Below are 461,373 nucleotides of genomic sequence, written 5' to 3' on the forward strand. Positions count from 1 at the left end.
TGGTATTCCTGTTGCTTCAACTAAGATGATTAGTTATATACTTTGTGCACTATGCGCATCATTAGCTTCTATTATATTTGTTAGCCGTATCGGATTTGTAACACCTACATCTGGTAATGGTTATGAGATGAAAGCAATTGCTGCATGTGTTATTGGTGGTATTAGTCTTTCAGGTGGTATGGGTAATATGATTGGCGCTACAGTGGGTGCATTAATTATGGCATCTATAAGCCGTGTTCTAGTATTTTTAGGATTCTCTTCTAATTATGATAACACTATTACTGGTATTTTACTCATTACTATTGTCGTTTTAGATGCAGTAATGCAACACCGTAACATTGAAAAAGCAAGACGAGAGCGGTTAGTAGCTAGAACATCAACAGATGTTATTGATATTAAAGTGTAAGGAGGAATTATGAGATGAAAGAGAAACTAAAAGAAAAATATAAAAGATTAAAGTTTCGGTGGGAATATTTTCTGATCTTATTCCTTGTTGCAGAAGTAGCTTTATTTGGCACTCTAAATCCAAGATTTTTAAGACCACATGTTTTATTCGGGAGTGTAAATGATTTTATTTCTATTTGTATAATTGCAATTTTTATGTGCTTTGTATTTATTACAGGAGGTATTGATCTTCAGGCAGCCTCTATTGTAGGATTAACATCTATTATTATAGGCGTACTTTGGAAAAGTTTTGGAATTAATATTTATTTAGCATGTATTATTGCCATAATTATTGCTGGTTTGTGTGGGGCATTGAGTGGTTTCTTTATAGCTTATACTGGTGTTCAGCCTATGGTAGTTACTCTAGGTGGCTCCTTTCTATATTCAGGTCTGGCTATTGCTGTATCAAATATGTCAAATACAGCTGCCTATCTTGGTATAAGTGGATTTCCGGAGCACTTTACAAATTTTACGAAAAAGCGCCTATTTGGGGTGCTACCTCAACAGTTCTTGCTTTTTATTGTGCTTGCTATTGTTGCTTATTTTATTCTTCACCATACAAGATACGGAAGAAAGGTATTCCTTTGTGGCATCAATCAGAGTGCAGCAGAATTCTCAGGTATTAATAAAAAACTGATTATTATGAGCACATATATTTTCTCAGGTATGGCAGCAGCTATTGCGGGAATCGTTATGACAAGCTATCTTGGATCTTCGAAAGCTGATTTTGGTAGTGAATTAACTATGCCAATTATTACAGCTGTGGTACTAGGTGGCACATCTACCTTAGGTGGAAAAGGAGGAGTAATTGGTTCAGCATTAGCAGCTATTGTAATAGGAATTATGAGATTTGGACTATCTATGAATGGTGTTTCAAATCAATATTTAGATATTCCAGTAGGGATTATGTTGGTTCTTGTTGTAGTAGCAAGTACCATTTCTAAAAATCAGAAGATATATGGATTTATTCAACGCCATTTAGGATTTAGAAATTAAATAAGAAAAATAAAGTGTTTATATCTAATCTAATTGGCACCTTTAAGGTATACAGGCGGATGTATTTGCGTCTGCATAAAAATAAATTAGAATTAAAAGAGGGGGATTAAAATGAAAAAAGGTCTTGCATTATCACTTATTTTAGCAATGGCTATTACAACTCTTGCTGGTTGTGGTGCATCTAACAACAAAGCGGGCACACCATCTACAGATTCTAAAAGTAAAGACATCAAAGTAACATTCATTCCAAAACTAACAGGTAACGCATTCTTTGAATCTGCTAACAAAGGGGCTCAGAAGTATGCTCAAAAATGGGGATTTACTGTTGATTATCAAGGTGATGCTACTGCATCTGCAGCTGCACAGGTAGCTGTAATTAATAAAGCAGTTCAGCAAGGTACTGATGCTATTAGCTTATCATCTGTTGATGCTGCTGGAGTAAAAGATGCACTAATAGCTGCTGCTAAAGCTGGTGTTAAAGTTACTACATGGGACTCAGACGTAGATCCATCTGTTCGTAAAATTATGGTTTCTCAAGGTACTCCAGAACAATTAGGACAGATGTTAGTTCAAATGGGTTACGATTCATTAAAAGAAAGAGGCAAAAATCCTGATAAAGACACTATTAAATATGCATGGCACTATTCTAATGCAACTGTTACAGACCAAAACTCTTGGCAGGTAGAAGGTGAGAAATACATCAAAGAAAAATATCCTAACTGGACTAACGTTGCAAAAGACAACTATTATTCTAATCAGGATGCTGAACAGGCTATATCTGTTGGTGAATCTATATTAGCTGCACATCCAGACATTGATTTAATAATCTGTAATGATTCTACTGCACTTCCAGGACAGGCGCAGGCAGCTCAAAATAAAGGCAAGACAGCTAAGGATATTACTATTACTGGATTTGCTTCTCCAAACTCTATGAAACAATATTGTACAGATGGCATTTTAACTCGTTGGGGTCTTTGGGATTGTGGAATTCAAGGAGGTATAGGATGTTACATGGCATATTATATCGCTGCTGGTAATGAAGTAAAAGTAGGTAGCAAGATTAATATCCCTGACATCGGTACTGTAGAAGTTATGCCGAACAGTGTACTTGATCCTTCAGCAGATGATTCAGACACTTCTTCAGGTGTTGTATTGCTTCCTGAAAGAACTGTATTCACAAAAGACAATATGAATAATTATGATTTTTAATATCTATTTCATATAATAAAGCCTTATGCTCACTTCATGAGAAGTGGGCATAAGTAATTAAAAGAAAGCTTGCTAAGGAGGGTTTTAATTATGGCAGATAAAGACGGATTTAAAGCAGCAAAGGATTATCATATAGATGTTCCATTTGCAAATAACTATAACGGGTTTTACGTAAAAGGATCTAATAATCTTGATTGGGGAATGAAGAAACATCTTGCTAATATTTTTGATGCAAAAAGCGGTAATACTGTGATGTTTGCATTTGATCATGGCTATTTTATGGGTTCTATATCAGGTCTAGAAAGACTTGATTTATTAATTCCAACAATTCTACCTCATGTTGATGTGATGATGTGTACAAGGGGCGCACTTCGTACTTGTGTTCCGCCAGTTGGAAATAAAGCAGTTGCACTTCGTGTTTCATCGGGTTCATCTATTCTAAATGACGATTTATCTCATGAAATAGTTGCTGTGGATATTGAAGATGCAATTCGCTGTAATGCAGACTGTATGGCTGTACAAGGATTTATCGGGGCTGATGGGCAATTAACAAGTATTGATAACATATCTAGAGTCATTAATGCAGGCCTTCGTTATAGCATTCCTACTATGGGTGTTGTAGCAGTAGGAAAGAATATGGAACGTACAGACAAGTACTTCAAAATTGCTACCCGCATATTTGCAGAAATTGGAGCCAACATAATAAAGACCTATTATTGTGAGAATTTCGAAGAAGTTGTAGCAGCATGCCCAGTTCCTATTGTAGTAGCTGGAGGAAAGAAACTTGCAGAAGATGAAGCTCTTACAATGGCATATCGTGCAATAAGTGAAGGTGCACGTGGACTTGATATGGGTCGTAATATTTTTCAAAGTGAAAATCCAGCAGCAATGGCAGAAGCCATTGGAAAGATAGTTCACGAAAAAGCAACTGATAAGGAAGCATATGAGTTCTATCAGGATGCTATTCATAAATAGAAAGATATACTAAAAAAGCTGAAGAGTTAGATTAACTTTAATTTTGTTAATTCTTACTTCAGCTTTTTATATATTTATGATACTTATAAAGAGATCACATTCATTAAAAAATTTCATTAGTGTAGATACATATAAAACTATTTAAAAATATTGTAGTAATATCATAATTAAGGGTATAATTTAGAAGTAAAACATATTAACTGATTATATGATAGTATTATTAGAAAAATGGAATAGAGGTATTTAAAAAACATGATTGGAAAAACATATGATAAAAAGGATTTTCTAATTCTTATAGCAGATGATTCAAAACTTATACGATTTACAATGCGTCAATCACTAGAAGAAGAAGGATATAAAGTGATTGACGCTGAAAATGGTAAACAAGCGCTTTCGCTCTTTATGGAGCAAAAACCTGATATTATCTTAATGGATTATATGATGCCAGAGCTAGATGGCGTTGATGCCTGTGCTGAGTTGCAAAGGTTACCAGAAGGAAATAATACTCCAGTTATTATTATAACTTCTCTTGAAGATGAGAATTCTGTAAATTTAGCTTTTGAAGCTGGAGCTACTGATTATATTAGTAAACCAATAAACTGGGCTGTACTACGAAAGAGAATAAGCAGACTATTATATACAAGATTTACAGAAAAAAATCTTAATCGTAGCGAGGCTTTTTCACATTCAATAATTAATCATGCTATTGATAGTATTATAACTATAGATATCAGTGGAACTATTAATTTTATAAATCCAGCTGTAGAAAAAGTTTTTCAGTATTCGGCTAGTGAATTAATAGGAAAAAATATAAATATTCTTATTCCAGAACTTAATTATAGAGATAATGAATTTATAAATACCAATATAGAGGTAACTGGAGCTAGAAAGGATAAGTTAGTTATACCTTTTGAGCTTACAGTAAGTACGTTTTGTATAGATAGAGAATGTTTTTTCACTCTTATTTGTCGTGATGTTACAGAAAGAAAAAATTATGAAAAAGCTATTGAATATCATGCTTTTTATGATTCATTGACTGGACTACCTAATCGTATTCTATTAAAGGAACGCATGAGTCATGAAATTTCCCATGCTAAGCACATGAAACATAAACTTGCTGTAATGTACCTTGATTTAGATAGATTTAAACTTATCAATGACACCCTTGGTCATGATGTGGGAGATAGATTACTACAAGAGGTTGCCGAAAAGTTTAAAAAATGTGTGTCTTCAACTGATACTGTTGCTAGAATAGGGGGAGATGAGTTTGTAATTTTACTACCTAAAATAACTAGGGAAGAGGAGGTAGTTAAATTAGCGAACAAACTCCTGGAGATAATAAGAGAACCAGTAGTAATAGATAATCATGAACTTTATATTTCTGTTAGCATTGGAATTACTTTTTATCCAGATGATAGTGAAGATACTGAAACTTTGATTACTAATGCTGATATTGCTATGTATCGTGCTAAAGAAAATGGCAAAAATAATTTTGAAATTTATACAGAATCCTTAAATGCAAAAGCACTTGAACGATTAGAGATGGAAAATAGTTTACGTCGTGCCTTAGAATATAAAGAATTTGTACTTTATTATCAGCCAAAAGTAGATACTAAAACAGAAGAAATAACTGGAATGGAAGCTTTAATTCGATGGCAACATCCGAAACTAGGCTTAGTTCTTCCTAATAAATTTATACCTCTAGCTGAAGAAACTGGATTAATTATACCTATGGGAGAATGGGTATTACGAACTGCCTGTGCTGAGAATAAAGCATTGCAGAATGCTGGATTTCCTCATTTAACTGTGGCTGTTAATCTTTCGCCAGTTCAATTTGAGCTACAAGATTTAACAAAGATGGTTTTTAAGATACTTGAAGAAACTAAATTAGAACCTCAATACTTAGAATTAGAGATTACAGAAAGTATAGCTATGCAAAATATACAACATACAATTAAAACTATAAATGAATTAAAAGAAATGGGAATTAAGTTTGCTATAGATGACTTCGGTACTGGTTATTCGTCTTTGAGTCAGCTAAATAGCTTTTCTGTAAATAAGCTAAAAATAGATAAATCCTTTGTAGGGCAAATTCACGGTAAAAAAGAGGATTCTATAATGGCTTCTACAATTATGGCATTAGGAAAAGGTCTTAAGCTAGAAATAATTGCTGAAGGTGTGGAAACGCAAGAACAGGCTAATTTCTTTAAGGAAAGTACTTGTGAAGAGATGCAGGGTTACTTTTTTGGTAAACCTATGGCTAGTGAAGAATTTTCAAAATTCTATACTAAAAAACTTAAAAAGATTTAAATACACAAAAGAGATATACTAATTTAATTGGTGCATATCTCTTTTCTTTTGTTTTATCCCATGACTATCTGGTTTATATAAAGTTTTGTTTAAGGATATACTAATAAAGGTGCTATTTAATACAAAAATATAATGTGAAATTATTCAGCAAAAAAGTCTTAATGTAAGAGTTAGGAGGAAATAATGCTTAAGAATCTAACTTACAGATATTCAGTTTATATTATGTATTTTCTAGGAATTGGTATGGTTTCGAGTAGTATAGTGTTAATGCCTTTTAATTATATAAGATATTCAATAATATTGGGTATTGGACTTGGATTATTTATTACTGGATCATTATTTAATGAAGTAGTAATTGATCATCATCACCTAACATTATGGGAAAGTATAAATCTTGTTACAGTGTCATTAACTCTTGCTATTGGAATTGGTATGATAAGTGGAGGTATATCGCATTTTAAAGAAAGTCCACAATATATTTCATACTTAATTCCTTCAGGAGTAGTAATTTCCTTAGTAAGCTTTACACTTAAGAATGATATTAAATTAAGCAGAAGCGAGAAAGTTACTTTATTTATTGGAGTTGTTATACTGGCAATTTTACTTTATTTAGGATTATCTTTCTTATCAGCGGATATGGTTCCAGGAGGAGACATTTATAAGGGTGGACATTAATTTATTAGGAGTTAAAATGCATTAAAAAGCTGGAGAATTAGATTAATTATAATTAATCTAATTCTCCAGCTGCTTATATATTTTATAGCTTTTGAACATTTATAGCCATAGGACCTTTTGGGCCATCATTAATGTCAAAAGATACACTTTCACCTTCACGTAAATCTTTATCATTTCCTTGTTCTTTAATTTGTGAATGATGTACAAAAACATCATTTCCACTATCACAAGATATGAATCCATAATGTCTTTCTTGATCGTACCATTTAACAATTCCAGTTGTACTAGCCAAAGTTTGTTCCTCCTTATTTTATCAGTATAGACAGTATTATTTGTTTAATATTAAATTTTTAAACCTATCTAAATATGATAATATAAGTTTTATTAGAAGCAAGGAACTTTTGGATTTACCGATACGGTACATTATGAATCTATATACTTTAGTATGCCATTAGCAATTGCTTCTGCAAATAGATCTTGATATCTTTTGCTATGGAGTAAAGTAGCTTCTTTATAATTACTAGTATAACCTAGCTCAACAAGCACTGCTGGAGCGCGTACATTCCTTAGAACTGAATAGTCGGCATATCTAATATCTCTATCCTTAAACTTAGTTTTTTTTATAATACTATTTTGAATCATTTGAGCCATCTTTTTTCCTTTAGAGCTACCTAACATATAGTAAGATTCTGTACCTCTAATACTACTTATATCAGAATGGTTGGTATGTATGCTTATAAAAAGATCGGCTCCTACATTATTGGCAATATTAGCACGTGAGACTAAGGCTTTTTTAATATCAGTTGGCCAAGTAACATTATCATTTTTTCGAGTATAAACTACATTAACTCCATTTTTTTTTAGAATTGAACCTACTTTTAAAGCCACTAATAATGTAATGTCTTTCTCTTTTCCACCTCTACATCCAATGGAACCTGGGTCATAGCCACCATGTCCAGCATCAATAACCACAGTCTTATTTAAGTTTGAGTTAGTATAAGAAAAACAAGAATTAATATTAATTAATACTGTTAATATAAGAAAAGTAAAAAGCTTAACTGAAAATTTATCTGTAGATTTCATATGCCCTCCTAAGATTATATTATTCACAAGAACGCTAGGAAGTATGTTATTTTATTTTTATATACAAAAGCTACATTAAATCTACATAACTTTAATATAAAATTATCCCATAAACAAATCTTAATATGAAATTTAGGGGGAGAAATGGTTAAAAAGCTAATTTATAAATATCTAGTATATATTATCTACTTTTTAGGGATTGGTATGGTTTCAAGCGGTATAGTTTTAATGCCTTTTAACTATGTAAGATATTCAATAATATTAAGTATTGGACTTGGGTTATTTATTACTGGATCAGTATTTAATGAGGTAGTAATCGATAAGCATCATCTAACATTATGGGAAAGTGTAAAGCTTATTGTAGTTTCATTAACTCTTGCCATTGGAATTGGCATGATAAGTGGAGGTATATCACATTTTAAAGAAAGTCCAAATTACGTTTCATATTTGATTCCTTAGGGAGTAGTCACTTATGGTAAAGTATAAGTGACTATCCCCTTTTAGTAATTACACATTATATTAGGTATTTTAAAAAAGTCTCTGTTGCTATAGATAGAGGTATGTTCTTATGATACACAACACCAATGTTTCTCTTAGGGATAGGTGGTTCAATAGGGATTTCAACCAACTTTCCATCCTCAAGTTCACTTCTTATAAAATTTTGTATTACTACTGTAACCCCCAATCCTATTTTTGCAAATTCTATTAATAAGTCCATATTACTTACTTCAATTTCTGGGTTAATTACTATAGCGTTATCTTGAAAATACTTATCTATATATCTTCTAGAAATATTACCACTTTCCATAAGCATCAATGTTGCAGAGGAAAAAATATCATTGTAATCTTTTATATTTAAGGATTTTAAGTAATCCTTCTCTGCTACAAAGACATCTTGTATTTCAGATAGTTCAATAAAATTATAAAAATTTTTCTCAGGAGGTTCACTAAGTATAACTAAATCTAGTTCCCCGTTTTCTAATATCTTTAAAGTTTCAAAGGGTGTTTTATTAATTATCTTTACTTCAATATTAGGGTAATCTTTAATAAATTTTTTTAGTTTTGGTATAAGGAAGTGTTTACATAAGGTAGTACTTACTCCTAGCTTAATTGTACCTACTTCTTTTTTCTTGAGTTTACCTATAACCTTCTCACCAACACTTATTTCATTTAGGGCTCTTTCTATATATTTATAAAAGATTAAACCCTCTTCCGTTAGCTTAACGCCTCTAGAATTTCTTGAAAAAAGAGTGATTCCTAAAGTAGCTTCTAATTTTTTAATTGACTTACTTACAGCAGGCTGACTTATAAAAAGCTTTTCTGAAGCTAAAGAAATGTTTCCATGGGATGCTACAGTATAAAAAATCTTATAAAGTTCTAAATTATTATCCATATTATAACCTCACGTTATATCAACTATAATTTATATGCATTTGAATTATACAATTATTTGATGTATAATTCAACTATCAAATAAAATTTAATTAACGTATGACAGTGTTTTGGATTATTAAATAGGGGCGCTAGAAAAATCCATGGGGCGGATTAACTAGCATTTATTTTAATATAAAGAGGGGGATTTAATATATGTCAGGGAAAACAATGTATGAAAAAATCTGGGATAAACATGTAGTTCATGCTGAAGAAGGCAAGGCAAGCATTATTTATATAGATACTCATTTACTTCATGAGGTTACATCACCTCAAGCTTTCGAAGGACTAAGACTTACAGATCGTAAAGTAAGAAGAACGGATTTAACTTTTGCAACTATAGATCATAACGTGCCAACAAAGGATAGATTTAATATTACAGATCCTATTTCAAAAGCACAAATAGATGCTATCTGCAAAAACTGTGCAGACTTTGATGTTACTCTTTATGATTTATACAGCGATGATCAAGGAGTTATTCATGTTACTATGCCAGAACTTGGTTTAAGTCTTCCAGGTAAAACTATTGTTTGTGGTGATAGCCATACTGCAACTCACGGTGCTTTCGGAGCTTTAGCATTTGGTATTGGTACAAGCGAAGTTGAGCATGTACTTGCAACTCAATGTCTTGCTCAAAAGAAATCAAAGACAATGAATGTTGTATTCAAGGGGTCATTAAAACCAGGGGTAACGGCTAAAGATATGATTCTTGGTTTAATTGGAAAGTACGGTACAGATTTTGCTACTAATTACGTAATTGAATTTACTGGAGAAGCTATTAAAAATCTTACTATGGAAGAAAGAATGACTGTATGTAACATGGCTATTGAAGGTGGGGCAAGAGCAGGATTAATAGCTCCAGATGAAACTACTTTTGAATACGTAGAAGGTAGAGCATATACTCCAAAGGGTGCTGACTTTGATGCTGCAGTAGAAGAATGGAAAACACTACCTTCTGATGCTGATGCAGTTTATGATTCAACTGTAGAATTCGACTTATCTACTTTAGACCCACAAGTTACATGGGGAACTAGTCCTGGAATGGGAGCTTCAATAAATGATGTTGTTCCGTCACCAGAAGATTTTGAAGATGCAGATAAGCGTAGTGCTGCTGGAAAAGCATTAGAGTATATGGGACTCGTACCTGGAACTCCAATGAGTGAAATTAAAATTGACTATGTTTTCATAGGTTCTTGTACAAATGGAAGAATTGAAGATATGAGAGCAGCTGCTGAAGTTGCTAAAGGAAGAAAAGTAAATCCTAATGTAACAGCTATTGTTGTACCTGGCTCACAAAGAGTTAAGGCAAAGGCTGAAGCAGAAGGCTTAGATAAAATATTTATAGAAGCTGGTTTTGAATGGAGAGAATCAGGATGCAGTATGTGTCTTGCAATGAATCCAGACGTTTTAAACCCAGGTCAAAGATGTGCATCAACATCAAATAGAAATTTTGAAGGTCGTCAAGGTAGAGGCGGAAGAACTCATCTTGTATCACCTGCTATGGCAGTAGCAGCAGCTGTTGCTGGACATTTTGTTGATGTAAGAGATTTAGATAAATAGGAAGGAGTGAATTTAATGGAACCATTAGTTAAGGTAAAAGGAATTGTAGCACCTCTTGATAGAGTTAATGTTGATACGGATGCAATTATACCAAAGCAATTTTTAAAGAGAATAGAAAAAAGCGGGTTCGGACAGTTTTTATTCTACGAATTTAGATTTGATGAAGAAGGAAATCCAATTAGCGATTTCATATTAAATAAAGATAAATATAAGGGAACAAATATATTATTATCAAGAGCAAACTTTGGATGTGGATCTTCAAGAGAACACGCACCTTGGGCACTAGCTGATTATGGTTTTAGAGTAATAATAGCGTCAAGCTTTGCAGATATTTTTCATAACAACTGCTTTAATAATGGAATACTTCCTGTTAAGCTTTCTGTAGAACAAGTAGATGAACTTTTCAAAAGAGCTGAAAGTACTGAAGGATATGAAATTGAAGTAGATTTAGAAGCAAAGAAAGTAAGAGATAATAAGGGGCTAGAATACAGTTTTGAAGTAGAAGATTTCGCTAGACATAAGCTTTTAAATGGACTAGATGAAATAGGCTTAACTCTTCTTCATGAGGATAAGATCGATTCATTTGAAGAACAACATAAAACATACTGTGTTCACTAATTCGCCAATTTAAAATTAAAAAAGAGGATATTAAAAAGTTTATCTTTATAATCTTATAAAAAGGTATAGTCTTTCATTAGGCTATACCTTTTTAGATTTTCTCGTTTTGGGTAATAGATGGGAATTAATAAATTTTCCTTCATATATATAGCTTTTATGTTAAAATACTAATTAACGACTAAGCTGACGCTTTTTCAGAAGGTTTAAAGCACTACAGATAAAATTTTATATACATTAAGAGGAGGAACTAAAGTGAAAAGAAATAAGTTTTATAATAGCAATTGGTTTATGTGGATTACATTAATATTTCTTGCACCAGTTGGTATTTTTATAATGTGGAAGAATAACAGATTTAATAAAGTAGTAAGAAGTGTTTTATCCTTAGTATTTATTTCTATATTCATTTCTGGTATGGGCTCAAATAGCATTAAATTGAGCACTGATAATACTGAAAGTAAAAAGTTAGTTACAAGTGACATAGTTAATCAGGAAAGTTCAATTAAAGAAAATAAAACTGAAGAAACTAATACTAAAATTACGGAAATTAAAGAGGATAAAAGCGAAGATAAAGATGTAGGCACTACAAAACCAGTAGATGTATTAGTAAATGGAACTCTAAAAGTACATTATATAGATGTAGGACAAGCAGATTCTATATTAATTCAGCAAAATGGAGAAAACATGTTAATTGATGCTGGAAATAATACAGACTCTAACTTAGTGGTGAATTATCTTAAAAATCAAGGAGTATCAAAATTAGACTATGTTATAGGAACTCATCCCCATGAAGATCATATTGGAGGACTTGATGTAGTTATAAAGAGTTTTAGTATAGGTAAAGTGTACATGCCTAAGGCAACAGCAACAACTACAACTTTTAAAGATGTAGTATCAGCTATAAGTAGTAAGGGATTAAAAATAACAACTCCGGTAGTTGGAAATACTATAAACTTAGGAGATGCAACAGCAACTATATTAGCACCAAATGGTAATGGATACGAGGATGTTAATAACGAATCTATAGTTATAAAATTAAAGTATGGTAATAACAGCTTCTTATTCATGGGAGATGCTGAAGATGTTTCAGAAAATGAAATATTAGCTAAGCAATTAGACATTAAAGCAGATGTATTAAAAGTAGGACATCATGGAAGTAGTTCATCAACAACAACAACTTTTTTAAATAAAGTAGACCCAGAGTATGCTGTAATTATGGTAGGAAAAGAAAATACCTATGGACATCCTCATAAGCCTTTAATGGATAGACTAAAAGCTAAAGGAACTACAGTATACAGAACAGATGAATCAGGTACAATAGTAGTAACAAGCGATGGAAGTAAGATAACTTTTAATACTAAACCAGGAAGTTACTCTTCAAGTGGAACTGGAAGTTCAGAGTCAAGGAGTTCCACATCAAGTAATAAAAGCAGTAGCACTAAACCAACTTTAACAACAGTGGAGCCAATACCAAAAGCTACAACAAATACTTCAAGTAATACTAGCTCAAGTGACAAGAAATTAATAAAAGGAAATATTAATTCTAAGGGAGAAAAAATTTATCATGTTCCAGGTGGAGCTTATTATAATAAAACAAATCCAGAAGAATGGTTTAAAACTGAAGCAGAAGCAGAAGCTGCTGGTTATAGAAAGTCAAAGAGGTAGGTGAGTTTTGTGAAAGTAACAATTGATAGGTTTGAAGGGCAATATGCTATATGTGAAAAAGAAAATAGAGAAATGATAGATATTAAAAGGAGTGCAATTCCAGTAGAAGCAAAAGAGGGAGATGTACTTAATATTGAAGATAATATAATTACTGTAGATTTAGAAAAAACAAGTAGAAGAAAAGCGCAAATAGAGGAATTAACAAAAGATTTATGGATATAATCTAGAAAAAAGATTATTAGAAGAAAAATAGCATGATTTTATAAGATTAATATAAATTAGACCAGTAGTTAAGTGATATGCTCCCCTTAAAGTAGACAGATTAAAAAATAAAAATCTGTTACCAGAAAGGGGAGCATTTTTATGTCCAAAAGAACTAAATACTCAGCCGAAGAAAAGTATGAAATCCTGAAAGAGTATGAGGATGGAGTTAGAACGATATTAGAAATTACTTCTATATATAAAATTAATAGAAGTACTTTAGAAGATTGGAGATATAACTTCGAAAAATATGGTATAGATGGATTGAGAGAAATGATAACTTGGAAGAGGTATTCAAAGGAGCTAAAGGAACAGGCTGTAAAAGATTACCTTTCAGGTAAATACTCACAAAGAGAAGTGGCAAAGAAGTATGAAATATCAAATAAAAGTGTATTGTTAAAATGGGTAGACAAGTATAATAGTCATAGAGAAATAACGGCAACCACGAAAGGAATGAGTCAATCTATGATAAAAGGAAGGTCTACTTCTTGGAAGGAAAGAATTGAAATTGTATTATACTGTATTGCTCACAATAACGACTATCAACACACAGCTGAAACCTACAATGTTTCCTACCAACAAATATACCAGTGGGTAAAAAAATATGAACTAGGTAGAGAGGATGCATTAAAAGACCGACGAGGTCGTAAAAGAACTGAAGAGGAACTAACACCTGAAGATAGAGTAAATTTTGAAATGAAGAGACTAAAAGCAGAAAATGAGCGCTTAAGAGCAGAAAATGCATTCTTAAAAAAATTAGAGGAGCTAGAAAGGGGGCGATTTTAAGCCGTCTACGACAAGAAAATAGCTATAATGCGATTTTACAACTTCATAAAAAAGATAAATTTTCGATATCCTTATTGTGTGAAATAGCAATGATTCCACGATCCTCATATTACAAATGGCTAAATCGCCAAGAATCTGTTGCAGAATCCGAGAATGAAATGTTGATATCAAAGATTATAGAACTTTACGAGGAAGTCAATGGCATTTATGGTTATCGAAGAATAACTATGAATTTGAACCGAAGGTTGGGGAAGCTGTATAATCATAAACGCATCTATCGACTTATGAGACTTTCAGGTCTACAGTCTGTGATTCGAAGGAAAAGGAAACGTTATATAAAATCTACACCTCAACATGTAGCAGAAAACATACTTAATCGAGAGTTTATAGCAGATAGACCAAACGAGAAGTGGGTTACTGATGTTACTGAATTTAAGTATGGAAATTCTAAAAAGGCATACTTAAGTGCTATATTGGATCTTTATGATAAGAGTATTGTTGCCTATGTACTTGGACATTCCAACAACAATAATCTTGTATTCAAGACCCTTGATTTAGCTTTGGAGGCTTCACAAGGTGCAAGTCCAATGATTCATAGCGATCGTGGTTTTCAATATACCTCCATTGGATTCAAACAAAGATTGAATACAGCAGGAATGACACAAAGCATGTCACGAGTAGGTAGATGTATCGACAATGGTCCTATGGAAGCATTTTGGGGTATCCTCAAGTGTGAAAAATACTACTTGCACAAATATTATACATATGAGGATCTATCTAATGCAGTTGATGAATATATCAGTTTCTACAATACCAAAAGATTACAAGAAAAATTAAACGGCCTTAGCCCAATGGAGTTTAGGGCTTTAGCCGCTTAAATTGATTTTTATTATTTCCACTGTCTACTTGACAGGGTGCAGTTCATAAGTCAGTGAACTACTGGTCTTTTACATGAACAATAATATAGTGAAGTTTTATAAATTGCTTTTTTCTAGTTCTTCTGCTTTTTTTAGAACCATGTCATTTAAATCTTTCTTATATTTATCAATAGAATTGTAAACATCCTCATCAAAGGTTCCAACTATCTGAGCTGCTAAAATCCCAGCATTTTTCCCACCGTTTATAGCAACTGTGGCAACGGGAACGCCAGCTGGCATTTGGACTATTGAATAAAGAGAGTCAATGCCGTTTAAAGTAGAGGTTTTCACGGGAACTCCTATTACGGGAAGAGCTGTAATAGCTGCTACCATGCCAGGAAGATGTGCCGCGCCACCTGCACCAGCAATTATAACTTTAATTCCTCGTGACTTTGCATCTTTTGCATAGCTATATAATCTATCGGGAGTTCTGTGAGCTGAAACTATTGTGATTTCATAAGGGATTTTGAACTCCTTTAAAATAGTAGCTCCTTCTTGCATAACAGGTAAATCAGAGTCACTTCCCATTATTATTCCTACTAAAGGTTTCATATAGTTACTTCCTTTCATATTTTATTGAGAAATTATTTTAACAAGGGGATGAACTTTATCAGCTTTTTTTCTTGCAATTTCTAGGGATTCTCCAGTTACTGTAATATGTCCCATTTTTCTCTTTGGTTTTGTATATTTTTTTCCATATATGTGAAGGTGTACTTCTGGTACTTCTAAAGCTTCATATGCCCCAATAATCTTTGTTAAACCTTCATGCTTTTCTTCACCAAGAATATTTCTCATAACTGTTGGTCTTAGTAAACTAGTATCTCCAAGAGGAAGACCCATTACTGCTCTTAAATGATTCTCAAATTGAGAAGTTACACAACCCTCTATGGTGTAATGACCAGAATTATGAGGTCTAGGTGCTACTTCATTAACAAGTATTTCTCCATCGCGAGTTAAAAACATCTCTATACAGAACATACCTACACCCTCAAGAGCTTCACATAGATTTTTTGCTATAAGCAGAGCCTGTTCTTCTTCAGAGGAGGTTATACTTGCGGGAACAGAGGTTTCGAATAATATGCTATCTTTGTGTATATTTTCTGCCACTGGATATAATGCAATTTCTCCATTGATTCCTCTGCAGCAAAGTACAGATATTTCTTTTATGAATGGAACAAATTTTTCGACGTAAAGAGGTAATTTTCCACCACCAAGTTCAGTAAAAGAATTGTCAATATCTTCTTCACACATTATAAGGCTATTTCCTTTGCCGTCATAGGCTCCTGTTGAACTTTTAAGCATAATAGGATAGCCAAATTTCCTAGCAGCATTTTTAATGTCGTCTGTATTATCAATTTTTAAAAATTCACCTAAAGGAATACCATGATTTCTTAAATGAACCTTTTGATTATATTTATTTTGTATTATTTCAAGGCTTTCCACACTAGGATAAAGTATATATCCTTCGCTTTCTAACTCCTTTAGAGCTTCTGTGGATATATGTTCAAATTCATAAGTTATAACATCTGTTTTGCTAGCTAAATCCTTTAAAGCTTTTTTGTCATCAAAACTACCTAATATAAACTCGTTAGCTAAAAATCTTGAAGGACATTCCGTGCTTGGATCAAAAACTACTGTATAAATTCCCAATCTATTAGCTTCTGCTAGCATCATTTTGCCAAGCTGACCACCACCGATGATTCCAACCTTTTTTGAAATAAAGTTTTTTTCCAATATCATCTACTCCTTAAAAAATTAATAAGAAATCCTGAATCATCTTATTATGATTATGTTGTTGCAATAATTAGTTTATAATTGAATATTAACATTCTTAGAAGAAAAACGCAATATTTCAATCATATAATTCTATTAAATTCGTATGGTTAAGTAATATTTAAATTAAAATATAATTTAAAATTCGTGAATTGTATAAAGTGCCATTATGATTACTGGAAGAATAGCATAAATTAAAACACTTCATTAATAGAGTAGTATGGATGTTTAAATTATCAATAGGAAGCTGAGTATAATAAATTAGTAGAAGTAAAAACTAAAAAGGGCATTAAAAATCATAGAATGTTTATGATTTTTAATGTATGCAAAATAAAGATTTATTATATAAAAATACAAAAGAAAAAAAGGAGATATCATGATAAAGGAAAAAACAATAACAGAAATAGGATTGAACCTAGATAATAGTTATGCTCATTTACCTAAATCCTTTTTTAGTATGTGTAATCCAATCCCAGTAGCTTCACCAAAGTTAGTCTGTTTAAATTATGATTTAGCAAATAAATTGGGATTAAATGGAAAAAAGTTAAAAAGTAAAGAAGGTATAGAGATACTTGCTGGTAATAGAATTCCTGAAGGAGCTTCACCTCTTGCTCAAGCCTATGCAGGTCATCAATATGGGCACTTTACAATGCTTGGAGACGGTCGAGCTGTGCTTCTTGGAGAGCAAATCACACCACAAGGTGAAAGGTTTGATATTCAGCTTAAGGGTTCAGGTGAAACGCCATATTCTCGTAGAGGTGATGGTAGAGCTACACTTGGACCTATGCTTCGTGAATATATTATTAGTGAAGCTATGCATGCACTAGGTATTCCTACCACTCGTAGTTTGGCTGTAGTGACAACTGGTGAGTCAGTAATTCGTCAAAATCCATTGCCAGGTGCGGTTCTAACTCGTGTAGCTTCAAGTCACCTAAGATTTGGTACCTTTCAATATGTTGCAAATTGGGGAACAGTTGAGGAACTTAAGATATTAGCTGACTATGCAATAAAGCGTCATTTTCCAGATGTTGAAGATAGTGAAAATCCATATCTTTCTCTACTTCAGGAGGTTATGAAACGTCAAGCTTCACTGGTTACTAAGTGGCAAATGGTTGGATTTATTCATGGAGTTATGAACACAGACAACATGACTATTAGTGGAGAAACTATTGATTATGGTCCTTGTGCCTTTATGGATAATTACGATCCCTTAAGAGTATTTAGTTCTATTGATACCGGGGGGCGCTATGCCTATGGAAATCAGCATAATATTGCTGGGTGGAATATGGCACGATTTGCCGAAACTCTTATACCATTATTCCATCCAAGTCAAGAAGAGGCCATTAAGTTAGCTGAAAATGCCATTTCAGAATTTGCTGAATTGTATCGTAATAATTGGCTTAAGTCAATGAGATCAAAACTAGGGATATTTAATGAAGAAGTAGATGATACAGCTATTATTCAAGAACTTTTTAACATGATGAATAAGTATAGTGCAGACTATACAAATACTTTCCGTGCATTAACTTTTGATAAGCCAGAGGATACTGTACTATTTGGTATGCCAGAATTTTCTCAGTGGTATGAGAAATGGCAGGCAAGACTAGGGAGACAGGAAGAATCCAAAGAGTTATCTTACGAGATGATGAAAAATAGTAACCCAGCGGTAATCCCGCGTAATCATAGAGTAGAGGCTGCACTAGAGGCCGCAGTAAAAAATGGAGATTACAGTGTTATGGAGAGACTTCTTGATGTCCTTGCAAGTCCGTATGATTACTCAAAGGAACAAGATGAATATACTAAACTACCTGAGATAGTAGATCCTTATTATAGAACATTTTGTGGTACCTGATAGGAAATAATTGCAGAAAAGTTGAATTAATAATTTCAACATTGAAATTATTAATTCAACTTTAATTCATAGCTTGAAATTGGACTAATAGATACAAAACAATAGTCAAGTTTCTTTTGTTCCATTTCAACTTATCTAGTATTAGAATGTAATTACAGACAAGCTTTTAAAATTTTTTAATTCGGTCATGTAAACTATATCTTATTCTTTTATTAATAAAAATCTGCGCGGATTTTATTTTTAAGGTAATAAAGATAAATTCTATATTAAAATGAAGTTATAGGCAAACTGTTAAACTTTAGTTATTTAGTTATGTAAATCATATCTTATTCTTTTATTAATAAAAATCTGTGCGGATTTTATTTTAAAGTAATATTGATATTCAAACATAAGTAATTGATTTAATGGGATTTGCTCCTAGATGGCTGAAGAAAAGGAATACTTGTTCAATATGTGTAAACTGTTGGACAAAGTCAAATATAGGTTCGCCATAAATATATTAAATTTACATTTAGATTTAATCTAAATGTGAAAATATTTAATTATTATATACAATTACATGACTGTTTGGAAAAAACCTATGCAAAAGCATAGGTTTTTTTCAGGTTGTTGATAAACATATTTTGTAAGTAGCCTTTTAGATTTATTAAAAAAGGAGTTTTAAAATTTATGAATCGAATCTATCCACCTTAAAAAGTTTTAAATCTTCATCAACTTCTCCCAAATATAATTTACTGAGCATTATTCCACCTAATATAGCAAATAAAATGCCGTTCGCACCATATCCTAAACCGTACCATAACTTTGAGTTTCTTGGATCTTTACCTAGAAAACCTAAGTTATCTTGAGTTGATGCAAAAGCACCACAATATCTATATTCTATATCTATATCTATATCTAAATTTGCAAATAAATTTTTTAGTCTTTGTTCTAACTTCTCATAACTTCTAACACATAATTCCTCATTAGATATATCAGGTAAAAAGTTTATATCTTCTCCACCGATTATTATTCTATTATCATTTGTTGTTCTGAAATAGTTGTAGGGGTCTTCATTATCTCTAACACATGTTTTCTTATGAATATCTTCTATATTTTTTATTGGTTTAGTTGCAATATTAAAAGTTGTAGTTTTAATTCCGAAGGCTCGTTTAGTAAAAAGAGTTGTGTTATATCCAGTAGCTACAATAATAATTTTTCCCTTAACTTTATGACCATATATAGTTTCTACTGTAACTCCCTCATCATTATAATTAACATCTATAACTTCAGTATTTTCATACACTCTTAATCCTTTTTCACAGCTTACTTTAAGTAAGCTATGGGTGTATCTATAGGGAGCAAATTGTGCTCCGCCGCCTTTACTTAATACACCAGCCTTCAAGTTAAAAGAAAATGGATTATTGTCTTTATCAATAAATTCTACTGGAAATCCATTTTCCTTTCTAAACTTATACTCTTGTTCAATTATACCTTTTTCTATATCTTTAGATGTATATAAAAGGCTATCTACTCTTTTGAAGTCGCAGGTATTTCCATATTTATTTATAAAGTCTTCGATTTCATCTAATGCTTGTATTCCTAGATTATATGATTTAATAATGTTGTCTATAGATGTATACTTCTTTAGTTCCACAGCATTACTATCAAGTTCGTATTGAAGCAGTGAAGTTGTTATACTAGTACTACCATGAGCGATTCTTGATTTTTCTAATATAGTAGTATTAATATTATTTTTAGTAAAATAGTATCCTAGTATTGCTCCTGTTACTCCACCACCTACTATTATTACATCAGTTTCTATGTCCTCTGTTAAGTATTCGTATTGCTTGGCTGGTTGATTGATGCGAGTAAAAATGCAATCACCTTTTACATACTGTATATTCATAACAATTACCTACTCCCTTATATCTATAATCTAAATTAATATTTTTTAGCTAAAACCATATTTTTCATTAGTGATCTTCTAATAAAATGACCATATCTCTATATTTCTCAGGAACATCAAGTAAATCATATAAATCATTAAAAAACCTTTTGTTTTTTTCAGAGTCAAGTTTCTCCTTCACAGGGGCTTCTAAGTAAGGGATAGTTATTCCTTGTTCCTGTAACATTTCATCTAGCACACTGGTCATTACTCCATAAACATCTTCCACAGGATCGCCTTCTAAATCAGGCATCATAGATTCCGTCTTATATTTATTTACCTTGTGTTTACCCCAGTGTATACTGCAAGTTGGGCTTCCTTCTATTCCTATATAGCAAAGGGGAGTATTATCATTTTTTATAAGCTCACATACCATATCTACGTAGGTTTGAAGTTCATGTCTACAATGTTTTCTAAAGAATATATTATCGTATTGTTGCCGTCCTTGTGGATTTCTCAAGTATCCCATAGCAGTGAATTCAGGGCATGGCAATTGGATAATACTAATTTTTTTGTCTAATAAATAGCTAACTATCTTCTGAGCTAGTGCGAATCCTTTTCCTAATAGATGAACTCTAGTACTAGGATTTAATAAACAATGTGATACTATTATAAAATAGCGATGTTTTTTAGGCATATATTAGTCCTTTCTTTCATCTCTGAAATAAGTAATTATAAATAACACATACATACTTATTATGTAGTCATCTATTTGCACAATTATTATTTACTAAAGCTTAGAACGTGATACTAATAAAGCTTAAAAAAGGTGCCAAAACTCCATTAGGTTGGAATTTTGGCACCTTTTTCAAGCAATTACTACTATACTTGTGATCCAAAGATAGCTACATACTGATTATCTAAGACAAAGCTATTATTTTTATACTTTAAAGTATTTAAAACATAACCTAAAGAGTCTGCATTGTATCTTCCAGCTATTCTTTGATAAGCAAGCAGTTCGTATACTTTATCAGAATCAAAGTCAACTGGATATAAACCACTTAGGGGATTTACAAATCCAGTAATTGGAGCTTTTAGTTTGCCGTTAGAATCATATATTTCATTTAAATAATCAGATCCCCTATTAGATATATCTATAATGTAGCTTGATTTATTTTCATTACTAAGAACTTCAACTTTATAATTGTCTTTATACGTAATCGCATATGTGTATTTATCGTTATATGAATTAAAGTCGAAGAGTAATTTTGCAGTATTGTTAATAAAGGAATATATATAGTAGTACATTATTCCGCCACTACCACCTGAGTTAATTCCTATTAAAATATCAGCGACTCTATTTCCGGTGAAATCTCCTAAAAATAGTGTAGGATTATATCCAGCGTTTTCACTAAGTTTTATGCTAGTAAATCTACCAGTCATTCCATTCTGTATTACAAGGGTAATATTTTGGGTAAATGGACTATCAGGTGTTTTTGTACCAGTTAAATATACATTATCAGGTATTCTATCACCGGTTACATCTCCTCTTGCAGAAGCGATAATATTTCCCTGTCCCATCTTATCTCTATAATAATAATTGTACATAATCACTCCTTTGTATTATCGAGTTTTACATAATACTATATGATATAGATAGTAATGGTGTTACAGATCTTAATGGTATTTTAAGGTCAACCTACCATATGTAAGTTAGGATCATAAGCTATATTTTCAACTATGAAAAGGTTAAATGTAGTTTATTTATTTTATGGGGAAGATATAATAAGTTTAAATGAGATAATTATTGATACAACAGTTAAAGATATGTATAATTAGAGGGGCAATTATACATAGTTTATTGATAATATACATAAATAGTAGACCAAGGGGGATTTAAAATGTTTAACGAGGATAGTGATATAAATATAAAAAAGGCCGATATATTAATTCAAGCATTACCTTATATTCAGAAATTTAATGGAAAAACTGTTGTAGTCAAATACGGCGGAAATGCAATGATAAATGAAGAATTAAAGAATGCAGTAATTAGAGATATTATTTTAATGAGTTGTGTAGGTATAAGAGTTGTTGTAGTTCATGGTGGGGGACCAGAAATTAATGAGTTTTTAAATAGGACTGGTAAAAAAAGTGAGTTTGTTGATGGACTTAGGGTGACAGATGAAGAAACTATGGATATAGTTCAAGCAGTTCTTGCTGGGAAAGTAAATAAGGATTTAGTATCCTTAATTCATAAAAATGGTGGTAAAGCTATAGGGTTATGTGGAGTAGATGCAGGACTTTTAAAGGCGAAAAAAGTATTATCTCAAAATGGAACAGATATAGGATATGTAGGAGAAATAGTAGAAGTGAATGATGCCATCATTGAGCATTGTCTTAATGGAGGGTATATACCGGTTATTTCAACAGTAGCCTTAGGAAAAGAAGACGGGAAGGCATACAATATTAATGCAGATTCAGCTGCTGCAAAGATCAGTATCAAACTTAAAGCTGAAAAATTTATTTTAGTTACGGATGTACCAGGAGTATTAAGAGATCCAAAAGATGAAAGCAGTCTTATTACACAACTAAATATAGAAGACATTGATCAGTTAATAGAAAGTGAAGTAATAACTGGGGGTATGATTCCAAAAATTAATTGTTGTATGGAATCAGTTAAGGGTGGAGTTACAAGAACGCATATAATTGATGGTAGAGTAACCCACTCCCTATTACTTGAGATTTTTTCAAATGAAGGTGTAGGGACTATGATTTATTAGAAGATTATTGTGATAGAGTAAAGATAAAGCGGATAACAGATGCTATGGCTTTAATATTGTATAATATTTATTAAGTAATCTATCTAAATCTTGACTTATTTTAATAACTTCAGGATCTAATAGATTATCTTTTCTTATAATTAAATCAATCATTTGATTTCTTAGGTGATTTATTAAAGTAAGTAATTCAGTGTATTCTTTCATGTTATCCCTCTTTCTATTAAGGATTAGGTAAAAAGAACAATGGTTCCATTTACCTAATCCTTAACTTTGTCCTAGAACGTATGTTCGCAAAACTATTATATACCATTTTTGCATTTTTGATAAGAGGTTTTTTAAAATTTTTAATTAATTAAATAAATAGCATTATGAGTAGTATAGGTGAAAAGCTAAGTTCCTATAAGGGTTTTATTTCCGAATATTCTATCAATTCTGTAAAAATAGTGGATAGAAGATGAAATTGTGGATTTTTCACTCCATAGTTTACATCATTTAAGTGGTTGTAAAATTCACTATTAATAGATATACTATCATTAGTAAATGGATGTGACATATTGTTATCTTCTATAATAAATGTTTACAGATAATACATGTTTAAAATAGATGAGGTTCAGTGTGTTATATTTTTTACAATAAGATTGCAAATTCACACTATTATTTTAAAAATAAAAGGCTCATAGAAAACGTTTTGATTAACTCAAATATTGATAGATAGATCCCTTAAACCCTAATATTAGCAGCAGTTAAAAGAATAATAAAATTCATGTAGAAAAAACTGACAAAAATTTAACGAGTTTTTCTTAAAGAAGGCTAGATATTTTTTTTAGTTTATGATACAATAAATTCATGGTCAAGCAATCAAAAAAATGGTCAGACCAAAGCAATTTATAAAAGTAAAAATCCGCGCAGAACTTATTATTATTCTTAAAATGCGAATGCATAGTATATTTAGGAGGGATAAAATTGAAAAAAGTCAAAATTTTAACAGCTGCTGAAGCCGCTACTATCGTGCAAGATGGGGATACGCTTGTTACAAGTGGTTTCGTTGGAAACTGTAACCCAGAGGCATTAAGTAAGGCTATAGAAAGAAGATTCTTAGAAACTGGTAGTCCAAAAAATATAACTTTATTCTACCCAGCATCTCAAGGCGATAGAAGTGGAAAAACTGGTGGAGATCACTATGCTCATGAAGGTTTATTAAAAAGAGTAATTGCAGGTCATTATGCTACTGCTCCAACATTAGGAAAATTTGCTCTTGATAATAAATGTGAAGCATACAACTTACCACAAGGAGCTCTAGTATACTTACTAAGAGACATGGCTGGTCACAGACCAGGAACAATCACTCATGTTGGTTTAGATACTTTCATTGACCCTAGAAATGGTGGCGGTAAAGTAAACGCAAAAGCAACAGAAGATTTAGTAGAAGTTATAAATGTTAATGGAGAAGAAAAACTTTTCTACAAAGCTTTCCCAGTAAATGTTGCATTTATCAGAGGAACTTATGCAGATGAATATGGTAATGTAACTGTTGAAAAAGAAGCTGCTACTACTGAAGTTACATCTATAGCACAAGCTGTTAAAAATAACGGCGGAAAAGTTATTGTACAAGTTGAAAAGGTTGTCAAAGCTGGTACATTAGATCCAAGATTAGTTAAAGTTCCAGGAATTTATGTACATGCTGTTGTAGTTGCTGACCCAGCAGATCATGAGCAAGCATTGGGACAAGAATTTAACCCAGCAATTTGCGGAATGACAAGAGAAGCAGTAAGTGAAGATGTAGAAATTAGTCCATTAACTGCTAAGAAAGTTATAGCAAGAAGAGCAGCTATGGAATTAAAAGAAGATACAGCTGTTAATTTAGGAGTAGGAGCACCTGAATACATTGCACAAGTTGCAAATGAAGAAGGAATTGGCGACTACATGACTTTAACTGTTGAATCAGGTGCAATCGGAGGTATCCCTCAAGGAGGTCCTAGATTCGGATCAGCTTTAAATCCAGACGCTATCATTGACCAACCATACCAATTTGATTTCTATGATGGTGGCGGTCTTGATATGGCATTCTTAGGATTAGCAGAATGTGATAAAACTGGAAGTATCAATGTTAGTAGATTTGGTCCAAAACTACCAGGTTGCGGTGGATTTATTAATATAACTCAAAATGCTAAAAAAGTTTTCTTCTGTGGTACTTTCACAGCAGGTGGATTAAAAGTTAAAATAGAAGATGGCAAAGTAGTAATTGAGCAAGAAGGAAGACAAATTAAATTTATAAATGCAGTTGAACAGGTTACATTTAGTGGAAGATATGCTAATAAAAATGGACAACCTGTACTATATATAACAGAAAGATGTGTATTTGAATTAAGAGAAAGTGGACTTCACTTAATAGAAGTTGCACCTGGAATCGATATTCAAACACAAATCTTAGACTTAATGGAGTTTGCTCCTACAATTGATGAAAATGTTAAGATTATGGATGCAAAACTATTTAGAGAAGAAAATATGGGGTTAAAGAAATAATATTAATCCCTTAAAATTGAAGTCTATTCAGGTTTCAAAAATGCTTCTTTAAATGTGTGGATAAGTTAGACAAGTCCAGGGGTAGTATTATATAAAATATCATAATTTACCTTTGGATTAAGTCTAGACTTTAAGATATAATAGAGAGGTAATGTGAAGCTTTGAAATATATTTTTCTTGAAAAAAGAAAAATAACTAAGACAGAGGGAGATACGCTATGTATACAATGGGAATTGATGTTGGTTCAGCTTCTTCAAAAGTTGTAATATTAAAAGATGGAAAAGATATTGTTGCTGGAGAAGTAATTCAAGTTGGAACTGGTTCTTCAGGCCCTAAACGTGCTTTAGAACAAGCTCTTTCAAAAACAGGACTTAATATGGAAGATATGACAACAGTTGTAGCAACAGGCTACGGAAGGTTTGCAATAGAAGATGCAGACAAGCAAATGAGTGAAATAAGCTGTCATGCTAAAGGAATCGCTTTCTTAGTACCAACAGCGAAAACGATTATCGACATTGGAGGTCAGGATGCTAAAGCAATCAAACTTGACAATGACGGTGGAGTTAAGCAGTTCTTTATGAATGATAAATGTGCTGCAGGAACAGGTCGTTTCTTAGATGTAATGGCAAGAGTTTTAGAAGTTGAGCTTAGTGAAATGGCAGAATACGATTCACGTGCAACAGAGCCTGCTACTGTTAGTAGTACGTGTACAGTTTTTGCAGAATCTGAAGTAATATCTCAGCTTTCAAAAGGAGTTTCCATAGAAAATATTGTAGCTGGTGTTCATCAATCAGTTGCTAGCAAAGCTTGTGGACTTGCTTATAGAGCAGGTGTAGAAGATGATGTTGTTATGTGTGGCGGTGTTGCACAAAACGCAGGAGTTGTTAGAGCAATTAGTAGAGAACTAAAAAGACCAGTGATTGTAGCGCCAAACCCGCAAATCACAGGTGCACTTGGTGCAGCGTTGTTTGCTTATATAGAAGCAAGTAAAAAGGTAGTTAATGAAGCTTAAAAATTATTTAATTATATATTAAAAAATTTTAAAAAAAAAAGAAAAGAGGGGTAAAAAATGACTGATATATCAACTATGAATTCAAAACAGTTATTAGCTTACTATCAAGAAAAATTAGATGAAGAAGCAAGACAAGCCAAAGCCGAAGGTAGACTAGTTTGTTGGTCAGCATCAGTTGCACCACCAGAATTTTGTGTAACTATGGGTATTGCAATGGTATATCCTGAAACACACGCTGCTGGTATAGGAGCAAGAAAAGGTGCAATGGATATGCTTGAAGTTGCAGACCAAAAAGGATACTCATTAGATACATGTTCTTATGGAAGAGTAAACATGGGATACATGGAACTTTTAAAAGAAAAAGCAGCAACAGGAGTTACACCTGAAAAACTTAAAAATTCTCCAGCTGCAGATGTACCACTTCCAGACCTTGTAATAACATGTAATAACATTTGTAATACATTACTTAAATGGTATGAAAATCTTGCAAAAGAATTAAATATTCCTTGCATAATAATCGACGTGCCATTTAACCACACAATGCCAATTCCACAATACGCTAAAGATTATATAGTAGGACAATTTGGAAAGGCAATTTCTCAACTTGAAGAAATTACTGGAAAGAAATTTGACTACGATAAATTCTTAGAAGTACAAAAACAAACTCAACGTTCAGTTGGTCAATGGAACAGATTAGCTGATATGTTAAAATACAAACCATCTCCATTAAATGGTTTCGATCTTTTCAACTTCATGGCTCTTATTGTTTGTGCTAGAAGTTTAGAATATGCTGAAATCACATTTAAGAAGTTTGCTGATGAATTAGATGAAAATATGAAAAATGGTATCTATGCATTCAAAGGCGCTGAGCAAAAACGTATAACTTGGGAAGGTATAGCTGTTTGGCCACACCTTGGACATACATTTAAAACATTAAAGAATGAAGGAACTATAATGACTGGTTCTGCATATCCAGGACTTTGGAACTTAACTTATACTCCAGGAGATATGAGTTCAATGGCAGAAGCTTACACTAGAATATATATCAATACTTGTGTTCAAAACAAAGTAAAAGTTCTTGGCGATATAGTTGAAAACGGAAAATCTGACGGTATCATCTATCACCAAAACAGAAGCTGTAAGTTAATGAGCTTACTAAACGTAGAAACAGCTGAAATAATCCAAAACAGAAATGGATTACCATATGTAAGCTTTGACGGAGACCAAACTGATCCTCGTAACTACGCTCCAGCACAATATGAAACACGTGTTCAAGCTTTAGAGGAAATGATGAATCAAGAGCAAGGAGGACAAAAATAATATGAGTAAAATAGATAGTATTATACAAGAATTAGATCAAATTTCAAACAATCCTAGAAAAGCTATAGAAGATTTTACAAAAGAAACTGGTAAAGGTGCAGTAGGTGTAATGCCTGTTTACGCTCCAGAAGAATTAATACATGCAGCTGGTTTTCTTCCAATAGGTATCTGGGGAGGACAAAAGAGTATTTCTAAAGCTCGTGCATATTTCCCACCATTTGCTTGTTCAATAATGCAATCAGTTATGGAACTTTCACTTGAAGGTGCATATGACGACTTAAAAGCTATACTTTTCTCAGTACCATGTGATACATTAAAGAACTTCAGCCAAAAGTGGAAAGGTACATCACCTGTAATCGTGTTTACTCACCCACAAAACAGAAAATTAGAAGTTTCAAATGCATTCCTTGTTGAAGAATTCAAGCTTGTTCGTCAAAAACTTGAAAGAATATTAAACATCCAAATTACAGATGAAGCAATAAACAATAGTATTGAAATATACAACGAAAACCGTAAAGCTATGCGTGAATTCTCAGAACTTGCTGCTGAGTATCCACAAGTTATTGACCCAATCAAACGTCATGCTGTAATTAAAGCAAGATGGTTTATGGAAAAATCAAAACACACAGCTTTAGTAAAAGAATTAATAGCAGAAGTTAAAGCATTACCTGTTGAGCCATGGACTGGTAAGAAGGTTGTATTAACTGGTATTACTGCTGAACCAAATGAAGTATTAGAAATATTCAAAGAAAATGGATTAGCTATAGTTGCAGACGATCTTGCACAAGAAACAAGACAATTTAGAATAGATGTACCAGCAGGATCAGACCCATTATATAGATTAGCTAAATGGTGGCAAGATTTTGACGGATGTTCTCTTGCAACAGATCCAGAAAAACCAAGAGGCCAAATGCTTATCGATACAGTTAATAAATATAAAGCAGATGCAGTTGTTGTCTGTATGATGAAATTCTGTGACCCAGAAGAATGGGATTACCCAATATACTATGCAGAACTTGAAAAAGCTGGTATTAAGAGCTTATATATAGAAATCGATCAAGAAGCAACAGCTTTCGAGCAAATTAAAACTAGGGTACAAAGTTTCGCTGAAATGGTTTAAATTTTAAAGAAATAATAATGTATCCGTCCCTGCCTTATTAATTAGGGTAGGAATGGATACTATTATTTTGGATTTGAAATTTATTACTATAAAATTACAAAGGGAAAAGGAGTGTGTAATTATGTTAGCACTAATTGCTTTAGTACCTATCCTTGTTATAGGTATATTAATGCTAGGGTTTAACTTACCATCAACAAAGGCTATGCCTGTAGGATTTGTTTTGGCTGCTATTATAGCAACTATATTCTGGGATATGCCAAGCAAATGGATAGCAGCAGCTACTATTAGTGGAGGTATTAATACTATTGATATATTAATAATAGTTTATGGTGCCTTATTAATACTAGCAATCATGAGAAAGAGTGGCGGTATTGATGGAATAGCTCACTCAATGGCAACTGTATCTTCAGACAGAAGAGTTCAAGTTATCATCATTGGTTTCTTAATGGGAGCTTTCTTTGAAGGAGCAGCAGGATTTGGAACTCCAGCAGCAGTAGCAGCACCTCTATTAGTTGGTTTAGGATTCCCTCCACTAGTAGCAGCAATGGTTGCATTAATTGGTAACAGTACACCAGTTACTTATGGTGCAGTAGGTACACCAATAATAGGTGGATTTAACAACTTAGAAGCAATGGCAGCAGAATCAGGATATACAAAGGGTATAATTGAATTATTAAAAGCAGTAGGTGGATTTGCAGGTCTATTAGATTTCGTTGTAGGTTCTTTTATTCCTCTAGTTATGGTTTGTGTTATGACTTTAATAATAGACAAGAGCATTAAAAAAGGATTAGAAGTATTACCATTGGCATTATTCGGAGGATTTATATTTACAATACCACAAGTACTAATTGCTAATTTTGTTGGACCAGAACTTCCATCATTATTAGGAGCATTAATTGCAATACCAATATTCGTTATATCAATTAAAAAAGGATTATTTATACCTAAGTCTAACTGGGATTTCAAACCTATGGATCAATGGGATGAAGACTGGGTAGGAGATATTAAACCAGGTGTTTCAGGAGATGGTAATAAAGAAGTTATGAGTGCTGCTAAAGCTTGGGGACCATATATATTAATAGGTGTATTACTATTAATAGGACGTTTAAAATGGTTAGGTGTAACTCCATTACTTAAAGTGTGGAGCATAGGATGGAGCAACATCCTTGGAACAACAATAAGCAGAAGTATCACACCTTTATACAACCCAGGAATTATACCATTTATGTTAGTTGCATTATTAATTCCAGCTATGCATGGACTTGATTCAAAAGAAGCTTTCAAAGCTTGGGGAGAAACATTAGGACAAATTAAGTCAGCGGCAATAGCATTATTCTTTGCATTAGGTATGACTTATATATTAATGAATTCAGGTGCAGCTACAGGTACAGACTCTATGCTAATTGTTATGGCTAAGGCTGCAGCAGGAATAGCAGGAGGTTCTTGGTATATAGTAGCACCAATCGTAGGATCACTAGGTTCATTTATTTCAGGTAGTGCTACAGTTTCAGACATTATGTTTGGAGGATTACAATTAAGCGCAGCTAAGGAAATAGGACTTCCAATTACACCAATACTTGCTCTACAAGCTAATGGAGCAGCAGCAGGAAATATGATCTGCGTACACAATGTTGTTGCGGTTTTAACAACAGTTGGATTAATGGGTAAAGAAGGAAAAGTTCTAAGAAATAATATGAAAATTTGTATAGGTTATTGTGTATTATCAGGAATTGCCGCTATGATTATTGTTAAAGTATTCATGCCAGGTATATTCTAAAATACCATAAATCTATGTTATTATATATATATAATAACAACTTAGTATAAGCATAATAAATTATCATATTTTAAGGACTGTCTCAGCAATGAGGCAGTTCTTTTTATGTGCAAAAATTTGAAAAAACTTAAGGGAAATTTTTCAAAAAATTATATGTTGTAAATTTAATAAATTATTGATATTCTGTATAAGTGAATTTATTTTATAATTATATTTTTACCTTGTAGAATTGAGGATTAAAGGTATTTTTACAGATATAAATCATATTAATAATTGTTCAGTTTTAATATAAATATATTGGGGGTAGATCGATGAAACATTTAAAAATTGCTTGCACCATAGAGGCTAAGAATTACATTAGTACTAAGAGAGATGTAGTTTTAGCTAAGGATACTGACTATACAGATGTAGCTGTAGTTGTAGTAACTGATTCGGATAAGGATATTATTGAGGAAATATATAACACAAAGTTTGAAATTCCAGTGTTTCTTATTTCGAAGGTTTCAGATAAGCTTAGCAGTGAATCTGTAAAAAAAGTTTATGGTGTAATTGATGGTAATAATTTTGATGCAGAAGCATTTAATAGAGACATCGAAACTGCTGCAAAGCAGTACGAAGAAAATCTATTACCACCTTTTTTTAAAATGTTAAGTAACTATGTAGAAAATGGAAATCTACAATTTGCTTGCCCAGGACATCAAGGAGGACAATATTTCCGTAAACATCCAGCAGGAAGATATCTTTATGATTTTTATGGTGAGAATATTTTTCGTTCAGATTTTTGCAATGCGGATGTTGCACTGGGAGACTTGCTTATACATGAAGGCCCTGCAATGGAAGCTGAACAATATGCGGCTAAAGTATACAATGCTGATAAAACTTATTTTGTAATGAATGGAACTAGCACTGCTAATGCTGTAGTTATAAATGCAATAGTTGCTCCTGGTGATCTAGTTTTATTTGATAGAAATAATCATAAATCAATATACAATGCAGCTTTGGTTCAATCAGGAGGTAATCCTGTATATCTTCAAACTGTTCGTAACCCATTTGGATTTATTGGTGGTATTGACGAGCATTGTTTTGATGAACATTATATAAGAGAAGAAATAGCTAAAGTAGACCCTGAGAAAGCTAATGCAAAAAGGCCTTTTAGAATTGCTGCAATTCAACTTGGAACTTATGATGGAACAGTTTATAATGCTAGACAAGTAGTAGACAAAATTGGACATCTATGCGATTATATCTTATTTGACTCAGCTTGGGTTGGATATGAGCAATTTATTCCTATGATGAGAGATTGCTCACCATTATTACTTGATTTGAAAGAAGATGATCCGGGAATATTAGTAACTCAATCTGTTCATAAACAACAGGCTGGATTTTCACAAGCATCCCAAATTCATAAGAAAGATAATCACATTAAAGGTCAAAAACGTTATGTAGAGCATAAACGATTAAATAATTCATATATGCTACATGCCTCTACAAGCCCCTTTTATCCGCTCTTTGCAACACTAGATGTTAATGCAAGAATGCAGGCAGGTGAAGCAGGAAAGAGACTATGGGCAGAGTGTGTAAAGATGGGTGTGGAAGCTAGAAAAGAAGTTATAAAAAACTGTACTTTAATGAAACCATTTATCCCACCAGTTGTAAACGGGAAGAGATGGGAAGAATATGATACAGAAGAGATTGCAAATAATATAGAATTCTTTAAGTTTCGCCCAGGTGAAAAATGGCATTCTTTTGAAGGATATGGAGAGAATCAATATTTTGTTGACCCAAATAAATTTATGTTAACAACACCGGGAATTGATGCTGAAAGTGGAGAATATGAAGAGTTTGGTATACCTGCAAATATTCTTGCAAATTATTTAAGAGAACATGGAATTATACCAGAAAAAAGTGATTTGAACTCTATATTGTTCTTATTAACTCCAGCAGAAACTCCTGAAAAGATGAATAGACTTGTATCAGAAATTGCTCGATTTGAAGAGCTTGTATTAGAAGATGCATTATTAAGTGATGTATTGCCAAAACTTTATAATAGCAATATAGAGCGTTATAAAGAGTATACAATAAGAATGCTATGTCAAGAGATGCATGATTTTTATAAGAATCATGATGCAAAGACATATCAAAAGAATTTATTTAGAGCAGCTTCCTTTGCAGATAGTGAAGTAAGTTATCATAATGTTAATGAGGAAGCCTTAGATGAAGTGGCATCAGCTTTAGATGGTGTTCAAAAGGTTTCAAGAGGAAAACGAGTAATGAGTCCTCAAGAAGCTAAATGGGAGCTCGTACGAAATAATGCTAAACTAGTTCCTTTAGATAAAATTTTAGGTGAAGTAGCCCTAGAAGGTGCTCTTCCATATCCACCTGGAGTATTTTGTGTAGTTCCAGGGGAAAGATGGTGTAGTGTTGCCCAAAAATACTTCTTAATATTAGAAGATGGAATTAATAAATTTCCAGGTTTTGCTCCAGAAATTCAAGGAGTATATTTAGAAAAAGAAGAAGATGGCTTTAAAGCATATGGATATGTACTAGATAAACAATAATGAACTATAAAACTTCTAACCAATCTTAAAAATGGTTAGAAGTTTTTATTTTAGTTACATCTGAATAATTTAAATAAAAGTGCACATATATAAATTATAACAAAAGTAAAGGAAGTGCAGATATGCTTTTAGATATACCTAAAATAGAAGAAATACAGACAAAGGATGGCAATGCTAGAATTAAGTTTGATACATTTAATCAAAGAATCAAAATTGTAAGTTTTAAAGGTAGTTTAGAAAATCTAATGGATGAACTTAAATTTTATTCTAGGAAAGATACTATTGGAAAGATATTTTCTATAATATCTAAAGAAGATATAAGTATATTTAAGGAGCAAGGCTTTATAATAGAAGCTAAAATTGATCAGTTTATTAAAGGTGAACCAGGATATCTTTTATCTAAATTTATAACACCAGAACGAAAAATGAGTATGACTTTACCAGAAGAAGAAGAAGTCCTCATTATATCAAGAGAGTATATTAGCCAAGACTATACTCATACAAATTATGAAGCGTATACTATTAGAGATGGAATGAAAGAAGATGCAAATGAATTAGCAAAATTATATGATAAGGTATTTGAAACTTATCCGTCACCTATGAATGATCCAAATTATATTCAATATGCTATGGACAATAATGTATTTTTTAAAGTAGCCCTTTATGAAAATAAGATAGTAAGTGCAGCTTCTGCTGATATAGATCCTATTAATTTAAATTCAGAAATGACAGATTGTGCAACCCTTAAAGAACACAGAGGATCTGGACTTATGGGACATTTAATTTTTGAACTTGAAAGAGATTTAAAATCAAGAGATTATAAAGTACTCTATAGTACAGCTAGAGCCACTTCAACTGGAATGAATATTGTATTTGCAAAGCATGATTATGCATATGGTGGTAGATTAATAAATCACTGTCATATTTGTGGTCAGTTTGAAAACATGAATATATGGGTAAAAATATTGTAGAAATTCAAATTTTATAATTCCTTACATAGTATAATTATCCGTAGAAAAAGGTGATATATTATAAACGTTAAATTGGTTTATAATATATCACCTTTAATATGTTAATTACATATTAGATAAAACTTGTATAACCTCATTTATATCGGGTAACTGTTCAGGTGGGTAAACCTTAACCCATTTAACTTTGCCATTTTCATCTATTATAATATTTACTCGATCTGAGACACCAAGTGCTTCGTCAAATATCCCATATTCTTTTGCAACTTTTCCATGAGGCCAAAAATCTGAAGGAAGAGCTATATTCTCAATTACAAGTGCTGTTGCCCATGCTTTTTTGCAAGGAGAAGGATCAACACTAAATCCAAGAGGAACTGTATTTAACTTCTGAAATGTTTCCCAATTATTTTCTAAGGATCTCATTTGATCGGTACAAACTGGTGTCCAGGCAAGTGGATGCCAAGAGAGCAATACCTTCTTTCCACGATAGTTTGAAAGACTTATATCTTGTTCATTAATATCCTTTACAGTGAAATTTGGTGCATCACTACCGACTGCAATAACTTTCATTAGTATATACTCCTTTCTAATACGTAAATATATATATAAGATGTCCTAGATAGATAAGTTTTATGTAAGTTATAAGGTAGTAGAAAAGAAGAAAATCTAAATCTTAGCTTGACAATAACAATATAAACAGCTATGTTTATATTGCGACGACATTATCGTCGGATGATTATTCACAAGTAATTGTTTATAGGAGGTACCTATCATGAAAGTTACATTTCTGACCTTAGGTAGTAGGGGTGATGTTCAACCATATGTAGCACTTTCAAAAGAACTTATAAAAAATGGTCATGAGGCATTAATATGTACAGGGGAAACCTTTAAAAGTTTTATAGAAGAGAACGGTGTAGGCTTCCACAAGGCAGCATCCGACTTAATGGCTATTATGGAAAGTGAGGAAGGTAGAAAAGTTTTTAATGGTGGTAATTATAATATTTTCAAGATGCTAAAATTTTCAAAAGAAATAATTAAGCCTTTATATAGAAAAAGTATGGATGACTTTTTAGAGGCGTCAAAAGGATCAGATATGATAATATATCATCCTAAAGCACTTGGAGCCGTAGATATTGCAGATTATTTAAATATTCCTTGTATTTGTATGTCACCAGTTCCAATAATGTATCCTATAACTGAGTTCCCTAATTTTGCTATATCTTCTAAAGGGAATTTTGGGCCTTTTATAAATAAGTTAACTTACAAAGCTATTTCTTTTAGTGAATCATCTTTTATAGGAGATATAAATGACTTCAGAAGAGAATTATTAAATCTTCCTCAAAGAAAAACAGGAGAACTTACATTTAAACTTAAAGATAAAAATATTCCTATAATATATCCAATTAGTCCATTTCTTTTTCAGGAAGTTAAGAGTTGGAAGGACAGAGTGTTTCTTTCAGGATTCTTTTTCTTAAGTTTAAATGAAGAAAAACTTGATGAGAGACTTGAACATTTCCTGAAAAGTGGAGATAAACCCATTGTTATATCCTTTAGTAGTATGCCTCTTAAAAATCCAACATTGTTTAAAGAAAAGCTTGTTAAGGCGATAAAAGAAACTAATAATAGAGCTGTTATCTTAACAGGAACAAGTGGTATGAAGTTTGAGGATGAAAGTGATATTTTTGCAGTAGAAAAAGCACCTCACAGACTAATATTTAGAAGGGCTAAAGGTATAATTCACCACGGTGGAGTTGGTACAATGGCTGAAGCTCTTATAAGTGGAGCACCTCAATTAATTATGCCATTTACAGTAGATCAGCCATTCTGGGCTAATAGACTTTACATTAAAGGATATTCTATAAAACCATTAAGAGAAAAAGATCTTAAAATAACTGATTTAGCTAATGCACTTAAGGAAATGGAAAATAAAAAATATATAGATAATGCTAAAAATATTAAAACTATTATTGAAGCTGAAAAAGGTCTTGAAAAGGCTGTAAAATATATAGAAGAAGTTCATGAAGGATTTAGGAGTTGATTATTTGCCAAAGCAAACATTTTTTAAACTAATTAAAGAAAAGCAAGAACATATTATTAATGCAGCAATAAGTGAATTTTCTAATCTATCTTTTAATGAAGTAAAAATTTCAGATATTGTAAATAAGGCAAAGATTCCAAGAAGTAGTTTTTATGATTATTTTGAGGATAAAACAGATTTATACAGATATATAATTCTTATTATTAAGGAAGAGAAGACAAAGTTTATAGCTGAATCCTTTGAAAAATATGAAGAAGGTTTCTTTGAGGAGTTTAGAGAATTTTTTAAAGCAGGAGCTAAGTTTGCATTTATGAAACCTGAATATTATAAAATAGGTAATAAGATGTATGAAAATATAGAGATAGTGAAGGATATTTTAGGAATTGATGTTGAGGAGTTTGATGCATCTAAAGTTTTTGAGCCTATGATAAAAATAGGTATAGAATCTGGAGAATTAAGAAGTGATATTGATGTTAAGTTTATAGCAAAGGCAATATATAGTTTATCTTCAAATTTTATAGCTAAAGGGTTTGAAGAAGAAGAGGGCATGACGGATAAATATATAGAAGAAGTTACTTATAAAATTTTAGAGTTTATAAGGTATGGAATATCTAGTTCTAAAAAATAAGTTTACCGACATTCAGATTGCATAAATCTAGCTTAAAATAAAATAATATATATATCCACAATAAAAAGGAGATATATATATGGATATAATGGATAATTGGAATGACTGGAGAAAGACTCTAGGAAAAGCTGTTGATCTTGGTGAAACTGTAGGTATGTCTGATAGAACAATAACTAATTTAGCTGAAAAGGTTGGAACCTATTTTTCAAATAATGTAGATCCTCATAATGATGAAGAAAGACTTCTGAAAGAGATGTGGGATGCTGCAAACGATGAAGATAGGCATGTGTTAGCTAAACTTGTTGTAAAAATTGCTGATAAGTAAAGGAAGAATGTAAAACGAATAATAAAGGAGATGGGCTAAGCCATCTCCTTTATTATTATAAAAAATATTTAGTTAGTTTTATTAAACTTTTTATTTACACCAATAACACCAATCAAAATTAAAACAGTGCCAATAAAGTGATACATATAAAAATTTTCATTTAATACAAATACACCGGCAAAAATACTGACTACAGTTGATAGGTTTGCAAATATCCCAACAATAGCAGCATCCATTTTAGAAACTGCGTAATTTGATAAAAAGGAAGTCCCGATAGAAGATAGTATACTTAAGTATAAAATTGTAATAAGAAATTGCCTATTTTGTAATGCTGATAAATAAGAAGTTGCAGAAAAGGTTTCTCTATAAAATATAAAAGTACATAGGTTAAAAAAGATTGCAGCCACTAACATCATTCCATAGGTTAATTCCATAGGTGTAAAACTAGTTGACAGTTTTCTTGCCATAACTGTATATGCAGAAGTAGATATCGCAGAAAGCAATATAAGAACAGGTCCGAGTAAACTGTTTTTAGAGGTGGCACCGTTCATTATAGAAATAATTATAACACCAGAAACTGAGAGAAGAGCAAATAACCTTTGTCGCATCATTATATTTTCTTTTAAAAAATAGTAGCTCATAACCATAATAACTATAGGGGTTAGCGCCATTATTATGCCAGCTTCTGAACTAGATGTATACTTCATTCCATAAGCTTGAAAAGTAAAAAACATAACAGGTTGAACCATAGAAAAGAGTAAAAGGATTTTTAGATTTTTATCCTTATAATTTACTTTTACTATCTTAAGTAATATTAATATAGACATTACTAAGAATGCTATTGAAAAACGATAAGCTAAAGTAGGTAAAGGTGGGAAAATAGCAACAGCATTTTTAGTAAATAATAAACTAAGTCCAATAATCATTGAACTTAGTATTGCAGAAACAGTTGGGAGTATTATTTTTAATTTATACATAGGACCCCCCTAATAAAAAGAATTTAAAATCTTTAATTATAGTTTGATTATATATAAGTATTCAAAATAGAAAAGAAAAGTTCTTAACATACTAGTTATTTATCTAGTAAATCAAATAAAGCTTGGGTTCCTTTGTCGCCTTTTCCTTTCTGTATTAAGGTATCATATAAAGACTTTGATAGTTCAAGACCAGGAGTGGTAATTCCCATTTCTTTAACTTCGGATAAAGCAATATCCATATCTTTTACAAAATGTTTTATATAGAATCCAGGTTCAAAATCACCTTGGATCATTCTAGGAGCTAAGTTGTTTAGTGACCAACTACCAGCAGCACCAGAACCAATACTTTTAAGTACTTCTTCAGGATTAAGACCAGCAGATTTTGCATATATCATAGCTTCACATGCCCCCATCATATTTGAAGCAATAACTATTTGATTGCACATTTTTGTATGCTGACCAGAACCAGCAGTTCCTTGAAGAATAATATTTTTACCCATTATTTCAAGTATAGGCTTTATTTTTTCAAAGACTTCGCTATCTCCTCCAACCATAATAGTTAGGGTAGCATTTTTAGCTCCAATATCTCCACCAGATACAGGTGCATCAAGAGAATATATACCTTTTTCCTTAGCTTTTTCATAAATTGTTTTAGCTAAATTTGGTTTAGAGGTAGTCATATCAATTACATAAGTACCTGTTTTAGCATTGTTAAGTATACCCTCATCTCCAAGATAGGTTTCCTCTACATCTTTAGGATATCCAACTATAGTGATAATAACATCAGATTCCTTTGATAATTCTTTTACAGTATCTTTCCAAATAGCTCCCTTTTCTATTAATGAATTTGCACGAGATTTTGTTCTATTATAAACTAAAACCTTATATCCAGCATCTAAAATATGAGAAGCCATGCTTGAACCCATAACACCAGTTCCAATAAATCCTATAGTTTTATCTTTCATTATTACCCTCCTTATGGAAAAAAATGTATAAAAAATGTTTGATATTCAATCATTTCTATTATATCATAATAAAAGTATACTTTCATTATTAATGGATTTAGTGGTATAATATAGATAAATTAAAAATATATAAGAAATATTGAATATAAATACCAATTCATACAGAAAATAGTAAGATGTATGATAAGTTGTATATAGAAAGGGCTGTGAATTGTAATGGTGGAAAATAAAATTGATGAAAAGAATATAAGTATTATATCTGATTATGATATTCACCTTTTTCACCAGGGAACTCATTATGAGTGCTATAAGTTTATGGGAGCACATCATGGGAAAGAAAATAGGAGACTGGGAGTAAGATTTACTGTATGGGCGCCAAAAGCTTTAGATGTAAGAGTAGTAGGAGAGTTTAATCAGTGGGAATCTAGAGAAGAATACTCTCTAAAAAAAATAAATAATAGCGGATTATGGACCCTATTTATTCCAGGTTTAAAAGGAAACTTCATCTACAAGTATGAAATAACTCAAAAAAGCGGTAAAAAAGTTCTCAAATCTGACCCTTATGCAATCTATAGTGAGAAAAGACCTAATACTGCCTCTTATGCTATAAAAAAGAAAAAATTTATCTGGAGAGATGAAAAATGGTTGCAGGAGAGAAGCTCTGAAAACATATATGAGGCTCCAATAAATATTTATGAGATACATTTAGGTTCCTGGAGAAGAGATGAACATGGGGAGTTCTTAAATTATAAAGAAATAGCAGACAAGCTAGTAACCTATGTAAAAGATATGAAGTATACTCATGTAGAATTAATGCCAGTTATGGAGCACCCCCTAGATGCTTCGTGGGGATATCAGCTTACGGGATATTATTCTATTACAAGTAGATATGGTACAATAGAGGATTTTAAGTATCTTATAAATAAATTACATAAGGCTGGTATAGGAATAATACTAGATTGGGTTCCAGGTCATTTTTGTAAAGATGAGCATGGACTTTATCGATTTGATGGTACACCTACTTATGAATATGAAGATATAAATAAAGGAGAAAATAAAGGCTGGGGAGCATCAAATTTTGATTTAGGGAAACCAGAAGTAAAGAGTTTTCTTATATCAAATGCATTGTTTTGGATTAGAGAATATCATATTGATGGACTAAGGATAGATGCAGTAACAAATATGCTTTATTTGAATTATGACAAGAAAGAAGGAGAATGGACACCAAACAAAAATGGAGGGTGTGAAAATCTCGAAGCTGCTGAATTTTTAAAAGAGCTTAATCATGCTTTATATAGAGAAGAACCTAATTTACTTATCATTGCAGAAGAGTCAACTGTATGGCCAATGATAACAAAGCCTATAAAGTCAGGGGGACTAGGTTTTGATTTTAAATGGAACATGGGATGGATGAATGATATTTTAAGTTATATAAATTTAGATCCCATACATAGGAAATTTAATCACAATAAAATAACTTTTTCTATGATGTACAATTATACAGAAAACTTCATATTACCCTTATCTCATGACGAAGTAGTACATGGTAAAAAATCTTTGGTGAATAAAATGTGGGGAGATTACTGGAATAAGTTCGCAGGATTAAGATTATTTATGGCCTATATGTTTGCTCATCCAGGGAAAAAAAGCACCTTTATGGGAACCGAATTTGCCCAATTTGTTGAATGGAGATATTATGAAGAACTTGAATGGAATTTAATTAGTAATTTTAAGATGCATGAAATTACTCAAGAATTTTTTAGAGATTTAAACATTTTATATAAGAATGAAAAAGCTTTATGGCTTAATGATTATAAAGTTGATGGATTCAAATGGATTGATGCGGATAATTCCCATCAGAGTATTATAAGCTTTATGAGAAATACAAATGAACCAAAGGAAACTTTAATTATTATATGTAACTTTACTCCAGTAGTATATTATGATTATAAAATTGGGGTACCACACTTAGGAGAGTATAGAGAGCTTTTGAATACGGATAGTAAGAAATATGGTGGATCAGGACAAGTTATGGAGAGCACCCTTTACTCAGTAAAAGAACCATGGCACATAGAAAAATATCACATAAAGATTAAAGTTCCACCTATGGCATCAGTTATACTTAAGGTGAATAAAATCTATGATATAAATGATGAAAAGAATGATGATAATAATAAAGATCATAGTGATAAAAAGAACAATAGTAAAAAGAATAGTGATAGAAAGAGCAAAGAAAGGAAATTTGAATAATGAAAGTATTATTTATAGCCTCTGAAGCAGATCCTTTTATTAAAACAGGAGGACTTGCAGATGTTGCATACGCTCTTCCAAAATACCTTAAAACACTAGGTATAGATGTAAGAGTTGTAATACCAAAGTACAAAACAATAAAACCAAGTAGTAAATATTATATGGAATTTAAAAAATCTTTTACAGTACCTGTAGGATGGAGAAATCAGTATGCGGGAGTATTTGAAAGTGAAGTAGATTCAGTTAAATATTATCTGATAGATAATGAATACTATTTTTCTAGAGATAGTCTTTATGGTTACTATGATGATGGAGAGAGGTTTGCATTTTTCGATAGGGCTGTACTTATGATGTTAAAGGAGATGGACTGGAAGCCAGATGTGATTCACTGTAACGATTGGCATACAGGGATGGTGCCAGTTTTATACAAAACTCAGTATGAAAAAGATGATTTTTATAGGAACATAAAAGTCTTATATACCATACATAATATATTATTCCAAGGAAATTATGATCCAAATATATTAGGGGAACTCTTTGGACTTAGTGATGATTTGTATATGGATGGAAGTTTAGAATTTCATGGCCAAGTAAGTTTTATGAAGGGTGGAATAAACTACAGTGATAGGATATCAACTGTAAGTAAAACTTATGCTAAAGAGATTCAAAGTGCATATTATGGAGAAAAGTTAGATGGACTATTAAGAAGTAGGGCTAGAGATCTTTCAGGGATAGTAAATGGAATAGATTATGATATTTACAATCCGAAAAAGGATAGTTATATCTATAAAAATTATAGTAAGTATAGTTTAAAAGATAAATATATTAATAAAACAAAATTGCAAGAAGAGTTAGGACTTAAGGTAAGCGAAAAAATTCCTATGATAGCTATAGTTTCAAGGTTTACTGCACAAAAAGGAATAGACTTGATCAAGCATATAGGTGAAGAATTTATAAATAGAGATATACAATTTGTAGTGCTAGGCACTGGAGACAAGGATTACGAGGAGTATTTTAAATATCTTAATGAAAAGTATCCAGAAAAAGTATCTGCACATATATATTTTGATGATATATTAGCTCACAGAATATATGCAGCTACAGATTTACTTTTAATGCCTTCTTTATTTGAACCTTGTGGACTTGGTCAACTTATAGCTTTAAGATATGGGGCTTTGCCTATAGTTAGAGAAACAGGTGGCCTTAAAGATACTGTAAAACCATATAACAAATTTACTGGAGAAGGTAATGGCTTTAGTTTCACTAATAATAATGCACATGATTTATTATATGTTATAGAATCAGCACTAGATTATTATAAAGATAAAAAGCTTTGGGAAACTATAGTGATTCAAGCACTGGATAGTGTCAATAGTTGGGATGAATCAGCTAAAGAATATAAAGAGCTTTATGAGAGTATGTTTAGAAGTCCTGAATATTTTCGTGTTAAAAGGATTATATACACTAAGAGGTGATTTTGTGAATTACTATATAAAACACAATTCATGGGAAACAAGATTTAGAAAGCCTTTTGGAGCATTAAAATCAGGAGATCAGTTATATCTAGCTCTGGAAGCAGAGTATTTTGATAAGGCTGAAATAGTTATGATGTATTTTGATGGTACTGAAGAAATTAGAGAATTTTCTTCGATGAAAATTAATGATACTTTATATAACTATTTCACTGAAATAATGATAAAAGAGGATTATAAAGGATTAATAAATTATTATTTTAGACTTTATAAGGATTACAAGACAATAATTTATGGAAATAATTCTGATGGATTAGGGGGAGAAGGAAAGATTTATGAATCCTATCCTAGAACTTATCAGATAACAGTGTACAAAGAAGCAAAAGCACCTAAATGGTTTAAAGAGGGCATAGTATATCAAATATTTGTAGATAGATTTAGAAATGGCAATAAAGATGGAAAAGTGGATAATCCTAAAAAAAATAGCTTTATATATGGAACCTGGGAAGATGAGCCCACATATATAAGAGATGGAGATGGAAGAATAGTACGCTGGGATTTCTATGGAGGAAACCTTAAAGGAGTCATAGAAAAGCTAGAATATTTAAAGGAGTTAGGAATTAGTATAATTTACTTAAATCCAATTTTTGAGGCAGCTAGCAATCATAAATACGATACTGGAGATTACAAATCAATAGATCCAATGTTTGGTGATGATAGTATATTTCAAGAACTTTGTATTAAGGCTGAGAAGTTAGGAATAAAAATAGTGTTAGACGGAGTTTTTAATCATACTGGATCGGATAGTGTATATTTTAACAAATTCGGAAGTTATGATAGCCTAGGAGCGTATCAATCTAGGGCCTCTTATTATTATAACTGGTATAATTTCACTAATTATCCAGATAAGTACGAATGCTGGTGGGGAATAGATAATCATCCTAGTGTAGATGAAATGAATAGTAATTATATAAATTTCATAATAAAAGATGATGATTCTGTAATTAATAAATGGATGAAGTTAGGGGCTAGTGGTTGGAGATTGGATGTAGCTGACGAGCTTCCAGACGAATTTATAAGAATACTAAAGACTCATATTAAAGAGATTAAGAGTGACTCAGTATTAATAGGTGAAGTTTGGGAAGATGCATCTAATAAGATAAGCTATCACCAAAAAAGACAATATCTATTTGGCGAAGAGCTGGATTCAGTAACAAACTACCCTTTCAAGGAAGCAGTAATTAAATTTGTAAATTCTGAAATTACTTCAGAGGATTTTACAAGAATTATTATGAGTCTTTATGAAAATTATCCTAAAGAAAATTTCTACTGTAATCTAAATGTACTAGGGACTCATGATACTGAGAGAATTTTAACTTTACTATATAAAGATGGAAAAAATATTATATATAAACTTACAATAGCTTTGGCTATCCAAATGACTATGCCTGGAGTGCCGCTTATATACTATGGAGACGAAGCTGGCCTTACAGGAGGAAAAGACCCATTAAATAGGAAACCTTACCCTTGGGGAAATGAAAATATGGATATTTATAATATTTATAAGGAAGTTATAAAAATAAGAAATAATAATCAGGTTTTTATTGAAGGAGACTTAAAATTTCATAGCATAAATGAAGATATACTCTGTTATGAAAGAGCCTATGATAATATAAAATCTTTAGTAGTAATAAATAAGTCTAGAGAAAATTCTTATAATATTAATTTTAAGTCCTTAGGTATTGATAACTATTCAAAAATTGAAGATTTAACTTTCCATATCAAAAGGATATTAAATAAAAATATATTAGAGGAAGATATAACTTTAGAATATATAAAAATTAGTCCATTAGAAGCAAAAATATATAAATTTATACATTAGTTTATGTAAAACAATTAACGATAGATCCATGTAATGCATAATCGAATTACTAACAAAGTGTTTAGGAGGTAGATGACTTTTTATGTTAAAAAAAGAAATTATAGCAATGATATTAGCTGGAGGACAAGGATCGAGATTAGGTGTACTTACAAAACGACTTGCAAAACCAGCAGTTCCTTTTGGTGGGAAATACAGAATAATTGATTTTACTTTAAGTAATTGTTCAAATTCAGGGATAGATACTGTAGGAGTATTAACACAATATAAACCCTTAGTGCTTAACAGCCATATAGGAGTAGGAACACCTTGGGATTTAGATCGAAGAGATGGGGGATTATTTATTCTACCACCTTATCAGGAGGAAAGTGGAGGAGATTGGTACAAAGGTACTGCAAATGCAATATATCAAAATAGTTCCTTTATAGATAAATATGACTCAGAATATGTTTTAATTTTATCTGGAGATCACATATATAAAATGAATTATGAAAACATGTTAGAATACCATAAAGAAAAAAATGCAGATGCTACTATAGCTGTTATAGATGTACCTTTAGAAGAAGCTAGCAGATTTGGTATCATGAATACTAATGAAGATGGATCCATATATGAATTTGAAGAAAAACCTGAAAATCCTAAGAGTACAAAAGCATCCATGGGGATTTATATATTTAATTGGAAGTTTTTAAAGAAGTTTTTAGAGGAAGATAATAGAAATAAAGAATCAAGCAATGATTTTGGTAAGGATATAATACCTAAAATGCTTAATGATGGAGCTAAAATGCATGCTTATTCTTTCAAAGGATATTGGAAAGATGTTGGTACTGTAGAAAGCTTATGGGAAGCAAATATGGATTTACTTAGAGAAGATAATGAGCTGAAAATGCATGATAGAAATTGGAGAATATACTCAGAGAAGCATATTAGACAAGCACAATATATAGGGCCTAGTTCTGAGGTTAAAAATAGTCTTATTGTAGATGGATGTGAAATTTACGGAGAAGTAGATAATTCTGTGCTATTTGCAGGTGTTACTATAGGTGAAAATTCTAAAATAACAAATTCGGTAATAATGACAGATAGTAAAATTGAGGATAACGTAATTATTAATAAAGCAATTATCGGAAGTAACGTTGTTATAAGAAGTGGTTCTGTTATTGGTGATGGTAAAAAAATAACATTAGTAGATAGTAGTGAGAATGTGGAGGTAAACTCTATTGCTGTAACAGGATAGTATAAAAAACTTAGGTTGTTTTACGGGGGGGTAGACATATGTTAAAAGACTGCTTGGGACTAATTAATTTAGATGAAAATGAAGAAAGAATAAGAGAACTTACAAGAAATAGACCGTTAGCCTCTATTCCAATAGCAGGAAGATATAGAATTATAGATTTTATATTATCTAATCTTACTAACTCAGGAGTAGAGAATATAGGTGTATTTGCTAAAGCGCAATCAAGATCTTTAATGGATCATTTGACTAATGGCAGCCCTTGGGAGCTAAACAGAAAAGTAGATGGATTGAGACTCTTTAACTTTACAAATACGGATCCCTATTTAGATGATATAAATAACTTTGTAGACAATATGGAGTTTTTATATAGAGCTAAACAAGAGTATGTTATATTTACTTCATCTTATATGGTATGTAACATTGATTTTAGAGAGGTTGTAAAAAGTCATATAAAATCAGGCTGTGATATAACTATGGTATATAAAAAAGTTAAGAATGCAGACAGTAATTTTGATGACTGTGATACTTTAAATATAGATGATTTGGGAAATGTACTTAGTGTTGGAAAAAACATACTTAATAAGGTTAATTCTAATATTAGTATGAATATATACGTAATGAAAAAAGAGACTTTGATAAAAATAATTAATGAATGCATAAGTACAGGATGCTATAGAAAAGTTAAATCTTATATATATAATTCTTTGGATAAATTAAAGGTGAAGAGCTACGAGTTTAAGGGCTATCTTGCTTGTATAAATTCTTTAAAAGCTTACTATAAAGTAAGTATGGATTTATTAGATTACAAAATAAGTAAAGAACTCTTTTCTAGTGAAAGACCTATATATGCAAAAACTAGTGACGAAAGTCCAGCAAAATACGGTAATAATTGTAAAGTTAAGAATTCCATAATAGCTAATGGCTGTTTAATAGAGGGTACTGTAGAAAATAGTATACTCTTTAGAAGGGTTAAGGTAGCTAAAGGAGCTATAATAAAAAATTGTATAATTCTTCCTAATAATATAATAGGAGAAAATGCAACACTTTATAATGTAGTGACAGATAAGTATGTAATTATAGAAGATAATAAAGAGTTAAAGGGAAACATAGATACTCCTCTTGTAGTAGAGAAAGAGGAAAGACGTCGATACTTATATGATGTAATAAAAAAAATAATATAGATTTTTAATACTAAGGCTGTTGATAAATATATTTTATCAACAGCCTTTTGTTATGAGTAAGATTAAACTATTACTAACTCGTATTCTAAATTACCGATTCCTAGTGCCATAGCATGTTTTAAACCAGTCTCCCAGTTTGTGTTTGCATGGATGTGATTAAACTTATCCTCTCCTTCGTGATAATGTTTATCTGATATTCTAGATCCATTAATAATTGGAGCTTTATTTACTAAATTAACACTTGCCATATCAAGTGCAACAGGATCAAAGGATGCAGCTATCCCTATATCAGGTACAATAGGTATATCATTTGAGTTAAAGCAATCACAATCAGGTGAAACATTCATTATAAAATTAATATGGAAATTTTCTTTATCTTTTATAACAGCATGAGTATATTCAGCTATTTTTTCATTAGCAGTATCAGCAGATTCATTCCATATAACTTGTGCTGCATCAAATTGACATACTGCAACGCATTGACCACATCCGATGCATTTAGAATATTCTATAAAAGCTAATTTATTTTCACCTAAACTCACAGCATTTTGAGAACAATTTTTTATACATTGACTGCAAGCGGTGCAATTTTTTAGTTTTATTCTAGGTTGAGAAGCAGAATGCATTTCAAGTTTTCCACCTCTTGATCCAGAACCCATACCTAAGTTTTTTATAGCTCCACCAAATCCAGTCATTTCATGGCCTTTAAAATGGTTCATAGAGATTATTATATCAGCATCAGCTATAGCAGAACCTATTTTAGCAGTTTTGCAATGTTTTCCATTGATCTTAATCTCTCTATATTCAGTCCCTTTAAGACCATCTGCTATAATTATGTTACACCCTACTGTTAGAGGATTAAAGCCATTCTCAAAAGCAGCAGTTAAATGATCAACAGCATTAGATCTTCTGCCAGTATATAAAGTGTTAGAGTCTGTTAAAAAGGGTATACCACCTAGATTTTCTATGAGTTTTACTACTTTTGCGGCATAATTTGGTCTTATGTAAGCTAGGTTTCCGGGTTCTCCGAAGTGAATTTTTATGGCTACAAATTTATCTTTAAAGTTAATGTTTTCTATACCAGCTTTTTTTATCAACCTTTCAAGTTTATCTAATAAGTTTAAACCCGGTTTAGTTCTTAAATCTGTAAAGTATACTTTTGACTTTTCCATTGGTTATCCTCCTAAATAGTTAATTTAGTTTAGAATATTTCATTACTTAAAATATATTATACATGAAAACCAATTGGATATACATGGGATAGAAGAGATACTAATTAATATGATATACTATAAGTGGAATTTAGAGAACAATCATTATCTTTTACGGATAAGGACGTAGTTGTTTTTGGAGTTCCAGTCTACGCAGGAAGAGTTCCAAATGTTTTATTAAAATATTTACAGTCTATTAAAGGGAATGGTGCTTTATCAATTGCTGTTGTTGTTTACGGAAATAGAAATTATGATGATGCATTAATAGAATTAAAAGATATTCTTGAATTAGACGGTTTTAAAGTTGTTGCAGGGGGAGCATTTATAGGAGAACATTCATTTTCTAAAACTCTTGGAAAAGGTAGACCAGATGAAAAAGATATGGCTACAATAATTGATTTTGTAGATGAAATATTTAAGAAAATAACCTCTGAAAATGAAATTCAGACTATAACTGTAAAGGGAACGAAGCCTTACAGAAAATATTATATGCCTGAAAATAAAGAAGGTATTCCTGTTGATATTAGAAAGGTTGCTCCAAAAACAAATAGTAACTGTAATAATTGCAAGATATGTGTAAGCGTGTGCCCTATGGGTTCTATTGATTTTAACAATGTATCTAAAGTTAAGGGTGTTTGTATTAAGTGTGGGGCTTGCATTAAAAAGTGTCCAATCAATGCTAAATATTATGATGATGAAAACTATTTAAGACATAAAAACGAATTAGAAGTTGATTGCGAAGATAGAAGGGAACCAGAGTTATTTATTTAGTAGTTGTATTTTAAAGTATAATCACATAACTTGTTAATGCTGTAGTATATTTAGGTAATGTACTACAGCATTATTATTTTTGTATTATTATAAGTAAAAGTTATAGAGAATCCTCACAACTTGTCACAGGAGTATATTTAGCTTGTCTGCTGTTTGATATAAAGGTTACTAACGATCCCATTATAATTAAAAGTATACCTACTATTGTGGTTGGTGCCATAGATTCTTTAAGAATAATAAAAGCTAAAACAGGTGCCAGAGCTGGCTTTATATAAAATACTAAAGAAGCCGTTGTAGCCGATGTTTTTTCTATAGCTAGGAAAAAGAATGTATAACCTAGGCCAGTTACAAATATGCCAATATAAATAAGACTAGGTATGTTGTTAAGTGTTATACCATGTAGTATTGGTATATTTGAAAACACCTCAAGACTAGATCCAGCAAGCCATTCAGAAATAAAGCTTATCTTAGAAATAAGTATAAGAATTAGCATTTGAAAACTACCTGCAAAGAAAGAAAAACAAGTTTGTACAATACCTCCATACCTGTTACTTCTTGTTTTTCCGATTACTGAATGTAAAGCAAAAACTGTAGCTGCTAAAAGTGAGAATATAATTCCGTATGGGTTACTTGTCATATGAAGGGGATTCATTATAAAAATGATTCCAGAAATGCTTATAAATAATGAAATTATTGTATGTTTATATATTTTTTCTTTAACTATAAAATAAGCAAAAGGTATCACAAATATTGGATTACAACTAAATAATACTGCAACAATAGATGCTTTTTCATTAACAACAGCTAACTGATAAAAGGTCATACTGACTACTATACATAGGAAACCCTGAAGTATAAAAAAACTAAAGTCATCTCTTGTTAATGAAAGTTTTCTTTCTTTTAAATTTTTTATTGCTAAGGGAGACAATATTATTGCTCCTATGAGGAATCTTAGGAATGTCAATTGTATAGGGTGAAACTGGCTTGTAACCAGCTTAAGTGCTATTTCCATGGTACTAAACAGGAGGGTAGATAGAAGAATATAAATATATCCGTTTTTCATAATTTATTGAGACACCTTCTTTCAAAGAATTATTAACAAGAACACGACTTTAAGTTATCTTTTTTTATAGATTAGTAAGTATAGATACTGTTTTATAGTATAAATAAGATTGTAATATATTTAAAAGGATTTTAAAAGAGAAAAATTTTAGGTTGGGGCATGTAAAAAGGACTGCTTAAATTTAAGCAGTCCACAGTATGGAGAATGTCTTATATGAGAATATTTTAAGCTTTATTTATAATAACACTTTTTACTACAGGTTTTGCGTTATACTGAAAGTAATACCATTTATTCATTGCTACTTTATCACCTAATAAAGTTGATTCAATTGGAGAAGTATTATTTATATATAATGAATAGGAAGCATTAAATATAAATATCCCATCTCCCCCAGCGTTATATATCTCTACTGTTCTCTTCATATATTCATTAATTGTTAACTATGTTTTAGTATGAACATACAATCCAGCCTTCATAAGTTGTTCATTTTCCTTAGTTAAATCCTTACCTTTAACATCTGCACAAATCCCAATATAGAGCTTAACTTTTGTACCTTTAACCATATCTACAAAAGGCTTAATATCAAAGAAGTCATCTACATATACATTTGATGGTATTAATATATCAATTAACCCTTCTTTCATCCATGTTTTAATATCAAATCCATAACTTTTGTTCCATCTTCGTATTTTAAGTTACTTATACTCCACCCTATTGTATCTTTATTAATAAGACTACTCATATTATAAAAATAGCCTGATTTATCAACTGTTGGAATTACAGTTTTTATAAAAAATGCCATTTTAACGGGCTTTTTTAGAAATTTACCGTCTTTTGATTTAACATTATTTGTTACTATAAATTTATATTTTATACCTTTAGTATAGGCAATAGAAGGCTTTAATATAATAGTTTTGTTATCTGAATCTAAGGTTATATTAGTAGGAATTATATTATTTTGTTCATCTTGAACTAGTATGGTTATGTTATTTACTGTAGATGAATCTAGTTCTTTATTAAATTTTATTTTCCATTGTTTATTGTTTGTTACATTGGTACTTGTTCTTATATCATAGTCTGTAGATGAATTAGCATACACCTCAGTGGGTATTAATAGAATAATTAACAAAAGTATAAGTGCTACTAAATTATTTCTTTTATGTATCTTTATTGTAATAACCTCTATTCATTTCAAGTTATTGATAATATATACTATAACATAAAATTTGTAAATATTCAGCTGTTAAAATACTTTAAATTTGATGGTATTGTATATTAAATCAGGTTTTATAGCTAAATTGTTATATATAAAATTATCGAAGAAGATATAATAAAACTATTTAAGATATGCTCTTTCAATTTATGTATAGTTAATATACTGAATGCTAAAATTAGATAAGAAATGAATAAGTGAACTATAAGAAAAGTGTTTTAAAGATTATGAAGAAAGGATGAAGATACATGAATAGAGAAATTAAGTATATTACCATAGATGGACGTGGAGAACATGAATCCTTTAGGGATTGTATTACAAAGACTATTGAGAATTTGAAACCAAAGGAAGGAATACATATAATTAAAGATTTTGAACCATTTCCAATGTACAAGATGATGGAGGAAAAAGGTTTTGATAAATATGTAGAAAAGATAAGTGATGAAGAATTTCATGTTTATTTTACACCTAAAGATGAATCAGAACGAATAAAGATGGGTGAATACCTAGAAGTTGATAAGGAGAAAATACAGAATATAATAAATATTAAGTTAGATTATCTGAAGGGAAATATTTCTTTAGAAGCTGCAAAAAAGAAAATCAAAGACTCCTTTGATAAAATAACTGCTCAAGAATTTGCTGTATGTGAGCAATATCTTGAAAAACATGGAATTTCAGATGATGTTCTGGCTGAAAAAATGGAAGAAATTTTAGAAATTTTTGATGGAATACTTGTAAGTAATAAATTAGATTTACCATTAGGACATCCAATTAGAACTTACTTAGATGAAGTAGAAGCTATAAGAAGAGTACTTAAGGAAATAAGAGATATGGTAAAGAGAAAGTTTATTAAAAATCAATGGGCTGAGCTTTATGAAAAGCTAGGAGAGATTAATATTCATTTTTCAAGAAAACAAAATCAATTATTTGCAGCATTAGAAAGTAAAGGCTTTGATAAACCATCTAAAGTAATGTGGACACTAGATAATAATATAAAAGATATAATTAGGAAAGCTAAAGAGTGCTTAGAAAAGAATAATAATGATAAATTTTTAAGCCTACAGGATGAAGTTGTTGAAATGGTAGAAGATATGATGGTAAAGGAAGAAGAAATTCTATTTCCAACCGCTATGGATCTTCTTTCAGAGGAGGACTTTATTAAAATGAGAAAAGGAGATGATGAGATTGGCTATTGTCTAATTGAACCTCCTCTTTCTTATGGAAGTAAAGAAGAAAGAAGTATAGATAAATTTTCAAATACGGAACTACTTAAAGATTTAGCAAAGGTACTACAAAAGCATGGATTAGTTAATACGTTATCAAATGGAGAGGAGCTAGATGTAAGTCAAGGAAAGCTTACTCTTGATCGAATTAATCTTATTTTTAAACATCTTAATGTAGATTTATCATATGTAGATGAACATGAGATTGTTAAGTTTTACAGCGATACAAAACATAGAATATTTCCAAGAAGTGCAGGAGTTATCGGAAGAAAAGTACAAAATTGCCATCCGAGAGAAAGTGTAGATACTGTTCAAGAGATTATCAGATCCTTTAGAGAAGGGGAGCATGATGAAGCAGAATTTTGGCTAGAAATTGGTGGCAAGTTTATTTACATCATTTATACTGCAGTGAGAGATGATGAGGGAAATTTTAGGGGAGTACTAGAGATGATGCAGGATGTAACTAAAATAAGAAGTTTGACAGGTAACCAGAGGCTGTTATCTTGGAATGATAAGAAGTTAGAAAAGAAAAGTGAAGAAGAAAATAAAGTTAATATTGAAAATAAGTATGGTATAACACAAAAAACTGTTATTGGTGATTTAGTAAAAGAATATCCTTTTATAAAAGAGTTCTTATTTAATTTATCACCTAAATTTAATAAATTAAAAAATCCAATGATTTTTAAAACTATGTCTTCAGTTGCTACTCTTGAAATGATAAGTGAAAGAGGCGGCTTTCAAGTTGAGGATCTTATAAATAAAATTATTGGGAAAATTGAGTCTAAATAATAAAAGCAAGTATAAGTTATAGATGAAATCTTATAATGTAATTATAGTTGAGCTAAAACTCACTAAGCATCAGATTGTTACATGTAAAGAGGACTGCTTGAATTCAAGCGGTCCTTAGTATTTATTGGACCTTTTATGAGAAGTTCTAGTACTACTAACAGCTTCCACCATTAATTATACCTTGTAGAATAGGTTGACCTGATAAACCGGTTAATGAGTTAAAAGGACGTACTACCACAATTGAGTTTGGTACTACTGATGCAACGGTTGGAAGTTCTATTCTAGTTGACCAAGTTGGCGGATTCTCAGGAGTTGGGAATAATTGATTACCAAAGCCACCAATACTAGGTATAAATATATCACCATTATACATATTAAAGTTACCGAAGACTGTTGGTTGTGGTAATGTTGCCATAAAGTTTACAGATTGACCTCCTCTAGGAGCAAAATTTACAGAAGCCACTCCACTTGTTCCAAAAGGTACAGGTCGAACAGGTTTTAAAATAGTGCAACATGGATAAGGGACAAGTCCGGGAACACAAAGTACATCTCCAGGAAATATTATGTTAGGATTTGGTATATGTGGATTATTTACTGCAAGTGCTTCTAATCTTACCCTGAACATTTGAGCAATGAGATAGAAGACATCTCCAGGAACAACAGTATATCTACCTAAAAAGCCTGGGGGACAGTTTTGTGGAACTCTTGGTTGCTGTCTAAACATAAACGCTACCTCCATATTATTGATTTCATTCTTGGAAAAAATAAGACTATAAAAATAAATCTTAATTCTTAAAAACTCTAGAATATAATATGATATAGCATTTGAAATTGTTAAATTTTCATATGATAAAATCTTCACTTTGTAAACTGTATAATTTCATCTAGTTTCTTTTATACTATTGTTGTAATAAAGTATAAAGGAGTGTGTTTATTGTGATAACAGCTGAAGTTGCAGTATATCCATTAAAAACAAGCAATGCCACAAAGGTTATAAATGATTCTATAAATTCACTTAAGTCAAGTACTATTGATTTCAGAGTGAACTCTATGAATACTGTATTAAGTGGTTCAAAAGAAACAGTTTTTGAAAGTATTAAAGACATGTTTTGTGAAGCGGAAAAAAGTGGTGGAGAAATAAATATGGTAGTAACTATAGGAAATGCAAATAAATAATGTGGAAAAAACTCCAATGTCTCTATAATCTTGAGCTATTGGAGTTTTTTTTATATTCTTAGTAACTGAAATTAGGTTTATTATTCCAATATAGGGGATAATATAATTTAAATATTAAAAGTAAGGTGGAGATAAAATGAAAGATTATTTTGATAATGTAGATGTTATTGAAAAAAATCTTAAATATTTAATTGAAAATCATGGTGAAATCTATGATGCTTATGAGAAGTTTGGGAAGCTTATACATGAAAAAGGTGGTCCTTTAGATGAAAAAACACGCTGGCTTATTAAGGTAGCCCTATCTACAGAATGTGAATACCAACATGCTTTAAGAACACATATTCTAAAAGCTTTAAAAAGTGGCTGTACAAAAGAAGAAATAGAACATGTTATGTTACTTGTGGCACCAACAGGAGGATTTCCAAAGATGATGGAAGGTTTACTTGTACTAAGAAGTATTATGGAAGAATCAAAATAAGAATCACTTATTTCTATAGAGTAACTTTTTAAAACTACTTTGAATATATTGAAGGAGATAAAATTTAATAAGGAGTTTTAAATGTTATATTTAGTACAAAGAAATGATACTCTAGCTAAAATTGCCATGAGATTTGGAACAACAGTTCAAGCTATAATGAATGCTAATGTAATTTGTAACCCTGCTCTAATATTTATAGGGCAGCCTTTGATTATTCCAGAAAGGAATCTAGAATTGCCAAAAGCAGGGGCTGGGCCTTATTATATTATTCAACCTGGTGATAGTCTATATTGCATTTCACAACAAACTGGAATATCAATACAAACATTAGTAAATATAAATAATATACAAAATCCAAATATGATTTATGTGGGAAAAGAGCTAATACTAACTCCACCAACTACTGATGATCCAGAACAGTTAAAACTCACATGGGAGAGAAGTCCGGATGAAAACTGTAATGTTTATGGCTTCACTGAACATGGTGTCTACTATAACGGATCTTTTGAGTGGGCGGCATTTGGAGGACTTGCAATAGAGTATTTATTAGAATTATTAAAGAATCCATGTGATATTGTACGTAGATATTCTGTTATTAGTCTTGGTAGGCTTGGGTTAAATGGAAGGGTTAGAAAAGTTTTAATTTCACTTTTACAAGATGAAGCCATATCTGATATTGTGGGCTTTGCCATTAGGAGAATTGATCTTAGTGCTATGGGACTAGAGAGAGTTCATGTAAATATAACAGATAATAATTTACTAGCAGCACCTGATCTTAATTCACCAGCAATAAAACTACCAAAGGGAGCAGAGATAGTTGTACGTAGGTGGTTTATACCAAGTCCAACAGCTGAAGAAGGGCCAAGAGGCGGTATTCAAGTTTATGATTATGTACAGTTAGTAAGTACAGGTCAAGTAGGATTTGTTCCTAGATTTGGCTACACAGAAATTACTTATATATAGTATTTCATTAAAATAATAAACTTATTTAATTATCTACTTAGCTTTAATTATATAGAACTTCTTAATTATGGAAAGGATAAGTGATAAAAATCTCACTTATCCCTTTAAGCAGAGTGGTTATTTTAAAATTTAATCACATAGTATATTTTATCAAGAGGATTATTTTAATTTATGATTTTTAAACCACTATAAATTCTGTCAAATATTCTAAATATGCCCCACATTCCTAATTCAATGTCCCAACGGAGTATACCAGATCTGTAAGCATAATCACCTGGATTCTGATTTGCACCATTTTCTAAAGAAATATTAAATACATTACCAATGCTTATTGCTCCTTGCACAGATATTATATTAGAAAATGGATCATTGTATTGAGCTTTCCATGAATGGCCATGCAATACAAAGCAGTGATTTCGTGGTTTATCAGCAGGCATAAGAAGTCTTATCTTTATAGGATCTCCAGGATACGAGTTGAAAACAGGAGTAGCTGGATCACCATGAATCACAGAACTCATTACAAGATGAACACGAGGATCTTCCTTTAGACGATTATAAAAACGTTCAGATCTATAATTAATACCCTTTTGTCCTTGATCTTCAAAATCAAGACGAGCCATATCATGATCTTCATCAGCTGGATCAGGTATTGGATTATTATCTTTATCATATAAGCTTATTCCATTTTGCATAAATACTACAAATTCTCTAAAGTCCGGTACTCCAGGAGTAGATATTACTACTTGATCAAGGAAACCAGAGGTCACTTCTTTACTAGTTCGACAATCAAGATATTTTGAACCAGTGGGTTCTACTATAATAGCACCAAAAAGCCCATGGTGTCTGTGATTTCGTATATCGCCAAAACCTGTAAGCATACAGGTACCTAGCTCTAGATCAGCGTACCATCTATAGATTATACTCTCCCCAGGAGCAATAGTCTGATCAGGATTAAAACCTACAGTGGCTCCGTCAGAACCTAAAACATCATATTTCAGCAATTGTGCGTGAAGAGAAACTCTATTTGATGGAGGGTAAGGTACATCCACAGGGACTTCAGGATGTTTATCATCTGCTATTGGTTTGAAAATATGGTTTGTTAAGGTTATTTCTACGCAATCTCCTGCATTTGCTCTTATTATTAAAGGTTTAGGTTCCGTAGTTCCGTTTAAAACTGCCTTCTCTTCATGTTGTAACACAAACATTAGTCCATTTGGATCATGATCACCGAATCTATTGTATACAATATCCTTTTGTATAGCAACGATATGGTATTTTCGTGTATTAGCATCATTAGGAGCTGGATGACCAGAACATTTTGCTTTTGGTGGTGGATTATCAGTTTTAGCAGGCAGTGGGATTGTGCGGTTTATTGGAAGCGGTCTATCTTCAAGAGGTAATAGATGAGGAATTCCTTCTTTATGAACTCTTAATATTCCCAATAAACCAAGCCATAAATCATCTAGTCCTCCAAAGTAGTATAAATAATCTCCCTTTTTATAATCATCATTTATTTCTATATTAAAGGCCTCAGAGATGCCTAAGGTTTGAGATTGAACGAGAGGTGATACAGCATTGGTAGGTTCCTTTCTCCATCTTAGACCATGAAGATTAAAAGAATGTTGTTCTTCATGAGCACCATCAAACAATCTTATGCGTATTGGATCTCCTTCATAAGTTTCAAGAATAGGTGTAACAGGATCGCCGTGTACATAAGAACTAAATACATAAGCAGGATCACCTTTTCGAAATTGGAAAGGTTCATTTTTATAATTTATACCCATAACTCCTGGATCATCTTGAGAGCTTGGGAAAGGTGGTGGATTTAAAGGGTTACCATCTTTATCAAATAGTAGAGCAAAGTCATGAACTGCTAGAACAAATTCTCTAAAATCAGGTTCTCCAGGTCTTTTTATTATTGCCTGTGTTCCACTTTTAATTTCCTTACCAGTTTTAGGATCATGATAAGTGGAGTTTACTGGTTCAATAATTAAAGCACCAAATAAACCATGTTGTTGATGCACACTTGCAAATAAGTGATCGTGGAAAAATACTGTTCGAAGTTCTGTATCTGCATAAAATCTTTCTATAATAGTATCTCCAAAATCAGCAGAAGCGTCATTATCCCAACCATTAGCACCACCATCAGATACAATGGTATCAAATTTAACAAGGTGTATATGCCAACCAGCCTCTGTAGTCTTAGTTACCAATTGAAAAGCATTGCCACCTAATGTTTTAGGAAGTTTATTTGTGAGCCTAATTTCTATACAATCTCCTACATTTGCTCTTATAACAAAAGGTTCAGGTTCTTTTTTGCCACATCTAACTGCTGCTTCATCTTCTTTTAAAACAAATATTCTTCCTTCAGGGTCATGCCATCCTTGGCTGTTATATTTTATAGGAATCTGTATAGCTACAACTTCAAAAACTTTAGTGACTGCATCTGCAGGACAAGGATTAGAATATAAAGCACCAGGTTCAGCATTTGGAACAAAGTTGGCCTCTTCAAGTTCAGTAGGTCCTCTACCACCAATTATGCCTAGTGGTGGTTTAAAGGCTTTCTTACCTACCTCGCCAGCTATAAAACGTGGATAGCCTGGATGTTTATTGTCTGGAGGAGGTGGAGGTGTTCTATCAGGTAGTGGGATTAAAGCAGGTACACAGCTACCATCAGGAAGGGTATTTGTTCTATCTTCGAGCTTGTCCAGTATCCTCCAAAGTCCCCACATTCCTTCACCAAAGTGAGGATAAAGATGACAGTGCCATATAACATCACCAATACATCCATTTAAGCTTCCAGCTCCAAATAAAGGTTCAATAGTAAAGCTTTCTTGAGGACTAAAAGATATTGAGTCAATTATAGTAGAATTAGGATTATTAGGCTCTAATCTCCATTGATGATTGTGAAGATGAAATACATGAGTTTACATAATTCCACCATGAATTACTCTAAACTTGGCAGGATCACCTTTATAAGCACGTAATATCGGAGTTGAAGGATCTCCGAAAGGCCAAGAACTTAGGGATACTTCCTCACCAACCCCTCTTGTACCTTCAGGATGACGATTTCTCATAGGTTCAGCTCTATAGTTTATTGGCATAGTAGATTCGGGCATTCCTGTTTCGTGATTTACAGGTGTATCACCGTGAATGTTTTTTATCTCTGGTTCATCGTGAAATATTGTAACGTATTCTCTAAAGTCTGGTAATGAAGGGTGGTGTATATCAGCATATAAGCCACTTTTAATGCTTTCACCTGTTTCAGGACTTGTCCAAGTTGCACCAACAGGTTCAACTATTAATGCACCAAAAAGTCCGTGAACATTTGTAGCTTCCTCGGAACTTCTAGAGTCTCCCATATCATTAAAGAAGAAAATACCTTCTTTATCAGCTTCCCATATATATCTTATTTTCCTATTAGCTGTAGTGTTAGGATTAAATCCAACAGAAGCACCATCAGAATTTAAAACATTATATTTTACACCTTGTATATGAATTGATGCTGGCTTGTCCAATTTATTCTCAAAATCTACAATTAAAATATCTCCTAGATTTGCTCTTATAACTAATGGTTGTATAATATCTACGGGAGTTAAGGGATGGTTTTTTACTTCTTTTCTTAAATCAGCCTCATTTTCTTTTAGAACGTACATTAATCCGTTTGGATCATGATCGCCATGCATGTTGTATACTATTCTTGTGGAAATTGCAACAATGTTAAAGTGTCTAGCTTGTACATATTTTCCTTTGTAATAAATTTTATTATCTTCTGGTTTATAACTTTCTTCATACATTGTATTATCACTCCTATAATTTAAAGAAAGTTAGAGTTTATTAATAAGAATTAGTCTAAACATCAGACTAACTCTTAATATATACTATGGAGTATTATAGAATAGGTGATATATAATGTATAAATATTTTTAGCAATTAGATTTAAATATAATAAAAAGGTATAGTCTAAAATTAGATTATACCTTTTGGCCCTTCAATTAAATTTCCACAAACATATCTGTGAAGTATATGTCTATCATCTCCAGTATAAATAAATCTTTCAAGTCTTTGTTCAAGGGTGTAATCAGAATAATTAAGACTAGAATCATCAATGATAAGAGCGTCAAAATCATAACCCTTTTCAAAGCTTCCTACCTTTCCAAAGAAGCTACCGCCACCCTTTGTAGCTATATAAAAAGCTTCAGAATTAGAGAGGAAAGGAATTTCCTTATTAGAATTTTCCCAAAATAGTTTTGATACTTGAATTGCATATACCATTGTTTTGAAAAGTGAACACGTATGGCCACCACTTATATCAGATCCAAAACCAAGTTTTATATTGTTATCAATAAATTTTCTAATAGGCATCATACCACTTCCAACGTTAAGATTAGAACTTGGGCAGTGAACAGCCATTACGTTATTTTCTTTCATTAAGCGCATCTCTTCATCTGGAGAAAAACTACAATGAGCCATTAAAGTAGGGGTTTGACCAAAGAGATTAAAATTATTATAAACATCACCATAGTATCTTGAAGTTGGGTATAGATCTTTTACCCAAGCAATTTCACCTTTATTTTCAGATAGGTGAGATTGTACTGGCATATTATATTTCACACTAAGTTCTCCTAAACCCTGTAGAAGCTCCCTACTACAGCTTGGTACAAATCTAGGAGTTATTATTGGTTTTACTAGTGGAGATTTATCCTTAAATTTAGTTATTATTTCTTCTGTATCTTTAAGTGAAGATTCTAAGGTTTCTCGTATATGAGAAGGGCAGTGCAAATCCATATTTACTTTACCTACAAATGCTCCAAGTCCAGATTTAATAAAGAGGTCCATTAGATACATGGAGGCTTCTTTGTGAACTGTTGCAAATAATACAGTTCTTGTAGTTCCTTGTTTCCATATTTCTTTAATAAATCTGTCATATATTTCTTTGCTATAATCTAAATTCTTAAATTTTGATTCTTCGGGGAAGGTATAATCATTAAGCCAGGGAATTAACTCTTTATCCATGGCCATTCCAAGATGTCTAAATTGTGAAGCGTGAGAATGAAGGTCATTCATGCCAGGAATGATTAATTTATCACTATAATCTATTATATTATAATCTTTATATTTCCCAGGCAATACAGTATAAACATCATCTACTTTGCCATTAATAACTACAATAAAGCCCTTCTCTATAAGGGTGAATTTTTCTGAAGTAGGGGTAAAAATAATATTTCCTTTGAATACTTTAGTCGATGTCATTAAATTCATTTAGTGTCACACTCCTTTACTTGTTAATAAACCAATTTATAAGTCTTCGAGCTATACTGCCAGGTAGAGGTAGGTTAGGGAAATCTTCAACTTTATAAAAAGCGGCATCATCAATTTCAGCACCATCAACTTTTAAGTCTCCTCCAGCATATTCACAAGTAAAAGCAACCATTAAAGAATCAGGAAAAGGCCAAGGTTGGCTTCCAAAATACTTTATATTTTTAACCTGTATACCTACTTCTTCATAAACTTCTCTAGCAACACAATCCTCAAAGGTTTCACCAGGTTCTACAAAACCTGCAAGTACACTGTAGAATTCTTTAGGAAAAGTAGTATTATGAGCAAGTAATAATTTATCATCCTTAGTAACCGCTGTTATAATTGCGGGAGATATTTTAGGGTAACCAGTAAAGCCACATTTAGAACAAGTTTTAGATGGATCTTCTTTTTTAGCATCTATTAAAGTACCACATTTAGAACAATATTTATATGTATTATTCCAATGTAGAAGATGAAAAGCTTTTGAAGCTAAATTAAAAGTAGAGTTATCTACTAAACTTATAAGTACACGTAACTTATAAAATTTAAATTCATCAGTTATATCTAAATCTAAGTCTATTCTTCCAAAAAAATAATCTGTATTATCTTTTGTTGTTAAGAAAGATAAAGTGTTAGAATCTAGTGATAAAGATTTTATATCATTATCACTAGGTAGAGATATATTATCATCATTCATCTTAACAATTAATCTATCCTTATTAAAAATAAAATATAGTTTAATATTATTCATAGCGATACACCTTTTCTTATTTGATTTATGTTATAACATTAGTATAGATATTGACATAAATATAATCAAGGTAAAAATGACCAAATAGTTAAGTGATTTAACCCTATATCTATTGGTATATAAGAGTAATTAATATATACTTAATTTATGGAAAATTATGAAATTCATATAATGTACTAATTAAAAGTAAGGGAGATATTTATTTATGATATTTTATTTTTCAGGAACTAGGAACTCTTTACAAGTAGCTAAAGATATTTCTGATTATCATAATGAAAAGCTAATTTCTATATCTAAAGAAATGAATAGTGTTATGGAAGAGATTGAGTATACATTAAAGGATGAAGAAGTTATAGGTTTCATATTTCCTATATATGCCTGGGCTCCACCTAAAATGGTACTGCAATTTGTGGAAAAGCTAAAACTTAATAATTATAAAAATAATTATATTTTTTCCGTAGCAACTTGTGGTGATAATATAGGAAATACAATGAAGGTTTTAGAAAATTCTTTAAAGAGAAAGGGAATGAAACTTAGCAGTGGATTTTCACTTAAAATGCCTAACAATTATATTATAATGGGTAACATTGATTCAAAAAAAGTTCAAGAAGAAAAGCTTACATCAGCAGAGGCAAGTTTAAAGAATATTAATGAAGTAGTTAAAGAAAGAAGAGTTGGAGTATTTCAAATTAAAAAGGGAGTTTTACCGGGATTATTAACTACAGTTATAAATCCTTTATTTAATAAGAATGCTATGGATACAAAAAAGTTTAATGTAAATGATAAATGTATTGCTTGTGGACTATGTGAAAAAGTATGTAACTCTAATACTATTAAAGTCAAAGAAAAGCCAGAATGGGGAGAGGCGTGTACTCAATGTTTAGCCTGTATTCACTACTGTCCCACTAAAGCAATTCAATACGGAAAAGGTACTGAAAGTAAGGGGAGATATGTAAATCCAAAGGTGAATATAAATGAGTTTTTAAAATAATAATAAGTTTTAGACATAAGGTATAGACAGCATATTATGTCTATACCTTTTTATTTAAATTACATAAGAAAAGTGGTGAGAAGATGAACTTACAAGAATTAGAAGAAATAATTTTCAAACCAGCTTCTAATATTATGAAGAAAATGGGAGAAGAAATATTTAAAACTGGACTTATTACAAATGTACAAGGCAAAAAGATAGAAGATATATATCATATATATGCAGCAATAGTAAATAGTAAAAGTCATAGTGAAATAAAGACACATATGAAGGTAGATTTAAAAGATAAAGAATTAAAGTATGTCAAATGTACGTGTGAGGACTTTAAAGAAATTTCTAAAAATAAAAAAATGTTTATGTGCGAGCATTTAACAGGAACTACATATAAATTTTTGAGTTTAATAAAGAATAGAAAATCAAAAGAAAATAAGACATTAGAAGATTCAAAACAGAATTTATATAAGAATGAAGATTGTTATAAAGATAAAAGAATTCTTATAGATCTTGATGTGAAGATTTTACATAGAAGCTTTAGGGAGAAGGTTAATTACGAATTAGAATTTAGATTAGGTTTTGCACATAAGCATTTAATAACTGATTTAAAAAGCTTTATATATAAGCTTGATGAAGAAGGAAAAGTCTATTTCAATGATAAGTTCACTTATAACTCTAAGAAACATGAAATTTCCTTAGAAGGTACAAAAATTATAGATTTCATTAGAAAATATATTTATAAAAGAAAAGAAATGTCTAACTCTAATAGGAGTTTGTTAATAGATTCTAAGGATTTAAGAGAATTTTTAAATTGTATTGTAGATAGTAAAGTTCTTTTTAAGTACGGTGGAGTAGTTTATAGAATAAACGTTTTAAAGGAAGACTTACCCCTTACTTTTACTCTGCGGGAGGAGAAAGATTACTTTAAATTGACTACACATAAAAAGCTTCCCATACCTTTAAGTGAACATAAAGATGTGTATTTTTTTTACAATAAGTTATATATACCTTCTAAAAATCAAATTGAAAAATATATTCCTTTATATAATAAATTTAGAGATCAGAGTGAAATTTTATATAATAGAACTATAAAAAATTATAATGGAATTATCACTATAATCAGTAGTATTTCAAGAGATATTACACTTTCAGAAGAAGTTAAAAGATTCACAGGTAGCTTAGCAAAGTATGAATTTTTTATTTATACAGATAGAGATAGTATATATTGTGATGCTTATATACTTTACTATAGAGAAAAAATTAACTTATTAGAGAAGGATATTGATGGTATAGGTGTTATAAGAGATTTAAATGAAGAAGAAAAACTTCTTATGAAGCTAGAAAAATATAAGTTTATACAAAAATCAGAAAAGTTTATGTTTATTGGTGGAGATGAAGACCTTTTTAGCCTTTTAAGTAATAAGAAAAGTGGAATTTATACATTAGGTAAGGTCACTTTAGGTAAGGGTCTTGAGGATATAAAAGTATATAATTCAGAATCTATTAAAATAGATTTTTACGAAGAAGAGGATTATTTTAAACTTAATTATAGTATGGGAGATGTAGATAGTAGAGAATTTAGAAACATTTTTCAAAGCTATAATTCTAATAATAGATTTTATAAAACTAAAGATAATGGATTTATAAATTTTCAGGATGAGGAAATAAAAAGTTTTTTTAATTTAATTCAGTACTTGAATTTTGAGGAAGAAATAGAAGATGGTTCTGTTAAGATAGATAAAAATAGAGCTTTATATATTTCAGAAAGTTTGAGGAATAAGAATTATGAATTTGGCACAGGAATGGATTTAATAAGAAATATAGAGAATAGAATAAGCAAGATAAATAAAGATGAGGAAACTGTTCCAAGGGATTTAAAAGCTAAGCTTAGAGCCTATCAAGTAAGTGGATTTAGATGGTTTAAAGCTTTAAGTGAATTAGGCTTTGGAGGCATCTTGGCAGATGATATGGGACTTGGTAAGACTATTCAAACTATTACCTTACTTTTAAGTGAAAAGAATAAAAAATCCTTAATAATTGCTCCAACTTCTTTAATTTATAACTGGAAAGATGAAATGATAAAATTTGCTCCAAGTTTAAGAAGCGGCATAGCTTACGGAAATATGGATAGTGTAGAGAAGATAATAAATAGATTAGATGAATATGATGTAATTTTAACAACCTATGGAACTTTGAGAAATAATATTGAAAAGTATGAAGATATCCTATTTGATTATTGCATTATAGATGAAGCTCAAAATATAAAAAATCCTGCAGCTCAAGTTACAGTAGCAGTTAAAGAAGTTAATGCAAAAATAAGATTTGCATTAACAGGAACACCAATTGAAAATAATCTAAGTGAATTATGGTCCCTCTTTGATTTTGTAATGCCAGGGTATCTATATTCTAAGGAAGTATTTGAAAAGAAATTTATTTCTAACTCGCATAGTGACTTAGAGAACTTGAAAATAATGATAAAGCCTTTTGTTTTAAGAAGAACTAAAAAAGAAGTTATAGATGATTTACCAGATAAAATAGAAAAAAAGATATTAGTAGAAATGACCATTGCCCAAAAATCAGTATACAGTGCTTATATAAAGAAAATAAAAGAAAGAATGAAGAATGATACTCATAAAAAAATAGAAGTATTCTCCTACTTAACAAAGCTTAGACAGGTTTGTTTAGATCCATCTCTTGTTATTGAAGAGTACAGGGGAGGGAGTGGGAAATTGAAGGTTGCAATGAATTTATTAGAAGAGAATATAGCATCTCAGGGAAAAACCTTGCTATTTTCTCAGTTTACTTCTGCTTTAAAGAAAATAGGCAGTTCATTAGAGGATAAAGGCATTGAATATTTTTATTTAGATGGTTCTACGGAATCAAAAGACAGAATTAGATTAGTAAATGAATTTAATAAGAGTAAGCAGGTTAAAGTTTTTTTAATTTCATTAAAAGCAGGAGGAACTGGACTAAATTTAACCTCAGCTAACCTAGTGATTCACTTTGATCCTTGGTGGAATCCAGCAGTAGAAAATCAGGCAACAGATAGAGCACATAGAATTGGACAGAAGAGTGTAGTAGAAGTAATTAAATTAGTAGCTAAGGGAACCATAGAAGAAAAGATAATCTCACTTCAAGAAGATAAGAAAGAACTAATTGATAATGTTATTACAGGAGAGCTTAAAAATAGCAATGCATTAAGCAAGCTATCTAGGGAAGAATTAATAGAGATTTTTTATCAGGTATAAGGTGATAAGTAAAAATTTATAAATTCAATAAACTGGCTAGAAATCAGATTTTGACACATTTTATGAACTGTATGCTATAATTATACTATAGTAGTATTAAATGGGGGAGATTAAATTATGAATTTTGTAAATAATGATAAGGAAGCCGCAAGATTAGTTGAAATTGGGGCTATAATGGACAGTATAGGTATTAAAACAGTAGAAATTGCTGAAAAACTTAAAGAACATCTTGGAAGTTGTCCCGGTGGAAAAGGGTGTATTGAGAAACTCATATTAGAAAACAATAGTGACAATATTTAAGACAATCCAAGGCGTAAGATCGGAGAAATGTGCATATGGATAAGGGAAAGATAAAGAATATAGAAATTTTGGCAAAGACTAAGTTTTTAAGTTTATATAGTGCAGAGTATGAAAATAAGTTAGGAAATATTAAGCACTGGACCATAGCTTCAAGAAAAAGTGAGAAAATTTTAAAAGAACAAATTTTTGAAGGAAAAGAAGAAAAAATTGATGCGGTTGTTATAGTAGCCTTTCATAAAGATTTAAATAAGTTGGTCTTAATTAGACAATTTAGAGTGCCTGTCAATGATTATTTATATGAGCTACCAGCTGGGCTTATAGATGAAGGTGAGGAGCTTTCTACAGCAGTAGCAAGAGAACTTTTTGAAGAGACAGGATTAAAACTGATATCTATAGATAAAAGTAAGAATATAATGCCTGTATATGCATCAGGAGGAATGTCAGATGAATCTATGGCTCTAATATACTGTTTGTGTGAAGGGGAACCGTCTACAGATCATTTAGAAGAAGATGAAGATATAGAGGTTGTCTTAATATCACCAGAAGAAGCTAGAATTATGTTAAAGAGTAAAGTTAAATTTGATGCAAAGGCATATCTTGCACTACAGAGCTTCGTAATTTTAGGAAAGTATATAGTTCGGGAATAAGGCATAATAAAATAAATTTAAATAATTAAAAGAACTAGAGTAAACTCTAGTTCTTTTAATTATTATAGAGATCTATTCTAATTTTTTTTATTTGTATTTGAATTGCTTAAGAATAAAGCATATATTTCTTCCTGTTGATTTTCTTCATATAAGAACCTGTCACATATCTCTTTAGTATATTTTTTATTAAGATTTTTTCTATAACTAGAGCTTAAAAGATACTTTATAAGATTCATAAATTAGCCCCCCATTTCTGTTTTGAAATTTCATACTTAGTATTAATATAGTATATGAAATTTGTATAAAAATGTAAGTATAAATAAAATATTAACAGGATTATTTAAAATTTAACAGAGATTAAAGGGGGAATTTGCTAGTGATAAAAATAAATAAATCATTAGTTCAATTCTTGCTATAAGCTATTTCATTCTTAATAATATTTTTTAATCTTTAAATTTCTTTACTTTCACATTATCTTTATTCTTGTTATTCTTGTTATCTGTTACATATACAGTGCATTGAGCAAAGTATTTTCCATCTAATGTTTTAACTGTAAGAATCGAAGTACCTTCTTTTAGGCCAAGGATTTTTCCGCTGGTATTCACTGTAGCAACACTAGTGTCGCTTGATTTCCATGTTAAAGAAGTATCTTTTTTATTTTTTGAAGTGAAAATAGGATTAATCTGTTTAGATTTACCCTTCTTTACTAAAAGAGAGTATTTATTTAATTTTATAGGGTTAACGGACACATTTGTGCTTACAGGGTTTATAGGACTTACTTCAACTATACATGTAGAGGTAAAACCACCATCTTCAGTTTTTGCTATTATTAAGACTGCTCCTTCTGATTTACCTGTTATTAATCCATTTTCATCTACCACAGCAATATCAGAATTAGCAGATCGCCATATAATATTTTTATTAGATGCTGTAAGTGGAAGTATGGTTGCAGATAACGAAGTTTTTTCATTTGCTTTTATAGTTACAGAATCTTTATTCAGAGATACCCCAGTTACATTAATAATACTAGGAGATAACTGATTTGTATTGGTAGTTTCAGACATTAGTATAACTTCAGAAGTTGCCATTACGTAATAATCTCTTATCTGAAAAACTACAATAAGCGTAAAAAGTATAGCTAACATTATACTAATATATTTTTTATTCTTCTTAAATTTTACTATAGAAGCCTCCTTGTAGCAATTAAGTAGTTAACATATAAATTCTATATAATAAATACGTATGTTTTGTATAGTTTTGATGTAGTATAAAAAGAAATCTTAAAAATTTTGTTTATGCTATAATAAAAATAATATATAGATGAGGTGATTATTATGGATGTAGAGGAAAGAATTAAACATTTAAGGCATCTTATGAAAGAAAGAGGAATTGATGCATACATAGTACCAAGTAGCGATCCACATCAAAGTGAGTATGTTGCCGAACATTACGCTACTAGGGCATTTATAACTGGCTTTACTGGATCTTTTGGAACGGCAGTTATAACACTTGAGGATGCTGGACTATGGACAGATGGAAGATACTTTATTCAAGCAGAGAGTGAATTAAAAGATACAGGTATTACCCTGTTTAAAATGGGGGAAAAGGATGTTCCGACTGTTGAAGAATTTTTAAGAGACTCACTTTCTAAGAAAGCTAAAATTGCTTTTGATGGAAAAGTTGTATCATTACAATACTTTAAAGAGTTAAAAAAGTGTTTAGAAAATAAAGAAATTTCCTTTGAGATTATGGAAGACTTAATAAATAGTATATGGAAGAATAGACCTGAAAAGCCATGTACTGATGTTATACTTCATGATACAAAGTATGCAGGAAAATCAAGAGAAGATAAACTTGATGATGTAGTTAAAGAAATGAAAACTTTAGGAGCGGATTACTACGTTATATCAGGGCTAGACGATATAGCATGGTTACTAAATATTAGAGGAAGAGATGTTGAGTGTAATCCACTAACTATAGCATATTTAGTAGTTTCTGAGGGAAACTCAAATATATTTATAGATAATAGAAAAATTAATTCACAAGTTAGAGATGAGCTAAAGAAAGCCAATGTAGAAATAAAACCCTATGATAGTATTGGAGAATTTTTGGAGGAGATTACAGAGAGTACAATATTATTTGATCCATCAAAAACGAATATATGGTTGCACAGTGCTATAAAAGTTAAAACTATAGAGAGCATAGATATAACAACAAAAATGAAGGCTATAAAAAATGATGTAGAGATTCAAAATGTAAGGAATGCAATGGTAAGAGATGGTGTGGCTATGGCTAAATTCATAAGCTGGCTAAAAAAAACTATAAAAACAAGTCACATTAGCGAAATAGAGGCATCGGATAAGCTAGAGGAAATAAGAAAAGTTGGGGATAAGTTTTATGATTTAAGTTTTGATACTATATCAGCTTATAGAGCTAATGCTTCTATGCCTCATTATAAAGCAACAAAAGAGAAACAAGCAATTATAAAGAACGAAGGATTATATTTAGTAGATTCAGGAGCTCAATACTTAGATGGAACTACAGATATAACAAGAACTATAGCAGTAGGTTCTTTAACAAATGAAGAAAAGTTTGACTATACCCTTGTTCTTAAAGGGATGATTGACCTTAGTATGCAACGATTTTTATATGGAGCTACGGGATCTAATATAGATATCATAGCGAGGCTTCCATTATGGAATGCGGGAATGGACTATAAGCATGGAACAGGCCACGGAATTGGATTCTTTTTAAATGTCCATGAAGGACCACATAGAATATCTACCGTTCCTAATTCTGTAAAACTTGAAAAAGGAATGATTGTTTCTAATGAACCAGGAGTATATAAGTCAGGAAAACATGGTATAAGAATAGAAAATCTTGTAGTTGTTCAAGAAGATGAAAAGACAGAATATGGTGGACAGTTTATGAAGTTTGAGACTTTGACACTATGTCCTATAGATAAGGAAGCTATAGATGTTTCTTTATTGACTACTGATGAAAAGACATGGTTTAATAATTATCATAAAATCGTATTTGAGAAGCTATCTCCATATTTAGAGGGAGAAGAATTAGATTATTTAATAAAGGCAACAGAGGGAATTAAATAATAGATTTAATAGCACATATAACCACAGCTTAGGCTGTGGTTATTTTTCTGTAAAGAGGATATTAAGATAAATTAGAGAAAATAAATTAAGAAATTAAATAATAAAAACAAAAAACATTTTAATTTATGTAGAGTCTAACTTATATAAGCAGTAAAAGGGGGCGGGATTTTTGCATGATCATTTATATGCAGTAAAAAAAGCTATTAGTGGAGATGGAGAATGCTTTATTAAGCTTATTGAGGAAAGAAAAGATATCTTATATAGAACTGCATTTCTTTACGTAAAAAATCAACAGGATGCATTAGAAATAGTGGATGCTACAGTATATAAAGCATATTTATCAATAAAGAAATTAAAAAGACCTGAGTTTTTTTATACATGGCTTACAAAAATTCTTATTAATTGTTGTATGGACTTACTTAGGCATAAAAAGAAAGTGGTTCAACTTAATGACAATTATGATGAATTATATATAGAAAAAGATTCAGAAATTAAGATTGATCTTTGTAATGCAGTAGATAGACTTCAAGGGAAGTATAAAACCGCAATTATTTTAAAATATTATAACAATCTTAAAATACGAGAAGTGGCTGAAATAATGGAATGTACAGAAAGTAATGTGAAGAATTATATTCATAAGGCACTTAAAGAGTTGAGATGTGATATTAATGAAGGAGGAGATTATGCAGATGGAAAAATATAAATTTGATTTAGATAAGTGTAATGATATAGAAGTTCCAAAGGAAATTCATGATTTAGTAAGCAGTGCAGTAGCTAGAGCAGATATAAAAATGAAGAAGAAAAAGAGAGCTATAAAGTATTTTTCATTAATTGCAGCGTCCTTAGTTATATTCATATTTTCTATTAACATGTCACCTGCTTTAGCATCCAGTATATCAAAGATTCCAGGGCTTGAGTATCTTGTAGAACTTGTAACCTTTGATAAAGGTCTCACAAAAGCAATTGAAAATAATTTTGTGCAACACATAGATAAAAGTGTAGAAAGTATGAATATAAAACTTACAGTTAAAGATGTAATAATTGATAAGAGAAATATGATTATTGCCTATGAGGTAAGTACAATAGATAAGAAATATAGTGATTTAAATGTTTCATTGCGTAGTTCAATAGAAATAACTGATGATAAAAATAATAATATGGTTGGGAGTATACAAACAAGTAATTATCCTTATGAAGATTTTAAAATAACTGGAAAAAAAGAAGGAATAATAAAAGTTTATTTTAATGAAGATATTTTAAAAATTCCTGAAGCTTTAACAGTGAAAGTAAAAGAAATGGAGGATGGCTACTATGAAGGTGATTATCAAGAGGGAAGAAATTATAAAAGTGATAGAATTTATGGAGAATGGAAAGTACGCTTTAATATTGATACTAAACTTGCCAGTGTAGAGCCACATCTGTACTCTGTAAATAAAAGTATAAACATTGGTGAAATAGATGCAGTAATTCAAGATATAAATATCTATCCAACTTCTGGAGAAATAAATTTTAAAATTAAGGATAATAAAGACTATAAATTTATTGATTTTCTTAATGCAAGACTTGTTGATGAGAAGGGAATAGAATATAAAATGAAAGGTGGTTTCGGATCTGTAGATAATTTAAGTGGAACCCTATTTTCAGAGAGTACCTATTTCACTGAGGCAAAGGAGCTATATTTTAAAGCTGATGGAGCGTTATTTATACCTAAAAAGGATATGTATATTATAGTAGATATAAAAAATAAGAAGATTTTAGAAAATAGTGGTTTTGATATAGAGTTTGAAGATACAACCTTTGAAGATATAGAGGATAAAAAGGAATATAATGTTGCATTTGAGATTAAAGATAAAGAAATCCTTCAAATGAGTAGTATCGAAGGTGCTAATTTTGGAGGCATAACTTATGATGAAGTAAAAGATGAAAAAAATAATAAGTATAATATTATAGGCTTTTTTTCAAGTAATGTTATAGAAAATGTAATAAACGGTGAAAAATGTATCAGAAGTGGAATAAGTATTTCTGATGTTACAAAAGAACCAAATATATTAAAATTAAAAATAGAAAGAGTTGCTAAAGGATTGTTAAAACCTATAACTATAAAAGTTAAATAATGTTATGTAAAGTAAACATGTAAAATAAATAAAGTACTTTAAATTATTTAACCTAAAAAATTTATATAATTCTAATATATTATAATAAATTTTGGTGACAATATAATGTGAACGGGTTATAGCTAAAAAATAATTAATAATAATATTAGTTTAATAAGAAATATATTAGCCTGTTTTATCTACTCACTAATGATAAAAAATTATGTTGGGAGTGATTAGTATGTCACACAAAAATAATAAAAACAGTAAAAATAATAAGAAAGCAGGTGAAAAGACAAAAAAAGAATTAAAAGAAATGGAATTTGAAATGTCTAATGAAATAGGTCATTCTAATGAATCAAAAAAGCTTGGTAAAAATAAGACAGGAAAAACAAAAAAACACTAAAAATAAATAATTTAACTAATACACTAATTAATATAAAAAATGCTTGCGTTATATAAAAAAGTATGATAATATAAATATATTGCTTAAATGAATAGTAAATAATAAAATCTAAATATATTTCAATTAGTACTTTAAAAGCAGTATTTTAATTTCGAAATTTTATTAGTGTATTATTACAAAGAAGTTTAAGAAAAATAAAATTTCGGAGGTACACATCGCATGAATGGTACAGTAAAATGGTTTAACTCAGAAAAAGGATTTGGATTTATTACAGGAGAAGACGGAAAAGATGTTTTTGCACACTTTTCACAAATAAATTCAGATGGTTACAAAACTCTTGAAGAAGGTCAAAATGTTTCTTTTAGCGTAGTTAAAGGACCAAAAGGACCACAAGCAGAAAATATTACTATTATCTAATATAAATATTTTAGCCCTTAAATAGTTTGCTATTTAAGGGCTTTTTATGTTTTAAAAGAAAATTATAAAAAAATACAAAGTAACTATGTGATTTTATAGTTACTTTGTATTTTTTTTAATAAGATATACTTAATTATTAATATCTAAGGTTTCGTCATTTTCAGGTGTTTCTGATTCCTTTACCAATAGAACATTAGCTAAATTAGATTTTCTATTATTTAAAGAATTATGAGTTATATGTTTAGTAATCATATCCTCAGGAGCATTCATTATAAAATCATGTAAAAAAACTCTACCAGTAGATGAATTAGCTATAGCGTAGTGCTCACCTTGATTTAAATAGTAAACCCAAGAATAACCACTGTTAAGTACTCTATCTAAATCTTCTTTATCAATTAGAGTCCTTTCCTTTCGTCTACCATATTTATCTCTAAGTATGATTGCAACGGTTTCTGAATCTATCTCTTCATAATCATTAATTACTGCATTTTGATTATATACTTCAATATTACATCTTCTATTGTCAAGAGTATCACCGTTAAGATGTCTAATAGGAGTTTTAGTATGTGTACCTAGAATAAAGGAATGTAGAGTTTGTTTTTCTTTAAGTGTTTTTCCATTCACAGTAGAAAAATTTAAAACTTGAACTAAGTAGCTATTGAAGTCTTTATTCCATTCTGCAAACCAAGTTCCTTTATCTAATACCATCTTTAAATCAGCAGTATCTATTTTTGTATCAATAATTGAATCATTCTTTTTACTAACTTTTAAAAAAGTAATATTTTCTTTTGTTTCATACTCATTAACTTTCACTTCGTATTTACCTTTTATGACAGGCACCTCTTTCTTTTAGCATATTATAGTATGTCTTATAGACAGCATTCTTTATTATATCACAAATATGAAAATTGATGCAAATATGGAAGAGTGAAAACTAGTTTATGTAGCTTTATTTTATTCTTACCTATATAATGTTAAGAAGAGAAGGCAATACTAAGGGAAACGAGCATTCTCTATATTTAAAACGTTTATTATAAATTTAATTATCCAAGGGAGAAAAAATGATATTTAAAAACTTAAATCTTATTGAGCCTATTTTGAAGGCTCTAACTAATGAAGGATATACAAATCCAACCCCTATACAAGAACAAGCTATACCACATATTCTCGAAGGTAAAGATTTGCTAGGATGTGCTCAAACGGGTACAGGAAAAACAGCAGCTTTTGCTTTACCTATACTACAACTTCTATATGGTGAGCAAAGATCTTCAAAACGAACTCAAACTATTAAAGCATTGGTATTAGCTCCAACTAGAGAACTTGCTGTTCAAATTGGAGATAGCTTTACGGCCTATGGAAAACATATGGCATTAAAGAATACTGTTGTTTTAGGTGGAGTTTCACAAAATTCTCAAATAAAAGCATTAAATGCAGGGGTAGATATTTTAATTGCCACACCGGGTAGACTTCTAGATTTGATTCAACAGAACTTTATAAGTCTTGATCATATAAAGTTTTTTGTCCTTGATGAAGCGGACAGAATGCTTGATATGGGTTTTGGACCTGATGTAAAAAGAATTATATCAAAGCTACCTAAAGAGAGACAGAATATGCTGTTTTCTGCAACAATGCCAACAGAGATATTAAAGTTAGTGGATTCTATTTTAAAGAGTCCGGTGAAGGTAACTGTAGACCCTGTCTCATCTACTATTGATACTATAAAACAAGCAGTGTATTTTGTTGAAAAGAAAAATAAGAAAGCTTTACTTATACACCTTTTAAAAGATAAATCCATTGATTCTGTTCTTGTGTTTTCACGAACAAAACATGGTGCAAATAAAATAACTCAAGATCTTGAAAAGGTTGGAATAGAAGCTCAAGCCATTCATGGAAATAAATCACAAAATGCAAGACAGCTTGCTTTAAATAATTTTAAGGAAAAGAAAATCAGAGTTTTAGTAGCAACGGATATAGCAGCTAGAGGTATTGATGTAGACGAATTATCTCATGTAATAAACTTTAATCTGCCAGATACGCCAGAAACCTATGTGCATAGAATTGGACGTACTGGAAGAGCGGGAGCAAAGGGAGTTGCACTTACATTTTGTGATGAAGAAGAGAAGAAAGAACTGAAAGATATTGAAAAGACTATACTAAAATCAATACCAGTAATTGAAGAGCATCCTTACGTTATGGACACTTCAAGTATAGTAAAAAGTAATGAAGTTAAAAAGAAAGTCTCCACAAACAGAGATCGAAAAAGAGGCTATCATAGAAGTAATGAGAAAAAATCTCCAAAAAAACAATATTCTAAACAAAACAAAAGTAAGCAAATAAGTAAATAAGTAAATAAGTACTCATAAAGACTCTTAGGGGTCTTTATTTTATTTGGAGGTATTTTAAAAGTTTTAACAGAAATTTTATATTTAAAAAGAGTTTATCCTATTTACATATAGAATTCAGATGAAAAATTTGCTATAATTTTAACATATACGACAGGAAACGATAAAAAATGATACAAAATATGATTTTTTAGGGTGAAGGGGCCATATGAAAAAGAATAATAAACTACCAAAGATAAGATTATTTATTTTACTGTTAATTACCTTAGGAATATTTATGTACATAATTAATGAAAGTATAAATGTCAATGACATGAGCAAGCTTAAACCTATTGCGGAAAAGGGTGTAATAGATTTAAGAAATTGGAATTTTAGCAAAGATGGTATGATAAAACTAGATGGTGAATGGGAATTTTATAAAGATCAATTTTTAGCACATGAGGACTTTAAAAATACATCCATAAAAAGAGACTATAATTCTATACCAGGTATTTTAGGTGGACAAGGGTACGGAACCTATAGAATAAAAGTTCTTGTTAATAATGATGATTATTTATATTCAGTAAAAATTGATTATCTTCAAAATGCCTATAAACTTTATGCAAATAGTAGAGAGATAGTATCAGTAGGGAAAATAGGGAAAAGTAAAGGGGAAATACAACCTCAAAATTTACCTGAAATAGGTTCCTTCTATACAGAAAATGGTGAAGTATACTTGATACTTCAAGTTAGTAACTTTTATTCTAAATTTGGATTTATTGACAGTATAACAATGGGAGAAGCCTCTAGAATGACTGATTATAAAGAGGAAAAGTTAGCTTTTGACTTATTTCTCTTTGGGAGCAGTATAATTGCCGCACTTTATAATTTAGCAGTATTTTTTAAACGCAAAAAAGACAAGGCGCCTTTATATTTTGCATTAGTTTGTATTTTGGTTGCAATTAGGACAATATTTATAGGAGAAAGATTTTTTATCGCTCTGTTTCCTAGCTTTAATTATTTAATTGCAGTAAAAATAATGATTTGGACATTTTATTTATATGTGCCATTTATAGTATCATTTATTAATAAAAATTATGTTGGTGCTCTTCCAAAAAAAGTTGTAAAAATCTCCAATTTTTCAGCAATTCTTTACTTTTTTATAGTACTTGTAAGTCCGAATGCATATTATATCGTGTTTCTTGTTTATTTTGAAGTGGTGGCATTGTTAATGATATTGTATATGATGTGGAGAATATCTAAGTTATATATTTATTCAGAGACAAGTGACTATATTACTGTAGTAGGACTATTTGCATTATTTATAACAAGAATAAATGATATTTTATATGAGTACAGTATTATTATGACAAATTCCTATGCACCTTTAGGCGTATTTGTATTTATAATAGCTAGTTATTATGTTTTAGCAGAAAGACAATCAAAAGCTCTTTCTAATGCTGAGGATATGAGTGAGAAGCTTAAATCTTTAAATAACTTAAAGGATGATTTTTTAGCTGTAACATCTCATGAACTAAAAACCCCTTTAAATGGTATAATTGGATTATCTGAAAGTATTGCTAATGTGAGTTCAAGCAATATGAATGAGGATGAAAAATATAATTTATATCTAATTAAATCAAGTGCTATAAGATTATCTAACTTGGTAAATGATATTATAGTATTTTCTAGGCTGAAAAATAATGATATAACATTAAATAAAAAGTCAGTTAAAATTAATAAACTTATAGATATGGTAGTGAAATTTAGTGAGCCATTCATAAAAAATAAAAATATAGAATTGATTAATTTAATAGATTCAAATATTCCTTGTGTATATGGTGATGGGGACAGAATACAGCAGATTTTTTATAACTTAATTGGTAATTCAATTAAGTTTACACAAGAGGGTAGAATAATTATTTCCTATGACATAAAAGAGAATTTTATAGAAATTTTTATAGAAGACACTGGAATAGGCATACCAAAAGAAAAAATTAATACAATTTTTAATATATATGAACAAGCTGAAGGAATTTCAGAGAAATATGGGGGAACTGGACTTGGACTTCATATAACAAAAAAACTAGTAAATCTTCATGATGGGGATATAATAGTTGAATCTCAGGTTGATGAAGGTACTAAATTTACCATTACTTTGCCACTAAGTTCTAAAGGTAATGATGATTATAATCATGAGAGTAAATATATAGAACCAGTAGAAATTAAATCTTCTGATATTTCAACAAATGAGATTATTACTAAAGTAAATAACGACTCAGATATTATAAAGAGCAAAAGCTATAAGATACTAATAGTAGATGATGAGTATATTAATCAAAGAGTGTTAGAATATCATCTTTCAAATGTTAGTGAAAATATATTAAAGGTCTCAACTGGAAAACAAGCTTTAGAAATTATAGAAGAGAATAAAGACATAGACCTAGTTATTATGGATATGATGCTTCCGGATTTATTAGGCTATGAAATATGTAGTATGATTAGAAAAAAATATTCAATTTTTCAGTTGCCTATAATCATGATGACAGCAAGTAATAGACCAGAAAATTTAGTGTCATCTTTTAATAGTGGTGCAAATGATTATCTAAGAAAGCCCTTTAGTAAGGATGAACTTTTATCGAGAGTTAATACTTTACTGACACTGAAAAGTTCTGTTAATGATGCTTTACTTTTAGCACAAGAAATATCAAGAGCTAATGAAAAAATTGAGACACTTAATTTTAAAAATTATGAAAGCAGTAAAAAAGTCGAAAAGCTTATAGAATACGATAAGATAAAAACAGAGTTTTTTGCTAATATGTCTCATGAACTTAGAACTCCTCTGAATGTTATCAGTAGTACAATACAACTATTAAAGTCTCTAGATAAATCAAAAACTCTAGATGATGATAGAATAAACTATTACTTTAATATAATTAATCAAAATGCATGGAGACTTCTGAGATTAATTAATAACATAATAGATACTACAAAAATAGAGGGAAATTATTTAAATCTAAGTTTAGCTAACGGCAATATAATAGAAGTGGTGGAAGAATTAGTTCAATCTGTTGCATACTTCATAGAAGCTAAAGGAGTAAATATAACTTTTGATACAGAGATAGAAGAGAAGATAATTGCTTTTGATGAAGAAAAAATGGAAAGAATTATATTAAATCTTTTATCTAATGCAGTAAAATTTACTGATGTAGGTGGAAATATATATGTTAACATTTATGACAGAGATGATTTTGTAGAAATATCCATTAAAGATACAGGAATCGGTATTCCAAAGGAAAAATTAGAGTTTATCTTTAAGAGATTTGCTCAAATCGATAAAACAACAACTAAAAAAAGCGAAGGAAGTGGAATTGGACTTGCTCTTGTTAAATCTCTTGTTGAAGCTCAGGGTGGAACTGTTTATGCTAAAAGTGAGATAGGAGAAGGTAGTGAATTAATTGTCACTCTTCCGGTGAAAGTATTAGATAATGAAGAAGTAGATAACAAAGATACTTTGAAGCCAAAGTATAACGAAAATTTAAAAATTGAATTTTCGGATATATACTAATATTTAATTGTGAAGAATTACCATGAAAATTTGTGTATGATATTTTTATAAGTGAACATAATAATAGCATAAGGAACATGACAGTTGAACGAAGAGTTATATATGCTCTTAAGGTTTTGGGGTATATATGATTCGATCAAAGATTTTATATAGGTCAATAAGGCTTATATAGGGTCAGAGAGAAGATTTTATATTGTGGGGTAAAGCTTTATTATAGTAGGTTTTGAAAAATAAATCTATTATAATAGGGTTGAAACTTATGATATAGGGTCGAGTTAAGATTATATGATGTGTAAAAATAGATTTTATAAGGTCGAAAGATTTTATAAGGTTTATGATATATGTTATATAGTCGAGGAAACCATTATTATAGGTTGTGATTTGCTTTATTATAGTCGAAAGATTATAGTAGGGTAATAAACTATCTATATTAGTGCAACTTAGATTGTTATGCTCTTTAGATGTAATATTAGCTGTGAATACTGTATAGCTTTATCAGAGACTAATATTATAAAACATGTATAATATATATACATGTAAAAACCAGAAATCCTGATACTTCAAACTATGAAGTATTAGGATTTTTTTTCGTTGAAGAAAAAAATTATTATGTTATAGTAAAGTCATGATAAAATATAGAAGTGATTTTCATTTTTATGATTTAACTAAAGTTAATTGGAAGATATAATTCAGCTTAAAACTTAGAATAATGGAGGTAAAGAGATGATAAAAGAGATTATACATAATATTTATAAGATAGATGTAACGCTACCAGAAAATCCACTAAAAAATCTTAATTGTTATGTTATTAAAGGTTCAGAAAGAAATTTGATTATTGATACTGGTTTTAATAGAGAAGAGTGTTTAAGTTCTCTTATTGAAGGAATAAAAGAATTAAATCTTGATATGGATGTAACAGATTTATTTATAACTCATCTACATGCTGATCATTCGGGACTTGTTCCAGAGATAATTTCTAAAAGCTCAAAAATATATATGAATCCTATTGATAAAAACATACTAGATAAATTAATTAATGATAGTTCTGGTTACTGGACAAAGCTTGAGTCTAGATACATGATGGAGGGATTTTCAGAAGAAGAAGTTATAAAATCACGACAATCTAATCCAGCTAGAAGACTAATACCTAGATGTAGTTTTGGTATAGTTCCTGTTCAGCAGGGAAGTAAACTATGTTATGGTGGATATGAATTTGTTGCAGTTACAACTCCTGGACATACACCAGGTCACACTTGTTTATATTGTGAAAAAGAACAATTAATGTTTACTGGAGATCATGTTCTTTTCGATATAACTCCAAATATTACTTTATGGATGGATCTTCCCAACTCTCTAGGTAGTTATATAGAAAGCCTACATAAAATAAAAAAATATGACGTAAAATTAGCATTAGTTGGACATAGAGAGATAACAGGAGAATTTGAAAAAAGGGTAGATGAAATTTTGGTGCATCATAAAGAGAGACTTAAGGATGCACGTTTGATTATATCAGAGAGTCCAGGAATAAATGCATATAATATAGCCTCAAAAATGAAGTGGTCTATTAGAGCTAAAGATTGGAGCGATTTTCCCCTTGCTCAAAAATGGTTTGCTATTGGAGAGACAATTGCCCATTTAAAATATTTAATAGAAGATAAAAAAATATATATAGTAGAGAAAGATAATATAAATACTTATTATAGTTATTAGTTGTAAATTTGGATAAAATTCAATAAATATAATTGTGCATGATATCTTTATAAATGAACATAATAATATCATAAGGAACATAACAATTGAACGAAGAGTTATATATGCTTTTATAATTTAAGGGTATATATGATTCGATTAAAGATTTTATATAGGTCAATATGGCTTATATAAGGTCAGAGATAAGATTTTATATTGTGGGGTAAAGCTTTATTATAGTGGATTTTGAAAAAAATTCATTATAATGAGGTTGAAACTTATGATATAAGGTCGAGTTAAGATTATATAGTGTGTAAAAATAGGTTTTATAAAATCGAAAGATTTTATAAAGTTTAGGATATATGTTATATAGTCGAGGAAACCATTATTATAGGTTGTGAATCTGCTTTATTATAGTCGAAAGATTATAATAAGGTAATAAGCTATCTATATTAATGCAACTTAAATTGTTATGCTCTTTAGTATAATATTAGCTTTGAACAATTTATAAAATTGGTAGAAGATTAATATTATAGGTATTCAGTCAAATACCCCAAAAATAGAAATCCTAATACTTCATTATTTGAGGTATTAGGATTTCTTATTTAAAACAACTAAATAATATAAAAGCTAGTAACATATACATATCTGATTATAAAATAAATAACTTTAATAAATCTATTAAAAGTATTGACATGTTTAGAAATAGGTAATATATTACTTATATAGGTAATATATTACCTATTTTAAGATGCAAATTATCAGGAGGGAAACCATGAAAGATATTGATAAACAAAAGTTTATATTTGGAAGTATATTTCTTTTGGCAAATAAATTCCAGGTTATAGGGGATCAGTATTTGGGCAGGGAAGGAATAACTACAAAACAATGGTTCTTAACAGCTATGATATCACAATTTGGCGATAAAGCACCTACTTTAAGTGAAGTTGGAGAGCTTATGGGCAGTTCAAGGCAAAATGTAAAGCAACTTGCACTAAAACTTGAAGAAAAAGGGTTTCTAACTATAGAAAAGGATGAACAAGACTCTAGAGCACTTAGATTAAGGTTAACAGAAAAGAGTAGAGCATTTTGGGAAAATCGTGAAGAGAAAGACAATGAATTTATTATAAATCTTTTTAATAATTTAAATCAGGAAGAGATTGATATACTGTTTAAAAGTGTTAACAAGCTAGGAGAAAATATAGATAATATAGGAAAAGAATATAAATAAGAATTTTTTATAGAAATATACTTAGTTTGGGGGGGATAAATATGAGTTTAGTAATACTTGATTCATTTCAAAGTGAAAATGATGTTAATATATCACTAAAAAAACTACTTGTAGATAGAAAAGAAGAATTCCATTGCTTTAATTTAAAGGATATGAACATTAAAAGATGCACGGGATGTGGAGCATGTGGAGATAAGACACCAGGTAAGTGCATAATAAATGATGATATGCAACAAGTATTTAGGTCTATAGCAAAATCAGATTGGATTATAATGTTGACGGCTCTAAAATTCGGAGGGTACTCTTCACAGCTGAAAATAGCTGTAGATAGATTTATGGTACTTGCACTTCCTTTCTATTTTGTAAAAAAAGGAAGCTTATATCATCGTCCACGTTATGGTCATAAGTATATTGTAGGCATAGCATTAGCTGAAGAAAATCTAGAAGGGCAAGAAGTGAATTTTAATAATATAGTATCTCAGAATGCAGCGAATTTAGATTATACAGGAAAATCTATTGTGTTTAATAAATCATATAAAATATCAGAAATTGAAAATGAAATAAGTAAGCTTTTACAAGGAGGTAAGGAAAATGAAGAGTAAAAAAATTCTTATTTTCAATGGAAGTCCTCGAAAGAAAGGTACTTCTTATAGTTTCGCTAGAACTATTAAGAAGTTAGCTGAAGAAGATAGAAATACAATTGAGATTATACACATTATAGAATATTTAGAGGAGGGAAAGAGTATAGAAAGTCTTAAAGAAACTATAGCTAAAAGTGATATTATAGCTCTTTCAAGTCCTCTATATGTAGATTCTCTTCCTCATCCAGTAATATGGTTTTTTGAAAGACTTATAGAGGAGTGTAAAGATGAGCTGAAAGGGAAATGTTTCTTTGCTGTAGGACAATGTGCATTTCCTTATTCAGAACTTGTAAAGACACTGATAGGTTCATGCAAGTGTTTTGCAGAAGCAGCTAAGATGAAGTGGATAGGTGGTCTTAGATATGGGGGTGGAGTACTGATAAATGGTGAACTTATAGAAAATCTAGGAAAAAAGGGAGAGAAAATAACTTCAGCTTTTAAATATGCATTGGATGATATATACGCAGGTAGAGATATATCACCTAAAGCACAGGAAATGTTAGATATGAAGTTTCCAAAAATTCTTGCAAGACCAATGGCTGCATTTTTAAATCATAAAATAAAGATAAATGCAAAGAAGATTGGACTTACTGTTGATGATATTGAGAAAAAAGCTTATCTTCAGTAGAAAATATGTTTGCAAAGTTAGTAAGAATGTGATACACTTAGAAAGTTAGTTATCTATTGGATAGAATTAGTTAAGCTATAAATAAGTAATTTTGTAAAAATCTTATGATTATTATTCTTAAAGTACTCATCAATTAATTTCTAAGTGTATAAAATCAAGATTACGTTTCTTTCTTATTTCAAGCTCTTAAAGTATTAGAATTATTTAATTAAGATAGATTTATTTTAAATTTTAAATATAAACGATCTAATAAGTAATTAAATAATAAATTATTTGCTAACAAGTACTAATGTGTTAGTTTTTTTATTGCATTTTATTTGAAAAATTTACTATATATTGATAATTATAACTACAGATATTTAAAATTAAAGGAGGTGGCATAATGACTAGAAACGTTATGTTTGCAATTATAGGGTTATTTTTAATAACTTCGTTTACAAATATTTTAGCAACACTTAAATCAATATTAATGTCCAAAAAAATTATGAGTCCAGTTTATTTGTTAGTATTTTTAGATGCTATGATTTTTGCGATGGTAGTTTCTAAAATGAGCGGTTCAAAAGGGATTCATTTTACTATAGCATATGCTTTAGGTAAAACAACGGGAGTGTTTATAGGCAGTAAAATCGAAGAACGATTAGCATTAGGTATATTAGAAGTAGACTTATTCTTAAACAATAAAGAAAAAATGGTTAAGATAGCAGAACAGCTAAGAGAAGAAGGGTATACTGTAAATAACTTTTTAGCTCGAGGTAACAATGGCGACAAAAGATATAAAGTGGAAGTAGTAATTAAGAGAAAAGAATTTAAGGTTTTAGAAAGTATAATAGATGCCTGTGGAGTTATTAATCCAACGTTAAAGATTAAAACTCTTAGCAAGGTGTATGGTAAAATCAGTACCACTAGAGTGAGAACTAGTTAAGAATTTTAAATAGGATGAATATCTGAAATTTAAAAATTAAATTAGGATTTATTTAGTAGCTAGTTTATAGTTTTTATATAAGCTAGCTACTATTCTTTTTCAATATAAAGATGAGTTTATCCTTGGATTGTTTTTAGATAAAACAAAAAACTTTGTTTATGATATAATTAAAGGATTAAGGATGAAATTACTGAGGAGAAATTATGTTAAGAGAAGATATGTTATTGCAAGTATTTAATGAAGAAACTAGTGGAAATAACTATTCTAAGGGACAAAGAGTTCTCAATAATGATTTAGTTTCTTCCATAGATATTACTAGTGAAGAGGAACTAATCTGTATAGATGGTAATGTGATTTCAGAAAATCTTTTTAATGAATATCATACAAAAATTGAAATGGAAATAGGTAAGAAAAGTGTTTTTTCAACCTACTGTACTTGTGCAGATTATGAGAAGAATGAATTTAAAAAGAAAAATTATTGTTGTAAACATTTAGTAGCAACTTACTATAAAGCACTTGAAGAGCTTGCAAAGCATCATCTTTTAAAAGATGATGCTTTGCAAGAGGAGAGCATATTAAAAAATAAAGGTAACAATTTATTATCTATACTTTTAGGAGAAGAAAAATATAAAGATGAAACAAAAATAGATGTATATATAAATAAAAATGAGTGGAATCACAATATTTCTGCTGAGTTTAAGATAGGACTTAATTCTATGAGCTCTAGCAATCTTTATGTGCTTAAGGATGTTAATCAGTTTTTAGTGGCTTATTATAACAGGGTTCCTATAAGCTACAGTAAAAAATTTATTTTTTCTATAGAAAATCAAAAATTAAGTACAAAGGATAAAAGACTTATAGACTTTATAGAGATGCTAAGAGATATAGAAAAACAGAGTTACATAAGCAAAACTGGAAAGAAAATTATTGAAGGAAAATCTATTAATGTTCCTAAATACTTAGTAAGAGAGTTTTTTGAAGTTGTAAGAAATCATAGAGTTTACTTAAATGAGGGATTTTTTTATAGAGCAGTAGAGACAGAAGTTTTAAATGAGGCTCCAGATATAAATTTTGATTTAAAGACTATAAAGGATAATTATGTACTAAAGTCACCAGATGGAATGCCGACAGTTTTAGGATCTAAAAACAATGTTTTTTTATACGGTACAACTATATATCTTCCAGATTATGATTTTTGTTATAGTATAAATCCCTATCTTAAGGTCTTTAATGAATCAAAAGTTATAACTATTCCTAAATTAGAAGAAGAAACGGTATTAAGAAGACTGATTCCAGACCTAAATATCTTATCTAATAATGTTACTTTATCTAAATCCATAAAGGATAAGATAGTTATGGGGCACTGTGTATTTAAATTTTATTTTGATGAAGAAAATAGAGATATAACATTAATTGTGAAGGTAGAGTATGGTGGATTTCAGTTTAATATTTTTCAGGATTGTGAAGAAAAAATTATATATAGAGATGTAAAAAAAGAAGCTGAGATTATTCAGATTGTAAAAAACTTAGGCTTTGAAGGAATAAAGGAAAAGTTTCATATGACCTTAGAAGAAGACTATATATTTAGATTTTTTAAAAGTGAGATACATAAGCTACAAGCTATAGGAGAGGTGTATTACTCAGAAAATTTTAAGGGAATAAAGTCTATTGGTAAAAAAGGTATAAAGGGAGATATTAAGTCAGGCAAGTATAACTACTTTAACATGGAGTTTAAGATTGGGGATATACCACCAGAAGAGACTACAAATATACTAAGATCTTTTAGAGATAACCTTAAATACTACAAGTTAAAAAGTGGAGAATATCTTGATTTAGAGGAGCTGGAGCTTAAAAGATTTTTAAAACTTCTAGATATAGTCTCGCCTAAAGAGATAAATGATAATAATATTATAGTATCTAAAAATAAAGGTGTTTTTATAGATAGTTATATAGAAGAAAATGATATTAGATATATAAAAGGAAAATCAGAGTTAAAAGAAATAAGAGATAAGTTTAAGAATGTAGATAAGTTAAAATTTAAAGAACCAGAGGATTTAAAAGGGAGTTTAAGGGAATATCAAAAGCTAGGTTATAATTGGTTGAAGACTTTAGATTATCTTGGCTTTGGAGGGATTTTGGGAGATGAAATGGGACTTGGGAAAACCCTTCAAGCCATTACCTTTATATTATCCAATAAAGAAAATAAGACTTTAATAGTGGCACCTACTTCATTAATATACAACTGGATAAGTGAATTTGAAAAATTTGCCCCTAATATATCTGTAGTTGCAATTTATGGTTCTAGAGAAGAAAGGCAGGAAATATTTAAGAATATTAAAAAGTATGATGTGGTCATAACTACATACAATTTACTTAAGAGAGACTTAGAACATTATGAGAAATTAGAATTTGATTATTGTATATTAGATGAAGCCCAGTATATAAAAAATCCAAATTCTCAAAATGCAATATCTGCAAAAAGTATCAATGCAAAGACAAAGTTTGCTCTATCAGGTACTCCAATAGAGAATTCTCTTATGGAGCTTTGGTCTATATTTGACTTTGTAATGCCGGGATATTTATATGATGAAAAAAGATTTAGTGTTCGATATCATAAAAAGCTTAGAGAGAGTCCAGAGGTTATTGAAGATTTAAATAGACTTATAAAACCCTTCATTCTTAGAAGAAGAAAAAAGGATGTTATAAAGGAGTTACCTGATAAGATAGAAAAGAAATTAATGGTAAGTTTAGATGATGAGCAAAAGAAGATTTATAAGATATATGCTGATCATGCAATGGAACTTATTGAAAAAAAGGTAAAGAATGAGGAGTTTAAAAGTAGCAAGATAGAGATACTATCATATATAACAAAATTAAGGCAACTTTGTCTAGATCCTACCGTGCTGATGAAAGAGTACAGTGGTGGTAGTGGAAAAATAGAAGCCTTAGTAGAAGTTTTAAAACAAAGTTTAGAAGAGGGGCACAGAGTACTTGTTTTTTCTCAATTTACCTCTGTTCTTAAAAATATAAGGAAGAGACTTAAAATTGAGAAAATATCTTTTAGTTATTTAGATGGTTCTATTCTTCCAGATAAGAGAATGGATACAGTAAAAGCTTTTAATGAGGGTGAGAATTCAGTATTCTTAATAAGTTTAAAGGCTGGAGGTACAGGACTCAATCTAACTTCAGCAGATATAGTAATTCATTTTGATCCATGGTGGAATCCAGCAGTAGAGGATCAGGCAACAGATAGAGCACATAGAATAGGACAGAAAAATGTAGTAGAGGTCATAAAAATTATAGCTAAGGGTACTATTGAGGAAAAGATTTTATCACTTCAGGAAGATAAAAGAAAACTTATATCACAGCTTATGGGAGACGAATTATCAGATAGCAAAGTTTTTGGGGATTTAAGTGAAGAAGAAATAGTAGAATTATTTAAAAGCTAGTTAAAGAATAATAAAATTTTTAAAAGAGATTGATTTTTCAATTATTCTAGTATAATATATAAAAATAGAAAAACTTTAATTTATTAAAAACTATGACAGGGAAGAGTACATAAAGATTTAATTTAAAGCGAGTCGATGAATGGTGAAAGCACGATATTTAGACTTTGTAGAAAGCAGCCCTTGAGTTTCTTATCGAGAAAGAAGAATTAGTATTCTAATTCTTACAATAGAGACAGACGTGCCCTCACGTTACAGAGGAATAGAACATTTAGTTCTAAATCGAGAGAGTGTTTCATGACACTAACTAGGGTGGTACCGCGAATACTCCTTCGTCCCTTTATGGGATGGGGGATTTTTTGTGTTGTAACTTAAAAAATAGGAGGTAGTATATTATGGAAGAAATTCTTGAAATCTTAGAAAAAGATAGTAGATATAGTATTGAAGACATAGCTACTATGACAGGAAAAAGTGTAGAAGAAGTAGAAGCAGCTATAAAAAAGTATGAGAAAGAGAATGTGATTTTAGGCTATACTACTTTAATAAATTGGGAAAATACAAGTAAAGATAATGTGACAGCTTTAATTGAGGTGAAAATAACTCCGCAGAGAGGAGAAGGCTTCGATAAGGTTGCAGAAAGAATTTATAAATTTTCAGAAGTAAAGGCTTGCTATTTAATGTCTGGTGGTTTTGACTTAACAGTTATTGTTGAAGGCAAAACAATGAAGGATGTAGCATTCTTTGTATCACAAAAGTTAGCAGTACAAGAAGGAGTCTTAAGTACTGGAACACACTTTATACTTAAAAAGTATAAAGATAAAGGCACTATATTTGAAAGTGAACCGAGGGATGATAGGGAGGCTATATTTATATGAAGATAGAAAATATGATTTTACCTAGGGTTAGTAATATGCCGCCCTCAGGAATAAGAAAATATTTCGATATGTTAAATGAGATGAAAGATGTTATATCTCTTGGGGTTGGAGAACCAGATTTTCTTACCCCTTGGAATATAACAGAAGCTGGCATATATTCTTTAGAGAATGGACACACTCACTACTCATCAAATGCGGGACTTATTGAGCTTCGTGAAGAAATCTCTAATTATTTAAAGAGAAAGTATAGTTTAGAATACGATCCTAATGAGCAGATTATTGTGACTGTAGGTGGAAGTGAAGGGATTGATATAGCGCTTAGAGCTTTGATTGGTGAGGGTGATGAGGTAATCATTCCAGAACCAAGCTTTGTTGCATACAAGGGCTGTACTGCTTTTACAGGAGGAACTCCAGTAACTTTAAAGCTTAGAGCAGAGGATGAGTTTAAGCTTACTCCTGAGCTTTTAGAAAGTGCAATCACTCCTAGAACAAAAGTGGTTATAGTACCTTTTCCAAATAATCCAACAGGAGCTACTATGACAAGAGATGAGCTTGCAGCTATTGTTGAGGTGCTTAAGGATAAGGATATAATAGTTTTATCAGATGAAATATACTCTGAATTAACATATGAAGGACAACATGTATCTATAGCAAGCTTTCCAGAAATGAAGGATAAGACTATAGTGATCAACGGATTTTCAAAGGCTTTTGCTATGACAGGCTGGAGGCTCGGATATGTTTGTGCACATCCAGTATTAATAGAAGCTATGAAGAAAATTCACCAATATGCTATTATGTGTTCACCTACAATAGCTCAATATGCTGCTATTGAAGCGTTAAAGAGTGGAGATGATGCTGTAGAGGAAATGGTTAGAGAATACAATAGAAGAAGAAGAGTATTAGTGAATGGATTTCAGAAAATGGGACTAGAATGTTTTGAGCCTAAAGGTGCCTTCTACGTTTTTCCATCTATAAAGTCTACAGGAATGACCTCAGATGAATTCTGTGAAAAGTTACTTATGTCAGAAAAAGTATTAGCAGTTCCAGGTAATGCCTTTGGAGAATGTGGAGAGGGCTTTATAAGAGCTTGCTATGCATCCTCAATGGAAAATATAATAGAAGCGTTAAAGAGAATAGAAAGATTTATATCCTCTAATTAAATTACGAGAATTATTAACAATTTTTTAAAGTTCATAAAAATCTATTGACTTCAATACTTTAGTGTGATAAAGTATTATGTATAAAAGTTAACTCGTAAAATAAATAATTATGTAAATAAATAGGGGGTAAAAATATGAACAAATTAGTAAAAAGTATAATAGCACTAGGAATTGTTGGGGTAACTTCATTAGGATTTGTGGGCTGCAGTAGCACTACAAAAGAGACAGCAGCAAAGAAAAAACTTGTGCTTGGTTTCGATGATACTTTTGTTCCAATGGGATTTAAAGATGAAAAGGGTGAAGTTGTAGGTTTTGATATAGAACTTGCTAAGGAAGTATCTAAGAAAATAGAAACAGAAATCATATTTCAACCTATAGATTGGTCTATGAAAGAAACAGAACTAAATTCTGGTAAAATAGATATGATATGGAATGGTTATACAATAACTGAGGAAAGAAAAGAAAAAGTAAACTTTGCAAGACCGTACTTAGACAATAGACAAGCGATAATAACTCTTGCAGATTCAAAGATAAATAATAAAGCTGACTTAAAAGATGCAAAAGTAGGAGCGCAAAATGGATCAAGTGCAGTAGATGCAGTAAGTAAAGAAGCTGATCTTTTAAAGAGCTTTAAAGATGGTAAGGTTTATACTTTTGAAAGTAATAACGAAGCTTTAATGGACTTAGAGGCAGGAAGAATAGATGCAGTAGTAGCTGATGAAATTTTAGTAAGATATTATATAAGCAAAAAAGGTGCAGAAAAGTATAAAATATTAAAAGATGATTTTGGTAGCGAAACTTATGGTGTTGGTGTAAGAAAAGATGATAAAGAATTATTAGAAAAACTTAACAAAGCTTTAGATGATATGAAGAAAGACGGAACTGCTAAAGCTATATCTGAAAAATGGTTTGGAGAAGACATATTTAAATAAGCATTTTATAGAGGAGGATTTTCATGGATTATATAACTAGCCTGTTACCCCAGGTATTTGAGGGGCTTAAAGTAACGTTACAGGTGTTTATACTAACTTTGGTACTTTCAATACCACTTGGAATATTAGTTTCAGTAGGAAGAATATCTAAGAATGAAATATTAAGCAAAGTAACAGGATTTTATGTGTTAATTATGAGAGGAACTCCTCTTCTTTTGCAAATTTTATTTATATACTACGGATTACCTAACGTAAGAATAAATCTTGATAGATTTCCAGCTACAATATTTGCCTTTACATTGAACTATGCAGCATATTTTGCAGAAATATTTAGAGCAGGAATATCCTCAATAGATGAAGGGCAATATGAAGGAGCTAAAGTACTTGGGTTTTCACAGAGATATACTTTCTTTAGAATTATACTCCCACAAGCTACTAAAAGAATATTACCAGCAGTAGCTAATGAAGTTACTACTCTTGTAAAGGATACTGCACTAGTATATGCAGTTGGACTTGACGAACTTTTAAAGTTTGCAAAGATAGCATCAAATAGAGATGTTTCTTTGGTACCTTATTTAGTAGTTGGAATAGTATATCTAATTTTGATTGCCATATTTACAGAATTATTTAAGCTTATAGAAAAGAAATATAGCTATTATCAATAGGAGGGCAACAATGCTTAAAGTAGAGGGATTAGAAAAACACTTTAATAAAAATAAAGTTCTAAAAGGTGTAAATCTTGAAATTAAGGAAGGAGAAATTACTGTTGTAGTAGGTCCTTCTGGTGGTGGAAAGACAACTCTTCTTAGATGTATTAGTGGGCTTACCAATCCTGATAATGGCTCTATTATGATAAATGGAAAGCACTTATATAAAGAGGGAAAATTAGCATCAAAAAATGAGGAAGTAAATATAAGAAAAGATATAGGATTAGTGTTTCAAAGCTTTAATTTATTTCCACATATGAGTGTTTTAGAAAATATTGTGGAAGCACCAAGAGTTGTACTAGGTATTCAAAAGGAAGAGGCAGAAAAAAAGGCTAAAGAGATATTAAGCTTTTTAGGACTTGAAGATAAGCAAAGTAACTATCCATGTGAACTTTCAGGAGGACAAAAGCAAAGAGTTGCTATAGGGCGTGCTCTTGCTATGGAACCTAAACTGATATGTTTTGACGAACCTACCTCTGCACTAGATCCAAGTATGTCTGGTGATGTAGCAAATCTTATAAGAAAATTAAGTAAGGAAAAATCTATGACAGTTTTAATAATCACCCATGATATGACTTTTGCAACTCAGGTGGCAGATAGAATTTTATCAATGGATAAAGGTGTATTAAAAGAAGAGCATATGTATATGTAATAAAATCCAGTAGTTCTACTAATGTAGAACTACTGGATTTTTTAGTTTTAAGGATAAATTTATGAAACTGAATATAAAAGTGATTTATTGACTATAATCTAAGTTATAAGTTTATAGAGGAGAGATACGCATGCTGGATATTACAAAATTATTATCTTTAAATATAGAAGAAGACTCTATAAGGTATCATAAGGAGTGCGAGAAAAGTACAACAGGAGTTAAAAAAGGAAATGGGCCTGTTGTTGTATGGAATATAACCCATAAATGTAATTATAAATGTGAACATTGTTACTCTAATTCTGGAAGTTTTGAAGAAAAAGAAGAAATGTTATCTTTGGAAGAAGTAAAAAGAATAGTAGATGAATTAGCTTTAGAAAAGGTTCCTGTAATCCTATTATCAGGTGGAGAACCTCTTATGAGAAAAGATATATTCACTATAATAGAATATATAAGAGATAAAGGTATAAATGTGAGTATATCAACTAATGGAAGTCTAATTGATGAGATTACGGCTAAATTATTAAAGAAACTTGGAGTAGGTTATGTAGGAATAAGTATAGATGGAAGTGAAGAAATTAATGATAAATTTAGAGGAGTTAAAGGAGCTTTTTCTAGTTCAATAAAGGCAATTAATAATTGTAAAGATTCTAATCAAAAGGTTGGACTTAGATTTACTCTTCAAAAAAATAACTTTCATAGAGTTCCTTATATTTTAAGTCTTATGGATGAAATGGACATAAAAAGAATATGTTTCTATCATCTAGTTCCACAAGGTAGAGGAAAAGAAATACAAAATCAAATGCTATCCTCAGATGAAACAAGAAAAGTTATGGACTATTTATATACATATTGCAAAGATAAAGAAATAAATACAGAAAAAGAAATACTCACTGTTGATAATCATACAGATGCTCCCTATTTATATTTGAAGCTACTTAAAGAAGATAATGAAAAAGCAAATAAAGTTCTAGAACTATTGAAAATTAATGGAGGGAATAGATCAGGAATGGCTCTTGTTAATATAGACTGGATGGGCAATGTTTATCCTGATCAATTTACTAGATTTTTAAAGTTGGGTAATTTAAAGAATCAAAGCTTTCAGGAGATTTGGCATGGAGATAATAGAGTGCTGAATTCTCTTAGAGATAGAAAAGCACAATTAAAAGGTAAGTGTAATTATTGTAAGTGGCTTCAGATATGTAACGGAAATTTAAGAGCAAGGGCATACAGTGTTAACGAAGATATATGGTCAGAAGACCCGGGGTGTTATTTAATGGAGGGTGAAATATGATAATTTCATGGAATGTAACAAAAAAGTGTAATTTATATTGTAAACATTGTTATAGAGATTCTGAATTTAAGGATTATAAAGAAGAACTGACTACAGGAGAAGGAGAAAAACTGATAAAAGAGATAGCTAAATCAGGTTTTAAAATATTAATTTTAAGTGGGGGAGAACCATTAGTAAGAAAGGATTTATTTCATCTTATATCCTTTGCAAGAAAGCAGGGACTAATCCCTGTCCTTGGAACTAACGGAACCCTTATTACAGAAGAAGTAGCAAAGGATTTAAAAAAAGCAGGAATAAATGGGGTTGGAATAAGTATTGATAGTACACAAGAAGATAAGCATGATGAATTTAGACAAACAAAGGGAAGTTTTAGGAATGCATTAAAAGGAATAGAGAATTGTCTAAAGGAAAATATAAGAGTTCAAATAAATTGTACTGTTACAAAAGATAATAAAGATGAAATCCTAGATATAATAGAGTTTGCTAAAGAAAAAGGAGCAACATCTATGCACCCTTTCTTTTTAGTAGAAGTGGGAAGAGGGAAGAATATAGGAGCTAAAGCACTACAAGAACAAGAATATATGAATCTTATAGATGATATTTTAGATAAACAGTTAGACATAGATATAGAATTAAAACCAACATGTGCTCCTCAGTTTATGGTAAGAGCTAAAAAGAAGGGTATTAATATGCGTTTTACTAGGGGATGCATTGCAGGTATAGATTATTGTTGCATTCTTCCAAATGGTGATGTTAACATATGTCCTTATCTGCAAGTAAAGGTGGATAATGTTAAAGAGAAATCTTTTTATGATATATGGAACAACAATGAAATATTTAATAAACTAAGAGATTATAAATCCTATAGTGGAGAGTGTGGAAAGTGTGAGCATATTTCTATATGTGGTGGATGTAGAGCTAGAGCCTATAAAACAACAGGAGATTATTTTGCAGAAGATCCTATATGTTCAATATGTGGAGCTTAAAGCTTTAAAGGAGATAACATGAAAGAAACAGAAAAAATGATATTAAATGAGATACAAAAAGGTATACCCTTAGAAGAACGCCCCTTTTTAACAATAGCTAAAAAACTGAACTTAGAAGAAGAGGAAGTTATTGATTGTATTAAAAGATTAAAGAAAGAGAAGTATGTAAGACGAATAGGTGGAATAGTAGATGTTAATAAAATAGGTGCGACTAGTACACTTGTAGCTTTGAAGGTAAAAAAAGAATATTTAGAAGAGACAGTTTCTATTATAAATGAATATAATGCTGTTACTCATAATTACGAGAGAGAAGATGAATATAATATCTGGTTTACTTTAATGGCTTCAACAGAAAAAAAACTAGATAATATATTAAAAGAAATTATTGCTAAAGTAAGTTTATACATTGAAGAATCTGTGAATTTACCTAGCAGTACAAAATATAAGACATATGTGTACTTTAATCTATAAAGAAATAAGGTGTTAAATTTTGGATAGACTAGATAAAGAAATATTAATAGAGCTATCAAAGAATATTCCTATATGCAAGAACCCTTATGGGGATATTGCTGGAAAATTAAAAATACCCATAAATACTTTATTTTCAAGAATAAAGGAACTACAGGATATGGGATATATAAAAAGGATTTCAGGTATTCTTGATCATAATAAGACTAACTACAAGTTCAATGCTATGACCGTATGGAAAGTAGATGAGGAAAGTAAAAAAGATATTACAGACGTAATGAGACAAATTTCAAATATTAGTCATATCTATGAAAGAAAGCCAGTTAAAGGTTGGGAATATAATATCTATGGAATGATTCATGCTATAAATAAAGAAGAAATTGAAAGCATAATAAAATATATATCTAATCAGATAAAAACCAGTAATTATAGGGTGCTTTATACAAAGAGACAGTGGAAAAAGACTAGCCCTGTTTTAGAAGAATTACTTTAAGTATATATACTAAAAGTTAGAGTAATCATAAAGAAAGGATGAATAACTATGGACTCTAGTTCAAATATTTCTGTATATAATGAAATAGGGAAATTAAAATCTGTATTACTTCATAGTCCAGGAGAAGAAATTGAAAATATAGTACCTGGTTATTTAAGAAGGCTTTTATTTGACGAAATTGCTTATCTAAAACAGGCCCGTAAAGAACATAATGAATTTGCTGAGATATTAAGAAAAGAAGGTGTGGAGATTCTTTATTTAACAGATCTGATGGCAGAAGTTTTAAAGAATCCGAAAGTCAGGCAGGAATTTTTAATGGAGTTTATGGAGGAGGGAAGAGCTACTACAAAGGGACTACAGGAAGCTCTTTTAGAGTTGTTTAGTTCTTGCTCTCCAAATGAACTTATAAGAAAATGTATAGCTGGAGTTCGTAAAGAAGAGCTTAAACATATTAAGGCAAGATCGTTAGGGGATATGGTGAAAAAACCTTACCCATTTTATCTAGACCCTATTCCAAACCTTTATTTTCAAAGAGATCCCTTTGCTTCAATTGGAAAAGGAATTTCTCTAAATGTTATGTCAAATGTAACTAGAAACAGAGAGACTTTGTTTGCTAAGTATATCTTTAATTATCATCCAAGATTTAAAGGTGTAAAGAGATGGTATAATAGAGATAAAGCTCATTCTATTGAAGGAGGAGATATTTTAGTTCTTTCTCCTAAAATCTTAGCTATAGGAATAAGTGATAGAACAGAGCCTGTAGCTATTGAAAAATTAGCAAAAAATATCTTTAATGCAGAAGAAGAATCATTTGAAGTTATTCTTGCTTTTGATATTCCAAAAACTAGAGCATATATGCATCTAGATACAGTATTTACTATGGTAGATTATGATAAGTTTAGTATATATCCAGGAATTGAGGAGCCTTTAGATGTCTACAGTATAACAAAGGGTAAAGATAAACAAATTAGAATCACTTATGAACACGAGGAATTATCATCAATATTAAAAAGATATTTGAATTTACCAGAAGTAAAGTTAATAAGATGTGGAGATGGAGATCCAATAGCAGCTAGCAGAGAGCAGTGGAGCGATGGAAGTAATACTCTTGCAATTTCTCCAGGAAAAGTAGTTTGCTATGATCGCAATTATATAACAAATGATGCATTGAGAAGAAATAATATAGAAGTTCTGGAATTCCAATCATATGAGCTTTCAAGAGGGCGTGGAGGACCAAGATGTATGAGCATGCCATTAATTAGAGAAGGAATATGATGAATAAAGAGTAGCATACCTAGAATTAGGTTGTTACTCTTTATTTTTTTCAAATATATAATAGATTTATTTAGAATTTATCAATTAATATATAAATATTGTTCTCATTTTTAAAAAATTAAGTTAAAATGATTATAAAAAGCAAAAACACTTGATAACATTTAGCTGTATTACTATAGATATGTATAGATAAATGTTATAGTTTCATATAAAGGGGTGTACATAATGGATGATAAAAATTTAAAGATAGTTGTATCAGGTGATATATGCATAAGCTTCTTACAATGGGTTACTGAACCTAAGATAGATAGAGGTTTAAATTGGCAAAAACATTCAAACATGCATAGTGTTTTGAAACCAGGAGAATCGTTACTTCTAGCAAAACTAGTGGCTTTAGCTACAGGAGTTCCAGTAATTTCTCCTATAATAGAAGACATAGAGTGTAATTTATCAAAAGATTTTTTAAAATCTACTGCAGAATTAGAGTTATTTTCAGTCTATGGAAATAAAAAAACTAGTGATAAAGTATATAGAGTTAAGCGCTTTCTAGGATTCACTGGCCCTTCATCAGGAGCTCCAAAATTACTTCCTATAATTAATGATGATGTTAATGCAGATATAGTTATAATAGATGATGAAGATAATGGATTTAATTCTAATAAGGAATTTTGGCCTTTAGCTATACAATCAACTGAAAAATCACCAATAGTTTTGTATAAGATGAATAATCCTATTGGAACAAATCCTTTATGGAAGCATCTAAAAAAAATTCACATTAATAAGACTGTTGTTATAATTAATGCTGCTGATTTACGATCCAAGGGGGTTAATATAAGCAAAAGCCTTTCATGGGAAAAGACAGCACAAGATTTCTTGTGGCAGATTAACAATAATCCTAATCTTCATTTTCTTTCAAAGTGCCACCATCTTATTGTAGCTTTTGGACTTGAAGGTGCTATTTATTATTCTACTAAAAAGGATAAAGCTGAAGCACAGTTATTTTTCCTTCCATCTGCCGCTGAAGGAAGAACATTTAAAAGAATAGAAGGAAAAATGTATGGATTCACATCTTCTTTTGTAGCTGGAATTGCTCGCAGTATTGCATTAGAAAGCAACAGGGATGAGGAATTATCTACAGCAATAGAAGAGGGTATACGTGACGGAATTGCTGTTGCTCAGAAATATTTTATAAATGGATTTGGTAAAAATGTTGAGGAAGATGAATTTCCGAGTAGGGAAATATTTAATGATGATGAAAATGATATTGTTCAAAACGAGTTGGTACAGGATGTAAAAATACCTGATTTATCTGATATAAATTCTTATTCGCGATGGTATATACTTAAGGATAAAAGCTCTACTAATTTAGCAGAAATAGCATATGATATTGTAAAAAATGGGGTAGAAAGTGCCCTTAAGTTTATACCAATAGCACAATTTGGAAATTTACAAACTGTAGATAGAACAGAAATAGAAAGTTATAGAAGTATTAAGAACCTAATGCTAGAATATATTTCTACTAAAAATTCAGTAAGACCACTTTGTATTGCTGTATTTGGAACTCCAGGTTCGGGAAAATCTTTTGGAGTAACGGAAGTAGCTGCTACAATTGCACCAGAACTAATTAGAAAATTAGATTTCAATTTATCTCAATTTAGAACACCATTAGATCTAATTAGTGCATTTCATAAGGTGAGAGATATTGTTCTAGATGGAAAGCTGCCTTTAGTATTTTTTGATGAATTCGATTCAGCTTTTGAAGGAAAGTTAGGATGGCTTAAATACTTTTTAGCACCTATGCAAGACGGAGTATTTAGAGAGGGAGATAGCATTCATCCTATTGGAAAAGCTATTTTTGTTTTTGCAGGAGGAACAAGTACTACTTTCAAAGATTTTCGTGGAGAAGATATAGAATATGAAGATGAAAAAAAGAAGTTCCTCTTAGAATTTAAGACGGCAAAAGGCCCAGATTTTGTAAGTCGTTTAAGAGGATATGTAGACATTTTAGGACCAAACCAAACAGATAAACAATGGGATCAATTATTTATTATTAGAAGAGCAATGCTATTACGTTCATTATTAGAGCGTAAAGTACCGCATCTTATAAATGATAAGAAGGAAGCTCAAATTGATAATGGAGTATTGAGGGCAATGCTCAAAATACCGAGATATAAACATGAATCAAGATCAATGGAAGCCATACTAGAAATGAGTAGGTTAACTAGTGCGAGAAAATGGGAACAATCTGATTTACCATCTAGAGAACAGCTAAAACTTCATGTAGATGAAGAGCAATTCCTACGACACTTAATGCATGACGCATTTTTTAGTGAAAGCATTGAAAGTCTTGCAATGGCTATTCACGAAAGGTATAGAATGATTAATGCTGATAATACAGATATAGATGCAGATTTTATAATGCCATGGGAAGATTTAAGTGAAGATCTAAAAAAATCTAATCGACATGAAGCTAAAAATATTCCTAATGCGTTGCTTAAAATAAATTATGATCTTGTATATGTTAAATGTAATCCAGAATTTATAGAATTTACACAAAAGGAATTAGATATACTAGCAGAAAATGAGCATATGCGCTGGTACCGTCACAGAAAAAAATCAGGATGGAAATATAGTAATGTTAAAGATCACAAGAGAAAGACAGATCCTGCTCTTGTACCATGGGATAGTTTGCCAGAACAAAAAAAGAATAAAGTATATGAAATAGTTAAGATTTTGCCTGAGATATTATCAAAGTCAAATTTTAAATTAGAGAGAATGAAATCAGAGGATACTTGTGATTAATAAAAAATAGATGAGTTATAAAAATAAAAGCTATGTCAAAGCTAATAGACATAGCTTTTATTTTTTTCATTATTTTAATATATAATGTAGAGTATTTTGCAAAAGGTATGGTAAAGATGGTTCAACTTAAAGTTGGAGAAGGAATGCCTATTATTTGACTAGTCTATTGCTATAACTAGGAATGAATGTAAAAATAATAGAGATAGATAAGCAGAGGTGGTTGGAACTTTCTGAGCTTCTTCCAAAGGCACTTATTATTAATGCTGATGGTACAGATGAAGAATTTTTATTATCTGAAAATATAAATAATATAGATGCTTATATAGCAGTAACAGGAATTGATGAGGAAAATGTTTTATCATCCTTGCTAACAAAACAAAATGGAGTAAAAAAAGTTATTACAAAAATAAGTAGAACAAACTATGCTAACCTAGTAAGTGAAGCAGCAGTTATGATTCCTTCACTTTTAGTAGACAGTTTTTTGAAGCAAGTTCAGGACTTACAACTACTGGATCAAGTATACTTACGAATGTTGAAAGTTTACCTAGAGGTAGTCATAATGTTTGTTGGTGGATGTGCAGGGTCAACAGCAGGAGGAATTAAAAACATTAGAATTTTATTATTATTTAAGATTATGAGAAGGATTATTGCTTATTGTTCCAACCTTTTGGAGAAGATAAAGTTATAATGTTTTGTAAGAAAGAAGTAAATTTTTCTTAAGAAACCAGAAGGAGATAATTCAATGTCAATTAAAAATTCACAAAATGAAACAGCAATAATAGATGTTCACGAAAAAGTGCCACTAGGAAAGGCTATTCCTTTGAGTTTTCAACACTTATTTGCTATGTTCGGAGCATCGGTATTAGTACCTGTATTATTTAAGATTGATCCTGCAATTGTATTATTTTTTAATGGGATAGGTACATTACTATATGCGTTTTTAACAAAGAGAAAAATTCCAGCTTTTCTAGGATCAAGTTTTGCTTTTTTATCACCTGCATTTTTTTTGATGGAACAAGGATATGATTTCTCATATGTTCAAGGGGGATTTGTAGTATCAGGATTAATTTTTGCTTTAGTAGGAATAATTGTAAAGTATACAGGAATTCAATGGATTAACAAAGTATTTCCGCCAGCATCAATGGGAGCTATAGTTACTATTATAGGTTTAGAATTAGCCCCTACAGCGGCGGATATGGCTGGATTTCCAGTAGGAGGTGCTAATACACAAGTATTTAATCCAACTTGGGTTACAGTATCAATGATAACATTATTAACAGTTGTATTTTGTTCAGTATTATGTAGAGGATTTTTAAAAGTAATACCAATATTGATAGGTGTTGTAGTTGGATATATTACATCATGGGCTATGGGATTAATTAACTTTGATGGAGTAGCAAAAGCTAGTATGATTGTAATTCCTAACATGCAACTAGCTAAGTTCGATATTAATGCAATTATTATAATACTACCAGCTACCTTCGTTGTAGTAGCAGAGCATATAGGACATCTTACTGTAACAAGTAGTATAATGGGGAGAAACCTTGCAAAAGATCCAGGATTGCATAGATCACTATTAGGTGATGGGCTATCAACTGCTTTATCAGGTATGTTTGGATCTGTTCCAACAACGACTTATGGAGAAAATATAGGAGTTATGGCTATAACTAAAGTGTATAGTACCTATGTTGTAATGGGTGCAGGAGCCTTATCTATTCTTCTTGCTTTCTCAGGAAAACTATCATCTATTATAAATAGTATTCCAATTCCTGTTATAGGCGGAATATCACTGTTGCTTTTTGGAACAATTGCTACATCAGGATTAAGAACTTTTATTCAGGAGAAAGTAGACTTTTCAAGGTCAAGAAATTTGATATTAACATCCGTAATATTAATAATTGGACTCAGTGGAATAAGAATACAAATCGGAGTAGTTGAATTAAAAGGAATGGCATTAGCTACAATGATAGGAATAGTATTAAATTTAGTATTTATAATACTTGATAAGTTTAATCTAATGAATGAAGAATAGTAAAATCATTGATTCTAAAATTTTATATAACTAAATAATTTACACAAAAGTAGATTTTTAAGAGTCTGATTTTTGTATTTCATTAATGTAGTTTTAGGACTTATATGCTGCATCATATGGATTAATCTTTTTTATGTAATTTTCAAAAGAAAAATATTTATGTCAAAATAATTCTCAGGGGAATTAAAAATAAATAGATATAAATAAATATAATACCCCTCTAAATTTTATCTCTTATACGTATAACACAGATGTGGCAATATACGACAAAATTATACAAGAGGTGAAGTATGAGTAATAGTAGATGGTATTCAGAAGAGAAGCAATGTTTAGAGGGGGAATTGTTAGAAACTTATGTGATGAATAAACACATTTTAAGTATTGACGAGATATATAGAATTATATTAAACTTATGCACAATTATAGAAGGATTTCACAAAGGAGACTTTTTTTGTATACATAGAGAACTTAATCCATCAAATATAGTTATTATGAAGAATAAAGAGGTTACTCTAACGTATAAAAAAAGTGATTTATATATGTTTCATAGCAGAAATACTAGTTTGAAAAATCATAGACTATGGAAAATGAGCAAACAAAATGATTTGCATAGTATAGGAATGATTATGTATTTTATGGCAACAGGTAAGTATGTCTATACAATTTTAGATGTTTTTATAGATGATAATTATCCAGATAATATAGATAAGAGTTTAAAGAAAATAATACATAGATGTTTTAAAGAAAATGATAAAGATAAATATTTTTCAGTAAAAGAACTTAGTGAAGAGATTACTATAGAAATGTTAAAGAATATTAAGTATAAAGAGATTATCAATTCAATTAATTTAGATTCAAAAATAATTATTACTAAACAAAGAAGAGAAAGGACAATAAAGCCTACTACAATTACATATATTAATAAAGGGATGAATTACTTTAAGCATATTATAAGAGAAAGTAGAAAAAATTTTGAAGTATCTATAAAATATCTTAAGGAGGAACTTTAAATATGAGATATAAAATTCGTCAACGAATTTTTAGCTTTGGAGATAATTTTACAATTAAAGATGAAAATGAGAGGCCCTTTTTCATTGTTAGAGGAAAGGTGTTTAGTTTTGGAGACAAGCTAGCCTTAGAAGATTTAAATGGAAATCAGCTATTTTATATTGAACAAAAATTGTTTAAACTTTTACCAGAATATATTATTCATCAAAATGATAAGCCAGTAGCTAGAGTAAAGAAAGAGTTTACTTTTTTTAAGCCAAAATTTGATATTGAAAGTAACTTTGGACAATATGAAATGGAGGGTGATATTTTTTCTCATGACTTTCAGATACTAAAAAATGGGAGAGTTGTAGCAGGGATAAATAAAAAATGGTTTTCTTTTTCAGATACTTATGGGGTGGAAATTGCAGATGGAGAAAATCAAGCATTTTTACTAGCATTAGTTATTGTAATTGATCAGGTAATCCATGATAACAATAAAAATAATAAATAGTAAAAGATTCACAAAACCACTTTGAAATCATATAGTAATATGATAGCTATTATTAAGGTGGTTTTTATGAGAGTACTAAGATTAGGTTCTAATGGTTCAGATGTCATGAAATTGCAGGCAGTTTTAAGAAAGATAGGGTATAATCCTGGTCCCATAGATGGAGTATTTGGAAATCAGACAAGGGATGCGGTGATACAGTTTCAAAGGAATAATTGGCTAACACCAGATGGAGTAGTAGGAACAAATACTTATAACGCTTTAAGAAAGTTTTTTCAAGGATATGTAACCTATACTATAAAACCAGGAGATACACTATATGCTATAGCAGCAAGACATTATACTAGTGTAGGAAGGATACTTGTTGCAAATCCAGGTATAAGACCAAATAATCTAATGATAGGTCAAAGAATTACAGTGCCCTATGGAATTGATGTCGTAGATACAAACATTAATTATACTTATGAAGTTCTTGAAAATGATATTCAAGGATTAAAAGCAAGATATCCATTTATAGAAGTAGGGGTTGCTGGTAAGAGTGTTCTGGGAAAAAATATATACTATATAAAGCTTGGTAATGGACAAAATCAAGTTTTTTATAATGGAGCTCATCATGGATTAGAGTGGATTACAGTACCACTTCTTATGAAGTATATTGAAGACTTTTCAGAAGCATATGTAGACGGAGTAAGTATAAGAGGATATGACATAAGAGAAATATGGAATACTAGTAGTATTTATATAATACCAATGGTAAATCCAGATGGAGTAGATTTAGTTCTCAATGGACTCGAAAGAGATAACCCTTACTATTCAAGACTTATACAGTGGAATAATGGAAGTACAGATTTTTCAAAGGTATGGCAAGCAAATATAAGAGGGGTAGATTTAAATCATAATTATGATGCATCATGGAACTTATCAAAAGAAGCTGAAAAGGAATACGGAATTACGGGTCCGGGCCCAACTAGGTACTCAGGGCCAGCACCAGAGTCAGAGCCGGAGAGTAAGGCAGTAGCGGATTTTACTAGAAATCACAACTTCAGACTAGCATTAGCATATCACAGTCAAGGAGAAGTAATATATTGGACTTACTCAAATATAGTGCCGCCAGATTCAAGAAGAATTGGAGAGTTATTTTCAAAGGCTAGCGGATATGTATTATCACAAACTTCTGGAATAGCTTCTTATGCTGGGTATAAGGATTGGTTCATTGAAGAATTTAGAAGACCAGGTTATACCATAGAGGTTGGTAGAGGAAGAAACCCACTTCCAATATCACAATTTAATGAAATATATAATGATAATATAGAGATTCTGCTTTTGGCACCAATTGTATAGAAAATAAAATAAGTAATCAATTTATTTAGTAGCTAGTTTATAGTTTTTTCTGAAATCCAAAAAATATATATATAAACTAGCTATGTTTATTTGCAAATATTTTATATAGAGATTATAATATATTTGAATTAAATTAGCTCCTCTTTATGAGGAATTTTTTAGTTTATAGGAGGTATTACAAATGAAAAGAGAAAATGGGTTTAAAGTTAGTATAGCTATAATAGCTATTTTAGTTGTGGTAGTAGGATATTTTGTTATTAATAACTTTATGAGTGGAGAAAAAGGAAATAAGACTATTGTAGTCACTATTAAAGATGGCAGCACTAACAATATCTTAGTTGATAAGAAAAAGTATAAAACGGATGCGGAAAATTTAGGTACTTTTTTAGATCAATATAAAGAAGAATTTCAAGTAGAAATGGAAACTTCTAAATATGGAAGATTTATAACAGGATTAAAAGGGATTAAGACCACTGATATGAATAAGGGACCATGGTGGATGTATGGATATAAGTCTCCAAGTCAAAATACTAATATGAAGGTTGGAGAAGCACCTGGAGCAGATACACTTGGATTGCATGATAAAGATGAAGTAGAATTTGTATTCACAAATAATATTGGTCAATAAAGATGAGTACTAGAGAACTGACGAGAATAGCAATACTTGCTGCTTTGCTTTATGTAATTCAGTTTTTTGGATCTTTTATACTATATTTTGAATGGGTAAATTTTATAATTTTATTATATGGAGTATATCTTAAACGTAAAGAAGCATGGCTTGCCGTAGTGGTATTTTGCTTTATGATTATGTTGACTCGAGGAATAGCTCTTTGGAGTTTAGCATATTTATTGGTATTTCCTCAGTATGCACTTATATATTCATTTTTAAAAAACTATTTTAAAAGTGAATATACACTAGCAATCTTAGGTTTTATACTAGCATTTTTGTGTGGTACACTTATAGATATGCCTTATATTCTAAGTGCTGGATTGGATTATAGAGCATTAATTATTAGATTATTAGTTGGATTTCAGGTATCTTTAGGAAGTGGAATAATTACGTTTATATCGACTTTATTTCTTTTAAAGCCACTAGAAAGAGTTTTTGTTATTACTAAAACATGAGATTAGAGAATATGAGTATTTTCTAAGTAAAATAGAAAATAATATAAATAATAAAGTAATAAATGAATAATTTAAAAGCCTAAATAGAATTAATTCTATTTAGGCTTTTAAATTTCCAATTTACAGAATAAGTATTTTTGTTTATGGAGGAGGAAAAGTATGTTTTTAGAACTTGCAAAAGAGAATTTTAAATCAATAAGTGTTAAAGAAATAGAAAATTTATTAGATAAAATACAACTAATAGATATAAGAGAGCCTTATGAATATATGGATGGGCATCTGCCAAAAGCAAAAAATATTCCAATGGCTAATATTTTAAGTGAAACAGAAAAGTATTTAAACAAATCAGATGAATATTATATTATTTGCAGATCAGGAGTAAGAAGTTCAATGGCATGTAATGAATTAGCAGCTAAGGGTTATAAAGTGATTGATATATTAGGTGGAACAGGTTCTTATAGAGGTTCTCTAAGAAGAAATATAATTAATTAATGCATTAGAACCTTCTTTTTAGTAAAGAAAGAAAGTAGGTAGTAAGCTTATGAAAGAATGTAGTTGTGGAAACTGTTCTCATGACCTTTGCACAAGAAAGGTACCCATATTTTCAGCTCTTTCAGAGTATGAAATGATAAAAATTATAAATATGACAGGGCATAAAAGCTATAAAAGAGGAGAAGTGCTTTGTCGGGAAGGAGAAGTATCTGATACTTTATATATATTAAATGAAGGTAAAGTGAAGTTATCTAAAGTAACAAAATATGGAAAAGAACAAATAATTCATATACTCGGTAGTGGAGATTTTTTTGGAGAACTAAACTTATTTAGTGACAGTGAATTATATAACTTTGATGCACATGCCATATCGGAGCTTAAAGTGTGTACATTAACAAAAGATGATATGCATAATATTATTCTTAATAATCCTGAAATTTCACTAAAGATACTCAAAGAGGTTACAAGGAGACTTACTGAAACGGAAAATTTAGCACAGAATCTTGCTACTAACGATGCTGAAGTTAGAATTGCATATATGATATTAGAGTTTGGTGAAAAATATGGAGTATATAGCAATGAAGGATTAAAAATAAAACTACCTGTTAATAGAGAGGAAATGGCAAACTATTGTGGCATCACAAGAGAAACCATAAGCAGAAAACTTACAAAGTTTGAAGAATTAGAAATAATAAAGCTTGAAGGCACCAGGGTAATTGTCATAAAGGATGAAAAAGCCTTAAGAGAATATGGACAATAAAAGGTATATTATTCATTAGCCCAGTTAAAAAACAGCTTTTAAACTAGAGTAAACACTCTAGCTTAAAAGTTGTTTTTAATTTTTAGAATCATGGATAAATATTTAGAATGTGATTTCAATCATATTTTTAAAGTGTTAAAACAGATAAAATTTAATCATAGAAAACAAAGATAACAGGATGTCCAAATACAAGGAGGAAGAGTTAAGATGGAGAACAAAACTATGATTAGCAAAAATATTTATTGGATAGGAAAAATTGATAATAGAGATGTACCATTTCATAGATTAACTTTAACTAAAGGGACTACTTATAACAGCTACTTATTAATGACAGAAAAACCAACAGTTATTGATACCATAGATATAAGCTTTGGAAGAGAGTTTGTAGAAAACTTAAAGAATTTAGTTGATCTTGATAAAATTCAATATATTGTTATAAATCATTCAGAGCCTGATCACTCTGGAGGACTTGGGGCTTTAGCAGCAAAGGCTAAGAATGCAGTTATAGTATGTACAAAGCCAGCTGTTTACGAATTAAAAGAAATGTATAAACTTCATAATAGAGAGTTTTTAATAGTTAAAAATGGAGATACTTTAGATATAGGTGGTAAGACACTTAAGTTCATAGAAACACCATATCTTCATACTGAAGAGACGATGATAACCTATTGCGAGGAAGATAAAATATTATTCCCTTGCGATATATTTAGTACTCACATAGCAAACTATGAATACTTTAGTGATTTGACAAAGGAAGATATAATAGAAGATTTTAAATTATACTATACATTAATAATGCATCCTCATAGAATATATGTCCAAGAGATGATAAAAAAGATTAAGGATTTAGATATAAAAACTATAGCTCCCGCTCATGGATTTATTTTAAGGAAAGATGTAAATAAATTTATAGAACTATATAATAACATGAGCAAGGATACAGAGAAGCATAAAAGTGCAGTAATCCTTTATTCTACTATGACTGGAAATACAAAAAGAGTTGCGGCTATGCTTCAAGAAAATCTTGAAAAAAGCAATATATCAGTTGAAGTTATAAATGTAAATAAAGCTTTAAAAGAAGACGTTATAAAGTCTATAAAAAAAACAGATGCATTATTTATTGGAAGCTCTACGAAATATGCAGATATGATTGGCGGTTTAGAGGAGATAATAAAAGAGCTTGAAAATGTGAATTTAAAAGATAAAATAGGAGGAGCATTCGGTTCTTACGGTTGGAGTGGAGAAGCTATTGAGGTAGTTCAAGATTATTTAAATAAAACTAACATGAAGGTTTTAAGTACCTCAGAAATAATTAAATCTACAGGCATGACTGATATACAATTCCCAATTAGAGTAAGATTTTCACCACAAGAAGAAAACATAAAAAATATTAAAAGGGCAGCATTGTATATTACAGGACTTTTGTTAAGTAGATAATATTTAATAGTTATTGCCTATTAAGTAATTTAGGAATTATTAGTTTAGTCATTAATCATTAGTCATATATTTTGAAAAGTAGGGAGGAAATAAAAATGGAAAATATAATAAATGCAAACTTAAAACTTGGTGAAGTTGTTTCAATATTTCCTGATTCAAGTGAGATATTCAATGAATATAAAATAGATTATTGCTGTGGAGGATATAATACCTTAGGGCAAGCGTTAAAAGATAAAGGGTTAGATTCAGAGTTAATTATAGAAAAACTTAATAATGAATATAATAAATTTATAAGTTCTAATGCTTATTATAAGGATTGGAGAAAAGAAAAGCCAACCGAAGTAATTAAACATATATTAAAAGCACATCACGATTTTACAAAAAAAGAACTTAGAGAAATTAATATGCTTATGTTTAAGATATTAAAGGTTCATTTTAGCAGTCACAAGGAAGAACTATTAACAGTTCACAGACTCTTTGGAAATCTAAAAATTGAACTAGAAGAGCATTTAATAAAGGAAGAAGAAGAGTTATTTCCCTTAATCGAAGCCTTTGAAAATACAAATAATAAAGAAATGTTGGAGGAAATACACAAATTCATAAAGGAAACAGAGGCTGAACACGATGCAGCAGGAGATATATTAAAAGAATTAGAGAAGATAACAGGAGATTTTAAAGCACCAAAAGGAGCATGTACAACTTATAAACTTGTATACGATAAAATTCATAACTTACAGAAGGATTTATTTACTCATATTTACCTAGAAAATAGTGTTTTATTTAATATGTTATAAAGCTTTCTAATAAAGCTAATCTTTGGTATACTTAGATAGTTTGAATATAATTATGGATAAAAATATGTTTTATATAGAAAGGTAAATAATATGATAGAATTTAAAGATCTAGGATTAAGTAATGAGATTTTAAGTGTTCTCAAAAACCAAGGAATTACTAAACCTACTCCCATTCAACAAGAGAGTATTTCATTTATAAAGGACGGGAATGACGTTATAGCAGAGGCTCAGACTGGTACTGGAAAAACCTTAGCATTTCTACTTCCAATGTTTCATAATATGTCTACCGAAGTAAACACCATTCAGGGTTTAATAGTAACTCCTACAAGGGAGCTTGCTATACAGATAACAGAAGAGGCTATGAAGCTTAAAGAAGCTAAAGACTTAAATATTCTAGCTGCATATGGTGGTAAGGATCTAAGTGGTCAGTTAAAAAAGTTAAAGGGTAATGTTCATTTAATTATTGCTACACCAGGTAGACTTTTAGACCATTTAAAGAGAGAGACAATAAAATTAGATAAGTTAAAAACTTTGGTATTAGATGAAGCAGATCAAATGCTTTTAATGGGCTTTAAGAATGAAGTAGAAGCTATCATAAAAGAAACATCAAAAGATAGGCAGACTCTTTGTTTTTCAGCAACTATGAGTTCTGATGTTAAAAAATTAGCTTATAAATACATGAAAGATCCGAAAGTAGTAGCTATTGAAAAGGAAGAAGTTACTCTTAAAAATATAGAGCAGTTTTTAATAGAAACAACAGATAGAAGAAAACAAGAGGACTTATGTAAGGTTTTAAATGCAGATAATCCATTTATGGCTATTATCTTTTGTAGAACTAAAAGAAGAGTGGATGATTTAGAATTAGCTCTGCACCAAAAGGGATATAATTGCGAAAAGCTACATTCAGATATACTTCAATCAAAGCGGGAAAAGATAATGAAGGCCTTTAAAAAGTGCGAAGTTCAGTATTTAATAGCAACTGATGTAGCATCAAGAGGGTTAGATATAAATGGTGTTACCCATGTATATAGCTACGATATTCCAGAAAGTGCCGAAGCATATATACATCGCATAGGCAGAACAGGAAGAGTAGGAGAAAAGGGATACGCCTACATCTTTGCAGATCCAAAGGATAAATATTATTTAAATCAAATAGAAGAAGCTATTCAATTTAAGATTCCTATAAGAGTATTAGAAGAAGTATAATAGTAAACTATTTTATTATGAGAAATTTTTTATAAATATATCAATAGAGTACCTAGTAGTTTCAAGTAGAACTACTAGGTACTTTATTATCCTTTTCATCAATTGGTACTACATTATTTGTCTGAATAATTTGAAATTGATTTGTTTTTCCCATAATATAAGCAAGCTTAATAATCGATTTTTCCTCTTCAGACATTTGTCTATTGAACATTTTTTCAAATTGGTTCATTAAAGCAACTGTATCAATATTATTTTTTTCTTTTTTATATCTATTTGAATTTCGCGGTTTAGTGAAGTTATATATTTTAGGTTCTATTTTACTAGTGTAAATCTTTTTAAAAACCTCTGCCGTATAGTAAGCATCAGTAAAAGCATCATGAAATTTATCTTGGGAAGGGATATTTAACAGGTCTACAGCATTGCTTAGTCCGATATTAATTCCTTTTGGAGAATTAAGCTCTTTAGAGGTATAGTGTTGAATGTTAATATACTCCTTAGGAATAACGGAAGCATCCAATTTATGATAGTTCATATTTCTAAATAATTCTTTTATATCTGCAACTCCCCATACGCATAAGATATTTCTTTCACATTGAAAAAAGTCAATAAATTCTACATATGCATCTTTAAAGGGTTTTGCAGTTTCAAGTTTCTCTGTTGTTAAACCAGTAAGATTCTTGATAAAAGGATTAAGATCAGGATATATCTCTGGCTTTACTAGAGTATCCATAGTTTTTATTGTGCGAAAATTTTCATCAAGTTTAATAGCCCCAATTTGAATTATTTCAAAGGGACAAACATCCTTTGCCTTATTTCTATTTCGTTTTTTAGAGTTGTATTCTTGATTGAATTCTAAATCAAATATTATATAGTTCATATTTGCATCACCTATTTTTATTATATCACTGATTATTAAATGATATGTTTATAAAATGAATTAGTTCTAACTCTTTTTATTAAAAGGTACTAAATGTACATATATAGAAAGTTTTGATATATGGCAATTTAAAAGCTTTTGATATAATAGAAATAATTTTTAAAGTGTATGCTAGCCTGAAGGGGGATTTTTATGTTTTTGATGATAGATAATTATGATTCTTTTGTGTATAATCTTGTTAGATATTTTCGCGAATTGGGACAAGAAATTATAGTACATAGAAATGATGAAATTATTATAGAGGATATTGAAAAAATGAATTTGCAGGGAATAGTAATTTCACCAGGACCTAAGGAGCCCAGGGAGGCTGGAATTTCAATAGATATAATAAAAAATTTTAAAGGTAAACTTCCTATTCTAGGAATATGTTTAGGACATCAGACTATAGGATATGCTTTTGGAGGGAAAATAGTAAAAGGAAAAAGACCTATGCATGGTAAGATATCTCAGGTCTACCATAGAGGAGAAGGGGTATTTGAAAATGTAAAGAATCCTCTAAAGGTTACAAGGTATCATTCTTTAATTCTAGAACGTGAAAGTTTGCCTGCTTGTCTTTCTGTAACTTGTGAGACAAAAGAAGGAGTTATTATGGGAATAAAACATAAGGAATATGATATTGAAGGAGTACAATTTCATCCAGAAGCAGAGTTAACAGAATATGGACATGAAATTTTAAGAAACTTTATAGAGAGGTGCAGAAGATGATGAAACCTTTAATAGAAGAAGTAAGTACAGAGCTTGATGCCTTTAGTATATATTCTATATTTAAAGAAGAAAAAGAGAGTGTGTTTTTAGACAGTGGAATGGACAGAAAAAGACTTGGTAAATATTCCTTCATAGGATTAAATTCCTTTATTACATTTAAAGCAAAAAATAATATATGTGTTATAAATGAAGAAGAATATGAAGGGAATACTTTTGAAGAATTGAAAAATATAACAAAAAAATATAAATTTAAAAATAATACGGGGCTTCCTTTTATAGGTGGGGGTATAGGTTATTTTTCTTATGACTTAGGAAGAAGTATAGAAAAATTACCTGAGGTAGCAGTTGAAGATGTGGATATACCGGATTGTTATTTCAATTTTTATGACAATGTTATTGTTATAGATCATGTTAATAATAAAGTTTATGTCATAGCTTTGGGGATTTTACAGGAACATGAAAAAAGTATAAATAGTATAAAACAGAGAATATATAGAGGGAATAAAATAGAATATTCAAAACATGTAGGAGATAAAGTTGAGTTTGAATCTAATTTTACAAAGGAGGATTACATAAGAACTATAGATAAAGTTAGACAGTATATAGAGAATGGAGACATTTATATAACAAATTTAACTCAAAGGTTCACATGCATCACAGAAAAAGAGCCTTATGAGATTTATAAAGCTCTAAGAAGTATAAATCCAGCTCCTTTTGCTGCTTTTATGAAGTGTGATGGTTTTAGTATAGTATCATCATCTCCAGAAAGATTTCTACAAATTAAGGATGGAATTGTGGAAACTAGACCTATAAAGGGAACAAGACCAAGAGGAAAAGACAAACATGAAGACATAAAAAATAGGCATGAGCTTTTGAATAGTGAGAAGGATAAATCAGAACTTTTAATGATTGTTGACTTAGAAAGAAATGATTTAAGTAGAGTATGTAAATCAAATTCTGTTAAGGTTACAGAGCTTTTTGCGTTGGAGGAGTATAGTACAGTTTATCACTTAGTTGCCACTGTGAAAGGTGAGATTAGAGATGAATATACTTCAATAGACTGTATAAAGGCATGTTTTCCAGGCGGGTCTATAACCGGTGCACCTAAAATTCGATCAATGGAGATAATTGATGAATTGGAGAAGGTAAGGAGAAATATATACACAGGATGTATAGGCTACATAGGGTTTGATGATAATGTAGACTTAAATATTGTAATTAGAACTATTCTAATAAAGAATAATAAAGCTTATATAGGAGTAGGTGGAGGAATAACTTGGGAGTCAGACCCGAAGGAAGAATATGAAGAGACATTAGATAAAGCTAGAGCATTATTTAAAAGTTTAGAGAGTGCAATTTAAAATTTAAAGTAAAGAGTAGATACCAAAGTATATTTTAATGATGGAAAAGTGAAATGTTTTATAAGAGGTGATGATATGATAGTAGTTAATGGAGAACTTGGCGAAGATAGTAAAATTGAACTTGATAGTGGTTTCTTTTTTGGAAGAGGGCTTTTTGAAACTATACTAGTTAATGATAAGCCAGTTTTTTTAAAGGAGCACTTGCAGCGATTAAATGGAGGTCTTTTAAAAATAGGGATAAAAATACAAATTTCAGAAGAATATTTCCTAGAGAATATTAAAAAGCTAAATTGCAAAAACTGTGGGATCAAGCTAGCGGTTAGTGAAAAAAATATAGTTTTTACTAAAAGAGAAATAGCATATAAGGAAGATGATTATATTAAGGGTTTCAAATTAAAAGTAAGTAAAATTAAAAGAAATCCTAACTCATATGTAACATATTTAAAGTCATTGAATTATGTAGATAATGCAATAGAAAGAGAAAATGCTTTAAAAGAAGGACACGATGAGGTTTTATTTTTAAATAATTATGGATATTTAAGTGAAGGAAGCATTTCAAATATATTTTTTATTAAAGGAGATAAAATATATACTCCCTCAATACAGTCAGGTTTACTCCCAGGTGTGGTTAGGAGATGGGTTATTGATAACTGTCATGTTTTAGAGGGGAAATTTATTTTAAAGGATTTATTAAATTCAGATGGAGCTTTTTTGACAAATAGTTTAATGGGAATTATGAAAATAGGCAGAATAGAGAAAAAGATTTTAAAAAAGAATGATATAATAGATAATATTCGTTTAAATTATAGAGATTACATATATAGGTAAAGAGTAAAAAGAGGGGTATTTTAATGGAACTTGAAAGAGTTAATAAAATATTATATAACCAAACATATAAAGAATATATAAAGAAAATAGTGAAATATGAGATAAAAAGAGAATTTTGTAAGCATGATATACAACATTTTTTAGATACTGCAAGAATTGCTTATATTCTTAATTTAGAGAAGAATTTAGGTATAGATAAAGAAATAATTTATGCTGTAGGGCTGCTTCATGATATAGGAAGGTGGAGACAATATGAAGATGGGACACCTCACAACATTGCAAGTTTTGATTTAAGTGAAAAAATTTTGATAGACAGTGGTTTTAATGAAGAGGAAAGAAAAGAAATAAGGAAAGCTATTTTAACTCATAGAAAAAAGGATGAAGATTCAAATATAATAGAAGAATATTCTTTGAGCAGCATATTCTATATAGCAGATAAGTTATCGAGAAGCTGTTTTAACTGTAGAAGTACAAAAGAATGCAATTGGTCAGATGAAAAGAAAAATTTAGATATACACCTATGAGAATAAGTTCATGTCACTACTAAAGATGTCTTAACATTAGGAGGAAAAGTTAATGAAGATAGGTAATAAGGAATTTAGTATAGGAGAAAAAACTTATGTTATGGGAATTTTAAATCTAACTCCTGATTCCTTTTCAGATGGAGGAAAGTTTAATAATGTAGAAGCAGCAATAATTCGTGCGAAGGAAATGATAGAAGAGGGAGTTGACATTATAGATATAGGAGGAGAGTCAACAAGACCAGGACATATAGAAATTTCAGAAGAAGAAGAGATAAGAAGAGTAGTGCCTATAATAGAACATTTATCTAAAGAAATAAATATTCCTATATCTATAGATACATATAAAGCCAAGGTAGCTAGAATGGCAGTAAAAGCAGGAGCAAGTCTTATAAATGATGTTTGGGGTTTTAAAAGAGAAAGAGAAATAGCAAAAGTAGCTGGGGAATTTGGAATACCATGCTGTCTTATGCATAATAGAGATAATAAAGATTATAATAATATAATTGAAGATATGATAGAAGATTTAAAGGAAAGTATAGAAATAGCGGTAAAGGCTGGAGTTAAAAAAGAAAATATAATACTTGATCCAGGTATAGGTTTTGCAAAGACTTATGAGGATAATCTAAAGGTTATGAAGGAACTTGAAAATTTGAGGGCATTAGGTTATCCTATCCTTTTAGGAACCTCTAGAAAGTCAATGATAGGACTTGCTTTGGAGTTACCTACAGAAGAAAGGGTAGAAGGTACTATTGCAACTACAGTAATAGGAATAATGAAGGGTTGCGATTTTGTAAGAGTTCATGATATTAAAGAAAATAAGAGAGCATGTGTTATGACAGACGCTATTTTAAGAAGGAAATAGATGGAGGATTATTTTTTGGATAAGATATATATAAGAGATCTTGAAATTTATGGTTTTCATGGAGTTAATAAAGAAGAAAAAAGTATGGGTCAAAAATTCTTAGTTTCTGCTGAATTATTTTTGGATTTAAGTGTTGCGGCAAAAAGTGATGATTTAACAAAGACAGTTAATTATGCGGAACTCTGCTGGGAGCTTGAAGAGGAATTTAAGAAGAATAAATATGACTTAATTGAAAAAGCATCAGAGGAGCTAGCTAAGTATATTCTCTTAAATTATGAAAGAGTACAAAGAGTTAAACTTATGCTCAAAAAGCCTTGGGCACCTATAGGAAAACCTATAAAATATGTAGCTATTGAAGTTGATAGAAGTTGGCATAAAGCGTATATAGGAGTGGGCTCTAATTTAGGAGATAAGGAAGACAATATAAAAGGAGCTATTGAGAAAATAAATTTATCGGAAGTAACTAAGGTAACAAAGGTAGCGAATATGTATGAAACAAAACCTGTTGGATATGTAGAACAGGATGATTTTCTTAATACAGTATTAGAAATTAAAACGCTTTTAGAACCTAGCCAACTTATAAAGCTTTTGCTTAAAATTGAGCAAGAACTAAAGAGGGAAAGAGTAATAAAGTGGGGACCTAGAACTATAGATTTAGACATTCTTTTATATGATAATTTAGTAACGGACTTTGAAGAAGCTATTATACCGCATCCAAGAATGCATGAAAGAATGTTTGTATTAAAGCCTCTTTCAGATTTAGCTCCTTATTTAATGCATCCTGTATTAAATAAAAGAATTTATCAATTAGTGGAAGAATTATAAAATTACTTAATATAAAAAGCTTTAGCGATTTTTATAAAGATTGCTAAAGCTTTTTATATTTTTAGATTTAGTTATATATATTAGGGGGATTTTTTTAATAATAAGAATTAAATTTGTATAATAAGGCAAAATAACTAAATGAAATAATATAATTGTAAAGATAAAGGGGATGATTTAATGTTAAATAAGGATAGTGTAAAAATCATTCCACTAGGAGGACTAGGGGAAATTGGAAAGAATATAACAGCTATTGAATACCAGGATGAAATCATAGTTATAGATTGTGGTATAGCCTTTCCTGATGAAGATATGTATGGTGTAGATTTAGTTATTCCTGATATAGCATATCTACTAAATAATGCAAAAAAGGTAAAAGGATTTTTTATAACGCATGGACATGAGGATCATATAGGATCATTACCTTATATTTTAAAGCAGTTAAATGCTCCTGTTTATGGAACACGATTAACCTTAGGGATAATCAAAAATAAGCTAGAAGAACATAATCTGCTCTCAGAAACTACACTTAATGGAGTAGAAGCTGGAGATGTTATTAAATTAGAAAATCTAAAGGTTGAATTTATAAGAAATACTCACAGTATAGCAGATTCTTGTGCACTTGCTATTCATACTCCAATTGGAACTATACTACATACTGGAGATTTTAAGATAGACTATACCCCTATTGATGGATTAGTTATGGACTTACAACGCATTTCAACACTAGGAAGAGAAGGTGTAATGCTTCTTATGGCTGATAGCACTAATGTAAAAAGGGAAGGACACACAATATCAGAAAAAGTTATAGGAGAAACTTTAGCTAAAGTTATATCTAAAGCTGAAGGAAGAGTTATTGTGGCTACCTTTGCTTCAAATATACATAGAATGCAGCAAATAATTAATGCTTCTATTAAATATGGAAGAAAAGTAGCTTTTAGTGGAAGAAGTATGGAGAATATATCAAAAGTGGCTATGGAATTGGGGTATTTACACATACCTGAGGGCTCACTTATCAGTGTAGATGATATGATTAATTATTCTAATGATAGACTTAGTATAATCACTACTGGAAGTCAAGGAGAACCTATGGCAGCCCTTGCTAGAATAGCCTTTGCTACTCATAGAAAGATTAAAATTGAGCCAAAAGATTTATTTATAATTTCTTCATCACCAATTCCAGGAAATGAAAAGCTTGTATCTAAGATGATTAATCAATTATTTAAACAAGGTGCAGATGTAATTTATGATGATTTAGAAGAGGTGCATGTATCAGGGCATGCTTATCAAGAGGAACTAAAATTAATTCATACCTTAGTTAAGCCGAAGTATTTTATGCCAGTTCATGGCGAGCATATGCATTTAAAGCATCACACTGACTTAGCCAAAAAGTTAGGTATGGAAGGAGAAAATATATTCTCCTTAGATCTTGGTAAATGCTTAGAGATATCAAAAGAAGGAGCTAAAGTACTCGGAGGAATTCCAACAGGTTCTGTATATGTAGACGGTCTTGGAGTAGGAGATGTAGGCAATATAGTGCTTAGAGATAGAAAGCATTTAGCAGAGGATGGAATGCTTACTATAGTTGCTACTTTAGAAAGAGAGACTTATAGTATAATTGCAGGACCAGATATAATCACTAGAGGATTTGTATATGCAAAAGAATCAGAAGCTTTAATTAGAGAAGTAAAAGAGATTGTTAAAAATGAGCTTAATAAATCTTTACAAAATCAAGTTATTGAATGGTATGTACTAAAATCTAATATGAAGAAGGCTGTAGAAAGATTCTTATTTGAAAAAACTAAGAGAAGACCAATTATTCTTCCTATTATAATGGAGATTTAAGTTTAACTATTGACGTATTAAAGATTAGGATGTATAGTAATACGTAAAAATCCGATAGGATTAGACTAACTTATTTATTTGGGGGGGCTTACATTGAGTATAGAGTACATTAAGAAAATTCCAAGTCCGGAAGAGATTTTAGAATCACTACCGTTAAGCTTGGAAGCTGGGGAAAGAAAAAAGAAGAGAGATCAGGAAACAGCTGACGTATTTATGGGGAAAAGTGATAAGTTTATTTTAATAATAGGACCATGCTCTGCCGACAGCGAAGAACCTGTTTGTGAATACTTAGAAAGATTATCTAAAATTCAAGAAAAAGTTCAAGATAAACTTATATTAATTCCAAGAATATATACAAATAAACCAAGAACTACAGGAGAAGGTTATAAAGGCATGATGCTTCAACCAGACCCTAATAAGAAACCAGATATAGTAGAAGGAATTAAATCTATTAGAAGATTACATTTAAAGGCTATAACAGATTTTAATATGCCTGCTGCTGATGAGATGTTATATCCAGAAAATTATATTTACTTATCAGATCTTCTTGGATATGTAGCTGTTGGTGCTCGTTCAGTAGAGAATCAACAACATAGACTTACAGTAAGTGGTCTTGATATTCCTGTTGGTATGAAAAATCCAACAAGTGGGGATATCTCTGTAATGTTCAATTCTATAAAAGCAGCACAATTAGAACATACATTTATTTATAATGGATATGAAGTAAAAACTAGTGGAAATCCATTAGCACATGGAATACTAAGAGGAGCAGTAGATTCTTATGGAAGAAACATTCCAAACTATCACTATGAAGATTTGGTTAACGTAATAAATGAATATAAGGAATTAAACTTATTTAATCCAAGTTTAATTATTGATTGTAACCATGCTAATTCCTTAAAGAAACATAAAGAACAACCAAGGATAGCAAGAGAAGTTCTTTTAAATAGAAAATACAATAATGAATTAAAGGATTCAATTAAGGGATTAATGATTGAAAGCTATCTTATAGATGGAAAGCAAGATGCGTGTGATAATGTGTATGGTAAATCAATAACAGATGCATGTATAGGTTGGGAAGATACAGAAAAATTAATATATTTCTGCGCTGAGAATTGTTAGTATATATATGGATAATGTTTTATGATTCATAATATAGAAAAATTATTAAGAATATGATTATAAAAGTAAAGCTATGGGGTGAATTATATTTAATTCGTTCCATAGCTTTAAATTATTTACAATATAATCAATTTATATCTTTAATAAAATGAGTATTATTTTATTACTTTAATTCAAACTAATACTAATGAGTATTTAAAGATGGAGGTGTAAAATGAAAAATAATTTTAAAGAAAAAGGCCTAATAACTACAATTATTATTTTATTCATAATGTGTTTTATAGTAACAACAACATACGCCTCAGAAATATTAATAAAAAGAGAGAAAAAGCTGCATGACAATGTTTATTTAAATAATATAGATATAGGAGGAAAGAGCTTTAAGGAAGTTGAAAAACTAATTGATGACAAAGTAAATCAACAAGAAAATAGAATAATAAAAATTACATTCATATATGAAGGAAAAACTCAAGTCCATAACTTTAAGTTAAAGGATTTAGGGTATAAAACTGATAAAGATGAAGTAATAAAACAAATATCATCATTGATATACAACGACTTAAATCCTATAGAAAAAGTAAAGCAGTATGTAGATATAAGAAAAAAGGGAAGACGATATAAAATTAGTGAAGAAGTGGAGTATGATAAATTTTCTAAAGCTATAAATAGATTTAATTTTTCAAAGCTTCCTAAGCCAATTAATGCAAAGCATATATATGAAAATGGACAAATGAAAATTATTGATGAAAAATCAGGAGCTGAGGTAGATAGAAAAAAATTATATAAAGAATTACTAGTAAGCTTAAAGGATAATAGAAAAGAATTTTCTTTAGAAATTAAAGAATTTAAGGCTGAAATAACAAAAGAAATTCTAAAAACTCAAGGTATCAAACAGAGGATATCTTCTTTTACAACTTCATTTAATAGTTCAAATGGACCAAGAAGTGGAAACATTCGACTAGCTACCAATATAATAAATGGTACCATAATATCTCCAGGAGAAACTTTTTCTTTTAATAAAGTAGTAGGAGTAAGAACTAGAGCTAGAGGATTTCAAGAGGCTGGTATCTATATTAATGGTAATTTAGATCAAGGTTTAGGCGGAGGTATATGTCAAGTATCAACTACTTTATATAATGCAGTACTCTTAGCTGATTTAGAAATAGTGGAGCGGGATAATCATAGTTTAACAGTACATTATGTTCCTTTAAGTAGAGATGCTGTAGTAAACTACGGTTCTAAGGATTTAAAGTTTAAAAATAATACAGATCACTATATATATATTCATGCTAGATCTAAGGAGAATACTGTTACATTTGATTTGTTTAGTACAAAAAGAAATAGAAGAATAGAGCTTATATCTAAAACTATAGGTAAAATAGATAGTCCTATAAAATATTTAGAGGATTCAAGTCTTATGTGGGGAAGAGAGTATATAGAAGAAAAAGGGCGTGCAGGATATGAATCAAAGCTTATAAGAAGAATTTATGAAAATGGAAAGATGATAAAAGAAGAAGTTGTATCTCATGATAAATATAAAGCAGTACCTACTGTTATAAGAAGAGGAACCATGAGGCTTAATAGAGAATATTACTAGTAATATTTACGTAGTAGGTAATAGAGAAGATTGAAGGGATGGGGATCCATGATTATAGCACTTATAGTGGGAGTATTAATTGCTGGGGTAGGAATATTATTATCAATACTCTCAAACAACTGGCAAGTGTCATTTGTAATATCTGGAACAGTGGCTATCATTAGCCTAGTTATTACTAGTTTATTTAAAAATCTCTCTGTGATCTCAGGAAAAAAGTCACAAATTAAAATGGGAGAAAAGCTAAAAGCAATAGATGATATAGATATTTGGGGAAAAGTCATTGTTACAGTGGGTATACCAAACATCATAGTTGCTGTTTGGTTATTTTTAAAGCTATATAAAAATGTCTAAGTAGAAGGAGAAAAAAAGTTGAAGAATTTTGTATTTGTATCAGATTTTGATGGAACACTTACAGATAAAGATTTTTATAAAATAATAACAGATGAATATTTAAAAGATGAGTGCAAAGAAATGTATCAAGATTGGAGAGCTAAAAAAATAAAAGATATAGATTATTTAGGATATATATTTAAAAATATAAGAAGAAATGAAGAAGAAATATATGAAGATATAATGAAAATTGCTATTGATCCTTATACAAAAGATTTTATCAATAATATAAAATCAGCAGGTGGAGATTTTATAGTAGTTAGTGCAGGAAGTAGTTATTATATAGATAAGATTTTTGAAAAACATGGAATAGATGGTGTAGAAGTCTATTCAAATAAAGGTATGTTTAAGGATAAAGGAATACATTTTGTTTTAGATGAAACTAGCGAGGTCTATTCTCCAGTTTATGGTATTGATAAAGCTAAGGTTATAGCAAAACTAAGAGAAAAATACAATAAAGTTTTTTATGCTGGTGACAGTGAGCCGGATTTTAAAGCAGCAATTTTATCAGATGTGATATTTGCAAGAGGGAGTTTAGTAAAACTTTTACAGAAGGATAGTAGAAATTTTATTGAGTTTAAAGATTTTACTGAGATTTGGGATTGGCTGAAAAAGTACCTTGAGGAGTGGAGTAAATGAAAGCTATAAATAATAGAATATCTATTCCATCTATATTGGAAGTAGGAAAAGGGAATTTAAGTAATATAGGAAATTTAATAAGAAAAGGCAACTTTAATAAGGCTGGAGTATATTTTGGTGAAGGAATATATGAGTTATTTGGAGAAACTATTATAGCATCTTTAAAGGAAACAAAAATTCAAATTTCTAATATTGGAACAGTTAGTGATATAGATTTTCAACATATTTCTATAAAGGCTTTCGATATTGAAAATGATGTAGATGTACTCATTGGAGTTGGTGGAGGAAAAGCTATAGATGCAGTAAAATATATGAGTTTTTTAAGAGAAATCCCATTTATAAGTGTTCCTACATCCACATCAAATGATGGCTTTGCAAGTTCCAATGCTTCATTAATGATAAATAAAAAAAGAATTACTCTTCACTCAAAAACACCCTATGGAGTTATAGTTGATATTGATGTAATTAAGGGTGCTCCAGAAAAATTTATATATTCAGGAATTGGAGATTTGGTATCAAATATAACTGCTCTTTATGATTGGAAATTTGAAGAGGATAATAAAAAAACAGTTATGGATGATTTTGCTGTCCTAATATCCAAAAAGGCAGTAAATAGTTTTGTAAGAACTGAATTTAAAACTATAAAGGATGATTTATTTTTAAAAGAGTTAGTAGATTCCCTTACTCTAAATGGAATAGCTATGGAGATTGCTGGAAATAGTTCTCCAGCTAGTGGATCAGAACATCTCATTTCCCATGCTTTAGATAAGGTATTAGAAGAACCACAGCTTCACGGAATACAGGTTGGAATTGCTACTTATATAATGTCAAAAATACAAAAACATAGAGAAGAGAGAATTAAAAAAGTCTTAGAGGATACAGGATTTTTTAAATATGCGGAAAGTATAAAAATGAAAAAAGAAGACTTCAAAATGGCAATAGAACTTGCGCGATCAATGAAGCCTAGTAGATTCACATATATACATGTTGAAGAAAATATGGAAATTGCTAAAGGGATTATTGATGAAGATCCGATACTTACTAAAATATTAGTTTAGTAAATAGATTAAACTAATATTTAAAATGTAAATACCAAGATGAATCTAGAGGGTATCTTATAAAAAGACCTCTAGAAGTTTTTTTGTCAGTAAGTCTTTGATTAGACATAAATTCATTATATATTCTATATAAACGTTTAAAATTAGGGCGAGAAACAGAAGGTAATAAGTAGGATGATACAGTAGAGTCTTTTTTTCTATTTTTATTTAATTCCTGAATTACTTCTTTAACAGTTTTAATACCCATACCATGACCATAGTAAGTTCCATTACTTAAGTCCATAATATTTTCACCCTGCCATTCTGGAGTTTCAGGGTTAACATCAGGATTTTTAACATATCTACGATCTCCAGGTATATAATCTGAAACATCTTCCATATAACCAAGTTCTTTAAGGTTATGATCTAGTGCACGCCAATTCATTAAATAAATCCTTTTAAATATTATATTAAAAAGCTTTTCTGGAAATACATCTAGAAGTGCCTTGTAATGGAGTATAACTATTGCTGTAGAACATTCGGTGCCATACTCAGAACTATTTTTATAGATATCTCTTATAGCATCAGAAGGTTTTACATCTGCTTTTAATAAAAAACCACCTTCGCTTGTTCTTCTCCAATAATTAGGGTTACATATAGCTTCTTCAAAGACTTTAAAATCAAAACTAGTATAATGTAAATCTATAGATGCTTCGATAATGGCCTTTCTAAACTTTAACTCGAAAATTAATTCGTCTAAGGAATTATATTTGTACACAGTGCTACTAGATTCAAGTATGTTTAAAATTTTTTTCTCTATACTATTATCATAATAATCATCTAAAATTTCATCAATATTAAATGTACTTGTTGAAATTTTAATCATTTCGCTCCTCCTCATAAATATACTATGCTGATTTTATAGTATGCAATAGTAAAAGGGGGGGTGAAATAGAATAGTAAAGTCATTTTAAATATTACCTAGTTTTACTCTACTTAGATACTTTTCAGCTATTTCTTTGGCTTTAAACATAAAGTTTACATCTGTAGCTGGATTATCTAACTTATACCTTGGAAAGTATCTTGAAAGATGAAGTGGAATATCGCTACTTATAACGCTTAAAAATTTTGCGATTTCTTCTACCTCATTTAAGTTATCATTTTCTCCACTTACAAGTAGGGTGGTTATTTCTACGTGACATTCTTTTGCGGCTATTTCAATAGTTTTAAGTACGGGTTTAAGGCTACCGCCACAGATTACATCATAGTATCTATTGGTAAAGGCTTTTAAATCTATATTCATTGCATCTACATAAGGTAATAGCTGCTTTAAAGGTTCTTCACTTATATATCCATTAGTAACGACGACTACTGAAGTATTTTTATTTTTTTCTTTGAGAAGCTTTGCACAGTCATACACATATTCATACCAGATACTAGGTTCATTATAAGTAAAAGCTACACCTACACTATCTTTATTTGATAATATTGTATCTACCAAATTTTCTTTAGATACAAATTCACTATTAGGCTTAAATTGAGAAATATTATAGTTTTGGCAAAATCCGCATACAAAATTACAACCATAGCTTCCTACAGACAAAATATTAGTACCAGACTTATAGTAGTGAATAGGTTTTTTCTCAATAGGGTCTAGGGCTATGGAAGTTATCTCTCCATAATTCAAGGTATATAGCTTGCCATTTTCATGACTTCGTACATTACATTTGCCAATATGTCCATTTTCAATAACACAGTTATGAGGACAAAGATAGCAATGTATTTTATCATCTAATTTTTCATAGAACATTGCCTCATGTTTCATAGATAAAGACTTCCTTTCATAAAATCTATTTTTCTATATGTCTTATAACTTTAAATCTTTCAACAGTATAAGCTTCATTTTCTGAGATGCCTGCTTTTCTCAAGGCAATTGAAACTTGATTATCTACAGTATCTACTCCTTCAAGATTAGGAAGAAGAAGTCCAGTATGTCCAAGACTCTTTACAATAACTCCATATATTTTTGGATCTAATTGATTTTTAGTAGTTATTTCAGGTTCTGTAAGTATATCAACTGAAAAATCTATATCTAGAAGTTCATCTTTTCACACTTTATAGAACCGTGGATCATAAATACCGGCTTCAATAGCATTATTTATAATTTCTTTAGCTAGAGAGGAGGTTGTAGGTAAAATAGTTCCAATACATCCTCGAAGTTCACCTTTCTTTTTTAAAGATACAAAAACTCCTCTTTTATTATTTTTCATATCTTCAGTTATATAGTCGGGTAGATGTTGAAGCTTATCTCCAGTAGTTAAATAAGTAGTGAGACTTTCACGAGCAAGTTTTACATAAAGGTCATCTTGCTGAGATTTTATTAGACTTTTCAAATCTTCAAGCTTTGAGGTATCTTTAGAAATAATATTAAATTTCATAACTCCATATCCAATTCCAAAGATTCCTTCGTAGCTTAAAAGTTCCCCACTGAACTTCTTGCCTTCAAGAGCTCCGAGCATTATAACTACAGAATTTCTTCCACATTCACCTGCATTAGAGACAGTTGTATTATCCATATTTATAGCATTTACAGTGTCTCCGTTTTTAAGATGATTAAGAAATTCTCTATCAAATTTTTCACCATAGGGACTATATTTATAGGGACTTTCTTCTTTAAGTTTATGAGATAGGTCACCACTAGCTATAAAAACAGTATCTTCACTTAATTCATCTACTGCCTTTGCTATGGTCATTCCAAATTTATAAAGCTCTATATCACTAAGAGGAGCATAAGTTATGTGAATAAGTTTAAAGTTGCTATAGTGTTTGTTAATAAAATATAAAGGTACTAAAGCTCCATGGTCTAGATTAACCTTGTCACAATATTTTTGAAGGAAATTATTTGTAATAAGAGTTGATGAAATACCTTGATCTAGAGTTATTTCATAAATTCTATCTGTAAGCGCTTTATTTATAGATAAGTCCATATTAATTTCAGGCACTCCAAAATCTTTTAGGCTTCCAGAAATACTATCTTCATAAATCATAGTAATAGAATCTTCAAGCATTGTGCCATGCGGCGTCACTAGTATTATAGTGCTTGGTGCTTTTTCTTTAATTTCTTTACTGATTTTATATAAGCTTTCACTTGTAGTTTTGATTTTGTTTTCTTCACCTTTGCCTACTTCGGGAATAACTATAGGAGGGTGTGGCATTAGATAAAATCCTTGTATTGACATAAATTCACCTCTGAATAATTTTATGTTAGTTATAATTTTTACTGAAGATGAGAGTCATCAGTAGTTGGTTACAGTTTAGTTTTACCTAGTTAATATATAACATACTTTGAGTCATGTGTAGGAGGGAAATGTATAAATATTATAAATATTATAAATATTATAAATCTTCATGATGCGAAATTTAAATAATTAATGTATAATAGAATTAATTATCAAGGACTTTACATTAATTGGATTAACTAACATATAAAAACTAGTCGCAAAACTTCGATAAATCATATATGTAAAGTGTATAAACATATGATAGATAGGATGGTGGAAGTATGGAAAAGATTAGAGTTGCAATCGTTGATGATTCACCCTTCTCAATAAGCATTCTTAGAGATATATTAACTGAAAAGGGATATGATGTAGTTGGGGATGCTGGATCACTAGAGGAAACTAAACAAGTTATTAGAGATACAAAACCAGATCTAGTGACAATGGATATGACCATGCCAGGGACAGATGGTTTAGAATGTACAAGAGCCATTCATAAAATCAATCCTAATATAAAAGTAATTATTGTAAGCTCAATGATGGATGATGAGATTGTTAAACAAGCAAAAGAAAGTAGGGTTTCAGGATACATACAGAAACCAGTTGATCCAGAGGAACTTGTGACATTGCTAAAGAGAATAATGTCTGGAGAAGAATTATTTCATGAATTGCAAGAAATATATTTTGATACATTTAAAGAGGTTTTTTTGGATAATATCAATAGATTGGCAAAAACTATTCCAGAATGTTCTAGTGTTACAAATTCAATAGAAACACAACCATCAAGAGGTGTTTCTATTGTAGTGGGGATTATAGGGAAATACTCTGGAAGTATGATTTTAGATGCATCTTATGAAACAGTAGACAATATGGCAAAACATGTTTTAAAGAGAGAGATTAAGAGTAGAGAAGAATCTCTAGCTATGATGGGTGAATTTGCTAACATAGTTTCTGGAAATGGTTGTTCAGTAATGAATCGTAAAAATAAGGTTTTGGGGTTTCGTGTAGCACCTCCTACTATTTTTCATGGAAATTCTTTAAATATATCCAGAACTATCTCAGATTCAAAATCTATAATATTTAAAACTATATTTGGGGATATTTATTTAAATGTAGGGTTTAAAAGAGGTGATGCTGAATGGATGTAAAATACATAAATCCTTTTATCGATTCATTCTTATATGTAATGCCGCAACTTGGCTTTCGAGAAGTTATTAAGCAGGGTATTAACCTTAAAGGTAAGAGTATAAAAAGTTTGGGTGTTATGATGAACTTAGGAATTGTTGGAGATATTAAAGGGAATATTATTTACTCATTAGATAATGGAAGTGCAAAGCAGATTGCTTCTACTATGATGATGGGAATGCCTGTTAATGAGTTAGATGATATGGCTCAAAGTGCCTTGTCAGAGCTATCTAATATGCTTACTGCCAATGCAAGTACTAATCTTTCAGAAGAAGGTATAAATATAAATATTTCAACTCCTACCTTAATATATGGAAGTGATTTCGAAGCTAAAATGAATACGGACAAAGTTTTATGTATAAATCTTCTAGTTGATAATATTCCTGTGGAAATAAACGTTGCATTAGAAAAATTCAATTAAATATATTAAAAAATAAGTGAGAGCTTTTTTTTAAAAGCTCTCACTTATTTTTTAATATAAATCTTCTAAATCCTTTTCTCCACGAGAGTCAAAAACTGCTCTTGCACTTTCACCTTGACCATGTTTTATATTTATCTTTTTAAAATGACCATCTTGTTTTTTATTGTTTTTAGTTTTTTTCATATTATTATTTGACATGATAATCTCCTTTCAGAAAATTTATATATTATACAGTACCATCTGTGTCTTTTATAACACCTTTTGAACTTTGTTTTCTCATTTCATCTTCATGGATAATATTAGCTTTTGAAGTTCTTTTGTCTATATTTTTAGTATCTTTTGATTTTTTATGACTCATTTTAATCACTCCCTTTTAAAGAAAATTTAAAATAAATTTTCTATTAGTCTCTAGTCACTAATCTCTAATTACTAAAGATAAAATATAATGCTACCTAATAGCAATTAGAGACTAAAGATTAGGCAGTTATAAATAGTATAGGTAATCTAAAAATTATTATGTATTATAAAAAAGATTGATTTTAAGAAATATTTTCACAAAAATGTATTGTAAAACATATATTTATAGTGTAATATTACACTATAAATATAAAGCTACAAGGATGTATTTATATTTAGTAAAATTCTTCAGCAAGTTAATTTACTATTATGAAATTGGGAAAAAATTATAATATAAATGAAGTAATATCAATCATAATGAAGCTGAGTAAGCTATCTTTTATTACATAGAAAGGAGGAATGACAATTTGGAGAATTTTACACAAGAAGAGTTAATTAGTATAGTTTCAAAAAAGATGCGTCTTATAAGGAGTGAATATAACTTTTCACAGGATAGAATGTCAGAAGTATTAGGAATTTCTAAAAAAACTCTAATTCAAATAGAAAAAGAAAGAAATGGAGCTTCATGGACCTTAGTTATAGCAGTATGTGGCATTTTTAGAGAAAGTGAAATATTAAAGATGGTTCTTGGAGAAGATCCTCTGGAAATTCTAGAAGCTATAACATTTACAAATATAGATTCCCCGAAAAATTTAACTGGTGGAGGTAGAGTATTCTGGAAAGACATTTTGGTTGAAGGAGGATTTAAGGTTCAAAAGAATATGATAAGTTCTCATTATAGAATAATAGATGGAAGTAATAAAAGGTGGTACAGTTCCTTTGACAAGGATTATATATTAGAAAAGTTTAAAATTCTTTTAGAGGAGGGTAAAGATTATGAAGAAGAAGTTGAGTAAATCGAATTACAAGTTTCTTGAAACAGAGTTAAAAGAGCATAAAGATAGAGGGATAATTACCCCTTATCAGTTAGAAGACATAATGACTTTTTATGAAGAAGAGTCTCAATTAAACTTTATTAAAATATTAGTAATGATAGGTTCAATTTTAATAGGGCTTGGAATTTTAAGTTTTGTAGCAAGTAACTGGCCATATATGGGGAAGGTTTTAAAAATTTCAGTTATTGTAGCTGCATTAGGTTGCTCTACACTTATATCCTTTAAACTTGAAAAATATTATCCTAGAACATCTAAATCATTAATGTATTTAAGTGCTCTAATTTATGGGGCAGGTATATTTTTAATAGAGCAGATATTTAATATAGGAGGAAATCATACTTCAGCTTTCTTACTATGGAGTATCGGAGTTGTAGTTATGGGAGTTTTATTAAAAGAAATGCCTCTGCTTATATTCTCTCATGTACTTCTAATTATATATATAGGACAAAATTTTAATGAAAATATAATTATATATCCTATAATTTTGATAGTAGTCTTTTACATGGCAAATAAATATTTTAACCATCTAAAAATAATAACCTTTTTTAATAATTTTGTAGCACTACAATACTTGTTGTATCTTCTAAATTATAATGATGTAAAGGGGTTATATGTAGCTATAATATTCTTTATCATAGGGCTTGTAATGTATTATTTTAAGCATAATTTAAATCATGATATATTCAAGTTAGAAGGTATTATAGTATTTGGAATAAGTGGACTATTTCTAACAGGAAAGCATATTTGGGAGGAGTTGAACTTTGTAACAAACGGTAATTTTGTGGCAATTTGCTTTGGTATTCTTCTATTATTGTATTTATTAAGTTTAGTTAAAAATGGTTTACTTACACCATTGTTATTTATTTGTGCATTAATACTAAGATACTATTTTGATACTTTATATGATTTTATGCCTAAGTCCTTGTTCTTTATTATTGGAGGAGTAATTCTTTTAGGATTTGGATATTATTTTGAAAGACTTAGAAAACAGCAAGGAGGTGTCATAGGTGAGAAAAATAGTTAAAAATAAAGGTTCTAAGTATATAATTGTATTTCTAGTACAGATTCTAATATTATTATCTATGACAATACAACCAATAATGACAAATATTTTAGGAACAGAAATTCTAATTAAGACACAACCATTTGATCCTAGAGATGTTTTTAGAGGGGATTATGTTCAACTTAACTATGAAATAAATGATATACCTTTAATCTTACTTGATGAAGAAATTTTAAAGTTGGAGAAACATACAGAGCAATATAGTGAATTTGAGAAGTTAGGGACAAAAACTATATATGTGAGTTTGAAGAAAGATAAGGATTTTTATAGTGTAGATAAAGCTACTTTAGTAGAACCAAAAGAGGGAGTATTTTTAAAAGGAAAATATGAATATTCTATTTGGGATGAAACAAAACAAGGTAAGATAAAAGGGATTAGAGTAGGATATACATTAGATAAATACTTTATACCTGAAAATACTGGTAAAGACTTAGAAGAAGCTGCGAGAAAGGGTAATGTTATTGCAAGGGTAAAAGTATATAAGGGATATTCATTATTACAAGAAATATTACCACAATAGATCAGAAAAGACATCTTCAATAATAATTGAGGTGTCTTTAATTTTTTATAATAAAAAATTAATAGCATATAAAGTAATATTACTATATAATAAAACGTGCTTATATTTTAAAGAGAAAAATTATGCTTTAACTATATATTTAAATAGATAATAGATGGGTGATTTAATGGACAATAAATTAACAGAAGGGAAAATATTAACATCCCTCATAAAACTTACAATTCCAATAATGGGGACATCCTTTGTACAGATGGCTTATAATATGACCGATATGATATACATTGGAAGAATAGGGAGTAGCGCTGTAGCGGCTGTAGGAACTGCTGGATTTTTTACTTGGTTTGCCATGGCATTTATTCTTATATCAAGAGTTGGTGCAGAGATCGGTGTGTCTCAAGCAATAGGTAGAGATGATATAAAATCAGCAAAAAAGTATGCTAAAAACACCCTTATTCTTAATGTTATTTTAGGAGTAATCTATGCTGTGTTTTTAATTTTATTTAGAAATCAGCTAATAGGATTTTTTAAACTTGAAAGTAAAACTGTTGTAGATATGGCAGTTGAGTATTTAGTTATAATAGCCCTTGGAATAAACTTTTACTTTATAAATCCTGTATTTACTGGAATTTATAATGGAAGAGGAGATAGCAAAACTCCATTTAGATTTAATGTAATAGGACTTATAATTAATATAATACTTGATCCAGTTTTAATATTTGGACTAGGACCTATACCAGCTATGGGGGTTAAAGGAGCAGCTATAGCTACAGTATTTGCGCAAGTAGTTGTAACTATTTTATTTATTTTATCTGCAAAGAAATTAGATTTGACTCGAGGTATTTCTTTTAAAGATTTTGATAGGGACTACATAAGAGGAATATTTAAATATGGATTACCAGTAGCTTTGCAAAATGGATTGTTTTGTATTTTTGCTATGATTATTGCTAGAATAATTGCAGGGTGGGGAGAGGTGCCAGTTGCAGTTCAAAAAGTAGGTTCTCAGATTGAATCAATATCTTGGATGACAGCGGGAGGTTTTCAGACAGCTATAAGTACATTTATTGGACAAAATTATGGAGCAAAAAAATGGGATAGAATCACTAAAGGTTATAAGCTTGGTATGATTAGTGTAGGTGTTTTAGGAGTATTTGCAACGTTACTTTTAATTTTTGGAGCAGCTACTATATTTTCTTTTTTTATACCAGAAGAGGGAACATTGTCCTATGGAGTTGATTACCTCAGAATTCTTGGAGTATCACAGTTGTTTATGTGTATAGAAATTGCCACAGCGGGTGCCTTTAATGGAATGGGTAAAACTATGCCCCCTTCACTTGTAAGTACAGTATTTACAGGACTTAGAATACCTATGGCTTTAATTTTATCCTCACCTAATATTTTAGGTCTTAATGGAATCTGGTGGAGTATAAGTATTACAAGTATTATAAAAGGTATGGTATTATTTATATGGTTTGAGATACACTTAAAAATAAGTAACTCTAAAAGAATTAACACAAAAGATATAATTTTAGTGGAAGAAACTTTGTAAATAAAATCTTTCCTTAAATTTCTTGTTGAAATTAATTAACTATTTGATATAATAATATTCCAGAACAAAACTATATAGCATATATTAAAATTATAATATTTAATATTAATTTCTGAAGTATTTGTGAAGCTCTTATTTTGAACCTACATTATGCAATAGGGAGTTCAATATTTAGATATGAGTTGAGTTATAAGACCAATTATAAAGTGGCAAATTCTAAAAAATATCTGTGAGAACACCCACCTATCGAGAGATAGGTGTCAAAATCAGAGTAACGGTATTTTGGATTACAAATTTAAAAATATTAATTTTATCTATTTAAAAGAGGTAATCAATTACCTCTTTTTTGTTTGCAAAAAATTTAATATTAAAAATTTTTTTTGTACATACTAGAAAAGTATCACTTTAAGAATAAAGGAGGATGTTATGTGTAGAGAGGCTAAACTTTTACTCACAATAAGCATTCTATTCACTTTTGGAATGGGCTTATCTGGAATATTCGTAAATATATTTTTCTGGAAGCAAACTAGTAGCTTTGTAGTAATAGTAATATACCATCTTATTCAACATATCACTGTACCAATAACATTTGTAATAGCGGGGATATTAGCTAAAAAGAAAAATGGAATATGGTCATTGAGAATAGGGTTACTTATATACGCATTATTTTATACATTAATGCTCCTGGTAGGAAGTAAAGGTATAATATACATATATCTTTTAGGATTTGTTTTTGGAATATCAGGAGGATTCTATTGGTTAGCTTTTAATACATTAAGTTTTGATTTCACATGTACCAATAATAGAGATACATTTAACGGGTTTAATGGAGCATGTTCAGGAATTGCAGCAGCAGTGGCACCTATCACTTCAGCATTTATAATAAGTAGATTTTCAGGAGTTAGAGGGTATAATATTGTCTTTAGTATGACACTTTTAATGTTTGTGGTACTTATTTTAGTAAGTCTAACTTTAAAGTGTAAAAATTATGGTAGTAAGCTTGATTTTAAAAAAGCTATATCTGACAATTGTGCAGAATGGAGTATTATTAGAAAAAGTACTTTTTTCTGGGGTTTTAGAGATGTAATCATAACTGTTTTAGTAAATATACTAATTATAGAAATAACTAAAAGTGAACTTTCTCTTGGGAAATTAACTTTTATTGCTTCTCTTATAACATCTTTATCTTTTGTACTTGTACAAAAGATTATAAAACCACCTAAAAGAAGACTTTCTATTTATATTGGTAATATAGGTGGCTTTTTAGCCATACTAGGACTGGCTACAAGAATAAATTATACTACACTTTTGATGTATGTTGTAGTAAATGCATTTTTTCTCCCTTTTTTTATGATACAGTGGTCTTCTTCAACTTTTAATGTAGTAAATAGAGTTCATGAAGAAAATATGAGAATAGAATATATGATAAATAGAGATATAGTTTTAAATAGTGGGAGAGCAGTTAGCTCAATACTGTTATTAATTTTGCTTACAAAATTTAATGATATCTCAATTCTAAAATTTTATTTAGTAGTTATTAGTTTAGCTCCTTTAGTATCGGGATATTTTTTAAGAAAACTTAAAAAAGTATTAGAGGGAGCTTATGAGGCAGATTCAACAACATAAATAGCTTAAATAAGTATATATAAGTTTTAACATTTATTTAAATTACTCATAGTATATAATACAAACTATAAGATTATAAGGGATACGTAGTAATCTCATAGTAAAGATATCTATGTTAAGAAAGATGTTAATATCTAATGAGTAATATTGTATGGGGGGATAATATTGAAACTATACCCAATTACCCAGGAGGATTATGAACTTGTTGAACAAGCAAGAGAGATTATAAAAAAACACTATAAACACTCTAGACATCAAGTTGGAGCAGCTATAAGAACAAAATCAGGAAAAATAATTACAGCAGTTAATATAGAAGCATATTTAAGAAAAATGGATATTTGTGCAGAGGCTATTGCTATCGGAAAAGCGATACTAGAAGATGAAGATAGATTTGAAACTATTGTAGCAGTTCGTCATCCACATCCTTATGAAGAAAGTAAAGAAGTTAAAGTAGTATCCCCTTGTGGTATGTGCAGGGAGTTAATTTATGATTATGGCTCACATATAAAGGTTATTATCTCTAATAATGATACATTAGAAAAATATAGTATTTCAGAGTTGCTTCCTTTTAAATATAAAAGAAAATAATAAGCGGAATCTTCGTTAGGAGCCTAGGGCTCTTATTTAATTTTAAAATTATAATTTAAATTCATTAGTAAATAGTTTAAAATAGTCTTAATTACATTATTTTGATTTGGTAAAAGTTGAAAGTGAGGTTAAGTACTAAACATGGATGAGAGAACAGTTAACATAGGTCATAAATATAGACATTTCAAAGGTAATGAATACAAAGTTTTACATCTTGCAAAACACTCAGAGACACTAGAAGATATAGTTGTCTATCAGCAGCTATATGGAGAGATGGGAGTATGGGTTAGACCTCTTGAAATGTTCTTAGAGAAGGTAGAATTTGAAGGAATACTAGTTAATAGATTTGAGCAAGTGAGGGAATAAAAAATGGTAGATGGCAATGAAGAGTTATAAAGTTTTGCATAAGCAAAATAACTTTCATTGTCATTTTTTAAATTTATAAGAAATTATAAATATTTTATACTATATTATATAAAAACTAAATTTATTAAAATATAATGCTATATTTTAATAAATTTAGTTTTTGTAACGTTAAAATTAACAAAAAAACATAAAGTATAGTTTATATTCATAAAAATTACTATATCAATAAAAATATACAATATTTTATCAGATCAAAAATATTATTTTATATTTATCCTGAAAAGGAGGAGATTATATGAGTCAATTTTTAGATTTAATTAAAAAAGACGCAGATCAAAAAAGAAAACTGAAATTTGAAGGGACATTTTTAGAATATCTAGATAAGGTGAAATTAGAACCATCAGTAACAATGTTAGCCCACAGAAGAATGTATGATATAGTTACAAGCAAAGGAGTAGGGGAGATTAAAACAGGAGAAAACCCAAGATTAAGAAGAATATACGGTAGTAATGATATTATAAAAAAATATAACTTTTTTAAAGAGGAGTTTTATGGAATAGACAAAACCTTAGGTAAAATTGTTCAATATTTTAAAGCAGCAGCTTTGCAAGGAGAAGAGGCGCGTCAAGTACTTTATCTTGTTGGTCCAGTAGGGTCAGGAAAATCTTCTATAATGGAATCACTTAAAAAGGCTTTGGAGATGAGTACACCAATATATGCACTAAAAGGATGTCCTATGAGAGAAGAACCACTTCATCTAGTTCCTAAGCATCTAAGAAAACAATTTGAAGATATGTTGAATGTACAGATTGAGGGAGATTTATGTCCTGTTTGTAGGCACAGATTAAAGACTGAGTATAATGGAGAGTATCAGAACTTCCTAGTAGAGTCAGTAGACTTTAGTATTAGATCAAGAAAAGGAATAGGGGTCATACCACCAGTTGATCCAAATAACCAGGACGCATCGGTGCTTATAGGATCTATAGATATATCTAAGCTGGATTTATATTCAGAAGATGATGCTAGGGTGTTATCTTTAAATGGAGCTTTTAATGTAGGAAATAGAGGACTCGTAGAATTTATAGAAGTATTTAAAAATGAGGTAGAATATCTTCATACTATGATTACAGCTACACAAGAGAAAAGTATTCCTGCTCCAGGTAAGGCTTCAATGATATATTTTGATGGAATTATATTAGCTCATTCTAATGAATCAGAATGGAATAAATTTAAAGCAGACCATACTAATGAGGCCATTTTAGACAGGATTGTAAAGGTGGATGTACCATATTGTCTTGAGTTAGAAGAAGAAGTAAAAATATATAACAAGATGTTAGGAAAGAGTAAGTTTGATGTGCATATTGCTCCTCATACAGTGGAAATTGGTGCTATGTTTGCTATACTAAGCAGGTTAGGTGAATCTGCTAAAATTGATCCTATTACAAAACTTAAAATATATAATGGAGAAGAAATTGTAGAAAAAGGAACTACTAAAAAAGTAGATATAGTAGAACTTAGAGAAGAGGTTCAAAGAGAGGGTATGACAGGAATATCTACAAGATTTATTATGAAAGCTATTGATACAGCAATTACAGATTCAGAGCATAATTGTATTAATCCTATTGCTTTTATTGATACACTAGTAAAGGCAGTAAAAGAATTAGAGTTAAGTGAAGAAATAAAGAAAAAGTATCTAGGTTTCTTGCAAAATACTATTAAAAAAGAATATCATAAGATGCTAGAAAATGAAGTAACAAAGGCATTTATACATGGATATAGAGAACAGGCTGAAGATTTATTTAATAATTATCTAGATCATGCTGAAGCATTTGTGAATAGAAAAAAAATTAGAGATAGCCGTACAGGAGAGGAATTAGATCCAGATGAAGCTTTCTTAAAATCTATAGAAGAGCATATTAATATAACTGGAACAGCAGCAAAGGGATTCCGTCAAGATGTTACTGCATACATGCTGTATATTATGAGAAATGGTGGTAAACTTGATTATACATGCTATGAACCACTAAAAGAAGCTATAGAAAAGAAGCTAACCTCTTCAGTAAGAGAATTAAGTAGAGTTATTACTCGTACAAAAGTTAGAGATAAAGAACAAAGTGAAAAATATAATGCTATGGTGGAAGAAATGAATAAAAATGGATATTGTGACCATTGCTGTGATGTAATTCTCAAATATGCTGCTAATAATTTGTGGAAAGACTGAACAGTAATTAAGAACTTGGGGTTGTAGGATTATTTCTACAACTCAAAATTTAGCTAAGAAAAGTCTAACTTTATAATATAAAGTAGAATGAGGTGGTAAGGTGGCTATATTTAGGGAGTTTGACAATAGGGGAAGAGATCGGTCCGTTGAGGATAGGAGAAGACATAGAAAGCTCATAGAAGAGTCTATTAAGAAAAATATAATGGATATAATTGCAGAGGAAAGTATTATTGGACAGGATAAAAGCAAAAAGATTAAAATTCCTATTAAGGGAATAAAAGAATATAGATTTATTTATGGGAAAAATGATCAAGGGGCAGGTTCAGGAAATGGAAATGAAAAAAGAGGAGATGTAGTTGGAACAGATAGTGATGGAAAGGCACAAGGAAAGGGAAGTGGTCAGGCAGGAGATCAATCAGGAGAAGATATTTATGAAACTGAAATTACAATAGAAGAACTAATTAACTATCTATTTGATGATTTAAATTTGCCTGATTTGGATAGAAAGAAATTTAATGAAATTGAATCAGAAAGAAATTTTAAAAGATTAGGGTATAAGCGAAAAGGTATACCAGCTCATTTAGCAAAAAAGAAATCAGTAATAGAAAAGTTAAAAAGAAAAAAATCCTATTATAGAGATGGAGAGGAAGAGAGAACAATTGATGAAGAGGAAGAGAGAAGATTTCCTTTTATAGAAGACGATATAAGATATATTCGTATGCGAGAAGATATAAAAAGGGAAAGTAATGCCGTAATTATATGTATAATGGACACTTCAGGTTCTATGGGGACTACTAAAAAATATTTAGCTAGAAGTTTTTACTTTCTTTTATATCAGTTTGTAATATTAAAGTATATTAATGTAGAAGTCGTATTTGTATCACATAGTGTAGAAGCTAAGGAAGTTAATGAGGATGATTTCTTCCATAAGGGTGAGTCTGGAGGGACTCTTATCAGTAGTGGATATAATAAAGCTCTAGAGATTATTGAAAAAAGATATAATCCTTCTGTTTGGAATGTATATGCATTTCACTGTAGCGATGGGGATAATTGGACTGAAGATAATGATAGAGCTATTGATGCTGCAAAAAAACTATGTGAGAAATGCAATTTATTTGGATATGCGGAGATTACATCAGGAAACTATAGACCAACGAGCACAATTAAGTCCCAATTAGATTCAAAGGTTAATTTTAAAAACTTCTCAATAATAACCATGTCAAGAAAGGAGGATATTATTCCAGCCCTTAAAAAAGTATTGACAGTAGAAAATGGGCTTGGGGAATAATGATTCTGACTATGATGGAATATACTATTGAACAACTAGAAAGTTGGAATGATAGAATTCAGGAAATTGTACATGAAGTAGGTTTAGATTGTTATTCACAAGAATTTGAAATCTGTAACTACGAAGATATGCTTTGTTATGAAACATATGTAGGTATGCCTTCTCATTATTCCCATTGGAGTTATGGAAAGGACTATGAAAAGAAGAAATTACTCTATTCCTACAATCTAGAGGGATTACCTTATGAGATGGTTATTAACTCTAATCCATGTATTGCCTATCTTATGAGGGATAATACATTACTTTTGCAAATTCTCACTATTGCTCATGTATATGGACATAATGACTTTTTTAAAAATAATAGACTATTTGTAGAAGGTACAAATGCTAGTGATACAGTTGATACGTTTAAAAGACATGCAGATAGAATTAGAACATATATAGAAGATCCTAGCATTGGATATGATAGAGTAGAACGTATACTGGATGCAGCTCATGCTCTAAAGTTTCATACAACAAATATTAAAATTAAAGAGCTTTCAGAGGAAGAAAAGAAAAAAAGAGTCTTAGAAGAATACTATAGGAAAGCAAAAGCTGTGGATAAATTAGAGGGAAATGAGAAAATACCTTTTCCTAATGTGAACAAGATTCCTTTAGAACCAACAGAAGATATAATAGGATTTTTAGCGCAGTATGGTAGATTAGAAGAGTGGGAAAAAGATATAATTAGAATCGTTATAGAAGAGGCAAAATATTTTATTCCACAGATAGAGACAAAAATAATGAATGAAGGCTGGGCAAGTTATTTTCATTTTAAGATTCTAAACAAGTTGAACCTACCACAAGGTCTTCATATTGAGTTTTTAAATCGCCATAATCAAGTTATTAGACCTTTTCTTGGAAGTATAAATCCTTATTATATGGGATTTAAGATATTTGAAGATATAGAAAAGAGATATGGAATAAAGAAAATATTTGAAGTTCGTGAAATTGAAAGAGATGAATCATTTATTAGAAGATATTTAACAAATGAGCTTTCTAGAGAGATGAATTTATTCTCTTACAATAAGAGTGGAAAAGATTATAAAGTAGAAGAAGTATCTGATGAAGATGGATGGAGAAAAATAAGAGATATAATAGCAAGTAGTGTAGGAATGTCAAGTATTCCCATTATAAAAGTATTAGAAATATTAGGAGATGGAACACTGCTGCTAGAACATGAATATAATGGCAGAGAGTTAGAACTAACATATACTAATGAAACACTAAAATATATTTCTACTCTTTGGGGCAGAAAAGTAGAATTAAGAACTATTATAAATAAGAATAAAAAAGTCATAATATGTACTGAGGACAAAAAAATAAATATGGATGATTTAAAAAAATATAACTGAAATAAAAGTTATAAAATAATTTTCATTAATAAACACGCTCTAGAGAATATATTATCTCCAGAGCGTGTTTATTAATTTTGTTTTTTAGGATACTGTATACCATCCTCTAGACTGCATAGCATTAAATAGTGTCTCTGCGTGACCTTGTTCTTCTTGCTGAATATGTTGAAGTTGTTTTCTTATGCTAGGGTCTACTGATTCTAATACTGCATTATTGTAAGAACCTGATACGTGCTTTTCAGTGCTTAATGCATCATTTAGTAGTTGTGCGTCTGTAAGACCTATACTAGTTTGTAGATTTGATAAGTCTCCTTGTGGCTTAGTGTAGCTTTCAAACATATTTTGATTGTTTACTCCGTTTTGAGATAATATGTTCTTAAGGGTAGTAGCATGTTGTGTTTCCTTACTTGCGAGATCTGTAAATACCTGTTTTATATTTTGATCAGATGACATAGCTGCATATTGCTCATATTTTCTTATACACAAGTATTCAGCATTTAAATTGTCTTCAATTAAAGTTTTTTCCTTATTTGTTAGTGGCATGTTAAAAACCCCTTTCAATGTATTTTATGTTCATATATAGTATTACCAGTTATAATAATTATATTTATAGAAATTATGATCCTAATGTAGTAAAAGCTTTTGAAAGAATACAATCAGCTTTTGATTCAATTAATAATAGACATAAGGAAGTATTTACTATATATTTTAAAGTTTAAGATTAAGTATAGTTACGTTAAGTTTTGAAAATAATAACTTTACATAAGAATTTAGGGAGTTGATATTAATGACAGTAGGTTCAAATGTAAAGCAAACTTTAGCTAGCTTGAAAGGAATAGAAAGTACTTTAAGGATTTATTCAATTCAAAGTAGTAAGGAAGAGGAAAAAATAGTTTATAAAGAAGAACTACAAACAATAAAATCAGTTATTAAGGATATAGAGGATAGGATGAAAATACTTGAATTTGAAGAACCCCAGTATAAAGGAAATTAGGAGATGAGAAAATATGGATATTTGGCTTTTGGTGTTGTTAAGAACTATAATTATGTTTTTTATAACATTAGCAGTAGTTAGAAGTATTGGTAAGGGTAGCTTATCAAAAACAACACCCTTTAAATTTGTAAGCTATATAGTAATTGCTATTATTACTTCTTTAATAGCAATAGGAGTAATAACAAGTGTTGCTTTTGGATTTGTTTCTTTAGTCACGTGGGTTTTGCTAGCTATAGCACTAGATTATTTATCTATAAAAAGCAAGTGGATTCATGATTTTATAAATGGAAGAGAAACAGTGCTAATAAAAGATGGTAAAGTCATGGAAGATAATTTAATGGATGTAAAGTATACAGCTGAAGAATTACTAAGAGAATTGCGAACAAAAAATGCTTTTAATTTAGCTGATGTAGAATTTGCGGTGATGGAAGCAACGGGAGAAGTAAATGTTTTATTAAAATCAGATAAACAACCTATTACTCCACATGATCTTGAAAGAAAGACTAAACCTTCCTCAGAACCTCAGACTGTAATATTAGATGGTAATATAATTGATGAATCACTATCAAATAGAGGATTAAATAGAGGATGGTTAGAAGTTCAATTATCAAATTTAGGAGTATCTTTAGATAATGTATTTATTGCACAGGTGGACTCGTCAGGAGATTTATTTGTAGATTTATTTGATGACTCAATAGAAGTTGCAGCATCTCAAGTTAAAGAAATGTTATATGCTAGTATTTCTAAAGTACATGCAGATTTACTTAGCTTTGCATTAGAAACGGATAATTTAGAAGCAAAAAAGATGTATTCAGAGAACACTGATAAAATAAAGAAATCAATGGATAGATTGGAACCATACTTATTACGTTAGAAGGTGATTAATATGTCTAGTAAGAAAAAGAAAAAGTTAACTCCTGTTCAACAGGAGTATCAAGATTTTGCAAAAGATAGAGAGCCAAAGCGTCCAGTTGTAAAAAACTGCTTAAGAGCATTTTTAGTTGGGGGGATTATATGTACTATAGGTCAAATATTGCAGTGGACTTTCATAAAATATTTTAACTTTACTGAAAAAACTGCAAGTAATCCTACAGCTGCTGTTTTAATAATAATAGCTATTTTACTAACAGGACTTGGAGTATACGACCACATTGCACAATGGGCGGGAGCAGGTACCGCAGTTCCAATTACAGGTTTTGCAAATAGTATGTCTTCTGCAGCAATAGAACATAGAACTGAAGGATATGTTCTTGGTGTTGGAGGAAATATGTTTAAACTTGCAGGTTCAGTAATTGTTTATGGAGTTTTTTCGGCTTTTGTCGTGGCAACTATAAAAATAACTATTAATTGGTTAGGTGGGATGTAAATGCTGAAAGGTCATCAAACATGGGTTTTTGAGTCAAAACCAGTAATAATAGCATCAGCTGCTATTGGAGGTCCTTTTGAAGCAAAGGGAGCAGTAGCAGAGGATTTTGATTTTCTTCATCAAGATGTATGGCTAGGACAAGATAGCTTTGAAAAAGCAGAAAGAAAGTTATTAGAGCAAGCCTGTGAAACTGCAATAAATAAAGGAAAGATGAAAAAGGAAGATGTTCAATTTTTTATAAGTGGAGACTTAATGAATCAGATTATATCAAGTAGTTTTACAGCGCGCACACTAGGAATACCTTTTTTGGGAGTTTTTGGTGCTTGCTCAAGTGCAATGGAAGGTCTTGCAATGGCCTCTTTACTGGTTGATAGTAAAGCTGCCAAATATGTAATAACAGGTGCATCAAGCCATAATATATCAGTAGAAAAACAATTTAGATACCCTACAGAGTATGGAGGTCAAAAACCTCCTACAGCCCAGTGGACAGTAACAGGAGCTGGAGCAGGTCTTGTAGCTCATGAAGGTGAGGGTCCGAGAGTAATTGCTGCAACAATTGGTAAAGTAATTGATATGGGACTTTCAGATCCGTTTAATATGGGGGCAGCTATGGCTCCGGCAGCGGTAGATACTATTGAAGCACACTTTAGAGATTTGAACATAGATCCTTCTTATTATGATTTAATTGCAACAGGAGATTTAGGAAGAGTTGGTCATAGAATTGCTGGTGACTTACTAGATAAGCACGGACTTAAAATTTCAAGAGAGATATTTACTGATTGTGGATTATTGATTTATAAGGAAGATCAGCCAGTTATAGCTGGTGGTAGTGGATGTGGATGTACTGCAACTGTTGCATATGGACATCTGCTTAATCGAATGAAAAAAGGTGAATTAAAAAGAATATTAGTTATAGCAACAGGAGCATTACTATCTCCATTATCTTATCAACAAAAAGAAAGTATACCTTCTATTGCACATGCTGTATCTATAGAGATGTAAAGCGAGGTGTTTTAAAATTGTCAATTTTTATTTGGGCATTTATAATTGGTGGTCTTATATGCGTTATTGGACAGATAATGATGGATGTATTTAGACTTACACCTGCGCACACAATGAGTACATTAGTTGTAACAGGAGCTATATTAGGAGGACTTGGACTATATGACCCATTGGTAAAGTTCGCAGGTGCAGGTGCGTCAGTACCAATAAGTAGTTTCGGCAATGCCTTAGTTAAAGGAGCATTAATGGAAGCTGAAACAACAGGTGCAATTGGAGTACTGACAGGTATATTTGAGGTTACAAGCTCAGGAATATCTGCTGCGATAATATTTGCATTTTTAGCGTCATTAATATTTAAACCTAAAGGCTAGTGTATATTTATAAACAGAGTTCTTGATTTCAAGTAATCGGATAAAGAGTGAAGGGAGGTGAGATAATGACAGTAGGAACACAAATGCAACAAGCTATAGCGGGAGTTCAATCAGCAGCAGCAACAATGAAGACATTTGCATTACAAACAGAGGATAAAGCAGCTAAGAAAGACTTTCAACAATTAGCGCAAACCTTTGAAGATTCATTAAAAGTTTTAGAAGGCAGACAAAAATATATTGAAGAGCAAGAACCACAATATAAGAATCAATAGAAGATTTTAGAAATAATAAATTACATTATTAAATTTTGTTTTAGTTTATTAATCATATAAAATTTAAGCTTATGAGTAGATAGGATGAGGTTAGTCCATCTACTCTTTTTTTTAAAAATAATAAGGATTTAATAATAAACCTTCTAAATGTGATAGAATAAATGGATGAGATGAATTTTATTTACTTTAAGTCTAAGTAGATAATTAGAAGGTGGAGGTTATATGGCAGAATACATAATATCTGTTGATAATTTAGATAAAGAAACAGGTTATATCGAAAAAATGGAAGCACATGAAAAAGGAGTACTACATAGAGCTTTTTCTATACTTATATTTAATTCTAATAATCAGTTATTATTGCAAAGAAGGAGCTTAGGAAAATATCATTCACCAGGATTGTGGACTAATACTTGTTGTAGCCATCCAAGATATGGTGAAAATCTAGAAGATGCAATTCATAGAAGACTTAAGGAAGAGATGGGTTTTTCATGTGAGCTGAAAGAGGTATTTAGTTTTATATATAAAGTAGAATTTGACAATGGTCTTTTTGAAAATGAATATGACCATGTATTTATTGGGAAATATGATGGAGAAATAGTCGTAAATAAAGATGAAGTAGAAGATTTTAAATGGATTGATATTAATGAACTAAAAGCTGATATTAAAGATAACCCTCAGCTATATACTTATTGGTTTAAGCACTTATTTAATAAAATTGAAATTGATTTGTATAAGCATTTAAAATAGAAGTTTAATAAAATAATATCTTAGAGGAGCAGGGAGAGAGGAGACCAATAGCATGAAAAAGGATTTAACATTAGAAGGGCAAGCAGAATATTTAACTATAAAGGATGTATTAGATGCTAGAGAAAGGATAAAGGATATATGTGTAAATACTAAATTAATATATAGTCCAGAATATAGCAGAGAAAGCGGAAATGAAGTATACATAAAGCCAGAAAACCTACAAATAACAGGAGCATTTAAGCTAAGAGGAGCAGTAAATAAAGTTAGTAAATTAACTGATGATAAAAGAGCAAAAGGATTAATTGCATCTTCCGCAGGAAATCATGCCCAGGGAGTTGCTTATGCAGCTAGTAGACTTGGAATTAATGCAACAATTGTTATGCCAGAAACCACACCACTCATAAAGGTGCAAGCAACTAGAAACTATGGGGCAAATGTAATCCTTAAAGGAAAAGTATATGATGAGGCTTATGACGAAGCTAAGAGATTAGAAAAAGAACATGGATATACTTTCATACATCCTTTTGATGATGTAGATGTAATGGCAGGACAGGGAACCATAGCACTTGAAATTATAGAAGAATTAAAAGATGTAGATGCTATATTAGTGCCAATTGGTGGTGGTGGATTAATAAGTGGAATAGCAGTAACGGCTAAGTCGATTAATCCTAATATAAAAATAATTGGAGTTCAATCAGAAGGTGCAAATCCAATGAAATGCTCTTTTGATAGTGATACTTTAATTTGCGCAGAGGTTATTGATACTATTGCAGATGGTGCAGCAGTAAAAAAACCAGGTGAAATAACTTTTCAGGTAATAAGAAAGTATGTAAATAAAATTGTTACAGTTAGCGATCATGATATTATGGATGCTGTATATGTTCTTCTAGAGAAACACAAGCTTGTAGCAGAAACAACAGGAGCTATGTCCTTAGCTGCATTAGGAAAATTAAAGTTTAAAGGTAAAAAGGTTGTATCTTTAATAAGTGGTGGAAATATAGACGTAGTAACAATGTCATCACTTTTAACTCATGGACTTGTTTCAAGAGGAAGAGTATTATGGTTTTCTGTTAATCTTAAAGATACACCGGGACAACTACTAGAAATAGCAAAAATCTTATCAGATAAAGGTGCTAATGTAATAAAATTAGACCATAATCAATTTAAAGCTATTGATAGATTAAAGCATGTTGTACTTGAAGTAACAGTTGAAACTAATGGACCAGAACACATAGGAGAAATAATTAAAGCCTTAAATGAAAAAGGATATAATATAGATAAAATACGCTAAGAAAGTATTTTGGTATAGTATTGTATATAATAAAATAATAGAAATGTATAAAAGGAGGATAACTGTTTTAAAGTTATCCTAGTTTATATTATAATATGAAATTTATTACTAGTTATTCAGCAAGCTTCTTTAATGTATATGCTATGGAGTTCAACTCTTGTAATGTAGCATTTATTTGTTGAAGTGAGGAGAGTTGTCCTTTAAAGGCATCTGTAGAAGATGTAATACTATCAGATATTTTATTTGCTGAAGTTTTAATTTTAGTCAAAGTGCTATTTATTTCATTTATTGAATTACTACTAGAACTAGATAGTTTTCTAATTTTACTAGCAACGACAGAGAAACCTTTTCCACATTCTCCAGCTCTTGAAGCTTCGATAGCTGCATTGAGTCCAAGTAAATTTGTTTGATACGCCACATTTTTCACAAAACGAAGTACATCATCGGTATCTTTTGTAGCATTTTCAGCTTCAGTAACTTCTGATAAAATCTTGTCATTAGATTCTACTACGACTTCTATACCTTCTGAAACTCTACTTGAACTCTGAGATATTTCTACCAAGGATTCAGATAAGATCTTAGATAAATTTAATATTTCATGATGTCTAGCTAAGCTCTTTACTAAGACGATACTTCCTACAATTGAACCATTTTTCTCCTTAACGGGTATTCCAATGGCTTTTATTTCTACACCGAAAACTTCCTTTGGAACTATTAGTGTTACTGTTTTTTTGCTTTTATACATTCGTAAGCTGCGCCACCAGGTCTTAAAACATCACCAGGAAGTGCATTCATATTTATGTTTTTACTATTTACAACCTTTATAAAATGTGATTTTGTAGAAAGAGTAAAAGCTATTTCATCATCAAAAAAGACTTGCATATAGGGAATTAACTCATTAAAAGATTGTTGCAGTTTGTTTTGCATTACAAATTATTCTATTTTAACATGCCCCCTTGACAAATACATTTAATATGTAGTTAGATTATCAAATAGTTTATAAAATAATGTAGAGCTTTCAACTTTTAGAATCACAATGTTTATAAACTAATTATATTATACTAAAATAAGCATTGTATTATAATATATGGAATTATTGCCGATTTAAGTTCACTGTACTATAACAGTAGATTTGACTAAACTTTATTAAGCTAGTATAAAATTCATAGAAAAAATTTAAACAATATCATATAATATTGTAAAACTATGAAGATAAAGGGGGAATTTTATGTTAAATGAGTTATTTATAAATACACTTTTACTCATTTCATTTACTTTTGTCGGAGGACATATATCAAGAGAGATACCTGAAAGTTTAAAAAATAAGATTTTATTAAAGATTCTATTAGGAATTGGTGGGGGAATATTAGGAATTTTAATGATGATATATGCTATCCAAGTGATTGGAACTAATACATTACTTGATCTTCGTTCACTATCAATTATGATGATTAGTAGTATTGGTGGATTTTTAAGTACACTAGTAACAGGAATAATTATTGGTATATATCGTATAAGTTACTATGGTATAAATGAATCATCAATTTTCGCTTTAGTTCATATATGTTTATACATAACATTTTTTAGCATAATTAATAAAAAGATTAAGACACCTTTAAAAAATTGGTTCACAAAGTTAGCTGTTGTAGTTTTGATATTAGATACAACATTTTTTTATCTATTAAATGATGTAGAGAATAATTACTTAATAATATTAGAATTTTCTATAGTTATTATATCTTCAGCTGTATTAGCATATTTTTTATTAAAATATGCTAAATATTCTAATGAATTATATAGAATGTACGAAACAGATTCAACAAAGGATTTTCTTACTGGACTAAATAATACAAGACAATTTGATAAATTACTTAATATGACTTTTGAAAGAGTAATTGAAAATAATGAAAAGTTATCTTGTTTAATGATAGATATAGATCATTTTAAAAAAGTTAATGATACTTATGGACATCCTGTTGGAGATTTAGTTTTAAAGGAGCTAGCAGATATTTTAAAGAAGAGTTGTAGAGCATTTGATCTTGTAGGACGTGTAGGCGGTGAAGAGTTTTGCGTATTGCTTTTAGATTGTCCTGATGAACGTTCTTTTGAAATAGCTACAAGAATAAGGACTAGTGTAAAAGAGCATAATTTTTCTATTGGAGATAATAGATTTATTAACATAACAGTATCAATTGGCAGTGCAACATATCCTGAAACAGTGGATAGTTTAGAAGAAATTATGAATAAGGCTGATATTGGTTTATATAAAGCAAAGCAAACTGGACGAGACAAGGTATGTGACTATCATCAGTGTATAGAATCAGAAGTGTAGTTTAGATTAGAATAGGTAAGATATTTTTTGTTTTAAAATAATTAGAATTTTTTTAGACTTAAAAGTTTAGGGGAATTTTTTAAGTTTCAACACTGTGAAAGATGAAGTAAACCTTTATTTTTCACTTCATAATGTTTTTATATTAGGGGAACACTAAAAAAAACATTATGAAAAGAGAGGGATAGCATTGAGTAAAACTATGAATGAAACAGTTAATAGATTAATAGATGAAAAGTCTCCTTACCTACTTCAACATGCATATAATCCAGTAGATTGGTATCCTTGGGGAGAAGAAGCCTTTAATAAAGCAAAAGCAGAACACAAACCTATATTTTTAAGTATAGGATATTCAACTTGCCATTGGTGCCATGTAATGGAGAGGGAATCATTTGAAAATGTTGAAGTGGCTAAAGTAATAAATGATAGTTTTATTGCTATAAAGGTAGATAGAGAAGAAAGACCAGATGTTGATGCTGTATATATGGATGTATGTCAGGCTATAAATGGTAGTGGAGGATGGCCCCTTACAATAGTTATGACTCCAGATAAGAAGCCATTTTTTGCTGGTACATATATTCCTGTTCAAGATAAATACGGAAGAGCTGGCATAATAACTATACTTAATAATATAACTGAAGCATGGAAAGATAGAAGAGATGAGATAATAGACAGCAGTAATGGGATAATTGCGGATATAAAAGAAAACTATCATTTTAAAAGGGATAGAGCGGACATAGGAATAGATGCAGTAGAGCAAACTTTTGGTGAGTTTTCAAGCTTCTTTGAATCTAAATATGGTGGATTTAATATAGCTCCAAAGTTTCCATCACCACATAATTTATATTTCTTATTAAGATATTGGAAACATAGTAACTCTGAAAAAGCCTTAGATATGGTTACAAAAACCCTTGATGCTATGTATAAGGGAGGAATTTTTGATCATGTTGGCTTTGGATTTGCAAGATACTCAACGGATACAAAATGGTTAGTACCTCACTTTGAGAAAATGCTCTATGATAATGCTCTCTTAATCTTAGCTTATGCAGAGGGTTATGCAGCTACAGGAAAAGAGTTATACAGAGAAGTATCAGAAAAAACTATATCCTATGTATTAAGAGATATGAAAAATGAGAATGGAGGCTTCTACTCAGCAGAGGATGCAGATTCAGAAGGTGTAGAAGGAAAATTTTATGCATGGTCTTATGAGGAGATTATAGATCTAGTAGGTAAAGAAAAGGGAGAGCTGTACAGCAAATACTATGGTATAACTCAAAAAGGTAATTTTGAAGGAAAAAATATACCTAATCTTATAAGTACTAAGGTTGAGGAGATTGAAGATAATAGGGAACTTAAAGAAACTTTAGAAGATATAAATAAAATATTATACATTCACAGGGAGAAAAGAATTCACCCTCATAAGGATGATAAAATACTTACAGCTTGGAATGGACTTATGATAGCAGCCTTAGCTTATGCAGGTAAGGTTTTTGATGATTCTATGTATATAGAAGAAGCTGAAGAAGCAGTTAAGTTTATATATGATAATCTAGTTAATGAAAAAGGTAGATTACTTGCTAGGTATAGAGAGGGAGAGGCTGCATATGAAGGCTATTCTGAGGATTATGCCTTTTTAATATGGGGGCTTATCGAACTATATGAATCTAGCTTCAAGACAGAGTACTTAAAAAAAGCCCTTAAACTCAATGGGGATATGTATAAGTATTTTTGGGATAAAGATGAAGGTGGCTTCTTTCTATATGGAGAAGATAGTGAAGAGCTTATTTGGAGACCAAAAGAAATATATGATGGAGCTACTCCTTCAGCAAACTCTGTAGCTGCACTTAATATGCTAAGGTTAGGAAAGCTTACAGGTAATATAGATTTAGAAGAGAGAAGTAGAGAAATGTTTAAGATTTTTGGAAACCGAGCTAAAGAGGCACTGAGAGGTCATGCTTACTTTATGATGTCGGTGTTAGTTGATAATGTAGCAAGCAAAGAAATTCTCATAGCAGGAGATAAGAAGGATAAGGAAGTAGTAAAATTTTTGAGAAAAATTAATAAAGAATACTCTCCGTTCACTACAGTATTATTAAATGATAATAGCGAAGAACTGAGAGCAATTATGCCACATGTTACTGACAAAGGATTAGTAGATGGAAAAAATGCTGTGTATATTTGTGAAAATTTTGCTTGTCAAAAACCTATGGTAAACCTAGAAGAAGCTCTTAAATATTTAAAAATATACTAATCAAAATGTATATATTTACTTGACAAGGACAAAATTATAATAATATAATATTTTGTAAATAATGTAGTATAATAATTTCATTGAAGAGAAGAGTATCCATTTAGAAACTAAAAGCGAGCAGGAGAGGGTGGAAGTCCTGTAGTATTTTAATTGGAGAAAAGAATCTTGGAGAAGCTGCTAAGTTTTATTTATATAGATTAAATATTATGAGGTTTGCCGTTAACTGCGTTAAAGTTTTGAGTGGGCTTATTTTAAGTCAACTAGAGTGGTACCGCGGATATATCCGTCTCTGTTTTTAAATAGAGACGGTTTTTTTTGTTTTTTTCAAACTTAAGAAAATGGAGGAAAGTAAAAGATGGATTATAGAAATATAGTTGCTGAAAGAATTAAAGAACATTTAGAATTAGAAATTGAGGTAATAGAAAAATTAATTGAGATACCACCAAAGCCTGAAATGGGAGACTATGCATTTCCATGTTTTCAATTAGCTAAAACATTAAAAAAAGCTCCAAATATGATTTCAGCAGATCTAAAAGAAAAAATAAATAATGAAGGTTTTGAGAGAGTTGAAGCATTAGGACCTTATTTAAACTTTTTTATGGATAAAGGGGCTTTTGTAGATACAACATTAGAAAAAGTATTAAAAGAAGGAAAAAATTATGGTACTTCAGAAATGGGAACAGGAAAGAATGTAACAATTGACTTCTCCTCACCTAACATAGCTAAACCTTTCCATGTAGGACATTTATTTAGTACATCAATAGGAAATTCATTGTATAAAATGTTTAAATCACAAGGATATAATCCTGTTGGAATAAACCATCTTGGGGATTGGGGAACACAATTTGGTAAGCTAATATCAGCATATAAAAGATGGGCTGATGAAGATGCATTAGAAAAAGAGCCAATAAAAGAGCTTTTAAGAATATATGTAAAGTTTCATGATGAAGCAGAAAAAGATCCATCTCTTGAAGATGAAGGAAGAATGTACTTTAAAAAATTAGAAGATGGAAGCAAAGAAGAAGTAGCTCTTTGGGAAAAGTTTAAGAATCAAAGCTTAAAGGAATTTGAAATAGTATATAAACTTTTAGGTGTTAATTTTGATTCCTATGCAGGAGAGAGCTTTTACAACGATAAAATGGATACTGTAGTTAAAGAACTTGAAGATAAGAATTTGTTAGTTGAAAGTAATGGAGCAAAGGTTGTAATGCTTGAAGAAGAAAATATGCCTCCATGTATTATATTAAAAGGAGATGGAGCTACGATCTATGCAACTCGTGATCTTGCGGCAGCCTTTTACAGAAAGAAAACTTATGATTTCCACAAGAGTATATATGTAGTTGGCTCTCCACAGGCATTACACTTTAAACAAGTCTTTAAGACTATTGAAAAGATGGGATATGACTGGGCTAAGGATTGTGAACATGTTGGATTTGGTCTTGTTAAATTTGCAGATAGAAAGTTATCTACAAGAAAGGGAGAAGTTATTTTCCTTGAAGAATTATTAAATGAATCCATAGCTAAAACAATAGAAGTAATAAATGAAAAAAATCCTGAACTTGAAAATAAGGAAGAAGTGGCTAAAAAAGTAGGTATAGGAGCAATCATATTTACTTACTTAAAAAACAAAAGAGAAAAAGACATAGTATTTAACTGGGAAGAGATGTTGAACTTTGAAGGGGAAACAGGTCCTTATGTTCAATACACTTATGCAAGAGGAAAGAGTATATTAAGACGTGCTGGAGAAATAGAAGGGGAGATTAACTACTCTGCCTTAACTTCAACTGAAGAGTATGAACTTGTTAAAACACTTGCTAATCTTAATGATGTTATTGTAAATGCTATTGATAAGCTAGAGCCATCAATTCTTACAAGATATATAATTGATGTTGCTAAAGCATTTAATAAGTTCTATAATGCACACAACATAATGGCTACAGAAGAAGTAGCGGTTAAGAATGCAAGACTTAAAATGGTTGAAGCGACTTGTCAAGTTATAAAAAATGGATTGGATTTAATTGGATTAGAAGTAGTAGAGAAGATGTAATATAATTAACAATAGATAGTTGGTAATTATATTTTAGGTATTAGGGACTAGTGGATAGAAAATCCTCTTGAATCCTAGTACCTAATACATAAATTAAAGGTGTGTGAGTTTAGCGTGATTATAAAGAAGTACAGAAGAAAGCTGAATATATCAAAAGAAGTATTCAATAATTATAATTTAGACAAAATAATATTTTATGATATAGAAACCACTGGTTTTGATAAAGAGAAAGCTAAGCTCATATTAATTTCAGGAGGATGGTTTTTAAATAAGGATACTTTTTTTATAAAACAGTACTTTGCTGAAAATACAGATGAAGAAAAGGATATTTTATTATATTTTAAAGAAGATATTAAAAACTTTAATGAATGGTGCTCCTATAATGGAAAAGCCTTTGATGAGCCTTTTATTTTAAAAAAAGCAGAAATGAACAATGTAGATTTTATAACTTCTAAAAAACATATAGATTTGTATAGAATCATAAGACCTTATCAAACATACATAGGACTGGAAAGATGCAGTTTAAAAAGTGTAGAAGAGTATTTAGGGATAGAAAGAAAAGATAAAATTGATGGGGCATTAAGTGTAGAACTATATAATGAGTTTTTAAATACAAAAACTGCATCAATTAGAGATACTATAATGCTACATAATTTTGAAGATGTACTTAACTTACCTATAATACTAGAACTAGTAAATGACATAGAGAACAATGATGAAGTGCAAAGATCAAATGCTATTACTGAAAAACAGTTACAATATTTAAAATTTCTTATTAAGAAAAATAATATCAACTTAGAACTTAATATAAAAAAGGTATCAAAGAAAGCTGCTGGAAGAATTATTGATAATATACTTAAAGGAAACATAGATTTAGACGAATTTAATAATATAGTAAATAACAGCTATTAGTTTTTAACTATATAAGTCAATAATTTTAGGGGGAAAAGCTATGAAAATTAGTGAAATTATGCAGAAGAATATAATAAGATTAAGTCCAGAGGATAATATAAAAAAGGCTCTTGAAGTTATGGAAGTAAATAAGATTAACGGAGCATCGGTTGTGGACAAGGATAGCAAGCTAGTTGGAATTATAGTAAAAGCGGATATCTATAGATTTCTAATTGAAGAGGGCCACTATGATACATACCCTATTTCTAGTATTATGACAAAAAACGTTGTAAGTTCTAACGCTGATGATGAAGTTGTGGAAGCTGCAAAAAAACTTATAGATAAAAACATAGTCGCAATACCAGTAGTAGAAGAGGAAAGAGTTATAGGAATAGTTTCAATGGAAAATATAATAAAGCATTTTATAGAAAATTGTAAATAAAAAAGATAAATGTTAGGTGACTTAGTCACCTAGCATTTATCTTTTTTATCTTCTTTCTTATCATCGTACATTGGGCAGTGAGAAGAACAACTTCCACATTCGCAGTCTCCACCCTTTAACTTCTTTTTAGCACTTTTTACAAGTATATATAAGGCAAAAGCTACTATTAAAGCTGTTATTAATATTTCCATAAAATCACCTCTTAAAGCAAGTTAAAAAATTAAGGAGCCTATATTATAAACTAAGAAGGAAGCTATCCAAGCAAGTACTAATTGATACACTACAGAGAAAAACATCATTTTACTTCCGTATTCTTTTTTCATTGTAGCTATAGTTGTTACGCATGGAGTATATAAAAGTGTAAAAACTAAGAATCCATAAGCTGTAACTGCTGTAAAGTGCTGAGGTAAAATTGTTTCTAAGTTAGCTCCAAAGATAACGCCCATAGTACTTACAACAACTTCTTTTGCCATAAGACCTGTAAGTAAGGATACTGAAATCTCCCAAGAACCAAAACCTAAAGGCTTGAAGATAGGAGCGATAAACTTACCTATAGATGCAAATAAGCTAGTATTCATATCTGTCATTCCATACATATTAAAGTTTGATAAAAACCAAACTACTACTGATATTGATAATATTATAGTACCAGCTTTCTTTAAAAAACCTTTTCCTTTATCCCAAGTATGTAGTGCTAAATTTCTAACCTCTGGAACTTTATACTCAGGTAGTTCTATTATAAAAGGTTCTTCATCTTTTCTAAATATTGTACTCTTGAATAATAAACCAATTATAAAGGCGATAACTACACCAATAAGATAAAGTGAAAATACTACAGGGGTTTCACGCCCGGGGAAAAATATAGATGCAAATAGTGCATAAACGGGAAGTCTTGCATTACATGACATCAAGGGAATAATTAATGCAGCGAGTTTTCTATCTTTTTCACTTTCAAGTGTTCTTGCAGACATTATAGCAGGAACTGAACAACCAAAGCCAACAATAAGAGGTATAAAAGCTTTACCTGAAAGTCCCATTCTTCTCATGACTTTATCCATTAGAAAGGCAGCTCTTGCCATGTATCCGCTATCTTCTAAGAAGGATATTCCTAAAAATAAAGCTAAAATTACTGGAAGAAATATAACTATAGATCCAACACCACCAACAATTCCATCAACTAAAAGAGATCTAAACCAAGGACTACTATTTACCAGTAAATTATTTAAAGTTGGCATTAAGTAATCATCAAGTAAAGTACCTAAAAGATCAGCTAAAGGCTGTCCCACCCAATTAAAAGTAAACTTAAAAATAAGATACATAATTCCAAAAAAGATTGGGTAAGCCAAGAATTTATTTAATAAGATTACATCAATACCATCTCGTGTACGTAGCTTGCTTTTAGAATTATAAGATACACATCTATTAAGGATCTTCTCAATATAATCATAGGTATCTTTTTCACTCTTAAAATCATGAGAGCTAAAAGTGTTATCAATAGAAAGCTTTGAAAGATCTAAATTTGTAAGCATATCTTTAATAGCATGAATTCCGATACCCTTAGAAGCTGATATAGGAACAATAGTTATTTTTAACTCTTTAGCTAGTTTGATTACATCTATATCAATGCCTTTTGATTCAGCAACATCCATCATATTTAAAATCATTATGATTGGTTTATTAAATTGTTTTAACTGTGTAGTTAAGTATAAATTTCTATCAAGGTTAGAAGCATCTACTATATTGATAATTACATCTGCATCTTCTGTGGATAGATAGTCTTTAGATACTCTCTCTTCATTAGAATAAGTATCAAGGGCATAAATTCCAGGAAGGTCAACGATTTTTACGAATTTACCTAAATAACCTTCCTTTTTTTCTACAGTAACCCCAGCCCAGTTTCCAACATACTGATTAGCACCCGTAAGAGCATTAAATATAGTAGTTTTTCCAACGTTAGGATTTCCTGTTAAAGCCACTGTTATCATATTAAGCCTCCTTTAGTTTAATACTAAAGGCGTCCTTTTTTCTTATAGCTAAGTCAAAGCCTCTTACATTAATTATTATAGGATCACCGAAAGGTGCCGTAGTTTTAAAAGTTATTCTAGTTCCTTCAATACAACCTAATGCTAGAAGACGTTTTGTGAGTTTTTCATCTCCAATTATATTTTTAATATAGCCATTTTCACCTGGTTTTAAATCTATTATGCTCATTTAAAAGTTCCCCCCATTAAAATAATCATGAAAATCATTCTCAGTTAAAATATAACATTAGTTATACAGAATGTCAATATAGAAGAGAGATAATAGGAGGAATTTTATTGATAATTCTACTTATTATAAAGTATATTTAAAATAATGAACTAGGCATGGGTTCACAAAGTTAAAAAAGTATGAGATAATAAGAAGGCAAAATTAAGAGTATAATAATTAAAATAATTATTTGTTTATCTAGAAAAGAGTGATTAAGTGATTACAAGAGAGAACAGTATAAAAGTAGATGAATGCTCTACTGAATTTACTTTAGAAATTGACGGGAAAAATGATGTTTTTAAGGATGCGATATTCTTTGATTTAGAACACTATCTATATAAGAAACCAATTTGTATTGGAGTCTTTGGATGTTGTTATTTTGATTCTACAACAGAAGAACTCAAAATTACTCAGTATATGATAGAACATAAAAAGGATTCTAATGTAATTTTACAGTTAGCTAAAGAATACTTTGAAAAAATGTACAAGGAGCATAATAAAAGATATATTGTTACCTTTTCAGGTAATAACGATTTTTCGGTTATTGAGTACTTGTTTAAAAAACATAATGTGGATTTTGATATAGGAGAACACTTCATTAAGGTAGACCTTCAAAGAGAGTATGAAAATCTTATGAAAGAAAACATTGGTCTTAAAAACCTTGAGAAGAAATTTGATATATATAGAGAAAGTGAACTTATCAGTGGATCTAATCTTTCAAAGACCTTTTGTAAAGTAATGAAGGATTTTGATTATATGAATAGAATGCCAGAAGAGAAAAGACAAAGAATTCTTTTATATAATGAGCAGGATGTAGCAAGTTTATTTAAAATATATGTAGAGTGGAATAGGTTTTTGAAAAAAGAAGAGAATGTAGAAGAAACTAAACCTTGATGTAATTACATCAAGGTTTTTATCATTGTTAAATAGAAAAAGTCATATATATAAATAATGTTATATAACTAATCTAACTTTAAAGTTTACTAGTGCAATTTTAAATCATCAAGTAAAATATAATACATTTCTATAAAGTCGATATAAGTTATATAAAAATCTTCATATATTACATAATTTAATAGAAAATTTGAATTATGTTAAAAAATCAATTTAAATTAAATAACTATTAAAATTAAATTCAAAAAATGTAAAAAAGATGCGATTCTCATTGAAAATACAAGACAAAATGATATATAATTTAATAGAATTATTAAATAAAAGTGATTCTCATACAGATAGAAAATAGGAGAATAACAAATGAATCCAGTTAACAAAAAAAGACTAGGAGATTTACTTGTAGAAGCGGGGAAAATAACAAAAGAGCAATTAAAGACTGAGCTTGAAAAACAGAGACTAACTGGAATAAAACTAGGCGAACTTCTCGTAAAAGATAAGATTTTAAGTGAAGAAGATATAATAGATGTACTTGAATTTCAACTAGGGATACAAAGAGTCTATCTTGATATGATTCAATTAGATAGAAATGCAGTTAGGGCAATACCGGAATCTTTGGCAATAAAATATTCTTTAATAGCTATTGGTTTTGAGGGAAATAAAATTAAGGTATGTATGGTTGACCCCTTAAATTTATTTGCAATAGATGATGTGCATATAGCAACTGGAAAGGAAGCTATAGTATTTATATCTTCTAAGACAGATATTGAAAAGGCTATAGGTAACTACTATTCTACAGAATACGTAGAAAAAGCTGCAGAGGAATTAAGTAAAGTAAGTAAAAAAGAAGAGCAAGAAGACATAGAAGAACTAGATGATGTAAAGAATGCTCCTGTAGTTAAACTCATAGATTCTATAATAAAGAATGCAATTAAAGCTAAAGCAAGTGATATTCATATAGAACCCTTTCAAAACTATATAAAAATTCGATATAGAGTAGATGGATCTCTTCAAGAGGTTTTAAGAACGCCAAAGGACACCGCAAGTTCACTGATTGCTCGTATTAAAATACTTGCAAGTTTAGATATAGCGGAAAAAAGGTTACCACAAGATGGAAGAATAATAACAAAGGTTGAAGAGAGCCAGGTTGATCTTAGAGTATCTGTACTTCCAACAATTTTTGGAGAAAAAGTAGTTATTAGAATACTATTAAGAGATAATTTCTTAATTGGAAAAGAAAAACTTGGAATGGAACCTAATGAAATAGAAAAGCTTGAAAGAATTATAAAAAGTCCTTATGGGATAATTCTAGTTACAGGGCCTACGGGTAGTGGTAAATCCACAACCTTATATACAATTTTAGGAGAACTAAATAAGACTAATACAAATATAATTACTGTTGAAGATCCAGTAGAATATATGATGGATGGTGTTAACCAAGTAAACGTCAACACAAAGGCGGGACTTAGCTTTGCATCAGGACTAAGGGCTATATTAAGACAAGATCCTGATATAGTAATGATAGGGGAGATAAGAGATGGTGAGACTGCTGAAATAGCTGTAAGAGCAGCAATAACAGGACATTTAGTATTAAGTACTATGCATACCAATGATGCGGCATCTTCAATTATAAGATTAGAAGATATGGGTATAGAATCTTATTTAGTTGCAGCCTCAATATCAGGTATAGTTGCACAAAGACTTGTAAAAAAAATATGTCCTAAGTGTAAAGAGAGCTATATAGTAAGTGACTTTGAAAAAAATATGCTTGGAGTTAATATTTATGAAGAGTTAGTACTGTATAGAGGTGTAGGATGCAATTACTGTAATAATACTGGATATCATGGTAGACAGGGTATTTATGAAATAATAGAAATTACAAAAGAGCATAGAGACTTAATACAGAATAACGAAAGTTCAGAAAAAATTAGAGAGTTAAGTATAAAAAATGGTACTAAATCTCTTAAAAGTGCATGTGCTAATTTAGTAGTAAAAGGAGAGACAACTGTTGAGGAATTGGCTAAGGTTGCCTTCTTAAAAGAATAATGTTTAAACACTTGATGAGGTGAGAATATGCCTTTATTTAAATATAAAGCAATGAGCGAAGGCGGTAAAAGGATAGAAGGTGAATTTACTGCTAACGCTGAAAATGAAGTACTAGCAATGATTAGAGAAAATGGATATTATCCAATAATTATAGAAGAAAAACTATCCAGAAAAGAAATTACATTTTCTCAATCTTTTACAAGAATTAAAGCAAAAGATTTAGCTGTATTTTGTAGACAAGTATCCACATTACTTGAAGCAGGAGCAGATATGTTAAATACTGTAAATTTGCTTAGAAAGCAGTCAGAAAATAAAAAGCTTCAAAACAGTTTGGATCAAATCTATGAGGATATACAAAAAGGATTTACCCTCTCCAGTGCAATGAGAAAATTTGAATACATTTATCCAAGTTTACTAATAAACATGGTGGCATCAGGAGAAGAAACAGGACAACTAGGTTCTGTTTTTGAAAAAATGGCAGAACAGTTTGAAAGAGATACAAGGATAAATGGGAAAATTAAAGGAGCATTGGTATACCCAGCTATATTATCGGTTATGAGTATAGGAATTGTAATATTTTTATTAACCTTTATTATGCCAACCTTTGTAGATATGTTTACAGGTAGTGGAGTAGAATTGCCAGCTCCTACACAGTTTGTAATTAACTTAAGTGAGGGAATTAAGAAGTATTGGTATATAATTATTATAGTTATAGGAATGGCAGCATATGCTATAAGGGTATTCATTAGAACAGAAGAAGGTGGAAAACAATTTGATAGGTTAAAATTGAATTTGCCTTTAATAAAGAGCACATCAAGAAAAATTCTAACTATGAGGTTTGCAAGAGGACTTTCCACAACCCTATATAGTGGATTGACTATGGTTAATGCCTTAGAAATAGTTGCAAAAGTTATAGATAATAAGTTAATAGAAACAAAACTAAATTATATAAGAGAAAAAGTAATTAAAGGAGTTCCTTTAAATGAAGCCCTTGAGAGTATTGAAGAATTTCCACCAATGCTTACAGCTATGGTGAAAATCGGAGAAGAATCTGGAGCCATAGATAATATACTAGATAAAACAGCAAAATTTTATGAACAAGAAGTAGAAGAAGCCCTTCAAAGACTAACAACAATGATAGAACCAATTATGATTCTAATAATGGGAGTTTTAATTGGAGGCATAGTAATAGCTATGATACTACCAATGTTTGATATGTTCCAAACAGTTATGTAAAAGCAGTAAAAATAAAAACGTTAGCAATAAAAATTAATATATAAAATCAAAGGGGAGGAATTTTTCATGATGAAAAATTTAAAAAAGAAAAAAGGGTTCACACTTATTGAGCTTATCATTGTTATAGCTATTTTAGGTATTTTGGCGGCAATTGCAATTCCTAAGTTTGGAAATGTTCAAGAAAATGCTAGAAAAAAGGCGGATATTGCAAGTGCTAAAACAATTGCAGATACTGCTGCAATGCTTATTGCAAGTGAAGAGATAAAGCCCGCAACAGAATATGGGTCTTCATTAGTGAAAACAGGATCAAATGGTTCTATAGGAGAAAAAGTTGGAAATGAGTTACAATCTATACCATCAGTTCAAGCATCAACAGGTTCATTCATTGTTAATATAGAAAGTGTTACAGGTGTTATAAAAGTATATGTAGCATCAGCTGATACTGAGTCAATAAACGATGCTAATCAAATATATCCTAAACCAAGTAAATTAAAACATACTCCAAGTGGAGAAACTGAAATAAGTAATCCGTTCTACAAATAGCAAGGAGCTGACTTCCAGTCACCTCCTAGTGCATCGGGGGCAATTCAAAAGCAAGCTCGTCAGCAAGCTTCCTCGCAAAGGGGTCAGACCCCTGTAAAAAGATGTAAAAACAAGCAAGTCTAAGGAGTTAAGACACTCGGGGGCAATTCAATAAATTTATGATTTTTAAACTCAATGCACTAAGTGCATTGAGTTACTTTTAAATAGGGAGGTGTACAAATGTTAAACTTAAACAATAAAATACTATCCATAGATATTGGAAGTAAGAATATAAAGTTAGTTAGTGGAAGTGTAAAGGGAAAGAAGGTTGTCATAGATAAGGCTATAACTATTGATACTCCGGAAGGGTCTTTTAGAGATGGTACTATTATTAATATGATTACCCTTAAAGAGGTTATTGGTGAGACATTAAAGGAAATAGATTCTAAAGCTAAACAGGTGGTATTTAGCTCTAAAGGCACCTCAATAATTTCTAGAATAATTGAAATACCACTGGTTAAAGATAAAGAAATGGAGACTTTAGTCCAATATGAAATAAAGCAATATTTACCTTTAGATTTTGAGGAGTACATAATTAAGTTTAAAAAGTTAAATGAGTTTGAGGATGGACAAATTAAAAAATGTAGAGTAGGTGCTGTAGTATATCCTAAGGAAATGGCAAAGGGATATTGGGATTTAGCTAATGAATTGAAGTTAACACCTAAGGCACTTGATATTAGTTCTAATTGTATTAATAAATTATTTAGTACAGATAATATCGAAATTAATGATGAAAATTATAGTATCAATGATACTGTTGCAGTAATAGATATGGGCTATGATCAAATAGAACTTAATATTATTTTCCAGGGGATTCTAGAATTCACTAGAATTATACAAGGGGGAGGAAGTTTTATTGATGGTAATATAGCAAGTCAATTAGGGATAGATACACTAGAGGCTGAAGATAAAAAGATTAAAGAATGTAATTTAGTAGTAAATGATGAGTTTCTAAATTTAGAAAAGGATGTTGTAAATGACTCAGTAAAGCTTGTTGTAAACAGATGGCAGAATGAATTTAATAGAATGATTGATTATTACAGAACTAAAAATAGACAAGCTATTATTAGTAAAATCTATATCTATGGGGGAAGTAGCAATATAAAAGGTATAGATACTTATTTAGAGAATATGCTACAAATTCCAGTAGAGAAGATAGAAACTATGGGAAATATAACAACAATAGATTTTGAAAGTGATATGGGTCTTGAAAGATATTTAAATGCAATAGGTGCTATTATAAGGATTAAGTAGGTGAGAGAATGAGAGACTATAATTTTTTTGAATCCATTTCAGAACAGAAAAAGACTAATGATTTGAAATTTATATATGTAGGAATTATAACAGTTATTATAGTAGGTGCAATGGTAGTAATGTATCTTGTAAATATTTTCAAAATAAGAGGTTTAGAAAATAGTATTTATGAAGAGAAGCAAGTGATAAATTCCTCAGAGTTTGCTAAAGCCTATGAACAAAAAACTAGAGGAGAACAAAAATTAGAAGTACTAAACCAGTATCACTCAGCAGTTACTTCATTAAATGATGTAGTTGTAAGTGAGGATTATATCAATACTGAGCTTATAAAGAAGATATCAAATGTAGTGCCAGAAAGCATATCCTTTAAGAGTATGAACATTGCAGATAGAGTAATTGTTATGAATGGAACTTCCTCAACAAGAGTAAGTATTGGAGAACTTCAGTATAATCTTAAGGAACTTGGGATTTTTGATGAGGTACATGTTTCAACTATTAACTCTAATGAAGAGGATTCAGCTAATTTTTCTTTCAATTTTAATATAAGTTTTAAATTGAAGGAGGAAGCGAAGAATGAAAATTAATTTAAAAGTAAGTAATAGAGAAAAGATTTTAATAATTATTTTACTGATTATTATGATTATAGGTGCGTATTATAACTTTATTTATGTAAAGCAAGCAGCTAAAATTCAGGAATTAACTAAAATTCACGATGACAATAAAAGTAAAATAGTTGCATTTGAAAATGATAAATTATTAAATCAAAAGATAGAAAAGAATATTAAAATAGAAAATGCTAAAATTTTAGAAGTTGCAAAAGATTTCTTACCTTCTATAATTGAAGAAAAAATCTTAGTAATCTTAGATAATATGATTAATGAATCAAATGTTCAGTGTAATTCTATTGCTATTTCAGATACAAGTGATGAGACCCTTCAAAAGAAGGAGTCCACAAGTGATAAGATAAATTCAATAGAAAAACTTGTTGAAAAGTATAAATATATTGAAGCTGGAAAGTATACTGAGGCTAAAAATATTGATACAGATAATACAACAGGTACTAATAATACAGATACTAATAAAGCAGCTTCTACAAATAACCCAGAAGCTAAAGAAAAAACAAATCCTGAAGTTAAAAAACTTACTATAACTCTAAGTGTTAAGGGTAGTTATGATGAGGTAATAAAATTTGTTGATGAGGTAAAAGGATTTTATAAAAGAATTGTAATTAATAATATTAATTTTACTGCAGAAGAGGAGAGCATTAGTGCTAATATGCTTTTAAGCTTTTATGCAGTACCTAAACTAATAGAAGAGGATATTGATTACAATAAATGGCGATTTGAAGGGGATTATGGAAAGACAAATATATTTAAGGACAATGCTCCAGGTAAAATTACAACGGTTACAGAAGAAAAGAAAAGTGATTTTGCAATAAGTGTTAGACCTATTACCTCTGACCTACCTACTGTAATACTTGGAAGGACAGTGGATAAGAGCTCATACATTTATGCAGATAATGAAGGCATAGAAAATGTAGAGTTTTACGTAACTGAAAAAGCTGGAAAATACTATTATAAATATAAAACAAGCAAAGAATTTTATCCTAAGGGATTTGAAGGTGATGGTACCCCATTTACTTTTACGGGAGACAATATGCTATTTAAAGTATTTTCAAGAGCTAGAGTTTCGGATAAAGATGTAAATGGAGTTAGTATAAAGATATATAATAATACTAATAAAAGTTTACAAGTTATTGTTGAAGATGATGATAAAACAAGAGCTAGAGTTAACATAACAAAAGCAAAGGGAGATATAACTGTTAAAAGTAATTAGCAATGGGGAGATGTTATGAATAAAGCCCTTATAAATATAAAAAGGAAGAAAAAAGGATTTACATTACTAGAGCTTATTATATCCATAGGCATATTATCCATAGTAGTAATACCTCTATCTAACTTAGTTATAGGTACTTTTAGAATGACTAATAACGCTAAAATAAAACAAGAGGCCACTAATATTGCTCAGAAGTATATGGAAAAGATAAAAGCTGATGATAGTATAAAGCTAGATAAAATAATAGATGAAGAAGAAACATTTCCGAGTTATGGATATCCATCCTCAGAAAATGGATATAGTATAAGCTATAGTATAAATAAAGAGGAAGATTACTATTTACCCCATGAATCTTATAGTGGGGTTGATAGTAATACCTTTGACTATAAATTTAAATTACCAGAAGAAGGAGAATTAGTTAATATTTATGATAATAATGGGCAAATAAATAGTCATAGTATAACTTCAGACTTAGGTATGCAAATTACTATTAATAACAGAAAATATGATGAAATTACTAATCAAAATCAAATTACATATGAAATCAATGGATACACTAAAACACCCATTAACAAAACAAAAGCTAATAATGAGAATATATATATAAGAATAGATGTAAATAGGGATGATTTAACTAATCCTCTAGTTATTAATGCTAAGAATGAATGCTCAGGACAGCTAATTTTTTATTTTGTAAAATCTGATAAGCTTACAGAAGATGTTCAATGTAAGGTAATAAATGAAGGTGGAAATATAGTTAAATATGAAAATATATATAATAATACATCTAGTATTCCAAAATCAAGATTATATAAAATAAGAATTGAAGTTGAAAAAAATGATGAAAAAGTGGTAAATGAGTCCTACAAGACAGTTTATTAATAAGGAATGATTTTATGGAGAAAAAAGTTAAAAAAGGTTCTTCACTAGTTTTGGTAATAGTACTAATGGGAATAATAAGTATGTTAGGATTATCCTTAAGTAGCCTTGCGGTAACAACTTATAAATCGAGAATTATAAATAGTACTTCAAAGGTAAATTTATATGCGGCTGAGGCTGGGATAGATGAGGTATATGGTATTATTGGAAGTATCATTGATAAAGGAATTAATTATGCAAATGAACAGGTGGCAGCAATAGATCTAGAGAAAGCTAAAATAGATAAAATTTCAAATCTTTTTATTACATATCCAGATTTCTATGAATTAGAAGGTAGTCAAAGTATTTTAAATAATTTAAATGAAACAACAAACCCTTCAGGTATTCCCTTAGTAGTACTTGATGTAGCACAATTATTTTTAGATGATAATGGACAAGTATCTGCTAGTATTAACGAGAGTAGGTTAAAGGATTATCAAAATCAACAGTTTCAATACTATTATAAGAAATATATAAATAATGGAAAATCTAGTGTAGATGGTGAAATAGTTGAACAAAATTTAACTATAGCATTAACAGATACTGCTAGATACAAATTTGCCTTAAGTGGTGAGAGTAACAAACCTGAAGTAACTCTTTTAAATAATACACCTTTTTCTATGGACGTAGGAAATAATATTCCTTACGAAGTAAAAGTTAAATCAGAGTTTTTAGATTCAAGAGAGGGTATTAGAAAAGCTATAGAGATGGAATATGCGTTAGAAGTACCAGAATATAGCGATGTGTATTATATGAAGAATATTAAATTTCCTAAAAATGTAGTATGGGAAAAAGCTATAGCAGCTGACGGAGATATGAATGTTGATGCAGCAAAGGTTACAATTAATGGAGAGGTATATGTTAAAGGTACAAATGAAGGCGGAGTTAATTTGATTGGCAATAATTCAAGTGTAACTTTACAAAAGAAATTAGCTACCCGTCAAAATATAAATCTTAAAGCACAGAATAGCTTATTTACTTCTAATGAAAACATCTATGCAAATAATGTTATTATATATAATAATGATGACTATGATGCAAGGGGTTCAAATTTTAATATTACAAATTCAGAGGCAGCCTTATATTTAAGAGATGACTTAGAACTTAATGCAAATAATTCTAAAATCAATATAACTGGAGGATTTTATGGTCTTTATGATGGACCAGATGAAATAGGTGACACAAGCTTGTTAGGAAATGATCATTCTAGCTCAGTGGTAATAAATTCAGATGATATTGAAGAAATAGGTGGATCATCTCTAAACATTGCTGGAAATGTAATTATACAAGGAACAGCATATATTAATACTAATCCAGAGTATCAAACAGGAGAATCAATTTCAATTAAAGGAAATTATAAAGCATATACAAGAGGGCTTACCATTGACAGTGCTATTAGCAGAGGAAAATCTCTTAAAAGTGATAATGTTATATTTGAATATAGGGAGCCATTATCCGTAGTATCACAATTTTTAGATGGTACACCACTATTAGCACCAGATAAAAGTAAATACTTTGAAGCATATAATGATGAATTTAAGGGTAATACGGAGGATTCAGATAGACTTAGAACAAGTGGAGTGAATATTGCTGGTAATATAATTGCTAGTGCTGGGGCAGTAATTAATAATGGACAGATAGTAGAAAGTCAAATAACTCCAGATGAAGGTATAATAAAAGAAAAGACTAGAGAATTAAAAAGAAATATGTTTTATATGGGTGATACTACCCCAGGGGATAATGAGGTTTTTAATGAAACAGAAGTACGAAGAGATGTTACAAGTCTTGTAAATTATAATATTTTAATAGGAAAAACAAAGTCGCCAGTTAATAGTAATATTAGTGAAAGTGAAGAAATTGTAGTATTAGATGGAAGTAATACTAATTATGCATTTATAGGTAGGAATGGTAATACAACTGGTGCAGATAAGGTTTATAATGTAGTAAATAATAATTTTAAAGGGATTATAGTTACAGTAGGAGATGTTTATCTAAGTGGCGAATTAAACTTTAGTGGAACAATAATAACTAAAGGTAACATAATATTTTTAGGCAGTGATGAAAAAAATATTTCTTACGATTCAAAACTAGTAAAAAGACTTGTTGCCGAAAATTATGAAATATTTACTTCAGTGGATCCCAATATAATAGTTACCTATGATGAGATGGGTAAAAATAATATTGTAGGTACAGACCTAGTGAAAAACAAAATTATTAAAAGAAAAAATTGGAAGATTTTAAAATAAATTTTGTAAAGGTGTGTTTACAAAATGAATATACTAAAAAAAAGAGGATTTACTCTTATAGAATTGCTTATAGCCTTCGGAATCATGGGAATAGTAGCAACGGCCATTTCAACATTTTTCTTTAGCAATTTTAGAATAATAAATAAAACAAGTATAGAAATAGACCTTCAAAGCGAAGGGGAAAGTGCTATTAATTTAATAGTTCAAAAGGCTATGGGATCAAATGGGATATTGTTAGTAGAAGAGAATAGAATTGATATAACAAATAATGAAATATCAGAAGTTAGTACTGAAAAAAATATAAATAAGATTGTTTTTGGGTCAATTGATGGGACAAATGAACACTATATTTTTCAGTTGTATGGTAATAAGCTTTTATATGGAAAAGGGGAAAAAACAAAGGACTTAGATAATGATAATATCTTATCTGAAAATGAAGTTAAATCAGAGAGAATATTTGAAAATGTAGAAGAAGTTAGTATTAAATCTAATGAGAATTACATAGCGAGTAAAAGTATTAGTATAAAAATAAAATTGGGAAAGATTCAAGGAAATATTAGAGGAGAAAAGGAGGTTAACAGCGAAGTTTATTTTAGAAATAAAAATGATTAAAGTAAAGGGGGGAGTTATTTTGAAAAGAAATAAACTAAAATTTACAAGCATTTTTATGATATTAAGCGTAATATTTAACTTATTCACTTATATTCCTGCTTATGCCAGTACTGGATTTATAAGTGGAACTATATGGTATGATGCAAATGGCAATGGAAAATGGGAGTTAGGAAATAAGCATGAGTACCGTATTCCAGGTGTAAAAGTAGAGTTATTTAATGCTAATGATATGATTAATCCCGTTAAATCTGCAACAACCTCTCCTACTGGACAATATTATTTTAGTGAACTTATGACATCTAACTACAAAATAAAAATAAGATTACCAAATGGTTATGAGTTTACGAATCTGGGTAGCGGAAATGGCAATGGTGTCAATCCACGGTTAACTAAGATAGATCCTAAAGTTGGTATAACAGAAATAATTCAGCCTACTAAGACAGATGTAAATATAGGACTAATAAAAGGGGTAGGAACAATAGATACCACAGAAAATGTAATACAAGGAGACTTGCTAGATATAAATAGAAATTTAAATATTGAGAGTGCTAAAAAGGGAGATACCTTTGATGCTAAATATACAATAACACCTAAGCCTATTTTAGTTCAGAAGAATACAACTGAAAAAGATATTGTACTTGTAATAGATACATCTACTAGCATGGACTACATTTTAAGTCTAAATAGGAAGCCATATTTTCAGAATGAAAAATCTAGACTTCAAATAATAAAAAGTGTTGCAAGTAATTTTGTTAACAAGTTTAAAGGAGATAGCAAAGTGAATATTGCTTTAGTTGATTATAATAAGACTGCCAAAGTAAACACTAATTTACTGAATGTTGGAAATTATAGTAATGCAAATACAATTACTTCTGCTATTAGTAATTTAAGAACAGATAGTAATACAAATATAGGAGATGGACTAAGAGTAGCTTACTATTTATTAAATGAGGATAATGGACATGAAAAGTATATTGTTTTAATGACAGACGGATATGCCAACACTTATTCAATTAATAATGACAAAAGCTATTACATGTCCTCAGGAACTAATGTAAAATATGACTGTAAAAGTAATACAGATCCTAAGGGCCTTGAATATGCAAAGAAAGTTGCTAGTGAAAAAATAGCTTCTTTAGAAATTAAATCTTTTATTGTAGGTTTTGGTAGTGAGGCAAACTATAATAATAAACAAATAGCTGAAGCAGCAGATGGAGTTTATCAACAAGCTGTAAGTGAGACCGCTGTAAGTAATGTATATGACCAGATTCAAAAGAAAATTCAATCAACAGTTTATGGAACAGGATTAATTGAAGAGACTTTTAATGGAAATTTAGAGGTGGCTAATTTACCATCAGGTTTTAGTGTAAATAGTAATACATTAGTGGGTAATTTTCCAATAGAATACACTTTAAACGGAAGTAAGACTCAGTATGAAGCAAGACCCATTACAGTAACAGTAAAATATAGAGTTAAAGAGAATGTAATAAGTATTTTAGGGTCAGGAGGAAATTCTTCCTTTGGAAAAGTTACTGTATTAAATAACACTCAAATAAAATATTTACCAGAAAAAACTGTACAACCAATAAATCAAAATGGAGATTATCTAGATGTTCATAGAAGTATTAGTGATGATAGTGTTAGGGTTGGAGAATCATTTACTGCAAATTATACTATGACACCAAAGGCTATGCCAGTTGTAAAGGATAATACTCAAAAGAATATAGTGCTGGTTATAGATACTTCGAGAAGTATGACATGGGTTACAAATGCAAATAGAGAGCCATATTTGGGTGAAAAGTCTAGACTTAGTATAGTTAAGAATGTTGCTACTAACTTTATTGATAAGTTTAAAAGTTCTAATAATATAAAAATTGGAATTGTAGAGTATTTTGATTATGGAGTTAAAGTTAGTGACATTTTACCAGCAGCATCAAACATTGATACATTAAATAATAAAATTGATAGCCTTAGAGCTGGTGGAGGGACTAATATAGGAGATGGAATTAGAACTGCAAAGGCTATGTTAGATAAAGATACATCTACAAAAGACAAATATATAATTCTGATGACAGACGGAGTACCAACTGCGTATAGTAGAGATAAAAATGGTATATTTAAGAATAAGATGTATCAAGATGATTATTTGGGTTCAACAATAAATACTAATTATATTAATTATAGTGAAAAATATGACGGATATAACTTTTCGGATTATATAGCATATCAAGGAAATCAAAATGGTACTGATGTTCATTCATTAGACTATGCAAAATATGTAGTAAGTAATATGTTGAAAGATGACGATAAGATTAAAAGTTTTACAATGATAGGCTTTGGATCAGGAGCTGATGGAAATAACGCAGAAATTGTAGATGTTGCTGGTGGTTATTACGACAGTAATAATAGCTTTATAAAAAAGGGAAAATATTATTCTGCAAATGACACTCAAACGCTACAAAGTTTGTACGATGGATTTGCAAATAGTATTTTATCAAAAATTCATGGAACAATAGATTTTCAGGAAACCTTTAATGAAAACTTAGAAGTGCAAAATCCATCTTCACTTCCCTATGGTTTAAAAGTTGAAGGAAATAAAGTTATAGGCAAAGTTGATATTGAATACAATTTAAATGCAGCTAAAACAGAATTTGTAGCAAGTCCTATAAATTTCTCCATAAGCTACAAGGCTAAAGACTATGGTGATGGTATATTAGGAGGGACAACAAATTCATCCTTTGCAAAGATGTCTGTATCTGGTTATGAGGAAACTAAATATTTTGATAAAAGAATTATAGAATTAAAGGATAGTACACCTCCAACAACTCCAAGTATAACTGCTAATACAGCATGGTCAAAGGAGCCAGTTCAAGTTACTATAACTCCAGGAAATGATTCAGAGTCAGGAGTAAATAGAACTGAATATAAATTAACTGGATTAGCAGAACAAGACTGGACAACGTATAGTGAACCATTCCATGTAAATAGTGAAGGAGAAACTACTATTAGTGCAAGGACTATTGATAATCAGGAGAACATTTCACAACTTTCAAAGAAGATAGTTAAGATAGATATGACTCCTCCAACAAGCCCGAGCATAACTTGGGATGCAGCTAATCATAAAGTAACTATAGTTCCAGGAACTGACCTGCTCTCAGGAGTAGAGAAAACTCAGTATAGTATAGTAGAAAATGGAAGTACTAGTACAGAGTGGACACCGTATAATGCACAATTTACAGTATCAAATACAAATAATGTTGTAATTAAAGCAAGAACTGTAGATAATGCAGAAAATATATCAGATGTTTCTGAAAAAGAGCTTGATAGTAATAAACCAGAGGTTAATATAAAGATTCGTGATGCTTCTGGAATTAGAGATGAATATAATATAACTAATGAAGATACTTTTCTAAGAGTAAATAAATTACTAGATCCTGAAATTAAACTTCAAGGGGAAGCTTATGTTGATATAAATCTTAAGAGTGAAGGAACAGATGACTTACTACAGTATAAGATTATAAAATACAATGGTGAACCAAGTAGTTTAAATGTAAATGATATTACAGGATGGAGCAATTTAGATTTACAACAACAAAATGGAGTCAATAATGATGTTGTAACAGATAAGCAAGGATATTTAAATTGGAGAGGGTATGATGTTAATCATATGCCAACTCTAACAGATACTACTAATTGGAGTGATCTAGAGCAGGTGTTTAAATATCCATATGCAGCAACGGCGTATAAGGCAGCCAACACTTCAAGTAATTCTACACAGTATGGTCAATGGGAGAGTATAGTTCCTTATACTGTTAAAAATCTAAATAACCAAACCATAACAGTTAATCAAAGGTGGATTACTAACTCAATATTTTTACAGAATATGAACATTGGTGGAAATTATAAAGAGGCTTCTAAATTCTGGGGATATATAAAAGTACCAAGTGATGGAAATTACTCCTTTGGTGCCTACTCAGATGATGGTTGTAGAGGATATATAACTATAGATGGAGTATCAAATAGTTTTGTGGATATGTTTAAACCTCAAGGATCAACATGGGGAACAACTAATAAAGTATTTAATTTAAAAGCTGACAAATACTATCCAATTTATTTAGAATATTTTAATTGGGGTGGTTGGGCAGATTTTAGACTACAATACAGTAATAATAGTTCAACTAGGATAGATATACCGTCATCCTGGTTCTACCCATCAAAAAATCTTACCCCAGGGGAATATGGTACTACTCTATTTGCAGGTAGTGCTGGAGTTAAAATTCCAACTGAAGCTGGTAGATACTATGTTGTTTATAGAACTGGAGAGAAGGATTCTAGCGGAAATATACAAAATGTAAGTAGAGAAGGTATATATGGTTCCTTTGTAGTTGAACAAAAGGCTGAATTGACTTTAATTAGAGAACTTAATAGTACGGATTTAATTGTAGGCAATGAAGTTGAAATTAAAGCCACCATTACTCCACAACCTTTTAGTGTTTATTCAGTTTTTCAAGAAGGAAGTGCTAATATACCAGAAACTTACACTAGTACAGTAAGTAACTTTAGTTATGAAGATGTACTACCTAGTGGACTAATTCCATTAAAGAAGAATGATAGTACAGTAGTAAATGGACAGAAGATAAATATTAATCTTCAGGATAATATAACCTATACAAGAGTTGGAGATAACTATGTAGCCAATCCTATAGTTTTCTCAGTATATGCCAGAATAGATGAAAACAAAGAATACTTGTTAAGCGGTGAAGATGCTACTCTCACATATAAAGATATAGATGATGCACAAAGACAACTTCACTTTGATGATTTAAGCTTTGGAGCAGATGGAGATAGAAGTTCAATACTAAAGCAAGGCATATTTTTAAGAAACAATAGTAGTAGTAGTTATATTAAAAGTAAAGAAGATTTAAATAAAGATATTACAGTTGTACAAGGGTTTCCTATTACATTAGCAATGCTTGTAGAAGTAAACAACTCACAGTCATCAATAAAGATTAATATTGATGATCACTATAAAACAGGAAATATAGTATTTAAAAAGTATGAGCTTAAAGCTAATGAGGAAATAAATAATGCTGTGCCAGAAGATAGTGTAACAATAAATTCTGTTAAAAATACTAATATGATTTTAACAAATACTGATAGTTTTAAACTAAGTAAAGGAAAGAAATATCTTATAGTTTATACTATTGTTGCACAAGGACAGAAAGATCAGGTTATTAATATAAATTCATATATTAATAACTTAGGTGAAGCTAATTTATTAAAGTTAATTATTGAAAAAATGCCGAAGTTACAATAATATAATAAGTAATAGTAATCTATAACCCCAGAGATATATTTATCTTTGGGGTTATAAATTAATAGATTGATTGGAGAATTATAATGACATTGATAATTTTTACCCTAGGACTCCTAATAGGAAGTTTCCTAAACGTCTGCATATATAGAATACCAAGAGATGAATCAATTTCATATCCGCCTTCTCATTGTGCAAACTGTACAAACAGAATAAAAGCATATGATTTAATACCAGTTATAAGCTATATATTTTTGAGAGGGAAGTGTAGATATTGTGGAGAGAAGATATCAATAAAATATCCTTTAATAGAGTTTTTTACAGGGCTTATATTTGTAGGTTTGTATTACAAGTATGATATTAGTCTTGATTTAGTTAAATATCTAATACTAGCATCATATTTAATAGTTATAGGACTTATAGATTTAAACACCACAGATGTTTATCTTAAGACAACCCTTAGTGGATTTATAATTGGAGTACTATTTTTAATATTAAATCTATATAATGGTGAACCTATAGGTACTTATATAATAGCTGCAATAATAGGTGGAGGCTTTATAACCACAATTATTATATTAACAGGTGGTATGGGCTGGGGAGATGCAGAAATCTGTGCATTATGCGGAATTTATTTAGGAATTAGGCTTACCATACTAACTTTATTTCTATCAGTAATATTAGGTGGCATTATAGGAGTAACATTAATACTTACTAAAAAGAAAACAAGAAAAGATTATATTCCTTTTGGACCTTACATAACTATGGGAGCACTTATAAGTATTCTATGGGGAGAAAAAATTATAGCATGGTATCTTGTGGGGATAATTTAAAAAACAGACATTAAGTTTTACACTAATGTCTGTTTTTTTGTGTAACAAGAATGGTCCACAGTATGGTGATGATATATATAAGTAATCCATAGGTTATACTATTAATGTATAGTGAAAATTCATTTATCAAATTTCATAGAGAAAGGATACATAAAGAAAATGCATAAAAAAATTCTCAATAATCAAAAGGGTAGTGTTTTTATGATGGTCTTAATATCCTTGGCTATATTAGGGATTTTCTCTATTTCTGCAATTACCTTGTTTCGCGCTGATTTTAATCATGCCCAGCGTCAAGAAAATAAAATGCAGGCTTATTACTTGGCACGATCAGGAGCAGAAACCCTAGCGTCCTATCTGATTTATAATCCAGAGGGTCTTACTATAACTGAAAGACAGGTTTTGATTGATGACCTTCTTAATGGAAAAACAAGCACTCAAGTTAAAATAAAAGAAGATGAAGATAGAGAATTTCTAAAGGAAGGTAGCATTCAAATAAAAACCCAAAAAATAGGTAGTAATCTTGAGATTACTTCTATAGGAATTTACAAAGGCATTTCAGATAAGGTGACGGTTACTCTTGGAATTGAAAATATAAAAGGTAGGACAGTACCAATTATTGACACAGCTCTATTCACAGTGGGAAATGGGAATGAAGGAAATCCTGTAATTAAACTGGAGGGTAGTGTCAAAATAAAAGGCTCCATAGGGTCAAATACTACGGGAAAAAACTCTATACAATTAGCTTGGAGTACGGGTATTACAAACGGAACCCTATCAATCGGTCCAGGAGCTAATATAAATGAAGTCATTCAAACTAATCGTCCATCTCCTTTAGAGAATATACCTGAAGGTATTAATAATTTGGCATCTAGTAGGAACTATCCTATGCCAGTTTTTCCGAGTTTTCCTGAATACTTACCAGTACCTAACAATCCTAATTTTACAACACCTTGGATTCCAGGAGGATATTATTTGATTAATACAAATGGGAAATATAATACTATACAAGCCACTAGTGATCGTACTATAACCTTTGATTTGGGTGGTGGAGAGAGAATTATTAGAGTTAAGAACTTAGATATATCTCAAGGGAACATAGTGCTTAGAAATACGGGTGAAAATGGTAAACTAATCTTTTACGTAGAGAATAGTTTTAAGCTCAGTGGTAGCAGCAATATCAATAAAGGTGGAGAATTTGAAAGAGTAATGGTTTATTATGCAGGATCTGAGGCTATTGATTTTGAAGGTAGTACCAGCTATGTTGGCAATATCTTTGTAAATACTGCTAACATTAAGATTGGAGGTAGTGGAGGTATAACAGGACATATTATAACCAATGGCACAAGTGTGGATATTTCTGGAGATGCCAGTGCTTATTCAAGGATATTTTATGCCCCAAACTCCTATGTAAATGTAAGTGGTAGCGGAAAAATAAAAGGGGCTTTGATAGCGAAATCCTTTTTTGCCAGTGGGGGAGGTATGAGCATAGAATTTGTTGAACCAGATATAGATACATTTCCAGGTGAGGTTTTTGGAGAAGATGCTTCAATAGAAGTAAAGTATATCAATAATCCATGGAAGTAGTTTTTAAACATTATAAATGACTATTGGTGATCTGTATTATTATGATATGAATCTTTGAAAGAAGGTAGAAGTCTATATGAAAAATGCACTAAGAAATCAGAAAGGACTTACTTTAATTGAGATATTGATTGGAATGGCCATTCTAGGCATTATCAGTATTTCTTTTATACCCGTGTTAACCTCATCATTTATTCAAATTTATCGGTCAGGTAGTAGAACTAAAGCTCAATATTCCAATCAAAGGATATTAGAAAAAATCTTAGCAGGAGAGAATATTGAAGAAGGTGTAACCAAATCAGGAAGGACATTGAGTATAAAGTTTGATGGATTAGCAGAGATAAATGTACCAGGCTGGATTATTGAAGTAGAAGAAAGTTATGATAATCATAGGAATACAACGGCGACAAAGGTTTTTAAGCCATAATAAATAGCTGTTCTTGGAGGGAATCAGATTGAAGCTAAATAATAAAGGAATTACCTTGATAGAATTATTGATTGTGATGGCCCTTATGGGGGTTATAGGTACAGTTGCATTTTCAATGTATTTATTTAGAAATAATATGTATTTAAAGGTGGATAAACAATACCAATTGCAGTCTGACCTCCGTTTATCCACTGATTATATTATTAAAGAAGTTAGAAATGCTTCTGAGCTTGAGATAGTAGAGGTACCTATCTCAACTTTTGTCCAAGGCTATCACTACATTTACATAGAGAATAAAAAGCTGATGTATTATTATAATGAGAATTCAGTAGCAAAAACAGAATCTGTTTTGCAAAATGATTTATTTAATCCTGCTTTTAAGAGATTAAAACTTAGCAATAATAAGAATATGTTATCTATAGGGTTTATTGGTGCTAAAGTAAGTCACAATTACAAAGTAGATACAGAGGTTCTTTTGAATAATATTAATGGATTAGACTTACAAGAAGGAAATGCAATTAAATATAAAAAGAATTATAATTAAGTAGTCATTTAAAGACAGTAATTGTATTGACCAATCTTTATAAATGATTATATAATAAGTAAAGTGTCGAAGTGTGGTTAGTTGCAGTATAGGAAAGGAGAAGGATAAAGTGTTTACTCCTATAAAAAACACAAAGGTATATGAGGATGTTATAGTTGAAATAAAAACTATGATACAGAATGGAATTCTAAAAAAAGGAGATAAGCTTCCTTCTGAGAGGGATTTATCTGAACAATTAGGTATAAGTAGAGCATCTATTAGAGAAGCAATAAAGTCTCTTCAGATAGTAGGGTTAATTGAATCTAGGCAAGGTGAAGGGAATTTTATAAGGGACTCTTTTCAAGATAACTTATTTGAGCCACTTTCTATTATGTTTATGTTAAATGAATGTAAGGTAAATGAAATATTTGAACTTAGAAAAGTTATGGAGATAGAAACAGCTGCACTGGCAGCAAAACAAATAACAGATGAAGAGTTAAATGACATATCAGATTTACTAGATAAAATGAGAGTGTCAGAAAATGAAGAAGAGAGAGTACGATATGATAAAATGTTTCATTATAAAATAGCTCAAGCATCTAGAAATTTTCTAATAGTTAATATATTAAATTCAATTTCTACGCTTATGGATTCTTTTATAAAGGACGCAAGAAAGATAATAATTAATAACAAACTTAAAGAGGCTACTGATTTTCAACATGAACAAATATGGAATGCCCTTAAAGAGCATAATCCAAATGAATCTGCAGAATATATGAGAAAGCATATGGAGTTAATAAATGAAAATTTAGTAGCAGCAACAAATAAGAATTAGTACTTTTGTTCTATTTTCATTGGAGTTAGTGAGTTCCTGAATATTAACATAATTTTGTTAATATTTAGGAACTCGTTTTATGTCAAAAAAAGATTGATAAAATTTTAACGTCGCTTCTCAAGCCAATGTAAAGGTTTAAATAAATTATAAAAGGACAATCCATCAGTGAAGCCATAAAATGGATATAATTGAAAAAAACTCATGTTAAATAAATAACAATTGTAGAAATTTTCAGAATATACTGGTAAACTACTGTTATAGGATTGTAAGATCAAAGTTGTAGCGAAAGCTAAAGTTTTAAAATTGGATTTATTCATAAATATTAATCTTACATATGTCCTATTTATTAATCCAAAGGGGGGGATTATAAAATTTTATGTAAAGGTTTAAATAGTCCTTATTTTCTGTTTTATCATGAAAAATTTTGAGGGGGAGTAAAATAATGTTAGCACTAATAGCCTTAATACCTATATTAATTGTTGGAACATTAATGATAGCTTTAAACTGGCCATCTACAAAAGCAATGCCAGTAGGTTTCGTAGCAGCAGCAATAGTAGCAGCATCATTTTGGAAAATGCCAGGTAAATGGATAGCAGCAGCTACTATAAGTGGAGCTATAAACACTGTAGATATAATATTCATAGTATTTGGAGCATTACTAATACTTCAAATTATGAAAGTAAGTGGAGGCGTAGATGGTATAGCAAATTCTATGGCATCTGTTTCCAAAGATAGAAGAGTACAAGTTATCTTAATAGGATTCTTAATGGGTGCATTCTTTGAAGGTGCAGCTGGATTCGGTACACCTGCTGCGGTAGCAGCTCCACTATTAGTTGGTTTAGGATTCCCACCATTAGTAGCAGCAATGGTTGCATTAATAGGTAACAGTGCTCCAGTTTCATTCGGTGCTGTTGGAACTCCTATCGTTGGAGGATTTTCAAACTTAGAAAACCTGTTAGCTCCAGCCGGATATACTGGAGATCTTACAAAGTTCTTATTTGAAATAGGTGGATTTGCAGGGTTACTACATTTCGCAGTAGGTACATTTATTCCACTTGCGATGGTTTGTACTATGACATTACTAGTTGATAAGAGTATTAAAAAGGGATTAGAAGTATTACCGTTAGCTTTATTTGGAGGACTAATATTTACAATTCCAGAAGTATTAATATCAAATTTCGTAGGACCTGAACTTCCAGCATTATTAGGAGCATTAATAGCTATCCCAATATTTGTAACTGCTGTTAGAAAAGGAATGTTTATTCCTAAAGACAATTGGGATTTCAAACCTCATGATCAATGGGAAGAAGACTGGGAAGGTTCAGTTAAAGCAGGAAGTACTAGACCAGCTGATGCTAAACAACTTAGTGCAGGAAAAGCATGGGCACCATATATATTAGTAGGTATATTATTATTAATCGGACGTTTAAAATGGTTAGGAGTTACCCCATTACTTAAAGCTTGGAGCATAGGTTGGACTAACATCCTTGGAACATCAATAAGCAGAAGTATCACACCTTTATATAACCCAGGAATTATTCCATTCATGCTAGTTGCATTACTTATTCCAATTATGCATGGATTAGATGGAAAAGAAGCTCGTCAAGCTTGGATTGACACAAGTAAACAAATAAAATCAGCAGCTATAGCATTATTCTTTGCTTTAGGTATGACTTATATCATGATGAATTCTGGAGCAGCTTTAAAGACAGATGGAATGCTTATAGTTATAGCTAAAACTGCAGCTTCATTAGTTGGAGTTGGCTGGTATGTAGTTGCTCCGATAGTTGGTGTACTAGGTGCATTCGTATCTGGAAGTAACACAGTATCAGACATCATGTTTGGTGGACTTCAATTTGGCGCAGCTCAACAAGTTGGAATACCAGTAATATCTACACTAGCTTTACAAGCAATAGGTGGAGCAGCTGGAAACATGATATGCGTTCACAACGTGGTTTCTGTTTTAACTACAGTTGGACTTGTAGGTAAAGAAGGTAAAGTAATCAAAAACAATATGAAGATTTGTATAACTTACGCAGTAGCGTGTGGATTAGTAGCTATGATACTTGTTAAGACGTTTAAGGCAGGTTTATTCTAAAATAATACAAAATGACTTTCAAATCTTAAGAATATAAAAAGACTTCTAGGTTCAGGGGGAGTAGTTACTCCTCTTGAAACTTAGAAGTCTTTTATAACTATATATTAACTTAAGAAATAAAAGCTTAGGGTGCAGATACACCCTAAGCTTTCTAAAGGTTTTTAAGCTTTTCTATTCCGATTATAATTCTTTTTAAAGATTCTTCTTTTCCAAGAATTTCTGCAAGTTCAAAAGCTCCCCCTGGAGAAGAAGGTTGACCTGATAGAGCAGTTCTTAATGGCCATAAAACAATTCCATTTTTAACTTCCATTTCTGCAATTAAAGCAAAAATAGTGTCATGAAGTGAATTGAATGTCCAATCTTCTAAGGTTTCAAGAACAGGTAAGGCCCTTTCAAGAGTCACTAAAGAATTTTCAGAGTTAGTTTTCATTTTTTTATGAGTATATAATTCTATATCATACTCTGGTAGTTCTTTAAAGAAGCCTAGAAAACTTGGAATGTCAGTTAAAACTTCAGTTCGTGATTGTAAAAGTTCACTAATCTTTATAAGTTGTAGTCTTACAAGCTCTTCTTTATTAAATACATCTTCGTAGTATGGCATTGCAAGAGCATGGAATGCCTCAGGTGATAGTTTTTTAATATATTCGCTATTCATCCATTTTAATTTCACGGTATCAAATATTGATGGTGCTTTATGGATATTTCTATAATTAAATTGTTCAACAAGTTCCTCTAATGAGAAAATTTCTTGTTCTGTTCCTGGGTTCCATCCAAGAAGAGCAATGAAGTTTACTACTGCTTCTTTAAGATATCCTTTTTGGAGTAAATCTTGGAAAGAAGCATCTCCATTTCTTTTACTTAATTTATTGTGAGCATCTTTCATTATTGGAGGACAGTGTACATATGTTGGAATATCCCATCCAAAAGCATTATATAATCGATTGTACTTTGGGGCAGAAGATAAATATTCATTTCCTCTAACTACATGAGTAATTCCCATTAAGTGATCATCTATAACATTAGCAAAATTGTATGTTGGAAGACCATCAGATTTTATAAGTACCATATCTTCAAGTTCAGAGTTATCTACAGAAATTTCTCCGTAAATTTCATCTAAGAAAGTAGTTACTCCTTCAGTAAGATTTTTTTGTCTTATGACATAAGATATCCCAGAAGATAGTTTTGAATCTATTTCTGATCTAGAAAGATTTTTGCAAAATCCATCATATTTAAATACTTTTTGACTAGAGTCTTCAGAATTATCTTTTATAGAGTCAAGTCTTTCTTTATCACAGAAGCAATAATAGGCTTCATCTTTTGCTACTAATTCCTCTGCATATTGAAGATATGTTCCACGTCTTTCGCTTTGAACATAAGGACCTACAGGACCACCTACATCTGGGCCTTCGTCGTGTGCGAGTCCAGTCATCTCTAAAGTTTTAAATATAACATCTACAGCTCCTTCAACGTATCTATCTTGATCTGTATCTTCAATTCTTAATATAAACTTCCCATTATCATGTTTAGCTATTAAATAAGTATAAAGTGCTGTTCTAAGGTTACCAACGTGCATATACCCAGTTGGACTTGGGGCAAATCTTGTTCTAACTTCCTTCACTGACATATAGTTCACTCCTATGTATAAATTTAAATGCCTTTTATTATATTATAAAAGGCATCGAAAATCCTCTTTTAATCATATACTAAGGCATATTTGCTGTCAATATTAGGAGAAATATTAAAGCGTTTTTAACTTAAAGTATTTTATAAATTAACATTACAGATTTAATAATTTTTTTTAAATATAAGAGTATATTTAATAAGGAAGACTAAACTAAAAAGGTCAGGTTTAGGCATATAATTATAATGGGTGGTGGGATTTAATGAGACAAAAGATAGTTATAAATATTATTTTTGTTATAATAGTACTTTTATCTCTTCAATTAATAAGTTTTAATAGAAGAGCAGTTCTGGCTGAAGATATTTCTTCCAGAGTAGTTGAACAAAAGATAGAGAGTAGAGAAGAAATTGGGCAAAGGTTCTATGAGAATGATAGAATAGTAGAGGGGATTAAGGTGGTTCTTAGCCTAGGAGTACCTATAGTATTTTTAATTACAGGATTATCTTCAAAGCTTAGTAGATTTTCAAGAAAAATAGGAAAAAACTATATTTTAACTGTTGGAGTCTACGGTATAATATATAATTTAATTGACAGTGTTATAAACTTTCCACTAAGATTTTATAGGGGATATAAGCAAAGTCATAATTTTGGCTTTTCTCATCAACCTTTTCTATCCTGGTTAAAAAACTACCTCATTGATCTTGGATTAGGATCTATTATAATATTTTTAATTATAACTATAGTCTATTTAATAATTAAAAAGAGTCCCAAAAGATGGTGGTTATATACTGGGATAATTTCTATACCACTTACAATATTTATGTTTTTAGCACAACCAATCATTATAGATCCAATATTTAATGATTTTAAACCAATAGGAAATATACAAGTTGAACAAGAACTAAGAAAAGTTACAGAAAAAGCAGGTATAGAAAATTGCAATATTCTTAAGGTGGATAAGAGTAAAGAAACTTCAATGATAAATGCATATATGACAGGAATAGGAAATACTAAGAGGATAGTTTTATGGGACACTGCATTAGATAAGTTAAGTGTAAGAGAGCTGAGATTTGTAACGGCTCATGAAATAGGACATTATGTTCTTGGTCATGTAAAAAAAATGATGATAATAGAAATAATCGTTACTTTTATAATGTTATATTTAATATACTCTCTAGCTCCAATTATAATATATAAGTGTAGAAAAGTCTTTAAGTTTGATAAGTTAAGTGATGTAGCATCATTGCCATTAATAATTTTAATAATGAATATGTTTTTTTTAATAGCAACGCCAAGTTCAAATGCATATTCTTGCTATATAGAAAGGCAAGCTGATGCTTTTGCTATAGAACTTACAAAAGATAATGATGCTGCAATTTCAGCTTTTGAAAAATTATCAGAAAATGGTATTGTGATTCCGAATCCAGATATAATTTATAAGATGTGGACCTATGATCATCCACCAGTAAAAGAGAGGATACAGTTTTTTAAAACTTATAGACCATGGTTACAAGGCAGAGAACTTATGTATGAAGAATACATAAAAGAATGATTATATAAGAAGGTTATTTATTCACTAATAGTAGTTAATTAATGACATTGAAGTAAAAACGTAGTATACTTACTTTGTTATAGGTAATAGGAAGATATATTTCATATACAAAGGAGAATGATATAATGTATTTTGTTAACGAAAGAGAAAGTAAAATTAATAATCTAACTTACTATATATATTTATTAGGATTTATGTCCTTATCATTAATAGGTCTGTTTATATTTAAGCTTAAAGATAGTTTTAACCCTAATGGTGGTCAGGTTGATAGAAATATAATTGAATATTTATTTAAGAGTAGACACGTATACATGGACAAATTTTTTGTGTTTATTAGTAGAAGTGGAGACACTTTATTTGCTATTACAGTTACTCTTATTATCATAATATTTTTTTATCATATAAGTAAGAAAAGAGAGGCATACTTTTATGCCACAAATATTCTAGCTATAGCAATTATAAGTCAGGGATTAAAATATATAGCAAAAAGACCAAGGCCAGAGGGAAAGTGGCTAGTAGATATAAGTGGATATACTCATGTTGGAGGATATAGTTTTCCAAGTGGACATTCTATGATATCTATGGCAGGAGCATTGATTCTAGTTTACTTTATTTTAGATCATTTTAGAAATAGAATATTAGCACATATATTAAGTATACTTGTATTTGCATATGCTATTTTAGTTGGAGTAAGTAGAGTATATGTTGGTGTGCACTATCCTAGCGATGTTTTAGGAGCGTGGGTAATTGCTTCAGTATGGGTATTAGTAACATTAATTATGTTTAGAAGAAAAAGAAAGTCAAATATAAGATACATATAATTTATATCATTTTAGAGACTTATAGTAAAAGCTATAAGTCTTTTATTTTATAATAAAAACGAAACCCCATTTTAAATTTATACATAATATGGTAAAATATGTTAATAAAGGATAGGGGGGTGAAAGATACGTCTGATAAATTAATAGTTATTAATGATTTAAGTCATTATAGAAAAATAACTAAAGAAAAAACAAAGATAGTAAGAGAAACCATTTTAAATGGACTAGGATATAGCATAATATTTCTTGGCTTAAGAGTAGCAGTTTCATATAATTTCGGAGGAGCTTTTTCAGTGATTTTTGAGAATAATGATTTTTTAATAAAGTATATGATGATAAGTTTTATATTACTCAGTTTTATTCTATCTTTCTTGATGAAATCTCCCAGTGGTATATTGATAGGATTTATAGCTACAATAATATCACCTTATTTTATTAGAAATATAATACTTCCAACACTATCTTTCGTTTATGTACCAGTTAGATTTATAAGTGAATTTATAGAAAGTTTGTTGCCAACTGTAAATATAGTGATTGTATGGGCAAGTCTTGGGTTTTTATTTGGGATTATAAAAAATTTAGTTAAAAACTCATAAGTCTAAGATTAAATTATGTTCATGACATTGGTGATTAGGAAATATGACTGTTAGGCCATCACTAATCACCGTCTTATAAATAGTTATTCATTGCTAACTAATGTATACTGATGTGCTTTCAGGTATGCTGTCATAAATATATTTTGCGTCAGATATGGAAAGTCTAATGCAGCCATGAGAGAGCTTTAATCCTAAGCGACCATCAGCAATTTCACCATTTCTATATAGTAGTACTGTGTGAAAGAGATAATTTCCACTTATTTGAGTATAATAGTCACACTTAAGTGATGGATTATCTTTTACAACAAAACTATTTCCTTTAATACCTACATTAAAAGTTCCTTTAATAGTTGGTGTAGAAGGTTTTCCTACTGTGCAAGCAATCTCTTTTAATAATTTCCATTGACGATTATATCCTTTAAAAATATATACTTTTGGATTATTTGTATTTACCCAGATATAGTATTGAGTAGGACTATTTGAAACCTTATTATTTATAAACTTTTCAGCTTTATTTGCTTTAGAATCTATATTATATATAACATCTTTTGGATTATAGATAGTTTCTTTTGTAGGAGACATATAAAGCTTTGAAATGGTTTCCTCATTTACAATTTCACTAAGAGCTATATTATTTCTATTTTGAAAGTCAAAGACAGCATTTAAAGTTTGTTGACCAAAGTTTCCGTCTAAAGTAAGGTTATATCCAAATTCATTTAGTTTATTTTGAAGAAGTAATACATTTTCTCCAAGAGATCCTAATTTTAGTATGTTAGGAGTAATCTTTTTAGGCTCACTCTTAGGTAATTCTATTTTAGAATCTATTTCTGTATCAATTTTAGATGATACAGTTTTATTATTCATATCATAATCTGTTTTATCTTTTGAACTTAAGTTATTTTCACAGGCTGTTAAAGAGAAGGTAATTATAAAGAGTAGAGTTATAGTTAAACTTTTTAATTTCATACGTCTCCCCCTAATATTCTTATACAAATGTATAAATTACCTTATCAATATATGAATAACTAAATAACTTGTTCCTTTATTACTAATATACATTCAAGATTAAGAGGAGTTATGAGTCAGTTAGGAAGTTGCACTATAATTTAAGAAGCTTTTTTTCAATTTGTTGGAATACATGACATGCTCCTTAATATAAATATATAATGATAAAATCTTTAAATATATCATTAATATATATGTAATAATAATAAAGGAGAAATGACAGTGGATGTAAAAACCTTAATAAAGGACAAGGCAGAAGAGTACAAAGATGATTTAATAAACTTTCTTATAGATTTAATTAAAATACGAAGTGTAAGTGGAGAAGAGGAAGAAGTAGCATTAAGAATTCAAAGTGAGATGGAAAAGGTAGGTTTTGATGAGGTATTTATAGACAAATTGGGAAATGTAATTGGAAGAATAGGTAGTGGGAAAACAATATTAGCTATGGACGCACATATTGATACTGCTGATGCTGGAGATACTGAATTGTGGCAGGTTAACCCTTTTGAGGCTACTATTGTAGATGACCGAATATATGGTAGAGGAACAGCAGGACAAAAGGGATCTATTGCAGCTATGATTTATGCAGGAAAGATTATCAAGGAGTTAGACCTTGAAGATGACTATACTCTCTACGTTACGGGAACCGTGTTAAAAGAAGAATGTGAGGGATTAGCTTGGAATTACATTATAAATGAAGATAATATATCACCAAACTTTGTAGTTATTGCTGATGCCACTAATTTAAACATAAATAGGGGAAATAGAGGAAGTGTTAATTTAGAAATTATTACTAAAGGATTATCTTGTGATGCAGGCTCACCACAAAGGGGAGTAAATGCTATATACAAGACTATCCCAATTATACAAGATATAGAAGAACAAAATAAGAACTTTAAAAGTGATGGATTCTTAGGAGAGCCATCCATTTCTGTAACTCATATTAATTATAATACTCCATCAAGAAGTTCAGTTCCAGATCAATGCACTATAGAAATCCAAAGAAGAACTATGGTAGGTGAAAGCACAAAAAAAATTTTAAAAGAGACGAAGGCTTTAAAGGGAGCAGAAAACTCTATGGTTAGAATAGTAGAATTTCAAAAGCCTAGTTATACAGGAATTGTATATCCTATAGATAAGTACTCACAAGCATGGCTTTTAGAAGAAGATAATATTCTTTTAAAAGCTGCATCTGAAGCATTTAAAAAAATGTTTAATAGAGACCCTAAAATAGATAAGTGGAGTATGGGTACAAATGGAAGTGTAACTATGGGAGTTTATAAAATACCAACTATTGGCTTCGGACCTGGGAATGAAATGTTTGTTCATGGACCAAGAGAACATGTTGAAATAGAAGATTTAATTAAGGCTTCTCAGTTTTATGCTATGTTTCCTAAGAGATTATCTAAATGGATAAATGTTGGAGGGAATAGTTAAAAAAGAATGCGGTAGAAGCTCTACCACATTTTTTCTATTTAGCTAACTTGATGTAAGAAACTCCTTCTCGTTCCTCGAATGAGTAACTTAAAACTCAATATAAGAGCTGCCATCGAGAGGTATTACTACTTGTAGAGTTGGAGTTCCATTTAAAAGTCCAACAGCGTAAATAGTATAATACCTTCCAGCCCTAAAAGTAATATTAGGAACAGTTAAAGCTATATCGGATGATCCTGTAGGCCTTGCTTGAAGAGTATATGTTCCAGGATTTAAAGGTACATATTCAGTCGCTTCTTCAAAGGTCACATCTTTAAATAATATATTACCATTTAGAATAGTTATATCTACAGCAGGAGTGTTTGGAGATAAGTGAACAAATCTTACATAAACCTTACCTGGTTCCTGTTGAATTTTAGGTTCTTCAAAAGGAATAAGTTCTATATCTTTCAGTAGACCAGTGGCTGCTATAGTTTGTATTACTTCATTTCTAAAGTTATAGTTAGTGTCTATAACTGGATTAGTAGTAGTTCCCTTAGCAAAAACTCTTACATTGTAGACACCTGGAGCTACAGAAATATAAGGAGTAAATTGTTTATAAGATAAATTTCTAGCAATTACCTTATCATTTAAGTAGATGTCTACGGCAGGAGCATCTGGAGATGCATGAAATAATCTCATAAAAGATTTTTCAGGCGTTCTATAATATGGATTAAAAAACATACTTTCATTCACCTTTCTAAAAAAGTACTACAAAATACAATATGTAGATATATAGTTATATGTTCCAGTAATTATAAACTTTGAAAATATATTTAATACTTCTAATTTTTGTTATAAAATTAAGATATAACTTTGAATTCAGAAAACTTTAACTTCAGAAGAGGAGACCTTGAATGAAAAATGGAACAGATTACAAATTGAGATTTATTCATGCATCAGATACACATTTAGGAAGTGTTATAGCTATAAGTGATATTCAGGAAGAAGATACATATATAAAGTTTAATGTAGCTATGTATGAAGCTTTTAAGAAAATTTGTGATGAGGCAATTAAAAATTCAGTAGACTTTATTATATTGGCTGGAGATATCTTTGACAGAGAGCTTAGGACAGTTAGAGCAAGTAGCTTTTTTTATGAGCAAAGCAAGCGACTTAAAGAACATAATATAGATATTTATTTAATAAGGGGAAATCATGATCCTGTTGGAGAAGGTAGAGAGATCTTCTCTTTACCAAGTAATGTATATATATTTGATCATAATAACCCAGAGGTTTTTGATATTTATAAGAATGAAGAAATTGTAGCAAGGATTGTTGGACAATCCTATAAAAGTAAATGGGAAGGGAAAAAGATTTTTAAGAATTATAAGTTAGAAGGTGATGAAACTTATAATATTGGAGTTCTACATACAGGACTTGAGAGTGAAAAGAGTAATTATATTCCTTGTAATGTTGAAGAACTAAAGTCTATAGAGAATATTAACTATTGGGCCCTTGGACATATACATAAATGCAAAGTAATCAATGATAAAAATCCTTTTATAGCCTATCCAGGAGTACCACAAGGTAGAGATATAGGGGAATTGGGTATTGGAGGATGCTTTCTTGTAGATATTATGAAAGATTTAACTGCGAAAATAAGATACATTCCAACGTCATCCTTTGTGTGGATTAAAGAAGTGGTTAATATAGAGACAGATTGTGATATTAAACCAATGAATTTAAATGATATTGAAGAAATGTTATTTAAGAGAGCAGAAAACATATTAAACAATAAGTTAAGTATACCCTTAGATATAAAGTCTCTATATGAAGAAGATATTAGAAATAATTATATAGTACATTGGGAGATTAAAGGAAGAGGGGAAATAGATAAGATTCTAAGAGAAGATGAGTACAATGTATGTAGCTATCTAAAGGAACGATTAAATAAATATTTCCAAGGAAATTTCACGTGCATTTATACGGATTCTATAAAAATTAATACTTCAAAAGAAATTCCTATTGATTATTTAAATAACAATGAAGTTATTAGAGAAATGAATGAAATTATGGAATCAATTTTTAATGAAGAAGATCTCAAAAATAAATTTATTGATAACTTAGGAAGTGTATTTGAAGAGTATAGAGATGCTGAGGATATCAATGAAGAAAAACTAGTTTTAGATGAAGAACTCATAGATGAAATACTTAAACTTTCAAAAGAGATTATTATAGAAAAACTATTAGAAAAAGGAGAAAATTATTGAGAATAAAAAGAATTTATATAAAGGATTTTGGGATTTTTAGAGAGGAAAAAATTGAAGAACTCAATAAGAATATAGTAGTAATAGGAGGACATAATAGAGCAGGTAAAACAACTTTTTCCAGATTATTTAGACACTTAGGCTTTGGTTTTGTACATAAGGATAGAAGTATTCCGGAAGCAAATGTGGACTATGGAGTAAGCTATGACATTGAAACTATAGAAGGTGAAGTATTCAACGTAAACATTGAGGGAAAAAAGCTCCCAGAAGTAAAGGGAATTAATACAGATAAAAGTATATCTATTGAAGAGCTATTTGGAAATATAGACTATTTTACTTACAAACAATTATTTGCTATTACCTTAGATGAGTTACAAAATACCTCTACAGATAATCCAGAAGAAATTGATAACATGCAAAGTATACTTTTGGGAGCTGGATTCAAGCAAATAATTCAAATTCCGAAAATTTTAAAGGATTTAGAGAGAGATTCAAAAAAGCTTGGAGGAAAAAATGGGAATCCTTCTACAGCACAGTTTAAGCCGTATTATACAGAGATAAAAGAAGGTTTAAGGTTGAGAGATAAAGCAAAGCTTCAAGTTGATGAATACTATGATAAGAAAAATGCCCTTAATGATGTTGAGAAAAAGATTTTTGATTCAAAAAAAGAGCTTGTGCAAGTTAATAAAGATATAAGATTTCTAAATTTATTAAAAACTAATTTTAATCAGTACGAAAATCTAAGAGCCTTAGACTATAAACTAAATAAGGTAGATTTTAATATATCATTAGAGGAATCAAAAGAGTTAATATATAAACTTCTGAGTTTTAAAGAAAAAATTATAAGCATAAAGGAAGATATTTCTGGGATTGATGAGAAAATTAAAAATTATAATGAAATTAAGGATAATTGTTTTAAACTTAAATCATTAATATCGAGTAAGATACTAGATATTAATGAGGAATGGAAAGACGATTTTAATGCAATATTAAAGGTAAATACAGATGCTCTAGAATTTTATAAATTAAGTGAAATTGTAGAAGGATACAAAGAGTTAATTTACAAGAGAAAAGAATTAGAGAGCGAAATTACGGGTATAAAATCTAATAAAGAAATCATGTCAAAAACAGCTCCTAAAAGAGAGTTATTAGACTTAAATAAGCTTATAAGTAAATATTTTTATATAGCATTATGTGTAGCAATTCTAGGAATTGGACTCGCTTTTATTGATTATAGAATCGGATTAGGAATTACTATATCTTCTTCGATTTTTTCAGGAACTTTTATTATTATAAAATACTCTTCTAGCAAAAAGTATTGGGCTAATCAAGATATTTATTCAAAATTAGAAGAGTTATCAAGAGCGTTTAATGAAAAGAGTGAGGAACTAGATGAAATAGAAAAAAATATAAGTGAAAGAAATATTAAAATTCAAAATTATAAAGATATGCTAAGCATAAAAGAAGATATATCAGGAGAGATGTTAAAAGATTACTTTATACAAATAAGGGATATAAAAAAAGATATAATTAATCTTCAAGAACTTATAAATAAGGCAACAATAATAAAGGATGAGATAGAAGAAAAGCTTTATTTTATAGTAAGTTTGATTGAGGAGTTTTGTGAGTTAGAGGAAGATAGTAATTTATCAAGTATAAAAGAAAATATAATAAAAAATTCACGGAGTATATTTTTAAAATTTAAAAGATTGATTAATCACTTAGAACATGCGGAAGGCTTAAGGTCATTAGAAATAGAAAGAGACATTATTGAAAAAAGTTTGAAAGGTATGTTTAAAATAATAGATTCAAAAGATAAAAGAATAGATTTTAGAGAGTATTTTGAAAAGTATACAACTTTTGAAGAGCTAGAAAAAGAATATTTGCAATCTGAAAAAATAAGAGTGAGCATTGAAGAAGATGTAGAAAAACTTATAAAATCTAAGCATTTATTCGAATTAGAACTTAAAAAGCTTTTATCAACAAAAGATATAGAAGTTGCACAGAGAAAAATTTATAGTGCTAAAAAAGAATTGCTTCCAATTGCAAAAAAGTATGCCTCATTAAAAGGTGCAGAATTCATATTAAAGAAAGTTCAAGAAGGCTTTATTGAGAAAACAAAGGATTCTCTTTTAAAAGGTGCATCTAAGTATTTGGAGGAAATAACGAAGGGAGAATATATAAATATTTTACCAGGAGAAGAGTTGGGAAGTTTAGATTTTAAAGCTATATTAAAGGATGGAAGTGTAAAGAAAAATACTAATATTTTAAGTAGAGCGACGAGAGAGCAATTATTCTTATCTGTAAGGCTGAGCAGAATAAAAGAAATATATCCTTCTCTTCCTATAATTTTAGATGATTCTTTTGTAAATTTCGATGAAAATCATACCAAAGAGGTAGTTAAGATACTGGAGTATTTATCTAATACTAATCAAATATTTATAACTACTTGCCATTCCAGATTAGTAAATTATATAGGAAGTGTATCAGATAGAGTAGAATATATTAAACTTGAAGAAGGAAAGTTCATAAGTTCAAGTAAAAAAGAGTTAAGCAGTTATTTAGACTAGTAAGGATATCATAAATTAAGATTATTCACCCTCATAAATGGAAAAGATATAATTTGAATTAATTATATAGACTAAATATCGATATAAATGATAAAATATTATTTAATTGGAAAAAGTGAAAATATTTATTAAAATTAAGATATAATAGGGGAGATTAGAATGAAGGCATTGATTGTTGATGATTCACAATTTATAAGACTTAGTATATCAAATTATTTAAAAAATAATAATATTACAGTTGTTGGTCAGGCTTCTAATGGAAATGAGGCAATTGAGCTATATAAGAAATTGAGACCGGATGTAGTTACTATGGATATTACTATGCCTGATATGAACGGAGTAGAAACAGTAGAAGAAATTATAAAAATTGACCCTAAGGCCAATATAATAATTTGCTCAGCAATAAATCAAGAGTCACTACTTATAGAAGCTATAAAGGCAGGAGCAAAAAGTTATTTAATAAAGCCATTAAGTGAGGGAAAAGTTATCTTAGAAATAAATAAATTGTTATATGCTAAGCATTGAGTGCTAATTTCATAGAGGAGGTAAAGCTATGGGAGATCAAAGATTAAAAAAATTAGCAAAACTTTTAGTTGAGCAAATTTCATATTTTTAAATAGTTGATATAACTAATTTTTTTATAAATCAAAAAGGAGATTCACCCCAAATTGTTGAATATATTAAGTGCAAGCAAAATCACCAACAAAAGGAGTGAACCTCACTTATGTATATTCAACAACAATGTCTATTATCCTTTGAGGAAATTATAAAATATCAACCAAAAACAAAATTAGAGTTGATTCTTGCTCAATTAGATTTTACTAATATCTTGAATTTTTTATCTCCTAAAAGCGCTATGCGCGGCCCGAAAGGGCGGAATCCTTTAACTTTGTTATATTCATTAATTGCAATGCAGTTAGAGCAAATTAAAACAGTGAAAAAACTAGTCGATAGACTTAAAACAGATCCTGTTTTCAGATATACCTGCGGTATTAACATTTTGGATACTGTACCTTCTGCCTCAACATTTAGTAGATTTTTAGATAAAATATCTAGCACTAATGAGCTTGAAAGAGATTTTGAAGCTCTTATATTTAAAGCAAAAGAATTAAACATTATTGATGGTAAAAATGTTGCTATAGATTCTACTAAGTTAAATGCTTATGAAAAATCTAAACCATCATCTAAGCTTAAAAATGATGGAGTTTCTCCTAACTGGGGAGCTAAAAATGATACAGATGGCAATAAAATAAAGTGGTTTGGATTTAAATTACACATACTTGCTGACTGCAAAAGTGAATTGCCATTAAGCATATTACTAAGTCCTGCTAGTTATAATGATGGAGATATAGCTTTACCGATAATAGCTAAATTTAAAAACACCTATGGTCCGACATTTAAACCAGTGAATTACATTATGGATTCAGGCTATGACTATAAAAAAGTCTATGATTACATCACTCATATTATTAAAGCTCAACCTATAATAGCATTGAATACTAGAGGAGCATATGCCCCACCAGAAGGAATGAATGAGAACTTTCATCCAATATGCTCTCTTGGATATCCATTAGCGTATTGGGGAAAGGATGGAAACTATTTAAAGTTTAGATGTCCTCATGCAACTGATAAAGTAAACTGTCCCTCCGGGATGAAATGGTGTAGTAATTCTAATTATGGTCTATGCTATAAAGTAAATTATAAAAAAGAGAACAGATTTTATAGCTATCCTTTAAGAGATTCAAAAAAATGGCAAGATGTTTACAATAAAAGAAGCTCTATTGAAAGATGTAACTCTCGCTTAAAGGAATATCTGAGCACTGATAATATCCGTTCCAAAGGAATCCGTAAGGCTAAAATATTTGCTTTATTAAATTGTATTACATTAGTAGCAGCTACTATTGCAATTAATCAGCCTGACGGCTTAAAGAAAGTAGCGTAAAATAATTTTCAAAAATTAATAGGTTATCCACAGGCACGGTAGTGCTTAGCTTTGCTATTATCTTTTTTAGTGTTTTTAGTAATTTATTTTTATGAGTATTTAAAATCTAATTGTGCAATTTGCTCAGTTAACTACTCAACAGGGATTAAGAAAGGTGATTTTGTTCTTGTTCAATGTGAAGATGTAGCAACTCCATGGATGGTAGAAGTTGTTAAAGAGGCACTATTAGCGGGTGGTCATGTAGAGACTAATCTAACTTCTCATGAAGTGAGTCAAGCTAAATTAAAATGTAGCAGTGATGAACAACTACAAGAAGAAAACTTTATCCAAAAGGTTGCCTTAGAAAAAGCAGATGTTTGGTTAACAGCTTGGGGAACAAGAAATACAAAAGCAAATTCAAATGTAGAGCCTAGAAGGCTTCAGTTAAGCACTAAAGGTGCAGCAAGCTGGAGAAAGATATATTCAGAGAAGATGGGGAACGGATCGCTAAGATGGTGTGGAACACAATTCCCAACCTATGCAGATGCACAAGAAGCTAATATGAGCTTTGAAGAATATGAAGATTTTGTTTATGGAGCAGGACTATTAGATAGTGAAGACCCAGTAGCTGAATGGAAGAAAATAAGCGATTATCAAGAAAGATGGGTAAAGTATTTAAATAGTAAAAATGAATTACATATAATTTCAGAAGAAACTAATATAAAGTTAAATATATCAGGAAGAAAGTGGATTAACTGTGATGGTAAAGTTAACTTTCCAGATGGAGAAATATTTACCTCTCCTGTAGAGAGTGGTGTAAATGGATATATTACCTTTAGCTTCCCAGGAATTTATATGGGAAAAGAAATTGAAGGTATAAGACTTGAAGTTAAAGATGGTAAAGTTATAAAGGCAACCGCCAAAAAAGGAGAAGACTTATTAAAGATTCTTTTAGAAACAGATGAAGGAGCTTCAACTTTTGGAGAGGTTGCAATAGGAACAAACTATGGAATTCAAAAGTTTACAAGAAATATGTTATTTGATGAAAAGATTGGTGGAACAATTCATATGGCTATTGGAGATTCTATGCCAGAAGCTGGAGGGGAAAATAGGTCCACAATTCACTGGGATATGCTTTGTGACATGAGAAGTGGTGGAGTAATATATGCTGATGAAGAGCTATTTTATGAAAATGGAAAGTTCATTGATAGTGTATTAGAAAAATAATAAAAGACGCTTAAAGTGTAGAACTTTAAGCGTCTTTTATTTAGAGTAAGTATGGCGACATATATACGTTTAAATTATAAATAAAATATTTTGAGATAGATACTAAATAAATAAATTTACTCCTGATTGTTCGGCTTCACCCAGGTAGTATCCAACTCCACCTAGTTTAACGCCAGGAATTAATTCTTCTTGTTTAAACCCTAGAAGATCCATAGACATTTGGCAAGCAACTACTTCTACTCCATTTTTTATAGCAGCTTCCATTAATGATTCAAGAGATTCAACATTCTTATTTTGCATTATACCTCTTATCATTTTAGGACCGATTCCACCCATGTTCATTTGAGAAAGTTTCAATTTTCGTGAGCCTTTAGGCATCATAAATCCAAACATTTTTTCAATAAAAGTCTTTTTAACTGCAGAACTTTCATGCTTTCTCAGTATATTAATTCCCCAGAAGGTAAAGAACATAGTAACTTTTTTACCCATGGCAGCAGCACCATTAGCTATAATAAAGGAAGCTATAGCCTTATCTAAATCCCCACTAAATACTACCATTGTTTGACTATTTTTAGTTGGAATTACAACAGTATCTTGTGTGGTAGCAGCTACTTCTTGAAGATTTTTCTTTAATGTGGCTTTAATAATTCCTTTATCTCTGTTTAAGTTTACTAAATTGGTATTTGTACTTTTGCACCAAGATTTAATGTCTTCATAAAAACCAGGATCTGAAGCAGTAACATTTAAGCATTCTCCAGGATTTAATTCATCAACAGCTGATTTAACTCTCATAAGTGGACCAGGGCAACAAAGACCACAAGCATCTAAGTTTTTAATGATTTCTGAATTAGAATTTTTTAAATGTTCTGCCTTGATGGTATCTGAATCATTTTTTAATTTATTTGGTGTAAATTTAGAGGACATATATAGTTTGAAACCTCCAGTTACATTTTTAATGTTGAAACCATGTTGTTTTAATAATCTTTCAGCATAATATCCTCTTTGCCCAATTTGACAGTAAGTCCAAATTTCCTTTGATTTATCAAGATCATTTAATCTCTCTCTTAATTGCTGTAGAGGGATATGAACTGAACCATCGATTGTTCCTGTTTCTTGTTCAAGATCTGTTCTAATATCTAATAGAACTATATTTTCTTTATCTCTTGAATCTATTTCACGAGGAAGTACTGATTCTGACTTTCCAGTTATTATGTTTTCAGCTATATATCCTGCCATATTTACTGGATCTTTAGCAGAAGAGTATGGTGGAGCATAGGTTAATTCAAGTTCTGTTAAGTCAGTTACATTTCCTTTTAATCTTATAACAGTTGCAATATCGTCGATTCTCTTATCTACACCTTCATATCCAATTGCTTGAGCACCAAAAATCTTTCCTTCTTTATTAAAGATTAATTTTAAGGTCATTGGTGTTGCACCAGGATAGTAGGAAGCATGACTTTGAGGAAAAGCGTATATAACTTCATAAGGTATATTTAATCTTTGTAGTGTTCTTTCATTGTTTCCAGTAGAAGCACAAGTTAAATCACAAACTTTTAAGATTGAAGAACCTTGTGAGCCTTTAAAAGTTGTTCTTATGCCGCAAATATTATCAGCAGCTATTCTTCCTTGTTTGTTGGCAGGTCCTGCTAGAGGAACAGCTGTCTTTTGTCCATTGACAAAATCCATAACTTCAATAGCGTCACCAACAGCATATACATCTTTAATATTAGTTTCTAAGTTACTGTTTACTACTATATGACCCTTGGGGCCGAAATCTAATCTTGTATTTTTTAAGAAGGAAACATCAGGAGTTACGCCTATGGCTAAAATAACTATGTCCGTAGTCACGATTTCATCGTTATTTAGTCTTACGTTCAATTTATCTTCAATTAGATTAAATTGTTTAACACCGTTATTTAAAACTAAGCTAATACCATTGTCTTGAAGTTCTTTTTCTGCAATTGTAACCATATCAGAGTCAAAGGGTGCTAAAATATGAGGTGCAGCTTCAACTAAGGTTACCTTAATTCCTAAGTGGTTCAGGTTTTCAGCCATTTCAATCCCTATAAAGCCTCCACCTATTACTAGAGCAGATTTAAGATTATTTTTAGCAACATAATCTTTAATTCTATCAGTATCATGCATATTTCTTAAAGTAAATATTTTTTCATTGTCTATTCCAGGAATAGGAGGTGTGATTGGTTTTGCACCAGGGGATAGAACTAAGGCATCATAACTTTCAGTATAAGTACCTTTGTCGTTGTTTTTTATAGTGACCTCTTTTTTATCAGTGTCTATATCAATTACTTCACTTTTAGTCCTAACATCGATATTAAACTTTTCCTTCATATCAGTTGAAGTAGTAACTAAAAGATTTGATCTTTCTTGTATGACTCCACCTATATAGTAAGGTAATCCGCAGTTAGCGAAGGAAATATATTCTCCTTTTTCAAATAGTATAATTTCAGCTTTTTCATCTAATCTTCTAAGTCTTGCAGCAGCTGATGCGCCACCAGCGACTCCACCAACGATTAAAACTTTTTTATTCATATAAAACCCTCCATTAAATAAATTTTAAGATTTATAATTAAAGAGTAAGTAAGCTATTGCTCTTCATCATTTAGTAATATGTGTATTAACCTTACTATTTTTTGATTTGATATTCTATAATTTATTTCAAGACCATTTCTTTCACCTTCAATTATTCCAAGTCCCTTTAATATTTGTAAATGGCGAGAAACTGTAGGCTGTGGAATACCAAGACAGCCTTGCATAGTTGTAACATTACATGCACCTTTTTCAATTAATCCACGAATTATACATAAGCGAACTGGGTGAGAAATAGCCTTTAATAATTCGGCAGATTCTTCATATTTTTTAAAGTTATTATCCAAGTTTTCCACCTCTTTATATTACATATTTCATATATTTATATATTACAATATATCAATATATGTGTCAAATGTTTCTTATTATGATTATTAATATTAAACAAAAAAGTCGGCTACGCCGATTTTTTTCGCTAGGGGGACCTAGTCCCCCTTCGACGACGCTATGCGTCTGAGCACCCCCTTACTACGGCAATGGGTTCCCCCTATGCACACCATATTTTATAGGAAATTATAAGTTTATTTACAAAAGGATAAACTTATAATTTCCTATAAAATAAAAAAAGAAAATTGCATAAAGAGCAATTTTCTTTTCAATTTTTCTATTTATAAGTGTCACTATTCATTTATAGATTAGTCATATAGTTAAAACATTCGTCTATTTCGTCTTTTTCTTCTAAAGAGTTTTGAAATAAGTGCAACTATTAAAGCAAGTACAGCAAGTATAACTATTGCTCCAACACCAATACCAACATATAGTAAAGTATTACCTTTCATAACTTCTTTTGAGGAAAGCATAGGGTAGATATCATACGATCTTGAAGCTTCTCTCTCTTTTAAAACTAATTTACCAATACTATTATCAGTACTTAATTTATTGACCTTTATATCTTCAGAAAGTTTAAATTCAGTTTTTGCTTCTTTTTTATTAACGGTATTATCAAAGTAAGTTGCATCTTCCTTTAATATAACAGGAACTTTCACTTCTTTTTCAGGTCCAAAGAATTTTAAAGGTTTATATTTCAAAGTAAGAGACTTAAGTTCAGTATTAGCTTTATATAATGGGACTCTTTTAGCGGCATAACTCCAATTTATAATTCTTACCATATCATTAAAAACATAAGTATCATTAGAATCATAAACAGATTTTAATACTACACCAATAAGAACTCTTCCATCTTTTTCAAACATAGTAACGAGACATCTTCCAGCTTTAGAAGTATATCCAGTCTTTCCACCTATAGCTATAGCATTAGAAGCAGGAACTTCATTTAAATTGATACCTACTTTATCTGCAAAGGCAGTATCGATTTTTTGACCTAATAATTTATTTCTGTTTTCTACATAAGCTATTGTGCCATTTGAAATCTCGATTTTATCATTTGTAGTTGCCATAACTTGTTTAACCCAAGGATTTTTATAAGCTTCTCTTCCAATTATACTTAAATCATAAGCAGAGGTATAGTGATTATTTATATCGCTATCTAATCCATTCGCTGTAACAAAATGAGTGTTTTTGAGGCCCATTTTCTTAATTCGATTATTCATCATATTTGCAAACTCTGCAGGACTGCCAGCTAGGTTATCAGCAATCATATACGCTGAATCATTAGCTGAGAATAATAAAAGAGATTTCATTACATCTTCAGCAGTCATAGTGTCATTAACTCCAATTTTGCTTCTTCCTACTAAGTTGTAAAGGGAGTAATCAGGTTGTTTAGCTGCATTTTCTGTATATGTAATAGTATCTTTAAGTTGCCTATTTTCTGCAAGTAATAATGCAGTTAAAAGCTTTGTAGTGCTTGCAGGATACATTGGAGATACATCTATGTTTTTTTCATATATTATTTCTCCAGTAGCGGCATCAATTACTATAGCAGCTTTACCATTAATGGAGGGCACATCTGCATTAGCAGCGAAAGCTGTGGTAGAAAATGAAAATAGCAATAGCATTAATAATAATAAAGTTGATATTTTACGTCTCAAGATTCATCTCTCCCAAATTTATATTTTACTTCTAGATTTAAATACGATTTTAGTATAACATTTTAGTATGGTTTGAACAATATGAAAAAGACACTAAAAAGAGTAGGGGGAGCAATTATGGATGAAATTAAGAAAAAGTTTACAAATAGAAGAGCTACTTCTATAACAAAATTTAAACAGAGTGCTGTAATGATTCTACTTATAGAGGATAATGAGGAACTTTATATACTATTTGAAAAAAGAGCGCTTACAATGAGAAATCAGCCAGGAGATATTTCACTTCCAGGGGGAGCTATAGAAGAAGGAGAAAGTCCAAGGGAGGCATCTATTAGGGAAACAGAAGAAGAACTTAATATAAGCAGAAATAATATTGAATTCATCGGAGATATGGATTATTTTATCAGTCCTTATAATATCATTATATTTCCATTTGTAGGTAAATTAATTAATTATGAAGATATAAATCCTAGTAAGGATGAGGTAGATCATGTGTTTAAGGTTCCATTAAAGTTTTTTATGGAAAATGAACCTATATGTCACTATGTAGAACTAAGGCCAGAATTTACAGATGATTATCCTTTCCACTTAATAAATGGAGGAAAGCATTACAAGTTTGCAAGAAGAAAATATAATCAATATTTTTATATATATGGTGAGTATGTAATATGGGGATTTACTGCTCAAGTTATTAAGAGTTTTATTGATATTATAAAATAAAATTACACAGCAATATTCTTATAAAATACAATAAAGTAGGTTATATTACATAATAGCAGGAACAAAAAAATGTATTGATAGGAGTGCATCTTATGAAGAGGGGATTTAAAAATATAGTTACTAAATTACTGCTATTGTGTATGGTTATTGGAGTCTTAAACGTAATTACTTTTAGTTCAGAGGTAAGAGCTATAAATATCTATGGTAAGGATCCTTTTAATTTAGAGGATAATTTAGTACAAAATATATTAAAAAATAGAGAAGATTTGTTTGGAGAAGTTCTTAAAAATTCACAAAAACATGAGGTTCAAATACTATATACTCAAATAAATAGAGATGAGAATAATAATCCATCTTTTAAATCTTTTACATATAATGTAGATAAGGGAAAGTATTTTTATCCTGCTAGTTCTGTAAAACTATCAGCTTGTGCTCTGGCATTAGAAAAGTTAAATAATCTAAATATAGATAAAAAAGCACCCTTGAAAATTGAAAAAGGAAGAGCATCACAAAGTGCTGTAACTGTGGACTATAGCTCTAATGATAAACATCCTAATATAGAAAACTATATAAAAAAGGTTTTAGTAGCAAGTGATAATAATGGATTTGATAGATTGTATGAATTTTTAGGTCAAGAGTATTATAATGAAACCTTATGGAAAAAAGGATATAAGGATACAATGATAGTTCATCGCCTAGGGAATCCAGTAGGATATGAGGAAAATAAATATACTAATCAATTTATATTTTATAATAATGATAAGATAATTTATCAACAACCTATGGTATATAATTCTAAAGATTATTCATTAAATATGAAAGGTTTAGATAAAGGGATAGGTTATTATAATGGAAAAAGTCTTGTAGGCTCTCCTAAGAATTTTTCAAAAAGTAATTATTTTTCTATTGAATGTCTTCAAGGAGTTTTGAAGTCTATAATGTTTCCAGAAAATGTTTCAGATGAACAACGATTTAATCTAAAAAAAGAAGATTATGATTTCTTGAGAAAATATATGGGTATGGTTCCTAGAAAATGTGATAGTCCTAAATATAATTTAAAGGATAGTTACGCTAAATATTTTATGTTTGGAGATAGCAATGAGAATATTCCAGATAATATTAAGATATATAATAAAATCGGATGTGCATATGGATATTTAGTTGATAATGCATATATTGTAGATGAGAGTAATGGAATTGAATTTATGCTTACTAGTGTTATATATACAAATGAAAATAATATTTTAAATGATGGAAAGTATGAATATTATAAGATAGGAATGCCTTTTTTAGCTAATTTGGGGAGAGAGATATATTCCTTTGAAAAAAAGGGGAGAAAATTCTAAAATCTATTTAACATAAAAAAGGACTATGCCATATAAGACATAGTCTATTTTGATTCTTTTCTTGATTTTAGAGAATTTAATATAAATATTGCAGATACTACTGCAACAGCTATATATGCAAACATATACAAGGAATTTACTAATCCGATTCCATAATAAAATCTTAAATATACAAAAATAATAAGAGAAGCCACACTCCAAAATAGAGAGAAAATAGCTAGACGTGAATTTGAATTCCTCCATTGATCAGGATTCTTCATATTACCGATTATTTTATCACGTGCAGTACTATCAGGTTTTGTTTTTATAACTAAAGATTTAAAATATATAAAGAATACTAAGGCTATTAAAGATATACCTAAAAAAACATAAGCTAAAGAACTACTTGTCATATACATAGCAACACTCCTTGAATAATATTTATTAATAAATTTCTCTAATAAATATTAAATTTTAATATCTAAATATCTTACAAACATAACCATTTATAAATATTATTCCTCAAAATAAAATGTATATTCTAAATTTAGGCTTTAATATTTTACTTATTTCAAAACACTGTTAAAATTTGCTTGATAAAGGTTTGCATAAAGTCTAATATAATTTGTATAAATAACAAGTGTTAAATTAATAGTTTTGGCAATTGGAATGAATAAAATTGAATAGTGACACAATAGAGATTTATAAGAAAAGTAGTAAAAGTACTACTAGGATTTTAGCAAAAAATAATTAAACAAAATAAAGAATAATATTAAGGAGGAAGAAGATTATGCCGATTATAACACTTGAGGCAGGTAAAATGAGTAAGGAATAAAAATCAGACGTTATGAGGGAAAGAAAATAAATTTAAAGTAGGCACATATATAATAAATTATGTGCCTGCTGTTTTAATAGGAGCTGATAAATTGCTAATCGATAAACTAACAAGGGAAGACCAGGAATATACTATTAGGTTGAGGAGAGAATTTCATAGATATCCTGAGCTAAGCTTTAATGAGTTTAAGACTTCAGAGATAATTAAAAGGGAATTGGATAATTTAGAAATACCTTATAACATTATAGGAAATACAGGAGTAGTTGCAATTATAAAGGGAAAATTAGAAGGAAAGACAATTGCTTTAAGAGCTGATATGGATGCACTTCCTATAAAAGAAGAAACAGATGTAGATTATAAATCCTTAAATGAAGGGTGTATGCATGCCTGTGGACATGACTCACATATGGCTATGCTTCTTGGAGCTGCTAGAGTAATAAATAGAATGAGAGACGATATTAAGGGGAATATAAGGCTTGTATTTCAACCGGCTGAAGAAGTTGGAGGAGGAGCAAGACGTTTAGTAGAGGAAGGTGTTTTAAAAGAAGTTGATGGAATATTTGGTATTCATGCTTGGAGTGATATTGAAACAGGATATGTTTCAATAGAAGAAGGGCCAAGAATGGCCGCGTCAGGAAAATTTGTAATAAAGGTAAAAGGAAAAGGAGGGCATGGTTCTGCTCCTAATCAGGGTATAGATGCAATTCTTATCTGTTCTGCTATCGTTATGAATCTACAATCAGTTATAAGTAGAGAGTTAGATCCATCTCAGTGTGCGGTGCTAGGGGTTGGTTCTATAAAGTCAGGTACAGCCTTTAATATTATTGCTAGCGAAGGGATTATGGAAGGAACTACTAGATGTTTTGATCATGAAATAAATAAAGCATTTCCTGAAATTATCGAAAGGATAGCTAGAAATACAGCAGAGGCTTATAGAGGAGAAGTAGAAGTAGAATACTCAGATAATACGCCAGTATTAATAAATCATAGAGAATGTTCAAAAATTGCATCAAAAGCTGCAGAAAAGATAGGAGCTAAAAATATTACTATTGATAGGATAAAAGCCTCCGAAGATTTTGCAGAATACACAAACAGAATTCCAGGAGTTTTTGCTCTTTTAGGAGTTAGGAATGAAAAAAAAGGTGCTTGCTATGCTCAACACCATCACAAATATAATTTAGATGAAGATGCTTTGGAGGTAGGGGTAAAACTATTTGTCCAATATGCCTTTGATTTTTTAAATGAGTATAATAAAAAGTAGATAGAGAATTATAGGAGAAAATTTAAAATAAACTATAATTTAATATAAAAAATAGAAAAAACTATTTATTTTTTACAATAAATGGTATATAATATATACAATACGAAATAGCGGGGGGTATTGTGTATGTCTAGATGTTCATTTCTATCTACCTACGATAAGAAAGTTAGTTGCTTCGAGGAATGTCCTTTTTTTGGATGTGCAGGAAGTAGTGAGTCATGTCCATTTAAATTTAATATAAAGGAAAAATTAGTAGAGACAAACATTCTATATGAATACGATTTCATGAAGAGTGAAGGTATATCATTTCTAGATGATTTATATGAAAGTAATAGATATTTAAAAATTTTGCAATTATAAATAATGTTGTGTAAAAAAACTCATGCTAATTTATATATAACAATTATCTCTTAAACATACTATGATACATACTAAAACTAGTTTTAAATAAAAAGCAAACGCAAAGGATCATTCCTACACGTTTGCTTTTTAACATTATTTATATAAATCAGAGTATTTATTAAGCAAATCATTTTTTAAGTTCCAAAGATTTTTTGATAAATCAATATAATAAGGATGAGGATTTTCAAATCTTAAAACTTCTTCCCAAAGCTTTTCAGTTTCTTGTTTTGAAAAGAGCTGAATTTCTTTTACACTTGGAGTTGTATAGCAAGAATTTCCCTGGTTAAAAATTTGAACCATCAATTCTTTAGTGTAGTAATTCGTAAGTGTTTTCTTCTTCCAAGTAGATACTGGATTAAAGATTTCTAGTGGTTTGCTCTCATCTATAACTTCATCATTAAGACATATTAAATCAGCAAGAGCTTTATTACTACTCTTATCAAATATCCTATATATTTTCTTGAAACCTGGATTTGTTATTTTTTCTTCGTTTTCGCTTATTTTAATTTTAGGAATTAAATCACCATTGTCTTCAATAGCTACTAATTTATAGACACCACCAAATACAGGTTCAGATTTTGCAGTAATAAGTCTTTCGCCAACACCAAAGCTATCGATTTTAGCTCCTTGGCTTAAAACTTGAGTAATTATATGTTCATCTAAGGAGTTTGATACTACTATCTTTACGTCAGAATATCCAGCATCATCTAGAATTTTTCTACATCTCTTAGTAAGATAAGTAATATCTCCACTATCTATTCTAATTCCTTTTGGTCTAAAGCCCATTGGCTTTAAAACTTCATCAAAAACTTTTATTGCATTAGGAAGTCCTGATTTTAATACATTATATGTATCTATTAAAAAAAGACAACTATCAGGATAAGTCTCAGCCCATGCTTTAAAGGCTTCATATTCTGTAGGAAATAGCTGAACCCAACTGTGTGCCATAGTACCTGAGGCAGGAACTTCAAACATTTGCTCTGCTATAGTACAAGCGGTGGAAGTACATCCGCCAATTATAGCAGATCTGGCCCCGTAGATAGCTCCATCATATCCTTGTGCACGTCTTGAACCAAATTCCATTACTGGTCTTCCTTTAGCCGCTCTGCAAATTCTATTTGCTTTTGTAGCAATAAGAGTTTGGTGATTAATAGTTAAAAGAATCATTGTCTCAATAAATTGAGCTTGAATTATAGGTCCTTTAACAGTTACTAGAGGCTGACTAGGAAATACGGGATTTCCTTCTGGAATTGCCCATACATCACAAGAAAATTTAAAGTTTCTTAGATAATCTAAGAATTCATCAGAGAAACAGTTTTTATTTTTTAGATATTCTATATCTTCAGTTGTAAACTTTAAACTAGATAAGTATTCGATTAATTGATGAACACCAGACATAATACAGTAGCCACCGCCATCAGGTATCCTTCTAAAGAACATATCAAAATATGCTATCTTATTTCCTATATTATGGTGAAGATAACCGTTTCCCATTGTTAACTCATAAAAGTCAACAAGCATAGTGAGATTTCTTCCGTTTTTAATATCAAATAAGTTTTTATCCATTACTTTCTCCTCTAACTATATAAATTATGTCATATAATTATAATATTTTTATTGTTACTTTAGATTTGTGAAAATTAAATCAATATCAAGAAAATTCTCAAATATAACCTTATTTTAATCTTATATTAGAATTATTACAACAATTTTTCAGATTAAACCTTATTATATTAGTATGTGTAAAAAAAATCCCTGTACTATTAAAATCAATAATATTAAATTATTAGTTGATTATAACTTGAAAAAAAGTCTATAATCTTATAAAAAGAATTTTTAAATCTTTATTAGACAAAGTAATAAAATGAAACATAGAACGGGTGGTAGTGTGATAAATGAAATTATAAAAGAGTACTACAATTTAAGAGATACTATAATAAGAAATAGATACATAAAACTTAATGAAGAGCAGCAGAGAGCAGTGCTAAGTAATGATAAAAATTTAGCTATAATTGCCTGTCCAGGAGCAGGAAAGACTACAACACTAATAAATAGAGTAGATTATTTAATTAACTTTGGAAATATATATAAATCACAATACTATCCAGGAGATTTAAAAGAAATTGATTTAATTTTATTAAAGAAGTATCTAGAAGGAAAAGAAATAAATATTGAGAGATTTAATTACTTATTGAAAAGAAAAGCTATAAATCCAGGCAATATAATAGTTATAACTTTTACTAAAGCAGCAGCATTAAATATGAAAAGAAGATATACACAGCTAAATAAAGGAACTGTGGCTCCATTCTTTGGAACCTTCCATGGCTTATTTTATAAAATATTAAGCAGAAGATACGAAAAGATAAATATTTTAGAGAGTTTTGTAGCTTTTAAATTAATAAAATCAGTATTAAGTAATTATTTAGATGAGGTAAGTGAAGAAAAAGTAAAAGAAATATTAAATTATATATCTTTTTTTAAAACTAGCAATATTGAAATGTCAGAGTTTAGTCCTGGCATAGATAAAGAAATATTTATGAAGTGTTTTAATAATTATGAAGAATATAAAAAAGAAAATAAACTTCTAGATTTTGATGATTTACAGATAGAATGTAGAAATCTGTTTTTAAATAATGAGGATGTTTTAGAGAAGTATACAAGCCTTTTTAAATATATTTTAGTTGATGAGTTTCAAGATTGTGACTGGATGCAAATTGAAATTCTTAAAATTTTAAATAGAGAGAACTCGATTTTTGCGGTAGGAGATGAAGATCAGTGTATATATGGTTTTAGAGGATCTGAGCCAGAGTGTATAGTGAGTTTTGATAGACATTTTGAAAAAGGTAAAAAAGTATATTTGTCAATAAATTACAGATGCCCTAAAAGTATAATCGATATTGCTAACAGTTTAATTATCAATAATAAAATGAGAAATGAAAAAAGCATGAGAGCTTTTAAGAAAAGTATACCTAAAATAAATGTAATGAATTATATCAATGAAAACAAACAAGGTGAAGATATTTCACTTAATATATTAAAATTAGTATCTCAAGGAGTTTATGATTTTGAAGATAATGTAGTCTTATATAGGACTAATGTAGAAAGTAGGAGTATAATAGATGCTTTTATCAGAAAAAAGATACCCTTTAAACTTCTAGATAAAGAATATAATTTTTTCGAACATTTTATATGTAAGGATATAATTTCATATCTAAAATTAAGTATAGATACCTATGACATAGAAAGCTTTATAAGAGTAATAAATAAACCATTTAGATATATAAGTAAAATCAATATAGATAAAGTGAAGAGAGCTTTCGAAAAAGAGGATTATTTTGAGAAATTAAAGTCAATAGAAAACGTACCTTCTTTTCAGTTGAAGATTATAGATGATCTAAAGAAAGATATACAAAATTTAAATAAGATGTCTTTAACAGGAGCTATAAATACTATTATTAAAGATTTAAAGTATTATGATTATCTTAGAGAATATAGTTCCAAATATAAGTTGAATATGTCAGAATTAGAGGATATTGTAGATGAGTTTGTAGAATCCTCTAGAGAATACACTACAATAATTACTTTTTTAGCTCATATTGATGAGGTTAAAGAGCAAATAAGCAGCAGCAAGAGAAGTGAAGAAGGAAAAGGTGTCATTCTTAGTACTATTCACGGAGTTAAGGGGATGGAATTTAAGAATGTATTTATAATAAACTGTAATGAAGAAAATATACCACATAAAAATAGCATTGATAATAATCTAGAGGAAGAGAGAAGACTATTTTATGTGGGAATTACAAGGAGTATAGATAATCTTTGGCTTTGTACCTGTAATGAAATGCATGGTAAGAGTAAAAAGGTATCTAGGTTTATTGAGGAATGCAAGTTAAGCACCTTACTTCAAGGGACATTTAAAGCAGGGGATTTTGTAGAACATAAAAGCTTTGGAAAAGGAAAGGTTTTATTTATAGATGAGAAGAAAATAGAAATTTCCTTTGAGGGGAGTATAAATAGAAGCTTTGACCCTATAATACTATATAATAATGGTTTAATTGAAAAAATTATATGATTTTAAATTTAATTTTTCCTAAGATAGTGGATTAATTAACCAAAACATACCTTGGTTTATTGAATAAAGTAATAGGATAATATATAATTTTATTAGGCTCATATTCTTTGAATATGAGCCTTTACACTGTCTTAATAAAGAGAGGATATAAAATGAAACTTTTAGATGTTAATTCAAATGATATAATTTTTGCATTAGATATTGGTACTAGATCTATTATTGGTACTGTAGGAATAGTAAGAGATAAAAAGTTTAATGTTATTTGTGAGAGATACTTAGAACATCAAGAAAGAGCTATGATTGATGGTCAAATTCATGATATTAACTTAGTTGCAAGCACAGTAAATGCAGTAAAAAAATCTCTAGAAGAAGAATTAGGGTTTAAACTAGAAAATGTAGCAATAGCAGCCGCGGGAAGATTTTTAAGAACTACAGAAGTTAGAGTTGAGATTTCTGTAGATGAAGAAAAAGAAATTGATAGAGAAATTATAAGAAGTCTTGAACTTACAGCAGTTAAAAAGGCAGAGGAGGAAGTACATAAACAAACCAATGGAAAGTTATATTGTGTTGGATATAGCGTTAAAAATTACTATCTAAATGGCTATATTATTTCAAATTTACTTTCACAAAAAGGAGAAAATATAGCATCTGATATTATAGCCACCTTTTTACCACGGTCTGTTGTAGATAGTCTTTATGCTGTAATGAATAAGGTAGAGTTAAATGTAAGTAATTTAACACTAGAACCTATTGCTGCAATAGAAGCTGCTGTACCTAAGAAATTTAGATTACTTAATATAGGACTAATAGATATAGGGGCAGGAACTTCAGATATTGCAATAAGCAGTAATGATAGTATTAGTGCCTATGGTATGGTACCTATGGCTGGAGATGAGGTTACAGAGTCAATAGTTCAGAATTATTTAGTGGACTTTAATACAGCAGAAGAGATAAAAAAACAAATATCTAATAAAGAAAAAGTAGTTTATACAGATATTCTGGGAATAGATAATGAAATTTTATCAGAGGAAATAATTAAGACTATAACTCCAGTTGTAGATAAAATATCTTCTGAAGTTGCAAGTAAGATTATAGAATTAAATGGAGGTAAGTCTCCAAATGCTGTTTTTCTAGTAGGAGGAGGAGCACATACTCCAAATTTAAAAGTATTTTTAGCAGAAAAGTTAGGATTGTCATCTCAAAGAATAGCTATAAAGGGAAGAGAAGCTGTAATAGAGTCTTTAAATTCAGATGAGGAATTAGGAAGTACGGGGGTTACAGTTTTAGGAATTGCACTTGTAGCTATTAAAAAATCAGGTAATGATTTTATTGATGTTATATTGAATGATGAGGTTATAAGCCTGTTTAATTCTCATAGGCATACTGTAATGGATGTTATGGTTCAAGGTGGTATTAGTCATAAAGTTTTATTGGGCAGAAATGGAAAGAATCTTCATTTTACTTTAAATGGAATAGAAAGAGTTGCTTTCGGATCTCTTTCTCAAGGTGCTGATATATATGTAAATGATAAAAAGTCTACTATTGATACAAAAGTTAAAGAAGGGGATAAAATAGAAATAAATTTTGCTAAAGATGGTAAAGATGCATCACCAAAAGTAATTGAATTTATAAATAAAGCTCATTCTATAAGCTTCTATTTTAATGATATTATACAAAATTTAGAGCCTGTAGCGTTTATAAATAAGGAAAGAGTTTCAGTAGAAGATTACATAAAAGAAAGAGATGAAGTTGAAATAGTTCTTCCTTCAACTCTAGGAGAATATATAAAGTACTTTGCTATTGATGATAAAAGTTATGATTATTATTTAAAAGATAGTAAAATAGAAAAAGATTATATTATCCAAGAAGGAGATAGAATATATAGAATTGCTAACAAAAATCTAGATACAACAAAAGATAATTTAAATGATTTCATAGAAAAAATAGAAGATATAGATACTATGGATGAAGAAGGTTTAAAAGAGGAAGTATATTTCGAAAAAGAAGATATACAGGGAAAAGAGATACAGATTCTAGTGAATGATAAGTATGTAGTTTTAAATGGAAAAGAAGAGTATGTATTTATTGATATTTTTGACTTTATAGATTTTGATTTAACAAGACCACAAGGAAATTTAAATCTTATATTAAATAATAGAAAAGCAGGGTACTATGAAAAATTAAATCATAGTGATGTTATTAATATATTTTGGGAAAAAATATAAAAGGAGCTGAGAGTTTTGGATTTTTTAAAAATGGCTAAGGATATTGAAAAAGAATTAATAGATATAAGAAGAGATTTGCATATGAATCCTGAATTAGATTTTGACCTTCCTAAAACAACAGATAAGGTTAAAGCTTTCCTAGAAAAAGAGGGTATTGAATACTATGAAACTTCTAAAAATGGAATTTGTGGTATTATAAGAGGCGATGGAGATAAAACTATAGGTATAAGAGCTGATATGGATGCACTTCCTATGGAGGATAAAAAATCTTGTAAATATTCTTCTAAGATAAAAGGGAAAATGCATGCCTGTGGACATGACATTCATACAACTGTACTTTTAGGTGTAGCAAAGTTATTAAATGTTATGAAAAAAGACTTGAAGGGAAATATAAAGCTTTTATTTGAACCAGCAGAAGAAACAACAGGTGGGGCAGTACACATGATTGAAGAAGATGTTTTAGAAAATCCAAGAGTAGATGCTATTATTGGACTTCATGTAGAACCAAATATTCAGGTGGGTAAAATAGGAATAAAAAGAGATGTTGTTAACGCTGCATCAAATCCATTTAATGTTAAGATAATAGGAAAAGGTGGGCATGGAGCATATCCTCATAGCAATATAGATCCTATAGTTATGAGTGCAAATGTAATTACAGCTCTTCAAAACATAGTAAGTCGTGAAATACCACCAACAGATCCAGCAGTGATTACTATTGGCTCTATTCATGGGGGAACAGCTCAAAATATAATACCAGATGAAGTTAAAATTGCGGGAATAATGAGGACTATGACTAGTGAGCATAGAGAGTATGTAAAAAGAAGACTTGTAGAGGTTGTTGAAGGAATAACTAAAGCTATGAGAGGAAGTTGTGAAATAAATATAGAAGAAAGTTATCCTTGTCTTTATAACGATGATAGTATAGTAGATATACTAGAGGATTCAGCGAAAAACGTAATCCAAAAAGAAAATATAATAAAGCTTCAGAAGCCAACAATGGGTGTAGAGAGTTTTGCTTATTTTTCTTTAAAAAGGCCATCAGCATTTTATTATTTAGGAATAAGAAATGAAGAAAAGGACATTGTTCATCCGCTCCACAGTAATCTCTTTGATGCAGATGAAGAGTGTATTGCAGTTGGAGTTGCAATACAGTGTGAAACAGCTGTAAGATATATAAATGAAATGTAATAATTTAATATTTATAAATTAAAGGTTTATGTTGTAAACTATTTATACTTGGTATATAATCATTGATGTTACGTCGAAAAATGTTACCTTTACAGGTAATTTGATGTAATATTATGCGGAGGTAAAACATGAGAATTGAAATAGGGTCAAATGAAGCAGGACAGAGAATAGATAAATTTTGCAGAAAGTGGTTACAAGATATTCCACTAGGAGCAATATTTAAAGCTTTTAGAAAAGGTGATATAAGAGTAAATACAAAAAAAGTAAAACAAGATTATTTTTTAAGTGAAGGAGATATTATAGAAACTAAATATCTTCATTCAGATAGTCCAGAAAAAGTTAAAATTTTCCAAGAGGTTGATTTTAGTGCAATAAAGATAACCTATGAAGATCAGAATATGCTTATTATAGAGAAATGGCCAGGAATACTTGTTCATTCAGATAAGGAAGATGGAGAACCGACACTTACTGATTATGTTCTTTCATATTTAAATGCAAAAGGCGAATATATTCCGGAAAAAGAAGTAACTTTTACACCTGCGCCATGTAATAGATTAGATAGAAACACATCTGGTATGGTGTTGTTTGGTAAGAACTTTCAAAGTCTAAAATCATTAAATGAGATGATTAGAGAGAGAAAAATTAAAAAATATTATTATGCTTTAGTAAAAGGAAAACCGAAAGAAGGTCATTTTGAGGCATATATATCTAAAGACCAAGATAATAATTTATCTAAGATATTTGAAGAAAGTAGAGAAGATACTAAGAAAATTGCTATGGAACTTAGTGTAGTAGATAGTGTAGGAAGTTACTCACTATTAGAGTTAGATTTAATTACAGGAAGAAGTCATCAATTGAGAGCGCATTTAGCATACTTAGGAAACTATATAATAGGAGACAATAAGTATGGAGATAAGAAATTAAACAGTTTTTTCAATAATAAATATGGTCTAGACTTTCAATTTTTATATGCATATAAATTAGTATTTAAAGATTGTCCTAAGCAACTAGAATATATGGAAAATAAAATTATAGTAGAGTCACTACCTCCTATACTTAAAAAAGTAAAGAAGGACGTATTAAAATTTTAGGAGAGTTTTGGTATGAAAAAACAATCAACAACTAAAGGATTCGCTATATTGTCAGCAGCAGGGATAATTGTAAAATTATTATCCCTTTTATACATACCATTTTTAAAAGAGATAATCACTCTTAATGGATCGGGAATATATCAAGCATCATATAAAGTTTATGTATGGATATATGTTATTGCAAATTCAGGAATACCTGTTGCTATATCTAAGCTTGTTTCAGAATATATAGCATTACAGAACTATAAGGATGCTGTTAAAAGCTTTAAAATGGCAAGATTTATGATGCTTGTCATTGGAACTATAATGAGTTTATTTATGTTTATATTTGCAGGACCTTTAGCACGTTTTGTAAATTTTGAAGATGCAAAACTTGCTATTATGGCTTTAGCTCCTACAATATTTTTTACATCTATAGTTTCTTCTTATAGGGGATATTTTCAGGGTAGGGGAAATATGACACCTACTGCTATATCACAAATATTAGAACAAATAATTAATACAATTTTCACTTTAGTTTTTGCGGCTATGTTTATGAAGTATGGAGTAGCAGCAGGATGTGCTGGAGGAACGCTCGGAACTTCAGTAGGATCTCTTGTAGCAGCCATATACCTTATAGTCGTATACGAAAAAAATAAGATAATAAAAGTTCCAGTAGGAACAAAGGAACTAGATAAGAGTCACTATACAAATAAGCAATTATTTAAAAGAATAATTCATTATGGATTGCCTTTAGTTATTTGTGTTGGACTTCAGTATTCAGGAGATATAATAGATTTAGGAATTGTAAAAGGTAGACTTTTAGATTCAGGACTGAGTAAGGAGATTAGTAATGAGAAGTTTGCTCTGTTTGGTTTTTATAGAACTTTAATAGGGGTTCCTATAACCTTAATATCTGCTTTAGCAGCATCTATACTTCCATCTATATCAGGAGCATATTCTTTAAGAGATAGAAGTAGTGTGGAGAGTAAGGTTAATTATGCTCTTAGATTTTGCTTTCTTGTAGCAGTGCCTTCAGCTATAGGACTTGCTGTATTAAATGATTCTGCATTTCAACTTTTATTTAATGAGAATCAAGGGGGATCTTTACTACTTTATGGTTCAATGGTTTTAGTATTAAATGCTATAGTTTTAATACAAACATCAATACTTCAGAGTATAGGAAGATTATATGCTTCAACATTTTATATGGTGCTTGGGGTTATAGGTAAAATAGGGACCAATTATATTTTAGTTGGAATACCAAGTATTAATATACTAGGTGCTATAGTTGGAAACATGGTATTCTTTATAATACCACTTATATTAAACTATAGATTAATTAATAAAGAGCTTAAAATTAAAATTAGTCTAATAAATCACTTTAAAAAACCGTTTATAGCATCCTTATTAATGGGGATGGCGGTCTATGGGATACATACAGTTTCACAGTTCTTATTAAAAGGATTTGTGAAAGGATATATAAATAATGCAATATCAACTGCTCTTGCTGTTGGTGTTGGTGTATTTATTTATCTTTATGGATTGGCATTTACTAAAGGAATTACACAAGAGGACTTAGGAGAATTTCCAACCAAGGTAAAAAGAATAATTCCTAAATTTATAATAAGACGAATAAATTAAAACAACAAAAGAGGAAGTTGCCACACACAGGCAACTTCCTCTTAAAATTTTAAAGTTAGTTTCGTACTTCTCTAAATGTTTTATTAGCAAATGACATAATGAAGAAGAAGGAGACAAAACCTAAGAGAATTATTAATATAGTTTTAGTTTTAAAGAAAGTATTAGGTATGATGTTATTAATTATATTTAATAAGAAGTATATGAGTAAGCTTAAAAGAGTATCTATTATAAAGTTTTCAAGCGATAACTCTATATAACATCTTTTTCTAATTTCATATAAGTTAATAACTAGGCTTATAAGTGAGGTTATCATTAAGCTTAAGCCATAGCCCAATATATTTATACCAGGAATAGATGTTAGTATAAACAGTAGTATTAGTTCTATAACAGAAACTATTATAGAGTTTCTAAGAAGAACCCCTTGTTTTCCAAGACCATTTAATATACTAAAAGTAGTGGCTGAAATATAAGTAAAAGGTGCGGATAAAGCTGCAAACTTTATATATATTCCTAAGTCATCTCTGTGGAAGAATAGTTGCCCCAAAGAGTTTGGTATGCTAAAGCAAATTATCATTGTTGATACTCCAAGTAAAAATGAAATTCTAAGAACTTGCTGAATTCTTTCTTCAAGAGTGGTAAAATCTCGCTTCTCTAGGCTTTCTGAAATATCGGGTATAAGTACTATAGACATAGACATTACCACTACAAGAGGGAAAAAAATTATGCTAAGAGCCATACCAGAGAATTTCCCTATCATACCTAAGGCTGTACTGTGATCAAAACCAGCTATTAAAAGTCTTCGTGGTAAGATTAAGGTTGATACTGCAGAAATGGCTGTAGTTAGAAAACCATTAATGCATAGAGGGACAGACATAAGTAGCACATTAAATAATAGCTGAGCATTTCCTTCAACAGGATAATAATTGTACTCATTAGCAAAGTCCTTAGCTTTTCTAATTTTATAAAAGACATAAAGAAGTATAAAGCTTACAAATTCTCCAGCAGCTAATGCCCCATATACAGCTGTAACCGTATCTTCAATTTGTCTAAAAGGTAAAAATTTTATGATTGCATATGTTACAATTATTCTTACAACTTTCTCAAATATATCTATAAAAGCAGGGGTATTTACATCTGATATACCGAAAAAATATCCTTTTATTATAGATGACAAAGCAACAAATAGTAAAGCAAGACATATTAATAACAGACTATGTAAACTTCGACTATCTTTAATAATATTAGTGCTTATGTATTGAGAATTTAAAGTAACTCCGGCAACTATTATTAGAGTCCAAATTATATCAAATATTATAGTGATTTTAACTGATCTGTGCAAATTTCTAATATCTTTTTTAGCATAAAATGATGATGAATGTTTTGATATAGCAGTTATTAATCCACCACATACTAAACAACAAAACAAATCATATATAGGCATTATAAGAGCATATAATCCCATGCCTTCAGCACCTAATTCTCTTGACAATATTATAGAGAAAACAAATTTCAGAACTCCGGTTGCAGAGTTAGAAATAGTAAGTAATGCAGAATTTTTAAAGAAGTTATCTTTTTTCATTTACTGTCCGCTCCTCACAATTATTAACATTAATAACTATGAGAATGGACAGTATTTTATTCTAAATATAAGAAGTTTGAAACTTGAATTTATTTTATTGTCCATTTGCAGTTAAAATATTTTTTTGGTGAGTAGGGCTTATTTCATCGGCTACGTGGCTTGTGCTATTGTAGAAGTACATATCAAAGTGACCGTTAATTCCATTTTGAGCATAGCTGTCTGTAGAAGAGTGAGGCATTCCAGTCACACTTACAGCTAATTGATAATTTGTGCCACCTTGGTTGAAGGTAAGTATCATAGGACGAATAGCAGACCAGGACCAAGTTGGGTATATCTGTCTCATTTTATTAGAATCTGTAACAGCTAAAGGAACAATGTCTGAATGATTGGAGCCTCCATAATATTTAATATTAAAGATTATTCCTGTATTTAAATCTTTTAATGTTCCAGTTTGACCCACAGTAAATATTCTTCTAGCATTTGTCCAAGTATATAAGTCACCAAACTTATCACTTGATTTAGCTCGCATCATAGTTATTCCTACTGGTTTTACTATTTCAGTAGAGTTTACTGGAACAGTTACAATTTGTCCAGGCATGAATATCGGAAGTGCTAACATATTACTTTTTACTATAGCATCTACAGAAGTATTAAACTTTTGGGCTACTCCCCACACTGTATCCCCAGAAACTACTGTGTAGTTTGAAGTTTTGACTGTTGATTGTGTAGGGGTAGGAGTAGGTGCAGGTAATGAAATAGTTGAAGGTATGCGCAATACTTGACCTATATAAATAATGGAAGTTGTAAGATTATTTTCTTTCATAATAGCATCTGCTGTAGTGTTATAATTAACTGAAAGCCTCCAAAGAGTATCACCAGATGATACTGTATGATAAGTATTTTTATTATCATCTATTTTCAAAGTTTGTCCAATATAAATATATCCATTAGCATTTATATTATTTAGAGAAGCAATGCTTGATACTGTAGTTTTAAAATTATTAGATATTAGCCATAGAGAATCTCCGCTTTTTACTGTATAGTTTGTTATGGTTCCAGCTTTTGCTACGTAAATGTTTCCTGAAACTAAAAGAGTAGTTAATAATGCAGCGATCTTCTTTTTCATATGTAATAAATCCCCCTTATAAAGTATGTTTTTGTATATTTATTATCGATACAAAGCTCTGTTTCATAATTAGTAAGCTAAAGGGAATCTACCCAAATATTTCTACATAAGTCTGGTGTATTAGAAAATTAATAAAAAAAGTATCACATTTATGCACATAAGTGTGATACTTTAAAAAATTAATGCAGATATTATGCTTTTATATTGCTTTCAACATTTACAGTGGTACAAGTTTCTTAATTGATCTAATATAACTGAACAAGAAGTATCTCCAGTTATATTCACAGCTGTTCTTAGCATATCAAATAATCATCAACTCCAAGCTCCTCTTCACATATCTCCATATTTATAGGAAGTGTTGCCATAGAAGATGCTGTAGAAAGCGCTACTAGTTGAGCTTTATATATCTTATTAAAAAACTTAACTGGTGATACTTTTGAAAAAGTTTTAACTGAGAATCCATAAATACCAAAAGTGTGAAGAAGTAAAGCTACAATGTAAACTCCTAATAATTTAATTAGTAGTAAAAGAACTTTTGTATCCAAAGTTTCCAGTAGCATCAGCCATTACCGAATGATCCAGAAACCAAGGCTTGATAAAAAGCTTTTTTCTTTTTGCACTAATAAATCTCCCTTTAAACATTTATGATAAAATAATACAATAACAAGTATATTTTAATATAAAATAATAAAAAAATCAATTTAATGATAATGAATGTATATTATTACTTGAAAAGTGTTAATAAGTTAATAAAATCATAATAAAACTATAAAAATTATGCTTTTATTAGTTAGAAATTATTTATATAGTAATGCTATAATTAAACTAATCTTAAAAATTAAAACTATTTGAGGTGTAATATATGAAGAAATTAAAATGTAAAATTTGTGGAATGGAAATTAAGGATAGTAACTATAGTACTAATTCAAATGCTTTTTTTATTAAAAATAGCAAAGAAAATATACAATATTGTCCGTTTTGTGGAGTAGAGAATAGTTGTTTTGTTGAGTATAGCGATATTTACGAAAAACAAGATATAACAGATTCAAAGACACTAGATATATTAGAGAAGGCTATGAAATTAGAAACTTTCAATGGAGATTTCTATAAGGAAGCGGCTAAGCTTGCTAAAAATGAAAAAATACAAGCTTTGTTTAGTGATTTGAGTAGAATAGAGTATATGCATGCCAATGTACATAAGAGATTAGGAAATTTTAAAGAAAGACCAGTGTTAAATAAACTTAATTATAGTAATAATAATGATTTAACGCTTTTAGAAATAGCAAAACAAAGAGAAGAACATGCAATAAGTTTTTATAATAAAAATTATCACTATGTCTCTAGTAATGAAGTAAGACAAATATTTAAAGAATTAACAAAGGTAGAGCAACAGCATATTCAATTAACTTCTATAATTTAAAATAACTATATATAGTGAAAGCTTTTTATACATATCCTTATATTTAATTAAATATATTTAAGGTAAGAGGAATTTAAATTTGGAGGAAGTATGAAAAGATTTATTAAGATCATATCAGTAACTATAATATTTACTATATGTATAGTATTATTTAAACAATTCTACTATATAGACTACAATATTAATGCTAAAAGTGAGGAAATTAAAAATAAGATCATATTTAGAGGACTTAAAGATGCAGTAGATTTTATAGTAGATGAAAAAAATAATTACTATATAGCATATAAAGATAAAATACAATTTATAGATACAGAGGGGAAAAGCTATAATATATTTAATAATAAAAATATGAATATTACTAGCATGGAGTATAAAGATGGAAAATTGTATTTTGCAAGTAAAACTAATGTATTTTGTTATGATTTACATAAAAAAGAATTGAAGGATATAATTAAGGATATACCTAATTTTGGAGATTATAATGAGAGCTTATTAAAAATTAATGGTGACTATTTATATGTAACCATAGGATCGGCTACAAATTCTGGGGTAGTAGGATTAGATAATAAATGGATTAAAGCAAATCCTTTTAGTCATGACTTATCACCATATAAAATAACATTAAAGGGAATAAACTTCGAGCAAGGAAAAACAGGAGCCTTTGTAGGATATAGTACTAAAAATATTGAGGGACAAATTATACCAGGACATTATCCCGGGAATGCTTCAATAATTATGTATAATATGGAGACAGGAGCTTCTGCAACTTTTGCCTGGGGTATAAGAAATATAAAAGGGCTAGACTTTGATAGTAGAGGAAGAATGATTGTTACAGTAGGAGGTATGGAAGATAGAGGGTTAAGACCCGTAAAAGGAGATGCGGATTATATCTATGTAGTAAAGCCTAAAACTTGGTATGGATGGCCAGATTATAGTGGAGGAGATCCAATAAACTCTCCTAAGTTCAAAGATAATAATAATAAAACAGTAAAATTTATACTTGAAAATCATCCAACTACAAACCCAAGTGCACCACTATATATTCATAAAAACTTAAGTTCTATGCAGTCATTAGCTGTAGATAAAAAAGGAGATTTTGAGGAATTAGATTGTATATATTTTTATGATAGTAAAGATAAAATAATGTATTCTTTAAATAATAAAGGGATCTTAAATGAAAAAATAAAATTTAATGATAATAGTAAAATAATTAGTATTAAATATTCAAAAAGTCAAATTCTAATATTAGATTCTCAGTCAGGTAATCTATATAATGTAGAGACAAATAATACTTTGCAAAATACCTTTCAAAATAAACCTATTATATATTTTTTTATTATTACAATTATAAGTATTATAATTTCACTATTAAAAGTTATTTTAAAACCTATTAATAAAAATAAAATAAGTAAAACATAAGAATAAATCTAGAATGGAGTAATAAGATATGAGTACAAGAACAGAAATATTATTTGGAAAAACTGCAAGGAGTTTTATGCGTGTTGTAAATCCGATTAAAAAATTAGTGATAAAAACCCATTGTCTTGCTCACAGATATATAAATGATAAATGTTTAGAATTATTACTAAATGAGGGATATAATGATGCCCATAAATGTCTTAGTAAGTATATACACAATATTAATGAGGGGGTTACTTGGGCAGATCAAGATTTTAAGAGTAGTAATCATTTTTATCACTTTAATGAAAAAAGAGGATTATATGGTTTTTCAAATGCTTTAAATGAATGTAAAAATTATTATACTCTTTGTCTAAGGTATCTAGATTTAGGAGATATATCTATGAGTATGTTTTATTTTGGAGCAGCATGTCATCTTATACAAGATGCTACTGTACCTCATCATGTGAATAATAAATTGTTAAAAAACCATAGACAATTTGAATTATGGATAATAAGTAAAATAATTATGGGAGAACACTTTGAAGCTAAAAAAGGTATTAAGAGATATAAAGATATTGATGAATATATACAAAACAATGCATTAACTGCTAATTCAGCATATTATAGATTTAAAAATATTGAAAATAGAAATGAAAGATACTGTGGAGTAGCTACTGTAATAATTCAAGAAGCACAGATTACTACAGCAGGATTTATGTTGGAGTTTTATGAAGAATTAAGTAAAAAGATTACATGTTAATTAATAAACAAAATTATTTGTATCGTATAGAAAAAATATTTCTTCCAGTTGTTGGAGGAAATATTTTTTTTGTGTAGAAAGTAATAAGGTGGTTGAAGATTAACAATGGAGGAGGAGATTGAGTGATAGAAAGTACGATCGATTTAAAGAATATAAACTTTAAAGGCAATTTATTAGATATAGGCTTTGATAATTACGGTGTAATATATAATATATATAAGCATAATAATACTAATGTTGATATTAAATATATTAGCGAAGATGAAAATAGTTTTGTAGAGGAGAATTATTATGATAGTTGTGCCTTGTTTTTATCTCTAAGCAAAATAATGTCAAAGTCTAAAATACAGAAATTATTAAATAAAATATATGAAAGTTTAAAAAGTGACGGGGAATTATATATCTGGGACGTTGAAAAAAAATACTTTAAAACCTTTAATAAAAAAATTAATGTTCAACTACCTGAGGGTAAAAGTAGAGAAATTTACATGAAAGATTTAAATGTATTTAAAAAAAACTCAAAACAAAATACAGTAAGTACCATAGAACAATACTTTAATATAATCGATATAGAAACTTCAGAAGAGATATACTATATCAAAGCACAAAAGAAGAGGAGAAGAGAAAATAATGAAACTAAAAGTGTTACTAGTGGGGATTAATTCAAAATTTGTACATTCAAATCTTGCACTTAGATATTTAAAAGCATATACAGAGGATTTAGATTATGAATGTATTTTAAAAGAGTATTCAATTAATGATAGACTAGAAAAGATTCTAGAGGGAATAATGAAGGCAAATGCAAATGTTGTGGCTTTTTCTTGTTATATATGGAATATAGATATGATTAAAGCATTAGCAAAGTTAATTAAATTAATAAATGATAATATAGAAATTATATATGGTGGACCAGAGGTTACGCATAATGGGAAAGAATACTTAAAGAAGCAGGTAGGAGAGTATTTAATTGAAGGTGAAGGAGAAGATACTTTTAGAAAACTTATAGAGAACAAAATAATGCTTAATGAGCAAACAATAGAAAGTATAGATTTATCTAAAATAAAAGGACTGTTTTATAAGCAAGATGGAAATATATTTTATGGAGGTAAAAAAGATAATATAAATTTTAATAGTGTAGTATTTCCATATAAAGAAGAAGATGAACTTGAAAATAAGATAATTTATTATGAAGCTTCTAGAGGATGTCCTTATGGTTGTAAATATTGTTTATCATCAGTAGATAGGAATGTAAGAGTTAGAGGTATAGAGAAAGTAAAGGAAGAATTGAAGTTTTTAATAGAAAAGAAGGTTTCTCTAATAAAGTTTGTAGACAGAACTTTTAATTGTAATGAACAATTTGCAATTGATATATGGGATTTTATTATCGAGCAAGATACTAAAACTAAGTTTCATTTTGAGATTTCTGCTAATATTTTAACAGATAATCAAATAAAGATTTTGAAGAGAGCACCTAAGGGAAGATTACAATTTGAAGTTGGTGTTCAAACAACAAATAGTAAAGTTTTAAGCAATATAGATAGATACGTAAAGTTTGAAGATGTATGTGAAAAAGTTATTAAGATTAAAGAACTTGGTAACATAAGTCAACATTTAGACCTAATTGCAGGATTACCAGGAGAAAGCTATGAATCCTTTAAAAATTCTTTTAATAAAGTTTATGGACTAAAGCCGGAAGAACTTCAACTTGGATTTTTAAAGATTTTAAAAGGTTCTCCTATAATGTATGAAAAAGAACAATGGGGAATTGAATACTCTCCATATTCGCCATATGAGGTTATAAAAACAAAAGATATAAGTTATGAACAATTAATCTTATTGAAGAAAGTTGAGGCAATGGTAGATAAGTATTATAATTCAGGAAAATTTTCAACTATTATTCAGTATTTTGAATTAAAGTTTGAAGATAGCTTTGATATGTATCTTGAGTTAGGGATGTTTTTTGATGGAAAAGGATATTTTGATAGAAACATATCAGGAATAGATTATTATAAGGTATTTTTAGAGTTTAATAGTGAAAAACTAAGGGAAGGTAATAAGGTTCTAAAAGAAATAATAAAATATGATTATTTAATGTACAATAAGAAAAAATGGTTACCAGAGTTTTTAAAGAGAGATATAGATATTAAATTAACAAGAGAAATAAAAGAAAAACTTATAAATTCTAATTTAAAAATACCAAAAAACAATATACATGTCGAAAAATACAATATTGATATACTGAACTTTATTAAAACTAATAAAATTTTAGATAGGGATATATACTTATTATATAATGAAGATGATTTGGAAATTATGGATATAAGTGGATATATCCTGGAGAACGTTACATCCTAAGTACCCTATCATAAAATATTTAATATTGAATTAACTAACTTCTGATGAAAAGTTAAGAAAAAGGTTGGTATTTACAGAATATTTGTTTAAATTTTCTGAAAGTGGCCGTTTTTAATTTTGATTAGTTCATAGTATAGGTATTATAATTGTTACAATCTTGTTATTGATACCATATTAAGTATTTAAATCTATACTTTAAACTAGCCAATATAATTATTTATATATAATTATATATTAATTCCATTTTAAATATAAAGGTGGTGAGACTTTGGCATTAGAAGCAATTAAACAAATTAGAGATTCAGAAGAAAAGGCAATGGAAATAATTAAATTAGCTCAATCTCAAAGCAATGAAATACTAAAAAACGCTGATGCAAACGCTATTAATGAATATAAAAGAATTATTAATATTGCAAAAGATGATGCTAAGAAAATTTTAGATGAGGCTATTGATAAGGCAGAAAAAGAAGCTGCACCAATATTATCTAGTGGTAAAGAAAAAGCGGATACTATAAGAAATGTACCTTTGGAGAAATTAGACAAAGCCGTAAATCTAGTTATTGAGAGGATAGTGAATATCAATGGCAATAGTTAAAATGAAAAAATTTACATTGTTTGCCTTTGAAGAGAAAAGGGAGGCCTTGCTTAAAAAGCTGCAACAGTTTGGAGAAGTACAGTTTAGAGACCTTCAAGAAGAGTTAGAAAATGAAGATATGAACTTTCTTAAAGGAGCTGCTGTGGACAAGGATATATTGGATATAGAAACAGAAATGTTAAAAATAACCTTTTCGCTAGAGTTTTTAAGGCCATACATAAAAAAGATAGGTGGTTTAAAGGCACTAAAGAATGGTAAAAAGAAAGTTAGTTTTGATGAACTAGAAAGAATAGTAAAAGACATAAACTGGATAAAAATTTACGAAGAGTTAAAGGATAAGGAAGAAAGACAGAATATTTTAAATAACGAACAAACAAAGTTAGAATCTGAAATGGAAACTTTAATACCTTGGAAAAATTTCGACGAAAATCTTGGGGTACTTAAAGATTTTAAAATTGCTCAACATTTTTTAGGAACAGTGCCAATTGGACTCAAAGAAGGATTTATAGAGGAATTTGAAAGAGAAGTTGATAATTCCTATGTAGAAATCATAAATGAGAGTAGGGATGAAGTATATCTTCTAGCTGTTACATTAAAGAATAAAGCAGATCAAACACTAGAAATTTTAAAGAAGTATGGATTCACTAAAGCTACTATAAATTATAATGGCAACCCAAATGAATCGATTGATAACATTAAAGCTAGAATTTTAGAGATACAAAAAGAAAAGGACGCTATCACAAAAGAATTAGAGCAACTTGATAGCTATCAAAATGATCTTGAACTTGTATATGAATATTATTATAACAAATTAATAAGAGCAAGGGCAGGATTAAATTTTCTTAAATCAAGCAAAGTAGTCGCTATACAAGGCTGGGTAACAGAAAATGAGAGCAAAGAATTAGAGGATGTTACAAAGAATGTTACTGAAGGAAACTATTATATAGAAATTGAAGATATAAAAGATGGGGAGTATGCCCCTATACTATTAAAAAATAATGGCTTTGTAGAATCTTTTGAAAGTATAGTAGGCATGTATTCACTACCAAATTATGGAGAAGTAGACCCCACTCCTATAATGTCAGTTTTTTATCTAGTATTCTTTGGAATGATGCTTTCAGATGCAGGGTATGGACTTATAATGGTCATAGCAACTACAATAACTTTGAAATTCTTCAATATTGACGATAATTTGAAAAAAAGTGTAAAACTTTTCTTTTATCTAGGAATTTCTACCGTTGTTTGGGGAGCTATATATGGTAGTTGGTTTGGAGATGCTCCTATAACCATACTTGGTATGGAAAGTATACCTAAACTAATTGATCCACCAACTGAAATTATGAAAGTTATGGCTTTATCTATAATTTTAGGAGCAGTACACATCTTCGTTGGATTAGGTATTAAAGGCTATATTTTAATTAGGAAAAAGAAGTATTTAGATGCTTTATTTGATGTAGGTTTTTGGTATATAACACTTATAGGTGGTATTTTGTTTGGAATCGGACTAATTCCTATAATAGCTAAATGGATGCTATTTGGTGGGCTGATAGCTTTATTTGTAACTCAAGGTAGAGATGCGGATAGTATTGGAGGCAAAATTGGAGGAGGTTTATATGGTGTTTATGGTATAACCTCTTATATTGGAGATTTTGTATCATACTCAAGATTACTTGCTTTAGGTCTAGCTACTGGTTTTATTTCTGGAGCATTCAATCTTATGATAGGACTAGTGCCATCTCCAATTAAATATATTGTAGGACCAATAATATTTGTAATTGGACATTTGTTTAATTTAGGAATTAATGCATTAGGTGCTTATGTACATGCAAATAGATTACAGTACCTAGAGTTCTTTGGTAAGTTTTATGAAGGTGGAGGAAAGCCTTTCGAACCATTTAATGCTAAGTCAAAATATGTTGAAGTAGTAAAGCAAAAATAAATTAATCTAAAAAATAATTATCTTAGGAGGAATTAAATTATGGAAAATGTTACAACGTTATCACAATGGTTAATTAATAATGGTGGATTAGGGTTAACAATTTTAGGAATAGCTTTAGCTACATTTATGTCTGGAATAGGTTCAGCTAAAGGTGTAGGTATAGTTGGTGAAGCAGCATCAGGGGTAATTACTGAAGATCCAGATAAATTTGGTAAAGCACTTATATTAGAATTGTTACCTGGCACACAAGGTTTATATGGTTTCGTTATAGGATTATTAATATTATTAAATAGTGGAATTTTAGGTGGAACAGCAAACATAGATTTCGCAACTGGAGGAGCTTACCTCTTAGCATCACTTCCAATTGCTTTTGCAGGATGGCAATCAGCAATTTCTCAAGGTAAAGTTGCAGCAGCAGGTATGAATATATTAGCTAAAAAACCTGAACACTCAACTAAAGGTGTTATCCTTGCAGTTATGGTTGAAACTTATGCGCTTTTAGCATTCGTTATTTCTCTATTATTAGTATTTAATATATAATTGGTTGGGATGTGAAGACACATGTCTAATATAAAAAATTTAACTAGTAAAATTCTAGAAGATGCTGAAGCTACTGCAAAAAAATTAATAGAAGAAGCAAAACTTAAGGAACAAGAAGTAATTGCTAAAAAAGTATCAGAAGCTGAAGACGAGAAAAAAATTATACTTTCAAGAGCTGAAAGTGAAGCTAAAATAAGATCGGAGAGAATTGTTTCAAATTCTTACCTGCAGGTTAGGAATATGAATTTAACATCAAAGGGAGCAGTTATTGATAGGGTGTTTAATATTGCAGAAGATAAATTAATGCAATTACCAGCTGATAAAATTTTAGATTTTATAAAAAATAGTATATTGTCTATCGAAATAAAGGGTGATGAAGAAATTGTAGTAGGAGAGAATAATACTGCAGTGACTCCAGAATTCATTAGTGAACTAAATAAGGAACTAAATGCTAAGGGCAAATTAGGAGAGTTAAAGCTGAGTTCTATAAAAAGAAAGATAAAGGGAGGCTACGTTCTAATTAAGAATGGAGTGGAAATAAACTTCACCTTTGAAGCTTTAATAAAATCACTAAGAGATGAACTTGAAGCGGAAGTAGCAAGTACTTTGTTTAGTTAGAGGAGGAAAGCTTAATGAGTAACATAAAGTATGTTCAGGCTGTACCAAGAATAAGGTCAATTGAGAACAAGTTGCTAGACAAGGCAAAAATAGAAAGATTAGTTGACAGTAACTCAGCTGATGAGGCTTTTAAAATCCTTCAAGAAACTAGTTACGGTACTTTAATGGCTAACTTAAAAAGACCTGAGGAGTACGAGATTTTATTAAGCAATGAATTAAAAAAGCTTTACTCTTTTATGTATGAAATAGCTCCAGAAAAAGAGTTGATAGATATTATGAGTATAAGATATGATTATCACAATATAAAAGTACTTTTAAAGTCAGAGATTTTAGGTAAAGATTTTTCCAGTCTTCTTATCCCGGTTGGTACAATAAAAATAAGTGATTTAAAAACTTACATATCAACTGAAAATTATGGGAATTTACACTCCATGATGAGAGAAGGAATTAAAGAATCTAAGGAATCATTTAAAGAAGATAAAGATCCTCAAAAAATAGATGTAATTCTTGATAACTATATGTATAAAGATTTGTACTCTAGAGCTCATTCTCTAAATGAACCCTATTTAATAAAATTTATACAAACAAATATTGATTTAATAAATTTAAAAACATTATTAAGAGTTAAGAAACAAAATAAATCAAGAAAATTTTTAGAAGAGATTTTACTAGAAAATGGAAAGATGGATAAAGCAAGTCTAGTTGAATTACTTAGTGTATCATTAGAAAATATTATAAATAAATTACAGTATTCTGATTATATTAATGTAATTAAATTAGGAATAGAAGAATACGCACAATCAAAAAAGTTAAATATATTTGAAAAACTTTCAGATAATTTTATTATGAATTTCATAAAAGATGCTAAATATGTTAGCTTTGGTGTAGAGCCATTACTTGCTTATATTTTTGCTAAAGAAAATGAGATTAGATTAGTAAGAATTATAATGGTTGGGAAGTTAAACAATATTAATGCTGAACTAATAAAAGAAAGGCTGCGTGATATCTATGTATAAGATAGGTGTTGTTGGCGATAAAGATTCAGTGTTAGCTTTTAAGGCTATTGGAATAGATGTATACCCTGTTGTTGAAGCAGATGAGGCAAGAAGGACTATTGATAAAATGGCAATGGATAAATACGCAGTCATATTTGTTACTGAACAAGTTGCTAAAGATATTGAGGAGACAATTAAAAGATATAATAGGGAAACACTTCCAGCAGTTATATTGATTCCGAGCAATCAAGGAACGTTAAATATAGGTATGCAGAGAATAAGGGACAATGTGGAGAAAGCAGTAGGAGTTAATATTTTATAAGGAAGGTAGGTAGTTAACTTGAAGACTGGAAGAGTTATGAAGGTTTCAGGACCTTTGGTAATAGCCGAAGGAATGGAAGATGCAAGTATATATGATGTTGTAAAAGTTGGCGATAAACGTCTTATCGGTGAAATAATAGAAATGAGAGGCGATAAAGCTTCAATTCAAGTTTACGAAGAAACCACAGGTCTTGGACCAGGAGCTCCAGTAGTTACTACAGGAGTACCTTTAAGTGTAGAACTTGGGCCAGGACTTATTGAGTCTATGTTTGATGGAATACAAAGACCCCTTGAAGGTATAGCAGCAGTGGCAGGAAGCTATTTAACAAAGGGTGTAGAAGTACTTGCATTACCTAGAGATAGAAAGTGGCACTTTGTTCCTACTGTTAATGTAGGTGATATAGTTAAAGCTGGATATATTATAGGAACAGTACAAGAAACTACTGTTGTAAGTCATAAAATAATGATTCCTTATGGAATGGAAGGTAAAATAATATCTATTTCAGAAGGCGATTATACAATTGAAGAGACTGTTGCAGAAATAGAAACAGCAAAAGGAATTGAAAAAATTATAATGCTACAAAAATGGCCTGTAAGAAAAGGGAGACCTTACAAAGAAAAATTAAATCCTATTGAGCCGCTTGTTACAGGACAGAGAATTGTAGATACATTTTTTCCAGTAGCAAAAGGTGGAGCAGCATGTGTACCAGGACCTTTTGGAAGTGGTAAAACAGTAGTACAACATCAGCTTGCAAAATGGGGAGATGCCCAGATAGTGGTTTATATAGGATGTGGAGAGCGTGGAAATGAAATGACAGACGTTCTTCTTGAATTCCCAGAGTTAAAAGACCCTAGAACTGGAGAGTCTCTAATGAAGAGAACAGTTCTTATAGCTAATACTTCAAATATGCCGGTTGCTGCACGTGAGGCATCTATATATACTGGTATAACTATAGGGGAATATTTTAGAGATATGGGATATTCAGTAGCTCTTATGGCTGACTCAACATCACGTTGGGCAGAAGCATTAAGAGAGATGTCAGGACGACTTGAGGAAATGCCAGGTGATGAAGGATATCCAGCTTATCTAGGTTCAAGACTTGCAGATTTTTATGAAAGAGCTGGTAAAATTGTATGTCTAGGAGATGATGGAAGACAGGGAGCACTTACAGCAATAGGTGCAGTGTCACCTCCAGGAGGAGATTTATCTGAGCCAGTAACACAGTCTACCCTTAGAATAGTTAAAGTTTTCTGGGGACTGGATGCACAACTTGCATATAAAAGACATTTCCCAGCTATAAATTGGTTAAGTTCATATTCTTTATACTTAGAAAGTATAGGACGTTGGATGAATGAAAATGTATCTGATGAATGGGTAGATTTAAGAACAAGAGCTATGACACTGCTTCAAGAAGAAGCAAGTCTTGATGAAATAGTTAGACTTGTAGGTATAGATGCTCTTTCAGAAGGAGATAGATTAAAACTTGAAGTTGCTAAGTCAATAAGAGAAGATTATTTAATGCAAAATGCTTTCCATGATGTAGACACATATGCATCTCTTAATAAGCAATTTAAAATGCTTAAGCTTGTTCTTGCATTCCAAGATGAAGCCGTAAGGGCGTTAAAAGCTGGAGTTTATTTAAATAAGATAATAGATATGAGAGAAATGAGAGAAAAAATAGCAAGAGCTAAGTACATCTCGGAATCTGAAATAGATAGAATAGATGCTATAGCAGGGGAACTGGTAACAGCAATGGATAAGCTAATAGCGGAAGAAGGTGTTATTGTAAATGCTTAAAGAATATAAAACGGTTAGAGAAGTAGTTGGACCCTTAATGCTAGTAGATGGTGTTGAAGGAGTAACCTATGATGAACTAGTTGAAATTGAGCTTCAAACTGGTGAAATAAGAAACGGCAAAGTTCTTGAAATAAATGGAGAAAAAGCTTTAATCCAGTTATTTGAAGGTTCAACAGGAATTAACTTACTAGGAACTAAGACAAGATTTCTAGGAAGACCTCTAGAAATAAGCCTTTCAGAAGATATGCTTGGAAGAGTCTTTGATGGTCTTGGAAGACCCAAAGATGGAGGACCAAAAATAATACCAGAAGAAAAAAGAGATATTAATGGAGAACCTTTAAATCCGTTTTCGAGAGATTATCCTTCAGAATTTATTCAAACAGGAATATCTGCTATAGATGGACTTAATACTCTAGTTAGAGGACAAAAACTTCCAGTGTTTTCAGGTTCAGGTCTTCCACACGCTGAGCTTGCAGCACAAATCGCAAGACAGGCTAAAGTTTTAAAATCAGATGGTAAATTTGCTGTTGTATTTGCAGCTATGGGTATAACCTTTGAAGAGGCGCAGTTCTTTATAAAGGATTTTACAGAAACAGGTGCTATAGATAGAACGGTACTATTTATGAATCTTGCTAATGATCCAGCAGTAGAAAGAATAGCTACTCCAAGAATAGCATTAACTACAGCGGAATACTTAGCTTATGAAAAAGGTATGCACGTACTTGTAATAATGACTGATATGACAAATTATTGTGAGGCTCTTAGAGAAGTATCCGCAGCTAGAAAAGAAGTTCCAGGTAGACGTGGATATCCAGGATATCTATATACTGACCTTTCTACATTATATGAAAGAGCAGGAAGAGTAAAAGGAAAACCGGGTTCAATTACACAAATTCCCATATTAACAATGCCGGAAGATGACAAGACACATCCAATTCCTGACCTTACAGGATATATAACAGAGGGCCAAATAATTCTTTCAAGAGAATTATATAAAAAGGGAATAATGCCTCCAATAGATGTTTTACCTTCTCTTTCAAGACTTAAAGATAAGGGTATTGGTAAAGAAAAAACTAGAGAAGATCATGCTGATACAATGAACCAATTATTTGCAGCATATGCACAAGGAAAGCAAGCAAAGGAACTAGCTGTTATTTTAGGAGAAGCTGCACTATCTGATATTGATAAAGCTTATGCAAAATTTGCTGAAGCATTTGAAAGAGAATATGTATCACAAGGGTTTACTTCAAATAGATCTATAGAAGAGACACTGAACTTAGGATGGAAACTTCTGAAAATAATTCCTAGAACAGAACTTAAGAGAATAAGAGATGAATATTTAGAAAAATATTTAGGTTCAAAAGAAGGTGAATAAATATGCCTAGATTAAATGTAAATCCTACAAGGATGGAACTTACAACACTAAAAAAGAGATTATCAACAGCAACTAGAGGTCATAAGCTTTTAAAGGATAAGCAAGATGAGCTTATGAGAAGGTTTATAGAACTTGTTAAGTATAATAATAAGCTTAGAAAAAGTGTTGAAGAACAGTTAAGTAGCTCCTTTAAGGATTTTGTTATGGCAAGAGCACTTATGTCTTCAGAATTTTTGGAAGAAGCAATTGCTTATCCAAAGGAAGATATAACTGTTTATGTAAAGACAAAAAATATTATGAGTGTTGATGTACCAGAAATGGAATTTAGAAGACAACTTGAGGATGAAGAGGGAAGTATATACCCTTACGGATATGCTACTACATCATCGGAATTAGATGACTCCATAGAAAAGCTTTATGGGATTCTTCCAAAATTGCTGGAACTTGCTGAAGTGGAAAAGTCTTGTCAACTTATGGCGGACGAAATTGAAAAAACAAGAAGAAGAGTAAATGCTCTTGAGTATATGACAATTCCTCAACTTCAAGAGACTATTAGGTATATTGTAATGAAACTTGAAGAAAATGAAAGAGGAGCTCTTACAAGACTTATGAAAGTTAAGAGTATGTTAGAGGCACAAAGCCAAGCTAATTCAGTATCAGCAGGAGCTATGTAGTATAAAGGTATATAGAATTATTACTACATATCTATGAAACAGATTTTAAAACTTACTTCTTTATAACGAAGAACTAGAGATTATTAAATAAAACCTAAAATTAGAGAAAATCTATTTTAGGTTTTATTATTTTTTTAATTAAGGAGATAATAACTATAGCTTTTAGATATTTACATATATATAAACATAGTGTATATTGGTGTATATACACTAGTATACGGAGGGATGAATAAATGAACAACAATGTTAAAAAACTAACATATGCGGGATTGCTTACTGGAATTGCTATTATGATACCACTTTATTTTGGATTTTTAAAAATAGTTGTTGGTCCGTTCTCAGCAACACTTGCTTCACATGTACCAATGTTTTTAGCTATGTTTTTTGGACCTGGAACAGCAGTAGTTGTTGGAGTGGGTTCTACATTAGGATTCTTTATTGCTGGAACACCTTTATGGATAGTAGCAAGAGCAGCTATGCACATATTTGTAGGTTTAATTGGAGCTGTTATGCTTAAAAAAGGAATTAGTTTTAGGAAAGTTATTTTAGTAACAGCACCTATACACGGAATTTTAGAAGGATTAGCAGTACTACCATTTAGAAATGCATTTGGATGGTCTATAAACTTTATATTAGTAAGCGTAATTGTTGGTACTATACTTCACCATTTTGTAGATGGGCTTATAGCAGCTTCCTTAGTACGAGCACTAAGTAAAAGTGGAAGAAATGAATTTTCACCTAAAGCTTCTGCAGAATAAAAATAGAGACTAAGGCATGAGGAAAATATTGATTTTCTTCGTGCCTTTTTTATTTTTTAAAATTTAACTATAGGATTAAATAAATCTTAATACACTAATGTAATATTATTGTATTATAATATTAGTTAAGGAATAAAAATAAAATGAGGTATATACAATTAATTTTTTAGTGAGGTTATCTTATTACTAACGAAATTATTAAGAGAGGATGGGTTAGATGGATAATAAAAAGACAATAGCTATAGACTTTGAAACCTTAGAAGGAATTATATCTGAATTACAGGAGATAGAAGCTTTGACTCCAGAAGGAGCAGTAAAATTTAGAGTTAATAATTTAATAGAAAATATTAAAAAATATACAGGTGTTAATTCTAATGATTCTTTAGAAGAAAAGATTTTAAAAAAGATGAGGGAATCTAAAACAAATAATCCAGAGCTCCATACAAAACTATACATTCTTTATAGAAATCTAACTGAAGGAAGAATATCATTTGAAAATGCAGAGGGAATGTATGAGAATTATCTTGAAATGTATCCATTTGACACTATGATATTTTAAATCTTTAGGGAAAAATAAACAGAGTTCTTGGATGAAGTTTAGAAATCGTTATCTATGGTAGGTATTCATCGGATAAATATGAAGATTTGGAGTATTATTAAATGATAAATACTATATATGAGGAGAGATAATTGATGGCAGCGATAAAGATGAAAGATGGTATATATTGGGTTGGAGTTAAGGATGCTGGTCTTGAAGTTTTTGATATTATAATGACTACTAAAAAAGGTACTACATATAACTCTTATCTTATTAACGATGATAAAGTAGCTATAATTGATAGTGTTAAAGATGGTTTCTGGAAAGAGGCTTATGAATCTATAAAAGAAATAATTGGAGATAAGAAAGTAGATTATATTGTGGTTCAACATACTGAATTGGATCATAGTGGTTCTATTATAAAGTTTTTAGAGGTATATCCAGAAGCAATAGTAGTAGGAACTACAGCTGCCCTAAATTATTTAAAAGAAATTTTAAATAGGGAATTTATAGGGGAAAACATTTCAAATCTTAAAAAATTAAAGCTGGGTAAAAATACATTAAAATTTATATCAGCACCGAACTTACATTGGCCAGATACTATGTTTACTTATGCAATGGAGCAAAAGATACTATTTAGCTGTGACTTCATAGGAGCACACTATTGTACTAATAATATGATAATTGACAGAAATAAAGAAGATTATCTAGAAGAGTTTAAATATTATTTTGATTGTATTATGGAGCCATTTAAAAAATTTGTTTTAGCAGGACTAGATAAAGTTAAGGATTTAGAAATGGAGTTAATTGCACCAAGTCATGGACCTATTCATTCGAAAAATAGTATAAAAGATTCACTAGAAATTTACAGAGACATGGCACTAGAAAAAGCTCTTGAAGAAAATGTGCAAATATTATATATTTCAGCTTATCATAATACAGAGATTATGGCTAAATACTTAGCTAAAAAGTTAAATGAAAAAGGAATTAAGGCTGAGGTTAATGAAATAACTAATATAGACCATATTGAGGCCGTAGAACGTATAAATAATTGTACAGGATTTCTTGTAGGGTCTCCAACTATAAATCAAGATGCTGTTGAACCAGCATGGAAACTTCTGGCTTCAATATCTGTAATATCAAATAAAGGCAAGGCAGCAGGTGCTTTTGGGTCTTATGGATGGAGTGGAGAGGGAGTTAAAATGATGACTGATAGGTTAAAATCTATGAAATTTAAAACAGTAGATGAGGGAATGAAATTTAAGTTCATTCCAGGAGAAAAAGACTATAGGGTTGCTGATGAATTTTTAGAGAAGTTTATTAGAATACTAAAATAATTAGTATTCTTTATAGAATTTTAATAAAATATAAATTCAGAAATAATAATTTAAAGTATTTATCATAATATAAGTGTATCAATTTAAAAGGAGTGAGCTAATATGGATAAAAAAGAAATATTAAATTTTTTAAAAGAAAGTGACTTAAGTGATGTTGAAGAGCTTAAATTAAAGGGGAAAATGTGTGTTTTTAAATTCTTCTATGAGTTTGATGAAGATGAATTAGCAGGAGCCAGAGGTTATGCAAATGATGAAAGTGAAGATGAAGAGGATGGAGAGGACTGGAAAGAGAGTTATTACCTACCTTACTTAAATGATATAGCAGCAGATAATGTTGGAGAAACTATAGAAGAAATTATAGAAGATTTTGATGTAAATGGGCAATATGTTTCATATGATGTTGATGAAGATGAAGGAAATAGATGCGAATTTATATCAGTATTTTCTAGTGAAGAATTTGATATAGAAGAAGTTTTAGAGGAGTTAGGACTATAATATTATACGTATTATAAAATGAAAAGCACAACTTAATTAGTGCTTTTTATTTTATAGTATAGTTATTTAATATCCGTATAAAAATTATTCTATCTTTGATGAAATGTTGTACAGATTCCTTGTATAAAATCTTATATGTGCTATAATATTTATCGTAATATAATATCTAATATTGTAGAAATATTGCGTAAAACGTGATTACATAGATAAATAAGTAGAACATTACAATAATCTGGAGGGATATCAAATGATGAATATAGATGTAGCTATGGGTTTAGTGAGAGTAACAGAGGCTGCTGCTTTAAAAGGAGCTAGACTTATGGGAAGAGGAGACAAACATGCTGCGGATCAAGCAGCAGTGGATGGAATGGAAAAAGCTTTTAGCATGATGCCTATTAGAGGAACGGTTGTTATCGGTGAAGGAGAAATAGATGAGGCTCCAATGCTTTATATTGGTCAAAAAGTTGGGATTGGACAAGAAAATATGCCTGAGATGGACATTGCTGTAGATCCAGTAGACGGTACAGTGCTAATTGCAAAGGGATTACCTAACTCTATTGCAGTGGTTGCTATGGGACCAAAAGGAAGTCTACTTCATGCTCCAGATATGTATATGCAGAAAATAGCAGTAGGTCCAGGAGCAAAGGGTGCAATAGATATAAATAAGTCTCCAAGAGAAAATATTTTGAGTGTAGCTAAAGCCTTAAATAAGGATGTAACGGAGTTAACAGTTACTGTACAAGAAAGAGAAAGGCATAATTATATAGTAGAACAAGCTAGAGAGGTAGGAGCTAGAGTAAAGTTATTTGGAGAAGGGGACGTAGCTACTATTATAGCCTGTGGATTTGAAAATACTGGTATTGATTTAATGATGGGAACAGGTGGAGCACCAGAAGGCGTAATAGCAGCAGCAGCTATTAAATGTATGGGCGGAGAGATGCAAGCAAAGCTTGAGCCACATACTGAAGAAGAAAGAGAAAGATGTAAGTTAATGGGAATTGATGATGTGGAAAAAGTATTAACTATAGATGATTTAGTAAAGAGTGATGATGTGTACTTTGCAGCAACAGCACTTACAGACAGTGATTTATTAAAGGGAGTAGTATTCTCTAAAAATGATATGGCTACAACTCATTCTGTTGTAATGAGGGCTAAAACTTCTACAATAAGGTTTGTTGAAGCAATTCACTACTTAAATAAAACTAGTTTAATATAAAGGTAAGTTGCGCATAGTCGCAACTTTTTTTTACGTTATCGCGATTATCTAGTATAAAATATTTTTATCTACAACAGTAAAAAGTAATAAATGAAAATTTAACCTAGTAAATTTTTCAAAGTTTGTCAGCTAGTATGGATAAAAATAATTACATAATGTAAAATATTGATATAAATGAAATAAAGTGAGGATTAGTAATGAGAATAACAGTTGAAAATATAATTAAAGACTTAGATTTAGAGGTTGTTGTTAGAGGAGAAAAAAATACAGATATAAAGACTAGTGATATGGTTAGACCAGGACTACAGTTTGCGGGATTTTATAACTATTTTGCTAATGAAAGAATTCAAATAATAGGAAAGGCAGAATGGAGTTTTCTAGAGAGTATGCCTGTAGAAGTTATAAAGAAAAGAATGAAAAAATTCTTTCAGTTTGAAACTCCTTGTGTAATTATAACTAGAGGATTAGTACCACCAGATGAATTAATTGAAAATGCAAAACTTAATAATAGATGGGTTTTAAGAAGTCAAAGCCTAACGACAAAATTCATAACAAGATTAAAAAATTACTTAGAGGCAAAGCTGGCGCCAGAAACTAGACTTCATGGGGTGCTAGTAGATGTATATGGTATTGGAATACTATTAACAGGAGAAAGTGGTATAGGAAAAAGTGAAACAGCATTAGAGCTTATAAAGAGAGGTCATAGGCTTATTGCTGATGATGCTGTAGATATAAAAGAAATTGATGGGAATCTTTATGGAACAGCACCGTATATAACTGAAGGAATGATGGAAGTAAGAGGAATGGGGATTATTGATGTACCAGCACTTTATGGTCTTAGTTCTATTTTAGAGGAAAAAGCTATTAATATCATAATATATTTAGAACAATGGAAATCTGATCATAGCTACGATAGATTAGGAATAGATGAAGAATATTTAAGTATATTAGATATACCAGTAAGGAAAATTACTATTCCAATAAGACCGGGAAGAAATTTAGCAGTTATAATTGAAGCAGCAGCAGCTAACTATAGGTATAGTTTGATTTCCAATGTTTCACCTGTAGAGACAATAGATAAGAGAATGGAAGAAGTGATGAAAATTGAGCAAGAAAAAAAGAATTAGAGATATTATAGAAAAACAGAGAAAAGAATTGAATAAAGATATAAAAAGAGTTTTTGATGAACAAATATTTTATAAAGTAATTGATAGCAGTGAATATAAAAAATCAAAAACTATTTTTATCTATGTGAGCTTTGAAGGAGAGGTTGATACCCATAAAATTATTAAATATGCTTTAGCGGAAGGGAAACAAATATGCGTTCCTAAGATTTTATCTAAGGAAGAAGGTATGAAAGCTATAGCTATTTCTTCATTTAATGAACTAAAACCTAGTGTATATAATATTTTAGAGCCAGAAAGTTTTGATAATACAATTGATGAAAAACAGATAGATTTAATTTTAATGCCAGGAGTAGCTTTTGATAATAAAGGTGGAAGAGTTGGATATGGAGGAGCTTTTTATGATAGATTTTTAGCTAAGATAAAAAGCGATGCGGTAAAGATAGCTTTAGCTTATGATTTTCAAATATTAGAGGAAGTACCAATGGATAAACATGATAAAAAGATTGATAGAATAATTGCTAACTAAATCACAAATAATAAGTTTAAAAAACTAAATAGCTAAAATGTTTTGGTAAAGCCAAAACTAATTTTAGGTTGGTGATTATATGAAAGTGTTAGATATATTAGATAATTTTAAAGAGGCAGATTCTGATTGGAAGGTAGGAAAGAGTAATTATTGGATAATAACAAATAAAGAAGAGATAAAGGAATTAAGAGAAAAGATAGTTTTGGATGAGGAGAGTCTTGCACAGGCTATTAGTCCTATAAATACTTCATCGAAAATAATTTTTTTCGATGGCTATATGTTTTTAAGTTTTAATATATTAGGATATAGAAATAAAATAGTTAAAAGTAGGGAGTTAAATATTTATTTAAGTAAAGATTACATTATTACAGTTTATGATGATAATATTGGAATAATAAATGAACTAATACAAGACATTAATGATTGTAAGAACTGCTTTATGCTCAGAGAAAATCAGAAACCAGCCATGATCCTTTATTATATTATAGATAGGATTATATTGAAAAATTATAGTATTATGTCTAAGCTTGAAGCAAAAGCGGATGAAATAGAAATTGAAGTATTAAGGAATCCTTCTCATGAGCAAGCAGATGAATTAATTCATTTAAGAAGACAACTATATAAGATACGCAAGTTTTTAAATCCTTTAAGATATGTAGGCGATAGCTTAGTCAGCAATGACAATGCAATAATTGAAGAGGATGAAATAAAGCTTTTTTATAATATAAATGCAAAAATAAATAAGCTTATGATGGCCTTAGAAAGTTTGGTTCAGGATTTAGCTTTGGTAAGAGAAGCTTTTGAATCAGAGATAGCTAATAAAACAAATGATTTGATGAAGATATTTACTATAATAACTAGCATTTTTCTTCCTTTAAATCTTATAACTAGTCTTCAGGGAATGAATTTTGATAAAATGCCTCTTACAAGTTCAACCTACGGATATTATTATACAATATTATTAATGTCACTTATTACAGTAGCCCTTATATATGTATTTAAGAGAAAAAAATGGTTATAAAGATATTAGTAAGTAAATATTAAAAAATAGTTTTAAAATCTTTATTGAAATAAATAATACTATAATAAGACTAATATAAAATAAAACTAAATTATTACTATTATAAATAGACTGGGGGAATTAATGTGTCAGAAGAAAAAAAAGAAAATAAGTTAGAAAAAAACTATGATTATGCATGGGAGAAATATTCAGAAAATGATTTAAAGCAAGTATTTGACTTAAATGATAGATACATAAACTTTATGTCAAAGTGTAAAACAGAAAGAGAATGTATAAAAGAATTTGTTGAGATTGCAGAAAAAGAAGGTTATAAAAACCTTGAAAATATAATTAAGTCAAATGGTAAAGTAAAAGCTGGAGATAAAATTTATGCAAATTGTATGGGAAAAACTCTAGCTATGTTTGTTATTGGGAATGAACCTATGGAAAGTGGATTAAGAATTTTAGGTGCACATGTAGATTCTCCAAGATTAGATTTAAAACAAAATCCCCTATATGAGAATACAGATCTAGCATTACTTGAAACTCATTATTATGGTGGAGTTAAAAAATATCAATGGGTAACTATTCCTCTTGCAATTCATGGAGTATTTGCAAAAAAAGACGGTACTGTAGTAAATATAGTAATTGGAGAGGATGATAGTGATCCAGTGGTTGGAATATCAGACCTTTTAATTCATCTTGCTGGAAATCAGCTAGAGAAGAAATTAGCTAAGGGGATAGAAGGAGAAGATTTAAATATTTTAGTTGGAAGTATTCCAATAGAAGATAAAGAAATGAAAAATAGAGTTAAACAAAATATATTAAAGTTATTGAATGAAAAATATGATGTAAATGAAGAGGATTTTGTATCAGCTGAACTTGAGGTAGTACCGGCTGGTCGTGCAAGACATTATGGATTAGATAAGAGTATGGTTATGGCATATGGGCATGATGATAGAGTATGTGCTTATACATCTTTTGAAGCAATACTAAAAGTAAATAATCCAACAAAAACTTGTGTTGTTCTTTTAGTTGATAAAGAGGAAATAGGAAGTGTTGGAGCCACAGGAATGCAATCTAAGTTTTTTGAAAATACTGTAGCTGAAATTATGAACTTAATGGAGAGCTATAATGATTTAAAGCTTAGACGTGCTCTTTCAAGTTCAAAAATGTTATCTTCAGATGTTACTGCTGCCTTTGATCCAAATTACCCATCAGTAATGGAAAAAAGAAATTCAGCATACTTTGGAAAAGGTGTAGTATTTAGTAAATATACAGGATCTAAAGGAAAATCTAGCTCAAATGATGCAAATGCAGAGTATATGGGAGAAATCAGAGCCATTATGGAAAAACATAATGTTACATGGCAAACTGCTGAGCTTGGAAAGGTTGATCAAGGTGGTGGAGGAACTATAGCCTATATATTAGCACAATATGGAATGAATGTTATAGACTGTGGAGTTGCTGTACAAAATATGCATGCACCTTGGGAAGTGGTATCTAAAGCAGATGTATATGAAACATTGATGGCATATGCGGCATTTTTAAAAGAAGTTTAAAGATGAACAAAAGCTCCTGTGTTTTTTACAGGAGCTTTAAAATTTCTAAGAAGTTATTAAGATTATCCTTTTCTAAGGTACATTTACCTATATAGCCATGTTTAGTATCATCAATACCAAGTCCATGATAATCTGAACCTGCTGTAATGATTTTCCTATACTTAGATGCTAAAGTTCTAAAATGTTCTTCTTCGCCATTTCGATTTAGAGGATAAATAGCCTCAACACAATCAAAATCATACTTTAGTATATCTTCAACTGGGGACCGTTTAATTAAAGTAGGATGAGCAAGAGAGGTAATAGCATTAACAGAATGTAGTATATCAAGACCTTCTTCTATAGTAATCTCCTTATTTGGAACATAAGCGGGACTGTTATTACCTAAAATATTATCAAATATATATTGAAAAGCATAAGGGTAGCCTGCTTCTATTATTGCTTTAGCAATATGAGGTCTTGCGATAACTCCATGATTATCGATAAGAAGCTTATTAAAATCTAATTCTATATTAAAAAGAGATTTTAAATTTTGTATTATTTTTTCTGCTCTAATTATTCTATAGTCTTGTATATCTTTTAAGTACTTTTGAAAAGATCTATTTTTATAAGAATCGTCTTTGAAATATCCTAAGATATGAATACTATCACCATTATGTCTAGTAGATAGCTCAATTCCTGGTATAACTTTAATATTTATACTCTCACCCTGTAAAATCCCCTCTTCAACGCCAAAGGTGTTATCATGGTCTGTAATAGCTATAATATCTAATCCTTGATTTTTACCTAGTGAAACTAATTCTTTTGGAGAAAGTTTTCCATCTGATGCGGTTGTATGTAAATGGAAATCACCTTTTCTGTACATCTAATCATCTCCTAAATATAAGTTTATTAATTATTTTATATAATAATAATTACATAATAAGTATAAGATAAATTCTAAGGTTATACTATATTTAATAGTGGATTTTTTTAATATTAAAATAAAGTTGTCGTTTCTACGTGAAAATTTTGGTAAAATAATTAATAGTTACATATTGCGAAGGAGGTACTGGTATGAATTTTGAATTAAATAAAATATATCATGGATTTAAGTTAGTTGAAGAAAAAGATATAAAAGAGATAAATTCTAAAGCTAGAATGTTTGAACATGAAAAAAGTGGTGCAAGACTTTTAAGTATAGAGAATGATGATGATAATAAAGTATTTACAGTAGGTTTTAGAACACCTCCAACGGATAGCACAGGAGTTCCACATATAATGGAACATTCGGTACTATGTGGTTCTAGAAAATTTCCAATAAAGGATCCCTTTGTAGAACTTGCAAAAGGATCTTTAAATACCTTTTTAAATGCTATGACTTACTCAGATAAAACTATATATCCTGTTGCTAGCAAGAATGATAAAGATTTTTTAAATTTGATGGATGTATATTTAGATGCTGTATTTTATCCTAACATATACAAGTATCCTGAGATATTAATGCAAGAGGGATGGCACTACGAGCTTAATAGCAAGGAAGAAGAAATTACTTATAAAGGAGTAGTGTACAACGAGATGAAAGGAGCTTTTTCATCTCCAGAGGATTTGCTTTATAGAAAGATCCAGGAATCCTTATTTCCTGATACTACTTATGGAGTTGAGTCGGGAGGAGATCCTCAGTATATAACAGACTTAACCTATGAGCAGTTTTTAGATTTCCATAAAAAATTCTATCATCCTTCTAACAGCTATTTATATCTATATGGGAATGGAGAGATTGAGAAACAACTTAAATTCATTAATGAGGAGTATTTAAATAATTTTAATAAGATAGAGGTAGATTCTAAAATAAGTCTCCAAAAAGCTTTTGGAGAAATAAGAAACTTTAAAGCAGAGTATCCAGTAGGAAAAGAAGATCAAGGCAAAGATAAAACCTTCTTAAGTTTAAACTTTGTACTTGGAGATGCTTGCAATGATGAAGTTTCTCTAGCTTTTGATATATTAGAATACTTACTTTTAGAAACACCAGCAGCACCACTAAAAGAGGCCCTTATAGATGCAGGTATAGGAAAAGATGTTTATGGATTTTTTGATGGAAGTATTCTGCAGCCTGTATTTAGTATTGTAGTAAAAAATTCTAATGAAGACAAAAAAGAAGAGTTTAAAAATATAGTATTTAATACCTTAAAAAAATTAGTTGAAGATGGAATAGATAAAAGACTTGTAGAGGCATGTATTAATGTAAAAGAGTTTAGATTAAGAGAAGGGGATACGAGAAGTTATCCTAAAGGATTATTATATTATACAAAGGCTATGACAGGATGGTTATATGATAGTGATCCATTAATGCCTCTTGAATATGAGAGGGTTTTAGGAAAAGTTAAAACTGCATTAACTACAAATTATTTTGAAGAACTTATAAAAAAATACTTAATTAATGTCAACCACGGATCTTTAATTACTCTTGTTCCAAAAGCGAATCTAGCAGAGGAAAAAGCTGAAAGTTTAAAACGCAAATTAAAAGAATATAAAGATTCTTTATCAGAAGAAGAAATAGAAAAAATAATAAGTCAAACTAAAGCTTTAAGAGAAAGACAAACAACACCGGAAAGTAAAGAAGATATAGAAAAGATTCCTTTATTATCATTAGAAGATATAGACCCTAAAGCAGAAAAACTACCATTAGTAGAAAAATTTATAGGAGATAATAAAGTTCTATTAAATCCTATATTTACAAATAAGATAGCATATATTAAATTTATATTTGATACTAGAACTGTAGATGAAAAGCACATACCATATTTAACCCTACTCTCAGGTATACTAGGTAGAATAGGAACAGAGAAATTCACCTATGCAGATTTGTCAAATGAAATTAATATCTATACGGGTGGTATATCTTACGGTGCTGCAAGTTTTACTCAGAATGGAACTATGGGAGAATATTTACCTAAGTTTATTGTAAGATCAAAATCATTAGTAGATAAAGTACCTAAAGTTATAGAAATCCTAGAAGAAATATTACTTAATACAAAAATAGATGATAAAAAGAGACTAAAAGAGATTATTCAAGAAATAAAATCACGTTTAGAAATGGCAATTTTTGATTCAGGTCATATTGTAGCAGCTAATAGACTTTTCTCATATTTTTCACCAGTAGGTAAATATGAGGAAGTATTATCAGGATTTGATTTCTTTAGATTTATGGAGGATTTAGAAGAAAACTTTGATTCGAAGATTGATGAAATAATATGTAATTTAAAAGAAGTTTCAAACCTAATTTTTAATAGAAAGAACTTAATAATAAGTCTTGCATCGGAAAATGAAGATTATGAAGCTGTGAAAAAAGACTTAGAAGCTTTTATAAATAAACTTAATGACAATGACTTACCATTTAAAGAATATAAATTTGAAGTAGGTGCCAAAAATGAAGGATTACTTACACAAGGTGATGTTCAATATGTAATTAAAGGATGTAATTTTAGACAATTAGGATATGAATACAAAGGGAGTCTTCAAGTACTAAAGACTATACAAAGCCTAGATTACTTATGGAGTAATGTACGTGTTCTTGGAGGAGCTTATGGGTCATTTGCAAGCTTCGGAAGAAGTGGGAATATGTTTTTTGGATCTTATAGAGACCCAAATTTAAAAGAAACTATAGAAATATATAATAAGGCGGAAGATTATCTAAGAAACTTTAATGCTGATGAAAGAGAAATGACAAAATATATTATAGGTACAATAAGCAATTTCGATTTACCGCTAACACCTTCTTTAATAGCTGATAAATCCGTGACATATTATTTGAGTAATGTTACACAAGCTGATGTCCAAAAAGAAAGAGATGAAGTACTTAAATGCACTGTAGAAGAGATCAGAGGTTTTGCCGATATGTTAAGAGATAGTATGAAACAAAACTATTTATGTGTTTTAGGAAACTCATCAAAGATAAATGAAAGTAAAGAAATATTTAAAGAATTAATTGAAGTATTTAAGTAAAAAACAGAGTGTTATCCAAGATGGATAACACTCTGTTTTTTACTATCCTTTTTCTGTGAATGCATTTTTACATAGACTAAATAGATTATATCTAAGAGGTATATCTTTCATGTTTATGTAATCCATATTAAATGAACCATCCCAAGGATAAACTGATGCAGATTGATCGTCGTAAATATTAATTACGTATTTTTCTCCAGTGTGGGAAAAGTTAAAAAAGATCTTATATTTAGGTTTATTAGCGATATTGGCAGGTTTTGTAGTAAAGTTAGGTTTTCTTAATTCTTTTAAGAAACTCTTAATTATATCTATATTTTCACCAGAAATAGATTCTGTTTTATAAAAGTTAGTGTCCAATACTTTAACTTCATAATTGGAGTATAAAGTTAAATTTTTAGCTAGTAAATTTGTATAATAAAAATTACTTGGTTTTTTCTTGTTAAGATACAAGTTACCACCTGCAAAAATACCTATGATTAAAATTAAAATTAAAAATATAAGGCTTCCCTTTTTCAAATAGATTTCACCTCTTTCACGTTTCATAGTCATATATAGATAAAATTATGTTAAAGACAAGCCTATTATTACAACTTTATGTAAAACTGCATATATTGAAATAAGATGTATATTTAAATAGAGCTAAGGGAGGGATTATAATGAAAATATATATTGATCCAGGTCATGGAGGTTCTGATCCAGGAGCTATAGGTAATGGACTATTCGAAAAAGATTTGACATTAGATATATCACTAAGACAGAAAGATTTATTTGAAAGATTAGGGCATGAAGTTAAAATGTCTAGAACTGAAGATAAAACTGTTTCTTTAGAGGCAAGGATACAAGATGCAAATAGATGGAGGGCTGATGTATTTATATCCAATCATATTAATGCTGGGGGAGGACAGGGCGTAGAAGTTTGGCACTCTATAGTAGGTGGTAAGAGTAAAGAATATGCTAAAAGAGTTGAAGAGAAATTAAGGATGATATTTAAATCAAGGGGATTAAAAACCAGGGAAGGACGTAATGGGGATTATCTTTTTGTAATCAGGGCAACTAATATGCCAGCAATTTTAAATGAGTTTGGATTTATTGATAATATTGAAGATACAACAAAGTTAAAAAGGGAAGATATAAGACAGAGATGTGCCGAGGCAGTGGTATATGGACTGCTTAAAATAGAGATTCAGAATCAATCGCCAGTAAAGATTGATAAGCCTAAAGAAGAAAAGGTTAATCAAAGTATAAGACTTTTAAGATATATAATTCCTATGATGTCAGGTGATGATGTAAAGAAAGTTCAAAACAAGTTAAATGAATTAGGATTTAGTGTAGGAATAGCAGATGGGATTTATGGCAGAAATACTGAGAATGGAGTTAAGAATTTTCAGAAAGTTAGTGGTCTTTTAGTAGATGGTATAGTAGGACAAAACACAGTGGCTAAATTATTTAGTAGTAAGAGTTTACCAAAACTTAAGAGAGTAATATTATATACAATACCAATGATGACTGGGGAGGATGTAAAGCTATTACAGCAAAGGCTAAATACATTAGAATTTAATCCAGGCTCTGAAGATGGGGTCTATGGAGCTAAAACAGTTGAGGCAGTAAAGAGATACCAAAGAATAAAGGGGCTAAAAATAGATGGAATAGTTGGAGAAATCACATGGAATAGTTTAATAATGTAAAAATTTTAAAAACACTATCATTAAAGTGATAGTGTTTTTAAAATGTATGTAAGTTTTAGTCATCTTCTCTTAAAATGTTTATATTTTTTCCAGACATAATTTTATTCATATTTCTAACAGCGCACATTTTGCCGCACATGGTACATGTATTTGAATCTTCAGGAGTTGACTCTGCTCTAAAACGCCTAGCTTTTTCAGGATCAATGGCAAGATTAAACATTTCTTCCCAATCTAAATCTCTTCTAGCTTTGCTCATTTTGTTATCCCAATCTCTTGCTCCTTTTATACCTTTTGCAATGTCAGCAGCATGAGCAGCAATTTTAGTAGCAATAATTCCTTCTTTCATATCATCTAGATTTGGTAATCTAAGATGCTCTGCAGGAGTTACATAGCATAAAAAGTCTGCTCCTTTAGAGGCAGCTAATGCGCCACCTATAGCACTTGTTATATGATCATATCCGGGAGCTATATCTGTAACAATAGGCCCTAATACATAAAAAGGAGCACCATAGCATAATTTTTTTTCTAAAAGCATATTTGCTTCAATTTCATTTAGTGCCATGTGACCAGGGCCTTCAATCATAACCTGTACATTTCTTTCCCAGGCTCTTTTAGTAAGTTCTCCTAATGTCATTAATTCTTTAATTTGACTAGGGTCTGTAGAATCTGCTATAGAGCCAGGACGACAAGCATCTCCAAGACTTATTGTAACATCATATTTTTCACAAATGTCTAAGATTCTATCAAAGTACTCAAAGAAAGGATTTTCTTTATCATTTAGTTCCATCCAAGCAAAAAGTAAGCTTCCTCCTCGTGAGACTATATTAGTAAGCCTTTTATTTCTTTTAAATACCTCTGCAGTATCTCTATTTATTCCTGAATGAATAGTCATAAAATCTACACCGTTCTGGGCGTGTTTCTCTATAACTGCTAGTAATTCATCAGAAGTAATATCTTTTAGTTCTTTATCATAAAAACCTATAGCATCATACATGGGAACAGTTCCAATCATAGCTGATGATATTTCAATTAGTCTTGTTCTAAATTCTTCAGTTTTTCCAAAACAACTTAAGTCCATAATTGCTTCACTTTTCATATCAATTGCAACTTTAGCCTTTTCTAACTCTTTATCAATATTGTTACAATCTTTTGATGTACCTAAATTTACATTAATTTTAGTTTTAAGGCCTTGTCCTATACCTTCAGGGTCTAATGATTTATGATTTTTGTTGGCAGGTATTGCAATTTTACCCTCTGCTACAAGATTCATTAAAGTGTTAACATCCATATGTTCTTTTTTAGATACGATCTCCATTTCTCTAGTTATTATACCTTTTCTTGCTGCATCCATTTGAGTTGAATAATTCATGTTTTTAAATCCCCCTTAAATAAAAATAAGCTTACCCATAGGGTAAGCTTTTATTTACTAATAAAGTTAATTTATTATATAATGTATATAATAAATACCATTAGCTCATTTGCTTCCTACGACAGTATTAACTGCATCAGGTTCTAAGGGTCAGGTTTATAACCTTCTCAGCCTAAGGGCTCCCCCGCAAAGTTTTAAAATTCAATTTTTAAAATGTATATTATCATTAACCTAAGTATAATATATGAAATAAAATATGTAAAGAAATTATAAAGTTAAAAAGATTTAATATAAAAAATTTTATTATAAATATAAGATAGGAGAGAGTTATATGCCATTTAATAATAAATTTTATAAATATTCAGTAGGCATAATATTAATATTAATAATTGTCTATTTAATAGGTAAGATTAGTTACTTATTAAAGCCTTTTGGTGTGATAATGGATGCTTTATTTATATCTATAGTAGTGGGAGTATTATTTTATTATATGATTAGGCCCTTAGTAAGATTTTTATCAGAGAGTAAACATATTAATAAAAGTTTATCTATTTTAATTGTTTTTATATTTATAGGAATATTAATAGGAGTAACAGTAATTTATGGAGGATCAAGTATTGGACAAGAATTTAATAGCTTTTTTAATACTTTACCTAGTCAATTTGAAATAGCTAAAAATAATACAGATGGAATATTAGAAAGTAAAATAGGTCAGTATGTTTCTATAACAGGTATTCAACAAAAGCTAATTCAAAATGTAGAAGCTGTTTTTAAAAGTGTATTAATAAATACAGGGAATGTAATTTCTGCTATTGCTAATGTAGGCAGCCAAGTAATTTTAATACCTTTCATCTTATTTTATCTTTTAAAGGATGATAGAGAGATATATAAAGGTCTTATAGGGCTGCTTCCACAAAAGTATAAGAATGATTTTAATGAAATTTTTGGAGAAATAGATGAAACACTATCAATATATATTACTGGACAGTTAATAATAGCCTTAGTTATTGGACTACTAATGTATATAGGATATTTACTTATAGGAATGAGCAATCCAATGGTTTTAGCCATTTTTTCTATGATTACTTCTATAATCCCTGTTTTAGGTACTTTTATAGGTATACTGCCAGCAGTTTTTATAGCACTAACTATAGGGTTTTCAATGGTTATTAAAGTATTAGTTGTTCTTATTGTAGTACAGCAACTAGAAGGGAATCTTGTATCACCTTATGTCATAGGAAATAGATTAAATATTCATCCTCTCACCGTAGTATTTATAATTATTATTTTTATTTCATTATTTGGTTTTATAGGTGGTCTTTTGGCTATACCTACTTATGCTGTAATAAAAGTTCTGATTAAAGGTATATTTAAAATAACCAAAAATAATAAAATAACTGAATAAGATTTGAAAATAGTAGTTATTAAAGATGAGTTAGTAACCAGTTTTGTGGTTAGTAGCTTATTTTTATTTTGTAGGAATTATTGATTTAATATATAATAAGTGGTATATTACCTTTAGGTGTATATACACTTGTATACACCTAAATATATACAGAGAGAGGCGTGTAATAAATGGTTGTGGATATAAAAGAAGAGATATTAAAATTGAAACAAGAAAGAAATGCAGTTATTCTAGCTCATTATTATCAGCCTGAAGAAGTACAAGAAATAGCAGACTTTGTAGGAGATTCTTATTACTTAAGTCAAAAGGGAAAAGAATGTCTACAAGATGTAATAGTATTTTGTGGAGTAGAATTTATGGCGGAAAGTGCAAAGGTGTTATCACCTAATAAAACAGTACTATTTTCAAATACTAAAGCACTCTGTCCTATGGCAGACATGGCAACAAAGGAAGAAGTATTAGAATTAAAAGAAAAACATCCTAATGCAAAGGTAGTATGTTATATTAATTCTTCCACAGAAGTTAAAACTGTAGTTGATGTATGTTGTACATCTTCTAGTGCAATTAATATTATAAAAAATATAGATAGTGATGAAATAATATTTTTACCAGATAGAAATTTAGGATCTTATATACAAGAACAAGTCTCAGATAAAAGACTTATATTATGGGATGGATATTGTCATGTACATGATAGAATTACTGCTTTAGATATTATAGAGGCAAAAGAAAAATATGGACAAGACATAAAGGTATTAGTTCATCCAGAATGCAGAAAAGAAGTTAGAGATTTAGCAGACTATGTGGGAAGCACAGGTGGAATAATAAATTTTGCTACTACGGATAAATGGAATAAGTATCTCATTGTAACTGAGTATGGGGTGGTGCATGAGTTAAAGAAAAGAAATCCTACTAAGGATTTTTATGTTTTAAATATGTGTTGTCCTAACATGAAAAAAACCTCTCTTAAAGATGTATATCACTGTCTTAGAGATTTAAGTAATGAAGTTATAATTGATGAGAATACAAGGAAAAAAGCATCTTTATCTTTAGAGAAAATGCATATACTAGGAGAGTAAAAAATGAACACAGAGGTTGATGTATTTATTGTAGGAACAGGTGTAGCAGGTCTTTATGCAGCTTTAAATTTAAAAGAGAATTTAAAGATAGCTTTAATTACAAAATCTAAGATGGAAGAGTGTAATTCATATCTTGCTCAAGGGGGAATAGCTACTGTCTTAAATAAAGAAGATGAAAGCTTGTTTATTAAAGACACAGTTAAAGCAGGAAACTACAAAAATTCAGTAGAAGCTGTAGAAGTTTTAGCAAGAGAATCGATATTAAATATAGAAAAGTTAGTTAGCTTTGGAGTGGATTTTGATAAGTTAGGAAAAGGATATGATTATACAAGAGAGGGAGCACACAGTGTAAAGAGAATTCTTCATTGTGAAGATAAAACTGGTGAAAAAATATTTCAGAGACTTTTAAATAAGGTTAAAGAAAGAAAAAATATTAAAGTTTACGAGGATACTTGTTTAATAGATTTAGTTTGTAAAAATAATAAATGTTTTGGAGGAATAGCTATAAATGGGGATAATATATTATTTATAAATTCAAAGGTTACTATATTAGCTTCAGGTGGAATAGGAGGATTATTTAAAAATTCAACTAATCAAAGAACTTTAAAAGGAAATTCTCTAGCTATTGCACTAAGGCATAATATTTGGTTAAAGGACATGAAATATATTCAATTTCATCCTACAGCTTTGTATGAAAATGAGAAAGAAGGAAAAAGATTTTTAATATCAGAATCTCTAAGAGGTGAGGGAGCTTTTCTTATAAATATCAAGGGAGAAAGATTTGTAAATGAACTTCTACCTAGAGATAAAGTAGCAAAAGCTATAATAGAGGAAGAATACAAAACTAATTCTGTTTGTGTATTCCTAGATATAACTCATAAGCCTAAAGAATTCATTATAAATAGATTTCCTTTAATATATAGTGAATGTAATAAAAGAGGAATAGACATAACAAAGGATAAAATACCTGTAACCCCAGTTCAGCATTATTTTATGGGAGGAATAAAGGTAGATATAGATTCTAAGACTTCTATGAAGAACTTATTTGCTTGTGGTGAAGTAAGTTGTACGGGAGTACATGGAGATAATAGATTAGCTAGTAACTCACTTTTAGAAGCTTTAGTTTTTTCAAGAAGAGCAGCAAACTATATAAATAATGATATAGATAATATTAAAATTACTTTTTTGACTAGTCATATAAGTATAAAAAAAGCTAATCAAATTAGAGAATATAATAAAAGAATAATAACAGAGGAATTTATTAAGATAAGAGAGGATATAAAAGATGAATTGGTTAACTGTGGATAATTTTTTAAAGGAAGCTCTAAAGGAAGATAGCCAATATGGAGATATAACAACTGAAGCTATAATTTCTTATGATAGCAGATGTAGTGTAGAGTTAATATCTAAAGAAGAAGGGATTATAGCAGGACTTAAGATTTTTAAAAGAGTATTTTCTATATTAGAAGATGTGGAATTAGAGTTTAAGGTAGAGGAAGGAGATAGAGTTACAAAGGGCAGCATAATAGGGAAATTAATAGGGAACACTCAAAAAATATTAATTGGAGAGAGAGTAGCTTTAAATATGCTTCAGAGAATGAGTGGAATAGCGTCTATTACTAATAATTTCGTTAAAGAAATAGAAGGGACAAAGGCAAAGATATTAGACACAAGAAAGACAACACCAAATCTTAGAATATTTGATAAGTATGCAGTATTGATTGGAGGGGGCTGTAATCATAGGTTTAATCTTTCAGATGGAGTACTTATAAAGGATAATCATATAAATGCTGCTGGAGGAATAAAAGAAGCAGTAAATTTAATGAAAAGCAAAACTTCTTTTGTTAGAAAAATAGAAGTAGAGGTAGAAACGATACAGGAAGTTTATGAAGCTTTAGAAGCAAAAGCGGATATAATAATGTTAGATAATATGAAAATTGAAATTATGAGACAAGCTGTAGAAATAATAGACGGAAGAGCTCTTATAGAAGCTTCTGGCAATGTTACTTTAGAAACAGTAAAAGAAATAGCTAAAACTGGAGTGGACTATATATCTGTAGGTGTACTTACTCATTCTGTAAAAGCTTTAGATATTAGTATGAAAAATTTGATTAGAATATAGTAAGTTAATTAATCGGATATGAAAGCTTAAATAATTTTAAGATTTCATATCTTTTTTATTTTAAGTTTTTATTCACCTGGATCTCATAGGTAATCATTATTTCTATTTCCTTATTTGGCTTTATAGATGGACTTTCAGCTATCCCTGCCTATGCTGTCTTAAGAGCATTAATTAAGGGAATTATAAAAATATCTAGAGATAAAAATATAACTGAATAGACTAGAACTAATCATCTAGAATTAAAACAAGCTAGTTTTTCCACTTGTGGAAGCTAGCTTATTTTTGTTTTGTACCATTAAGGATTTTTGAGGAGGCAATAGAATTATCTTCTAAGTATATTAGAGTGCCTATTTAAAAAAGTATAGGATATTATAAAGGCTATCAAGCAAGGAAGAAGCCAAGCAAATCCTTGATTAGACAAGGGCATAATACTGAGAAATCTATCTAAAGAATTATTTGTTAGAGAACTTATAGTGCTAAGTATAGAAATAATTAAAGTTACATAGGTAGTTATAGCTATAATTTCATTGTTTTTAATAAATTCTTCAAAAAAGTTAGTAGCTATAAGTACAATTATTACTGTATAGATAATCTGCAAAATTGGAGCAGCTAAGGTAACTATGATATCTACTCCATTAACAGCTATAATTGCACTAAATATAGTTATAACTAAAACATTTAACTTATATGAAAGTTTATTTCTAGACAGTCTATTAAAAAATTCAGCGCCTGTAGCTGTAAGGCTTACAGAAGTAGTGAGGCAAGCTAATCCAACAGCAATAGCTAAAGCAAAGGATCCAAACCTTCCAAGAACTCTTGATGTTATTTCCATAACTAGAGTAGTTCTAGGTATTTCTTCACTAAACAATGAGCTAGTTTGAGAGCCTAAATAAAGAAGGCCTCCATATACTATACTTAATCCCAAAACAGCAACTAAAGCGGAATAACTTGTAGTTTTAATTATGTCAGCTGTATTAGTGTATCCCTTTTTCTTAATAGAAGAAATGATTATATAAGCAAATATTACAGAAGCCATGGCATCCATAGTCTGATAGCCTTCTAATAATGATTTTGAAAATGCATTAGAAAGACCAGTATTTATAGTGGGACCAATAGGTGAAATAATCCCTTTTAAGATAATAAGAAGAAGCATAGTTAGAAGCATAGGAGTTAAAAACTTTCCTATGGTGTCTATTATTGAGCTAGATCTTAAAACAAAAATAGAATTTATTAAAAAGTAAATAATAACTGTAGTAAGTGGAGTTATTGTAGGAAATAAGGGCTTAATAGTAAGCTCAAAGGTTGTAGCTGCAGTTCTTGGTATAGCCAGCATAGGGCCGATTGCAAGTATTAAGGAAGTATTAATAACAACAGAAAAAATACGTCCTACTTTATTTGCAATAGTCTCAAAATTACCACCACTCTTTACGCAGGATAATATACCTATTAAAGGAAGTCCTACTCCTGTAATTAAAAAACCTAATATGGATACTAAGTAATCAATGCCAACAGCTCTTCCGAGAGAAGGAGGAAAAATGAGATTTCCAGCTCCAAAAAACATAGCAAAAAGTGCAAATCCAATAACAAAATAATCTTTTGTTTTTTTTATCCATAAAAGTCCTCCATATATAAGAATATAATATCATAAAATGACAAAATTCGCTATTTACAATTTCGAATTTTATTAAATGTCAAGCGACTATTAAATAATAGTATTTACTTCATTATATGGAATATGTTGTATGATTCATATTATGAAAAATGGTTAAAATAATTAATGTAATTACTATGTAAAGAGTAGGAGGAATTTAAATTGAGCAGAAATATAAAGAAATCTAATTTTCTATCTGAAAAAAAATCTAGAGAATTTGATAAGGTAAATATGGAAGCTGCTGAATTAATGGAAATGCCAAGTACTGATAAGATGAGAAAAAATGGACAGGGAAATCCCATAAATCAATTCAGATAAATTGAAGGGAGAAAAGACATGGATAAAAAAGCTAGTAGTAAGAAGAAATCAAGAAACAAAGCTAAAGAAAAGTATCAATTAGAAGCACAAAAAGTAAATATGGAAGCAGGAAAAGAATTATCACCAGAAGCACTAAAAAGGAAAGATGGAATTAGATAATTAATAAATTGTATAGAGTATACAAAGAAAATTTAATTTATAAGAGAAGTTACCAAGATATAAAAAATCAAGGTAACTTCTTTATTTTTAGTACAAAACTATGAACTGATAAAAATATTTAATCATATAATAATGTGAGTATAGAAAGACATACAATAAATATTAAAAGGGGGAAGTATAAAATATGAGTTACCCTGAAAATAATGAATTAGATAATGATAACAGTTGGAATGATGAAGAACTTAATAATAATGAAGCAGGAAATACTTCTATTAATAATGACAGTATAGATTACAATTGGGATACTGAGGGCGTTGAATATTTTGATGATTTTAATTGGTCTGAAAATAATGAACAAGATAAAAATAAAGACTGGAATCAAGATAGTAAGTATGAAGAAGAACACTGGAATGAAGATAATATACAAGAAACAAATTGGAGTGAAAATACTATAGAAGATATAGAAGATATAGATGAGGCCGATGATGTTGTAATTAATAATAAGGCAGACAGATTACAAGGAATACCAGGACCAATTGGACCTCAAGGTCCTCCAGGACCAGGAGCGGAGTTTATTAAAGAACTTTGTATAAAACCAATGTATCATATATTAAAACAGTTAAATGAATTAATAGCAGATGATATTGAAATTGGAACTGAAAAGCAAGGTACTATATTAGATTGTATGATAGTTAAATTAGATGAGTATATAGTAATAGTGAGAAATTCATTTAGAGAAATAACTATTCCTATACATCAAATTGTAGGAATTTACTCAAGAAGATTGCCACAAGTATTACTTTTACCTGAGAGAGATAATAATAAGACTGGTGATTGTGATTGTTGTGAAAGACCATTGAGAGAATATTGCTCTAATCACATAGGTCAAGATTATACTATTAATACTACAGCTAGGGATGAGATCTTTAGTAATTTAAAAGGAAATATAACAAAAGTTGGAGAAGGAGTAGTGATTCTCAGCAATACAGTAGCTATATTGATTTGTAAAATAATATCAATTGAAAAAGATGCACGTTCTTCAATAAGAAATTACGATGAAAATGAACAATAATAAAAATAGCAACTCTAAAAAGTTGCTATTTTTAATTTAATATAAATATGTTCATATTAAATATCTTATATACACATATTAATCTTGTAATTATAGATATTAGTAAGTGAATTATTAGTTTAGTGAAGGAGAAATTATGATAAAAGTTTGTTTATTATCAGCTGGAGGCATGATGCCTCTTCCAGAGAGATATTTAACCTCTTTAGTAATAAATTATAGAGGAAGTATGATACTTATAGATTGTGGGGAAGGAACTCAGATTTTATTAAAAAAGTTGAAATGGGGATTTAAATCAATAGATGTTATTTGTCTAACTCATTATCATGCAGATCATGTAGCTGGTCTTCCGGGACTTTTAAGTACTATAGGTAATTCGAATCGTACAGATCCTATAACAATTATAGGTCCCAAAGGACTTAGTGAAATTGTAAGCGGACTTAAGGTTATAGTACCACATTTACCTTATGAGTTAAATTTAATAGAAGTTAGAGAAGGAGATATTAAAGAATATAATTATAAAGATTATATTATCCGTCATATGTGTGTAGAACATGGCATTGATTGTTTGGCATACAGTATAGAAGTTAAAAGAACTAAAAAGTTTAATAGGGAAAAAGCAGAAGCTCTAGGCGTTCCTATAATTCTTTGGAATAAGCTTCAAAAGGAAGAATTAGTAAATTATAATAATAAAGTTTTTACACCAGATATGGTTTTAGGTGAAAATAGAAAAGGATTAAAAGTATCTTATTGTACGGATTCAAGACCTATCACAGAATTAATAGATTTTATAAAAGAATCTGATTTATTTATTGGAGAAGGAATGTACGGAGATGACAGCTATTTAGAAAAAGCTCAAATAAATGGACATATGTTATTTTCGGAATGTGCAAATTTGGCAAAAATGGCAGAGGTTAAAGAACTTTGGCTTACACATTTTAGTCCATTATTATATAATCCTCAAGAATTTTTACATAACGCAACAAAGATATTTGAAAATACTAAGCTTGGACAAGAATTACTAGAAAAGGAATTAACCTTTGAAAATTTATAGAATAAAAGCTTATTAAGGGGGAAAATTAATTAGTAGAAGGAGTGATTACATGAAGAAAACAAAAATAGATAATTCCCAAATATCTATAGAAGAATCATCAAATAATTATGTATTTGCTCTAGAAAATTCTATAAGATTAGACAAAAGAGAAAAAGAAGACATTACTTTATTTAATGAAATAAAATCTTATAAGAATAAACAAAAAGTCTAAAAATATAAAAAAATAGAGGAGAATAGAGATGAGACGATATATAAATGGAGAAACGCATAAAAAAAGTAAAAAATTAGATGGTCATAGACCACAATATGATGCAGATAACAGAGATAAAAGAACTCCTCCAAGATATACAAATTTTGAAGGAGAGCCTATAGAATAAAAGTAAAAGGGCTTGTAGTAAAACAATTTTAATTATTTTGCTAAAGTCCTTTTCTTATAAACAATCTGTAGCAGCAACTATAACTTCTGCATCAGATTCATCAATAGCTTTTAAATTTTGAAGTTTTTGAATAAGTTCTTTAACTTGTGATTTATTAATTTCAGTAGCTATTATCCTTGTAGATACACTTATTTGTTTAACATCTTCATTCATATTTCTTACCTCCACAATTAAAGTTATTAAAATTATTACCATATTTTTGAATTTTATAACAAGGTAGCTACATTTTAATGTTTTATATTAAAAAATATAGGGAACTTTTTAAAAGAAGGAGGAGTAATACGTGATAGATGAAATATTAAAAACTGAATACTGCACAGATTTTGATAAGCTAAGAAAAAATAGAATGGCAACAAGCTATTTTAAATATGGAAAAATAAAAGAGAATTATGGACAAAAGCTTGTGAGTGCTGTAGAGAACTTAGAAATAAGAGTAGAAAAATATAAAAAAACAGGAAATACAGAGTATTTATTAGATATAGCAAATTTTGCAATGATTGAATATATGTATCCGCAACATGAAAATGCTTACTTTAGCTCAACAGATAATAAAGATAATTTAGCAGGTATAACAATAAATGAGTTAAAAGAGAGTTATAGTAGTGTACTATAACTGAAAATAAAAAAGAAAGCTATGGATTTTATATTGTAATCTATAGCTTTCTTTTTTAGTAAATGGGGTTGGGATAATGAATATTTAAATTATTACCATAATAAAAATTATTATACATAAAATTATAAAAATAAAAAAGAGATTGAATATAATTCAATCTCTTTTGGTGCCGATGGTGGGATTCGAACCCACATGGTTTCCCGCTCGATTTTGAGTCGAGTGCGTCTGCCGTTCCGCCACATCGGCATGTGGAACGAATATTATTATATCAGAATAGTAAAATTTAGTCAAGAAAATAAGAAAATTGCAAAGCAATTTTCTTATTTTCCATCTAAAATATCTCCTAAAAATCCTAAAGCACTGCCTTCACCAACGCGTTTTCCACCTAATTGAGGAGCAGAAGATAATATTCTATCTGTTAGTCTACTAAATGGAAGAGATTGAACCCAAACTGAACCTGGACCAGAAACGGTTGCGAAAAATAAACCTTCTCCACCAAAAAAGGCAGATTTAATACCACCAACAAATTCAATATCATAATGTACATCTTTTGTCATAGCAACTAAACAGCCTGTATCTAATTTTAGAGTTTCACCAGGCATGAGCTTCTTTTCAACTATAGTTCCACCAGCATGGACAAAAGCTAAGCCGTCACCCTCTAATTTTTGAAGAATAAATCCTTCACCGCCGAAAAAACCTACTCCAAGTTTTTTTCTAAAGTCTATTCCGATGGAAACTCCTTTTGCAGCACATAAGAAAGAATCTTTTTGACAAATAAGCTTACCACCAAGTTTACTTAAATCCATTGGTATAATTTTCCCCGGGAAAGGAGCTGCAAAGCTTACACTTTGTTTACCTATTCCTATGTTTGTAAACATAGTCATAAATAAGCTTTCACCAGTAAGAACCCTTTTTCCAGCACCGAATAGTTTATTCATCAGATTTCCATTAGAGTTACTAGATGTACCATCACCAAAAATTGTTTCCATCTGTATGCTGGAAGACATCATCATCATAGCACCAGCTTCAGCCACAACGCTTTCTTGGGGATCAAGCTGAATTTCTACAAATTGCATATCATCACCATATAGCGTGTAGTCTATTTCATGAGAATTCATTTAAATTCCTCCTTGTTATATAGGTATAAGAATATTTTACCAAATATAAAGATTAATCTAAATACATAAAAGAAAAAAATTTACTAATAAATAAATAATAGGTACTATTTACTTTAAATTATTGATATAAACAGAGAAAATGAGTAAACTAGATATAGTAAGTATACGAAGAAATGGATAGTATATGCAGAAAAAATATAGTATACATCAGCGAAATTTGGAGGATTAACATGAAAAAAGAGAAATTACTGATACTTGATGGACATAGCCTTATGTACAGAGCATTTTTTGCACTACCTAAATTCACTACCTCAGAGGGAATGCATACTAATGCTATTTTTGGGTTTGTTAAAATGCTTTTAAAGATGAAAGAAGAATTAAAACCAGATTATATAGTAACTACTTTTGATAGAAAAGCACCTACCTTTAGGCATAAGGAATATGAGGAATATAAAGCTGGTAGGGAAAAGATGCCTCCAGAACTTAAAGATCAATTTCCTATAGTAAAAGAACTTTTAGAAATGTTAGCTATTAATATATTTGAAGTAGATGGTTTTGAAGCAGATGATTTAATTGGAACATTGTCTAGTTTCGCAGATGATAAAGGAATAGAAGTTTATATTGTAACTGGAGATAGAGATGCACTCCAACTTGCAACAGATAATGTTAAGGTAGTTATAAATAAAAAGGGTATGAGTGATAAAGAAATTTATGACAGAAATAGAATGATTGAAGAGTTTGGAGTAACTCCTACTCAATTTATTGATGTTAAAGGACTTATGGGAGATAAATCAGATAATATACCTGGAGTTCCTGGAATAGGAAAGACGATTGCTTATAAACTAATTAAAGAATATGGGAGTATTGAAAGACTTTTGGAAAATGTTGAGAGTGTATCAGGAAAGAAAGTAAAAGAAAGTCTTATAGAAAACAGTGAACAAGCTATATTTAGCAAAAGATTAGCTACTATTATGACAGATGTTCCTATAGAAATTAATTTAGATGATATAAAATCTAAAGAAGCATATAATGTGAAAGGCGTTAGAGAACTATTTAGAAAGTTAGAATTTAAATCATTGATTAATATATTTAATGAAGAAGAAAATGATTTTAGTGTAGAGGAAAATGATCAAGAAATATTAGAGCAATTTAACTATGAAATAATAGATTCAATAGTTAAGCTAAATGAACTAATGCAGGAAATTAATAGTACTGTATATATACAATTTGAATTCTTAAATCAGGAATTGTTTTCAAAGATTGAGATTAATAAGTTATATTTGAGATGGGAAGAAATAGTATATTGCATAGACGTAAATAAGATAAGTGAACAGAGTAAAGAAGAAGTATTAAGTGCTCTAAAAAAGTTCTTTGAGGATGAAAAAATTGAAAAGATATGTCATGATAGTAAGTTGGGCTACGTATTTTTAAATAAGTATAAAATACTATTTAATAAACTTAGTTTTGATACAAAAATTGCAGCATACTTAATACAACCATCAAGTAAAGATTATATTATAAAAGAGATGGTAGAAGAACGCTTAAAGCTAACTATCAGAGGAGAAAGTGACGAAGTTAAAGCTAGAGAAACATATTTTATAAAAGAGTTATATATATTACTAAAAGAAGAGATAGATCAATTTAATATGGAAAAACTTTTTTATGAGGTAGAGATGCCTCTAATAGAGGTACTTGGTTTTATGGAAGCTAAAGGATTTAAAGTAGATGGAGAAAAGTTAGTAGAGATAGGTAGAAAGTTTAAGATTACTATAGAAGCCTTAGAAAGAGAAATTTATACTTTAGCTGATGAAGAATTTAATATAAAGTCTCCAAAGCAACTTGGTAAAGTTCTATTTGAGAAATTAGATTTGCCAACTGTGAAGAAGACAAAAACAGGATATTCTACCAATGCAGAAGTTCTTGATAAGCTAAAGGATAAGCATCCTATAATTGAAAAAGTTCTTGAATATAGACAAATTACAAAACTAGATTCTACTTATGTAGAGGGATTAAAAGCTGTAATTGACAAGGATGACAAGATACATACGAGCTTTAATCAAACTGTAACAACTACAGGAAGACTATCTAGTACTGAACCAAACCTTCAAAATATACCTATTAAGCATGAAATGGGTAGAGAAATCAGAAAGGTCTTTGTGCCTAATAATGAGGATTGTATAATATTATCGGCAGATTATTCCCAAATTGAATTAAGGGTACTTGCACATATTGCTAATGATGAAAACATGATAGATGCGTTTAGAAATAATCATGATATTCATACAAGAACGGCCTCAGAAGTATTTAAGGTTCCTATAGATGAAGTCACATCTACAATGAGGAGTAATGCTAAAGCAGTAAATTTTGGTATAGTATATGGAATAGGATCTTTTAGTCTTTCAGAAGATATTAAAGTATCACGAAAAGAAGCTCAACAATATATAGATGCTTATTTTGAACGATTTACAAGTGTAAAAAAATATATAGATGAAATAATAAAACAAGCAGAGAAAGATGGGTATGTAAGAACTATATTAAATAGAAGAAGATTTGTTCCAGAGGCCCAATCAAAAAATAAGGTAATAAAAGCTCTTGGTGAAAGGCTAGCAATGAATACTCCAATTCAAGGAACAGCGGCAGATATTATTAAAATGGCAATGGTTTCTGTATATAGAAGATTGAAGGCGGAAGAATTAAAAAGTTCTTTAATTCTTCAAGTTCATGATGAACTTATATTAAATGTTTATAAAGATGAAATTGAGGTAATTAAGAAACTTGTTGTAGATGAAATGAAAAAGGTAATGGAGCTCTCTGTGCCCCTAGAGGCTGATGTAAATATAGGAGAAAACTGGTATGAGGCTAAATAATAACTAAAAATACTAGTAGAAAAGGGGGAAGAGATATGATGAAGGTTGGACTTACTGGAGGAATTGGAAGTGGAAAAAGCACTGTTTCTAATATTCTTCGTGAAAAAAACATACCAGTTATAGATGCTGATATTATTGCAAGAGAGATATTAGAAATTTATCCAGATATACTGAAAGAAATAGAAGAATGTTTTGGTAAAGAGTTTTTTGATAAAGAAGGTAGGTTAAAAAGAAGAGAACTAGGAAATTATGTTTTCAAAGACAAAGGATTGTTGGATGAGCTGGAAAGGATAATGCTACCATATATAAAATTAGAAATATTTAATAGAATAGAAAAGTTAAGTGAGTTAGGAAGAAAGATATGTATAGTGGATGCGCCAACTTTAATTGAGCATTCTATTCATGAATATATGGATGTAAATATTTTGGTTTGGGTAAATGAAGATACACAAGTTCAAAGAGTTATTAAAAGAGACAACATGGAAATGGAACAAGTTAGTAATAGAATTAATGCTCAAATGACCATGGAGTCAAAAAAAGAAAAGGTAGACTTTATTATAGATAATAATGGAAGTTTACAAGAAACAAGAAATCAGATTGATAAAATTTTATTTAAAATAAGTAAATTAGGGGAGGAGAAATGAGATTAAGAAAAAGAAAAAGACTGGGTTCTTTATTACTTTTAGTAATAATAGCACTTGTTATTTTAAATGGAAAAGCAATAGGAAGATTTATTTATCCGTTAAAGTATAGTGATCAAATAGAAAAGTACTCAAATGAATATAATATTGATCCGTATTTAGTAGCAGCAGTAATTAAGGTTGAAAGTAATTTTCAAAAGGATGCTATATCAATTAAAGATGCAAGAGGATTGATGCAAGTAACCCCTTCAACTTCAAAATGGATTTCGGAAAAATTGGATATTAAAAACTTTGATGTGAATATGCTTTATAATACGGATCTTAATATAAGAATGGGATGTTGGTACATAAATGATCTCAAAAAAGAATTTGGTGCTGATATGAAATTAGTACTAGCTGCATATAACGGTGGAAGAGGTAATGTTAAAAAATGGCTTAATAACGAAGAAAACTCTAAGGATGGTGTAACTCTTTACTATATACCTTTTAAAGAAACAGATAAGTATGTAAAAAGAGTAGAAGTATATTATAATCTATACAAACTCTTATATACTAATGATAAAAGCTATATGGAGAACGTAAAGAAAATAATTAATAGTTTTTTTTCGTAAATCTATTGACAGTATGTATTATGGGAGTATAAAATAATATTTATATAAAACATAATATATATGCAGGAGTGGCGGAATCGGCAGACGCGTACGTTTAAGGGGCGTATACCGTGAGGTGTATGGGTTCAAGTCCCATCTTCTGCACCAAAAGTGGCTAAACTTAAAGGTTTAGGCCACTTTTTATTTGAATTTTTTAAGGGGATTTGATATATATTTTATTATTTGTTCGATGACTACCTGCCGTAATACTTCCACGCACTCTGTGAAAGCGATTCACTCCGAATCAGAGATTTGGGTTCTCTGCTTTTCTATCAAAGTGGGAGATAAGGTTAGTTAAGTCCCTGGATAACGATTTACCCTAAAGGACAACGATTTCTAAGTATCGAAAGTACCGATACTTAGAATTCTGTTAGTAAGCTTCAGATTAAGTGAAAAACTCCACCTGAAGCCAAGAAATCTGTTTATTAAAACAGATTAAAGAATTAATGTAGGAGGAAATATGGATAAGTATCTAATAATAAATACAAGAATTTTACCAGAAGTATTTGACAAGGTTGTACAAGTAAAGGAATTATTGAAAATAGGACAAGCAAAAGATATAACTGAAGCTGTAAAATCGGTAGGTATAAGCAGGAGTTCTTATTATAAATATAAAGATTTTGTATTTTCGGTTGCAGAAGGAACACATGTTAAAAAAGCTACAATCGGATTTTTGCTTTCTCATAAAACGGGAACTTTATCTAGAATATTAGATAGTATAGCAAGTGTTAATGGAAATATACTTACTATAAGCCAAGACATACCAGTAAATAATGCTGCGAATGTAACTATAACACTAGATATTTCAAATATAAATATAGAGTTAAGTGATTTTATTGATCAGGTAAAATGTATGGATAATGTAGTTCAAGTTAGATTAATTGCTATGGAATAAGGGTTTTGAGATAAAAAATAGTGCTTAAAATAAAGCTATATGCATAACTTAGTAATGTAGTCATTTTATTTATGGGGGTATGTATATGGATTTTAATGAAGAAGATAGAATAGATAAAGAGATAGATATGGACACAGAATATGATATGATGCCTATGCCAGGCGGGGTTCCAGTTCCAGGGATTATGCCTGTTGAAATGCCGTTAAATATGCAAGGAAGTATGGGTATGCAAGGCTTTATGCCACTTATGATGAAACCAGTAGGAGTAGAAATGTCTCCGATAATGATGCCAAACATAAATTCTAATATGATGCCAAATATGATACCAAATATGATACCTAGTATGATGAATGTTGAGCAGATGTTACCAACAACTACGGCTGGCATGAACATGATGGAACAAGACGAATATGAAGATATGGATGAAGATATGACAAGGAAAAAGGAATATGGACCTAAAGAAATTAATAAAATATTAATGAAGATGGAAAAATATAATCCAGGCATTTTCAGATATTTAAGAATGTACGGAGTTCCTTTTACTATAGCAAAGAAAATCATTAGAAGGATCATAAAGGTTACTCTTATGTATTATGAAGATTAATTAATAAATATTAAAGATTTTCTAAGAAATCTATTAAGTTATAAACTTGATAGATTTTTTTTGGAGGAAAATTACTCTAAATGTAGAATAGATATCAGTGAGGTGTAGCTTATATGTTTAATATTAATTTTAAAACTACAGAGTTTGAAATTAAAAATATTGAAAAAGAAGACATAAATGAAATTTATAATTGGTTTAAAATAGAGACAACCTATTTGGATGTAAATAAGTATGAAGAACTCGGTGAGAATGATTTTAAAGATAGATTTATGGAGTATTATCTTAGTGAATGTGAGTTTTTTATAAAAGTTACAATTAAGGATGAGCTAATAGGTATAATTAAAGGGAGGATAGAATTTGTAAATCCTAACAATGTATGGTTTGGATATATTTTAATAAGTGAGAAATATAGAAATAAAGGAGTAGGAGTTAAATTATTAAATTCCATAATTAATTATTTTGATACTGGTTTTGGCATAATTAATTTTAGTGCGAAGCTTAAGGAAACTGATATGAAGTCTTTGGATTTTTGGAAAAAAAGTGGATTTATAGTATCTACATTATTGAATAAGGAGAGAAGAATACAGGGGGCAATTTTAAAAAGGACCAAATAATATTATATTCATGGTAAATATAAATAGAATTAAAAATGTTTGACATTTATTTGTAATTTATACTATAATGAAAAAAGAGTGCATTATTTTCAGTTTTACGCAAATAAAAAAAGATAAGATTACTTTTGGTATAGGATAATGAAAACGTTATCTGTTAATAACTTAAAGGAGGAAGACAAATGAATAGTTTTATACGAAAAAGTATAACTTTCATTCTATTTATTTTTACTGTAGGTGTTATTATATCTATAAATAGTTATGAAGCAAAGGCTGACGTTGGAGTTCAATCATCTAAAGGTATAAATGTACGTTCTACAAAAGTTGAAATCAATAGAGTGATAAAGGTTCCGAGTAACCAAGTAGATAGAGAAAGATTGTCAAGAGGAAGTAGTAGTGTAACAAGTAATTTAATTGAATATTCTTATAGGTTTTTAGGTAGACCTTATGTATGGGCAGCTTCAGGACCAAGCGCATTTGATTGCTCGGGATTTACATCATATGTTTATAATAAGTTTGGATACTATTTGCCTCATTATACTGGAGACCAAGTTGAAATGGGGATATCAATAAGTAAAGAAAACTTACGAGCAGGAGATTTAGTATTTTTTGATACTTCAGGTTCAAATAGTCATGTGGGTATTTATATAGGTAGCGGGAATTTTATACACGCATCTTCAGGACGAAAAAAGGTTATGGTTAGTAGTTTAGGTGAAAGTTACTATAAATCAAGATACTCAGCATCAAGAAGAATAATTAATTAGATTGTACATAGTAAAATCCCAATCAAAGTTGATTGGGATTTTTATTCTATAGAATAAAAAATAAAGGTGTAGGAAAAAGGATTTCTTGCCGTAGCAAGGAGGGTGCGCAGACACGTAGTGTCGTCGAAAGGAACCGTAGGTTTCCCTAGCGAAATCAACAGAGTTGATTTTCTTAGTATAAATAATGAGTTTTTGAAATAGTATTAATTATATAACGAAGCGTTTGGGGAGGGGAAGATGAGATATACAAGATATGATTTGAAGAAAAGAAAAAAGAATAATGTGTTTTTTATAGTATTAATTGTGGGTATATTAACCTTAGCGTTTATTTCAGGATCAATAATATCAAATGTATTTATAAAAAGCACAGATTATAAAGTTAAAAATAACGAAAGTACTAAGGAAAATCTTAAACCACAAAATAATTATGTAGCTTTACAATGTGGAGTCTTTGCAAATAAGGATAATGCTAAAGAATTAAAGAAAAAATTATCTCTAATAGGTACTACTTTTATAGTAGAGGAAGATAATAAGAGTAGAGTAATAATGGGGATTTATACAGAGGAAAGTTCAGAATTAATTTTAAAAAAATTGATAGAAAACAAAATAGAGTCTTCTAAGCTAAAACTAAAAATAAATAATGAAGAGTTATGTGATAATCAAATTACAGAAATATTAGGAGCATATATACAAATCAATAATAGATTCTTCGATGATAAAGTAAAGTCAGTACAAACAAAGCAATTAAAGAGCTGGACATCTTCTTTAAAAGAAGTTGAAAAAAATAGTATAAATTATGAAGTTTTACAAAGTTTAAAACAAGAGATAAAGGTGCTTCCAGATCAAATAACTAAAGAGAATTTAGAAAATATTAATTTTCAATTATTCAATAAAATAAAAGAAATAAAATGATATATAAATTAAAAGCACAAAAAGCATTCAATAACTTAGTTGAATGCTTTTAAAAAATTCAAATTAAATTCATAAAAATTATAAACATACACACTTGTTTCTACTTTTATTAAATGTTAAACTATATAAGATAAAATAGTTAAAAGGGGTTATAGTTGTGAGGGGTAATGAAAAAGGCAATTTTCTGCTATTTATAATACTTCTTGGCGCAATATGTGGAAGTTTTATTGGAGATATCATAGGTAGTAATGTAGAATCTTTAAGTTTTTTTAAATCAACCTATCCTATTGGAACTTCAAGTCCATTTATTTTAAATTTAAAAGTAGTTCAATTTACCTTTGGAATTAATTTCCATATAAATATATTAGCTATTATTGGGGTTGTTTTAGCAATATTACTGTATAGAAAATATTAGGAGTGATAAAGTGAGATTAATCTTAGCATCAGCTTCAGCCAGGAGACAAGAACTTTTAAGTCGTTTAACTAATGAATTTGAAGTTATAATTAGTAACTTTAATGAAGACAAGGTTGAGTTTAAGAAAAGCTGTAGCGAGTATGTAATGGAGATTGCTAAAGGTAAAGCTAATGCAGTTGCAGAGTTATTACATACAGATGCAGTTGTAATAGGTTGTGACACAATAGTTGCTTTTGAAGATCATATATTAGGAAAACCAAAGGATGAGATAGAAGCTTTTAATATGTTAAAGCTTTTAAGTGGGAATGTCCATCAGGTGTACTCAGGAATTTCAGTTATAAATACAAAAACAAGAGAAGTGAAAATAGATTATATGAGTACTGATGTTAAATTTTCTACACTTACAGATAAGGAAATAAAAACATACATAGAAACGGAAGAACCTATGGATAAAGCTGGAGCCTATGGCATACAAGGTTTTGGAGGAGTGTTTGTTGAAGAAATTCATGGAGATTATTATAGTGTAGTAGGTCTTCCGATTAACAGATTAAATTATATATTAAAAGGTATGGGGGTAAATCTATAGTATAGGAGAAGTAATATGAAGGAAACTTTGAAAATTACAGATTTACCAATCAATGAAAGACCGAGAGAAAGACTTTTAAGATATGGAGCTACAGGGTTATCTAATAGTGAACTTTTAGCAATAATATTGAGAACAGGCATGAAGAATGAAAATATAGTAAGTTTAAGTAGTAGATTATTGACTGAAAGTGGAGGGTTAAATGGCTTATTAAGTTTGGCACCAGAGGAAATTATGTCTCTAAAGGGAATTGGAAAGGCTAAGGCATCGCAAATAATAGCAATATGTGAATTATCCAAAAGATTTAGAGCATATAAATCTGGAGAAGAGCATAAGATTCATCAACCTAAAGATGTTGCAAACTTATTTATGGAAGAAATGAAGAATTTTAAAGAGGAGCATTTAAGGATAGTAATGTTAAATACTAAAAATGTTGTTATTGCTGTCAAAGATGCTTCAATAGGAAGTCTAAATTCTTCTATTGTTCATCCAAGAGAAATTTTTGCTGAGGCTATAAAAAAAAGTAGTGCATCTATAGTTGTATGTCATAATCACCCTTCTGGAGATCCAACTCCAAGTTCAGAGGATATACAAGTAACACAGAGATTAAAAGAATGTGGAAAGATTTTAGGCATTGATTTACTTGATCATATAATAATAGGAAATGGTATTTATGTAAGTTTAAAAGAAAAGTGCATACTGTAGTTTTTTGCTTGAAAGGAGAAAAACAATGGGATTTTTTGGAATGAATAAAGATATGGGAATAGACTTAGGGACAGCTAATACGTTAGTCTATTCAAAAGGAAAAGGAATTGTATTGAGAGAGCCTTCAGTTGTAGCTATAAATAAAACGACTAATAAGGTTTTGGCTGTAGGAAATGAAGCAAAGCAAATGATTGGAAGAACACCAGGAAATATAGTAGCGATAAGACCTCTAAAAGATGGAGTAATAGCTGATTTTGATATTACGGAAGAAATGTTAAGACACTTTATATCAAAGGTTTCTTCGAAATCTGCATTTACAAGTCCTAGAGTTGTTGTATGTTTCCCGTCAGGAATAACAGCTGTTGAAAGAAGAGCAATAGAAGAAGCTAGCAAAAGAGCTGGGGCTAGAGAAGTGTTTCTTATGGAAGAACCTATGGCAGCTGCTATAGGAGCAGGATTACCTGTTCAAGATCCAACAGGAAGTATGGTTGTTGATATCGGAGGAGGAACTACTGAAATTGCAGTTGTTTCACTTGGTGGAATTGTAACCAGTAAGTCTTTAAGAATAGCTGGGGACGAAATGGACTATGCAATTATTGCATATATTAAAAAAGAGTATAATCTTATGATAGGGGAAAGAACAGCTGAAAACATTAAGATGGAACTAGGGTCTGCATATCCAAGAGAAGAAAAGAAAGATGGAGTAGATTTAGAAAAAGAAGATGTAGCAGTTGCTGAAGATCCATTTACTATGGAAATAAGAGGAAGAGATTTGATTACTGGACTTCCTAAAGTTATTGAAATAACTGAAGAAGAGGTAAGAGGAGCACTTAAGGAAACAGTTTCTTCCATTATTGATGCTATTAAAACAAATCTTGAAAAAACACCACCAGAGCTAGCAGCCGATATAATGGATAAGGGAATAATGCTTACAGGAGGAGGAGCTTTCTTAAAAGGTCTTGATAGACTAATTCATAAAGAAACTCATATGCCAGTACATATAGCAGAATCTCCTTTAGACTGCGTTGCAATAGGTGCAGGAAAAGCTTTAGATAATTTAGATAAGATGGGAAGAAAGTAAAAGAGCTATATGAAGTTATTTAAAAATAAGCTGACAGTAACTGTAATTTTACTGTCAGTTAGCTTTTTAATTTTAATTAGTTATACGGCAAAAAGAGAAAAAATGTCTGCTGCAGAAAATGGATTAGGTGTTGTTTTAAATATATTTCAAGGTAATTTATACAATTTGAATTATAGGATTAAAAATAGTGTAAGATTCATTTTGAATTTAAATGATATTAAGAAGGAAAACGAAACCTTAGTAAAAGATAATAATAATTTAAAAGATAAATCATTAAAATATGATGATTTAGTTAAAGAAAATGAAAGATTAAAGAAAATGTTGAATTTCAAAGATCAAAGAACAGAATATAATTATCTTGGCTGTGACATAATAGGTAAAAGTGGAGATAATTGGCTTGATGGATTTGTAATTAATAGAGGTTCTGATGATGGATTAAAAGATAAAATGATTGTAATGACTGGTGAAGGGTTAGTAGGACAAGTAACTACAGTAGGTAGTAATTGGGCAATTGTGCAATCGCTAATAAATGAAAATATTGCTGTTGCTGCAACGGTGAGTACTACTAGAGAAAATGATGGTGTAGTTAAAGGATATAGGGATGATAATGATAGACTGCTAGCGAAATTATATTATCTACCATTAGATTCACAGGTTAAAGAAGGGGATATAATTTTCACATCAGGACTAGGTGGTCTATATCCGAAAGATATTAAAATAGGTAGTGTTATTAGCATTGAAGAAGATAAAGGTAAATTAATTAAAAATGCTTTAATTGAACCAAGTGTCAATTTTAATAAGTTAGAAGAGCTTTTTGTTATTATACCTAAAAATCAGCGAGAAGTAAAATATTAAGGTGATAATATAATGAAGAAGATAATAATTTTACTATGTCTATCGATTCTATTTGCAATTTTAGATAATGCATTAATGCCCTTTGTATCAATAAAAGGTGTTTATCCCAGTTTGTTGTTTATATTTGCTGTATGTTATTCTATTATTAATGGCAGTTGGAGCGCTATGTTTATAGGTATATTATCAGGAGCTCTACAAGATATTTATCTAGTGGGTGGATTTGGAATAAATCTATTGCTAAATATGCTTATTTGTTTAGTTGCTGGAAAGATAGGAAAAACTATATTTAAAGATAAATCTGTTGTACCTATTATTTCATGCTTCTTATTGAGTTTTTTGAAAGGAATAGGTGTGTTTATAATACTTTATATAATTGGACAGCATGTATATTTTAGAGTTATTTTATATAGGAGTATATATAATCTTATAGCAGGGGCGTTTATTTATAAAAGAACGTATAATCTGTGTCAGAAAAGCTTTATGGTTAAAAATTGGAAATTCTAGAAGTGGTGATTTAGTATGTTTAGTAGCGAAAGAAGAATTTTTAAGAAGAAAAAAGATAAAAAATTTAATAGGTATACTGCTTTAGTTTTTATTATGCTATTTAGTTTCAGTTTAATAATACTTAAACTGCTATATCTACAAATAGTAAAAGCTGATGAATATAGAGAGGCTACAAGTCAAAAGGCTATAAGGAATATACCAATTACTGCACCAAGAGGAAATATTATAGATATAAATGGTGAGATATTAGCAGAAAGTAGGCAAGGATACACACTAGTTTTTACAGAAACTAATGAGAGTAAAAAAGAATTTTTTACTACAATGCAAAAAGTTTTAACGATATTAGATGAGAATAAAGAGATTCAAAAGGATGATTTTGAATTAAAAATTAATCCATATAGATTCGAATTTAGAAGTGATAATCCTAGTACTAGAAGATGGATGGAAATAAGATTTAAAAAAGATAGAGGAATGGATGATCAGGTAAGAAAAGAATTATTTCCAGATAAAAAGAAACAAGAAATAACCGATGAAGAACAAAAAAAGATAGATGATGAACTATTAAAGAAAACTCCAGAAGAGACTTTTGAATATTTGGTAAATTTGTATGGTATAGATAGTCAAGAAAATAGTCTAATATATACGTATGTTTTTAATAAGCTTAAAGATCAAGGTAGTGGGGAAGAGAGTTTAGGATTTTATTTAAAAAAATATGATATAACTGATAAAGATAAAGAAAATCAGTTCGCAAAACTGTATAAGAATATGGATAAAGATGAGTTTCAATCTTTGGTGAAAAAATATAATATTAACACTAATAGATACTCAACAGAATTAAAACGAAGGTTTATAGTTATTAAAGATTCCATGAAAATGCAAAGCTTTTACGGCTTTAAACCAATTGTTCTTGCAGCGAATATAAAGAAAGACACGGCTTTTATTTATATGCAAAAGTATGCTGAACTACCAGGAGTTGAGGTTACTGTAGATCCCATAAGAAAATATCCAAATGGAGAACTGGGCTCTGCATTTTTAGGTTATATATCTAAGATAAATTCATTGCAGAAAGAAAAGTACGAAGAAAAAGGCTATGATGCAAGTACTGATTATATTGGAGCATCAGGTATTGAAAGTGCTTTTGAAAGCACATTAAAAGGATCTAATGGTACTAAAATAGTTCAGATAAATAAATATGGAAGAATAATGAGAGAACTTGGAAGAAAGGAGCCTTATCCTGGAAAGACAGTTCAACTTACCATTGATAAAAATTTACAACATACAACAGAAAAGGCCCTTGATGAGATTATGAAAAATCTTCAAGCGAGTGGTAGAGTTGGTGATGTTGATACATCTAATGCTACTAGAGGAGCTGCAGTAGCAATTGATGTTAAAACTGGAAAGATGCTTGCTTTAGCTAGTAAACCAGGATTTGATCCTAATTTATTTGCTATTGCAGGAAGTCTTACTCCAGAACTTCAAGAAATCTATTTTAGTCCTAACCTAGAAGAGTTCGGAAAAGAATATGTAACGGATTTAGTAAAAAGTAATTATATAGCTAAAGAAGCATATAAAAATAAATCTGTTGAAGATGTGATTAATAGATTGTTTCCGCTAGATAAAAATATAAAAAACAATACAACTATAAGGCAAGACTATTATGATATTTATCCAAAGCCGTTATATAATTATGCTACTAAAAGCTTAATTCCTCCAGGATCTACTTTTAAACCACTAGTAGGACTAGCAGGACTAGAAGAGGGAGTAATTAAACCTAATGAAACTATCTATGATGGTCTTATTTTTACTAAACACGGATATAAAGGTAAAGATTGGAACTCTTATAGCTTTGGGCATGTAACTGTGGCTCGAGCGATAGAGAGTTCAATTAACTATTTCTTCTTTGAAGTTGGAGATAGATTATATCAAACTAAGAAATACAATGGAGGGTTTGATGCTATAGCAAACTATGCTTGGAAATTTGGACTTGGCGCTCCTCAAGGGGCTAAACCATCTACAGGAATTGAAATTTCAGAGAGATTTGGGCAAGTATATAATTTAGAATCAGGCAGAAAGATTTTTTCATCCTTATATATGAACTCTCTTATAAATCTACTATCAAGAGGAACGGATACAAGAACACCTAATTATAAAAGTCACTATATAGGAATTGATATTAGTGATAAAGAGGGAGATAAGGAAGAGGTCAAAAAATTAAAAGAAACATTGAGAAATAGGATATTAGAAGAAATGCAATATAAGAAAAAAGGTACAGAAGACATAAAAAATAATCTATTTAAACTAGCGGAAATGGATTTAATCTTAAAACAGAAATATACTAGTGGATATACTCAGTATTCTCGTACCTATGTAGGTGATATAACTAAAAAGCAAACTTATGAAAAGTATTTAAAGGATCAAATTGATAAGGTATGGATGGCAATAATATACTCTATTGATGATGCAAACTATAATATAAATAATCAAAATAATGTATATGATGCATCTATTGGGCAAGGAACAAATCAATTTACACCCGTTCAATTGGCTAATTATATGGCTACCCTCGTTAATGGAGGAAATAGATATAATGTCCATTTAGTGGATAAAATATTAGATCAGGATGGTAAGGTTGTAAAGGAATATAAACCTGAATTAATAGAAAAAATAGATATGAATTCAGTGAATTTAGATGCAGTTAAGGCTGGAATGCGAGATGTTACAAATGGTGGAGATGGTACAGCTAAATATGCATTTGAAGGATTTCCTATACCTAATGGTGGAAAAACTGGTTCTGCTACTTTTTCAAAATTACAAGATGAGTATGGAAGAACTGCTTATGGAGTATATGTAGGATTTGCACCTTTTGATAATCCGGAGATTGCAGTGTGTATAGTTATTTTTGATGGCGGTCATGGAGGAAGTGTAGCTCCAGTAGCAAGAGCTATGTATGAAGAATATTTTAAAGAAACCCTAAAGAGAGATTATCCTGCGTATGTACCAAGATATAACTTTCAAATCGATACAAGTGGAGAACAGGAAAAAACACAATCGGAGATAGAATTAAATATTCAACACTAAAAACCAGATATTACTATCTGGTTTTTTTAAAAATTTATTGTATAATTAGGAGGAATTAGCAAAAAAATGTTGAAATATAACATAAGTGTTGTTATGGAGGTTTGTTATGGTAAAGGCAGGAATATTAATAAAAGGAAATAGAGATGGATTAAATGCAGTAATAGATATGAATAAATTTAGAGATTTTGATGAAATGCTAGAAAATCTTATAGAGAAACTAAGTGTGGGAAAAAAGTTTTATAAAGGGTCTACAATAAAAATAATAACACAGCTAAAGGAATTTAATGAAAGTAATATAATTAAGTTAAGAGATATATTATTTGAAGAATTTATGATAAAAGATTGTATTTTTGAAGATAAAGATGAAGGTAGAAATAAAATGTTTTCAGGAATATATGAAGGACGTACAAAATTCTTTCGTAAAACTTTAAGAAGTGGTCAAGTTATTAAATACCCAGGCAATGTTGTAATAGTTGGAGATGTAAATCCAGGTGCAGAGGTGTATGCTTCAGGAAATGTACTAGTTTTAGGAAACTTGCAAGGAAATGTATATGCAGGAGATACTGGAAATAGTAAGGCAATAATTGCTGCTTTTAGACTTCAACCTAAAATACTTCAAATCGCAAATATTATTACAAGGGCTCCAGAAGAGGATGAAAAGCCATATTATCCTGAAGTAGCAAAAATTAAAGACGATATGATAATAGTTGAACCATATTTACCGAATAAATTTGTTTAATGGAGGAAAAAAAGAATGAGTGAAGCGATAGTAATAACATCAGGTAAGGGTGGAGTTGGAAAAACTACTACTACTGCAAATATTGGAACTGCCCTTGCTGCCCTTGGAAAAAAGGTTGTAGTAGTAGATGGAGATACAGGACTTAGGAACTTAGATGTTCTTATGGGACTTGAAAATAGAATTGTATTCACTTTATTAGATGTAATAGAAGAAAGATGTAGAATTAAACAGGCCCTTATAAAGGATAAGAGATTTCCTAACTTATATTTACTACCAACAGCTCAAACTAGAGATAAAGATGATGTAAATCCAGAACATATGCTAAATTTAGTAAAAGAACTAAAGGAAGAATTTGATTACATACTCATTGATTGTCCAGCTGGAATTGAACAAGGTTTTGAAAATGCAGTTGTGGGAGCGGATAGAGCGCTTGTAGTTGTAAATCCAGAAGTTACATCAGTAAGAGATGCTGATAGAGTGATAGGAAAGTTAGACGCTAAGGGTATTGAAGATCATCAATTAATTGTAAATAGACTAAGTTATGAGATGGTAAAGAGAGGGGATATGCTTGATGTAAATGATATCCTTGATAGTCTAGCTATTAAATTAATTGGTATAGTACCTAGAGATGAAGAAGTAACTATAGCTACAAATAAAGGAGAACCTGTTGTATTAAATGATAAAGCTTTATCGGGACAAGCGTTTAATAATATCGCTAGAAGAATCCTAGGAGAGGATATTCCTATTGTAAATTTAGAAGCTAATGAAACAGGTTTTGTGGCATCATTAAAAAAATTATTTAGGATTAAATAGGAGGAAAAAGTATGGACTTCTTTAAATTCTTCTCTAGTAAACCTTCCTCAAAGGAAGTAGCTAAAGATAGATTAAAGTTAATATTAATACATGATAGGTCTAATGTATCCCCTGAACTTTTAGAAATGATGAAAAGCGATATTCTAGAGGTTATTTCAAAATATATTATAATTGATGATGGTGAGGTAGATGTTAGACTTACAAGAACAGAAGAAATAGAAGGGTGTTCACCTGCACTAATTGCAAATATCCCAATAAAAAAAATGAGAGAGAGATAAGCAGACATCCCAAATCTACGATTTGCTGTGAGTGGCTTACTCAGTGGAGTACTCCTCTGAGTATAAAGGAAGATGAGTTTCAAACTAAGCGCAAAAAGCTATGGATATAATATATTATACATAGCTTTTTGCGCTTAATATGATATAATTTTATTTGTATTGGAGGGATACAGATGCTTAATAAGTTAATCATAAATAAAAAGCTCTTAAGACAGCTGGATGTAATTATAATTATTTTGGCTATTATTATAGTTGTATTTAGCTGTATAAACATATATAGTGCTACTTTTAGAAGTTTAGGGATATACTATGCAAAACTACAATTTGCATGGCTTATATTAGGGTTATCTGTAATATATGTTATATTGTTAGTAGATTATGTTTTAGTAAAAAATTATGCAGCCTTAATATACTGGGCAGGTGTCATATTCTTAGCATTAAATGATTTTATATTAGGAAGTACTCATAAAGGTGCAAATGCATGGATTGCTATAGGATCACGTGCTATCCAACCTTCTGAATTTGCAAAATTAGGTATGATTGTTATGTTAGCAAAGCTTTTAGAAGATATGGAAGGTAGAATAAATGAACCTAAAAATTTCTTTAAATTAGTTCTTTATGCAATATTACCAATGATACTTATTGTTATTCAACCAGATATGGGAATGACTATGGTGTCCTTTTTTATAGTTCTAGGAATGTTTTTTATAGCAGGTCTTAATTTAAGAGTTATCTTTGGAGGATTTGCTGGCATAACTCTACTTATTATAGGGATATGGAATTCTCCACTAATGAAAACCTACTGGAAAGGGAGGTTGCTTTCATTTATAAATCCTGAGGCACATGGACAGGGACTTTCCTTTCAGCTTAATCAGTCTCTTATGGGAATTGGATCAGGTAAAATTCTGGGTGAAGGTTTTGGAAAAGGACTCCAGATTGCAGGGAATAATGTCCCGGAAGCTCATACGGATTTTATTTTCGCTGTTGTGGGAGAAGAGTGGGGCCTTTTAGGTGCATTGATTTTGCTAGCTATGTATGGACTTCTCATATATAGATTTGTTAAAATAGCTAAAAGTTCAAAAGACATATTTGGAAGTTTAGTTGCAGTTGGGGTTATATCATCTTTTATATTTTCGATTTTTCAAAATATAGGAATGACTATAGGGCTTATGCCAATAACAGGAATTACATTACCTTTGATGAGTTATGGGGGAAGTTCGACTTTATCAAATTTTATGTCTATTGGATTACTTTTAAATATAGGAATGAGAAGGAAAAAGATAAACTTTTAATTAATATAAATAATAAATATTTGGTTAGTTTGGAAAAATAGTAATAGATTATTAGATAATTGAATATAATAGATATGTCTGGTAAAAATATGATATACTTATAAGTAAAATATAAAAATAAGGAGGAACAAAGATGAAAAAATATGAATGTTTAGTATGCGGATATATATATGATCCAGAATTAGGAGATCCTGATAATGGTGTAGCACCAGGAACAGCATGGGAAAACGTACCTGGGGACTGGTTATGTCCATTGTGTGGAGTAGGAAAGGATGAATTTGAACCAGTAAATTAATATTATAAATAAGAATCAGCTTTGGGGCGTTTTTACTTAGCCTAAAGCTGATTTTTTTTATTGTAATTATTATAATAGAAAATGTATTAAATTGGATATATTACATATATAAAACTAAATTTAAATTTATAATATACATTAGTTACACTTCTCTTTTTTTTGAATATTATATTACTGTATTGTATGTTTTATGAGAAAAATAGGGAGGCGAAATGTATGTCAAATGAAAACGCTATAGATTCAATGAATACAATAGATTGTCATAAGGACATTGTCCATTCTAATACAAAATGTGAATCACAGGTATTAGAGAGTAGTACATTAAATGAATGCAACAATAAACATTACATTCCAATGGGACGAACAGGACCATTAATAGCTAAAATTCCAGTTGTTTTATCTGATTTAGAAGTGCAAATTGATGTTGAATCAGAAATTAAACTACAAGAAGCTGCTTTAGATATTAAAACTGTAGATAAACATGTTTATCTTACTCAATGTAAACTTGTTCCTTATACAAATAAACTTTTCATAGCAGGTTACGTTCAAAAAAATATACAATTCTCAACTATTAATTGTGCTAATAAAACAAGTGTAAGTGGAAATATCCAACATACTACAGTTAATATACCTTTTAAATGTGCAACAAAAATACAATTCTCTCAAAGACCAATTTATGGGGAAGAATATAAAAAAAGATTAAATTCTTTAGATAAGAATATGCTTGGCAAAGATCAACAAGAAGAGTCTTGGATTCATTATAACAAATTATACGAACCTATCTATTGTGAATTAGAATATGCAAGAATATTAGAAACAGATATTATAAATGGCTCATATCATCATTCTACGGATTCACATCATGAAAAAGGTATCTGTGAGGTAGTGGAGAAGATGGTTATATTCATCCGATTAAAGGTATTACAAAATCAACAGATATGTATTCCAGAACCAGATGGGGATGTAACTATAGTAGAAAAGTCAAAAGAAGATACTCAGTATATAAAAGATAGAAAATATACAAATATAGAGGTGGGCTTTGATCCTCAAAATGGAATGATTGGAAGAGAAGTATCTACTCATGATAATGATCAAGACTAATTTTGATGAAAATAATGAACTTTATGAAGTAGCAATTTTCCTGTAAGAGAATATTATATTATTAGGTATGAAGCTTTGGAGTTAGCTTTGCTAGTTTTAAAGCTTCATATACGAAAGAGTATAAAGGGAGATGGAACCATGATTAGAAATAATTTCACTGATGAATCTAATTGCAATAATATAGGAGGACAACAAGTAGAATGTAATTCTGGAGTTATTGACCCAATTACTTTGACAGAGTGTGAGAGTGATTGTTCTGAACCTGTAGGACGTCCAGGTCCATTAGTAGCTAAGATTCCAGTTGTACTATCAGAATGTAAAGTACAACTAGATGTTGAAGCTGATATTAGATTAGAAAATCAAGCATATGATATAAAGACAATAGATAAAAGAGTATGTTTAACTCAATGCCACTTAGTACCTCATACAAATAAAATATTTATTAGAGGATATATTCAAAAGAATATACAATATTCAACTGTAGAATGTGTTAGTGAAGATAGTATAAGTGGAAATGTAAAACACACTACAGTTAATGTTGATTTTCATTGTGTAACAGCAGTAAAATTTGATAAACAACCTATATATGGCAAGTATTATAAGGAAAAACTGAATGCTATAGATGATACTATGCTCTGCCAAGATACTGGAGAAGATTCATGGACACACTTTAATAAATATTATGAACCTGTTTTTTGTGAATTAGAATGGTCAAAAATTTTAGAATCTGATATTTATCAGCGTAATAGACTTTGTGCAGAAGGGTTTACAGATGAAAATTGCTTCCGTAGATTCACTGAAAAAATGGTGGTATATATAGTAATAAAAGTACTACAAAATCAGCAAGTATGTATTCCAGCACCTAAACACAAAAAAGATAAAATGAAAGATTGTGATTATAGTAATAAAAAAGACTATGAAGATTATGATGAAGACAATGATTATGACGAATGTGAAAGGTAATTTACTGAAAAATTCTAGAAAGTAAATGCAAATAAATTTTTGTAACATTTAAATGAAATTAGCATATATTAACATTAGAGAGTTAATTATTTGGAAAACTACAAAACAATGGATAGCAAAAAAAAGTGTACTAGCTATGTAGGGTTCATATATGCAAGAATTAACTCTTTAGAAATAAAAATTTAGACACGGTGAGATAATATAGAGGGGGATTTTAAAATTATGAAACTTCGTTATGACTATGAAGACAAGCGTGATTATGATAAATGTGACTATTGTGATAAAAAAGATTATTATGATAAAAAATGCTGCGACGATCACAAATATGATAGATGCTACCCTAAAAACCCATGCCCTTATCCAATACTTTTTGAATGTGCTTGCGGTACAGGGGCTGTAATCCCAGGGATTGCAACAGCTTTAGAAGCAACACCTTTTGCTCCAAGAGCATTAGGATGCGTTACTATTGATACAACTTGCTTAAAAAATCCAGTAGTAAAATTTGATTTTACTAGTATTATAAGATTTTTAAATACTTCAGGAACACTTACTCCAACAAGATTAACTTTTGGATTATTCAAGAAATGTAATGATGGAGATGAAATACTCTGCGGAACTTGGGATTTTGCACTTGATTTTGATGATACAACAGAGCAGATTACTACTTCCTATAGTTTCAGTCACTGTGAATGCAATAGCTGTCCAGGATGTTGCACTTATTCTGTTAGAATAATAGCAGCTACAAATGTAGGACTTGATAATACTCTAGATGTATACAATCCAACACTTTCAATTATAGCTAAGTCAGCTTGCTAGTTGAAATAATTTTATTCAGTTAGTGATTAGACTTTAGTTAAATTTAAAATACGGGAAACCTCTGTCTTGAGGTTTCCTATTCAAGTTTTATTTTGCATCAATAATAAGGAGAGTACTACATGTCAAAAAAACATAAACATGATTATAAGCATAAACATAAGCACCAGATATACCAAGAACATACAGAATTTAATATAGTACCAGAAGAGCAACGCTTACTTGTTATTATTCTATTATTAAAAGCATTAAGTGAAAAAATAAAAGAAAATAATAACTTAATAGAGATACCATTAGTTAATGTAGATTCAAATAAAAAACATGAAAAAACAGACACAGAAGAAGTAGAAATAGAAGAAGTAGAAGAAGTAGAAAATGAAGTAGAAGTAGGAGATCTCAAGGATTATATTAAAATTTATAATGAAGAAACTATACAAAATATGGAGATAGTGAATGAAGTAGAGAATATAGAAAAGAATAAAAAAGAGAATAGTATTAGTAAAGAAGAAATTGTAGAGGAAGATAAAGAAAGTGATAAAGAAGATGACAAAGATAAGAGTAAAATAAACGAAATAGAAGATGTATCATATAAAATCACCTCGCGTTCTAAGGTAACATCCTGTAAAACTACTATGCTTCAGGATAATGTAAGTAAAAGCCTGGAATATTATTCTTTTTTTCAATCTGGAGTGACTAAAATACCCGTTATACTCTCGCAGATTCATATGAAAGTTTTTGTAGAATCAGTTATAAAGTTTCCGGAACCAGTTTTTCAAATAAAAGATTTGGATAGAAGCATTTTTTTGAATAAATGCGAATTAATTCTTGGTACAGACAAATTATTTGTGAAAGGTTTCATACAGGAGAATATAGAGTATGCTACTCCAATGACTATTAAAAAAAATACAATAAATGGGGAAGTTAAAAAATCTATTTTTAATATTCCTTTTAAATGCTCTACAAAGGTTGCTTTTAATAATATGCCTAAAATTCCTAAATCTTCTTATAGTCTAGAGTTAGAAATTATAAATCCAAATATAAATAAAAGTTGTTTAGATATAAAGGAAAAAAGCTACGAACACTTTGAATTTCTTAATGAAAAGGTCCTATGTAAAATAGATAATACAGAAATAATGGAGATAGATAATAAAGAAGAGATGAAATCTTTAAAAAATACCCTAGAGAAAGCACAGACTTTTCAAAAAATACGGAAAAAAATGATATTAAACTTAGGAATAAGTTTGTTGCAGGAACAAAAAATATTTCTTCAAAATAAAGAAGATAATGAATGTTAATAAAGAATAAAGAGAAAAAGCGAAGCTTTATGTATTCAAAAAATTACATGAACTTCGCTTTTGTTGTAAACAAAGCAGTAAAAACTTTAGATAATGGTTGAGTTATCTCTCTTCAGTTTCTTTAGAAGGACCTTTTTTGCCACTGTAAATATGAAGTTTATTAGATAGTTGTGCATTTTCGCTTTTTTCTATTATTATTGCTTCTTGTTTAGTCATATTATAATTATCTGAAGCTTTTCTAGCCATATAATTAACCACCTTTCACCTTTGTAAAAGATTATTTTTATTCAAACTTATTGTAACCATTATCGAAAGAAAAAATCCTTTTAAAGAGTTCTATATATTATAATTATCTCAATAATTAGTACGAATATAAGAGTAAATAGTAATTTATAAAAAATAGAATTGGATTTAATGTTTGACATGATTTACCTCAAAGGAAATATTATTATTATAAGTTTATGCTAAGTTTCTAAATTAGAACACAATTTTAGATATATATCAATATATTAGGTAAATGAAAAGAGTTTAAGAAAGTAATTTATAATATTTTTAATATGAATATGTGAAATTATGAATTAATAAAGTCAAAAAGTATATGAAAATAAATTATATGTTGCGTTATTATAGTTACTTATGTATACAAAAGCATTTTAATATTATTCAATTAATTAAATAATAAAGAATATTTGTAATTTTATTAGCTATTTAAGAGTGATTAACTAATTAAGTAATGATTTAGTACTGATTAATAGTGTTTTTTAATTAATAAATGTTAATTAAAGAAAGTTGAGTTACAATTTTTTTATGTATTATATTTAAAAAAATGTGTAATTATAATAAAGTGATTATTAGTATGCAGGTTTTAATAAAAGTGAAGTTTAAAATTCAATTTTTCTAAAAAAAGTAAATATATTGACAAGAAACGGGTTCACTGTTAGAATAGTAAAAACTTAACTTTATAAATAAAAGCATGAATTAAGTTATAGTTTGAATTATTACATTATAAGCAAAGATAACAAATCTAAGATTTATTGTGAATGGCTAACTCATCTGACTACTAGAAAGATGAGTTTCATAAGCAGAGAACACAAATGTGTGATTTGTTGTGAGTCGCTTACTCCTCTGACTATTAGGAAGCGGAGTTTCATATTTATACACCTTGCTTAAAGCTAGGTGATGTTTTTTTATTCAAAACATATTATATAAACAATATTATAAAGGGGGACTATATTATGGCAAAGTTATATTATGACAAAGATGCAAATTTACAATTATTACAGGGGAAAAAGGTAGCAGTTATAGGTTATGGAAGTCAAGGGCATGCACATGCGTTAAACTTAAAAGATAGCGGAGTGGATGTTTGTGTTGGACTTTATAAGGGAAGTAAGTCTTGGTCAATTGCAGAAGAAGCAGGTCTTCAAGTATTAGAAGTTGCGGATGCAGTTAAAGAATCAGATTTAATAATGATTTTAATACCTGATGAAAGACAAGGAAAACTTTATAAAGATAGTATAGAGCAAAATCTTACTGAAGGAAAAGCGTTATTATTTGCTCATGGATTTAACATACATTTTGATCAAATTGTTCCACCAGCAAATGTAGATGTATTTATGGTAGCTCCAAAGGGACCAGGACATACAGTAAGAAGCCAATATCAAGAAGGTAAAGGGGTTCCTTGTCTTATAGCTATACATCAAGATGCTACAGGAAGTGCTAAAGATTTAGCTTTAGCGTATGCAAAAGGAATTGGTGGTGCAAGAGCAGGTGTTCTTGAAACTACATTTAAAGAAGAGACAGAAACAGATCTTTTCGGAGAGCAAGCAGTTCTATGCGGAGGGGTTAGTGAACTTATAAAAGCTGGATTTGAAACTTTAATCGAAGCTGGTTATCAACCAGAAAGTGCTTACTTTGAATGTATGCATGAGATGAAGTTAATAGTAGATTTAATGAATAAAGGCGGTTTAGAATATATGAGATATTCTATCAGTGATACTGCTGAATTTGGAGATTATAGCATAGGTAAGAGAATTGTTACTGATGAGACTAAGAAAGAAATGAAAAAAGTACTTTCTGAAATCCAAGATGGAACTTTTGCAAAGAACTGGATACTTGAAAATCAATCAAATAGAGCAGCATTTAATTCAAGAAGAAGAATTGAAAAGGCACATGAAATCGAAAAAGTTGGTAAAGAACTTAGAAAAATGATGTCATGGTCAGATGAAAAATAAGTAATAAATAAACTACATTTAAAAAAGAGATAATAGTAATTAAAATTATAAAAAGCTATAATAACTTATTCAGTTTGATTTTCTACAAAATTAACCACAATGTTATGTTAATTATAAATGTGGTTGTGGTTTAATAAAAGTATGAAAATTAAACTGAATATTTTATAGATTTTTCTGGGATTTCAAAAAGGGGGCTGAACCAAAATTGGGGATTTAAGAGATAAAATATATATTTATGATACAACGCTAAGAGATGGGGCACAGGCTCAAGGCATATCCTTTACTGTTGAAGACAAGCTTAAAATACTTAAGAAACTAGATGAATTCGGTATAGATTATGTAGAAGCAGGAAACCCGGGATCAAATCCAAAAGATTTAGAATTTTTTGAAAAAACAAAGACCCTTACGTTAAAAAATGCAAAGTTAACTGCTTTTGGAAATACTCGAAAACCAAATATAAAGATTACTGAAGATGCAACTGTTATGGCATTAGCAAATGCAGGGACTGATGCTGTAGCTATATTTGGGAAGAGTTGGGATTTTCATGTTACGGATATTATTAAAACTACTTTAGAAGAAAACTTAAATATGATAAGGGATACCATTTCATATATGAAGAGTTTAGGAAAAGAAGTAGTATTTGACGCGGAACATTTCTTTGATGGTTATAAAGAAAACAAGAAGTATGCAATTGAAACACTTTTAGTAGCAGAAGAAGCTGGCGCAGATTGGCTAGTATTATGTGATACTAATGGAGGATTACTTCCATCAGAGTCAGCAACTATAGTAAAAGAAGTCATAGAAGAGGTAAATGCACCTGTTGGAGTGCACTGTCATAATGATTGTGGAATGGCGGTTGCCAATTCTATAGTATCTGTTGAGTATGGAGCATTCCAAGTTCAAGGAACTTTTAATGGATATGGAGAAAGATGCGGAAATACTAATCTTTGTACAGTAATTCCTAATCTTGAACTGAAATTAAACAAAACTTGTGTTGGAAGAGAAAAATTAGTAGAATTAACTGACTTATCAAGATATATATATGAAATAACAAACATTATTCCAAGTGAAAGAGATCCTTATGTAGGGGCAAGTTCATTTACACATAAAGGTGGAATGCATATTGACGGAGTTCAAAAGAATTCTAGATCTTTTGAACATATCTCACCAGAAGAAGTAGGCAATTCAAGAGATTTTGCCATGTCAGAAGTAGCGGGTAGAAGTACAATTCTTGCAAAAATTCAAAAAGTTGCACCATGGGCTACAAAAGAATCACCAGAAACCAAAATGTTAATTGATAAGATAAAAGATTTAGAACACAAAGGTTACGCTTTTGAGGGAGCCGAAGTTTCCTTTGAACTAATGGTAATTAAGACTCTTTCTAATTATAAAGAGATGTTTGAAGTGAAAGACTTTAAGGTAATTTGCGATGATAACTGGGGTGAAGAAAACAGTGCTTCGTCTATTGTAAAAGTTGTGGTAGATGGAGTAGAGGAAATAACAGCAGCTGAAGGTCATGGTCCAGTAAATGCACTTGATACAGCATTAAGAAAAGCTCTTGGAGTTTTTTATCCTCATCTTAAAAAAATGAGACTTGCAGATTATAAGGTTAGAGTGTTGGACACAGATACAGCTACTGCAGCTAAAGTTAGAGTTCATATAGAATCAACAGATGGGAAAAATGTATGGGGTACAGTAGGGGTATCTACAAACATTATTGAGGCTAGTTGGGTTGCACTAACGGATTCAATAGAGTATTTTTTACATAATAATAAGGGGGAAGAATAATGAAGATAGCTTTAATTCCAGGAGACGGAATAGGACCAGAGGTAATAAAACAAGGACTTAAGGTTCTAAATGTAGTAGAAAAAAAATATAATTGTAAATTTGAATACACAGAAGTATTAATGGGAGGAGTTGCAATTGACGCAACTGGAGTTCCTCTTCCAGAAGAAACTGTAGCTATATGCAAGGAGAGTGACGCAGTACTTCTTGGTGCTGTGGGTGGTGAAAAATGGGATGTACTTCCAGGCGATTTAAGACCAGAAGCAGGACTTTTAGGAATTAGAAAGGCATTAGGGGTATTTGCTAATCTAAGACCAGCTATAATGTTTCCACAACTTAAAGCAGCGTCTACTTTAAAAGAAGAAGTTTTAGGTGATGGACTTGATATAATGGTTATAAGAGAATTAACTGGTGGAGCTTACTTTGGTGAAAAGAATAGAGTAAATACTGAAGATGGACAAAAAGCTTGGGATACAATGGCATATTCTACATATGAAATAGAGAGAATTGCAAAGGTTGCTTTTGAGACTGCAATGAAAAGAGATAAGAAGCTAACATTAGTAGATAAAGCTAACGTATTAGAAAGTTCAAGATTGTGGCGTGAGATAGTAACTAAGATGGCTAAGCAGTATTCAGAAGTAGAATTAAGTTACATGTATGTTGATAATGCAGCTATGCAGCTGATTAGAAATCCAAGACAATTTAGCACAATTGTGACAGAAAATTTATTTGGGGATATTCTAAGTGATGAAGCTTCTATGCTTACAGGTTCTCTTGGAATGCTTCCATCAGCAAGTTTAGGAAATACTAAACTTGGTTTATATGAGCCAATTCATGGATCAGCACCAGATATTGCAGGACAAGATAAAGCAAATCCTATAGCAACAATTATGAGTATAGCTATGATGCTTAGATATAGTTTTGATATGGAGGAGGCAGCAAGTCACATAGAAAAAACTGTAGCGGCTGTATTAGATAACGGATATAGAACAGGCGATATTATGCAGAGTGGAATGACTTTGGTAGGAACTGAAAAAATGGGAGATTTAATTGCAGAAGCTTTAAATTAAGATAAAATTTAATACTAAAGTAATATTATATATGAGGTTTAAAGGGGGCGAGGGCATGCAGTTAACTGGAGCTCAAATATTTTTAGAATGTTTAAAAGAACAGGGAGCTAATGTTATTTTTGGATATCCGGGAGGAACAATACTTCCAATCTATGATGAATTATATAATTCAGAGGAGATAACACATATCTTAACAGCTCATGAGCAAGGGGCAACTCATGCAGCGGACGGATATGCTAGGTCTACTGGAAAGGTAGGCGTGGTACTTGCAACCTCAGGACCAGGTGCAACAAATACAATTACAGGAATCGCAACGGCCTATATGGATTCTGTTCCTATAGTTGTATTTACTGGTCAAGTGCCATTACCTATTCTTGGAAGATCTTCTTTCCAAGAGGTAGATATAATTAGTATGACTCGTGCAGTTACAAAACAAAACTATATTGTTAAGGATGTTAAAAAATTAGCTTCCACAATAAGAGAAGCTTTTAGGACTGCACGTTATGGGAGACCAGGTCCGGTACTTGTTGATATTCCAAAGGATGTTCAGACCTGCATAACAGAGTATGAACCAGCAGTTATAGACACTTCTAGTAAAAGAATTGAATGGGATTATCATAATGATGAATGGAATAAAGATTCTCTTAAAAGAAATCTTGAAAAAGCTATAGATGCAATAAATCAGTCTAAAAGGCCACTTATATATGCGGGTGGTGGTGTAATTATATCAGAAGCTAATGATAAGCTTATGGAATTTGCAGAAAAAATCAAATCGCCAGTTGCTTGCTCACTTATGGGAATGGGATCATTTTCACAAGATCATAATTTATATACAGGTATGATAGGGATGCATGGAACTCGTGCTTCAAATCGAGCAGTAATTGAATGTGATCTTTTAATTGCAATAGGGTCACGATTTAGTGATAGAGTTGCAGGAAAAACTGATGTTTTTGCAAAAAATGCTACGATAATTCATATAGATATAGATCCAGAGGAAATAGGTAAAAATGTTCAAGTAGATATTCCACTTTGTGGTGATGTAAGAAGTATTCTTACAAATCTGATTACAAAAATTGATGAAAAACCACTATCAGAGTGGAATAATCAGATTGATATATGGAAAGGTGTTTTTCCACCAAGGTTTAAGAATGAAAGTAAATTAAATCCTCATTTTATAATAGAGAAGCTTTCAGAACTTACTAAAGGTAATTGTATAGTAGCTACAGAAGTTGGTCAAAATCAAATGTGGACAGCACAATCATATATGTTTAAAGAGCCAAGAAGCTTTATATCTTCAGGTGGACTTGGAACCATGGGGTATGGACTTCCGGCGGCTATAGGAGCGTGTATAGCAAATCCTGATAAGAAGGTAATAAACATAGCAGGTGATGGTTGTTTTAGAATGAATTCTATAGAACTTGTTACAATTTCAAGATATAAGCTTCCAATAATACAACTAGTGCTTAATAATAGTGCTTTAGGTATGGTAAGACAATGGCAGGATTTATTTTATGATAAGAAATTCAGTAGTACTAAATTAGGAAATGATGTTGATTTTATGAAACTTGCTAATTCTTATAATATAAAAGCTTTAAAAATAACTTCTGATGATGAAGTTGAAGAAGTATTATTAAAGGCTTTAAATTTAAATGAAGCTGTAGTTATAGAATGTATAATAGATGACAGTGAAATGGTATTTCCTATAGTTCCACCAGGAGCAACTTTAGGTGATGCTATTGAAGAACAATAACTAAAGATATATAGTTGGCAATCAGAAAAAACCTCTGTAAGTTACTTTTTAGAGGTTTTTTTTGATTTAAAGATATATTTAGGCAAAATAAAAATCTCATAAATACTTTTTATTTATTTGAATATAAATTATAATAATCAGTATAAATAAGTTTTTAAGGAGAATATATGAAAAAAGGCATTTTTGACTTAAAGAGGTCTACATTAGAAAATGGAATTGATTTAGTAACAATAAAAAGAGATACTCAATTAGCTTCTATACAAATAGGAGTTAAAATTGGAAGTATTTATGAGAAGATTGAGGAAAAAGGAATAGCACATTTTGTTGAACACATGCTCTTTAAAGGGACTAATAATAGAAATAATAAACAGTTAAATGAAGAACTAGAACAACTCGCGGGAGAGTATAATGCTTATACTGATTATACTTGTACGGTTTATAGCATAACAGCTTTAAATGATGAACTTACATCTTCACTAGAGATACTTTCAGATATGCTTCAAAATTCAGTTTTTTCTGAAAAAGAAATTGAAAAAGAAAGAGGCGTTATTTTAGCTGAAATTAGAACTAGTAAGGATGATGTTGAAGATTTTAGTTTTAGAAAAACTTTAGATAGTGCATTTAAAAAAAGTTCAATTAAAATAGATGCTGCAGGAAAAGAAAGTACTGTTAGAAAGTTTAAAAGAGAAGATTTACTTGGTTTTTATGAGGAGTTTTATGTACCTAACAATACTTGTATAACTATTGTATCTCCAAACGAACATGAAATTGTTTTAGACTTAGTTACGAAATATTTTCATGGATGGAAAGATAGGAGCTTTAAGAAGGGTAATGTAATTGTTGAGGATAATGTACCGATTAAAAAGGTTTCTTATAAAAAAGAAATTGAGCAAAGCACTATAGTATATTTATACACATTTCATAATTTAAGTAAACAAGAAGAATTAGCATTAAGAATACTTAATTATAAGCTAGGAGAGAGTGCAAATTCCGTTCTCTTCAGAAAGTTAAGGGAGGAAAAGGGACTAGCATATGATGTATATTCTGAATTAGATGTTACAGAAGATGTTAAATTGTTAATTATATATACATCTGTAAATGAGCAAGATGTTGATGAAGCCCTTTCTATTATTGATGAAGTTATAAATAATATAAAAGCTGAAAAAATTATTTTAGACGAAAGAAATGTTTCTTTGATGAAAAAAGTTTTAAATACAGCAGTAGTAGGAACTTTAGAAGATTCTATTCAGCTTGGTAATTACGTACTGCATCAAATTATTGATAATGAGGATATATATGAATTTATAGATGATATGGACAACATGGAAAATATTAAGAGTAAAGATATATATGATATTGCAAAAAAAGTTTTATCAAATCCAACAGTACACATATTGCTTCCGAAGAAGGATGGTAAGTAGTGAATAAAATTATAACTAAAATAGAAGTGGGTAAAAAGAATAAGGAAAGAGTAAATGTATTTATAAATGATGATTTTGCTTTTGCTTGTAGTGCGGATTTAGTGTATTATTACAACTTAGAAAAAGGTAAAATTGTAGATTTAGATTTATTAAAGGATGTATTAGCTGAAGATAACTATATAAAGTGCAAAAGTTATGCTTTAAGGATTATTGAAAGAAGCTATAAAAGCGAAAAGGAAATGGCAGAAAAGTTATTGGCTAGGGATTATGATGAGAAAACTATAGCTAGAATAATAGATTTTTTAAAGGAATACAATTTTATAAATGATGAGAAATATGCAGAAATGTTTATAAAAGATAAGTCTATAAGTATAGGAAGAAATAAAATTAGATATATGCTTAAAAGAAAAGGAATAGAGGATAGTCTTATAGAGAATAAACTTACTATCTTAGAGGAAGATGTAGAGGAGCAATCTGCATTAAAGTTAGCACAGAAAAAGCTAGATATTCTAAAAAAATCTGAAGCAAATATAAAAAATATATACAAAAAAATTGGAGATTATTTAATATCAAAAGGTTATAATTTTGACGTAGTAACTAGTACTTTGAATAAAGTTATGGATATATACAAAATAGATATTAATGAAAGTACAAAAATAGATGAAAGTGAGTCAGAAGCTTCAGAAGAAAATTTATGTACACTTAAACAACTTGCAGAAAAAAGATATAGAATAGTATGTAAGCTAGAACAAGATAAGAAAAAGATATGCAAGAAACTTAGTGATTATCTTATAAGAAGGGGATATAATTGGAAGGATATAAAGAAAATATTGAAGGAAATAATAGAGTATGAGTAATGTAGTTGAGTTTATAAACCAAAATAGCATTGACATAATATTAATATTAATATTTCTATATCCTATAATAAAAGGATTTTTATTTAAATTTTCATCTAAAAATTTGAAGAATGATATAGAAGATGTAGGAAGTTATATAGCATTTATTATAGGATCAATTCTAGGTGTATATGTTACAAAGAAAATATTCATAAGACATGAAGAGGATATTTACAATAAAATATATAATGGTATACCTAAAACAATTATACAACTAATAGAAAGCAAACCTATAGTTATATATGTTGTATGTATGCCTATTATAATATTTATTATATATAAATTAGTAGAATTATTTATAGATATAATAAATAATTTAACATTTTATCCTCTTTTAGATGGAATTGAAAATTTTGTAAAAGAAAAAAGTAATGTTACAAAAAGATTTTTAGGAGTAATATTCCAGTTGCCAAAGTCTATATGCTATATATTGCTATTTACTTCTATATTTAATATATTTGCACTAATAGGTATAAATGAAAATTATGATAAGAAATTAGAGAATTCTAAAGTTTATAGCCTACTATCAGAGGAAGTAGTAAACCCGATTGCTAACTCTAACTTGGCAAAAGAACTACCTAATATAATAAATAATTCTTTTAAGATAGTAGTAGAAAATGGCTCAGAAGGGTCTGTTACTAGTACTGGAAGAACCATTGTTTATTACAATGGAATAACTCTTAATGAGGGACTTAAAACTAATGATGAGATTGATGCTTTTTCAAAGGAATTAGTAAAGGATTATGATAGTACAAGAGAAAAGGCCAAAGCTATATACAATTGGATAGGGGAAAATATAGAGTATGATTATGACAAAGTAGATAAAATACTAAATAATGATTTTAATGTTAAATCTGGTGCTATAAATACCTTTAATACTAGAAAGGGAATATGTTTTGATTATTCATGCCTTTACTCAGCAATGAGTAAAGCAAATGGAATAAATGTTAGAATAATAACTGGAGAGGGTTTTAATGGCTCGAGTTGGGTAAATCATGCATGGAATCAAGTTTATATTGAAGAAGAGAACACTTGGATTAATGTGGATACTACATTTTATAAAGGTGGAAATTATTTTGATAGTTCAGTATTTAAGCTTGATCATAGAGGGGCAAAAATTGCAAATTAATTATAACAAGAGACATATAAGCATAATTACAAAAAAAGAGAAAAACGATAAACAAAATTGCCCCAACCGTATATAATATATGGTGTTTAGATTGAAGTCCTAAATTTTTAGGGATATAATCTAAACATTTTTTTTAAAGTTTTCTATTATTAAATCTATCGCTCGTTCACAATCTTTATCGGAATTGTCTAGTGCCCAAGCGGTATTGAAATATATAAGAGCTTTTTTCGAGTCTTTTAGCATAGCATAACAATAGCCAAGATTGAAAAAGTATTTACTGTCTTCTTTTTCTTGGATTGCTAATTTTAAAAGAGGAATAGCCTTTTCGTAATCACAAAGTTTTATAAAGCATACAGCAGTGTTATATAAAGATGCAATTTTATTTTCTTTAATTTGAATAGCCTTTTTATATGTATCAATAGCTCTCTTGTATTGTTTATTGTTATAAAAAATATTAGCTTCATCAAAGTAACTCATAGTTATATTTAAACCTCCTTATAGACATAATTTTAACTTCAGAGGATATTTTTTATTTAATCTGAAGAATAAAAAAACATGAATATTTAATATTCATGTCTAATTATTGTCAAATCAATTACATTTTATTCATAATATATTAGTTTTTACCTCTGTTTTGACTAGTAATTCGTCTTTCAAGAAAGGCAACAACTTCATACATTAAGAAAGCAAGTATACATAGCACTACTATACTCATCATAACCATATCTAATTGGGAGATTTGACCACCAAATATAATTAAGAAACCTAGTCCATCTTTAGCAACTAAGAATTCTCCCATAATGACCCCTACCCAGGATAAGCCCACATTTATTTTTAATGACGATATAATAGTAGGAAAAGTAGCTGGAATTATTAAAGCATATAGTATTTGTAGCTTTGTAGCACCTAAAGTTTTAAGAAGTTTAATTTTATCCTTATCTACTTCTTTAAAGCCATTTAAGATATTAATTATAGTAACTACTATTGAGATTAGAAGCGCAATTAAAACTATTGCTTTTATACCATTTCCCACCCAAAATATAATAATAGGGGCTAAGGCTACCTTTGGTAGAGCATTTAGTACAACTAAATATGGATCAAGAACTTTAGAGGCAAAATCTGACCACCATAAAATTATAGCAATTATTGTGCCTAAAATAGTACTAAGCAAGAAGCCAAGTATAGTTTCACCGCAGGTTACTAGTATATGTTTAAATAGACTACCTTCAGCGTATATTTTTACAAGGCTTTTCCACATTCTAGATGGAGTACTTGTGAGAAATGGATCAATTAATTTCAAATTACCTGCAACTTCCCAAGAAATAAATATAAATAAAAGTATTAGTATTCTAGTTATTATAATTTTTCTTTTATCATTTTTTAATTTTCTAATAAAATCTTGATGTTCTGAACTGTAATTACTCATTTAAATCCATCTCCTTCCAGATTGCATTAAAGTAGAGTCTAAAGTTTGGATTTTCTCTACACTTTAAAGGAGATTCACATTCATTGCATAACTCTATTGGAATAATTTTCTTAATGCTGGCTGGTCTTTGAGATAGTATTATTACTCTATTTGACATAGATATAGCTTCGGATATGTCATGAGTAACCATTATTGCAGTTCTGTTTTCTTGTTTTATAATCTTATATATCTCATCACTAGCTTTTAATCTACTTTGATAATCTAGAGCAGAAAAAGGTTCATCAAGAAGTAAAATGCTAGGATCGATTGCAAGAGTTCTAATAAGTGCTACTCTTTGACGCATTCCGCCAGATAGCTGGCTAGGATAATGATTTCTAAAATCCCATAAGTTATATTGAATTAATAGTTGTTTAACCTTTTCTTTACTATTATCATTTACTCTATGTTGGATTTTAAGGCCTATAAGAACATTATCCCAGACTGTTAGCCATTCAAAAAGCTGGTCCTTTTGAAACATATACCCGATCCTTAGTTCAGTTTCACTTAAATCAGTATTATCTACTAGTACCTCTCCTTTAGAAGGGGAAAAGATTTTTGCAATAATGTTTAATATGGTTGATTTTCCACAACCAGAAGGACCTACTATGCTTACAAATTCACCATTATATATAGTAAAGGAAATGTCCCTCAATGCTTCAGTTTCAGCATTTAGAGTATGATAATTCATAAATACATGAGATAGGGTTAGTTCCTTCATATTATCAACTCCTAAGTATTTATATTTTATTATATGAATTAAAATCAGTAATGTTAAATATAGATATAGATGAGGATGTAAATTTTGATAAAATCATACTTAAAACAAAGGATATATTAGCTAATTAATAATAATTATCTTTAAAGCTGAATTACTAAGCGAAATATAATAAAAAGAAAGAAAATTCTTATTTGAAAAAAGATTATAAACACCTTATAATTAAGTATTACAATTATGGGTACATTTAGTGAGTTATAATTAGTAAATAGAAATTAGGAAAGAATGGGAAGGTAACTATGAAAAGAATATTGAGTTTTGGGTTAGATGTGGGGTCAACAACAGTTAAATTGGTAGTATTAGACCAAAACAATAATATTGTTTATGGAAATTATAAAAGACATTTTTCGGATATAAAAAATACAATTGCAAGTCTTATAGAGGAAACATATGAAAAGTTTAAAAATTATAATATTACTATAATGATAACAGGATCAGGAGGACTTGCAGTGTCCAAGTGGTTAGATGTTTCTTTTATTCAGGAAGTAATTGCATCAACAAAGACAGTAGAAGAACTTATTCCAAGAACAGATGTAGTAATTGAACTTGGAGGAGAAGATGCTAAAATTATTTATTTTGAAGATGGAATAGAGCAAAGAATGAATGGTACTTGCGCTGGAGGTACAGGAGCATTTATAGATCAGATGGCTGTATTGCTCCAAGCAGATGCAACGGGACTAAATGAGATGGCTAAAAATCATAAAGTGATATATCCAATTGCATCTAGATGTGGAGTATTTGCAAAGACGGATATTCAGCCGCTTTTAAATGAGGGAGCATCAAAAGAAGATTTATCAGCATCTATATTTCAGGCAGTAGTTAATCAAACTATAAGTGGACTTGCTTGTGGTAAGCCAATAAAAGGGAATGTGGCATTCTTAGGAGGGCCTCTACATTTTTTATCAGAGCTTAGAAAAAGATTTATAGAAACATTAAAATTGCAACCAGAGCAAATAATATTTCCAGATAACTCTCAACTATTTGTTGCCATGGGGGCAGCACTTGCATCAAGAGAAGAAAAGGTAGTAACGGTTGAAGCACTATATAAAAAGTTACCTAAATTAAAAGATGCTACAAACTATGAGGTAAATAGATTAAGACCATTATTTTTAAATGAAGAGGAATTAGATACATTTAGAGAGAGACATTCTAAGTACAAAGTAAATAGAAGAGAACTATCCAGTTATGAAGGAAACTGTTTTTTAGGAATAGATGCAGGATCTACAACAACAAAGGCTGCTTTAATTGGAGAAGACGGAGCTTTACTTTACTCCTACTATGGTAGCAATCAAGGAAATCCGTTAGCATTAACAATTGAAATTATAAAGGATATATATGACAAAATGCCAGAAGGAGCTAAAATAGCATCTAGTGCTGTTACTGGATATGGTGAAGGTATTATAAAGACTGCTTTAAAGATGGATATAGGAGAGATTGAAACAATTGCTCATTATAAAGCAGCTAACTTCTTTCTACCAGGAGTAGATTTTATATTAGATATCGGTGGTCAAGATATGAAATCTATGGTGATTAAAGATGGAGTTATAGATAATATCATGCTTAATGAAGCTTGTTCTTCAGGATGTGGATCTTTCATAGAAACCTTTGCAAAGTCATTACATATAAATATTGAGGATTTTGCAACAGCTGCTATGTTTACAAAAGAACCTGTGGATTTAGGTTCAAGATGTACAGTATTTATGAACTCTAGAGTTAAACAAGCTCAAAAAGAAGGGGCTACCGTTGGGGATATATCCGCAGGGTTATCTTACTCAGTAATAAAAAATGCTTTGTATAAAGTTATAAAGCTAAGAAATCCTGAAGAGATGGGAAAAAAAATTATTGTACAAGGTGGTACTTTTTATAATGACTCAGTTTTAAGAAGTCTAGAATTAATTTCTGAAAGGGAGGTTGTAAGGCCTGATATTGCAGGATTAATGGGAGCATTTGGAGTAGCTCTAATTGCAAGAGAAAAGTATAGTAAAGGATATAAAACTACATTACTTCCTCTAAGTGAGTTGGACAGTTTTGAGACTAAATCAATTCTAAGAAGATGTGGAGTTTGCGGAAACAATTGTTTGCTTACCATTAATAAATTTACTAATGGAGGAACATTTGTCTCTGGAAATAGATGCGAGAGAGGGTTAAATAGAGGAGAAGTAAAAAAGCAAATACCTAATTTATATGATTATAAATATAAGAGAGTCTTTAATTATGTACCCTTAAAAAAGGAAGAGGCTAAAAGAGGTACAGTTGGAATTCCAAGAGTTTTAAATATGTATGAAAACTATCCTTATTGGTTTACATTTTTTAATGAGCTTGGATTTAGAGTAGAGCTATCAAGAAGATCTTCGAAGGAAGTATATGAGATGGGAATGGAGACTATACCGTCGGAATCGGTGTGTTATCCAGCTAAATTAGTTCATGGACATATAATGGATCTAGTATCAAAGGAAGTAGATTTAATATTTTATCCATGTATTCCAGTAGACAAACAAGAATTAGATAATGTTGATAATAAATATAGTTGTCCTATAGTAACTTCTTATCCGGAAGTAATAAAAAATAATGTGGATGTTTTAAAGGAAAAGAATATAGTATTTTCAAATCCATTCTTACCTATGGATGAAGAGAAAAGACTTGCTAGTAGACTTTTTCAAGAATTACAGGGGTTAGGTCTGACTAAAAAAGAAGTATTTGAAGCTGCTTCTAAAGCATGGAAAGAAAGAGAAAACTATAGAAATGATTTAAGATTAAAAGGGGAAGAGGTTCTAGCTTATTTAAGGGAAACTGGTAAAAAAGGAATAGTTCTTGCAGGAAGACCATATCACGTTGATCCTGAGATTCAGCACGGAATCGCAAGTTTAATAAATGAATATGATATGGCTGTTTTAACTGAGGACTCAATATTCCATCTTGGAAAGGTAGAAAGACCTCTGCGAGTTGTAGATCAATGGGTGTATCATTCTAGATTATATGCAGCAGCAGAATTTGTTTCAACTCAAGAGAATTTAGAACTTGTTCAGTTAACTTCTTTTGGATGTGGACTTGACGCCGTAACTTCGGATCAAGTAGAAGAGATATTGAGAGGAAACAACAAAATATATACACTTTTAAAAATAGATGAAGTAAACAATCTTGGTGCTGTAAGAATTAGAATGAGATCATTGAAGGCGGCTCTTGAAGAAAGAAATAAAATGGGAGCAAAGCCTAAGTTAAATTATAAACCAATGGAAAAGATACCTTTTACTTTGGAGATGAGAAAAAAACATACTATTTTAGCCCCACAAATGTCCCCTATACATTTTCAATTTATTCAAGAGGCACTATCCTCTTCCGGATATAATATAGAAGTTCTTCCATCAGTTGATAAAGGTGCTGTAGAGGAAGGGCTAAAGTATGTAAATAATGATGCTTGTTATCCATCTATTATAGTTATTGGACAAATGATAGAGGCTTTAAAATCAGGTAAATATGATCCTAATAACACCTCTGTTATGATTACTCAAACGGGTGGAGGATGTAGAGCTAGTAACTATGTAGGATTTCTAAGAAAGGCGCTAAAAGAAGCTGGATTTGACAAAGTACCAGTTATATCATTAAATTATGTTGGACTCGAGAGTAATCCAGGTTTTACTATATCTTACTCTATGATAAAAAAGGTATTGACTGGGATTTTATTTGGTGATCTTTTTATGAGAGTTTTATATCGTGTTAGACCTTATGAAAAAATAAAAGGTTCAGCTAATTTATTGTATGAAAACTGGGTTGATAAGTGTAAAAAGGTTATAAGAGAAGGGAACTTCAGATTATGTAAGAAGTATATATATAACATAATAGAAGATTTTGATAATCTTGAAATTCTAGACATTAAAAAGCCTAAAGTAGGTGTGGTAGGAGAAATTTTAGTAAAATATCATCCAACAGCTAATAATGATATAGTAGCTATATTAGAAAATGAAGGTGCAGAGGCAGTTGTTCCTGACCTTATAGATTTCTTTTTGTATTGTGCATATGATGAAACTTATAAATACAAATATCTTTCTGGCAATTTAAAATCTAAAATAATTAGTGACGCTGTAATATGGTGTATTGAATACATTAGAAAAGATATGAAAAAAGCTTTAGAAAAAAGTAGTAGATTCCATGCTCCGGTTTCAATACAGGATATTGCTAAGGGAGCTGAGCCGATACTTTCTATGGGTAATCAAACTGGTGAAGGATGGTTCCTAACAGGAGAGATGGTGGAATTAATACAAACTGGAGTTAAAAATATTGCTTGTCTTCAACCTTTTGCATGTTTACCTAATCATGTAACTGGAAAAGGAGTAATTAAAGAGCTAAGAAGAAGATATAAAGGTTCAAATATTGTAGCAATAGATTATGATCCAGGTGCCAGTGAAGTAAATCAAATAAATAGAATAAAGCTTATGCTAGCAGTTGCTGAGAAAAATTTAAATGAAGAGTTAAACTATGAGAATAATGAACTAACAGCAGCAGGTGAAGAAGTAGCAAGTGGAATCCAAATTTAAATAGAAGAGCTAATGTCAGTACTGACATTAGCTCAAATTTTATTTTATAACTTCTTCAGCAAACTTATTGTTAACAATAGATTCAAAAGAAGGTCTCTCTTCTATTAATTTTGAATCATAAGACTGAATTATATCCATTAATTTATTTAAGTCGCCTTCATTTAATGTTGGATTTGTTGAAAATGCATTTATACCTCTGTAATTTTTAATAACATTTGTTAAAATTTCTATATCACTTCCTGGGAAGAAAGATTGAATAGATTTTGCAACTTCTTCATCAGTGTGTTCAGATACCCAAACCTGACCTTTGTAAATTGCATTTGTAAACTTTTGAATTGTTTCAGGATTTTTATCTATATAGGATTCAGTAGCAAAAAAACAAGTATATGCGATTGTACCTGCTTCACTACCTATAGAATCTACTATATATCCTGATTTATCTTTTTCAAGCATACTACCTGTTGGTTCAAATAAAGCAACATAGTCACCAGTACCAGCTTTAAATGCTCCGGCTGTAGCAGTAAAGGCTAAATTTGTAATTAGATTAATGTCTTTTTCAGGTTCTAACCCATGATTTCTTAAAACATATTCTAAAGTCATTTGTGGAACGCCACCAGGTCTGCCACCTATTATAGTTTTACCTTTTAAAGATTCCCACTTAAAGTTATCTTCTTTATTTCGACCTACTAAGAAAGAACCATCAGTTTGTGTTAATTGAGCAAATAATATAGGTAAGTCTTCTCTTTTTTGATTATAAATATAAATTATTTGTTCAGGTCCACAAAAACCAATTTCGACACTTCCACTTAAAACTTGTTGCATAGTCTTATCTGGAACTATTTTCTAAAGGCAAGTTAGCTTCTCTTCTTTTTACCACTCCCATGGGAATGGAAGAGCTAGAATTAAATAAATTAATCTGTAATTTATTATTTGAACTATCCCATAGGATATACTTAATAAGTCCTAATAGATAGGAGCGTTGTTTATCTATGGAATCTATGCACTGAAAGAGGTTTTGAAAATTATATAATTTATCGTTAATTTCATCAATATAATCTAATTTAGAATTTGTATTTCTAGAAAGGCGTCTTAAATCCGATAAGCCTTTTTCTAATAAATCGTTTTGTGCTTTTAAATTAGTAATTTCCTTTTGAAATTCTGAAATGACTATAGGATTATCGTCTAATAAAGCTAATTTTCTTATTAAACTTTGAATCATCTTATTGTTTGTGTCTATTTGTTTTTCTAGATTAATTTGTTCATCTTCTATAAAGTTACCTTTATTTTTTTCTTTAGATGTTATTTTATCATAAGCAGATACCAGTTGTTCTAGAGTGATACCTTTTATATTTGATAATACTAAATTTTCAGCTTTATCTGCATTTAACATTCTACTGCTACAGCGATTAGCTGCTCTATTTTTAAGATTGCATCTATAATATCTTTCATACTTATTACTTTTAGGATTATTTCTACTCCAAGAACTCATACTGCTACCACATTCACCACAAACTAAAAGGCCGGATAAGAGAAACTTATTACCAGTAGCACTTCGTGGAGAAGGTTTCTGAGCATTATGAGCATTGATATTTTGACATTTAATCCATAGGTCACTTGGAATGATACCGTTATGTTTTCCAACAGCAACTATCCATTCAGATATAGGGTTAATTTTTTTTCCCTTTTCTCTTTTATTATAAGTGATTACACCATAGTTACCATTAAAATCACCACAAACAGTTGCACCAAGGTTTTTAAAATAGTTATAGATTTTTTCATCAGCATAAGTATATACAGGGTTTTTTACAATTTGTTCTACAGTGCCTTGAGAAAATTCTCCTCCGTTCTTGCCTTTATAGTGGTGAGTACAAAGATAGTTAGCAACAGAAGGAAAGCCTTTCTTTTCAAGATATAAGTCAAATATAAGCTTAACAAGTTCAATTTCTTCAGGTACAACAATTAGCTTATACATTTTCTTGTTTTTCTCATTTGAATCTTTATAATTAACAGCTTCTGACTTAAATCCAAGGGGAGCTGTTCCGCCAAGCCAACGTCCAGTTTTAGAGAGTTCAAGCATATTATCGCGAACTCTTTCAGCAATGGTTTCACGTTCAAGCTGTGCAAAAACCGAAGCTATATATACCATTGCACGACCTATGGGAGTGGAAGTATCAAAATGTTCCTTAATAGAAACAAAATCTATATTATATTTTTGAAGTGTCTCAAGAGTGGAAGAAAAGTCAGCTACATTACGTGAAATTCTATCTAGTCTATAGCAAATTAACATTGAAAACTCTTTTGCTTTAGCAGCTTTCATCATTTTTTTAAAGTTAGGACGGTTGATATTTCCTCCACTAAAGCCCTCATCAGTATAATATACAAACTCTGTGATTCCAATTTTAATACCATATTCCTTGCAAAGTTGTATTTGATTCTCGATAGATTCTCCTTTGTCTGTTTCAATAGATTTTCTAGCATAAATTGCTACAATCATAGAATCCCTCCAAGCTACTACGAGTTAAAGTATCATAGTAAAGTTTATGTTCGTTATCTATTTAAAAGAAGATTTTTGTAGCAAAATTAATAAATGCGAATAGTATGATTGTAATAGTATTTTCAGTGGTGATGAGTATGGTAAAAAGAAAAGAAATTTCAGTAGAAGTAATATATCCTCCTAGAGAAGAAGAATTGAAAGAATTAGAGGATAAAAAAGCTAGAATTATAGTTAGTATTTTAAGAGAGAAATATGGTGATAAGATTTTAGAAGAATATATTAATACAAAAAAATAGGGTATTATATATAAAAAAGCTGAAATTTATACTTGTATATATGGGATTTCAAGAAAAAAGTGGAATAAAATTAAAAAAGTTGTTATAATAAAAGAGTATTTTAGTTTATAAAAGAAATGTAGGATTAATAGTATGATAGAAACCATATTGATAGCAATGATAATTGCAAAAATAAAAGGATACAATTTAAAACCGCTATTTAAGGAAAGGGTGATATATCCTATATTAGGGTATGAGTTATTGTATATAATTTTAAATGTTATGTTTTTTTTTGGTGATTATAGATTTATAAAATATTCATCTATGCTAAAATCATTCTATTTGTACTTATATTTGTTTCTAATTATTAAATATAAAAAATATTATAGTGCTATTATTGGATCAGTATTTATTTTTATTGGTAGTATTTTAAATAATATTGCTATAAAAGCAAATGGTGGGAATATGCCCGTATTTCCTAAACTATCATATTGGACAGGCTATGTAAAAGAAGATTCTTTTATGAGAATTAACGATATACACGTTTTGGGGAATTCACAAACAAATTTAAAATTTTTAACTGATATAATAGATACAGGATATAGTATTTTGAGTATTGGAGATGTATTTATAAGAGGTTTTGTTTTTATTATTATTTTTAATGTAATCAAATATCTAAATATAGTAAGGAAGGTTGCTAGTGAGTAAGAATAACTAGTTAATCAGAGACGTTAAGCAAAAACTCTAAATTTATAATTTGATATTGTTCTTTATTAAACTAGCAGTTAAGAAGAGTAGTTTTATAATAGATTTTAAAAGGAGAAAAAGATATGTTACAAGTAACCCCCTTCGAATTTTTCGCACGAGGATTGCCAGAGGGATTTTTATTTATTTTTGCCGCATACGCATTTTCAAAAAGGTATATTGATATTAAGAGATACATAGTATCAAGCATAATATATGTAATTATAGTATATACAATTAGATTCCTTCCAATTAATTTTGGTGTTCATACTATACTAAACTTTTTTATATTCATTATACTGATAGTTAATATAAATAAGATTAATTTAATTGAATCAGTACGATCAGTAACAATTGCTTTGATTTTACTATTTGTGTGTGAGGGCTTAAATATACTTATAATACAGCATGTTTTTAAAGCAGATATGAGTTATATACTTAGTAAACCAGTGTTAAAGGTATTGTATGGTACTCCAGCAATATTATTTTTTGCTTGTATTGTAATATCATATTATGTTAGATTATTGAAAAGAAAAGAGTTGAAATATATTTAGAATGGAGAATTTATCAAATAGTATTGCAAATAAAATAGCATTAGAACTAAATCTAAATAATGATAAAAAAGAAGTTATAGCTTATGGAACTTTTGCTTTATTACAGACTGTTCTTTCTATATTTCTTACTATTACACTAGGTTATTTATTTCATGTTGCAATTGAAGCAACAATAATATTATTTACAGTAAGTATACTTAGAAAATATTCTGGAGGAGCGCACGCTAGCTCACCAGGCAATTGCACTTCTATTGGATTAATCATATGTATGGGACAAGCTATTTTAATATCCCTTATAGTGAATATATGGGCAAAAATTAATATAACTTTAATTTTAGTACTGATGATTTTTATATGGTCATATTACATCATTTATAAATTAGCGCCTGTTGATACTCCATCAAAACCTATTAATAAAGAAAATACAAAGAATTTAATGAAAAAGAATTCTATTATAGTTTTAAACATTTATTTTATAATGGCTTTAGCTATAATGACATTATATTTTAATCTTGAAAAATCAAGATTTCTTGTATATGCATTATGTATAAGTGGGGGTGTAGCCTGGCAGACCTTCACACTTACTAAATGTGGCCATTCATTAATAAATAAAATAGATGTTTTTTTTATTCATATAATTAAAGAAGTAAGGAAGTGAAAATATTATGAAAAAACTAAATCATAAATTACTAGCTTTAATTGCAACTATAACTACTTTTGTTGCAACATCTGTGGCTACATCTGCATGTATTTGGTTTACTTATCAACCAGAAGAACCAAAATCTCTTAGAAAAGATTAATGTATGAGATTTGCTACTAAATCGTATTATATTTGAAAATTAACTATGGAGTAGTGATGTTATGACAAGGATGGAAGAGACTAAATATAGAAAGGTAAATGAAATATTATCAATAGTAAAAATATCTTCATTATTATTTTCTGGAACATCATTTTTTCAATATCTTTTTAAAGATAAGAAGCCTATATTAAATACCAAATATAATTATTATAGTGTAATAATAGTAGTATCACTATTATTGGTATTAATACTAATTTATGGTATGTGGATATTCTCAACACTTAATAAGTCAGGTGTAAAACATATAAAAGTAATACAAAACATAGAAATGATTTTATTTTTACTAGTATCTTTATCAGCAGTACTTGTTTCAGGTGCACACCAAAGTAGTTATAAATTCCTATTCCTATTTATTATAATAACTACCGCTATACAGTCAGGTATGAAACAGGGAATAATAGTAGCATGTATTTCTTCTACTATTATATTGGTCATGGACATTGTAGCTTTAAGAGGTGTGGAGATAAATACGTATTTTGAAAATGATCTAGTATTATCAGCATTATTTATCCTTACAGCATGGCCCTTAGGTTTTTATGTAAAGATAGAAGGGGAACATATCGAGGAACTTAAAAGGTTAGTAAATGAAGATGGGTTAACTGGTGTATATAATCATAGGTTTTTTCAGGATGCTATAAGACAAGAAATATTAGAATATGAAAAGGTTAATAAACCTATATCTATGATATTTATGGATATAGATTATTTTAAGCACTATAATGATCTATATGGACACCAAAAGGGTGATGAGGTGTTAAGAAGTATAGGATCTATACTAAAAAACAGTGTAAGAGAAACGGATATTGTAGCTAGATACGGTGGCGAGGAGTTTTCAATAATACTACCTGATACTATGGAAAAAGATGCAATTAGCATTGCAGAAAATATAAGAATAAAAATAGAAGAAACTTATTTTGAGGGAGAAGAAAATCAACCCAAGGGTAAGTTAACTGTATCAATGGGAGTGTCTATCTATCCTGATAAAGCTAAGAATGATGTTGAGCTTATTAAAAGTGCGGATGATGCTTTATATCGAGCTAAGTTTTTCAATAAAAATAGAGTTGAAATCTATACTTCTATACTGGATGAGTTGAAAAATGATATAGAAGAAAAACATATAGACCTTGTTACATCTATAAAAACATTAATAAGTGTTATTAATGCGAAAGACAAATATACATATGGACATGTTGAAAGAGTAGTAGTTTATAGTAGAATGTTGGCTGATAAACTTGAACTTAATGAGGAAGATAAAAAGAAACTAATATATGGTGCGTATATGCATGATATTGGCAAGATAAATATTTCAAAGGAAGTATTAAATAAGCAGATGCCATTAACTAATGAAGAGTGGGAACTACTTAAGCAACATCCCTTTAATGGGATAGAAATAATAAATCCTGTTAAATCTTTAGGAGATATTTCACCACTTATATTGCATCATCATGAAAGATATGATGGAAAGGGATACCCAGATAATCTTAAGGGGAAGGATATACCTTATCTAGCAAGAGTTTTAGCAGTAGTAGATAGCTTTGATGCTATGACATCAAATAGGCCATATAATAAAAGAAAAACTTATGATGAGGCTATAAATGAACTTAAGAAGTGTAGTGGTACTCAATTTGATCCACATATAGCTTCAGTATTTATAGAGATTATTAATGAAAGTAAATATAAAATATAAGTATACTTGTATTTTCAAAATAGTTGTATCTGCTCCTTGACCAGTGGAAAGGTCAATGTCTATACCTTCTTCTTTGAAGAAGCCTTCATTTATAGCAGCGTACATAGGTGCATAAAATACAGAACGTACAACTTCATTTAATTTGATTTTTTGCAAAGATTCTTCTTTTTTATTACTACAACCGAATAATGTAACTGAGGTAAGTAGTAACATAATAACTAGAAATGTACTAAACACTTTTTTCCTCATAAAATATTCCCCCTTTGACTAATTTATGTCATAAGCTATTATATGAAAATTATATATAAGGGGTGAATATGGTATATTAGTTTTTCCACAGTTCATATAAATCCGGACGTTCTTTTTTTAGAATTTTAAAGAATTTTTTAGATACTTTGAGCTTTCTAAGTCCGGAAAGTAAGTGTTTAGGATGTTTTTCTTTTCTTGTATAATTATTTTTTAAACCAATTACTTTAAAATCACCATTTTTTGTAATGAAAATATGAGAAATGCCAGTATCTAATCTGGTGAAATTAAGAAGGGTAAAATTTTCGATAAGATCAACTAAAGAAAGTGTTAAACTTTCATCTAGGCCATTTTTTTTAATATAATCAATTAAACACATGCCATCTATATGCTCTCTTATTATATAACCAAGATTATATTTATAAACCTTGGGAAAATACTTGCTGTGTTGACAATACTTTAAAATTAGATATTCACGTCTACAGTCATCTAGATTCCTGCAGATTTTTATAACCTTGTTATCAGGAGTTAAATAAATTTTTTCATCTTTACCTCTGTGTATTATTTTACATATAGATAAATCTATTCCTTCAATAACTAAGTGTTTCATATTATTGCCCCATTTTAATACAAAATATATTACTTATTATTACAGTATTCACTTTACATTAAATAGATTACTAAATATATTGTGTTTTATAAAAATAATAATATTTTTATAGTTAAGGATATAAGAGTAGCGGAGAAAAAAGATATATTATGAAGTTTAGTAGATATAAATAAGTTTATAAATAGTTCTTGACAGGTTATAAAATAAAGGTATAATAAAAAATAACTAAATATGAAAAGCAGAGAAAAAGAGGAGTAAAGATATAAGTGTATTAAGAGAGGAAGGTTCATAGGCTGAAAGATCTTCTATATAACTAATCTTGAAGGTAGCTTTGGAGCTTCTTTATTGAACTATTAGTAGATAAAGACGGTGGTCACATCGTTAATTTTAATGAGAGCCTGAATGTTTCAGGAATTAAGGTGGTAACGCGCGCTGTCGTCCTTTGAGGTGGCAGCGCTTTTTATTTTGTCTTAAATATCATAACAAAAGAGAAAAATAATTTTAAAATAACTTTTAAGGAGGATATAAAATGTTAGAAGCAAATATTTCGAAAACCTATGATCCTAAAGAATTTGAAGAGAGAATATATAAAACTTGGGAAGAAAAAAAGTATTTCACTCCAGAGGTAGATAAAAATAAGAAGCCTTATACTATAATGATGCCACCACCAAATATAACTGGTCAGCTTCATTTAGGTCATGCACTTGATGGAACATTGCAGGACTTTTTAATAAGAACAAAAAGAATGCAAGGATTTAGTACACTTTGGCTTCCAGGAGAAGATCATGCAAGTATTGCAACTGAAGTAAGAGTTGAAAAAGAACTCTTAAAGCAAGGTCTTTATAAAAAAGAAATGGGAAGAGAAGCATTTTTAGAAAAGGTTTGGGAATGGTCAGATGAATATAGAGAAAAAATAAAAAATCAATATAATAAGTTAGGAATATCGGCTGACTACACAAGAGAAAGATTTACTATGGATGAAGGCTTAAGTAAAGCCGTTAGACAGGTATTTGTTGATTTATATAATGAAGGACTTATATATAGAGGAAACAGAATTGTTAACTGGTGTCCTAAATGTCAAACAGCAATATCTGACGCAGAAATAGAGTATGAAGAAAAGAACGGGAACTTTTGGCATATAAAGTATCCTGTAATCGATAGTGATGAATTTATAGAAATTGCAACTACAAGACCTGAAACCATGCTTGGAGATACAGCTGTTGCAGTTAATGCTAAAGACAAGAGATACTCTCATCTATTAGGAAAAACATTGAAATTACCACTAGTGGAAAGAGAAATTCCTATTATTGCAGATGATTATGTTGATATGGAATTTGGTACAGGAGCAGTTAAAATAACACCTGCTCATGATCCTAACGATTACGAAGTGGGAAGAAGACATAACTTAACAGAGATTGTTATGATGAATAAGGATGGTAGTATTGCAGAAGGTTACGGAAAGTATTCAGGGCTTGATCGATATGAGGCTAGAAAGGCTATTATTAAAGATTTAGAAGCTCAAGGATACTTAGTAAAAACAAGAGAACATGTTCATAATGTTGGAACTCATGATAGATGTGAAACAATTATTGAACCAGTAACCTCTAAACAATGGTATGTAAAAATGCAGCCATTGGCAGATCCAGCTATTGATGTTGTAAGAGAAGGAAAAATAAAGTTTGTTCCAGAGAGATTTTCAAAAACTTATTTTAACTGGATGGAAAACATACAAGATTGGTGTATATCAAGACAATTATGGTGGGGACATAGAATTCCAGTTTGGTATTGTGAAGACTGTGGAGAGATTATAGCAGCTGTTGATGAGCCATCAAGCTGTAATAAATGTAGTAGTCATAAGTTAAGACAAGATGATGATGTATTGGATACTTGGTTTAGTTCTGCATTATGGCCATTTTCTACTTTAGGATATCCAGAGAATACAGAAGATCTTAAATATTTTTATCCTACAAGCACCCTGGTAACTGGATATGATATTATATTCTTCTGGGTAGCAAGAATGATTTTCTCAGGAATTCATAGCATGAAAGAAATTCCTTTTGATACTGTTCTGATTCACGGTATAGTAAGAGATAGTCAAGGAAAGAAGATGTCTAAGTCTCTTGGAAATGGTGTAGACCCTCTAGAAGTTATAGATAAGTACGGAGCGGATGCTCTTAGATTTATGCTTGTTACTGGAAACTCTCCAGGAAATGATATAAGATACTATGAAGAGAAAGTAGAATCTGCTAGAAACTTTGCAAATAAGATATGGAACGCATCTAGGTTTGTAATGATGAATTTAGATGTAGAGCTTATTAATGAATTTAAAGACTGCAAAGAATATACTCTTGCTGATAAATGGATATTATCAAGAATAAATTCAGTTGTTAAAGAAGTTAGTGAAAACATAGAAAAGTTTGAAACAGGAATGGCAGCTCAGAAGATCTATGATTTCATGTGGACTGAGTTTTGTGATTGGTATATAGAACTTGTAAAACCAATTTTATATGGAGAAGATAGAAAATCAAAAGGTGTAGTTTTAAATGTATTAAATGAAGTTTTAACTACAGGATTAAAATTACTACATCCAGTAATGCCATATATTACTGAAGAAATATATACAAATCTTCCGAATTCAGAGGAAACTATTGTAACTTCTGAGTGGCCTACTTATAATGATGAATTAAAAGATGAAAAAACAGAAAATGAAATGAATTATATAATAGAAGCTATTAAAGCATTAAGAAATGTTAGAGCAGAGATGAATGTTCCGCCTTCAAGAAAAGCTAAAGTAATAATCTATGCATCAGAGGGTAGAGAAGCTTTTGAAGAAGGAAAAGTTTATTTTGAAAAGTTAGCTTCAGCAGCAGAAGTAGTTTTTGTTAATTCAAAGGGAGAAATTCCTGAGAATTCAGTATCAACAGTTACTATGGGAGCAGAAATGTTTATGCCTCTTTTAGATTTAGTTGATATTGAAAAAGAAGTAGAAAGATTGAATAAAGAAAAAGAAAAATTACAAAAAGAAATTCAAAGAGTTGAGGGTAAGCTTTCTAATGAGAAATTTATGAGTAAAGCACCAGAAGCAGTAGTAAAAGAAGAACGAGAAAAAGAGGAAAAATATAAAGAGATGTATAAGGCTGTTATTGAAAGATTAGATAGTCTTCAAAAGTAATTCTATGTTTAACTATATAGATGTATAATAAGGATAATAGTAGGCTGGGGTCCATAAATGGCTCCAGCTTACTATTTAACTAAATAACTGAGATTAAGGTCTCTATAAGATAAGAGATAGTTTAATAGAAATGGAGGAATTTAAATGAATTATGAGGAAGTCATGATGTATATAGATGAATCTGCAAAGTTTAGTATGAAGTTAGGGTTAGAAAGAACTAAAAAGATACTTGAGATTTTAGGAAATCCTCAAGAAAAAATAAAAACAATACATATTGCAGGAACTAATGGCAAAGGCTCTACAACAGCTATTATATCAAACATATTAAAAGAAGCTGGATATAAGATTGGAATGTATACCTCTCCATATATAGAAGAATTTGAAGAAAGAATACAGGTTAATGGAATAAATATTCCTAAAGAAGATTTAGCTAAAGTAGTTACAAGGGTTTCGGAGGCTGTAACTAAAGTTGTAGAACTAGGTTATGATGATCCAACTCAGTTTGAGATAATTACATGTGCAGGATTTTTATATTTTTATGAGCAAGAAGTAGACTATGCAGTCATAGAAGTTGGCCTTGGAGGAAGATTAGATTCTACCAATGTTATAACACCTATTTTGAGTATCATAACTTCTATAAGTTATGATCATATGAATGTATTAGGGGATACACTGGAGGAAATAGCTTATGAAAAAGGCGGAATAATTAAAGAGAGAGTACCAGTGATCTTATATCCTCAAGAAGAAGAAGTTAATAAAGCTATAGAGAAAATTTGCACAGAAAGAAGTTCTAAGCTTATTGAAGTATCTTTAGATTCAGCTGAGTTTTTAGGAGTAGAGGATATACAAGAAAAGGGAAATATCAAAAGAGTTCAAAATATTAGAGTTAATACTAATGTTAATGAATATAATATGAAATTATCACTTCTAGGAAATCATCAAATACTAAATTGTGCTACATCCTTATATGCTATTGATGAGCTGAAACAATTAGGTTTAAAAATAAATGAAGAAGCTATTTTTAGAGGATTGTATACAGTAAAATGGCCTGGAAGGTTTGAAATATTAAATTGGATGCCTTTAGTTGTGATAGATGGAGCTCACAATATAGATGGAATTAAAAAGCTTAAAGAGAATGCAGGAATATATCTAAAATACAATAATTTAATATTGATTCTTGGTATTTTAGCTGATAAAAATATTGAAGAAATGGTAAAAATAATAACACCAGGGGTAAAGCAAATTATATGTGTAACTCCTCAAAGTGAAAGAGCGGAATTAGCAGCTGAATTAGAGAAGGAAGTTAAAAAGTATAATGAAAATTGTATAGCTGTAGAAGATTATGAAAAAGCATATAGTTTAGCATTAAGTTACAGTAATAAAGAAGATTTGATTTTAGTATCTGGTTCTTTGTATATGATAGGTGATATGAAAAAAGTAATAGAAAGAAAGTAGTTATATAAAAAAACAAGGCATGAGTGATTTATTACATGCCTTGTTTTAATATGCTTAAATATCGTTGTTATGTATATTTTTAATTTTTAAACGTTTCGACATAAAACGTTCAAGAAGTATTTTTAGAATCGCAATTATTGGAACACCTAGAAACATTCCTAATACTCCAGAGACTCCACCACCTATAATAACTGCAAGGATAATCCAAAATGGACCTACACCAACTTGGTCACCTAGAATCTTGGGACCCAGATAAAAACCATCAAATTGTTGAAGAACAAATATAAATAGTACTACCCAAAATGCCTTTATAGGATTGAATAGTAAAGTTATTATAAAAGCAGGAATCATACCTATAAATGGGCCGAAGTAAGGTATCATATTTGTAACACCTACTATTAAGCTGATTAGTAGTCCATAAGGAACTCCTATTAAGCTGATACCTATAGCACAAAGCAATCCAATTATAGAGGAATCAATAGTTTTTCCTATGATGTATCTAGAAAATATACTATCCACTTCTCTTCCGAAATATAAAAAATTCTTTACTGAATGTTCATTAAATAAAGCATACAAAAGTTTTTTAGCATTTTTTATAAAAACTTCTTTATCTTTAAGAATATATATAGATATAATAAATCCGAAGATCATCTTGAGAAAAGATGAGGTAAAAGATATAGCCTTATTTAGTAGTAAATTTACTGTTGAATTTAATGATGCTGTTAATATATCCAGCATATCATTTAGAGCCTTATTAGCGTGATCTATAATATCTTGGTTATTAGATAAATCTAATTTTTTAATAGTATGATCAAACCAATTTTGAGTATTTCTAGCGTAGCTCGGCATATTTTGAAGAAGCTCTCCGATATTGTCAGTAATAGTTGGTGCTATAATAGTTATGATAAGGGTAATAATACCAAAAACTATAAGATACACTATAACTATTGTTAAAATTCTTCTGGTTTTAAATGTCCTTTCTAAGTGAACAATAAGAGGATTAAGTATATATGCGATGCTAAATGCCCAAAAAAATGGAGTTAAAATTGACATCATAATAGAAAATCCATCAGCTAAAAGTTGAATATTATCAATTGCTTTAAAAAGTAAAAAAGAAATAATAAGTATTGGTATTAATTTAAGATATGGAATTTTTTCTTCACTAAACAAAAAATACAACCCCTTTTGATTTTTCTTAAGCACAATATGAATAATTATATCACTTAAAGATTTTTCACTCAATCGTTATATTTTAAATTAAATGTATTTCTAGTAAAATTTAGAAAGTTTTATAATATTAATATGTATCATTTAGTATTACAAAAGAATAAAAAGCGGTATATTATAGAAATATACCGCTAAAATCTATTATTGTACTAGCAGCAGAAGAAAAGTGGTGCAGCGCAACCAATTCCACCGCAGAAACAGAATAATATAATTATTAGTATTATTAACCAAAGATTATCATCGAATATTGGGCGTGGGCAGCAGTCTTTCATATACTTAACCCCCCTTCATTAAAGAGGTATAATGGATGTAGGATTCTCGGCTTGTCCTACACTATAGTATATGTAATAGCTGTAAAATGTGTCTTTAAAATTTGTATTTTTTTATAATATTATATAGATTTTTTTTGGAGGATAATAATGAACAAATTAACAAGAGAATTTTATACTAGAAATGTACTAGAGGTATCACAAGATTTACTTGGAAAGTTACTTGTTTATGAAAACAATGGAAGAAGAATTATAGGGAGAATCGTTGAAGTTGAAGCGTACATGGGACCAAATGATAAAGCGGCTCATTCTTATGGTGGAAAAGTCACAGAAAGAACTAAAGTTATGTACAAAGAAGGTGGATATGTCTATATATTTATGATTTATGGAATGTACTACTGTTTTAATATTGTAGCTGCCAATGAGAATGAACCACAGGCAGTGCTTATAAGAGCTATAGAGCCAGTAGAAGATATGGAGATTATGAGTAAGAATAGATATAAAAAAAATTACCATGAGTTGACTTCTTATCAAAGGAAGAATTTATCTAATGGACCAGGTAAGTTGTGCAATGCAATGAATATTGATAAGACCTTAAATGGAGAGGATTTGTGTGGAGATAAAATATATGTTGTAGAAAGTGAAGAAGAAAATTTTGAGACAGTTTCATCAAAGCGCATAGGCATAGATTATGCAGAGGAAGCAAAAGATTTTTTATGGAGGTTTTATATAAAAGACAATAAATACGTTTCTAAAAAATAAAGAAGTTTTGCAAGTTTTAATGCAAAGCTTCTTTGCTTTTATTTCTTCATTATTTCTTGTAAAGCTATAGCTAATTGGTCAGGACAAGAAGTAGATTTCCTACCACAACGAATTCCTTTAAGTTTATCTATAACAGTAGCAATATCCATACCATCTAATAGGTTGCAAAGACCTGTTAAATTTCCATCACAACCACCAAAAAAGGACACGTTTTTAAGCTTTTCATCCTCTATATCAAAAGATATTGAACTAGCACAGATTCCTTTAGTAGTATATTTATACATTACAAATCCCCCTATATTAATGTCAAAATATCATCCTATTAGTCACACTATATTATAGAATATCATTTACAAATAAACAACAAGATAGTATTCCAAATTTATGTTTTGAAATAAATTCTTTATTGTAGTATTTATATAAAATAATATTATCATTTGTAATCACAAATTAAATTTAATAAAATAGTTAATCTCAATTTATTGTACAGATTCATAGTATACTATGAGGGGGTGAAATGTGTGGGATATTTGTATGTTTGCAATACGTCATCAGATAATATATCTGTTGTAAACACAGAAAATTTTAAAGAAGAGGTAAAAATTCCTCTTCAATTATCCAAGATGGATAGGGTTGGCCCTCATGGTATTTGCGTATACAAAGATAAGTTGTTAGTTGCTAATAATTATAGCAACACTATATCCATAGTAGATATCGAAACAAAAGAGGAAGTAGATAGCTTTTTTATAGGTATGCACTGTAATGATGTAGTCGTATATGAGGATAAAGCATATGTTATATGTGGAGATTCTAATCATGTATCAGTGTTTAATTTAATCAGTAAAACTGTAGAAGAGGAAATACCTTGTGGTAATTTGCCACATAGTATTGATATTAATAAGCAAAAAAAAATTATAGTTGTATCTAATTTTCATAATGATAGTCTAACGATGATTGATTTAGAGGATAAAAAAAATATAGCTAATTTAAGAGTAGGCGCATATCCGACGAAAGTATCATTCACAGTAGATGGAAATAATATTTTGATATGTGAAAGTAATTTAGGAAGTGATGTAAAGGGAAAGGTAAGTGTTTTATCTTTAAAGGGATTTAAGTTACTTAATAAAATTTTAGTGGGTAAATATCCAATAGATATTTATCCAAGCTCACCATATTGCTTTGTTACTAATTTTGGAGATGGATCTGTTAGTATAGTGGATATCAATAATTATAAGGAAATTAAAAATATAAATATAGGAGGTATGCCAAGAGGGGTATTTAGGATGGGAAGAAATGTATATGTAACGGATAGCTATAATGATTTACTTATATCAGTAGATATTGAAAGCGAAGATAAAAAAGTCATATCAATAGGAGGAGAACCTAATGGTATGACATATGCTTAAGAGTCTATTAATACTTTAAAAAGCTGATTATATAATTCTGAGGAATTCTGCTTCCATTTTAGACATAATTCTTTTGCTTGCTTATTTGAAGCCACATTTAACTTTAAATCCATTAAAATACAATTATTTTCTAATGCTTTAAGATTTACAATATAATTATTACCTTCTATTGTATAATCAGCAGAAATTGTAACTTCTTTTTTTATATTTTGAAGTTGTTTATCTAAATATAAATCTATATCAGTTAATTTTTGTTTAGACACTCTATTTTGAAAAAGAGACAAGACTTTGGACCCTTCAGGTGAAATAGTAATTCTATGCTTACCTTCTTGATCTATAACCTGAATAAAATGGGTACTTGTCAATTCTGTTATGTATTGTTGAAGAGTAAAATAATTCATAAGGTTATTTTCTAGGATAATATGAGTTATTTGATTATTTGAAAGAGGAAGTTTTATCTTCTCTAATAAATAAAGCAAAAGAAGTTTATCTTCAGCTAGCTCCGATGTGCTATTAAACATGGTTTTCACTCCTTTAAGTCTAATTCTTACACTATTATATCATAAAAAGCACCAAAAGCTATTGGTGCTTTTTATTTTAATTTATATTAAAACGTTTTCGTAAAATAAATTATACACAAAGATATAAATGAGTAATATTTATCTGTATTTCTATATAAATTTTATTAGAACAACTTTATTGTAGGAGGATATATGAAAATAACTGGATTTTTAAAATGCTCTAAGAAAAACAATATTTTTTTATTTGGAGGGCTACTTATAATTACTGCATTAGTGTTGACCTTGTTAGACTATAAAGCATCAACAGTATTTTCACAAACTAAAAAGAAAGTGCCTATTTATAGTGTAGAAGTTGCGGAAAAAAAAGTAGCTATTTCTTTTGACACAAGTTGGGGGGTAGATAATACCATAGAAATTTTAAATGTATTAGATAAAAATAATGTTAAGGGGACATTTTTTTTAATCGGTGTATGGATTGATAAATATCCTTCTCAGGCTAAGGCAATATTTGATAGAGGACATGACATAGGAAACCATTCAAATTCTCATCCTGATATGAAGTACATATCTAAAGAAAAAGTTGTACAAGAGATAGCAATAACGGATGCTAAAATAATAAAGCTTACAGGAGACGGGACTAAGCTATTTAGATTTCCCTCAGGCTCATATAGTGATGACTCTATATTGGCGGTAGAGGAGACTAAACATATACCTGTACAATGGGATGTAGACAGTATTGACTGGAAAGAACAGGGGGTTGATGTAGAATATGAAAGAGTTATTAAGAAAACTAGACCAGGTTCTATAATGCTATTCCATAATGGAGCTAAATACACACCAGAAACTTTAGATAAGGTTATTAAAGAATTAAAATCTCAAGGATATCAGTTTGTAAAGGTATCGGATTTAATATATAAAGAAAAATACTACATTGATAGTAATGGTAGACAAATTTTAAATTAAAAGGTATTGAAATATAACGAATATATGTATTATAATGGAAATATCCGTAAAATAACATTTGGATATTTATGTAAAATATTATATGGAGAACACAATAAAATATATTAATTTTAAAAATAGATGTTATATTTTCAAAATTAATTGAATATTTATATTTCAGTAAGATAAATAAAAAAAGGAAACTAAGGGAGAGAGGGGTTATGATGGACAATTTAATGTTGAACAACAAAATTTATTTAGAGGGCACTTGTGTATCGGGACTTGAGTTTAGTCATGAAATGTATGGAGAAGGTTTTTATGTCTTTAGAGTGGCTGTAAATAGGTTAAGTGATGCAAGTGACATTATTCCTGTAACTATTTCAGAAAGGCTTATTACAGATATTGAGATTAAAGAAGGTCTAGAATTAGTAATTGAGGGACAACTTAGATCCTATAATAAATTTATTGATGGTTCTAATAGACTTATCTTAACTGTTTTTGCAAGAGATATTCAACCATGTATTGAGAAAAGTAAAAATCCAAACCAGATATTCCTTAATGGATATATATGTAAGGAACCAGTGTATAGAACTACTCCTTTTGGAAGAGAAATATCAGATATATTATTAGCAGTAAATAGACCTTATAATAAATCTGACTATATACCTACAATCTCTTGGGGAAGAAATTCAAGATTTTGTAGAACATTAAAAGTTGGAGATAATATAAAAGTATGGGGTAGACTTCAAAGTAGACAATATCAGAAAAAACTTGGAGAATCTGATTTAATAACTAAAACTGCTTATGAAGTTTCTATATCTAAGTTAGAATTAGCAGATGAAAATGGAGATTCTATTGAAGATATTAATTTTTGTGAGGGAATAGCAAAATAAAGAACTTGGCCAAATGGCCAAGTTCTTTTATCTTCTTAAGTCTTCCATTAATTTAGTTTTATCTTTAGTCTTAGCATCAACATGCTTAATTATTTTTGCAGGACTACCAGCTACAACTACATTTTCAGGAACATCTTCAACAACTACAGATCCAGCAGCAACAACAGAATTATTTCCTACTTTAACACCTTCAAGTATAACTGCATTTGCTCCAACTAGCACGTTATCTCCAAGTTCAGAAGGGGATTTACTTGGTGGTTCTAATACTCCTGCTACAACAGCTCCAGCACCTAAATGAACATTTTTACCAAGCTTAGCTCTTGCTCCAAGTACAGCGTTCATATCAACCATAGTACCTTCACCGATTTCAGCTCCAATATTTATCACAGCGCCCATCATTACAACAGCATTTTTTCCAATAAAAACTTTATCTCTTATTATTGCGCCAGGTTCAATTCTAGCTTGAATATTTTTAGTATCTAATAAAGGAATAGCAGAATTCCTTCTATCTTGTTCAAGTTTATATTTTTTTATCTTATCTTTATAGCTTTCAAGAAAATCAGATATTTCTGAAGCTTCCCCAAATAAAATATAAAAGTTGTTTCCACCATAGCAATCTATATTACCTAAATTGCAATCGGATAAATCGCCATCGATATAAACCTTAAGTGGAGTAGTTTTTTTAGCTTCTTTTATGTAGCGAGCTATTTCGTAGGGATCAGTTAAATCATAATGCATTTTATAGCCTCCTTATTAATTAACATATAGATAGTATTATAATAAATAATGTTTACAAATCAAAGTTAAAATATGTAAAATACTATAAAAACTATTATTTAATCTGTGATGATTACTTAATAATTGCTCCACCTATAGACATATGTGGATGATTAGGGTAAAATTTATTTTATAATTATATATTAGAGTATTGGGGCGTTACTATGAAAAATTTAATTTCTAAAAATGTTGAAAATATTGAAATATCAGGAATAAGAAGGTTTTTTAATAAAGTCATAAAGGTACCAGAAGCTATTTCCTTAACTGTAGGTCAACCGGATTTTAAGGTTCCAGAAGAAATAAAGATAGCAATGATTGATGCTATTAAAGAAGATAAAACTTCTTATACATCAAATGCGGGAATTGATGAGTTAAGATATGAAATTTCAAAATACTTAAAGAAAAGTTTTGATATTAATTATTTAAAAGATGAAATATGTTTGACTATAGGAGGTAGTGAAGGACTTTTATCAACTTTTACAGCATTAATTAATGCTGGAGATAAAGTTTTAATTCCTACTCCGGCATACCCAGCATACGAAAGTTGTGTTAAACTTTTGGGGGGAGAAGTGGTGAACTATAATTTAAAAAGTGACTTTTCTATAGATCACGAAGCATTAAAAGAAACTATTATAAAACATAATCCTAAAATTTTAGTGCTTTCATACCCTTGTAACCCTACAGGAGCCACCTTGACAAAACGTGATAAAGAAGAATTATATAAGCTTATAAAAGATGAAGAAATAGTAGTTATAACTGATGAGATATATAGTGCTCTTACTTTTGAAGGGGAATATTATTCTCTAGCTCAATATGAAGATATAAAAGAGCAGGTTATTGTTGTCAGTGGATTTTCTAAGATGTTTTCTATGACGGGGCTTAGACTTGGATATGTGTGTGCTTCGGAAAGATTTATTAATAGTATAATTAAGGTTCATCAATATAATGTTTCATGTGCTCCATCTATTGTTCAATGGGGAGCATTAGAAGGACTTAAACAATGCCTTGGAACGGTAGAAGATATGAAGAAAGAATTTATTAATAGAAGAGATTATTTATATAATGAACTTATTCGTTTAGGTTTTGATGTTAATATTCCTACAGGTGCTTTTTATATGTTCCCAAGTATAAAAAGGTTTAATATGAATAGTGAAGAATTTTGTGAAAGGGTTTTAAATGAAGCTAAAGTAGCAATGGTTCCAGGAACTGCTTTTGGACACGGTGGAGAAGGGTATATAAGAATATCTTATTGCTATAGTATGGAAGAACTTAAAAAAGCAATAGAAAGACTAGAGATATGGCTTAATATTCAGCATTTCATCCAGAACTAATAAATTTAATGATTTGCTATATAAAAATGTAACTAAAATTAAAAAAAATCTATGCACTTAATTAGGTGCATAGATTTTTTTGTTTTAGAGATCATAAATTTAAATTAAGTTTTATGATCGTGTATTTATTTACTAATAACATCTTCCATAGAGTAGATACCATTAGGCTTTCCGTCCATATATTCACAAGCTTTAAGTGCACCAGTTGCAAAAACTTCTCTTGATAGAGCAGTATGACTTAATTGAATTATTTCACCTGCACCTGCAAAGAGTACATCATGATCACCAACTATACTTCCACCACGTAATGCATGAATTCCTATTTCATTTTTAGCTCTTTTTGAAATTCCATCTCTTCCATTAACAAATATTGTTTCTTCAGGTATAGAGTCTTTTATAGTGTTTGCAAGTAGGAGAGCAGTTCCGCTTGGGGAGTCTACTTTTTGATTATGATGCTTTTCGATTATTTCTATATCATAATTTTTATATAGCATAGCACTTATATCTTTTAATATATTATTTATAAGATTAACACCTATAGACATATTAGCAGATTTAAATATAGGAATGATTTTGCTAGTTTCCTTTATTTTATATAGCTCCTCATCAGAATAACCGGTAGCACATAATATAAGAGGAAGTTTCTTATCTGCACAATAATTAATTAAAGAATCTAAAGATGCAGGTCTAGAAAAGTCTAAAACTACATCTGCTTCAATATGGCAGTCGGAGATACTTGAGAATATAGGATAACCTGCTGAATTATCAGTATTTACATCTACTCCAGCTACTATTTCTAGATTGGGAAAGTTTAATACACTCTCAGAAATTGTTCTTCCCATTTTTCCTAGACAACCACTTAGAATAACTCTAGTCATAAATTTATTCCCCCTATTTAGAATAATAACTATCTAAAGCATTTTTTAAAGCTTTTAGATTTCCTTCTTCCATATCACAGAGAGGAAGTCTAAGATCTCCAACATTCATATCTTTAAGATTCATAGCTGTTTTGATAGGAATTGGATTAGTTTCAATAAACATTACGTTTATTAATTCAAGCATATCTAGTTGAAGCTTTAAAGCATCATCATAGTTTCCGTTAGCATAAAGATGACATATATCATGAATTTCTTTTGGAAGCAAGTTAGCTATAACAGAAATAACACCAGCTCCACCAAGTGAGAGTATAGGAATAATCTGATCATCATTACCAGAATAAATGTCCAGCCTATCTCTACACAAAGCTTTCATTTCAACAACTTGGCTTATATTTCCACTTGCCTCTTTTATAGCTACCAGATTATTAAGTTCACAAAGTGTTAGTAAGGTTTTAGGCGTAATATTGAGACCAGTTCTTGAAGGAACATTATAAGCTATTATTGGAATATTAACGCTATCATTAACGGCCTTAAAATGTTCAAAAATACCCTTTTGAGTTGTTTTATTATAGTATGGAGTTATAATTAACAGTCCGTCAACTCCGATACTTTCAGCCCATTTGCTCATATTTACTGTAGCAGCAGTATTATTAGTACCTGTTCCAGCTATTACAGGAACTTTTTTATTTACCACATCTACAGTAAATTTAATAACTTCTTTTCTTTCGCTCTCTGACATAGTTGAAGCTTCACCAGTAGTTCCACAAATAATAATAGCATCTGTACCGGAAGCAATTTGCCAGTCTAAAAGCTCTTTTAACTTATTAAAATCTATTCCATCCTTATTAAAAGGAGTAACTATAGCGACCCCTGAACCTTTAAATAAACTCATTTAAAACCCTCCTTATGAAGTGTGTTACTTATTCCAGCTTATCATGCGTTCTGCAATTTGTATTGCATTTGATGCCGCACCTTTTCTTATGTTGTCTGCAACTATCCATAAATTTAAACCATTATCAACGCTGAAGTCTCTTCTAATTCTGCCTACATAAACTTCATCGTGACCTTCAGCATCTAGAGGGAGAGGATATACAAGGTTTTTTACGTCGTCTTGTAAAATTATACCCTCAGAACTTTTATACATTTCAAATATATCATTTAATTCAAAAGGTTTTTCAAGTTCTACGTTAACACTTTCACTATGACCATAGAATACAGGAACTCTAACTGTAGTAGCTGTAATTTTAAGATCATCATTATGAAGGATTTTTCTAGTTTCATTTATCATTTTCATTTCTTCTTTTGTATATCCTGTATCTAAAAAAGAATCAATATGAGGTATTACATTGCCTGCTATAGGATACGGGAATTTGCTTGGTTTATTTCCATTGTATCCTTCTTTTAAGTCATTGAAGCCATCAACTCCTGCACCAGAAACTGCTTGGTAAGTAGAATAAATAATTCTTTTAATACCATATTTTTTATGCAAGGGTTGTAAAGCGACAACGGCTTGTATTGTTGAACAGTTTGGATTTGCAATGATGCCTTTATGAAGTTTGATATCTTCTGGATTTACTTCAGGTACAACTAATGGAACATTAGGATCCATTCTCCAAGCACTGCTATTATCGATAGCTACAGCACCATATCTTGCAAATATTGGAGCATATTCAAGACTTATATCTCCACCAGCAGAGAATAGTGCAAAGTCTATTTTTTTATTTTTGATATTATCTTCTTTTAACTCTTCAACTACAATATCAGAATCTTTAAATTTTAAAGTTTTTCCTGCAGATCTTTTAGATGCAAACAAATAAAGGTTCTCTATAGGAAAGTTTCTCTCCATAAGAACTTCTATAAATTTGTTTCCAACCATACCAGTAGCCCCGACTACTGCAACATTGTATTGCATAATAAATCCCCCTAAGTATAAGTTATAGTTATTTCCATCCAAATCTAAAAAAATATATTAACTATAATTATACAACGTAAATTAGTGAAATTACAATTATTTTTGTGGGTTAGATAAATTTTATACATGTATCCTTAAAGTTTAATAATAAATTATATATTTTAGTTGTAAATAATTAGGTAAAAAATACATGTCCTTAATATTATAGTATGCTCTTATTTTATAAGATGACAATTAATACCTAACAAAAAATAGAAAACTCAAACTATATAATCTTAAAAAAATTAAAATTAACGGTATAAAACATGAATAAAAGTGAAAAATAGTATTATGTTCAGATGTTTAATAGGGAGGAAAATCTAGATGGGGAATACACCATTAAAAAAAGTAATTAAAAATAAGCTAAAATCAAATAGAGAATTAACAGATTTAGAAAAATTAAGAGAAAAAGTTAAATATGAAATAGCTTCAGAATTAGGTTTACAAGATAAAGTAGACAAATATGGATGGGGTGGACTTACTGCTGAAGAGACTGGTAGAATTGGTGGGATAATGACGAAGAAGAAGAAGGAAATGAAGATTCCCAAAAACGATATTATTTTAAAAGAAATAGAAAAAAAGTGAGGAAAGAAAATATTAATAAAACACTATATGCTTTTAATTATAGTAGAGAATCAACAGAAAAATAGATGGGATTTAATAAGAACATTCCTATTTTCTGTTGATTTTTAGTATATAGTTGTATTATATTATTGAAAGAATTATATATAGATGATATATATATAAATTACATATTATAAAGAGGGTAAAACTATGGAATGTTATAAAGAATTTGCAAAAATTTATGATAAGCTAATATACGGTGACGTTGATTACGAAAAATGGGCTAATAGTATAATGGGAATATGTGATAAATATTCAATAAAAAAAGAACGATATTTGGATTTAGCATGTGGAACAGGTAACATGACTAAAGAAATAGCAAAGTATTTCAATCAGACTTGGGCTGTAGATTTATCTTATGATATGTTAACAGAAGCTGAAGATAAATTAAGGAGTAATAAGATTAAGGCGAGCTTTGTATGTCAGGACATAACGAATTTAGATTTAAAAGGTAAATTTGATTTAATAACCTGTATATTAGATTCAACTAACTACATACTAGATAAAGAGAAGTTAAAAAGTTATTTTTCTTCTGTATACAAGCATTTAGATGATGAGGGACTATTTATTTTTGATATAAACTCATACTATAAACTTACTAAAATGTTAGGTAATAATGTATATAACTATGATGATGAAGATGTTGTGTATATATGGGAGAATGTTTTAGAAGATGATATTGTAGAAATGTACCTTACTTTTTTTATTAAAGAAGGAGATACATATAGACGATTTGATGAAGAACATAGAGAACGAGCATATAAAGATAATTTCATCAGTGAGCTTTTAAAGGAAATAGGATTTACCATAGTAAAAAAGTTAGATAATTATGAAGATGAAAACATAGAAATAGGGAATGATACAGAGAGAATAGTTTATGTATTAATGAAAAAAGTAGATTAGGAGGATATATAAGATGGGAGATAAAATAATAACAGCTATAGCTAAAGATGGACAGGTTAGAATAATTGGAGCAACAACAAGGGAGTTAGTTAATGAAGGGGTTAAGATACATGGATGTGCACCAACAGCTTCAGCTGCATTAGGTAGAATGTTAACGGCAGGGAGCTTAATGGGGTCTATGTTAAAATCAGAAAAAGATGTAATTACTCTTAAAATTGATGGTGGTGGACCAGCAAAAGGTATTATTGTTACAAGCTATTCCAATGGATATGTTAAGGGATATATAGGAAATGCATCTGCTGATTTACCAGCAAATGCATTAGGAAAGTTAGATGTTAGCGGAGTTATTGGAAAAAGCGGAAACTTAGTAGTTATAAGAGATTTAGGATTAAAAGAGCCCTATGTTGGTCAAGTACCTATATATACAGGAGAAATAGGAGATGATCTGGCTTACTATTATACAGTTTCAGAACAAACACCTACTGCTGTTGGACTCGGAGTATTAGTAGATAAAGATTTAAGTATAAAAGAAGCTGGAGGTATTATTATACAAATGATGCCGGGAAGCGATGAGATGCTTGCAGATTTAATTATGTATAGACTACAAGACTTAGGTTCTATAACTGAATTCTTTTCTAAAGGTAAAACTATCGAAGATATGATTAATTTCTTATTTGATGATATGGATTTAAAGATTTTAGAACAGATGGAACCTAAATACTCTTGTGACTGCTCCGCAGAGAAAATAGAAAGAGCATTAATAAGTATAGGACAAAAAGATTTAGAAGAAATATATAGTGAAGGGAAAACAGAACAAGTTACATGCCATTTTTGTAATACAGGATATGAGTTTACTAATGAGCATATAGGAAAATTATTAGAAAGCGCAAAGAGATAGAAACGTATCCGAAGAACACTGTTAGTAGCTAGGATGAAATCTTCAAAAGATAGAGATTTTATCCTAGCTACTAGTGTTTTAAATCACTTATGCTTAATATACTAGCTTTAAAAAGCATTTTAAATTAAGTTATATAATCATAAGAAAATTAAAGGTAATTAGAAGTAAGTGAAGAAAAATGTAGGTAACTTTCCATAATGAGCTTTTATATCGTTGACATGGAGTGATATTTTTTATATTATGAATATGCGCTCGGGAAACAAAACGAAAGCAAAACAAGTTCTGAAAAATATCTAACAAATATAAAAGAATTTGCTTGACAATGTTCAAGAGTGGTGATAAAATAGTATTTGTTGTTAGCGATGAGGGAGCATAGCTCAGCTGGGAGAGCACCTGCCTTACAAGCAGGGGGTCACAGGTTCGAACCCTGTTGTTCCCACCAAGTTTCAAAAACATCGCGGCCCAGTGGCTCAGTTGGTTAGAGTGCCGGCCTGTCACGCCGGAGGTCGAGGGTTCGAGTCCCTTCTGGGTCGCCAATATGGCTCGATAGCTCAGTCGGTAGAGCAGAGGACTGAAAATCCTCGTGTCCCTGGTTCGATTCCTGGTCGAGCCACCAGAATGCGGGAGTGGCTCAGTGGTAGAGCGTCACCTTGCCAAGGTGAACGTCGTGGGTTCGAATCCCATCTTCCGCTCCAAATAAGGCGCTATAGCCAAGTGGTAAGGCACGAGTCTGCAAAACTCTGATCCCCCAGTTCAAATCTGGGTGGCGCCTCCAAAAAACACCTTAACTTTAAAAGTTAAGGTGTTTTTATTTATATATATGTTAAAATGACAGCTTGAAACAATCTTGTGCAATTCAATAAATGTTAAAAATTTATGAAATAAGGTAAATGTTGAAAATTTGGGAACCATTAATTTAGTATTTGAATAAAATGGTTAATAGAACAGGCCATAAATGTATCACATTTGATGCATGGAGCCGGGCCAATTTAAGGCAACGGGTGGAAAACTTGTGGGACTATAATATTTATTGTAGTCCCACAGGTTTTTACTTATCTGTATAAATATTTTAAGGTCAGATATTTATTAAAATAAAGAAATAAGAATAGGGGGGAGAATGGTGCAAAAAGAATTAATTAGAGGTAAGGAAGCGAAAAAAGTTACGCTTATTGGATTTAGCATTAATTCGATTCTAACAATATTTAAAGTATTTGCAGGTATAATTGGAAATAGTGGAGCTATGCTAGCAGACGGTATTCATTCACTTTCAGATTTGTTGACAGATATTGTGGTGTTAATTGGATTTAAGTTAACAGAGAAGCCAGAAGACGATAGTCATAACTATGGTCATGATAAATACGAAACTTTGACAACTATAATCATTAGTATTTTTTTAGCAATTGTTGGCTTTAAAATCATGAAATCAGGTATAGTCAATGTTATGACAGTTATAAAGGGGGAGAGATTACTTAAACCGGGATCGATAGCTTTAGTGGCTGCTATAGTATCGATTTTAGTTAAAGAATTATTATACCAATTCACTATTAAAATGGGTAACAAAATTAACAGCTCTGCTATAAAAGCTAACGCATGGCATCATAGGTCAGATGCTTGTTCATCTATTGGTACTCTGATTGGAATTGGTGGTGCTATTGCTTTGGGAGAAAAGTGGGTAATACTGGATCCAATTGCTTCTTTAGTTGTTAGCATTTTTATATTTAAAGTAGCTGTTGATATTTTTATTCCCGCTGTTAATGAATTAATGGAATCATCCCTAAATAAGGATGAAGTCAAGCAGATAAGACATATTATTGAGAACAAGAAAAATGTCATAAGTTTTCATAACTTGAGAACCAGAAGAATTGGAACAAAAGTTGCAATTGAAGTTCATATTTTTTTAGAAGATTCTGTTGGTTTAAAATTGGCACATGAAATTGCAACAGAAATAGAAAATGAACTAAAAATAAAATTTAGTAAAGATAGTATAGTAACCATTCATATGGAGCCTTATGAGGCAAGAGGTGAAAAATAAATATAGGATATAAGCAAGAGAGATGTCTAAAATAGATACTCTCTTTTTTATGTTTTATTCAAATATATAAACTGGTTTAAAATTTAGGAAATGGTGATTAGTGACTAGAGTGTATACACAATATGCTTCCCCTATCGATTAATTTTCCTTTTCGTAAGAATAAAGGTTCAACATTATGTTTTTTCAAAAAACTAAGAACATCCTTTCCGTAGGCATAGTACTCTAAATCACCATAAAAAGCTAAAACATTCTCTTCAATTAGGCCACAAGTACCACCTATAAATCCATAATTTAGCCCAGGAAGCTCTATATCGCCAGGAGGTAGGAGTAACACATCAAAATGTTCATTGTTAAACACTGATGCGATAACCTTATCACTTGTAATTATGGAATGATTATTTACTATAGCTGTAGAACATTTTGTATAGCCTTGTTTAACGTTTATGAGCTTTCTTCCACTATCAATAGCTATATCAATTAAAAGCTTATCGGTGCAGCTAATAGAATGAACGAATAAGTTTGAAATATTTATAGCATTTAAAATAATGTCTTCAGGATAAGTTGATTCCAAATGAAAATGAGATAAATGGACTTTAAATCCTAAATTATAAATTGAGTCAATAAAGCTTTTTGGGGTATCTTTATGTAATACAATTTTATCATCTATTATGTGCATTAACATATCAGGATGACCACATACTGCATCGTAGAGTTTTTCACATGGTGGACAAATTAAAATATTATAACCAAGAGATATAAGTGTGCGTTTTTCTTCTTCGGATGTTCTATAATCAATGATTAAAGTTTTTATATAAATCACCTCAACTTATTGTATAACTCCATTTAAGACTAAAATTTAATATAGCATACTACAACATTAAAAGTCTATTGTAAAATATTAAATTGATTTAATTTGAATAGACATTTATTTTAGACACATACTAATTCCAGGAAGGAGTGTGTAATGTGCTACTACAAACAATAGTCTTTGAAAAAGAATTATATGACATAATTGATGAAATAAATGATTTAAAAAAAACTTTTGAAGAAAAAAATATAATTTTAGGAATATCTGAATCTATAAATTTAGGCACTCATTTTGTAAAAATATTTTGCAATGATATAGATTTTAATGAGAAACTTAAAGGTAGATTTAATTTATATATATCAAATATATTATATAATATAGCAATAGAGGAGTTTAGTAGAGATGAAATACAACAGCTCCTATTAGAAAATTACTTTTTTTTAAGATATGATGAGATGAAGGATGTATCACAGAGAGTTGTTAAAATTTTAAGAAATGAAGAAAAGATAACAGATGAAGATATGGTTTACTGCATGAACAAAAAAAATGATATAATCACTAAAATAAAATTATGTATAGATGAAAATGATGAAATTAATATACAAGGATTCATTAGATTTAGAATGAAAGAACTTAAAGAAGAATTAGAAGATATAGTAAATAGAGTTGTAGAAAAGTATATGGCAGAAAAAGAATATAATGAGTTTATAAAACTTTTGAAATACTTTGTAGATGTTCAAGAAAGTAAAATAGAGACAATAAACATAATAATTAGACCTAATGGAGATTATGGAATACAAGATAAAGATGGGAATGATATAATGAGTGAAATATTTAATAATCTTACTGATACTAAATATTCGGACTCAGTTAGTGTAGAAGACCTAATTATAAGTGGACTTATAACCTACTGTCCTGAAAATATAATAATTCACGGTAAAGAAAATTGTGATAATAAAGAAATATTAGATACCATACAAAAAGTTTTTGAAGAGAGAGTGGACTTTTGTACAAATTGTGAGGCTTGCAACAAAATAAAAGAGACAGTTAAAATATAAAATTAAAATATTGACACTAGTATACATTAGTAATATAATCTATTGAAAAGAATATTTTAAAAACTATGATAAGGAAGAGTAAGTAGAGATCTGCTCTAAGAGAGGAAAGTCCTTGGCTGTAAGACCTTCTGTGTAAGTTCTATTGAAAACCACCTTTGAGTTGTATATCGAATAAAGTAGATATTTTCCGCAGCTTAGCGTTAAAAGATCAAGAGATAATAATAGAGATATTTTACTATTATTAATTTGGGTGGAACCGCGAAAAAACTCGTCCCATTTTGGGATGGGTTTTTATTTTTTTGCAAAATTATATTTTTATTTTAAAATTTAGAAAGGAAGAATAACTATGATAAAAATAACATTAAAAGATGGAAAAGTTCTAGAGGTAGAAAAAGGTTTGACTATTGGGGAAATTGCTTCAATAATAAGTTCTTCTTTAAGAAAAAAAGCTTTAGGAGCACGAGTTAATGGTAATAAAGCTGAACTCATGGATGTAATAAATGAAGATGTTATGCTAGAAATTCTTACATTTGAAGATGAAGATGGCAAAAAAATACTAAGACATACATCATCTCATATACTTGCACAAGCAGTAAAGAGATTATACCCAGATGTTAAGTTAGCTATAGGACCAGCTATTGATAATGGATTCTACTATGATTTTGATGCAGAAATTCCATTTACTCCTGAAATGCTTTTAAAGATTGAAAAAGAAATGGAGAAAATAGTTAAGGAAAATCTTCAATTAAAGAAGTTTACACTTTCAAGAGAAGAAGCTATAAAATTTATGAAGGAAAGAAATGAGGATTATAAAGTTGAGTTAATAGAAGATTTACCAGAAGACTCAATTATATCTTTCTATGAGCAAGGGGAGTTTGTAGACCTTTGTGCAGGACCTCATGTACCTTCAACTAAAGAAGTTAAAGCAGTAAAATTACTTTCGGTTGCAGGTGCTTACTGGAGAGGTAGCGAAAAAAATAAAATGCTTCAAAGAATATATGGAACATCTTTTACAAAGAAGAGTGAACTTGATGAATATATTCATATGATGGAAGAAGCTAAGAAAAGAGATCACAGAAAACTTGGAAAAGAGCTAGGATTATTTGTAATACCAGAAGAAGGTCCTGGATTCCCACTATTTTTGCCAAGAGGAGTTGAACTTAAGAATACTCTTTTAAAATACTGGAGAGAACTTCACAGAAAAGCAGGATATGTAGAAATAGAAACTCCTATTATTTTAAGTAGACACCTTTGGGAGAATTCAGGACATTGGGATCACTATAAAGATAATATGTATTCTGTAAAGATAGATGAACAAGACTTTGCCATTAAACCTATGAACTGTCCAGGTGGGATGCTTGCATTCAAGACAGCAATACATTCATATAGAGAGCTACCATTGCGTTATGCTGAGCTTGGAAGAGTTCACAGACATGAGCTTTCAGGAGCTCTACATGGACTTATGAGAGTAAGAGCTTTCACACAAGATGATGCACATATATTTATGCTTCCAGAGCAAATAAAAGATGAAATAAGCGGCGTTGCAAAATTAATCGATAAAGTTTATAGCACTTTTGGATTTAAGTATCATGTAGAATTATCTACAAGACCAGAAGACTCAATGGGTACTGATGAAGAATGGAAACTTGCTGAAGATGGATTAAGAGAAGCTTTAGAAGAATTAGGACTTAAATATATAGTTAATGAAGGTGATGGAGCTTTCTATGGTCCTAAGATAGACTTCCATTTAGAAGATTGTATAGGAAGAACGTGGCAATGCGGAACTATTCAGCTAGATATGCAAATGCCTCAAAGATTTGATCTAAGTTATATTGGTAATGATGGAGAAAAGCACAGACCTGTAATGGTGCATAGAGTTGCATTTGGAAGTATAGAAAGATTTATTGGTATTTTAATTGAACATTATGCAGGTAAATTCCCGGTATGGTTAGCTCCTACTCAGGTGAAAATTCTTCCAATTTCAGATAAGTTTGCTGAATATGCAACAAAAATAAGAAATATTTTATTTGATCAAGGATTTAAAGTGGAAATAGATGGAAGAGCTGAAAAGATAGGTTATAAAATCAGAGAAGCTCAATTAGAAAAAGTGCCTTATATGCTTGTTATTGGTGAAAAAGAAATGAATGAAAATAACTTATCAGTAAGAAGTAGAGATAATGGAGATTTAGGATCTATGAATTTAGATGATTTTATCGCAAAAATTGATGAAGAAATAAAAGAAAGAGTAAATAATATATAAAAAACTATTGACATACTTTTCTTTAGATAGTAAAATACAATATGTTAAGAAGAAACAAAGCTGTTTCTCACCTTGCAGCACTGCTAGCTAGGTTATACATACATCAAACTAGGGGTTTAATTATTCTGTTATGTTATGTAATGTATGGGACAGCTTAAGGCTGTCCCTTTTTTATTTTTATACTGTAATATTTATATGCAATTCGCTGACTATTCTTAAAAAGAGAATGTTGTCTAATTCTCTTTGTATCAAAATAGAATATGTATGTGCTGTTGAAAAACAAGCAGAACTTGGAGTGAAAATATGATTATGATGTTAGCTCCAAAGAGAGCAGAGTTGAAAGGAGGAAACTTCAATGCCAAAAATGAAATCGCACAAAGGTGCAGCAAAAAGATTCAAAAAAACTGGAAGTGGAAAAATCAAGAGAGCTAAAGCTTTCAAGAGACACATATTAACTAAAAAGAGTGCAAAGACAAAGAGAAATCTTAGACAAAGCGCACTAGTTTCAGTTACTCAAGAAAAAGCAATTAAGAAGTTATTACCATACCTATAAAATAATAGTTTTAACAGAAGGAGGTTTACAATATGGCAAGAGTAAAAAGAGCCGTACACGCTCGTAAAAAACATAAAAAAATATTGAAGCTTGCAAAAGGTTTTTACGGAAGAAGAAAAAACACTTTTAGAGCAGCAAACTCAACAGTAATCAGAGCAATGAGCTTTGCTTATGTTGGAAGAAAGTTAAAGAAGAGAGAATTCAGAAGACTTTGGATAGCAAGAATAAATGCAGCTACAAGAATGAGTGGATTATCTTACTCAAAATTCATGAATGGAATAAAGTTAGCTGGAATTAATATGAATAGAAAAATGCTTTCAGAAATCGCAATAAGTGATCCAAAATCATTTGCTGATTTAGTTGAAGTTGCAAAACAACAATTAAATGCTTAAAATAAAGTGCAGCCTATAGAGCTGCACTTTATTTTATACATTTGATGAAATAATATGGTGAAGTGAAATTATAGGGGTGTTGAATTTGAAACGAAACAATAGAAAGCTTACTTCAGTTCAGATATTAGCCTTAGGTTTTTTTCTAGTTATTATAACTGGGACGCTATTGCTGATGTTACCGATTTCTTCTAGAAATAATGATGTAACTCCATTTATTGATGCATTTTTCACATCAACTTCTGCAGTATGTGTAACAGGACTTATTACACTAAATACTCCAGAACATTGGACCTACTTTGGGACAACAGTAATAATGATACTTATTCAAGTTGGAGGACTTGGATTTATGTCCTTTGCAACCTTATTTGCTCTTATTGTAGGGAAAAGAATTACTTTAAAAGATAGGTTAGTAATGCAAGAGGCAATGAACTCATTTTCGCTCCAAGGACTCGTAAAGTTAGCAAAGTATATACTAATTTTTACATTCTCTATTGAAGGTATAGGAGCACTGTTTTTATCAACAAAGTTCATTCCGGAATATGGTCTGGTGAAGGGGATATATTTTAGCATATTCCATTCAATATCTGCCTTTTGTAATGCTGGATTTGATTTAACTGGAAATAGCTTAATGGCATATGCAGATAATACAGTTATTATTTTAACAATAGCAGCACTTATAATTATAGGAGGTCTAGGCTTTGCAGTTTGGGCTGAGATCTACAATTATAAAGGGGTAAAAAGATTGTCAACTCATTCAAAGTTTGCAATATTTATGACAGTATTTTTAATAGTTGGTGGATGGATCTTAATGTATTTATTTGAGATGAGAAATCCAGAGACTTTGAAGAATATGTCAATAAAAGGACGGCTACTATCTTCATTTTTTGCATCAGTAACTCCAAGAACAGCGGGCTTTAATTCCATTTCAACCTCGGGTATGACTTTAGCTGGAACTTTTTTAACTATAATTCTTATGTTTATTGGAGGATCACCTGGAGGAACGGCTGGAGGAGTAAAGACAACAACCACGGGAATACTTTTAATGACTGTAATATCTGTAATTAGAAATGATGCAGATACTAAGTTATTTAACAGAACCGTTAAAAAGGCACTAGTGTATAAGGCTTTTGTTATATTTATAATTGCTTTGACACTTGTAATAGGAGAAACCATGATTTTATCATTTACAGAGGTAGGAGCATCCCTTGAATATATTTTATATGAGGTCGTATCTGCCTTTGCGACAGTAGGTCTTAGTTTAGGACTTACGCCAGAACTAAGTGATATAGGTAAATTTTTAATTGCTGTGACTATGTATATGGGTAGAGTAGGTCCACTTACTTTATTTTTAGCATTGTCAAATAGAAAAAATGGAAATGTAATAAAATATCCGGAAGCTAAAATATTAGTTGGGTAGAGGTGAAAAAGATGAAAAAGAAACAATTTGTAGTTATAGGACTTGGAAGGTTTGGATTATCTATTGCAAAAACATTATATTCATTAGGAAATGATGTAATGGCAATTGACCCTGATGAGGAAATTATTCAAGAAATAGCAGATAGTGTTACACATGCAGTACAAGCAGATGGAACAGACGAACATAGTTTAAGAGCACTTGGAATAGGTAATTTTGATGTTGCAGTAGTAACTATTGGGTCTAATGTTCAAGCTAGTATAATGACAGCTCTTTTAGTAAAAGATTTAGGTGTAAAGAAGATACTTGCAAAAGCACAAAGTGAATTACATGCCAAGGTTTTGAAGAAATTAGGAGTAGATAGAGTAATATTTCCAGAAAGAGATATGGGTGTGAGAGTTGCTCATAACTTAGTTGCAACTAATATACTGGATTATATAGAGTTATCTCCAGATTATAGCATAGCTGAAATTGTAAGTGCTGCCGAGTGGGAAGGGAAGTCTTTACAAGAGTTAAAGATGAGAACTAAGTATGGAATAAATGTCATGGCGTTAAAAAGAAATAATGAAGTGAATATTTCTCCTACGGCTGAAGATATTATACATGAGGGAGACATTATTGTAGCTATCGGTGGAACAGAGGAATTAAATGAGCTTGAAAATAAAATAAAATAAACCTATTTAAGAGGTGGTTTTTTGAACATAATCCAAAGCAAAGATAATTCTATACTAAAAGAAGTAAAAAAGTTACATAAAAAGAAATTTAGAAATGAAACAGAAAGCTTTCTTGTTGAAGGATTTAGATTTGTGGAGGAGGCTTTGATGTCCTCCTTCAACATACCATATATATTTATAAGCGAAAGCGTTATGGATAAGTATATAAATTCTGATGTTAAAAAAATGATTCAAGAAGATACAGAAGTTTATTTAGTATCAGATAGTATTTTTAAAGATTTATGTGAAACTGTAACTCCACAAGGGATTTTGGCAGTAGTTAAAAATAGAAAAGTAGATTTTCAGAATAAAGAAGGTTTTTATATATTAGTAGATAGAATACAAGATCCAGGCAATATGGGAACTATTATAAGAACTGCCCATGCTAGCGGAGCATTAGGTATAATTACTACAAAAGGCACTGTGGATATTTATAATGATAAGACATTGAGATCTACAATGGGTTCAATCTTTAATATTCCGATAATAGAAGATATAGATTTGAAATTGTTAAATAATCTTAAGTCTATGGGATTCAAACTTATTGTAAGTTCTTTAGATACGGATAATAATTTTTATGATATTGATTTAAAGACAAAAGCTATTATAGCTGTAGGAAATGAAGGCAATGGTATTAGTAATGAAATTTCCAGGTTAGGAGATGAAAAGGTAAAGATACCTATGCCTGGGGGAGCGGAATCATTAAATGTTGCAGTTTCAGCTGCCATAATGATGTATGAAGCTGTTAGACAAAAAAATGTAGTATAAATGAAAAAAAATTTGCAATTTTTTTTCATGATAGATATAATATTACTTAAGTTTACAAACAAATATAATTAAATAATATAGACTATGATGGAGAGAGTAGATATAGGAATTTTTTTAGGGAGAAAAAGCCATAGACTGTAAGCTTTTTTATGAATGAGTATATTGAAGTTCACTCTGGAGTCCTAATTGTGAAGTTAGTAGCAATTAGCGGTAAACCGTTAAATTTATGAGAGAATGATGATGTTTGAATAGAGCATTGTTGTTAACAAGGGTGGTAACACGGAATACTTCGTCCCTATTTTTAGGGAGGGAGTTTTTTTTATTTTTATAAACTATTTGAAAGGAGTAAAAAAATGAGAGAAAAACTAGAAGTAATAAAATTAAATGCTCTTGAAGAGTTGAAGAGTGTATCAAGTAGGACAGAACTTGAAAATATAAGAGTAAAGTACCTTGGGAAAAAAGGAGAGCTTACTCAAATATTAAGAGGCATGGGAGGGCTTTCCGCAGAAGAAAGACCAATTGTAGGAAAGGTTGCCAACGAAGTTAGAGAAGAGCTAGAAACAGCTATAGATAAATATCTTAGTGATATGAAGAACAAAGAAAAAGAGATAAAGTTAAAGAGTGAAATAATTGATATCTCAATGCCTGGAAAAAAGCAGACTATTGGTAAGAAAAATCCTCTTGAATTAACTTTAGATAGTATAACAGATATATTTATATCAATGGGATTTTCTATAGAAGAAGGTCCGGAAGTAGAGAAAGATTATTATAATTTTGAAGCATTAAATATACCTAAAGATCACCCCGCGAGAGGTGAACAGGACACTTTTTACATAAATGATGATGTAGTTCTAAGAACACAGACATCACCAATACAAATACGAACAATGGAAAGTCAAAAGCCACCTATAAAAATGATAGCTCCAGGAAAGGTTTATCGTTCAGATGCAGTAGATGCTACACATTCTCCTATATTTTATCAAATAGAAGGATTAGTAATAGATAAGGGAATAACTTTCGCTGATTTGAAGGGAACCCTAGAGATGTTTATAAAAAAAATGTTTGGAGATAAAATGGAAACTAAGTTTAGACCTCATCATTTTCCTTTTACAGAACCATCAGCAGAGATGGATGCCACTTGCTTTGTATGTGGAGGAAATGGATGTAACGTATGTAAAAATAGTGGATGGATTGAAATTCTAGGTTGTGGAATGGTTCATCCTCAAGTACTTAGAAATTGTGGAATAGACCCAGAAGTATATAGTGGATTTGCATTTGGTTTCGGATTGGACAGAATGGTAATGCAGAAATACGAACTTGATGATATTAGATTATTATACGAAAGTGATATGAGATTTTTAAATCAGTTCTAATTATTAATATACACAGGAGGTAAGAAAATGAAGGTTCCAGTTAATTGGCTTAAAGATTATATAAATATAGATAATATATCACCGAAAGAATTAGGGGACGCTCTAACTTTATCAGGCTCAAAAGTAGAGGAAGTAATAGTCACTGGAGATGTTGTAGATAAAATTGTTACAGGAAAAATATTAAAAATAGAACCCAATCCAGAGGCAGAAAGACTTTCAATCTGTCAAGTTGATATTGGTGAAGCAGAGCATATTCAAATAGTTACTGCTGCAAATAACATGAAAGAAGGGGATGTAGTCCCAACTGCACTACATGGATCAACTTTAGCTGATGGTACTAAAATAAAGAAGGGTAAACTTAGAGGTGCTGTTTCAAATGGAATGTTTTGTTCAGAAGAAGAGCTTGGCATAGCAGGAGATGAACCAGTACATGGGCTTATGATTCTTCCAGGAGATACACCTGTTGGAAAAGACATAAAAGAAATAGTAAACATGCAAACAGCTATTATTGATTTTGAAATAACATCAAATAGACCAGATTGCTTAAGTATAGTAGGTATTGCTAGAGAGACAGCAGCTACATTAGGTAAAGAATATAGAATGCCTAGTTTAGAATATAAGGTATCTTCTAATAAGAGAATTGAAGACAGTATAAAAGTAGAAATAAGAGATAGTCTTTGCAGAAGATATATGGCTCGTCAAGTAACTAATATAAAAATAATGCCATCACCTCAATGGATGCAAGAAAGACTTTTAGAAGCAGGAGTAAGACCTATAAATAACATAGTAGACATAACAAATTTTGTTATGATAGAAATAGGTCAACCAATGCACGCTTTTGATAGAAGGGAAATAACTTCTGATGTTATAGTAGTTGAAAGAGCAAAGGATGGAGAGAAGTTCACTACTTTAGATGGTGAAGAAAGAACTTTAGATTCAGAAATATTAAATATTAAAGATGGAGAAAAAACTATAGGACTTGCTGGGATTATGGGAGGACTTAATTCTGAAGTTAAAGATGATACCACAGAGATTGTCTTTGAATCCGCTAATTTTAACGGAACAAATATAAGAATATCTTCTAAAAAATTAGGCTTAAGGACAGAAGCATCAGCAAAATTTGAGAAGGATTTAGATCCTAATTTAGTAGAAGTTGCTATAAATAGAGCTTGTGCATTAATAGATGAACTAGGCGCAGGAGCAGTAATGGAAGGTACAATAGATATCTATCCTGAGGAATTAGAATCTCATGGACTAAAAGTAGATTCAGTCTGGATTAATAAATTTTTAGGAATAAATATATCTAAGGATGAGATGAAAGAATATCTAGATAGATTAGACTTAAAAACTACAATTGAAGCTGATAATCTAATAGTAACTGTACCAACTTTTAGATGTGATGTTAATATAAAAGAAGATGTTGCAGAGGAAATCGCAAGGATATATGGATATAATAAGGTACCTTCTACAATTCCAAGTACACAACCTACAAAAGCAGGAAAGAATGAAACACAATTACTAAGAACTAAGTTAATAGATACTTTAATAGGAAGTGGACTTAATCAGGCAATAGCCTATTCTTTTGTAAGTCCTAAGGTTTTTGATAAGGTATTAATTTCAGAAGATAGTTCAATAAGAAATGCTGTATCTATAAAAAATCCATTAGGGGAAGATTATAGTATAATGAGAACCACTTCAATTCCTTCTATGATGGAAGCATTGTCAAGAAACTATTTAAGAAACAATGAAGTAGTTAAATTATTTGAAATAGGAAAAGTATATATACCTAATGAGAATACCTCTGAGTTACCAGAAGAGAGAAATACAGCTACCATAGGAATGTATGGAGGTGTTGACTATCTAGACTTAAAAGGTATAGTAGAAAATATTATAGATGTTTTAGGAATTAAAAATGTAAAATTCCAAAGAGTCAGTGATAATCCAACTTTTCATCCAGGAAAGACTGCAGGATTATATATTAAGAAAGAATTTTTAGGTATAGTTGGAGAAATACATCCAGATGTATCTGATAATTATGAAGTAGAAGAAAGATGTTATATAGCTGAGATTAATTTAGATGTATTGTTTAAATATGCCAATACTAATAAAAAATACACTCCTCTACCTAAGTTCCCGGCTAGTACAAGAGATTTAGCAGTAATAATAAATTCAGAAGTATTATCACAAGAAATTGAAGATATAATTAAAAATCAAGGTGGTAATTTACTTGAAAGTGCTAAGTTGTTTGATGTATATCAAGGTAAACAAATAGAAGAAGGAAAGAAAAGTATAGCGTATTCACTTATTTATAGAGGGGATAACAGAACTTTAACGGATAATGAAGTAAACAAAGTTCATGAAAAAATTGTAAAAGCACTTGAACATAAATTAGGTGCAGAGCTTAGATAAAGTTTTATTTCATATATTGAGAAAATATGTTAAAATATAAATAAATCAATTTATTGAATTTTGTCTAAGAGGGTGTTCAAATGAATATTGTAACGGTTAAAATAAATGGCGCAGAATATAATTTAAAAGGCGATGAGAGAGAAGAGTATCTACATAAAGTAGCAGGATATGTAGATAAAAAAATATCTGATGTGCTCAAAAAAAATAGTAGGCTTAGTATAGGAGATGCATCTGTTTTAGCAGCTTTGAACATAGTAGATGAAAAATTCAAGAGTGACAATCACGTCGAAGAGTTAAAAAGAGAAGTAGAAGATGCTAAAAAGGGAGAAAGAGTATTGCAAGCTCAGGTTGATGATCTGAAAAAACATATTAAAAACTTAGAGCAATTTAATGCTGAACTTCAAAATAAGTTAGAAAGTACAAAAAATGGTGACTACTTAAGAGAAGTTGAAGAAGATGCAAGAAGATTGAGAGATGAGTTAAATATACTAAGAGAGACATCAAATGAGTATCTTCTAGAAAAGAATAAGCTTAAAGCTGAAAACAAGGATTTAAAGTTCCAAGCACAATCATCTAAGTATAAAATAATGGATTTACAAAATAAACTTATAGAGAACCAAATAGATTTAGTAAAGATAAAGAAAAAAGATAATCCTTTATTAAATGTAAAATAGTGGTAAGAGTAAATTCTATAAAAAAGATGACTACCTGAAAATAATTTTAAAATTATTTTTAGGTAGTCTTTTTTCTTTATAAAGTAGGAAAATAGAGTGGTAAGGACATATTTATTAAATTTTGCTCATAATCTATATTAGAAAAGATATTCATTTTTGTGGAGGAATAATTATGTTTTGCAATGAAAAAAATAAAGCAGTTATTAAGGAAAAAATAATAGATCATTATCTATATATAGATGAAAATAAAAAGCTATTAAAAATTATAAATGAAAAAAACCAGGATATAGATGAAATTTTGAATAAATTAGAAATTCAGAACAAAATTATTTCTTCCATGAAAAACACAAATTCTAAATTGAAAGAATATATAATTATTCTTCAAAAATCTATAGAAGATATAGAAGATAAATTACATATGCTTAATATTGAAAAAGGCCTAGAAGAACAAAATTATTATAGAATAGTCAATGATTATGAAAATAAAATAAAAGAGTTGATAGAACAAAATGAAAGACTATTTATAGATTTAAACTTTAAAATGTCCTCATTATTAAGTTTAATAAATGAAAAAGATATAATAATACAAAATTTTATGAAATAAAATGTTTTTACTAGAATAATATTTTATATATTAATTTTTAGGAGATAATGTTCATGATATATTTTGATAATGCAGCTACTAGCTTTCCTAAACCAGAGAAAGTGTATAATGAAGTTTTAAGATGTATGAAAAGCTATGCGGGTAATTCAGGAAGGAGCTCTCATTCTATGGCAGTGAAAGCAGCTTCTAAAATTATGGATACGAGGGTAGAATTAAGTGAACTTTTTAATATAGAAAGCCCCTTTAACATTATTTTTACAAGCAATGCCACAGAGGCCTTAAATATTGGAATAAAAGGAATATTGAAAAAGGGAGATCATGTTATAAGTACAGTAATAGAACATAATTCAGTATTAAGACCTCTGAGCTATTTAAGTAAAAGAGGAATTGAAGTTACATTATTAGAGGTTGATGATAAAGGATATGTAGATACTAAGATTTTAAAAAAAGAAATTAAGCAAAATACCAAAGCTATAATAATAAATCATGGATCTAATGTATTAGGAACAATCCAAGATATTAAGAGCATTGGAAGAATAGCAAAGGAGGAAGGAATATTATTTTTAGTAGATGCTTCTCAAAGTGCTGGAGTTATATCTATAGATGTAATAGAAAATAATATTGATTTATTAGCTTTCCCAGGCCATAAAGGTTTATATGGACCACAAGGAACTGGAGCTATATATATAAAGGATGGTATTCAGGTAGAAGAATATAACCAAGGGGGAACTGGAAGCAATTCTTTATCTATGGAGCAGCCAGAAATTTTACCAGATAGGTTTGAGAGTGGAACATTAAATACACCAGGAATCGCTGGCTGGTGTGAGGGAGTAAAATTTATAAAGAAGGTTGGTATAGATAAGATTAAAGAGCATGAAATTGAATTAGTACAATACTTATTAGAAGAGTTGATGAAGCTTTCTTATGTGAAAATTTACGGAGATACTGATTATAAAAATAGGTGTGCTGTAGTTTCTATTAATTTAGATAATATTGATAGTTCGGAAGTGGGTAATTTATTGAGCGAAAAAGGAATTGCAGTAAGAACGGGATATCATTGTGCGCCACTTATTCACAGAGTAATTGGTACACATAACATGGGCACTATTAGAATAAGTCCTGGATATTTCAATACTTTTGATGATGTGGAGAATATTATTAAGTCTTTAATAGATATATATGAAAGAAAAACTATATAACTAGGGATTTTTAATAAACTAAGTAAGAATATAAGTTATAATAGTAACAGACTCATATCCAATTAGATATTATATATTAAAGAAGGTAGGGATTAATTTATACTTCATAAAGGTTCTAATAAGGAGATGAGCTTTATGACAAAAAATGAAGAAAAGGTTATTGGTATTTTTGCTTCAAACAATCAAACCATATTATTATATAATAAATTAAGAAAAGATGGGTATGATGTTGCGCTTTTATCAGCTCCAAATAAATTTTCAGTAGGATGTACTAAAGCTATTAAGTTCAATATAAGTGATATCGACATTGTAAAGGAAGAAATAAAAAAGAATAAACTCCTATGTGAGGGTATGTATAGGAGAGTTATAAGTGATAATAAAATAACTTATGTCTTAATAAGTTAATAATAGATAGATTAAACGAGTCTAGAAAATGGACTCGTTGTTCTTCTGATAGGAGGAGTTTATAATTTGAAAGATAATATTTTTCATTTTAAAAAAAACTTAATCTATGTGTCTATAATTATTGCTTGTAAAAATGAATTAAATAACTTGAAATGGACAATAGATTCTATAATGAAATCTAAAAATTTACTTAGCTTTGAAATTATTGTAGTAGATGATGCATCGAATGATGGAAGTACAGAATTTTTAAAATCTGATTTAGATATGTATAAGGATATTATTTTCATAAAAACAACAGGTTTAGGAGTTGCAAATGCGAGAAATAAAGGAGTGGAGTCTGCTAATGGAAAATACTTGTTTTTTTGTGATGCACATATAGAAGTACCAGATGGGTGGTTAGATGCTCTAGTGAGTACCTTAGAGAGCTCAAAAGCCCAGTTAGTGGCACCTGCAATTGTAGATATAAAAAATCCTTTAATTCAAACTTACGGTGCAACATGGAATCATAAGTTTGAAGCTAATTGGATCGTAAATAACCCTATTAGTATTGTTGAAACACCTTTTATAGGTGGAGCAGCACTTGGTATTAGTAAAGAAGTATTTAAAAAAATATACGGATTTCATCATTTATTTAAGGGGTATGGTGTAGAAGATCAGGAATTATGTCTTAAAGCATGGCTTTATGGATATAAAGTTGTAGTGAATCCAAATATAAAAATAAAGCATCTTTTTAGGAATGTTTATCCTTATAAAATAAATCCTTCTAATGGTATTTATAATACTTTGTGCTTAGCATACTCTCATTTTAATAAAGAACGAATTACTAAAATTATTAATATTTTAAAAATTTATAATTCATTTTCTGCTACAGCAATACAAATAAAGAAAAATCAACATTTGATTTTTGAACAAAGAGAAAAATATTTTAATGAACGTATTAATGACGATGATTTTTTCTTTAAGAAATTTAATATTATAATACTTTGATTTATTTATATAAGAGGAATATTGGTTATTAAGGGAATAACTTATATTTTTTACTCATATGATAGATTAATGAGAAATAATTTAAAGGAGTCTATGCATTGACAAATAATTTTATTGTACCTTCAGATATAATAGATGTTTCAATTATTATTCCATGCAAAAATGAAGTGAGCAATTTAAAGTGGACAGTAGATTCTATAATTAAATCTAAAAATTCACTAAGCTTTGAAATTATTGTAGTAGATGATAAATCAGAAGATAAAAGTTCAGAGTTCTTAGAAAGTAATTTAAGTAAAAATATTTATAAAAGGGTTACTTTAATAAAAACAAATAATGTAGGAGCTGCTGTAGCAAGGAATATTGGGGCAAAATCAGCTAAGGGGAAATACTTATTTTTTTGTGATGCTCATGTAAAAGTTCCAGATAAATGGATAGACAAGCTTGTAAATACATTAAAAATGTGTAATGCTGATTTAATAGCACCATATATTGCTGATATGTCAAACCCTTTATTAGTAGGCTGTGGTCAGACCTGGACTAAAGAATTGAGCATACAATGGTTATTAGATAAGCTTAACGAAGGATCAGAAATACCAATAGCTTGCGGTTGCACTTTTGGTATAACAAAAGAAGCTTTTGATAAAATAGAGGGTTTTAATAATCTATTTCAAGTGTGGGGTAAAGAAGATGAAGAATTGTGTTTTAAAGCTTGGCTTTATGGTTATAAAATAGTTATAAGTTCTAATGTGATAGTGAGACATCTTTTTAGAAAGAAACATCCATATACTGTTACAAAGTCAAATGTACTATATAATATGTTATGTATGGCATATTCTCATTTTGGAGAAGAACGACTTGCAAAAACAATAAGTATCGCAAAACAGAATCCTTATTTTTTAAGTGCATCTGAAAGGATAAAAAAAAATAAAGAATTAATACTTGACCAGAGAGAAAAGCATTTTAAAAATCGTATTTATAATGATGATTTTTTCTTTGAAAAATTTAATATACAATTTTAAAAAACTTAAGTCCATGCGATAATATGCAGGACTTAAGTTTTTATTTTCCTTCTATACTTTTAAGTATAGAAATGAAGAAGTATTGTATAGTGTTTATTTTTAGAAGGTTAGTTCAATTGGACAGTTTGTAATTTTAAATTTACCTTGGAATTCAAATACTGTACCTGTATTACTTTCTGCTCCAGTTACGCAATCTGTAGGTCCTGCTATAAAAGAAGCTTTAATATCGGTGCAAGGAATTGGTTGACCGGAATATACAGATGCTTTAAATGGATTTGATACATAACCAATAACTTGATCTACAAGTACACAATTATTGCAGCACACTTTAAGTGTTCTTTGATTTGTATCTGGGGTTTCAAAATTATCTGGGCTTCCAGTACCATCAACGTGACAAATAGTACTAGGAGCGTTTGGACCATTTACAGTTAGTTGAGCATTTGCTGCATATTTTATACAACCTACTACTCTAACTGGATGTAATTTAATAGTGGTTGTTAAGCCGCCACTACAACCATCTGGTAAATCAGTACATTGACAAGTGATAGAGCAAGGTTCTTTGTCTATAATATAAAACAAATTACTTTTATAAAAAAGATCTTTAGTAGTAGGTGGTCCATCAGGAGTGCCAAATTCAGCAGGTATTGTAACTCTGCAGCAATAAGGTATCTCACATTGACATGGTTCCATACATGGAGAAGGTGTAGGTGTAGGTGCAGGATATTGATAGCTATCAATATCTAACTTTTCTATTAATTGAAGTTTTTCTTCTTCACTAATAGCAAGTTCTGAATCAGTAATCTTATTCATTTCTGACATTATATCCTTAATTTCATCAAATATTTTTTTTTCATAGATTTCTGACATTAATAATACCCTCCTTTATAAAAAACAAATGTTTAGAAATAAGTATCTCTACAATACATGATATGAATATATTTAAAAAAGAGTGATTACTTTAATAGGAGATTTAAGTTGATATTTTAAATGTTATAATGTGGTTCATTGTAGGCATAAACATTATTGTATCTTGCATAACATATATAAAGAGTAATATTATTGGAAGGTAAATTTTAGTGAATCAGAGTGATGATAAAGTAATATTGTACGAAAAAATAATTAAACAGAAAGATCAAAAAATTGATGAGCTACAAAATATGCTGGAAAATAAAGAAATAAAAATTAAGTTTTATCAAACAAAAATTGAAAATATATATAAACAATATAATAAGTTTCAGGAATATAAGGAAGCATTAAAGAATAATATATCTTTCTTACAAGAAAACTTAATAGATAAAGAGCAAAAAATTATAGAATTAGAAAATATAAGTAGAGCTAAAGAAAGTGAAATTATATTACTAAACCAGATAATGGAAGAAAGAGAAAGTGAATCTGTATTCAAGCGCATATTCAATAATAAAAATATTTCCAAAACTGATAGGTAATTTGAACATTATTCTAGTTATATTTTTTTATCAACGTGTATATTAAACTATTTAATTTATGAATAAACATAATAATCATCAATTTCATAATATTATTATAGGAATAACACTGTTAATAAATTAAGGAGAGATTTATGAAAGAAATACTATCAGAGCAAAGTATATCTAATGCAGTAAACAGTTTAAAAATATTAAACTGTTATAGAAATTATCAAGCGGTTCATCCAAAGGTAATTTATTTTAAGAATGGATGGAATGGATATAAATTTTGGATGGCATATACTCCTTACCCCTATGCCAATGATTTTTATGAAAACCCCTGTATTGCAGTATCTAATGACATGATAAATTGGATAGACCCTTTTGCAGTTAATCCATTAGATTCTGTTGAAAAGAATGGGGATACGCATTTTAGTGATCCTCATTTAGTATATAGGGAAGACTTAGATTCAATGGAGTGTTGGTATAGGTATAGAAATAAAAAGACTAAAGAAGAAAAGTTTTATAGAAGAATAACTCAATTCGGGAGAAACTGGACCAAACCAGAAGTTGTATTTAATTGTGATGATTTTAATGAAATTTCCTTAGCTTTATCACCAGCAGTGTTATATGAGGATGAGAAATACAAGATGTGGTTAGTGAATCAAGACTATAAGATTGTATATCTAGAACGAAGTGATTGCAGTAGTTGGGAAATAAAAGATTATATAAATATAAACTTTGATAATATTGAAAAATATACACCTTGGCATATAGATGTGATTCATGCAGAAAAAGGATACGAGATGATAGTTGCGCCTTTATATGATAGAAAATTTGAAAAAATGAATTTATATTATACAAAAGGCAAAAATGAAATTGAATTTGAACCAGCTACAGAAATTATGAGACCATCAATAGATAAAAATGCTTGGGATAATTATATATTATATAGAGCCTCTTTTATAATATATGAAGGTGAATATTGTATTTTTTATTCTGCTCAAAATAAAAACAATCAATGGCATATAGGATTAAGTAAGGGTAAATTTATATAGTTATGAAAAGCATAATCTAAAGGCATCTAATCTAGAGATATATTATCAAAAGGAGCTATATGAATGAAAAAGATAAAAATACTGTTCATAACTAAAAATCATTCACAATGGATAACAAAAAATTATTACTATTTTACGATGAAATTATCTGAATATAGTGAATTAAAAGTATGGCATGATGCAGCTGATATAAGATATATATTAAATAAACTAGATTTTGAACCTGAATTTATATTACTAAATGATTTTCGTCCTCACATGCTGCCTAAAATTACGGGGCTTTCAACAATCAATATACCATTAGGTATTATTGTAGAAGATTTGCATCGTGAGATAGAAGACGGTAAAAAGTTTTTTTTTGAGAATAATATTAAGCATATTTTTTCCATTTGTCGCGATAAATTTTATAAGTCTTATCCTAACTATAAATATAATGTATATTGGTTTCCTCATTGGGTAAATATTGATGTATTTAAGGATTATGGTTTAAAAAAGGATATTGATTATTTACTTATGGGAGCCATAGCCAAAGAACATTATCCTTTAAGAAATAGAATACTTAATGTAATGCAAAAGGAAGCAGGTTTTGCCTATAATAAGCATCCTGGATATAAAAATATTAAAGAAGGTAATGCATTAATAGGTGAAAGATACGCAAAGGAAATAAACCGTGCTAAAATATTTTTTACAGATGGTGGAATATATAATTATCCAGTAAAAAAGTATTACGAAGTACTTGCTTGTAAAACACTACTATTGGCACCAACCTTTAAAGAACTAGAAGACTTAGGATTTATTCCAGAAGTAAATTTTGTAGATATTGATGAAAATAATTTTTTAGAAAAAGCTAAGTATTATTTAGAACATGAAGAAGAACGGGAGAAAATTACTGAAAATGGATATAATATGGTCCGTTCTAAACATTCTACAGAAATGCGTGTTATTCAATTTATAAAAACTGTACAGGATATTTTGAAGGAAAATCAAGTTAATAAGAGGTAATGAAATTATGAATAAAGAAGTTCTAGAAATTATTAGTGATAAAGTTAAAAGAAAGCATAATATAGATCACAGTATATTTTTAGATGATTTAACACTTTTAATAACTTCTCATAATAGAGGGGGAATTTTAAAAAGTGATTTGATAAATGGTTTTAAGTTATCAAATCAAACAAAATTGATAGTAGATGATTGTTCAACAAAGGAAAAAGGCATTATGAATTATTTGGAAGAAAACAAAGAAAAATTTAATATATGCAATATAATAGAGCATAACAGAAACAAAGGAGTGGCTGGGGCTAGAAAATCAGGCTTTGAAAATATAGTAACACAATATACTATGATTCTAGATGATGACGATATGATTTTTTGTATAAACAAAGAACAAGTGTCTAAAAAAATAGAGCGTTTAGTTAATGATGTAATTATAGTTATTCCAAGATATATTATTAATCTTTATAAAGATGGTAGTTTTCGAATTGGATATGACAGAATAAGATTTAATGAGATTTATGCTAAAAATGCAATGCTTGACTTTATGAACACTGGTGAGATAGAAGCATTTTTAGCTGGTTCTATTTCAAAAAATTCAAATCTTATTAAATATAATCCCGGAGAAAAATTTAGAGCAGCTGAGGATTATATTGCATTGTCAAGAATGTTTGCAAATAACTTGACTAAAAAGATTATAGTAACGGAAGATTTAATACATGTAAGAAGAATAAACGAGAATAGTTTAAGTAAAACAATAGGAAGTAAAGGTTTAGCTTTACATTTAATCTCTCATTTAGTTTCAGGGTATTATTGTTTTTCTAATAAACTTATAGATTTTAATGAAATGATAAATTTATTTTGTAAAAGAGCACTTTTAATTGAAGATATATATAAATTTGGAGAAGATTTTTCTAATATATTAATAGATTTTATTATGAACAAAACATCTGATAAAAAGCTTATTGAATATTTAAGAATACAGGATATATACTGCCAGAACAGTTTAGATGAATTAGCAGTTGAACTAAATAAAATGAGAAATATTAATAAAAATATATAGTAGTAACAGTGTGAACTAAAAATATCAATTTATATCAATTTATATAGGTGGTATGGTTACTATGGAATTAGTGGAACATAATAAATATTTAACCAGAGATTATAGAAAAAAAATAGTATTTTTTGTAGTACCTAGAGGAGATAGTTTTATTAATGATATAATTCATATTTTATCGGAAAAATATGATATAAGAAAAATTATAGTTACTGATTACAAGCAAATTGATGTGGGAATGCAATGGGCAGATATATGTTGGTTTGAATGGTGCGATTCACTTGTAATTTATGGAAGTAAACTCAAGATTGCAAAAGAAAAAACTATTATTTGTAGGCTACACAGCTATGAGGCCTTTACTGATAGTATAATGAAAGTTAATTGGAGTGTAGTTAATAAACTTATATTTGTTGCTGAGCATATAAAGAAATTAGTAGTTAATAGAGTGGAAATAGATAATAAAAAGATTGCTGTTATTCCCAATGGAGTGGATGTAAATAAATATAAATTTAAAAATTGTGGGAAAGGTTTTAATATTGCATTTATAGGATATATTGATTTTAAAAAAGGTCCTATGCTTTTAATCCATACATTTAATGCAGTTCATAACATAGATAATAGGTACAAGTTATATATTGCAGGACAGTTTAAAGAAGAAAGATATAATTTATATTTTAATCAAATGATTGAGGAACTGGGATTAAATGAATGTGTATTTTATGATGGATGGCAGAAAAATATAGATGAATGGTTAGAGGATAAAGAATATATAATTTGTACAAGTGTACTTGAATCTCAAAATATGAGTGTAATGCAAGCAATGAGCAAAGGAATAAAACCTATAGTTCATAATTTTGTTGGAGCAAAACAAATTTATTCTGAGGAATGTATATGGAATACAATAGATGATGCAGTTAAAATGATCATTTCTGATGAATATAACTCAAAACAGTATAGGGAATTTATTGAAAACAAGTACTCACTAAAAAAGCAGATAGAATCTATTAATAAGTTTGTTTTTAATTGAGAGAAAGAAATTTAAAACATGAATATTATGGATAATTTTGAATTGTTCTGCATAGAGATATTTTAAAACAACTGTGTTTATAAATTTTTTAGGGGGATAATTCAAATATGAAAATTCTTTTATGCACTAGGCAAGATTATCATAGAAATTTTGGAGGAGATTCAACACAAGTTTTGAAGACTGCAAAATACTTAGAGAAATTAGGGGTACAAGTTCATATTAATAATGGGGGCATATTTGATTATTCTGACTATGATATAATTCATTTATTTAATATTAATAAGATTGGGGAAATGTATAATTATTACAAAATTGCTCATAAATATAAGAAAAAAATTGTTACTACCCCTGTATATTATAATTTAACTAAATATTTTAAATTTAGAAATTATAGCGATAGACTAAGATTATGGGAAGCTAGTAATGCATATAGACAAGAAGTTCTCTCGGGAAGTGTTGGTATTATAGCAAATAGTTATACTGAATGTGAGCATCTAAGATCAGATTTCAATATAGATAAACAATGTAATGTAATTTATAATGGAATAGAAGTAGAAGATGAACAAGTTCCTTTATATAGTATTAGAGAAAGATATAGTTTAAATTCTTATGTGTTGTGCGTGGGGAAAATTTGTAATAAAAAGAATCAACTTGCCCTAGCGAAGGCTTGTAATAGATTAGGAATTCAATTAGTACTTATAGGTGAAGTTAAAAATAAAGAATATTTTATGGAGTGTATGAAGTATAAAAACGTTTTATATCTTGGCTTTATGGATAGTTATAATATATATAATGCTTATAGATTTGCTAAATTACACGTACTTGCAAGCTATATAGAAACTCCGGGTTTCTCATCATTAGAAGCAGCAGCAAGCGGATGTAACATTGTTTCAACTTTAGAAGGATGTGCACAGGAGTATTTTAAAGATATGGCAATATACTGTAATCCATACGATGATAATAGTATCCGTGAAAGTATAGAGAAAGGATTAAAAGAAGAAAAAACAGATAGATTAAAAAAAATAGTTAAAGAGAACTATTCTTGGGACAATTACATTAGAAAATTATATGAATGTTATAGAAGTCTTTTATAATAAACAAAAGGTAAAATATAATAAAATCTACGAAAGCGTATAAAGTTGGAAAAGGGGATGCATATGAAGATATATTCATGGAATGTAAATGGGATAAGGGCCATAGAAAAAAAAGGATTTTTACAATGGATTGTAGAAGAACAGCCAGATATACTTTGTATACAGGAAACAAAGATTCAGCTAGATCAAATAGAGAGCAAATTGAAGGATATAAATGGTTATAAAGCCTATTTTTCATGTGCAGAAAAAAAAGGATATAGCGGAGTTGCAACATATACAAAGGAAGAACCTATTTCTATTTCTTATGGAATAGGCATAGAAAGATTTTATAGCGAAGGTAGAATATTAATATGTGAGTATTCAAATTTTATTTTATTTAACATATATTTTCCTAACGGGCAAAGTAGTGAAGATAGACTTAAGTACAAATTAGAATTCTATGATGCTCTATTTAAGTATTGTGATGAATTAAAAAATAAAGGGAAAAAGATTATAATATGTGGTGATTATAATACTGCTCATAACGAGATAGATTTAAAGAATCCAAAAGCCAATAGTAAGATATCAGGATTTTTACCAATTGAAAGAAGATGGATGGATTATATTAGAGAGAGAGGATACATAGATACATTTAGATATCTTCATCCTGAAGAGATTAAATATTCTTGGTGGTCATATCGATTTAATGCTAGAAAGAATAATGCAGGTTGGAGAATAGACTATCATTTTGTTTCTGAGAATATGATTGAGGATGTACAGGGCGCTGAAATACTTAATGAAGTCATAGGATCAGACCATTGTCCAGTTGTACTTATCTTAAAATAATTAATCGCTAATCTCTAGTTACTAGTCGCTATTAAGTATCATAAAGTTATGATTTTTAGCGATTAGAGATTAGGGACTAGCGATTATTTTTATATTTCTTTTATCACTCCGCAAGCGAGTCGTCTACCTGCATTTCCAGCAGGCTCACTTCTATAGTCATCAGGACTTTCATGAATAATAACAACTTTTCCTAGAGCATCAGACACTTTAAATTTATTAGTAAAAAAGCTCATTTTTGATATGCCATCATTAGAGAAGAGTACTGGAAAATCACCAGCATGATTACCGTGAGGTTGATTAGTTGGATTCCAGTGTTCGCCAGCTGATTTAAAAGGTTCTTTAGGATCTCCAACTTCACAAGAACTTCCTGAATGAATATGGAATCCATGAGGACCTATAGGTAAATTATCTCCCTTTCCAGGTTTATATTCTGGTAGACCAGTAACATGTACATATACTTCGGTTCCGTTGGGAACACTTCTAAAATATACAATGCCTTCTATATTTGGGGCAAGAGGACCCCCTTTAATTTCAGCAACAGCCCATTGTTCAGAGTTTTCTTGTGGATCTGAAAATCTATAGAATTTATTATTTATGGGGTAAAAAGAATTATAAGAATATCCTTGGTTATTATAATACATAAAAAACCTCCTAAAAATTATAACTAGAATATTCTATGTTATTATATATCAGAATGTTAATTAAATATAAAGAATAGAGTTAAAGATATTCATTAAAAAGCATGGGAGCTATATGTGTTGTTTAAATACAGGATGTTTTGTTATAATATATAACTAGGTGTAAGAAAATGTTGGGAGAGATTAAAATTATGAAGAAAGTTGAATTACTAGCTCCAGCAGGAAGTTTAGATAGTCTTTATGCTGCAGTGCAAAATGGAGCAGATGCAATATATATGGGAGGAACGAAATTTTCAGCAAGGGCGTATGCCTCAAATTTTGATGAAGATAACATGATAAAAGCAATAGAATATTGTCGTATTTATAATATTAAAGTGTACGTTGCTCTAAATATTTTAATAAAGGAAGAAGAAATAACAGAAGCATTAGATTACATAAGTTTTTTATATAAAATAGGAGTGGATGCTCTGATTATTCAAGATACGGGTATAGCAGAACTTATAAAGAGGAATTTTCCAAAGTTTGAAATACATGCATCTACACAGATGACGGTTCATAATGGAGAAGGGGCACTTCTATTAAAAGAACTAGGATTTTCACGAATTGTTTTATCGAGAGAACTTTCATTAGAAGAAGTTGAATCTATATCAAAAGAATTAGATATAGATACAGAAATATTTATTCATGGTGCTCTTTGCATATCTTATTCAGGTCAATGTCTTATGAGCAGTATGATAGGTGGAAGAAGCGGAAATCGTGGTAAATGTGCACAACCTTGTAGACTTCCATATGATCTTATAAATAAGGGGAAAAATATTTCGAAAAAAGGATATCTATTGAGTCCAAAGGATATCTGTACTATAGAAAATGTAAAGGACATTATACTAAGTGGTACATCATCTTTAAAAATAGAGGGAAGAATGAAAAAGCCAGAGTACGTGGCGGGAGTTGTATCCTCTTACCGCAAAGCGATAGATGAAGCTTACGAAGAAATTAGAAAAGGGAAAGAAGGAAAACGTAATTTTTTAGAAGAAGAAAAAAAGCTGATGCAATTATTTAATAGAGAAGGTTTTTCAAAAGCTTATATGTTTGGTAATGTGGGTAAAGATATGATGGCTTATAATCACCCTAGAAATACAGGAATACGACTTGGGAAAGTTAATAAAAATTTAACTATTAAGCTAGAACAAGATTTAAATTTACAAGATGGAGTTAGAACCGAAGAGGATGGATTTACTGTAACAAGAATAACAATAGATAAACATAATGTAGAGAAAGCTTCTAAGGGAGAAGTTGTTGAAATTAAACCTAATAGATACAAACATGGAGATATACTTTATAAAACATTAGATATAAAATTAATGGATGAGCTTGGTAAAACTTATGAGAACTTATATAAGAGAAAAAATTATGTGGACTTATTGATAAGATTTAAAGTAGGAGAACCTGTAGTTCTAACAGGGTATTATAATAATAAGGAGTATATAGCTTCTGGAGAAGAAGTTCAAAAGTCTATAAAAAGACCACTGGAAAAAGAGAGTATAATTAAGAATTTAAATAAGACAGGGGATACTCCCTTTGCTTTTAGGGAGATAGTCTTTGATACTTTTGAAGAAGGATTTTTACCAGTTTCCTCAATAAATTTAGTTAGAAGAGAGCTAGTACAAAAAATAACTGAGGATATATTAAATATAGAAAGAACAAGCACTAACAAGGGATTAGATTTAAATATAAGTAAATCTAAATATGATTCTATAAAATTAGATAGTCCTATTATAATTGTTAATAATAGTAATCAGCTAAAAGCAGCCAAGGAATGTGGAATAGATAATATAGTTGTAGATCTGTTTATGAGAAAATGCGATATAAAATTAGAAAGTATCAATTTAGATAACTTATATATAAGAGTGCCTACTATTGTTAAAAGTGAATTTTCTTCTATATGTAAAATTATTGAGGATGCACTACCCAAGATTAAAGGAATCGTAACATCTAATTTAGGAATAATAAGAAGATTTAAAGAAAAAACTTTAATAATAGGAGATTATAAATTAAACATATTTAATTCATATAGCCTTCAATTTTATCAGAAAGTATTAAATGCTGCCACTATTAGTTTAGAGCTTAATAAAAAAGAAATTACAAGTTTATTAAAAAAATCTTCTGTACCAAGCTATTTAATGATTTATGGGAAAACAGAATTTATGGTAAGTGAGTATTGCCCAATTGGTAGCACTTTTGGTAATAAAAATAAAGAAAATCTTAATTGTTTATATAAGTGTAATGAAGATGAATTTGTTTTAAAGGATAGGAAAGGAGAAGAATTTCCTACTTTAACAGATAACTATTGTAGAAGTCATATTTATAATTCTTCTCCAATAAATTTAATACCCAATTTATCCGAAATAAACAGTATGAATATAAGTGGCCTTAGAATGGATTTTACTAATGAGAGTTATGAAGAAACAACTAAAATACTACAAAGCTTTATTAGAGGAAGTTTTGAGGAAGATTTTAATAACTATACTAGAGGACACTTCAAAAGAGGAGTAGAGTAACGTGAATCAGAAAGCTTTAAAGGTTTTAGAGTTTAATAAAATAAAAGAAGAAATAAAAAAATATACTAGCACATCAGCTGCAAAAGATATTATTGATAAATTGGAGCCATACGATAATGTTTTTGAGGTGAAAGAGCATTTAGAAGAGACGAAAGAGGCCTTCGACTTGCTAATAAAGAAAGGCACGCCTCCCTTTGAGGGAATGCACGATATAAGAGAAGGCATTACAAAAGCTGAAAGAGGGTTTATCTTAATGCCAGTTCAGCTTTTGAGAATTGGTACGCTATTAAAATGTGCTAGAAGATTTAAAGATTATATAAATCATAAAGAGGAAGAAGAAAGCTTTAGGGTTATAGAAGATATATGTGAAGGATTGGTAGCTTTAAAAAAGCTTGAAGATGAAATTTTTAATGCCATAATAAGTGATGATGAAATATCAGATCGAGCAAGTACTAACCTTTTTAATATAAGAAGAGCTTTAAAAGATAAAGAATCATCTATAAAGTCAAAAGTAAATTCATTAGTACGTAGTTATTCTCAATACTTGCAAGAAGCTATATATACCGTAAGAGGAGAGAGATATGTACTTCCGGTTAAAATTGAACATAAGGGAGCAGTTCCAGGACTTGTACATGATCAAAGTTCCTCTGGCGCTACTTTATTTATAGAGCCTATGAGTTTAGTAGATTTAAATAATGAGATAAAAGAATTAAGACTGAAAGAGAAAGCTGAAATAGAAAGAATTTTAGGAGAACTATCAGTTAAAGTATATGAAGATATAACTGCTGTAAAAAATAATGCTAATATTCTTTGGGAACTAGATTTTATATTTGCAAAAGCAAAGTATGCTGGAGGTATAAATGCTACATATCCAGAAATTAATGATGAAGGATATTTTAATATACTAAAGGCTAAGCACCCTCTACTAGATTCAAAGACAGCAGTAACAAATGATATATATTTAGAAGAGGGCATAACATCAATAGTTATAACAGGACCTAATACAGGAGGAAAAACAGTAACGCTAAAGACTGTTGGCCTTTTGCATATCATGGCAATGAGTGGTCTTATGATACCGGCAGCACAAGGCTCTAAGATTAGTTTTTTCAAAGAAGTATTTGCAGATATTGGAGATGAACAAAGCATAGAGCAGAGTCTATCAACATTCTCTTCTCACATGGCTAATATAGTAAATATTATAGAGAAAGCTAATGATAAGACGCTGGCTCTATTTGACGAGCTTGGAGCAGGAACAGATCCAACTGAGGGTGCAGCCCTTGCTATTTCTATTTTAGAAAATTTAAGAAATAGGGGGACGAAAGTTATAGCTACAACTCACTATAGTGAACTTAAAGCCTATGCTTTAAAGATTGAAGGAGTAGAAAATGCTTCTGTAGAATTTGATGTGGAAACATTAAAACCCACCTATAGGCTACTTATTGGAATTCCAGGAAAATCTAATGCATTTGAAATATCAAAGAGACTTGGGCTTCCAGATTATATAATTGAAGATGCAAGAGAAGGTATTTCTAAGGATACTTTAAGATTTGAAGACCTAATTCAGTCTCTTCAAGAAAAAAGTATAAAAGCTCAAAAAGATGCAGTAGAGGCTGCAGGAGTTAAAGAGCAAGCAATCAAGCTTAGAGAAAAGTATGAAGAAAAATTAGATAAGTTTGAAAGTATTAGGGAAAAAGCAGTTTTAGAAGCTCAAAAAGAGGCTAAAAAAATAGTAAAAGAAGCTAAGGAAGAAGCAGATAGGATTTTAAAGGATATTAGAGAACTTGAGAAAATGGGATACTCTTCTGATGTTCGACAATCACTTGAAGAGAATAGAAGAAAATTAAAGGAAAAATTAAATGGTCTTGAAGAAGATATGCATAATAGAAAGGATGAAGGAGAAGAACTTAAGGATGTACATGAAGGACAGGAAGTTTATCTTCCTAAGTTTGATAAGACAGTTTTAGTTCTAACAAACCCAGATAACAGAGGTGAAGTTCAAGTTCAAGCTGGAATAATTAAGATAAGTGTAAATGTAAAAGATCTACGGGCTAGTAAGCAAAATAAAGTGGAAAAGAAAAAAAATAAGAAGAGTCTAAATTTAAACCTTAAAAATATACCTTCTTCTGTAGATTTAAGAGGAATGGATTCTGAAGAAGCTGTATATACTGCTGATAAGTATTTAGATGATGCTTATATTGGAGGATTAGGTAAAGTAACGATTATACATGGTAAAGGCACAGGAATATTGAGAAAATCTATTAATGACATGTTAAAGAGACATCCTCATGTAAAAAGTTATAGATTAGGGGAATATGGAGAAGGTGGTACGGGAGTTACTATGGTAGAACTGAAGTAAAACTGAAAGGACGTATGGACTTGATAGTGATTAGTGCTTGTTTATGTGGAGTTAATTGTAGATATAATGGAAAAAGTAGTTTAGATGAAAAGGCATTGAAAATTCTTAAAGAAGATAAGGCTTTATTAATTTGTCCAGAAGAACTAGGAGGAATGAACACACCTAGGAATCCCCATGAGATTAAAGGGGGGACTGGAGCAGATGTTTTAGATGGAAAAGCCGTAGTTATAGGTAATGAGGGAGAAGAATCTACAGATAGGTTTATAAAAGGTGCCAAGGAAGCATATAGAATTGCAAAAAATGCAGATGTAAAGTTTGCAATTTTAAAGTCTAGAAGTCCTTCTTGTGGACATGGTAAAATATATGATGGAAATTTTAATGGTAATAAAATAGATGGTAATGGAGTAACAGCAGAGCTTTTTATGAGGAATGGTATAAGTGTAATTACAGAAGAAGAATTAGATGAAAATTTAGTAGAGAAAATATTAGATAATAAGTTTGTTAAATAAATATAAGGTTAATATTTAATAATATAAATTTAAGGGGGATTTTTTATGGATTATAAAGAAATGTTAAAATCAGCAAGAGAAAACTTAGGTGGAAGTTGTAAAGTGTGCAATTCTTGTAATGGAGTAGTATGTTCAGGAGAAGTGCCAGGAATGGGAGGTAAAGGAACTGGAGCAGCTTTTAAAGACAATTTTGAGGCATTAAATGAATATAAGCTGAATATGAGAGTTATACATGATGCAAAAGATCCAGATACTTCTTTTGAACTATTTGGGAAAAAGATGGATATACCTCTATTTGCAGCTCCAGTAACAGGTACTACTCTTAATATGGGAGGAAAATTTACTGAAGAAGAATATATTACATGGGTTATAGATGGATGTTTATCTTCAGGTATATATCCTATGGTTGGTGATACTGCAGTAGACTCTTTTTTAATTACAAATCTTCAAGTATTAAAAAGCTTTGGAGGGGAAGGAATAGTTTTTATTAAGCCTTGGTCAAATGAAAACGTGATAAATAAAATAAAATTAGCTGAAGAAGCTGGTGCTTTTGCAGTTGGTATGGATATAGATGCATGTGGTTTAATTACACTAGCGCTACATGGTAAACCAGTAATGCCTAAAAATGTTGAAGAGATTAGAGAGATTGTAAAAAGTACAAAATTACCTTTTATATTAAAAGGAATAATGACACCAGATGAGGCGGAACTTGCTGTTGAAGCTGGAGTAGATGCAATTGTAGTATCTAATCATGGAGGAAGAGTTCTTGACCAAACACCTGGAGTTGCAGATGTACTTCCAGATATAGCTGCTAGAGTTAAAGGAAAAGTGACTATACTGGCTGATGGAGGAGTTAGAAGTGGAGTTGACATATTAAAAATGATAGGACTTGGTGCAGATGCTGTTTTAATAGGAAGACCATTTGTCACTGCATCTTTTGGCGGACAAAAAGATGGAGTTAAAATGTATGTAGATAAATTAAAGGATGACTTAAAGGCTGCAATGGTTTTAACAGGATGTAAGAATATTAAAGATATCAATGGAAGAATAATTTACTAATCTTACAATATGAGATTAGTAGATTATCTTAAATTTTCTTATGTAGTGTATATTATTATTCCTAATGTTAATAATAAATAATAACTTAGGAGGGATAATAATGGAAATTTTGAAATGCCAAGAAAGAAAAAAAGAAGTAGTTCATTCAGGAAGAAAGAGTAGACAAAAAGGATTAGTTCCAGGAATTCTTTATGGAACACAATTAGGAAATGTATTATTTGAGATAGGTGAACTTGAGTTAAATAAGGAAATTTCAAAAAATGGAGAGCATGGGGCAATAAATCTTCTTATTAATAACACAGAACATAAGGCTATAATAAAAGAGATTCAAAAAGAACCTGTAACTCAAAAATTGATACATATTGACCTACAAGAGTTTGATGATAATAAAGTAATAGAAACAGAAGTTCCATTAAATTTTACAGGTGAAGAGTTAGCTAGTAAAAATGGTGGTATAGTACAAAAGGAAAAAAATAGTGTAAAGGTTCAAGGAAAATATAATGAAATACCTAAAGCTTTTAATATAAATCTTTCTAATATGCATTTAGGTGATGTTCTAAGACTATCAGATATTGAGGTAAGCAGTGAAATAACCTTTGCTGAAGATATTAGTAGTGTAGTAGCTGTAGTGAGCAGAACTAGTGTTAGGGAATCTTTACAAGAGTAAAATATAGTGATGAAAAGGATTGCAAAGTGCAATCCTTTTTTTAATTAAAAGGAAATAAATGGTGTATTTTTAAATTTTGTAGTATAATAATTTTATTCATTTAGGTAAGGGGGTATAAAATGAACTATTTAGAGAGATATAATGTATGGATGGAATGTGAAGATATTAATGAAAATATTAAAGAGGAACTAAGAAGTATAGAGGATAAAAAGGAATTAGAGGATAGATTTTACAAAGAGTTAGAGTTTGGAACAGGGGGTCTTAGAGGGGTAATAGGAGCTGGTTCAAATAGAATGAACTTATATACGGTGGGGAAGGCTACGCAAGGACTAGCAGATTTTCTACTTAAAAAATATGAGAGAGAAAAAGATATATCTGTTAGTATAGCTTATGATTCTAGAATAATGTCAAAAGAATTTTCGGAGGCTGCAGCAGCTATTTTCTGTGCTAACGGAATTAGAGTTAACTTATTTGAAGATTTAAGGCCAACTCCTATGTTATCTTTCACTGTAAGACAATTAAAAAGCAAAGCAGGAATTGTTATAACAGCATCACATAATCCTAAGAATTATAATGGATATAAGGTATATGGAGAAGATGGTGGGCAAGTAACAGACAAAGCTGCTGAAGAAATAACTTCATATATCAATAGAGTAGATGATTTCTCCAAGATAAAGTCTATGAATATTCATAAAGCAAAGCAAAACGGACTTCTAAATATAATAGGAGAAAAGATTGATAGAGAGTATATTAGTAGGGTTAAAGACTTAACTATTAGAAAAGAATTAGTTAAGGAATTTTCAAATGAGTTAAAAATTATTTATACACCTATTCATGGCAGTGGAAATATGCCAGTAAGGAGAGTTTTACAGGAATTAGGATATGAAAATGTACATGTAGTGAAAGAACAAGAATTACCTAATGGAGAGTTTCCTACAGCACAGTATCCAAACCCAGAAGAACCAAAAGTTTTTGAACTAGCATTAAAAATGGCAAAGGACATAGAGCCAGATATTATATTTGGAACTGATCCAGATTGCGATAGAATAGGTGCAGTGGTAAAGGATAGAACAGGTGAGTACAGGCTTTTAAATGGAAACATGATGGGTGTACTGCTGACTGAATATATTCTATCATCATTAACTGAGATGAAGAAGTTACCTGAAAATGGAGTTATAGTAAAGACTATTGTTACAACAGAAATGGCTACTAAAATAGCTGAGAACTTTGGAATAGAGATTATGGATGTACTTACTGGATTCAAGTATATAGGAGAAAAAATAAAAGAGTTTGAAATAAATAAGGATAAAACTTATTTATTCGGGTTTGAAGAAAGTTATGGTTATTTAGCGGGAGATTTTGTAAGAGATAAGGACGCTATAGTAGCTGCTATGCTTATATGTGAGATGTGCTTATATTATAAAAAAAGAAATATGAGTCTATATGAAGCTCTTATATCATTGTATAAAAAGTATGGATTTTATAAAGAAAATCTAATATCTATTAATTTAGAAGGAAAAGATGGTCAAGAAAAAATAGCTAGTTCTTTAGAATATTTAAGGCATTCAATGAAATTACAGATTAATGATGTTAAAATAGCGAAAAAGTTTGATTATAAATTAGGAATAGAAAAAGATTTAGTAGCTTTATCAGAGAAAGCTATAGATTTACCAGAATCCAATGTACTTAAATTTGTTTTAGAAGACAATTCAAGTTTTGTTGTTAGGCCTTCAGGAACAGAGCCTAAAATGAAAATTTATCTTTCAGCTGTTCATGATACAGAAGAAGGTGCAAATGAAAAGTTAACTAGTTTAACAAATTCAGTTATGGATATAATTAATATTGCTTGTAAGTAAGAAAACAATAAATTAGGGTTGGTGAATATAACAATGGATGTAAAAACACACTTTAAGAATAAGTTATCTGCTATACTATTTTTGCAGATGAAAAAAGATAGGTTAAAACATATATTTAGTATAAATAATGATAATAATATAGATGTTGAAGAAGATCTCTATATACCAATTGCTACTGATAGTATTATAAGGAAAATTAACAATGGAGAAGATGTTAATAGTATACCTATAGGATACTTTATAGAGGGAATGTTTTATGTTTTAGGAGCAGATGAAAATTTTAAATATAATAATTCATATAAAGTACTGATAAATTCTACACCAAAAGCTATTGATTATATGAAAGGAAGAATAGCTGAGAGTATAAAAAATAAAAAGTATGAAGATGCCTATATAATGCTGAAGGGACTTTCTTTTATACAAATTGATAAAGAAGTTTATGATAAGATAATTATACTTCTAGAAGAGCTAAAAGAAATTAATAGTATGTATATAGAAGAAGAACTATATATGCTAGAAAGAGCAAAAACTATAGAAGGATATGTAGAGCCTTATTATTATGAGAGCATAATAAAAAAAGATAAAGGAGATTATGAGGGAGCATTATTTGCATTAAACACATATATCTCAAAAGGAGGAAAAGAGACTCCGGAGGTTTTAGATTTAAAAAGCTCTTTGAAAATAGTAAATGATTATGATAAAGCAAAAAACTTGGTTTATGAAGACCCTGATAAGGCACTTGCTATATTAATTCCTTTATTAGAACAATTAGGTGATAGACCAGAGGTTTATTATTATATAGGAGTATCTTATAGAATATTAGAGAACTATGAAAAAGCTATATATTACTTAGAAAAGTCTATGGAAATTGATAATTCTTATCCAGAAGTGCTAAATGAACTAGGTATTAATTATGCTTCCTTAGAAGATTTTGGTACTGCTATTGTATATTTAAGAAAGGTTTTTGATGTTACTAAGTCCGTAGAAGTATGCACAAATTTAATAATGAGTTACATAAATGTTGGTGACTATAAACAAGCTAAGTTACACTTAGATATAGCGAAAAAATTAGATGACAAGGATGAAATAGTTAATCAGCTAGATCGTATTTTAGAAGAAGTAAATTAAAAAAGTTTAAACTTATATAAGGGGAGATACTCTGTATGAAGGTTAAAAAGGCAATAATACCTGCTGCTGGATTGGGAACAAGATTTTTACCGGCAACTAAAGCTCAACCAAAGGAGATGCTACCTATAGTAGATAAACCTACAATTCAGTACATTATCGAAGAGGCTGTAGCGTCGGGTATAGAAGAAATACTTATAATAACAGGAAGAAATAAAAGAGCTATTGAAGATCATTTTGACAAGTCTATAGAACTTGAAAATCAATTAGAGGCTAAAGGAAAAAAAGATTTACTTAATATGGTGAATGGTATTTCAAATATGGTGGACATATATTATATAAGACAAAAAGAGCCTAAGGGATTAGGTCACGCTATCAATTGTGCTAAAACCTTCGTGGGAGATGAGCCTTTTGCTGTTATGTTGGGAGATGATGTAGTTGATAGTGAGGTTCCATGTTTAAAACAGCTTATAGATTGTTATAATGAGTATAAGACTAGTATTTTAGGAGTTCAGGAAGTTCCAAAGGAAGAAGTATGTAAGTATGGTATAGTAAAAGGCATGCATATAGAAAATAGGGTTTATAAAGTTAAAGATTTAGTTGAAAAACCTAAAATTGAAGAAGCTCCTTCAAATATAGCCATTTTAGGTAGGTATATTATAACTCCTCAAATTTTTGATATATTGAGTAACACAGAACCTGGAATATCAGGAGAAATACAGCTGACAGATGCTTTAAATACATTGATTAAACAGGAAGCAATGTATGCATATAATTTTGAGGGAAGAAGATATGATGTAGGGGATAAATTAGGATTTTTAGAAGCTACGGTGGAATATGCGCTAAAAAAAGAAGAATTAAGAAGCGATTTTATGAAATATCTAATTTCAATTAAGGATAACGAGAAATTTGCAGAACTATACAGAGAATCAGAGAAAAAATAAATTATTATTTGTGATATAATAGACATGTATTATACATATTGCTATATTTATGTATAATACATGTCCTTTTTATTCTTGAAATTATTACAAAAAACATTGAATAATTTTAAAAATGATGTAAAATGATTAAAGGACAGATTAATAACTTACGTTAAGGACGTGATACAGTGCGAGATAATAAAAAGTTTTCATTATATCTATATGACATAATTTTAGTAACAGTTTTCTTATATTTTGCATTATTACTGAGATTCGATTTTAAAATACCTAGTGAATATATAGTATTTTTTAAAGTATCAATAGTTCCTGTGATTTTAATAGTTTTACTATGTAATAAAATTTTTCATCTATACGATTTTGTATGGAGATATGCATCGATAGATGAATTAATTTCAATTATTTACTCAGTATCCTTGTCTAATGTAATTTTTATAGTTTATAGTTACTTAATTAACTATAAGTTAGTGAAACTTATACACTACAGATTTCCAGCTACAGTACATATAATTTTTTGGGTTTTATGTATATGCACTTTAGGCGGTATGAGATTTATTTATAGAATTATAGGTAGAAATGAAGCTGTAGGGGAGTGTAAGGATACGAGCTCAAAAGTTTTGATAATAGGGGCAGGGGATGCCGGAGCAATGCTAATTAAAGAGGTTAAAAAGCACAATATTTTAAATTATGATATTGTTGGATTAGTAGATGATGATTTGTCTAAAATAGGTCAAGTTATAAATGGCATAAAGATAATTGGAACAAGAAATGATATTTTAAAAATATGTGATGAACATAAGGTGGAAGAAATATTTATTACTATCCCTTCAGCTCCTTTTCAAGAAAGAAAAGAAATTTATAATATATGCAAAAAGACTGGATGTAAATTAAAGACTCTACCAGGAATTTATGAAATCATAACTGGAGATGTTAATATTAGTCAATTAAGAGATGTGGATATAAATGATCTGTTAGGAAGAGCTCCAGTGAGTCTTAATAATGACAATATAAATATGTATATAAATAATAAGGTTGTACTTGTAACGGGAGGGGGCGGATCTATTGGGTCTGAACTTTGTAGACAAATTGTAAAGTTTAATCCTAAGAAGCTTTTAATCTTAGATATATATGAGAACAATGCCTATGATCTTCAAATAGAACTAAAGCATAAATATCCTGAATTAGATTTAGATGTAATAATTGCATCTATAAGAGATTTTAATAGATTAAAAAGTATATTTGAACAATATAAGCCTTATGTTGTGTTTCATGCAGCAGCACATAAACATGTTCCTTTAATGGAGGCGAATCCATCAGAAGCAATTAAAAACAATATAATTGGAACTTATAATCTTGTAAAGTGTAGTGATATGTATAAGGTAAAGAAGTTTGTACAAATTAGTACTGATAAAGCAGTTAACCCTACAAATGTTATGGGAGCTACAAAACGATTTTGTGAAAAAATTATTCAAGCTTTTGACAAAGAAAGTGAAACAGAATATGTTGCTGTAAGATTTGGTAATGTACTTGGAAGTAATGGATCTGTAGTTCCTCTATTTAAAAAGCAAATAATGCAGGGAGGACCTGTTACAGTTACTCATCCAGATATAAACAGGTTTTTTATGACAATACCAGAAGCGGCTCAACTTGTAATTCAGGCAGGAGCTATGGCAAATGGTGGTGAAATCTTTGTACTTGATATGGGTGAAGCTGTGAAAATTGTAGATCTTGCTAGAGATTTGATAAGACTCTCAGGTTTGAAACCAGATATGGATATAAAAATTGAATATACAGGGCTTAGACCAGGAGAAAAGCTTTATGAGGAGTTGTTAATGGATGAAGTAGCACTAACCTCAACCGAACATGAGAAGATATTTATAGAAAAACCGATGGAATTTGATAGGAATTATATAGAAAAGTCCATTGAAGAATTTAATGATGCAATTCAGAAAAATAGAGGGGAAATTATAGAGTTATTAAAAGAGAAAGTACCTACTTATATAAGCAAAAGGAGAGAGAATTTTGAAAGTTAATTTATTGGATTTAAAAGCACAGTACGAAACTATTAAAGATGAGGTTGAATCAGCAATAAAGGAAGTTTTGGAATCAGCACACTTTATAATGGGACCAAATGTTAAAAAGTTAGAAGAAGAAATAGCAGAATATACAGGGGTTAAATATGGTATTGGGGTAGCAAATGGTACAGATGCTCTGATGCTTACATTAAAAGCTTTAGGAATTGGGCAAGGAGACGAAGTTATAACAACGCCATTTACTTTTTTCGCATCTGCTGAAACAACTTCAGTAGTGGGTGCTACTCCGGTGTTTGCAGATATTGAAAAAGACACCCTATGCATAGACCCAGAAAGTATAGAAAAAAATATAACTGAAAAAACTAAGGCTATTATTCCAGTTCATATTTTTGGCCAAATGTGTGACATGGATAGAATAATGGAAATAGCCAAAAAACATAATTTAATTGTTATAGAGGATGCATGCCAAGCCATTGGAGCAGAATATAAAGGAAAAAGAGCAGGATCTATTGGTCATGTAGGTTGTTATTCCTTCTTCCCTACAAAAAATTTAGGAGGATATGGGGATGGAGGTATGATAGTAACTAATGATGAAAAACTTGCAGATAGAATTAAGCTTATAAGAGTCCATGGAAGCAAGGTGAAATATGAGCATATTGCAATTGGATATAATAGCAGACTAGATGAGATGCAAGCAGCTGTACTTAGAGTAAAATTAAATTACATACAAAAATGGAATAATTTAAGGAAGCAGCATGCACATACTTATAATGAACTTTTAAAAGATACTGAGATTATACTTCCAACTGAAAGAGAAGACAGTCTCCATGTATATCATCTATATACAATACAATCAGAAAAAAGAGATGAAATAATTAAGCATTTAAGTGAAAGTGGAATAGCTTCAGGTGTATACTATCCTATTCCGGTACATTTACAAGAGGTATATCAAGAATTAGGATATAAAAAAGGGGAGCTTCCAGTAGCAGAAGATGCATGTACAAAGACCTTTGCTTTACCGTTATATCCTGAAATGACTAAAGACCAGCAACAGTATGTAGTAGATAAAATCAAAGAATGTTTAAATAGATAGAATAGGTACTAACCTTAATTACTAGGAGGAATAAAATGTCAACAATGAAAGAGGAACTTTTATTAAAGTTAAAGAATAAAACTGCTAAGTTAGGAGTTGTAGGTCTAGGATATGTAGGGCTACCACTTGCTGTTGAAAAAGCTAGAACTGGCTATGATGTTATAGGTTTTGATGTTCAAGATGAAAAAGTAAAAATGGTTAATGAAGGCCACAATTATATAGGAGATATAGTTGATGAGGATTTAGAAAAACTAGTTAAGGAAAGGAAACTAAAGGCAACTACAGATTTTTCTTTTGTAAAAGATGTAGATGCTGTTGCAATAGCGGTTCCAACTCCACTTGATAAGTTTAAACAACCAGATGTTTCATATGTTGTAAACTCAACTAAGGATATTGCAAAATATTTACACAGAGGAATGCTTGTAGTATTAGAAAGTACAACTTATCCAGGAACAACTGAAGAAATTGTAAAACCTATTTTAGAAGAATCAGGTTTAAAATGTGGAGAAGATTTTTTCTTAGCATTCTCACCTGAAAGAGTTGACCCAGGTAATAAATCTTTCAATACAAAAAACACTCCAAAAGTAGTTGGAGGAATTACTCCAGATTGTACAGATGTTGCAGCAGCACTTTATGAAAGTGTACTTGAAGGGGATATTCATAAGGTTTCATCTCCGGCAGTAGCCGAAATGGAAAAAATATTAGAAAATACTTTTAGACATATAAATATAGGTCTTGCAAATGAAATGGCTATACTATGCAAAAAAATGGGTATAGATATTTGGGAAGTAATTGATGCAGCAAAAACAAAACCTTATGGATTTATGGCATTCTATCCAGGACCAGGTCTTGGTGGACATTGTATCCCATTAGATCCGTTTTATTTAACATACAAGGCTAGAGAATTTGATTATCATACTAGATTAATAGAAACAGCAGGAGAAATCAATGATTTTATGCCTGAATTTGTAGTGGATAATGCCATGAAGTTTTTAAATAAAGCAGGAAAGGCTATGAATGGTTCAAAGGTACTTTTAATGGGAGTAGCATACAAAAAAGATATTGATGATATGAGAGAATCTCCAGCATTAAAGGTAATTGAGCATTTAGAAGAAAATGGAGCAGAGGTTATTTATAATGATCCATATGTTCCAAGTATGAAGCATAATGGAAAAGAATACGTATCAGTAGAATGGGAAAATGTAATAGAAAGTGCGGATATAGTAATAGTTACAACAGATCACAGTTGTTATGACTATGAAGCAATAGTGGAAAAGTCTAAAATATTCTATGATACAAGAAATGCTTCTAAGGATGTTAAAAACAATAGAGAAAAAATTCAAAAACTTTAGTATTAAACAGGATAGACCTTTTTAGGGTTTATCCTTTATTATGATTTTAGGAGTGATATGAATGGGAAAATTAAGATTTGCCGTAATTGGATGTGGAAGAATATCTTATAAACATATAGAAGGTTTAATTAATAATAAAGAAGAAGCATTGCTTGTAGCTACTTGTGATATAGACATAAATAAGGCAATTGAGAAAAAAGAAGAGTACATATCAAAGATGGGCGAAGATTTAGTTGTAAATACATATGCAGATTATAAAGAAATGCTTGAGAAAGAAGAGATAGATGTAGTTACTATAGCTACAGAAAGTGGTTACCATCCTGAAATAGGAATATACTGCATGAACAAAGGAAAACATGCTGTAATTGAAAAACCTATGGCATTATCTACTAAAGATGCAGATGACATGATAAGAATAGCAAAAGAAAAGGATGTAAAACTATCAGTATGTCATCAAAATAGATTTAATAAACCAATACAACAATTAAGAAATTCTATAGAAGATAATAGATTTGGAAGACTTATTAATGGAACGGCAAGAATTCTATGGAATAGAAATATGGGGTATTATCATCAGGCACCATGGAGAGGAACTTGGAAACTTGATGGAGGAACATTAATGAATCAATGTATTCATAATATAGATTTACTTCAATGGATGATGGGTGGAGAAATAGAGACTGTATATGCAGAATGCGATACTTTCTTAAGAGATATTGAAGCAGAAGATTTTGGGGCAATTCTACTACGTTTTAAAAATGGTGCTATTGGTATTGTTGAAGGCACAGCGTGTGTTTACCCTAAAAATTTAGAAGAAACGCTAAGTATTTTTGGTGAAAGTGGAACAGTAGCTATAGGTGGTCTTGCTGTAAATAAGATAGAAACCTGGAGATTTGAGGATAATAAGGATAGCGAAGAAGAGATTTTAAAAGGTCAAGAGGGAGACCCTGATAGTGTATATGGAAGTGGACATACTCCATTATTTAAGAATGTTATAGATGCAATAAATAGCAATGTAGAGCCTTTAATAAATGGAGAAGAGGGCAAGAAAGCAATGGAAATAATTCTTGCAGCATACAAATCAAGACTTACAGGAATACCAGTAAAATTCCCGATGGAAGATTTCTCAACACTAGATATGGAGAAGGCATATAGTAATAAATAAAATATTATTTAACATGGAATATGTTTAGCTTATATAATTAGTTACAGAAAAGAGGAGAGACGTATGAATTACATATCAGAAAAAGCTAATATAGGAGCAAATGTAAAAATGGGTCATTTTACGGTGGTAGAAGATGGCGTGAGAATAGGAGAGAATTGTATAATAGGACACAATGTAGTAATACATGAAGGAAGCATGATTGGAAATAATGTTAGAATAGACGCCAATACAGTTATAGGTAAAACACCTATGAGAGCAGTAAACAGTATATTTAAAGACGATAAAAAGTATACACCTTGCAGCATAGCTGATGGATGTTTAATTGGTGCAGGAGCTATAGTATATTGTGGTTCTATAATTGGAGAAAATACACTTATTGCTGATTTAGCTACAATAAGAGAAGATGTAACCATTGGAACAAAAACTATTATTGGAAGAGGAGCAACTATAGAAAACTTTTGCAATGTAGGTTCGAATTGTAAAATTCAAACAAATGTATATCTTACAGCTTATTCTGATGTAGAAGATGATGTTTTTATAGCACCTTGTGCAGTGACATCAAATGATAATTATGCAGCTCGTTCAAAAGAAAGATTTGGTAAATTTAAAGGAGTGACAATTAAAAAGGGTGGAAGGCTTGGAGCAGGTGCGGTAGTTTTACCAGGCAAAATCATATATGAAGATGGGTTTGCAGCAGCTGGAAGTGTAGTAACAAAAGATGTAGAAAAAGCAACTCTAGTTGTGGGAAATCCATCTAAAAAATTGAGAGAAGTACCAGAAAATCAACTTCTTAAAAATCAGTAAAAAGACAGGGTGATAGAATATGTATAAAGGTAAGAGGTTTCTAGCAATAATTCCGGCTAGAGGAGGGTCAAAGGGTATCCCACATAAAAATATTATGAACCTTTGCGGCAAACCCCTGATATCTTACTCAATAGAAGAAGCAAAACAGTCAAAGTATATAGACTATGTTCTAGTATCAACGGATGATAAGGAAATAAAAGACGTTTCTATAGCTTATGGTGCTAATGTTCCTTTTTTAAGACCAGAAAAATTTTCAGATGATAAGGCTAAGTCTATAGATGTGGTTATACATGCTATAGACTTCCTTAAAAATGAGGGAAATCTATTTGATTATGTAGTGCTTCTTCAGCCAACATCACCTCTTAGAACTTATGAGGATATTGATAATGCTATAGAATTAATAGCAGAGAAAAATGAAAGTTCCTTAGTAAGTGTATGTGAAGTAGACGAAAATCCAATCTTAATGAGGACTATCGAAAATGATACACTAAAATCTATTTTACAGTTTAATGGTGATAATTTAAGAAGACAAGACTTACCTAAATATTATATATTTAATGGAGCACTTTATATCAATACTGTAGAAATGATATTATCTCTAAATGCTTTTATTGATGAAAAGTCTATTCCTTTTATTATGGAGAGAGGTAAGTCTATAGATATTGATAATATATTAGATGCAAAACTAGCACAATATATTTTAGAGGAGAAGAGCAATGATTAAGGTAGGAGATAAATTTATAGGAAATAGTTATCCTTGTTTTATAATTGCAGAGGCTGGAGTTAATCATAATGGTGATATAAACCTTGCAAAACAGATGGTAGATAAAGCTGTAGATGCAGGAGTTGATGCTATAAAATTCCAAACCTTTAAAAGCGAGAAACTTGTTACAAAGTATGCATCCATGGCTAAATATCAAAAAGACAATATCGGTACAGAAGATACTCAGTTTAATATGTTAAAAAAACTTGAACTTTCTTTTGATGAGTTTGTAGAATTGAAGAAATATTGTGTAGACAAAAACATAATGTTTTTGTCTACACCTTTTGATATTGAGAGTGCAGAATTTTTAAATTCAATGGGTATGGAAGCTTTTAAAATAAGTTCTGGAGATTTGACGAATATACCTCTGCTTGAATATATTTCGGAATTTAATAAACCAATTATATTATCATCAGGTATGGCTATAATTGGTGAGATTGAGGATGCTCTAATTTCTATAAAAAATAAGGGGGTAGATGACATAGCAGTATTGCACTGCACCTCAAACTATCCGGCACCTTTTGACTCTATAAATCTAAAAGCTATGAATACTATAAAAAATACTTTTAATATTATTGGAGGATACTCTGATCATACAGAAGGAATAACTATATCAGTTGCAGCAGTGGCACTAGGAGCTAATATCATTGAAAAACATTTCACCTTAGATAAAAGTATGGATGGACCAGATCATAAAGCATCACTTAATGCGGATGAATTAAAAATGATGGTGAAAGAAATTAGAAAGGTGGAGTCTGCACTTGGAAACGGTATTAAAATGTTTAGCAAAAGTGAAATAGACACTATGAAGGTAGCTAGAAAAAGTATTGTAGCGGCTAGAGATATAAATTGTGGAGAAGTTATAGAACTTAAAGATTTAGACTATAAAAGACCAGGTGATGGACTGTCACCAAAGTACTATAAAGAGATATTAGGAAAAAAAGCTAAGATAGATATTAAAATAGATAAACAAATAACTCTAGATTTATTAGAGAATTAATTAAATGGAGAGGTTGAGTAAGCTGTGAAGAGAAAAATTGCTGTAATTACAGGTACAAGGGCCGATTATGGTATTTATTATTCAGTGTTAAAAGCGATACAAAACCATGAAGAATTAGAGCTAAGTTTAGTTGTATGCGGAATGCATCTATGCTCAGAGTTTGGAATGACAGTAAATGAAATCGAAAAAGACGGATTTCCTATTGTGGATAGAGTAGAAACCATTCTAGCTTCAGATACAGGGGCTTCCATGGCAAAATCTATAGGTATGACTTTACTAGGCTTAACACAAAGCTTAGAAAGAATAAATCCAGATATTTTAGTTATCCTAGGGGATAGAGGAGAAATGATGGCAGCTGCTTTAGCTGGAATTCATATGAACATACCTGTAGCACACATACATGGAGGAGAAGTTACAGGAACTGTTGATGAATCAATAAGACATGCTATAACAAAATTATCTCACATACATTTACCAGCTACAGAAGACAGTAGACAAAGAATAATTAAACTTGGAGAAAGAGAAAAGAATATATATGTAGTTGGAGCGCCAGGTATAGATTATATAAAAAATACTGACTATCTTTCAAGAGAAGAATTATTAAATAGATTTGGATTAAAAGATGATAAATTGTTTATTCTTACTCAACATCCTGTAACAACAGAGCGAGAAGAGGTAGAATGGCAAGCAAGACAGACTCTTGAGGTTATAGTTAAGTTTGGTATACAAACAATTATATCTTATCCTAATAGTGATAATGGTGGAAGAGAAATTATAAAAGTGATTGAAGAATACAGAAGCAAATATGATTATTTAAAAGTATTTAGAAATTTGAGTCAAGTTGAATATCTAAGTCTTTTAAATTCAGCAGATGCTATGATTGGGAACTCATCTTCAGGTATTATTGAGGCACCTAGCTTTAAACTTCCAGTTGTTAACATTGGAACAAGACAAGGTGGAAGGCTTAGAGCGTGCAATGTAATAGATGTAGGGTATACAAAAGAAGAAATTGAAAGTGGAATAAATAAAGCCCTATATAATGAAGAATACATTAATGACTTAAAGTCTTGTACTAATCCATATGGAAATGGAACTGCTGGAAAACAAATAGCTGATGTTTTAAGTAAGATAGAGATAAATAAAGAACTTATTCAAAAAAGAATAACTTATTAAAAAAGAGAGAATGTATATATGGAAAAGATTGTTTTAGTAGGTGGCGGAGGACATTGTAAAGTTATAATTGACATTATAAAAAGCAATAACCAATACGAAATTTTAGGTATTACGGATGTAACGGGTATTGGAGAAAAGATATTAGATATATCTGTTATTGGTGATGATAGCATACTTCCTGAAATTTACAATAAAGGTATAAAAAATGCTTTTGTGTGTATAGGAGCTATTAATAATATAAAAATAAGAGATAAGATATTTAGTAGATTAAAATCTATTGGTTTTAATATTCCTTCGTTGATACATAAGGATGCTACAATTTCAAATTATTCTAAAGTATATGACGGAACTTGTGTTATGGCTGGAGCAGTTATAAATCCAGGAACTATAATAGAAGAAAATTGTATTGTAAATACTGGTGCAGTAATAGAGCATGACTGCTTTATAGGAAGAAACACCCACATATCTCCTAAAAGCTGTATTCTCGGTGGAGTTAAAGTTGGAGAAAATTCTCATGTAGGTGCTGGAAGCACAATACTTCAAGGAATATCCATAGGAGATGATGTAGTAATTGGGTCTGGAGCTGTCGTACTGAAAGATATACAGGATAGTGTAACAGCAGTAGGCGTTCCGGCAAAAATAATAAAAAGTAGGTGATTCTATGAGATTTTCAATAGAAACATATTGCATAAAATTAAAGTCTACAATTGAAGATGCTATGAAATCTATAGATAAGAATTTAACAGGTGGAGCCTTTGTTGTTGATGAGGATTTTCGTGTAAAAGGTGTTATAACAGATGGAAACATTAGAAGAGCTATATTAGGTGGGCATAATATTGGAGATAGTATAGAAGGCATATATAATAAAGAATTTAAATATGTAACTACTTATACTAGCAAGAAAAAAGTTAAAGAATTAATGATTAAATATAAAATTAGGCAAGTACCTGTATTGGATGATCAAGGTAAGTTCGTAAACCTATACTTTATGGATGATATAATCTCATATGAAGAAAAAGATAACTATGTTTTTATATTAGCAGGGGGACTAGGAACTAGACTTAGACCACTTACAAATGACACACCTAAACCTATGTTAAAGCTTGGAGATAAGCCTATTTTAGAACATATAATTGAACAGTTCAAAGAGTATGGGTATAAGAACTTTATAATTTCCCTAAATTATAAAGGGGAAGTAATAGAAGATTACTTTAAGGGTGGAAAAGATTTTGATGTCAATATAGAGTATGTTAGGGAAACAAAACAATTAGGAACAGCTGGATCTATAAAGTTAGCAGAAGATAAGTTAATAAAACCATTTGTGGTTATAAATGGAGATATTTTGACGGGTATAGATTTTGATGCCTTTTTAAACTATCATACTAAAAATGAATTTGATATAACTGTGGGAGTGAGAAACTACGAAATAAAGGTTCCTTACGGAGTTATGGTTACTGAAGATAATCTAATTAAATCCTTGGAGGAAAAACCAGTTTATAGTTTTCATATTAATAGTGGAGTATACGTACTTAGTGAAAAATCAATAAAACATATACCAAGTGATGAGATGTATAATATGACGGATTTGATAGAAGAAGTTATAGCTAAAAAAGGTAAATCAGGAGTATATCAAATTACAGAGTATTGGTCAGATATAGGGCAAATGGATGATTTTCATAAAGCAAATGAAGATATAAGGAAGTTTTTTTAAACATAATAGATAAGGAGTGAAGTTTGATGAATTGGAATGCTAAGAAGGTTCTAGTTACTGGAGCAGAAGGATTTATAGGAAGTCATCTTACAGAAAGATTAGTAGAACTGGGAGCTGATGTTACAGCACTTGTACAATATAATTCATTTAATAATTGGGGCTGGATTGATGCTTTTGATAATAATGTAAAAAACAGTATAAATGTTATTACAGGAGATATAAGAGAATATGATAATGTAAAGAGAATGGTGAAAGGCCAAGAGGTGATAATGCATCTTGCAGCGCTTATTGCTATACCATATTCTTATTTGTCTCCAATGGCTTATGTAAGAACAAATGTAGAAGGAACTACTAATGTTTTAGAAGCGTGTAGAGATGAAGAAAATATAGAAAAGATAGTACATACTTCAACAAGTGAGACTTATGGGACAGCTCTTTACGTACCGATTGATGAAAATCACCCTATGCAAGGGCAATCACCATATTCAGCATCTAAGATAGGTGCAGATAAGATGGCAGAAAGTTTCTACAAATCTTTTAATTTGCCAATTACTACATTAAGACCTTTTAATACTTATGGACCAAGACAGTCTGCCAGAGCAGTAATTCCAACAATAATATCTCAGATACTTGCAGGTAAAAAAGAGATTAAGCTAGGTAGTTTAACGCCTACAAGAGATTTTAACTACGTAAAAGATACTGCAGAGGCATTTATAAAGGTTGCTGAAAGCAATAAGACTATTGGAGAAGTTATAAATGCAGGTTCAAACTATGAAATAACTATAGGTGATACAGTTAAAAAGATAATTAACATTATAGGGGAAGATGTAAAAATATCTTGTGACGATGAAAGAATAAGACCAGAGAAAAGCGAAGTTAATAGACTATGGGCAGATAATACAAAAATTAAAGAATTAACAGATTGGTCACCAAAATATACTCTTGATCAAGGGCTAGAAGAGACTATTGAATGGATAAAAAACAACTTACAAAACTTTAAAACTGATATATATAATGTTTAATATATAAGAATTTTATGTAAACAATGTTGATGGGAGTGAATATAAATGATACCTTTATGTATACCTGAAGTTAGAGGAAATGAATGGAAGTATGTTAAAGAATGTATAGATACTAATTGGGTTTCTTCAGTGGGAAGTTATGTAAATTTATTTGAAGAAAGATTTGCAGAGTATTTAAAGTGTAAAAATGCAATTGTTACAATGAACGGAACAGCAGCTATACAATTAGCTTTGGTAACCTTAGGTATAGGAGAAGGCGATGAGGTTATCGTTCCATCCATGACTTTTATTTCACCAGTGAATGCTGTAAAATATGTAGGTGCTATTCCTGTATTTTGTGATGTAAGAAGAGATACTTTTGTAATGGACGAAGAAAAAGTAGAGGAATTAATTACAGAAAAAACAAAGGCTATTATGCCTGTTCATATATATGGCCATCCAGTAGATATGGATAAAATTATGGATATAGCGAAGAAGCATAATTTGTATGTAATAGAAGATGCAACTGAAGCTCTAGGTTCGGAGTATAAAGATAGTATGATAGGAACTATTGGAGATATGGGATGCTTTAGTTTTAATGGAAATAAACTTATTACAACTGGAGCAGGTGGAATGTTAGTTACAAATAATGAAGAACTAGGAAAAAGAGCTAAGTTCTTATCCAATCAAACTAAAGTTGTATTAGATAATAAAGCATTTTATCATCCAGAGATAGGGTATAATTTTAGAATGCCTAATCTGCTTGCTGCCTTTGGAGTAGCACAGATGGAAAATATAGCAGAATTTGTGAATATAAAAATAGATAATGCTAAATATTATAATGAGTTACTAAAGGATATAAAAGGAATAACTCTTCAAGCAGAAAAAGAGTGGGCTAAAAATTGTTACTGGCTATATTCTATATTAGTTGAAGATGAATATGGGATAACAAGAGACGAACTTGTAAACGCTCTTAAAGAAGAAGGAATAGAAGCTAGACCATTTTTCATGGCGGTACATGAAATGCCTCCTTATAAAGATTGTAAAGCCGGAGATATGTCGGTTACTAAAGATATATGTAGTAGAGGAATAAATCTTCCAAGTTCAGTAGGGTTAAAGAAAAGTGAAATAAAATTAGTATGTGATATTATAAAGAAGTATATAAAATAATAGAATAAGTCTTTTCAGTAAGCTTTCAGCTGAATTTTTTATTTAAAAGAGGAGAAATATGAATACGTCTTTAATAAAAAGGATATATGGTAATAAGTTGGTAAAAAGCGGGATATGGTATACGATTGGAACCTTGTTTCTACAGGGACTTTCATTTGTAACTGTACCGATTTTTACAAGACTTTTAGATGAGAGTGATTTTGGGATTGTTACAATCTATGGAAATTACCTTTCAATTTTTATGACTATTGTGAGTTTAGGGCTAATTTCTTCTGTGCAAAGGGGAAAGTTTGATTTTAAAGAAGAGTATGATGAGTTTTTATCATCAGTTCTTTTTCTAGGTACAATTTCAGTAGGAGTATGGTTTATAATTACATTGGCTTTCAAAGGGACTATTGCAGATATTCTAGAAATAAATCAAGGTTTAGTAATTTTGCTAATTGTACAGTGTTTTTTTAATTTTGTAGTAGAATTTTGCAATCAAAAGTTTACTACACAATATAAATATAAAAAATTCTTATCAATATCTATAAGTAGTGCAATACTAAATATAGTGCTTTCAATTCTAATGATACAAAGACTAAATAGTAACAAATACTATGGGAGAATTGAAGCAGGTGCTATAGTGACTATAGCTTATGGAAGTATCCTATATATAATTACTATGACTAAAGGTAAAAAGTTTATTTCTAGAGAATATTGGAAATATGCTCTTGCAATATCTATCCCTCTAATATTGCATACACTTTCAGCAATTTTATTAAATTCTGCTGATACAATTATGATAAAAAAGTTTATAGGTGCAAGTGAAGCAGGAATTTATAGTTTTGCTTATAAAATAGGAATGATCCTACAGATAATCTGGATTGCAGTGAATAAAGCATGGGTACCTTGGTTTTTTGAAAATATGAATACAAAGAATTATAAGGAAATCCAAGAAAAGGTAAAATATTATATAGGACTATTTTCTCTAATAAGTTTTATACTTATTTTTGTTTCTCCGGAAATAGGTAAAGTTATGGGTACAAAAGGATATTTAACGGGACTTAAATTAGTTCCATTAATAATGCTAGGATACTATTTTGTATTTCTATACAGTATACCTAGTAATTTAGAGTTTTATACTAAAAAAACTCAGTATATATCTGCAGGTACATTCATGGCAGCACTTTCTAATGTCATATTAAACTATATATTAATTCCTAGATATGGTGCAGTTGCTGCAGCTTGGACAACGATAATATCATATATATTATTATTTATTTATCATTATGTTATATCTTTGCATGTATCAGATGTAAGAGTATTTAAATTTAAATATTTTTTGTATGGTATAATATTTATGTTTACGACAAGTGGGATTTTTTATGTTGCAAAAGATAAATTTATAATTAGATATATATTTGTTATAGGAGTAGTTAGTATATTAATATATAAATTTAAAAGTCTTTTAACTAAAAAAATAAACAGATAAGATACTTAGGAGAAGATAATTATGATTAAGTTAATTTATCTTAATGATAAGAAGAGTGTATTTCAAGAGAATGAGGAAATTAGTATAGATTCATATATTAAAAATATAGATATTGATAAAGAGGTCTTTAGCTATCTTCAATTTATTGAGAAACAAGAGATTGAAGGAATGAACCTAGAAGATTTTTATTTATATAATCATGTAGGAATGTATTGTTTTGAAAGGCATGGAATATATGAAAAGTTAAAGGGAATCTTTTATTGCTTTTTTGTAGTGAAAAATATAAAAGAAGAATTTAAACAGGAAATCTTTGTTGAGACAGATAATGAAATAATGGCTGATATATGTATAGAATTATTTAATATCCAAGTACATAAGGTATATGATCACAGCAGAACATTAGATAAAAAAATATTAGATAAAAAAACATTATTTAAATTAGCTTTAAGAAATTTAAAAGGTATAAGAAATTACATAAAGTTCTTAACTAATAGTAAAAAAAACAAAGAAAATTTTTTATCTGTATCTAATGCTATAAACATAAATAAAGTTAATATTGAGGGTAATGATGAATTAATAGATACTCAGCTAGGAATCACAACAAAGGCTTTAAGTAAAAAATATAATATGTTCAATATACAGTATATGTATAATTTTAATATACTAGATAAGTCTTTAAAGTATAAGGAGGGCGTTATACCTTTTGAGCTCTTCGTTATATATAAAAAAATATGTAAAGATAAGTACATACAAAAAGATTTAATAAAAGATAGCTTAAATAAGTTAGAGTTTATAGACTATAAGTATAATAATTATGACTTTAAAAGCATTCTTAAGAAGCATATTTTTAAAAATATTAGAAATAGATATTTAGATGATATAAGAGAACTAGTTTGTGCCAAAAGACTGATAAAAAAGTTAAATATAAAAAGATGTATAGTTGTTGATGAAGGAGATAGACCAAGAGAATTTATAATGGCGGGCAATATGGAAAATATAAAGACTTATGCACTTCAACACGGAATAATAAACTCAATGTCTCCAGCGTATATTATAAACTCTAAATATAAAGATAAGATAATACCAAATTGTACATTTTTGTGGGGAGATAAATATAAGAATATTTTAATTAATAACACTAATATATACAATAATGAAAATATAATGGTTGTAGGTCAAAGTAGAACAGACTTGTTAAAACAATATATTAATAAAACGGCAAATGAAGATACTAAAATTAAAATACTTTATGCAACTCAATACTATAAAGATATATTAGAGCCTGCAACAAATATTTTATTTGAAACATTATCGTTATTAGAAAAAGATTATGAAATAGTTATAAAATTACACCCAGCAGATAACTATTATGATATTTATAAATTTCTTATACAAAAGTATAAAATTAAAAATGTAAAAATAGTTAAAGAAGGAGATATATATGAACTTATATATTGGTGTGATGTAGTAGTTAGTGTACATTCAACGGTAATTGTTGAAGCAGCTATGTTAAATAAACCATCTGTTTGTATACTTCTTCCTAAGTATAATGATGCTGGGGGATTTGTTAAAGATGGTATATCTAAAGGTGTAAAAAATAAAATTGAGTTAAAGCATTTTTTAGATAATATAAATGAATTTGAATTCAATAGTGAGTTTAGTAGTTATATAAAAGATAATTTCTATATAATTGATGGTAAAGTAACAGATAGAATAATAGACAATATAAATAATAAATAATATAAGCATATATACTAATTGGAGGATAATAATGAATTTATTAAAAGAGTGTAAAGAATATTTAGCTTATCTAAAAAAACATATGAAAAGCATATTGGTTGCCTACATAGTCATAGAAATATTTATATTCTTAAAAATTGGACAGACTAACATATTGATGTTTAGCAGTAGTTTATTTGTTATGTTATTTATACTATGTAGTATACTTTTAAGCTTTAAGGATAGCGAGACTAACATATTAGTTTATATTTTAGCTATGCCTCTTCTTCCAATAATACTATATTTGTTAGCTAGATTAGATATGAAGTGGATTGGGAGTGGAGTTTACTGGATATACTTTAGTATATTTATAGTAAATATACTTAGATTTAAAGAGGAGTTTAATTTTTCAATAACATATTTGAAGCAAAGATATAAATATACTCTAATTACCTATTTCTTTATAATAATAATAGCATTTATTTCAGTTTTTTTAAGCAATAACAAATTAGAGTCTGGTAACTTAGTAGCTCTCTCTATAATTTCAACATTAATCTTAAGTTTAGTTATTTTAACATACAAAAAGTTTGATTATAACTTCTTGATAAGATTAATAACTTATTTAGCTATAGGTGTTGCATTATCTTCTATACCAGATATATTGATAGCAGTATATAGCCTAATATTTAGAGGAACAAATCAACACTTGTACGGAGTTCTTGGAAGTAACTTTATGCTAGGGTATACATTAATGGTTCTACCGTTTATTATGTTATTTGCTGTAAATAAAGAGTTTGCATCTCAATATAGAGATGTATACAAAATATTATTACTTTTAGAAGTAATAAACTTATGCACACAAATGTCTAGAGGAATAGCTATAGGGATATTCTTATGTATGCTTTTCGTTATTTTATATGATAGAAAAAATTACAAAAAATATTTACTTATTTCTTTGGTAGTCTTTATATGTTTAGTATATAATATAACCCATAGATGGGAATTTAATCAGGTAGTATCAGAAATTCAAGTTGAAGGTGTAGATTTCATTACTAGTAGTAAAGGGTTAGTACATCAAATGATACAACAGTTTAAAAGTAGAAGACCTATATGGATTATTGCACTTCAGATGATATATAGTTATCCATATTTTGGTGTAGGACCTGGTCAATTTAAAAATTACTATTTAACTTATGGTGGAAATCCTAATAGAATGTACATTGATGCTCATAATATCTTTTTTAATGTGGCAACTGAATTTGGATTAGTATTTACAGGTATATTATTCTTATCCGTATTATGCCTTGTTATTAAAGCTATTATATGTATAGTGAAATATAAAGAAAAACAGAAGTTTCTAGTTCCTGCTGTAATAGGATTAATATGCTTACTAGCATATGGAAATATAACAGGACAATCTTTTATAACATCAACTTATCCTATAAGTTATGTACCAGCCTTTATATTTATGTTTGTTATAACATTAATTATAAAAGTTACTAATAGCAGTGAAAGGAATTAAATATAATGAAAAATATATTAATTATTGCCTATTACTATCCACCAAAGGGGGGAGCTGGAGTTCAAAGAACTACAAAGTTTGCAAACTACTTAAGTAAAATGGGGTATAATGTTAATATTTTAACAGTTAAAGAAGATTCAAAAGGAATTTTAGATAAATCTCTGAATAAAGATATATATGAGAAAATATCTGTATATAGATCAGATATAAAAGAAGTAGATATAATAAGTAAATTCTCTAAAGTGTTAAATAATGGTAATAAAAACAATAAAAAAGAAGTTAAAAATCAAAATAATAATAAAGATAAAAAACATCTTTCAACAAGTATTAAAGGTAAATTAAAAGATAGTATAAAAAACATAGGAAAAAATGTATTTCTAAAAGGATATAATCTAGTTTATATGCCTGATGATAAAAAAGGTTGGATAGATTTTGCTGTTGAGGAAGGTAAGAAAATAATTAGAGAAAAAGAAATAGAAATAATTTTTACAACTTCTGGACCTTATTCATCACATTTAATAGGATATGAACTAGCAAAAGAATTAGAAGTAAAGTGGATTACTGACTTTAGAGATCCTTGGGTAGAAAATCCTTTTGTTAACACTGGAATTTTAGTTGAAAGTATCTATAAAAGATTTGAAAGTAAGATAATTAAAAGAGCTGATAAAGTTATAAGTGTTAGTCAACCAATAATAGACAGTTTTATAAAGAGATATAAAACTGAGGATATAAATAAATTTCATGTAATTACTAATGGGTATGATGAAATGGACTTTCAAGGATTAGATTTTTCATTGAGTGAAAACAACGAAAAATTTTTAATTTTATATAATGGTACTCTTTATGGGAAACGTTCACCAGAAAACATATTGATCTCTATAGATACCTTAATAGAAAATAATGAAATAGATAAAGATAAAATTCAAATTAAATTTCAGGGGCAAATTGGTAATGAACACATTGAAATAGTAAAGTATTATATGAATAAGTATCCTCAAATTGTAAAACATGAGAACTATGTTCCGCATGATGAGAGTTTAAAGGAACTTTCAAAAGCCAATGCGCTTCTCCTTATAATAGATGAGGGTATAGGAAGTGAAGGGATTTTTACAGGAAAGATATTTGAATACATAAGAACTGGAAAGCCTATACTTGGAATTATTCCAGATGGAGTAGCAAAAAAATTAATTTTAGAAACTAATACAGGATATACGGCACATCCATCTAAACAAATTGAAATTCAAAAAATAATTTTAGCTTCATATTTAGATTTTATAAGAAAAACAAGTTCTATAAGTCCTAAATGGGAAAAAATAAAAGAGTATAGCAGAGAAAATTTAACGAAGCAGTTGATTTCAGTAATGTCTGAAATGAAAGATTAAGAGGTGGATAATAGATGAAAATAGTTACGATTATAGGAGCAAGACCACAATTTATTAAAGCGGCTGCAGTATCTAGAAAGATAAGGGAGGAAAATCAGGAAATCATTATACATACAGGACAACATTATGATGATAATATGTCAAAAATATTCTTTGAAGAACTTGATATTCCTTATCCAGATTATAATTTAAATGTAGGTTCTGGTGGACATGGAGCACAAACAGGAAGAATGCTTGAAAAGATTGAAGAAATACTAGAAAAAGAATGTCCAGATTGGATACTTGTATATGGAGATACTAATTCAACAATTGCAGGAGCATTAGCTGCTAGTAAGATGCTAATTCCAGTAGCTCATGTAGAAGCAGGACTTAGAAGTTTCAATATGAATATGCCAGAAGAACAGAATAGAATTCTAACTGACCATATATCTAAATTGCTATTTGCACCTACAGAAACTAGTGTGAGTAATTTAAGAAATGAAGGAATAAAGGAAGAAATTATACATAATGTAGGAGATGTAATGTATGATGCTACATTGCACTTTGAAAAAATAGCAAATGAGAAGAGTATTATAATGGAAAAGTTAGAAATAAATGAAGGTGATTATATTCTAGCAACAGTACATAGAGCTGAGAACACAAATGACATTTCTAGACTAAGGAATATCATCGAAGCCCTTAATTCTTGTCAAATGAATATAATTTTACCTCTTCATCCTAGAACAAAAAAGTATATAGAGGACTATAATTTGAAATTAAAAGAAAATATAAGAGTAATAGAACCAGTAGGATATTTAGATATGATAATGCTTGAGAAAAATAGTAAAAAAATAGTAACAGATAGCGGTGGAGTTCAAAAGGAAGCTTTCTTTTTCAATAAGCCATGTATAACACTAAGAGATGAGACAGAATGGGTAGAAACGGTTAATAATGGATGGAATATTCTAGTAGGAGCAAATGAAAGTAAAATATTAAATGCTATACAGAATTTTAGTCCGACTAATGATAGAGAGAACTATTATGGAGATGGAGATGCTGCACACAAGATAGTAAGTAAATTGAGAGGGTGGAGGTAATAGAGTGATAAAGCTATGCATTCTAGGGGATGGAGAGAGTATTCATACTAGAAAATGGGTAAACTTTTTTTCAAATCTAGGCTATAGAATCTGTTTAATATCTATGAGAGATACAAAGTACACCTATAGAGAGAATGTAGAATTTCACTATATTAAACCACTGTTTAGAAATAAGTTAAGTTATTTTTTATTAATTAATAGAGTAAAAAGTATAATAAAAGAGTTTAATCCAGATTTATTGCATAGTCATTATGCTACCAGTTATGGAATGCTTGGTAAAATGACTAAGTTTAGACCGTTTATAATATCAGTTTGGGGAAGCGATATATATGAGTTTCCAAACCAAAGTAATTTTAATAAGAAATTTTTAATTAACATATTAAAAGATGCAGATGCTGTATGTTCTACAAGTAAGGATATGGCAGAAGAAGTAAAAAAGTATTATGATAAAGAAGTCTTGATAACTCCTTTTGGTGTTGATTTAAAAGCATTTAACTGTATAACCCCTATCTTAAGCAAAAAGTCTATAACAATAGGGATAACAAAAAACTTAGAAAAAGTTTATGGAATAAATTATTTGATAGAAGCCTTTGCTGAATTATGTAAAGAATGGGAAAAACATGATTTGCGTTTGTTGATTGTAGGCAATGGCACAGAAAGAGAAAACTTAGAGAAATTATGCAAAGAAAAGAAGATTTCGGATAAAGTAACCTTTACTGGTAATGTAGATAATGATAAAATTCCAGAATACATTAATTTAATGGACATAGTATGTATGCCATCTTTAAGCGAAAGTTTTGGAGTGGCAGCTGCAGAAGCAGGAGCTTGCGGTAGACCTGTAGTAGCATCAAAAGTAGGTGGATTAAAAGAAGTAATAATTCATGGATATAATGGATATTTAGTTGAGCCTGGTAGTGTTGAAGATATAAAAAATAACCTGAAGCTAATGCTCCAAGATGAAAAAAAACTTTTAGAAATGGGAAAAAAGAGCAGAAGGTATATGGAAGAAAATTATGACTGGATTAAAAATGCAAATGTTGTAAAAAATCTATATGAAAAGCTAATATGACTAATAAGATAAGTTTATTAAAATTATACAAAAATATGGAGGGGAAAAGTGGAGAATAATAAAAAGGGTAGTTTCACAGTATCCATAGTAATTCCTTGTAGAAATGAAAAAGAATACATAGGAAGATGTCTAGATTCTTTTGTAACTCAAAATTACCCACAAGAACTATATGAAATTTTTGTATGTGATGGACTTTCAAACGATGGTACTAGAGATATTGTTAAAAAATATAGTTTAAAGTACAAGAATATAAAAATCCTTGATAATAAAGGAGTGTCTGCACCTAAAGGGATGAATTTAGGGATAAAACACAGTAAGTCAGATGTGATTATAATTTTTGGAGCTCATGCTTATGCAGATAAGGATTTTATAAAAAATAACGTTGAAGCACTACAAAAACCAGAAGTGGGCTGTGCAGGAGGACCTATAAAAACCATTAGTGAAAATCAGGTGGGTAAGGCTATTGCGCTTGCTATGAGCTCACCATTTGGAGTAGGTAATGCTTTATTTAGATTTGCTGAAGATGAGATGTATGTGGACACTGTGGCCTTTGGAGCATATAGAAGAGAAGTTTTAGATAAGATAGGATATTTTGATGAAGAATTAGTAAGAAATCAAGATGATGAGTTGAATTTTAGAGTGTGTAAATATGGATATAGAATATTATTATCTCCTAAAATAAAATCTGTATATTATAGTAGAGGTTCTTTAAAAAAATTATGGAAACAATATTATCAATACGGATTTTGGAAGGTAAGGGTAATGCAAAAGCATGGAAAGGTTGCTTCTATGCGACATTTAGTTCCCATAGCATTTGTACTTTCAAATATTTTAGGAATTGGATTAGGAGTATTTTTTAAGCCAATATTAGTTTTATGGTTAATAGAAGCTATAATGTATATAGCTTGTAATTTAATATTCACAATAAAACTAGGTAAAAAAGAACCAAATACTATGAAATATTTACCTATAATTTTCCCTATACTACATATTAGTTATGGTCTAGGATTTTTAAATGGAATACTTACATTTCATATATTTAAATCAAATAGTGTTATTGATAAAAATACAAAAATGTCTAGATAGTATTTTGGCACGCAATTGAGCGTGCCAATTTTTCAGTATATAAAACCACTAAAAAGTCAATATTCTAGAAAGAAGGTATCATCTTGAAAAGAGAGAATAATTTAGTAGGAATTCTGCTTTGTTTATATATATTATTTATGCCATTAATTCCGGATAATTTCTTTATACAAGGAATTAGTATAAAAGGTGATTATATTTTATTAGTATTGTTTTTAACTTATTTAATAGAAATTATTAGAAACAAAAAAACTAGGATTAACTTTTGTATTGGAGTAAAAGCTTCTTTTAGAGACTTGATTTTTATATTAATGATAATTATTTTTATAATCATGTTGGCTTCTGTTAGCTATGCTTCGGATAAGAGTATTGCAATTAGGGAAAGTCTTAGATTTTTAATTTACATAATAGTTTATTTTATAATAAAATATGAAGTAAAAACAGAAAGATTGATATTTGCAATATTGAATAATTACATATTGGCTACTTTTTTCATAAGTTTATTTGGAGTAATTCAATACTTTACTAGAATAGGTTTAAATGATAGGTTTATATATGATACTTCAAAATATTCAGTAGCCTTAAGAATAACTTCAACCCTTGATAATTCAAATACCTTAGGAGCATATTTAATAATTGCAATTTTTCCGTTGATAATGATGGGGATTTATGAAAAGAATATAAATAAAAAGGTTATTTACATAATTATATCAATGCTAGCTTCAGTTACACTTATTCTTACATTTTCACGGAATGCTTGGCTTGGAGTTTTAATTGGTATTACACTTTTAGTTATTATGTATAATCATAAATTTATATTACTGTTTTTATCTGGAATAGGGATTAGTGTTTTATTACCACAGGTTAGAAGTAGAGCAGCAGATTTTAAAATATTACTTGACGATCCTAGGGTAAATATATGGAAATTAGCCCTAAATATGATAAAAGAAAACTTGGTTTTAGGTATAGGGAATGGAAACTTCTATAATCAATATGGAGAGTATGCAAAAAAGTATCCAAAACTTCGATATAATAGTAATACAAAATTCCCTACTCATAATTCATATCTTAAGGTGTTTAGTGAGCTAGGACTAATTGGGATAATTCCTTTCGTAGCTTTAATTATATCAGTGTTAATTGCTTTAAAAAATACATTAAGGAATTTAAGTCCAGGTGTGTTAAAATCTTTTTATAAAGGTTTCTATATTTCGGTAATAGTATTTATATTTATGAATATACCTGATAATTTATTTTTTGTGCCTAAAGTAACAATGAACTTTTGGATTTTAGTAGCTATTTCGCAGTCCATTATTTATAATGATATAAGATACTAGATAAAAGAAAATTGCGTCGCAATTTTCTTATATTCTTCATTAAAAATTTATAAAAATAAAACTAATAAGTATAAAAAAATAGGGAGAGAGGATTTATGGATGCTAAGGATATAAAAATAGACTTAAATAAGGATATAAGATCAAAACAAATAGAATTTACATTAAAAAGAATAATGGATATTATTTTATCTATAATAGGTATAATCATTTTATCTCCAATATTTTTAATACTAATTGCTTGGATTAAGATTGATTCAAAGGGGCCTGCTATTTTTAAACAAATAAGAGTAGGTGAGAATAACCAACTATTCACTATTTATAAATTTAGAACTATGGTAGTAGATGCTGATAAGAAGAGAGAACTTGCAATTGATTATGAAAATATTGAAAACTTTGTTTTTCAGAGTAAAAGTGATAACAGAATAACAAAAGTAGGTGCTTTTCTAAGAAAAACTAGCTTAGATGAAATACCACAATTATTTAACGTCTTCTTAGGTAATATGAGCATGGTTGGTCCTAGGCCAGAAATTCCAGATGTAGTACAGTTTTATCCGGAAGAATATAAACAAAGACTTTTAGTGCCACCAGGAATAACTGGACTTGCTCAAGTTAGTGGGAGAGGCGAGATTGAACTAGGCAAAACTATATATTATGATTTAACTTATATAAAAAACTTTTCGATAGTATATGATATAAAAATAATATTTAAAACAATTTACAGTGTATTTAAAAAAGAAGGTGCTTTTTAAATAGATACAGGGGGAAATATGTTTACGAAAATATTAGATTATAACATTTTTAATGGATCAAAAATTGAATTAATGAATCAATTGAAAAACTTTAAAAAGATAAATATTATTTCAGGAAATCCAGAAGTGTTATATAGAGGCCTTGAGGATAAAACCTTATTTGAATTTTATACAAATTCAAATAGTATAATAATTCCTGATGGAGTGGGAACAGTTATGGCGTCTAAAATAACAAAAGATCCTGTGCGGGAAAAAATTGCAGGTATTGAAGTTATGGATGAAATAATTAAAAAGTGTCATAAAGAGCAAAAGGGAATATACTTATTGGGTGCTAAAGAAGAAGTTTTAAGTGGATGCAAAATAAATTTATCTATAAAATACCCAGGTTTAAATATTCTAGGAACTAATAATGGGTATTTTGATATCTATGATTGCAGGGAGTTAATTGAAGATATTAAGAAAAAAAAGCCCTATGTTTTATTTGTAGCAATGGGTTGCCCGAGGCAAGAAATATTTATACATAATTATTTTAATGAGCTTCCTTGTGAGGTTTTTATGGGGGTTGGAGGAAGTTTTGACGTCTTCGCAGGTGAAGTAAAAAGGGCTCCGAAATGGATGATAGATTTTGGGCTAGAATGGCTGCATAGAGTAATAAAAGAACCCTTTAGAATAAAACGATTAACGTATATACCTAAATTTTTAATTAGAGTAGTATTAAAGACATATAAGAAATAGAAGCTATATGGTGGTGTTTAAGATCAATAAAGTAGTCAAAAATATGATGTCAGTAGGAGTATCGAGTATTATATCACAATTGTCTATGTTTTTTATGGTGGCGTATTATGCAAGAATATTAAGTGTAGAAGGTTTTGGAAAAGTTAGTTTAGCTCAATCAATACTTGTATATTTTACTATGATAACTCTTTTTGGGTTTCAAACTCTAGGAACAAAAGAAGTATCAAAGAATTCTAAGGGGAATGAAAGCTTAATAGGATATGTAACTTCTATAAGATTTATAGTTGCTATATTAGGATTTATAGTTATATTAGCTATATCTTTTATAATTAATAAAGGGACAGATTTTAGAAATATACTTATAATTTATGGTTTGACCTTATTTCCTATAGCATTGAATATAGACTGGTTTTATTCAGGTATTCAAGAAATGTTTCATAATGGTATATACAATATAGTGAAAAGTATAATTCCATTTATACTTATAATAATATTTTTAAAAAATGAGAGAGATATATATCTTATTCCTGTGGTTACATTAATAGGATTAGTAGTTGCAGTATTTTATCAATTTTACATTTATATTGTAAGCAAAAAGTTACGTGTTAAATTTGAGATGAATAGAATACAATACAAATCTTATATTGTAGCAAGTACTCCTTTTTTAATTTCAGGATTGCTATCTATGATTAACTGTAATATTGATTCTTTGATTATAGGTTTTATGAGAAATGATTATGAGTTAGGAATATATTCTTCTGCTTATAAGATAATATTTTTTTTAATTAATTTAATAGCTGTAATATTTACACCATTTTTTCCTTTGCTAATTAGGCTTAAGCATGAAAAAAAATATAGAGATTTGCAATTATTAACAAATAATATTAGTAAAATAATTATACTGTTTGCATTACCTATATCGGTTGGGGGTATTCTCTTATCAAAAGAAATAATAGTTCTATTATTTGGACAAAAATATATCGAGGCTTATAAGCCTTTTATAATTCTTTTAATATATATATTTATTTTATTTATGAGAGAAACCTATGGATATAGTTTAAATGCTTGGAATATGGAAAATAAGTACTTAAAGATTGTAGCTATTTCTGCTGCAGTAAATTTAATTTTAAACATGTTTTTAATTCCTATATGGGGACTTATGGCAGCAGCAATTACTACGGTTATTTCTGAAATTATTAACTTTGTTATAATGAGAAAATATTCCTTTAGTATAGCTAAAACAAATTATATAGCTAATATAGTTAGCTTAATACTCCCTATTTTAATAATGATGTGTCAAATAGTTTTATTTAAGTATTTAGGTATTAATGTGTTAGTTAATATTTCTGTAGCGATAATTATGTATTTTATGTGTATTATTTACTTTAAGTATATTACTGTAGAGGATATGAAAAGAATACTAAGACGGTAATAGGATACTTATTAAGAAGGTGGCAAATATGAGATATTGTGTATTATACCCAAACACTAAAAATGTAAATTTAGTTAAGGAAATGGGGATGATTCCTTATAAACTTCATAAACTTTTTAATTATCACTCAACAGTTGCATGTTACAACCTTGATGAATATACATATCTAAAAAATGAAGTTGAAGGTTTAAATATAGATTTTATAGAAAACAAGTATAATAATTATAGTTTAGATGGTATTAGGTATTTAAGGAAAAATGCAAAAAACATAGATATACTTCAAATATTTCATATTACCATGTATTCTATGTTATATGCTTTTACATTTAAAAAACTTAATCCTAAGGGTAAGATATATTTAAAATTGGACTGCAGTCATAAACTCATAGATAGAATTGCAGAGCTAAATAAAGTGCAAAAGTATTTTTTAGACCAGTACCTTTATAATGTAGATTTAATAAGTGTAGAACAAAAACTACTCTTTGACAAAATAAGATTGTTATTAGAGCCACATAAAAATAAGATAATTAATATACCTAATGGAGTAGATTTTACATATTTAGAGGAAAAAAATATAAAGTATAATTATGAGGTTAAAGAAAATATAATTTTAAATGTAGCAAGAGTAGGAACAGAAGAAAAAAATACAGAGATGCTTCTAGAGGCTTTTAAAAATATAAAAGACGATTGCAGACAAGGATGGAAAATGATAATTATAGGGCCTATAGAAAAGAGTTTTGAAAAGTATATTAATGATTTTTTTCATGAAAATCCAACATTAAAAGATGTAGTAGAATTTAAAGGATCTATTGAAGATCGAGAGGAATTATTTAAATACTATGAAAAATCAAAAATATTCTCTTTGACATCACGATTTGAAAGTTTTGGAATTGCATTTATTGAAGCTGCTGCTTTAGGAAATGTAATTGTTTCAACAGATGTAGGAATTGCAAGAGAAATTATACAAAAGAATAATGGGACTGTGGTTGAAGTAAATAACACTTATGCAATGACACAAAAGTTAGAAGAGATTATTACAGATAGTAATTTAAAAGAGAAATCTCTAATTACATATGAATTATGTAAAGAATATTTTAACTGGGATTTAATAATAAATAAGCTTCATAAAAGTTTAAACAATCTATTTCCATAACCAAAACATGGTAATTGTAGGAGAAAAATAAAAACTTAAAATTGAATAGTAAGCACTTTTTTTACTAATAATAATGTCTGAAGGAGTGTGATATTATGCAATTTTATGACGTAATAAAAAATAGAAAAAGTATTAAAAAATTTAATACTGATGAGTTAGATAGAAATAAATTAATGAGAATGCTTGAAGCAGCTATGAGAGCCCCATCGTGGAAAAATGCTACACCTTATAAAATTATGTTAGTAGATAATGAAGATTTAAAAACAAGACTAGCAGGAACTATAATGAATAAAAGTAGTGAAGCTTCAGGAGCAGTACAAAATGCACCAATTACTGCGATTATTGTAGCAGATCCTAATCAATCAGGAGACATAGAAGGAAAAGATTACTATCTAGTTGATAGTGCTATAGCTATGGAACATTTTATATTAGCAGCTACAGAAGAAGGATACGGTACTTGTTGGATAGGTGCTTTTGATGAGAAGAGAATAAAAGAAATTTTAAGTATACCTGATAATTTAAGAATAGTTGCTTTAACGCCTATTGGTATAATGCAAGAAAGTGAACAGGAAAAACCTCATCATCCTAAAAAAGATATGCGAGATTTTGTTTATGTGAACAAATGGAACGAGTCTTATATGGATCAAAATGTAAAGGTACTTGTTCATCAATAATAGATAATTAAATTTGCTTTTTTTATTTCAAGGAATTTATGAATTCCTTGAAATAATATTTTAACCTTAATAAGTTATAACTTATTAAAATTAAAATGTTGTTTAAAAACTTAAATATAAATTTTATAAATTAATTAAAGGAAAGGAGAGTTAATTTTGCAAAAGGATATAATTATTGAAAAGTATATTGAACAGCTTTCTTCTAGTACTCCTGTACCAGGAGGGGGAAGTGCAGCTGCTTTGGTGTCTAGTTTATGCAGTGCGTTAACAGCTATGGTTTTTAATTTAACGGTAGGTAAAAAAGGATATGATGAATTAAATTCTTTTGAAAAAGATAGTCTAGATAAGGCCTTAGAGAATTCAAAAATATTTAACGAAAAGTTGTTACAATTTATGGACAAAGATTCTGAGGCATTTCTAGATTTTATGAAAACTTTTAAGTTACCAAAAGGAAATGAAGAAGAATTAAAGTTTAGAGAAGAGGAAATACAAAAAGGATATAAAAAAGCACTGAGTGTACCATTAAGTTTAGCAGAGGAATGTGTAAAATTCTATGAGTCTGTATTAATAGCTTGCAAATATGGCAATAAAAATGTAATATCAGATGCCGGAGTTGCTGCAATACTATTACATGCTGCTATAGAGAGTTCTATATTAAATGTTAAGATTAATTTATTAGGACTAAAAGATGAAGAAAATAAATTAATAGTTCAAAATAGATGCAACGAATTATTAAATACTGCTTTAGATTATAAGCTTCGTTTAATGGAAATCGTAAATTTAGCTATTAGCTAAACTATAGTTATACAAATAAGCTAGTTATTGTTCATAAAATGATACAATAATTTTGGAGAGAAGAAATGTATCAATACTTTACAGAAAAAATTAATGAATTACATAATATAATAATTTCACCAATTGATAATATATACAAAACAATGGCTATTGAAAATTATAAGAAGCTATTAGATTTAAAGGAAGAAAAATTTTCCGAACTATACATAAGATTACTGGGGAAAAATAAAGAAAAAGGTATTGTATATACACCTAAAGAAATAGCTTATTATATAGTAAATAATGTTATAGAATTACAAGATATACTAAATAATCCGTATTTAAAGATATTAGACCCTGCCTGTGGATGTGGAGAAATTTTAATTTCTTGCTACTTTATATTAAAAGAAATATTTGAAGAAAATCTAGAGGAAATTAATAAAATAAATTCTTTAAATTTAAAACATCATGAAATCTCTAACCACATAATTAGGTATAATATATTTGGATCAGATATTGATGAATTAGCTTTGAAAATACTTAGCATATATATATTTGAAATTAGTGGTGAATTAAGCGTTAATTTAAATAACTTAGACTTTCTTATAGATAATGTAGAGGAAAAGTTTAATATTATATTAGGAAATCCACCCTATATAGGTCATAAATCTATAAATAAAGAGTATAGTAGATTGCTTAAAGAAAACTATAAAAATATATTTAAAGATAAAGGGGATATATCTTACTGCTTTTTTCAAGCTGCTTTAAATAACTTGAACAAAAATGGGAAGTTAGCTTTTATAACCTCTAGATATTTTATAGAATCTCCTAGTGGAGAAGAATTAAGAAAAATATTAAAGGAAATTTGTTCCCTTTATAAAATTGTAGATTTTTATGGTATTAGACCTTTTAAAAATGTAGGGATAGATCCAGTTATAATTTTTTTGAGAAATAAAGATGAATTAAATAGAGACATAGAAATTATAAAACCTATACAAAAGCTAGAAAAGAATAAAGAAAAGTTTTATAAATCTTTATTTCAGAATCAGGGAAGTTACTATAAAAAGTTTTATATAAATAAGAATGTTTTAAACAATAAGGGATGGATTTTAAGAGATGAAAAGGAAAGAAATATAATATCAAAAATAGAGGAAAAAAGTTTTACACACTTGTATAATATATGTGATAGCTATCAAGGTATAATTACAGGATGTGATAAAGCTTTTGTTGTAGATGAAAAAATTATACAAGAAAAAAAACTTGAAAGGGACATTATAAAACCTTGGATAAAAAGCAGCTATATAAGAACACAAGAAGTTAATTTAAAAGATAACTATCTAATATGTTCTGATTTAATTAATAACATAGAAGACTATCCGAATATTAAAAGTTATATAGAAGAATACAAGGATAAGCTATTAAAGAGAAGAGAATGTAAAAATGGAGTCAGACAATGGTATGAACTTCAGTGGGGAAGGAAAAAAGAGATTTTTGAGAATGAAAAGATTGTTTTTCCTTATAAATCTAATGATAATCGATTTGCTTTAGATAAGGGTGCTTATTTTAGTGCTGATGTCTATTCTCTAGTTTTAAAAGAAAATGTACCTTTTACGTATAATTACTTGGTAGAACTTTTAAATAGTAAAATATATGAATTCTATTTTCAGAGTTTTGCAAAAAAGTTAGGAGAAAATTTATACGAATATTATCCTAATAATTTAATGAAATTATGTATTCCTATTATGGGGACAATAGGTAAAATATCAAATAAAGAATTATATAGTTTTTTTGAGTTCAATCAAGAAGAAGTAAAAATAATAGAAGAATGTACGAAATAAGAGATATTTAATAAATAAATTAAATATCTCTTATTTTATGTATAAAAGTAAATAAAAGTGTTAATAATAAATTAATATACGTTAATTTTATAGAAAAAGAAGGAAATTAATAAATGTTATAGAATTATTAATATGGGATATTTTAACATATGCAGGAGGGGTAGAATGAATCTTAATTTTGAGACAAAAGGAGATAATCTTGTAGTACATATGATGGGAGAATTAGACCATCACAGTGCAGAAGAAGTTAGAAACAAAGTAGATGATAGACTAGAAAGAGACGGTTTTAATAAATTAGTAATGGATTTTTCTGGAGTAACTTTTATGGACAGCTCAGGTATCGGGGTTGTGATAGGAAGGTATAGAAAGCTATCGTTGAAAAAAGGAAAGGTTTATATTTGTAAAGTTACTGGAAGTGTAAAAAGAGTATTTGAGTTATCAGGAATGTTTAAAATAATTCCATTATACGATAGTGTCGAACAAGCATTAGATAATATGTAGTGGGGGGAAAAGAGATGAGTCACAATAGAATGAAAATAGAATTTTTAAGTAAGTCGGAAAATGAGAGTTTTGCGAGGGTAGCAGTTGCAGCTTTTGTTTCACAACTAGATCCTACTATAGAGGAAATTACTGATATTAAAACAGCTGTATCTGAAGCTGTAACAAATTCTATTATTCATGGATACGGCAATAAAGATGGAGTAGTAACTATAGAATCTGAAATAAATGATGGCGAGATATCAATTATAGTTGAAGATGAGGGAGTAGGAATATCTGATCTTGAACTTGCTATGCAACCTTTATATACTTCAAGACCAGATTTAGAAAGATCAGGAATGGGCTTTACTGTTATGGAAACATTTATGGATAATCTAAAAGTCGAATCCATTGGAGGAAAAGGCACAAAGATTATTATGAAAAAGACATTTAAATCCTTAAGTAGATAAGCTTTAATAGAAAGGAGGAAAACCTTATAATTGGTTTGAAATTCTATGAATGAAGACATGCATGTTAAAAGTTCATTTAAATATGAAGATAATTTAGAATTAATCGATAAAGCTAAATCCGGAGATAAATCTGCTTTGGATAAGCTTGTAGAAAGAAATTTACCATTAGTATCTTCTATAAGTAAAAAGTTTCTCAATAGAGGTTATGAGTATGATGATATTTTTCAAATAGGTTGTATGGGATTAGTAAAGGCCATAAACAACTTTAATTCCTCTTATAATGTTCAATTTTCTACTTATGCAGTTCCTATGATAATAGGAGAAATAAAAAGATTTTTGAGAGATGATGGATTAATAAAAGTAAGTAGAAGCTTAAAATATGCGGCAAGAAAATTACATTATGATAAGGAAAAATTAACACAAAAATTAAATAGAGAACCAACTATTGAAGAATTAGCAGAGTTTTCAGGAATGACTACAGAAGAAATTTTATTTTCAACAGAAGCTATTAATGAGCCTAAATATCTTTATGATACAATACATCAAGATGATGGTGCACCAATTTTTCTTATAGATAGAATCAAGAAAAATAATGACGAAGATAAAGAAATATTAGATAAAATAGCATTAAAAGAAGCATTAAGTAAATTAGATGCAAGATCTAGACAAATAATAATACTGAGATATTTTAAAGATATAACTCAAGTAAAAGTTGCAAAAATGCTTGGTATAAGTCAAGTGCAAGTTTCAAGAATAGAAAAAAAAGTTTTAAAAACTATGAAAGAAAAACTTAGCGGATAGGATATGTTTTATGTATCCTATCTTTTTGTTTAAAAATTTAATAATTGCTTAAAATATATAATATATAAATCAAAACTAAAATTTAAATAAAGGCTGTGTATACAATGAGTATAAAAGAGGACGAAATTAAAAGAAAGTTTAGAATTTTAGTAAGTCAAGAAATTCCAAAGTCAAATCTTTTAAAGGATTGTATAAGAGCATTTATTGTAGGCGGATTAATTTGTGATTTAGGTCAACTTTTTAATAACTTCTATGGGAAACTTGGATTTTCATTAGAGGATGCAATAGTTTTTTCAACTATAACTCTAATTTTTCTTGGATCGTTGCTAACAGGAATAGGTATATATGATAAGTTAGGAGATTTCGCAGGAGCAGGGTCTGTGGTGCCAATAACTGGCTTCGCGAATTCTATTGTAGCACCTGCTATGGAATTTAAAAAAGAAGGATATATATTTGGGGTTACTGCAAAGATGTTTATAATTGCAGGGCCAGTACTAGTATATGGAATAGGCTCATCCATAATAGTTGGGATTATATATTATTTCATGACTTTATAATAAAAGAATTTTACAACGTAAAATTCTTTTATTACTTATTGAAAGTATAAAAAAGAGGTGTCATATGACAAAAAGATTAGGAAAACAAACTATAAGATTAGATAGTAAGCCAAAAATTATAATGACTACTAGTATTGTTGGACCTAAAGAGGGAGAGGGACCTCTAAAAGATTACTTTGATATAATATTAACTGATGATTTAAATGGACAAGAGAGCTTTGAAAAGGCAGAAACTACTATGTTGTATAAAGCTATTCAGGAAACTATAAAAAAAAGAAATTTAAAAGAACAAGATATAAATTATCTTATAGCAGGAGATTTATTAAATCAAACAGCTGCATCTAACTTTGCTGCTAGAGATATAGATATACCTTTTTTAGGTTTATATGGAGCTTGTTCTACTATGTCAGAGTCCTTAAGTGTAGCAGCTATTCTAATAGATGGTGAATTTGCAGACTATGCAATAGCTGCTACATCATCTCACTTTTCTACAGCAGAAAGACAGTTTAGGTTTCCACTTGAAATGAGTAATCAAAGAAACCTAACATCTCAGTGGACTGTTACAGGTTCAGGAGCAATGCTTTTAGCCAAAGAAGGTAATTCTCCATATGTGACATATGTAACTATAGGAAAAATAAAAGATTATGGCCAAACAGATGTTAGTGATATGGGGTCTGCTATGGCTCCAGCAGCAGTAGATACTATAAAACAACACTTAATGGACACTGGAAGAAAACCAGAAGATTATGATTTGATAGCTACTGGGGACTTGGGTATGGTTGGTAAAAAGATCACGATTGAATTATTAAAAGAATATGGGTATGACATATCTAAAAATTATATTGATTGTGGTGATGAGATTTTTGATAAAGAACGTCAAAAGGTAAACTGTGGAGGAAGTGGTTGTGGATGTTCAGCTGTTGTGAGTTGTGGCTACATATATAAAAATATTATTCAAGGAAATTTAAAAAAAGTTTTAATTGTATCTACTGGCGCATTACTGAGTACTACTACATCATTGCAAGGAGAAAGTATTCCAGGTATAGCACATGCAGTATCTATTGAATTTGGAGGAGATTAACTATGGGTGACTATATTATGACTTTTATTATTGGTGGAAGTATATGCTTAGTAGGTCAAATACTAATGAGTAAGACGAAACTAAGTTCGGGAAGAATACTAGTAATTTTTGTTATAGCAGGAGTAATACTTGGAGCATTAAACGTATATGATATTTTAATTAAATATGGAAAAGCAGGGGCGAGTGTTCCACTTCCTGGTTTTGGATATGTACTTGCAAAGTCTGTAATGAAAGAAGTAGATAAGGTTGGATTTTTAGGTGTATTCACGGGAGGAATTAAAGGAATAGCAGCTACAGTAAGTTCAGCAATACTCTTTGGATATTTAATGGCGATATTTTTTAATCCTAAAACAAAAGTATAATAACACAATAAAAGGAAGCATTGGCTTCCTTTTATTGTGTATTATATTTGTTTCTTTTTATTCTTTCGATTTTTATTGAAAGTGTTTAAGGTAGTATTATTAGTGTCCTCAGAATCAGAGTTAGAATCATCTAAACTGTCATCTGTAGGTTCTGAAATATCTTCATCAATATCATTATCTGTGTTATTAGTATTGTCAGTTGGAGTCTGAGGCACAGTTATAGTATCATCAATATGTTTAGGCAGCACATATTGATGATCACCAAGATATACACTTGGAACATAATCTCTCTTTATAAAAACTTTGGATACAGTTAATGAAAAGGGCGTATATAATGAGGCTATTTTACCATTATTTTTATTTATTTTAGCTTCAACGTGAATATTATCAGTTGATGTTGGGACTGTACCTTTAATAAATAATTCAGTATATACTTGGCTACCTCTTGGATCTCTATATGATAATTCAGTAGGTAAAAGCCCAGATACTCTGTCTACTGCGGAACTTGTTATGCCAGAAGGGGGCGCAATGTCTTTAACAGGAAGGTCTTTAACAGCTTCATTCATAATTCTTCCCATTATATATGCTGCATCACTACTGTATATTCCTTGGTTATTTTTATTTTCAATCCAAACAGCTCCGGAATAATATGGAGTAAGTCCACAAAACCAAAGATTTTTAAAATTTGTTGATGAACCTGTTTTTCCTGCAAGAGGAATCCTGCTTTTATAAGTAGTATTTGCCTTATACGCAGTACCAGCTCTAACAGGCTCCTTTAACATATCATACATAATAAAAGCAGCTTGTGGAGATAATATCTTCTTTGTTTCTATTTTACTTTCTAATAAAAGTTTTCCGCTTCTATCTAAAATCTTTGTATAAAGTCTTGGAGTTGTATATAGACCATTATTACCAAATACTCCATAAGCATTTGCCATAGTAAATGTATTTGTACCTGTGCTCATTTGACCTAATGCTAAAGCAGCAATGCTATGCTTATCTGCTGTATCAAAATTTATGCCGAACTTTTCACCGTAACTAAAGCCAGTTTCCAGACCTATGGAGTCTTCTAGTTTTACTGCATAAATATTTACAGAGTCTTTAATTGCATTTCTCATATTAATATAACCGGCATAGGCACCATTAGAATTTTCAGGTTGCCAAGGAGTTCCACCATTAGCATATTTCTTTGACATATCGTAAGGTAGCGGAGAATCCTCTATTACTGTAGCAGCAGTCCCCAGCTTTAAATCAATTGCAGGAGAATACACTGTTAGAGGTTTTATACTAGAACCTGGAGGGACTTTTGCATCCATAGCTCTATTAAAAGAATATGCTGGTTGTTCGCCACGTCCGCCAATGATAACCTTAATTTCACCTGTATGATAATCAGTTAAAACAGCAGAAGCTTGAGGCTGAACTATATTATTTTCACCTAGCTTGGATAAATTTTTTAGCTTAGGATCATCATTAATAAATTTCTGTGCGCTATCTTGTAAAGATTTGTTCATGGTACTATAAATTTTTAAGCCGCCACTAACAAGGAGACTTTCAATTTCATCATCGCTGTAATTATAAGTTGTTTTTAAGTCTTCTTTAACTTTAGTAACTACTTCCCTTGAAAACCATTCATAATTATATTTATCATTACTAGATGTAGCTTTTCCAAGAACAGAAGTTCCCAGAGTTTGTATTTCTTCATTAGAAGTTACTTTGCTTCTCTCAGTGTTCAAATCAGTTATTGCTTTAGTATACTCAGTTTCAGTGATATATCCATTTTCTTTCATTTTAGAGAGAACAGTTTTAGTTCTATTTACATATTTAGATGGATCTTTTCTAGAGGTACGGGAGTATGGATAATAAATTGAAGGACTCTGATTTACGCCTGCTAAAAAAGCACATTGAGTTAAAGTCAAATTCTTTACGCTGACTCCAAAGTATTGTTGAGAAGCAGCTTCTATGCCTATAGCTCTACCACCAAGAAAGATAGTATTTAAGTATGCTTCTAGTATAACTTCCTTGCCTATTTTCTTTTCTAGCTTTGGAGCGAGATACCACTCTTGAATTTTTCTTTTTACTTTTTGTTCGAAGGATTCTCCTTGAAACTCGTAAAGGGTAGTTTTTAGTAATTGTTGAGTAATAGTGGATCCACCCTGGTATACGGATTTACCTTGAAGTTTATTCTTTACATCCATTATAATTACTCCAGCGATTCTCCTAAGGTCTATACCATTATGATTGAAGAAACGTTCATCTTCTATACTTACAAAAGCATCTATAAGATTTTTGGGTACATCCTCATATTTAACTAGAACCCTTTTTTGAGTAGTTATAATACTATCTATATATTCTCCTTTATCGTCATAAATTTTAGATGCTTCATTTGAAGCTAGAACTGCAGCCATATCTAAATCAGGAGCTGTCTTGACAATGGCAAGTACCAGTCCTCCACCGATTACAGCTAAAAATAAACATAGAGATAAAAAAGATAATAGGATTATTTTAAGAGATTTATGATTCTTTTTTTTCTTATTAACTTTTTTTGAAGACTGATTCTCCTGACTACTCTTACTCTCAGTCATATATATTCCTCCTTAAATAGACTACCTTATTAATGTAATAACATTATTATAACATATAATAAAATTATACACTATTTATTACCTTTTGATAACAAATACATTTGTTAATATATAATTATGTTACTTGAATAATACAAAAATATATTATATAAAACTCAGAATTTAAATAAAAATTAAAAATTACTATGCTAATGCATAGTAATTTAAATTAATTGTATTTTTAGTTTTCTTTCCAATTGAAAACATAAGGGATATTTCTGTAATAATCACCGTAATTTAATCCATATCCAACTACAAATACATCTGGTATTTGGAAACAACAGTAATCAGGTGATATTTCTACTTTTCTTCTTTCGGGTTTATCTAAAAGAACACAACTCTTTACACTGTTAGCACCAAGAGATTTCAAATGTTCTACTACAAACTTCATTGTAATACCAGTATCAACTATATCATCTACAATAAGAACATCATAGCCTGTAATATCATCTGGAACATCATGTATTATATTTACCTTACCAGAGGATTCTTCATTATGACCATAACTAGATGTTGTCATAAAACCTATTTTAGTTGGTACAGAAACTTGTCTTACTAAGTCAGCAGTATATATAAAACTTCCTCTAAGTAGTGATAAGACATAAAGTTTTTTACTTTCATAATCCTTTGAAATTTCAATTCCTATTTCTTTAATTCTTATCTTGATTTTTTCTTCGTCTATTAGTATATTTATTTTCTTATTTTCCATTGTAATCCCCCAAACTATAGATATTTACAATATGGTTTTTATAGTATAAAATTATATGAAAGTTGTCAAGTGAAAATTTATAATAAAAAATAAAAAATATGTAAAAGATAATCGAAAAAGCACAGAAAAGAGGGAAGAAATGATATCAGGAAATATAGAAGGTATAAGAAAGACTACTTTAAAACAGTTAGATGAAATTTATAATTACAAGATATATCGAGAAAACTTAGCTAATGAAGAAATCATAAATTTAATCTGTAGAATAACAGAAGATATAAATAAGGAAATTAGTGTTGCAATAGATAGAAAAGGTAATATAGTAAGTGTGGCTATAGGAGATAGTACTACTGTTGAATTACCACCTATAGATATTAAAGAAAAAAAGCTTTCCGGCATTAGAATTATTCATACACATCCAAATGGGAATTCAATGTTATCGGCATTAGATGCTTCGGCTCTTATTAAGCTGAAGTTAGATTGTATGGCAGCCGTAGCAGTGGAAAACGGACAATGTAAGGATATAACTATAGGATTTTGTGGAATCGAAAATAATAAACTAATTGTAGAAATCGCTAAAGAGTTAGGATTAAGTAGAGCATTAAATTTAAATATATTTAAAATAATTAATGAGATAGAAGATAGCTTAAAAGATAACGAGGTATATGAAGATCACAGAGAAAGGGCTATTCTTGTAGGTATAGAAGATGAAGAGAGTTTAGAAGAATTAGAAGAATTAGCACGAGCATGTAATGTTATTACAGTAGATAAAGTACTTCAAAGAAGAAGCAAAATAGATACTGCACTTTTTATTGGAGAGGGAAAAGTAGAAGAAATTTCAATGTTAAGGCAGGCCCAAAATGCTAATATAATTATTTTTGATGATGAATTATCAGCTTCTCAAATTAGAAATCTTGAAAATCTTACTGGAACAAAGGTAATAGACAGAACTACATTAATTCTTGAAATATTTGCAACAAGAGCAAAAAGTAAAGAAGCTAAAATACAGGTTGAATTAGCTCAACTTAAATATAGACTTCCAAGATTATCTGGAATGGGTACTGTATTATCTAGAACAGGTGCAGGAATAGGAACTAGAGGACCAGGAGAAAAGAAACTCGAAGTAGATAAAAGACACATAAGGGACAGAGTTCATGATTTAACAAAAGAACTTGAGAAAGTAAGAAAAAATAGAGAAGTTCAAAGAGATAAAAGAAGTAGAGAGAATATACCTAAGATTTCTTTAGTTGGTTATACCAATGCAGGTAAATCGACCTTAAGAAACATTCTATGCGATATAGCATCACCTAGAGATATAGTTCAAAAGGAAAAAGTATTTGAAGCGGATATGCTATTTGCTACTTTGGATGTAACAACAAGAGCAATAATACTTCCGGATAATAGACTTGTTACGCTTACTGATACAGTTGGATTTGTAAGAAAGTTACCACACGATTTAGTAGAAGCTTTTAAATCAACATTAGAAGAGGTAGTGAATTCTGAACTTCTTCTCCATGTAGTAGATGCATCTTCACAAAAGGCTATGGAGCAAATAGAAGCAGTAAATCAAGTATTAGATGAATTAGGTGCTAAAGATAAACCTATGATATTACTTTTAAATAAAATTGATAAGGCTAATGAAGATGATATAAAGCTTTTAAAAGAGAAATATGATTATATGAAAATCATAGAAATATCAGCAAAAGAAAGCTTAAATTTAGATAAACTATTAGAACTAATCTCAAAGTCTTTACCTAATGCATTAACGCAAGTTGAGTATCTAATACCTTATACCGATACTGCAACAGTAGCATTACTTCATAGGGGTGCAAAAGTATTAGAGGAAGAGTATAAAGAGGATGGAACAAAAATAATAGCATTAGTTGATGAAGAAGTACTTAATAAATGCAAGCAATATGAAATTGTTTTTAATTAAATGGAGTTTTACTAAAAATATAACATGCCCCTTTTAACTATGTTAGAGAAAATAATTATTATAGTTTATTTTTAAAAAGCATTGCTAATAATAATTGTATATAGAAAAAAGGGGTGTTTATCTTGGAAAAAGTTTGTCCGATATGTAATGAGATAAATAATAATGTACAATATAAATGTAGTAGATGTGGGGATATTATGATAGACAAGGGGAGAAAACAGGAATATTATGATGATTATAGTGCTGATGATCCTATTGATGATTTAGGGAACTTTTGCATACATTTATTTAAATGTAGTAAGTGTGACTTTATGGAAGATATTAAAATTATCAAGGTGAATATGTAGTATATGAATCTATTGATATTACTAAAAATGGGGGATATGTAAATGGCAAATATAATTACAAGGTATCAGAAAGCTTTTAACTCATTAATTGAAAGATTAAAAGATACCGATTCCATTTTAGCTGCAATGGTATTTGGAAGTGTTGTTACAGGGGATCTTTGGGAAGAATCAGATATAGACTTATTTGTTATTTCGAAAGATGAAATTAATAATATAGTTAATGTATACACAGAGGAAAAAGGTATGCCTGTTCACGTTAAATTGATGAGTAAGGAAACATTATTGAGTTTACATAAAGATGAGCTTGTAGGAGGATTTATACATAGAATATTTGTATCTTCAAGATTGGTTTTCTCAAAAGATGAGGAAATAACAGCAAAATATGATTTGGGGAGATATTATCCAGATATAGATAGAGAAAAGTGGAATATGGTTTATTTAGGAGATTTGCTAAAGAGTATAGGTGTTTGTAAGAAATATCTAGCTAATAATGGATTATACATGGCATATAGTGCAGCAATTAAATGTGTAGAGGATTTTTCAAAATTGTATATAAATTCTACCGGATATATGATAAGTAAAGATGTAATGACCATGGCAATGAATCTAAATGATGAGTTAGAGGAGTATGTTGATAGTTTATTTTTTTCATCAAAAGAAGAGGTGCCAGATGCTATAGATAGCATTATTAATTTTTGTGAAGATAATATAAATGTAAATTTTAAAGAATATACTAGACTTTTATTAAGATACATGAAAGAAAGAGATTGCTTTCTAAGCTCGGAAGAAATAAAGAAAGATGAGTTTTTTAAAAATTATAAAATAGATTTTGAAAATATTTTAAATAAATTGTGCGAAAAGAATATTGTTAAAAAAGAAAGTAGAGATCATAAAGATTATTCTAATAACATGCTATTTAAGGAGAATGTATATTTTATTTAAATAGATGCTTTGACATGCATATTTCTAATATATTGAAGTGTGTATGTCATATTTTTTAAGAGGACTGATGATATGAATAAATATTTTGTAGATTTTGTAGAAGAGATTCCTAAATACATTCAAATCGCAAGACATATAAAGAAGTTGATATATTCTAAAAATATTATGGAGGGAGAGAAATTACCTTCTATAAGAGAACTTTCAAAGCAGTTAAAAGTTAATACAGTTACTATAGTTAATGCTTATAATAGATTGCAGATGGAAGGATATGCACTTCAAAAGATAGGAAGTGGAACGTATGCCAAATCCAAAGAAGATAATAAAAACTTTCTTAAGGAATATTCCAGTATTTATAAAAAAATAAGTAATGGGGAGTTAAAAGATTATATAGACTTTACAGGAGAAACAACTTGTAGTGAGTTTTTTCCTGTTAATACTTTTAAGGAAGTATTAAATAAGGTTATAGATAGAGATGGGGCAGAAGCATTTGTAAATGAGAACGCTTTTGGATACGATGGATTAAGGCATAATATTAATAAATATTTTTGGAATCATACTGTAGATGATGATAATATAGTAATTGTTTCAGGAGCACAACAAGGAATAGATATAGTGGCAAAGGCTATAATTAATGTAAATGACAATATAATTGTAGAGAGGCCTACTTATAGTGGTGCATTAAGTGTTTTTAAGAGTAGACGTGCAAATATATTTGAAGTAGATATTTTAAAAGATGGTATAGACATAGATACTTTAAAGAAAATATTAAAGAAAAATAAAATAAAATGTTTTTATTTAATGAGTTATTTTCAAAATCCTACAGGAAACACATATAGTTTAAATAAAAAAAGAGAACTACTAAATCTAGCAGAAGAACACGATTTTTATATTATAGAAGATGATTATTTATCAGAACTGATTTATGACAAAAATATAAGTTATAATAGTTTTAAAACTTTAGATAAAAATGATAGAGTCATATATATAAAAAGTTTTTCAAAAATTTTTCTGCCGGGAATAAGAATGGGATACTTAATATCTCCTAAAAGATTTAGTGAAGGCATTCAAAATTCTAAAATTAATACAGATAGAACTACATCTAGTTTAATGCAAAGGGCTTTAGATTTATATATTAATGATGGGTATTGGAAAGAGCATATTAAAAACTTAAATAAAGTCTATAAAGAGAGATATTTATTTATGGAAACATCTATTAGAGAAAATTTAAAAGATAAAGTTTTGTGTAATAACCCAGGAGGTGGGCTAAACTTTTATTTTCAAATTAATGAAAATATAGATGTTAATTGTATAGAGCTTTTTAATAAGTGTAAAAAGCAAAATGTAATTATTACACCAGGAGTGCTTTTTTATAAAAACAGTATAGATGGCGAAAAGTATTTTAGGCTTGGGTTTTCTGAAACTAATAACGAAGAAATAGAAAGAGGATTACAGGTTATAAGTAACTTGCTTTAAAGGGTGGGTATTATTATGAAAAAAGGACTAGTGGAATTCGATTGGAATCAGGTTGATAATTATTCTGAAGAAGACATTACATATTTTTTATTTGTAGAAGGAAAAAGTATTGAAAGTATAGCACGAATTCGCAATATCCATAGAAGTATAGTTCAAAATCATATAATAGAAGGAAAAATTAAGTATAGATTTTTAGCTAAAAGTAAAAATTCTGAAGAGCTTTTTAAAGTTATTTCTATAGCAGGAAAAAGAGATAAAATAGAATTTTTAAATTCTTTAAATGCAGATAATAAAATTAAACTTATAGACTATATTAGAAAAAATTATACAGATATGTATTCGAAAGATAAAGAGATAGCTATATGGATGTTAGGAGAACTAAAAGATGTAAGCAGCTTAGATATTTTACTAAAAGCTTCAGTACATAAATTTGTTAATATAAGAAGAATGGCTGTATCAGCTATGGGAAAGATTGAAAATCCTAAATCAGAGATGGCTTTATTAAGAGCATTGGAGGACGTAAATGCTCAAGTGGTTATGTATGCTATAAAGGCTTTGCAAATATTGAAAAGCTCTAAAGCTAAGGATAAAATTTTAAATATAAAAAATACTACAGAAAAACAATACTTAAAGGATGCTGCAGAAAAGTATTTAGAGGAATATAAGACAAATTTCTAATTGTGTGATGTAAGGAGGGAATGAATTGAGCTATCTTACAATTAAAAATGAGGGACAAGACCGATTTGAAGAGAAGAAGTCTCTTTTTATAGGCTATGCAAAACGTGTTTACTCCGAAGAGGATGCTAAAGATTTTATTGATGAGATAAGGAGTAAACATAAAGATGCTACTCATAATGTATATGCATATGTAATTGGTGAGAATATGGGTATTCAAAGATATAATGATGATGGAGAGCCTCAAGGAACTGGAGGAATACCAATTCTTGAAGTAATAAAAAAGAATGGAGTTACTGATATTGCAGTAGTAGTAACTAGATATTTTGGGGGTATACTATTAGGGGCAGGTGGACTGGTAAGAGCATACTCAAAAGGAGCAGCTATTGCAGTAGCTAGCGGTGAAATCGTAGAAAAGGTAGAGGGTGTAACTTTAACTATAAAAATAGACTATGATTTCTTAGGGAAAGTTCAGTACGTATGTTCCCAAAATTTTTGGCATATAGAAGAAGCTAACTATACAGATAAAGTAGAATTAATCATTTTTGTAGAAATTAGTAAAAGTGAAGAAATAAAAAATAAAATTACAGAGGTTACTTCCGGGAAAGCGGAGTATAAATTAGGGGATAAAGATCATTATTTCAAACTTGAAAAGAGGTTATTTGAAGATACTACTATAAATAAAAATTGAAATAAAAATATTTTATATGATATAATATTAAACGATTTCTAATGATAATACATATTATTATATTTTACCAGTTAGGGGGATATTAAATGTCAGGACATTCAAAATGGCATAACATACAAGCTAAAAAAGGAAAAAATGATGCTAAAAAGGGAAAGATATTCACAAAAATAGGTAGAGAACTTATTTTAGCGGCTAGAGATGGTGGTTCTAGTCCAGAAACAAATAGCAAGTTAAGAGATGTAATAGCAAAGGCAAAGGCTGCTAATATGCCTAATGACACTATAGAAAGAGCAATTAAAAAAGGAGCAGGAGAACTTGAAGGAATAAGCTATGAAGAAATAGTTTATGAAGGATATGCTCCTGGTGGAGTTGCTGTTATGGTAAAGTTTTTAACAGATAATAGAAACAGAAGTGCTGCAAGTGCAAGACATATCTTTGATAAATATGGTGGGAATCTTGGTGCAAATGGTTGTGTATCTTATATGTTTCAAAGAAAAGGTCAAATGATTATTGAGAGAACTGAAAAAATAGATGAAGAAGAATTAATGATGCAAGCCCTAGAAGTAGGCGCAGAGGATTTTAATGCTCAAGAGGAGGTTTTTGAAGTAATAACTGATCCTTTAGAATTCTCTTTTATTCGTGAAGAACTTGAAAAATTAGGATATAGTTTTATTGAAGCAGACATAACAATGATTCCAGACCTTATGGTATCAGTAGATATAGAGACTGCGCCTCAAACGCAAAAGCTTTTAGATATGTTAGAGGATGATGATGATGTTCAAGATATCTACCACAATGCAGAGTTCCCAGAAGAGTGGGAAGGATAAAGGGATAGCAACGGTTTGCAGATTTAAGGATTAGGAAAACGTGACGATATACGTTTTTTTACCAATACATGATGATAAATAACACCTTTAAATGTATGTATAAAATTATACTACATTGGAGGTGTTATTTTTTGTGCAATTAAAAGATGTTTTAGAAGAGTTTGTATTTAATCTTGAAGTTAAAAGTTTTTCTAAAAGAACTATCAAAAGTTATAGAAATAGCAATGCATTATTTCATAATTATTTAATGCAAGAATTCAAAATAACGACATTAGAAGATATTAAGCCACTACATATTAAAAAATATTTTAAGTTTTTATTACAGAAAGGTAGTAAACCGACTTATGTTAATGGAATTTTAAAGACATTAAGAGCATTTTTTAGATATTGCACTGAAGAAGAATATCTCACTGAGAATCCTTGTTTAAAAGTTTCTTGGCAAAGAGAAGGCAAAGTCTTAATAAACACATTTGAAAATCTTGAAATAATTAATATGCTAAATGCTTATAAATTCACGACTTATTTAACAGCAAGAAATAAAATGTTGATGGCTTTTTTAATTGATACAGGAGCAAGAAATAACGAAACTTGTATTTTGCTAAAAGAAGATGTTAAGGAAAAAGTTATTATATTAAGAGGAAAGGGTAATAAGCAAAGACAAGTTGCTATTAGTCCATTACTAAGAAAATATATGTTTAGGTATGAAAGAATAAAAGATTTTTATTTTAAAGATAAGATCGTTAGGGTTAATAATTACTTTTTGAGTAATACAGGCTTACCATTAACACCAGAAACTATAGAGAGAGTCGTTAGAGAAGCAGGGAGAATCGCAGGAGTTAGAGATGAAATAAGATGCTCTCCTCACACAATACGTCATTGGTATGCACAAGAACAATTGAGAAATGGTCTAGATTTATATAGTTTAAGTAGACTTTTAGGGCATGAGAATATCTCTATTACTAGGAGATATCTGCAATCTATTCAAGACGAAGATATAATAGACCTTAGCTTAAAAACAAGCCCGTTAATGAATATTAAATCGAAAATTAAAACTAACTGAGATAAGAGGACTCGCAGTTTAAGTTGGTTGCAAAAAAAGAAATAAGGTCGCTATTCGTAGTAGCAACCTTACAACTGAATAAAGATTAACGAAACCTTCATCCAAACTTTTATTATCCCTAAGATAATTTTATCAAAAAAAAGTTGTGGTAGCAATGGTTTTATTTACTATACCCTTTTTTAAGGAATAGTTTACTTGTATATGCACTCTAGCAAGTTTTAAAAAATTAGAGTAGGTTACTTAGAGCCGATGCTATAGAGTCTAAGGGGATAAATGATATTTCTGTTATTGTATTATTTATTCTCTCAAGTCCATGTATCTAAGGACTATATATAAATATTAGGTAGGCAGGTTTACTGGTCGCAAGACGGGATTATGTGGACTACTAGGGCAGTAATTAGTAGGATGAAGCATAATACAATAGCAGTGCAATAAGAAACTTCAACACTATACCCAACTTTTTTTATTTTTCCCCTTTCCTAGGGGAAACTACGTCTAATTGCTTAACAATTCCCCAACTTTATAGAAACCCTTTAAAGATGTAAAGTATAAATTTCAAAACAATATTAAGTTTATAGTTTAGATATTTAACGGTTAGAAGGAAATTAATAGCAAATGGAGAATACTGTAAGTAGAATAAATTAAAGAAATAAAGTAAGGGTGGTATAGAATGCCAATTAAAAATCGACTTAAGGAAATTAGAATGCGAGAGTACATGGTCAGTGCTGTTGAATTCTCTAAAATGCTAGATGTAAAAAAATCAACATATTCTCAGTGGGAAAATGGATTAAATAATCCTACTTTAGAAAAAGCATTTGAAATTGCTAAAAAACTAAATAAGAACATTAATGAGATATGGTATGAAGAATAGCCATATCTTTTTTTATAAACTAAGTTCAAAAATTATGAAAATAGTTCAATAAAATAGGAAACTTTTACGCAAGTCAATCATATAGTGTTATTAAAGAAGTAGTAAAGGGGTTGAAAGTATTGCTAAGAATTACTGTAAGCTTTAAGCAAACCACAAGGGATATAAGATTGTACACTATAGCAAATTCTAAAGAAGAAAAGTCTGATTTTATAAAGGATGCTATAGAACACTATATGGAATTTATTGAGAATAAGAAAAAAGAGAAATTATAGTTAGGAGAGTAATTATGAATAACCTATATCAACCTATTAGATTTAAACGTTCTAAGTCTGCTAAATGGGAAAAGGGATTTCTAAGGACAAATGAAAATGGATTGTTTTTCTTAGAAGAGGATATGACAACAATTGTTCAAAAAGTATGGAAATATGAGGCAGATTGGGGTATTTAGATAAAAAATAAGCCTAACTGTAAAGGTTAGACTTATCCCAAGTCGCTAAAAGTGAACTTCTTGCTCCGCTACGTCGTTACACTCTTAGCTTATGCGACAACTATTTAAAAGTTGCTACTTTATCTATTTTAATTGCTAATATTAATAATTTATTTACAAATTATAGTCCAAATATCTTACACACTATCTCTGCTCCAATTTGTATTCCACCAGCAACTAATGCAATTGCAAAAGGTATAGTCATTTTAAATTCCCTCTTTCTGTATTGATTTATTGTTAGTGTCCCCTGTTTTTTAATAATTTATTCGGAGGTTTATATATGCAAATAGTTGTAATGTATCATAACAACTTTTTAGATAATATAAAAAATAAACAGAAGAGAATTTATTTAGATAACTTAGAAGTAGTGGCAAAACACATTAATCAAGATACCAGATTAAAAAAGGTAGCTACATTTACATTAGCAAATCTTATGTATTGCCAATCAGTATTAGCATCACCAACCATGAGTACGGCCAAGATTGATAAAGCAGGAAGTACAATTTTAGGTATATGTAGGAGTATAGGGTATTGGGCTTGTTTAATTTCTTGCATAGTAGAAATTATTAAAAGTTTGATGCAAGGCGATACAAAGTCTATTGCCAAAATAATGATGAAGTATGCTTTAGCTTTTGCAGCACTGTATTTCTTCCCTTGGTTATTAGATATAATCAAAGATATTTTTGCCTAAGGAGGTCTCATAGTCATGTTATTTAGTAAAATTAAAAATATCCCATTAGAGAACTTGTTAAATCCAGTACAATATAATGCTCCAATAAACACTCCTACTACACCTATATTTGATTTTTCTTTAACTCAACAAATTACAGAGTTAAATTTACATTTAAAAACCATAGGTAAGATTATATTTTATATTACTCATCCTAAACAATTACTATCAATTTTATGGTACTGTTCCGTAGAGTATAGTTATTTAATATGTTTGATTATATGTGTTGCAGGAGTCATAATGTACATTCTAGGACATAAAAAAGGTGCTAAATGGATAAGTGGAAGTATTGTTAGTTATTCAATAATTCAAGCTATCAATTCAATATTTTAGGAGGTAGAAAGAATGAAATCTATGAAACTATCTCAATATTTCCAAGTTATGAACCCTAAGTATGTATATCTTAAATTAACTCCAGATACTTCAATTAGGAATTACAACTCTACAAATATAGCAAAAGCTATAAGTCATATGTATAAAGGAATTACCCAAAGAATCAAAAGAGAAGAAAAGAAATTTATAATTAAAACTCAGGTTAAGTGTTCTTACATGATAGATATTTATAAAGATGAGGTTAATTTCTATTTTATAGTACCAGTACAATATGTTTCTATAATTAAAGAGAAAATTCAGGAAACATGGAAACGAGTGAGTGTAGAAGAGGTAGAAGGTATTTTACCATTTACCTCTGAAGTTCTTAAATATCAATTATCTTATAAGAAAGAAGATGCATTAAGTCTTAATATCAATAAGGCTAGTAATGAGCCTTTAAATAGCTTACTGAATGTAATAGACATAATGCAAGATAAAGACCGTATAGGGATATTTTACAATATAATACCAAGCAATCAACTCGGATGGACAAAACAATATAATGACACTATGCAAAAGATAAAAGATAGAATGCCTATTGAAAGAGAAAAAATGAATTGGGGATATATATTAAAAATAGGACTAAGTTATTTAGTAGAGATCATTGATATGGCACTAGAAGTGGTTAATGATTTTGCAGGGACTGAAAAAAGGAAAAATGAAGATGTGAGTTTGCTAGAAATTGCATCAGAAGTTTTAAACAATAGTAACAAGCCGTCACCTTCAACGATAAAGAAAAAAGATGATATAATTCTCAATACTCAAATTTTAGTGTTATCGGAAAGTGAAGATAAGATAAGACAACAAAACAATGCTTTAGCAGTATGTCAATCATATAAGGCAATAGAAGAGGATAATGAGCTTGTATATAAGAAAGTTAGTAATAAGAATGTATTTTATGTAGATGATTTTAAAATTGCAGGTGTTGAAGAAAATAAATGTAGTATAGAAGAATATCAAAACTTTCTGCAATTACCAGGTAGGGAGTTACTAGAGCAACATAAGTGTATATCTAAAATAGATACTTTGGAAATAAAAGTTCCAGAACCCTTACAAAATGGAGTTTTAAGAGCAGGGATAAGTATATTTAAGGGTAATCCCAGTAATGTATATCATACAGAGGATAAAGAGTTAAAGAATACTTCTATATGCCTATGTGGGCCGAATAGAAGTGGTAAATCAACTCTTATAGCTAATATGGTTTATGATTTAATAAAAGCTGGTAGAACTGTAATATTACCTGATTTTTGTGGTAAGTGCCAACTCAGCGATGAATTGGCAGTAGTTATTCCAAAGGATAAGATAATTAATATAGAGTGCGATAATTGGGATACATTAGAGGGGTTTGGATATAATGAGATTGTTCCCAAAGATGATAGTATATTTGAATTATACAATTGTGCTAAGATGAAATCGGCTAAACTAAAAGAATTAATAAACTTAGTGAATGATGGGGATAGTGATTTAGAGGGAAGAATGGAGAGATATCTTGAATACTCAGCACTGATAGTATTTGTATGTAATGGTTCAGTTAACGATGTATTTAAAGTGTTAAAGAATCATGTGGCAAGACATGAATATATAGATAATATTCCAAAGGAATTAAAAGAAACTATGGAAGAATACGTTGAAGAATTGCTAGAAATAGATGAATGGTCTAAAGCAACTAAAGATAATCCAGCAGAGGTTATAGGTACAAAACAAGGACATATAAGTGCAATATTAAGCAGGGTACACAGGTTAAAACAAAATACTTATATAGAAATGATGTTAAAAAAACCTATTAAAAATAATATAAATCTTATAGATAAAATTCAGGAAGGTAAATTAATATGCATAAGAATGTATGATAGTATGTTTGCTACTCAACAGCAAAAGGATATATATGTGTGTTATTGGATAACTAAAGTCTGGGGAGCATTACAGAAACGTTTCTGTGATATAGAACAAGACAAATTGGTTCAAACTGTAATTTTAATAGATGAACTTTATCAGACTAAAAATTGTGAAAAATACTTAACTATGATATTGAGTCAAGTGCCTAAATATAGAGCTAAACTGATTTTATCATGCCATCACCTAGGTCAGATACCAGTTATACAAGAAGAATTGAAGTCAGCTTCATGTAGTTACATGTTTATTGCTGGAAGTAATAAGAAGAATTTTAATTCCATGAAAGAGGAGTTTGAAGATAAAGGATTTGTATTAGAGGATCTCTTACATCTTAAGAGATATACAGCTTTAAACTTACTGGCATATGAAGAAGGTTATTGGGCAGGAATATCAAAACTTCCACCACCAGTCAAGGGCGATTAAGCCCTTATTTTTATTTGACTAAGGAAAGTTCCGTAGCCAACTTTGGATTGGGGGTTGCCGAAAAATCGGCAGACCTATTTAAATCCAACCCTATGGACTATATTCCACAAGGTTGCATAAAATTATGCAGACTAACATCATGCAATATACTTTTGCTACCCAAATTATTTTGGTGACCAAAAGACATAACAAGATATGGGATATTTCTCCCACAAGAGTTTTTTTCTTTAAAGGAAATTACCTAATTTGCATCGCCCATTTTGGTCGGTTTAGTCGACTACTTAAAGTTAAAATTGACGATAACTCTAAAGGAAATGTTGTATTCCACAAAACTGTGGAGCGAAAGAATATTAATTACACCTCATTTATAATACCCTGTAAGTGGCATTTCTTCGTGCCAAAAACACTCAAATTTTTAATTCTGTGGCATTAATGAGTAATTGTATGGGAAAGTTAAAATAAACGGCTATAAACGCAATCTATTTAAGGGTACACATTTAACGTGTATCGCTATCATTTTGAGTGATAGCAAAAATAAAAATGCTGTGCCAGAGTGGCAGAGCACTCTTATTCCTCGTTTTTAATTATAATATCTAGTAAATCACTTATATCTAAATTATTATCTAAATCATGGAAAGCTTTAAATATATTTTCTAAATCATCTACATTAATTCTTTTAATTTCTTCGTAATAGTAGTTCTGTATTGTAGCAGGTCTTATTCCAGTTATATCACAAAGCCATTTTTGGCTCTTTTTATATTTTCCCAATAAATCAGAAACTTTAATTTTTAAATGCAATTTTATCACCTCCTATAGTTATATTATAAAGTATCATAGTTATATTTTCAATTAAATATATAAAAATATTACTTTAGTAGTTGACATACTACTACAAGAGTAGTATTATATAAATATAAGGTAAATAAACAACAGGAGGTAATGGAAATGAGCATAAAAATTTTAAGTGAATTTATAAGATTTGCTAAAGAATTTGGAATAGAGCCAACAACAAATAATCTTGTAAAATTTAGAAATTTAAAGTATAATATGCTATAATATGGTTTAAAGTAACATTTATTACAAAAAGTATAGAAACTAATAAACAATCAAAAGGGAGGAAAATTAAAATGATTATTAGAAATTTAGAAACAGAAGAAGTTAAGGGTTTAGATTTTTGGGGGGAAAGTGGAATTAAGGGAGAAAATGATAAAGGAACAAGATTTAACTGGATTAAACTTAAATGTTGCAGGAGATGAGCTAAGAGAATTACTTCAAAAAATCTTTGTCCATGCTATTTCAAGAGAAGAGTTTGAAATGATACAAAGATGCATGAACCGCAATAATTGGGATATACATAGCTTATTGGAAGTGCATAAACAAGAACTATACACAAATTTATTTGCACTCGTAAGTTGCAAAAGAGAGTTGATATATAAATAGGGTGGTTTTTAGTGGACGAATTGGAAAAACTATGTTAGCATATAATTACGATAACAAAACGCACAAATGGAACTCTATTTTAACAATACAGTTCTCGAGAATTATATTAAGTGGGTATAGCTGGAACTATGCCTACTTAGTTTATTGTATTTAATTCTTAATTTAATTTACCGAACAATTGTTTGGGTAGAAATAATTATACGTTATGTAACCCAACTTAATGTAAGTATAGCAAAATCAACACTTTACGTCAATAACTTTTTTTAATTAAAAGTTAAAATAAATATAAAAATAAAAATTTAGGAGGAATGAACATGAAAAAACAATTAAAAGAACAACTAAAACAAGTAGAAGGATTAGTAGAGCAATACTTTACCTATTGGGATGAGGAAGAGATTAAGGAATTTGAGGTTAAAATTAAGGAACTTAAAAATTTCGATACAGAAAATGAGGAAGAAAGCATTATTGATTGTTTGGGACTAACATTCACAGACACCGAAGACAACTCTACATATTTCTATAGAACTCAAGCCAATAATTTAAACTTAGAGGAAATAATAAATCAGCTTATAGGTAGTGTTTATGCAGAAGAGATTAATTACAGAAATAGTTTAGTAAGAAACTGGAAGTCGTTCTCTGCAAGGAAAGTTAAATCTTTAGGCATATGGTTAGAAAAAGGTAATACAGAGAAGGTTGCTAGTATTCAAAATGAATTAATAGAAAGATTACAGTTAACAGAAAAATATAAGAATCAGGTAGAGTTTTACAAGAGATTTGTTAGGAGTCTTTACCATGCTAAGAAGGAATTAATAGAAACGGCTGCTTAATGGTACTTACCTTAGAAATAAGGTGAGTACCATGATGGTGCAACAAGTTTGCCACTACAATAATAACTAGAGACAACTAGGGACATGAAATTGTCCCTAGTACCTTTTACACTTCGTAAAGGAGAGTAACTAGAATTACCGTAAAGGGGGTGAGTACATGGAGTATAACAAGTATTACATAATTGAAAAAGAAACATTAGCAAAAGCATTAAACTTTTTGGGTTTTAGATACTATAAATTTAAGGGAGATAAAGGTATAGATGTATATGGATTTGTGGATACAGAGGAATTTAGAAAAATGATGAATGGGCTATTTGATCTAAGAAGAACAATAAAAATATAAAGGTAGGTATCAATTTTTATGGAAGTTATCAATTTAGAATTAAACAAAGAATATAAATATCCGATGTTATGCAAAATATTTGGAGAACCAAAGAAGACAGGAAAGGCGAAACAACTACAAATTGCTAACTGGAAAAGATTTTATGATATAACTATAGGTCAAAAGGCTACGTTTATAATATTAGAAATTTATAATATGCCAAAGACTAAAGTAGATGGAAGAGGTAAATCCAAAGGAAGTAGGAATAATTATAAGGGCATATATGCAGAGTACATAGATAGGTTACTTCTACAATACTTACAAGAAGAGGAAAATAAATTAAAAGATACTTGTAAAATATATACAACTAATAATAAAATAGCAGAAAATACAGGTATTGTTAATCATAATTATAGAGTTGCTTTCAGTAATAGAGAAAAATTTTACAATACAGTTAAGAAAGATTTTAATATAAAATCCAACACATATTGCATGAAAGATGTATTTGACATGACAAAAACAAAAATTAGAGAAATAGTTAAAGCATCTTTAGAGAGATTGCAAAAGGCAGAAAAGTTAGAATATGAAACTTGTTATTTTATTTATATAGCACATACATCTAAAGTACCAAACGTAGAAGAAATGGAAGCAATAAGTCTTGCAGAAGAAATGGTAATGGAGGAGATGAGTGTTACAACTAAAAAAGAAATAGATAATAATTATAAATTATCTAAAGAATTTAATAGAAAAGTATTAGAAAAAGTTCAAGAGGGATTTGATTACATAGATGGTATATATAAAGGTTATACCATAAGTTTATGGGATGATTTTGAATTAAAGAATGATGAAGAAATTAAAGAATTAAAAGTAAAACTTAATGCTTTAGTAATTAAGTCATTAAAAGAAAAACCTCCAAAAATTCAAGAAAAAACTATAAAAGATGAGAAATTAGAATTATGGTTTGGAGCTAGAAGTCCATTTTGGAGTAGATGGGTTTTTGATAGATTAAGTAAAAAATACATAGAGCATTGTTTTGATTTTATACATATTTTAGTTGATATTGAAGCAGAAAATATAACTATGAAAATTAAAAATTGTAGAGATAAAAAAGTACCAGATGGATTAACACATAAACAAAAAGAAGAGCAAAAAGATAAAATAATTATCCAATTAATAGATAGAATGAATACAGAAGAACTACCTTATTAAATTTTGTCACCTTTCAGAAATCACTAATATATATATTTAATTATTAACTTATTATATTAGGTAATCTGAAAAGTGACAAAAAATAAAATTGATATTTGCGGAAAATTCGTAAGAATTTTATGCATGGTAAAGCCCCTGAGGGGCGTTGGCTTTAGCCATTACCAAAGGGGGAAGGTAATAGTAGTAATAATAGTGGGATAGGGGAAAGTCATGTTTTAGTTCCTAAAACATTCCTTAACATTTCCCCTCCCACACCCAACCCCATTGTAATTTAATTTTTTAATTTTTTTAATTAACATATAGTAAGTTGTAAGATACAACCTACACAAAAAAATAAATAACAGGGGGACGGTATTATGATGAATAAAAACTATAGAATATTAAATTTAGAGGGTGCATGGTTAGGGTTAAATAAAATAAAAACAGAAGTTGACGGTAAAAAGGTACAAAATATTGAATTTAATTTTTCTACTACAGAAGAAAAGACTTTTACAAGAAAAGATGGCACAAAGGTAACCATTAAACCAAATAAAAATAAATTATTTTCAGCAACAGTGCCTTATAGTTTAGAAACTTATAGAGCATTTAATGAATTGCCAAATGAAGTTAAATTAGAAGATAAAGATTTATTTACTAAGTTATTCGTTAATTTTAAATTCAGTAAGGATTTATTTGAAGACAATGCTGCTGAAGATAAAACAACTAGAATTAATAAGAAAAAACTTAGAAGATTAATATATACTTCTACAGTTAAGATAGATAATGTAGACTATTGCTTCTTTAAACGTGGAGCGTCTAAAGCAAGGACTGCAAATGTTATATTCTGCAAAAAAGAATATTATGAAACTTTATATAATCCTTGTCTTTTAGGTCTTAATTTTACACAAGGAGAAGAGTATGATATTACATCTATGCAGGCATATACGAGCCTTATTATGTCGGGAATTATAGCGATAATTAATATAAAACCAGAAGAAATACTTATTATAGATGATATTATGAGTCCAAACTTTTCTGCTATACAATCTCTTACTAAGCGTGATAATAACGGTGATATAGAACAATTTGAAGGTGAATATAACGTAGAAAATAATATGACTGATGGGCAAGTTTTAATGGATGAATCAATATATTTAGAAAACGAATTGTTAAATAAGGCTACTTGTGCATTACTAAGAAACGATTTCTTTAAAGGAAATGCTGTAAGAACTCGTATACAAGAGTATTATACCGCTGAAGGTATTGATGAGGTATATGATATGTATAGAGGTTGGATGGATGCTAGTAAAATAAAGCTTGTAATTACTCCAAGTGCTTGTAAGTATTTAAAATTTAGCGACCAGTTTACAGATGAAAAAGCTTGTTTTAATAATTGGTTAGAGAATATTCCTACAGAGTTTGGACTAGTAAAAACTGATCATGTTGGGAATTATGGATATTCAAACAGATTAAGCTACCAGATGCTAAATAGCATGAATCTTACTAAAAATGAAGTTGAGAAATTAATGAAGGACGAATTAGAGTATTATAAATTACTTAAAGATAACACACTTGTAAATAGTAAAGAACTTAGAAAATTAAGTAAGAAAGCTAAAGAAGAACAAAGAAGTAAGAGAAATGAAATGACTTATTTCTTAGATTTGGTTAAAGATAAAAAAGAAGAAGAATTAAGTAGTGGAGATATGATTGCTGATTTATTAAATAGAAATATTGATTTTAGATTTACTAAGAAATTTAAAGATTGGAAAAATGAACAACTGCAAGATTACATATCTAATTTAAGACTTGGTAAGATTAGAATTAAGAATTCAATTTATGCAATAATGGTTAGTTGCCCTTGGGAAATGTTGCAAGCCACCCACAAGGAGAAGAATAAAATTGATAAATGTATAATGAATGAGTATGAATGTTACTCTCCAGTATTTCCGACATACGGTGATGGTGAGTTTTTATTGGGTATAAGAAATCCACAAATAAATGCAGGAAATATAGTTAGGTTTACAAATAGACATCATGATGAATATAAGTGGTTTGGATATTATGTTAACAATAAGCCTAGACATGATTTTGTTGTGTTTGTTAACACCTTCAATTGTGATCTGATGAATCGTGCTCAGGGGTGTGACTTCGACATAGATGCAATTTACTTGTGTAATCATCCACTTTTAAGGGAAAAAGCACTACAAAGTCAAGACTGGGCAACTCCTGTAAATGGTATAGAAGGCAGTAAAGAATTGAAAAAATATAATAATAAATCTTTAGCTGAACTGGATGCATATCTTGGAGGTAGTACAGCTATAATAGGCAAAATAGTTAATAAAAGTGCTATATTTAACGCATACATGTATCATGCTGTTAATAATGATTATAGCAAAGAATATATACAAGCTTGTTATGGTGCTTCCAGTACCCTCAGTAGTTTTTCTCAAATCGCAATTGATATGGCAAAAAAAACATTCCAAGGATTGAGTTTAACTAAAGAAATGAATAACCTTAACCATACTTCTTTTAAAAATGCTGAGGGCAAAGATATTAAAATATTAGAGTTTGAAGAAGTTAAAGTAATAAATAAGGAAACAGGAGAAGATGAAACAGAGAAACATATGATAGTACCTTATTTCTTTAAATATATTGCGAAAAATAATGATTATAGAATATTAAGACCTATGGATTGTGCAATGGATTATTTGGAACAGATATTGGATAAATTAGATACTAAAGCAATGCAAACAGATATGATAGAAATAAAGGATTTAATAATTTTACAAAAAGAACTTGAGGGAAAAGCTTTTAATAGAGAAAAAATTGATAATGCTAGAATGATTATAGATAAATGTCAAACCACTTTGGATAAAAATTATTACAATAAATTAGACAATGAAGAAGAGAGTAAAGAAAAAGATAATCTTAGAAAGTGGTCTAAAAAAGAAGCTATAAAAGCACTTAAGGAATTAGAGTTAAATAGTAAAACGGTACATAGAATTATACTTAGAGCTTTCGGTTTAGATAATAATTACAAAGGACAAGAGATATTGAAACTTGATAAAGAAGGTAATAAAATTGATTATACAGATAAAGAAGGCAATAAGAAGGTTTTGATGTGTAGAGAGTTAAATGATATGACATTACTAACTCTTACACTACTACATAATGCTTATACAGAAGATTTTGTTAAATGCTTTATAGAAAAGAAAAAAGAGTCAGATAAAGTAGAAAATTTTTGGAAATAATGGTAAAACTATTAGTGTGTAAAATATGCATAAAACCCTTATAAATTAATGGTTTTATGCATATCACCATAATGGGATATATGGTATATAGTATACAATATACTAAACATGATGCGAAATTAAGTAGGTCAGGTCGCTATAATTGCAATGCGATAAACAAATAAGCAACAAGCTTGAGGAAGGGTAGATTAATTTCTATCCTTTTTATTTATATATTTTTTTTGTTGTTATTTAATATTAACCTTAAAATATAACATATAAATATATAAATTGTCAACAACAAATTTAAAAATAAAACAGGAGGTATAAAAATTGAGAAAAGAAGATGAAATTATTAAATTACTAAGAGAGATAAGGGAATTATTGGAAGAGGACAGAGGTGTAGTTGCTAGACCTACAGTTCCAACGGTAGTTAAAACTCTTGAAGTTAGAGGTGAAATATAATGATTATGGAAAAATTATATAATACGCAGAAAAGCTATTTAAGGAAATATTATACATATAAAACCTGTTCAAGACAACGTTAAGCCTTTTGTATCTCTATATGTAAGTTGTCTATATGTAGATAAGGATATAGAAGTTAGGGGTTCGCAGGTATGCCCTCTTTTTATTTTTAATTGCATATGATTATAATATTACAATTATACTATAACATATTACAAAAACAATAGCAATAGAAAATTTAAAAATAATTTATCTTATTGAAGATGGGATGATTGAGTATGGAAATTCAAGTAATTAGGTATAAGGATTTTAAGGAAAAGTTGAAGTTGATAAAAGAGTATAAGATGTACAGAGTTGAGGACTTAGAAAATGGAGTATTGATGTTAAGTAAGAGAATTAGATTAGTATAATTTGTGTACTCGTAAAATGCGAGGTCATAAAAAATAAAATAAAAATTAAACGGGGGTAATGGGAATATGGCAAAGAAAAGAATTGATGGGGTTTATTTAATTAAAAATAATATAACTTTAAGAGTTAGAGTGGGAAGTGCTAAGGATATTCCTAAAAGATTTAGCAACTATAAATCTAGACTTAGAAATGGTAATGGAAATAAACTAATGCAACAGGATTACAATGAGTATGGAGAACAAAGTTTTGAATTTATAATTTTAGAAGAATGTGCTGTTAAGGATTTATTTAAGAGAGAAAAATATTGGTTAAAAGAGTATGAAGACTGTGCTAATTATAATGTAAATAAAGTTAAGAATACCACTAAAAAAATTAGAACTGGTAAAGAAGCTAAGAACTATAAAGAGAAGAGATCTAAAATTACAAGTGGTGAAAATAATGGTAACTGTACAAAATTAAAGGTAGAAGACGTTAAGGAAATTAAAAGGATGCTAGTAGATGGAGTTAAGCAATCTAAGATAGCAGAAGAATATGGTGTAAGTGGAACTCTTATATATAACATTAAGTTAGGTAATAGATGGGGTAGTGTAGAGATATAACATATACATATTATTTAAAGATAATTATACATAGTGTCCTGATGTGACACAAAAGTTGTGGCAACCCAATTATATCAGAGGGTGTCCTATTTAGGATGCCCTATTATTAATGGAGGTAATTAGAATGGATTTAAATAAAGTTATTTTTACATTAGCAATTATTAATATTATTGTTATTGTTGTTAGTGCTAGAGTGCAAAATAAGTTAATGGATAGAATAGAAGAATTAGAAAAAGGTGGGAATGAGGATGGAGAAGTTAGAAACAATAGAGATATTATCTAGGAATAAAATAGCTTGGTTGAGAAGTAATAAAATAAAAGAAGCAGATAAGAAGTTAGTAGAAAAAGATGGTAGATTATTTGTAGCTTATGTATATCCAGCAAGTGAAGAAGTAGAAGATTTGTTGATGGAGTATAAGTACAACTATGATTTACAGAGTTTTATTCGAAGTTTTAAAGAGATAAGTTACGAGATGTATCGTTATAAACTGGAGGGATTGAAATGTATTTAGTATATTATATTGGGGTAATAGTTGGAGTTGGAATATTAGGGTACAAGACTTATAATTGTTGGGGTAGAATTTTGAGGAAATCAAAGTAGAATTAGAAGGATTTAGCACTCTTTTATAGAATGTAATATATGTAATATGTTTGATTATGAGGGAATGTATTACAAAATATTATTGATGGGAGAGTGTAAGGATGGATATACTATTTAAGTTTAAAGATGGAATGGTTGTTGAGAATAATGGCCTTGGTAATACTATGGATATGGAAGTAGATGGATCAGGAGTTGACTTTTTAAGTTTATTAGTTAAAGGTAAGAAAAATAATTCAACGATAAAATTTAATGGTGGAGAAAGAAAATATGAAGATTTATATTCTGTAGAAATTATTCTTTAGTTAATATTAAACTAAGGCATCCGATTTGGGTGCTTTTTTAATTGATGTAATAAATCTCTTATATAATGAGTATTGTTATATTGAGGTGATGATATGGTAATTGATAGCGAAGAAAAATTTGATACTGATAAAGATGAATTAATATGGACTAAGATTATTAGAATTAATCCTTTTGGAAGAGATAATACTGAAAGTACACATGTAGTAAAATACTATAAGGCAGAAGATGATAAAGAATATTATATATTTGAGTATATAATGGCTGATAACAATGGAAATATAGTAAATAACTTCAATGGTTATTATTGGAGAGAAGTTGTAAGGCAAATTGATTTTTCAGATGGGTGCTATATTTATGCTCAAAGTGTAGTAGATAAAAATTATTTTGGATTAGTTACGATAGGGAAATCAATATATAAACATATAAAAGAAGATATACACTAGAGTATCCGAAAAAGGTACTCTTTTGTTTGCAGGATTTTACCTTAATATAACGAATATGGATATGTTGAGGTGAGTAAGAATGAGAGAACAAATAATTACTAGTCTAGATTTCTATTATCATTCATTGGCACGAGAATATTATCAGAAATATTGTATAGCTAATGATGAGTATAATAAAATAAGTGATAATAATAAACCTTTTGATATATTAAGCCATAGTGAAGATGAAAACAATATGTATTTCATGAGTTGGAGACAAAAACAGAAAAATGCTATTATCGCAATAGTGTTTGAAGCTATGGCTGTAGAATCATTTATCAATTATTACATTGTAAAAACATATAATAATGATGTATTTATTAAAGAATATAAAGAAAAAAGTATTTGGGTTAAATATAAGATTATAGTCAATAAAATCACTGGTAAAAAATTTGAAGATTATAAAGAAGAATATGAATTGTTTAGTACACTTATAAGTATTAGAAATAATATGATCCATAGTAAATCTCAAATAGTTGATTTATTTAATGAGGATTCTCAAAAATTTATAGATAATATGTCTGAAATGTTTGGAGGAATAGAAGTTAATATTTTTAATTCAATTGATAAAGTAATCAATACTTATGATGTTTTAAATAAACTATTAAAGTAAATATATTACGCCTATTATTTTAGGTGTTTTTATTTTTTGCAAAAGTCAAAGAAAGTCAAAGTCTGAAGTGTGGTGATTATGATTGCCTGTTTATAGAAAATGTACGGAATGTGGTAAGAAAGTACTAGAGTTTACATTGTGTAAATGTGAAATAGAAAAGAGAAAAGAAAGTTATAAAGATTATAAGCGTAGAAGATTACAAGATAAAGAAGAGAGTGAAAGACAGAAGTTTTATAGTAGCAGTAGTTGGCTAAGGTTGAGTGAGAATGTTAAGAAGCATTACTTTGGTTTATGTATTATGTGTTGGTTTAAGGGATTGATACAAGAGAGTGAATATACACATCATATCGAAACAATGAAGGATAGATTTGATATGAGATTAAATGAAGACAACCTGATAGCATTATGTTCTCACCATCATACTATTACACATACTGAGTATGATAAATCCGATAAAAATAAAAAGATAATGCAGAAGGCTTTAAAAGAATTGATTAAAAAATTTAATGAAGAATATTATGAGTAGGTTCATGTCGTGATGACAGTAATAAGACCTATTCTTTTTATTATGTAGAAATAATAGAAAGAGAGGTTTAAATATGGTAAGTAATTTAAGAAATGAAGTATGGAAAGATATAAACGGTTACGAAGGATTTTATCAAGTAAGCAACTTAGGTAGAATTAAGAGCTTAAGTAGAAAAGTTTGGACAGGAAAATATCTGAAAAATATAGAAGAAAAAATCAAATCCAATGCTTATTGTAAAGGATATGATTGTATACATTTATATAAAAATGGTGAATACAAACAATTTAGAATTAATAGGTTAGTTGCAGAAACATTTATACCTAACCCTAATAATTTACCAGAAGTTAATCATAAAGATGAAGATAAAATAAATAATAAAGTTGATAATCTTGAATGGTGTACAAGTAAATATAATGCTAATTATGGAACTAGAAATGTAAGAGTTGCTGAAAAAACACGTAAAAAGATAATAGGTGTTAATTTAAAAGATGGAAGTCAGTTAGAGTTATCTCATTCAGAAGTAGCTAAAGAGTATGGATTAAATCCAAGTGCAATAAGAAATAACTTAATAGGTTTAAGTAAGAGTTCAGGTGGATTTAGATGGCAATATGCATAAAATATTACTAAGTGGGGGAGGGTATGAAACTATTTAAGAAGAGTTGGAAAGTCCCTGCTGCCCTCACAGTTTTATGAAATTCCCTAAATAAGACTTTGAAGTAAATAATAACAATTATTAATTATGAAAGTAGGTGATAAAAATTGTCAAGACCAGCCAAGAGTGTTGATACAATGAGTAAAAATTTAACTAAAGAAGAATATGAAGCTAGAAAACGAGCCGAAGAGAAGCTAAAGGGTGGTAATGATAATATTAAACCACCTACATATTTAAATAAAAACGCAAGAAAAATATTTAAGTACATAGTTGATGAACTTAAAAGTAGTGGAATACTTACAAACTTAGATATATATGTATTAGCAAGTTGTTCTGTTGCAATAGATAGAATACAAGAATCAGAAAAGATACTAAACAATGACTTGCTCAATAAAGATGCTTTAAGAATAAAAGAAAGTTATATGAAAGAGTTTTTCCGTTGTTGTAATGAACTAAGTTTATCTCCTCAATCTCGTGCAAAATTAGCAAATATAAATGTAAATGCACAAACAGAAAAAGAAGACCCGCTTTTAAAAGCACTAAAAGGTGATGATATTTCATGATGTTATTAGAACGTGCAATACAATATGCAGAGGATGTTGTAGATGGAAAAGAGGTTACCACATGGGAAGTAAGAAAGCAATGTGAGATATTTTTAAAAGATTATAATAATAGTCAGCATGAAGATAATTTTAAATTTTATTTTGATGAAGAGAAATCAAAAATAGTAAATAACTTATTAAAATTAATGAATTTTGCTACTGGATTTGTAGCAGGTAAACAAGTCTTGGAATGGTTAGCACCATTTCAGGCTTTTTTTATTGCAAATATTTTTGGATGGAGATTTAAAAACAATAAAAATAAATTTCGATACAATGATAACACACTTTTTATTGCTAGAAAAAATAGTAAGACAGCTACAATAGGTTTAGTATTTATCTTACTTTTATTAACAGAACAAGAGTATAGTGAGTTTTATAGTATCTGTTTAACTAAAGAATTAGCATCAGAGATTAAAAAGATAATGACTCAAATTATAAATGCTAGTTCGTTGATAAAGAAGTATTTTACGATCTCTACACCTAAGACTGGACAAATAAAGTGTAATATAACACATAGCTACTTTGAACCTCGTGTTGCAGAAGCGGGTAAGAATAACTCTATAAGACCAAGTGCTTTTGTAAGTGATGAACATGCTAATTTTACAGAAAACAGTAACTTTACAGCAATGAAATCTGGACAAAAGAATGTTATTAACCCTTTAACCTTTAGAACTACGACAGCTTATGCTATAGATAATTCTATTATGGAAAGTGATTTAGACTATATTAGAAAAGTATTAGAGGGTACAGTTGAAGATGAAAGAATGTTTGCATTAGTTTATTATGCAGAAAAGGAACATATTTGGGATGATATAGGTTTATATCAGGCCAATCCATTAAGACTAGAAGACAATTATAACACAATGCGAGAGGACAGGAAAAAAGCTAAGATACAAACAAATTTACAGGAAGAATTTATTACTAAAACTTGCAATGTATTTGTTGCTGAAAATGAATTAAATAAATACATAAATATTGATTATTGGAAAAAATGTGGAGTAGATAAAGTAGATTTTGAAGGTAAAAATGTAATTGTAGGAATAGACCTCTCTGTTACTACAGATTTAACAGCAGTTTCTATAATGTACAAAGAGAATAACATAATTTATTGTATGAGTCATGGATTTTTACCTGCTGATTCTTTAGGGAAAAGAAGAGAAAACATAGATTATAGAAAATATGCTAAGTTGGGATACTGTGATATACATAAAGGAATGACAGTAAATTATACACTTGTAGAAGAGTATATAAGAAATATTGAAAGTAAGTACAAGTGTACCATACAAACAATAGTAACTGATCCTATGAACGCAAAAGAGATGATTGATAGGCTTGAAAAAGATTATGATGTAGTGAAATTAAAACAAACATATACTAATTTATCTCCAAGTACAAAGGAATTTAGAAAAAAAGTTTATGATGGTGAAGTTAAGTATTTAAAAAATGAATTATTGGACTGGAACATGAGTAATGCTATTACAAATAAAGGTAAGTCTGATGATGAAATGTTAGCTAAAGAGGATAAAAACAAGCAAAGAATAGACATGGTTGCAGTTTTAGTATTTGCCTATACAGAATTGATAGGTGAAGATTATACATATAATGCTTTAGATATACTCGATAATATGGATTGGTAGGTGATAATATGAAATTTAAAGAAAAACTTAATAAATTATTAGAAAAGACTATTTATAATGAGTTATTTATTATAGAAAGTCTTTTTTTATTAGGTGCAGTTATAATAATTATTACCAACTTTTCTATTTCTATTAGGTTTGGATTGTACTTTTCAGGCTTGATTTTAATAGCTTTAAGTGTATTTCTATATAAATTTAGAAGGGAAAAGAGGTGATAAATAATGATATTTGATAGGATTGAAAAAAGAAGTGATGTAACCGTAAATGATTGGAAAGATATATATACATTTGAAAATGGTTATGACATTACACCATTTGAAATGGAAATGCGAGAAAGTACATATTTTAGTTGTATAAATAATATATCTCAGGATGTTGCCAAATGTACTGTACAAGTAAAAAAAGAAACTGATAAAGGTGAATTATTGGCTAAAGAACACTATTTATATGACTTGTTAAGATTAAGACCTAATATTTATATGAGTGCTATAGATTGTTACAAAACTTTTGTAGCTTTATCCAAACATAATGGATATGCTGGGTTATTTATAAATAGAAAAGGGAATAAAATCGAAGGATTATACCCTGTAAAAATTACTAATTGCACTATAGATAATGCTGGATTAATAAAAGGTGTTAAAAACAATAAGATTTTATGGGATTATGAAAGTGTTGATTGTGAAATAGGGAGTTGTTTTGATAAAGATATAATAATTTTAAGAGATTTTACTTTAGACGGTATAAAAGGTAAAGCCAATAGAAGTATTTTAGGAGAAAGTATAGATACATCTATAAAAAGTCAAAATCATTTGAATAAATTATTTACAAATTCTCTAACCAACAAACTAGCCATACAGCTAACATCTGATATAAAGGATGAAAAAGAATTAAATAAAATTCAAGATAAATTTAGTAGGATTTATAGTAGCACAAACAAAATATTTACTATTCCTGCTGGGTATACTGTAACGCCACTTTCCTTAACTCTAAGTGATGTACAATTTACAGAACTTAGAAAATTAAGTAAAGAAGAAATTGCTATGAGTTTTAGAGTTCCACTGACAAAACTTGGACTTGTAAAAGAAAATGCTAAAAGTGAGGAACAGGACAATATAAAATATTTAGGCGAATGTTTGTTAGTAATCTTTGAACAGATAGAGCAAGAGATGGATTATAAATTACTTACAAGTATGGAAAGAAAGCAAGGTTATAAAATAAGATTCAATATTAACGTGCTACTTAGAACAGATTCTAAAACACAAGCTGATGTAATAAATTCTTACGTTAAGAATGGTGTCTATGATTTAGATTATGCTAGAGGTATTTTAGGTGTACCAAGATTAGGTGGAGAACCAATTGTCACACTTCCAAGTGGGCAGATACTATTGAAAGATTTGATTAATGGCAATGTTAGTTATTTAAAAAATAATAAATCTGATAGTGGAGGAGGTGATGAAGATGACAGAAAATAGAGAATTTCGAAACATAGAGCAATATGAAATAAGACAAGCAACTGAAGATAATAAAAATGTTGTTATAGAAGGATACATAGCTAAATTTAATAGTTTAACAGAATTGTGGGAAGGATATTATGAACAAATTGACAGAGGGGCTTTTGATAATACTTTAAAAGATGGACATAATATATTTTTACTTTATCATCATGACTGGAGTAAACCTTTAGCATCTACTAAGACAGGAACTTTAGAACTTGAAACTGATAATATTGGTCTAAGATTTAAAGCTACTATTAATAACAATCTTAGTTATGCAAAAGATACCATTGAATTAGTAAAAGAAGGCTTAATTGCTGGATGTAGTTTTGGATTTTCATGCGTTGAAGAAGATATTAATTATAACAGTGAAAAAGATACAATTACACGTACCCTATTAAAAGTAGAATTATATGAGGGTTCTGTTTTATGTATACCTCAATATACTGATACAACGGTATTTACAAGAGCAAAAGAGTTACTTGCAGAAGAAAGGCAAAAGATACAACAAGAAAAAGAATTATTAGATTTAAAAACAGAATTAGAACTTATAAAAATATCAAATGAATTACTTTAAGTAGTTCTTTTTTATACCCAAAAATAAAAATAAAAGGATGGTAGATATTAATGAAAATAGAAGAATTAAGACAAGAAATAACAACTAAAACTGAAGAGTTAGGAAAGAAAATTGAAGCTAGGGATGTTGATAGTGCAAAGGCATTGAAAGAAGAAATAAGACAAGCTAAAGAATTATTAAAACTTGCTGAGGAGCAAGAACAAGAAGAAAGACAATCATTAGAAACACAAAAAAATAATGAAAAGAGAGGTAATGAAAGAATGGAAAAAGTTAATGAGATGAGAAGTTTAGTAAAAAAGGTTATGGGTAAAGAAATGACACAAGAAGAAAGAGCAACTATTACAACTGTTGATAATAGTGCAGTTATTCCTAAACAATTTGTAAATCAGCTACAAGAAATTAAAAAAGGTTTTGGGTCTGTAAAAGAATATTGTGATGTAATTCCAGTTGTTAAGAATGAGGGTACGATTCCTGTTGTTGATCTTGACCAAAATACACTTCCAGAAGTAGTTGAGGGAGATAATATAGTAGATGGAACACTTGTTACAACTGATTTAACATTTAAGTGTGCTAAACATGGTCTTATACAATCATTATCTTCTGAAACTGTTGATGATGCAGAAGTTGAAATAGAAGGTTTAGTTAAGAAAAACTTTGCAGAAATAGTTACAGTAGCAGAAAATACTAAAATTTTAAAAGTTATAAAAGATAATGCAACTGCTATTGATGGAGCAATAGATTATAGTGATGTACAAATGGCTATGGATAAGTCTTTACCATCTGTTAAAGTTGGCTTAGTTACTATAACAAATGTAGAAGGTTTTGCTTATCTTAAGAATGCAAAAGACACACAAAAGAGACCATTAAATTTAGTTACTGAAATGAATGGAAAATTCTATTTTAATGGTAAAGAATTAATTGTTGTTGATGATACTTTACTACCTGTAGTAACAGAAGGTAAGACAAAGATATTCTACATAGCAAATATGAAAGAGGCTGTTAAATTCTGTGATAGAAAAGCAGTTACAATAGCTAGAAGTACAGAAGCAGGATTTAACGATGATACTGTTAAAACAAGAATATTAGAAAGATTTGCCGTTGTTAAAGGTTCAACTAGAAGTATTAAAAGAATTGAATTTTAATTAATGGGGTAGGTTAATCCTGCCCTTTCTTAATAAGAAGGTGAGTAAATGACTTTAGATGAAATTAAAGATTATCTAAGATTGGATGATTATACAGAGGAAGATATATTATTACAAGAGTTAATTGAAGTTTCTGAAATATACATAGATAGTTGTGTAGGTGAAGGTTATAAGATAGATGAGAAGGCAGTAAAACTTGCAAGATTAGTACAAAAGAAAGCTATAAAGGATATGTATGAAAATAGAAGTTGTGAAATACTTGAAAAAACTAAACAAGATAGAATAGTAACTACTATATTAGATAAGTTGAGTAATTACCCCATTAATGAAACGGTGGTGTAGATTATGAACATTAAAATATCTGAACTTAATAAACGTATTTCTATATTATCAATACAAAATATACAAGATGATTATGGATTTGAAACTGAGCAGGAAGTTGAGTATTGTAAATGCTGGTCTAAAATCTCTAACATGAGTGGGACTGAAATATTTAAAGCTGGTGCTGATTATTCTAAGATTATAACTAGATTTGTGATTAGGTATAGGAAAGATAAAGTTATAAATACAGATATGAAAATAAAATATAAAGATAAACTCTATAATATAACTTATGTAAATAATTATAATGAAAGTAATGAGTTTGTAGAGTTAGTTGCTGAGGTGATTGAGTAATGTCTGGAATTGAATTAGAAGGTATGCAAGAATTACTTAATAGACTTGAGGAAATGGGCAAGGAAGGAAAGAAAATAGAGAATGCCGCACTAAAAAAAGCAGGTGAAGTGTTACAAGAAGAAATACAGAAAGAAGCACCAACTGATTCTGGAAATCTTAAAGATAATATAGAAGTTGGTAAAATAAAGAAAAATAAAGAAGGTTCATATGTGCAAGTAGGGACAAATGATAAAAGTTGGTATGGAAAATTTGTTGAGTTTGGAACAACTAAAATGAGTGCGAACCCTTTTATGTCTAGAGCTTATCAAAGCAAAAAAGAAGAAATACAAGAAACAATTGCAGATGAAGTTAGGAAGGGGTTGGGATTATGAATATAAACAAATTGATTATAGATACTCTTAAACCTCTTAATATTCCGACTGTTTTTATTAAATATACAGGTTCAGCGACTACATATATTACTTTTGTAGAATATTTATGTGAAAGTGCAGACATTAGCGAAGATACAGAGGAAACGACAGGACATTATATACAACTAAATGTATTTAGCAAGGATAATTATAATAATATAGTGGATCAAGTAAAAGAATTATTAAACAATGCAGGATTTAAGAGATTAAGTGAATATGATTTATTTGAGTCTGATACAGGATTTTATAATCATGTTTTCAGATTTTTTTATTTAGAAAATAAAAATTAAAAGTGAGGTAGATAAATAATGGCAAGACAAGTGGGATTAAAACAGTTTACAATTGCAACTTTGACAAAAGATGATAGTACAGGGGTAACATACGACACTCCAACACTGCTAGAAAGAGCAATTAATGCAAAGATAGCACCTAAAACAAATAGTGAGAAATTATACAGTGATGATTCTGTAGAAGAAACTATAAATAGTTTTGATAGTATAGATGTAGAAATAGAATTGAATCAATTATCTCTTGAAAGCAGGGCATTACTACAAGGTGCAAAAGTTGTTAAAGGTGTACTAATAGAATCTAAAGAGGATATAGCACCAACTGTAGCACTAGGATTCAAAAGTAAAAAGTCAAATGGAAAGCATAGATTTGTGTGGCTATACAAAGGTTCTTTTGAAATAACAGAAGATGAATTTGCAACTGAAACAAATACCAAAGACACAAAAACAGCTAAATTAAAAGGTACTTTTTATGCTAGAGAGTTTGACGGAAATTATAGACTTATAGCAGACGAAGATGCAACAGGAGCAGATGAAACTATACTAGACGCATGGTTTACAGCAGTTCCAGCAGTACCAACTGTATAAGATAAAGCACTCTTTAACTAGGGTGCTTTTTATTTTTAGATAGAAATTGGAGGTAGTTAAATTGGTTAAAGGAAAAGACATAAGAAATAATGGAATAGTAATTAAATTAGATAAAGAAAGAAAAATAAATTTTGACTTAAACGCATTTTGCGAACTTGAAGAAATTTTTGGAGATATAAACAAGGCATTTGAAGGACTTGGAAAGGGTAGTATGAAAGCAGTTAGAGCACTTTTGTATGCAGGATTAAAAACAGACGATGATACATTAACTTTAAGTGAAGTAGGACAATTAATTACAATGCAAAATATAGGAGAAGTTAGTGCTATTATAAGTAATTCTTTAAGTAGTGCTATGCCAGAAATAGAGAGTAATGATATAGGGGAAATAGAAAAAGAAAAAAACTAGATGACCATGACAATTCTAATACTTGGGATTGGGCATGGCTTTTTTATATGGCAACAGTATTGTTAAAAATGAGTGAAAATGAATTTTGGAGATGCACTCCGAGGAAATTATTTGCTTTATATGATGTATATAAGGATGTTAATGGAATTAAAAGTGAGAAAGAAGAGTCGGGATACATAGATGATATTTTGTTTTAATAGATGGGAGGTGGAAATATGGCAGAGGTAGGAAATTTACAAGTCAATATAGGACTTAATTCTCAAGGGTTTCAACAGGGAATCAATAATATAAACAGACAATTAAATGTTGCACAAGCAGAGTTTAGAAATGCTAGTAGTGCTTTAGGTAGATTTGGGAATAGTACAGATCAATTAAGAACTAGAGCAGATTTTCTTAATAGAAGTGTTGGACTACAACAGGAAAAAGTAGAAGAATTAAGAAAAGCATATGAACAATCGCTAACTGCAACAGGTGAAAATAGCAGAGAAACACAACAACTTGCTGTACAATACAATAATGCACAAGCGAGACTTAATAATTTACAAAGACAACTAACAGAAACAAATGACAGTATAAGGACGCAAGAAAGCAGATGGACACAGTTGGGTGAAAGGCTTAGCAATATTGGCACTACAATGCAAAACGTAGGTAAAAAAATGCAAGATGTAGGAAAGAATTTATCTGCGAAGATTACTGCCCCACTTGTAGCAATAGGAACAGCTAGTGCTAAAATGGCTATAGATTTTGAAAATAGTATAGCTAAGGTTGGTACAATATCCAATAATGCAGAAGTTCCTATTGAAGATTTGCGAAAAGGAATTTTAAAACTATCTAATGATACAGGCATTGCTTCAACCGAAATAGCTAACAATGTTTATGACGCAATATCAGCAGGTCAAAGCACAGGGGATGCAGTTAACTTTGTATCTAATTCAACTAAACTTGCTAAAGCTGGATTTGCAGAAGCTGGACAATCTCTAGATTTGCTTACTACAATACTTAATTCTTATGGATTAAAAAGTAGTGAAGTAAACAAAGTATCTGATGTACTTATTCAAACCCAGAACAAGGGTAAAGTAACAGTTGCTGAACTAAGTAGTTCTATGGGAAAAGTTATTCCTACAGCTAATAGCTTAGGTGTTAATCTTGAACAAGTAGCAAGTGGTTATGCAATTATGACTGCAAAAGGTATTAAGGCAGCTGAAACAACGACCTTAGAGGAATATAGGGCCGCCTAATAGAAATATTAGGGCAATAATTCGGTGAATTCATGGAAGGCTAAGTTAAATATCGATTACTTTTAAGCAAAAAATGGTATTAAAAATGGTATAATATAAATATAGGATAAACTAATAGGAGAGTTGTTTTTTATGCCTAAGAAATTAGAAAAAATAAAATGCGAATGTGATGTTTGTGGAAAGGAATTGAATCTTACCCCTTATGTATTTAAGAGAAGCAAAAACCATTTTTGCTCAAAATCATGTTCTAATAAAGGGGTTTCAATTTTTCAAGCGAGAGAAAATAATCCTAATTATCGTGGTGGAAGCATTAAATATGCTTGTGATTTATGCGGGAAAGAAATAGAATTAACTAAATATCAATTTAATAGAAGTAAAAGGCATTTTTGTTCCGTTGAATGTAAAAATAAAGATATTTCATATACCAAAGAACAAAAGCAAAAGACATGCAAAAACTGTGATAAAGATTTTGTATATAGTTATGCAAATAAAGAGCAGGAATTTTGTTCAAAAAAGTGTCATTCAGAATATACCCATAAACTTTCCACTATATCTTGTAAATGTGATCATTGCGGTGAAGAATTAGAGATTGCTAATTCACTATATGAAAGAAACCAATTTAATTTTTGTTCTATGGAGTGTAAAAATATTTTCCATTCTAATCTCTTCAAGGGTGAAAATAATCCTAATTACAATTATGAACTAACAGAAGAAGATAGACAGTTAGGAAGATTTATGGATGGCTATAAGGAATGGAGAAAACAAGTATATGAAAGAGATAATTATACTTGTCAATGTTGTGGAGATGATACAGGTGGTAATCTCAATGCACATCATTTAGATGGTTATAATTGGTGTGTTGAGAAAAGAAATGATATAAAAAACGGAACAACGTTATGTGAAATATGCCATAAAGAATTCCATAGTATTTATGGTTATAAGAATAATACAAAAAAACAATATACGTGTTTTATAAATAATAAAAGAGTGTTTTAATACCATAGACACTCTTTTATAATGCTTAAAAATAAACATTTAATATGCTAATCATGAGCCAAGCTTAGTGAATGGTATAAAAGTAACTAGGAAGGTGCAACGACTAGGGGAATGACTAGCCAAAAGAATAATTTCCCCCAAGAGTGCCGAACACCTAAACGTAAAGTCGTAGGTGAAGATATAGTCTAAGCTATATGGAAACATATAGAACTATAGGATAAAGAGCCTATAGGATAATAAAATTGATATGAACTCTATGTTTAATGAGATGGGTAAGAGTGGAACTACGGCAAGTAAAGTTATAAAAGAAGCAACGGGAAAATCATTCTCTGAACTTATTGCAAGTGGTAAAACGGTTGGTGATGTTCTTGCTAGTATGAATGATTATGCTAAGAAAAATAATAAAAGTCTTTCAGATATGTTTGGAAGTGCCGAAGCTGGGAAAGCAGCGTTAATTTTAAGTACAAACTCTGGTAAAGATTTTAATGATATGCTTAAGACTATGGGCAATAGTGCAGGAGCAACAGATGAAGCTTTTAAAAAGGTAAATGACACTGCTGGTAATAGACTAGAAAAGTCTCTGAATAAGCTTAAAAATGCTAGTATAAAACTAGGAGATAGTTTAACACCAATTGTAGAAAAAATATCTTCAGGAATACAAATACTTGCAGATAAATTCAATAATTTAAGTCCAGCACAACAAGAAACTATAGTAAAGGTAGGATTATTAGTTGCGGCAATCGGCCCTGCTATTGTAACAATAGGTACTCTAATTAGTTCTTTTGGTGTAATAACAGGAGCAGTAGGAACTGCTAGTTTAGCAATAGCAGAAGCAGGAGGAATAATAGCTTTTTTATCTAGTCCTATAGGTATTGCAATAGGTGCAATAACGGCATTAATTGCAGTAGGAGTGCTATTATATAAAAACTGGGACACTATAAAATCTAAAGCTAATGAACTGAAAACAAATATTTCTAATATTTTTAATAGTATTAAAAAATCCATTACTGATATCGTAAATGCAATTACAAGTTTTGTAGTTGATAAGTTTGATTGGTTGTTAAATGGTATCGCTGATATTATGGAAGGTATGAAAAGAGTATTTTCAGGTGATTTAGGTGGCATTAAACAAATATTTACAGGAAATATGAACATAATTAGTGGGGTTGTATTAACAGCTATAAATGGAATTAAAAACCTATGGTCTACTGGATTTGTAGCACTTGATACAATAACAGGTGGTAAATTATCTAGCATATTAAGTAAAGTTAAGGATATTACAACTAAAGTTAAAACTTTCTTTAGCAATATGTTTGATTTTAAAATACCTAAAATTAAGCTACCTCATTTCAGCGTAACTGGTAAATTAGATTTATTAAGTCTACCTCCAAAAGTACCAAGTCTAGGTGTTAATTGGTATGATAAAGGGGGTATTTTTGATAGACCTAGTATTATAGGAGTAGGTGAGAAAAGACCAGAATTTGTTGGAGCATTAGATGATTTGAGGTATCTAATTCGAGATGAATTAAATAAAACAACAAATGATACAAACACTAACAGTAAAGTTGAAGTAATAGTACCAGTTAATTTGGATGGACAACAGATAGCTAAAATAATTGCACCATATAGCGATAAAATACAAGGTACTAATATTAAATTAGCAGGAAGGGGAGTTGGAGTATGATAAAGGGTTTTAAATTTAATAATCTACATAGTTATAAAGATTTTAGACTATTTATGGAAAGAAAACAAATTCTATCTCCTGCTAAGGTTAAGATTAAAGAAACAGTACCTTTTATGAATGGTACATATGATTTTTCAACTATTGGAACTAATGGTGAACCTGTATATGGAGAGAGACAAATACAAGTTACCTTGGGTTTGCCAACTAAATCTAAAGAGAAACTACACATACTATATTCTAAAATTCTTGAATGGCTACAAGATACAGGAAGAGAAAAGCTTATATTTGATGATATCTGTGATTATTATTTTCTTGCAGAAGTTGAAGAGTCTCCAAATTTTGAAGAGTTAATAAGGTTTGGTAAACTAACAGTAACTTTCATATGTCAGCCCTTTAAAACAGGGGTGAACTTAGAAGGTTCAGATATTTGGGATACATTTAACTTTGAAATGGATGTGTCACAGGATACTGAATTTAACGTTGTAGACAGTAAAACAGTAAATATAATTAATGTTGGTAGATTAGTAACTCCAGTTATTAATGTAGATACTAATATGAGTATTACTTTTAATAATAAAATATATAACTTAGCAGTCGGAGATAATAAGTTTTACGATTTAAAACTTAAAAGTGGTGATAATTACATAACTATAGATGGCACTGGTAACATTAAGTTTTCATTCAGGAAAGAGGTGATATAGTATGTATAAGGCATGTATTTACAACGATAATGTTAAAACTACAATACATTATCCAAGTGAAGATAAAGAAGCACCACACTTAAATAAAATAAACATTAAAGAAGGATTGTCACAAGTTGATAGTCTTTCTTTTTCTATTTATATAAATAATAATGGATATGATAAATTGTATGAACTGACTACAAAAATAAAAGTTATAGATACAAGAGATAACTCTATAAGATTTACAGGTCGTGTTCTTGATGTAGATGAAAAAATGGATTCAAGTGGATTATTCTACAAAGAAGTGCTTTGTGAAGGTGCTTTATCTTATTTCAATGATACAAAAATAAGGAACACTATTCTAGCTTCCAATACTACGGATTTTTTAACACAAGTATTAAACAATCACAATGGTAAAGTAGACACTATCAAGCAAATACAAATTGGAAACGTAGACGTTGCTGGAGATTTATCTATTAATGGAGAATTTAAAACCAGTTTAGAAGTACTGCTAGAAGCTAAAGAGAAGCTAGGCGGGGATATTAGAGTTAGAGAACTAAATGGAATTCTTTATTTAGATTGGCTTCAGAACTTTAGTCTTAATATAGTGGATATTACATTAGGTATTAACATGAAGGAAATAGTGAGAGGGAAGGATATAACTAGTCTTGGAACTAGAATAATTCCACTTGGAGCTAATAACTTGACTATAAGTTCCGTTAATGGTGGATTAGATTACATAGAAGATATTAATGCAAAAAATACATATGGAATTATTGAAAAGACAGTAGAGTATAGAGAGATTGAAGATGCCGCAGATTTGTATAATGCTTGTCTATCAGATTTAGACAAGTACACACAACCTCTATATCTCTTAGAATCTAACGCATTGGATTTAAGCTTTTTAAGTGGAAATAAAGCAGAGGAATTCACGTTAGGAGTTAATCTACATATAGTTAATCCAGTTATGGCTATAGATAGTATATATAAAATTGTAGAAATAGATTTAGACTTATTAAAGCCGTATGATCCTAAGCTTACTATAGCTAATTTTCCAATTAAATTGAGTACAAGTATAAATGACTTAAGAAAGTCTAGTGTACAAAACAATGGTGTCTACAATGGTGTTCAAGTTGGGAATGATTTTGGCATTAGGGTTGTGAGAAGTGATGGTAAGGTTGTAACTACACTTAATGCTACTGAAGGGATATCTATAGAAAATGAGAATCAGAAGGTATTTTTTGTAGATAGCAATGGAGTTTTAAGAGCTATAGAAGGTATTTTTGATGACATTACCACAAATAACATGATTGCTAATTTAATGCGTACATCTAACACCAACAATTATACTGTACTTCATGACCAATACCTAGACTTTTATAATAATTTAAGCAAGTTAGGTTCTATAGGATACGCACCAGACCCATCCTATAATGGAGGAGAATATGACTTTGGAATAATAACACCTAGATGCTCATTTACAGTTTATCCCGGTGGTGGTGGATTTGATTTACGCTCACAAGGCTGGAATTATTTTTGGGGCAATTGTGATTTTAAAGGACAAGTAAAGTCTAATGGCTACAACGTTGCGACAACACAACATATATCTAATTTAGAAAATACAATAACAGATTTACAACAAAGGGTATTCCTATTAGAACAAGCAGTTTATTAGGAGTCCAAATTAAAGGCCTACAAGGGTCTTTTTTTATTTACAAATAGAGACAAAAGGAAGGGATGAATATGGCAGATATAACACAATATACTCAGGAAATAAAACAAGCGGTATATGGGAAAGACGTAAGAGAGTCTATAGCAACTGGAATAGAAGCTATAAATACAGAAGTAGAAAATACTACAGCTAGACAATCTACTATTGAAGATAGACAAGATGAAGTCGAGGACACATTTCAAGAAATAATTAATATGGGAGGTAATGCTTCAGCAGAAGTTGTACAGGCTAGAATTGATACTGTTAGTGGTACAACACATGATAATTTACAAGCTAGATTAAATGGAGTTTCGTCGCAATTGGCAGAAAATGCGAACAAACTCAATCTGTCTGATTGGGAACTTCAAAACAAATGGAGAAAATTAACACCTTTAGTAACCATAGTTGATGATGATGGCAGAATTGAGGTGCTGACTAAGCTTTTACCTTTATCTCAAGAATATAATATACCAATGGTTACTGCTGTAATAGGTGAAAGGGCAGCGTCCACAAGTGAATATGCAGATTTTATGAAAAAAAATGATTTACTAATGCTACAAAATTTAGGCTGGGAAATATCAGGTCATACACAAACACACGCACACTTAGCCAATCTGGCGACATACGCAGAAAAAGAAACAGAGTTGAAAGTCGGCAAAGAAACACTTGAAAATATGGGTTTAAAGGTTACCACTGTTTGCTACCCATATAGTGGTAGGGATGATGACACTGTCGAAATCGCTCGTAAGTATTACCGAGGCGGAAGAATAACAGACGCACAGGGGAGAATAAACTTAGCTCCTCTCGAAACATGGGATATGACAGCTATGCCACTAGGTTCTTATTTCGACCAATGGGCTACACCGCCTTTCCCAACAGATAGTTTAGACTACTATAAATGGAGCGTTGACCAAGCTGTTGCCAATAATGGTTGGTTAATTATTATGACGCATTGTGGGGATCCACAACATACGGCCACACAGCAACAATATTTAGAGCAAACAATTCAATATATTAAGTCATTAAATATTGATGTTGTTACACTTAACGAAGGATTAAATAGGCGAGGAAATATCGTTGATATTGGAAGATATTGGACGGGAAGCACAATATACAGGAAGCACCTTGCAATAGGTTGCGACGGTTCTTATGTTGGTAGTGAACTACAAAATTCAGTTGTAGTAACAAATAGTAGTTTTCTTGTCACTAATGACACGCCACCGAAAGCATTTAAAGGAAGAAGAATATATCACACTAGGATAGATAATTCTAATAACACTGGATTTCCATCGACGGTTGGTGGGGTATTAACAACTGATACAACAGGTAAGCTTCTGCCATCAGAAGGGTATGCACACCAATTATATAAGATACGAAACACAAATGAAATCTACCGCAGATATGAAATAGATGAGGACACATGGACAGCGTGGCAAGTTGCAAATTCGGTTATTGCACTATCATCAAATACTGTCACGCTTGCTACGAATGGAAAAACTGGTTTCACTAAAAATAGCATAACAAAATGTCTTATTACTACAGATTTAACAGGTGCCCCAGAAGGGAAGAGTGGTATTTTGACAACTGATAGAACTGCAAATCACGACTATTATATTTATCAGACATATGAAACTACTGATAGTGCTAATTTATACAGAAGATATTGGTTGCAAGGTACTTCAACATGGGGTGCATGGTTACGTGTTACACCTTTGGCTTTAACAACAACACAAAGGAACGCAGGACAATTAGTAAGAAATATAGGTGATATGGTTTTTGATACAACTCTTGGCAAGCCTGTTTGGTATAAAACTGCACCAAACATATGGGTAGATGCAACAGGAACGCAAGTTTAAGTCGCAATCGGTTAAAAGTACGACACAACTAAATAAGTTTTAAAGGCAAAATATGGACTAGAAATAGTCCTTTTATTTTGCTTATTTTTATGTAGAGGAAGGTGGGAGAATTGGAAAGTTTATTTACAGAAATAGTAAAGTCAAGTCCTATACTAGGACTGATGTTAATCTTTTGGTTTTATAATAGAAAAGACTATAAAGAATTTGTAGATAAAGTACAGGTTCAAAATGATGAGAGAGAAAAGAATTATCAAGATATTATTAAAACACTTACAGACAAATTTAATATTGTTGAAGATGTTAAGAAGGACGTTGAGGATATTAAGGAATGTGTATTTAGAAATAATTAGAAAGGTGTGATTGCATGAAGATATGTTATGATGCAGGACATGGCGGCAAGGATAGTGGAGCGATTGGGCAGAGAAATACAAGAGAAAAGGATTTTACTCTTGACATAGCCAAAAGATGTGCAGTATATACAATTAAACTAGGACATAGTGAAGTATTGACTAGAAGTATAGATATGTCTTTGGAACTAACAGAAAGGGCGAATATAGCCAATAGAGCTAATACAGATGTATTTGTATCTATACATTGCAATAGTGCCAAAAATTCTCAGGCAAATGGGATAGAGACATTCTGTTATACTGGAAGTTCTAAAGGTAAGGAATATGCTAATAAGGTGCAATCAAAACTTATCAAAGTAACTGGATTAACTAACAGGGGAGTTAAAGAAGCTAATTTTGCAGTGCTTAAATATACAAATATGGCAGGAATATTAGTTGAGGTAGGATTCATTTCTAATGCTCAGGATGAGTTACTATTAATGAGTGAGGAATATAGAGATAAGGTAGCAAAAGCAATTGTTGAAGCAATAGTAGGAAAAGAAGTTATCGTTCAAAACGATAATAAATCTGCTATCACTCAAAAGGATAGCGACATATCTAAATATTATACTTTAGAGTTTCAAAAGTTCTATAATCAGGTTACTAAAACTAAGAAGCCTATAGGAGAGAACTCCATATTTAAAGGTAATGAGGAAACTGAAAAGGCATGTGAAACATTGATAAAACTAATGAGAGGTGAGTATTAAATGAAAGAATTAAAAAAGTTAATAAGTGTAAAGAAGATTATAGCATTATTATTAACTCTTACTTTTGTAATATTAACTTTGAGACAAATAACTGTAGATGAACCATTTAAAACTATATTCATAATGATAGTTTCTTTTTATTTTGGACAGTCTACGGCTAAAGATGCAAAAGAATTATAATAGATAAGTAAATACATATATAATGCGGGAATTTTTATACATAGGTAGGGATAGGGTAGGTCAATTAATTTTGACTTACCCTTTTTTTTCTTTTTTTTGTATAGAGTATTGAACAGATAATGCTAATAATGGTATACTAGGTTCAAGTTAAGAAATTTAAAATTATTTTATAATGACATACATACGTTTAATGTTTTGTTATAAATCACATATGTAAACAAATCGAAAAAACCTGTAGACCTTATGGTATCAGTAGATATAGAGACTGCGCCTCAAACGCAAAAGCTTTTAGATATGTTAGAGGATGATGATGATGTTCAAGATATCTACCACAATGCAGAGTTCCCAGAAGAGTGGGAAGGATAAATATCTTTTATTTATAGGATATGGTATTAGAGAACATTAGATTAATAGGAGTGTGTAAAAGATGCTAGAAAGTATAATACTGGGACTTGACAACGAAGTTAGTGAGCAGAAAATAGAAATAGAAAAGTTAAATAAAAAATTAGATTTAATTCTTAAATTTTTGTCTGAAAATCTTAATGTGGAAAAGATGATTATTGAAAAATTGAAGGAAGATCTTAATAGATAGAAATAATTGATCCATTTTAGGAACGTGCGTAATTCAATGTAAATTAATAAAATATAAGATTTTTTCTAAATAAGAATTACTACTAAGAGCGCGTACTCAGTAGTAATTCTTATTTATGTTTTTATTGATGATTATTTATTTCTATTAACACCCCTCCATATTTTTATAATATTACGTATATATGATAAATATATGATGTATATAAGAGGGGAAGAAGTAATAATGGATAAAAGGCATGTTGAAGAAGTGATGGACTTAGATGCAAATGAATATAAGAAGACATTTCAAGAGATTATTGAAAAAATAGAGAAAGAATTTATACAAAAAGGTATAATATTAGAAGTTGGAATTAAGCACTTAAATTATCTGTGTAATAATGCAAAACTTAATATTAAATAGGTAATTTCTAAAGGAAGAATAGAGACTAACAATAGTCTTTTTATTTTGTCCATATATAGATTAGGAATTTTTATTAATGATTTTTCATAAAATTATATGAGTATAAATATCATTCTTGGTTTCTGTAGGAGTTTTGCTCCATATCAAGCTTGAAATCGTTACTTAATGTGGTAGTTAAGATAAAAAATAAAAAATGAAATTAAGTAATATAGCAATGAATGTTGGAGGAAGAAAAGTGGATACAGATTTAAATAAAGAATGTAATAAGAGTGATGATGAAACTTTATCTTCAGAAAAAGCAGAAGATAGAATAGATAAAAATCAAGAGTTTGAAGTGCCTATTAGTGATACTATCACTGAAACTAGTGCTAATTTAAGAAATATAAACATAATTAGAGAGGAACTTTGTAAACTATCTTTAAACCCTTGTGAGAGAGAATATTTTAACAATTGTATATTACCGCTCTTAACTACATTAACTGGAATTACATCGGCTTCATCAAATTTGGCATCTTCCGCTAGTGACTTAAGTAACTCTAATATTCTTTTTAGGAAAAAATCAAATATAAAAGATACACTAGATCTTGTTTATGATATTAATAAGAAATCGGAAGATGTCTATAAAGCTTTAGTTAAGAGAATTGATAAGATGTTAGATTGCATAGAATAAGTGTTTTAATATAAAAATTTTAAATAAAAAGCTCATTTATATAGGCACATTTTAAGTATGAGATTAATATAATTTATATGAATGATTATATTACATGTAACATTATTAGTAAGTGCTGGTATAAATTGAGGAGGCAATATTTGATGAACTTTATAGTTAATTTTTATTCTTGCTTAGATGAAAATTATGATTCTTTTGAAGAAATAATTCAAGGAATTGAAACAGATAATATTATGTACCTAACCACTCAAATAGGAGATATCGTAGTTGTTCCAACTCTTGGAGAGTGTGAATATATTGTAAAAAAAGTTGTTAAGAAGTTTTATAATAAAGAGCTAGATATATATGTATCAAAAGTAAAAAGTCAAGACCAACTTATTGATGAAGCAAATACTTCAACTAATAGCACTATAATAAGAATGTTTGACTCAGTTAGAGATGCTAAGATATTTGATTTTACCAGTGTGATTAATTCAAATATAATTAGCACTATAAAAAATTCTAAAGATAAAGATATGATAATGTTAAAATAGTATAGTTACTAAATTGAAAAAATGTTCTTTATAGGTACTTTATTTATATAATAATATTAAATAAAAGTCACATAATAAGTGGCTTTTATTTTTGCGCATTAACAGTTACAATTTCTGAAGTGAATTCATAGTATATAAGGGTATTGAAGTTTAGGAGGTAAATTGTTAATGGCATACGTAAGAAATAATATGGAACAATATTATATGAATTTCCCACAAGAAAATTTAAAAGAAGCACTTAAACTTATAAAAGAATCTATTAAAGGTGAAAAAGAAGATAAATCATTTTATAACTATCTAATTAAGCTCGCACCTACTAAAGAACAAAAAGAAATCATAGAATCAATAAAGAATGATGAGAAAAGACATAATATGATATTTAAAAGAATATATAAAGATTTTACTACAGAGGAAATCGAAAATGAGGATGATGATTTTAAGAAACCAAAGACATATATAGAAGGAATAAAGATGGCACTAATGAGTGAAATGGGAGCAGTGGAAAAATATAAAAAAATAAGCCAAGGCCTTCCTTATAATCAATATAAGGAACTATTATTTGGGATAATAACAGATGAGATAAGGCATGGTATTTTATATAATTATATACTTTACTTAAATACAATACACAAAGGAAATATAGGTGAGATAAAAGAAAAAGTATGTAGAGAAATGGATAAGTTTAGTACATCAATTAATGAAGCTAAAGGGGTAACTCTAGACAAAGCTAAGGAAAAAATAAAAGAAGAAAAAATTTTTGAAAATATAGTTATTCCGGGAATTATCTTAGGAGTAAGAAATGCTTATTCTATAAATAATGAAAAAGCAGAATCAAGAGATATATTAAATATGAAGCAAGATATAGCAACTAGATATATTGCAGAGGGTGTTGAAATACTGTTAGGTAAAGTAAAAGAAAAAGTTGATTTAGAGAGTTTCTTTCAACAATATATACTTCCTCAATTAATTAAAGATTAAAGTATAAAATTTATTAAAAATGAATAAGTAATAGAAAGTTTGACCATAATATCTACATGAGGAGTGATATTATGGAAAAACAGAAATATTTTTCATTAACTTTAGTCTTGTGTAGTATACTGTTTCTTTTAGTGGGATATTTAATAGGTAGAGATATAAACACTGAAAATAAAGATGTTAAAGAACAAAATTTAACTATAGATGTAAGTGGAATAAAAGCAGATAATAATGAGACTTTAAATAAGATAATTGAAAAAGATTGGGAAATATTATTTGAAATTCAACCTAAAAATAACAAGATTATTATTGAGAGAACTAGAACAGCAGAGGAAGAAGAAATAGTAGGTAAAACAGTATCGGAAATAGAAAAAAAGTATAATCTGTATGGATATAAGCTTAAAGATATAAAATCTAATACAGTTGAATTAGTAAGAAATCCTTTAGTATACAAACCAAACCGATATATTCTTTTTATTGAAAATAATGAAATTGTAATAGTGAAAAGTGATGATAAAGGAAATATCTTTGATGGAAATGGAAATTTATTGAGCAAAGAAGGAACAGGTACGAAATTTACAAGTTTAAGACAAAATGATATTGATAATATTGTAAAAGGTAATGAATTAATGCAGTTTGAAAATATTGAACAATTAAATGATGGTATCAAAGATTTTGATATAAAATATGAAATGCCTGAATAATAGGCATTTCATATTTTTTTGTATGAATAAAGGTGGCCTTCCTTGATAAATATAACCTGAAATGGTAAAGTAATATATGATTATATATAAGACTATTTGGAGGGTTTAATTTGTTTGAATACATTAAGGGTCAATATGTAGGGATGAGCAAAGATTACATAATAATAGAGAATGAAAATAAGGGATACAAAATACATACATCAGGTAGTACTATGGCACAAATGCCTAATATTAATGAAGCGGTAAAAATATACATTGAGCAAATAGTCAGAGAGGACTATATAGGATTATATGGATTTCTTACAGAAGAAGAAAGGGAAATGTTTAATTTACTACTAACTATTAATGGAGTTGGCAGTAGAGCTACATTATCTTTATTATCCATAAGTAATGTAAATAACTTAAAACTAGCTATCATAAATGGAGACTATGGCACTTTAATGAAGGCTCCAGGTATAGGTAAAAAGATTGCGCAGAGAATAGTTTTAGAGCTAAAAGATAAGATTTCTAAGTTGAATAATACTGAAGTTGTTTCTGAAGGTTTAATGGGAGCTAATGAATTTAATATTAATAAAAATTACAGTGAAGCACTTGAAGCATTAATGGGACTTGGATTTACACAAAAGGAGACAGAGAAGGCTCTTAAAGATATAGATATAAATAGAAGCCTAGAAGAAATTATTAAGAATAGCCTAAAACATCTCATGAATTAGGGGGAAACTTTATGGAGGAGAGAATTGTATCAGGATTACATAAAACTGAGGAAATAGATATAGAATACTCATTAAGACCTCAAAATTTGAAAGAGTATATAGGTCAGAGAAAAGTAAAAGAAAAATTAGATATATTCATAAAAGCAGCTCAAAGAAGAAAAGAGTCTTTAGATCATGTTTTGCTTTATGGTCCTCCAGGACTTGGGAAAACTACTTTAGCTAATATAATAGCAAAAGAAATGGGTGGAAATCTTAAAGTAACATCAGGTCCAGCCATTGAGAGAGCAGGAGACTTAGCAGCTATACTAACTACTTTAAATAATTACGATGTATTATTTATAGATGAAATCCACAGGCTTAATAGAACAGTTGAAGAAATATTATATCCAGCTATGGAAGATAATGCACTAGATATAGTAATTGGAAAAGGTGCAGCAGCTAAATCAATAAGACTAGATTTACCGAAGTTTACCTTAATAGGAGCCACTACTAGAGTTGGATTGCTTACAGCTCCTCTTAGAGATAGATTTGGTGTATTAAGCCCTATGGAATTCTATGAGGAAAATGAATTAAAAGAAATAGTAACAAGATCATCTAAAATCGTTGGGATAAAAATCGAAGAAGATGCAGCCTACGAAATTGCAAGAAGGTCTCGAGGAACTCCTAGAATTGCAAATAGAATATTAAGGAGAGTACGAGATTATTGTGAAGTTAAGGGAAATGGAATAATTAATCTAGAAATTACTAAAATGGCACTAGAGTTACTAGAAATTGATGAACAAGGCTTTGATAGAATAGATAATAAAATTTTAGAAGCTATTATTTATAATTTTGATGGAGGTCCTGTGGGATTAGAGACTTTATCTTATTTTATAGGAGAAGAACTAGATACAATACAAGATGTATATGAACCATATTTACTTCAAAAAGGTTTTATTATAAGAATGCCAAGAGGAAGAAAAGCAACTGAAAAAGCCTATAAACACTTTAAAGTTCAGTTTATGGAACAAACTAAGCTAAAATAGAGGGAGTGGACGTATTTGAAAGTTAAGGATTTTGATTTTTATTTACCTGAGGAATTGATTGCTCAGCATCCTTTAGAAAAAAGAGATGAATCAAGATTAATGGTTGTAGATAGAGAGAGTTGTAATATTGAACATAAAGTATTTAAAGATATAATAGAATACTTAAAAGAAGGAGATTGTCTTGTATTAAATAATACCAGAGTTTTACCAGCTAGGTTGATAGGAGAAAAAGAAACTACTGGCAGTAGAATGGAGTTTTTACTTCTAAAAAGAATAAGTACGAATACATGGGAAACACTTGTTAAGCCGGGTAAAAGAGCTAAAGTAGGTGCTAGATTTACTTTTGGTAATGGAGAATTAAAAGCAGAAGTAAAAGATATCGGGGAAGAAGGAAGTAGAATAATAGAATTCGAGTATACTGGTATATTTGAAGAGGTACTAGATAGATTAGGGCAAATGCCTCTGCCGCCATATATAACAGAGCAACTAGAAGATAAAGAAAGATATCAAACAGTGTATTCGAAGGAGGTGGGCTCAGCAGCAGCACCAACTGCAGGACTTCATTTTACTGAAGAGCTTTTAGATGTAATTAATAAAAAAGGAATACAAATAGCTTTTGTAACCTTGCATGTTGGACTTGGAACCTTTAGACCAGTAAAAGTAGATAGTATAGAGGAACATCATATGCATTCGGAGTACTACACTATGTCAAAGGAAACAGCAGAAACTATAAATAGAGTAAAAGAAAATGGAGGAAGAATAATAGCTGTAGGTACTACTTCTTGTAGGACGTTAGAGACTATAGCAAATGACATAGGAAGTGTAAGAGAACAATCAGGGTGGACAGATATTTTTATGTACCCAGGTTATAAATTTAAAATAGTAGATAGATTAATAACTAACTTCCATTTACCACAATCCACTTTATTGATGCTTGTAAGTGCTTTCTCTTCTAGAGAAATAATAATGAAAGCTTATGATGAAGCTGTTAAGGAAAAGTACAGATTCTTTAGTTTTGGAGATGCTATGATTTTAAAATAGATTAGGATTACCTTATAGGAGGAGAAAAATAGTGTTTAAGTTACATAAGAAAAATAAAAATGCAAGAAGAGGAGAGTTTCACACTCCTCATGGAGTTATACAAACACCAGTATTTATGAATGTAGGAACATTAGCTGCTATAAAAGGTGCAGTGTCTTCTATGGATTTAAAAGATATTAGATGTCAAGTTGAATTATCTAATACGTATCACCTTCATTTAAGACCGGGAGATGGGGTTATTAAAAAATTAGGTGGATTACATAAATTTATGAATTGGGATAGACCAATACTTACTGATTCAGGTGGATTTCAAGTTTTTTCTCTAGCTAAAATGAGAAAAATTAAAGAAGAAGGAGTTTATTTTCGCTCTCATATAGATGGCAGACAGATCTTTATGGGACCAGAAGAAAGTATGCAAATACAAAGCAACTTAGCTTCTACTATAGCTATGGCTTTTGATGAATGTGTTGAAAATCCGGCGCCAAGAGATTATGTAGAGAAATCCGTAGATAGAACAACTAGATGGTTGGGAAGATGTATAAATGAGATGAAAAGATTAAATTCTCTTGAGGATACAATTAATAAAAAACAAATGTTATTTGGAATAAATCAAGGTGGAATTTACGAGGATATAAGAATAAAACACGCCAAGGAAATATCTAAGATGGAGTTAGATGGATACGCTATAGGTGGGCTTGCAGTTGGTGAAACTCACGAAGAGATGTACAGAATTATAGAAGCTGTAGAGCCGTATTTACCTTCTGATAAACCTAGATATTTAATGGGAGTAGGAATTCCAAGTAATATACTAGAGGCTGTATCAAGAGGAGTAGATTTTTTTGATTGTGTATTACCAGCTAGAAATGGTAGACATGGACATGTATTTACTAAATATGGTAAAATAAATTTATTGAATGCAAAGTTTGAACTTGATAGTAATCCAATTGATGAAGGTTGTGATTGTCCGGCATGTAAAGATTATTCTAGAGCTTATATAAGACATTTATTTAAGGCTAAAGAACTTCTTGCTATGAGACTTTGTGTTTTGCATAATTTATACTTCTATAATAAACTTATGGAAGATATAAGGAATGCTATAGACGGAGACTATTTTGAAGACTTTAAATCCCAAAAGCTAGAAGAATGGGGTGGAAGAGCGTAAAGAGGGGGAAAATCCATGCCTCAAGATAACAATGTAATTATTGTGGTTATACCTTTTTTATTTATGTTGATCTTATTTTATGCATTTATTATGATTCCTGAAAGAAAAAGAAAAATTAAGTATAATGAAATGATCTCATCCTTAAAGACTGGTGATGAGATAGTAACAATAGGTGGAATACTAGGGAGAATTATTGAAATGCAAGAAGAATCTATTATTATTGAATCAGGTCCAGACAAAGTTAAATTAAAGTTAAGGAAAAATGCTATAGCTTCTATATTAAATGAATTACTAGCATATGAAACTGAAAAGTAAGTAATAAATTGCCTTCTATGTACATAGATATTTATTAAATAGGAGGTGTTTTATTTTGCATGAAAAAAATAATGTCCTTTGCATTGGACAAGGTGTCTTAAGAAGTTTCTCTATTACTCTAATTTCACTTTTGGCCTATGCAGTAATAACATATTTTACAAAGCCAAATCCAAAGATAGATGCCATATTTTTTGTTGTTATAACTGCACTGAGTGTTATGTATGGCTCAATATATGCTGTTAAACATATACAAAAAAAAGGTTGGTTAGTTGGATTAATTGTAGCTATGCTATATATGCTTATTGTGTATTTGGTATCTGCTGTCAATGGAAGAGGTTTTGATATTTCTAGCTTGGGAGTACTTAGAATAGGTTTAGCGATGTTTGTTGGTGTATTATCTGGTATGTTAGGCATTAATATATAAAAAATCTTTATTATTATCCTGTATTATGATATAATTTTACAGGATAATTCTAAAGTGGGAATGGAGGAATAAGAATGAAGCATATAAAAACTATAAACAAAAAAAATATTAAAGAGAGTTTAAATAAACCAGGATGTAAGGAATGTGCTAATTCATGTCAATCAGCATGTAAAACTTCTTGTACGGTTGCAAATTTAGCTTGTGAAAACTAGAGTGTTAAAGTAAGCAGTAACGAAAAGTTACTGCTTTACGTTTTTATAGAAGGAGGAGTATAAAATGGCATTAATTCATAAATTTGTTCAAAATGGAGAATACTATATATTAGATGTAAATACTGGAGCTGTACATATTGTAGATGAGTTAGTATATGACTTATTAGAGGAAGATAGATTAAAAACTAAGGAAGAACTTGTTAATGAATTTAAGGACAAGTATTCTGTTCAGGATATAAACGAGGTTTATGATGAAATAGTAGAACTGAAAAAAGAGGGCTTTCTTTATACAGAAGATAGTTATGAAGAAATAGCATTAAAAAGTCAAAATTCAGAGGATTATATTAAAGCTGTATGCCTTAACATAACTCACGATTGTAATTTGCGTTGCAAATATTGCTTTGCTGATGAAGGGAAATATCACGGTGCCAGAAAAGTAATGTCGCCAGAGATAGGAAAGAAGTCTATTGATTTTGTTATAGCACATAGTGGCCCAAGAAGAAATATTGAGATAGATTTGTTTGGGGGGGAACCTCTAATTGCAGTAAAAGAAATTAAAGAGATAATTACATATGCAAGAGAACAAGAAAAAATACATAATAAAGTTATTAGATTTACAATGACAACTAATGGAACTTTATTAAATGAAGAAATTATGGAATTTATGGATAAAGAAATGGGAAATATAGTTCTAAGTATAGATGGAAGAAAATCAGTCAATGATAATATGAGGCCTAAGGTTGATGGAAGTGGGACTTATGAAACTATTCTTCCAAAGATAATAGATATGGTAGAAAAAAGAGATAAGTCAAAATCTTATTATGTAAGGGGAACTTTTACTCGTGAAAATTTAGACTTCTATAATGATATAAAACATTTAGCAGATTTAGGTTTTAAAGAAATATCAGTTGAACCAGTTGTTTTAGGCGATGAGCATGATTTATCCTTAAGAAAAGAAGATCTACCAACTATTTTTGAAAATTATGATAAATTATATAATGACATGTATGATAGATATAAAAAAGGGAATGAATTTAAATTTTATCACTTTAATATAGACTTGCAAGGAGGCCCTTGCGTTTATAAAAGAATATCAGGTTGTGGAGCAGGACATGAGTATATAGCTATAACACCAGAGGGAGATATTTATCCATGTCATCAGTTTGTAGGAAATAATGATTTTAGGATAGGAAGCATATATGATGAAGATGAAAATATAAACTGGCAAATATCAAAAACATTTAAAGAAGCTCATATATACAATAAACCAGTTTGCAGAGAGTGCTGGGCTAAGTTCTACTGTAGTGGTGGATGTCAGGCTAATAATTATAATTTTAATGGGGATATGAATACTCCTTATGAAGTAGGATGTGAAATGCAAAAAAAGAGGATAGAATGTGCAATAGCATTAAAGGCTAAAAAGATGGAAGATGAACAATAAAATGATAGAATAACCTATTATTGACTATTGTATTTAAAAGTAATATAATTAGTAGGATTATTCTGAAATTAAGTTACTAAGGGGGATAAAGATGAGGAACACAAAGCCTAACAATTCCCAGAAAACTAAAAGTGCAGTTTGGTTTATAATCAGTATACTATTAATTGGGTTATTTACTTATTCTGGATTTTTTGGGATTAAGAATATTTTTGGGTATAGAGTAAAATCCTTTAATGAAACTATTAATAAAGGATTAGATTTACAAGGTGGTATATCTGTTTTAGAAGAGATTAAGGGAGAGGCAAATAATGATACCATTGAAAGAACTATCGAAATGTTATCAATGAGACTTAATCCTGATGGTGTAAAGGAAATATCTTTAACCAAAGAAGGAGAAAATAGAATAAGAATTGAAATTCCAGGGGAATTCGACTCTAAAAAAGTATTGGAAAGTATAGGTAAAACTGGTAAATTAGAATTTAAAGGCCCAGATGAAGTTGTAATATTAACGGGTAAAGAGGTTAAAACTGCTGTAGCTTTCTTAGATGATATGCAGAGCCCTTCAATTAGACTAGAATTAAATGAAGAAGGTACAAAAAAATTTGCTGATGCAACTAGCAAATTTATAGGTCAAAAAATCGGAATATACATGGATGAAGAACTACTAACTAATCCTACTGTTAATGATGTTATAACGGCAGGTACAGCTACTATAACAGGAAGTTCTTCTTTGGAAGAAGCTCAGCGTCAAGCTAATATTATAAAATCTGGAGCTCTTCCAGTTGTTTTGGAAGCGGTTGAATTTAAAACAGTTGGAGCTACATTAGGAGCGAATGCACTTCCGCTAAGTGCTAAAGCAGGGGTAATTGGTATTTCACTAGTTATTCTATTTATGATAATTTATTATAGGCTTCCAGGTTTAATATCTGGAATTGCACTAGTATTTTATGTATTTATAGTGTTAGGAACATTTTCAGTTCTTGAAGTCACCTTGACACTTTCAGGAATAGCGGGATTTTTGTTAACGGTAGGTATGGCTGTAGATGCTAATGTTCTTATATTTGAAAGAATTAAAGAAGAATTGAATCAAGGAAAGGCTGTGAGAACAGCTTTAGAGAATGGTTTTAGTAGAGCCCTCTCATCTATAGTTGATTCAAATATAACAACTATAATTGCAGGTTTAGTTTTATACTTTTTAGGATCAGGTGGAGTTAAAGGCTTTGCACTTACCCTTATGATAGGTATATTATGGAGCATATTTACAGCTCTTGTAGTTACTAAAACATTACTAAAGTTAAGCATGGGAATGGGATTTATAAATAGTGCTTCTCATTTCGGTGTTAAAAGGGGGTAAGAACATGCTAAAAATTGTTGAGAAAACTAAGCTGTGGTTAGCTGTATCCTTAATTGTAATAATAATTGGTATGGTCTTTTTAGGCAAGAATGGTTTGAACTTTGGTATTGACTTTAAGGGTGGTACTACAGTTAATATAGAAATGGGTAAAGATTTTAACCAGAAACTTAAAGAAGAAATTGATGTAATAGTAAAAAAGTATGATAAAAATGCTACTACTTATATTGCAAATAAAACTCAGTATGAAGTTAAAAGTAATGTTCTAAACAGTGAAAATATAGGTAAGATGTTTTCTGAAATAAAAGATAAATATAAGATAGCAGACGAGGCATTAACTTCTCAAAATGTGGGTCCATCTATAGGAAAAGAGTTGAGAAATAAAGCAGTAAGAGCACTACTTTTAGCGACTGTTGCAATGCTGGCATATATATGGATGAGATTTGAAATTAGGTTTGGAATTGCAGCTATAATAGCCTTAATACATGATGTGTTAATTACTTTAAGTGTGTATACTATATTTAGTATACCTGTAAATACACCTTTTATTGCAGCTATGCTTACAATTGTAGGATACTCTATAAATGATACTATTGTTATATTTGATAGATTAAGAGAGAATAGAAGAAAAATGAGGGGTCGAGATATTTTAGAGATTACAAATATAAGTATAACTCAAACTATGTCTAGATCTATAAATACAACACTTACAACATTAATAACTATTGTATGTGTGTATATATTTGTACCCTCAGTTAGAGAGTTTACCTTTCCGTTAATAATAGGAATCCTATCAGGAGCTTATTCTTCTATATTTATTGCGAGTCCGATTTGGGTTTTATTAGGTAAAAAAACAAAGAAAGCCATAGCTTAATATAAAGAAAAGTCAGAGAATTTACTCTGGCTTTTCTTTATATTAAAATTAATTAGATATAATATTACATAAAATTATGTAAAAAATATTTTAAAAACACGTAGAGAAATGTATAGTTATTAAATATAATGTCATTTAGTGAAAAAAATATTTGTAATACCACTAAATTTAAATTATAATATTATTTGCTTCCTATAAATTTTGGGGGATTATATATGAAAAATAATGATTCTTGTAATAATATTTTAAATTTAATTAATATACATGATTCCTACCAATTAAAGGGAATAAAATATGCCTTAGGTAGGATTATAAAAGCTGTTAATGAGAGAGAGAAGATAGTTGTTTATGGATCTTGTGATTTAGATGGAGTAACTAGCGTTTCTTTGTTGATGCTTATTTTAAAATATCTTAATGCTGATGTTGAATACTATATACCAGATGTTATAGATGATGGTGATATATTCAATACTAATGTAATTAAAAATCATATTAAGTTACTAGGCGCACAGTTGATTATAACAGTAGGCTGTGGTATAAACTCACTTTATGAAGTTGAAATATGTAAAAGTTTGGGTATGGATGTAATTATTACAGATTATCATAAGCCAGAAAAAAGTTTGCCTAATACTATTGTAGTTAATCCGAATCAAGAGGACTGTAGTTATCCCTTTAAAGAATTAAGGGCGGTAGGAATAACTTATAAATTAGCCTATGTTATAGCGGAACATTATCATGTCCAATCTATAGAAAAATACTTAGATTTAGTAGCTATTGGAATTGTAGCCTCTAATGCTCCGCTTGTAGGAGAAAATTTACTTATGTTGCAAAAAGGAATATCTTATTTAGCCAACTCAAATAATTATGGAGTAAAAGCAATAAATAAATTAAATAACATTATTAATATTGATTATGAAGTAGTTGCAAAAATATCAGCTATAATAATGCCTAAAGTAAATGCTATTGGAAGAATGGATGATGCAAGAATAGTTGTTGAATTGTTTACAACAACAGACTTTCATAGAGCTGAGCAAATTGTTAAATACATGAAGAACATTTGGAAGTGCAATGAAAATAAACTAAAAGTTAAAGAACATAATGCCTAAAATAACTTGAATTTAAAATCCTACTTAATATATAATGTAGAAGTAGTTGAAAATGCATATCAATATTGTAGTATTGTATACTAGGGGGAATAATAGTTGAAATTAGAAGATAGCATAAGAGTAATTGAAGGATTTCCAAAAGAAGGTATTAGTTTCAAAGATATTACAACACTTCTACAAGATAAAGAAGCCTTTAAAATGTCAGTAGATAGTCTAGTGAAACATCTAGAAGATAAAAATATAGATATTGTTGTTGGACCGGAGGCAAGAGGATTCTTATTTGGAACACCAGTAGCATATGCTTTAGAAGCAGGTTTTGTTCCAGTAAGAAAAAAGGGAAAGCTTCCAGCAGATACGATTAGTGTAGAATATGATTTGGAGTATGGTACTGATATATTGGAAATTCATAGAGATGCAATAAAGCCGGGTCAAAGGGTTGCCATTGTTGATGATCTTTTAGCAACAGGAGGTACTGTAGAGTCTGTGGTTAGATTAATTGAACAAGTTGGTGGAGTTGTAGTTAGTCTTGGATTTGTAATAGAGCTAACTGATTTAAATGGAAGAGAAAAACTAAAAAAATATGATATTATGTCTTTAGTACAGTATAATATTTAATATAAATTAAGTTCTTGTTAATATTGACAAGAACTTAATTTATATATATACGGCATAGTTTTGTATTTTAGTATTCTTTGCCGAATTATTGTTTTATAGTAGATAACACTAATAGTGTGTAAGAGGTTCTTATTGCAATATTCGATACTGTATTATATAATATTTATAAAAAAATGTGAGCTGGTTATATAAACCAGCTTTTGATTTTAGAGGAGTTATTCGTATGCTGGATGATTTATTAGGGAAAATTGATGAAAATTGTAATAATGTTAATAAAGATATTATTATTAAAGCTTATAAATATGCTGAAGGCGCACATAAAGAGCAGAAAAGGGTTTCGGGTGAACCGTACATAGTACATCCAGTCAAAGTTGCTTCTATTTTAGTTGAAATGGGTTTGGATGAGAATACCATTGCAGCTAGTCTACTTCATGATGTAATTGAAGATACTGAATTTACTTATAAAGATTTAGAAATGGAATTCAATGTAGAGGTAGCAAATTTAGTTGAAGGAGTAACTAAGCTAGGAAAAATAAAATATAGAACAAAAGAAGAACAACAAGCAGAAAACGTAAGAAAAATGTTATTTGCTATGACTAAGGATATAAGAGTTATATTAATAAAACTAGCTGATAGACTTCATAATATGAGAACCTTAAAATATATGAGTGTTGAAAAGCAAAAAGAAAAAGCAAAAGAAACTTTAGATATATTTGCTCCCTTAGCGCACAGGCTTGGTATATCAAAGATTAAATGGGAACTTGAAGATTTAGCTTTAAGATATATGAATCCAAATGAGTACTATGATTTGGTTAGAAAAGTGGCTGAAAAGAGAAATGAAAGAGAAGCCTACATTACTAATATAATAAGTGAGTTAAAACATAAATTAGATGAGGCAGGTATACAATCTGATATAGCGGGAAGACCAAAACACTTTTATAGTATATATAGAAAGATGGTAGTTAAAAATAAAACTATAGATCAAATTTTTGATTTAACTGCTGTTAGGATCTTGGTAAATGATGTAAAAGATTGTTATGCAGCTTTAGGAATGGTACACACTTTGTTTAAACCTATCCCAGGGAGATTTAAAGACTACATTGCAATGCCAAAGCCTAATATGTATCAGTCTTTACATTCCACTGTTATAGGACCTCAAGGTAAGCCATTTGAGATACAAATAAGAACTTATGAGATGCATTTTACCTCAGAATATGGTATTGCAGCTCATTGGAAGTATAAAGAAGGCGGCGCTGATGAGGCTCCTAAGGATTTTGAGACCAAATTAGTATGGCTTAGAGAAGTTTTAGAGTGGCAAAGAGAAACATCTAATCCAGAAGAGTTTATGGAAGACTTCAAGGTTGATATGTTTTCAGATGAAGTTTTTGTATTCACACCTAAAGGGGTTGTGATAAACTTACCTTATCAAGCTACACCTATTGATTTTGCCTATAAGATTCATACTGATATAGGCCATAGATGTATAGGTGCAAAAGTTAGTGGGAAGATAGTTCCATTGGATTATCATTTAAAAACTGGAGAGATTGTTGAAATTTTAACTTCAACTATTCCAAAGGGACCTAATATAGATTGGCTAAATATGACCAAAAGTAATCAGGCTAAGACTAAAATAAAAGCTTGGTTTAAAAAAGAAAAAAGACATGAAAATATTGAAAAAGGTAAAGAGTTAATTGAAAGAGAATGTAAGCGTCAAGGTGTTAACTTCGGTAAACTAGCTAAAGGGGAATCTTTAGAAATATTACTTAAAAAGTATAATTTTAATAGTGTGGACGATTTATATGTTTCTGCAAGTATAGGAGCAATTCCGGCAGCTTCTATAGTAAGTAGGCTATTAAGTTTCCTTAGAGTCCAAGAAAAAGAAGAAGTTAGTTTAGAAGAGTTGAAGGAACAATTAGATAAGACTGCTAGAAATAGAAAAAAAACCAACTCACCAGGAGTTAAGGTTAAAGGTATAGATAATGTGCTGGTTAGATTTGCTAAGTGTTGCAATCCTGTTCCGGGAGATTATATTACGGGTTACATAACAAAGGGCAGAGGAGTATCAGTTCATAGACAAGATTGTGATAATCTAAAAACGTTGCTTTTAGCTGAGGGAAATAGAATCGTTGATGTTGAATGGGAAAATGAAAGTTTAAGAAAAACAGAGTATATTACAGAAATAGAAGTTAGAGCTGAAGATAGACATGGTCTACTAGCAGGATTAATGGAGGCTATAATTGATACTAAAATAGCATTATATGCTGTAAATGCTAAAACATCAAAAGCTAATCTAGCAATAATTACAATAAAATTAAGAATATCTGATGTTGAAAAATTAAAAGAAGTTATGCGAAAAATGAGAAAGTTAAAAGGCGTAATAGCAGTATATAGAACTAAGAATTAAGTGCTTAGTCCTATATACTTCATTTTTAGTTTTTTGACTTGATTTCTTTGAGTTATTTATTGGGTTTAAAAATATAAGTTTTGTTTAAAAATGGGGTGTTGCTAATGAGAGCTGTAGTACAAAGAGTTAAATACTCAAGTGTTACTGTAGATAATAAGATAGTAGGAGAAATAAATAAAGGATTTAACGTACTGCTTGGTATATCAAAAGAAGATACCTTCGAGGATGTAGAATACTTAAAGAATAAAATAGTTAACTTAAGAGTTTTTGAAGATGAAGAAGGAAAGTTAAACAAATCTTTAATAGATGTAGGAGGAGAACTTTTAATTATATCACAGTTTACACTCTATGGAGATTGTAGAAAAGGAAGAAGACCTAATTTTATGGATGCTTTAGGTGGTGAAGAAGCAGAAAAATTATATTTGCAATTTGTTAGCTTATGCAAGGAAGAATTAGGGAATGTTGAGACAGGTATATTTGGAGCTGAAATGCTTATTGATATAAAAAATGATGGACCAGTTACTCTAATAATTGATAGTAAAAAAATATTTTAATATAGATAGGAGATAAAGTTATGAAAATAAAAAAAATACCAGCAGGAATGTATGGTGCAAATTGTTATATTTTAATAGATGAAGTTAGTAAAGTAGGTTGTGTGGTAGATCCAGGCGGAGATGAGGATATCATAATTAGAGAAATAGAAAATAGTGATATAGAGGTTAAGTATATATTACTAACACATGGTCATATAGATCACGTAGGAGCAGTTAATCCTATAAAGGAAAAATTTAATATACCTGTATATATAAATGGTAAAGATAAGATGTTTATGAAGGAGAATAGTGGCGTATTTGGAGGCTTATGGAATATAACTCCGGAAGATAAAGAAATAAATGATGGTGATATTTTAGAGTTGGGAAGTTTGAAAATAAAGGCCATTGAGACTGGAGGTCATACACCGGGGGGCATGTGCTTTCTAGTAGATGATGTTGTGTTCACAGGAGATACATTATTTTATGGTTCAATCGGAAGAACGGATTTCCCAGGAGGAAATCATAAACAACTAATTGATAATATAAAAACTAAACTTATGATTTTACCAGATAATGTTATAGTTTTACCAGGGCATGAAAGAGAAAGTAATATCAAATTTGAAAGAGATCACAATCCCTTCTTATAAGAAAGATTATTCTTAATTGACGATATTTTAGAGGAAAGATAAATTGATGATACATAATTATCAATTTATCTTTATTCTCTATTATATTTTAAATTAATATACTGTGCAGTAGTTTATTTGCTATTGATAAAAGGGTGTGAATTTTACAAGATATGATAAAAATAAAACTTAACAATTTAGATTATAGATACGATGTGTACCATATATTTAATCTTTTCTACAGGTTTGAAAATATACAGTTTAATAATGAAACTGATGAAAATTATGATTATCAGATTTCAATAAAGGAAGAAGAACTGACTATAGTGACAGAACAAAGGGAAGAGATGCATTATGACTTAGAGGGAAATGGAAAAGAGATAAAAAAAATTAGACGAATTCTATTCAAATACTTAAGAAACAAAACAGGTAAAAATCTTCCCTGGGGGATGATCATGGGGATTAAACCTACTAAAATTGTTGTGGAAATGATGGAAAATGGATTAAATGAAGAGCAGATAATTAGTACAATGAAAAAAGAATACTTTCTTCAAGAAGATAAGGCAAAGCTTTGTATAGATGTAGCTAAAGTAGAAAAAGAAAAAATAAACAAAGATCCTAAATTAATTAGCATTTATATAGGAATGCCTTTTTGTCCTACGAGATGTCTTTATTGCTCTTTTGCTTCTAATCCTATAAAAAGTTGTGTAAATATGGTAGAACCATATCTAGAAGCTTTGAAATATGAAATAGATAGAATTAAGGCTTTTGTGGATAAAAAAGATTTAAATATAGAATGTGTTTACTTTGGAGGAGGAACTCCAACAGCTGTAGATGATGAGCAATTTCATAGTACTCTAGCACTTGTTTATAAAAGCTTTGTAGAAGGAAGAAATGTTAAAGAGTTTAATGTTGAATGTGGAAGACCTGATAGTATAACTGAAGCAAAGCTAATAGCTATGAAAAAATATAATGTTAATAGAATTAGTATTAATCCACAAACAATGAATAATGATACCCTAGAGGCTATAGGAAGAAGCCATAATGTAGAAGATGTTATTGAGAAATTTAATATGGCTCGAGACTTAGGGTTTGATAATATAAATATGGACTTAATAATTGGATTACCAAATGAGGATTTAACCCATGTAGAAAATACTTGTAAAGGTATTTTAGAACTAAACCCTGATAGTATAACCGTTCATGGAATGGCTCTTAAAAGAGCATCTATTCTACACGAACAAATACTATTGAAAAAAGTTAAAATTATAGAACAGAATGAATTAGATGAAATGTATAAAAGAACTGTTGAGTTATCTAAGAAACTTGGTATGACGCCTTATTATATGTATAGACAAAAAAATATGGTAGGAAACATGGAAAATGTAGGTTACTCAAAACCTTCAAAGGAAGGAATATATAATATTCAAATAATAGAAGAAAAACAGACAATAATTGCATTAGGTGCAAATGCTGTTACAAAAGTTGTATTTTTAGAAACAAATAGAATTGAAAGATCAGCAAATTTAAAGGATTTGAAAGAATATATAAATAGAATAGAGGAAAAAGTAGAAGAAAAAATAAAGCTGCTAGAAGAGCTTTATTAAAGGAGAGTGAATTAATATTGACTATTCAAGCACCAAAAGGTACAAAAGACCTATTACCTATGGATTCGTATAAATGGCAATATGTTGAAGGGAAGCTTAGGAACATAGCATCCGCATATGCCTGTAAAGAAATAAGAACGCCTATGTTTGAACACACGGAACTTTTTGAAAGAGGAGTTGGAGATACAACGGATGTAGTTCAAAAGGAAATGTATACTTTTTTAGATAAGGGAAATAGAAGTATTACTTTAAAGCCAGAAGGAACTTCTCCAGCTGCTAGAGCATTTGTTGAAAATGGTCTATTTAATGAAACATTACCTATTAAAATGTATTATTTTACTCCTGTATTTAGATATGAAAATGTTCAAAAAGGAAGGTTTAGACAACATCATCAATTCGGAGTTGAAGTATTTGGTTCACCTGAGCCTTCAGTAGATGCAGAAGTAATAAATCTTGCAATGAGTGCATTTAAAGAATTTGGTGTAAAAAATTTGGAATTAAATATAAACAATATAGGTTGTCCAGAATGTAGAAGTGTATATAATAAAGCTTTAAAGGATTACTTTAGAGAAAAGCATGACGAGTTATGTGAACTATGCAAAACTAGATTTGATAAAAACCCTATGAGACTCCTAGACTGTAAAAATAAGAAGTGTAAAACTATAGGAGAAAATGCTCCAATAATTTTAGATTATGTTTGCAGTGACTGCGAGGAACATTTTGATAAACTAAAAACTTACCTAGATGCTTTAGGAATTACATATAAAATCGATCCTTATATAGTAAGAGGACTTGATTACTACACAAAAACAGTATTTGAAATTATTAATGATAATATAACAGTTTGTGGTGGTGGAAGATATAATGGATTGATTGAGGAAATTGGAGGGAAGCCAACTCCGGCAGTAGGTTTTGGTATGGGGATAGAAAGACTTCTTCTCACTTTAGAAGAAAATAATATAGCTATTTCAGAACCGAATTATACTCAAGTGTTTATTGGAGCTATGGGTGACAGTGGGAGAATAGAGAGCTTTAAATTAGCTAATTCTCTGAGAGCAAAAGCCATAAAAGCAGAATGTGATCACATGAATAAATCGGTTAAAGCTCAAATGAAATACGCAAATAAAATATCAGCTATTTATAGTATGATTATAGGAGAAACAGAAGTAGCTGAAGGAAAAGCTAAT

General features: G+C 29.8%; 444 protein-coding genes, 7 tRNA genes, 1 other RNA gene, 3 pseudogenes, 2 riboswitches and 5 other annotated features (2 of these 462 cut by a window edge). Of the genes and pseudogenes, 379 read left to right on the forward strand and 76 right to left on the reverse strand.

Going from position 1 to position 461,373, the window contains the following annotated elements:
• From ACX0KU_RS09875 to ACX0KU_RS09900, 6 genes are all read left to right on the forward strand, one after another.
• A protein-coding gene (locus tag ACX0KU_RS09875; RefSeq protein WP_472989693.1) for an ABC transporter permease crosses the window boundary here: on the forward strand, window positions 1-406 show its 3' portion. It extends 602 nt beyond the left edge of the window; only the last 406 of its 1,008 coding nucleotides appear in the window; its start codon lies beyond the left edge, outside the window; its stop codon occupies window positions 404-406.
• Window positions 407-420: 14 nt separating this feature from the next.
• Window positions 421-1,440 carry an ABC transporter permease gene (locus ACX0KU_RS09880; RefSeq protein ID WP_472989694.1) on the forward strand — a complete coding sequence of 340 codons (1,020 nt, stop codon included), beginning with the start codon at window positions 421-423 and terminating at the stop codon, window positions 1,438-1,440.
• A 111-nt stretch (window positions 1,441-1,551) separates the two neighbouring features.
• Window positions 1,552-2,649 (forward strand): substrate-binding domain-containing protein, encoded by a 1,098-nt coding sequence (locus tag ACX0KU_RS09885; protein ID WP_472989695.1) that lies wholly within the window; start codon window positions 1,552-1,554, stop codon window positions 2,647-2,649.
• 90 nt (window positions 2,650-2,739) lie between these two features.
• On the forward strand, window positions 2,740-3,624 hold the full coding sequence (gene lsrF / locus ACX0KU_RS09890) for a 3-hydroxy-5-phosphonooxypentane-2,4-dione thiolase (protein ID WP_472989696.1): 885 nt from the start codon (window positions 2,740-2,742) through the stop codon (window positions 3,622-3,624).
• Window positions 3,625-3,876: 252 nt separating this feature from the next.
• Window positions 3,877-5,934 carry an EAL domain-containing protein gene (locus ACX0KU_RS09895; protein WP_472989697.1) on the forward strand — a complete coding sequence of 686 codons (2,058 nt, stop codon included), beginning with the start codon at window positions 3,877-3,879 and terminating at the stop codon, window positions 5,932-5,934.
• A 183-nt stretch (window positions 5,935-6,117) separates the two neighbouring features.
• Entirely contained in the window at window positions 6,118-6,609 is a 492-nt protein-coding gene (locus ACX0KU_RS09900) for a hypothetical protein (protein WP_472989698.1), read from the forward strand.
• Between the two features lie 82 nt (window positions 6,610-6,691).
• Here ACX0KU_RS09900 and ACX0KU_RS09905 read toward each other — a convergent pair whose 3' ends face one another.
• Together ACX0KU_RS09905 and ACX0KU_RS09910 are read right to left on the reverse strand one after the other, a co-directional pair.
• The gene (locus ACX0KU_RS09905) at window positions 6,692-6,901 is read right to left on the reverse strand and encodes a cold-shock protein (protein WP_472989699.1); all 210 of its coding nucleotides are present in this window, start codon (window positions 6,899-6,901) and stop codon (window positions 6,692-6,694) included.
• Between the two features lie 131 nt (window positions 6,902-7,032).
• Window positions 7,033-7,692, reverse strand: a complete 660-nt coding sequence (locus ACX0KU_RS09910) for an N-acetylmuramoyl-L-alanine amidase family protein (RefSeq protein ID WP_472989700.1) — start codon at window positions 7,690-7,692, stop codon at window positions 7,033-7,035.
• A gap of 144 nt (window positions 7,693-7,836) precedes the next feature.
• On the opposite strand from ACX0KU_RS09910, the gene ACX0KU_RS09915 reads away from it, so the two are divergent.
• Window positions 7,837-8,151 (forward strand): hypothetical protein, encoded by a 315-nt coding sequence (locus tag ACX0KU_RS09915; protein WP_472989702.1) that lies wholly within the window; start codon window positions 7,837-7,839, stop codon window positions 8,149-8,151.
• A 55-nt stretch (window positions 8,152-8,206) separates the two neighbouring features.
• Here ACX0KU_RS09915 and ACX0KU_RS09920 read toward each other — a convergent pair whose 3' ends face one another.
• Window positions 8,207-9,085, reverse strand: a complete 879-nt coding sequence (locus ACX0KU_RS09920) for a LysR family transcriptional regulator (RefSeq protein WP_472989703.1) — start codon at window positions 9,083-9,085, stop codon at window positions 8,207-8,209.
• A gap of 194 nt (window positions 9,086-9,279) precedes the next feature.
• On the opposite strand from ACX0KU_RS09920, the gene leuC reads away from it, so the two are divergent.
• The 5 genes from leuC (at window position 9,280) to ACX0KU_RS09945 (ending at window position 14,888) form a co-directional block, all read left to right on the forward strand.
• Complete coding sequence (gene leuC / locus ACX0KU_RS09925; protein WP_472989704.1) at window positions 9,280-10,683, forward strand: 3-isopropylmalate dehydratase large subunit; 1,404 nt, start codon at window positions 9,280-9,282, stop codon at window positions 10,681-10,683.
• A 15-nt stretch (window positions 10,684-10,698) separates the two neighbouring features.
• Window positions 10,699-11,301 (forward strand): 3-isopropylmalate dehydratase small subunit, encoded by a 603-nt coding sequence (leuD, locus tag ACX0KU_RS09930; protein ID WP_472989705.1) that lies wholly within the window; start codon window positions 10,699-10,701, stop codon window positions 11,299-11,301.
• A 252-nt stretch (window positions 11,302-11,553) separates the two neighbouring features.
• Window positions 11,554-12,963, forward strand: a complete 1,410-nt coding sequence (locus ACX0KU_RS09935; protein WP_472989706.1) for a ComEC/Rec2 family competence protein — start codon at window positions 11,554-11,556, stop codon at window positions 12,961-12,963.
• Between the two features lie 9 nt (window positions 12,964-12,972).
• Window positions 12,973-13,185 (forward strand): DUF3006 domain-containing protein, encoded by a 213-nt coding sequence (locus ACX0KU_RS09940; RefSeq protein ID WP_472989707.1) that lies wholly within the window; start codon window positions 12,973-12,975, stop codon window positions 13,183-13,185.
• A gap of 141 nt (window positions 13,186-13,326) precedes the next feature.
• A protein-coding gene (locus ACX0KU_RS09945; RefSeq protein ID WP_472989708.1) for an IS3 family transposase occupies window positions 13,327-14,888 on the forward strand; the annotation gives its coding sequence in 2 pieces (ribosomal slippage) (window positions 13,327-13,963 and window positions 13,963-14,888; 1,563 coding nt in all).
• A 96-nt stretch (window positions 14,889-14,984) separates the two neighbouring features.
• Here ACX0KU_RS09945 and purE read toward each other — a convergent pair.
• Window positions 14,985-15,479 (reverse strand): 5-(carboxyamino)imidazole ribonucleotide mutase, encoded by a 495-nt coding sequence (gene purE / locus ACX0KU_RS09950; protein WP_472989709.1) that lies wholly within the window; start codon window positions 15,477-15,479, stop codon window positions 14,985-14,987.
• Window positions 15,480-15,500: 21 nt separating this feature from the next.
• Window positions 15,501-16,661 (reverse strand): 5-(carboxyamino)imidazole ribonucleotide synthase, encoded by a 1,161-nt coding sequence (locus ACX0KU_RS09955; RefSeq protein ID WP_472989711.1) that lies wholly within the window; start codon window positions 16,659-16,661, stop codon window positions 15,501-15,503.
• A 415-nt stretch (window positions 16,662-17,076) separates the two neighbouring features.
• On the opposite strand from ACX0KU_RS09955, the gene ACX0KU_RS09960 reads away from it, so the two are divergent.
• Complete coding sequence (locus ACX0KU_RS09960) at window positions 17,077-18,552, forward strand: protein adenylyltransferase SelO (RefSeq protein ID WP_472989713.1); 1,476 nt, start codon at window positions 17,077-17,079, stop codon at window positions 18,550-18,552.
• A 667-nt stretch (window positions 18,553-19,219) separates the two neighbouring features.
• Here the strand turns inward: ACX0KU_RS09960 and ACX0KU_RS09965 are convergent.
• The 3 genes from ACX0KU_RS09965 to ACX0KU_RS09975 all read right to left on the reverse strand — a co-directional run bounded on the left by ACX0KU_RS09965 (window position 19,220) and on the right by ACX0KU_RS09975 (window position 22,027).
• The gene (locus tag ACX0KU_RS09965; protein WP_472989715.1) at window positions 19,220-20,440 is read right to left on the reverse strand and encodes an NAD(P)/FAD-dependent oxidoreductase; all 1,221 of its coding nucleotides are present in this window, start codon (window positions 20,438-20,440) and stop codon (window positions 19,220-19,222) included.
• Window positions 20,441-20,507: 67 nt separating this feature from the next.
• Window positions 20,508-21,116 carry a hypothetical protein gene (locus ACX0KU_RS09970; RefSeq protein ID WP_472989716.1) on the reverse strand — a complete coding sequence of 203 codons (609 nt, stop codon included), beginning with the start codon at window positions 21,114-21,116 and terminating at the stop codon, window positions 20,508-20,510.
• Between the two features lie 185 nt (window positions 21,117-21,301).
• Window positions 21,302-22,027 carry a VCBS repeat-containing protein gene (locus ACX0KU_RS09975; RefSeq protein WP_472989717.1) on the reverse strand — a complete coding sequence of 242 codons (726 nt, stop codon included), beginning with the start codon at window positions 22,025-22,027 and terminating at the stop codon, window positions 21,302-21,304.
• Between the two features lie 293 nt (window positions 22,028-22,320).
• Between ACX0KU_RS09975 and argB the strand changes: the two genes are divergently transcribed.
• Window positions 22,321-23,199 carry an acetylglutamate kinase gene (gene argB / locus ACX0KU_RS09980; RefSeq protein WP_472989719.1) on the forward strand — a complete coding sequence of 293 codons (879 nt, stop codon included), beginning with the start codon at window positions 22,321-22,323 and terminating at the stop codon, window positions 23,197-23,199.
• A 42-nt stretch (window positions 23,200-23,241) separates the two neighbouring features.
• On the opposite strand, the gene ACX0KU_RS09985 is transcribed toward argB, so the two are convergent.
• A complete protein-coding gene (locus ACX0KU_RS09985) occupies window positions 23,242-23,403 on the reverse strand; it encodes an aspartyl-phosphate phosphatase Spo0E family protein (RefSeq protein ID WP_472989721.1) in 162 nt (53 codons plus the stop codon).
• A 759-nt stretch (window positions 23,404-24,162) separates the two neighbouring features.
• Here ACX0KU_RS09985 and ACX0KU_RS09990 point away from each other — a divergent pair.
• The 7 genes from ACX0KU_RS09990 (at window position 24,163) to ablB (ending at window position 34,480) form a co-directional block, all read left to right on the forward strand.
• Window positions 24,163-25,722, forward strand: a complete 1,560-nt coding sequence (locus tag ACX0KU_RS09990; protein ID WP_472989723.1) for an acyl CoA:acetate/3-ketoacid CoA transferase — start codon at window positions 24,163-24,165, stop codon at window positions 25,720-25,722.
• A gap of 217 nt (window positions 25,723-25,939) precedes the next feature.
• Window positions 25,940-26,734: an acyl-CoA dehydratase activase gene (locus tag ACX0KU_RS09995; RefSeq protein ID WP_472989724.1), complete on the forward strand. Its 795-nt coding sequence runs from the start codon at window positions 25,940-25,942 to the stop codon at window positions 26,732-26,734.
• Window positions 26,735-26,791: 57 nt separating this feature from the next.
• On the forward strand, window positions 26,792-28,054 hold the full coding sequence (locus tag ACX0KU_RS10000; RefSeq protein WP_472989725.1) for a 2-hydroxyacyl-CoA dehydratase subunit D: 1,263 nt from the start codon (window positions 26,792-26,794) through the stop codon (window positions 28,052-28,054).
• A gap of 1 nt (window position 28,055) precedes the next feature.
• Entirely contained in the window at window positions 28,056-29,174 is a 1,119-nt protein-coding gene (locus ACX0KU_RS10005; protein WP_472989726.1) for a 2-hydroxyacyl-CoA dehydratase subunit D, read from the forward strand.
• 121 nt (window positions 29,175-29,295) lie between these two features.
• Window positions 29,296-30,951, forward strand: coding sequence for an L-lactate permease (locus ACX0KU_RS10010; protein ID WP_472989728.1), 1,656 nt, complete (start codon window positions 29,296-29,298; stop codon window positions 30,949-30,951).
• Window positions 30,952-31,262: 311 nt separating this feature from the next.
• The gene (gene speC / locus ACX0KU_RS10015; RefSeq protein ID WP_472989729.1) at window positions 31,263-33,509 is read left to right on the forward strand and encodes an ornithine decarboxylase; all 2,247 of its coding nucleotides are present in this window, start codon (window positions 31,263-31,265) and stop codon (window positions 33,507-33,509) included.
• Window positions 33,510-33,631: 122 nt separating this feature from the next.
• Window positions 33,632-34,480 (forward strand): putative beta-lysine N-acetyltransferase, encoded by an 849-nt coding sequence (gene ablB, locus ACX0KU_RS10020; protein ID WP_472989730.1) that lies wholly within the window; start codon window positions 33,632-33,634, stop codon window positions 34,478-34,480.
• A gap of 105 nt (window positions 34,481-34,585) precedes the next feature.
• On the opposite strand, the gene ACX0KU_RS10025 is transcribed toward ablB, so the two are convergent.
• Window positions 34,586-35,047: a redoxin domain-containing protein gene (locus tag ACX0KU_RS10025; RefSeq protein ID WP_472989731.1), complete on the reverse strand. Its 462-nt coding sequence runs from the start codon at window positions 35,045-35,047 to the stop codon at window positions 34,586-34,588.
• Between the two features lie 202 nt (window positions 35,048-35,249).
• On the opposite strand from ACX0KU_RS10025, the gene ACX0KU_RS10030 reads away from it, so the two are divergent.
• The 3 genes from ACX0KU_RS10030 to ACX0KU_RS10040 all read left to right on the forward strand — a co-directional run bounded on the left by ACX0KU_RS10030 (window position 35,250) and on the right by ACX0KU_RS10040 (window position 37,468).
• The gene (locus ACX0KU_RS10030; RefSeq protein WP_472989732.1) at window positions 35,250-36,515 is read left to right on the forward strand and encodes a glycosyltransferase; all 1,266 of its coding nucleotides are present in this window, start codon (window positions 35,250-35,252) and stop codon (window positions 36,513-36,515) included.
• Window positions 36,496-37,143: a TetR/AcrR family transcriptional regulator gene (locus ACX0KU_RS10035; protein ID WP_472989733.1), complete on the forward strand. Its 648-nt coding sequence runs from the start codon at window positions 36,496-36,498 to the stop codon at window positions 37,141-37,143. Before ACX0KU_RS10030 ends, ACX0KU_RS10035 begins: the two co-directional genes overlap by 20 nt.
• Window positions 37,144-37,222: 79 nt before the next feature.
• Window positions 37,223-37,468: a DUF3243 family protein gene (locus tag ACX0KU_RS10040; RefSeq protein ID WP_472989734.1), complete on the forward strand. Its 246-nt coding sequence runs from the start codon at window positions 37,223-37,225 to the stop codon at window positions 37,466-37,468.
• Window positions 37,469-37,536: 68 nt separating this feature from the next.
• Here ACX0KU_RS10040 and ACX0KU_RS10045 read toward each other — a convergent pair whose 3' ends face one another.
• Together ACX0KU_RS10045 and ACX0KU_RS10050 are read right to left on the reverse strand one after the other, a co-directional pair.
• Entirely contained in the window at window positions 37,537-38,445 is a 909-nt protein-coding gene (locus ACX0KU_RS10045; RefSeq protein WP_472989735.1) for a DMT family transporter, read from the reverse strand.
• 95 nt (window positions 38,446-38,540) lie between these two features.
• Window positions 38,541-39,410 (reverse strand): NAD(P)-dependent oxidoreductase, encoded by an 870-nt coding sequence (locus tag ACX0KU_RS10050; protein WP_472989736.1) that lies wholly within the window; start codon window positions 39,408-39,410, stop codon window positions 38,541-38,543.
• A 216-nt stretch (window positions 39,411-39,626) separates the two neighbouring features.
• Between ACX0KU_RS10050 and glgB the strand changes: the two genes are divergently transcribed.
• The 5 genes from glgB to glgD all read left to right on the forward strand — a co-directional run bounded on the left by glgB (window position 39,627) and on the right by glgD (window position 47,429).
• Window positions 39,627-41,660, forward strand: coding sequence for a 1,4-alpha-glucan branching protein GlgB (gene glgB, locus ACX0KU_RS10055; protein ID WP_472989737.1), 2,034 nt, complete (start codon window positions 39,627-39,629; stop codon window positions 41,658-41,660).
• Window positions 41,660-43,135 carry a glycogen synthase GlgA gene (gene glgA / locus ACX0KU_RS10060; RefSeq protein WP_472989738.1) on the forward strand — a complete coding sequence of 492 codons (1,476 nt, stop codon included), beginning with the start codon at window positions 41,660-41,662 and terminating at the stop codon, window positions 43,133-43,135. Before glgB ends, glgA begins: the two co-directional genes overlap by 1 nt.
• Before the next feature lie 4 nt (window positions 43,136-43,139).
• A complete protein-coding gene (locus tag ACX0KU_RS10065) occupies window positions 43,140-45,014 on the forward strand; it encodes a glycoside hydrolase family 13 protein (protein ID WP_472989739.1) in 1,875 nt (624 codons plus the stop codon).
• A gap of 82 nt (window positions 45,015-45,096) precedes the next feature.
• Window positions 45,097-46,248: a glucose-1-phosphate adenylyltransferase gene (locus ACX0KU_RS10070; protein WP_472989740.1), complete on the forward strand. Its 1,152-nt coding sequence runs from the start codon at window positions 45,097-45,099 to the stop codon at window positions 46,246-46,248.
• 38 nt (window positions 46,249-46,286) lie between these two features.
• Window positions 46,287-47,429, forward strand: a complete 1,143-nt coding sequence (glgD, locus tag ACX0KU_RS10075; protein ID WP_472989741.1) for a glucose-1-phosphate adenylyltransferase subunit GlgD — start codon at window positions 46,287-46,289, stop codon at window positions 47,427-47,429.
• Between the two features lie 62 nt (window positions 47,430-47,491).
• On the opposite strand, the gene ACX0KU_RS10080 is transcribed toward glgD, so the two are convergent.
• Window positions 47,492-48,601: a DUF362 domain-containing protein gene (locus ACX0KU_RS10080; RefSeq protein WP_472989742.1), complete on the reverse strand. Its 1,110-nt coding sequence runs from the start codon at window positions 48,599-48,601 to the stop codon at window positions 47,492-47,494.
• 123 nt (window positions 48,602-48,724) lie between these two features.
• Between ACX0KU_RS10080 and ACX0KU_RS10085 the strand changes: the two genes are divergently transcribed.
• Window positions 48,725-49,411: an EFR1 family ferrodoxin gene (locus ACX0KU_RS10085; RefSeq protein ID WP_472989743.1), complete on the forward strand. Its 687-nt coding sequence runs from the start codon at window positions 48,725-48,727 to the stop codon at window positions 49,409-49,411.
• Between the two features lie 100 nt (window positions 49,412-49,511).
• On the opposite strand, the gene ACX0KU_RS10090 is transcribed toward ACX0KU_RS10085, so the two are convergent.
• The 4 genes from ACX0KU_RS10090 to ACX0KU_RS10105 all read right to left on the reverse strand — a co-directional run bounded on the left by ACX0KU_RS10090 (window position 49,512) and on the right by ACX0KU_RS10105 (window position 51,573).
• Complete coding sequence (locus ACX0KU_RS10090) at window positions 49,512-50,474, reverse strand: DMT family transporter (protein ID WP_472989744.1); 963 nt, start codon at window positions 50,472-50,474, stop codon at window positions 49,512-49,514.
• Window positions 50,475-50,698: 224 nt separating this feature from the next.
• On the reverse strand, window positions 50,699-50,896 hold the full coding sequence (locus ACX0KU_RS10095; protein ID WP_472989745.1) for a hypothetical protein: 198 nt from the start codon (window positions 50,894-50,896) through the stop codon (window positions 50,699-50,701).
• A gap of 18 nt (window positions 50,897-50,914) precedes the next feature.
• On the reverse strand, window positions 50,915-51,118 hold the full coding sequence (locus ACX0KU_RS10100; protein WP_472989746.1) for a hypothetical protein: 204 nt from the start codon (window positions 51,116-51,118) through the stop codon (window positions 50,915-50,917).
• Window positions 51,115-51,573, reverse strand: a complete 459-nt coding sequence (locus ACX0KU_RS10105; protein ID WP_472989747.1) for an Ig-like domain-containing domain — start codon at window positions 51,571-51,573, stop codon at window positions 51,115-51,117. The genes ACX0KU_RS10100 and ACX0KU_RS10105 overlap by 4 nt, the downstream gene beginning before the upstream one ends.
• A 362-nt stretch (window positions 51,574-51,935) precedes the next feature.
• On the opposite strand from ACX0KU_RS10105, the gene ACX0KU_RS10110 reads away from it, so the two are divergent.
• A complete protein-coding gene (locus ACX0KU_RS10110; RefSeq protein WP_472989748.1) occupies window positions 51,936-53,699 on the forward strand; it encodes a PAS domain-containing protein in 1,764 nt (587 codons plus the stop codon).
• Window positions 53,700-53,853: 154 nt separating this feature from the next.
• Here ACX0KU_RS10110 and ACX0KU_RS10115 read toward each other — a convergent pair whose 3' ends face one another.
• Window positions 53,854-54,423 carry a LysM peptidoglycan-binding domain-containing protein gene (locus ACX0KU_RS10115; RefSeq protein WP_472989749.1) on the reverse strand — a complete coding sequence of 190 codons (570 nt, stop codon included), beginning with the start codon at window positions 54,421-54,423 and terminating at the stop codon, window positions 53,854-53,856.
• Window positions 54,424-54,635: 212 nt separating this feature from the next.
• Between ACX0KU_RS10115 and ACX0KU_RS10120 the strand changes: the two genes are divergently transcribed.
• From ACX0KU_RS10120 to ACX0KU_RS10130, 3 genes are all read left to right on the forward strand, one after another.
• Window positions 54,636-54,875, forward strand: coding sequence for a YkoF family thiamine/hydroxymethylpyrimidine-binding protein (locus ACX0KU_RS10120; protein ID WP_472989750.1), 240 nt, complete (start codon window positions 54,636-54,638; stop codon window positions 54,873-54,875).
• Between the two features lie 136 nt (window positions 54,876-55,011).
• Window positions 55,012-55,353, forward strand: coding sequence for a carboxymuconolactone decarboxylase family protein (locus ACX0KU_RS10125; RefSeq protein ID WP_472989752.1), 342 nt, complete (start codon window positions 55,012-55,014; stop codon window positions 55,351-55,353).
• Between the two features lie 81 nt (window positions 55,354-55,434).
• Window positions 55,435-56,316 (forward strand): LysM peptidoglycan-binding domain-containing protein, encoded by an 882-nt coding sequence (locus ACX0KU_RS10130; RefSeq protein ID WP_472989754.1) that lies wholly within the window; start codon window positions 55,435-55,437, stop codon window positions 56,314-56,316.
• Between the two features lie 164 nt (window positions 56,317-56,480).
• Here ACX0KU_RS10130 and ACX0KU_RS10135 read toward each other — a convergent pair whose 3' ends face one another.
• From ACX0KU_RS10135 to nudC, 4 genes are all read right to left on the reverse strand, one after another.
• A complete protein-coding gene (locus ACX0KU_RS10135) occupies window positions 56,481-59,048 on the reverse strand; it encodes a cupredoxin domain-containing protein (protein ID WP_472989755.1) in 2,568 nt (855 codons plus the stop codon).
• A gap of 195 nt (window positions 59,049-59,243) precedes the next feature.
• Entirely contained in the window at window positions 59,244-60,113 is an 870-nt protein-coding gene (locus tag ACX0KU_RS10140; RefSeq protein ID WP_472989756.1) for a multicopper oxidase domain-containing protein, read from the reverse strand.
• Between the two features lie 172 nt (window positions 60,114-60,285).
• The gene (gene guaD, locus ACX0KU_RS10145; RefSeq protein WP_472992435.1) at window positions 60,286-61,569 is read right to left on the reverse strand and encodes a guanine deaminase; all 1,284 of its coding nucleotides are present in this window, start codon (window positions 61,567-61,569) and stop codon (window positions 60,286-60,288) included.
• A gap of 25 nt (window positions 61,570-61,594) precedes the next feature.
• On the reverse strand, window positions 61,595-62,368 hold the full coding sequence (gene nudC, locus ACX0KU_RS10150; RefSeq protein ID WP_472989758.1) for an NAD(+) diphosphatase: 774 nt from the start codon (window positions 62,366-62,368) through the stop codon (window positions 61,595-61,597).
• A 205-nt stretch (window positions 62,369-62,573) separates the two neighbouring features.
• Between nudC and ACX0KU_RS10155 the strand changes: the two genes are divergently transcribed.
• The 4 genes from ACX0KU_RS10155 to ACX0KU_RS10170 all read left to right on the forward strand — a co-directional run bounded on the left by ACX0KU_RS10155 (window position 62,574) and on the right by ACX0KU_RS10170 (window position 67,548).
• On the forward strand, window positions 62,574-63,359 hold the full coding sequence (locus ACX0KU_RS10155) for an EFR1 family ferrodoxin (RefSeq protein ID WP_472989760.1): 786 nt from the start codon (window positions 62,574-62,576) through the stop codon (window positions 63,357-63,359).
• An 83-nt stretch (window positions 63,360-63,442) separates the two neighbouring features.
• The gene (locus ACX0KU_RS10160; RefSeq protein ID WP_472989762.1) at window positions 63,443-66,601 is read left to right on the forward strand and encodes a DEAD/DEAH box helicase; all 3,159 of its coding nucleotides are present in this window, start codon (window positions 63,443-63,445) and stop codon (window positions 66,599-66,601) included.
• 117 nt (window positions 66,602-66,718) lie between these two features.
• A complete protein-coding gene (locus ACX0KU_RS10165; RefSeq protein ID WP_472989764.1) occupies window positions 66,719-66,901 on the forward strand; it encodes a hypothetical protein in 183 nt (60 codons plus the stop codon).
• Window positions 66,902-66,936: 35 nt separating this feature from the next.
• Window positions 66,937-67,548, forward strand: a complete 612-nt coding sequence (locus ACX0KU_RS10170) for an NUDIX hydrolase (RefSeq protein ID WP_472989766.1) — start codon at window positions 66,937-66,939, stop codon at window positions 67,546-67,548.
• A gap of 77 nt (window positions 67,549-67,625) precedes the next feature.
• Here ACX0KU_RS10170 and ACX0KU_RS10175 read toward each other — a convergent pair whose 3' ends face one another.
• Complete coding sequence (locus tag ACX0KU_RS10175) at window positions 67,626-67,784, reverse strand: hypothetical protein (RefSeq protein WP_472989768.1); 159 nt, start codon at window positions 67,782-67,784, stop codon at window positions 67,626-67,628.
• Between the two features lie 207 nt (window positions 67,785-67,991).
• Complete coding sequence (locus tag ACX0KU_RS10180) at window positions 67,992-68,693, reverse strand: Ig-like domain-containing protein (RefSeq protein WP_472989770.1); 702 nt, start codon at window positions 68,691-68,693, stop codon at window positions 67,992-67,994.
• A gap of 189 nt (window positions 68,694-68,882) precedes the next feature.
• Between ACX0KU_RS10180 and ACX0KU_RS10185 the strand changes: the two genes are divergently transcribed.
• The 5 genes from ACX0KU_RS10185 (at window position 68,883) to ACX0KU_RS10205 (ending at window position 73,574) form a co-directional block, all read left to right on the forward strand.
• On the forward strand, window positions 68,883-70,658 hold the full coding sequence (locus ACX0KU_RS10185; RefSeq protein ID WP_472989771.1) for an aminopeptidase P family protein: 1,776 nt from the start codon (window positions 68,883-68,885) through the stop codon (window positions 70,656-70,658).
• Window positions 70,659-70,827: 169 nt separating this feature from the next.
• Complete coding sequence (locus ACX0KU_RS10190; protein ID WP_472989773.1) at window positions 70,828-71,361, forward strand: sigma-70 family RNA polymerase sigma factor; 534 nt, start codon at window positions 70,828-70,830, stop codon at window positions 71,359-71,361.
• Window positions 71,348-72,772 (forward strand): DUF4179 domain-containing protein, encoded by a 1,425-nt coding sequence (locus ACX0KU_RS10195; protein WP_472989774.1) that lies wholly within the window; start codon window positions 71,348-71,350, stop codon window positions 72,770-72,772. The genes ACX0KU_RS10190 and ACX0KU_RS10195 overlap by 14 nt, the downstream gene beginning before the upstream one ends.
• A gap of 220 nt (window positions 72,773-72,992) precedes the next feature.
• Window positions 72,993-73,157: a small, acid-soluble spore protein, alpha/beta type gene (locus ACX0KU_RS10200; RefSeq protein ID WP_472989775.1), complete on the forward strand. Its 165-nt coding sequence runs from the start codon at window positions 72,993-72,995 to the stop codon at window positions 73,155-73,157.
• A gap of 219 nt (window positions 73,158-73,376) precedes the next feature.
• Window positions 73,377-73,574, forward strand: coding sequence for a cold-shock protein (locus tag ACX0KU_RS10205; RefSeq protein ID WP_472989776.1), 198 nt, complete (start codon window positions 73,377-73,379; stop codon window positions 73,572-73,574).
• A gap of 129 nt (window positions 73,575-73,703) precedes the next feature.
• On the opposite strand, the gene ACX0KU_RS10210 is transcribed toward ACX0KU_RS10205, so the two are convergent.
• Window positions 73,704-74,414 carry a hypothetical protein gene (locus tag ACX0KU_RS10210; RefSeq protein ID WP_472989777.1) on the reverse strand — a complete coding sequence of 237 codons (711 nt, stop codon included), beginning with the start codon at window positions 74,412-74,414 and terminating at the stop codon, window positions 73,704-73,706.
• A gap of 221 nt (window positions 74,415-74,635) precedes the next feature.
• Between ACX0KU_RS10210 and ACX0KU_RS10215 the strand changes: the two genes are divergently transcribed.
• The 32 genes from ACX0KU_RS10215 (at window position 74,636) to ACX0KU_RS10370 (ending at window position 110,346) form a co-directional block, all read left to right on the forward strand.
• On the forward strand, window positions 74,636-75,919 hold the full coding sequence (locus tag ACX0KU_RS10215; protein WP_472989778.1) for a DEAD/DEAH box helicase: 1,284 nt from the start codon (window positions 74,636-74,638) through the stop codon (window positions 75,917-75,919).
• Between the two features lie 205 nt (window positions 75,920-76,124).
• Window positions 76,125-79,463, forward strand: a complete 3,339-nt coding sequence (locus tag ACX0KU_RS10220; protein ID WP_472989780.1) for an ATP-binding protein — start codon at window positions 76,125-76,127, stop codon at window positions 79,461-79,463.
• A 723-nt stretch (window positions 79,464-80,186) separates the two neighbouring features.
• Window positions 80,187-81,173 (forward strand): MBL fold metallo-hydrolase, encoded by a 987-nt coding sequence (locus ACX0KU_RS10225; protein WP_472989781.1) that lies wholly within the window; start codon window positions 80,187-80,189, stop codon window positions 81,171-81,173.
• A 754-nt stretch (window positions 81,174-81,927) separates the two neighbouring features.
• The gene (locus ACX0KU_RS10230; protein WP_472989782.1) at window positions 81,928-82,383 is read left to right on the forward strand and encodes a MarR family winged helix-turn-helix transcriptional regulator; all 456 of its coding nucleotides are present in this window, start codon (window positions 81,928-81,930) and stop codon (window positions 82,381-82,383) included.
• A 41-nt stretch (window positions 82,384-82,424) separates the two neighbouring features.
• On the forward strand, window positions 82,425-82,985 hold the full coding sequence (locus ACX0KU_RS10235; RefSeq protein WP_472989783.1) for a flavodoxin family protein: 561 nt from the start codon (window positions 82,425-82,427) through the stop codon (window positions 82,983-82,985).
• Window positions 82,975-83,652, forward strand: coding sequence for an NAD(P)H-dependent oxidoreductase (locus tag ACX0KU_RS10240; RefSeq protein ID WP_472989784.1), 678 nt, complete (start codon window positions 82,975-82,977; stop codon window positions 83,650-83,652). Before ACX0KU_RS10235 ends, ACX0KU_RS10240 begins: the two co-directional genes overlap by 11 nt.
• 382 nt (window positions 83,653-84,034) lie before the next feature.
• Window positions 84,035-84,574, forward strand: a complete 540-nt coding sequence (locus tag ACX0KU_RS10245; RefSeq protein WP_472989785.1) for a DUF5698 domain-containing protein — start codon at window positions 84,035-84,037, stop codon at window positions 84,572-84,574.
• Window positions 84,575-84,777: 203 nt separating this feature from the next.
• Entirely contained in the window at window positions 84,778-88,023 is a 3,246-nt protein-coding gene (locus ACX0KU_RS10250) for a DEAD/DEAH box helicase (protein ID WP_472989786.1), read from the forward strand.
• A gap of 83 nt (window positions 88,024-88,106) precedes the next feature.
• Window positions 88,107-88,363, forward strand: a binding site (T-box leader).
• A gap of 52 nt (window positions 88,364-88,415) precedes the next feature.
• Entirely contained in the window at window positions 88,416-88,895 is a 480-nt protein-coding gene (locus ACX0KU_RS10255) for an Lrp/AsnC family transcriptional regulator (protein WP_472989788.1), read from the forward strand.
• A complete protein-coding gene (locus tag ACX0KU_RS10260; protein WP_472989789.1) occupies window positions 88,892-90,055 on the forward strand; it encodes an aminotransferase class I/II-fold pyridoxal phosphate-dependent enzyme in 1,164 nt (387 codons plus the stop codon). Before ACX0KU_RS10255 ends, ACX0KU_RS10260 begins: the two co-directional genes overlap by 4 nt.
• Before the next feature lie 134 nt (window positions 90,056-90,189).
• Window positions 90,190-90,987 carry an amino acid ABC transporter substrate-binding protein gene (locus ACX0KU_RS10265; RefSeq protein ID WP_472989791.1) on the forward strand — a complete coding sequence of 266 codons (798 nt, stop codon included), beginning with the start codon at window positions 90,190-90,192 and terminating at the stop codon, window positions 90,985-90,987.
• Window positions 90,988-91,010: 23 nt separating this feature from the next.
• Entirely contained in the window at window positions 91,011-91,652 is a 642-nt protein-coding gene (locus ACX0KU_RS10270; protein ID WP_472989792.1) for an amino acid ABC transporter permease, read from the forward strand.
• A 10-nt stretch (window positions 91,653-91,662) separates the two neighbouring features.
• Window positions 91,663-92,346, forward strand: a complete 684-nt coding sequence (locus ACX0KU_RS10275) for an amino acid ABC transporter ATP-binding protein (protein WP_472989793.1) — start codon at window positions 91,663-91,665, stop codon at window positions 92,344-92,346.
• 130 nt (window positions 92,347-92,476) lie between these two features.
• Complete coding sequence (locus ACX0KU_RS10280; protein WP_472989794.1) at window positions 92,477-93,637, forward strand: radical SAM protein; 1,161 nt, start codon at window positions 92,477-92,479, stop codon at window positions 93,635-93,637.
• Entirely contained in the window at window positions 93,634-94,623 is a 990-nt protein-coding gene (locus ACX0KU_RS10285) for a radical SAM protein (RefSeq protein WP_472989795.1), read from the forward strand. The genes ACX0KU_RS10280 and ACX0KU_RS10285 overlap by 4 nt, the downstream gene beginning before the upstream one ends.
• Window positions 94,624-94,641: 18 nt before the next feature.
• A complete protein-coding gene (gene ahbA, locus ACX0KU_RS10290; RefSeq protein WP_472989796.1) occupies window positions 94,642-95,094 on the forward strand; it encodes a siroheme decarboxylase subunit alpha in 453 nt (150 codons plus the stop codon).
• A 19-nt stretch (window positions 95,095-95,113) separates the two neighbouring features.
• Window positions 95,114-95,584: a siroheme decarboxylase subunit beta gene (gene ahbB, locus ACX0KU_RS10295; protein ID WP_472989797.1), complete on the forward strand. Its 471-nt coding sequence runs from the start codon at window positions 95,114-95,116 to the stop codon at window positions 95,582-95,584.
• Window positions 95,585-95,632: 48 nt separating this feature from the next.
• Window positions 95,633-96,859 carry an arginine deiminase gene (gene arcA / locus ACX0KU_RS10300; protein ID WP_472989798.1) on the forward strand — a complete coding sequence of 409 codons (1,227 nt, stop codon included), beginning with the start codon at window positions 95,633-95,635 and terminating at the stop codon, window positions 96,857-96,859.
• 225 nt (window positions 96,860-97,084) lie between these two features.
• Complete coding sequence (locus ACX0KU_RS10305) at window positions 97,085-99,661, forward strand: RyR domain-containing protein (protein ID WP_472989799.1); 2,577 nt, start codon at window positions 97,085-97,087, stop codon at window positions 99,659-99,661.
• A gap of 32 nt (window positions 99,662-99,693) precedes the next feature.
• Window positions 99,694-99,819: a hypothetical protein gene (locus ACX0KU_RS10310; RefSeq protein ID WP_472989800.1), complete on the forward strand. Its 126-nt coding sequence runs from the start codon at window positions 99,694-99,696 to the stop codon at window positions 99,817-99,819.
• Window positions 99,820-99,842: 23 nt separating this feature from the next.
• Entirely contained in the window at window positions 99,843-100,349 is a 507-nt protein-coding gene (locus ACX0KU_RS10315; RefSeq protein WP_472989801.1) for an NAD-binding protein, read from the forward strand.
• 54 nt (window positions 100,350-100,403) lie between these two features.
• On the forward strand, window positions 100,404-101,693 hold the full coding sequence (uraA, locus tag ACX0KU_RS10320; protein ID WP_472989802.1) for a uracil permease: 1,290 nt from the start codon (window positions 100,404-100,406) through the stop codon (window positions 101,691-101,693).
• A gap of 290 nt (window positions 101,694-101,983) precedes the next feature.
• A complete protein-coding gene (locus tag ACX0KU_RS10325; RefSeq protein ID WP_472989803.1) occupies window positions 101,984-102,703 on the forward strand; it encodes a protein kinase family protein in 720 nt (239 codons plus the stop codon).
• Between the two features lie 2 nt (window positions 102,704-102,705).
• Window positions 102,706-103,194, forward strand: coding sequence for an LURP-one-related/scramblase family protein (locus ACX0KU_RS10330; protein ID WP_472989804.1), 489 nt, complete (start codon window positions 102,706-102,708; stop codon window positions 103,192-103,194).
• A 66-nt stretch (window positions 103,195-103,260) separates the two neighbouring features.
• Complete coding sequence (locus ACX0KU_RS10335; RefSeq protein WP_472989805.1) at window positions 103,261-104,532, forward strand: M14 family zinc carboxypeptidase; 1,272 nt, start codon at window positions 103,261-103,263, stop codon at window positions 104,530-104,532.
• A gap of 181 nt (window positions 104,533-104,713) precedes the next feature.
• Complete coding sequence (locus ACX0KU_RS10340; protein ID WP_472989806.1) at window positions 104,714-105,160, forward strand: hypothetical protein; 447 nt, start codon at window positions 104,714-104,716, stop codon at window positions 105,158-105,160.
• A gap of 2 nt (window positions 105,161-105,162) precedes the next feature.
• Window positions 105,163-105,657, forward strand: a complete 495-nt coding sequence (locus ACX0KU_RS10345; protein ID WP_472989807.1) for a hypothetical protein — start codon at window positions 105,163-105,165, stop codon at window positions 105,655-105,657.
• Window positions 105,658-105,816: 159 nt separating this feature from the next.
• The gene (locus ACX0KU_RS10350; RefSeq protein WP_472989809.1) at window positions 105,817-106,149 is read left to right on the forward strand and encodes a rhodanese-like domain-containing protein; all 333 of its coding nucleotides are present in this window, start codon (window positions 105,817-105,819) and stop codon (window positions 106,147-106,149) included.
• A gap of 49 nt (window positions 106,150-106,198) precedes the next feature.
• Complete coding sequence (locus ACX0KU_RS10355; protein ID WP_472989810.1) at window positions 106,199-106,909, forward strand: Crp/Fnr family transcriptional regulator; 711 nt, start codon at window positions 106,199-106,201, stop codon at window positions 106,907-106,909.
• A 207-nt stretch (window positions 106,910-107,116) separates the two neighbouring features.
• The gene (locus ACX0KU_RS10360; protein ID WP_472989812.1) at window positions 107,117-108,346 is read left to right on the forward strand and encodes an FprA family A-type flavoprotein; all 1,230 of its coding nucleotides are present in this window, start codon (window positions 107,117-107,119) and stop codon (window positions 108,344-108,346) included.
• A 95-nt stretch (window positions 108,347-108,441) separates the two neighbouring features.
• Window positions 108,442-109,140 (forward strand): iron-sulfur cluster repair di-iron protein, encoded by a 699-nt coding sequence (gene ric, locus ACX0KU_RS10365; RefSeq protein WP_472989814.1) that lies wholly within the window; start codon window positions 108,442-108,444, stop codon window positions 109,138-109,140.
• Window positions 109,141-109,230: 90 nt separating this feature from the next.
• Window positions 109,231-110,346 carry a DEAD/DEAH box helicase gene (locus tag ACX0KU_RS10370; RefSeq protein ID WP_472989815.1) on the forward strand — a complete coding sequence of 372 codons (1,116 nt, stop codon included), beginning with the start codon at window positions 109,231-109,233 and terminating at the stop codon, window positions 110,344-110,346.
• Window positions 110,347-110,407: 61 nt separating this feature from the next.
• On the opposite strand, the gene ACX0KU_RS10375 is transcribed toward ACX0KU_RS10370, so the two are convergent.
• Window positions 110,408-111,223 (reverse strand): 3'-5' exonuclease, encoded by an 816-nt coding sequence (locus ACX0KU_RS10375; RefSeq protein WP_472989816.1) that lies wholly within the window; start codon window positions 111,221-111,223, stop codon window positions 110,408-110,410.
• A gap of 192 nt (window positions 111,224-111,415) precedes the next feature.
• Here ACX0KU_RS10375 and ACX0KU_RS10380 point away from each other — a divergent pair, with 192 nt between their 5' ends.
• The 12 genes from ACX0KU_RS10380 to ACX0KU_RS10435 all read left to right on the forward strand — a co-directional run bounded on the left by ACX0KU_RS10380 (window position 111,416) and on the right by ACX0KU_RS10435 (window position 123,036).
• On the forward strand, window positions 111,416-111,988 hold the full coding sequence (locus ACX0KU_RS10380) for an anthranilate synthase component II (RefSeq protein WP_472989817.1): 573 nt from the start codon (window positions 111,416-111,418) through the stop codon (window positions 111,986-111,988).
• On the forward strand, window positions 111,988-113,349 hold the full coding sequence (gene pabB, locus ACX0KU_RS10385; protein ID WP_472992436.1) for an aminodeoxychorismate synthase component I: 1,362 nt from the start codon (window positions 111,988-111,990) through the stop codon (window positions 113,347-113,349). The genes ACX0KU_RS10380 and pabB overlap by 1 nt, the downstream gene beginning before the upstream one ends.
• A gap of 75 nt (window positions 113,350-113,424) precedes the next feature.
• A complete protein-coding gene (locus tag ACX0KU_RS10390; protein ID WP_472989818.1) occupies window positions 113,425-114,177 on the forward strand; it encodes an aminotransferase class IV in 753 nt (250 codons plus the stop codon).
• 23 nt (window positions 114,178-114,200) lie between these two features.
• Entirely contained in the window at window positions 114,201-114,701 is a 501-nt protein-coding gene (locus ACX0KU_RS10395; RefSeq protein WP_472989819.1) for an HD domain-containing protein, read from the forward strand.
• Between the two features lie 52 nt (window positions 114,702-114,753).
• Window positions 114,754-115,563 carry a dihydropteroate synthase gene (gene folP, locus ACX0KU_RS10400; RefSeq protein WP_472989820.1) on the forward strand — a complete coding sequence of 270 codons (810 nt, stop codon included), beginning with the start codon at window positions 114,754-114,756 and terminating at the stop codon, window positions 115,561-115,563.
• A gap of 15 nt (window positions 115,564-115,578) precedes the next feature.
• Window positions 115,579-116,388, forward strand: a complete 810-nt coding sequence (gene folK / locus ACX0KU_RS10405; RefSeq protein ID WP_472989822.1) for a 2-amino-4-hydroxy-6-hydroxymethyldihydropteridine diphosphokinase — start codon at window positions 115,579-115,581, stop codon at window positions 116,386-116,388.
• 177 nt (window positions 116,389-116,565) lie between these two features.
• Window positions 116,566-118,230 carry a ribonuclease J gene (locus ACX0KU_RS10410; protein ID WP_472989823.1) on the forward strand — a complete coding sequence of 555 codons (1,665 nt, stop codon included), beginning with the start codon at window positions 116,566-116,568 and terminating at the stop codon, window positions 118,228-118,230.
• Between the two features lie 93 nt (window positions 118,231-118,323).
• A complete protein-coding gene (locus tag ACX0KU_RS10415; RefSeq protein WP_472989825.1) occupies window positions 118,324-119,352 on the forward strand; it encodes a 3-deoxy-7-phosphoheptulonate synthase in 1,029 nt (342 codons plus the stop codon).
• A 214-nt stretch (window positions 119,353-119,566) separates the two neighbouring features.
• Complete coding sequence (locus ACX0KU_RS10420; RefSeq protein WP_472989826.1) at window positions 119,567-120,949, forward strand: VanW family protein; 1,383 nt, start codon at window positions 119,567-119,569, stop codon at window positions 120,947-120,949.
• A gap of 48 nt (window positions 120,950-120,997) precedes the next feature.
• Window positions 120,998-121,300 carry a hypothetical protein gene (locus ACX0KU_RS10425; protein WP_472989827.1) on the forward strand — a complete coding sequence of 101 codons (303 nt, stop codon included), beginning with the start codon at window positions 120,998-121,000 and terminating at the stop codon, window positions 121,298-121,300.
• 18 nt (window positions 121,301-121,318) lie between these two features.
• Window positions 121,319-121,978, forward strand: a complete 660-nt coding sequence (locus ACX0KU_RS10430) for an MtnX-like HAD-IB family phosphatase (protein WP_472989829.1) — start codon at window positions 121,319-121,321, stop codon at window positions 121,976-121,978.
• Window positions 121,975-123,036, forward strand: a complete 1,062-nt coding sequence (locus tag ACX0KU_RS10435) for an iron-containing alcohol dehydrogenase family protein (protein WP_472989830.1) — start codon at window positions 121,975-121,977, stop codon at window positions 123,034-123,036. The genes ACX0KU_RS10430 and ACX0KU_RS10435 overlap by 4 nt, the downstream gene beginning before the upstream one ends.
• Before the next feature lie 13 nt (window positions 123,037-123,049).
• Here ACX0KU_RS10435 and ACX0KU_RS10440 read toward each other — a convergent pair whose 3' ends face one another.
• The 3 genes and pseudogenes from ACX0KU_RS10440 to amrA all read right to left on the reverse strand — a co-directional run bounded on the left by ACX0KU_RS10440 (window position 123,050) and on the right by amrA (window position 126,254).
• Window positions 123,050-123,901, reverse strand: coding sequence for a protein-glutamine gamma-glutamyltransferase (locus ACX0KU_RS10440; protein ID WP_472989832.1), 852 nt, complete (start codon window positions 123,899-123,901; stop codon window positions 123,050-123,052).
• A gap of 84 nt (window positions 123,902-123,985) precedes the next feature.
• Entirely contained in the window at window positions 123,986-124,840 is an 855-nt protein-coding gene (gene amrS / locus ACX0KU_RS10445; protein WP_472989833.1) for an AmmeMemoRadiSam system radical SAM enzyme, read from the reverse strand.
• Window positions 124,841-124,865: 25 nt separating this feature from the next.
• Window positions 124,866-126,254, reverse strand: a pseudogene (gene amrA / locus ACX0KU_RS10450) (AmmeMemoRadiSam system protein A).
• Between the two features lie 323 nt (window positions 126,255-126,577).
• Here amrA and ACX0KU_RS10455 point away from each other — a divergent pair.
• The gene (locus tag ACX0KU_RS10455) at window positions 126,578-127,441 is read left to right on the forward strand and encodes a response regulator (RefSeq protein ID WP_472989834.1); all 864 of its coding nucleotides are present in this window, start codon (window positions 126,578-126,580) and stop codon (window positions 127,439-127,441) included.
• Window positions 127,432-127,899: a chemotaxis protein CheX gene (locus ACX0KU_RS10460; protein ID WP_472989836.1), complete on the forward strand. Its 468-nt coding sequence runs from the start codon at window positions 127,432-127,434 to the stop codon at window positions 127,897-127,899. Before ACX0KU_RS10455 ends, ACX0KU_RS10460 begins: the two co-directional genes overlap by 10 nt.
• A gap of 51 nt (window positions 127,900-127,950) precedes the next feature.
• Here the strand turns inward: ACX0KU_RS10460 and ACX0KU_RS10465 are convergent, their stop codons facing one another.
• Window positions 127,951-128,097: a CPC_1213 family protein gene (locus ACX0KU_RS10465; protein WP_472989837.1), complete on the reverse strand. Its 147-nt coding sequence runs from the start codon at window positions 128,095-128,097 to the stop codon at window positions 127,951-127,953.
• A 28-nt stretch (window positions 128,098-128,125) separates the two neighbouring features.
• The gene (locus ACX0KU_RS10470; protein ID WP_472989838.1) at window positions 128,126-128,257 is read right to left on the reverse strand and encodes a hypothetical protein; all 132 of its coding nucleotides are present in this window, start codon (window positions 128,255-128,257) and stop codon (window positions 128,126-128,128) included.
• Between the two features lie 406 nt (window positions 128,258-128,663).
• Between ACX0KU_RS10470 and ACX0KU_RS10475 the strand changes: the two genes are divergently transcribed.
• The 11 genes from ACX0KU_RS10475 to ACX0KU_RS10525 all read left to right on the forward strand — a co-directional run bounded on the left by ACX0KU_RS10475 (window position 128,664) and on the right by ACX0KU_RS10525 (window position 139,803).
• Entirely contained in the window at window positions 128,664-129,152 is a 489-nt protein-coding gene (locus ACX0KU_RS10475) for a helix-turn-helix transcriptional regulator (RefSeq protein WP_472989840.1), read from the forward strand.
• Window positions 129,133-130,215, forward strand: a complete 1,083-nt coding sequence (locus ACX0KU_RS10480; protein ID WP_472989841.1) for a DUF2157 domain-containing protein — start codon at window positions 129,133-129,135, stop codon at window positions 130,213-130,215. The genes ACX0KU_RS10475 and ACX0KU_RS10480 overlap by 20 nt, the downstream gene beginning before the upstream one ends.
• On the forward strand, window positions 130,199-130,774 hold the full coding sequence (locus tag ACX0KU_RS10485; RefSeq protein ID WP_472989842.1) for a GDYXXLXY domain-containing protein: 576 nt from the start codon (window positions 130,199-130,201) through the stop codon (window positions 130,772-130,774). The genes ACX0KU_RS10480 and ACX0KU_RS10485 overlap by 17 nt, the downstream gene beginning before the upstream one ends.
• 166 nt (window positions 130,775-130,940) lie before the next feature.
• On the forward strand, window positions 130,941-132,320 hold the full coding sequence (locus ACX0KU_RS10490; RefSeq protein ID WP_472989843.1) for an MATE family efflux transporter: 1,380 nt from the start codon (window positions 130,941-130,943) through the stop codon (window positions 132,318-132,320).
• 106 nt (window positions 132,321-132,426) lie between these two features.
• Window positions 132,427-132,613, forward strand: a non-coding RNA gene (gene ssrS, locus ACX0KU_RS10495) — 6S RNA.
• Window positions 132,614-132,746: 133 nt separating this feature from the next.
• The gene (locus tag ACX0KU_RS10500; protein WP_472989844.1) at window positions 132,747-133,946 is read left to right on the forward strand and encodes an MFS transporter; all 1,200 of its coding nucleotides are present in this window, start codon (window positions 132,747-132,749) and stop codon (window positions 133,944-133,946) included.
• Window positions 133,947-134,111: 165 nt separating this feature from the next.
• Window positions 134,112-134,534 carry a cytidine deaminase gene (locus ACX0KU_RS10505; RefSeq protein WP_472989845.1) on the forward strand — a complete coding sequence of 141 codons (423 nt, stop codon included), beginning with the start codon at window positions 134,112-134,114 and terminating at the stop codon, window positions 134,532-134,534.
• Between the two features lie 141 nt (window positions 134,535-134,675).
• Entirely contained in the window at window positions 134,676-134,900 is a 225-nt protein-coding gene (locus ACX0KU_RS10510) for a DUF1653 domain-containing protein (protein ID WP_472989846.1), read from the forward strand.
• 295 nt (window positions 134,901-135,195) lie between these two features.
• Window positions 135,196-137,121, forward strand: coding sequence for a serine protein kinase (locus tag ACX0KU_RS10515; RefSeq protein WP_472989847.1), 1,926 nt, complete (start codon window positions 135,196-135,198; stop codon window positions 137,119-137,121).
• A 100-nt stretch (window positions 137,122-137,221) separates the two neighbouring features.
• Window positions 137,222-138,409 (forward strand): sporulation protein YhbH, encoded by a 1,188-nt coding sequence (gene yhbH / locus ACX0KU_RS10520; RefSeq protein ID WP_472989848.1) that lies wholly within the window; start codon window positions 137,222-137,224, stop codon window positions 138,407-138,409.
• 14 nt (window positions 138,410-138,423) lie between these two features.
• Window positions 138,424-139,803 carry a SpoVR family protein gene (locus tag ACX0KU_RS10525; protein WP_472992437.1) on the forward strand — a complete coding sequence of 460 codons (1,380 nt, stop codon included), beginning with the start codon at window positions 138,424-138,426 and terminating at the stop codon, window positions 139,801-139,803.
• Between the two features lie 84 nt (window positions 139,804-139,887).
• Here the strand turns inward: ACX0KU_RS10525 and ACX0KU_RS10530 are convergent, their stop codons facing one another.
• Window positions 139,888-140,346 (reverse strand): spore coat protein, encoded by a 459-nt coding sequence (locus tag ACX0KU_RS10530; RefSeq protein ID WP_472989850.1) that lies wholly within the window; start codon window positions 140,344-140,346, stop codon window positions 139,888-139,890.
• Window positions 140,347-140,372: 26 nt separating this feature from the next.
• Here ACX0KU_RS10530 and ACX0KU_RS10535 point away from each other — a divergent pair, with 26 nt between their 5' ends.
• The 9 genes from ACX0KU_RS10535 (at window position 140,373) to ilvA (ending at window position 145,846) form a co-directional block, all read left to right on the forward strand.
• The gene (locus tag ACX0KU_RS10535; RefSeq protein WP_472989851.1) at window positions 140,373-140,522 is read left to right on the forward strand and encodes a hypothetical protein; all 150 of its coding nucleotides are present in this window, start codon (window positions 140,373-140,375) and stop codon (window positions 140,520-140,522) included.
• A 68-nt stretch (window positions 140,523-140,590) separates the two neighbouring features.
• A complete protein-coding gene (locus ACX0KU_RS10540; protein ID WP_472989853.1) occupies window positions 140,591-140,797 on the forward strand; it encodes a DUF1657 domain-containing protein in 207 nt (68 codons plus the stop codon).
• Between the two features lie 13 nt (window positions 140,798-140,810).
• The gene (locus ACX0KU_RS10545; RefSeq protein WP_472989854.1) at window positions 140,811-141,671 is read left to right on the forward strand and encodes a DUF421 domain-containing protein; all 861 of its coding nucleotides are present in this window, start codon (window positions 140,811-140,813) and stop codon (window positions 141,669-141,671) included.
• Between the two features lie 12 nt (window positions 141,672-141,683).
• Complete coding sequence (gene spoVAC / locus ACX0KU_RS10550; protein ID WP_472989856.1) at window positions 141,684-142,163, forward strand: stage V sporulation protein AC; 480 nt, start codon at window positions 141,684-141,686, stop codon at window positions 142,161-142,163.
• The gene (gene spoVAD / locus ACX0KU_RS10555) at window positions 142,164-143,165 is read left to right on the forward strand and encodes a stage V sporulation protein AD (protein WP_472989857.1); all 1,002 of its coding nucleotides are present in this window, start codon (window positions 142,164-142,166) and stop codon (window positions 143,163-143,165) included. It begins immediately after the preceding gene.
• Between the two features lie 17 nt (window positions 143,166-143,182).
• Window positions 143,183-143,536, forward strand: coding sequence for a stage V sporulation protein AE (spoVAE, locus tag ACX0KU_RS10560; RefSeq protein WP_472989858.1), 354 nt, complete (start codon window positions 143,183-143,185; stop codon window positions 143,534-143,536).
• A gap of 65 nt (window positions 143,537-143,601) precedes the next feature.
• Window positions 143,602-143,808: a DUF1657 domain-containing protein gene (locus tag ACX0KU_RS10565; RefSeq protein ID WP_472989859.1), complete on the forward strand. Its 207-nt coding sequence runs from the start codon at window positions 143,602-143,604 to the stop codon at window positions 143,806-143,808.
• Window positions 143,809-144,030: 222 nt separating this feature from the next.
• On the forward strand, window positions 144,031-144,555 hold the full coding sequence (idi, locus tag ACX0KU_RS10570) for an isopentenyl-diphosphate Delta-isomerase (protein ID WP_472989860.1): 525 nt from the start codon (window positions 144,031-144,033) through the stop codon (window positions 144,553-144,555).
• A 52-nt stretch (window positions 144,556-144,607) separates the two neighbouring features.
• A complete protein-coding gene (gene ilvA, locus ACX0KU_RS10575) occupies window positions 144,608-145,846 on the forward strand; it encodes a threonine ammonia-lyase (protein WP_472989861.1) in 1,239 nt (412 codons plus the stop codon).
• Window positions 145,847-145,958: 112 nt separating this feature from the next.
• Here the strand turns inward: ilvA and ACX0KU_RS10580 are convergent, their stop codons facing one another.
• Together ACX0KU_RS10580 and ACX0KU_RS10585 are read right to left on the reverse strand one after the other, a co-directional pair.
• Entirely contained in the window at window positions 145,959-146,591 is a 633-nt protein-coding gene (locus ACX0KU_RS10580; protein WP_472989862.1) for a methyl-accepting chemotaxis protein, read from the reverse strand.
• A complete protein-coding gene (locus ACX0KU_RS10585; protein ID WP_472989863.1) occupies window positions 146,567-146,773 on the reverse strand; it encodes a hypothetical protein in 207 nt (68 codons plus the stop codon). Before ACX0KU_RS10585 ends, ACX0KU_RS10580 begins: the two co-directional genes overlap by 25 nt.
• 301 nt (window positions 146,774-147,074) lie before the next feature.
• On the opposite strand from ACX0KU_RS10585, the gene ACX0KU_RS10590 reads away from it, so the two are divergent.
• The 5 genes from ACX0KU_RS10590 to ACX0KU_RS10610 all read left to right on the forward strand — a co-directional run bounded on the left by ACX0KU_RS10590 (window position 147,075) and on the right by ACX0KU_RS10610 (window position 153,806).
• Window positions 147,075-148,178: a GGDEF domain-containing protein gene (locus ACX0KU_RS10590; RefSeq protein WP_472989864.1), complete on the forward strand. Its 1,104-nt coding sequence runs from the start codon at window positions 147,075-147,077 to the stop codon at window positions 148,176-148,178.
• Between the two features lie 187 nt (window positions 148,179-148,365).
• Window positions 148,366-150,426 carry a thioredoxin domain-containing protein gene (locus ACX0KU_RS10595; protein WP_472989865.1) on the forward strand — a complete coding sequence of 687 codons (2,061 nt, stop codon included), beginning with the start codon at window positions 148,366-148,368 and terminating at the stop codon, window positions 150,424-150,426.
• A gap of 71 nt (window positions 150,427-150,497) precedes the next feature.
• Window positions 150,498-150,720: a binding site (T-box leader), on the forward strand.
• Window positions 150,721-150,781: 61 nt separating this feature from the next.
• Window positions 150,782-152,473, forward strand: a complete 1,692-nt coding sequence (gene argS / locus ACX0KU_RS10600; protein WP_472989867.1) for an arginine--tRNA ligase — start codon at window positions 150,782-150,784, stop codon at window positions 152,471-152,473.
• A 114-nt stretch (window positions 152,474-152,587) separates the two neighbouring features.
• Entirely contained in the window at window positions 152,588-153,385 is a 798-nt protein-coding gene (locus tag ACX0KU_RS10605; RefSeq protein WP_472989868.1) for a ribonuclease H-like domain-containing protein, read from the forward strand.
• A 40-nt stretch (window positions 153,386-153,425) separates the two neighbouring features.
• Complete coding sequence (locus ACX0KU_RS10610; protein WP_472989870.1) at window positions 153,426-153,806, forward strand: CBS domain-containing protein; 381 nt, start codon at window positions 153,426-153,428, stop codon at window positions 153,804-153,806.
• Between the two features lie 29 nt (window positions 153,807-153,835).
• Here ACX0KU_RS10610 and ACX0KU_RS10615 read toward each other — a convergent pair whose 3' ends face one another.
• The 3 genes from ACX0KU_RS10615 to ACX0KU_RS10625 are packed head-to-tail and all read right to left on the reverse strand — an operon-like array spanning window position 153,836 to window position 156,017.
• Window positions 153,836-153,997 carry a FeoB-associated Cys-rich membrane protein gene (locus tag ACX0KU_RS10615; protein WP_472989871.1) on the reverse strand — a complete coding sequence of 54 codons (162 nt, stop codon included), beginning with the start codon at window positions 153,995-153,997 and terminating at the stop codon, window positions 153,836-153,838.
• Window positions 153,998-154,018: 21 nt separating this feature from the next.
• Window positions 154,019-155,791 (reverse strand): ferrous iron transport protein B, encoded by a 1,773-nt coding sequence (gene feoB, locus ACX0KU_RS10620; protein WP_472989873.1) that lies wholly within the window; start codon window positions 155,789-155,791, stop codon window positions 154,019-154,021.
• Window position 155,792: 1 nt separating this feature from the next.
• A complete protein-coding gene (locus ACX0KU_RS10625; protein WP_472989874.1) occupies window positions 155,793-156,017 on the reverse strand; it encodes a FeoA family protein in 225 nt (74 codons plus the stop codon).
• Window positions 156,018-156,272: 255 nt separating this feature from the next.
• Here ACX0KU_RS10625 and ACX0KU_RS10630 point away from each other — a divergent pair, with 255 nt between their 5' ends.
• The 17 genes from ACX0KU_RS10630 to ACX0KU_RS10710 all read left to right on the forward strand — a co-directional run bounded on the left by ACX0KU_RS10630 (window position 156,273) and on the right by ACX0KU_RS10710 (window position 179,288).
• Window positions 156,273-156,950, forward strand: coding sequence for a ribonuclease H-like domain-containing protein (locus ACX0KU_RS10630; RefSeq protein ID WP_472989876.1), 678 nt, complete (start codon window positions 156,273-156,275; stop codon window positions 156,948-156,950).
• A 360-nt stretch (window positions 156,951-157,310) separates the two neighbouring features.
• Entirely contained in the window at window positions 157,311-158,993 is a 1,683-nt protein-coding gene (locus ACX0KU_RS10635; RefSeq protein WP_472989877.1) for a GspE/PulE family protein, read from the forward strand.
• A gap of 27 nt (window positions 158,994-159,020) precedes the next feature.
• Complete coding sequence (locus ACX0KU_RS10640; protein WP_472989878.1) at window positions 159,021-160,229, forward strand: type II secretion system F family protein; 1,209 nt, start codon at window positions 159,021-159,023, stop codon at window positions 160,227-160,229.
• Window positions 160,230-160,295: 66 nt separating this feature from the next.
• Window positions 160,296-160,772 carry a type II secretion system protein gene (locus ACX0KU_RS10645; protein WP_472989879.1) on the forward strand — a complete coding sequence of 159 codons (477 nt, stop codon included), beginning with the start codon at window positions 160,296-160,298 and terminating at the stop codon, window positions 160,770-160,772.
• A 219-nt stretch (window positions 160,773-160,991) separates the two neighbouring features.
• Window positions 160,992-162,065 (forward strand): pilus assembly protein PilM, encoded by a 1,074-nt coding sequence (gene pilM / locus ACX0KU_RS10650; protein ID WP_472989880.1) that lies wholly within the window; start codon window positions 160,992-160,994, stop codon window positions 162,063-162,065.
• 8 nt (window positions 162,066-162,073) lie between these two features.
• Window positions 162,074-162,649, forward strand: coding sequence for a PilN domain-containing protein (locus tag ACX0KU_RS10655; protein ID WP_472989881.1), 576 nt, complete (start codon window positions 162,074-162,076; stop codon window positions 162,647-162,649).
• A complete protein-coding gene (locus tag ACX0KU_RS10660; protein WP_472989882.1) occupies window positions 162,639-163,901 on the forward strand; it encodes a hypothetical protein in 1,263 nt (420 codons plus the stop codon). The genes ACX0KU_RS10655 and ACX0KU_RS10660 overlap by 11 nt, the downstream gene beginning before the upstream one ends.
• Window positions 163,902-163,916: 15 nt before the next feature.
• Window positions 163,917-164,783 (forward strand): type IV pilus modification PilV family protein, encoded by an 867-nt coding sequence (locus ACX0KU_RS10665; RefSeq protein WP_472989883.1) that lies wholly within the window; start codon window positions 163,917-163,919, stop codon window positions 164,781-164,783.
• 14 nt (window positions 164,784-164,797) lie between these two features.
• Window positions 164,798-167,065, forward strand: a complete 2,268-nt coding sequence (locus ACX0KU_RS10670; RefSeq protein WP_472989884.1) for a hypothetical protein — start codon at window positions 164,798-164,800, stop codon at window positions 167,063-167,065.
• A 24-nt stretch (window positions 167,066-167,089) separates the two neighbouring features.
• Window positions 167,090-167,677 (forward strand): PilW family protein, encoded by a 588-nt coding sequence (locus ACX0KU_RS10675; protein ID WP_472989885.1) that lies wholly within the window; start codon window positions 167,090-167,092, stop codon window positions 167,675-167,677.
• Between the two features lie 19 nt (window positions 167,678-167,696).
• A complete protein-coding gene (locus tag ACX0KU_RS10680; protein WP_472989886.1) occupies window positions 167,697-172,994 on the forward strand; it encodes a VWA domain-containing protein in 5,298 nt (1,765 codons plus the stop codon).
• A gap of 83 nt (window positions 172,995-173,077) precedes the next feature.
• Entirely contained in the window at window positions 173,078-173,824 is a 747-nt protein-coding gene (locus tag ACX0KU_RS10685; protein WP_472989887.1) for a prepilin peptidase, read from the forward strand.
• Window positions 173,825-174,025: 201 nt separating this feature from the next.
• Window positions 174,026-175,408, forward strand: coding sequence for a DUF7305 domain-containing protein (locus tag ACX0KU_RS10690; RefSeq protein WP_472989888.1), 1,383 nt, complete (start codon window positions 174,026-174,028; stop codon window positions 175,406-175,408).
• A gap of 76 nt (window positions 175,409-175,484) precedes the next feature.
• A complete protein-coding gene (locus ACX0KU_RS10695; RefSeq protein ID WP_472989889.1) occupies window positions 175,485-175,832 on the forward strand; it encodes a PulJ/GspJ family protein in 348 nt (115 codons plus the stop codon).
• 28 nt (window positions 175,833-175,860) lie between these two features.
• Window positions 175,861-176,376, forward strand: a complete 516-nt coding sequence (locus ACX0KU_RS10700) for a PilW family protein (RefSeq protein ID WP_472989890.1) — start codon at window positions 175,861-175,863, stop codon at window positions 176,374-176,376.
• A gap of 109 nt (window positions 176,377-176,485) precedes the next feature.
• Window positions 176,486-177,190 carry a FadR/GntR family transcriptional regulator gene (locus ACX0KU_RS10705; RefSeq protein WP_472989891.1) on the forward strand — a complete coding sequence of 235 codons (705 nt, stop codon included), beginning with the start codon at window positions 176,486-176,488 and terminating at the stop codon, window positions 177,188-177,190.
• 442 nt (window positions 177,191-177,632) lie between these two features.
• Window positions 177,633-179,288, forward strand: coding sequence for an L-lactate permease (locus ACX0KU_RS10710; RefSeq protein ID WP_472989892.1), 1,656 nt, complete (start codon window positions 177,633-177,635; stop codon window positions 179,286-179,288).
• A 151-nt stretch (window positions 179,289-179,439) separates the two neighbouring features.
• Here ACX0KU_RS10710 and gltX read toward each other — a convergent pair whose 3' ends face one another.
• Window positions 179,440-180,912 (reverse strand): glutamate--tRNA ligase, encoded by a 1,473-nt coding sequence (gene gltX, locus ACX0KU_RS10715; RefSeq protein ID WP_472989893.1) that lies wholly within the window; start codon window positions 180,910-180,912, stop codon window positions 179,440-179,442.
• A gap of 259 nt (window positions 180,913-181,171) precedes the next feature.
• Here gltX and ACX0KU_RS10720 point away from each other — a divergent pair, with 259 nt between their 5' ends.
• The 3 genes from ACX0KU_RS10720 to ACX0KU_RS10730 all read left to right on the forward strand — a co-directional run bounded on the left by ACX0KU_RS10720 (window position 181,172) and on the right by ACX0KU_RS10730 (window position 183,878).
• On the forward strand, window positions 181,172-182,461 hold the full coding sequence (locus ACX0KU_RS10720) for a M48 family metallopeptidase (protein WP_472989894.1): 1,290 nt from the start codon (window positions 181,172-181,174) through the stop codon (window positions 182,459-182,461).
• Between the two features lie 125 nt (window positions 182,462-182,586).
• Window positions 182,587-183,282: a phosphatase PAP2 family protein gene (locus tag ACX0KU_RS10725; RefSeq protein WP_472989895.1), complete on the forward strand. Its 696-nt coding sequence runs from the start codon at window positions 182,587-182,589 to the stop codon at window positions 183,280-183,282.
• Between the two features lie 119 nt (window positions 183,283-183,401).
• Window positions 183,402-183,878 carry a hypothetical protein gene (locus ACX0KU_RS10730; RefSeq protein WP_472989896.1) on the forward strand — a complete coding sequence of 159 codons (477 nt, stop codon included), beginning with the start codon at window positions 183,402-183,404 and terminating at the stop codon, window positions 183,876-183,878.
• 93 nt (window positions 183,879-183,971) lie between these two features.
• On the opposite strand, the gene ACX0KU_RS10735 is transcribed toward ACX0KU_RS10730, so the two are convergent.
• Window positions 183,972-184,844 carry a L,D-transpeptidase family protein gene (locus ACX0KU_RS10735; protein WP_472989898.1) on the reverse strand — a complete coding sequence of 291 codons (873 nt, stop codon included), beginning with the start codon at window positions 184,842-184,844 and terminating at the stop codon, window positions 183,972-183,974.
• Between the two features lie 261 nt (window positions 184,845-185,105).
• On the opposite strand from ACX0KU_RS10735, the gene ACX0KU_RS10740 reads away from it, so the two are divergent.
• Window positions 185,106-186,320: a YgeY family selenium metabolism-linked hydrolase gene (locus ACX0KU_RS10740; protein WP_472989899.1), complete on the forward strand. Its 1,215-nt coding sequence runs from the start codon at window positions 185,106-185,108 to the stop codon at window positions 186,318-186,320.
• A gap of 87 nt (window positions 186,321-186,407) precedes the next feature.
• On the opposite strand, the gene ACX0KU_RS10745 is transcribed toward ACX0KU_RS10740, so the two are convergent.
• Window positions 186,408-187,040, reverse strand: a complete 633-nt coding sequence (locus tag ACX0KU_RS10745) for a DUF4397 domain-containing protein (RefSeq protein WP_472989900.1) — start codon at window positions 187,038-187,040, stop codon at window positions 186,408-186,410.
• 173 nt (window positions 187,041-187,213) lie between these two features.
• On the opposite strand from ACX0KU_RS10745, the gene ACX0KU_RS10750 reads away from it, so the two are divergent.
• The 5 genes from ACX0KU_RS10750 to ACX0KU_RS10770 all read left to right on the forward strand — a co-directional run bounded on the left by ACX0KU_RS10750 (window position 187,214) and on the right by ACX0KU_RS10770 (window position 194,284).
• Window positions 187,214-188,569 (forward strand): metallophosphoesterase family protein, encoded by a 1,356-nt coding sequence (locus ACX0KU_RS10750; RefSeq protein WP_472989901.1) that lies wholly within the window; start codon window positions 187,214-187,216, stop codon window positions 188,567-188,569.
• On the forward strand, window positions 188,566-191,136 hold the full coding sequence (locus ACX0KU_RS10755) for an ATP-binding protein (protein ID WP_472989902.1): 2,571 nt from the start codon (window positions 188,566-188,568) through the stop codon (window positions 191,134-191,136). The genes ACX0KU_RS10750 and ACX0KU_RS10755 overlap by 4 nt, the downstream gene beginning before the upstream one ends.
• A 159-nt stretch (window positions 191,137-191,295) precedes the next feature.
• On the forward strand, window positions 191,296-191,661 hold the full coding sequence (locus tag ACX0KU_RS10760; RefSeq protein WP_472989903.1) for a response regulator: 366 nt from the start codon (window positions 191,296-191,298) through the stop codon (window positions 191,659-191,661).
• 199 nt (window positions 191,662-191,860) lie between these two features.
• The gene (locus ACX0KU_RS10765) at window positions 191,861-193,078 is read left to right on the forward strand and encodes a transposase (protein WP_472989904.1); all 1,218 of its coding nucleotides are present in this window, start codon (window positions 191,861-191,863) and stop codon (window positions 193,076-193,078) included.
• A 69-nt stretch (window positions 193,079-193,147) separates the two neighbouring features.
• On the forward strand, window positions 193,148-194,284 hold the full coding sequence (locus ACX0KU_RS10770) for an aminopeptidase (protein WP_472989906.1): 1,137 nt from the start codon (window positions 193,148-193,150) through the stop codon (window positions 194,282-194,284).
• 102 nt (window positions 194,285-194,386) lie between these two features.
• Here ACX0KU_RS10770 and ACX0KU_RS10775 read toward each other — a convergent pair whose 3' ends face one another.
• From ACX0KU_RS10775 to ACX0KU_RS10785, 3 genes are all read right to left on the reverse strand, one after another.
• A complete protein-coding gene (locus tag ACX0KU_RS10775) occupies window positions 194,387-196,834 on the reverse strand; it encodes a DsrE/DsrF/DrsH-like family protein (protein ID WP_472989907.1) in 2,448 nt (815 codons plus the stop codon).
• A 53-nt stretch (window positions 196,835-196,887) separates the two neighbouring features.
• Window positions 196,888-197,178 (reverse strand): ArsR/SmtB family transcription factor, encoded by a 291-nt coding sequence (locus ACX0KU_RS10780; RefSeq protein WP_472989908.1) that lies wholly within the window; start codon window positions 197,176-197,178, stop codon window positions 196,888-196,890.
• Between the two features lie 360 nt (window positions 197,179-197,538).
• Window positions 197,539-198,879 (reverse strand): D-alanyl-D-alanine carboxypeptidase family protein, encoded by a 1,341-nt coding sequence (locus ACX0KU_RS10785; RefSeq protein WP_472989909.1) that lies wholly within the window; start codon window positions 198,877-198,879, stop codon window positions 197,539-197,541.
• A gap of 117 nt (window positions 198,880-198,996) precedes the next feature.
• On the opposite strand from ACX0KU_RS10785, the gene ACX0KU_RS10790 reads away from it, so the two are divergent.
• Both ACX0KU_RS10790 and ACX0KU_RS10795 read left to right on the forward strand, forming a co-directional pair.
• Entirely contained in the window at window positions 198,997-199,596 is a 600-nt protein-coding gene (locus ACX0KU_RS10790; protein ID WP_472989910.1) for an NUDIX hydrolase, read from the forward strand.
• Window positions 199,597-199,688: 92 nt separating this feature from the next.
• Window positions 199,689-200,942 (forward strand): serine hydrolase, encoded by a 1,254-nt coding sequence (locus ACX0KU_RS10795; RefSeq protein WP_472989911.1) that lies wholly within the window; start codon window positions 199,689-199,691, stop codon window positions 200,940-200,942.
• Between the two features lie 44 nt (window positions 200,943-200,986).
• Here the strand turns inward: ACX0KU_RS10795 and ACX0KU_RS10800 are convergent, their stop codons facing one another.
• Window positions 200,987-201,340: a hypothetical protein gene (locus tag ACX0KU_RS10800; protein WP_472989912.1), complete on the reverse strand. Its 354-nt coding sequence runs from the start codon at window positions 201,338-201,340 to the stop codon at window positions 200,987-200,989.
• 507 nt (window positions 201,341-201,847) lie between these two features.
• Here ACX0KU_RS10800 and ACX0KU_RS10805 point away from each other — a divergent pair.
• Together ACX0KU_RS10805 and ACX0KU_RS10810 are read left to right on the forward strand one after the other, a co-directional pair.
• On the forward strand, window positions 201,848-203,017 hold the full coding sequence (locus ACX0KU_RS10805; protein WP_472989913.1) for an amidohydrolase: 1,170 nt from the start codon (window positions 201,848-201,850) through the stop codon (window positions 203,015-203,017).
• A gap of 126 nt (window positions 203,018-203,143) precedes the next feature.
• Window positions 203,144-203,377: a hypothetical protein gene (locus ACX0KU_RS10810; RefSeq protein WP_472989914.1), complete on the forward strand. Its 234-nt coding sequence runs from the start codon at window positions 203,144-203,146 to the stop codon at window positions 203,375-203,377.
• A gap of 135 nt (window positions 203,378-203,512) precedes the next feature.
• On the opposite strand, the gene ACX0KU_RS10815 is transcribed toward ACX0KU_RS10810, so the two are convergent.
• Window positions 203,513-204,985 (reverse strand): nicotinate phosphoribosyltransferase, encoded by a 1,473-nt coding sequence (locus ACX0KU_RS10815; RefSeq protein ID WP_472989915.1) that lies wholly within the window; start codon window positions 204,983-204,985, stop codon window positions 203,513-203,515.
• Window positions 204,986-205,283: 298 nt separating this feature from the next.
• Between ACX0KU_RS10815 and ACX0KU_RS10820 the strand changes: the two genes are divergently transcribed.
• The 5 genes from ACX0KU_RS10820 (at window position 205,284) to ACX0KU_RS10840 (ending at window position 213,615) form a co-directional block, all read left to right on the forward strand.
• Window positions 205,284-207,488, forward strand: a complete 2,205-nt coding sequence (locus tag ACX0KU_RS10820) for an ATP-dependent helicase (protein ID WP_472989916.1) — start codon at window positions 205,284-205,286, stop codon at window positions 207,486-207,488.
• Between the two features lie 152 nt (window positions 207,489-207,640).
• Window positions 207,641-209,713: a cell division protein FtsA gene (locus ACX0KU_RS10825; protein WP_472989918.1), complete on the forward strand. Its 2,073-nt coding sequence runs from the start codon at window positions 207,641-207,643 to the stop codon at window positions 209,711-209,713.
• Window positions 209,714-209,719: 6 nt separating this feature from the next.
• The gene (locus ACX0KU_RS10830; RefSeq protein WP_472992438.1) at window positions 209,720-210,901 is read left to right on the forward strand and encodes a M20 metallopeptidase family protein; all 1,182 of its coding nucleotides are present in this window, start codon (window positions 209,720-209,722) and stop codon (window positions 210,899-210,901) included.
• 128 nt (window positions 210,902-211,029) lie between these two features.
• The gene (locus ACX0KU_RS10835) at window positions 211,030-211,992 is read left to right on the forward strand and encodes an RluA family pseudouridine synthase (RefSeq protein WP_472989919.1); all 963 of its coding nucleotides are present in this window, start codon (window positions 211,030-211,032) and stop codon (window positions 211,990-211,992) included.
• Window positions 211,993-212,004: 12 nt separating this feature from the next.
• On the forward strand, window positions 212,005-213,615 hold the full coding sequence (locus ACX0KU_RS10840; RefSeq protein ID WP_472989920.1) for a putative polysaccharide biosynthesis protein: 1,611 nt from the start codon (window positions 212,005-212,007) through the stop codon (window positions 213,613-213,615).
• 55 nt (window positions 213,616-213,670) lie between these two features.
• Here the strand turns inward: ACX0KU_RS10840 and spoVB are convergent, their stop codons facing one another.
• The 3 genes from spoVB to ACX0KU_RS10855 form a co-directional block, all read right to left on the reverse strand.
• On the reverse strand, window positions 213,671-215,194 hold the full coding sequence (gene spoVB, locus ACX0KU_RS10845; protein WP_472989921.1) for a stage V sporulation protein B: 1,524 nt from the start codon (window positions 215,192-215,194) through the stop codon (window positions 213,671-213,673).
• A 94-nt stretch (window positions 215,195-215,288) separates the two neighbouring features.
• Entirely contained in the window at window positions 215,289-216,320 is a 1,032-nt protein-coding gene (locus ACX0KU_RS10850; protein ID WP_472989922.1) for a LysM peptidoglycan-binding domain-containing protein, read from the reverse strand.
• A 293-nt stretch (window positions 216,321-216,613) separates the two neighbouring features.
• Entirely contained in the window at window positions 216,614-216,865 is a 252-nt protein-coding gene (locus ACX0KU_RS10855) for a cation:dicarboxylate symporter family transporter (RefSeq protein WP_472989923.1), read from the reverse strand.
• A 317-nt stretch (window positions 216,866-217,182) separates the two neighbouring features.
• Here ACX0KU_RS10855 and ACX0KU_RS10860 point away from each other — a divergent pair, with 317 nt between their 5' ends.
• The 23 genes from ACX0KU_RS10860 (at window position 217,183) to ACX0KU_RS10970 (ending at window position 239,670) form a co-directional block, all read left to right on the forward strand.
• A complete protein-coding gene (locus ACX0KU_RS10860; protein WP_472989924.1) occupies window positions 217,183-217,740 on the forward strand; it encodes a ferritin family protein in 558 nt (185 codons plus the stop codon).
• Window positions 217,741-217,830: 90 nt separating this feature from the next.
• Window positions 217,831-219,159, forward strand: a complete 1,329-nt coding sequence (locus ACX0KU_RS10865) for a PQQ-dependent sugar dehydrogenase family protein (RefSeq protein WP_472989926.1) — start codon at window positions 217,831-217,833, stop codon at window positions 219,157-219,159.
• Window positions 219,160-219,187: 28 nt separating this feature from the next.
• On the forward strand, window positions 219,188-219,901 hold the full coding sequence (locus tag ACX0KU_RS10870) for a zinc dependent phospholipase C family protein (protein ID WP_472989928.1): 714 nt from the start codon (window positions 219,188-219,190) through the stop codon (window positions 219,899-219,901).
• 122 nt (window positions 219,902-220,023) lie between these two features.
• Entirely contained in the window at window positions 220,024-220,563 is a 540-nt protein-coding gene (locus ACX0KU_RS10875; protein WP_472989929.1) for a class I SAM-dependent methyltransferase, read from the forward strand.
• A complete protein-coding gene (locus ACX0KU_RS10880; RefSeq protein ID WP_472989931.1) occupies window positions 220,532-222,256 on the forward strand; it encodes a B12-binding domain-containing radical SAM protein in 1,725 nt (574 codons plus the stop codon). Before ACX0KU_RS10875 ends, ACX0KU_RS10880 begins: the two co-directional genes overlap by 32 nt.
• A gap of 268 nt (window positions 222,257-222,524) precedes the next feature.
• The gene (locus ACX0KU_RS10885; protein WP_472989932.1) at window positions 222,525-222,851 is read left to right on the forward strand and encodes an ATPase; all 327 of its coding nucleotides are present in this window, start codon (window positions 222,525-222,527) and stop codon (window positions 222,849-222,851) included.
• A complete protein-coding gene (locus ACX0KU_RS10890; RefSeq protein WP_472989933.1) occupies window positions 222,838-224,790 on the forward strand; it encodes a V-type ATP synthase subunit I in 1,953 nt (650 codons plus the stop codon). Before ACX0KU_RS10885 ends, ACX0KU_RS10890 begins: the two co-directional genes overlap by 14 nt.
• Window positions 224,791-224,829: 39 nt before the next feature.
• Window positions 224,830-225,330 (forward strand): V-type ATP synthase subunit K, encoded by a 501-nt coding sequence (locus ACX0KU_RS10895; RefSeq protein WP_472989934.1) that lies wholly within the window; start codon window positions 224,830-224,832, stop codon window positions 225,328-225,330.
• Window positions 225,331-225,351: 21 nt separating this feature from the next.
• Window positions 225,352-225,948, forward strand: a complete 597-nt coding sequence (locus ACX0KU_RS10900; RefSeq protein WP_472989935.1) for a V-type ATP synthase subunit E — start codon at window positions 225,352-225,354, stop codon at window positions 225,946-225,948.
• Window positions 225,949-225,962: 14 nt separating this feature from the next.
• Entirely contained in the window at window positions 225,963-226,964 is a 1,002-nt protein-coding gene (locus tag ACX0KU_RS10905; protein ID WP_472989936.1) for a V-type ATP synthase subunit C, read from the forward strand.
• Window positions 226,957-227,265, forward strand: coding sequence for a V-type ATP synthase subunit F (locus tag ACX0KU_RS10910; RefSeq protein WP_472989937.1), 309 nt, complete (start codon window positions 226,957-226,959; stop codon window positions 227,263-227,265). Before ACX0KU_RS10905 ends, ACX0KU_RS10910 begins: the two co-directional genes overlap by 8 nt.
• Window positions 227,266-227,283: 18 nt before the next feature.
• On the forward strand, window positions 227,284-229,062 hold the full coding sequence (locus tag ACX0KU_RS10915; RefSeq protein ID WP_472989938.1) for a V-type ATP synthase subunit A: 1,779 nt from the start codon (window positions 227,284-227,286) through the stop codon (window positions 229,060-229,062).
• Window positions 229,055-230,437 carry a V-type ATP synthase subunit B gene (locus ACX0KU_RS10920; protein WP_472989939.1) on the forward strand — a complete coding sequence of 461 codons (1,383 nt, stop codon included), beginning with the start codon at window positions 229,055-229,057 and terminating at the stop codon, window positions 230,435-230,437. The genes ACX0KU_RS10915 and ACX0KU_RS10920 overlap by 8 nt, the downstream gene beginning before the upstream one ends.
• A gap of 2 nt (window positions 230,438-230,439) precedes the next feature.
• Complete coding sequence (locus ACX0KU_RS10925) at window positions 230,440-231,111, forward strand: V-type ATP synthase subunit D (protein WP_472989940.1); 672 nt, start codon at window positions 230,440-230,442, stop codon at window positions 231,109-231,111.
• Window positions 231,112-231,344: 233 nt separating this feature from the next.
• Window positions 231,345-231,869, forward strand: a complete 525-nt coding sequence (locus ACX0KU_RS10930; protein ID WP_472989941.1) for an ECF transporter S component — start codon at window positions 231,345-231,347, stop codon at window positions 231,867-231,869.
• A 217-nt stretch (window positions 231,870-232,086) separates the two neighbouring features.
• Entirely contained in the window at window positions 232,087-232,428 is a 342-nt protein-coding gene (locus ACX0KU_RS10935; RefSeq protein ID WP_472989942.1) for a hypothetical protein, read from the forward strand.
• A gap of 134 nt (window positions 232,429-232,562) precedes the next feature.
• Window positions 232,563-233,744 carry an FprA family A-type flavoprotein gene (locus ACX0KU_RS10940; protein ID WP_472989943.1) on the forward strand — a complete coding sequence of 394 codons (1,182 nt, stop codon included), beginning with the start codon at window positions 232,563-232,565 and terminating at the stop codon, window positions 233,742-233,744.
• A gap of 102 nt (window positions 233,745-233,846) precedes the next feature.
• A complete protein-coding gene (locus ACX0KU_RS10945) occupies window positions 233,847-234,239 on the forward strand; it encodes a hypothetical protein (protein WP_472989944.1) in 393 nt (130 codons plus the stop codon).
• 247 nt (window positions 234,240-234,486) lie between these two features.
• Entirely contained in the window at window positions 234,487-235,455 is a 969-nt protein-coding gene (gene glpX, locus ACX0KU_RS10950; protein ID WP_472989945.1) for a class II fructose-bisphosphatase, read from the forward strand.
• A 197-nt stretch (window positions 235,456-235,652) separates the two neighbouring features.
• A complete protein-coding gene (hprK, locus tag ACX0KU_RS10955; protein WP_472989946.1) occupies window positions 235,653-236,582 on the forward strand; it encodes an HPr(Ser) kinase/phosphatase in 930 nt (309 codons plus the stop codon).
• Entirely contained in the window at window positions 236,560-237,108 is a 549-nt protein-coding gene (locus ACX0KU_RS10960; RefSeq protein ID WP_472989948.1) for a 5-formyltetrahydrofolate cyclo-ligase, read from the forward strand. Before hprK ends, ACX0KU_RS10960 begins: the two co-directional genes overlap by 23 nt.
• Before the next feature lie 79 nt (window positions 237,109-237,187).
• Entirely contained in the window at window positions 237,188-238,129 is a 942-nt protein-coding gene (locus ACX0KU_RS10965) for a magnesium transporter CorA family protein (RefSeq protein WP_472989949.1), read from the forward strand.
• A gap of 125 nt (window positions 238,130-238,254) precedes the next feature.
• Entirely contained in the window at window positions 238,255-239,670 is a 1,416-nt protein-coding gene (locus ACX0KU_RS10970) for an aminopeptidase (RefSeq protein ID WP_472989950.1), read from the forward strand.
• Between the two features lie 25 nt (window positions 239,671-239,695).
• Here the strand turns inward: ACX0KU_RS10970 and ACX0KU_RS10975 are convergent, their stop codons facing one another.
• Window positions 239,696-240,532, reverse strand: coding sequence for a PHP domain-containing protein (locus ACX0KU_RS10975; RefSeq protein ID WP_472989951.1), 837 nt, complete (start codon window positions 240,530-240,532; stop codon window positions 239,696-239,698).
• Between the two features lie 191 nt (window positions 240,533-240,723).
• On the opposite strand from ACX0KU_RS10975, the gene ACX0KU_RS10980 reads away from it, so the two are divergent.
• Complete coding sequence (locus ACX0KU_RS10980; RefSeq protein ID WP_472989952.1) at window positions 240,724-243,651, forward strand: insulinase family protein; 2,928 nt, start codon at window positions 240,724-240,726, stop codon at window positions 243,649-243,651.
• 42 nt (window positions 243,652-243,693) lie between these two features.
• On the opposite strand, the gene ACX0KU_RS10985 is transcribed toward ACX0KU_RS10980, so the two are convergent.
• The gene (locus tag ACX0KU_RS10985; RefSeq protein WP_472989953.1) at window positions 243,694-244,167 is read right to left on the reverse strand and encodes a DUF4883 family protein; all 474 of its coding nucleotides are present in this window, start codon (window positions 244,165-244,167) and stop codon (window positions 243,694-243,696) included.
• A gap of 140 nt (window positions 244,168-244,307) precedes the next feature.
• Between ACX0KU_RS10985 and ACX0KU_RS10990 the strand changes: the two genes are divergently transcribed.
• Entirely contained in the window at window positions 244,308-245,336 is a 1,029-nt protein-coding gene (locus ACX0KU_RS10990) for an N-acetylmuramoyl-L-alanine amidase (RefSeq protein WP_472989954.1), read from the forward strand.
• 55 nt (window positions 245,337-245,391) lie between these two features.
• Here ACX0KU_RS10990 and thiC read toward each other — a convergent pair whose 3' ends face one another.
• Entirely contained in the window at window positions 245,392-246,705 is a 1,314-nt protein-coding gene (gene thiC / locus ACX0KU_RS10995) for a phosphomethylpyrimidine synthase ThiC (protein WP_472989955.1), read from the reverse strand.
• A 96-nt stretch (window positions 246,706-246,801) separates the two neighbouring features.
• Window positions 246,802-246,901, reverse strand: a riboswitch (TPP riboswitch).
• A 135-nt stretch (window positions 246,902-247,036) separates the two neighbouring features.
• On the opposite strand from thiC, the gene ACX0KU_RS11000 reads away from it, so the two are divergent.
• The 4 genes from ACX0KU_RS11000 to nadC all read left to right on the forward strand — a co-directional run bounded on the left by ACX0KU_RS11000 (window position 247,037) and on the right by nadC (window position 251,311).
• Window positions 247,037-248,110 (forward strand): AI-2E family transporter, encoded by a 1,074-nt coding sequence (locus tag ACX0KU_RS11000; protein WP_472989956.1) that lies wholly within the window; start codon window positions 247,037-247,039, stop codon window positions 248,108-248,110.
• 170 nt (window positions 248,111-248,280) lie between these two features.
• A complete protein-coding gene (nadA, locus tag ACX0KU_RS11005; RefSeq protein WP_472989957.1) occupies window positions 248,281-249,189 on the forward strand; it encodes a quinolinate synthase NadA in 909 nt (302 codons plus the stop codon).
• A 3-nt stretch (window positions 249,190-249,192) separates the two neighbouring features.
• Complete coding sequence (locus tag ACX0KU_RS11010; protein WP_472989958.1) at window positions 249,193-250,497, forward strand: L-aspartate oxidase; 1,305 nt, start codon at window positions 249,193-249,195, stop codon at window positions 250,495-250,497.
• The gene (gene nadC, locus ACX0KU_RS11015) at window positions 250,475-251,311 is read left to right on the forward strand and encodes a carboxylating nicotinate-nucleotide diphosphorylase (RefSeq protein ID WP_472989959.1); all 837 of its coding nucleotides are present in this window, start codon (window positions 250,475-250,477) and stop codon (window positions 251,309-251,311) included. The genes ACX0KU_RS11010 and nadC overlap by 23 nt, the downstream gene beginning before the upstream one ends.
• A gap of 322 nt (window positions 251,312-251,633) precedes the next feature.
• Here nadC and brnQ read toward each other — a convergent pair whose 3' ends face one another.
• The gene (brnQ, locus tag ACX0KU_RS11020) at window positions 251,634-252,920 is read right to left on the reverse strand and encodes a branched-chain amino acid transport system II carrier protein (RefSeq protein ID WP_472992439.1); all 1,287 of its coding nucleotides are present in this window, start codon (window positions 252,918-252,920) and stop codon (window positions 251,634-251,636) included.
• A 204-nt stretch (window positions 252,921-253,124) separates the two neighbouring features.
• Between brnQ and ACX0KU_RS11025 the strand changes: the two genes are divergently transcribed.
• From ACX0KU_RS11025 to ACX0KU_RS11050, 6 genes are all read left to right on the forward strand, one after another.
• Window positions 253,125-253,280, forward strand: coding sequence for a hypothetical protein (locus tag ACX0KU_RS11025; RefSeq protein ID WP_472989960.1), 156 nt, complete (start codon window positions 253,125-253,127; stop codon window positions 253,278-253,280).
• Window positions 253,281-253,298: 18 nt separating this feature from the next.
• Window positions 253,299-253,439, forward strand: coding sequence for a hypothetical protein (locus ACX0KU_RS11030; RefSeq protein WP_472989961.1), 141 nt, complete (start codon window positions 253,299-253,301; stop codon window positions 253,437-253,439).
• 184 nt (window positions 253,440-253,623) lie between these two features.
• The gene (locus tag ACX0KU_RS11035; protein WP_472989962.1) at window positions 253,624-254,511 is read left to right on the forward strand and encodes a hypothetical protein; all 888 of its coding nucleotides are present in this window, start codon (window positions 253,624-253,626) and stop codon (window positions 254,509-254,511) included.
• 136 nt (window positions 254,512-254,647) lie between these two features.
• Window positions 254,648-255,562, forward strand: coding sequence for a ribonuclease Z (locus tag ACX0KU_RS11040; protein WP_472989963.1), 915 nt, complete (start codon window positions 254,648-254,650; stop codon window positions 255,560-255,562).
• Between the two features lie 49 nt (window positions 255,563-255,611).
• Window positions 255,612-255,773 (forward strand): hypothetical protein, encoded by a 162-nt coding sequence (locus ACX0KU_RS11045; protein WP_472989964.1) that lies wholly within the window; start codon window positions 255,612-255,614, stop codon window positions 255,771-255,773.
• 28 nt (window positions 255,774-255,801) lie between these two features.
• Window positions 255,802-255,939 (forward strand): hypothetical protein, encoded by a 138-nt coding sequence (locus ACX0KU_RS11050; RefSeq protein WP_472989965.1) that lies wholly within the window; start codon window positions 255,802-255,804, stop codon window positions 255,937-255,939.
• 54 nt (window positions 255,940-255,993) lie between these two features.
• On the opposite strand, the gene ACX0KU_RS11055 is transcribed toward ACX0KU_RS11050, so the two are convergent.
• A complete protein-coding gene (locus ACX0KU_RS11055) occupies window positions 255,994-256,152 on the reverse strand; it encodes a hypothetical protein (protein ID WP_472989966.1) in 159 nt (52 codons plus the stop codon).
• A 130-nt stretch (window positions 256,153-256,282) separates the two neighbouring features.
• Here ACX0KU_RS11055 and ACX0KU_RS11060 point away from each other — a divergent pair, with 130 nt between their 5' ends.
• Window positions 256,283-256,612 carry a hypothetical protein gene (locus ACX0KU_RS11060; RefSeq protein ID WP_472989967.1) on the forward strand — a complete coding sequence of 110 codons (330 nt, stop codon included), beginning with the start codon at window positions 256,283-256,285 and terminating at the stop codon, window positions 256,610-256,612.
• A gap of 164 nt (window positions 256,613-256,776) precedes the next feature.
• Here ACX0KU_RS11060 and ACX0KU_RS11065 read toward each other — a convergent pair.
• Window positions 256,777-256,858: transfer RNA gene (locus tag ACX0KU_RS11065), tRNA-Leu, on the reverse strand.
• Between the two features lie 74 nt (window positions 256,859-256,932).
• Window positions 256,933-257,730: a TIGR00266 family protein gene (locus tag ACX0KU_RS11070; RefSeq protein WP_472989968.1), complete on the reverse strand. Its 798-nt coding sequence runs from the start codon at window positions 257,728-257,730 to the stop codon at window positions 256,933-256,935.
• A gap of 230 nt (window positions 257,731-257,960) precedes the next feature.
• Between ACX0KU_RS11070 and polA the strand changes: the two genes are divergently transcribed.
• The 25 genes from polA (at window position 257,961) to ACX0KU_RS11195 (ending at window position 280,484) form a co-directional block, all read left to right on the forward strand.
• Window positions 257,961-260,597 (forward strand): DNA polymerase I, encoded by a 2,637-nt coding sequence (gene polA / locus ACX0KU_RS11075; protein WP_472989969.1) that lies wholly within the window; start codon window positions 257,961-257,963, stop codon window positions 260,595-260,597.
• A 35-nt stretch (window positions 260,598-260,632) separates the two neighbouring features.
• Window positions 260,633-261,241 carry a dephospho-CoA kinase gene (coaE, locus tag ACX0KU_RS11080; RefSeq protein WP_472989970.1) on the forward strand — a complete coding sequence of 203 codons (609 nt, stop codon included), beginning with the start codon at window positions 260,633-260,635 and terminating at the stop codon, window positions 261,239-261,241.
• A complete protein-coding gene (locus tag ACX0KU_RS11085; protein ID WP_472989972.1) occupies window positions 261,238-261,849 on the forward strand; it encodes a lytic transglycosylase domain-containing protein in 612 nt (203 codons plus the stop codon). The genes coaE and ACX0KU_RS11085 overlap by 4 nt, the downstream gene beginning before the upstream one ends.
• Before the next feature lie 62 nt (window positions 261,850-261,911).
• Window positions 261,912-261,996 (forward strand) — tRNA-Leu (locus ACX0KU_RS11090).
• Between the two features lie 352 nt (window positions 261,997-262,348).
• Complete coding sequence (locus ACX0KU_RS11095) at window positions 262,349-262,783, forward strand: ACT domain-containing protein (protein ID WP_472989973.1); 435 nt, start codon at window positions 262,349-262,351, stop codon at window positions 262,781-262,783.
• A gap of 85 nt (window positions 262,784-262,868) precedes the next feature.
• Complete coding sequence (locus tag ACX0KU_RS11100) at window positions 262,869-263,387, forward strand: hypothetical protein (RefSeq protein WP_472989975.1); 519 nt, start codon at window positions 262,869-262,871, stop codon at window positions 263,385-263,387.
• 113 nt (window positions 263,388-263,500) lie between these two features.
• A complete protein-coding gene (locus ACX0KU_RS11105) occupies window positions 263,501-264,001 on the forward strand; it encodes a GNAT family N-acetyltransferase (protein ID WP_472989976.1) in 501 nt (166 codons plus the stop codon).
• A 179-nt stretch (window positions 264,002-264,180) separates the two neighbouring features.
• Complete coding sequence (locus tag ACX0KU_RS11110) at window positions 264,181-264,762, forward strand: C40 family peptidase (protein WP_472989977.1); 582 nt, start codon at window positions 264,181-264,183, stop codon at window positions 264,760-264,762.
• A gap of 237 nt (window positions 264,763-264,999) precedes the next feature.
• On the forward strand, window positions 265,000-265,674 hold the full coding sequence (locus tag ACX0KU_RS11115) for an SPOR domain-containing protein (RefSeq protein ID WP_472989978.1): 675 nt from the start codon (window positions 265,000-265,002) through the stop codon (window positions 265,672-265,674).
• Between the two features lie 157 nt (window positions 265,675-265,831).
• Window positions 265,832-266,089 (forward strand): DUF4321 domain-containing protein, encoded by a 258-nt coding sequence (locus ACX0KU_RS11120; protein ID WP_472989979.1) that lies wholly within the window; start codon window positions 265,832-265,834, stop codon window positions 266,087-266,089.
• A 10-nt stretch (window positions 266,090-266,099) separates the two neighbouring features.
• On the forward strand, window positions 266,100-266,675 hold the full coding sequence (locus tag ACX0KU_RS11125; protein WP_472989980.1) for a Maf-like protein: 576 nt from the start codon (window positions 266,100-266,102) through the stop codon (window positions 266,673-266,675).
• A gap of 15 nt (window positions 266,676-266,690) precedes the next feature.
• Window positions 266,691-267,377, forward strand: coding sequence for a RadC family protein (gene radC, locus ACX0KU_RS11130; RefSeq protein ID WP_472989981.1), 687 nt, complete (start codon window positions 266,691-266,693; stop codon window positions 267,375-267,377).
• Window positions 267,378-267,402: 25 nt separating this feature from the next.
• Window positions 267,403-268,458 (forward strand): rod shape-determining protein, encoded by a 1,056-nt coding sequence (locus ACX0KU_RS11135; protein WP_472989983.1) that lies wholly within the window; start codon window positions 267,403-267,405, stop codon window positions 268,456-268,458.
• A 9-nt stretch (window positions 268,459-268,467) separates the two neighbouring features.
• Window positions 268,468-269,313 carry a rod shape-determining protein MreC gene (gene mreC, locus ACX0KU_RS11140; RefSeq protein ID WP_472989985.1) on the forward strand — a complete coding sequence of 282 codons (846 nt, stop codon included), beginning with the start codon at window positions 268,468-268,470 and terminating at the stop codon, window positions 269,311-269,313.
• A gap of 12 nt (window positions 269,314-269,325) precedes the next feature.
• Window positions 269,326-269,817, forward strand: a complete 492-nt coding sequence (gene mreD, locus ACX0KU_RS11145) for a rod shape-determining protein MreD (protein WP_472989986.1) — start codon at window positions 269,326-269,328, stop codon at window positions 269,815-269,817.
• Window positions 269,818-269,832: 15 nt separating this feature from the next.
• Complete coding sequence (locus ACX0KU_RS11150) at window positions 269,833-272,895, forward strand: penicillin-binding transpeptidase domain-containing protein (RefSeq protein ID WP_472989988.1); 3,063 nt, start codon at window positions 269,833-269,835, stop codon at window positions 272,893-272,895.
• A gap of 106 nt (window positions 272,896-273,001) precedes the next feature.
• The gene (gene minC / locus ACX0KU_RS11155; RefSeq protein ID WP_472989990.1) at window positions 273,002-273,634 is read left to right on the forward strand and encodes a septum site-determining protein MinC; all 633 of its coding nucleotides are present in this window, start codon (window positions 273,002-273,004) and stop codon (window positions 273,632-273,634) included.
• A 15-nt stretch (window positions 273,635-273,649) separates the two neighbouring features.
• The gene (gene minD, locus ACX0KU_RS11160; protein ID WP_472989991.1) at window positions 273,650-274,447 is read left to right on the forward strand and encodes a septum site-determining protein MinD; all 798 of its coding nucleotides are present in this window, start codon (window positions 273,650-273,652) and stop codon (window positions 274,445-274,447) included.
• An 11-nt stretch (window positions 274,448-274,458) separates the two neighbouring features.
• The gene (minE, locus tag ACX0KU_RS11165) at window positions 274,459-274,725 is read left to right on the forward strand and encodes a cell division topological specificity factor MinE (RefSeq protein ID WP_472989992.1); all 267 of its coding nucleotides are present in this window, start codon (window positions 274,459-274,461) and stop codon (window positions 274,723-274,725) included.
• A gap of 173 nt (window positions 274,726-274,898) precedes the next feature.
• On the forward strand, window positions 274,899-276,017 hold the full coding sequence (gene rodA / locus ACX0KU_RS11170) for a rod shape-determining protein RodA (RefSeq protein WP_472989994.1): 1,119 nt from the start codon (window positions 274,899-274,901) through the stop codon (window positions 276,015-276,017).
• Between the two features lie 133 nt (window positions 276,018-276,150).
• Complete coding sequence (gene rd / locus ACX0KU_RS11175; RefSeq protein ID WP_472989995.1) at window positions 276,151-276,312, forward strand: rubredoxin; 162 nt, start codon at window positions 276,151-276,153, stop codon at window positions 276,310-276,312.
• Window positions 276,313-276,528: 216 nt separating this feature from the next.
• Window positions 276,529-277,413 (forward strand): CsxC family protein, encoded by an 885-nt coding sequence (locus tag ACX0KU_RS11180; RefSeq protein ID WP_472989996.1) that lies wholly within the window; start codon window positions 276,529-276,531, stop codon window positions 277,411-277,413.
• A gap of 138 nt (window positions 277,414-277,551) precedes the next feature.
• A complete protein-coding gene (locus tag ACX0KU_RS11185; RefSeq protein ID WP_472989997.1) occupies window positions 277,552-278,376 on the forward strand; it encodes a CsxC family protein in 825 nt (274 codons plus the stop codon).
• 222 nt (window positions 278,377-278,598) lie between these two features.
• On the forward strand, window positions 278,599-279,192 hold the full coding sequence (locus tag ACX0KU_RS11190) for a DUF4489 domain-containing protein (protein ID WP_472989998.1): 594 nt from the start codon (window positions 278,599-278,601) through the stop codon (window positions 279,190-279,192).
• Between the two features lie 119 nt (window positions 279,193-279,311).
• Window positions 279,312-280,484: a CsxC family protein gene (locus ACX0KU_RS11195; protein ID WP_472989999.1), complete on the forward strand. Its 1,173-nt coding sequence runs from the start codon at window positions 279,312-279,314 to the stop codon at window positions 280,482-280,484.
• Window positions 280,485-280,586: 102 nt separating this feature from the next.
• On the opposite strand, the gene ACX0KU_RS11200 is transcribed toward ACX0KU_RS11195, so the two are convergent.
• Entirely contained in the window at window positions 280,587-280,730 is a 144-nt protein-coding gene (locus tag ACX0KU_RS11200; RefSeq protein ID WP_472990000.1) for a hypothetical protein, read from the reverse strand.
• A gap of 989 nt (window positions 280,731-281,719) precedes the next feature.
• Here ACX0KU_RS11200 and ilvC point away from each other — a divergent pair.
• The 7 genes from ilvC to ACX0KU_RS11235 all read left to right on the forward strand — a co-directional run bounded on the left by ilvC (window position 281,720) and on the right by ACX0KU_RS11235 (window position 290,766).
• Window positions 281,720-282,715 (forward strand): ketol-acid reductoisomerase, encoded by a 996-nt coding sequence (ilvC, locus tag ACX0KU_RS11205; protein ID WP_472990002.1) that lies wholly within the window; start codon window positions 281,720-281,722, stop codon window positions 282,713-282,715.
• A gap of 204 nt (window positions 282,716-282,919) precedes the next feature.
• A complete protein-coding gene (gene cimA / locus ACX0KU_RS11210; RefSeq protein ID WP_472992440.1) occupies window positions 282,920-284,503 on the forward strand; it encodes a citramalate synthase in 1,584 nt (527 codons plus the stop codon).
• Window positions 284,503-285,570 carry a 3-isopropylmalate dehydrogenase gene (gene leuB / locus ACX0KU_RS11215; RefSeq protein ID WP_472990003.1) on the forward strand — a complete coding sequence of 356 codons (1,068 nt, stop codon included), beginning with the start codon at window positions 284,503-284,505 and terminating at the stop codon, window positions 285,568-285,570. Before cimA ends, leuB begins: the two co-directional genes overlap by 1 nt.
• A 55-nt stretch (window positions 285,571-285,625) precedes the next feature.
• The gene (gene ilvB / locus ACX0KU_RS11220; RefSeq protein WP_472990004.1) at window positions 285,626-287,320 is read left to right on the forward strand and encodes a biosynthetic-type acetolactate synthase large subunit; all 1,695 of its coding nucleotides are present in this window, start codon (window positions 285,626-285,628) and stop codon (window positions 287,318-287,320) included.
• 167 nt (window positions 287,321-287,487) lie between these two features.
• On the forward strand, window positions 287,488-288,741 hold the full coding sequence (locus ACX0KU_RS11225) for a M16 family metallopeptidase (RefSeq protein ID WP_472990005.1): 1,254 nt from the start codon (window positions 287,488-287,490) through the stop codon (window positions 288,739-288,741).
• Window positions 288,741-289,598, forward strand: a complete 858-nt coding sequence (recX, locus tag ACX0KU_RS11230) for a recombination regulator RecX (RefSeq protein ID WP_472990006.1) — start codon at window positions 288,741-288,743, stop codon at window positions 289,596-289,598. Before ACX0KU_RS11225 ends, recX begins: the two co-directional genes overlap by 1 nt.
• Entirely contained in the window at window positions 289,591-290,766 is a 1,176-nt protein-coding gene (locus tag ACX0KU_RS11235) for a transglutaminase domain-containing protein (RefSeq protein ID WP_472990007.1), read from the forward strand. The genes recX and ACX0KU_RS11235 overlap by 8 nt, the downstream gene beginning before the upstream one ends.
• Window positions 290,767-290,886: 120 nt before the next feature.
• Here the strand turns inward: ACX0KU_RS11235 and ACX0KU_RS11240 are convergent, their stop codons facing one another.
• The 3 genes from ACX0KU_RS11240 to ACX0KU_RS11250 all read right to left on the reverse strand — a co-directional run bounded on the left by ACX0KU_RS11240 (window position 290,887) and on the right by ACX0KU_RS11250 (window position 292,949).
• Complete coding sequence (locus ACX0KU_RS11240) at window positions 290,887-291,243, reverse strand: tetratricopeptide repeat protein (RefSeq protein WP_472990008.1); 357 nt, start codon at window positions 291,241-291,243, stop codon at window positions 290,887-290,889.
• Between the two features lie 139 nt (window positions 291,244-291,382).
• Window positions 291,383-292,192 carry an ABC transporter permease gene (locus tag ACX0KU_RS11245; RefSeq protein WP_472990009.1) on the reverse strand — a complete coding sequence of 270 codons (810 nt, stop codon included), beginning with the start codon at window positions 292,190-292,192 and terminating at the stop codon, window positions 291,383-291,385.
• Window positions 292,185-292,949 (reverse strand): ABC transporter ATP-binding protein, encoded by a 765-nt coding sequence (locus tag ACX0KU_RS11250; protein ID WP_472990010.1) that lies wholly within the window; start codon window positions 292,947-292,949, stop codon window positions 292,185-292,187. Before ACX0KU_RS11250 ends, ACX0KU_RS11245 begins: the two co-directional genes overlap by 8 nt.
• A 296-nt stretch (window positions 292,950-293,245) precedes the next feature.
• Here ACX0KU_RS11250 and ACX0KU_RS11255 point away from each other — a divergent pair, with 296 nt between their 5' ends.
• Entirely contained in the window at window positions 293,246-297,538 is a 4,293-nt protein-coding gene (locus ACX0KU_RS11255) for an acyl-CoA dehydratase activase-related protein (RefSeq protein ID WP_472990011.1), read from the forward strand.
• A gap of 39 nt (window positions 297,539-297,577) precedes the next feature.
• Here ACX0KU_RS11255 and ACX0KU_RS11260 read toward each other — a convergent pair whose 3' ends face one another.
• Window positions 297,578-298,360, reverse strand: coding sequence for an ABC transporter substrate-binding protein (locus tag ACX0KU_RS11260; protein ID WP_472990012.1), 783 nt, complete (start codon window positions 298,358-298,360; stop codon window positions 297,578-297,580).
• A gap of 4 nt (window positions 298,361-298,364) precedes the next feature.
• Entirely contained in the window at window positions 298,365-300,032 is a 1,668-nt protein-coding gene (locus ACX0KU_RS11265) for a recombinase family protein (RefSeq protein WP_472990013.1), read from the reverse strand.
• 137 nt (window positions 300,033-300,169) lie between these two features.
• Here ACX0KU_RS11265 and ACX0KU_RS11270 point away from each other — a divergent pair, with 137 nt between their 5' ends.
• From ACX0KU_RS11270 to ACX0KU_RS11295, 6 genes are all read left to right on the forward strand, one after another.
• The gene (locus ACX0KU_RS11270) at window positions 300,170-300,328 is read left to right on the forward strand and encodes a hypothetical protein (RefSeq protein WP_472990014.1); all 159 of its coding nucleotides are present in this window, start codon (window positions 300,170-300,172) and stop codon (window positions 300,326-300,328) included.
• 132 nt (window positions 300,329-300,460) lie between these two features.
• The gene (locus ACX0KU_RS11275) at window positions 300,461-301,015 is read left to right on the forward strand and encodes a DUF5317 family protein (RefSeq protein ID WP_472990015.1); all 555 of its coding nucleotides are present in this window, start codon (window positions 300,461-300,463) and stop codon (window positions 301,013-301,015) included.
• Window positions 301,016-301,137: 122 nt separating this feature from the next.
• A complete protein-coding gene (locus ACX0KU_RS11280) occupies window positions 301,138-301,605 on the forward strand; it encodes a hypothetical protein (protein ID WP_472990016.1) in 468 nt (155 codons plus the stop codon).
• Between the two features lies 1 nt (window position 301,606).
• Window positions 301,607-302,263, forward strand: a complete 657-nt coding sequence (locus tag ACX0KU_RS11285) for an accessory gene regulator ArgB-like protein (protein WP_472990017.1) — start codon at window positions 301,607-301,609, stop codon at window positions 302,261-302,263.
• 7 nt (window positions 302,264-302,270) lie between these two features.
• Window positions 302,271-302,405 carry a cyclic lactone autoinducer peptide gene (locus tag ACX0KU_RS11290; RefSeq protein WP_472990018.1) on the forward strand — a complete coding sequence of 45 codons (135 nt, stop codon included), beginning with the start codon at window positions 302,271-302,273 and terminating at the stop codon, window positions 302,403-302,405.
• A gap of 61 nt (window positions 302,406-302,466) precedes the next feature.
• The gene (locus ACX0KU_RS11295; RefSeq protein ID WP_472990019.1) at window positions 302,467-304,152 is read left to right on the forward strand and encodes a bifunctional diguanylate cyclase/phosphohydrolase; all 1,686 of its coding nucleotides are present in this window, start codon (window positions 302,467-302,469) and stop codon (window positions 304,150-304,152) included.
• Between the two features lie 9 nt (window positions 304,153-304,161).
• Here the strand turns inward: ACX0KU_RS11295 and ACX0KU_RS11300 are convergent.
• Both ACX0KU_RS11300 and ACX0KU_RS11305 read right to left on the reverse strand, forming a co-directional pair.
• Window positions 304,162-304,401: pseudogene (locus ACX0KU_RS11300) on the reverse strand (ABC transporter substrate-binding protein); the annotation flags it as partial.
• Window positions 304,402-304,477: 76 nt separating this feature from the next.
• Window positions 304,478-305,008, reverse strand: coding sequence for a serine/threonine protein kinase (locus ACX0KU_RS11305; protein WP_472990020.1), 531 nt, complete (start codon window positions 305,006-305,008; stop codon window positions 304,478-304,480).
• 232 nt (window positions 305,009-305,240) lie between these two features.
• Window positions 305,241-305,454: a binding site (T-box leader), on the forward strand.
• 83 nt (window positions 305,455-305,537) lie between these two features.
• Here ACX0KU_RS11305 and ACX0KU_RS11310 point away from each other — a divergent pair.
• Entirely contained in the window at window positions 305,538-308,180 is a 2,643-nt protein-coding gene (locus ACX0KU_RS11310; RefSeq protein WP_472990022.1) for a valine--tRNA ligase, read from the forward strand.
• A gap of 144 nt (window positions 308,181-308,324) precedes the next feature.
• Window positions 308,325-309,635, forward strand: a complete 1,311-nt coding sequence (locus ACX0KU_RS11315; protein ID WP_472990023.1) for a bifunctional folylpolyglutamate synthase/dihydrofolate synthase — start codon at window positions 308,325-308,327, stop codon at window positions 309,633-309,635.
• A gap of 54 nt (window positions 309,636-309,689) precedes the next feature.
• On the opposite strand, the gene ACX0KU_RS11320 is transcribed toward ACX0KU_RS11315, so the two are convergent.
• Window positions 309,690-310,805, reverse strand: a complete 1,116-nt coding sequence (locus ACX0KU_RS11320) for an AI-2E family transporter (RefSeq protein ID WP_472990024.1) — start codon at window positions 310,803-310,805, stop codon at window positions 309,690-309,692.
• Between the two features lie 476 nt (window positions 310,806-311,281).
• Here ACX0KU_RS11320 and ACX0KU_RS11325 point away from each other — a divergent pair, with 476 nt between their 5' ends.
• Window positions 311,282-311,893: a DNA-3-methyladenine glycosylase gene (locus tag ACX0KU_RS11325; RefSeq protein ID WP_472990025.1), complete on the forward strand. Its 612-nt coding sequence runs from the start codon at window positions 311,282-311,284 to the stop codon at window positions 311,891-311,893.
• 38 nt (window positions 311,894-311,931) lie between these two features.
• Here ACX0KU_RS11325 and ACX0KU_RS11330 read toward each other — a convergent pair whose 3' ends face one another.
• Complete coding sequence (locus tag ACX0KU_RS11330; protein ID WP_472990026.1) at window positions 311,932-312,177, reverse strand: TIGR03905 family TSCPD domain-containing protein; 246 nt, start codon at window positions 312,175-312,177, stop codon at window positions 311,932-311,934.
• 237 nt (window positions 312,178-312,414) lie between these two features.
• Between ACX0KU_RS11330 and ACX0KU_RS11335 the strand changes: the two genes are divergently transcribed.
• Window positions 312,415-313,299 carry a YncE family protein gene (locus ACX0KU_RS11335; RefSeq protein WP_472990027.1) on the forward strand — a complete coding sequence of 295 codons (885 nt, stop codon included), beginning with the start codon at window positions 312,415-312,417 and terminating at the stop codon, window positions 313,297-313,299.
• Here ACX0KU_RS11335 and ACX0KU_RS11340 read toward each other — a convergent pair.
• Complete coding sequence (locus ACX0KU_RS11340; RefSeq protein ID WP_472990028.1) at window positions 313,296-313,820, reverse strand: DUF4364 family protein; 525 nt, start codon at window positions 313,818-313,820, stop codon at window positions 313,296-313,298. The genes ACX0KU_RS11335 and ACX0KU_RS11340 overlap by 4 nt on opposite strands.
• 192 nt (window positions 313,821-314,012) lie before the next feature.
• Here ACX0KU_RS11340 and ACX0KU_RS11345 point away from each other — a divergent pair, with 192 nt between their 5' ends.
• Both ACX0KU_RS11345 and ACX0KU_RS11350 read left to right on the forward strand, forming a co-directional pair.
• Window positions 314,013-314,783: a polysaccharide deacetylase family protein gene (locus ACX0KU_RS11345; RefSeq protein ID WP_472990030.1), complete on the forward strand. Its 771-nt coding sequence runs from the start codon at window positions 314,013-314,015 to the stop codon at window positions 314,781-314,783.
• A gap of 203 nt (window positions 314,784-314,986) precedes the next feature.
• On the forward strand, window positions 314,987-315,655 hold the full coding sequence (locus ACX0KU_RS11350) for a single-stranded DNA-binding protein (RefSeq protein WP_472992441.1): 669 nt from the start codon (window positions 314,987-314,989) through the stop codon (window positions 315,653-315,655).
• A gap of 27 nt (window positions 315,656-315,682) precedes the next feature.
• On the opposite strand, the gene dapD is transcribed toward ACX0KU_RS11350, so the two are convergent.
• Window positions 315,683-316,393 carry a 2,3,4,5-tetrahydropyridine-2,6-dicarboxylate N-acetyltransferase gene (gene dapD / locus ACX0KU_RS11355; protein ID WP_472990032.1) on the reverse strand — a complete coding sequence of 237 codons (711 nt, stop codon included), beginning with the start codon at window positions 316,391-316,393 and terminating at the stop codon, window positions 315,683-315,685.
• A gap of 203 nt (window positions 316,394-316,596) precedes the next feature.
• On the opposite strand from dapD, the gene ACX0KU_RS11360 reads away from it, so the two are divergent.
• Window positions 316,597-317,763 (forward strand): pyridoxal phosphate-dependent aminotransferase, encoded by a 1,167-nt coding sequence (locus tag ACX0KU_RS11360; RefSeq protein ID WP_472990033.1) that lies wholly within the window; start codon window positions 316,597-316,599, stop codon window positions 317,761-317,763.
• 125 nt (window positions 317,764-317,888) lie between these two features.
• Here the strand turns inward: ACX0KU_RS11360 and dapB are convergent, their stop codons facing one another.
• The 3 genes from dapB to ACX0KU_RS11375 are packed head-to-tail and all read right to left on the reverse strand — an operon-like array spanning window position 317,889 to window position 320,553.
• Window positions 317,889-318,641 carry a 4-hydroxy-tetrahydrodipicolinate reductase gene (dapB, locus tag ACX0KU_RS11365; protein ID WP_472990034.1) on the reverse strand — a complete coding sequence of 251 codons (753 nt, stop codon included), beginning with the start codon at window positions 318,639-318,641 and terminating at the stop codon, window positions 317,889-317,891.
• Window positions 318,642-318,654: 13 nt separating this feature from the next.
• On the reverse strand, window positions 318,655-319,533 hold the full coding sequence (dapA, locus tag ACX0KU_RS11370) for a 4-hydroxy-tetrahydrodipicolinate synthase (RefSeq protein WP_472990036.1): 879 nt from the start codon (window positions 319,531-319,533) through the stop codon (window positions 318,655-318,657).
• 24 nt (window positions 319,534-319,557) lie between these two features.
• Window positions 319,558-320,553 (reverse strand): aspartate-semialdehyde dehydrogenase, encoded by a 996-nt coding sequence (locus tag ACX0KU_RS11375; protein WP_472990037.1) that lies wholly within the window; start codon window positions 320,551-320,553, stop codon window positions 319,558-319,560.
• A gap of 363 nt (window positions 320,554-320,916) precedes the next feature.
• Here ACX0KU_RS11375 and ACX0KU_RS11380 point away from each other — a divergent pair, with 363 nt between their 5' ends.
• From ACX0KU_RS11380 to ACX0KU_RS11420, 9 genes are all read left to right on the forward strand, one after another.
• Window positions 320,917-321,177: a small, acid-soluble spore protein, alpha/beta type gene (locus ACX0KU_RS11380; RefSeq protein ID WP_472990038.1), complete on the forward strand. Its 261-nt coding sequence runs from the start codon at window positions 320,917-320,919 to the stop codon at window positions 321,175-321,177.
• Window positions 321,178-321,339: 162 nt separating this feature from the next.
• Window positions 321,340-322,119, forward strand: coding sequence for a class I SAM-dependent DNA methyltransferase (locus tag ACX0KU_RS11385; protein WP_472992442.1), 780 nt, complete (start codon window positions 321,340-321,342; stop codon window positions 322,117-322,119).
• 13 nt (window positions 322,120-322,132) lie between these two features.
• Window positions 322,133-323,017, forward strand: a complete 885-nt coding sequence (gene hslO, locus ACX0KU_RS11390; protein WP_472990039.1) for an Hsp33 family molecular chaperone HslO — start codon at window positions 322,133-322,135, stop codon at window positions 323,015-323,017.
• A 366-nt stretch (window positions 323,018-323,383) separates the two neighbouring features.
• Window positions 323,384-323,459 (forward strand) — tRNA-Val (locus ACX0KU_RS11395).
• A 17-nt stretch (window positions 323,460-323,476) separates the two neighbouring features.
• Window positions 323,477-323,553, forward strand: a tRNA-Asp gene (locus ACX0KU_RS11400).
• Window positions 323,554-323,557: 4 nt separating this feature from the next.
• A tRNA-Phe gene (locus ACX0KU_RS11405) sits at window positions 323,558-323,633 on the forward strand.
• 4 nt (window positions 323,634-323,637) lie between these two features.
• A tRNA-Gly gene (locus tag ACX0KU_RS11410) sits at window positions 323,638-323,712 on the forward strand.
• 5 nt (window positions 323,713-323,717) lie between these two features.
• Window positions 323,718-323,792 (forward strand) — tRNA-Cys (locus ACX0KU_RS11415).
• A 155-nt stretch (window positions 323,793-323,947) separates the two neighbouring features.
• Window positions 323,948-324,040: riboswitch (NiCo riboswitch) on the forward strand.
• 94 nt (window positions 324,041-324,134) lie between these two features.
• A complete protein-coding gene (locus ACX0KU_RS11420) occupies window positions 324,135-325,049 on the forward strand; it encodes a cation diffusion facilitator family transporter (protein ID WP_472990040.1) in 915 nt (304 codons plus the stop codon).
• Window positions 325,050-325,146: 97 nt separating this feature from the next.
• On the opposite strand, the gene ACX0KU_RS11425 is transcribed toward ACX0KU_RS11420, so the two are convergent.
• Window positions 325,147-325,860 (reverse strand): DUF6873 family GME fold protein, encoded by a 714-nt coding sequence (locus ACX0KU_RS11425; protein WP_472992443.1) that lies wholly within the window; start codon window positions 325,858-325,860, stop codon window positions 325,147-325,149.
• A gap of 155 nt (window positions 325,861-326,015) precedes the next feature.
• Here ACX0KU_RS11425 and ytxC point away from each other — a divergent pair, with 155 nt between their 5' ends.
• The 15 genes from ytxC to ACX0KU_RS11500 all read left to right on the forward strand — a co-directional run bounded on the left by ytxC (window position 326,016) and on the right by ACX0KU_RS11500 (window position 341,685).
• The gene (ytxC, locus tag ACX0KU_RS11430; RefSeq protein WP_472990042.1) at window positions 326,016-326,915 is read left to right on the forward strand and encodes a putative sporulation protein YtxC; all 900 of its coding nucleotides are present in this window, start codon (window positions 326,016-326,018) and stop codon (window positions 326,913-326,915) included.
• Window positions 326,916-326,971: 56 nt separating this feature from the next.
• Window positions 326,972-327,194 (forward strand) — a binding site (T-box leader).
• 67 nt (window positions 327,195-327,261) lie between these two features.
• Window positions 327,262-329,175, forward strand: a complete 1,914-nt coding sequence (gene thrS / locus ACX0KU_RS11435; protein ID WP_472990043.1) for a threonine--tRNA ligase — start codon at window positions 327,262-327,264, stop codon at window positions 329,173-329,175.
• Between the two features lie 355 nt (window positions 329,176-329,530).
• Entirely contained in the window at window positions 329,531-329,728 is a 198-nt protein-coding gene (gene rpmI, locus ACX0KU_RS11440) for a 50S ribosomal protein L35 (protein ID WP_472990044.1), read from the forward strand.
• 32 nt (window positions 329,729-329,760) lie between these two features.
• Window positions 329,761-330,120, forward strand: a complete 360-nt coding sequence (gene rplT, locus ACX0KU_RS11445; protein WP_472990045.1) for a 50S ribosomal protein L20 — start codon at window positions 329,761-329,763, stop codon at window positions 330,118-330,120.
• A 79-nt stretch (window positions 330,121-330,199) separates the two neighbouring features.
• Window positions 330,200-331,537, forward strand: a complete 1,338-nt coding sequence (locus tag ACX0KU_RS11450; protein ID WP_472992444.1) for a TrkH family potassium uptake protein — start codon at window positions 330,200-330,202, stop codon at window positions 331,535-331,537.
• 11 nt (window positions 331,538-331,548) lie between these two features.
• Window positions 331,549-332,208: a potassium channel family protein gene (locus ACX0KU_RS11455; protein WP_472990047.1), complete on the forward strand. Its 660-nt coding sequence runs from the start codon at window positions 331,549-331,551 to the stop codon at window positions 332,206-332,208.
• Window positions 332,209-332,229: 21 nt separating this feature from the next.
• Window positions 332,230-333,015: a TrmH family RNA methyltransferase gene (locus tag ACX0KU_RS11460; protein ID WP_472990048.1), complete on the forward strand. Its 786-nt coding sequence runs from the start codon at window positions 332,230-332,232 to the stop codon at window positions 333,013-333,015.
• Between the two features lie 75 nt (window positions 333,016-333,090).
• Window positions 333,091-333,315: a binding site (T-box leader), on the forward strand.
• Between the two features lie 53 nt (window positions 333,316-333,368).
• Window positions 333,369-334,388 carry a phenylalanine--tRNA ligase subunit alpha gene (gene pheS / locus ACX0KU_RS11465; RefSeq protein WP_472990049.1) on the forward strand — a complete coding sequence of 340 codons (1,020 nt, stop codon included), beginning with the start codon at window positions 333,369-333,371 and terminating at the stop codon, window positions 334,386-334,388.
• 27 nt (window positions 334,389-334,415) lie between these two features.
• Entirely contained in the window at window positions 334,416-336,797 is a 2,382-nt protein-coding gene (pheT, locus tag ACX0KU_RS11470) for a phenylalanine--tRNA ligase subunit beta (RefSeq protein WP_472990050.1), read from the forward strand.
• 80 nt (window positions 336,798-336,877) lie between these two features.
• Window positions 336,878-337,471, forward strand: a complete 594-nt coding sequence (locus tag ACX0KU_RS11475) for a cell division protein ZapA (protein WP_472990051.1) — start codon at window positions 336,878-336,880, stop codon at window positions 337,469-337,471.
• Between the two features lie 172 nt (window positions 337,472-337,643).
• Window positions 337,644-338,075, forward strand: coding sequence for a hypothetical protein (locus ACX0KU_RS11480; protein WP_472990052.1), 432 nt, complete (start codon window positions 337,644-337,646; stop codon window positions 338,073-338,075).
• 53 nt (window positions 338,076-338,128) lie between these two features.
• On the forward strand, window positions 338,129-339,274 hold the full coding sequence (locus tag ACX0KU_RS11485) for an aminotransferase class V-fold PLP-dependent enzyme (protein ID WP_472990053.1): 1,146 nt from the start codon (window positions 338,129-338,131) through the stop codon (window positions 339,272-339,274).
• A gap of 135 nt (window positions 339,275-339,409) precedes the next feature.
• A complete protein-coding gene (locus tag ACX0KU_RS11490; protein ID WP_472990055.1) occupies window positions 339,410-339,679 on the forward strand; it encodes a putative Se/S carrier protein in 270 nt (89 codons plus the stop codon).
• Window positions 339,680-339,745: 66 nt separating this feature from the next.
• On the forward strand, window positions 339,746-340,666 hold the full coding sequence (locus ACX0KU_RS11495; protein ID WP_472990056.1) for a glycosyltransferase family 2 protein: 921 nt from the start codon (window positions 339,746-339,748) through the stop codon (window positions 340,664-340,666).
• A 98-nt stretch (window positions 340,667-340,764) separates the two neighbouring features.
• On the forward strand, window positions 340,765-341,685 hold the full coding sequence (locus ACX0KU_RS11500; RefSeq protein WP_472990057.1) for a glycosyltransferase: 921 nt from the start codon (window positions 340,765-340,767) through the stop codon (window positions 341,683-341,685).
• A gap of 99 nt (window positions 341,686-341,784) precedes the next feature.
• Here ACX0KU_RS11500 and ACX0KU_RS11505 read toward each other — a convergent pair whose 3' ends face one another.
• The gene (locus tag ACX0KU_RS11505; protein ID WP_472990058.1) at window positions 341,785-342,552 is read right to left on the reverse strand and encodes a hypothetical protein; all 768 of its coding nucleotides are present in this window, start codon (window positions 342,550-342,552) and stop codon (window positions 341,785-341,787) included.
• 209 nt (window positions 342,553-342,761) lie between these two features.
• Between ACX0KU_RS11505 and ACX0KU_RS11510 the strand changes: the two genes are divergently transcribed.
• The 7 genes from ACX0KU_RS11510 (at window position 342,762) to ACX0KU_RS11540 (ending at window position 349,160) form a co-directional block, all read left to right on the forward strand.
• Window positions 342,762-343,130, forward strand: a complete 369-nt coding sequence (locus tag ACX0KU_RS11510) for a hypothetical protein (RefSeq protein ID WP_472990059.1) — start codon at window positions 342,762-342,764, stop codon at window positions 343,128-343,130.
• A 134-nt stretch (window positions 343,131-343,264) separates the two neighbouring features.
• On the forward strand, window positions 343,265-344,167 hold the full coding sequence (locus ACX0KU_RS11515; protein WP_472990060.1) for a hypothetical protein: 903 nt from the start codon (window positions 343,265-343,267) through the stop codon (window positions 344,165-344,167).
• A 63-nt stretch (window positions 344,168-344,230) separates the two neighbouring features.
• Window positions 344,231-345,169, forward strand: a complete 939-nt coding sequence (locus ACX0KU_RS11520) for a glycosyltransferase family protein (protein WP_472990061.1) — start codon at window positions 344,231-344,233, stop codon at window positions 345,167-345,169.
• Between the two features lie 7 nt (window positions 345,170-345,176).
• On the forward strand, window positions 345,177-346,220 hold the full coding sequence (locus ACX0KU_RS11525) for a glycosyltransferase (protein ID WP_472990062.1): 1,044 nt from the start codon (window positions 345,177-345,179) through the stop codon (window positions 346,218-346,220).
• A gap of 61 nt (window positions 346,221-346,281) precedes the next feature.
• Entirely contained in the window at window positions 346,282-347,241 is a 960-nt protein-coding gene (locus tag ACX0KU_RS11530) for a glycosyltransferase (protein WP_472990063.1), read from the forward strand.
• Window positions 347,242-347,348: 107 nt separating this feature from the next.
• The gene (locus tag ACX0KU_RS11535; RefSeq protein ID WP_472990064.1) at window positions 347,349-348,335 is read left to right on the forward strand and encodes a glycosyltransferase family 4 protein; all 987 of its coding nucleotides are present in this window, start codon (window positions 347,349-347,351) and stop codon (window positions 348,333-348,335) included.
• Window positions 348,336-348,398: 63 nt separating this feature from the next.
• On the forward strand, window positions 348,399-349,160 hold the full coding sequence (locus tag ACX0KU_RS11540) for an exodeoxyribonuclease III (RefSeq protein WP_472990065.1): 762 nt from the start codon (window positions 348,399-348,401) through the stop codon (window positions 349,158-349,160).
• A gap of 89 nt (window positions 349,161-349,249) precedes the next feature.
• Here the strand turns inward: ACX0KU_RS11540 and ACX0KU_RS11545 are convergent, their stop codons facing one another.
• Entirely contained in the window at window positions 349,250-349,801 is a 552-nt protein-coding gene (locus ACX0KU_RS11545; RefSeq protein WP_472990066.1) for a superoxide dismutase family protein, read from the reverse strand.
• A 188-nt stretch (window positions 349,802-349,989) separates the two neighbouring features.
• Here ACX0KU_RS11545 and ACX0KU_RS11550 point away from each other — a divergent pair, with 188 nt between their 5' ends.
• The 41 genes from ACX0KU_RS11550 to spoVAE (ACX0KU_RS11750) all read left to right on the forward strand — a co-directional run bounded on the left by ACX0KU_RS11550 (window position 349,990) and on the right by spoVAE (ACX0KU_RS11750) (window position 395,896).
• The gene (locus ACX0KU_RS11550) at window positions 349,990-352,356 is read left to right on the forward strand and encodes a U32 family peptidase (RefSeq protein WP_472990067.1); all 2,367 of its coding nucleotides are present in this window, start codon (window positions 349,990-349,992) and stop codon (window positions 352,354-352,356) included.
• A gap of 1 nt (window position 352,357) precedes the next feature.
• The gene (locus ACX0KU_RS11555; protein WP_472990068.1) at window positions 352,358-354,712 is read left to right on the forward strand and encodes an endonuclease MutS2; all 2,355 of its coding nucleotides are present in this window, start codon (window positions 352,358-352,360) and stop codon (window positions 354,710-354,712) included.
• A 20-nt stretch (window positions 354,713-354,732) separates the two neighbouring features.
• Entirely contained in the window at window positions 354,733-355,221 is a 489-nt protein-coding gene (locus ACX0KU_RS11560) for a 2-thiouracil desulfurase family protein (RefSeq protein ID WP_472992445.1), read from the forward strand.
• A gap of 45 nt (window positions 355,222-355,266) precedes the next feature.
• The gene (locus ACX0KU_RS11565) at window positions 355,267-356,280 is read left to right on the forward strand and encodes an alpha-hydroxy-acid oxidizing protein (RefSeq protein ID WP_472990070.1); all 1,014 of its coding nucleotides are present in this window, start codon (window positions 355,267-355,269) and stop codon (window positions 356,278-356,280) included.
• 100 nt (window positions 356,281-356,380) lie between these two features.
• Window positions 356,381-356,947 carry a 50S ribosomal protein L25 gene (locus tag ACX0KU_RS11570; protein ID WP_472990071.1) on the forward strand — a complete coding sequence of 189 codons (567 nt, stop codon included), beginning with the start codon at window positions 356,381-356,383 and terminating at the stop codon, window positions 356,945-356,947.
• 119 nt (window positions 356,948-357,066) lie between these two features.
• Window positions 357,067-358,803, forward strand: coding sequence for a phospho-sugar mutase (locus ACX0KU_RS11575; protein WP_472990073.1), 1,737 nt, complete (start codon window positions 357,067-357,069; stop codon window positions 358,801-358,803).
• 33 nt (window positions 358,804-358,836) lie between these two features.
• Window positions 358,837-359,931, forward strand: a complete 1,095-nt coding sequence (locus ACX0KU_RS11580; RefSeq protein WP_472990074.1) for a tetratricopeptide repeat protein — start codon at window positions 358,837-358,839, stop codon at window positions 359,929-359,931.
• A gap of 35 nt (window positions 359,932-359,966) precedes the next feature.
• Entirely contained in the window at window positions 359,967-360,872 is a 906-nt protein-coding gene (gene galU, locus ACX0KU_RS11585) for a UTP--glucose-1-phosphate uridylyltransferase GalU (protein ID WP_472990075.1), read from the forward strand.
• A 167-nt stretch (window positions 360,873-361,039) separates the two neighbouring features.
• The gene (locus ACX0KU_RS11590; protein WP_472990076.1) at window positions 361,040-362,902 is read left to right on the forward strand and encodes a polysaccharide biosynthesis protein; all 1,863 of its coding nucleotides are present in this window, start codon (window positions 361,040-361,042) and stop codon (window positions 362,900-362,902) included.
• A complete protein-coding gene (locus tag ACX0KU_RS11595; RefSeq protein WP_472990077.1) occupies window positions 362,892-363,995 on the forward strand; it encodes a DegT/DnrJ/EryC1/StrS family aminotransferase in 1,104 nt (367 codons plus the stop codon). Before ACX0KU_RS11590 ends, ACX0KU_RS11595 begins: the two co-directional genes overlap by 11 nt.
• 35 nt (window positions 363,996-364,030) lie before the next feature.
• Entirely contained in the window at window positions 364,031-365,347 is a 1,317-nt protein-coding gene (locus tag ACX0KU_RS11600) for a nucleotide sugar dehydrogenase (protein WP_472990078.1), read from the forward strand.
• A gap of 61 nt (window positions 365,348-365,408) precedes the next feature.
• Window positions 365,409-366,512, forward strand: a complete 1,104-nt coding sequence (locus tag ACX0KU_RS11605; RefSeq protein WP_472990079.1) for a Gfo/Idh/MocA family protein — start codon at window positions 365,409-365,411, stop codon at window positions 366,510-366,512.
• Window positions 366,513-366,575: 63 nt separating this feature from the next.
• On the forward strand, window positions 366,576-367,316 hold the full coding sequence (locus tag ACX0KU_RS11610; RefSeq protein WP_472990081.1) for an acyltransferase: 741 nt from the start codon (window positions 366,576-366,578) through the stop codon (window positions 367,314-367,316).
• 19 nt (window positions 367,317-367,335) lie between these two features.
• Window positions 367,336-368,040 (forward strand): acylneuraminate cytidylyltransferase family protein, encoded by a 705-nt coding sequence (locus ACX0KU_RS11615; RefSeq protein ID WP_472990082.1) that lies wholly within the window; start codon window positions 367,336-367,338, stop codon window positions 368,038-368,040.
• Window positions 368,033-369,079, forward strand: a complete 1,047-nt coding sequence (gene neuB, locus ACX0KU_RS11620) for an N-acetylneuraminate synthase (protein WP_472990083.1) — start codon at window positions 368,033-368,035, stop codon at window positions 369,077-369,079. Before ACX0KU_RS11615 ends, neuB begins: the two co-directional genes overlap by 8 nt.
• Window positions 369,080-369,103: 24 nt before the next feature.
• Entirely contained in the window at window positions 369,104-370,252 is a 1,149-nt protein-coding gene (neuC, locus tag ACX0KU_RS11625; RefSeq protein ID WP_472990084.1) for a UDP-N-acetylglucosamine 2-epimerase, read from the forward strand.
• An 18-nt stretch (window positions 370,253-370,270) separates the two neighbouring features.
• Window positions 370,271-370,909 carry an acetyltransferase gene (locus tag ACX0KU_RS11630; protein ID WP_472990085.1) on the forward strand — a complete coding sequence of 213 codons (639 nt, stop codon included), beginning with the start codon at window positions 370,271-370,273 and terminating at the stop codon, window positions 370,907-370,909.
• A 4-nt stretch (window positions 370,910-370,913) separates the two neighbouring features.
• Entirely contained in the window at window positions 370,914-371,963 is a 1,050-nt protein-coding gene (locus ACX0KU_RS11635) for a nucleotidyltransferase family protein (RefSeq protein WP_472990086.1), read from the forward strand.
• Window positions 371,964-371,989: 26 nt separating this feature from the next.
• A complete protein-coding gene (locus tag ACX0KU_RS11640) occupies window positions 371,990-372,985 on the forward strand; it encodes an NAD-dependent 4,6-dehydratase LegB (protein ID WP_472990087.1) in 996 nt (331 codons plus the stop codon).
• A 45-nt stretch (window positions 372,986-373,030) separates the two neighbouring features.
• Window positions 373,031-374,134, forward strand: a complete 1,104-nt coding sequence (locus ACX0KU_RS11645; RefSeq protein WP_472990088.1) for a LegC family aminotransferase — start codon at window positions 373,031-373,033, stop codon at window positions 374,132-374,134.
• Window positions 374,135-374,192: 58 nt separating this feature from the next.
• Entirely contained in the window at window positions 374,193-375,608 is a 1,416-nt protein-coding gene (locus ACX0KU_RS11650) for a lipopolysaccharide biosynthesis protein (protein ID WP_472990089.1), read from the forward strand.
• A gap of 21 nt (window positions 375,609-375,629) precedes the next feature.
• Window positions 375,630-377,348 (forward strand): capsular polysaccharide export protein, LipB/KpsS family, encoded by a 1,719-nt coding sequence (locus ACX0KU_RS11655; protein WP_472990090.1) that lies wholly within the window; start codon window positions 375,630-375,632, stop codon window positions 377,346-377,348.
• Window positions 377,349-377,379: 31 nt separating this feature from the next.
• Window positions 377,380-378,849 carry an O-antigen ligase family protein gene (locus tag ACX0KU_RS11660; protein ID WP_472990091.1) on the forward strand — a complete coding sequence of 490 codons (1,470 nt, stop codon included), beginning with the start codon at window positions 377,380-377,382 and terminating at the stop codon, window positions 378,847-378,849.
• Window positions 378,850-378,854: 5 nt separating this feature from the next.
• Window positions 378,855-380,231: a glycosyltransferase gene (locus ACX0KU_RS11665; RefSeq protein ID WP_472990093.1), complete on the forward strand. Its 1,377-nt coding sequence runs from the start codon at window positions 378,855-378,857 to the stop codon at window positions 380,229-380,231.
• 14 nt (window positions 380,232-380,245) lie between these two features.
• Window positions 380,246-381,307, forward strand: coding sequence for a non-hydrolyzing UDP-N-acetylglucosamine 2-epimerase (wecB, locus tag ACX0KU_RS11670; protein WP_472990095.1), 1,062 nt, complete (start codon window positions 380,246-380,248; stop codon window positions 381,305-381,307).
• 4 nt (window positions 381,308-381,311) lie between these two features.
• Window positions 381,312-382,376 carry a glycosyltransferase gene (locus tag ACX0KU_RS11675; protein ID WP_472990096.1) on the forward strand — a complete coding sequence of 355 codons (1,065 nt, stop codon included), beginning with the start codon at window positions 381,312-381,314 and terminating at the stop codon, window positions 382,374-382,376.
• Window positions 382,377-382,424: 48 nt separating this feature from the next.
• Complete coding sequence (locus ACX0KU_RS11680) at window positions 382,425-383,462, forward strand: glycosyltransferase family 2 protein (RefSeq protein WP_472990097.1); 1,038 nt, start codon at window positions 382,425-382,427, stop codon at window positions 383,460-383,462.
• Between the two features lie 83 nt (window positions 383,463-383,545).
• On the forward strand, window positions 383,546-384,793 hold the full coding sequence (locus ACX0KU_RS11685; RefSeq protein ID WP_472990098.1) for an O-antigen ligase family protein: 1,248 nt from the start codon (window positions 383,546-383,548) through the stop codon (window positions 384,791-384,793).
• Between the two features lie 95 nt (window positions 384,794-384,888).
• Window positions 384,889-385,542, forward strand: coding sequence for a sugar transferase (locus ACX0KU_RS11690; protein WP_472990100.1), 654 nt, complete (start codon window positions 384,889-384,891; stop codon window positions 385,540-385,542).
• A gap of 18 nt (window positions 385,543-385,560) precedes the next feature.
• A complete protein-coding gene (locus ACX0KU_RS11695) occupies window positions 385,561-386,277 on the forward strand; it encodes a WecB/TagA/CpsF family glycosyltransferase (protein WP_472990101.1) in 717 nt (238 codons plus the stop codon).
• Between the two features lie 7 nt (window positions 386,278-386,284).
• The gene (locus ACX0KU_RS11700) at window positions 386,285-387,709 is read left to right on the forward strand and encodes a flippase (RefSeq protein WP_472990102.1); all 1,425 of its coding nucleotides are present in this window, start codon (window positions 386,285-386,287) and stop codon (window positions 387,707-387,709) included.
• A gap of 28 nt (window positions 387,710-387,737) precedes the next feature.
• Entirely contained in the window at window positions 387,738-388,862 is a 1,125-nt protein-coding gene (locus tag ACX0KU_RS11705) for a glycosyltransferase family 4 protein (RefSeq protein WP_472990103.1), read from the forward strand.
• A 95-nt stretch (window positions 388,863-388,957) separates the two neighbouring features.
• Window positions 388,958-389,536, forward strand: coding sequence for a nitroreductase family protein (locus tag ACX0KU_RS11710; protein WP_472990104.1), 579 nt, complete (start codon window positions 388,958-388,960; stop codon window positions 389,534-389,536).
• 156 nt (window positions 389,537-389,692) lie between these two features.
• Window positions 389,693-390,331, forward strand: coding sequence for a cyclodeaminase/cyclohydrolase family protein (locus tag ACX0KU_RS11715; RefSeq protein ID WP_472990105.1), 639 nt, complete (start codon window positions 389,693-389,695; stop codon window positions 390,329-390,331).
• A 65-nt stretch (window positions 390,332-390,396) separates the two neighbouring features.
• Window positions 390,397-392,148, forward strand: a complete 1,752-nt coding sequence (locus tag ACX0KU_RS11720; protein ID WP_472990106.1) for an Eco57I restriction-modification methylase domain-containing protein — start codon at window positions 390,397-390,399, stop codon at window positions 392,146-392,148.
• 165 nt (window positions 392,149-392,313) lie between these two features.
• Complete coding sequence (spoIIAA, locus tag ACX0KU_RS11725; protein ID WP_472990107.1) at window positions 392,314-392,649, forward strand: anti-sigma F factor antagonist; 336 nt, start codon at window positions 392,314-392,316, stop codon at window positions 392,647-392,649.
• A gap of 14 nt (window positions 392,650-392,663) precedes the next feature.
• A complete protein-coding gene (gene spoIIAB, locus ACX0KU_RS11730) occupies window positions 392,664-393,095 on the forward strand; it encodes an anti-sigma F factor (RefSeq protein ID WP_472990108.1) in 432 nt (143 codons plus the stop codon).
• A gap of 45 nt (window positions 393,096-393,140) precedes the next feature.
• Window positions 393,141-393,896 (forward strand): RNA polymerase sporulation sigma factor SigF, encoded by a 756-nt coding sequence (gene sigF, locus ACX0KU_RS11735; protein WP_472990109.1) that lies wholly within the window; start codon window positions 393,141-393,143, stop codon window positions 393,894-393,896.
• Window positions 393,897-394,000: 104 nt separating this feature from the next.
• A complete protein-coding gene (gene spoVAC, locus ACX0KU_RS11740; RefSeq protein ID WP_472990111.1) occupies window positions 394,001-394,453 on the forward strand; it encodes a stage V sporulation protein AC in 453 nt (150 codons plus the stop codon).
• A 64-nt stretch (window positions 394,454-394,517) separates the two neighbouring features.
• On the forward strand, window positions 394,518-395,534 hold the full coding sequence (gene spoVAD / locus ACX0KU_RS11745; protein ID WP_472990112.1) for a stage V sporulation protein AD: 1,017 nt from the start codon (window positions 394,518-394,520) through the stop codon (window positions 395,532-395,534).
• A gap of 2 nt (window positions 395,535-395,536) precedes the next feature.
• Window positions 395,537-395,896, forward strand: a complete 360-nt coding sequence (spoVAE, locus tag ACX0KU_RS11750; protein WP_472990113.1) for a stage V sporulation protein AE — start codon at window positions 395,537-395,539, stop codon at window positions 395,894-395,896.
• A gap of 41 nt (window positions 395,897-395,937) precedes the next feature.
• Here the strand turns inward: spoVAE (ACX0KU_RS11750) and ACX0KU_RS11755 are convergent, their stop codons facing one another.
• Window positions 395,938-398,478 carry a transglycosylase domain-containing protein gene (locus tag ACX0KU_RS11755; RefSeq protein ID WP_472990114.1) on the reverse strand — a complete coding sequence of 847 codons (2,541 nt, stop codon included), beginning with the start codon at window positions 398,476-398,478 and terminating at the stop codon, window positions 395,938-395,940.
• Between the two features lie 220 nt (window positions 398,479-398,698).
• A complete protein-coding gene (gene hpt / locus ACX0KU_RS11760; RefSeq protein WP_472990115.1) occupies window positions 398,699-399,226 on the reverse strand; it encodes a hypoxanthine phosphoribosyltransferase in 528 nt (175 codons plus the stop codon).
• A 139-nt stretch (window positions 399,227-399,365) separates the two neighbouring features.
• Here hpt and hflX point away from each other — a divergent pair, with 139 nt between their 5' ends.
• The 14 genes from hflX (at window position 399,366) to ACX0KU_RS11830 (ending at window position 411,950) form a co-directional block, all read left to right on the forward strand.
• Window positions 399,366-401,159 (forward strand): GTPase HflX, encoded by a 1,794-nt coding sequence (gene hflX / locus ACX0KU_RS11765; protein WP_472990116.1) that lies wholly within the window; start codon window positions 399,366-399,368, stop codon window positions 401,157-401,159.
• Between the two features lie 122 nt (window positions 401,160-401,281).
• The gene (locus ACX0KU_RS11770) at window positions 401,282-401,506 is read left to right on the forward strand and encodes a hypothetical protein (RefSeq protein ID WP_472990117.1); all 225 of its coding nucleotides are present in this window, start codon (window positions 401,282-401,284) and stop codon (window positions 401,504-401,506) included.
• Between the two features lie 42 nt (window positions 401,507-401,548).
• A complete protein-coding gene (locus ACX0KU_RS11775) occupies window positions 401,549-402,448 on the forward strand; it encodes a nucleotidyltransferase domain-containing protein (RefSeq protein WP_472990118.1) in 900 nt (299 codons plus the stop codon).
• A 72-nt stretch (window positions 402,449-402,520) separates the two neighbouring features.
• Window positions 402,521-403,921, forward strand: a complete 1,401-nt coding sequence (gene pdxR, locus ACX0KU_RS11780; RefSeq protein WP_472990120.1) for a MocR-like pyridoxine biosynthesis transcription factor PdxR — start codon at window positions 402,521-402,523, stop codon at window positions 403,919-403,921.
• A gap of 15 nt (window positions 403,922-403,936) precedes the next feature.
• Window positions 403,937-404,599 carry a HEAT repeat domain-containing protein gene (locus ACX0KU_RS11785; RefSeq protein ID WP_472990121.1) on the forward strand — a complete coding sequence of 221 codons (663 nt, stop codon included), beginning with the start codon at window positions 403,937-403,939 and terminating at the stop codon, window positions 404,597-404,599.
• 25 nt (window positions 404,600-404,624) lie between these two features.
• Window positions 404,625-405,287, forward strand: a complete 663-nt coding sequence (locus ACX0KU_RS11790) for a YigZ family protein (protein WP_472990122.1) — start codon at window positions 404,625-404,627, stop codon at window positions 405,285-405,287.
• Between the two features lie 86 nt (window positions 405,288-405,373).
• A complete protein-coding gene (locus tag ACX0KU_RS11795; protein ID WP_472990123.1) occupies window positions 405,374-406,114 on the forward strand; it encodes a YebC/PmpR family DNA-binding transcriptional regulator in 741 nt (246 codons plus the stop codon).
• Between the two features lie 133 nt (window positions 406,115-406,247).
• On the forward strand, window positions 406,248-407,174 hold the full coding sequence (locus tag ACX0KU_RS11800; RefSeq protein ID WP_472990124.1) for a tyrosine-type recombinase/integrase: 927 nt from the start codon (window positions 406,248-406,250) through the stop codon (window positions 407,172-407,174).
• Between the two features lie 670 nt (window positions 407,175-407,844).
• Entirely contained in the window at window positions 407,845-408,045 is a 201-nt protein-coding gene (locus ACX0KU_RS11805) for a helix-turn-helix transcriptional regulator (protein ID WP_472990125.1), read from the forward strand.
• Window positions 408,046-408,164: 119 nt separating this feature from the next.
• The gene (locus ACX0KU_RS11810) at window positions 408,165-408,317 is read left to right on the forward strand and encodes a hypothetical protein (protein ID WP_472990126.1); all 153 of its coding nucleotides are present in this window, start codon (window positions 408,165-408,167) and stop codon (window positions 408,315-408,317) included.
• 14 nt (window positions 408,318-408,331) lie between these two features.
• Entirely contained in the window at window positions 408,332-408,493 is a 162-nt protein-coding gene (locus tag ACX0KU_RS11815; protein ID WP_472990127.1) for a hypothetical protein, read from the forward strand.
• A gap of 319 nt (window positions 408,494-408,812) precedes the next feature.
• A complete protein-coding gene (locus ACX0KU_RS11820; protein ID WP_472990129.1) occupies window positions 408,813-409,223 on the forward strand; it encodes a hypothetical protein in 411 nt (136 codons plus the stop codon).
• Between the two features lie 15 nt (window positions 409,224-409,238).
• Window positions 409,239-409,595, forward strand: coding sequence for a hypothetical protein (locus ACX0KU_RS11825; protein WP_472990130.1), 357 nt, complete (start codon window positions 409,239-409,241; stop codon window positions 409,593-409,595).
• 12 nt (window positions 409,596-409,607) lie between these two features.
• The gene (locus ACX0KU_RS11830) at window positions 409,608-411,950 is read left to right on the forward strand and encodes a hypothetical protein (protein ID WP_472990131.1); all 2,343 of its coding nucleotides are present in this window, start codon (window positions 409,608-409,610) and stop codon (window positions 411,948-411,950) included.
• A 567-nt stretch (window positions 411,951-412,517) separates the two neighbouring features.
• Here ACX0KU_RS11830 and ACX0KU_RS11835 read toward each other — a convergent pair.
• Window positions 412,518-412,748 carry a helix-turn-helix domain-containing protein gene (locus ACX0KU_RS11835; protein ID WP_472990132.1) on the reverse strand — a complete coding sequence of 77 codons (231 nt, stop codon included), beginning with the start codon at window positions 412,746-412,748 and terminating at the stop codon, window positions 412,518-412,520.
• Between the two features lie 329 nt (window positions 412,749-413,077).
• Between ACX0KU_RS11835 and ACX0KU_RS11840 the strand changes: the two genes are divergently transcribed.
• The 62 genes and pseudogenes from ACX0KU_RS11840 to hisS all read left to right on the forward strand — a co-directional run.
• On the forward strand, window positions 413,078-413,206 hold the full coding sequence (locus ACX0KU_RS11840) for a hypothetical protein (RefSeq protein WP_472990133.1): 129 nt from the start codon (window positions 413,078-413,080) through the stop codon (window positions 413,204-413,206).
• Window positions 413,154-413,390 carry a hypothetical protein gene (locus ACX0KU_RS11845; protein ID WP_472990134.1) on the forward strand — a complete coding sequence of 79 codons (237 nt, stop codon included), beginning with the start codon at window positions 413,154-413,156 and terminating at the stop codon, window positions 413,388-413,390. The genes ACX0KU_RS11840 and ACX0KU_RS11845 overlap by 53 nt, the downstream gene beginning before the upstream one ends.
• A gap of 314 nt (window positions 413,391-413,704) precedes the next feature.
• Window positions 413,705-414,217, forward strand: a complete 513-nt coding sequence (locus tag ACX0KU_RS11850; protein ID WP_472990135.1) for a hypothetical protein — start codon at window positions 413,705-413,707, stop codon at window positions 414,215-414,217.
• A gap of 157 nt (window positions 414,218-414,374) precedes the next feature.
• A complete protein-coding gene (locus tag ACX0KU_RS11855) occupies window positions 414,375-414,560 on the forward strand; it encodes a hypothetical protein (protein WP_472990136.1) in 186 nt (61 codons plus the stop codon).
• Between the two features lie 18 nt (window positions 414,561-414,578).
• Window positions 414,579-415,748: a hypothetical protein gene (locus ACX0KU_RS11860; protein WP_472990137.1), complete on the forward strand. Its 1,170-nt coding sequence runs from the start codon at window positions 414,579-414,581 to the stop codon at window positions 415,746-415,748.
• Between the two features lie 356 nt (window positions 415,749-416,104).
• Window positions 416,105-418,978: a hypothetical protein gene (locus ACX0KU_RS11865; protein WP_472990139.1), complete on the forward strand. Its 2,874-nt coding sequence runs from the start codon at window positions 416,105-416,107 to the stop codon at window positions 418,976-418,978.
• A 312-nt stretch (window positions 418,979-419,290) separates the two neighbouring features.
• The gene (locus ACX0KU_RS11870; RefSeq protein ID WP_472990141.1) at window positions 419,291-419,422 is read left to right on the forward strand and encodes a hypothetical protein; all 132 of its coding nucleotides are present in this window, start codon (window positions 419,291-419,293) and stop codon (window positions 419,420-419,422) included.
• A 278-nt stretch (window positions 419,423-419,700) separates the two neighbouring features.
• A complete protein-coding gene (locus ACX0KU_RS11875; protein WP_472990142.1) occupies window positions 419,701-419,832 on the forward strand; it encodes a hypothetical protein in 132 nt (43 codons plus the stop codon).
• 66 nt (window positions 419,833-419,898) lie between these two features.
• Window positions 419,899-420,429, forward strand: a complete 531-nt coding sequence (locus ACX0KU_RS11880; protein WP_472990143.1) for a GIY-YIG nuclease family protein — start codon at window positions 419,899-419,901, stop codon at window positions 420,427-420,429.
• A 124-nt stretch (window positions 420,430-420,553) separates the two neighbouring features.
• Complete coding sequence (locus tag ACX0KU_RS11885) at window positions 420,554-420,712, forward strand: hypothetical protein (protein ID WP_472990144.1); 159 nt, start codon at window positions 420,554-420,556, stop codon at window positions 420,710-420,712.
• Window positions 420,678-420,941: a hypothetical protein gene (locus ACX0KU_RS11890; RefSeq protein ID WP_472990145.1), complete on the forward strand. Its 264-nt coding sequence runs from the start codon at window positions 420,678-420,680 to the stop codon at window positions 420,939-420,941. Before ACX0KU_RS11885 ends, ACX0KU_RS11890 begins: the two co-directional genes overlap by 35 nt.
• Window positions 420,942-421,131: 190 nt before the next feature.
• Complete coding sequence (locus tag ACX0KU_RS11895; protein WP_472990146.1) at window positions 421,132-421,332, forward strand: hypothetical protein; 201 nt, start codon at window positions 421,132-421,134, stop codon at window positions 421,330-421,332.
• 93 nt (window positions 421,333-421,425) lie between these two features.
• Entirely contained in the window at window positions 421,426-421,776 is a 351-nt protein-coding gene (locus tag ACX0KU_RS11900) for a hypothetical protein (protein ID WP_472990147.1), read from the forward strand.
• A 79-nt stretch (window positions 421,777-421,855) separates the two neighbouring features.
• Window positions 421,856-422,428: a hypothetical protein gene (locus tag ACX0KU_RS11905; protein WP_472990148.1), complete on the forward strand. Its 573-nt coding sequence runs from the start codon at window positions 421,856-421,858 to the stop codon at window positions 422,426-422,428.
• A gap of 82 nt (window positions 422,429-422,510) precedes the next feature.
• On the forward strand, window positions 422,511-422,954 hold the full coding sequence (locus ACX0KU_RS11910; RefSeq protein ID WP_472990149.1) for an HNH endonuclease: 444 nt from the start codon (window positions 422,511-422,513) through the stop codon (window positions 422,952-422,954).
• 73 nt (window positions 422,955-423,027) lie between these two features.
• Window positions 423,028-423,570, forward strand: a complete 543-nt coding sequence (locus ACX0KU_RS11915; protein WP_472990150.1) for an NUMOD4 domain-containing protein — start codon at window positions 423,028-423,030, stop codon at window positions 423,568-423,570.
• A 173-nt stretch (window positions 423,571-423,743) separates the two neighbouring features.
• Window positions 423,744-424,169: a phage terminase small subunit P27 family gene (locus ACX0KU_RS11920; protein WP_472990151.1), complete on the forward strand. Its 426-nt coding sequence runs from the start codon at window positions 423,744-423,746 to the stop codon at window positions 424,167-424,169.
• Entirely contained in the window at window positions 424,166-425,845 is a 1,680-nt protein-coding gene (locus ACX0KU_RS11925) for a terminase large subunit (RefSeq protein WP_472990152.1), read from the forward strand. The genes ACX0KU_RS11920 and ACX0KU_RS11925 overlap by 4 nt, the downstream gene beginning before the upstream one ends.
• A gap of 8 nt (window positions 425,846-425,853) precedes the next feature.
• Window positions 425,854-426,060, forward strand: coding sequence for a hypothetical protein (locus ACX0KU_RS11930; protein ID WP_472990153.1), 207 nt, complete (start codon window positions 425,854-425,856; stop codon window positions 426,058-426,060).
• A 6-nt stretch (window positions 426,061-426,066) separates the two neighbouring features.
• The gene (locus ACX0KU_RS11935) at window positions 426,067-427,317 is read left to right on the forward strand and encodes a phage portal protein (protein WP_472990154.1); all 1,251 of its coding nucleotides are present in this window, start codon (window positions 426,067-426,069) and stop codon (window positions 427,315-427,317) included.
• Window positions 427,304-427,915 carry an HK97 family phage prohead protease gene (locus ACX0KU_RS11940; RefSeq protein WP_472990155.1) on the forward strand — a complete coding sequence of 204 codons (612 nt, stop codon included), beginning with the start codon at window positions 427,304-427,306 and terminating at the stop codon, window positions 427,913-427,915. Before ACX0KU_RS11935 ends, ACX0KU_RS11940 begins: the two co-directional genes overlap by 14 nt.
• A 50-nt stretch (window positions 427,916-427,965) precedes the next feature.
• Window positions 427,966-429,057, forward strand: coding sequence for a phage major capsid protein (locus tag ACX0KU_RS11945; RefSeq protein ID WP_472990156.1), 1,092 nt, complete (start codon window positions 427,966-427,968; stop codon window positions 429,055-429,057).
• Between the two features lie 48 nt (window positions 429,058-429,105).
• A complete protein-coding gene (locus tag ACX0KU_RS11950; RefSeq protein ID WP_472990159.1) occupies window positions 429,106-429,399 on the forward strand; it encodes a head-tail connector protein in 294 nt (97 codons plus the stop codon).
• 3 nt (window positions 429,400-429,402) lie between these two features.
• Complete coding sequence (locus ACX0KU_RS11955; protein ID WP_472990160.1) at window positions 429,403-429,732, forward strand: phage head closure protein; 330 nt, start codon at window positions 429,403-429,405, stop codon at window positions 429,730-429,732.
• Complete coding sequence (locus ACX0KU_RS11960; RefSeq protein ID WP_472990161.1) at window positions 429,732-430,103, forward strand: HK97-gp10 family putative phage morphogenesis protein; 372 nt, start codon at window positions 429,732-429,734, stop codon at window positions 430,101-430,103. Before ACX0KU_RS11955 ends, ACX0KU_RS11960 begins: the two co-directional genes overlap by 1 nt.
• Entirely contained in the window at window positions 430,100-430,432 is a 333-nt protein-coding gene (locus ACX0KU_RS11965) for a hypothetical protein (protein WP_472990162.1), read from the forward strand. Before ACX0KU_RS11960 ends, ACX0KU_RS11965 begins: the two co-directional genes overlap by 4 nt.
• Window positions 430,433-430,450: 18 nt before the next feature.
• A complete protein-coding gene (locus ACX0KU_RS11970; protein WP_472990164.1) occupies window positions 430,451-431,017 on the forward strand; it encodes a major tail protein in 567 nt (188 codons plus the stop codon).
• A gap of 61 nt (window positions 431,018-431,078) precedes the next feature.
• Window positions 431,079-431,423, forward strand: coding sequence for a hypothetical protein (locus ACX0KU_RS11975; RefSeq protein WP_472990165.1), 345 nt, complete (start codon window positions 431,079-431,081; stop codon window positions 431,421-431,423).
• A 47-nt stretch (window positions 431,424-431,470) separates the two neighbouring features.
• Window positions 431,471-431,620, forward strand: coding sequence for a hypothetical protein (locus ACX0KU_RS11980; RefSeq protein WP_472990166.1), 150 nt, complete (start codon window positions 431,471-431,473; stop codon window positions 431,618-431,620).
• Window positions 431,621-431,638: 18 nt separating this feature from the next.
• Window positions 431,639-432,661 carry a phage tail tape measure protein gene (locus ACX0KU_RS11985; RefSeq protein WP_472990167.1) on the forward strand — a complete coding sequence of 341 codons (1,023 nt, stop codon included), beginning with the start codon at window positions 431,639-431,641 and terminating at the stop codon, window positions 432,659-432,661.
• Between the two features lie 132 nt (window positions 432,662-432,793).
• Window positions 432,794-433,657 (forward strand): hypothetical protein, encoded by an 864-nt coding sequence (locus tag ACX0KU_RS11990; protein ID WP_472990168.1) that lies wholly within the window; start codon window positions 432,794-432,796, stop codon window positions 433,655-433,657.
• Window positions 433,658-433,913: 256 nt separating this feature from the next.
• The gene (locus tag ACX0KU_RS11995) at window positions 433,914-435,341 is read left to right on the forward strand and encodes a phage tail tape measure protein (protein WP_472990169.1); all 1,428 of its coding nucleotides are present in this window, start codon (window positions 433,914-433,916) and stop codon (window positions 435,339-435,341) included.
• Window positions 435,338-436,042: a distal tail protein Dit gene (locus ACX0KU_RS12000; RefSeq protein WP_472990170.1), complete on the forward strand. Its 705-nt coding sequence runs from the start codon at window positions 435,338-435,340 to the stop codon at window positions 436,040-436,042. Before ACX0KU_RS11995 ends, ACX0KU_RS12000 begins: the two co-directional genes overlap by 4 nt.
• A 1-nt stretch (window position 436,043) precedes the next feature.
• Window positions 436,044-437,699, forward strand: a complete 1,656-nt coding sequence (locus ACX0KU_RS12005) for a phage tail spike protein (RefSeq protein WP_472990172.1) — start codon at window positions 436,044-436,046, stop codon at window positions 437,697-437,699.
• A 68-nt stretch (window positions 437,700-437,767) separates the two neighbouring features.
• A complete protein-coding gene (locus tag ACX0KU_RS12010; protein ID WP_472990174.1) occupies window positions 437,768-439,591 on the forward strand; it encodes a polysaccharide deacetylase family protein in 1,824 nt (607 codons plus the stop codon).
• A gap of 110 nt (window positions 439,592-439,701) precedes the next feature.
• Window positions 439,702-439,941, forward strand: a complete 240-nt coding sequence (locus tag ACX0KU_RS12015; RefSeq protein WP_472990176.1) for a BhlA/UviB family holin-like peptide — start codon at window positions 439,702-439,704, stop codon at window positions 439,939-439,941.
• Between the two features lie 14 nt (window positions 439,942-439,955).
• A complete protein-coding gene (locus tag ACX0KU_RS12020) occupies window positions 439,956-440,684 on the forward strand; it encodes an N-acetylmuramoyl-L-alanine amidase family protein (RefSeq protein WP_472990177.1) in 729 nt (242 codons plus the stop codon).
• Window positions 440,685-440,864 (forward strand): hypothetical protein, encoded by a 180-nt coding sequence (locus tag ACX0KU_RS12025; RefSeq protein WP_472990178.1) that lies wholly within the window; start codon window positions 440,685-440,687, stop codon window positions 440,862-440,864.
• 237 nt (window positions 440,865-441,101) lie between these two features.
• A pseudogene (locus ACX0KU_RS12030) lies at window positions 441,102-441,230 on the forward strand (YebC/PmpR family DNA-binding transcriptional regulator); the annotation flags it as partial.
• A gap of 61 nt (window positions 441,231-441,291) precedes the next feature.
• The gene (locus tag ACX0KU_RS12035; RefSeq protein WP_472990179.1) at window positions 441,292-441,456 is read left to right on the forward strand and encodes a hypothetical protein; all 165 of its coding nucleotides are present in this window, start codon (window positions 441,292-441,294) and stop codon (window positions 441,454-441,456) included.
• A 222-nt stretch (window positions 441,457-441,678) separates the two neighbouring features.
• Complete coding sequence (locus ACX0KU_RS12040; protein WP_472990180.1) at window positions 441,679-441,855, forward strand: hypothetical protein; 177 nt, start codon at window positions 441,679-441,681, stop codon at window positions 441,853-441,855.
• A 193-nt stretch (window positions 441,856-442,048) separates the two neighbouring features.
• Window positions 442,049-442,525 carry a hypothetical protein gene (locus ACX0KU_RS12045; protein ID WP_472990181.1) on the forward strand — a complete coding sequence of 159 codons (477 nt, stop codon included), beginning with the start codon at window positions 442,049-442,051 and terminating at the stop codon, window positions 442,523-442,525.
• Between the two features lie 143 nt (window positions 442,526-442,668).
• Window positions 442,669-443,058: a hypothetical protein gene (locus ACX0KU_RS12050; protein WP_472990183.1), complete on the forward strand. Its 390-nt coding sequence runs from the start codon at window positions 442,669-442,671 to the stop codon at window positions 443,056-443,058.
• Window positions 443,059-443,226: 168 nt separating this feature from the next.
• On the forward strand, window positions 443,227-444,036 hold the full coding sequence (locus ACX0KU_RS12055) for a ferritin family protein (protein ID WP_472990184.1): 810 nt from the start codon (window positions 443,227-443,229) through the stop codon (window positions 444,034-444,036).
• 71 nt (window positions 444,037-444,107) lie between these two features.
• The gene (locus tag ACX0KU_RS12060) at window positions 444,108-444,737 is read left to right on the forward strand and encodes a hypothetical protein (RefSeq protein WP_472990186.1); all 630 of its coding nucleotides are present in this window, start codon (window positions 444,108-444,110) and stop codon (window positions 444,735-444,737) included.
• Between the two features lie 110 nt (window positions 444,738-444,847).
• Complete coding sequence (ruvA, locus tag ACX0KU_RS12065; protein ID WP_472990187.1) at window positions 444,848-445,450, forward strand: Holliday junction branch migration protein RuvA; 603 nt, start codon at window positions 444,848-444,850, stop codon at window positions 445,448-445,450.
• Window positions 445,451-445,461: 11 nt separating this feature from the next.
• On the forward strand, window positions 445,462-446,475 hold the full coding sequence (gene ruvB, locus ACX0KU_RS12070; RefSeq protein WP_472990189.1) for a Holliday junction branch migration DNA helicase RuvB: 1,014 nt from the start codon (window positions 445,462-445,464) through the stop codon (window positions 446,473-446,475).
• Window positions 446,476-446,490: 15 nt separating this feature from the next.
• Window positions 446,491-447,516 (forward strand): tRNA preQ1(34) S-adenosylmethionine ribosyltransferase-isomerase QueA, encoded by a 1,026-nt coding sequence (gene queA / locus ACX0KU_RS12075; RefSeq protein WP_472990190.1) that lies wholly within the window; start codon window positions 446,491-446,493, stop codon window positions 447,514-447,516.
• 31 nt (window positions 447,517-447,547) lie between these two features.
• Window positions 447,548-448,678 carry a tRNA guanosine(34) transglycosylase Tgt gene (tgt, locus tag ACX0KU_RS12080; protein WP_472990191.1) on the forward strand — a complete coding sequence of 377 codons (1,131 nt, stop codon included), beginning with the start codon at window positions 447,548-447,550 and terminating at the stop codon, window positions 448,676-448,678.
• Between the two features lie 15 nt (window positions 448,679-448,693).
• Window positions 448,694-448,993: a preprotein translocase subunit YajC gene (gene yajC, locus ACX0KU_RS12085; protein ID WP_472990192.1), complete on the forward strand. Its 300-nt coding sequence runs from the start codon at window positions 448,694-448,696 to the stop codon at window positions 448,991-448,993.
• A 55-nt stretch (window positions 448,994-449,048) separates the two neighbouring features.
• Window positions 449,049-449,417: a TIGR04086 family membrane protein gene (locus tag ACX0KU_RS12090; protein WP_472990193.1), complete on the forward strand. Its 369-nt coding sequence runs from the start codon at window positions 449,049-449,051 to the stop codon at window positions 449,415-449,417.
• Window positions 449,418-449,491: 74 nt separating this feature from the next.
• Window positions 449,492-449,629: a six-cysteine ranthipeptide SCIFF gene (gene scfA, locus ACX0KU_RS12095; protein ID WP_003375041.1), complete on the forward strand. Its 138-nt coding sequence runs from the start codon at window positions 449,492-449,494 to the stop codon at window positions 449,627-449,629.
• 64 nt (window positions 449,630-449,693) lie between these two features.
• Window positions 449,694-451,070, forward strand: a complete 1,377-nt coding sequence (scfB, locus tag ACX0KU_RS12100; protein WP_472990195.1) for a thioether cross-link-forming SCIFF peptide maturase — start codon at window positions 449,694-449,696, stop codon at window positions 451,068-451,070.
• A 91-nt stretch (window positions 451,071-451,161) separates the two neighbouring features.
• Complete coding sequence (secD, locus tag ACX0KU_RS12105) at window positions 451,162-452,424, forward strand: protein translocase subunit SecD (RefSeq protein WP_472990197.1); 1,263 nt, start codon at window positions 451,162-451,164, stop codon at window positions 452,422-452,424.
• Between the two features lie 4 nt (window positions 452,425-452,428).
• Window positions 452,429-453,295, forward strand: a complete 867-nt coding sequence (gene secF / locus ACX0KU_RS12110) for a protein translocase subunit SecF (protein WP_472990198.1) — start codon at window positions 452,429-452,431, stop codon at window positions 453,293-453,295.
• Between the two features lie 215 nt (window positions 453,296-453,510).
• Window positions 453,511-454,401, forward strand: a complete 891-nt coding sequence (locus ACX0KU_RS12115; protein ID WP_472990200.1) for a DHH family phosphoesterase — start codon at window positions 453,511-453,513, stop codon at window positions 454,399-454,401.
• A gap of 96 nt (window positions 454,402-454,497) precedes the next feature.
• A complete protein-coding gene (locus ACX0KU_RS12120; protein WP_472990201.1) occupies window positions 454,498-455,016 on the forward strand; it encodes an adenine phosphoribosyltransferase in 519 nt (172 codons plus the stop codon).
• Window positions 455,017-455,239: 223 nt separating this feature from the next.
• Entirely contained in the window at window positions 455,240-457,420 is a 2,181-nt protein-coding gene (locus tag ACX0KU_RS12125; RefSeq protein WP_472990202.1) for a RelA/SpoT family protein, read from the forward strand.
• Between the two features lie 104 nt (window positions 457,421-457,524).
• Window positions 457,525-457,974 carry a D-aminoacyl-tRNA deacylase gene (gene dtd, locus ACX0KU_RS12130; protein ID WP_472990203.1) on the forward strand — a complete coding sequence of 150 codons (450 nt, stop codon included), beginning with the start codon at window positions 457,525-457,527 and terminating at the stop codon, window positions 457,972-457,974.
• Between the two features lie 20 nt (window positions 457,975-457,994).
• On the forward strand, window positions 457,995-458,600 hold the full coding sequence (locus tag ACX0KU_RS12135) for an MBL fold metallo-hydrolase (protein ID WP_472990204.1): 606 nt from the start codon (window positions 457,995-457,997) through the stop codon (window positions 458,598-458,600).
• Between the two features lie 152 nt (window positions 458,601-458,752).
• Window positions 458,753-460,186: a coproporphyrinogen III oxidase gene (locus ACX0KU_RS12140; protein WP_472990206.1), complete on the forward strand. Its 1,434-nt coding sequence runs from the start codon at window positions 458,753-458,755 to the stop codon at window positions 460,184-460,186.
• A gap of 17 nt (window positions 460,187-460,203) precedes the next feature.
• Window positions 460,204-461,373, forward strand: partial view of a histidine--tRNA ligase gene (hisS, locus tag ACX0KU_RS12145; protein WP_472990207.1) — the 5' portion only. Its footprint extends 81 nt past the window's final position; 1,170 of the gene's 1,251 nt are visible here — the first part of the coding sequence; the start codon lies at window positions 460,204-460,206; its stop codon lies beyond the right edge, outside the window.

It is taken from the genome of Clostridium sp. X (assembly GCF_055755365.1).

Bases quoted from the DNA above. Each gene is read 5' to 3' on its own strand.
- ACX0KU_RS10615 (WP_472989871.1), bottom strand. From the start codon at position 153,997: ATGGAAATATTAATAACAGCTTTAATAGTAGCTTTTGCCTTATATATA.
- ACX0KU_RS09970 (WP_472989716.1), bottom strand. From the start codon at position 21,116: ATGCCTAAAAAACATCGCTATTTTATAATAGTATCACATTGTTTATTA.
- nadC (WP_472989959.1), top strand. From the start codon at position 250,475: ATGAATTGGTTAACTGTGGATAATTTTTTAAAGGAAGCTCTAAAGGAA.
- ACX0KU_RS10905 (WP_472989936.1), top strand. From the start codon at position 225,963: ATGAGTAACATAAAGTATGTTCAGGCTGTACCAAGAATAAGGTCAATT.
- ACX0KU_RS11270 (WP_472990014.1), top strand. From the start codon at position 300,170: ATGGTAAAAAGAAAAGAAATTTCAGTAGAAGTAATATATCCTCCTAGA.
- spoVAD (WP_472989857.1), top strand. From the start codon at position 142,164: ATGCTGAAAGGTCATCAAACATGGGTTTTTGAGTCAAAACCAGTAATA.
- spoVAC (WP_472990111.1), top strand. From the start codon at position 394,001: ATGAGTATAAAAGAGGACGAAATTAAAAGAAAGTTTAGAATTTTAGTA.
- ACX0KU_RS10760 (WP_472989903.1), top strand. From the start codon at position 191,296: ATGAAGGCATTGATTGTTGATGATTCACAATTTATAAGACTTAGTATA.
- ACX0KU_RS11600 (WP_472990078.1), top strand. From the start codon at position 364,031: ATGTCAACAATGAAAGAGGAACTTTTATTAAAGTTAAAGAATAAAACT.
- dapA (WP_472990036.1), bottom strand. From the start codon at position 319,533: ATGAGTTTATTTAAAGGTTCAGGGGTCGCTATAGTTACTCCTTTTAAT.
- folP (WP_472989820.1), top strand. From the start codon at position 114,754: ATGAAGATAGGTAATAAGGAATTTAGTATAGGAGAAAAAACTTATGTT.
- ahbA (WP_472989796.1), top strand. From the start codon at position 94,642: ATGAAAGAAACAGAAAAAATGATATTAAATGAGATACAAAAAGGTATA.
- ACX0KU_RS10690 (WP_472989888.1), top strand. From the start codon at position 174,026: ATGATGGTCTTAATATCCTTGGCTATATTAGGGATTTTCTCTATTTCT.
- lsrF (WP_472989696.1), top strand. From the start codon at position 2,740: ATGGCAGATAAAGACGGATTTAAAGCAGCAAAGGATTATCATATAGAT.
- ACX0KU_RS11720 (WP_472990106.1), top strand. From the start codon at position 390,397: ATGTATCAATACTTTACAGAAAAAATTAATGAATTACATAATATAATA.
- ACX0KU_RS09880 (WP_472989694.1), top strand. From the start codon at position 421: ATGAAAGAGAAACTAAAAGAAAAATATAAAAGATTAAAGTTTCGGTGG.
- ACX0KU_RS11940 (WP_472990155.1), top strand. From the start codon at position 427,304: ATGACAGAAAATAGAGAATTTCGAAACATAGAGCAATATGAAATAAGA.
- ACX0KU_RS10920 (WP_472989939.1), top strand. From the start codon at position 229,055: ATGCTTAAAGAATATAAAACGGTTAGAGAAGTAGTTGGACCCTTAATG.
- ACX0KU_RS11860 (WP_472990137.1), top strand. From the start codon at position 414,579: ATGGAAGTTATCAATTTAGAATTAAACAAAGAATATAAATATCCGATG.
- ACX0KU_RS10975 (WP_472989951.1), bottom strand. From the start codon at position 240,532: ATGTACAGAAAAGGTGATTTCCATTTACATACAACCGCATCAGATGGA.
- ACX0KU_RS11925 (WP_472990152.1), top strand. From the start codon at position 424,166: ATGATGTTATTAGAACGTGCAATACAATATGCAGAGGATGTTGTAGAT.
- ACX0KU_RS09895 (WP_472989697.1), top strand. From the start codon at position 3,877: ATGATTGGAAAAACATATGATAAAAAGGATTTTCTAATTCTTATAGCA.
- mreD (WP_472989986.1), top strand. From the start codon at position 269,326: ATGAAGAAGATAATAATTTTACTATGTCTATCGATTCTATTTGCAATT.
- ACX0KU_RS10695 (WP_472989889.1), top strand. From the start codon at position 175,485: ATGAAAAATGCACTAAGAAATCAGAAAGGACTTACTTTAATTGAGATA.
- ACX0KU_RS10140 (WP_472989756.1), bottom strand. From the start codon at position 60,113: ATGTATGAAGAAAGTTATAAACCAGAAGATAATAAAATTTATTACAAA.
- ACX0KU_RS11795 (WP_472990123.1), top strand. From the start codon at position 405,374: ATGTCAGGACATTCAAAATGGCATAACATACAAGCTAAAAAAGGAAAA.
- ACX0KU_RS11805 (WP_472990125.1), top strand. From the start codon at position 407,845: ATGCCAATTAAAAATCGACTTAAGGAAATTAGAATGCGAGAGTACATG.
- ACX0KU_RS10980 (WP_472989952.1), top strand. From the start codon at position 240,724: ATGAATTTTGAATTAAATAAAATATATCATGGATTTAAGTTAGTTGAA.
- thiC (WP_472989955.1), bottom strand. From the start codon at position 246,705: ATGAATTATTCAACTCAAATGGATGCAGCAAGAAAAGGTATAATAACT.
- wecB (WP_472990095.1), top strand. From the start codon at position 380,246: ATGAAAATAGTTACGATTATAGGAGCAAGACCACAATTTATTAAAGCG.
- ACX0KU_RS12010 (WP_472990174.1), top strand. From the start codon at position 437,768: ATGGCAGATATAACACAATATACTCAGGAAATAAAACAAGCGGTATAT.
- pheS (WP_472990049.1), top strand. From the start codon at position 333,369: ATGAGAGAAAAACTAGAAGTAATAAAATTAAATGCTCTTGAAGAGTTG.
- glgB (WP_472989737.1), top strand. From the start codon at position 39,627: ATGGTGGAAAATAAAATTGATGAAAAGAATATAAGTATTATATCTGAT.
- ACX0KU_RS10640 (WP_472989878.1), top strand. From the start codon at position 159,021: ATGCCTTTATTTAAATATAAAGCAATGAGCGAAGGCGGTAAAAGGATA.
- ACX0KU_RS11635 (WP_472990086.1), top strand. From the start codon at position 370,914: ATGAGATTTTCAATAGAAACATATTGCATAAAATTAAAGTCTACAATT.
- ACX0KU_RS10160 (WP_472989762.1), top strand. From the start codon at position 63,443: ATGAACTTACAAGAATTAGAAGAAATAATTTTCAAACCAGCTTCTAAT.
- ACX0KU_RS10545 (WP_472989854.1), top strand. From the start codon at position 140,811: ATGGATATTTGGCTTTTGGTGTTGTTAAGAACTATAATTATGTTTTTT.
- ACX0KU_RS11525 (WP_472990062.1), top strand. From the start codon at position 345,177: ATGAATAAAGAAGTTCTAGAAATTATTAGTGATAAAGTTAAAAGAAAG.
- ACX0KU_RS10010 (WP_472989728.1), top strand. From the start codon at position 29,296: ATGTTAGCACTAATTGCTTTAGTACCTATCCTTGTTATAGGTATATTA.
- ACX0KU_RS10685 (WP_472989887.1), top strand. From the start codon at position 173,078: ATGACATTGATAATTTTTACCCTAGGACTCCTAATAGGAAGTTTCCTA.
- ACX0KU_RS11515 (WP_472990060.1), top strand. From the start codon at position 343,265: ATGAAAGAAATACTATCAGAGCAAAGTATATCTAATGCAGTAAACAGT.
- leuB (WP_472990003.1), top strand. From the start codon at position 284,503: ATGAAGATAGCTTTAATTCCAGGAGACGGAATAGGACCAGAGGTAATA.
- ACX0KU_RS10435 (WP_472989830.1), top strand. From the start codon at position 121,975: ATGAAAGCTATAAATAATAGAATATCTATTCCATCTATATTGGAAGTA.
- ACX0KU_RS11150 (WP_472989988.1), top strand. From the start codon at position 269,833: ATGTTTAGTAGCGAAAGAAGAATTTTTAAGAAGAAAAAAGATAAAAAA.
- ACX0KU_RS11565 (WP_472990070.1), top strand. From the start codon at position 355,267: ATGGATTATAAAGAAATGTTAAAATCAGCAAGAGAAAACTTAGGTGGA.
- ACX0KU_RS10710 (WP_472989892.1), top strand. From the start codon at position 177,633: ATGTTAGCACTAATAGCCTTAATACCTATATTAATTGTTGGAACATTA.
- ACX0KU_RS11340 (WP_472990028.1), bottom strand. From the start codon at position 313,820: ATGTTTAATAGCACATCGGAGCTAGCTGAAGATAAACTTCTTTTGCTT.
- ACX0KU_RS09960 (WP_472989713.1), top strand. From the start codon at position 17,077: ATGATAAAGGAAAAAACAATAACAGAAATAGGATTGAACCTAGATAAT.
- ACX0KU_RS10500 (WP_472989844.1), top strand. From the start codon at position 132,747: ATGTGTAGAGAGGCTAAACTTTTACTCACAATAAGCATTCTATTCACT.
- ACX0KU_RS10280 (WP_472989794.1), top strand. From the start codon at position 92,477: ATGCTGGATATTACAAAATTATTATCTTTAAATATAGAAGAAGACTCT.
- ACX0KU_RS11645 (WP_472990088.1), top strand. From the start codon at position 373,031: ATGATACCTTTATGTATACCTGAAGTTAGAGGAAATGAATGGAAGTAT.
- ACX0KU_RS11640 (WP_472990087.1), top strand. From the start codon at position 371,990: ATGAATTGGAATGCTAAGAAGGTTCTAGTTACTGGAGCAGAAGGATTT.
- ACX0KU_RS10285 (WP_472989795.1), top strand. From the start codon at position 93,634: ATGATAATTTCATGGAATGTAACAAAAAAGTGTAATTTATATTGTAAA.
- ACX0KU_RS11990 (WP_472990168.1), top strand. From the start codon at position 432,794: ATGCCTAAGAAATTAGAAAAAATAAAATGCGAATGTGATGTTTGTGGA.
- ACX0KU_RS10125 (WP_472989752.1), top strand. From the start codon at position 55,012: ATGAAAGATTATTTTGATAATGTAGATGTTATTGAAAAAAATCTTAAA.
- leuD (WP_472989705.1), top strand. From the start codon at position 10,699: ATGGAACCATTAGTTAAGGTAAAAGGAATTGTAGCACCTCTTGATAGA.
- ACX0KU_RS09915 (WP_472989702.1), top strand. From the start codon at position 7,837: ATGGTTAAAAAGCTAATTTATAAATATCTAGTATATATTATCTACTTT.
- ACX0KU_RS10410 (WP_472989823.1), top strand. From the start codon at position 116,566: ATGTTAAATAAGGATAGTGTAAAAATCATTCCACTAGGAGGACTAGGG.
- ACX0KU_RS10935 (WP_472989942.1), top strand. From the start codon at position 232,087: ATGGATAATAAAAAGACAATAGCTATAGACTTTGAAACCTTAGAAGGA.
- arcA (WP_472989798.1), top strand. From the start codon at position 95,633: ATGGACTCTAGTTCAAATATTTCTGTATATAATGAAATAGGGAAATTA.
- ACX0KU_RS10865 (WP_472989926.1), top strand. From the start codon at position 217,831: ATGAAAAGATTTATTAAGATCATATCAGTAACTATAATATTTACTATA.
- ACX0KU_RS11915 (WP_472990150.1), top strand. From the start codon at position 423,028: ATGGTAAGTAATTTAAGAAATGAAGTATGGAAAGATATAAACGGTTAC.
- ACX0KU_RS10110 (WP_472989748.1), top strand. From the start codon at position 51,936: ATGAATAGAGAAATTAAGTATATTACCATAGATGGACGTGGAGAACAT.
- ACX0KU_RS10645 (WP_472989879.1), top strand. From the start codon at position 160,296: ATGATGAAAAATTTAAAAAAGAAAAAAGGGTTCACACTTATTGAGCTT.
- ACX0KU_RS11310 (WP_472990022.1), top strand. From the start codon at position 305,538: ATGTTAGAAGCAAATATTTCGAAAACCTATGATCCTAAAGAATTTGAA.
- pabB (WP_472992436.1), top strand. From the start codon at position 111,988: ATGAAACCTTTAATAGAAGAAGTAAGTACAGAGCTTGATGCCTTTAGT.
- ACX0KU_RS11380 (WP_472990038.1), top strand. From the start codon at position 320,917: ATGGGGAATACACCATTAAAAAAAGTAATTAAAAATAAGCTAAAATCA.
- ACX0KU_RS10860 (WP_472989924.1), top strand. From the start codon at position 217,183: ATGAAGAAATTAAAATGTAAAATTTGTGGAATGGAAATTAAGGATAGT.
- ACX0KU_RS12005 (WP_472990172.1), top strand. From the start codon at position 436,044: ATGTATAAGGCATGTATTTACAACGATAATGTTAAAACTACAATACAT.
- ACX0KU_RS10540 (WP_472989853.1), top strand. From the start codon at position 140,591: ATGACAGTAGGTTCAAATGTAAAGCAAACTTTAGCTAGCTTGAAAGGA.
- ACX0KU_RS10250 (WP_472989786.1), top strand. From the start codon at position 84,778: ATGTTAAGAGAAGATATGTTATTGCAAGTATTTAATGAAGAAACTAGT.
- ACX0KU_RS10665 (WP_472989883.1), top strand. From the start codon at position 163,917: ATGAATAAAGCCCTTATAAATATAAAAAGGAAGAAAAAAGGATTTACA.
- neuB (WP_472990083.1), top strand. From the start codon at position 368,033: ATGATTAAGGTAGGAGATAAATTTATAGGAAATAGTTATCCTTGTTTT.
- scfB (WP_472990195.1), top strand. From the start codon at position 449,694: ATGGCATTAATTCATAAATTTGTTCAAAATGGAGAATACTATATATTA.
- ACX0KU_RS12035 (WP_472990179.1), top strand. From the start codon at position 441,292: ATGCTAGAAAGTATAATACTGGGACTTGACAACGAAGTTAGTGAGCAG.
- ACX0KU_RS10050 (WP_472989736.1), bottom strand. From the start codon at position 39,410: ATGAAAGATAAAACTATAGGATTTATTGGAACTGGTGTTATGGGTTCA.
- ACX0KU_RS11035 (WP_472989962.1), top strand. From the start codon at position 253,624: ATGAGTTACCCTGAAAATAATGAATTAGATAATGATAACAGTTGGAAT.
- argS (WP_472989867.1), top strand. From the start codon at position 150,782: ATGGATTATAGAAATATAGTTGCTGAAAGAATTAAAGAACATTTAGAA.
- ACX0KU_RS10525 (WP_472992437.1), top strand. From the start codon at position 138,424: ATGGAATATACTATTGAACAACTAGAAAGTTGGAATGATAGAATTCAG.
- ACX0KU_RS10465 (WP_472989837.1), bottom strand. From the start codon at position 128,097: ATGTCAAATAATAATATGAAAAAAACTAAAAACAATAAAAAACAAGAT.
- ACX0KU_RS12125 (WP_472990202.1), top strand. From the start codon at position 455,240: ATGCTGGATGATTTATTAGGGAAAATTGATGAAAATTGTAATAATGTT.
- ACX0KU_RS10230 (WP_472989782.1), top strand. From the start codon at position 81,928: ATGAAAGATATTGATAAACAAAAGTTTATATTTGGAAGTATATTTCTT.
- ACX0KU_RS10870 (WP_472989928.1), top strand. From the start codon at position 219,188: ATGAGTACAAGAACAGAAATATTATTTGGAAAAACTGCAAGGAGTTTT.
- rodA (WP_472989994.1), top strand. From the start codon at position 274,899: ATGCTTAATAAGTTAATCATAAATAAAAAGCTCTTAAGACAGCTGGAT.
- ACX0KU_RS11185 (WP_472989997.1), top strand. From the start codon at position 277,552: ATGATTAGAAATAATTTCACTGATGAATCTAATTGCAATAATATAGGA.
- ACX0KU_RS11865 (WP_472990139.1), top strand. From the start codon at position 416,105: ATGATGAATAAAAACTATAGAATATTAAATTTAGAGGGTGCATGGTTA.
- ACX0KU_RS10275 (WP_472989793.1), top strand. From the start codon at position 91,663: ATGCTTAAAGTAGAGGGATTAGAAAAACACTTTAATAAAAATAAAGTT.
- ACX0KU_RS10240 (WP_472989784.1), top strand. From the start codon at position 82,975: ATGAAGAGTAAAAAAATTCTTATTTTCAATGGAAGTCCTCGAAAGAAA.
- ACX0KU_RS10765 (WP_472989904.1), top strand. From the start codon at position 191,861: ATGTATATTCAACAACAATGTCTATTATCCTTTGAGGAAATTATAAAA.
- ACX0KU_RS11965 (WP_472990162.1), top strand. From the start codon at position 430,100: ATGAATATAAACAAATTGATTATAGATACTCTTAAACCTCTTAATATT.
- ACX0KU_RS11530 (WP_472990063.1), top strand. From the start codon at position 346,282: ATGGAATTAGTGGAACATAATAAATATTTAACCAGAGATTATAGAAAA.
- pilM (WP_472989880.1), top strand. From the start codon at position 160,992: ATGTTAAACTTAAACAATAAAATACTATCCATAGATATTGGAAGTAAG.
- pheT (WP_472990050.1), top strand. From the start codon at position 334,416: ATGAAGGTTCCAGTTAATTGGCTTAAAGATTATATAAATATAGATAAT.
- ilvA (WP_472989861.1), top strand. From the start codon at position 144,608: ATGAAAAAGGATTTAACATTAGAAGGGCAAGCAGAATATTTAACTATA.
- ACX0KU_RS11095 (WP_472989973.1), top strand. From the start codon at position 262,349: ATGGATAAGTATCTAATAATAAATACAAGAATTTTACCAGAAGTATTT.
- ACX0KU_RS10945 (WP_472989944.1), top strand. From the start codon at position 233,847: ATGGATAAAAAAGAAATATTAAATTTTTTAAAAGAAAGTGACTTAAGT.
- ACX0KU_RS10155 (WP_472989760.1), top strand. From the start codon at position 62,574: ATGATATTTTATTTTTCAGGAACTAGGAACTCTTTACAAGTAGCTAAA.
- ACX0KU_RS11900 (WP_472990147.1), top strand. From the start codon at position 421,426: ATGGTAATTGATAGCGAAGAAAAATTTGATACTGATAAAGATGAATTA.
- ACX0KU_RS10610 (WP_472989870.1), top strand. From the start codon at position 153,426: ATGAAAATTAGTGAAATTATGCAGAAGAATATAATAAGATTAAGTCCA.
- ACX0KU_RS11980 (WP_472990166.1), top strand. From the start codon at position 431,471: ATGGCAACAGTATTGTTAAAAATGAGTGAAAATGAATTTTGGAGATGC.
- pdxR (WP_472990120.1), top strand. From the start codon at position 402,521: ATGAATAAATATTTTGTAGATTTTGTAGAAGAGATTCCTAAATACATT.
- ACX0KU_RS11245 (WP_472990009.1), bottom strand. From the start codon at position 292,192: ATGAGTAATTACAGTTCAGAACATCAAGATTTTATTAGAAAATTAAAA.
- ACX0KU_RS10790 (WP_472989910.1), top strand. From the start codon at position 198,997: ATGGATGAAATTAAGAAAAAGTTTACAAATAGAAGAGCTACTTCTATA.
- ACX0KU_RS11260 (WP_472990012.1), bottom strand. From the start codon at position 298,360: ATGCAACAAGTTTTAAGTGGAAGTGTCGAAATTGGTTTTTGTGGACCT.
- ACX0KU_RS10225 (WP_472989781.1), top strand. From the start codon at position 80,187: ATGATAAAAGAGATTATACATAATATTTATAAGATAGATGTAACGCTA.
- ACX0KU_RS11930 (WP_472990153.1), top strand. From the start codon at position 425,854: ATGAAATTTAAAGAAAAACTTAATAAATTATTAGAAAAGACTATTTAT.
- ACX0KU_RS09910 (WP_472989700.1), bottom strand. From the start codon at position 7,692: ATGAAATCTACAGATAAATTTTCAGTTAAGCTTTTTACTTTTCTTATA.
- ACX0KU_RS10175 (WP_472989768.1), bottom strand. From the start codon at position 67,784: ATGAATCTTATAAAGTATCTTTTAAGCTCTAGTTATAGAAAAAATCTT.
- ACX0KU_RS10255 (WP_472989788.1), top strand. From the start codon at position 88,416: ATGGAAGAAATTCTTGAAATCTTAGAAAAAGATAGTAGATATAGTATT.
- ACX0KU_RS11305 (WP_472990020.1), bottom strand. From the start codon at position 305,008: ATGAAACACTTAGTTATTGAAGGAATAGATTTATCTATATGTAAAATA.
- ACX0KU_RS10360 (WP_472989812.1), top strand. From the start codon at position 107,117: ATGGAGAACAAAACTATGATTAGCAAAAATATTTATTGGATAGGAAAA.
- ACX0KU_RS10580 (WP_472989862.1), bottom strand. From the start codon at position 146,591: ATGTATAAAAGCAAAAAAACAGTAACACTAATAGTTCCAAAGGAAGTT.
- ACX0KU_RS11485 (WP_472990053.1), top strand. From the start codon at position 338,129: ATGATATATTTTGATAATGCAGCTACTAGCTTTCCTAAACCAGAGAAA.
- ACX0KU_RS10265 (WP_472989791.1), top strand. From the start codon at position 90,190: ATGAACAAATTAGTAAAAAGTATAATAGCACTAGGAATTGTTGGGGTA.
- ACX0KU_RS10375 (WP_472989816.1), bottom strand. From the start codon at position 111,223: ATGAACTATATAATATTTGATTTAGAATTCAATCAAGAATACAACTCT.
- ACX0KU_RS11855 (WP_472990136.1), top strand. From the start codon at position 414,375: ATGGAGTATAACAAGTATTACATAATTGAAAAAGAAACATTAGCAAAA.
- ACX0KU_RS11480 (WP_472990052.1), top strand. From the start codon at position 337,644: ATGTTTTGCAATGAAAAAAATAAAGCAGTTATTAAGGAAAAAATAATA.
- ACX0KU_RS10310 (WP_472989800.1), top strand. From the start codon at position 99,694: ATGTCAAAGCTAATAGACATAGCTTTTATTTTTTTCATTATTTTAATA.
- ACX0KU_RS11700 (WP_472990102.1), top strand. From the start codon at position 386,285: ATGGTGGTGTTTAAGATCAATAAAGTAGTCAAAAATATGATGTCAGTA.
- yajC (WP_472990192.1), top strand. From the start codon at position 448,694: ATGCCTCAAGATAACAATGTAATTATTGTGGTTATACCTTTTTTATTT.
- ACX0KU_RS10100 (WP_472989746.1), bottom strand. From the start codon at position 51,118: ATGAAAGAAGGGTTAATTGATATATTAATACCATCAAATGTATATGTA.
- ACX0KU_RS11110 (WP_472989977.1), top strand. From the start codon at position 264,181: ATGAATAGTTTTATACGAAAAAGTATAACTTTCATTCTATTTATTTTT.
- ACX0KU_RS11235 (WP_472990007.1), top strand. From the start codon at position 289,591: ATGAGTAATGTAGTTGAGTTTATAAACCAAAATAGCATTGACATAATA.
- ACX0KU_RS10460 (WP_472989836.1), top strand. From the start codon at position 127,432: ATGGATGTAAAATACATAAATCCTTTTATCGATTCATTCTTATATGTA.
- ACX0KU_RS11950 (WP_472990159.1), top strand. From the start codon at position 429,106: ATGACTTTAGATGAAATTAAAGATTATCTAAGATTGGATGATTATACA.
- ACX0KU_RS11545 (WP_472990066.1), bottom strand. From the start codon at position 349,801: ATGTATTATAATAACCAAGGATATTCTTATAATTCTTTTTACCCCATA.
- ACX0KU_RS10530 (WP_472989850.1), bottom strand. From the start codon at position 140,346: ATGCCACTAACAAATAAGGAAAAAACTTTAATTGAAGACAATTTAAAT.
- ACX0KU_RS10880 (WP_472989931.1), top strand. From the start codon at position 220,532: ATGAAACTAAAAGTGTTACTAGTGGGGATTAATTCAAAATTTGTACAT.
- ACX0KU_RS09965 (WP_472989715.1), bottom strand. From the start codon at position 20,440: ATGAATATACAGTATGTAAAAGGTGATTGCATTTTTACTCGCATCAAT.
- ACX0KU_RS12060 (WP_472990186.1), top strand. From the start codon at position 444,108: ATGGAAAAACAGAAATATTTTTCATTAACTTTAGTCTTGTGTAGTATA.
- ACX0KU_RS11375 (WP_472990037.1), bottom strand. From the start codon at position 320,553: ATGCAATACAATGTTGCAGTAGTCGGGGCTACTGGTATGGTTGGAAAC.
- spoIIAB (WP_472990108.1), top strand. From the start codon at position 392,664: ATGAGTCACAATAGAATGAAAATAGAATTTTTAAGTAAGTCGGAAAAT.
- ACX0KU_RS10355 (WP_472989810.1), top strand. From the start codon at position 106,199: ATGAAAGAATGTAGTTGTGGAAACTGTTCTCATGACCTTTGCACAAGA.
- ACX0KU_RS10095 (WP_472989745.1), bottom strand. From the start codon at position 50,896: ATGAAGAGAACAGTAGAGATATATAACGCTGGGGGAGATGGGATATTT.
- ACX0KU_RS10180 (WP_472989770.1), bottom strand. From the start codon at position 68,693: ATGTTAGCTATACTTTTTACGCTTATTGTAGTTTTTCAGATAAGAGAT.
- ACX0KU_RS11650 (WP_472990089.1), top strand. From the start codon at position 374,193: ATGAATACGTCTTTAATAAAAAGGATATATGGTAATAAGTTGGTAAAA.
- ACX0KU_RS11330 (WP_472990026.1), bottom strand. From the start codon at position 312,177: ATGTATAAATATACTACTAAAGGAATCTGTGCTAGTTCAATATCTTTT.
- ACX0KU_RS11905 (WP_472990148.1), top strand. From the start codon at position 421,856: ATGAGAGAACAAATAATTACTAGTCTAGATTTCTATTATCATTCATTG.
- secD (WP_472990197.1), top strand. From the start codon at position 451,162: ATGAGGAACACAAAGCCTAACAATTCCCAGAAAACTAAAAGTGCAGTT.
- ACX0KU_RS11985 (WP_472990167.1), top strand. From the start codon at position 431,639: ATGGCAGAGGTAGGAAATTTACAAGTCAATATAGGACTTAATTCTCAA.
- ACX0KU_RS11665 (WP_472990093.1), top strand. From the start codon at position 378,855: ATGAAAAATATATTAATTATTGCCTATTACTATCCACCAAAGGGGGGA.
- dtd (WP_472990203.1), top strand. From the start codon at position 457,525: ATGAGAGCTGTAGTACAAAGAGTTAAATACTCAAGTGTTACTGTAGAT.
- ACX0KU_RS11520 (WP_472990061.1), top strand. From the start codon at position 344,231: ATGAAAAAGATAAAAATACTGTTCATAACTAAAAATCATTCACAATGG.
- ACX0KU_RS12135 (WP_472990204.1), top strand. From the start codon at position 457,995: ATGAAAATAAAAAAAATACCAGCAGGAATGTATGGTGCAAATTGTTAT.
- idi (WP_472989860.1), top strand. From the start codon at position 144,031: ATGGCAGAATACATAATATCTGTTGATAATTTAGATAAAGAAACAGGT.
- ACX0KU_RS10850 (WP_472989922.1), bottom strand. From the start codon at position 216,320: ATGAAAAAGAAGATCGCTGCATTATTAACTACTCTTTTAGTTTCAGGA.
- galU (WP_472990075.1), top strand. From the start codon at position 359,967: ATGAAGGTTAAAAAGGCAATAATACCTGCTGCTGGATTGGGAACAAGA.
- ACX0KU_RS11055 (WP_472989966.1), bottom strand. From the start codon at position 256,152: ATGAATGAAGATGTTAAACAAATAAGTGTATCTACAAGGATAATAGCT.
- ACX0KU_RS11070 (WP_472989968.1), bottom strand. From the start codon at position 257,730: ATGAATTCTCATGAAATAGACTACACGCTATATGGTGATGATATGCAA.
- ACX0KU_RS10795 (WP_472989911.1), top strand. From the start codon at position 199,689: ATGAAGAGGGGATTTAAAAATATAGTTACTAAATTACTGCTATTGTGT.
- ACX0KU_RS11785 (WP_472990121.1), top strand. From the start codon at position 403,937: ATGAAAAAAGGACTAGTGGAATTCGATTGGAATCAGGTTGATAATTAT.
- ACX0KU_RS10735 (WP_472989898.1), bottom strand. From the start codon at position 184,844: ATGAAATTAAAAAGTTTAACTATAACTCTACTCTTTATAATTACCTTC.
- ACX0KU_RS10350 (WP_472989809.1), top strand. From the start codon at position 105,817: ATGTTTTTAGAACTTGCAAAAGAGAATTTTAAATCAATAAGTGTTAAA.
- ACX0KU_RS09985 (WP_472989721.1), bottom strand. From the start codon at position 23,403: ATGAAAGAATACACTGAATTACTTACTTTAATAAATCACCTAAGAAAT.
- ACX0KU_RS12040 (WP_472990180.1), top strand. From the start codon at position 441,679: ATGGATAAAAGGCATGTTGAAGAAGTGATGGACTTAGATGCAAATGAA.
- ACX0KU_RS11200 (WP_472990000.1), bottom strand. From the start codon at position 280,730: ATGGCTAGAAAAGCTTCAGATAATTATAATATGACTAAACAAGAAGCA.
- ACX0KU_RS10440 (WP_472989832.1), bottom strand. From the start codon at position 123,901: ATGATTAAAATTTCAACAAGTACATTTAATATTGATGAAATTTTAGAT.
- ACX0KU_RS11630 (WP_472990085.1), top strand. From the start codon at position 370,271: ATGGAAAAGATTGTTTTAGTAGGTGGCGGAGGACATTGTAAAGTTATA.
- ACX0KU_RS12115 (WP_472990200.1), top strand. From the start codon at position 453,511: ATGAAAAATAATGATTCTTGTAATAATATTTTAAATTTAATTAATATA.
- polA (WP_472989969.1), top strand. From the start codon at position 257,961: ATGAAAAAAGAGAAATTACTGATACTTGATGGACATAGCCTTATGTAC.
- ACX0KU_RS11115 (WP_472989978.1), top strand. From the start codon at position 265,000: ATGAGATATACAAGATATGATTTGAAGAAAAGAAAAAAGAATAATGTG.
- amrS (WP_472989833.1), bottom strand. From the start codon at position 124,840: ATGAAACATGAGGCAATGTTCTATGAAAAATTAGATGATAAAATACAT.
- ACX0KU_RS11890 (WP_472990145.1), top strand. From the start codon at position 420,678: ATGGAGAAGTTAGAAACAATAGAGATATTATCTAGGAATAAAATAGCT.
- ACX0KU_RS10420 (WP_472989826.1), top strand. From the start codon at position 119,567: ATGAAAAATAATTTTAAAGAAAAAGGCCTAATAACTACAATTATTATT.
- ACX0KU_RS11240 (WP_472990008.1), bottom strand. From the start codon at position 291,243: ATGAGTTACTTTGATGAAGCTAATATTTTTTATAACAATAAACAATAC.
- ACX0KU_RS10380 (WP_472989817.1), top strand. From the start codon at position 111,416: ATGTTTTTGATGATAGATAATTATGATTCTTTTGTGTATAATCTTGTT.
- ACX0KU_RS10895 (WP_472989934.1), top strand. From the start codon at position 224,830: ATGGAAAATGTTACAACGTTATCACAATGGTTAATTAATAATGGTGGA.
- ACX0KU_RS11660 (WP_472990091.1), top strand. From the start codon at position 377,380: ATGAATTTATTAAAAGAGTGTAAAGAATATTTAGCTTATCTAAAAAAA.
- ACX0KU_RS10900 (WP_472989935.1), top strand. From the start codon at position 225,352: ATGTCTAATATAAAAAATTTAACTAGTAAAATTCTAGAAGATGCTGAA.
- ACX0KU_RS10565 (WP_472989859.1), top strand. From the start codon at position 143,602: ATGACAGTAGGAACACAAATGCAACAAGCTATAGCGGGAGTTCAATCA.
- ACX0KU_RS10660 (WP_472989882.1), top strand. From the start codon at position 162,639: ATGAAAATTAATTTAAAAGTAAGTAATAGAGAAAAGATTTTAATAATT.
- hpt (WP_472990115.1), bottom strand. From the start codon at position 399,226: ATGGAAAATAAGAAAATAAATATACTAATAGACGAAGAAAAAATCAAG.
- ACX0KU_RS10195 (WP_472989774.1), top strand. From the start codon at position 71,348: ATGGAAAAATATAAATTTGATTTAGATAAGTGTAATGATATAGAAGTT.
- purE (WP_472989709.1), bottom strand. From the start codon at position 15,479: ATGAAACCTTTAGTAGGAATAATAATGGGAAGTGACTCTGATTTACCT.
- ACX0KU_RS10370 (WP_472989815.1), top strand. From the start codon at position 109,231: ATGATAGAATTTAAAGATCTAGGATTAAGTAATGAGATTTTAAGTGTT.
- ACX0KU_RS12050 (WP_472990183.1), top strand. From the start codon at position 442,669: ATGAACTTTATAGTTAATTTTTATTCTTGCTTAGATGAAAATTATGAT.
- ACX0KU_RS11180 (WP_472989996.1), top strand. From the start codon at position 276,529: ATGTCAAATGAAAACGCTATAGATTCAATGAATACAATAGATTGTCAT.
- ACX0KU_RS10940 (WP_472989943.1), top strand. From the start codon at position 232,563: ATGGCAGCGATAAAGATGAAAGATGGTATATATTGGGTTGGAGTTAAG.
- ACX0KU_RS10390 (WP_472989818.1), top strand. From the start codon at position 113,425: ATGATAGTAGTTAATGGAGAACTTGGCGAAGATAGTAAAATTGAACTT.
- ACX0KU_RS10395 (WP_472989819.1), top strand. From the start codon at position 114,201: ATGGAACTTGAAAGAGTTAATAAAATATTATATAACCAAACATATAAA.
- ilvB (WP_472990004.1), top strand. From the start codon at position 285,626: ATGCAGTTAACTGGAGCTCAAATATTTTTAGAATGTTTAAAAGAACAG.
- ACX0KU_RS10775 (WP_472989907.1), bottom strand. From the start codon at position 196,834: ATGAATAAAAAAGTTTTAATCGTTGGTGGAGTCGCTGGTGGCGCATCA.
- nadA (WP_472989957.1), top strand. From the start codon at position 248,281: ATGGTTGTGGATATAAAAGAAGAGATATTAAAATTGAAACAAGAAAGA.
- ACX0KU_RS11190 (WP_472989998.1), top strand. From the start codon at position 278,599: ATGAAACTTCGTTATGACTATGAAGACAAGCGTGATTATGATAAATGT.
- speC (WP_472989729.1), top strand. From the start codon at position 31,263: ATGAAACATTTAAAAATTGCTTGCACCATAGAGGCTAAGAATTACATT.
- ACX0KU_RS11290 (WP_472990018.1), top strand. From the start codon at position 302,271: ATGAAAAAACTAAATCATAAATTACTAGCTTTAATTGCAACTATAACT.
- ACX0KU_RS10030 (WP_472989732.1), top strand. From the start codon at position 35,250: ATGAAAGTTACATTTCTGACCTTAGGTAGTAGGGGTGATGTTCAACCA.
- ACX0KU_RS10005 (WP_472989726.1), top strand. From the start codon at position 28,056: ATGAGTAAAATAGATAGTATTATACAAGAATTAGATCAAATTTCAAAC.
- ACX0KU_RS11250 (WP_472990010.1), bottom strand. From the start codon at position 292,949: ATGAAGGAACTAACCCTATCTCATGTATTTATGAATTATCATACTCTA.
- rplT (WP_472990045.1), top strand. From the start codon at position 329,761: ATGGCAAGAGTAAAAAGAGCCGTACACGCTCGTAAAAAACATAAAAAA.
- ACX0KU_RS10080 (WP_472989742.1), bottom strand. From the start codon at position 48,601: ATGGAAAAGTCAAAAGTATACTTTACAGATTTAAGAACTAAACCGGGT.
- nudC (WP_472989758.1), bottom strand. From the start codon at position 62,368: ATGAATAATATTAAACTATATTTTATTTTTAATAAGGATAGATTAATT.
- minE (WP_472989992.1), top strand. From the start codon at position 274,459: ATGGACTTCTTTAAATTCTTCTCTAGTAAACCTTCCTCAAAGGAAGTA.
- ACX0KU_RS11030 (WP_472989961.1), top strand. From the start codon at position 253,299: ATGGATAAAAAAGCTAGTAGTAAGAAGAAATCAAGAAACAAAGCTAAA.
- ACX0KU_RS10535 (WP_472989851.1), top strand. From the start codon at position 140,373: ATGTTCATATATAGTATTACCAGTTATAATAATTATATTTATAGAAAT.
- ACX0KU_RS11775 (WP_472990118.1), top strand. From the start codon at position 401,549: ATGGCAAATATAATTACAAGGTATCAGAAAGCTTTTAACTCATTAATT.
- ACX0KU_RS09920 (WP_472989703.1), bottom strand. From the start codon at position 9,085: ATGGATAATAATTTAGAACTTTATAAGATTTTTTATACTGTAGCATCC.
- ACX0KU_RS11050 (WP_472989965.1), top strand. From the start codon at position 255,802: ATGAGACGATATATAAATGGAGAAACGCATAAAAAAAGTAAAAAATTA.
- rd (WP_472989995.1), top strand. From the start codon at position 276,151: ATGAAAAAATATGAATGTTTAGTATGCGGATATATATATGATCCAGAA.
- ACX0KU_RS10815 (WP_472989915.1), bottom strand. From the start codon at position 204,985: ATGGATAAAAACTTATTTGATATTAAAAACGGAAGAAATCTCACTATG.
- ric (WP_472989814.1), top strand. From the start codon at position 108,442: ATGGAAAATATAATAAATGCAAACTTAAAACTTGGTGAAGTTGTTTCA.
- ACX0KU_RS10070 (WP_472989740.1), top strand. From the start codon at position 45,097: ATGTTAAAAAAAGAAATTATAGCAATGATATTAGCTGGAGGACAAGGA.
- glgA (WP_472989738.1), top strand. From the start codon at position 41,660: ATGAAAGTATTATTTATAGCCTCTGAAGCAGATCCTTTTATTAAAACA.
- ACX0KU_RS11100 (WP_472989975.1), top strand. From the start codon at position 262,869: ATGGATTTTAATGAAGAAGATAGAATAGATAAAGAGATAGATATGGAC.
- ACX0KU_RS11280 (WP_472990016.1), top strand. From the start codon at position 301,138: ATGTTACAAGTAACCCCCTTCGAATTTTTCGCACGAGGATTGCCAGAG.
- ACX0KU_RS12055 (WP_472990184.1), top strand. From the start codon at position 443,227: ATGGCATACGTAAGAAATAATATGGAACAATATTATATGAATTTCCCA.
- ACX0KU_RS10635 (WP_472989877.1), top strand. From the start codon at position 157,311: ATGAATCCAGTTAACAAAAAAAGACTAGGAGATTTACTTGTAGAAGCG.
- ACX0KU_RS09885 (WP_472989695.1), top strand. From the start codon at position 1,552: ATGAAAAAAGGTCTTGCATTATCACTTATTTTAGCAATGGCTATTACA.
- ACX0KU_RS11695 (WP_472990101.1), top strand. From the start codon at position 385,561: ATGTTTACGAAAATATTAGATTATAACATTTTTAATGGATCAAAAATT.
- ACX0KU_RS10890 (WP_472989933.1), top strand. From the start codon at position 222,838: ATGGCAATAGTTAAAATGAAAAAATTTACATTGTTTGCCTTTGAAGAG.
- minC (WP_472989990.1), top strand. From the start codon at position 273,002: ATGGTAAAGGCAGGAATATTAATAAAAGGAAATAGAGATGGATTAAAT.
- ACX0KU_RS11085 (WP_472989972.1), top strand. From the start codon at position 261,238: ATGAGATTAAGAAAAAGAAAAAGACTGGGTTCTTTATTACTTTTAGTA.
- ACX0KU_RS11935 (WP_472990154.1), top strand. From the start codon at position 426,067: ATGATATTTGATAGGATTGAAAAAAGAAGTGATGTAACCGTAAATGAT.
- ACX0KU_RS10135 (WP_472989755.1), bottom strand. From the start codon at position 59,048: ATGTGGGGACTTTGGAGGATACTGGACAAGCTCGAAGATAGAACAAAT.
- ablB (WP_472989730.1), top strand. From the start codon at position 33,632: ATGCTTTTAGATATACCTAAAATAGAAGAAATACAGACAAAGGATGGC.
- ACX0KU_RS10235 (WP_472989783.1), top strand. From the start codon at position 82,425: ATGAGTTTAGTAATACTTGATTCATTTCAAAGTGAAAATGATGTTAAT.
- ACX0KU_RS10840 (WP_472989920.1), top strand. From the start codon at position 212,005: ATGAAAAAACAATCAACAACTAAAGGATTCGCTATATTGTCAGCAGCA.
- ACX0KU_RS10000 (WP_472989725.1), top strand. From the start codon at position 26,792: ATGACTGATATATCAACTATGAATTCAAAACAGTTATTAGCTTACTAT.
- hprK (WP_472989946.1), top strand. From the start codon at position 235,653: ATGAGAATAACAGTTGAAAATATAATTAAAGACTTAGATTTAGAGGTT.
- ACX0KU_RS10200 (WP_472989775.1), top strand. From the start codon at position 72,993: ATGTCACACAAAAATAATAAAAACAGTAAAAATAATAAGAAAGCAGGT.
- glgD (WP_472989741.1), top strand. From the start codon at position 46,287: ATGTTAAAAGACTGCTTGGGACTAATTAATTTAGATGAAAATGAAGAA.
- ACX0KU_RS11850 (WP_472990135.1), top strand. From the start codon at position 413,705: ATGAAAAAACAATTAAAAGAACAACTAAAACAAGTAGAAGGATTAGTA.
- ACX0KU_RS10800 (WP_472989912.1), bottom strand. From the start codon at position 201,340: ATGTATATGACAAGTAGTTCTTTAGCTTATGTTTTTTTAGGTATATCT.
- ACX0KU_RS10165 (WP_472989764.1), top strand. From the start codon at position 66,719: ATGAATTTTGTAAATAATGATAAGGAAGCCGCAAGATTAGTTGAAATT.
- ACX0KU_RS10480 (WP_472989841.1), top strand. From the start codon at position 129,133: ATGAAGAAGAAGTTGAGTAAATCGAATTACAAGTTTCTTGAAACAGAG.
- ACX0KU_RS10965 (WP_472989949.1), top strand. From the start codon at position 237,188: ATGAAAGTGTTAGATATATTAGATAATTTTAAAGAGGCAGATTCTGAT.
- ACX0KU_RS10515 (WP_472989847.1), top strand. From the start codon at position 135,196: ATGAGTCAATTTTTAGATTTAATTAAAAAAGACGCAGATCAAAAAAGA.
- ACX0KU_RS10130 (WP_472989754.1), top strand. From the start codon at position 55,435: ATGTTATATTTAGTACAAAGAAATGATACTCTAGCTAAAATTGCCATG.
- ACX0KU_RS10825 (WP_472989918.1), top strand. From the start codon at position 207,641: ATGAAACTTTTAGATGTTAATTCAAATGATATAATTTTTGCATTAGAT.
- ACX0KU_RS11605 (WP_472990079.1), top strand. From the start codon at position 365,409: ATGGGAAAATTAAGATTTGCCGTAATTGGATGTGGAAGAATATCTTAT.
- ACX0KU_RS10215 (WP_472989778.1), top strand. From the start codon at position 74,636: ATGATATTTAAAAACTTAAATCTTATTGAGCCTATTTTGAAGGCTCTA.
- ACX0KU_RS11350 (WP_472992441.1), top strand. From the start codon at position 314,987: ATGGACAATTTAATGTTGAACAACAAAATTTATTTAGAGGGCACTTGT.
- ACX0KU_RS11615 (WP_472990082.1), top strand. From the start codon at position 367,336: ATGTATAAAGGTAAGAGGTTTCTAGCAATAATTCCGGCTAGAGGAGGG.
- ACX0KU_RS10090 (WP_472989744.1), bottom strand. From the start codon at position 50,474: ATGAAAAACGGATATATTTATATTCTTCTATCTACCCTCCTGTTTAGT.
- ACX0KU_RS11490 (WP_472990055.1), top strand. From the start codon at position 339,410: ATGACAAAAAATGAAGAAAAGGTTATTGGTATTTTTGCTTCAAACAAT.
- ACX0KU_RS11690 (WP_472990100.1), top strand. From the start codon at position 384,889: ATGGATGCTAAGGATATAAAAATAGACTTAAATAAGGATATAAGATCA.
- ACX0KU_RS12025 (WP_472990178.1), top strand. From the start codon at position 440,685: ATGAAAGAATTAAAAAAGTTAATAAGTGTAAAGAAGATTATAGCATTA.
- ACX0KU_RS11655 (WP_472990090.1), top strand. From the start codon at position 375,630: ATGATTAAGTTAATTTATCTTAATGATAAGAAGAGTGTATTTCAAGAG.
- ACX0KU_RS11840 (WP_472990133.1), top strand. From the start codon at position 413,078: ATGATTATTAGAAATTTAGAAACAGAAGAAGTTAAGGGTTTAGATTTT.
- ACX0KU_RS10245 (WP_472989785.1), top strand. From the start codon at position 84,035: ATGACTAGAAACGTTATGTTTGCAATTATAGGGTTATTTTTAATAACT.
- ACX0KU_RS10820 (WP_472989916.1), top strand. From the start codon at position 205,284: ATGAAACATAGAACGGGTGGTAGTGTGATAAATGAAATTATAAAAGAG.
- ACX0KU_RS10315 (WP_472989801.1), top strand. From the start codon at position 99,843: ATGAATGTAAAAATAATAGAGATAGATAAGCAGAGGTGGTTGGAACTT.
- ACX0KU_RS11945 (WP_472990156.1), top strand. From the start codon at position 427,966: ATGAAAATAGAAGAATTAAGACAAGAAATAACAACTAAAACTGAAGAG.
- argB (WP_472989719.1), top strand. From the start codon at position 22,321: ATGTTTAACGAGGATAGTGATATAAATATAAAAAAGGCCGATATATTA.
- ACX0KU_RS11970 (WP_472990164.1), top strand. From the start codon at position 430,451: ATGGCAAGACAAGTGGGATTAAAACAGTTTACAATTGCAACTTTGACA.
- ACX0KU_RS11710 (WP_472990104.1), top strand. From the start codon at position 388,958: ATGCAATTTTATGACGTAATAAAAAATAGAAAAAGTATTAAAAAATTT.
- ACX0KU_RS11575 (WP_472990073.1), top strand. From the start codon at position 357,067: ATGAACTATTTAGAGAGATATAATGTATGGATGGAATGTGAAGATATT.
- spoVB (WP_472989921.1), bottom strand. From the start codon at position 215,194: ATGAAAAAAGATAACTTCTTTAAAAATTCTGCATTACTTACTATTTCT.
- ACX0KU_RS12045 (WP_472990181.1), top strand. From the start codon at position 442,049: ATGAAATTAAGTAATATAGCAATGAATGTTGGAGGAAGAAAAGTGGAT.
- ACX0KU_RS10260 (WP_472989789.1), top strand. From the start codon at position 88,892: ATGAAGATAGAAAATATGATTTTACCTAGGGTTAGTAATATGCCGCCC.
- ACX0KU_RS11040 (WP_472989963.1), top strand. From the start codon at position 254,648: ATGATAAAAGTTTGTTTATTATCAGCTGGAGGCATGATGCCTCTTCCA.
- ACX0KU_RS10990 (WP_472989954.1), top strand. From the start codon at position 244,308: ATGAAAATATATATTGATCCAGGTCATGGAGGTTCTGATCCAGGAGCT.
- ACX0KU_RS09900 (WP_472989698.1), top strand. From the start codon at position 6,118: ATGCTTAAGAATCTAACTTACAGATATTCAGTTTATATTATGTATTTT.
- ACX0KU_RS10220 (WP_472989780.1), top strand. From the start codon at position 76,125: ATGAAAAAGAATAATAAACTACCAAAGATAAGATTATTTATTTTACTG.
- ACX0KU_RS11045 (WP_472989964.1), top strand. From the start codon at position 255,612: ATGAAGAAAACAAAAATAGATAATTCCCAAATATCTATAGAAGAATCA.
- dapB (WP_472990034.1), bottom strand. From the start codon at position 318,641: ATGACTAGAGTTATTCTAAGTGGTTGTCTAGGAAAAATGGGAAGAACA.
- ACX0KU_RS11540 (WP_472990065.1), top strand. From the start codon at position 348,399: ATGAAGATATATTCATGGAATGTAAATGGGATAAGGGCCATAGAAAAA.
- spoVAD (WP_472990112.1), top strand. From the start codon at position 394,518: ATGACAAAAAGATTAGGAAAACAAACTATAAGATTAGATAGTAAGCCA.
- ACX0KU_RS11875 (WP_472990142.1), top strand. From the start codon at position 419,701: ATGGAAATTCAAGTAATTAGGTATAAGGATTTTAAGGAAAAGTTGAAG.
- ACX0KU_RS10835 (WP_472989919.1), top strand. From the start codon at position 211,030: ATGAGAATTGAAATAGGGTCAAATGAAGCAGGACAGAGAATAGATAAA.
- ACX0KU_RS10925 (WP_472989940.1), top strand. From the start codon at position 230,440: ATGCCTAGATTAAATGTAAATCCTACAAGGATGGAACTTACAACACTA.
- ACX0KU_RS10025 (WP_472989731.1), bottom strand. From the start codon at position 35,047: ATGAAAGTTATTGCAGTCGGTAGTGATGCACCAAATTTCACTGTAAAG.
- ACX0KU_RS11535 (WP_472990064.1), top strand. From the start codon at position 347,349: ATGAAAATTCTTTTATGCACTAGGCAAGATTATCATAGAAATTTTGGA.
- ACX0KU_RS09995 (WP_472989724.1), top strand. From the start codon at position 25,940: ATGTATACAATGGGAATTGATGTTGGTTCAGCTTCTTCAAAAGTTGTA.
- ACX0KU_RS11265 (WP_472990013.1), bottom strand. From the start codon at position 300,032: ATGATTGTAGCAATTTATGCTAGAAAATCTATTGAAACAGACAAAGGA.
- spoVAC (WP_472989856.1), top strand. From the start codon at position 141,684: ATGTCTAGTAAGAAAAAGAAAAAGTTAACTCCTGTTCAACAGGAGTAT.
- ACX0KU_RS11135 (WP_472989983.1), top strand. From the start codon at position 267,403: ATGGGATTTTTTGGAATGAATAAAGATATGGGAATAGACTTAGGGACA.
- ACX0KU_RS10750 (WP_472989901.1), top strand. From the start codon at position 187,214: ATGAAAAATGGAACAGATTACAAATTGAGATTTATTCATGCATCAGAT.
- ACX0KU_RS10170 (WP_472989766.1), top strand. From the start codon at position 66,937: ATGGATAAGGGAAAGATAAAGAATATAGAAATTTTGGCAAAGACTAAG.
- ACX0KU_RS11960 (WP_472990161.1), top strand. From the start codon at position 429,732: ATGTCTGGAATTGAATTAGAAGGTATGCAAGAATTACTTAATAGACTT.
- ACX0KU_RS10585 (WP_472989863.1), bottom strand. From the start codon at position 146,773: ATGCAAAACAAACTGCAACAATCTTTTAATGAGTTAATTCCCTATATG.
- spoVAE (WP_472990113.1), top strand. From the start codon at position 395,537: ATGGGTGACTATATTATGACTTTTATTATTGGTGGAAGTATATGCTTA.
- ACX0KU_RS10345 (WP_472989807.1), top strand. From the start codon at position 105,163: ATGAGTACTAGAGAACTGACGAGAATAGCAATACTTGCTGCTTTGCTT.
- ACX0KU_RS10745 (WP_472989900.1), bottom strand. From the start codon at position 187,040: ATGTTTTTTAATCCATATTATAGAACGCCTGAAAAATCTTTTATGAGA.
- ACX0KU_RS10115 (WP_472989749.1), bottom strand. From the start codon at position 54,423: ATGTTTAGACAGCAACCAAGAGTTCCACAAAACTGTCCCCCAGGCTTT.
- ACX0KU_RS09975 (WP_472989717.1), bottom strand. From the start codon at position 22,027: ATGTACAATTATTATTATAGAGATAAGATGGGACAGGGAAATATTATC.
- ACX0KU_RS11420 (WP_472990040.1), top strand. From the start codon at position 324,135: ATGGTGCAAAAAGAATTAATTAGAGGTAAGGAAGCGAAAAAAGTTACG.
- spoIIAA (WP_472990107.1), top strand. From the start codon at position 392,314: ATGAATCTTAATTTTGAGACAAAAGGAGATAATCTTGTAGTACATATG.
- ACX0KU_RS11610 (WP_472990081.1), top strand. From the start codon at position 366,576: ATGAATTACATATCAGAAAAAGCTAATATAGGAGCAAATGTAAAAATG.
- ACX0KU_RS11825 (WP_472990130.1), top strand. From the start codon at position 409,239: ATGTTATTTAGTAAAATTAAAAATATCCCATTAGAGAACTTGTTAAAT.
- ACX0KU_RS11345 (WP_472990030.1), top strand. From the start codon at position 314,013: ATGAAAATAACTGGATTTTTAAAATGCTCTAAGAAAAACAATATTTTT.
- ACX0KU_RS10040 (WP_472989734.1), top strand. From the start codon at position 37,223: ATGGATATAATGGATAATTGGAATGACTGGAGAAAGACTCTAGGAAAA.
- ruvB (WP_472990189.1), top strand. From the start codon at position 445,462: ATGGAGGAGAGAATTGTATCAGGATTACATAAAACTGAGGAAATAGAT.
- ACX0KU_RS11285 (WP_472990017.1), top strand. From the start codon at position 301,607: ATGGAGAATTTATCAAATAGTATTGCAAATAAAATAGCATTAGAACTA.
- hflX (WP_472990116.1), top strand. From the start codon at position 399,366: ATGATATCAGGAAATATAGAAGGTATAAGAAAGACTACTTTAAAACAG.
- ACX0KU_RS11815 (WP_472990127.1), top strand. From the start codon at position 408,332: ATGAATAACCTATATCAACCTATTAGATTTAAACGTTCTAAGTCTGCT.
- ACX0KU_RS10305 (WP_472989799.1), top strand. From the start codon at position 97,085: ATGGATGATAAAAATTTAAAGATAGTTGTATCAGGTGATATATGCATA.
- ACX0KU_RS11550 (WP_472990067.1), top strand. From the start codon at position 349,990: ATGAAGAAAGTTGAATTACTAGCTCCAGCAGGAAGTTTAGATAGTCTT.
- ACX0KU_RS10725 (WP_472989895.1), top strand. From the start codon at position 182,587: ATGTATTTTGTTAACGAAAGAGAAAGTAAAATTAATAATCTAACTTAC.
- ACX0KU_RS10670 (WP_472989884.1), top strand. From the start codon at position 164,798: ATGGAGAAAAAAGTTAAAAAAGGTTCTTCACTAGTTTTGGTAATAGTA.
- ACX0KU_RS11820 (WP_472990129.1), top strand. From the start codon at position 408,813: ATGCAAATAGTTGTAATGTATCATAACAACTTTTTAGATAATATAAAA.
- ACX0KU_RS10930 (WP_472989941.1), top strand. From the start codon at position 231,345: ATGAACAACAATGTTAAAAAACTAACATATGCGGGATTGCTTACTGGA.
- ACX0KU_RS11955 (WP_472990160.1), top strand. From the start codon at position 429,403: ATGAACATTAAAATATCTGAACTTAATAAACGTATTTCTATATTATCA.
- ACX0KU_RS10325 (WP_472989803.1), top strand. From the start codon at position 101,984: ATGAGTAATAGTAGATGGTATTCAGAAGAGAAGCAATGTTTAGAGGGG.
- feoB (WP_472989873.1), bottom strand. From the start codon at position 155,791: ATGATAACAGTGGCTTTAACAGGAAATCCTAACGTTGGAAAAACTACT.
- ACX0KU_RS10270 (WP_472989792.1), top strand. From the start codon at position 91,011: ATGGATTATATAACTAGCCTGTTACCCCAGGTATTTGAGGGGCTTAAA.
- ACX0KU_RS10910 (WP_472989937.1), top strand. From the start codon at position 226,957: ATGTATAAGATAGGTGTTGTTGGCGATAAAGATTCAGTGTTAGCTTTT.
- ACX0KU_RS10335 (WP_472989805.1), top strand. From the start codon at position 103,261: ATGAGAGTACTAAGATTAGGTTCTAATGGTTCAGATGTCATGAAATTG.
- ACX0KU_RS11570 (WP_472990071.1), top strand. From the start codon at position 356,381: ATGGAAATTTTGAAATGCCAAGAAAGAAAAAAAGAAGTAGTTCATTCA.
- ACX0KU_RS10205 (WP_472989776.1), top strand. From the start codon at position 73,377: ATGAATGGTACAGTAAAATGGTTTAACTCAGAAAAAGGATTTGGATTT.
- radC (WP_472989981.1), top strand. From the start codon at position 266,691: ATGAAGGAAACTTTGAAAATTACAGATTTACCAATCAATGAAAGACCG.
- ACX0KU_RS11315 (WP_472990023.1), top strand. From the start codon at position 308,325: ATGAATTATGAGGAAGTCATGATGTATATAGATGAATCTGCAAAGTTT.
- ACX0KU_RS11455 (WP_472990047.1), top strand. From the start codon at position 331,549: ATGAAAAAGAAACAATTTGTAGTTATAGGACTTGGAAGGTTTGGATTA.
- scfA (WP_003375041.1), top strand. From the start codon at position 449,492: ATGAAGCATATAAAAACTATAAACAAAAAAAATATTAAAGAGAGTTTA.
- coaE (WP_472989970.1), top strand. From the start codon at position 260,633: ATGATGAAGGTTGGACTTACTGGAGGAATTGGAAGTGGAAAAAGCACT.
- ACX0KU_RS10185 (WP_472989771.1), top strand. From the start codon at position 68,883: ATGGATGTAGAGGAAAGAATTAAACATTTAAGGCATCTTATGAAAGAA.
- ACX0KU_RS10330 (WP_472989804.1), top strand. From the start codon at position 102,706: ATGAGATATAAAATTCGTCAACGAATTTTTAGCTTTGGAGATAATTTT.
- ACX0KU_RS11995 (WP_472990169.1), top strand. From the start codon at position 433,914: ATGTTTAATGAGATGGGTAAGAGTGGAACTACGGCAAGTAAAGTTATA.
- ACX0KU_RS10720 (WP_472989894.1), top strand. From the start codon at position 181,172: ATGAGACAAAAGATAGTTATAAATATTATTTTTGTTATAATAGTACTT.
- ACX0KU_RS11325 (WP_472990025.1), top strand. From the start codon at position 311,282: ATGAACAAATTAACAAGAGAATTTTATACTAGAAATGTACTAGAGGTA.
- ACX0KU_RS11920 (WP_472990151.1), top strand. From the start codon at position 423,744: ATGAGTAAAAATTTAACTAAAGAAGAATATGAAGCTAGAAAACGAGCC.
- ACX0KU_RS11255 (WP_472990011.1), top strand. From the start codon at position 293,246: ATGAAAAGAATATTGAGTTTTGGGTTAGATGTGGGGTCAACAACAGTT.
- ACX0KU_RS11880 (WP_472990143.1), top strand. From the start codon at position 419,899: ATGGCAAAGAAAAGAATTGATGGGGTTTATTTAATTAAAAATAATATA.
- secF (WP_472990198.1), top strand. From the start codon at position 452,429: ATGCTAAAAATTGTTGAGAAAACTAAGCTGTGGTTAGCTGTATCCTTA.
- ACX0KU_RS10510 (WP_472989846.1), top strand. From the start codon at position 134,676: ATGGATGAGAGAACAGTTAACATAGGTCATAAATATAGACATTTCAAA.
- ACX0KU_RS10045 (WP_472989735.1), bottom strand. From the start codon at position 38,445: ATGTATAAATTAAAAATAATACTCCCAACTGTTTCTGCAATACTAAGT.
- ACX0KU_RS12020 (WP_472990177.1), top strand. From the start codon at position 439,956: ATGAAGATATGTTATGATGCAGGACATGGCGGCAAGGATAGTGGAGCG.
- ACX0KU_RS11830 (WP_472990131.1), top strand. From the start codon at position 409,608: ATGAAATCTATGAAACTATCTCAATATTTCCAAGTTATGAACCCTAAG.
- ACX0KU_RS11010 (WP_472989958.1), top strand. From the start codon at position 249,193: ATGAACACAGAGGTTGATGTATTTATTGTAGGAACAGGTGTAGCAGGT.
- ACX0KU_RS12000 (WP_472990170.1), top strand. From the start codon at position 435,338: ATGATAAAGGGTTTTAAATTTAATAATCTACATAGTTATAAAGATTTT.
- mreC (WP_472989985.1), top strand. From the start codon at position 268,468: ATGAAGTTATTTAAAAATAAGCTGACAGTAACTGTAATTTTACTGTCA.
- ilvC (WP_472990002.1), top strand. From the start codon at position 281,720: ATGGCAAAGTTATATTATGACAAAGATGCAAATTTACAATTATTACAG.
- hslO (WP_472990039.1), top strand. From the start codon at position 322,133: ATGGGAGATAAAATAATAACAGCTATAGCTAAAGATGGACAGGTTAGA.
- ACX0KU_RS11275 (WP_472990015.1), top strand. From the start codon at position 300,461: ATGATAGAAACCATATTGATAGCAATGATAATTGCAAAAATAAAAGGA.
- ACX0KU_RS10655 (WP_472989881.1), top strand. From the start codon at position 162,074: ATGAGAGACTATAATTTTTTTGAATCCATTTCAGAACAGAAAAAGACT.
- ACX0KU_RS11505 (WP_472990058.1), bottom strand. From the start codon at position 342,552: ATGTCAGAAATCTATGAAAAAAAAATATTTGATGAAATTAAGGATATA.
- ACX0KU_RS11225 (WP_472990005.1), top strand. From the start codon at position 287,488: ATGAAAAAAGGCATTTTTGACTTAAAGAGGTCTACATTAGAAAATGGA.
- guaD (WP_472992435.1), bottom strand. From the start codon at position 61,569: ATGACATCGACTAAAGTATTCAAAGGAAATATTATTTTTACCCCTACT.
- rpmI (WP_472990044.1), top strand. From the start codon at position 329,531: ATGCCAAAAATGAAATCGCACAAAGGTGCAGCAAAAAGATTCAAAAAA.
- leuC (WP_472989704.1), top strand. From the start codon at position 9,280: ATGTCAGGGAAAACAATGTATGAAAAAATCTGGGATAAACATGTAGTT.
- uraA (WP_472989802.1), top strand. From the start codon at position 100,404: ATGTCAATTAAAAATTCACAAAATGAAACAGCAATAATAGATGTTCAC.
- ACX0KU_RS10590 (WP_472989864.1), top strand. From the start codon at position 147,075: ATGTTAAATGAGTTATTTATAAATACACTTTTACTCATTTCATTTACT.
- ACX0KU_RS12140 (WP_472990206.1), top strand. From the start codon at position 458,753: ATGATAAAAATAAAACTTAACAATTTAGATTATAGATACGATGTGTAC.
- ACX0KU_RS11000 (WP_472989956.1), top strand. From the start codon at position 247,037: ATGCCATTTAATAATAAATTTTATAAATATTCAGTAGGCATAATATTA.
- thrS (WP_472990043.1), top strand. From the start codon at position 327,262: ATGATAAAAATAACATTAAAAGATGGAAAAGTTCTAGAGGTAGAAAAA.
- ACX0KU_RS11845 (WP_472990134.1), top strand. From the start codon at position 413,154: ATGATAAAGGAACAAGATTTAACTGGATTAAACTTAAATGTTGCAGGA.
- ACX0KU_RS10490 (WP_472989843.1), top strand. From the start codon at position 130,941: ATGGACAATAAATTAACAGAAGGGAAAATATTAACATCCCTCATAAAA.
- ACX0KU_RS11475 (WP_472990051.1), top strand. From the start codon at position 336,878: ATGAATATTGTAACGGTTAAAATAAATGGCGCAGAATATAATTTAAAA.
- glpX (WP_472989945.1), top strand. From the start codon at position 234,487: ATGATGAATATAGATGTAGCTATGGGTTTAGTGAGAGTAACAGAGGCT.
- ACX0KU_RS11895 (WP_472990146.1), top strand. From the start codon at position 421,132: ATGGATATACTATTTAAGTTTAAAGATGGAATGGTTGTTGAGAATAAT.
- ACX0KU_RS10625 (WP_472989874.1), bottom strand. From the start codon at position 156,017: ATGAGCATAATAGATTTAAAACCAGGTGAAAATGGCTATATTAAAAAT.
- ACX0KU_RS10470 (WP_472989838.1), bottom strand. From the start codon at position 128,257: ATGAGTCATAAAAAATCAAAAGATACTAAAAATATAGACAAAAGAACT.
- ACX0KU_RS11580 (WP_472990074.1), top strand. From the start codon at position 358,837: ATGGATGTAAAAACACACTTTAAGAATAAGTTATCTGCTATACTATTT.
- minD (WP_472989991.1), top strand. From the start codon at position 273,650: ATGAGTGAAGCGATAGTAATAACATCAGGTAAGGGTGGAGTTGGAAAA.
- ACX0KU_RS11755 (WP_472990114.1), bottom strand. From the start codon at position 398,478: ATGACTGAGAGTAAGAGTAGTCAGGAGAATCAGTCTTCAAAAAAAGTT.
- gltX (WP_472989893.1), bottom strand. From the start codon at position 180,912: ATGTCAGTGAAGGAAGTTAGAACAAGATTTGCCCCAAGTCCAACTGGG.
- ACX0KU_RS10035 (WP_472989733.1), top strand. From the start codon at position 36,496: ATGAAGGATTTAGGAGTTGATTATTTGCCAAAGCAAACATTTTTTAAA.
- ACX0KU_RS11295 (WP_472990019.1), top strand. From the start codon at position 302,467: ATGACAAGGATGGAAGAGACTAAATATAGAAAGGTAAATGAAATATTA.
- ACX0KU_RS11360 (WP_472990033.1), top strand. From the start codon at position 316,597: ATGAAAAATTTAATTTCTAAAAATGTTGAAAATATTGAAATATCAGGA.
- ACX0KU_RS10455 (WP_472989834.1), top strand. From the start codon at position 126,578: ATGGAAAAGATTAGAGTTGCAATCGTTGATGATTCACCCTTCTCAATA.
- ACX0KU_RS11195 (WP_472989999.1), top strand. From the start codon at position 279,312: ATGTCAAAAAAACATAAACATGATTATAAGCATAAACATAAGCACCAG.
- ACX0KU_RS11105 (WP_472989976.1), top strand. From the start codon at position 263,501: ATGTTTAATATTAATTTTAAAACTACAGAGTTTGAAATTAAAAATATT.
- dapD (WP_472990032.1), bottom strand. From the start codon at position 316,393: ATGCATTATGATTTAACTGATCCCTACGAAATAGCTCGCTACATAAAA.
- ACX0KU_RS11705 (WP_472990103.1), top strand. From the start codon at position 387,738: ATGAGATATTGTGTATTATACCCAAACACTAAAAATGTAAATTTAGTT.
- ACX0KU_RS11885 (WP_472990144.1), top strand. From the start codon at position 420,554: ATGGATTTAAATAAAGTTATTTTTACATTAGCAATTATTAATATTATT.
- ACX0KU_RS10340 (WP_472989806.1), top strand. From the start codon at position 104,714: ATGAAAAGAGAAAATGGGTTTAAAGTTAGTATAGCTATAATAGCTATT.
- sigF (WP_472990109.1), top strand. From the start codon at position 393,141: ATGAATGAAGACATGCATGTTAAAAGTTCATTTAAATATGAAGATAAT.
- ACX0KU_RS10810 (WP_472989914.1), top strand. From the start codon at position 203,144: ATGTCTAGATGTTCATTTCTATCTACCTACGATAAGAAAGTTAGTTGC.
- ACX0KU_RS10675 (WP_472989885.1), top strand. From the start codon at position 167,090: ATGAATATACTAAAAAAAAGAGGATTTACTCTTATAGAATTGCTTATA.
- ACX0KU_RS10425 (WP_472989827.1), top strand. From the start codon at position 120,998: ATGATTATAGCACTTATAGTGGGAGTATTAATTGCTGGGGTAGGAATA.